Raw genomic sequence first — 458,046 nt, forward strand, 5'->3', positions numbered from 1 at the left:
TACATGAAAGCCGTCCCCGACCAAATCCGCCAATACATCCCCAACGACTTCGCCTCCCTCGGAGCAGACGGCTTCGGCTTCTCCGACACCCGCCAAGCCGCACGCCGCTACTTCAAAAACGACACCCACTCCATCGTCGCCAAAACCCTGCAACTCCTTGCCGCCAAGGGAGAAGTTGAAGAAGGTGCCCTGGAGAAGGCCATCGAGAAGTACAGGCTCCTGGATGTCAACGCCGGTACCACCGGCGGAGCAGGCGGCGACGCCTAACAACCGCAGGAAAACCCTCGGACGCAGTCCGGTACCAAGGGCCACTCCAGCACCCAACGCAACGGCGGCTTCCACCGAAAGGTGGCGGCCGCCGTCGTGGTTTAACCGTGAGGGAAGAGGACTCCCGCGCATGTGACCAGCAACAACGCAAGTTGTAGCCTTCTCACAAATGGAGCTTGCCCGGGATGGGCCGTATGCTCATTCCATGGCAGAGCCAAGCAAAACCACCACCAAGCGCAAGGCAGCAAACCAGGCATTGTCGCCTGAAAAGGCCGAAACTCTGCGTCAACTCCGCGCCAACGTGGGCCAACTGTCCACCAGCACCATGCGCCAACTTGAGAAGTCGCTGCCCTGGTACAGCCGTTTGAGCTCCGATGAGCGCTCGGCGCTGGGGCTCGTGGCACAGAACGGCATCGCTGCGTTCGTAACCTGGTACGAACGGCCCAGCTCGCCGTCGTGGATCCTCACTGATGTGTTCGGCAACGCCCCCACAGAACTGACCCGATCCATCAGCCTGCAAAAAGCCCTGCAGCTGATCCGCATCGTCGTGGAGGTGGTGGAGGACCAGGTTCCGGTGATCGCGCCGGAATCGGACCAGCCCTCACTTCGCGAAGCCGTCCTCCGGTATTCGCGCGAAGTGGCCTTTGCTGCTGCGGACGTCTACGCCCGGGCCGCCGAGTCCCGCGGCTCCTGGGATACCCGCCTGGAAGCACTGATTGTGGATGCCATCCTTCGAGGTGAGAATACCGATGCTTTGCGATCCAGGATCGCAGCCCTTGGGTGGAAAGCCCAGGAGCGCTTCACGGTGATGGTGGGCAATTCGCCCTCGGAACCAAGCGCCAGCTATGTCAGCGAACTTCGCCGGACTGCCGGGCGTTTCGCCGAGGACGCCCTGGTGGGAATCCAGGGTGACCGGCTCATCCTGATCCTTGGCGGTGTCCAGGACCGTGACACCGCCTACCTCAAACTCAGTGAGCTTTTTGCGCCGGGGGCTGTGGTCTATGGTCCCGAGGCCGGGTCGTTGTTGGAGGCCAGCAGCTCGGCCCAGGCAGCATTCGCTGGGCTCACTGCCGCCCGTGCGTGGCCGTCCGCCCCACGACCAGTTGCCGCCGACGACCTCCTTCCAGAGCGCGTTGTCTCCGGTGATGACGCGGCCCGCAGGTGCTTGATCAAGAACATTTACCGGCCGCTGCTCGCCGCCTCCAACGGCTTGGTGGAGACCCTGGGAACCTATCTCGAGCTGGGGCATTCCTTGGAAGCCACAGCACGCGAACTGTTCGTCCATGCCAACACAGTGCGCTACCGTTTGAAGCGTGTCTGCGACGTCACGGGCTGGGATCCGCTCCTCCCAAGGGAAGCTTTCGTACTCCAAACCGCCCTGGTGGTAGGCCGGCTTTCAGCCCAACCGAAAGCCGCTCCCGAACGTCATACGTCGCGTTCACAGAACTGAACCGTTGTAGACTTCCTACAAACTGACCCAGTGAGCTTGGTGTACCAAAACACCAGTGGATCACGTGGCAATTTGGAAAGCTGGATACGTGCTTGCAATCGTCTGCCCTGGACAGGGCTCCCAGACCCCTGGATTTTTGGCCCCTTGGCTGGAACTCCCCTCCGTCGAAGGCCAACTGGCCAACCTGAGCGAGATCGCAGGCATTGACCTCAAGGCCCACGGCACCACCTCGGATGAAGAAACCATCAAGGACACTGCGGTGGCCCAGCCGCTGATTGTCGCGGCGGGACTCGTAGCTGCCACGTCGTTGTTCGACGTCGAACTCAGCACGCTCCCTGTGATCCTCGCAGGCCACTCCGTAGGCGAGATCACGGCTTCTGCCTTGGCCGGTGTCCTCACGGAAACTGAAGCCATGACCTTCGTGCGGGAACGCGCCAACAGCATGGCCGCCGCGGCTGCTGTCACCCCCACCGGCATGAGTGCCGTGGTGGGCGGCGATCCCGCTGAGGTACTCGCAGCCATCGAAGCCGCCGGCGCCACGCCCGCGAACGTCAACGGTGCCGGACAGACGGTCGCAGCAGGCACCTTCGACCAACTCAAGGCCCTGGCAGAGAACCCGCCGGCCAAGGCACGCGTGATCCCGCTCAAGGTTGCAGGAGCATTCCACACCTCCCATATGGCTCCGGCCGTCAGCGCTCTTGAGTCCCTCAAACCCTCGCTTTCACCGCAGAACCCGGCCGTTCCCCTGCTGTCCAACTACGACGGCAAGGAAGTCACTGCCGGAGCTGCCGCCGTCGACAGCCTGATCGCCCAGGTTTCCCGTCCCGTCCGCTGGGACAAATGCATGGAAACCCTCGTGGGCCGTGGTGTCACCGGCGTGATCGAACTGGCCCCTGCCGGCACCCTCGCCGGACTCGCCAAGCGCGGCATGCCCGGCGTCAAAACTGTTGCTGTCAAAACCCCGGATGACCTGTCCGCGGCTCTCGCGCTCTTCGCAGAATTGGAGGGACAGGCATGAGCACTCCCGTGTTGAACAAAGCTGTTGTCAACGAGAATGCACGCATCCTCGGCATCGGCGCCTACCGCCCCGATGTCATTGTCACCAACGAGGACGTCTGCCAGTGGATCGACTCCTCCGACGAATGGATCCGCCAGCGCACAGGCATCATCACCCGCCACCGTGCTGCTGCTGACGTCAGCGTCATCGACATGGCCGAAGGCGCCGCACGCGAAGCGCTGCAGCAAGCCGGCATCGAAGCGTCCCAACTGGGCGCCGTGATCGTGTCCACCGTGACGCACCCTTACGCCACGCCTTCGGCTGCTGCTGCACTCACCGAACGTTTGGGCGCGACGCCGGCACCGGCCTTCGATATTTCGGCCGCCTGTGCCGGGTACTGCTATGGCGTGGCCCAGGCCGATGCCCTGGTCCGTTCCGGCGCAGCCCAATACGTCCTGGTCGTTGGCGCGGAGAAGCTCTCCGATGTCATCGACAACCACGAACGCACCATCTCGTTCCTCCTCGGCGATGGCGCAGGTGCTGTGGTGGTTGGCCCGTCCGACACTCCCGGCATCGGCCCCTCCGTCTGGGGCTCAGACGGCAGCAAGTGGGACGCCATCGGCATGACTCACTCCCTCGAGGACGTCAAGAAGTTGGGCGAGTCAGCCCGGCACTCCGATGAAATCGACGATCCCGCCATTCTTTCGGCAACCCAGGATGTTTGGCCCACCCTGCGCCAGGACGGTCAGACCGTGTTCCGCTGGGCCGTCTGGGAAATGGCCAAGGTTGCCCAGCAGGCCTTGGATGCCGCCGGCATTGAAGCAAGCGACCTCGCTGCCTTCGTCCCGCACCAGGCAAACATGCGGATCATCGACGAGATGGTCAAGAAGCTCAAGCTTCCCGAATCTGTTGTCATCGGCCGCGACATCGCCCAAGCGGGCAATACGTCCGCGGCGTCGATCCCGCTGGCAACGCACCGCTTGCTCCAGGAAAACCCTGAGCTGAGCGGCGGCCTGGCCCTGCAGATCGGGTTCGGCGCCGGACTGGTCTTCGGCGCCCAGGTAGTGGTCCTGCCTTAGCCGGGGCTCGTCCCGGCTACCACCAGCCAACTGAATACGACTTACAAACCCAAATCGCAAACCGCGGTTTGCCCCCTTTCCGGCAGTAGCCGGTACAACAAGAAAAGGAGCCAACAATGGCTAGCAACGAAGAAATCCTGGCCGGCCTGGCTGAAATCGTCAACGAAGAGACCGGCCTCGCCACCGAAGCCGTAGAGCTCGACAAGTCCTTCACGGAGGACCTGGACATCGACTCCATCTCCATGATGACCATCGTTGTCAACGCTGAAGAGAAGTTCGGCGTTCGCATCCCGGACGAAGAGGTCAAGAACCTCAAGACCGTCGGCGACGCCGTCAGCTTCATCGCCAACGCACAGGCCTAGTCCTGACACCAGCTGTGCCGGGCCAGGATTGTCATCCTTGCGCCCGGCACAGCCGCAATACCACCCAAAGATTTTTTTGCCTCCCCTTGTGAAAGCTGCAGGAGGGACGGCTGATCCGACAGAGAGTGATCGCATGGCACGCAAAGTAGTCATAACCGGTCTGGGGGCCACCACTCCCATCGGCGGCGACGTACCCACAATGTGGCAGAACGCGCTGAAAGGGGTCTCCGGCGCCCGCACGCTCGAAGACGAGTGGGTGGCCAAATACGACCTCCCCGTCCACTTTGCTGCCCGGTGCTCGACGCCGGCACTTGAGGTTCTGAGCCGCGTCGAGGCCAAGCGCATGGACCCATCCACGCAGTTTGGTGTCATCGCCGCACGTGAGGCCTGGTCCGACTCCGGTATCGAAGAGATCGACCACGACCGCCTCGCCGTAGCCTTTGCAACCGGCATCGGCGGCGTCTGGACCCTCCTGGATGCTTGGGACACGCTCCGGGACAAGGGCCCGCGCCGGGTTCTGCCCATGACCGTTCCCATGCTCATGCCCAACGGTGTGGCCGCAGCAGTCAGCCTTGATCTGGGCGCCCGCGCCGGAGCGCACACCCCGGTTTCGGCCTGCGCGTCCGGCACAGAAGCCCTCCACCTCGGCCTGGACTTGATCCGTTCCGGCAAAGCGGACGTCGTAGTGTGCGGTGGCGCTGAAGCTGCCATCCACCCGATGCCGTTGGCCGCGTTCTCCTCCATGCAGGCATTGTCCCGCCGCAACGACGAGCCGGAGCGTGCCTCCCGCCCGTACGACATCGACCGCGACGGCTTCGTCATGGGTGAAGGTGCCGGCGCACTGGTCCTCGAGGCCGAGGAACACGCCATTGCCCGTGGCGCCCGCATCTATGCCGAATTGGCCGGAACGTCCGTCACGGCGGATGCTTACCACATCACCGCGCCGGACCCCGAAGGCCTTGGTGCTACCCGCGCACTGAAGGCCGCAATGTTCGATGGCCGCATCCAGGCCGAGGACGTTGTCCACGTCAACGCCCATGCCACCTCGACTCCTGTTGGTGACAAGCCCGAATACACGGCGCTGCGTGCCGCTCTGGGGACCCACGTAGACAACGTGGCGGTCTCAGCCACCAAGTCGCAGATGGGCCACCTCCTGGGCGCGTCAGGCGCCGTTGAAGCCGTACTGACCGTGCTGGCGGTCTACGAGCGCAAGGCACCGGTGACCATCAACCTCGAAAACCAGGATCCCGAGATCCCCCTCGACGTCGTGACATCCGTCCGGGATCTTCCCAGCGGCGACATCGTGGCGTTGAGCAACTCCTTCGGCTTCGGCGGACACAATGCCGTCATAGCGGTCAGGAACGTCTGACCGCGTCAGAGCACACCCTTGAATCCAAACTTGAGTGGAACGTGAGAAGGGCCCCACCACCAGGTGGGGCCCTTCTCATTGCTATGGGAGACACTTTTTGTTGGTTGCGGCCGGCGGACTCTTTGCGGTCAGCCGTCTTGGTCGCCCTGCTAACCGACCTGGTGCAACCAGCGGACCGGAGCGCCCTCCGCTGCATGCCGGAAGGGCTCGAGTTCCTCGTCCCACGCCTCACCCAGCGCCAGGGACAACTCGTGGTAGACAGCTGAAGGGTCGCCGGCACCTGATTCATAGGCATAGCGGATGCGGTCCTCGGTGACCATGATGTTGCCATGGACGTCTGTGACGGCATGGAAGATCCCGAGCTCCGGGGTGTGGGACCAACGGGCGCCGTCCACTCCCTGGCTCGGTTCTTCGGTAACTTCATAACGCAAGTGGGCCCAGCCCCGAAGTGCCGACGCCAACTGCGCCCCCGTACCGGGCGTTCCGGTCCACGACAACTCCGCCCGGAACATTCCAGGCGCAGCCGGCTGAGGGGTCCACTCAAGATCGGTCCGCTTGTCCACGACCGATCCAATGGCCCACTCAACGTGTGGGCAAAGTGCCGTAGGGGCCGAGTGCACAAACAGGACACCGCGGGTTGTTGCAACAGACATTCCATCCTCCATAGCTGTAGGTACGTCTTCCCCAACGACCTCTGCCTGGATGTTTTGCTGTTGCTGCCGGATGCCATGAAAAATCTTTGCGGTCCCTGACAGGCTATTCAGTTGTGTGAAGTACTACTGACGATCTTGGCACAGAGGTAACCCTCAACTGTGAATTGAAGGTTTCCCCGTGGTGCTCTTATTTTGCCGTACGGCGCCGGTTTCCGCCAGTGCGGCACATGAGCGGTCCTGCTCATGCCCTGGGGTGTGCCTGCTGATAACTCTTCCTGAGCCGGTCAACGGACACGTGGGTATAAATCTGGGTGGTTGCCAGGCTGCTGTGGCCAAGGATCTCCTGGACGGCACGCAGGTCGGCTCCCCCGTCCAAAAGGTGGGTAGCCGCGCTGTGCCTGAGGGCATGAGGTCCCGTGGCCGCCGTGTCGCCCAGGGCTTGCAGCAGTTCGCTGACCACGGCCCGGATCTGGCGTGGATCAACCCGGTTGCCGCGCACACCCAAAAAGAGCGCCGGCCCGCTGCTGGAGGTGACCACCGCAGGACGTCCCCGACGAAGCCAGTCATCGACTGCCACAGCTGCTGGAACCCCGTACGGCACAGTTCGCTCTTTGTTTCCCTTGCCCAGGACCCGGAGCGTCCGCCGGTCCGGGTCGAGGTCATCAATATCCAGGCCAGCGAGTTCGCCGACACGAACTCCGGTGGCGTAAAGGAGTTCCACCATGGCCCGGTTGCGAACAGCCATGGGGCCTCCTTCTGCGGCGGCCGTGTTCAGGTCGTCCACCATCCGGGCTACCTGCTGCTGCTGGAGGACGCCTGGCAAAGATTTGTCCCGTTTGGGTGCCTGCAGGCGGATCGCCGGATCTGTGGCAATGAGTTCTTCTCTCAGGGCCCAGGCGGTGAAGGACCTGGCCGTGGCAGCCCGTCGGGCCAGGGTAGCCCTGGCCATGCCCGATTCACTCTGCGCACCAAGCCAGCGACGCAGGGAACCCAACTCCAGCTGTCCGAGGTCGTCGATACCCTCCTGCACGGCAAAACCGAGAAGGCTCTCCACATCAGCAAGATAAGCACGCACAGTGTGCGCCGACCTCGCCCGTTCACCTTCCAGGTATCGGCGAAAGCCGGCCAGTGCGCTGTGCATCGATGATGGCAGTGATTGAGCGTTCACACTTCCACTGTGCCAGCATCCAGTACCAACGGAAGGGATCAACATGTCTTCCGATGATGGTCAGGTGTTTTTGGCCCGTTTCCAGGTGCCTCGCTCCTGGCTGGCCAATCCCATGAGCCCCAGCCGACCGAGGCCTGCACGCACAGCATCCGGGCTCAGGCCCGCCACCACCGCCAGCTTCTCCACTGAACTGGTGGATCGGAGGGGCAGGGCATCCAGGAGAATGAGATCTTCCAACGACAAGCCATCGTGCACTGACGCGTCGGCTGTCTTTTCCTCACTGTTGGACTCTCCAATTGCTCCGGCCAACTCGGCGATCTCACCCACGTCGGTGACACACACAGCTCCGCCGTCCCGCAGCAGGCGGTGGCAACCTGCCGAGTTGGCGCTGTGAATGGACCCCGGAACGGTCGCAACAACCCTGCCGATCGATTCTGCATGATGAGCAGTATTGAGAGCACCGGAGCGCCAACGGGCCTCCACCACGACGGTGACGGACGCCAGGGCGGCAATGATCCTGTTCCTCTGCAGGAACCGGTACCGGGTAGGGGCTGACCCGGGCGGTACCTCCGAGACGACAGCCCCCTGGGTGGCAACAGCCCGGAGCAAGTCCTCGTTGCCGGAGGGATAGAAGCGGTCAACGCCGCCGGCCATCACGGCAATGGTGGGCAGACCGGCTCCCCCGCCGCTGAGCGCGCCACGGTGCGCATGGGCATCAATGCCATAGGCGCCCCCGGAGATCACCGTATAGCCACGCTGCGCCAAGCCATACGCGAAGTCTCCCGTAACGGACGCGCCGTAACTCGTGCTGTCCCTGGACCCCACCAAGGCAATGGTTCGATCCAGGGTCGGCAGCGGCTGCTCCTGGCCCCGCCACCACAGGCATAGCGGTTCTTGAAGTCCAAGGTCCTCCAGTTGCTTTGGCCACAACTCGTCCCCGGGAATGATCAAGCGCCCGCCCAGCCGACGCATGGTTTCCAGGTCACGGTCCGGGGCAAGGTCATTGACGCGTGGCGCCCATCGCCGGAGAGTGGCGGGGAGTCCCACCCACGTGGACGGTCCCCCGGCTTCGGCAAGCAGGGCGGAAATCTCCTGCTCCGCGGTGGGACCTGTCGCCAGTTCTCCGGTAGCCACACCCAAGGCGTCGACCGCCCCGAGAGCACGTACCAAGGCGAGCCCAACAGAGTCCTGTGGCTCCATGAGTCGGGCAAGTGCTGCCCGCGCAATCCGTTCCTTGTCCTGCATCCCCGCTGCGGCCACTTGCTTGGTTCCCTTCGTTTCGATGTCTGTCATGTCGTACCCGCTGCTTGCCGCAGTCCGAGTGCTTGGCCGATGTGATCAACGTCCGGTGTCCCGCTGTGTCCCAGGTCTGCAAGCGTCCACGCCAGCAGTTGGATGCTACGTTTGCATATGTGAAAGCAATTATTTATCTCCGCATCAGTGACGACCGCACCGGACAGCAGCTTGGAGTCAGCCGCCAACGGGAGGACTGCGAGCGCAAAGCCAAGGAACGGGGCCTCGAAGTCGTCGCGGTGGAGACGGACAACGACATCAGCGCCTACAGTGGCAAGCGCCGGCCCGGCTTCGAAGCAGTCCTCCAAGCTGTCACTGAGGGCCGCGCTAGCGTCGTCATTGCGTGGTCCCTGGACAGGCTGCAACGTAACCGCAGGGACGAGCTGCGACTGTACGAAGCATGCAGAGACGCCAACGCACAGCTTGCCCTGGTGAACGGCGCGGACCTGGACTTCTCCACCGCCGCCGGCCGCTTCGTCGCCGACGCGCTCGGCAGCGTGGCACGGATGGAAGTAGAGATGAAGTCAGACCGCCAACGCAGAGCGGCGCTGCAAGCAGCCACAGCAGGCAAGCCAGCCGGTGGACGGCGCCCGTTCGGTTTCGACGACGGCGGAATGATCGTCCGCCCACTCGAAGCAGCCGCCATCGCGGAAGGCTTCGATTCCTTCCTTGCCGGTATCCCCCTGGGAGAAGTGGCACGCACTTGGAACCGCCAGGGATTCGTCACCGGACAAAAGCGCCGTGGAGCCAACGCCGGCCAGCCGTCACCCTGGACACGCTCCAGCGTCCGCGACGTACTCGGAAACCCCCGCTACATGGGCAAGCGAGCGCATAAGGGCGAAATCGTCGCCGATGCCTTATGGCCGGCCATCGTTACTGAGGAGACCTGGCACGCCGCTCAAGCCATCCTTGCCCACCGGGCCGGCAACCAAACCCCTAACGCGGCCAAATACCTGCTATCCGGCCTAGCACTCTGCGGAGTATGCGGCGGCAACGTGCACGCAGGAGCCAACGCCCGTCGCGAGGTACGCGGTTACCGGTGCGCCAACAGCTTCGGACACTTCGCCCGTATGGCCGAACCGGTGGAGGACTACGTTGGGCAGGTCATTGCCGCGCGCCTCTCCCTCCCCGACGCCGGCCACCTCCTGACCGACAGCAGCAACGTCAACCTCCCGGAACTCCGCGCAGAGGCAACGGCGCTTCGGCAGCGCCTCAACTCCCTGGCTACTGACTTCGCCGAGGGTGAGCTCACTACGCAGCAGCTCCGCCACGCCACGGCACGAATTCAAGAGAAGTTGGCCACCGCAGAGCAAGCAATGGCAGACGCTGGCCGCGTCGATGTCCTCGGACCTCTCATCGCTGCCGGCGACGTGCTGGAAGCCTGGACCAACATGACGACCAGCAAACAGCGCGCGGTCATCGACCTCCTTGCCACGGTGACGCTCCACCCGCCAGGGCGAGGCACGCGCACTTTCCGCCCCGAAACCGTCGGCATCGAATGGAAGTCCAGCTAACCCAAACCCACTGCAACAAACCCCGACACGCTCAAATTGGCGTAATTCGGTTCAATTTGTCGTTAAAGTAGAGGCAGAGAGTAGCCCTGTAGCGAAGTCCGATAGCTAAGCAGGGGAAACAAACACCACAGCATGCGAGAGGTACCACCGCATCGCGTAGGTAGGCAGGGTTCGGACCCGTCCTACTCCTACGGAGCCGCGGCAGTTCAACACTGTCCCGGAGGCTCCGACCTTGTCTACTCAAACTCAAGAGCATCTACTCACCGTCCGTGAAGCGGCCGAGTTCCTCAGAGTCACACCAGAAACCGTACGTCGCCGTGTCCGCGCCGGCGACCTCCCTGCCTGCCGCCTCGGACGCGGAGCCATCCGCATCCGCCGAACAGACATCGACAGCCACGACGTCGAACCTGACTCCCTCGAAGCGCATATCGCCCGGGTAGTGGCATCAGCTCCCCCACTCAGCCCTGAGCAGCGAGACAGACTGTCCATGCTGTTCCGGACCTCCGGCGGTGACGCTGCGTGAACCAGAACATGGAAAACCCCCCGGTCTGGGAAACCGAGGGGCAGGAAAACCATTCAACAACAACCACAACCAGTGTACCGGGCGAGGACCTCACCAGCGATGAACGAGTCCAGCTAACCCGGCTTGTGTCCGCCTCCTACGTCAAGCACGGCGGAGCAGCCAACATCACCCCCGCCCAGCACGAGGAATTCCGCGACAAAGCCCTCCTCAAGATCCACGCCGAACGGGCCAAAACCGGCACCCAGGTACACCGAGGCCAAGCACGCATCGCCTACGCCCTCGCCTCCGGCTACAAAGACAAGCTCATCCACGTCCACGGCCTCGGCTGGCACTACTACGACGGCTCCTGCTGGCAAGAGGACAAGACAGGCCGCGCCACCAGGGCAGTCCTCGAAACCCTCCGCAAAGCCCTCGCCAACTCCCTCAACGATCCAGACCTCCGCCAAGATGTCCGCAAATGCGAATCCTCCAACGGCATCGAAGGCGTACTCAAAATAGCTCGAGCACTCCCCGAGTTCGCCACCACGCCAGACCAGCTCGACGCAGACCCCTACCTGCTCAACGTAGCCAACGGCACCCTCGACCTCCACACCATGGAGCTACGCCCACACAAGCCAGCAGACCGCATGACTCGCCGCGCAGCTGCCGCATGGAACCCTGACGCCACCGGCCCAGTCTGGGAAGCCTTCCTCGCCCGCGTCCTGCCCGACGTCGAAGCCCGCAACTTCCTCCAGCGCTACGCAGGCCTCGCACTCGCTGGCAAGGTCCTCGAACACGTCCTCGCCATCCTCACCGGCAAAGGACGCAACGGTAAAGGCGTCTGGTACGGCGCACTCGCCGCCGCCCTGGGAGACTACGCGGCCACAGCAGAGCCCGACCTGTTCATGCACCGCGAAGGCGCCCACCCCACCGGAGAAATGGACCTCAGAGGCCGGCGCTGGGTAGTCGTCTCCGAATCCGACAAGGACCGCCGTCTCGCCGAAGCCACCGTCAAACGCCTCACCGGCGGCGACAGGATCCGCGCTCGACGCCTCTACCAGGACTTCGCAGAGTTCGACCCCTCGCACACTGCCGCGCTGGTCACCAATCACCTGCCAAAGGTCAGCGGCGACGACTCGGCTATCTGGGCTCGCCTCCGCGTCGTGCCGTTCTCAGTCGTCATCCCCGGCCACGAACAGGACCCGCACCTGCCCGAGAAACTCCAGCTCGAAATGGACGCCATCCTCGCCTGGGCAGTCACCGGCTGGCAGGACTATCAGGAACGCGGCCTCGCCGAACCCGCTGCAGTCCTCAACGCCACGGACGACTACCACCGCGACGCCGACGCCCTGGGCCGATTCATCAGCGACGAATGCGACACCGGCCCCGGCTACTCATCCCTGACCGAACCACTCCACCACGCATGGACACAGTGGGCAGCCGCAGAAGGGCACGCGCCCATGAGCAAACGCGCATTTGGCATCCAGTTGGAGAACCGCGGATTCGAGGCAAGGAAAGGTACCGGTGGAGTCCGTATCCGCGCCGGAATCCAGCTCAAACCCGTCAGCGGAATCACGGCTTTCGGAGTCTCAAGTGGCTTCTAGTGGCGCAAGTGGCATGACTACTACTTCTCTCTACGCGTGCGTGTGAAGGGAAAGTTACCGACCTTAAGCCACTTACGCCACTCAAAACCTCAAAACCCCTAGAACTCAAGGAATTCACAGCATGACAACCGAACTCAACACCATCCAAGCCAGCGTCACCACCCTGACCATCGACGGCCTCACCATCACCAAAGACATTGCCAAGCAGCTCGACCAGCTCCACTTCGAGGACTGGGAACGCTTCGAAGGAATAGGCCGCATCCATCCCGGCATCGACCACGGCAACGACGGCATCGAACTCCTCGGGAAAGACACCAGCACCGGAGCGCTCGTCCGAATGTGGCACGTCACCAAACCGGGATGGGTAGGCGGCTACAACGACGGCCAAGACGGCATCCGCGCAAGCCTCGCCGCTGAATACTCCCGACTCCCGCTGATCGTCCTACCCAAGGAAGGCCGGCCATGACCTCCGAACTCGCAGCCTTCCTCGGCATCCCCAACACCGACCACATGGACGGACGCCCAGGCGCAGCACCACCCCGCCCCGAAACCCCTCCGACCCCCAAGCCTGCGCCAACAGTCAACGCCAACGACATCGCATACGCAGCCAGGGAAGCAGTCCACGACGTACTCCCCGCCAACTGGCACCAACTCCCGGACGGACGCAACACCGCCAACGTCCTCGCCGGCACCATAGCCAACCACTACGCCCGACCAAGCACAGGAGAAAAGGAAATTCATGGGTAAGCAAAAGCACGACGTCGGCTGGAAGAAACGGCAACCCCGCGAAAAGAAAACGAACATCCCTCCCGAGGTATTCGCGCGGAAACTCGTCGTGCGCGGCCTCCGCCCCGCATCCATCCTCAACAAGCCCTACAAACCCAACCATCAAAGGTGACAACCGAAATGACAACGAACTCAGAACTCCCCGCATCAGCAGTAGCCGGCAAGGCAGCGCTGTGGACTGACAGCGCCAAGCAAGAACACGCGCGCCTCAAAGCCCTCCCCGACAGCCACAAAACAGGAAGCGTCCGAATGCAAATCGGATACCTGGAAGAAGCCAAGAACGCAGCAGAAGGAGCATGACAATGACCATCGAAGCCAGCACCAACGAACTCCACGCCGAACTCGAACGCAGAGCAGCAGAGCAGCAGCAGGAAGCCGAGCGCCGCGCCGAAGTCCTCGCCACCGCCAAACGCGCCTGGGATGAAGAGATCCTCGATCGCTACCCCACCATCGAGGACGAGCTGCAGGAAGCCGCCAAGCGACACCAAGACAACGCAGCCCAGGCCATCAAGGACCTGGACGTGAACAAGGCGTTCGCTGAGTACACACACTTCCACGCCAGCCGCCTCGCTCGCTTCCATGTCAGGGCCGCCGCACAGAACGCCAACCTTCGGCACGGCACGGACGGCACGATCATCACGGACCTGCGCTTTGTGGAGTTCGACTTCGTCGGGTTCCTGAAGAGCAACGCTGACCGCGTGGTTGATGACATCGGCGCACAGATCGCCGAGGGGTACAACGCATGGTCACAGCCCAGCAGCTACGAGGAAGCAGTGGCATACCAGCAGCAGCGTGCAGAGCAGGAGGCCAGCCGTGGCCACTGACGCACTGGACCCGGGCCCGAACGGTGACTACCCGTACATGCCACGCAACGCGGACGGAACCTTGGACACCGACCGCATGCCCATAGGCGTCACGAAGCACCCGACAGCCAAGGACAAGACAGGGCAACCGGTACTCATGGACCTTGAACCCACACTGCCCGATGGAAGGCGTGTCAGCGAGGTTGTACCGCCCCGCGAGTGAGCTGGATTGGGGGTGGGGGGTGACCCCTCCGCCCCCACCCTTGCCGGACCGCCGGGGAGGGTTTTTCCTACTGCCGCAGGTTAGAGCTTTTTGATCATCAGGGGTTTAGTCCCCTTTCAACGAAAGGAAAAACGATGGCTGAACGTCAAGTCATAGTCCGCATCAAAGCGGAAATCGGGGACTTCCGTAAGCAGATGCAGGAAGCCTCAAAAGCGACAGATGATGTCGGTAAGAAGGCTCAGGAGACTGCCGCCAAGTCCTCCACAGCTCTCGGCCAAATGGTGCAGTCTGCCAGCCGGCATGAGGAAGCATGGAGGTCCACCGGAACCACTCTCCTCGGCGTCGGTACGGCCATTGCTGTCGGTGTTGGTTTGGCTATCAAGTCCTACGCCGAGTTCGATAAGGCCATGTCTGAGGTCCGTGCCGCCACGCATGCCTCGGCAGGAGATATGGAGCTGCTGAGGGAGGCAGCAATCAACGCCGGCGCGGACACGTCCTATTCGGCCAAGGAAGCTGCCGAGGCCATCACTGAACTGTCCAAGGCTGGCGTCTCCACCAAGGACATCCTGTCCGGCGGTTTGGGCGGTGCCCTCTCTCTGGCGGCTGCTGGCTCGCTGGAAGTCGCTGACGCTGCGGAGCTGGCCGCGACTGCCATGACTCAGTTCAAGCTGCGTGGCGACGACTTGCCGCACGTTGCGGACCTCCTCGCCGCCGGTGCTGGCAAAGCCCAGGGCTCTGTGCAGGACCTTGGCATGGCGTTGGGGCAAGCAGGTCTCATAGCGTCGCAGACTGGCCTGTCCATCGAGGAAACCACCGGCGGTCTCGCTGCCTTCGCGGCATCCGGTCTACTCGGCTCCGACGCCGGTACCAGCTTCAAGACCATGCTGCAGGCGCTTACGCCCAACAGCAAGGAAGCCGCCGCTGAGATGGAGCGCCTCGGCATCCACGCCTTCGACGCCCAGGGCAATTTCATCGGGCTGGAAGCACTGTCAGGCAACCTCCAAGAATCCATGAAGGGCCTAACTGACGAACAGCGCAGCGCCTCCATGGAAATCATCTTCGGCTCTGACGCTGTCCGTGCCGCGAACGTCCTGTACGAACAGGGCGCCCAGGGCATCGCAGACTGGACGGACAAGGTCAACGAAGCCGGCTATGCCGCCGTCACCGCAGCAATCAAGCAGGACAACCTTGCTGGCGACATAGAGAAGGTTGGCGGCTCGCTGGACTCCGTGTTCCTCAAGTCAGGTTCCGGAGCGAACGACGTCCTGCGAGGGCTCGCCCATGGCGCGGATAAGCTCATCGACTCCATCGGACAAATCCCGGGCCCTGTCCTCGAAACTACCCTCGGGCTTGCCGCGCTAACGGGTGGAGCTGCTCTCCTCGGTGGAGCCTTCCTGACAACCTTCCCCCGGGTTATCGAGACGAAACGGTCCTTCGACGAACTCCGCGCCTCCTCGCCCAAGCTGGCCGACGGACTGGGCAAAGTGGGCAAGGCCGCAGCCATAACCGGCGCCGCGCTCGTCGGGCTGCAGATCGCGGGACAGGTCGGAAACTCCATGAACGGGACCACGCGTTCATTCGAGGAGATGGCTAATCAGATCCTAAAAGCCTCGAAAGCCGGAGACCAGTTCGGGGCAACCTTCGATAAGGACTTCCTGAAGAACGCCAACGGCGGTTTCGGAACGATGGAGGTTACCAACCTCAAGGACCTTTTCAAGGCCTCGGACCAGGACGACTTCAACGGGTTTATGAACAACGTGACCAAGCAAGTTACCGGCTACGAGGCACAGGTGCACCGGGCCACGAACGCCCTGGCGCAGGCGGACCAGGTTATCGCCGGTATGGCGAAGAATGGCAACACTCAGGCAGCGGCGGACAACTTCAAGCAGTTCGCCACGGCATCACAGGAAGCAGGGCTTTCGCAGGAGAAACTCTTTGCTCGGTTCCCCGAGTACCGGGATTCCTTGCTGCAGCAGGCAAGCGCCGTCGGGATCAACCTGAACCAGCAGGAGCTGTACGACTTCGCTATGGGTAAGATCCCTGGCAAACTGGCCGCAGCTATGGCGTCCCAGGAGGGACAGGCAAAGGCAGCAGAGTTCCAAGCGAAAGCCACGGAAGAGGCACGGCAGAAGCTCGCTGACATGGGCCTCGCAGCGGACGGCACCATTCAGTCCCTATCCAAGCTGCTCGACGTCATGTTTGCCGCCGGCCTTGCCACCCTCTCGGCACGTGACGCGGAGTCGGCCTACCAGGAGTCCCTCGCCGGCCTCAAGGTCAGGATCGATGAGGTCAACGCATCCCAGACGGCAGGGAACCTGGTTCTCGACGCGGCGACGGGCAGTTTCGACCTGACAACCGCTGCTGGCCGGAATGCCAACGGCGTGTTTGGTGAGCTGGCTCAAAAGGCCATCAGCACCACGCAGGCCATGGCCAACAACAACGCGACGCAGGTTGAGCTGCAGGCCAAGCTCGGAACCACTTACCGCTCTCTGTATGACACGGCAATTGCTTTCGGTGCATCTGAAACAAAGGCTGACGACTTGGCACGGTCCGCCCTGGGCATCCCTGACGGCGTGCCCATTGAGACGGCCATCAACAACTACGCGGACTCCATGGCGAAGCTGCAAGGTGTGAAGGGTGCGGCTGACGCCCTGAACGGCACGGAATCCGTCGTAACAATCCGAACCCGCAACATCCAGCAGTACGAGGAGATATTCGGCCCGACTGGAAAGTCGGCCAGCTTGTTCGAAGCGCAGAACGGTGGTGCCACCGGCGGTCAGGTTCGGGAGCTTATGGGCTTCTACCGTGGCGGGCGCGTGCCTGGACGTCGGCCAGCTGACATGTCCAAGGACAATGTTCTCGGTCTGGTGAACGGTGAGCCGTTGGGCTTGCAGGGCCAAGAGTGGATTATCAACGGCCGCCAGTCGGACCGCAACGACCACTGGCTCCGGGCCGTGAACGATGGCCTGAACCTGGACGACGTGTTCGCCGCCTATCAGGCACCGTCGAAGTCCATGGCCGGCGGTTACGGATCCAGCCACGGCTACGGCGGCCACCAACCTGCTGCAGCTGGTGGAGTCGGGGCGGTGCAGGTTTCCTCGCCGACGGTATATGTGGAGAACCCCTTTACCGGCCAGTACCTCCTCGCCCAGGTCACAAGCGTTGCGTCCGACGTCGTAACGTCGGCGGACGCAGCATCCCAGTACATGCGAAATGGTCGGAGGTGACGTCTAGCATGGAGCCCATGACAACAAACCAACACCCAGACGACCAAGCTCCTGCCGAGTGGCGACGATTCGGCGTGGATGATGAGGCTGAACAAGCGCTACCTGAACCATCGTTCCAGGACCCTGTTGCCGTCGGCCTGCTCTTTTGCAACGCCTTGAGTGACCCAGCCGAGTATCAAGTAGCTCTCCGTCGGGTGGTGACCCCCGAGTCATTGCCAGCTTGGGGCGACTTCTCGGACGCAGCCCAGTTCCTTGCCTCGATTCCAGACCGTGGTTTCGGGTCGATGGCCAACCGGGCCTTGGGAGATGACGGCGTTGCCTACCTGAAAATCCTTTCTGGAGTCACGCAAAGCTTTCAGGTGCTGGAGGATCAGGTCGTCATGGCGGCTGGGTTCGTCACCTTGGCTTGGCGTCCCGAGTTCGGGGAATGGCGTGTGCACGCTTTTGGCGGTGACACGCTAAGGCCGGAGGAAGTGCCGCACGGCTGATTTGAGGCATGCAAAAGGCCCGGACGTCCAAGCGTTCCGGGCCTTTTGCATGCCTAGCTTACAGGCCTTCGACGCGTCCCAGAACGTCTCGAAGGTCTGCAAGCAGCTGACGGGCTTTGTCCACGGTCATGCCCTCACCAGCGCCGACGTGAACAAGGATTCCCTCTTCGGGAGTCCAAGAGGTCTCGACCTCACCGAGTGTGGGGCCCTTGTGCAGGTCGCCGAAGAAGTTCGGTTCATCTGCCGTTGTTTCAGGTGCGAGGAAGCCTGCTGGTGCGGCGGTGGTGGTTGCAGTCATGGTTCGTTGTCCCCTATTGAGTAGTGCTTGTTCTTGAATCGATGAAATGCTCCAGATCGTCCTGGCGTATGCGGATCTTGGAACGCTCGCCGGTTCCTAGATCCACGGTGCGCAGGTCGCCGGCGCGTATTCGCTCGTAGACGTACGTTTTGGATGTGCCGAGTAGCTTGCTTGCCTCCTCGACGGTGTAAAGCCTGAGTGCCGAACTTTCGTGACCAGCAGTCATTTGTCCTTCCCTGAATCCTATAGTTACGTGCGCCTAGGTGCGTTCAAGTGTTAACGAGTGCGCCTAGGACTTCTGCAATTGACGTGTACACCGTAGCCGGAGGACGCGATCGTAACCGCGGGCAGTCAACGTGCCGCGTTCCAAAGCGGCGTCCAGGATCCGGGTGGTCCCCGACGACAGCCGCAGCTCTCCTCGCAAGGTGCGTCCTGGAACTTGGGAGTTCGTTTCAAGCCCCAGTGTCCGCAATCGTTCCAACTGGGCTTCCCTTGCCGCCAACACCCGGGCTGCTACAGCGACTGAGTCTTCTTCCTTTCCTGCTTGACCAAAATCCGCCAAGGACACCCGTTCAACCTGAAGCTGGATGTCCACCCGGTCCAACAGTGGGCCCGACATCCTCCCGAAGTACCGCCGACGCATCATGGCAGTGCAGGTGCAGTCCATTCCCTTGCCGGACGCCTTACCGCACGGGCAAGGGTTGGCAGCAAGGATGAGTTGGAAACGAGCTGGGTACGCCGCGGTTCCTGCCGAGCGGTGAATCACCAGCTCCCCGCTTTCCAGCGGTTGCCGGAGCGCATCGAGCACCCGGCGCTCATACTCCGGAGCTTCGTCCAGGAACAAGACGCCGCGGTGCGCCCGGGAGGCAGCACCCGGCCGGGGAAGTCCGGATCCACCGCCAATGATGGCCGCGGCTGTGGCACTGTGATGCGGATTCTCGAACGGCGGCCTGCGGATCAACCGCACAGCAGATGACTGAACGGCGGCCAGCGAATGGATGGCCGTTACCTCCATCGCGGCGTTGTCTGCCAGATCCGGGAGCAGTCCCGGCAGACGCTCAGCCAGCATGGTCTTTCCAGCTCCCGGCGGCCCGGTCAGCAGCATGTGGTGGCCGCCTGCGGCAGCGACTTCAAGCGCCCGGCGCGCCTCGCCCTGGCCAGACACATCACAGAGGTCCGGTGCCAGGGCATGGTAGCCGTCGTCGTCGGGGACGCAGCCGTCGCCGGGATCGTAGTCGAGGGCCAGTTCCTTGGGGTCGGCCCCGAAGTCGAACGCAAGCCTTGCGAGCGTCCTGTACCCGCGGACGTTCGCCCCCGGGACCAACGAAGCCTCCACGGCGTTTGAGTCCGCTACGACGACGTCGGGATAGCCGGCCTGAACGGCCGCCATCACCGCCGGCAGGATGCCCCGGACCGGCCGCAACCGGCCGTCCAAACCCAGTTCCGCGATGAAGACAGTCCCGCCGATGGAACGGACGTCGTTTGCGGCGCAGAGAACCGCCATGGTGATCGCCAGGTCAAAGCCGGAGCCCCGTTTTGGGAGGGACGCCGGTATCAGGTTGGCCGTGATCTTTCGCCGGCTCAGGGGTATCCCGGAGTTTTGGGCAGCCGATCGGATTCGCTCCTTGGCTTCGTTCAGCGCGGCGTCCGGCAGGCCCAGAATGACAAAGTTCGGAAGCGTCTGGCCTATATCGGCTTCAACCTCCACGATGTAGCCGTTGAGGCCCACCAAAGCAACGCAGTAGCTGCGCCCCACCCCCATTCAGCCCACCCCCCGTAGGTGGTCAAGCTCGGGCTCGCCCACGCCGTCGTCAATGACCGACACGACGTCCACTCGCCTGCGTGGTGCCTTCAGTTCGTGTTCCCGGCACCACGATGAAGCCAATCGGTGGAGACGGGCCAACTTGGCAGTCCCCACAGCTTCAAAAGGATGACCGTAGTCCAGACTTCGGCGGGTTTTGACTTCAGCCACCACCAGGGTGTCTCCGTCGATCGCGACGATGTCGATTTCACCGTCTGCGCATCGCCAATTCCGATCGACGATCCGCATCCCCTGGTTTTCCAGGAAACCGGCCGCCAGGGCCTCGCCGCTACGGCCCAGCAGGTCTTTTGCTCTCATGACCATCACCTCCGCTTACCAGCTTTCCGGCCGGGGGCGGTGGGCGGCAGTGGCTCACGAAGCTATGTGGGTAAACCCTCCGGGATCACTGCTGTGGAGGAAGAGTCAAAGGCTAGTTTCCGAGATCGCCCAAGTCTCCGAGCCCGCCATCCTTGGGCAAGGCCAGGTCTTCACTGCGCGGCAGTTCTTCGACGTTGACGTCCTTGAACGTGATGACGCGGACGTTCTTCACGAAACGCGCTGAACGGTAAACATCCCACACCCAGGCATCCTGCAGGGTCAGGTCGAAGTACACCTCACCGTCCGCGCTGCGTGCCTGCAGATCCACGTGGTTGGCCAGGTAGAACCGTCGCTCAGTTTCCACGACGTAGCTGAAAAGACCGACAACATCCCTGTATTCGCGGTAGAGCTGCAGCTCCATGTCGGTTTCATAGTTCTCAAGGTCCTCGGCGCTCATAGTTCCATCTTGCACTATCTGCCGGGCGGCACGCGCCACACAGGCCGCGCCACACAGACCGCGCCAACGAGGCCGCTGCAGAGCCGCGACTCTGTGCAGGGTGCCGTCAGACGGCTTCAGGCCCCGTCAAGTTCCAGCTGGTCCGGTGGTAAGCGCTGGGCCCCTGAAGCCGGATCACGTCCCTGTGGGCGGACGTGGCATATCCCTTGTTCTCATTCCACCCGTAGGCAGGGACCTCGGAGTGGAGGTCAACCATGATGCGGTCACGCGACACCTTTGCCAGGACGCTGGCGGCGGCAACGCTGAGGCAGCTCATGTCTGCTTTGACACGGGTATGTACGGGAGCCTCGCACCATGGTCCCAGAGCGGGCTCGTCAAAGAGGGAAGCCTGAATCTCCGGGGAGAGCCAATTGTGGCTGCCATCCAGGAGGACGATGTCAGGCGTAATCCCGCCGGCCAGGATCTCCAGCCACGCACGCGTCCCTGCCAGGCGCAAGGCGGCAATAATGCCAATGTCATCAATTTCCCTGGACGAGGCGTGCCCTACAGCGGAGGCAACAGCCCATTCGCGGACCAAGGGTTCCAGCCTGTCACGGTCCTCGGGCTTGAGGAGTTTACTGTCGCGGACATCGGCCAACAAGCCATGATCCTGGAGGTTGACCACGGCAATCCCTACACTGACCGGTCCGGCCAGGGCGCCCCGGCCTACCTCATCCACGCCGGCCAACAACCGCACGCCGGGCGACAGGAAGGAGCGCTCCACCTCAAGGGTGGGGAAACCCACAGGGCTCTTCGCCTTGGTGGTGGACTTGGCCTTTTTCTTGGTCTTGGTTGGGACCTTGACCTGCGTCGTGCCCTTGGAACCGGCAGCCGTCGTTGCCATTACTTTGCCGGGGTGCTTTCGGGGACATCGCGGAAGACGTCCGAAAAGTTGTCCAGGTAGGTCCAGCGATTCACGGGCCAGGCTATGACAGTGGCCCTGCCCTCAATGTCTTCAATGTTGATGAACCCGCCGTTGCTCTCCTGGTGAGCGCGTGAGTCCGCCGAATGATTGCGGTTATCGCCCATCACCCACACCTTGCCCTCCGGAACAACAATGTCGAAGGCATTCGGCTGCGGTATCTCGGCAGGGTTGATGTACGTCTCGTCCAACGGCACACCATTAATACTGACACGGCCCTGGGCATCGCAGCAGGAAACCCGGTCCCCGGGAAGCCCGATGACACGCTTGACGAGGTGCTGCTCATTGTCGTCAGCAGCCAAACCCACAAACTCCAGTGCGTCCCCCACCCAGTCCATCGGGCCGGCCGGCTCTTTGGCCACCGGCGTCAGCCAGTTCTGGGAGTCCTTGAACACCACGACATCGCCACGTTGGAGGGCGAAAGGTTCAGGAACCAGGAGGTTGATGAAGATGCGGTCGTTGACGTCCAGGGTGCTTTCCATGGATTCCGACGGAATGTAGAACGCCCGGAAAAGGAAAGTCTTGAGCAGGAAGGACAGCACCAGCGCGATGGCCACCACGGTCACGATCTCTTTGACCCAGACCAGGACAGGGCTCTTGCGGGGCTTCTCCACTGCGTGGGCGCCGCCTGTGGAGTCACGGGCCGCGGGATTGCCGTTGTCGCCGGCAGAAGCTGCGTTGCCGGAAGCACTGGCGTCAGGATGGCGCGAATCATCCACCCCGGCGGCAGGTGCCGTTCCGTCCGAGACCCGGGCGTCGTCGTCGTACCGCTCGGGATTCTCTGGAGCTTTGTCCGGCATCTACTGTCCGTTCTTCGATGTTTCGGCCCGCGTAGAGCGAGGCATTTCTGCAAATCTATCAAGTGGCCAGATAATCTGGACCGGTCGTCCGATCACGCGTTCCACAGGAACCATACCGCCGCCCGGCGCACCCAGCAGTCCACGGGAGTCGGCAGACCGGGAGCGGTGGTCACCCATCAACCACAGACGGCCCTCCGGTACTGTGACATCGAATTTCTGCTTGCTGGGTTCATCCCCTGGATACACATAGGGTTCCTCAAACGGCTGGCCGTTGACTGTGAGGTGGCCGCTGGAATCGCAGCACTGGACACGATCCCCTGCAACGCCGATGACCCGCTTGACGTAGGTGGTGTCGCTGCCGGTGAGTCCAAACCATTGGCTTGCGGCCGAGACTGCGTCAACAAAAGGGCCTTGCCCGCTGCTCAGCGGAGCGAATGAGCCGCGGCCGTCGAAGACCACGATGTCACCGCGGCGGATCGGCTCGGAATTAAAGGCTGTCCGTGACACCAGGATCCTGTCCCCTGCCCCGAGGAGGGGTTCCATGGATTCGGACGGGATGTAATAAACGTCAAGCCACAGAGACCGGACCAGTCCGCTGATGGCTACAGCGAGGACCAGTGCCAGGAAAACAAAACGCCAGCCCTGTTTCCGGGGCTGGCGTTCTGATGTGTCCATGACTCGTATCCCTGTTGCGTTGCGGATTGCTCCGGAACAACCGGGCACGAATCCTGGACCCGTTACATAAGTCGCAGGACTTACTTGGCGAAGTCGCGCTTTTCCTTGATCTTCGCAGCCTTACCGCGCAGTGCGCGCATGTAGTAAAGCTTGGCGCGGCGGACGTCACCCTTGGTGACGACCTCGATCTTGTCGATGATCGGGGAGTGTACCGGGAAGGTACGCTCTACGCCGACACCGAAGGAAACCTTGCGCACAGTGAAGGTTTCGCGAACGCCGTCACCCTGGCGGCCCAGGACGAAGCCCTGGAAAACCTGGACACGGGAGTTCTTGCCTTCGATGATGTTGACGTGAACCTTGAGGGTGTCACCCGCGCGGAACTCAGGAACATCGTTACGCAGCGAGGCTGCATCTACGCTATCGAGGATATGCATTAATCCACTCCTGGTGAACGCCACAGGTCATTCACTTTGGGTTACGGCAGACAAGCCCGGGGCACGAAAGGCCACCGGAAATCTCCGCCGAAGTTTCTTAGTGTCCGGCTCCGCCACTGATTGGCGCGGCCGGGTTGTCCGACTGTTGGCTGAACTCCCCCTGTGGCAGGTGTCAGCCCAGTAGACACAAGGGTTAATTCTGCCATATGCGCTGCCATCGGGCCAACTGTCAGGACTATTGAACGTTCGACGGCGGCGGCGGACCTCAGATTGCGGCGTCGCCACCGGACCGGGGACGCAAGCGCCCGTCAACGAAGTCGTACCCGAGGTCAGCGAGGGCGTTGCGGTCAGCGCGGCTCAGGGCACCGGCGTCGAACGTTTCCAGAAGGTCCGGACGGCGCTCTGCGGTCCGCCGGAATTGCTCGTGACGTCGCCATTGGGCGATCTTTCCGTGGTTGCCGCTCAGCAGGACAGCAGGGACGTCATGGTCGCGCCACGAGGACGGCTTGGTGTAGACGGGGTACTCCAGGAGGCCGTCCGAATGGGACTCTTCCACCAGGGACTCAGGGTTTCCCACCACGCCGGGAAGGAGCCGGCCGATGGCTTCGACCATGGCCAGCACGGCAACTTCGCCGCCGTTGAGCACGTAATCACCAAGGCTGACAGGCCGGACAGTGAAGTGGTCCTGCGCCCAGTCGATGACGCGTTCGTCAATGCCTTCATAGCGCCCACAGGCGAAGACCAGCTGCTCCTCCTCGGCGAGCTCATAGGCGAGGGCCTGATTGAAACGCTCCCCCGCCGGAGACGGAACGATGAGTACCGGCTTGGACCCTTCGCGAGCACCGGCCACTGATTCGAGGGCCTGTGCCCACGGTTCCGGCTTCATCACCATCCCGGCGCCGCCACCATACGGGGTATCATCCACGGTCCGGTGCTTGTCCGTGGTGAACGCGCGCAAGTCGTGGACGTTGAGTTCCAGCAGACCGTCCTGGCGGGCTTTCCCTATGAGCGAGAGCTCCAACGGCGCAAGGTACTCCGGGAAGATGCTGACAACATCAATCCTCATTCAGGCTTCATCCCCCGCACCGTCCGTGGGCTCCTCAGATGAGTCGTCGTTGACTTCAAAGAGGCCGGCCGGCGGGGTGATCAGGATGTACCCGCCCTCAACATTGACCTCGGGAACGATCTCCTCGACGAAGGGAACCAGGATTTCCTTGCCGTCGTCGGTCTTGACCATCAGCAGGTCCTGGACGGGCATGGTGTTGAGGGCGGCCACCTTGCCAACGACCTGCGAACCAACCCGCGCCTCGAGGCCGACCAGTTCGTGCTCGTACCAGCCTTCGTCGTCGTCTTCGTCGTCAAGCTCTTCGGTCTCGATGAAGAGCTTCGCACCACGGATGACTTCAGCTTCGTTGCGGTCGGCGATCTCATCGAAACCCAACAGCAGGATGTCCTTGTTCCACCGGGCACTGCGGATGGTCAACGGGCCGGCTGTTGCCGGTTCCACAATGAACTCGGTTCCTGCGACGAAACGCTCGGAAGGGGCGTCGGTGAGTACCTGGACGGTCACCTCGCCGCGGATGCCATGGGGTTTGCCGATCCGGGCCACCTGGAGCTGCATGGGTTCCTCTGAATTCTTGTGTACCGCGCCGCCGGGCAGCCACGGTGATGAAATGGTGGATAAAGCAATCCGGCCCCTCCACCATATTCGGTGAAGGGGCCGGACCTAAGACAAGCAGTGCTGAGCGCGTTACCGGCGGCGGTCGGTGTCGACGACGTCGACCCTGACCTGCTCGCCACCAGCCAAAGCTGCAACCACTGTGCGCAATGCGCGTGCGGTGCGTCCTTGACGGCCGATCACCCGTCCGAGGTCCTCCTGGTGAACGCGCACCTCAAGGGATTCCCCGCGGCGGTTGTTCTTGGCACTGACCTTGACATCCTCAGGGCTGTCAACGATCCCACGGACCAAGTGCTCGAGCGCTTCTGCCAGCAACTTACTCAGCCTCGGTGGTCTCTGCTTCAGCCTCGGCCGGAGCTTCTGCTTCGTCCTTCTTGGCCTTCTTGGTGATGGCTTCCGGAATGATGACGGAACCCTTCTCCGGTGCTACGAAGGCTTCCTTCGGAGCTTTGGTCTTCAGGGTGCCTTCCTGGCCCGGGAGGCCCTTGAACTTCTGCCAGTCACCGGTGATCTTGAGGATCGCAGCAACCTGCTCGGTCGGCTGGGCGCCAACGGACAGCCAGTACTGGGCGCGCTCGGAAGCGACCTCGATGTACGACGGCTCTTCGGTGGGGTGGTACTTGCCGATTTCTTCAATGGCACGGCCATCGCGCTTGGCGCGGGCATCCATGACGACGATGCGGTAGTACGGTGCGCGCATCTTACCGAAGCGCTTAAGGCGAATCTTTACGGCCACTTTTGTGGTCACTCCTGTTTCTGAAACGAGGTGAACCCGACGTTCTGCACCCGTGGGGCGGGCCATACTGGACGGTTCGAAGGACAAGATACGAGCACGGAGAGAGGGGCCGCACCGATCGAGTACCTGTCTATTGTGCCAGATGCCCGGAGCAAATACGACTTACGCCACGTGGGCCCGTGTGTTGTTGCTCACCCGCGGGGGGGTGCACGGTGCGTGCAAACAGGGGCCGGGGTGCTATTCGGACCAGACGTAGAGCCCGGACCGTTCCACCTTTTCAACATCGGTTGCCAAGGCAGCCAACTGCTGGACGTACTGGCGGGATTGAGCGGCAGCGAAGGGCATGTCGTCCTGCGCAGCCCAGGCCGCAGCAACGTCATCGAGGACGTTTTCCTCTCCTTCGCTCTCGTAAGTCAACAGCTCGGCCAGTGCCCGCACCATGGCTTCCGGGACACCCAGAAGTGCATCACTGGTGACATCAACCAGGGCAAGTTCATAGTCAGCACCGGCTGCGTGGACCGCCTGGCCGGCAAGGTCACCCAACTGCTCCACTTCGAAATCGGTAATGCCCTCAATCCTGACGGCGGGGCCGGTGACATCCGCGCCCTTATCCAGGGCTGCTGCCCGCTTGAGCGCTTCATCGTGGGTGGCTACAAAAATTTCGGCAAAGCCCATGGAAAGTACTCTCATTCCTTCGTGCTGACGGGGCGGCGGCACAAAACCCGATTGGTTCCATGCCGTCAATGCCCAGCCTAATGCAGGAGCAGGCAGTGCAGCGGGTGTGTGCCGGCGCAGCAGGAGTGGCGGTGCTTAGCGGACAGCGACCCGCAGTTTGTTCCGCCACGGATCCTCGAAGTGAAGTTCGGCGCCGGTGTGGTGGTTCTGCACTCCTGCGATCCTCAGGCGATCCGCCAGCGCCGCGACGTGGTCCGTGCCGGGTACCTCAATGAGCACTTCCCCCAGGCCCAGCGTGTCCTTGCGGGGCCCGGCGCCACGGCTGTTCCACACGTTCATGGCCATGTGGTGGTGGTAGCCGCCGGCGGAAACGAACAACGCCTGGCCATGCCAGCCCGCGGTCCGCTCAAAGCCCAGGGTTTCCACGTAGAAGTGCTGGGCAGTTGCGACGTCGCCCACTTGCAGGTGAACGTGTCCGATTCCGGCCTCCGCCTCGCGCTGTCCGGTCACCGCCGCTTCACTCAGGTGCTGCTGGAGGAATCGCTGCGGAGGCAAGGCAACATTGTCCATCACCACATTCTTGCCGTCCCACTGCCAGAGTTCACGCGGCTTGTCGCAGTAGAGCTCAATCCCATTGCCTTCAGGATCGGTAAAGTAGAACGCTTCGCTGACCAGGTGGTCGGCACTGCCCGCAAACGCGCGGGGCTCGTACTCGGCGGCGGTGGCGATGGTGGCAGCCAGTGAAGGCTGATCGTGGAAAAGAATGGCCGTGTGGAACAGGCCGGCCTCCCCGCGGCCTGGAATCTGGAGCCCTGAGGCCGGAGCAAGGTGCACCACGGGCTTTCCGACGCGCCCCAAGTAAAGCCCACCATCCTGCTCGGCCACGACGTCAAGGCCAAGGGCCCGCTGATAGTAGTCGCTCATGACCGTCATGTCGCCGACCTTGAGCATGACAGTGCCCATGGTCAGTTCGGCAGGCAGAAGATCCTGGCTGAGTGGTGTGGTCATGTGAAGCTCCCGAGTTCGAGGTGCCGCTCATCAGCACCGTTCCTACTTCTCTAAATTACTTGAAGCTTCAATTTATTCCTAACGGACCAAGGAACCCCGAAGAACGATGTGCTTGAGGTTGGAAACAGTCTCGAGCCGGATCCTGGGATCCTCGGAACACAGCACGACGTCGGCACTCGCCCCTTCGCTGATGCCTTCGGCTCCCAGCCACTCCCGGGCACGCCACGCCGCGGCGTCCACGACCGCCGCCGGCGGCAGGCCGGCGTCGTGCAATTCCTTCATTTCCTCGGCGATCCTGCCGTGCTTGATCACGCTTCCGGCGTCTGTGCCCGTGTAGATGGCCACCCCGGCCTCAAAGGCCTCCAGCACACGCTCACGCCGCCGCTCCCAAAGCCGCACCATGTGGTCCGCATAGACAGGAAACTTCGGAGCAGCCTGGGCAGCGATGTCCGGGAAGGTCGCGATATTGACCAAGGTAGGAACGATCGGCACGGACTGTTCCACCAAACGCGGAATGTGTCGTGGCAGCAGGCCGGTCGCGTGTTCAATGCAGTCGATGTCGGAATCCAGCATGTCGTCCACTGTGTCTTCGGCAAAGCAGTGGGCCGTCACCCTGGCACCTTCATCGTGGGCGGCAGAGATGGCGTCCTTGACGACTTTCGCGGGGAAGGAGGCAGCGAGGTCACCCACGCCACGGTCAATCCAGTCCCCCACCAACTTGACCCACCCGTCTCCATCCCGGGCTTCCTTCCGAACGGTCTCCACGAGTTGTTCCGGTTCGATTTCATGCCCCAAACCGCGGAGGTAGCGCCGGCTCCGGGCAATATGCCTTCCGGCCCGGATCAGCCGGGGCACGTCCGAACGTTGCTGGACCCAACGGGTGTCACTGGGTGATCCGGCGTCCCGGATCAGCAGAGTCCCTGCGTTGAGGTCAGCCTGGGCTTGGGCAAGGGTGGTCCGCTCGTCAACAGCGCCGCCCACTCCCAAACCGATGTGGCAGTGGGCATCAACGAAGCCCGGGAGGACCCAGCCATCTAGAACGCAGTCCGGTGCCTTCGTGGGGCGCACAAACGTCAAGGTGCCGTCCACGGACCACATCCCATGGCGCTGGTCGTTCCGTGACACGAGCACGGGTCCGGTGAATTCGATGATCTTGGCCATGGAAAAAGCCTAGTCCGCAAGTCCAAGGGAGTTCAGGTTGCTGCAACCCCGGACTCCATGTGACTGGGAGCCTCCGGGGAGCTGTGGTAGCTTCGTCTACGACCACACGGGGGCCCCTGCAGGGGCTGAGATCGGACTGATGCAGTCTGCGACCGTTGAACCTGTCCGGGTAATGCCGGCGAAGGAAGTGAGTAATCCTTTGAGCACCACCAAAACACAGCACAGCCCTGCCCAAAACCGGGCCGACTCCAGCGCAAAGACACCGGAATCCGTGACGCAATCGCTGAAATCCCATTCATTGGCCTACCTTGAGGACCCGGACCACGGGATCCGGGTGCCCGTCACGGAGATCGCTTTGGAGCCCTCCCCCAACGGCAAAGCAAACCCGGCGTTCCAGGTGTACCGCACGGCGGGTCCCGGCAGCGATCCCGTTGTAGGGCTTGAGCCTTTCCGCTCTTCATGGATCGAAGCCCGCTGTGACACCGTGGCTTACCGCGGACGGGAACGAAACCTGCTGGACGACGGCAAGTCTGCGGTTCGGCGCGGCGAAGCATCAGCAGAGTGGAAGGGCACTCAACCGGTGCCCCGCCGCGCCGTCGAAGGTAAAACCGTCACGCAGATGCACTATGCCAAGCAGGGCACGGTGACTCCGGAGATGCAGTTCGTCGCGTTGCGGGAGGGCTGCGACGTTGAGCTGGTCCGCAGCGAAGTCGCCGCAGGACGGGCGATCATTCCCAACAACATCAACCATCCCGAGTCAGAGCCGATGATCATCGGCAAGGCATTCCTGGTGAAGATCAACGCCAACATCGGCAACTCAGCCGTGACGAGCTCCATCGCGGAGGAGGTGGACAAACTGCAGTGGGCCACTCAGTGGGGTGCCGATACCGTCATGGATCTCTCCACTGGCGACGACATCCACACCACCCGGGAGTGGATCATCCGCAACTCCCCGGTCCCCATCGGGACGGTCCCCATCTACCAGGCGCTGGAGAAGGTCAACGGCGAGGCGAACAAGCTGACATGGGAGATATTCCGGGACACTGTGATCGAGCAATGTGAGCAGGGCGTGGACTACATGACCATCCACGCCGGCGTGCTTCTGCGATATGTGCCGCTGACCGCCAACCGGGTCACGGGAATTGTCTCCCGTGGCGGGTCGATCATGGCGGGTTGGTGCCTGGCGCACCATCAGGAAAACTTCCTCTACACGCATTTTGACGAGCTCTGCGAAATCTTCGCCCAGTACGACGTCGCCTTCTCGCTGGGCGACGGCCTGCGCCCGGGCGCAACCGCCGATGCCAACGACGCAGCCCAGTTCGCCGAGTTGGATACACTCGCCGAACTGACACAGCGGGCGTGGGAGTTCGATGTGCAGGTGATGGTGGAAGGACCTGGCCACGTGCCGTTCCACCTGGTGCGGGAAAATGTGGAACGCCAGCAGGAACTGTGCAAAGGAGCCCCCTTCTACACCTTGGGGCCCTTGGTCACCGATGTCGCTCCTGGCTATGACCACATCACCTCAGCCATCGGCGCCGCCGAGATCGCCAGGTACGGCACTGCCATGCTCTGCTACGTGACCCCCAAGGAACATTTGGGTCTTCCCAATAAGGACGACGTCAAGACCGGTGTCATCACGTACAAGATCGCAGCCCACGCCGCCGACCTCGCCAAGGGCCATCCGGGGGCCCATGAGCGTGACGATGCCCTGTCAAAGGCCAGGTTCGAATTCCGTTGGCGGGACCAGTTTGCCCTCTCGTTGGACCCTGTGACATCGGAAGCCTTCCATGACGAAACGCTGCCGGCCGAACCGGCCAAGACCGCCCATTTCTGTTCCATGTGCGGCCCCAAGTTCTGTTCGATGCGCATCAGCCAGGACATCCGTGACGAATACGGATCAGAAGAGGCGCAGACGGCCATAGCGGAAATGTACAGTGGCATGCGCGGAAAGAGCCAGGAATTCCTGGCATCGGGCGGAAAGGTCTATTTGCCGGAACTTCAGGTACCCGGCAGCCCAGGCACGGTTGAGGCCGGCTCAGGAAGCCTGAACTGACATGGCCCGTCCGACGTCGCCAACAAACGAGCGGATGATGTGATCGCCGTCCACTGAATCCTGGGGCCGGTGTCCTCCCGCAGCAACACGGCGGAGGGCGCCGGTTTCCTGGAGATAGCCGGCGATTTCTTCGTACAGGGGTTCCCACCCACCGGTGAGAACCAACGTGGGGACGCCGGGTACGATGTGCAGCGAAGCTTCCCAGGGCGGGGCTTGAAGCCTGAGCCTGCGGGCGGAACGGCGCGCTTCGGGAGTATCCAATCCCCCCGTTTCGGCAGAAAACGCCCGGCGGTAGTACTCACGTTGATAGTCGGCGTCGTTGAGCTGGCTCCGTACATCGAACAGCGGTGCCATGAGGGCACGGTGGGAAGCTGTGGCTGGAAGCTCGGCCGTCAGGGACAAACAAGCAGGCTCAACCAAGCTCAGCGAATACACCAGGTCCGGACGTTCGATGGCAGCAAGCATGGCGGAGATGGCACCTTGCTCGTGCGCAACGACGTGGCCACCTCCCGAATCCGCCAGGGCATTGATCACAATGGCAACGTCCGCGGCGACGCTCGATTCCACGGGGTCTGCGGCGGGGTCAAAGCCGTGCCGGCGCAGGAACAGCGCGTCATAAGCGAGGGCCATGCCGTGCTGTTTCGGCCATGCTGCAGCACCGAAGCTGCCCAGGCCGTGAAGGAAGACTACGCGCTGCTTATGCATTGGTTCAGCCTATTCCACGGCCCTGACATCCCAACTGCGACGCGGTTGGGGATGTCAGCCACGGCCTATTTGCCGAGGAACTTGTCGAAGCCCTTGGGAAGGTTGAGCGAAGAGGGGTCGAAGTCTGCCGCGCTCTGGCCGAAAGCGGCACCCGACGGTGCTGCCGAGGCTGCATTCGCCCGTTTGGCTTCGGCATCGCGCAGTTCCTGTGCTGCTTTGGCAGGGTTGCCTGAACGGGCCTTCTTCTTGGGCGCATTCTTGCCGCCCTTGCGGCCTCCGCCGGGTCCGCCAAGGCCAGGCATCCCGGGCATACCCGGCATACCGCCGCCTTGGGCAAGTTTCTTCATCATCTTCTGGGCCTGGGCAAAGCGCTCCAGCAGGCCGTTGACCTCGGACACGTGGACACCCGAACCCTTGGCGATACGGGCGCGGCGTGAGCCGTTGATGATCTTCGGAGCGACGCGTTCGTGCGGCGTCATGGACCGGACGATTGCTTCGACGCGGTCGATCTCCTTCTCATCGAAGTTCTCCAGCTGCTGACGGATGTTCTGCGCACCCGGCATCATCATGAGCATCTTCTTCATGGAGCCCATGTTGCGGATCTGCTGCATCTGGGCGAGGAAGTCGTCCAGGGTGAAGTCTTCCTGGTCGGCGAACTTCTTCGCCATCCGGGCAGCTTCGTCCTTGTCCCAGGCCTTCTCAGCCTGTTCGATCAAGGTAAGGACGTCACCCATGTCCAGGATGCGCGAAGCCATGCGGTCCGGGTGGAAGAGCTCGAAGTCATCCAGGCCTTCACCGGTGGAGGCGAACATCACCGGCTTGCCGGTCACGGACGCAACCGATAACGCCGCACCACCGCGGGCGTCGCCGTCGAGCTTGGACAGCACGATGCCCGTGAAGTTGACGCCTTCATCGAATGCCATCGCCGTGTTGACGGCGTCCTGGCCGATCATGGAGTCGATCACGAAGAGGACTTCGTTGGGGATGATGGCCTGGCGGATCCGGCGGGCCTGGTCCATCATCTCGGCGTCGACGCCAAGGCGGCCGGCGGTATCAACTATCACGACGTCGTGGAGCTTCTGGCGCGCTTCCTCAACGCCGGCCTTCGCGACGGCTACGGGGTCACCGGCCGGGTGCTCGAGCTCGGAGGTGGCACCAGGGTGCGGAGCGAACACCGGGACGCCGGCGCGTTGGCCCACCACTTGGAGCTGCGTGACGGCGTTGGGCCGCTGAAGATCGCAGGCAACCAGCATGGGGCTGTGTCCTTGGGCCTTGAGCCACTTGGACAGCTTGCCGGCAAGGGTGGTCTTGCCTGCACCCTGGAGTCCGGCAAGCATGATGATGGTGGGGCCGTTCTTGGCCAAGCGGATCCGGCGGGTCTCGCCACCGAGGATCTCTTTGAGTTCCTCGTTGACGATCTTGACGATCTGCTGGCTCGGGTTCAACGCGCCCGAAACCTCGGCGCCCAAGGCACGTTCGCGCACGCGGCCGGTGAATTCACGGACCACGGATACTGCAACATCCGCGTCCAGCAGGGCGCGGCGGATCTCCCGGACTGTGGCATCAACATCAGCCTCGGTGAGGCGGCCCTTGCCACGAAGGTTCTTGAAGGTTGCTGTCAACCGGTCAGAGAGTGAATTGAACACGCGCCGTGCACTTCTTTCGATGGTCTGCGAATGGCGGCCAATGCGGCACACCAGAGTCTTGACGATTGCCCCCAGCAAACATGTCTCAACCCAACAAATCTGAATCGACTAGGGGACTCGACTATCTAGGGTACCAAGTCGCACCTGCAAGATGGCATGCTGGCACAGTGACCAGCAAAACAACTGTAAAAACGTTGCTCATCCTCGGCGCCTCCGGGGACCTGACAGGAAGGCTCCTGCTTCCCGGACTGGCTGGACTGCTGGCTTCCGGCAGGGCTCCCGGATTACGGCTGGTGGGTGCGGGCTCGGACCCCTGGTCTCCGGAACAATGGCGGGAGCGGGTTGCGGGCGCGTTCAACGCGGCTTCCGGCACGGCTGATGATGCCGGCCGGGCGGCACTGGCAACAGTCGCTGACGCCACCGAGTACCACCAGCTTGATGTCACAGCGGACGGTCCCCTGGCTGACCTCCTGGCCAGGCTGCAGGGACCTGTCGCCATCTATTTCGCTTTGCCTCCCCAGGTCAGCCAGAAGGCCTGCGAGGTACTCCACAGCGATCAGGTGCCTGCCGGGACACGCCTGGTGATGGAGAAGCCCTTCGGCTCAGGCACGGAATCCGCCCACGAGCTGAACAAGACGCTCGCAGCTCTGGTCCCCGAAGACCACATCCACCGCGTGGACCACTTCCTGGGCAAAGCCACGGTGTTGAACATCCTGGGCCTTCGATTCGCCAACCGGTTCCTGGAGCCTGTGTGGAACCGCGAACACATCGAAAAAGTGGAGATCGTCTTTGACGAGGATCTGGCCCTCGAGGGACGCGCCCGGTACTACGACACTGCCGGGGCGCTCCGGGACATGATCCAGAGCCACCTCCTGCACATCATGGCTTTCCTGGCGATCGATGCGCCGGCAACCCTCGAAGAGCGGGACCTGCGCGATGCCGTGGCCACCGTTCTGCGTGCCAGCAGCATCAAGGCCCCGTTCAAAGACTCCACACGACGGGCACGGTATACCGCCGGAACCCTCGGGGAACGGTCGGTGCCGGATTACGCAGCGGAAGACGGGGTTGATCCGGCCCGCAATACTGAGACCCTCGCCGAGGTCCGTGTGGACATCGACAACTGGCGTTGGAATGGGGTTCCGTTCATCCTGCGCTCCGGCAAGGCCATGGGACGGCGGCGCAAGGAAGCCGTCATCACCTTCCGCCCGGTCCCCCACCTCCCCAGGGGCTTCTCCGGCGTGGACTCCCCCAACCAGTTGCGCATCGGTTTCGGTCCGGACGTACTCCAGCTTGATGTTGACGTGAATGGCCCCGGCGACATCTTCACCCTGGACCGCGCCAGCCTGGTGACCGAGCTCAACGCCGCCGGCATGCTGCCCTACGGTGAGGTGTTGGAGGGCATCCTCAGCGGTGATCCCCTCCTGTCCGTCCGCGGTGATACGGCCGAGGACTGCTGGCGGATCATCGAGCCGGTCCTTCGCGCCTGGGAGAGCGGCGACGTCCCGCTGGAAGAGTACGACGCCGGCAGCGCGGGGCCGGCGGACTGGCCCACCGGCGTCGTGGACTAACGACAGTCAGCGGACTAAAGGCAACCGGCGTGACCCCAGCCTCAAAGCGCGAAAGCGGGCCGGGTACCTTGACTGGTACCCGGCCCGCTTTGTGGGTGGAGGACTTAGATTGCGGCCGAGCCGCGCTCACCGGTCCTGACCCGGACTGCTTCGTAGACATCCACGGTCCACACCTTGCCGTCACCGGCGCGTCCGGTGTTGGAGCTGGCGATGAGGACATCGAGGATGTCGTCGGCCTGCTCATCCGTGGCGAGGACCTCAATGCGGATCTTCGGCAGCAAGTCCACGTTGTACTCGGCTCCGCGATACACCTCGGTGTAGCCGCGCTGTCGGCCGTAGCCGCTGGCCGCGCTGACCGTCAGGCCCTGGACCCCGTATGATTCGAGGCCTTCCCGGACTGCTTCAAGCTTTTCGGGACGGACGATCGCTGTAATGAGCTTCATGCCTGGACACTCTCCTTGCCTTCTGCGGGGGTCTTGGCTGCGGCGGTCTCCGACTTTCCTGTCACTGCGTTGTGCAGCGGCTGGAAGCTGCCACCGTGGCCGTTGACTCCAAATTCGTAGGCCGTCTCAGCGTGGAGGCTGAGGTCGACGCCAACGTTCTCCTGTTCCGTGGAAACCCGGAAGCCCATGGTCTTGTGGATTGCGAAGGCGATGATGGCCGTCATGATGGCCGAGAATGCGATGGCAATGCCGGCCGCTGCGAGCTGGGCCCACATCTGGGCCATGCCGCCGCCGTAGAAGAGGCCGCCGCCCACGCCGTCGGTGGGAAGGGCGATGAAGCCCAATGCCACGGTGCCGATGATGCCGGAGACGAGGTGGACGCCCACAACATCCAGGGAGTCATCGAAGCCCCAGCGGAACTTGAGGCCAACGGCCAGGGCTGAAGCCACACCGGCGACCACGCCAAGCCCAAGGGCACCGACGGGGCTCACGTTGGCACATGCGGGGGTGATGGCCACGAGGCCGGCAACAACACCGGATGCGGCACCCAGCGAGGTCGGGTGTCCGTCACGGACACGTTCGGTGATGAGCCAGCCGATCATGGCCGCCGCGGGAGCTGCCAGGGTGTTGATCCAGATCAGGCCACCCTGCTCTGCTGTTGTTGCGGCACCGCCGTTGAAGCCGAACCAGCCGAACCAGAGGATCGCTGCGCCGAGCATGACGAACGGAATGTTGTGCGGGCGGTGGTTCGGGTCCTTGCCGAAGCCGCGGCGGTTGCCGATGATGAGGACCAGGACGAGTGCCGCCACACCGGCGTTGATGTGCACCACGGTGCCGCCGGCGAAGTCGATGGCAGGGCCGAGGGCCTTGCCGATTGCGCCTTCGGGACCGAACAGTCCGCCACCCCAGACCATGTAGGCCAGCGGGCAGTAGACCAAGGTCACCCAGACGGGAACGAAGATGCTCCAGGCGCCGAATTTGGCGCGGTCAGCGATCGCGCCGCTGATCAGTGCAACGGTGATGATGGCGAAGGTGGCTGCATAGCCAACCTTGATGAGGCCATCAGGGGTATCGATGCCTTCAAGGCCGAAGGTAGCGAACGGGTTGCCCACGATCTCCATGAAGCCCTCGCCGGAGCTCATCGAGGCGCCCCACAGCACCCAGACGACGCCCACGATGCCGATGGAGATGAAGCTCATCATCATCATGTTCAAGGCTGCCTTGGCGCGTGTCATGCCGCCGTAGAAAAATGCCAGACCAGGTGTCATGAACAGCACAAGCGCCGCCGCCACCATGACCCATACGTGACCTGCGGTAAGTTCCATGGTGCACGTTCCTCTCTTGCTAGATCTGCGGTTCAACCGCTGTCCTGACGCCGTTTGCGTCCTGCTTAAGAGTTTTGTGCCGCCGTGTTTCACCTGCTCGGGTTTTATATTGCGCGCTGGTTACAACAACCTCCCCAACGTAAATGGTGCATATCTTCGGTGTTACGGATATGTTTCAGGCGTCGGACTTCTCTGGAAATCCCCAGTTTTGACCATCCGGCCCACCACCGCCCCACATCACCTTGAAGGACCCGCCCCGTATGACCGAGTCGCCCAGATCCGTCAAAGCTCCAAGGATCCGGCAGGAGAAAGCCCCGTTGCCCCGCGACATCAAGGTGATGTTGGCTGCAGCGTTCCTGATCGCGTTGGGCTTTGGGCTGGTGGCGCCCGTACTGCCGCAATTCGCCACTACATTCGACGTTGGCGCCACGGCTGCCGCGGTGATCGTCAGCATCTTCGCCTTCATGAGGCTGGTGTTTGCTCCGGCAGGCGGTGCCCTGATCGGACGCTTTGGAGAGCGGAACGTCTACGTCTCAGGTCTGCTGATCGTGGCGGTGTCCACGGCGGCGTGCGCGTTTGCCCAGGACTACTGGCAACTTCTGATTTTCCGCGGCCTCGGAGGAGCCGGCTCCGTCATGTTTACCGTGGCCGCCATGGGACTGCTCATCCGCCTGGCGCCCCCTGAACGGCGGGGTCGGGTCTCCGGTGCGTACGCCTCGGCTTTCCTGATCGGCAGCGTCCTGGGGCCGGTAGTGGGAGGACTGCTGGCAGGTTTCGGCCTCCGGGTACCCTTCCTGGCGTACGCAGGAGCGCTCCTGGTAGCCGCGCTGGTGGTCCGGACCATGCTGAGCGGTGAAGGCAACGCCGTACAAGATGCTGAGCCGGCGCCGGCCATGACCCTGAAGGAAGCTCTCTCCGATTCCGCCTACCGTGCCGCGGTGTTCTCGAGTTTCGGCAACGGTTGGGTGACCTTCGGCGTCCGCATGGCCACCATTCCACTGTTCGCGGTGGCTGTCCTGCAGTCCAAACCTGAGACGGCAGCCTGGGCTTTGGCCATCTTTGCCGTGGGCAACGCCTTGGCGTTGACCTTCTCCGGGCGTTTGGCCGATGCCTGGGGACGAAAGCCCCTGCTGGTCCCGGGACTGGTCATCACGGGCGCGGCCACCGGCGTTATCGGTCTCACCACGGACCTGACCGGATTCCTGATCGCTTCCGCGGTGGCTGGGTTCGGATCCGGCCTGCTGGGCCCGGCCCAACAAGCCGCCGTCGCGGATGTCATCGGCCGGGGACGCTCCGGAGGCAAAGTGCTGGCGGTCTTCCAAATGGCTGCAGACACTGGCGCCATCATCGGACCGATTGTGGCGGGCCTCCTGGCAGACCAACTGGGCTATGGTTGGGCCTTCGGCATCACAGGTGGCGTTCTCCTCCTCACGGCATCAGGTTGGCTGCTGGCCCGCGAACCCCTTAAACCCAAAAACTGACTGGCAGCCACGGGGTGCCCTGAGTCCTCAGAGCACCTCATGCTGCCAGCCAGTTGGGTGCGAAAGCTGTGGAGCTGCGCTAGTTGAGCAGAGCGTCCACGAAGCTCTCGGCGTCGAAGGGTGCGAGGTCGTCGGGGCCTTCGCCCAAGCCAATGAGCTTGACCGGCACGCCCAGCGCCTTCTGGATTGCCACAACGATGCCGCCCTTTGCGGTTCCGTCCAGCTTCGTCAGCACGATGCCGGTGATGTTGACCACCTCGGCGAAAACGCGGGCCTGGTTGAGGCCGTTCTGCCCGGTGGTGGCGTCCAGTACCAGCAGGACCTCGTCCACTTCAGCCAGCTTCTCGATGACGCGCTTGACCTTGCCAAGTTCGTCCATCAGGCCGGTCTTGTTCTGGAGTCGTCCCGCGGTATCCACCATGACAACATCGACTTCCTGGTCGATGCCGGCCTTCACGGCCTCGTAAGCCACCGAGGCGGGGTCGGCGCCGTCGATGTCGGACCTGACGGTAGGCACGCCAACACGCTGTCCCCACGTGGCCAACTGCTCGGCAGCAGCTGCGCGGAAGGTATCAGCTGCGCCCAGCAGGACGTCCTTGTCTTCGGCAACCAGGACGCGTGCCAGCTTGCCTACTGTGGTGGTCTTGCCAACGCCGTTCACACCAACAACAAGCACGACGGCGGGACGGTCACCCTTGCGCTCGACGTTCAGGGAACGGTCCATGGAGGGATCCACCAGCTTGATGAGTTCTTCGCGGAGCATCGCCTTGACGTGCTCGGGGCTGCGGGTGCCCAAGACCTTGACGCGCTCACGCAGTGCATCAACCAGCTGCATGGTGGGTTCGGTGCCGAGGTCGGCCAGCAGGAGGGTTTCCTCCACCTCGTCCCACACGTTTTCGTCGATCTTGTCGCCCGACAACAGAGCCAAGAGGCCCTTGCCCAGGATGCTGTTGGACTTGACCAATCGGGCGCGCAGGCGGGTCAGGCGGCCTTCAACAGGCGCGGGGGTGTCGATGTCGATGGTTTCGAGCCCTGCGGCGTCGTCGGGCACATCCGCGCCCTCAACGGTTCCATCAAAGGTGGGCGCCGGGGCTTTCACCGCTTCCGGGCGCTCTTCCACCAAGGTTCCGCCGCCCGCTGCCGACGACTGCTGGGGGTCGTTGGCGTCCCGGGTTGCAGGGTACTTCGCTCCGGACTTCCGGGCTTTCAGGAGTACCGGCACGAGTCCGCCGACCACCACGAGGGCAGCGAGAATGGACAGAATTATGGGTAGGAAATCGTTCACTCCCCTACCTTCTCATAAAGCTACGCCCCGGCACCGAGCCTCTGGCTGATGACGGTGGAGACGCCATCGCCCCTCATCGTCACACCGTAGAGGGCGTCTGCCACTTCCATGGTCCGTTTCTGGTGGGTGATCACAATCAACTGGCTGGACTCCCGCAATTCCTCAAAAATGGTGATGAGCCGGCCCAGGTTGGTGTCGTCCAGGGCAGCTTCCACTTCGTCCATGACGTAGAACGGCGACGGGCGGGCTTTGAAAATCGCCACCAGCAACGCCACTGCTGTGAGGGACCGTTCACCACCGGAGAGCAGGGACAGCCGCTTGATCTTCTTGCCTGCTGGCCGGGCTTCCACTTCGATTCCCGTGGTCAGCATGTCGTCAGGATCCGTGAGCACCAGCTTGCCCTCACCGCCCGGGAAAAGCCGGGCAAAGACGTGGTCGAACTGGGCAGACGTATCAGCAAAGGCCTCAGTGAAGACCTGCTGGACCCGGGCGTCCACCTCTTTGATGATGTCCAACAGGTCTTTGCGGCTGGATTTGAGGTCTTCGAGCTGCGAGCTGAGGAACTGATGCCGTTCTTCCAGCGCGGCAAACTCCTCCAGCGCCAGCGGGTTTACTTTGCCCAAGGCAGCCAGTTCACGCTCAGCCTTTCGCAGCCGCTTCTCCTGCTCAGCCCTGACAAACGGAATGCCTTCCACGACTGCTTCGCCCTGCTCATCGACTGGTGTCCGGAGCTCTGCCCACTTGTCGGTTGCCGTGCCCGCGGGCACTGGAACAGGGAGTTCGGGTCCGTAGTCTGCCACGAGTTGCTCTGCGGACAGGCCGAGTTCCTCGATGGAACGCGTCTCCAAGGCCTCGATGCGCAAGCGTTGCTGGGTTCGCGCCATCTCGTCCCGATGCACGGAATCCGTCAGTTCGGCCAGCTCCTTCGCCAAAGCATCGTTACCGGTCCGGACGAGCGTCAGTTCCGTCTCCAACCGCTCCCGTGTCTGCTCTGCGAGGTCGCGCTCCCAGCTGGCAGCCTCCACTGAGACATCGATGAACCGCAGTGTTTGTTCCACGGCTGACGCCACAGCTGCGGCGCGCTGGGCTTGGGCACGGCGGCGCTGGGCCCTACGGGCCGCCTCTTCACGGGCGCGCCGTTCCGTTGCGGCCGCCCTCTCAAGCGATGCGGCCCGGTTGCTGATGGCCCCCAGTTGCTCTTCGGCGGTCCTGAGCGCCAGGCGGGCTTCTGTCTCGAGGGAACGGGCCATCCTGGCTTGCGCGGCGAGTTCGTCGCGCTGATCCGTGGAGGGTTCCTCGTCGGGGGCCTCCTGGGCGGCGGCGAGCCGCTCCGCGGCGACTTCAAGGTCCAGTTGGGCGTCCGCAATGTTGGCTTCGGCCTTGGCCATGGAGGCGGCAAGCCTGTCGCTTTCGCCCACGGCACTGCGAAGGACGGAATTGAGGTGGCCCAGGCGTTCCGCCACTGCCGCCAGACGGGCATCGGACTCGTGCAAGCGTTCCAGCGCGGCGTCGGCCCGGTCCTGCGCTTCGGCGCGGCGGGACTGGGCGCCGGCGAGGGCAAAGCGACCCCGCTCCAAACGGGCTGTGACCTCCTGGAGGCGGGCACCGGCGTCGTCCACTGCAGCCTGGACTTCCAGCAGCGACGGCGCTGTGGCCGAGCCGCCGGTGATGGTCAAGGCTGTGAAAACATCGCCTTCACGCGTGACCGCTGTGAGATCCGGGTGTTCCTTGACGAGCCCTGCCGCGGTCCGAAGGTCATCGACGACGGCGGTCCCCACCAGCAGGGCCAACGCGCCTTGGGCCGTGGGATCGGAAATCTTGACGACGTCCGAAGCCCAGCGGCTGCCGGCGGGAAGGAGCACACCGGCGCGGGCTTCAGCACTGCCGGCACATCCGCCGGCCAGGAGCAATGCTGCGCGGCCGGCGTCGTTATTCTTCAAGGAACCGATGGCCGCCAGTGCGTCATCTGCATCTGCCACCACCAAGGCCTCCGAGGCGCTACCCAGAGCCGCAGCAATGGCAGCCTCAAACCCCGGTTCGATGGCTACCAGCGCAGCCAGGGGCCCAAGAACGCCCTCAGCCGAGAGCAGGCTGCCGGAGCCGTCCTTGCGGTTGAGTCCCAGTTGAAGAGCATCCCGGCGCGCCGTCAAGGCATCCCGCTCGCGAACAGCCTCCCGTTCCGCGGCTTTCAGTTCCTCAATTTCGGCAAGCACGGCATCCAGGACATCGTTCGCATTTTCGTAGTCGGCATCCAGGCTCTCCTCGCCGTCCTCAACGCCTGCCACCTGGGATTCAAGGGCAGTGAACTCGCTCTGGGCCTTGCGGCGACGTTCATCGCCGGATGCGAGGGATTCCCTGAGCCGGCCGCGTTCAGCTTCGGCGGCTTCGGCCCTGGACCTGGCCGCAGCCACTTGGCCTGCCAGCCTGGCGAGCCCTTCCCTGCGGTCGGCAGCGGCGCGCAACATCGCAGTCAGTCTCTTGTCTTCAGCGGCCGCCAGCGATTCCGCAGCGTCCTTGGCCACCGTGGCTTCAAGGAGTGCGGCTTGCTTCGCCAGGATGTCGTGCTGCAGGGCAGACTCTTCGTCGCGGACCCGGGCCGCCTGGCGTTCCAGCTGTTCCGGGTCCCGGCCTGTGTCCGCCGCAGCCTCCGAAGAACCCAGAAGACGGCGACGTTCAGAAGCGAGGGATCCCAGAGAACGCAGCCTTTCCCGGCCGGCAGAGAGCTGGTACCAATGATCCCGCGCGGCGTTGAGCTTCGGGGTTGCTTCGGCAGCCTGCTGTTCCAAGGTAGCCTGGCGCCGACGTCCGCTCCCCAACTCCGCCTCCACCACGAGTCGCCGTTCTTTCAACGCGGCTTCGTCAGCAACATCCTTTTCAAGGCTGGTAGTGAGCTGCACCAGGTCATCGGCAAGGAGGCGCGCCCTGGCATCCCGGACATCGAACTGGACTGTCTGGGCACGGCGTGCGATTTCCGCCTGCTTGCCCAACGGAGTCAGTTGCCGCCGGATTTCCGCGGTGAGGTCGCCGAGCCGTGCCAGGTTGGCCTGCATGGCTTCGAGTTTGCGGACAGTCTTTTCCTTGCGGCGGCGATGCTTGAGGATGCCTGCGGCCTCTTCAATGAAACCCCGCCGGTCTTCCGGTGTGGCGTGCAGAACCCGGTCCAGCTGTCCCTGACCCACAATGACGTGCATTTCACGGCCGAGGCCGGAATCGGAGAGGAGTTCCTGGATGTCCAGGAGCCTGCAGGGCGCTCCGTTGATGGCGTATTCGGAACCGCCGGTCCGGAAGAGAGTCCGGGAGATGGTGACTTCGCTGTAGTCGATAGGGAGCGCGTTGTCCGCGTTGTCTATGGTGAGGGACACGTGCGCGCGGCCCAAGGGCGGCCGGCCGGATGTGCCGGCGAAGATGACATCTTCCATCTTGCCGCCGCGCAGGGTCTTGGCGCCCTGCTCCCCCATCACCCACGCCAAGGCATCAACCACGTTGGATTTACCCGACCCGTTGGGCCCGACAACAGCAGTGACGCCGGGCTCAAAGTCGAACGTCGTAGCCGACGCAAACGACTTGAATCCTCGGACAGTCAAACTTTTCAGGTGCAAGGCGCTTCGGTTCTCCTGGGTGGCCCGGGTGGTTGTATCCCCTAAATCTACTGCCGTTTGAGCGAAATCCACGGATCTGTTGCCGGAACGCCTTGTGGTCGGCCAGCCACACCCCTACACTCCTGCCAAGGGCAACTTGACCTGTTCGTTCCGGTGATCCGGCAGGAGCATGAACTTCGGTTCAGCCACTTCCGGATCCGGTCCCGATCTTCGGAACGTCGAGACAAGTGCACAATGCCCCATGTTCCATAACTGAAGATCTTGGTTTGACCCTGGCTGGGGAGCGGCAAGCAGGGACCGTGCGTGAAATCGCGGACCCGCATTCGCATTTTCGGCGCGCCACCCCCAGGAGTTCTGATGCCCGGTACTTCAGCCAACCGACCCCAGCGAGTCCTCAAGGGTTTTCTCGTGCCCTTGGTGATCGCCCTGGTGGCGGCCCTCTTACCCCTCACGGCGTCCGCCGCGGTAGCTGCAGGTCCCTGCGACCCCGTAGTGAACCTCGTGGCCTGTGAGAACTCCAAGACCGGAAGTCCGTCGTCGGAGTGGGACATCAATGGTGCCGGCGACGACAGCATCCAGGGCTTCTCCACTGAAATCAGTGTCAACGCCGGCCAACCCATCCGGTTCAAGGTGGATACGAACGCACCGAGCTACACCATCGCGATCTACCGGACCGGCTGGTATGCGGGCAACGGCGCCCGCAAGATCGCCGACGTGACGCCATCAGTGCTACGCCAGACCCAGCCCGCTTGCCGCAACGACGTCGCCACAGAGTTGTACGACTGCGGGACGTGGGCAGTATCGGCAACGTGGCAGGTACCGGCTACCGCTGTCTCGGGCGTCTACATCGCGCTCCTCCGGCGTCCCGATACGGGCGCGAAGAGCCACATCACGTTCATCGTCCGCAACGACGGCAGCCGCTCCGCTGTCGTGTTCCAAACAGCTGACCAGACATGGCAGGCCTACAACACCTACGGCGGCTCGGACTTCTACCAGGGCGCCGCGAACGGCAGGTCTTACAAAGTCAGCTACAACCGGCCCATGGCAACCAGGGACGGCCCTGGCGGCAGGGATTTCTACTTCTCCAACGAATACCCCATGGTGCGGTTCCTGGAGCAGAACGGTTATGACGTCAGTTACATCAGCGGCCTGGATACGCACCGCAACGGCGCCGAGTTGTTGAACCACAAGGTGTTCCTCTCGGTCGGCCACGACGAGTATTGGTCGGGCCCCCAACGGGCCAACGTCACTGCCGCGAGGGACGCCGGCGTCAATCTCCAGTTCCTGTCGGGCAACGAAATGTACTGGCGCACCAGGTTTGAGCCCTCAACCGTTGACAGTGCCGCCAACCGCACCCTGACCTGCTACAAGGAAACCTGGGGAAACGCCAAGATCGATCCCAGCACGGAGTGGACCGGCACGTGGCGTGACCCCCGCTTCGCTTCCCAAGCCAACGGCGGAGGCCTGCCCGAGAATGCCGTGACGGGGACAATCTATATGTCCAATCACTCGGACCTCCCGGTGACCGTCAAAGCCGACGAGGGCAAGACCAGGCTCTGGCGGAACACCACCTTGGCATCAATGCCGGCGGGTTCCTCTACAGCACTTGCACCCCACACCGTGGGATATGAATCCAACGAGGACCTGGACAACGGGTTCCGGCCCGCTGGACTCGTCAGGCTGTCCACCACCGTGGGAAACGTCCCGGAATATCTGCAGGACTTCGGCAACACAGTAGCTCCCGGCAGCACCACCCATAATGTAACCCTCTACCGCGCAGCCAGTGGCGCGTTGGTCTTTTCAGCAGGCAGCGTCCAGTGGACATGGGGCCTGGACCAGGAGCACGACGGCGACGGCGCACCCGCCGATGCCCGCATGCGGCAGGCGCAGGTCAACATCCTCGCCGACATGGGTGCGCAACCAGCCACTCGCGCGGCAGGACTGGTTGCTGCAGTCGCCAGCACCGATACCACCAAGCCCACAGCTGCCATCTCCACACCTGCCAACGGAGCCACCGTGGCGCACGGCAGCAGCGTCACCGTGACCGGCACGGCCACAGACGTGGGTGGAGTGGTGGCCGGCGTCGAAGTTTCCACGGACGCGGGCGCCACCTGGCACCCCGCCACGGGCAAGCAGAGTTGGAGCTATACGTACATCCAGAAGGGCCTCGCTACGGCCACCATCCAGGCGCGGGCCATCGACGACAGCGCCAACATCGGTGCCGCCGTCACCAGGAACCTGACCCTCAGCGGACCGTACAGCGTGTTCGGCCAAACAGTTCCTGTGGTCAAGGACTCAGGTGACGGTGGAGCCTACGAAATGGGTCTGCGTTTCACCCCATCAGTGGACGGCTTTATCACCGGCGTCCGCTTCTACAAGAGCACCGCCAACACCGGCACGCACACCGGCTCATTGTGGAGCGCAACCGGCGAGCGCCTGGCGACGGCTACGTTCACCAATGAAACGGCCTCCGGCTGGCAAACAGCCCTGTTCAGCCAGGCCGTGCCTGTTGCGGCCGGCCAGAAATATACGGCGTCCTATTGGGCACCCAACGGCCACTACGCCACCAAGGACCATCAATGGGCAAGCTTCGGTTCCACCGACGCGCCGTTGAAGGTTGCTGGTGGTTTCGGGGCTGAACCGGCGGGCGTGTACAGCACCTCGCCAGGATTCCCCACCACCAGCTTCAATGGTGGCAACTACTTCGCGGACGCGCTCTTCAGCACGGTAGACAGCTCCCCCATGACCGTCTCGGGCCATACGCCCATTCCGTCGTCGTCGAGCGTGTCCGTGAACACCAAAGTGAGTGCAGTCTTCTCCAAGCCCGTCACGGCGGCAAGCGTCCAGCTGACGTTGCAGTCGCCGTCGGGACCTGTAGCAGGCACTACGGCGTACGACGCCGCGACGCGGCGGGCCACATTCACGCCGTCGAACGCCTTGGCGTTCAGCACCCAATTCACCGCGACGTTGTCCGGCACCGATTCGATCGGCGGTCCGGTCACCTCCGGTGGCACGTGGTCCTTCACCACCGCAGCGACGTTGCCTGTTCCGGGTGCCTGCCCCTGCAGCCTCTTCGATGACTCCGTCACACCCGGGATCGCCGAACTGCGTGAAGGCGTGCCGGTGACCCTCGGAGTGAGGTTCTCCAGTGTTTCCGCGGGTGAGGTATTGGGTATCCGCTTCTACAAGTCCGCTGGTAACACCGGTACCCACAATGGTGCCTTGTACACCGCCGCCGGACAGCAGTTGGCCACGGTGGCATTCACCAACGAAAGTGCCTCAGGATGGCAGACCGCCATGTTCAGCCAGCCTGTCCAGATGGCCGCGAACACGGAGTACATCGTGTCCTACAAGTCGCTGACCGGTACCTACTCGGCCACCGCCAACGGCTTCGGGTCAGGGCTCAGTGTTGGCCCGCTGCGGGCGGCCTCGGATGCCGGCGCGTACACCTACAGCGGCGACTTTGCCGCCTCACGATCGACTGCCAGCTATTTGGTGGACGTCGTGGTGACTGTACCCAACACGCCGTTCACGGTCGGCTCGCACTCGCCGCTGCCGAATGCTTCGAGTGTTCCGCTGAACACCGCAGTCAGCGCAGTGCTGTCCGAGGCCGCGGTGGCGTCCAGCGTCAGCCTGGCAGTGAAGGTGACGGGGGGCGCCGCAGTAGCCGGCGCGTCGGCCTACGATTCAGCTACCCGTAAAGTCACGTTCACCCCCACCGCTCCGTTGGCCCCAGGGACCTCCTACACAGCCACCGTGACGGCAACGTCCGTGTCCGGACAGCCAATGTCTGCTGGTGGAACGTGGGCCTTCACCACAGTTCCAGCACCGCGTACTCCCGGCGTCTGCCCGTGCACGCTCTTCCAGGACACAGTGACGCCTGCCACGCCCGACGCCGATGACGGGGTTTCGTTGTCCCTCGGAGTCCGGTTCGCCAGCGACACCGCGGGCCAGATCACCGGCGTGCGCTTCTACAAGGCGGCCGGCAACACGGGGACCCACACCGGTTCGCTCTACACAGCCACGGGACAACTCCTGGCCACGGTCACCTTCACCAACGAGTCAAGTACCGGCTGGCAGACGGCAACATTCAGCCAACCGGTGACCATTACGGCCGATACTGAGTATGTGGCGGCGTACAAGGCCCCCACTGGTAAGTACTCCTACACCGCCGGCGGATTCGGTGAAGGGTTCACCAGCGGGCCACTGCGTACGGCGGCTGACTCGGGAGCTTTCGGTTACAACAGTGATTTCCCAGGATCCTCCTCCACCGCCAGTTACCTGGTGGACTTGGTCTTCGCCACTGCCGCACAGCCCCTGACGATCTCCGAACAGGTACCGGCTCCCGGGGCCACGGGCATTCCAACGGACGTGAAGCCTTCCATCACCTTCTCCTCCGCCATCCGGCCGGGCGCGTCGTTCACCCTGACAGCGAACGGCAATCCGGTGGCTGGTGCGGCCGCCCTCTCTGCGGACAGCCGAACCGTCACGTTCTCCCCCACCGCGGCGCTGCCCAACAGCACCGTGATCTCGGCCAGCGTGAGTAATGTCGTCTCCCAACAAGGGCAGCCGTTCCCAGCTACCAATTGGCAATTCACCACTGCGGCGCCCACCGTCCAGGTGTCCACGATCTTTGGATCGCTGACACCCCAAATAGTGTCTGCTAGTGACTTCTTGCCTGTGGAACTTGGAACTGCGTTCAGTGTTTCGCAGGCCGGGAACGTGACGGGCATACGTTTCTACAAGGGGGCCGGCAACACCGGTACCCATGTGGGTTCGCTGTGGAACTCCGCGGGCACGCGCCTGGCGCAGGTGACCTTCACCAATGAAACGGCCACGGGATGGCAAACTGCCACCCTGTCGGCACCTGTCGCATTGGTGACAGGCCAAACCTACGTGGTGTCCTACAGGGCACCCAACGGCCGTTACTCCTATACCTCGGCTTTCTTCAACCAGACCTACACAAGCGGGGTATTCACGGCCAGTGGCCCGAACAACGGCCGCTACCGGTATGGATCCGGGGGCGTCATGCCAACCACCTCGTGGAACGCGACGAACTACTTTGTGGATGTGGTGTATTCCACCACTGCGCCGGCACAGCAGATCGCGGCCCCGTCTCCGTCGCCCACAGCTACTCCGACGGCCACGCCCACACCGGCACCAACGGCAACGGCTACTGCTACTGCTTCCCCGAGCCCCTCGCCCAGTCCATCTCCCAGTCCGACCCAGTCAGGTGGGTTGCTCTGCGGCTTGCTTGGGCTCTGCTGAGGCTGCCTGACACACCACTTCCGCTGGCGTCCGACCCCTGAACTCCGGGCCGGGCGCCAGCGGAGCTGTGCCGGGCTCACTCTTCACCGCGGTATGCATCAGCGCGTCCACTTCAGCCGAATCGCTACGGCGTGAGTGCTTTCAGCGTGAGTGCTTTCGGCGTGCCTGCTTCAGCGAACGACGCTTGGCGACCACGCGTGCGCGATGAACAGGCTCGGTTGCGAGCCCGGTTCGGTGCCCAGCTGCCAAATGTTGCTGTCGCCTTCCACTGCATCATCTGCCAAGCCATAGAGCAGGTTCCGGTTATCCAGCCATTCAATCTGGTCATCCACGCTGCGCTTCTCCGAAAGAACCGTTTCCTGACCTGACGCGAGGTCAAGGACGGCGACCTTCCAATGGGCAACCAGCCCGCCGCCGTCGTTCTTCTTGTAAGCGATCCGAGTGCCGTCAGGCGAGATCGACGGGCATTCCACCTGGTCGTGGATGGCGGTGAGGGTCTTCGCGGACAGGCTCCCCCGGACCAGCCAGATACGGCCGGACGATGCCGCTGTGGCGTAGAAGACATCACTCTGTCCCGGCGCGAAGGTCACTCCCCAGATGTTTCTATCCGTGGCTACCAGGCGCTCACCGTTGACCATCAACGCGAAATCCTCGAGGTTCCCGGTCGTGCCCCCGGGCAGGCTGATCTCACTGGCTGTGGAGAATCCCGACGTAGCGTAGGAGTGACCCGTGACAAAGACGGTAGTGGCGATCATGGAGCCGTCAGCACTGACCCTGGTCCTGCTCGGAATGCCCGGGACGGGCCATGAGCGCTGGATCTGCCAGTCGCGGTTCATGACTGCTGCTTCGAAGGCTGTCACCAGTCCGCGGTTCGTCTTCAGGCACACCACGGTATCGGCCGTTCCATAGACGCGGTCGCATTCTTGTTCACTCACCGCCCGGGTACCCCCGGGAGCGGACAAGGGCACGGTTGCCGCGTTGCCGTACCCCTGGCCCGAGGCCGTGTTCCGGAAAAGAACAAAGGGAGCAGTGGGAAGTGGCTGGCCCGCAGTGACGCCCACGGACGATGCCGCAGCCTGGCTCTCTTCGAACCGCTGATAGGCGCCGACCGCGTAAATCCCGGCTGCTGCCAGGACAAGTGCTGTCACGGCCAGGAGAACGCCCCACCGCACCTTGCTGCCGGTCAGTGTCCCGCTCATGCCCCACTGCCCACGTCCCGGCGTGCGGATGGCTTGGCACTCCGCAGGATCACGGTGACAGCCACCACTGCACAGCCCAGGAGTCCACTGGCCACCACCATGGCCGTCGGCGCACCCACGGCATACCAGAGCACCCCGAAGCCTGCAGAGGCGGTCATCCGGCTCAGCGCCACCACCGTTTGTGCTGAAGCAATCCCTGTAGCAAGCTTGCCCGCCGGAGTGAGTTGGCTGGCCAAGGCGGCCAGGACACCATCCGTTGCGGCGTAAAATGCTCCCAGCAGGACCAGGCATCCCACGGTGCCCCACAGTCCACCGAAAGGTGCCGCAGCGAGAAGGTAGGTTGCCAGCAAGGCAATGTGCCCACCCACGAAAACCGGAACCTTGCCCACCCGGTCAGCCAGCCGTCCCAGCGGAATTGCGAGGGCGAGAAAAACCACATTGGTGCCGACGAACAGCAACGGGAACCACTGGACGGCGAAGGAATCCCTGGCCTGCAGAACCAGATAGATGAAGCCATCACCGATGGTCACCACACCCAAAAGGGCTGCAGCGATCAACAGCTTGCCCAAACCCGGTTCCTTCAGATGGCTCCACGAAAAGGCGAAGAGTGGCTTGCCCTCCCGTCCCTCAGTGCTCTTCAGGCCATGGGCACGGATATCCGGAACGACCAGCGCCAGGACGGCGACCCCGATCACCGCGAAAGCCAGAGAGACAACAAAGACGGTGCTGAATCCGTTGGGAATCATCAACAGGACAAAGAAGGCGATCAAGGGCCCCGCCGCCGCACCAATATTGTCCAGCATTCTGTGAACGCCAAAGGACCGCGCCAAATGTTCCGGCTGGGCGGACACCGAGATCAGTGCGTCCCGCGGTGCCGTCCGAATGCCCTTCCCGATTCTGTCGCCTGTCACGATTACCGCAATCGCCCAGAATCCGCCGGCAAACAGGAAACCTATCCTCGCGAGCATGGAAAGGCCGTACCCGGCCAGCGCTATCCGTTTGGGATGCCCGCTGCGATCCGCTGCCCACCCGGCCGCAATCCTGACGATGGCGCTGGCGCCTTGGTTGATGCCGTCAATGAAGCCAAACGCGATAGTGGACAGCCCCAGAAATCCCGTCACATATAAGGGAAGGATCGCCGTGACCGATTCGGAAGAAACATCGGTCACCATGCTCACGATGCCCAACCACAGGATGACCGGGGACAAACGGAACGGCACCTCCGCTGCCAGTGCCGTTGCGTTGTTCCGTGACTTGTCCCGTTTACCGCCGCTGCGGTCTGAGAGCGAAATATACATCGATTCCCCTACTCCGCCGTTGTGTGCAGGCTGCCCAGCAGCTGGAAGCGCGAGCTGCCGGTTCCTGTGGTGGACACTGAAACCGTGACCGTGTCAGTGCCCCGCACAAAGCGCGCCGCCACCGAGCCTTCCGCGGCCGGCGCGTCCTCGGTCCAAAATCCGTGTGATACCAACGATTGGCGGAAGGAATCCAGGACCTCAGCCCGCGGCTTTGCAATAATGCCGTCCGCTGTCAGCTGGAGGATGTCACCGGACGTGGAAACCGAGGTAGACCCAATAGTGGTTCCGGCCGGCAGCGACAGGACGCCGTCGGGCCAGCCGTCCACCAGCTCACCCGACGCACTGCCGGGCTCAGGGAGTGCACCAGTGATGAGCGGTGCCGGGGCGGAAGGTTCAGGCAAGCCTGTTGGCGTGGCAGTGACGGGAGGGAGGACTTCGAGCGGCTTGGCAGTAGATGTACCGGCATTGCCTTCAGCGCCGCTGGTACCGCTGCCGCTGCCCTCGGTTGCACTGCCTCCGGTTGCACCGTTCGCAGCGCCCGAGGCCGTACTGCCGGACGTCGGTGCGGCGGCGCCGGTGGAACCGGCGCTCCCCTCAGGGCTCGAACTTGACGACGCAGGGCCCTGCGCGGACGTAGCGCCTGGCCTGGCCAATTGATCGAACACAATGGCCACGGCGGCAATGAGCACAGCAAGGCAGATACCCGCTATGACCAGCCGCCGCGCCATCATGGCTTACCTGGACCGGCTGGGACGTTGAAGTGGCAGTTGGAATCTGCATCCAGAACGGCCGCGGGTAGAAGTGACGCCACCCGGATTGAGGTGGCGTTGATCCTTGCGATGGCGATTCGAAGCGCCAAGCTGTTCATGGGGACAGTCTGCCATTGCGATCCGGATTCCGGAACAGTTTTGGCCCTACCAACGTCCGTTCCGAGGCCGGGGCTGGCATACAGGACACGTATAGGAGGAACGGTTCATGAACTGTTCCCTTTTCATGACACTGTGAAGGCCGATTTCTTCGCAACGGCTGCACAGTTCGCCGGCACGCCCATACGCATTGAGCGACCGTGAAAAGTATCCGGAGTCACCGTTGACGTTCACATAGAGGGAATCAAAACTGGTCCCTCCAGCGGCCAGTGCGGCATTCATGACGTCCTTGACCGCTTCAACCAGCCTCTCAGCATCCGCTCGGCGCATGGTGTCCGTAGCCCTGGCGTAGTGGAGACGGGCGCGCCACAAGGCTTCGTCCGCATAGATATTGCCGATGCCGGAGATGACGGACTGGTCCAGCAGCGCCCTCTTGATGCCCGTCTTCCGGTTCTTGATCTTTCGATGGAACGCGTCGAAGGAAAAATAGGGATCCAGCGGATCCCGGGCAATGTGGGCCGCTTCCTCCGCGATCTCCGGCAAGGGTGTTTCACCCAAACCGCCTGGACCGCCATCCGGCGTCGGTACCAAGGACGTCACGAACAGGCCGCCGAAAATCCTTTGGTCCACGAACCGCAACTGTTCAGGCATGCCTTCCACCGGGCTGAGCGTGATCCTGACCTTAAGGTGTTTTTCGTCCGGAACGTCCGGGTCCTGCATCAGTAGTTGGCCGCTCATCCCCAGGTGCGCCATGAGGGCCACCGCAGGGAGTTCTTCGATGGGACCTGATTCGGTGTCAGGTAAGCCCGGCATGGCAAGGGGCATCCACAGGAATTTACCTCTCCGCACCACATCCAGCACCGTGGCGTGTTCCAGGTTCCCGATGAAGTCTTCCGTTCCCAGGGCATGCCGTCGGATGGACCGCGGATCCAGGACGTCGACGCCGGTCACGGAACGGCCGCGGACCCAGCGTGCCAGGCCGCGGCGTACGACTTCTACTTCGGGAAGCTCAGGCATCGGGGCTCAAACGGAAGCAGGACCGGCAGCAGTCGGATCCAAGGCAGTCAGAGCACGCCAGGCATCAGCGGCGGCTTCCTGTTCCGCTTCCTTCTTGGAATGACCCGAGCCCCGCCCGTAGGGGGTTCCGCCGATGTTCAGCACGGCTTCAAAAGTACGGGCATGGTCCGGTCCGGAACCTTCCACGGCATAGTGGATGGCGCCCAGTTGCCGGCTGGCAGTCAATTCCTGGATGCTCGTCTTCCAGTCCGTTCCGGCGCCAAGGGCTCCGGCGTCCTTGAGGAGCGGACCCACCAGCCGCATCACCAATTGGCGTGCGGTCTCCATGTCGTTGGACAGATAGGTGGCGCCAATCAAGGCTTCCATGGTGTCGGCCAGGATGGAGGCCTTGTTCTTACCGTCGGTCAGCTTCTCGCCTTGCCCGAGGTAGATGAACTCGCCAACGCCAATTTCCCGTCCGATCCCGGCCAAGGCGCGGGTACTGACGACGGCGGAGCGCCGCTTTGCGAGCTCGCCTTCAGGCAGCGTGGGGTTCTCACGGTAGAGAGAGTCAGTGACAGAGAAGCCCAAGATGGAGTCGCCGAGGAACTCGAGGCGCTCGTTGGTGGGAATCCCGCCGTTCTCATACGCGTATGAGCGATGTGTCAGAGCAAGACGAAGCGTCTCGGTGTCAATCGAGACACCGAGACGCTTCAGAAGCTCTTCAGTTGAAGACATCCTTAGTCAGCCTGTACGGCAGATTAGGCGTCTGCGACCTTGCGGCCCTTGTATTCAAGGAACAGCGCGGTGCCGGCAGAGTCAGTAACGACCTTTGCCTGGTGCGGCAGGCTGTAGGTAACCTGACCGTTTTCGATGGTCTTGACCAAGTTGGGGGCAGTTGCCTTCCACTGGGCACGGCGGGCGCGTGTATTTGCGCGAGACATTTTCCGCTTGGGAACAGCCACGGCTATCTCATTTCTCTCTTAGACGAACACTTACTAATCGGTTTGCCGGTCAGTCTTAGCCAGATCAGCTAGGGCAGCCCAGCGAGGGTCAATGACCTCGTGGTGGTGCCCCGGCTCGTCTTCCAGGCGCGCTCCGCATTCGGAACACAGACCCTGGCAGTCTTCCCGGCACACCGGCTGGAACGGCAGCATAGTGACAACTGCGTCCCGCAACACCGGCTCAAGATCGATCAGATCGTACTCGACTCGACGTTGCTCTTCATCGTCTTCTCCGCCCGAAAGCTCTACGCCTTCATAGAAGAAAAGTTCTTGCACATTGACTTCAAGGTCATACGCAAGGGGATCCAGGCATCGGCCGCACTCGCCGGTTACATCGACGATTACGGTGCCGGATACCAGAATTCCTTCGTGTACGGCCTCAAGGCGAAGATCCAGCTCGATATCCGAGCCTTCCTTCACGCCAATGAGCGCCACACCAAGGTCACTTGGCGCAGGTACATGCTCGTTGAGTGTCCGCATGGTCCCTGGACTACGTCCAAGGTCCTTGACTACCAGCGCCAAGGGCGAACTTGCATCTCGCTTAATGAGAACTCCTGTAGAACATATGACCGACGTACCATCTTAGCCTGATCACGCTTGAGGACTCAAACTGACGCCGGGCGCGCATAAATGCACGGTGGTTTCAGCTTGGGGCACTCCGCGAAAGGGCGCGAGGTACCCATCAAGCCTACCCTTTGCGCGGGTGTTCCGTTGCAGGCTCGCCAGCAAGGAGACGCTTCAGCACCGACTTGGGGACAAAATCCGAAATATCCCCTCCCAACACGTTCACCTCTTTGATGAGTGTCGAGGACAGGTGGACGTAGTGCGCTTCAGCGGGAAGGAATACAGTTTCCACGCCGGCCAGCTGACGGTTCATGGTGGCCATGGGCAATTCGTAGTCGAAATCGGAGGATGAGCGGAGGCCCTTGACGATGGCCGATATTCCCCGGTGGCGGCAGTATTCAGCCAGCAGTCCTTCGCCCATGGGCTCCACGATGATTCCGCGAAGGGACGCCAGCGTTTCGCGTGCCATTTCCATGCGGTCTTCCAGGCTGAACCTGTACTTTTTGGCGTAGTTGGTGGACACGGCCACAATGACTTCGTCAAAGAGGCCGGCTGCCCGGGCAATGACTTCGAGATGTCCGTTGTGGATGGGGTCAAAGGATCCAGGGCAAACCGCTCGTCTCATGAGACGAACCTACCCCATAGCTTCGCCGGGATACCATGGCAGACATGGCATCCGCAGGCAGCAGCCCCTCCCTCGATACGAGCGCCGGCACCACCCCAGGTACCAGCACAGCACCTTGGCAACGGGCCGCCATCGGAGCCAATCTGCTCTCACCCGAGGGCGGGCTGGGTGTGACCATCTTCGAGGAGATGACCACGCTTGCGCTCTCCACCGGCGCCATCAACCTTGGCCAGGGGTTTCCAGACGAGGACGGGCCCGATGAGATCAAGATGGCAGCCCAGTCGGCCATTGCATCCGGGGCCAACCAGTACGCACCCGGCAAAGGCCTTCCCGTCCTGAGGGAAGCCATCACCGCACACCAGCAGCGCTTTTACGGCCTGGCCCCTGACCCCGGGACCGAAGTGCTTGTCACCACCGGAGCAACAGAAGCGATCGCGGCAACACTGCTCGCCTTCACCCAACCGGGCGACGAAGTCCTGACGTTCGAGCCCTTCTATGACTCCTACGGCGCCATCATTGGCATGGCAGGTGCCACACACGTCACCGCTCCCCTTCTGGCACCGGATTTCCTCCCTGACCTCTCTGCCCTTGAAGGTGCCTTCACCCACCGGACCCGCATTGTCCTCTTGAATAATCCGCACAATCCTACGGGCGCCGTCTTTCCCCACCATGTCCTGGCGAAAATCGTGGAACTCGCGGCCAGACACGATGCCATCATTGTCAGCGACGAGGTCTACGAGCACTTGACCTTTGACGTAGACCACGTCCCCGTCACTTCGCTCCCGGGAGCAGCGGACCGGACCATCACCATTTCCTCCGCAGGCAAGACCTTCTCCTTCACCGGCTGGAAAATCGGCTGGCTCAGCGGTCCTGAACACTTGGTCTCTGCTGTGCGCACAGTGAAACAGTTTCTGACCTACAGTTCGGGGACACCGTTCCAGGGAGCTATCGCGGTCGGCCTCGGCCTTCCCGACGAGTTCTTTTCCGGGATCGCCAGTACGCTCCAGCACAAACGCGACATTCTGGCCGAAGGGCTGCGTGCGGCAGGGTTCGGGGTGTACATCCCCAACGGCACCTACTTCATCAACGTGGACACCGCCCCCTTGGGTATCCGCGATTCCGTGGACCTCGCCAGGCGCCTGCCAGGACTGGTGGGCGTTGCGGCAATTCCGGTGCCGGTCTTCTGCCATCCAGAGGGAGCCGAGCGCACCCGCAGCCTGCTGCGGTTCGCTTTCTGCAAAAAGACGTCCGTCCTTGAAGAAGCCGCAGAACGCCTCGCCTCGCTCAAGGACCGGCTCTGAGTACCACCGGCTCCGGACACCACGTCGCCTCGCGCTACCTCCGGACCACCGGGCAGCACGCCACCATTGACGCAGATACCCTCATTGAGGGCAGCTTCATCCTCAGCATCGGCGGGGCCGAGCAATCACACGTCAACCTCGCGGATCCGCGGGAGATCTTCTATGAGTACCTCCGCAGGATCGGTCATGTGGTGGATTTGGCGGCTACGCCCGGGGCGCCCATCCGCGCACTGCATCTGGGTGCAGGGGCTTTGACCCTTGCCCGCTATATCCAGGCCACCCGCCCTGGTTCGGAACAGTATGCCGTGGAACTGGAACGCGAGCTCCTGGACTTCGTACTCCACAAACTTCCCATGCCCGCGGGCACCACCTTGACTACCCACATTGGCGACGCGCGCGACGCGCTGGCGGAGCTTGGCGCCGAGGTGACGTTCGACGTCGTGATTCTTGATATCTTCTCCGGGCCGGAGGCCCCGGCACACATCGCGTGCAAAGAGTTCTATGAGGAAGCTGCCGCACGGCTGGGCCCTGACGGGGTCTTGATCGTCAATGTAGGAGACGAACCCGCCCTGACCCTGGTGCGGAGCCAGGTGACGGCCCTGCGTGAGGCCATGCAGGATGTTGCCGCCGTCGCGGAAACGGGCATGTTTGAGGGCCGTTATCCCGGCAACATCATTCTTGTTGGCACACGCAGACGGTGGACGACGGAATGGACGGTGGAGTTGCTGGCCCGCGGCCCGCATCCTGCCGCTGTCCTCACCGGGATGGACTTGGACCGGATTGCCGGCTAAGGCCCCGTCCCCCACCCACCACGGCAGCTCGACCCGCTAGGCCGGTTCAGCGAACCATAGCTTGGTTTCGCCGTACTTCTTGTCGGCGAAGCACTCCATGGTCTCAGGCCACGCCGGTTCCGGGCTCCTGGAACTCCGCTCGACAACCACCACGGCGCCCTCATCCAAATGGGGCGCGAGTTTATCCAACACCTCGCTCAGGGCCGGTTCGTCCAAGGGGTATGGCGGATCGAGGAAAACCAAGTCCCACAGCGCGCCCTCACGTGCCCGTTCCAGGAACGACTCCACTTTGGACCGGTGGACCGAGACCTTCCTGCCGCCCAGAAGCTGGTTCACCAAGTCCGCATTGCGCTGGCAGACGTCGCTCGCCTTGGCATCAAACTCCACCAGGTCCACGCTGCCTGCACCCCGGCTGGCGCTCTCAATGCCCAGGGCTCCCGAGCCGGCGTAAAGGTCCAGGACGCGGGCATCGGCGATGACCGCCAACGACTCCAGCCGGGAAAAAAGCGCTTCCTTGACACGGTCGGTCGTAGGCCGCGTGGCAGTTCCGGGGACGCTGGTCAGCGGATTCCCACCACCGACTCCGGCAATGATCCGGCTCAAAGGATCGCTCCGGGAGCTGACGCGCCTTGCTGGCCGCCATTGCCTGGGTTTCTAACCGCGTTCAAGGAACGCCTCCTTCTCAGGGTTCAAGTATTCATCGATGGCCGCGGCAAGTCCCGGCTGGTGCTGGAGGGTGGGGTCCTCTGCAACGAAGCCCTGGGCGTCTGTGCGTGCGCGGGCAATGATGTCTTCATGCTCCAGGACACGGAGCAGCTTAAGCGTGGAGCGCCCACCGGATTGTGAGGCCCCCAGGATGTCGCCTTCGCGGCGGAGCTTCAGGTCTTCCTGCGAGAGTTCAAACCCGTCTGTGGTTGATGCCACGGCCTCAAGCCGCCGGCGGCTCGGGTGCCCGGGTTCCAAGGTGGTCACAAGCAGGCAAGTGCCAGGCAAGCCGCCACGCCCTACACGGCCACGGAGCTGGTGAAGTTGGGAAATTCCGAAACGGTCGGCGTCCAGGATCACCATCAGGGTGGCGTTGTGGACATCCACACCCACCTCAATGACCGTGGTGGAGACGAGCACCTTGACCTGGTTCGCGGCAAAAGATGCCATGGTCTCGGACTTCAGTTGCGGGTCCTGCCGGCCATGAAGCGGCGCCACAGGGACGCCGGCCAGGGCCGGCTCTTGCAGAAGGCTCTCGACGACGGCCGTCACCGATGCCAGCTCCCGCGCCGATCCTTCTTCCGCGAGGTCGGCATCGCTGGGTTCGGCCTCCCCCGGACTGAAATCGCCGTCGTCGTCCGCTCCAATCTTGGGGCACACCACGTACACCTGATGGCCCGACTCAACCTCTTCACGCGACCGTTTCCAGATACGATCCACCCAGCCGGGGTTCTCCACCAGTCCCACCACATGCGTGGTGATAGGGGCCCGGCCAGCGGGAAGCTCATCCAGGATGGAGGTCTCAAGGTCTCCGAAGACAGTCATCGCCACGGTGCGCGGAATGGGAGTTGCCGTCATGACCAGCAGGTGGGGCGGCCGCTGGGCTTTGGCCCGGAGGGCGTCACGTTGCTCAACGCCGAAACGGTGTTGCTCGTCCACCACAATAAGGCCGAGATCCTGGAAGCTGGTCTTGTCACTGAGCAAGGCGTGGGTGCCAATAACGATTCCGGCATTACCCGAGGCGGCGTCCAACATGGCCTGTTTGCGCGCCGCTGTGGGCATGGAGCCCGTCAGGAGCGTCACGTGGACGGATTCCTGCGCCGGGTCCCCGCCGAGCATCCCCGCCCCGCCGAAGACATCGTCACGTGCCAACGATCCCAACGTCCGGCGGATCGAGTGGAAATGTTGTGCCGCCAACACTTCGGTCGGTGCCAACAGCGCAGCCTGGCCCCCGGCATCCACCACCTGCAACATGGCCCTGAGGGCAACAATGGTTTTTCCGGAACCCACTTCGCCCTGCAACAGCCGGTTCATGGGCGCATCCCGCGCCAGTTCTTCAGCAAGCGTCTTTCCGACGGCGGACTGGCCGGCGGTCAGTGTAAAGGGCAGGTTTCGGTCAAAGCTGCTGAGCAATCCGTCGGCTCGGGGTCGGCGGGCGGTGGCTTCCTCGGCCGCAAGCTGGGCGCGACGCCGCGCGAGGGCCGTCTGCAGGACCAGTGCTTCCTGATACCGAAAGCGTTCCTGTGCCCGCTGCCAGTCCTTGGCGGTCTCCGGCGAATGGATCAGGCGGTAGGCCTCAACTACGCTGAGCAGCCCATCCCTGCGGACGATGCTTGCCGGAAGTGGATCTTCCAGGGCGTCAAGGTCCATGGTCTGAAGCAGGGCCGTGATCACCTTGTGGATGGACCAGCTGGTCAGTTTGGCGGTTGCCGGATAGACAGGGATGGGCATGGCGGCAAGCTTTTCGGGGTCCATGGAGCCTTCGGCTTCCGGGTCCTCGTCCAGCAGCAGAAAGTCCGGGTTGGTCAGGCCAAGTGAGCCACCATAGCGGGTCACTTTGCCGGAGAACATGGCCCGCCTGCCTGTCTGAAGTTCCGCTTTGGCCCTGAAACCGTTGAAGAAGCTGACTTTCAGCGTGCCCGGAGCACCGCTTCCACCGGCCTCGTCCGTCACCACAACATCCGTGATGGAGCCTCGGCGGGCACGCATCTGGCGCGTGCTGTTGGACAGGACCCGGGCAATCAAAGTGACCTCCTCATCCAACGGAAGGTTACTGATGGGGGTCAGCTCGCCACGGCTCAGATACCGGCGCGGGAAGTAGTTCAGCAAGGCACCCGTGGTTTTGAGGCCCAGATGCTTTTCGATGACTGCCGCGGACCGCTTGCCGATTCTGCGCTCGAGGGGAAGTTCCAGCTCAGTAATCATGCCGTGACTGGCCTGTAATGCTGGGCTCCTGTGACGTTGGCGCCGTTCCATCCCCGCTGGGCAGCGCCAATTGGCTGACAGCGATGTCGGTGGGCTCGCCCAGTGAACGAATCAGGGCGACCGCCGGACCGGGATCCGGAACGTGAACATGGACCCTCCACCGGTAGCTTGCTTCCACCGTGGATTCCTCGTCCTCATCCTCCTGGCCCCGGGCACCGCCCACTTGGCTCATGATGACCGAATTACCCATCTCATCCAGGCGTTGCCTCAGGATGGCCGCATTCAAGGGGGAAAGGTTGATGGTGCACATGACTTCCACGCCGTCGTCGGCCGGCATGTGCTCATGGATGTGCGGGTCCTGCAGTTTATAGCCGTGAAGCCCGTCCAGGAGTTCGTCCTGGAGTTCTTCGCCCAGGACGGCAGAACGCAGGCAGTCCAGGATCAGGAGCATGCCAACGCCCCCGGCATCCACCACGTGGGCTTCCTGGAGTTGGGCGAGCTCACCCTCGGTTCGGACAACTGCTTGGTAGGCAGCTTCCACAATGTCGTCAAGGGAAAGGCCCAGGGCGTGGTTGCTGTCGTCGGCGTTCTGGGCAGCTTCCACCGCCTGCGCAGCATCCGATGCCGCTTCCAGGACCGAAAGCATGGTTCCGGCTACCGGCTCGCTCAACGCGGACCAGGCCCGGATCTGGGCCCTGTTCAGCGCTGTGGCAAGCAGCGGTGCGCTGAGTCGCGATTTGCCGGCCAACGGTTCGGCAGCAGCACACAGGAAGACAGCGAACAGCGTGCCCGAATTACCCCGCGCCTGCTCCATGGCAGCCTGGCCGGCGCGCGATAGGACAGCACCGACGTCGTTGCCCGTTTCGGTAGTGTCCGGGGCTGCGCCATCAAGGGCGGACACCGCTGCGCGAACCGTGAGGTACAGGTTGGTTCCGGTATCGCCGTCGGCTACGGGGAAGATGTTGATCGCGTTGAGGCGATCACTGTGGTTGCCGAGGACAACCTCCGCCTTGCCGAGCCAACGTTTCATGGCGTGCGCATTCGCGGCGATCTTAGTCTGCAAAGTGATCCCATCCAACGGTGTCAGCAGCTTGCCCGGCGATCCGGACGCCGCTGCCTGGCGGCTCGACAGCGGCTTGAACTGAGCCTATCGCAGTGAACCCCCGCGGCAGCTGAATTCCTGCTGGGAAGGTGGCAAGCAATCCATGGTCCTCTCCCCCGCCCAAGACCCAGGGCATCGCGTCGCGGCCCAGGAGGGCGGCGGCCGGTTCCAGCGGCAGCGCATGGGTCTTCAAGGCCACGGGGTCGAAGTCGAGGGCAACGTTGCTGGCGGCAGCGAGCCTGCTCCCGTCCCGAAGCAGGCCGTCGGAAATATCCATCATGGCGGTTGCCCCTGCGCGGGCTGCCAAGGGTCCTGCTGCCAAAGGAGGCTGCGGACGGCACTGGCTCTCCACCAAACCCCGTTGCTCTGTGTCCAGGTTGTCCATGGGAATTTCGCTTTCCAACAATGCCCAGCCGGCAGCAGCCCTCCCCAAGGTCCCTGCGACGGCCACCATGTCACCCGGTTTGGCTCCGGACCGCAGCACCGGCGCCACACCACCCAGAGTTCCTACGACAGCCACCGTGACGGCCAGCTCGCGACCCCGTCCGAGGTCTCCACCGGCGACGGAACAATCAGGGGCGCCCAGGCCTACGATTGCCGCAGTGAGGCCATCGGCGAATGCCTCGACCCACTCGACTGGAGTGTCCGGCGGCATGGTCAGGCTGACAACAAGAGAAGTGGCGCTGCCGCCCATGGCATTGATATCGCTCAGGTTTTGCGCCGCAGCCTTCCACCCGACGTCGTATCCAGTGGTCCGGTATCCGTTCTTCCACTCCAACCTGAAGTCCTGGTCCTGGGTTTGGGTGTCAATGGAAACCAGGGAGCGGCCATCCGGTGCCGCGATCAGGGCAGCATCGTCTCCCGGGCCCAGCAGGACGCCGGGGCTGTGGTTCAGGCGCGGAAAGATCCTGGCAAGGAGCTCGGATTCCGAAAGGTCTTGGACGGTCAATTGTTCTGCGGGCACGGCTCTACGCTATCGCGATCCACTGACAGAATAATGCCGTGCACCTGCCGCGGAGCAGGTAAGGGAATGTGACCCCGGATACGCGGGTCTGCCGGGCGGGACGCGCGGGATAGGCTGGATGGATGCATCGAAAGACCCTCCGCCGGACAGCCTTGGCAGTATCCATGGCCTCTGTGGCCGTCCTCGCTTTGTCGGCTTGTGCCCCTACCGTTGATGTCACGGCCGCTACCGACGCCGCCAATCCTGCCTGCGCCCCGATGATGGTCGCCTTGCCCGACCAGATCGGCGATGCCGCACTCCGCAAGACCAACAGCCAGGCCACGGCAGCTTGGGGCGAGCCGTCGCAGGTTATCCTCCGCTGCGGAGTGAATGTTCCCGGGCCCACTACAGACCGCTGCGTGAGCGTCAATGACATCGACTGGGTCATCAAAGAAGGCGATCCTGTTTACACCCTGACCACCTTTGGCCGCGAACCGGCCACCGAGATCCTTATTGATCCGGTCAAGTTGGAAGCGGCGAACATCAGCTCCGCAACGGTGCTCACTGAACTCGCGGCCGCGGTGGGCAAAATCAAGGCAACCGGCAAATGCGTGGGCCAGGAAGACCTGCAGAACCTGCCGGCCGGCAAATAGTGCCCGGCCGGCCACGGTCAGCAGGCCATGGGTCAGCGCAGGCCGGTCTTGCGGGTCAGCGCCAGGTGAATCAATTCGTCGATCAGCTCACCATAGGCCAGACCTGATGCTGCCCACATTTGCGGGTACATGCTCTTGGGTGTGAAGCCCGGCATGGTGTTGATCTCGTTGATGATCAGCTCGCCGGCAGGGGTGTAGAAAAAGTCCACACGGCTGAGGCCTTCGGCTCCCACAGCATCGAAAGCCACAGCAGCGAGCTCACGCACGCGGCTGATGGCTTCTTCGGGCATGTCGGCCGGGCAGCTCAGAGCGGCCGCACCGTCTTCGACATACTTGGCGGCGAAGTCGTAGAACTGGTGCTCCCCCGCTGCCACCGCGATTTCACCGGGCATGGACGTTCGGGGCGCATCGGTGCCGCGTCCCTGGAGGACGGCACATTCAATCTCGCGGCCCACAATGCCGGCTTCGATCACCAGCTTCAGGTCATGCCGGCGGGCTTCTTCAATCGCGGCGTCCAAGCCCTCCAGGGAATCCACTTTCGAGATTCCCATGGACGAACCGGCGCGGGCAGGCTTGACGAACACGGGGAACCCGAGCTTGTCCACGCGCTTCCGGACAGCCTCGGCGTCGGTCAGCCATTCACGGTCCGTGACTGCAATGTACGGTCCAACGCTCAGACCCGCGGACTCGAACACCACCTTCATGAAGTGCTTGTCCATCCCGACTGCGGAGGCAAGGACGCCGGCGCCAACATAGCGGGTGTCGGAGAGTTCCAGGAGGCCCTGGATGGTTCCGTCTTCGCCCCAGGGCCCATGAAGCAGCGGAAATACGACGTCCACGGATCCCAGCTCTTGCGGGACGGCGTTGGGCTGGGTCACGATCAGCTGGTGCTCACCGCCCACTTCGGCCAACGTCACAGTCTTTCCCGACGGCGCCACTTCAGGAAGCGCTGCGGAACTTAAGGACCACTGACTGGTGTCGCCCGAGGCCAGGACCCACTGTCCGGATTTGGCGATGCCGATGGGAATGACCTCGTACTTGCTCTTATCGATGGCGCCCATGACGCCGGCCGCGGTGACGCAGCTGACGGCATGTTCGCTGGAGCGCCCGCCAAAGAGAACCGCTACGCGGGGGCGGCCGGTTGCAGGGGTGGAGTGATCTGACACCATCAGTAGTCGCCTTCGGACTTCAGTGCCCGGGCCAGCAAACGTGGTCCCAGGTCATCAACGGACATTCTGCCTTCCAGCACCGCTACCACGGCTGCCGTAATGGGCATTTCAACGTTCAACTTGCCGGCCAGCTCGTGCACGGCAGGGCCGGACTTGATGCCTTCGGCGGTCTGCGTCATCTGTTCTGCAACCTGTTCCAGGCTGAGCCCTTCTCCGAGCAACCGGCCCGCAGTGTGATTGCGCGACAACGCCGATGAGCAGGTGGCCACCAGATCGCCCAAGCCGGCCAGCCCGGCCATGGTGTGGGCTTCACCGCCGAGGGCCAGGGCGAGCCTGGAGGTCTCTGCGAGTCCCCGGGTGATCACCGAGGCCTTGGTGTTGTCGCCCATTTGCCGGCCTTCGCATATGCCCACGGCAAGGGCAATGACATTCTTGACGATTCCGCCGATCTCAACACCCACAACGTCCGTACTGGTGTACGGCCGGAAGTAGGGCGCGGTGCAGGACAACGCGATCACAGCGGCGGTATCAGCGTCGCTGCAGGCAACCACGGACGCGGTTGGTTGCTCCCTGGCGATTTCCATCGCCAGGTTGGGACCGGAAACCACTGCTACACGGGAGGCGGGAAGCCCCAGCTCCTGCGCAATGACCTCGCTCATCCGGGCATCAGTCCCCAGCTCCAATCCCTTCATCAACGACACCACTACGGCGTCGGGGGCCAGCAACGGCTTCCACTCGCCCAGTTGTGGCCGGAGGGATTGGGCCGGAACCGCAAGGACCACCAACGTTGCGTCCTTCAGGACCTCCGCCACGTCCGTGGACGCGGTGATGGTTGCGGGAAGCTCGATGTCTTTCAGGTACTGGGCATTGCGGTGCTGCGAATTGATCTGCTCCACGACCTCGGGACGGCGGCCCCAGATCCGGATGGTGCGTTCAGCGCCGGCAGCCTCCGCGGCGTCGGCGAGGATTTTGGCAAACGTCGTGCCCCACGATCCGGCACCCAAAACCGCCACGATGTCCGGTGCGTGGACGGGGCTTTGGAGAAGTGTCACTTACCATCCTCCGGTTCCGGCGCGTCGGAGGATCCGCGCTCAACGAAACGGCCGTGCTTTGACTGTTTGTGAACAGCCGGATCCCAGCGTTCAGCAGGAGCGGGCTCGTTGCGCAGTGTCGCCAGCAGCCCGGTGATGGCATCCATAATGACCTCGGTTGCCTCAGTCAGCGTGGAGCGGTCCATCGGTCGGTCCGCGAAGGCACTGAGGTCCACCGGTTTACCGACGAGGACCCGCACCGTCCTGCGCGGGAAAAGGTGGAAGCGCTTGGCGTAGCGCGGGAAGACTTCCTGCGCACCCCAGTGCGCCATGGGCACTACAGGCGCTCCGGTCTGCAAGGCAAGCCGGGCGGCCCCCGTATGCCCCTTCATGGGCCAAAGGTCGGGATCGCGGGTCAGCGTACCTTCGGGATAGATAATGATGGCACCACCGGCATCCACCACCTCTTTGGCGACCTGCAGCGAGCGGTTCGCTCCCGCCGTCGAGCGTTCAACGGGTATCTGCTTGGTGGCATGCAGCAGGGCTCCGAGCACGGGCACCTTGAAGAGGCCCTTCTTGGCCAGGAAGTGCGGCGGACGCTGCTGGTTGTACACCATGTGCCCGATCACGATGGGGTCAATCTCAGTGCAGTGGTTTGGTGCCGCAATGAAACCGCCTGGCGGAAGGTTCTCAACACCCTCCCACTTTTTGGCCATCAGGAGGTTCATCAACGGGCGCGCGAGGCCCGCCAGCAGCACGAACGTGGCACGGCTCTTGGCCGATTCCTTCAAGGGATCCCCCGCTACTTGGTGGTGGTGATATCGAAGTCGGCGCCCAGGCCGGCCAGCTTCTCGGTAAAGCGCTCGTAACCGCGGTTGATGATGTCGATGCCCGTCACCCTGGAGGTACCAGTAGCTGCCAGCGCCGCGATGAGGTGGCTGAAGCCGCCCCGAAGGTCCGGGATATCGATGTCGGTACCGCGGAGCGGGGTGGGTCCTGAGATGACGGCGGAGTGAAGGAAGTTCCGCTGTCCGAACCGGCACGGGACGCTGCCCAGGCACTCGCGGTGCACTTGAATATTCGCGCCCATCCGTGCCAACGCATCAGTGAACCCGAACCGGTTTTCATAGACGGTCTCGTGGACGATCGACACGCCTTCTGCCTGTGTCAGGGCCACGACCAGGGGCTGCTGCCAGTCCGTCATGAACCCGGGGTGCACGTCCGTCTCCAGGACCAAGGGGGAGAGCTTCCCGCCCTGGTGGTAGAAGCGGATGCCGTCGTCGCCGATGTCCATTCCGCCACCCACTTTGCGGTAGGTGTTCAGGAAGGTCATCATGTCCCGCTGCGATGCGCCTTCAACGAAGATGTCGCCCCTGGTCACCAACGCAGCGGACGCCCAGGACGCGGACTCGTTGCGGTCCGGGAGAGCACGGTGGTTGTACCCGCGGAGATCTTTAACGCCTTCAATCCTGATAGTGCGGTCAGTCTGGACGCTGATGATGGCGCCCATTTTCTGCAGGACAGCAATGAGGTCGATGATCTCGGGCTCAGTTGCGGCGCCGATGAGTTCAGTGATTCCCTCGGCTCGCGTTGCGCTCAGCAGCACCTGCTCCGTGGCACCAACCGACGGATACGGAAGGGAGATTTTGGCTCCATGGAGGCCGTGCGGCGCGGAAATGTGGATGCCGCCCGGGCGCTTTTCAACTACTGCGCCGAACTGGCGGAGCACGTTCAGGTGGTAATCGATGGGCCTGTCGCCAATTTTGCAGCCACCCAAGTCAGGGATAAAGGCCTCGCCAATGGCGTGGATCAGGGGTCCGCACAGCAGGATGGGAATCCGGGAATCCCCGGCGTGGGCATCAATCGCGGTACTGGACGCAGTCTTGGCATCCTTGGGATCCAGGGTGAGGTCACCCGTGACCGGATCCTTCACTACTGTCACGCCGTGCAGCTGCAGCAGGCTGGTAACAACCTCTACGTCCTTGATTTCCGGCACGTTCCTCAGCACCGATGGTTCGCTGCCCAGCAACGCCGCCACCATGGCCTTGGGCACCAGGTTCTTGGCACCGCGAACGGTCACTCGTCCTGTTAAGGGGACGCCACCGCGGATTGTCAGAACACTACTCATCTATACCGGTTTCCTCACGACTACTCGCCCCCCAAACTTACAAAGGCTCCAGCTAAGCATAGAAGCTCGCGTTACCGAACCGAAATGGACGCACCCGGCGCCGCGAGCTTCAGGCATCAGTTGAACGTTGACGAAAAAGGACCAGTGGGCACTCCCAACGGGTGCCCACCGGTCCATATTCTGCCGCTCTGCGGCCTCAGATGGCGCCGCTATCCAGCCTGAAGCTTCGCGGGAAGCGTCTTGGGCTTGAAGGAAGGACGCGTGGCCTCGTAGGCGGTGATGTCTTCTTCATGCTGAAGCGTCAGGCCGATGTCATCGAGGCCCTCCAGGAGCCGCCAGCGGGTGTAGTCGTCAATGTCGAACGGAGCCACGATGTTGCCGCACTCCACGGTCTTGCTGACAAGGTCAACCTTGACTTCGGTGCCGGGAGCGTTTTCCAGCACTTTCCAAATGAGCTCAATGTCATCCTGTGCGAGCTGTGCGGCGAGCAGACCCTGCTTGCCGGAGTTTCCCCGGAAGATATCGGCAAACCGGGAAGACAACACGGCTGTGAAGCCGTAGTCCTTCAGCGCCCAGACAGCATGCTCACGGGATGAACCCGTGCCGAAGTCCGGCCCAGCCACCAGGACGGAACCGGCATTGAACGGGACCTGGTTAAGGATGAAGGATTCGTCCTTGCGCCAGGCGGCGAAGAGGGCATCTTCAAAGCCGGTTCGCGTGATGCGCTTGAGGTAGACCGCAGGGATGATCTGGTCGGTGTCCACGTTGCTTTGGCGCAGCGGCACGCCGATGCCGGTGTGGGTAGTGAATGCTTCCATGGTGATCCTCCTAGACTGCTGTTCCGGTCAGGCTGCCGGCCGTGACGGACTCCAGGTCCGACGGCGAGCTCAACGTGCCGCGCACGGCCGTGGCTGCGGCAACAACGGGTGAGACCAAGTGCGTGCGACCCCCCTTGCCCTGGCGGCCCTCAAAGTTGCGGTTGGACGTTGACGCGCAACGCTCTCCCGGCTCCAACTGGTCCGGGTTCATGCCCAGGCACATGGAGCATCCGGCAAAGCGCCATTCGGCGCCGAATTCCTTGAAGACCTTATCCAGACCCTCAGCTTCGGCCTCCAGCCGGACACGGGCCGAGCCCGGGACCACCAGCATGCGGACCTTGGGGTCCTTCTCGCGGCCGCGAATGATGTCGGCAGCAACGCGGAGGTCCTCAATCCGGGAGTTGGTGCAGGACCCCAGGAAGACTGTATCCACACGGATGTCCTTCATGGGAGTGCCGGCTTCCAGGCCCATGTACTGCAGTGCCCGCTCGGCAGCGGCCTTGGCGTTCTCGTCACCGAAGTCCTCCGGAGAGGGAACCTTCGCCGAGAGGGAAACGCCCTGGCCGGGGTTGGTACCCCAGGTCACGAACGGCTCCAGGGTGTCCGCGTCCAGGTCCACCTCAACATCAAAGGTGGCGTCGGCGTCGGTGTGGAGCGTGTTCCAATACTCGACGGCTGCATCCCAGTCTGTGCCTTCAGGCGCATGCGGGCGGCCCTGCATGTAGTCGTAGGTGGTCTGGTCCGGAGCCACCATGCCTGCGCGGGCGCCGGCTTCGATGGACATGTTGCAGATGGTCATCCGGGCGTCCATGGACAGGGCGCGAATGGCCGAGCCACGGTATTCCAGGACGTATCCCTGGCCGCCGCCTGTGCCGATCTTCGCAATGACCGCGAGGATGATGTCTTTGGCGGTCACGCCGGGACGCAACGTACCTTCAACGTTGATGGCCATGGTCTTGAACGGCTTCAGGGACAGCGTCTGCGTTGCCATGACGTGCTCAACCTCGGACGTACCAATACCCATGGCCAGGGCGCCGAAGGCCCCGTGGGTTGAGGTGTGGGAATCGCCGCAGACCACGGTCATGCCCGGCTGTGTCAGGCCCAGCTGCGGGCCCACAACGTGCACGATCCCCTGTTCCTTGTCTCCCAGGGAGTGCAGGCGGACGCCGAATTCCTTGCAGTTGGCACGCAGGGTTTCAATCTGGGTGCGGCTGGTGAGGTCGGCAATTGGCTTGTCGATGTCCAGCGTGGGAGTGTTGTGGTCCTCGGTCGCAATGGTGAGGTCAACGCGGCGCAGCGGCCGGCCGGCCAAACGCAGGCCTTCAAAGGCCTGCGGTGAGGTCACTTCGTGAACCAGGTGAAGGTCGATGAAGAGAAGATCGGGCTGGGCGTTGGCTCCTTCGCCTTCACCTTTGCGCACCACGTGCGCGTCCCAGACTTTCTCGGCCAGTGTCTTTCCCACGGCCTTGCTCCCTTCACTGCGTTGGCTTGTTGCGTTGTTCTTGGTCCACTGAAGCAGCATCGCTGCGAAATAGGCCAGCGAAAGAACTTGCATCTCAGATATTGAGACGGCAATATCATTACATGGACAATTCTAGTGGAGTCGGTGTCATTGATAAAGCGGCCCAGGTACTCGATGCACTCGAGGCCGGGCCCACGACACTCGCGCAACTTGTAGCGGCTACGGGCCTTGCCCGGCCCACGGTTCACCGCCTCGCGCTGGCGCTGGTCCACCACCGGCTGGTGAGCCGCGACATCCAAGGACGCTTCGTCCTGGGAAGCAGGCTCGTGGAGTTGGCCTCCGCTGCAGGCGAGGACCGGCTGATCGCTTCCGCGGGACCGGTCCTGATCCAGTTGCGCGACGCCACAGGTGAAAGTGCACAGATCTTCCGCAGGCAGGGCGATTGGCGTGTCTGCGTCGCATCAGCCGAACGTCCCATCGGCCTGCGCGACACCATCCCGGTGGGCACTCAGCTGTCCATGAAGGCCGGCTCCGCCGCCCAGGTCCTGCTGGCGTGGGAAGACCACGACCGCCTTCTTGAAGGGCTGCAGAACGCCCGCTTTACGCCCACCGTGTTGGCAGGAGTACGACGCCGGGGCTGGGGTCAGAGCCTCGGCGAACGCGAGCCTGGGGTCGCCTCGGTCTCTGCCCCCGTGCGTGGACCGTCCGGCCGGGTCATTGCGGCCGTGTCGATTTCAGGTCCCATCGAGCGGCTTACCCGCCAGCCGGGCCGCCTGCACGCCGAAGTAGTCTGCAACGCCGCCCGGGTGCTGACGGAAGCCCTGCGAAAGAACAACGACTAGGTCCGACATGGGCAACTACGCCGTTTTTCTCCGCGGAATCAATGTAGGCGGCATCAACATCAAGATGGCCGACCTCAAGGCTGCCCTTCAGGACTACCCGTTCGCCAAGGTCAAAACCCTCCTGGCCAGCGGAAACGTCGTGCTGCAGAGCGAGCTCAAAGCCCCAGAGGTCAAGGCGCAGTTCGAGCAGTGCCTGCGGAAGACCTTCGGCTACGACGCCTGGGTGGTGGTCCTCACAGCAGGCCGCGTGGGCGAATTAGTGGACGCCTGCCCCTACCCGGCTGATGACAAATCCACGCACAGCTACATCACACTGGCTTCCGATACAGCGATGCTCGATGAACTCTTTGAAGCCGGCGAAGCCCTGGGCGGCGTGGAGCAGGTGCGGCTGGGCCCTGAAGCTTCAGCGTGGCTGGCGCCCGCCGGCGGCACGCTGGAGAGTCCGTTCAGCAAGCTCTCCGCCAAGGCCCGCTACAAAGCCGGCACCACCACCAGAAACCTGCGCACGCTCATCAAAGTCCGGGACGCGGCCGCGGCCCTTTAGGCAGAACGTGCCGTTTTCAATGCGGCGCTGAAGGCCTTCAACCGGGTGATCTCAACGTCCACCGGCTCCACGATCCGCTGCTCGGCAACGACAGCCACTGCCGCTTTCAGCCGTTTCGCGGCCCGGGAGGCACGAGCCCTCGCTGCCCATCCGCCCACGATGCGACCGGCAATGGCAAGGACGATTCCCAGCAGCACTCCCCCGGCCACCATCAGCGTAGGCCAGGGCCAGCCCTCGGTCCGCGGTACTTCCGGCACGGGCATCTGGAAGTAGCCCAGTGCGGCCAGCACACCGAGCCAGCCCAGTCCTCCCACGGCCAGCACAAGCGCCAGCCACTGGAGCGTGTTGAACAACGCCCACCACAGGGGTCGTTGCGTGGCCTTCAGGTCAGTACCGGCGATTGCCTGGTCCAATGCATCGGGCAGCTGCTCCCGGCCGTCCCGCGCCACCGCGCGGATGGCAGCCCGCCACGGTCCGGGAGCACCCTCCGACGCCACGTCCGCAAAATCCCGGACGGCAGCATCGGTTCGTGCCCTCTCAGGCGCACCGGCAGGCGGCAAGGACGTCCGGCTGAGATCGGGCCGGGTGTCCTCCCGCCCCAGGTTCAGCCTCCGCAAGGGGTCCGGCCGGAAGCGCAACAGCCATCGCGTCACGGGCCATCCAGTCCGTCGGGCCGATGCCCTCGTGAAGGACCGCTGGACCGCGTCCACCACTACCGGCACGTTGGCCGCCGTCGCCAGTTCAGACGCAAGCCGCACCTTGGCTCCTGCAGTAATGCCCCGTGCCTCACCTTCGCCTGACGCGTGGGCGAGTTCAGCGCCGGCCTTGACGACGTCGGCCGCCAGCCTCCGCGTTGTTGCCTCCCGCTGTACTACGACGTTCCTGATGGCCCCGCAGACGGCAGGGACGCCGTCGCCGGTTATTGCTGACGCACCCACCACGCGGACCTCGCCCAGCCCGTCACGCTCCAGGATGGCCTCCAGCGATTGCATGACTGCTGAAGCATCGGCGGCGTTCAGCTTGTCCACTTGGTTCAGGACCACCAAGGTGACGGCACCGTGGGAGGCCATGGGCCGAAGGAAGTCGTTGTGCACCGCGGCGTCAGCGTACTTTTGCGGGTCCAGGACCCAGACGAGGACATCCACCATGCCCACCATGCGCTGGGCAATCTCCCGGTTTTCCACCCTGGTGGAGTCGAAGTCCGGCAGATCAAGGAGCACCAGGCCTGTGTCCGCGTCGGCCAGTCCCGGGACAGGTGGCAGCGGATGCCGTTCCTTGACGTCCAGCCAGTCGAGCAACGGGCCGCTGCCATCCTCACCCCAAATTCCCGCCAACGCCGCTGATGTCGTGGGGCGTCGCGCCGTCGCGGTGGCAAGGTCGCTGCCGGACACGGCATTAAACAAGGATGATTTGCCGCTGCCCGTGGCCCCAAAAAAACCCACCACGGTGTGCCCGGCCGACAATGAACGCCTGGAGGTGGCACGCTCCAGGACGTCATAGACAGATTGCAGGTTTTCGTCCGGAAGCACGCCTTCGGCGAGTTCGCGCGCCGTATTCAGCGCCTCGAGCCGCCTCTGCAGTTGGGATGCCTCGCGGACTTGGCCGTGGCGGCTCATGCGGCCCCCGCCAGGCGGCGAAGGGTCTTGGCATGGCGGGCCAGTTGGTTCCCGGAGCTTGGATGCGCCGCCTCAAGGCGGTCGAGGAAACGCTGCCGTTCGTCGTCCAACATCCGTTGGCACTGGGTGTGCAGGTCATCCCGGGCCTGCTGGGCCAGGCGACGCACCGCGTCCTCGCCGAATACGGCTTCCAACAATTTCTGGCCGACTACTGCCGTGCCGCCGGCGATGCCGATCTCCAGTCCGCTCAAGCCCGCGGTCATGGAGAACACCACCACCATGAGTGCAGCGCCCAGGCCGTTGACGCCGAAGGACAGCCAGCGGGCCTGGGTCCGTTTCCCCTGTCCTTGGGTGCGGATCATCTCCATCAGGCCTTCCTGCCAGGTCCGGATGGCAGCGGCAGATTTCGCGTCGAAGCCCTCGCTTGTCCCTGACAGGTCATCGGCGCCAAGGAGGTGGCGGCCCGCGGCGTCAGCACGCCATCGTCTGTCTACGTTTTCTGCTGCCGTGGCGGCCTCGTCCAGGATTACTGCCTGAAGCCCGGTCTCGATGGCGGTCTCGACCTTCACCGCGGGAGCCGGCTCCCCGCGGAAGAAAGCACCCACCCGATCCCGCATCCGCCCGATGTTTTGCTCCAATGCCCGGAAGAACTCCCCCGTGCCCACAAAGTCCTGCCACCGTGCCAGTACCTCCCCGCGGAGCAGTGCACCGTCCTTGGTGGCCTCGAGAATTCGGGACAGCGCCTGCTCGTACTCCTGAACGCAGATGGTCTGGAGTTCGTGCGCAGCGGCATCCTGGGCTGATGCCGCTGCGGCGATGCCCTCCAATCGGACGCTGACGGCTTTGACAGCCCCATTCAGCGTCCGCCGGGCAACGTCCGCCCTGCCAGCCGCATTCGATGCCAAGGCTCCCAGCCACTGACGCAGCGCTGACACCGATTCTTCCGGCAGCATTCCCAGTCCGTCCAAGGCACTTTCCGGAACGACGAAGAGCTCCGCGCCGCCGAGCCCCTGCCGGTCCAGCATGGCCATGAGGTCGGTCCTGACCTCTTCTTCGGCGGACACGGGCACACGGTCCAGCACCACGGCTACGGTGATATCCCGTGACGCCGCGTCCAGCAACAGTCGCCAGGGGACGGCGTCGGCGTAGCGGTTTGCCGTGGTGACAAACACCCAGAGGTCCGCGGCCGCGAGCAGCTGACCAGCGAGCCGGCGGTTGTCATCGGAGATGGAGTCGACGTCCGGCGCGTCCAGGAGTGCTATTCCCTGCGGGACTGCGTCATGCCCCACCAAGACCAACGACGTGATGGCCTGGGCGTCAGGTGCCGCACCTGCCTGGTTTGCGGGCATCGGGCTCGCCGACACAGCGCCTCGGATGCGGTCCAGGCTGGGCAGTATCCTGTGGCCTTCAAACCAACCGGCGTCCTTGGGGTGGTGCAGAAGGATGGGTTGACGTGTGGTGGGCCTGATGGCACCTGCCCTGGTGACCGGATACCCCACCAGCGCGTTGACAAGCGTGGACTTGCCAGCACCTGTGGAGCCCCCCACGACGGCGAGCAACGGAGCGTCCAGGCTGCGGTAGCGGGGAATGACGTAATCGTCGAGTTGCGCAAGGGATTCGCGAATCCATTGGCGGGCCTCCGGGGCCTCAGGCACCGCGAGCGGAAGGGTGGTGGCCGCCAGTTCCGCGCGGGCAGCTTCCAAGGCCTCGACGGCGGCCGCCGCACCTTGGGGTACGGGCGTTTGCCGGATAGCTGCCGGGTCTTCGTTTGCGGTCACAGCATCATCATGCCAGCCCGTTCCACCTCCGACGCGCTGGGCAGGCGTTATGTGGAAAAACGGAGGCAAAAAGAAATCCCCCGGAACCGTGGTTCCGGGGGATTCGGTGGTGACCCCAGCGGGATTCGAACCCGCGTTACCGCCGTGAGAGGGCAGCGTACTAGGCCGCTATACGATGGGGCCTTGCACTTTTTATCACCGTTTCCGGCGATCAAGCTGAATGAGTATTTCATACTTTCAGCTCCGCTCCAAATCGCATCAGCGACTCGAAACTTCCGAAATTCCTGCGTGTTGACGCGGATTTTCAGAGCTGGGATACCAGGACTCGAACCTAGAATGACGGTACCAGAAACCGTAGTGTTGCCAATTACACCATATCCCAAAGTGACTTTCGGACCGGAGTTCCGCGCTTCGGTTTCCCTTGGCTTTTCCCTCCGTGCCCCTCAGCACGAGTAATGACTCTACCGGAGTCTTGTCACCTGCACAAATCGGGAGGACGTTACCTGCATCACATGATTCGCGCCGCTGGATGCGCGCCCCCAACGGCACTTGGGGCCGTGGCCAGCAACCCTGTCAGGGAGTCCACCTGGCGTCCGGTGAACTCTTCCACGACTTCTCCGGTCCTGTTCAGCCATACGCCCATCAGCCCGGCCGCACAGGCTCCGTCAGCGTCGAGCAGCCTGTTGTCCCCGACGTAGAGGGTGTCCCCCGCCGTCGTGCCCAGGAGGCGCACTCCCTCGAGGTAAATGGCAGGATCCGGTTTGGGTACGCCAACAGTATCGGTGCCCACCAGAACCTTGATCCTGGAAAGACCTGCACTGTCCAGCTTGGCGCGCTGGTAGTCGTGCACGTTATTGCTCACGGCTCCATAGGGAATGCCCGCGGCGTCGAGCGCATCCAGCACTTCTGCCACGTCGTCGAAGGCTCTCACGTACGAGGTCTGGCGCTGGTGATACTCAGAGACCCAGGCCTGTGACTCTTCGCCTTCACCGAGTTCCACACCGAAGTGGCCCAACGCAGCCCTGCCGCGAAGCAGCCTCTGTTCGTTGAAGGTCAGCTCGCCGGCCAAGTATCGGTCATAAAAGTGCGTGGTCTCATGCGTGAAGATGCGGCCGAACTTCACCCACCCGGCCTGGTCCAGGCCGGGCAGGAGATGTTCGCTGACGTCGCGCAATGCTGTGGTCATGGCGTACTCAAGGTCCACCAGGGTGTCATCGATGTCGAAGAGGACACCGCGGATAGTGCCGAAGGAGCTTGCGATCGCCATGACTGAAGCCGCCCTTAGCTGCGGAAAGCGCGGACGCGGGCCAGGGATGAATCCTTACCAAGGATCACCATGGATTCGAACAGCGGCGGAGAGATGCGGCGACCGGAGATGGCAGTGCGCACGGGTCCGAAGGCGGCCCGGGGCTTGATGCCCAGGTCCTCCACAAGAGCCTGCTTCAGTGCCGTCTGGATGTTCTCAGCCGTCCACTCCCCGATGGGCTCCAGCGCCGCCAGGGCAGCGTCAAGGACCTCGTCCAGGTTGGCAGGGAGTCCCTTCCGGGCGTCATCCGCTACGTCAATGGCGTCGTCGGCCTTGAACAGGAACGCCAGCATCTCAGGAGCCTCGCCCAGGAGGGTAATGCGTTCCTGCACCAGCGGGGCGGCCTCGGCAAGAATCTCTTCCTGCCGCGGCGTGAGGATCTCCCCTACGAACCCGGCAGCGCGGAGGTAAGGAACCAAACGCTCTTTGAAGTCCTCCGGCGCCAGCAAGCGGACGTGCGTTCCGTTGATGGCCTCGGCCTTCTTGATATCGAAGCGGGCCGGGTTGCCCAGGACATCGTGGATGTCGAAGTTGGCCACGAGCTGCTCCACCGTGAAGATGTCCTCGTCTGCGCTCAGCGACCAGCCCAGCAGGGAGAGGTAGTTCAGCAGGCCTTCGGGGATGAAGCCACGCTCCCGGTGCAGGAACAGGCTGGACTCTGGATCACGTTTGGAGAGCTTCTTGTTGCCCTGGCCCATGACGTAAGGCAGGTGGCCGAACTCCGGCATGTACGCGGCCACGCCAATGGCGTAGAGCGCACGGTACAGCGCAATCTGGCGCGGAGTGGAGCTCAGGAGGTCCTCGCCGCGCAGGACATGGGTGATCCCCATGAGCGCGTCATCCACTGGGTTCACCAGGGTGTACAGGGGGGCGCCGTTGGCGCGGACCACTGCGAAGTCGGGCACGGAGCCGGCTTTGAAAGTGATCTCGCCGCGGACGAGGTCGTTGAAGGTCAGGTCCTCGTCCGGCATACGGAGACGCAGGACAGCCTCGCGGCCTTCGGCCTTGAACTGGGCCAGCTGTTCCTCGGTCAGGTGCCGGTCAAATCCGTCATAGCCCAGCTTCGGGTCGCGGCCTGCGGCTTTGTGGCGGGCCTCAATTTCATCCGGAGTGGAGTAGGACTCATAGACATGGCCACCGGCCTTGAGCTTGGCAATGACGTCCTGGTAAATGTCGCCGCGCTGGGACTGGCGGTACGGCTCGTGCGGGCCCCCAACCTCTACGCCCTCATCCCAGTTGATGCCGAGCCACTTGAGGGCATCCAGCAACTGGTGGTAGCTCTCCTCGCTGTCGCGGGCAGAGTCCGTGTCCTCGATGCGGAAGATCAGTTTGCCGCCAGTGTGGCGCGCATACGCCCAGTTGAACAGGGCTGTACGGATCAAGCCAACGTGCGGAGTTCCCGTGGGTGACGGGCAAAAGCGGACGCGGACCGGAGTCTCGGCGTTGACGGCAGGGATGGCGCTGGAGGCAGCGTTCGACGCAGAAGCAATAGTCATAATAGTTCCAACTTTACCGCTTGGCGCCACGTCGGTTTCCCGGCTGAAAGCGCTCGACGGCGGCACTCACCTTTCGTGCGAAAGGCGGTGCCGCCGTCGGGCCTTGGCTTTTTGAGGTTTCGCTGGGAGCCTAGCGGCGGACCACCGGGTTGGACAGCCGGCCGATGCCTTCGATCTCCACCTCAAAACGGTCGCCCTCGCTGACCAGGCCGACGCCTGCCGGGGTTCCGGTCATGATGACGTCGCCCGGGAGCAGGGTGAATGCGTGGGAAACGATCGAGACGAGTTCGCGGACGCCGCGGATCATCTGGTTGGTGCTGCCGTCCTGGCGGAGCTCACCATTGAGCCGTCCCTGGATGGACAGGTCTTCGTGGTCGAGCTCGGTTTCGATCCACGGGCCCAGCGGCGCGGAGGTGTCGAAACCCTTGGCGCGGGCCCACTGGAGATCCGTCTTCTGGACATCGCGGGCGGTGAGGTCGTTGCCGCAGGTGTAGCCAAAAATGACGTCGTCCGCGCGATCCTCCGGGACGTCCTTGCAGATGCGGCCGATGACCACGCACAGCTCAGCTTCGAAGGAGACCTCCTCCGAGAACTCAGGAAGGATGATGGGATCGTTCGGGCCGATGACCGAGGTGTTGGGCTTCAGGAACAACAAGGGCTGCTGGGGAACTTCATTGCCGAGCTCCGCTGCGTGCTCGGCAAAGTTCCGGCCGACGCCAATCACCTTGCTGCGGGGAATGATGGGCGCCAGAAGCCGGACGTCCTCGAGCTTGTGCTTCACATGGGTACGTTCGACGCCGTTGAAGAACGGGTCGCCGTTGATGACAGTGATTTCCTCACTGCCGGGCTCACCGTCAACGACGCCGTAAAGGGGATCAGAATCAACTACAAACCGGGCGATACGCATGGGCTCAAGCCTACAGTCCGGTCTCAGCTTCGGAGGTAATCCAACTGCGCTGCTACTGAAGTCTCCGCCGCCCATCTGACCGAAGCGTCGACGTCGGGATAGACAGCGTCGGTGACGGCGTGTATCGACGCATCCTGACCCAGGTTTTTCAGGGCCGCCCTGATCTGGTCGAGCCGCTGTTCACGATGCTCGCGATACTCGCGGCATGTCGCATCCAACGCAGGGAGCACAGGGCCATGGGCCGGTAGGAGCGTTGCCGGCCCTATCGCCTCCAGCCTGTCCAAGCTTGCAAGATAGTCCCCCAACCGGCCGTCGGGATAATCAAGGACCGTGGTGCCGCGTCCCAGAATGGTGTCCCCTGTGAGGACTGAGCCGTGCGGGCCGTCGCCGGGGAGATGGAAGCACACGGAATCGGAGGTGTGGCCCGGGGTTGCCACGACGCGGATTTCGACGCCTCCTGCACTCAGGACTTCGCCGTCCGTGAGCGGTTCTCCCCCGTGACAGTGCTCCCGGGAAAAAGCCCGGACCGGAGCCCCGGTCAGCTGATGGAAGCGGGCCGAAGCCTCCGTGTGGTCTGCGTGGCGGTGGGTGATCAGCACGGCATCAACGGCGCCGGCCGCCGCGAGTGCCGCCAGATGCCGTTCATCGGCCGGTCCCGGGTCCACCACCGCCACGCGGCCGGAGCCTGGCGCGCCAATGATGTACGAGTTGGTGCCGTCCAAACTCATGGGTCCGGGGTTCGGGGCCAACCGGAAGCGGGTGAGTTCACTGCTGCGCTGCAGGAAGGAGTCATCGTCATTCGGTGAAGTGCCGGAAGTCGCCATTGATTCTGAAGTCACTCCCCCATCTTGACACCTCCGAAGACCCTCTCTCACATCCCACGGCCATCCCCCCATCCTTCTCTCACATCCCACGGCCATCCCCCCATCCTTCTCTCACATCCCACGGCCATCCCGCCATCCTTCTCTCACCCAGGCGCAAAAAGCGGATCGGCTCGGGGAGACAATACGGCAGAGGGCCACAAGCCCTGCAAGAGCGTCCACCCCAAACCCGAGGGAAGTGAGTGAGCGTCCGGGAAGCAGTACGGCGGCCCTTCCGCTTGATAACCAAGGGAAGGGCCGCCGTCGTGCGGTGCGTTTCGGGACGTCCGGAGGCTAGACCAGGCGGGTCAGCCAGCCGTGGGCGTCCTCGACGGTTCCGGTCTGGATGCCCAGAAGCTGCTGGCGGATAGCCATGGTGGTCTCGCCGGCCTTTGCGTCTTCGGAGCCGATGAACTCCGTGGCGTCCTTGAGCACACCGATCGGCGTGATCACGGCTGCCGTACCGCAAGCGAAAACTTCGGTGATCTCGCCGGAGGCAACGCCGTCGCGCCATTCGTCCAGGGTGATCTTTCGCTCGGTGACTTCGCGGCCCATGTCCTTGGCAACCTGGATGACGGACATGCGGGTGACGCCTTCAAGGATGGTGCCACTGAGGGCCGGGGTCACCAGGGAGCCATCCTTCATGACGAAGAAGACGTTCATGCCGCCGAGTTCTTCCACGGCGTCGTCGTTGAAGTGGTCCAGGAACAGTACCTGCTTGCAGCCGTTCGCTTCGGCTTCCTGCTGCGCGATCAGGGAGGCGGCGTAGTTGCCGCCACACTTGGCCGCACCGGTTCCGCCGCGGCCTGCACGGGCGTATTCGCGGGAGATCCAGATGGAGACGGGCTTGAGCTCGCCACCGAAGTAGTTGCCGGCCGGTGAAGCGATGACGCGGAAGGACACTTCGCGGGCAGCCCGGACACCGAGGAACGCCTCCGTCGCGATCATGAACGGACGCAGGTAAAGGGCTTCACCGTCGCCGGACGGAACCCATTCCTTGTCGGCCTGCACGAGTTCGCGGATGGCGCCCAGGAAGTACTCTTCGGGCAACTCCGGCAGGGCGAGGCGACGGGCGGACTTGTTCAAGCGCGCAGCGTTGGCTTCGGGCCGGAAGGTCCAGACGGAACCGTCAGCGTGACGGTAGGCCTTGAGGCCCTCGAAGATTTCCTGGCCGTAGTGCAGGACCGCGGCCGAAGGGTCCAGGGAAATGGGTCCATAAGGCTCGATCCGGGCATTCTGCCAACCGCCATTGCCATCGGCGTCAACTTTGTAGTCGACGACGGCGGTGTGGTCGGTGAAGTAGTCGCCGAAGCCCGGGTTCGCCAGGACGGCTGCACGCTCCTCAGCAGACTTCGGGGTTTCCGAAAGCTGCTGGCTGAATTCGACGCCATGGGCAGTCTGAGTCATGTTTCCTCCACAGTCAGCTACCTGGCAGGGCGAACCGGACCCTAAAAAGGGTGTGGTTCAGCGATGGACCAGGGAAGCAGGTAAATAATTCAACACAAGCTTACGCCTGAGTTTTGGGCCTAAAGTGCGGCCGCGATGGCATCGCCGATGGCAGCTGTGCTGCGTGGCGCGCCGGTACGGCTTTCGACGTCGGCGACTACTGCCGCCTCGATCTTGCGGGCCGCCGTGGTGTAGCCAAGGTGGTCCAGGAGGAGCACTGCGGAGAGGATGGCCGCGGTGGGATCGGCTTTCTGCTGACCGGCGATATCCGGAGCTGAGCCGTGGACGGGCTCGAACATGGACGGTGCGGTGCGGTCCATGTTGATGTTGCCCGATGCCGCAAGGCCAATGCCGCCGGTCACGGCTGCGGCGAGGTCGGTGAGGATGTCGCCGAAGAGGTTGTCGGTGACGATGACATCGAAGCGGGATGGGTCGGTCACCATGAAAATGGTGGCGGCGTCGATGTGGAGGTAGTCGTGGGTGACCTCGGGGAATTCCTGGGCCACTGCTTCAACGGTGCGCTTCCACAAGTGCCCTGCGAAAACCAGCACGTTGTGCTTGTGGACGAGCGTGACGTGTTTGCGCGAACGCTCGTTGGCACGGCGGAACGCATCGCGGACAACGCGCTCCACGCCGTGGGCGGTATTGAGGGACACCTCGGTGGCAACCTCGTGCGGCGTACCGCCACGCAAGGTGCCGCCATTGCCCACATAGGGACCTTCAGTACCTTCGCGGACCACGATGAAGTCGATGGTGCCGGGGTTGGCCAGGGGGCTGCCGACGGTGCCGTACAAGCGCGACGGTCGCAGGTTCACAAAGTGGTCCAGGCTGAAGCGGAGCTTGAGCAGCATTTCGCGTTCGATGATGCCGGAGGGGATGCGGGTATCACCCGGGGCCGCGCCGACTGCTCCGAAGAGAATGGCATCGCGGGTGCGCAGGTCGGCCAGGACCTCGTCCGGGAGGGTCTCGCCCGTCTCAAGCCAGTGCTGGGCGCCGAGCTTGTAATTAGTCAGTTCAAGGGCGACGCCTTCGGCGGCGACGGCCTTTTCGAGGACCTTGACAGCTTCGGCGATGACCTCTGGGCCAATGCCGTCGCCAGGGATGACAGCGAGATTGATGGACGTTGCACTCATAGGTCTATCTAGCCAAGCAATCCACATGCTGGTCAAAATCGTCTCATTCTGCGAACACTTAGGCCCGGAAGGAGTCAGACCACAGCATGATGCCCTCCGCGGGAACGAGCGCATAGAGTCTAAGCGTGGATAGAAGGCACGCAGTATACGAATGGTTCCGGATCAACCGCTTCATCGTGGACTTGACTGCAACGTGCCTGCTGATCCTTCTCTTCGGCCCGGTCTACCTGATCGCCGACCGCCCATGGCTCTCCCTGTTGTCCTGCAGCCTCCTGCTCCCCCTCGCCTGGCGGCGTACCCGGCCTGCCATGGCTGCCGGCGCGGTGATCGTCGTATGCCTGATCCAGTGGGCGGTGGGCGCCGAACCGGTAGCCGGGCAAATCGCCGTTCCCCTGGTCATCTACGCGACGGCGGCCTATGGGCCTGCGTGGGCCAGCCGCAGTGTCCTGATTGCAGGCCTCGCCGGTGGCGTCATGCTGACCACCCGGCTGTTCTCGACCACTGCGGAATCGGGAATCATGGGCCTCACCATCGGCACGCTGTACACCGTCCTGATCTGGATGCTGGTCTTGGTGAGCTGGACCCTTGGCGACCTCACACGCGTACGCAGGCTCCAACTTCAGGCGCTGGAAGACCGAACCCGGCGCCTCGAGGTGGAACAGGTACAGGAACGTAAACTGGCCGCCGCGGACGAGCGCTCCCACATTGCCCGGGAAATGCACGACATCGTGGCGCACTCTTTGTCCGTGATCATCACCCAGGCCGATGGAGCCCGATACGCTGCCGCCGCGAAACCCGAACTCGCTACGGAAGCGCTGGCTACCATTGCCGCCACGGGCAGGGACTCCTTGGGCGAAATGCGCAGGCTGCTGGGTGTCCTCCGCTCCGACGACGACTCCCCTACCCGCCCGCAACCGCGGCTCTCGGACCTGGACGAACTCCTCCTCGGGTTCCGTGCCGCCACCCTTCAGGTGGCTTTTGAACAGAGCGGCGTCCCCCGCCGCGCACTTCCGGCCGGAGCGGAGCTCACGGCGTATCGCATCATCCAGGAAGCCCTCACCAATGTCATGAAGCACGCTGGACCGAAGGCGACGGCGGGCGTCACCCTGACGTGGCAGGCCAGGGGCCTGCAATTGGACATCGTCGACGACGGCCGGGGCGCCGCCGCTGATCCGCCGGCATCCGGCGGTGGCAACGGCTTGCTGGGCATGGGTGAGAGGGTCTCCCTCTACGATGGTTCTTTGACCGCAGGCCCGGAGCAGGGCGGCGGTTTCCGTGTGTCCGCTTTCATCCCCTATTCGGAGGCCTAAGCCATGCCAGAAGTTCCTGCGCCCATCAGGGTGGCACTCGTTGACGACCAACAGTTGGTCCGTTCGGGTTTTGGCATGCTGATCAATTCGCAGCCGGACCTCGAAGTCGTGGCCGAGGCAGGCAATGGGATCGAGGCTGTCCAGGCCCTGTCCGCTACCGCCGCCGATGTGGTCCTGATGGATGTCCGCATGCCCGGGATGGACGGCATAGAAGCAACCCGCCGCATCCTGGAACAGGCCGCGGCACAGCCCTCCGGTTCCCAGCGGGCGGAGATCAAGATCGTGGTACTGACCACCTTTGACCTGGACGAGTATGCGCTGGCTGCCATCCAGGCCGGCGCCAGCGGATTCCTCCTGAAGGACGCTCCACCCGAAGAGCTCCTGGAGGCCATCCGCACCGTCTACCGTGGGGACGCCGTGATAGCTCCCTCCACCACCCGGCGCTTGCTGGACCATGTGGCACCGTTGCTGCGGACGCAAACACCGGAGCAGACCGAGCACGCTGCCGCCGTCGAACGCCTGACAACCCGCGAGCGCGAGGTGTTCCAACTGATCGCCCAGGGACAGTCGAATCCCGAAATCGCAGCAGGACTGTTCCTCTCCGAGGCCACGGTGAAAACCCATGTGGGGCACATCCTTGCCAAGTTGGATGCCCGGGACCGGGTGCAGGTGGTGGTCATCGCCTATGAGACAGGCGTTGTCGCCCCCGGCTCCTAGCACCTCAGACCACGGTATGAGGGACCCCGCCGGACAATGGGCCCCTGGCCCGATCCTGACGGGGTGCAGCAAAACATAGCGTGAAACCATGACAACCTTCACGCCCCTCTCCCACCCGTCAGGAACCGACCGACCCACGGGGTCCGATGATGCCCAGGCCCGCCCCGCCGTCGAGGCCCACGAGCTGACCAAGAGCTACGGCCGCGCCGATACCACGGTCACCGCGCTGAATAAGGTGTCGGTGAGCTTTGACGCCGGAAAGTTCACGGCGATCATGGGTCCCTCGGGTTCCGGCAAGTCCACCCTGATGCATTGCCTGGCCGGCCTGGATACGGCGGATTCCGGCCGGATCGTCCTGGGGGGCACGGAATTGACCGGCCTCAACGACCGTCAGCTCACCGCGCTCCGCCGGGAGAGGATCGGCTTCGTTTTCCAGGCGTTCAACCTGGTGCCCACGTTGACGGCCGAGCAGAACATCACGCTTCCGCTGGCTTTGGCGGGGACCACCGCCGACGCCGGATGGCTGGATACCGTTGTCGGCACCCTGGGGTTGAAGGACCGCCTGAAGCACCGCCCCCATGAGCTTTCCGGCGGCCAGCAGCAGCGCGTGGCAGTAGCCCGCGCCCTGTTGACCCGTCCCGACGTCGTTTTTGGTGATGAGCCCACGGGCAACCTTGACTCCAAAGCCGGCGGCGAAGTGCTGGCGTTGCTCCGCCGGAGCAGCCAGGAGATGGGCCAGACCATCATCATGGTCACCCACGATCCCGTGGCCGCCAGCTATGCCGACCGTGTTGTCCTGATGAGCGACGGCGGCCTGGTGGGCGAGATCCACGATCCCACCGCGGACTCCGTCCTGGCAGCCCTCGGCAAGCTGGGGGCCTGAGCATGCTGCGTGTTGCCGTTTCCCAACTGACGACGCATTTCCGGCGGTTCGTCGCAATCGGACTCGCGGTCATGTTGTCCGTCATGTTCCTCTCCGCCACGCTCATGGTGGGTGCAAGCACGAATGCCTCCTTGGAGGCCAGCATCGGTGAGGCGTATCGAAACGCTGACCTTGTTGCCACGTCCAAGAACGGCGAAGCGTTCACCCAGGCTGCTGTGGAGGCCGCCGCGTCCGCTCCTTCGGTGGAGGACAGCTACGCCGAGCGGTCCACCTATGTCATGTTCGAGGCCGGTGGTGGAGAGCAGTATGGGCGCTTGCGCAATGCGGCGCCCGCTTCCTTGGAGGGCGCGGTCCTGTCCTCGGGGTCCATGCCGGCAAACGCTTCGGACGCTGTGATCGACGTCAAGACGGCCGGGCATCTTGGCCTGACGGTGGGGAGCACGCTTGAGCTCCGTGGCGCCGGCCCTGTCAAGAACGCCAAGGTGAGCATTACGGGCCTCATACAGGCCACCAATGATCCTTTCTCATCGTCGGCAGCTCAATTGATTGCCTCCGAATCCGTCCTGAACGCGGTCCAGGACGCCGGTGCGGGGTATACCGGGGTGCAGTTCTCCCTCAAGTCCGGCGAGGACGTGGCCGCCGCCAAGGAGTACATCACCCGTCGCATGGAAGCTGCGGGGGCTACGGGGCCTGTGCTGGAAACAGCCCAGGAGAAGGTCACCTCCACTGTTGCCATGCTGAGCGCCGGGCAGGACCAGCTGACCATCGTGCTGCTCGCGTTCGCCGGCGTGGCCATCCTTGTCTCCACTTTGGTGGTGGCCAACACGTTCTCCGTTCTTGTGGCGCAGCGAACCAGGGAGTTGGCGCTCCTGCGCTGCCTGGGTGCCGGGCGGGCACAAATCCGTGGGTCCGTCATGCTCGAAGCCCTGGTGGTCGGTTTCCTTTCCTCTGTACTGGGTGTCCTGGCGGCCACGGGCCTGATGACCGGGTTGATCGCCTGGGCCAAGTCCCAGCCTGAGCAGGCGTTCGCGACGCTGGCTGTACCTCCGTCGGCCATAATCGCCGGCTTGGTGGCAGGAACTCTGTTGACCGTGGTCGCGGCGTTGGTTCCCGCCAAGGCGGCTACCGCCGTCGCTCCTCTTGCCGCCTTGCGGCCCAGCGATGACGCGTCCGTCAGGAACAAACGCGGCAAGGTACGCCTGGTCCTGGGCCTGGTAGCCCTGCTGGGCGGAGCAGCAGCGCTGGTGTACGGCAGCGTAAACGTATCGCTGGGCGTTGCTCTGCTGGGCGGTGCTGCCTCGTTCGTCGGCATTCTCCTCTGCTCCACGCTCTTCATCCCCACTGTGGTTGCACTGGCGGGCCGGCTTGCCGCGCCCGCGGGAGTGCCGGGCAAGCTCGCGGCCGTGAATGCCACGCGCAACCCCGCCCGCACCTCGGCGACCGCGGCTGCGCTGCTCATCGGCGTCACGTTGGTCTCGCTCATGATGACGGGTGCGGCCACATCCCGGCAGGCCTTCAACGACACCTTGGCCGAGAACTACCCTGTGGACCTTTCGGCCCAGACTGCAGTGGATGGTTCAGGTGACCACGGGCAGGCCATTGCCAGGATCAAGGCGCTCGACGGCGTCAGCGCTGCGGTCATGCTGCAGCCGGTGGGGACACTGGGAGATTCCGCTGCACCGGACGGCGGCATGACCATCTACGGCCTTTCCGCCGCAGACGCGGCTTCTGTGCTGCGCGACAACAACCTGAAGCCGGGCACGGGCACCGTCTACCTTCCAGAGGACTCTCCAGAGGGAACCGCGACCGTCTCGACCACGGGAGGCACTGTTTCGCTCGACACCAAGGTGCTGCGGACCCGCCACGTCCCGGCGTTTGTGGAAAGCTCCAGCATCGCTGCGTCCCCACTGCCGGGAACGGCATCCATGGTGTGGGTGAAGCTGGACGACTCCGTGTCCACGGACCGGGTTCAGGCTCTCCAGAAAGACATCGCCGCAGCATTGGGTGTGCAGGAGCGAACTGTCAGCGGGGCTGCGATCGAGCGGGTGACGTTCAACAGCATCATTGATGTGCTCTTGTTGGTTGTCACCGGATTGCTCGGTATCGCCGTGGTGATTGCGCTGATCGGCGTGGCCAACACCTTGTCCCTCTCGGTCCTTGAACGGACCAGGGAGAACTCCCTCCTCAGGGCCCTTGGCCTCACCAAGGGCCAGCTGCGCGGCATGCTGGCCATCGAAGCCGTGCTCGTCGCCGGGGTGGCCGCCATCATGGGTGCAGGCATGGGCATCGTCTACGGATGGCTGGGGGCGCAGGCAACCCTCGGAGGCGTGGCCAGCGTTGTTCCGGCCGTACCGTGGCTGCAACTGGCCGCGGTCTTTGGGGTGGCCGTCGTGGCAGGACTCCTGGCGTCGGTGATCCCGGCCCGGCGCGCCGCACGCCTCTCCCCCGTCGAGGGCCTGGCCACTGCCTAAGGCAGCAACGCTCTCTCACATCACCACACCAAACGAGAATCGCTCTCTCACTTCCCGCCGTTAAACTGACGGGAAGTGAGAGAGCGATTCCTCTTTATGGATGGTATGTGCGAGAGCGTCCTAAGCTTCGGCGGGCTCTTCGTAGCGGGGGAAGATCGGGGCAGGGGCCGGCAACTGCGTGCCCGCGACGATCGGAGTAACGATCGCAGCGAACTGCCTCGACTCTCCTTCCACCTGGCCCAGGACTTCAAGCAGCTTGGCGGACGACGACGGCATGACCGGCTGGGCAAGAATCGCTACGATCCTCACTACCTCCAAGGTGACGTACAGAACCGTATTCATGCGCGCGATGTCGGTCTTCCGCAGCACCCAGGGGGCCTGGTCCGCAAAGTAGGCATTGGTATCGCCCAGTACGGTCCAGATCGCTTCCAGCGCGCGGCTGAATTCTTGCTTTTCGAAGGCTGAGCGGGCTGTTTCCAGCAACTCCCCTGCCTGCGTCAGCAAGGCAGTGTCCTCTGCCGTGAAATCTCCGGGCACCGGAACTTTGCCTTCGCAGTTCTTGGCCACCATGGACAGCGAACGCTGGGCAAGGTTCCCAAAGTTGTTGGCGAGGTCCGAGTTCATGCGGCCCACGATCGCTTCGTGGTTGTAGTTGCCGTCCGCGCCGAACGGAACCTCGCGGAGGAAGAAATACCGGCACTGATCCAGGCCGTACTGCGCTACGAAGTCCTGCGGCGCCACGACGTTGCCCAGCGACTTGGACATCTTCACGCCGTTATTGGTGAGGAAGCCGTGGATCATGACGCGCTGTGGGAGCTCAAGTCCGGCACTCATAAGGAACGCCGGCCAGTAGATCGCGTGGAAACGTGAAATGTCCTTGCCGATCACGTGGACGTCGGCAGGCCAGAACTTCTTGAAGGATTCCGACTCGATGTCCGGGTAGCCAACGCCGGTGAGGTAGTTGGTCAGGGCGTCAACCCAGACGTACATGACGTGCTTTTCATCGCCGGGAACAGGAACGCCCCAGTCAAAGGTTGTGCGGCTGATGGACAGGTCCTCGAGACCACGCTTGACGAAGCTGATGACCTCGTTGAAACGGGATTGCGGGGCGCCGAACTCAGGCTGCGCCTCATAGAGGGCAAGGAGCTTTTCCTGGTAATTGGACAGCCGGAAGAAATAGCTCTCCTCCGCGGTCCAGGTGACAAGGGTGTCCGTCTCCTTGGAGTAACGGAGACCGTCTTCCTTCACCACGGTGTCGTCTTCGACGTAGTACGCCTCGTCACGGACGGAGTACCAGCCCTCGTACTTGGACAGGTAGATGTCGCCATTGGCTTCCATCTTCTTCCAAATGGCCTGCGAAGCGGCGTAGTGGTCCTGGTCGGTGGTGCGGATGAAGCGGTCGTGGGAGATCCCCAGGTCCTGGCTCATCTGCTTGAACGCAGCCGAGTTGCGGTCAGCCAGTTGCTTGGCAGTGATGCCTTCCTTCTCGGCAGACTGCTGCATCTTGAGTCCGTGCTCGTCCGTTCCGGTCATGAAGAACACATCATGGCCGTCAAGGCGCTTAAAGCGCGCCATGGCATCAGTTGCAATGACCTCGTAGGCATGGCCGATGTGGGGCACGCCGTTGGGGTAGCTGATTGCGGTGGTGATGTAGAACGGGGATTTCTCTGGAGACGTCACTCTAAGAAGTTACCTTTTTTTGGGATGAAATAGCTTAGTTAAGTTCGGTCAGCGTATCGCTGAGCCGCACCAGTTCGTGGTCGTGGGAGGCCACCAGAACAGCGATGCCATCGCTGGTGGTGTCCTTGAGGATCCCAATGATGCGGTTGGCTGCCGCCCGGTCCAGGCTGGCCGTGGGTTCGTCCACTACCAGCACACGGGTGCCCAGGATCAGCGCGCGGGCGATAGCGACGCGCTGGCGCTCACCGCCGGAGAGCTGCGCAGGACGGTGCCGCATGCGGCGGCCCAGGCCCACCAGGTCCAGGAGGTCCTTGGCCATTTCCGTCCGCTGTTCCACTTCGCCGTCGGGCACGGCGGGAAGCAGGACGTTTTCCAGGGCGCTCATGCCGTCGATCAGGGCGCCGCCCTGGTCCACATAGCCGATGAGTGCGCGGCGGCGGTCAGCGATTTCGTCATCGCCCATGGTGTCCAGCGGGAGACCCTCCCAAAAGACCTTGCCCGACGTCGGGAGCGTCAGTCCGGCGCTCACGGTCAAGATGCTGGTCTTGCCGGAGCCGCTTCGACCGGCGATGCAGTGCATCTCTCCGGCGTGCAGGGTGAGGTTGAAGTCGTCGACGACGTCCACTTCCTCGGCGCCACCCTTGTCGCCACCGTAGTGGATGGTCACACGGCTCAGTTCCAAGGGAGTTGCGTGGTCAGCGGCCTTCACGATGGTGTTGGCGCGGGTCTGCAGCGACTCTTCCGTGGATTCCGGGGTGGCCGTCAGCTCGGGGTTGAGTTTGTCAGTCATTTGACTACTTTCGTTGCAATCGGAATCCAGCAAATTACGGCCAGCAGACCGGCCAAACCGGCCCACAGGGCCGCGTAGGGAGCCAGCAGCAGTCCCAGCCCCAAGGCGCCAAGGACGCCCAAGGGAAGTGCCACTGTGCCTACAAGGGCGTTCTCGAAGAAGCGGACCTGGCCCAGCATGTCCGGGTTCCAGCCCATGGCCTTCAAGGTACCGAGGTACTCACGCTTGGCGTGGAGTTCAAAGCGCCCGGTCACGAGCGTCAGCAGCAGGCCAACCACAACTCCGAAGACCGCCAGAATGACGCTCGGCAAGGCGATGCTTGCAGCTGCCAAGCCACTCAAAGCACTGGCACCGGCCGCACGGGGGATGTCAATCAGCAAGGCAATCAAGGCACCCACTGCAGCACCAAACACGCCTACTGCCACAGCAAGGGAGATGGAGTTGAACCGGTTGGTGGTGAGCTGCCTGTTGGCGAACGTCAACGGGGAGTCCACCGTTACCAGGCGATCATCGTGCTGCGGTTCCTGATCAATCACTACGCGGTGGCGCAGCTGCTGGGCTGCCAACAGGGCGGCCCCACTGTAAATGATGAGCATGGTCACGGAAACAATGACGGTGGCGATGTTCCAGGTGAGCAAGCTCAGGATGAGACCGGCGGCGGCAAGGGCAGCGGCGCCCACGGCGAACTCTTCAAGGACCCAGGACCGGATGCGTTTCTGCGTCCAGCCCATCGCCCTGAGAATGCCCGCCTCGCTCCGGCGCTGGCGGATGTAGCTGACCGTCGAGGCGCCTGTCAGGAGAGTTGCGCCCAACAGCGTCAGGAAGAGCAAGGTGATGTTGGTACCGGTCAGCGAACCGGAGACCGCATCCGCAGCATCCTGGCGGACCCAGGACTGCTGGACGGTGCCCAACGGTGATTCCTTGCCGGCGTCGTCCTTGCTGTATCCGGGGACAAAGATATTGGCATCTTCGCGCGCGGAACCCGCAACGACTGTGGCTTCCAGACCGAGCTCGCGGATCTGCGTGGCCAACTTCTCTACCTCAGGCTGGGCGGTCTTCCAGTTGCCGGCGGCGGAGGCCTTGACCCGGATGGCGTCAATGACGTCGGCGTTGGTGTCGTAGCCACGGGCCGCGGCAAGACCGTAGTAATCAGTAATGGCACCGGCGGACTGGCTGACCAGACCTGTTGCACTCAGTGAAGGCTTCAGCTCCGTACCCTCGACGTCCTTGCCTTCAGCGTCCTTGGTAAGGGTCATCGGCGTGGGATCGTAGCCGCCCAAGGGCAGCTTGTTGACGTCCCCGGCTGCTGACTGGACGTCGGCGGGATCAAACGTGCCGTACACCATGGGCAGCGGAGCAGCCGGCTTCTTGCCGGTTTCCAGGTCTTCCCTGTAGGAGCGCTCATCGACTGGTTTGCGCTGGGTCTGGTCCACGGCGGCACCGAAGGAGGACTTCTCAGGCAGGCGGTTGACCGTCACCCAGTCCCCCGGCGTCGCGCTCTTGTCCGAAGCCCCGTTGGAGGCTTCGTCGCCGTCCTGGTACTTAGGTGCTGCGGCAAAAGCAGCGCTCCAGGTGGCGGGGTTGTACAGGCCCTGGCTGAAGGAGGCAGTGCTTCCCAGCAGCTTGCTGTGATCTGTTGAACCCGGCCATTCGAGGGCAAACGGGGACTTGGAAACGAAGGGGAGGTAATCCTTGTCCAGGCTGCGCGTCACCGTGCCGACCTCGTTGACCACCTTGCCACTGGCGTCCAGTTCCTCGACCTTCACCGAGTACTGCAGGTCAAGGGACGTGCCGGAGCGGACAATCAGCGGGATGGCCTGGGAATCGTCGGTCAGCAACCCGTCACGCTTTGCCTGCTGGTATTGGGTCATCAGAGGCGCCCAGTACTTGAGCTTGACGCCCAGGAAGTCAGGACCCTCTTCCAACTGGTCCATGCTGAGGCCCGTGGTGAAGAGGCTTTCGAAGTGGCGTCCGATAGCTCCTGCGTCACGCGCATCGGCCGGCGGAGCCTTCTCAAGAGGTGCCAGGAAGTCGCCTGCGGATCCCAACAGCGCCCTCTCGGCGGCAGGGTCCACCGCGACGACGGACTCGGTCACTTCAGGCGCCAAGGGCAGTGCCACGGAGAGGTTGAAAAGGTTGTGCTCGGAGCCAAGGGCAGGAGCCGGGAATTTGATGCCGGTCTCGCCTTCGGGACCGGCGATCCTGACGTTGGAGCCGCCAGCAGCCTGTTCCTGGATCAAGCGGCCTTTGCCCAAGGTGCCCTCTGCGCTGGTCTTGAAGAGCGTCTGCTGGTTCACACCATCAGAACTCGTGGCAGAGGCGGTCAGGCGGTACTTCTTGGGGGTATCGGACAACACCGACTCCGCAGCGGGCCATTTGCTGGAATCCATGGCCGAAGGATCCCCTGCGGTCACGGCTCCGGCGAGGCCGGCGTTGTACCCGAGGTAGTCCATGGCATTGAGGCGGGGAGCCTCCAGGTTCTGCGAAACGCGCGAAACCAGGCTGATGGGTGCGGCCACAGCCGTTTGGCCCATGGTGCGGATCTTTTCCAGCTGCTCAAAGCTGATGCCGCCTTGGCCGTTGGCGATTTCCGGCTGGATCAATGCACCGCCGTCGCCATCTTGGGCCTGGTCAGGCTTCGCCTGGACCAGGATGTCGTAGAGTCCCCGCGAGTTCTCATCCACTGTCCGGTTCAAAGCAGCCTGGGACTGGCTTTGGACGAGGACGGACAAGCACATTGCGACGATCAAAATGGCCGCGGTCAGCAGCAGCACACGGCTTCTGATGAACCTTTGGACGGCGTTCATTGGGCTCCCTGAGACCTTGATTGCGGGCGCGCACACAGAGACCGGAATTCCTCAAAAGACACAGGGGAATACCGGGCTGTAGGTGCAAAAGTTGTGGCCGGCCTGCTGCCGGGTCCGAATCCCGGACCCAGCCATTGTAAGCAGACCGGCCACGCCTGCGTGCCAAAGGTGTGTCGCCGGCACGCGAACTCAGCTGATGGAAATCAGTTGCAGCCCTAGTCCTCCAGATCCACTTCCCGGACCATGTCGGCTCCGATGCCGGCCTTGATGGCCTCCAGCACCTGCTGCGGAACGGAGCTGTCGATGGTCAGGAGCGCAAGGACCTGGCCGCCTTCAGTCTGGCGGGCCACCTGCATGCCACCGATGTTGATGTTGTTCATGCCCAGAATGTGTCCAATGGTGCCGATGACGCCGGGACGGTCTGCATAGGCCACCACAACCAGGTGCTCGCTGATGGGGATTTCGACGTCGTACCCGTTGACGCCCACGAGCTTCTCCACCTGCTTGGGCCCTGTGAGGGTTCCGGCTACGGAGATCTGGGAACCATCGCTGAGGGCACCACGGATGGTCAGGACGTTACGGTAGTCCTCAGCGTCCGGGGTGGTGATAAGGCGGGTGTTGATACCGCGCTGCTCGGCGATCACGGGAGCATTGACGTAGGAGACCTGCTCCGTCACCACGTCGGCGAAAACGCCCTTCAGTGCAGCAAGTTCGAGCACCTTGACGTCCAGTGCGGCAATTTCGCCCGCCACCTCCACGTCGATCTGGGTGAGGGAAGCGTGGGTCAGCGCAGTAAAGATCCGACCCAGCTTTTCGATCAGCGGGATACCCGGACGGACATCCGGAGCGATGACGCCGCCGGCGACGTTGACGGCGTCGGGCACCAGCTCGCCGGCAAGGGCCAGGCGAACCGACTTGGCCACCGAGACGCCGGCTTTCTCCTGTGCTTCGTCAGTGGAAGCACCCAGGTGCGGGGTCACAATGACGTTGTCGAACTCGAAGAAGGGCAGGTCCGTGCTGGGCTCCTTGACGAAGACGTCCACGCCGGCACCGGCGATCTGGCCTTCCTTCAGGGCAACATGGAGCGCTTCCTCGTCCACCAGGCCGCCACGGGCCACGTTGACCACGTAGGCCGTTTCCTTCATCTTGCGGAAGGCGTCGGCTCCCAGCATGCCCACCGTTTCCGGCGTCTTGGGCATGTGGATGGTGATGAAGTCGGAATTTTCCAGAAGTTCATCCAAAGTGACCAGCTTGACGCCCAGCTGGGCAGCGCGGGCTGCAGTGATGTAGGGGTCGTAAGCAAGGATCTGGGTATCGAAACCCTGAAGGCGTGCTGCCACCAAAGCACCGATGCGGCCCAGTCCGATGATGCCGATCTTCTTCTCGAAGAGTTCGGTTCCCGTGTACTTTGAACGCTTCCACTCACCGTTCTTCAGCGCCGAACTGGCCTGCGGAATGTGGCGGGCCAAGCTGAGGATGTGTCCTACCGTGAGTTCGGCAGCGGAGACGATGTTGGACGTCGGGGCGTTGACCACCATGACGCCTGCCTGGGTGGCGGCCTTGATGTCCACGTTGTCCAGCCCAACACCCGCACGGGCGATGACCTTCAGGTTCTTCGCGGCGGCAATGGCTTCGGCATCCACCTGGGTAGCCGAGCGGACCAAAATGGCGTCAACGTCAACGATCGCGGACAGCAGCTGGGAACGGTCTGCGCCGTCGGTCTGGCGGATTTCGAAGTCCGGGCCCAAAGCCTCGACTGTGGCGGGCGAAAGTTCCTCGGCGAGGAGGACGACGGGTTTGCTGGCTGACACGGGGAGGCACCTTACTTTGGACAACTTTGGGGACAGGACTGGACAAGGAGCGGATGCGTGGCCCGGGGCACGGCGCCGGGACCAGCCCAGAATATCGAATCCGGGCAGGGATTCCGGTGCCGGCGGGGGATGTTACGACCGGACCGGTAGCCGTTGTGAAGAAGTTCACAGCCAAGGGGGCTGATGAAAACGGGAGCGAAATGCCGGTGATACGGCAACGCCCGCCCGGCTTTGTCCACCGGGCGGGCGCGTCGTAGTGGCGGAGGCCGTCAGGCCAGCGCCGAAGGATCAGCGGGCTGCAGAACCTTCAACGTAGTCGGCGTCCTGCTGCTGCCAGGAGAAGAGGGAGCGCAGCTCGCGGCCGACCTCTTCGATGGGGTGCTGCTCTGCCTTGGCACGCAGTTCCTTGAACTCGGTGCCACCGTTGTCCTGGTCATCGATGAAGCGCTTGGCAAAAGCGCCGCTCTGGATGTCGGCGAGGACAGCCTTCATGTTTTCCTTCACCTCGGGGGTGATGACGCGCGGGCCGGAGACGTAGTCGCCGTACTCCGCGGTGTCGGAAACGCTCCAGCGCTGCTTGGCGATGCCACCTTCCCACATGAGGTCAACAATGAGCTTGAGCTCGTGGAGAACCTCGAAGTAGGCGATCTGCGGCTGGTAGCCGGCTTCGGTGAGGGTTTCAAAGCCGTACTGGACCAGCTGCGAGACGCCGCCGCAAAGGACCGACTGCTCGCCGAAGAGATCGGTTTCGGTCTCTTCGGTGAAAGTGGTCTTGATAACGCCGGCGCGGGTTCCGCCGATGGCCTTGGCGTAGGACTTCGCCAGGTCCCAGGCAGAACCGGATGCATCCTGTTCAACGGCGATGATGTCCGGGATACCGCGACCGGCTTCGAACTCGCGGCGAACGGTGTGGCCCGGAGCCTTCGGGGCGATCAGGATGACGTCAACGCCGGCCGGAGCTTCGATGTAACCAAAGCGGATGTTGAAGCCGTGGGCGAAGGCCAGGGCCTTGCCTTCGGTCAGCTTGTCCTTGATGGAGTCATTGTAGATGGCGCGCTGGTGCTGGTCCGGAGCCAGGATCATGATGACGTCTGCCCATTCGGCGGCGTCGGCAACGTTCTTGACCGTGAAGCCTGCGTCTTCTGCCTTGGCGGCCGACTTGGAGCCGTCCTTCAATGCGATGACAACCTCGACGCCGGAATCGCGGAGGTTCAGAGCGTGGGCGTGGCCCTGGGAGCCGTAGCCAACGATGGCTACTTTGCGGCCCTGGATGATCGACAGGTCTGCGTCGTCGTCGTAGAACATTTCAGTCACTTGCGTAACTCCTCTTGAGTGGTTTTCTTAGATAGTGATTGTGGTGCTGCGGTACTGGACGCTCTGCTCACGCGGAGCGGAGCGCCCTGTCACTCATGGAGCGGGATCCCCGTCCAACGGCCAAGGTGCCGGACTGCACGATTTCACGGATGCCGAACGGCTCGAGCACTGAAAGCAGTGCAGCGAGCTTCTCGGGGGTACCGGTTGCCTCGATCACCAACGAGTCTGTGGACACGTCGACGACGGCGGCTCGGAACAAGTCTGCAGCTTGGGTAACCTGCAGGCGTGTCGCGGCATCCGCACGTACCTTGACCAGGATGTGGTCGCGTTGTACGGAAGATTCGGAAGTCAGCTCCACAATCTTGATCACGTTGACCAATTTGTTGAGCTGCTTGGTGACCTGCTCAATGAGGTCGCCGTCGGCGTCGACGACAACCGTCATGCGGGACATGCCGGGAACCTCGGTGGGTCCCACAGCCAGGGAATTGATGTTGAATGCGCGCCGGGCAAAGAGGCTGGCTACGCGGGTCAGCACGCCGGGCTTGTCTTCTACCAGAACGGATAGTGTGTGGCGGGTCATGCCTAGTCCTCCTCTTCCCATTCCGGGGTCATGTTGCGGGCAACCTGGATCTGGTCGTTGCTGACGCCCGAAGGCACCATGGGCCACACCATCGAGTTGGGGCTGACAACGAAGTCGATGACCACAGGACGGTCATTGATTTCCAGCGCCTTCTGGATGGTGGCGTCGATGTCTTCGTCGCGCTCACACCGCAGTGCTGCGCAACCGTAGGCATCAGCCAGTTTCACGAAGTCCGGGATCCGGACGGTGTCGTGGCCTGTGTTCAGGTCCGTGTTGGAGTAACGGCCCTCGTAGAACAGCGTCTGCCATTGGCGGACCATGCCCAGCGAGGAGTTGTTGATGATGGCCACCTTGATGGGGATGTTGTTGATGGCACAGGTAGCCAGTTCCTGATTGGTCATCTGGAAGCAGCCGTCACCGTCGATGGCCCAGACCACGCGGTCCGGCTCACCAACCTTGGCACCCATGGCCGCCGGAACCGAGTATCCCATGGTTCCTGCTCCACCGGAGTTCAGCCAGGCGTGGGGCCGTTCGTACTTGATGAACTGGGCGGCCCACATCTGGTGCTGGCCGACGCCGGCAACGTAGATGCCTTCGGGCCCCGTGAGCTCGCCGATGCGCTTGATCACGCGCTGCGGCGCGGTGAGCCCGTCTTCCGGCTCGGTCCAGCCCAGCGGGTAGGTGTCGCGCAGGTTGCCAAGGAAAGCCCACCAGGAATCCAGATCCGGGGTGCCGCTCAGTTCGAACTGTGTCTTCACGGCTTCCGTGAGCTCGGGAATGATCTCCTTCACCGAGCCAACGATCGGGACGTCGGCCGTGCGGTTCTTGGAGATTTCCGCGGGGTCGATGTCTGCGTGGATGACCTTGGCAAACGGGGCGAAGGTCTTCAGCACGCCGGTGACGCGGTCATCGAACCGTGCGCCGAGGGTGATCAGGAGGTCGGCCTGCTGGAGGGCAGTCACGGCGGAGACTGAACCGTGCATGCCGGGCATGCCAACATGCTGGGGATGCGAATCAGGGAAGGCACCGCGCGCCATCAAGGTGGTGACCACGGGAGCACCGGTAGCCAGCGCGAGTTCCATGAGCTCTGCCGAGGCGTGGCCCTTGACGACTCCGCCGCCTACGTAGAGGACCGGCTTGCTGGCAGCAGCGATCAGCTTGGCAGCTTCGCGGACCTGCTTGTTGTGTCCTCGCACCACGGGGCGGTATCCCGGCAAGTCCACCTTGGGCGGCCAGGAGAAGGTCATCTGGCCCACCTGGGCGTCCTTGGCGATGTCCACCAGGACGGGTCCCGGGCGGCCCGTTGACGCGAGGTGGAATGCCTCTGCCATGACGTGCGGGATGTCGTTGGGGTCGGTCACCAGGAACGAGTGCTTGGTGATGGGCATCGTGATACCCACGATGTCCGCTTCCTGGAAGGCATCGGTGCCGATGACTCCGCTGGACACCTGGCCGGTGATGGCCACCATCGGCACGGAGTCCATGTGGGCGTCCATGATGGCGGTAACGAGGTTGGTGGCACCGGGGCCCGAGGTGGCGATGCAAACGCCAACCCGTCCGGTAACCATGGCGTAGCCTTGCGCGGCGTGGCCGGCTCCCTGTTCGTGACGGACCAGGATGTGATTCATGCTGGAGGCCATCAAGGGGTCGTAGGTGGGCAGGATCGCGCCACCGGGCAAACCGAAAATATCGTCCACGCCGAGTTCTTCGAGCGAACGGACAATTGCTTGCGAGCCGGACATCACCGTTGGGGGTACAACGGTGTTCGGCCCAAGTACAGGAGAGAGAGGTGCAGCAGCGTCGACGACGACGGCCTCAGCCGTACGGTCGACCTTTTCCGGAGCTTTGTGGGCTCCAGCGGACTTTGCAGCCATCAGCGAGGGGCTGATCGGCGATCCTTTGCTCATCGGACTCTTCCTTAGTGGATCTTCAATAGATGGGTCTTGCTTGGGGGAATAAAAAAACCCCTCAGCCTTCCGGCTCTTCGAGGGGTTTGCGCGTGACGGTTCGTTACCAGTCGGGCTAAGCCACGCGCTTGGTAAGGACGACGACGCCGACGGTAACGAATGTGATCATGCGTTCAGTGTTCCCTCTAAGTGAGATACGTGTCAATTGACCACAATCGTATCTCACTATTTGGACAGCTATGTCCGCCTGCCGGACTCCGCCCGTCAAGGGCGGGCGGAGTCGAGAGCAGGAACTACCCGCAGTACGCCCCAGTGGAGGCACTGTGGACAAGCTTGGCGTATTTGGCCAGGACGCCCTTGGTGAACTTGGCCGGCAGCGGCTCCCAGCCCTCCTTGCGGGCTTCGAGCTCGGCCTCGTCCACCAAGAGGTCGAACGAGCGTGCAGCGATGTCCACACGGATGCGGTCCCCATCCTTCACGAAGGCGATGGGACCGCCGTCGACCGCTTCCGGCGCAACGTGGCCAATGCACAAACCGGTGGTGCCGCCCGAGAAACGGCCATCGGTGAGCAGGAGCACATCCTTGCCCAGGCCTGCGCCCTTGATGGCTCCGGTAATAGCCAGCATCTCGCGCATGCCCGGGCCGCCCTTCGGGCCTTCGTAGCGGATCACCACGACGTCACCCTTGCTGATTTCGCCGTTGTCCAACGCGCTGAGGGCGCCCTGCTCACGCTCGAAGACACGCGCAGTTCCTTCAAAGACGTCAGCATCGAAGCCGGCGCTCTTCACTACGGCGCCTTCGGGAGCCATGGAACCGTGGAGGATGGTGATGCCACCGGTCTTGTGGATCGGGTTGTCCAGGGCGCGGAGGATCTTGCCGTCAAGGTCCGGCGGGTTGATCGAGGCGAGGTTTTCGGCGAGGGTCTTGCCGGTCACGGTGAGGCAGTCGCCGTGCAGCAGGCCGGCGTCGAGCAGTGCCTTCATGATGACGGGCACGCCGCCGATCTTGTCCACGTCAGTCATGACGTAGCGGCCGAATGGCTTGAGGTCACCCAGGTGCGGAATCTTGTCACCGATGCGGTTGAAGTCATCGAGCGTCAACTCAACTTCTGCCTCGCGGGCAATGGCCAGCAAGTGGAGGACGGCATTGGTGGAACCACCGAACGCCATGGTGACGGCAATGGCGTTCTCGAAGGCCTTCTTGGTCATGATGTCGCGGGCCGTGATCCCCAGGCGCAGCAGGTTGACCACCGCTTCGCCGGACTTGCGGGCGAAGTCATCACGACGCCGGTCTGCCGATGGCGGGGCGGCGGAACCCGGCAGGGACATGCCCAGGGCTTCGCCGATGCAGGCCATGGTATTGGCCGTGTACATGCCACCACAGGCGCCTTCGCCGGGACAAATGGCTTTCTCGATGCGGGTGAGGTCCTCCATGCTCATCTTGCCTGCAGCACAGGCGCCCACGGCTTCGAAGGCGTCAATGAGGGTGACTTCCTTCTCGGAACCGTCCTCGAGCTTGACCCATCCGGGCATGATGGAGCCGGCGTAAAGGAAGACCGAGGCGAGGTCCAGACGCGCGGCAGCCATGAGCATCCCGGGAAGGGATTTGTCGCAACCGGCCAGCAGGACCGAACCGTCAATGCGCTCGGCCTGCATCACGGTCTCCACGGAGTCGGCAATGACCTCGCGGGAAACGAGCGAGAAGTGCATGCCTTCGTGCCCCATGGAGATGCCGTCCGAAACGGAAATCGTGCCGAACTGCATGGGGAAGCCACCGCCGGCGTGGACGCCTTCTTTGGCGCCTTGTGCCAGGCGGTTGAGGGAGAGGTTGCAAGGCGTGATTTCGTTCCATGAACTGGCGACACCGATTTGCGGCTTGGCGAAGTCGTCGTCCCCCATGCCAACCGCACGGAACATCCCACGGGCGGGTGCCGCGTGGATGCCATCGGTGACCACCCGGCTGCGGGGCTTGATGTCCGGCGTGATGTCTGTCGCAATCTCGGTGTCACTCATGACCAAAGTCTATGGGTACCTCGCTGCCGCCGCCGCTGTTCCATGCCGGGTTAAGCCGGATCGACCAAATATTGCGCAGGAATCGAGGTTCCCGGACAGGTCAATCCTGCGGTTCCATGGTGCCCCTGTCCTGAGGGGAGTCCTGAAGTTCCCTGGCGATTGCCGCAGCCTCGCTCCTGAGCATGTCAAGGACGATCCCGATGGTTCCCCGGACGGCAACCTCCTGCCGGGAAAGTGCCACTATGCTCCTGCTGGCCTTCACCCCCGTAAGTGGCCGAAGCACCAGGCCCCGCCTGGCACTGGCCCGGGCGGTGTACCGCGGGAGGAGGCAGATCCCATGGCCCGCACCTACCAGTGCTTCCAGCACCCGCAGGTCCGGATACCGCTGTCCGCGCTTGGCCTGACGGCCCGCATGGAGCTCAATTTGGCGAAGGACAGTGTCAAAGGGAAACCCCTCCGGCACACCGATCCAGGGGTAGTCAACAACATCGCTGGGACTCAACCTCGCCTTGGCTGCCAGCGGGTGTCCCGCGGGCACGGCGACGTCGAGGGCCTCTTCGAGCAGCGGAACCATTGTCAATCCCTGCTTGGCAAATACTTCCGGGCCATCCACGCTGTGGGCCAGGACAATGTCGTAGTCGGCCACCAATGGCGCGAAGTGCGCGGTTCCCGGATCCTCGAAATGTGCGTCGAAAGTCAGCCCTTCCACCGAGGACACCCGATGCAGCACTCCGGGCAGCAGCATTTCTGCCGCGCTGGGGAAGAAAGCCGCAGACACACGGGTCTGCCATCCCTTCCTGTAGGTGTCGATGGTGGACTCAGCCCGCGCCATGGCCGTGGCGATGTCGGCAGCCGCGGCCGCCATGGCATATCCCGCTTCAGTCAACTGCACACCCCGGCCGACTTTTTCCACCAGGACAACGCCTATTTCCGCCTGAAGCGTCTTCAGTTGCTGCGACACCGCCGATGCCGTGACATTCATCGCTTCAGCAGTGGCACCCACGCTTTGACGGTCTGCCAACTCGCGCAGAATCTGCAGCCTTTTCACATCCATTCAGCCAGACTAGGCGACCCGGCGGAATTCCATTCCCCATGATTTTGCAGCACCCCGATTTTCCTCAGCAAACTGATCAAATTCCGCGGAACAGCAGGTCAAAGGCTGGACAGCCCATTAGCAGGCACGTAACGTCAGGCACACCACGAACTGCACCCCAGTGAGCAGAAGGGCATCCACATGGACTGGATAATTTGGGTCATTGTCATTGTGTTGGTCATTGCCATTGTTTGGTGGCTAATGAACCGCAACAAATCACGAAATTCCTCCTCAACCCCCGCTCCCGCCGCAATGGAGCCAGCCAACACCGCTTCCCTGCCGGATGCGGCCGCAGCAACAGCGGGCGTTGCCGGCCTGGCCGGCGTCACCAACCTGGGCAAGGCAGCCGCCGAAGGCAGTGGCCCCACCGGCGAGGAATCCCCTCGGGATCCAGCCAGGGAACCAACACTTCAACCAGCCCCGGAATCAGTGGACGAGTCCATCGCTGATGAACCGGCTGAGCTCAAAGCCCGCAAGGACCAGGAGGCCGCCGTACCGTCTCCCACCCCCGGCCTCACAGTGGAAGAACCCGTTGTTGCTGCTCCAGTGGTGGAGGAACCGGTGGTTGAAGAACCCGTGGTTGCCCAGCCGGCAGTAGACATCGACGCCACACTGCAATCGGCCGACACAGTGCAATCGACTGACGCCGTGCACTCGGCCGACACGGTGCACTCGGCTGATGCCGGCGACGTTGACGACTGGGATGCCGGTGATTCGGAGCCCGCAGGCAAAGATCACGCTGCAGACAAAGCCGAGTGGGAATCGTCGTGGACCGACTCCTCCGGTGCGCCTGTCCACCACCACGAATACACAGACGCGCACTCCCCCACCCTTCCAGGCGCCGAGTCTGCTGCGGCGGAGGATCCCACAACCTCCGGGCACCTTGCCGCCGAGCACCCTTACGGAACCGGCTCCTCCAGCACTGCGGGAGACGCCTACCCCGTGAAAGCCAACGCGACGGCCATGACTTACCACGACGAAGACACTGCGGACTATGCCGACGTTGCCGCTGACGTGTGGTTCGAATCGGCCGCGCATGCAGAAGCCGCCGGGTTCAGGCCACCCAGGCGCAACAGGCACTGACCCACCACTTGGGCAGGCAACCACTTGACCGGTAACTACGGACCTCGGTAACGGACACTGGCATGGGCACGCATTCACCCGAACGGCGAAGGCGGCTGATGCTTGCCTCCGCGTTCGCGACAATCCTGGTGATGTCGGGCTGCACAGGCAGCCCATCATCACCGGGGAGCGCGGCAACGCCGAACACCACCACCACGGCTCCCACACTTGCCAGCCCCGGCAGCAGCCAGGGGCCAGGCGGTCAAGGGCCAGACGGTCAGGAGACAGCCGGCGCCCGACAGGCTCCCGAGATCACTGAAAAGCTCGACGTCGGGTTGCAGCTGCCGTGGTCGGTGGTGTTCCTGCCGGATGGAACCGCAGTGGTATCTGAGCGCGACTCCGCCCAGGTCAAAGCCATCAGTGATGGCCGGTCCACCACTGTCGGTGAGGTTGCCGGCGTCGTCCCTGGAGGCGAAGGCGGCCTCCTGGGCCTCGCAGTATCTCCGACCTTTCAGAACGACCGCTGGCTCTATGCCTATTTCACGTCCGCCAGCGACAACCGTATTGCCAGGATGAAGCTCGGCGAGGATACCGGGGGGACGTTGTCGCTCGGCGAACCCGACGTAATTTTCTCGGGAATTTCCAAGGCCTCAACCCACAACGGTGGGCGAATCCGCTTTGGCCCCGACGGCTTCCTTTATGTGGGCACGGGAGACTCGCAACGCCGGGACCAGCCGCAGGATACCAACGCCTTGGGTGGCAAGATCCTGCGCCTCACCCCCGAGGGACAGCCCGCACCCGGAAATCCCTTCGGCGACAATCCCGTCTTCAGCTACGGGCACCGCAACGTGCAGGGTTTGGCATGGGACAGCGAGGGAAGGTTGTGGGCCAGCGAGTTCGGCCCGGACGTGGATGATGAGTTGAACCTGATCACGCCGGGAGGAAACTACGGGTGGCCCACAGTCACCGGCGCACCGGCCAGGAGCGGCCTGATCGATGCAAAGGTCGTGTGGCCTTCAACATCCGAAGCGTCTCCGAGCGGCCTGGAGATCGTCGGCCGTGTGGCTTACACAGGTGCCCTTCGCGGTCAACGGCTGTGGGCAGTACCGCTCGATGGCGAGTCAGCCGGAGAACCTGTGGCCTATTTCACAGGACAGTATGGGCGACTGAGGGACGTAGCCAGCGCCCCGGACGGCGCTTTATGGGTGGTCAGCAACAACAGGAACCCCGACTTTGCGCTGATTCTGAGGGTCGCGTCCTAGGGCCAGCGATCTGGGATGGGCCGATTTCGCAGTTGGGTGGATCTCGTGTAGAGTTACATGTCGTTGCGGAGATCGCCCGGGAAAGAAAAGCTTCCGGTTTGGTCGAATTCAACAGCTGCACCTCTAGCTCAACTGGCAGAGCAATTGACTCTTAATCAATGGGTTCCGGGTTCGAGTCCCGGGGGGTGCACCAAGGAAGGCCTTGGAGTGAATTTCACTCCAAGGCCTTTTTTCATTTCCGCAGGGCTTTGGAATCACCTATTCATGGCATGCATCACTATGGGGACTTGCTGGTTTTGAACCTGCAAAATCTGGTGTAGAGTTATTTGTCGTTGCGGAGCTCAACGAGGAATACGAATTCCCCGGACAGTCCGAAACGACAGATGCACCTCTAGCTCAACTGGCAGAGCAATTGACTCTTAATCAATGGGTTCCGGGTTCGAGTCCCGGGGGGTGCACCAATAACAAAGGCTCCGGATCGTGAAAACGATCCGGAGCCTTTTTGTGTTGCCGTTCCTTGGCTTTCCGGGACGGAACACGTTGGCTTGTCCTGGCGTGTTTGCCTGGCCCGGCGTGGGTCAGCTTTGCGCGACGTCAGTGGCTCCGTCCCGGGGTTCCGACTCAGGAGCCGGCAAACCAGCCAGCCCCCGGACGACAATCCTGAGTTCCTCGCGCAGCCGTGCGGTATCAACGGCAACGGGCGACAAGACGTCCTGCTCAAGCTTCACTGCTTCTGCGAGAGCTGCACTGCCGGCATCTGTCAGGGTCACCACATGGCTCCTGCGGTCAGAGTCGCTGCGCTGGCGCGCGATGTGCCCGTGCAGCTCCAACCGCGCAAGAGTAGTACCCATTGTCTGGGCCTTGACCCGTGCAACTTCGGCCAATGCCGCCTGCGTAATTGCACCTTTGGCGGCAAGCACTTGCATGGCAATGACCCCGGCATGGGTAAGGCCGATGGACTTCAATTTTTCGTTCCACGAGATTTCCACCAGGCGCGCAGCTGTCGAAAGCAATCGGGTGGTGGGCCATCTCTCCATATCTGGCATGCCGACAGTATATGCGCGGTCGGGGAGCCAGCGCGGCTTCTGCCCACTAAACTGGGAAATCGCGATCCCCAGCTAGGAGCATATTGTGGCAGAACGACTTATCCCGGGCGACGTTGCCCCGGACTTCACTCTTCCCGACGAAACCGGCAAAAGCGTCAGCTTGTCGGACTTCAAAGGGCGCACAACCATCGTGTATTTCTACCCAGCAGCTTCGACCCCGGGGTGCACCAAGGAAGCATGTGACTTCCGCGACACCCTGGCGTCGCTCCAGGCTGCAGGCTATGACGTTGTTGGCATCTCCCCTGATCCCGTAAAGGCACTGGCAAAGTTTGCCGCCGAAGAACAGCTGACGTTCCCCTTGCTCTCGGACCAGGACCATGCAGTGGCTGACGCTTACGCGGCCTGGGGCGAGAAGAAGAACTACGGGAAGACCTACATGGGACTGATCCGGTCCACCATTGTGGTGGACCCCGAGGGGAAAGTGTCCTTGGCGCAATACAACGTCCGCGCAACCGGGCATGTTGCCAAGCTTCGCCGGGACCTCAAGCTGGACAACTAGCGGGTACACTGGAGGCCGATAGCGGGCAGCCTCCCAGAGGCACCGGCCATCAGCCAGCGCGAGTGGTGAAATTGGCAGACACGCAGGATTTAGGTTCCTGTGCCTTCGGGCGTGGGGGTTCAAGTCCCCCCTTGCGCACAGCACGAAACACACAGTGGCCATAGGCCACACGGAACACCCCCGGTTGCAGATCCTGGCAGCACGGGGGTGTTTTTTCCTCAAGCAGCGGGGATGGATTCCTGAAAATGTGCTGGGAAGTGCACTCAGGACGTTCAACTAGACTGGAATGCGGTCTGGCCGAAGCCGGCCACAGCACTTCCAACCGGCTTGAGGGGACAAGAGTGGCAAGCAGCAAAATGCGGCGCCTGACCGTACAGTTCGGAGCTGCCGTAGCGGTTTTGGGGCTGGCAGCGTGTACAGGAACACCGGGCCCGGCACCGACGTCGTCCTCCAGCAGTACCGCGCCGGTAGAGCCCACAGCCACCTTCAACTTCGGCACAGCCTCCATGCCGCTGGGACTCGATCCCGCCATGACCGCGGATTCCGAGTCCTACCGCGTCACCCGCCAGGTCCTCGAAGGCCTTGTTGGCGTGGATGGCGCCACAGGGGAGACCACTCCCCTGCTGGCCACGGAGTGGAAAGACAGCAACAACGGGCTCAGCTACGATTTCACGCTCCGCTCCGAGGTAACCTTCCACGATGGCACTCCACTGGACGCTGCCGCTGTCTGCGCAAACTTCAACCGCTGGTTCACCTTCCCTTCCGAACTCCGGAAGCAAGCCCCGGGGATTTCGTTCCAGGGGGTGTTCAAGGCCTATTCCGACGAACCGGTGTTCTCCATCTTCAAAGACTGCAAAGTGGTCTCGGCCAACGACGTCCAGATCAACCTGACGCGGCCCTTCACCGGTTTCCTGCAAGCGCTGACCCTCCCCGCCTTCGCCATATCCTCGCCCGCCGCCCTTGAGGCGCAAAAAGCGAATGTGCTGGACCAGACCTTGAACGGCCAGGCCGTATCCGCCTATGCCAGCCACCCCGTGGGGACGGGCCCGTATGAAATCAGCGGCTGGGATGAGAATAAACTCACGCTCGCCACGTACAAGGGCTACTGGGGCAACCGGGGCCAGATAGCCACCATCAACTTCATCCCCTACGATCGCGCTGAAACGCGGCAGCAGGCCCTCCTGGACGGCAAGATCGACGCTTACGACCTCGTGACCCCCGGAACTTTTGACCAACTGGTCAAGAAGGGCGTCCAGATTATCCAGCGTGACCCGTTCTCCGTCATGTACCTCGGGATCAACCAGGCCGTGGCGCCCTTGGAGAAACTCGAAGTCCGCCAAGCGATCGAAATGGCAGTCGACAAGGAAACACTGATCCGGCGGTTCTTCATCGACAACACGGCACAGGCCTCACAGTTCGTGCCGCCCAAGCTCAGTGGCTTCAACAACAATGCCCCGTCGCTCGGGTACAACCCTGAGAAGGCCAAGGCATTGTTGGAAAAGGCGGGCTACAAGGGTGAGGAAATCAAGTTCTACTACCCTCTGAACGCCACCCGCGCCTATATGCCCACTCCCGAGAAGATCTACGCCGAAATCAGCCGCCAGCTGGTTGCCGTGGGCTTCAACATCAAGCCAGTGCCCGTGGACTGGGAGGGTGGCTACCTGCAACGGGTCCAGTCTGCGGGAGATCGCGGACTGCACCTTCTGGGCTGGAACGGCTCCTACGCCGACGCCGATAACTTCCTGGGACCGCTGTTCGGCGAAACCCGGGCAGAGTTCGGCTATGCGGATTCGGAAGTCTTCCACAAGATCGAGCGGGCACGCGCCATGCCCGACGGAGACGACCGCAACGCCCAATACCAGGCGATCAACGCAGAGATCGCGGCCTCGGTGCCGGCGGTGCCGATCGCCTTCCCCATCTCCGCCTTGGCGTTGTCCAACAAGGTGGAAAGCTACCCGGCTTCACCGGTCCTCAACGAAGTTTTCACGAACGTCCGCTTAAAGCCTTGACGATCGCCCGCAATTTCAGTATTGGGTCTGCGCGGGGATATTCTGTGACAGCCAGTGCCGCCGCTAACGGAGATTGATCGTGACCTTCATTTCCAAGACTCAACATGCCGACGTCGTCCTTATTGGCGGCGGAATCATGAGTGCCACCCTCGGTGCGTTCATCAAGCAACTCGAACCCACCTGGACCATCTCCCTGTTCGAACGACTCGACGAAGCGGGGCTTGAGAGCTCCGGACCGTGGAACAACGCCGGCACCGGACATGCCGCGCTGTGTGAGCTTAACTACTCCCCCGCAGCCAAAGACGGCTCCGTGGACCCTTCCAAGGCCCTCCACATCAACGAGCAGTTCCAGCTCTCACGTCAGTTCTGGTCCCACCTGGTGGACACCAAGGTCATTGGGTCCCCCAAGGGCTTCATCAACACAGTTCCGCACATGAGCTTCGTCATTGGCGACGACCATGCGAACTTCCTCAAAACCCGGTACGAGGCACTCAAGCCCAATACCCTGTTCCGCAGCATGGAATACACCGAGGACCAGGACCAGATCGCCAAGTGGGCCCCCCTGATCGTCAAGGGACGGGAGCGCAAGCAGCGCGTTGCCGCTACCCGCGCAGCTGAAGGCACCGACGTCGACTTTGGCGCACTGACGCGTGAGCTCACAACCTACCTGCAGGACAGCGGTGCCGAGGTCAACTACGGCCACGACGTCACCAACATCAGCCGCGCAGCCGGTGGCGGATGGGACCTGTCCATCAAGCACCCCAAGTCCGGCGAGCACGGCCGCATCCACGCGAAGTTTGTCTTCGTGGGAGCCGGCGGCGGTGCCCTTCACCTGCTTCAGGCCTCCGGCATCCCTGAGAGCAAGGGCTATGGCGGTTTCCCCGTTTCCGGCCAGTTCTTCCGCTGCACCGACGACGCCATCACGTCCCAGCACAGCGCCAAGGTTTACGGCCAGGCATCCGTGGGCGCGCCGCCCATGTCCGTCCCGCACTTGGATACCCGCTACGTGGACGGCAAGCGTTCCCTCCTGTTCGGCCCGTACGCCGGATTCTCCACCAACTTCCTGAAGACCTCCAGCTACTTGGACCTTCCGCTGTCCATCCGACCCGGAAACATCATTCCCATGTTGGCTGTGGCCAAGGACAACATGGACCTCACCGCATACCTCATCAAAGAGGTTGCCAAGCGGCACGAGGCCAAGGTTGAGGCCCTGCGGGAGTACTACCCTGAGGCCGCCGGCGGCAATTGGGAACTGATCACCGCTGGCCAACGTGTACAAATCATCAAGAAGCACCCTCAGAAGGGTGGCGTACTGCAGTTCGGCACCGAGGTCATTGCCTCCCGCGATGGTTCAGTAGGCGCACTGCTGGGTGCCTCGCCGGGCGCTTCGACCGCTGTACCGATCATGATCGAATTGCTGCAGAAGTCCTTCCCCAAGAACTTCAAGGGCTGGCAGTCCAGGCTCAAGGATATGATGCCGGGCTACGGCGTCAAGCTCAATGAGAACCCTGAGCTCGCTGCCGAACTGGAAGCAAGCACCGCCAGGTCCCTGCAGCTTGATGCGGCCAACGCCGTCCAAAGCTAGGCCATACCCGGGGCTGCGGCCGGTTCCCGTCAGACGAATCGTTACGTAGACCTTGGGAGTCAATGCAATGTTCCGCCTGGCCAAGCTTTCTCTGGGAAACCGGGCTCTGATCGCGCTGATCACCGTCTTTGCGGCGGTGTTCGGCGTGATCACCATGGGATCCCTGAAGCAGGAACTCATTCCCTCCATCGAGTTCCCGCAGATCACTGTGGTGACCTCCATGCCGGGCGCCTCCCCCGAGGTCGTGGACAAGCAATTAAGCCAGCCGCTGGAAACGGCACTTAACAGTGTTGAGGGGCTCGAGTCCACCACGTCGACCTCCCGCAACGGTGTATCGCAGATCACCATGGTGTTCACGTACGGGTCAAACCTTGACCGGGCACGGAACCAGATCGACCGGGCCATCTCGAACGCCAAGCGGGTGCTGCCCGCCGACGTCGAGCCCCAATCCATTGCCGGCAACATCAGCGATTTCCCCATCGTCTACTTGGCCGTATCCTCGGACAAACCCCTCAGCGAACTCAATGCCGACCTCTTGCGGCTGAGCGTTCCCCGGCTCCAGAAAATCGACGGCGTCCGCGGCGCCGATGTCACGGGCGGGGCCAACCAGCACATCCTGATCCAGCCCCGTCCGGCAGACCTGGCCAGCAGCGGCGCGTCCATCCAGGCCATCAGCAATGCATTGAAGAACAACGGAACTTTGGTTCCCGTGGGCACCATCGAGGACCAAGGCAAGACGTTGTCCCTCCAGCTCGGCAGTCCCGTGGATTCCTTGGACATCATTAAGGGACTTCCCCTGACGGGCGCGAAGAATGCTGCCACCATCGGTGCAGTGGCCGACGTCAGCGTCGAGGACGATGCCGCTACCTCCATCACGCGCACCAATGGCAAACCGACGCTGGCGCTGTCCGTCACCAAAAAGCCCGAGGGCGATACTGTGGCGATCTCGCATGCCGTGCGCGACGCGATCGGATCCATGCAGGATGAACTCGGCAACAACGCCACCTTCACCCCGGTCTTCGATCAAGCCCCGTTCATCGAGAAGTCCATCAAGGACCTGACCACCGAAGGCCTGCTTGGACTGGGCTTCGCAGTGGCCGTCATCCTGGTGTTCCTGATGTCCGTGCGGTCCACGTTGGTGACCGCTGTTTCCATACCGCTGTCCCTTCTGATCACCTTCATTGGCATCTCCGCCACAGGCTATTCACTGAACATCCTCACTCTGGGCGCGCTGACCATTGCGATCGGGCGTGTGGTGGATGACTCCATCGTGGTGATCGAGAACATCAAGCGACACCTCAGCTACGGCGAACACAAGCTCACCGCCATCCTGACCTCCATCCGTGAAGTCGCCGGAGCCATCACGGCCTCCACACTGACCACCGTGGCCGTCTTCCTGCCCATCGCCTTTGTGGGCGACCTCGCTGGAGAGCTGTTCCGGCCCTTCGCACTCACAGTGACCATCGCATTGTTGTCGTCATTGTTGGTTTCGCTCACGATCGTTCCTGTGCTGGCCTACTGGTTCCTCGCGTCCCCGGCAAAGGGCGCTGAAGCGGTGGCTTCCACCCAGGAGGCGGCGAAGAAGGCCCGGGAAGCCGAGCAAAAGAGCAGGCTCCAGCGCGGTTACCTTCCGATCCTCGCTAAGACACAAAAGCACCCGGTCATCACGTTGTCCGCGGCGGCCCTGGTGCTCGTGGCGACCGTTGCCGTTTCACCGCTTCTGGCCACCGACTTGCTGGGCCGCTCGGGGGAAAACAGCATGACTGTTCGCCAGGTCCTGCCCGCCGGGACCAGCCTGCAGGCCACCAGCGATGAGGCAGCAAAAATAGAAGATGCCCTGAAGGGCATCAACGGCATCAAGGACGTGCAGGTCACCTCCGGAAATGCACAGACAGGCTTCGCTGCCCTGACATCCACCGGCTCCTCCAATTCGACGTTCACCATAGTCACCGACGAGAAAGTGAACCAGACCAAGCTCCAGGATGAGGTCCGATCCAAACTCGAAAGTGCCGCGGGGAAGGTCACCGTAGGGTCCCAGCAAGGCGGTTTCGGTACATCCTCCACGGTAGACATCACCATCCGGGCGGCTAACTCCGCCGACCTCCAAACTGCCAGCGATGCCATGGTCAAGGCCATGGACGGAGTGCCGGGCAGTTCCGAGGTGGCTACCAACCTCGCGTCCAAGCAATCAGTGGTCCAGGTCCGCGTTGAACGCGCCAAAGCCGTTGCGGCCGGCTTGACGGAGGAGCAGGTAGGGGCTTTCCTGGCCTCCACTGTCAGCCCTATCCCTGCCGGCACCATCCGGATCGATACCAACGACTACCCGGTGCAGATCGGTGAGGGCACACGATTCACCAGCATCGCTTCAGTCCGGGCACTTCAGCTCCCCACAGCACGTGGTGGGGTGGCGTTGGAGTCCATTGCCGCCGTCGAGCAGGTTGATACTCCCGTTTCCATCACCAGCAGCAACGGACAACGCACGGCGCGGGTAACTGTGACGCCGTCGGGTTCCAACCTGGGCAGCGTGAGCACCGCGGTCCAGGAGCGCCTGGCCTCAGTGGAACTTCCAGCCGGAGTCACTGCCACCATCGGAGGCGCCACAACCCAGCAGGCCGAGTCCTTCCGGCAGTTGGGCCTGGCATTGTTGGCAGCCATCGCGATTGTCTACGTGATCATGGTGGCCGCGTTCAAGTCACTCATCCAACCGCTGATCCTGCTGGTGTCAGTTCCTTTCGCCGCCACGGGCGCGGTCGGCTTGCTGTTGGTGACCGGTGTTCCGCTGGGCCTGCCTTCGCTGATCGGCATGCTGATGTTGGTGGGGATCGTGGTGACCAACGCCATTGTCCTGATCGACCTCATCAACCAATACCGCAAGCCCCATGACGGCAGCACGGGCATGAACGTGGCAGACGCCATCACACACGGTGCGCGCCAGCGCCTCCGCCCCATCCTGATGACGGCATTAGCCACGGTGTTCGCACTGACGCCCATGGCATTGGGACTCACAGGCGGCGGCGGGTTTATTTCGCAGCCCCTGGCTATTGTGGTGATCGGCGGGCTGGTCTCGTCCACGGCTTTGACGCTGGTGCTTGTCCCGGTCCTTTACAAGCTTGTGGAGGGGCGCAGGGAAAAGAAAGACCTGCTGAAAGCCCTGCAGGACAAGCCGACGCCGACCGGAAACGGCCCGTCCGGCAGCGCGGAAAGCGGTAAGTCCGGCAGCGCGGCCAACAGTTCGGCCAACGGCCCGGCCAACGGCTCGTCGGACGAGTTCCAGGATTGGACCACAGGCATGATTCCCAGAGTTAAGGGCCGCCGCGCAGCCCATCATCCCGGCGAATAGCAACCGCCTCCAACAGACTCACCCAATAGGGCAGGGCCGGGAACATTTCCCGGCCCTGCCCTGTTACAGGTATCGATACATGCAAATGCATCTAGTTTGAGGTACACTGTTGAAAGAGCCCGGGACCACGGGCAGGGAGAAAGGCACATCATGCAGATCGGCGTATTCAGCGTCAGCGACATCACCACTGACCCCACCACGGGCCGCACGCCCACGGAAAACGAACGCATCAAGGCGTCCGTTGCCATCGCCAAAAAGGTCGAAGAAATCGGCATGGATGTCTACGCCCTGGGCGAGCACCACAACCGGCCGTTCTTCTCCTCCTCCCCCACCACCACCCTGGCTTACATCGCCGCGCAGACCGAGCGCATCACGCTCTCCACTGCCACCACGCTCATCACCACCAACGATCCTGTGAAGATTGCCGAAGACTTCGCGATGCTTCAGCACCTCTCCGATGGACGCGTGGACCTGGTCCTCGGCCGCGGCAATACGGCGCCGGTCTACCCTTGGTTCGGCAAGAACATCCAGGACGGCGTGGAACTCGCGATCGAAAACTACAGCCTGCTCCGCAAGCTGTGGGATGAGGACACCGTCAATTGGTCCGGCAAGTTCCGCACGCCGCTGCAGAACTTCACCTCCACCCCGCGACCACTGGACGGCGTCGCTCCCTTCGTGTGGCACGGTTCCATCCGTACGCCGCAGATCGCAGAAGTTGCTGCGTACTTTGGCGATGGCTTCTTTGCCAACAACATCTTCTGGCCCAAGGAGCACTACCAGCAGTTGATCGGCCTCTACCGCGAGCGGTACGAGCACTACGGACACGGCAAGGCAGACCAGGCGATCGTGGGCCTCGGCGGGCAATTCTTCATGAGGAAGAACTCCCAGGACGCTGTCAAGGAATTCCGCCCGTACTTTGACAATGCCCCGGTCTACGGCCACGGACCGTCGCTGGAGGATTTCACTTCCCAGACGCCCTTGACCGTAGGAAGCCCCCAGGAAGTCATTGAAAAGACCCTGACCTTCCGCGAGGCCTTCGGAGACTACCAGCGCCAGCTGTTCCTGATCGACCACGCCGGCCTTCCCCTGAAGACTGTCCTGGAGCAGTTGGACCTCTTCGGCGAGGAAGTCCTTCCGGTCCTGCGCAAGGAATACGCTGCCATGAAGCCGGCACACGTGCCGGATGCTCCGACGCACGCATCCCGCGTTGCCGCAGCGTTGGAGGAGAAAGTCAGCGAATCCGCAACTGCCGGTGCCGCGGGGCAGGACGCCTGATGTCCGGTCCAACGGGCGCGGCGTCCTCCGCCGTTCGCCTCGCCGCCGAAACCTGGGAGTCGTTGTTCCGATCCCAGGTGGCGGTGATGCGGAAGCTTCAGTCAGGGCCAGCGTTCAAGACCCTTCCCGTCAAGGAATACGACGTTCTTTTTACGCTCTCCAAGTGCCCATCCGGGCAGCTCAGGCTCAATGAAATCAACGACAAAGTGCTGCTGAGCCAGTCGAGCCTGAGCCGCTTGGTGGACCGTCTTGAGAAGCGCGGTTTGGTGGAGCGGACGGCAGCCCCCGACGACGGCCGCGGAGTGCTGCTCTCACTCACCGAAGCAGGCAGCGAGCTTCAAAAAACGATCGGGCGGGAACACGTGCGGGACATCGCCCACTTGGTGGGACCGGCCCTCACCTCCGAGGAACAGCGCGAACTCCTTCGCCTGACGGAAAAACTCCGTGCTTCCGTGGCGGGACACTAACGAAGGCTGACGGGCTCCCGGAGATCCTCTACCGGGAGCTCGCCGTTGACCGAGGCACTGACTTTGAGGGTCTTCAGTGTCAGGCTGCCACCCACTGTGGAGAGAAATGCCGTATCCGAGGAATCCCGGCCGGCCGTAATCCTCAGCATGGATTCACGGGGTGCCAGGCCTGTGGGGTCGATGATGTACCAAGCGCCGTCAACGTACGCTTCGGCCACGGCATGGAAATCCATGGGACTCAACCCGGGAGCATACACAGCGGCGAGCCGGGCAGGTACGTCCTTGGCCCTCAACAACGCGATGGCCAGGTGGGCGAAATCGCGGCACACTCCCTTGCGGTGCAGCAACGTGTCCACGGCACCATCCGTTCCCCGTGACGATCCGCTGATGTAGCGGAGTTCCCCGTTGACCCAGGTGCGGACCGCCTGGAGCAGTTCAGCTCCTTGCAACGAGCCGAACTCGGCATAGGAGGTAGGCAGCAGCCTGTCAGACTCCGCATACCTGCTGGGCCGGACGTAGCGGATCAATTCCATGGGAGTGGACGTTTCTGGGATGCCAAAGCCGTGAACCGTGGCCCGGTACTCGACGGTCACTTCACTGGGCTCCGTGAACTCAAGGTAGTGGAAGCGGCCACCGTGGTGGTCGCTGAGTTCGGCAAAGGGAAGCTCGTCACCCGCAGAGGTGATGGACAGGGCCTCCGTCACTGAGTCGTAGCCGGTATTCCGGGCCACGGCTATTGCCATGGCTACTTTGGTGTTGGCTGCGGTCTTGAAAACGAGCGTGGCAGCAACGTTGCGTTCCATTGATCTCCGGGATATGTTGCGGCGGGCAGCCCCCAACGGCGCCGTATGTGTGAAGCAGCCAATCGCGGGACTATTGATTGACCTTCAGAGACAGTAGCATCCGCTGGACATTGGCGAATTCAGAACCGTGGACAGCGTACTTTGCGGCCAGGTCCAGGGTGTCGAAGGATTTGGCCGGTGCCACCTTCTCATCGGCGGCAAAGGCGTGCAGGGCGGGGACGTCCCCAAAGGAATAGTCGCCCTTTCCCGTCGGTCCCAACACCCGGTTCCGGAGTTCGCACGACTGCCCGTCAGCCCCGGCCACCATGTTGGTGATGCCATAGGAACCGAAGAACTTGTAGCCCTGGATCACCCGGAAAACGACGCGCGGATCAATGGTGTCCGGGCCATCCGAATGGGGGACGTCCAAGGGGACGCTGCTGATCACCACATAGGGCCGCCCCTGTCCGGCCGGGCATTCGACCGGAGCGGATGGAGGCAGGCCTGTCTGAAGGGTAGCGACATAGCTGCCCCCACCGTCCTTGACTTCCACCTTCACTGCCCCTGCCAAAGAGCCCGCCTCCGGAGTTACCGACTGGGCTATCCACTCCCTGGGCAGATCGAAGCTGACAGTCTTGGCCGAATCCGAATAGGTCTTCCATGACAGCGCTGTTGCTGCCCCGCTGGGGCTGGCGCCGGCCGGATCGGACGGGGCTTCCGTCCCTCCGGAACCAGGCGTTGCGGAGGGTGAGGTGCCCACTGAACCGGGTTCCGGCGTCGAACTTTCTGTTGGCGCACCTGTACCCGACTCCGAACTGTTGGGCTTCGACGTCGCAGTAGAGGTGACCTGGGGTCCCTTGTTTTCAGCGGAACAGGCGGATGCCGTGGCGAGCACCGTTCCTGCGAGCACCAGGGCAGCGAGCTTCACCGGAACGTACTTCAGGTTCATGATGCCCTTCATGACCACAGCCTATCGGCGGCGATGCCGCGACACGCACAGGACTAGGCTGAGGGTATGGCTCCCGATCAGCAGGACTATTTCGAGGACGACATCCCCACCATGTCAGCGGCTGATATAGCTGACTGGCGCTTACGGACGTTCGCCCTGTACGACAAAGTGCGTCAACTTGCAGCCACCAACCCGTTCGACGCCCACGTTTTCTGGCGCCAGGAGCGGGACCTGATGTTCGCCACCCATCCGGCATCCGCGCTGACTGCGGAGATGAAGGCCTCATTCTCAGGACTCCGCACCGCCGGCTACGACCCCGCCTTCCGCAGATACGCGGTGTTGTCTCCGAACGGCTCCGGGGAGGAAATGAACGTTGAGACGGGCACCGATGGCGTGGTGCCGTTCGCCCGCATCGGTACTTTCGAGCTGCCCGGCCTGGGCTCGTTGGCGGTGTGGCGGCTCCGGAGCTACGGGGGCGGGATCTTTGTCCCGTTCCGCGACGCAACCGCTGGAAAGGATGGCGGAAGCTACGGGGCGGGACGCTACCTGCTGGACACGGTCAAGGGCTCATTCCACGGGACAAGAAATTCATCCGGGGAACAGGAGTTCATCCTCGATTTCAACTTCGCCTACAACCCCTCCTGCGCCTACAACGAAGCCTGGGCGTGCCCCTTGGCTGGGCCGGACAACCGGCTGGCCACGGAAGTTCCCGTGGGCGAACTGTACCTGGGCTAATCAAACAGTCCTCCCGGGCCAACAGCTGCGAGCGCCGCGATTGCCACCAGTATGGTCAGCGGTGCCACGATCAGGCCGTACACCGCGTAGCCCTTCCATGAGATCAGCACATTCATCCGCACCAGTCGTTCATGCCACAGCTGGGTGGCCAGCGAAGCCCACGGCGTGATCAAGGGACCTGCGTTCACACCCACCAGCAGCGCGGCCATCCGCTCCGGACTTCCCGCCAGAGGCTCAGCCACAAGGTAGGCCGGCAGGTTGTTGACCACGTTGGAGCCCAGGGCACCCGTCATGGCCAGCCTGAGCAGTTCGACGAACCCGCTTCCTTGGCCTGCCACCTGTCCAAGCAGAACTGAGGCACCGAGGTATTGGGTAGCCTCCACCACCAGGAAGAGGCCACAGGTGAACAGCAACAGCGACCACGGAATCAGTGTCACTGTGAGGACTTTGGGTCGTCGGAAGGCAAACATGCCGGCAAGGATCACGGCTGCGGCTGTGGCCGGAATCCAGATGGCAACACCGGAGACCAATGCGGGCAAAAGCAACACCAGGACTACGGCACTGACCACCAGCAGGGGTGTGTCCGTGACGGGAGTCGCCGGTGGCACCTGGGCTGGACGTGCAGAATCGAGGGCATAGCTCTTGCGAAGGTCGCGCCGGAACACCACCGCGATGAAGGCCAGAGGAACCAGAATTGCCGCCAACGACGGCGCCCACATCAGCTGGGCAAACTGCGCCGGACTGATGCTGCCGAGATTGTGCTGCGCCAACAGGTTGGTCAGGTTGGAAATCGGGAGCAGGAGACTTGCCGTGTTCGCCAGCCACACCGTGGTCAGGGCGAAGGGTAGAACCGGGAGACCCGCTTGGCGGGCCACCGTGACCACCACGGGGGTCAAAAGCACCGCCGTCGTATCCAGCGACAGGAAAACTGTGCTCAGGACGGCGAACAGCGCCAAAAGCAGCCAGATGAGGACACCGCTGCCCCGACCCCAACGACGCAGCCTCCGCGCGATCCATTGGAAGGTGCCGGCCTCGCTGACGAGCTCCGTCACCACTGTCATTGCGACGACGAATCCCAGGATGGGTGCCACCCGGTCCACCAGGACCGCCACTTCCTGCCAGGGCAGGACGCCCGTGGCCACGGTGACACCGCCTGCCACGAGGAGAACCAGTCCGATGATCGCCAGCCGCATGAGTCGGATTCTAAGCCCGGTGGCTGGGTTTCCCGCCCAGGTTCTTCCGGGGCACGGCGCAGACATCGGCGCCTTACTTACTGCGCGTCACCGTACTGTAAGCAATGGGGCCCCTGATCCGGTGACGTGAAGCCTAGCCTTGAGCTATGAACCGATTGCGGAGTTTCATCCGGGACCACAGGACCCTGGCTGCAGTAGTCGGAGTACTGATCCTGTCAACGGTGGTGGTGGGGGCTGCGCTCTTCCAACCGTGGCGGCTGTTCACCAGCAGCAGCGTCAATGAAGCACTGCCCGCGTTGGGGGTTTCCACGGGACAACCGTCGGATAGTGGAACGGCGGGCGCGCCGCACAGCAAAGCCGTGCCCAGCCAGACGCCACCCAGCGGCCCGGCAGTGGTGGGCGGCGGTACTTTCCAATCCCAGGAACATGCAACCACCGGCACGGCGCAGCTGTTGATGCTCCCCGACGGCAGCCACCTACTCCGCCTCGAGAATTTGGCAAGCAGTGACGGACCTGACGTCAAGGTTTGGCTCAGCAGCCAGGAGGCCGGCGGCGACTGGTTCAAATACCGCTCAGGACGCTATGTGGACCTGGGCGCCATCAAGGCAACCCACGGCAACCAAAATTACGTTGTCCCGGCCGGCACTGACGTCGCAGGACTGACGTCAGTGGTGCTGTGGTGCGATCGCTTCAGTGTTGCTTTCGGATCGGCCCCGCTCACCTGACGCGTTGCGGGGCCTGCTCTGCGCGCTTGGATGCTCCCACGGGACGTAAAGCAGGCCCCGCAACGCAGGGCACCATCCACGGAGGACGTAGGATGTCATCATGACTATGCCTGCTCCCCGCCGCATCGCCCGAGTCCGGCCCACACCGGCTCCCACCGTCGCCGGCCAGACTTTGGCCCGCCATTCTCCTGACGAGCACTTCTTTGTGGCCAACGACGCCCCGGACTTCAACTCCGTGGACGGCACCCGGTGGACCGTGGTGGAATCCCCTTTCCCGGCATCGAGGGCAAATGCCAACAGCCCCTCCAGGGAAGGATGGGAGCTGGGCGCTGTGGTGAGCCAGGATGGTTTTACTTTCCTTGCGCCTTCGGTACCTGTGAACGTCTTTGGCATGGCACATAACACCGGGCAGCCTGGCCGTGACCTGCCGCCCCAGGCTTTCCACAAGGCGGCCTCGAGCGTGATCGGCCCGGGTGAGGCCATCCAGCTGGACTCCACAGTGGGTTATGTTGACCCCGAAGCGGAACTGACGGTCGTCGTCGGGCGCCCTGCGCGCGGCCTGACGCCGGAAACGGCCCGGTCAGCGATTCTCGGCTACACCATCGGCAACGACGTATCGGCACGGGACCTGCAAAAGACCGACGAACTCTGGATCAGCGCCAAGAGCCAGGACACGTTTACTCCGGCGGGTCCTTGGATGGTCACGGATCTTGACGACTCGAACCTGGAGATTGGGATCGTGCACAACGGCAATCAACTCAAGACCGCGAGTTCTGCCGACCTGGGCTGGAAGGTGGACGAGATCCTGGTCTACCTGAGCTCGTTCATGACCCTCCAGCCCGGCGATCTGGTCTTGACTGGGTTCCCCGCAGAATGCGCCCGCATTCAACCCGGTGACACCGTGGTGTGCCGTGTTGAAGGAATCGGTGAGCTCCGGAATCCCGTCACCAGTGCATCCTGGGAGGACCAACCCGCTTAATGTGTCAGGCTTAAGCCATGGAGACAGCTGCGGACGCCACTGAGCTACGCCCGTCTCCCCCACAGAAACCACCCCGCACACGGCACCGCGGAGTCCTCAAATACCCCGTCGTTCGGCAGTTGGCCCGCTTCACTGGAGTCGGAGTGGTGTGCACGGCAAGCTCGCTGGCTCTTTACGCGTTGCTGCGTCCTTGGATCGACCCGCAGCTGGCGAACGCTGTGGCACTGATTGTGACGTCCCTGATGAACACTGCGCTGAACCGCCGGCTCACGTTCAAGATCACGGGAAAGAAAAAGCGCACCCGCGACCACCTCAGTGGCGTCATAGTGATCGCCATTGCCTTGGTCATCACGGGCGGCAGCCTGGGCATCCTGCACCTCATCCGGCCGGAAGCCACAGTCACCGAAGAATTGTGGACTACTACGTTGTCCGGCTTCGTGGCCACAGCGGTCCGGTTTACCCTGCTGAGGCACTGGATTTTCCGGCGCGCACGGCACGTGTAACCAGCCGTGCCGCCGCAAACCGGCCCCCAGTGCAGCTATCCCGCTTGCGGGGACGACAGGTTCCGGACGCGTCCGACGGCGGTTTCCACGGCGTCGGCGGCCTGTTCCAGTTCGGTGTCGGTGACAGTTGAGGGGAAGCTGAAGCGTACGGCCGTCTGGGCTGTTTCAGGCGCGATGCCCAGGGCCAGCAAAACGGGTGACGGAGCATCGGATCCCGCAGCGCAGGCCGAGCCACTGGAACACACCACGCCAAGCCGCTCAAGCTCCAGCAACACTGACTCGCCACTGGTGCCCGGGAAACAGAAGGACGCCACCGACGGCAGTCGCTGCAGCCGGTGCCCAGTGACCACTGCGCCCGCGACACCGGCCAGGATCCTTTCGATGAACTGATCCCTCAAGCCCGAGACTCGAGCGGCCTGTTCCGGTTGCTCTGCGCTGGCCAACGACAATGCAGTGGACAACGCCACGGCGCCTGCCACATTCTCAGTCCCCGAGCGCTTACCCCGTTCCTGGCCCCCGCCGTGAACCAAGGGCTCCACCCGGAGCCGCCCTTTGGTGAAGAGCACACCGGATCCCTTGGGGGCACCAAGTTTGTGTCCGGACATGCTCAGTGCATCCACCCCGAGCTCTTTGACGTCCAGGGGCAACCACCCTGCGGCCTGGACTGCATCGGTATGGAAGGGGACACCGTGTTCCCGCGCCACTGCCGCCAAGGCTGATATTGGCTGGACCGTTCCGATCTCGTTGTTCGCGTACATGATGCTGACCAACGCTGTTTCCGGCCGCAACAGGGCGCTCAGTCCCTCAACACAGACCAGGCCGTCGCCGTCAACCGGCAGCACGTCCACGATGAACCCGTGCACCCGCTCCAAGTACCTCGCCGATTCCTCCACGGCGGGATGTTCAATCGCGCTGATGACCACCCTGTTCAGCGTGGGATCAGCCGACCGCCGGGCCAGTGCGATGCCTTTGACGGCCAGGTTGTCCGCCTCGGTGCCTCCGGAGGTGAAAGTCACCTCACCCGCGCGGCAATTGAGGATCTTCGCGACGCCGGCACGCGCCCCGGCCAGCGCTGCTGCTGCCGCTTCACCCAGTGTGTGATGGCTGGAGGGATTGCCGAACTCACCGCTCAAATACGGCCACATGGCCTCGAGGGCCTCGCGGCGTACGGGGGTGGTGGCTGCGGCGTCGAGGAAGATCATGGGAGCGTCAGGCTGTCTCTAAAACAACGTCGAGGCCGAGATCGAGTGCGCTCACGCTGTGGGTCAGGCCCCCAATGGAGATCACGTCCACCCCGGCAGCGGCAATCTCGGTGACGGTGGTGACGTTGACGTTGCCACTGGCTTCCACCATGGCCCTGCCGTCCACCTGTTTGACCCCGGCCCGGAGTTCCTCGATGGAGAAGTTGTCCAGCATGATGGTGTCCACGCCGGCCGCCAGCACGGGTTCGATCTGCTCTGCGCGGTCCACTTCAACTTCGAAGTGCGTGGTGTGGCCCAGCTGGGCTTTAGCGGCAACCAGCAACCCAGTCAGCTTGGTGGAGTCGCCGCCGGTCATGACGGCCAGGTGGTTATCCTTGGCCAGGACGGCATCGGACAGGCTGTAGCGGTGGTTCGCTCCCCCACCGCAGCGCACAGCGTAGCGTTCCAGCACCCGCAAGCCCGGCGTGGTCTTGCGGGTGTCCGTAATCTTGGCGCGGGTACCTTCCACGAGCCGGACGAATTCGGCGGTCTTCGTGGCAATGGCACTCATCCTCTGCACCAGGTTGAGCCCAACGCGTTCGGCGAGCAGCACGGAGCGGGCGCTGCCGCTGACCCGCGCAAGGTGCGTGCCGGCGTCGAACGCTTCACCATCGGCGAGCAGCAATTCCACCTCGGTGTCCGGGTCCGCAAGCTTCATGGCGTCGCGGAACACGGTGCCGCCGCTGAACACGCCGGGGACCCGCGCGTTCAGCACGGCGGTTGCCCGGGCGTCGGCCGGGATCAGCAACTGGGAGGTGATGTCCCCGCTGGGCGCGTCCTCCGCGAATGCCCGTTCCAGGATCTCCCGGACAGGGGCTGCGGGGAGGGTCAGGTTAGTCATGGACGAGGCTCACTTTCCGGCTCATGGTGTAACGCTTGTCAAAATCGTCGACGGCGGCTGGTTCCCTCACGCTGTCGCTGCGGTAATGCGCCCCCAAGGACTCCCGCCGTTCCCGGGCCGCATGCACCAATAGCTGCGCAGCCAACAGAAGGTTGGAGTCCTCATGCTCCCGGACATCAAGGGAATCAGGAACATTCAAGGGAAGAACCTCACCCTCCCAAGACCCAAGAACTTCTGCGGCCTCAGCCAACAGCTGACCATCGCGCAACACGCCGGCCTTGGCTGTCATGAGGCGGCGAAGTGCCTGACGCGAAAACCCGCTGGAGGAGACAAGGTGGGCGAGCGGAAGACCGCCCACCGATTCCATTGATTCCAGCGGCGCCACGGGGCCTGCGGCGTCGCGGTCACCAGAGAGAAATGCGTCAACAGCCCGCCGCCCAAACACCAGCCCCTCAAGCAGGGAGTTACTTGCCAGGCGGTTGGCCCCTTGCACACCGGTACAAGCGACTTCACCGGCGGCGAGCAAACCAGGAACAGAGGTGCGTCCGTGAAGATCGGTCACCACCCCACCCATCCAATAGTGGGCCGCGGGCGCCACGGGGACCAGTTCCTGGGTCCAGTCGACGCCTGCTTGGCGGGTCCTCTCGCTGAGGGTGGGGAAGCGCTTTGCCAGGAAACCGCAGCCCTTCTGCCCTTCGATCACGGTGGCGTCGAGGAACACATGGCCGTTGGGATCGCCGAGTTTTGCCAGGTGCAGGGCGATGCTGCGGGAGACGACGTCCCGGGGTGCGAGTTCGGCGTCCGGGTGGTAGCCGGGCATGAACCGGTGCCCCCGGGCGTCCACGAGGATGGCACCTTCCCCACGGACGGCCTCGGAGATCAGCAGTGGGTCGTTATTGCCTTCCACCTCCCGTGCTTCGGCTGGAAGCACCATGCAGGTGGGGTGGAACTGGAAGAACTCAAGGTCGGCAACGGCCGCACCGACGCGCCAGGCGAGCGCCAGGCCATCCGCTGTGGCGACGGAGGGGTTGGTGGTTTGGGCGAAAAGCTGTCCGGCGCCCCCGGTGGCCAGCAGTACGGAGTCGCCGTGGACGCCGAGGTGGCGTCCGTCGTGGAGGAAATTGGCTCCCACCACACGGCCGCCCTGCAGTCCGCCCAGCGAGAGCGATGTGACGTGGGCGTGCCCGATGACCTGGATTTTGCCGGCCGCCTGAAAGTCCAGGACGGTGCGGATCAGCCCGGCCGCCACCCCGGCGCCGGTGGCGTCGCCGCCGGCATGCAGAATCCGCGGGGCGGAGTGGGCGGCTTCAAGACCCAAGGCGGGGTCGCCGTCGTCGTCAAGGTCGAACTCAACGCCGAACCGCCCCAGCCCGGCAATGTCCAGCCGTGCCTCCGTGCACAACACCCGCACCGCTTCTTCGTTGCAGTGCCCTGCACCGGCTGTGAGGGTGTCGGCAATGTGGGCCGCAACAGTGTCTCCGGGAGCAGGCTCGTCCAGGACGGCCGAGATGCCACCTTGGGCGTAGTAGGTGTTGCTGTCGGCAAGGGCTCCCTTGGTCAGCAACACCACTTCCGCCCCGGCTTCTGCGGCAAGCAGGGCTGAGTACAGTCCTGCGATGCCGCTTCCGACGACGATCAGCCGCTGGGGCGCAGGGCCGCGAGCAAGGCTCTCTGTAGTCATGTGGGGCTCGATTCGGCTAGTCCAATGTGGTGTGCGGGCCGTTAGGCCGGCTTGGCTGCCAGCATGCGCTCCAGCGCAATCTTGGCGTTGTCCTGCACGGAGTCGTCCACGGTAATGCGGTTGACGACCCGGCCTTCCACCAGCTCCTCAAGGACCCAGGCGAGGTAGCCCGGGTGGATGCGGTACATGGTGGAGCACGGGCAGATGACCGGATCCAGGCAGAAGATGGTGTGTTGCGGGTTTTCCGCAGCGAGCCGGTTCACCATGTTGATTTCGGTACCGATGGCGAACGTGGTGGGTTCCGTGGCGGCGGCGATCGCCTTCTTGATGAAGTCCGTAGAGCCGGCGGAGTCGGCCGCATCCACAACCTCCATGGGGCATTCGGGGTGGACGATCACGTTGACGCCCGGGAAGTCCTGGCGGGCTTTCTCGATCTGGCCCACGTTGAAGCGCTTGTGGACCGAGCAGAAGCCATGCCAGAGGATCACTCGGGAGTCCAGCAGGTGCTGTTCATCGTTGCCGCCAAGTTCCTTGCGCGGGTTCCACATGGGCATCTGCTCCAGCGGGACTCCGAGTGCCTTGGCGGTGTTGCGGCCCAAGTGCTGGTCGGGGAAGAACAGGACGCGCTGACCACGTTCGAAGGCCCATTCAAGGACCACCTTGGCATTGGAGGAAGTGCACACAATGCCACCATTGCGGCCACAGAATGCCTTCAGCGCAGCAGAAGAGTTCATGTAGGTCACAGGGATGACCGGCACGCGGCCTGATGCGTCCGGCTCAGTGCCGAAGATTTCCTCCAGCTGCTCCCAGCATTCCTCTACGGAGTCTTCGTCCGCCATGTCGGCCATGGAGCAACCCGCGGCGAGGTTGGGCAGGATGACGGCTTGCTCAGGCGTGGAGAGGATGTCTGCGGTTTCTGCCATGAAGTGGACGCCGCAGAAGATGATGGCTTCGGCGTCCGGCTTGGTCAGGGCTGCGTTGGCAAGTTGGAAGGAATCGCCGACGAAGTCTGCGTACTGAATGACCTCATCGCGCTGGTAGAAGTGCCCCAGGATGACGGCACGGTCCCCGAGTGTTGCCTTGGCGGCCCGAATACGGACGTCCAGTTCGGCGTCGGAGGCTTTTTTGTACTCCTCCGGCAATTGGCCCTGACGCGGCGTGGCCGTGGGTGCGACATCGCTGCTCGAGGCACCGGGCCCGTACGCGGGCTCGCCGGCGAGGGCTTCGGCGAGGTCGTATTCCCATGGGCCCCTGGCCAAGGCCGGGCTGCACGTGGACCCTGCGCGGGAGAGGCCCTTCTCGGCTTCCTCGCGAGTGATCAGCTGGACCGCAGTGTTGACGCTGCTCATGGTGTACTCCTGTTATCTGGCCCGAGGCCGGGCGTGCCGGTGAAGCGGTAGAGGCGTGGTGGACGGTGTTTCCCGCCTTGGAGGTATTCACCGGTTTCTTCGATTTCCGGTGTTGCCTTGACGTGTCGGCGGAAGTTTGCGGGATCGAGCTGTCGGTCCAGCACGGCCTCATAGACTTCGCGGACCTGGGCGAGGGTGAAGAATTCGCCCAGCAGGTGGTAGGCGATGGACCCATAGGCCATCTTGTTGCGGAGCCGCCATAAGGCGTAGTCCACGATTGCGTTGTGATCGAAGGCGAGTTCACCCAACCGGTCGGCCCGGAACCACCGCACATTCTCTGACTCGTCGGCCAAAGCAGCTTCCGTGGGTTGCACCAAGGCCCAGTAAACGATGGAGACAACGCGCTGGGTGGGCGACCTGTGAAGACCACCGAATGCGTAAAGCTGTTCGAGGTAGTGCGGAGTGAGCCCGGTGGTTTCACGGAGGTTTCGCGACGCGGCGTCCTGGAGGGATTCGTCGTGGGCCAACGGCCCGCCCGGAAGGGCCCACATGTCCTTGTAGGGCTCGCGGATGCGCCTGACCAGCGGCAGCCACAACGTGGGGCGGCCGGACTTCTCGCTGGGGCGGAGGGCGAAAATCACCGTTGAAATAGCCAACGACGGCGGCGCAAGCCGCCTTTCGGCGACGTTCGCTGAGTTGGTGTTCACGGCGTTCACCTCGCTTCATCGCCGCCTGGAGCACTCCCCGATGTGACGGAGCGTTAGTTAAAGTCATGTTGACTAGAACTAATGGTACGACTCAACAGGCTCTTGGCAAAATGCTCTACGTCACACTGGCTTCGCTGCCGCTTCCATCAGCGGCAGCGTCCGGCCTTGGATGTGGCTGTTCAGCACAATGACCGACGAGCACCGAACCACGGACTTGGTGGCGATCATGGCATCAAGGACCCGCTGCATGTCTGGATTGGAACGTGCCGCGATCCGCACCATGAGATCAGAGTTTCCCGTCACGGTGTGGACCTCGATGATTTCCGGAATGGCGCCCAGGCTTTCGATGATGGCATCGTGGCCAATCTCCTGCGTGATGGTGACGGAGCAGAATGCCACTACCGGGAAGCCGAAATTGGCGGGATCCGGCTGGGGAACCCAGGAACCAATGACCCCATTGTCAATCATCCGGTCAATCCTGGACTGCACCGTAGCCCTGGCGACCCTGAGCACGCGCGAGGCCTCCAGCACGGAGGATCGCGGTGAATCAGTGAAGAAACGTACAATTTTTGCATCAAGCGCATCGACCAGCATCAAAGTTCCTGTCCCCGGGGATCCGTACCCATCACATCGCTACAGCAAAAAGTGATGTATCTTACAAACTGCGAGAATTATTCCACGGCTCTTGCTGCGTCGTCGACGCCCGCGTGCCAAGCCCATGAGGCCAACACGCCAAACCAGCATGTAATCCATAGAAGGTAGACACGTATGACAACGAAGTCCATCGCGGCTCCTGCCCCAACATCCGGTCTCGGCCATTCGCTCAAACCGCGCCAGCTCACCATGATGGGGCTCGGCAGTGCGATCGGCGCCGGCCTCTTCCTCGGCTCAGGCGCAGGCGTCCAAGCCGCAGGTCCGGCCGTGCTCATCTCCTACCTCGTCGCCGGCACGCTGATCATCCTGGTCATGTGGGCCCTTGGCGAGATGGCAGCCGCCAACCCCAACAGCGGCGCGTTCTCCGTGTACGCAGAAAAGGCCATGGGCAAGACCGCCGGCGGAACCATCGGCTGGTTGTGGTGGCTCCAACTGGTGGTGGTCATTGCCGCCGAAGCCATCGGCGCAGCCGGACTGCTGTTCTCCATTTGGCCCGTCATTCCCGTGTGGGTTCTTGCGCTGGTCTTCATGGTGGTCTTCACGGGCATCAACCTTGTAGGCGTCCGCAACTTCGGCGAGTTCGAGTTCTGGTTCGCCATCCTCAAGGTGGCCGCAATCGTCATCTTCCTGATCATCGGTGCAGCCCTCCTCTTTGGCTGGCTGCCGAACGTCCCCTCCCCCGGATTCTCGGCTTTCGGGGACTTCGCCCCCAACGGCATCGGAGGCATCGCCGCCGCCTTGTTCGTGGTGATCTTCGCCTTCGGCGGGACGGAAATTGTCAGCGTTGCTGCCGCCGAAACCGAGAACCCCGCGCATAGCGTGGGCAAAGCCATCCGCACCGTGGTGTGGCGCATCCTGGTCTTCTACATCGGCTCGGTGTTTGTTATCGCAGCGGTTCTCCCTGTCGGCTCGGACGGCCTGAAGTCTCCGTTCGCCGGAGTCCTGGACATGGCCGGCATCCCGGGCGCGGGCGCTGCCATCACCCTGGTGGCCGTCGTCGCGTTGCTCTCTGCGCTGAACGCCAACCTCTATGGCGCTTCCCGGATGATCTTCTCCCTCTCCGAACGCGGGGAAGCTCCCCGCTTCCTGTCCCGCCTGAGCGCTTCGAAGGTTCCCGTCGCCGCCGTCGGAATTTCGGTCGCTTTCGGCTTCATCGCCACAGTCCTGGAACTGCTGTTCCCCGAGAAGATCCTGCCCGCACTGCTGAACCTCGTGGGCTCCACCTGCCTCGTGGTCTGGGGCACCGCCCTGGTGTCGCAGTTCATCCTGCGGCGCAGGGCTGACAGGGAAGGCACAGAACTGCCGCTGCGCATGAAGGGCTTCCCCGTCCTGACCATCGTTGGCCTCATGCTGCTGGGCCTGATCCTGGTGGTGGGCTTCGCCAACCCGGAAAGTGCCGGACAGCTGATCGGAACGTTCATCCTGATCCTGGTCATCGCCGCGGGCTGCTTCATCAACGCCAAGTCCAAAGCCGCCAAGGAGTCCACACCCGTGGAGTAAACCGGCTGTTCATCACCATCAAGAAGCCCTGCACAGTTTGTACTGTGCAGGGCTTCTTCGTATGCCCAAATTGCACAAAGTGTTTCGTTTGAACTGTGCTGATTGCGCACACCCATAGTGGGTGACTAGGGTCACAGCCATGACGACCAAACCTGTGGTGGCCGCCGTCGATGACGACGCGGCCCCGCTCACCCACCATCAACTCCGCGAGCTGTACACCCTGATGGCAGCAGTCCGGCACCTGGACACTTCAGCAGTGGCCTGGCAGCGCCAAGGCATCATTCCCGGTTATGCCCCCGAGCTCGGCCAGGAAGCTGCGCAGGTAGGCAGCGGCTACGCCGTGGACCGGACCCGCGATTTTGTGTTTCCCACCTACCGTGAAATGGGCGTTGCCCGCGCAATGGGCCTGGACATGGTGGGCTACATGTCCACTCACAAAGCCACCTGGCATGGCGGCATGTACAACCCGTTGGAGTCCAGGTTCGCTCCCATCCAGGCTGTGGTGGCAGGCTCCGTCCTGCACGCTGTGGGCTGGGCCCACGGCCAAACCCTCTCCGGCAACGCCGCGGGTGAAATGGGCGTGGCCATGACGTACTTCGGCGACGGCGCCTCCTCCCAGGGTGACGTCCACGAGGCCATGAACTTCGCGGCCGTCATGAAGGCCCCCGTGGTGTTTTTCATCCAGAACAACGGCTGGGCCATCTCAGTCCCCACGGAGCGCCAGGTGGCCGGCGGCTCTGTCGCGGCGCGCGCGGCCGGATACGGCATCCCGTCCCTGCAGGTGGACGGCAACGACGTCGTGGCTGTCTTTGAAGCGACCCGCTCTGCCTTCGCGCACTGCCGGGCAGGAAACGGCCCCGTGGTGATTGAAGCCATGACGTACCGACGCGGACCTCATTCCACCGCTGACGACCCCGGCAGATACCGCACGCTGGACGAGGAACGCCTGGACGCCGGCGAGGATCCGCTGGAGCGCTTCAAGCAGCGGCTCCTCAAGGACGGCGTGGCCGACGACGCCTTCTTCGCAGAAGCACAGCGATTGGCCGAAGAGGAAGAAGAGGCCGTCCGGGCGGGCATGGCCGACCTCGGCCCGCGTCCAGGCTCTGAGATGTTCAGCCTGGTCTTCCAGGAGCCAACGCCCACCCTTCAATCACAAGCCACCGCGTGGCGCGAGGAGTCCGAACATGTCTGAGACCATCACCGAACCTCGCAGCCATGAAGCGGGCACGGCAAGTGTTGAGCAGCTGTCCATGCAACAGGCGCTGAACCGTGCACTGGATGAAATCCTGGCCGGGAATCCCAAGACCGTCATTTTTGGCGAGGACTGCGGCCGGTTGGGCGGCGTCTTCCGCATCACCGACGGGCTGCAGGCCAAGCACGGCGAAGACCGCGTCTTTGACACCCCCCTGGCTGAGTCAGGCATCTTGGGCATGTCGGTAGGCCTCGCCATGGCGGGCTTCCACCCCATCCCCGAAGTCCAGTTCGACGGCTTCGCCTATCCGGCCATCAACCAGATCGTCTGCCAGATCGCCCGGATGAACTACCGGAGCCGCGGCACCCTGCCAATGCCCATCACGCTCCGCGTCCCCAGCTTCGGTGGCATCCGCGCACCCGAGCACCACGGTGAAAGCCTGGAAGCCCTGTTCGCCCACGTACCCGGCCTCAAAGTAGTCTCCCCCTCCACCCCGCATGATGCCTACCACCTGCTCAAGTACGCTGCCACGCGCCCGGACCCGGTGATCTTCATGGAGCCGAAATCCCGTTACTGGCAAAAAGGGTCCGTGGACGTCACCACCACCGCCACCCCTGGCACAGCAGCGCACGACGACGGCGGCCTCACCGGCGCCCGCGTGGCCAGGGAAGGCCGGCACCTGACCCTCGTAGCTTGGGGTGCCATGGTTTCCCGTTGCCTGCAGGTCGCTGAACTGGCGGCCGAGGACGGCATCGACGTCGAGGTCCTGGACCTGCGCTGGTTGAAGCCGATTGATGCCGAAGCTTTGGCGAGGTCCGTCGGGAAGACGCGGCGCGCCGTCGTCGTCCATGAAGCGCCCCTGACATCGGGCCTGGGCGCAGAAGTGGCCCAACTCATCACGCAGGGCTGTTTCGCAACGCTCAAGGCTCCGGTGGAGCGTGTCACAGGCTTCGACGTTCCCTATCCCTCCGGCGACCTGGAGGACGAATACATCCCCAACATCGACCGCATCCTCTTTGGGATCCAACGCGTACTGGAGTACCGCCGTGGCTGAAATTTCCTTCCCGCTTCCCGATCTCGGCGAGGGCCTCATTGAGGCAACCGTGCTGGAGTGGTTGGTGGAACCCGGCCAGCAGGTGGAACGCAACCAGCCGATCGTAGAGCTGGAAACCACCAAGTCAGCGCTCGAATTGCCCAGCCCGCAGGCGGGTAAAGTGGTGCGTATTCACGGGGCGCCCGGTGACACAGTCAACGTTGGCGAGCCGCTGATCGTGTTCGAGGTTCCGGATGACACCGCCGGGATCGTGGGCACTGTTCCGAAGGACGAAGCACCCAAGCGCCGGGTCCGCCTGAGCGCCGTACTCGATGAGGACTGACACCATGACCGGCAGGCACACAGTGGAACAGCAGAGGCACACAGTGGAGGGCACCGATCCCGGACTGTTCGTCGAAGTGCACCAACCCGCCACTGACGTTGGCCTGCGCCCTGTCCTGCTGATCCACGGCTTTTCATCCTCCAGCAAGCTGAACTGGGCTGACAGCGGCTGGATCACCACCCTTCAGGACGCCGGCCGCCGGGTCATCACCGTCGACTTGCCGGGCCACGGCCGGAGCCACTCCCCTGAGGACCTGGACTCGTACACGCCCAGCCGAATCCGCGCCGACCTGCTGCAGATAGTGACCGACGCCGGGGCCCGGCCCCTGCGCGAAGGTGACCCTTCCACGGGCCTGGACGTGGTGGGCTACTCACTGGGTTCGCGGTTGGCGTGGGAATTCGGCGCTACGCAGCCGGACCTGGTGCACCGGATCGTCCTGGGCGGACCGAGTTCGGCAGACCCGCTCGCAGCCTTCGACCTCGTTGCCGCCCAACGGCACCTGGCCGACGGTACGCCCGTGGAGGACGCGTCTACGGCAGGGCTGCTGAAAATGGCACAAATGCTCCCCAGCAACAACCTGTTCGCCATGCTGTCCCTCATCGAGGCCATCAAGGGAGAACCTTTCGATCCCGCCGGGGCTGCCCCGCACATGCCCCTGTTGCTGGTTGCCGGCGAGAAGGACGAACGGGCAGCGACGATGCCGGAACTCGCCGCCATTGCAGGCAAGAGGGGTGCGTTGGTGGAAACGTTGGTCATTCCCGGGCGGACCCACACCAACGTCATCACCAGCCGGGCCTTCAAGGAAGCTGCCCTCGAATTCCTCGGAGTCTAGCCGGCCCCACGCACCGGCTGGCCCAGCTGACGGTGATCAGCGGGCCAGCCGCTCCGCGTTAAGGCTCATGCGCTCCAGCACGCTCAATGCCATGGCGTACTCGTCAATGCCGATCCCCATGGACAGGTCCTGCCGCGCCGCTTCCACCAGCCGCTGGGCTTCGTGGTATTTTTCCCGTCCGCGGTCACTCAGGACCAGCCGGTCATCGACCATGGTGATCATCCCCCGGCCGACCAAGGCCGCGAGTTCCCTCTCCCGCATCCGGACATCGTTTCCCCACAACGGGTGCAGGGATTCCTCCAGCTGGTCAGGAAGCATGGCGCCCTCGGACAGGACACTGAGGGTGTGCCATTGACGGCGGCTGAGCTTGATTCTGGCCAGGATGTTGTCCAGTTGGGCTTCCAGCGCGGCGTCGAGCCTCTTGATCCAATATCCGATTGGCTTATTCACAAGCCCATGCTTTCAGCGGAGACGCTGCCGGGCAAGGTCTGGACGGTAGGCTTGGAATTGCAACGAATTTCGTGGAAGTGGAGCAGATGGGCATGCGTTTCAAGGACCGTGCGGAAGCCGGTCGACGCCTGGCTGAAGCCCTCCCCCAGCTGAGGGAACAGCCGGACACCATCGTGTTGGGCCTGGCCCGCGGTGGAGTTCCCGTGGCCGCAGCAGCCGCCACGGAGCTGTACCTGCCCTTCGGCGCTGTCCTGGTCCGCAAGCTCGGCATCCCCGGACGCGACGAAACCGCCTTCGGTGCCTTGGCCTGGTCGCAGGGGGATGTCCTGCGTATCGTCAACAAGCCGTTGAGGGAGCTGATCCTCGCCCACGGCATCTCCCAGGCCGCGCTCGATGCTGTGGAAGCCCATGAACGCTCCGAGCTTCTCCGTCGCGCGCAGGAGTACCCAGGCACCGGCCATGACCTTAACGGACAGACCGTGGTGCTGGCCGATGACGGACTTGCCACCGGCGCCACCATGCGGGCGGCTGTGGAGGCGGTTCGTTCAGCCGGGGCACGCACTGTGATAGCCGCGGTGCCGGTTGCATCGTTGGAGGCCTCGACGTCGTTGGCCCGGGTGTGCGACGCAGTGATGGTCCTTCACACACCCGGTAAATTCCACGCTGTCGGCGCGTTCTACGAGCGATTTGAGCAGCTCTCCGACGACGACGTCGTCAGCCAACTCGAAGGTGCCGGTGCCGGCGGCCGCAAGTAACCGGCGTCGTTCCCCACGCAAAAAGCGGGTGCGGTCCACAGGGACCGCACCCGCCTTTTTTGCAGCTTCTAGTGATGAACGCTGTAACCCAGGGGCCGTCCACGGGTTTCCTTGGCGAGGATCACTCCAATTGCAGAGATGACGCACAGAACCATGATGTAGATGCCCACCGAACCGGACCACTTGGTGGTGTCCAGGAGTGCCTGGGCAATGAGGGGCGCGAAAGCACCGCCCAGGATGGCACCCAGGGCGTATCCAATGGAGATTCCGGAGTAGCGGACCTGGGCCGGGAACATTTCCGCATACATGGCGGACATCGGACCGTAGGACAGTCCCAAACCGATGGTCAGGACGAACAAAGCGGTTCCGTAAAGCACGATGTCCTTGGAATCGATCAGCACGAACATGGGGATCATCCAGGCAAAGACCAAGCCGTAACCGATCAGGAACGTCCTGACTCGTCCGATCTTGTCCGACAACCAACCACCCACCATGGTGAAGATGAGCCAGCCGAATGAGGCGATGGTGGTGGCAAGCAAGACCTGCGGCGTGGGCATCTTCAACGTCCGTGTTGCGTAGGAGATGAAGAAGGCGATCAGCAAGTACCCGGCGGCGTTGTTGGCAATGAAGATCAACGCTGCAAGGACAACTTCCTTCTTGTTGTTGCGGAAAAGATCTCCGAGGGGCGCCTTGCTTTCGGCCTTGCGCTGGGCGATTTCCTTGAAGACCGGGCTTTCTCCAACAGCGCGACGGATAAGGTAGCCCACCACGATGAGGACGACGGACAGCAGGAAGGGCACGCGCCATCCCCAGGCCGCGAACTCTTCCTTGGACATGCCCGACTGCAGGAGGAACAGGAGGCCGGTGGCAAGGATCATGCCGATGGGCACACCGATCTGCGGGTAGGCGCCGAAGAGTCCGCGCTTCTTGATGGGTGCATGCTCCACAGCCATGAGAGCGGCACCGCCCCACTCACCGCCGGCGGAGAATCCTTGGACTACGCGCAAGGTGATCAGCAGGATGGGGGCCCAGACGCCGATTGTTGCATAGGTGGGCAGCAAACCGATCAGCGCGGTGGCTGCACCCATCATGACCAGCGTCATGACCAGGACGGCCTTGCGGCCCATCCTGTCGCCGAGGTGTCCGGCAACGAAAGCCCCGAGGGGACGGAAGAGGAAGCTGATACCGATCGTGGCGAACGACAAAAGCTGGGCGACACCCGGGTTGGACTTCTCCAAAGGCGAGAGGAACAGCGGGGCCAGCAGCGTCGCAGTGAGCTGGGCGAAGATGAAGAAGTCGTACCACTCGATGGTGGTGCCCACCAGTGTCCCGGCCAGAACCCGGCGCTCCTCGCGCTTGCTGCTGGGTCCTGACGGAGAGTCGACAGTGGAAGTTGCGGTCATTGGAACTCCATTGGGGTGAGGGTGACTGTTCGGCACGTGACTTGCATTAACCGACAGAACGGTCAGTTAGGAAAGAATACTACAATCTGTGACCCAAAGCACAGACCCCTGGAAGTTCGCGCCAACATAGGATGGTTCGCATGAATCCCCGCAGCGACGTCCACCCTCCAACGGAAGCGGCGACACAAGCCCCGCCGTCACAAACCCTGTCCCGGGGAATCCGCGCCCTGGAGATCCTCGCTGCCGCAGACAGGCCACTCAGCATCGCCGAACTCACCGAAGCCCTGGGCGTGCACCGCTCTGTGGCCTATCGGATTCTCCGGACACTGGAAGACCATTCCCTGCTGGTGCGCGACGACTCCGGACGGGTGCAGCCCGGACCCGGATTGGCTGTACTGGCCAGCGGCGTCTCACGGAACCTTCAAACCGCGGCGCTGCCCGAGCTGACCCAACTCGCCAACACCCTGCACATGACAGCCTTCGTCGCCGTATGGGACCACCAGGAATGCGTCACCCTGGTCACCGTTGAACCACGACACTCCGGGGCGGCGCTCGCCCAACACCCCGGAAGCCGCCACCCGGTCAGCACAGGCGCTCCCGGAATAGCCATCCAATCAACCATGACGGAGGAACGATGGCAGCAGGCCGGCGCCGGCAACCCCTACCGCCCCGAAGCCCACGAGGCGCGCCGCCTCGGTTACGCCACCAGCCATGACGAGGTCATCGCCGGACTGTCCTCCATCGCCGCCCCCATCCAGGTCCCGGGGGGACGGCCGGCCGCGATCGCCGTCGTCTACATCCGATTGGATCAAGACGCCGACGCCGTCGGCAAAGCGCTCGCAGCCAGTGCTGCCCGGATCGAAAGCCAATTGGCCTGAACGTCCCTTCGGCAAACCTTTCATTGCAGGTCAAGTGACGTGCCCCACAGCACAAGACGATGACTGCGACGAAGCGAATACTCGAATGAAGGGCCGGACACGCCGTCCGGTCCTTCATTCGAGCCCGAGAAGGAACCCATGAGCCTGAATCTCCTCGACACCTCCAACTGGCTGCCACTGGACGGACTGGCCCCCGGCTTCGACGCCTACAAGGCGCCCACAGTGCAAGACCTGGCAGGAAAACAGTTCTCCCTACGCAATGACGGCGGTCCCATGACGTTCAGCTTCGACGACGAAGAGGTCCAATGGGCTGCGGCCGGCCACTCAGGAACGGCCCCCTATGAGGCCTTCCTGGTAGCCGAGGACCTGTACTACGCCCAATGGCAGAGTCAGCAGGATCCCGAACTCGCCGTTTCCCTGGTCCTGGACCTGCTGCACGGCAGGGCGCTCTACATTGGCGCCACACTCGGCAAGGCAACAGCCTCCAGCGTCGCCGTCCACCACGATTTCCGCCCAGGGACACTCGATGGTCACCACACCTCGGGGGCGGCAATTGCAGAAAGCAACGCACTTATTGGTCGCCGCGTTGAATGGGTCTACAGCGAATCCCACGCGTATGAACACATCTACCTCAGCCCCACCTGGTACACATGGCAGTGTTTGGCAGGCCCGGAGCGGGGATTGGCCGACACGGATTCGAACACCGTGCTGCAGATCCGCCCCGGAATTTTCGTCTTCACCTGGCGGGAGAAAGTCATACCGTGCGGCTCAGTCACCATCGCTGACCACCGCGATCCCCACGCCATCAGGTCCCACGGCAGCCTCTTCGGATGGGACGAGGCAGGCACGGAACCCGTGCACTTCACCTTCGGCGCCCATGGCCGGCTGATCAGCATCAGTCACCACAGCATGGAACTGAACCCGGCCAACCGGACGTAGCCCAACTGCAGAATTAAAAGGAGGCCCCGGCGGTTCACAAACCGCCGGGGCCTCCTTTGTGTCTTGAGGTGGTTCTCAGTCCTCGGCCCCATGGCCGATCCGTGCGTACAAAGCAGGCTGCGAGCGCCGCAGACGCAAGCCCCAGATGACACCAACAACTCCGGGCAGCAGGACCAGCATCGGCAAGACAAACGTCACTGCCGTCGATTCTGTCTGTCCCAGCAGGACATTGAAGTTGGCCATGATGAGCACGAAGACCACGGCCAGGAGTACGAACCCCAGGCCCGGGGCAATCACCCTGACCCACAGGCTTGCGCCGTGCTTTTCCCGGCGGAAGAAGCCGATCACGGCCACCGATACGACGGTCATCAGCAACACGAGGCCGATTGCACCGCTGTTGGTCAGCCAGGTGAACATGGTCAGGACGGGGTACAGCTCGCCCAGTTCGGATCCGGAGCCGGCAATGGCGAACGCGACGGTGACGACGACGGCAATCACCGTCTGCGTCAGCGAACCGGCGAAAGGCGCCCCGCTTTCTGTCCGCACCTTGGCCAGCGACGACGGCAGGACACGCTCGCGGCCGAGGGAGAAGAAATACCGGGCTACCGCATTGTGGAAGCTGACGAGTGCTGCGAAGAGGCTGGTGACGAAGAGGATCTGGGCGATGTCGCTGAGCAGTACGCCGCCGTGGGTGCCCAGGAAGGCGAAGATCATGTCCGGGCCATTGGTGGTGGCCGCCTCGACCACGGCGGACGGTCCCGCGCCCACGGTCATGGCCCATGCGGACACGGCATAGAACACCGCGATGATGCCCACGGCTGCGAAGGTCGCCCTGGCAACGGTTCGCTTGGGGTCCTTGGATTCCTCACCATAGATCGCGGCGGATTCGAAGCCCATGAAGGCGGCGATTCCGAAGGACAGAACTGCTCCGATTCCCGGAACGAACAGGCTTTCGGGGCTGAAAGTTGCTGCACTTATGCCTTCGGGGGCCACAGCAAGGCTGATGACGTCATACACAATGACCACCAGGAACTCCAAAGCCACCAGAACGCCCAGTACCTTGGCGGACAGGTCCACCCGGTTTACTCCCAGCCACCCAACAATGGCGATGCAGACCAGCACGGGGATCCACCACGGAACACTGATGCCCAGCCGCGCGGACAGGAGCGAGGACACGGTGAAGCCGAACAGGCCGTAGATACCCACTTGCATGAGGTTGTAGGCCATGAGGGCGATCAGTGATGCTCCCACGCCGGCCGGCCTTGAGATGCCCTGCGCAATGTAGGCGTAGAACGCCCCTGCGTTGGTGACGTACCGGCTCATGGCGGCGTAGCCCACGGCGAAAAGCGCCAGGATTGCGCCAAGGATCAGGAAGGACAGCGGCACGCCGGTGACACCGGTGACCGCGAAAGTGGTGGTGACGCCGCCCGCGAGCACGGTCAGCGGCGCCGAGGCCGCGATGATCATGAAGGTTACTGCTGGTACGCCGAGCCGCCTTTTGGTGCCTACGGCTCCGGCCGCCCTGCCCTTGACGGGGTTGTCCACGCTCATAGTGTGCTCCTGCCTCGGTGCCGCGGGAGATTGCGCGGCACGGTGTCTGTCATTCCGCAATCTTCCACCGCAGGGACCTTGCGTGACTTGTCTCACACGGCAGGGTGTTTGTCGCTGCACGCAAGCACGGACGCAGGCAGGCCCCAGTGTAGAATCGTGGGCAAGCTCACGTCCGCACAAACCGGCATTCCCGCCCCAGTGGCAGCGGCGCCGCGGGCCATTGAAAGGGAGTTTGATGACCGTCGCGGCCGATACGGGCCCCGCAACCGTGGAAACCATCGTGGCGGAGTCGTTCCAGGAGTGGAGCAAGGCAATCTCCAGCTCGTTCGTGCCCCTGATGGCAACGGGTCCCAACAGTTCATCCTTCCAGGGCTCAACCTTCCACGGGATCATGCGTGCCCGCGTGCTGGGGCAGATCTCCGTGGTGGAGATTACCGCCGGACCGCACACTGTCCTGCGCACACCGGAGCTGATTGCCAAGTCCACAGGGCGCTTTTTCAAACTCAGCATCCAGCTCGCTGGCTCGGGCCGCCTGGTTCAGGACGAGCGCGAGGCCGTGCTGCGCCCCGGTGATCTCTCCATCTACGACACCTCCCGCCCGTATCAACTAACGTTCGACGACGACTTCCGCACCTTGGTGCTGATGTTCCCGCACGTTTTGCTGGACCTGCCGGCCGAGGCCATGGGCCACGTCACTGCCTTGCGCATACCGGGCGATGAGGGCCTCGGCCAGCTCATCAGCCCCTTCCTGGTGAGACTGGCCGACAACCTTGAAGCCCTGTCGGGTACCAATGGGCTCCGGCTGGTGCACAACGCTTTGGACCTGGTGACCACGCTCTTCAATGGCGAGCTGGATCAGCTGATCGAGACAGGCCGGGATCCTCATCTGCTGCTGCTGGGGCGTATCCACGACTACATCGAGGCAAACCTCGGTGATCCCGAACTCTCGCCGGGAACCATTGCCGCTGCCCATTACATATCCACGCGGCACCTGCACGATCTCTTCCAGGAAATCGGCACCACCGTAGCCTCCTCCATCCGGCAACGGCGGCTCGAACGGTGCCGGCGGGACCTGAGGGATCCTGTGCTGACCGACCGCCCCGTGACGGCCATCGCAGCACGGTGGGGGTTTACCGATGCCGCACATTTCAGCCGTATCTTCCGGGCAGCCTTCGGGAACTCCCCCACCGGTTACCGCAACAGCCACTGACGGCTCGCTGGCCAACAGACCCCAGCGGCCGCCGTCGAACTTTTGACTAAGCCGCCGCCGTCGGGGCCGTGCCCTCGTCCGTGAGGGCTGCCATCTCTTCGAGCATGGTTCGCAAAAGCCGCTCTTCCAATCCGGCATAATCAGGGTTGCTCGCACGGTTGACCAGCTCCCCGGGGTCTTCGCGGTGATCGTACAGTTCGGTGATCCCGGTGCCGAAGTAACGGGTCAGCCTGCCCTCAGCGGTGATGACCGTCCTCATACGGACAGGTCCCGGCAGTCCCTCCAAGCCAAATGGTTGTTCTTCCTCCACCAAGAGCGAGTCCCGATGATGATCGGCTTCCCCCTGGAGAAGAGGCACAAGCGAGGAACCCTGTATTCCGCGATACTCCTTGGAGCCAGTGAGCTCCAGAAGCGTGGGGGCCACATCCGCGCTGGAAACCAGGGCCCTGCTTCGCCGCGGCAAGGTCCCGGGAAGGTGCACCACCAAGGGAACATTGGTCACAGCGCGGTAGTGGACAAAATGCTTGAGCATGAGGCCGTGGTCCCCGAAGAGATCTCCGTGATCGCTGGTGAACACCACAATGGTGTCCTCGGCCAATCCTTGGCGGTCCAGCTCATCCAGGATCCGGCCGATGTGTTCGTCCATCATGGTGATCAGGCCGTACTGGGCAGCCGCCGCGAACCTGTACTGCTCTTCCGTAGCCGCCCACGTCATGGTGGGGTCCATGTTCGGCTCACCGCGGTGCTCCACCATTTTCCTGACATGGTCCGGCGAGGCAGCGTGGTCCTGGTCGAAGCCGAGCGGGAGCGGCAGGTCCTCCGGGTTGTAAAGGTCTGAATAGCCTGCCGGGGGCGAGAACGGGTGATGGGGGTCCGGGAAGGACACAAACATGAAGAACGGCTGGTCCTGGCCGGCAGCATCCTTCAGGTGCTCGATTGCTTTCTCGCTCACATAGCTGGTGGGGTGCACGTCAGCCGGGATGGCCGTCTGGTACACCTGGTCCCACCCGCCGTACGTGCTGGACGAGTTTCCCGGACCGCCCAAAGTTTCGGGGTCAACGCCGCGTTCCCGGGCCCAATGCACGTAATGGCCGCCGGGCCGGTCCCCATGGCCGATCACAAGGTCCACGTGCTGGTATCCGTAGTAGTCGGCAGGCAGTGCAATGAAACGGGCATCGTGAGCGCCGCGATTCTCCCACTGATCCCACCCCGGGGCAAAACCCTGATGGCGGGCGTCGCCGGCTACGGCATCCAACAACAGGGGGTCCGTGGCCCGGATCTCCTCGGCCTGGTGCGGTTCAAACTCCCATCCCATGTTTTGGTGGTGCAGCTTCCCCACACCCACTGTGCGGTAACCACCAGCCCCCAAGGATCCTGGAACAGTACGGGTCAGCGGATCAAGGGTAATGCCGTTGCAGCGGGTCCCGTGGGCAGAAGGCCACCTGCCGGTCATCAGGCTGGCACGGTTAGGCATGCACGTGGGGTTGGCCACCGTTGCATTCTCAAAAACGATGCTCCTGGCTGCCAGTGCATCCAGATGTGGCGTCTTGACTGTGGCATTCCCCGCAAAGCCCAGGTGGTCGGCCCGGAGCTGGTCGGCAATGATGAACAGGACATTGGGCCGGCGGTTGGCGGCTGTCCGTCGCAGGCCCGTCATGCGGGCCTCTTGATGAGGGACAGCACTTCGGTTCGCTGCCGGGCGAAGTCCGGCAAGGAACGCGTAGTGATTTGATCGCGTGGTGCCGGCAGGTCCACATCCACCACTTTGAGGACGCGGGCGGGCCGGGAACCGAGGACCACTACGCGATCCGCGAGATAGACAGCTTCGTCGATGTCGTGGGTGACCACCAGAATAGTCATGTTGAAGTCCTTCCGGATCTTCAAGCACAGGTCCTCCAGGTCAAACCTGGTCTGCGCGTCCACTGAAGCGAAGGGCTCGTCCATGATGAGGATCTCGGGCCGATACGCCAGTGCCCGGGCGATTGCCACCCGTTGCTGCATGCCGCCGGACAACTGCCACGGGTACTGGTTGTCGGCATGGGCCAGGCCGACGGCGGCCAGCGCACTGTCGCAGCGCTCCTTCAGTTCCGCAGCGGGCAACTTGAGGTGCCGCAGGGGAAGTACCAGGTTCTTCCGAACGGTGAGCCATGGCATGAGTGAGCGGTTGTAATCCTGGAAAACCAGGGCCATCTCCGGAGGCGGGCCGCTGATGGTTCGCCCGTCAATGGCTGCCCGTCCGCTGCTGGCCGGGTGAAGCCCGGCCAAGCATTTCAGGAGTGTCGTCTTTCCAACCCCTGACGGACCGACGATGCAGACAACCTCGCCGGCATCCACGGTGAAGGTGAGGTCTTCGATGACTGTGTGCGATTTTTCGCCGCTGCCATAAGTCTTGGCGAGATGCGCCACGTCCAGCCGCGGAGTGGTCGCACTGATGCGGGTATCTGGTTGCTGTGCCATGGTGGACTTTCTGTTTTGGGTGGGAAGAGTCGGGGCCTGCCGGGCGCTCATGCCGCACGCGCCATGCGACGGGAACCGATGTACCAGGACAAAACCTTGCGCTTCAGAAGGCTGAACAGCATGTTGACCATGAATCCGATAACACCCAGGAGCAGGATGCCGGCCCACATGTCAGCGGTCATGAAGCTCTGCTGCGCCAGCAAGGTCATGGCTCCGATTCCCTGCGAACTGCCCAGCATTTCGCTGGCGATCATCACGATGAAGGCCACCTGAAGACTCACCTGCAATCCTGAGAAGATCTGGGGCATCGCCGCCGGCAGGAGGACATTGAGCACCCGTTCCTTTCGACTCAGCCGGTAAACCCTGGCTACGTCCATGAGATCGTTGCTGACGCTCCGGATGCCGTCCACGGTGGCGATCATGGTGGGGAACAACGCCGCCAGGGCAATGCTGGTCACGCGCATTTGGGTACCGAAGCCGATGAGGGAGATGAAGATCGGTACCAGCGCCACCGGAGGAATTCCGCGGAGGAAATGGATCAACGGATCGATCATCCACCGGACCGGAGGGACCAGCGCTGTGACGAACCCCACCGCGACCCCTGCCACCGCTGCGATGGCGAAGCCCAGGAACAGGTTACCCAGGCTTAGAAGGACGTCGGACTGGAAGTGGTCAAAGAGCCACAGCTCCTGGAAACGGATGAGGATGGTTTCCAACGGAGGGAAGAACGGATCAGTGGAGTTGGCGGAAAGGAACCACCACGCTGCCAACAACAGCACCGGCGCGCCTGCGCCGATCACCCAATTTCGGAATGCGACGTTTCTCATCAGGGCACCATTTCCCGGTAGGACTCATGCCAGTGCAGGACCCGGCGCTCGGCCAGCCGGGTAGCACCTTGGAACAACAGACCCAGGAGACCGAGGACAATCACCAATCCGTAAAGACTGGCGTAGTCACCTGCCGCTTGTGCCTGGTAAATGCTTTGGCCCAGGCCCGGGCCACCACCAAGGAGGCCTGCCACCACCGTGACCACCAGGGCGGCAGGAGCTGCCACCCGCATGGCCGTACCGATGTAGGGCATGGCACTGGGCAAAACCACCCGTGCCAGAATTTCTCCCTCGCCCATGCCGTAGGAGCGGGCAGTATCGCGTGCCACGGGATCGGTCCCCTGAACACCGTCTACGGTCTGCATGACGATGGGGAGCAAGCACCCGAAGACCACCAGGAACAGCGCCATCTCAGCTGTCGGACCAAGCACCAGGACCGCGAGGGGAAGGATAACGATCGGCGGGACCGGCTTCAGGAATTCCAACACAGCCAAGGTGGCGTATCGGACCGATTCGAAGCTGCCTATCAGCAACCCAAGAACCACTCCCGCCAAAGCTGCTACGGCCAACGCGAGCACCGCGATGCCAATGGTGGCGCCAAGGGCGGACCAGAACGTGCCGGTACCCAGAATGGCCGCGAGCGTTGTCAAAACGGTAGTGGCCGACGGCAGGGCGTTTCCTGCTACGTTGGCCGCGGCGAGAACCTGCCAGATGACCAGTGCTCCGGCGATGCCCAGTGCGCTGAATGCATAGGGGCGGATGGATGCTTTCATGATGAATCTCCCATGTCGCTTCCGGCCTACTTCCCGAAAATAACGTCAGCCGGCAGCTTCACAGGTGCATTCAGGAAGCCAAGCCCGGCCAGGTTCTTGTTGGCGCGCTCGATGTCTTCAAGGCGTACCTCTTCGGGCCAGTAATTCACGGCACCGGATTTAACCACGTCCAGTGGAGTCTTGGTGATCTCGGCACTGAGCTGCTGTGCTTCATCGATGTTGCCGTTGGCGTAGGCGTTGGCCTTGTAGATGGCAGCTTGGAAACCTTCCAGCGCCTTTTCCTTGGACTTCACCGTGTTCGCCCCCGCAACCCAGAGGCCAATCGCGCCCTGCTCAAAGAACTCGACGCCGGGCGAGGCCAGGAGCCTGTTGCCCTCCGAGGCGGCCTTGGACGTGAACGGGGCAACGAGCGAGGCGGCATCGACACGTCCGGAATTGAGTGATTGGAGTGCCGAGGACGGATCGAGGACCATCCAGTTCACCTTGGCGGGATCGCCGCCGTCGTCCTTGACGAGTTTGCTGACCGTGACCTCCAACTGTGCTTTACGCGCGGGGACGCTGACGCTCTTTCCTTCCAGGTCCTTGGGCCTGTTGATGGCCGAGGCCTGCTGCACCAGGAGTCCTGTGTCATCCACGCGGTTGAGGTCCGCCCCTTCGCTGGCACCGTCCTTGTAGCCGTCGGCTGCGGCGATGATCTTGAGCGGCACGTTCTGGCTCAGTGCATTCAAGAGTGGGATGGAGGGAGTGTAGGTGAGATCAATCTGACCGCTCTGGGCAGCTGCAATGCCGGCCGGCGGGTTGGCAATGACAGAAATCTCGACGTTGAGACCCTGTTCCTTGAAGTAGCCTTTGTCAGCTGCAAGGCGGATACCGGCGTCCGAACCGATGCCGATGGTACCCACCTTCAAAGTGGTGGTCCCGTCCGCAGCCGGGGCGGCGGCCGGGACCGGGCCGCCACCACAGGCGGCCAACGACAGGGACAAAACTGCGGCCAGGGCCAAGGGAATAGTGCGTCGTCGCATGGTGCTCCTTGAATCACGAATGGTTGAAAGGGAATGGTCTAACTGATGGTTTGATGAACTAAGTTGCTTGGTGGACCAGGTTTGCTTGGTGGACAATGCGGCCGCCGCTCAGGGTGAGCCTGACCTCTGTATCGAGGAGCTTTTCAATGTCCTCATCCACCGGCCAGGGGTTGGACAGCAAGCACAAATCCGCTGTCATTCCAGGCGTCAAAGCACCCTTGAAATGCTCCGCGTGGTCCTGCCAGGCAGCGTTGGCGGTCATGGCAGCCAACGACTCCAAGCCGGTAATCCGCTCCGGATCCCGCGGATTGCCTGGCTGGGAACGAGTGGCCCGGCGGACGGCTGCCACCACGGTGCGCCGCCAATCGGTACTGGTGACCGGAGCATCCGAGGCAAGGTTGAAATGAACGCCGGCTCCCGATGCTGACTTCAGGGGCTGATGCCGGGCGAAGCGATCCTCACCGAGGACCTGGCGCATGATGTCACCGGCCTCTTGGCGGATGAGGGGGTTGGTGCTGTAGCCAATGCCGTGGGTAGCCATGGTGTGAAATGTCCCGGGATCACCGAAGGCGCCATGGATGATGTAGTGACGGTTCCCTGATGTCGTCGGACGTGCTGCGGGACCGTCGGCTGCTGCGATGATCGCCTCAACAGCGGCGACGGTTGCTGCGTCCCCCGTGGCGTGGACCCCTGCTTGCAACCCGGCGTCATTGATCAGCCCCAGTATTTTGTGCAGTTCCGCAACCCGTTCGCCGTCGGTAGCCCCTTGGATCACCAAGCTTCCGTGTGTACACGCCTTGCCATAGGGCTCGCTCATCCACGCGGTGCCGCTGCGGGGAATTCCGTCCGCGAAGACCTTGACGCCCGCGATCCGCAACTGCGCCGGATCGATGCCGCGGTGACGGTACGCATCGGCCAGGCCGCTGCGCAGGCCTGCCTCAACCGCATGGGCATTGGCTCCCCCGGTTCCCGCAAAGAGCATCAGGACGTTGATTCTCAAGGTCAGTTCATTCGCCGCAGCGAGGTCGCCCAGCAACTCCAGTGCCGCCGTCGAACCGGCACCGTCCATAAGTCCTGCGCTCGCCGGCCCCAGGCCCGGATCCGTGAGCGAAGTGATACCCAGCGAGTGCAATTGCTCCTGCAATGCCAGCAGGGCCGGCCGCATGGTGGAGGCCGGCACGGGCGGCGTTGATCGCGAGAGAAGTTCCATGGCGCCGTCCTGGAGCAGGCCCGTAGGGCTGCCATCCGCCGCCCTCACGATTACCCCGCCGTCAATATCCGGCGTGTCGGTAGTGATACCAGCCCTTCTCAGCGCCTCACGGTTGGCCAGCAACTGATGCCCTGTGCTGTCGAACGCCACAACGGGCGTGTCGGGCCGTGATTCGAGCAGGACACCCTCTGCCGGACCAAGAAGTGCCTCATCCCAGCCATGGGCCCGCACCCAGCCGTCATCCCCCGCCGGCGCTGCCTCCACGACGTCGACGACGGCCGCCCAGTCCGGCGCCACCGCCGGCTCCAGGCGCACATATCCAAAAGCCGCCATGGCCGCCGATACGAAATGCAAGTGGGCATCGTTGATGCCCGGAATGACAGCCCCACCTGCTGCATCGATAACCTGCGTGTCAGGGCCAATCAATTGGCTTACGTCGTGGTGGCCCAGCGCTGCAATGCGGCCGCCCTTGACGGCCACGGCATCACTCACGCGCTGTGGTTCCGCCGCGTCCATGGTGTGGACCGTGGCATTCACGATCACCAAATCAGCGAAATCTTCCATCAGTTCTCCTCAAGTCACCGCATCCAGATGTGATGCAGACAACGTTCCTGAAAGAAGTATGTCGCTTGACTGGGTCACTTGACTAGGTTTTGGCGTAAAATTTCTTTCGAAGGACTTTTCCGCTCCCCGGCACGGCCGAAAGGTTGCCGCGGCGGATAGCGCCTACGATCGATGAGACCACTGGGTTGGTGAACCCGATCACAGGTGAGAGAACGAGCTCACCGGTGACTGAAGAAGAGGAAGGTGAATGGATGGCCAGGGTTCCCGCCGAGGAAAGGCGGCTGCAGTTCGTCGAAGCAGCAGCAAGGGTGATCGCACAGGATGGCCTCGCCTCCGCGACGACACGACGGATTGCCAGCGAAGCCGAAGCCCCGCTTGCTGCACTCCACTACTGCTTCCGGAACAAGGATGAACTCCTTGAGGAGGTGTACAACTTCCTCAGCCGTGACTACGCCAAGGCCTTGGAGCCAGTGACCGATCCCGGCATGGGACTGCGCCACATGGTGGGCGCCCACGCCAGGCGCATCTGGAGCCGCATGCTGGAAAATCCCCACGAGCAAGTCACCACGTTCGAACTGCTCCTCCGCCGTTTCCGGGTCGAAGCAGAAGACCAGCCCCAGGCCTTGCTCATGAACCGATCAATGTACGACGGCTGGGTCAGCTCAACCCTGGAGTTGTTCCGTGGAGCTGCTGAAGCAGCCGGCGAACCCGTCCCCGCCAATCTGGAGGACATCACGCGCTTGTTCATTTCGGGAATCGACGGCATCAGCATGCAACATCTGGCCGACCCCGACGACGAACGCTCTGTGCGATTGGTTGAACTCATGGCAAAGTCACTCGCCGGAGCGCTCGACTACGACTGAGGCCGGCGCTTCATCACCAGGGACGTCACGACACCCAGCAGCAGCAGGCCAGCCGCGGCTGCCATGGAAACGACGAAGGCCGCACCCGGCCCCTGCGTCTCGGCCAGTTGCCCGGCCAGGTATGCGCCCAGCGCCGTACCCGCGACGATTCCGCTGGCGAGCGCTGTCATGACCGTCGCCATGCGGCCGGCCGGAGCCACCACCCCGCCGATGCTGAAGACAGTGACCATCACAGGCCCCACCGGAATACCCAAAACCAGCAAGACAAAGACCATCGGCCAAATACCGCCGGGCAGTAGCAGCAAAAGCGACAAGGCCGACATCGCCAGTGCAGCCGCAACCCAACGGGAGGCCAGGCTGAACCGCTGTGGCCAGAATGCGACCGACAACGCAGCCACCGCAGAGCTCAAGCCCATCACCGCGTAAAGGATTCCCGCGATTTCGGCGGTGGCGTACTGGGCAGAGAACGCACTCAACGCATTCTGCGTCGCCCCGAAGAAGGTTCCCATGCAGACCATTGCCAGGACAGGCACGGCAACTACGGCACCGGCCCAACGATTCCGGCGTTGCTGGCCAGCCTGTGCGGACTGCTCCTCCGAAAGCACGACGCCGGAAGCCGGCTTACGAGGTGACGGAACCACGGCATGCTGGCTGGGGTGGACGGCGAAAGCCGGTACCAACGTGATGGTCATGACCGCAGCCAGGGCGAGTGGCAACCACGGGGCCACCATGCTGGCCAGGACACCCACCAGCGCCGGGCCAAGGACGAAGGTGACCTCGTCCGCGGTCCCCTCGTAGGACAGCGCGGTATCAAGGTCGGCCCGGTTTGCTGCCACGCTCCTGCTGCCGTTGGCTGCCGAGGGGGAAAGGTTGCGGGTAGTCAAAGCCATCCAACGGACCCTAGCCATCGGACCAACTTGCGGGCAACTGGCACCGGCAAGGAATGCCACGATGAGGACACCAACAGCGTCACTTGCAGAACCGTAGGCCGGCGTCAGGTAGGCCGCCGCAAGTAGTCCAGCTACAGCAAGGGCGTTGATGACAGCGGCCACCAGGAGCACGATCCGCTGCCCTGCGCGGTCAGCCAAGGAGCCGAGGACAGGGGCACCCAAGGCCGAACCAACGCCGACAGCTCCAGCAGCCATGCCGCCTATGGCGTACGACTGGCTGACAGCCGTGACGAGCGTCAGGGTTCCGACGGTGAGCATGGCCAGCGGAAGCCGGGCGAAAAGGCCCAAAGGCAGGAAGCCCGGCCCTGCGAGTTCCGGGAGACGCGCAAAACGGCCGGGCAGGCGGGAGGGGCGTGAGGGTGCAGAAGACAGGGGCTGGGAAGCCACAGAAGATTTTTCCATTAATCCGGGTTCGCTAAAGGATGCGCATCGTCCCTCCTCCCGATGCGCGCGACCCGGTGTAACGGGTTAAGTCTATCGGATATGGCCTGGCAGGAACCACGCCCTAGGCAGGAACCAATTCGGCAATGCGCACGGTAGATCCATGGCGGCCCTTCACCACCTGCACCTGGCTGGTGATGCGTTGCTTCATCTCGGCAACGTGACTGACCAAGCCAACCACCCTGCCGCCGTCGCGCAGTCCCTCCAAAGCATCCATCACTTGCTCCAGGGCTTGCTCGTCGAGGCTTCCGAAACCTTCGTCGACGAACAGCGTCTCGATGTCCACGCCACCGGCCTCTTGCTGCACAACATCGGCAAGGCCAAGAGCAAGGGACAACGATGCCATGAAGGATTCACCGCCGGACAGGGTGGAGGTGTCACGGCGCTGACCAGTCCACTCATCCACCACTTCCAGCCCCAGTCCCGACTTTGCGCCCCTCGCTGCCTTGGCGTCCGTATGCTGCAAGGTGTAGCGGCCATCACTCATGGCAACGAGCCGCTCGGAGGCGGCGATGGCAACCTGTTCAAGTCGACCGGCCAGGACGTAAGTGTTCAGGCTCATCCGGTAACTGTTATCGCCGGATCCCCTCACAGTGTCCGCCAACTCTGCCAACAGCCGCGCCTTGTTCCGGGGCTCCTTGCCAGCGTGGGCAAGAGCCAGGTACGCCTTCCGGAACCGGGTCACAGCTTCGGACGACTTTCCAGCCAGGCCTGCAGCCAGAGCAGCGGCCCGGGCCTTCTCGGCAGCATCGGTTGCCAGCAGTTTTGACCCGGAAAGTTCGGCCTCCGGCAACGGAAGCTCGCCAATACTTACTTCCTTTGCTGCCAGGACCAGGTCCTCGCCGGCAAACAGTTCATCGAGGCGGGAAGATTCAGCGTCGAAATCGGCGAGGTCCTTTTCAAGACCTACGACGTCGGCGGGCGGCAGGAGTTCACGACGCGCTTCTTCGGCAGATCCGAATCCGGATTCCGGTAAGACCCGGCCCAGGGAGGCGATGGCATCTGCCTGTGCTTGCCCGGCACTTTCGACGTTCCGGTCAGCATCCGTTGCCGCCTGCAGCAGCGCGCGCTCAGCCGACAGGGCCTGCAACCTTTCACGCAGGCTCGGGACGCCGCCCCTCAGGCCAGCCAGGTCCTTCTCCAGGTCAGCGTGTTGTTCCTGGAGAAGGGACACCTCCGAAGACGCCTGGGCTGCGGCGGCCAAGGAGCCGGCCAGTTCTTCCTCCACGAGGACGATTCGTTGGCTCAGGGCCTGGTGCCGGCTGCCCAGAGTCTCCAAGGACGCTGCTGCCTTACGGGCCGCAGAGAGGGCCCGCTGGGCATCCTCACGCGTGGACTCAGCGTCGGCCGCATCCGCAGAACCTCCTTGCGCCTTCAGCCCGGCGAGAACCTGGGCCGCCGTGGAAACTTGCTCAGCGAGCTCCCCCACGACTTTCTCACTGGCATCAAAACGCTCCTTCAGCTCTTCCTCTTCCTGGGCAAGGGAGAGGGCTGATCGTACTGCAGCAGCCGGATTCGGGTGGTCTTCGCTGCCACACACAACGCACGGTGTGCCGTCTTCCAAGGCTGCTGCCAGTTCCCCTGCCGCGTTGGCCAGGCGGTGCTCGCGGATGTCGAGCCACTGCTGGCGGACATCCTGCGATGCGGACCGTGCTTGGAGATGCTTCCCGGTGATTTCCTCCACATATTCGGCGGCAGCGGCATAGCGGGCCACGATATCCACCAATGCGGTGGCCTCCGCCGCTTCCCTTTCCAGCTCTGCCAGTTTCCCGGCGACAGGTTCAAGGGGCCCGATCTGTGTCTCTACTGTGGCCACGTCGTCACGAAGCTGTTCCAGCGCCGTGCGTGCCGCTTCCGATGCTGCGGTATGTTCAGCCGACTCGGCGCCCTTGGCCACCAACCGTGCTGCCATCCCGTCCAGACGCTGCTCATCGGGAAGACGTGCTTCCAGCACAGCGCAGCTTGCCTTGACACTCTCCAGGGAAGTGGCGGCGTTCCCGGGGTCGATGCCCGCTTCTTCCAATTTCAAGCGAATGCCGGCCGCAAGCTCTGTGGCGGCCTGGAGCTTGCGTGCTGTGGAATCAACGGCTTCCAACTGGCCGCTGAGAACGGCAGCACGGCGATGCCGGCCAAGCCTCTCCCTGTTCTCATGTGCCCGGGGGGCCGCCAGCTCAAGCAGGATACGCCGCTGCATTGCCGCGCCCAGGCGCCCATGACGCAGCGATTTATCCTGGGCTTCCTGGAATTTCGCGGCGAATCGGGCGGCCAAGGACTCCGCGTCTGTGGCATCGAGCTGACGACGCTGCCATGCGGCGGTCACCTCGGCTTCCGACTCGGCGAGCCATTCCTCCGGTTCTTGTCCTGCAGGGATGGAGGCAGAGGTGCGTGCTGAATCACCTGGCACGGCGTGGTGGTCCTCCAACTGTTGGCGCTCAGCGGCAACCCTGTCCAGCAGCATGGCCAGTTCCGCCGTGTTCTCCTGCACTGCGTCGGCCGCGTCAGCAGCTTGCTGGGCGAGGTGGCGTTCAACGGATTCAAAGCGTTGCGTGCCGAACAGTTTCTGGAGGAGTTCCAGACGGTCGCCTGCCTTGGACCGGAGAAACGCTGCAAAGTCACCCTGCGGCAGCATGACTACCCTGGTGAATTGCTCCCGATCCATTCCCAGGACGTCGGAAAGCTCAGCCCCTACCTCGTCATTCCTGGAGGACTTCTCCTCCCAGGTTCCGTCCACCCGTTCGCGGAGGAGGGTTTTGGCCTGTTGGGTGGTGAAGCCATTGCGCCCACGGGCGCTGGGTCGATCCCATGCGGGTGAGCGCATCACTTCAAAACGACGTCCCCGGGCAGAGAACTCACACACAACGCGTGGTTCCGCGGCGGGGGCCGCGTGATCGCTGCGGAGCCGCTTGCCTTCCTGACGGGCTCCTGGAACGGACCCGTAAAGGGCAAAGCAGATGGCATCCAGGATGCTGGTCTTCCCGGCCCCGGTGGCGCCGTTGAGGAGGAACAGTCCCTGCGCACTTAGTTGGTCGAAGTCGATGTGCTGGGGCGTGGCGAACGGACCGAACGCTTCAATATCCAAACGGTGGATTCTCACAGCTCCGCCTCCTCCAACCGGACAGCTTCAAGGGCTTCTTTCAATGCGGCTTCTTCGGCATCTCCGGAACCGCGCCCCCGGACATGTTCCAGGAAGCCGCAGCAAACGTCGAGGTCGTCTTCAGCCTCGGCGAGCCGGCTGCTGTAGCTTGTCCTGGCCCGGGACTCACCGCCTTCGGGTTCGAAGGCAAGGACCAAGGTGTCCGGGAAACGGGCGCGCACCCTCTCCATCGCCTGGGCAGGCCGCTGGGTATCCGTCAACGTGATCTGGCAGTATGCACCTTCCGCCCAAGCATGCTCTTCGGATGCCAGAAGGCCATCCAGCGGACCGCGCAGGATCGCCAGGGGTTTGGGCGACTCCCACAGGACCTCTTCAACCCCGACTTCGCCGCCGGTGCCAATGTCCACGAGCCAGGCGCCCTTGTGGTGTTTGGCTTCGGAGAAGGAATAGGCCAACGGCGAGCCGGAGTAGCGCACGTTCGGAGCCAGTTCCTGGCGCCCATGGAGGTGACCCAAGGCGGTGTAGGAGAAGTCGTCAAAGAGATCCAACGGCACGGCTCCCAGTCCACCAATGCTGAGGTCCCTCTCGCTGTCCGAGGTAATGCCTCCACTGGCGAAAGTGTGCGCAAGGACGACAGGGTGGACCGGTCCGGTTTCCCGGCGGCGCTCCACATCACGCCGAATCCGTTCCACAGCCTCCAAGGTGACATCGAAGTGGTTGGCGGTTTCGACGCCCAACCGCTCAGCCACCAGCCGGGGCTCCAGATAGGGAATGCCGTAAATGGCTACGTCCCCGCTGCTGCGGTCCGATCCCAGCGGCAAAACCACCGGCACGTCCAAGTCCTCCACCCGGGTCCGGAGGTGCACTCCCCCGCGTTCCAACAGCCGGGACGCAAAGCCAAGCCTGATGGCGGAGTCGTGGTTGCCGCTGGTCAGGACGACGGCGGCGCCTGCCCGCGTAACCCGGACAAGGGCATCATCGAGGAGTTTCACCACGTCCAGGCCCGGCAAGGCGCGGTCGTAAACGTCTCCGGCTATCAGGACGACATCAATGGACCTGGCTTCTACCGCCGATACCAACTGGTCCACGAAATTGCGCTGGGCACCAAGCATGCCAACGCCGTGAAATGACCGGCCGAGGTGCCAATCCGAAGTGTGAAGTAACCGCATATTCCCAAGTTAACCGTGGGCACCGACAATAAAGCGCAGGCAAGCCGACCGCCGTCGATCCCGTCTGGTTTCTAGCCCTTTTTGCCGTCGAAGAAGTCACGGGCATCATCGGCGGCGGCCGCAGCAGGTGCGGGTGCCGGGGTGACCGTGCCCTTCTTCGCCTGATCCTGCTGGTCCTTGGCGCCACGGGTTTCGGTGTCTTCCCCGGTAAGGTCGCGATCAGCGTCGAAGGCATCATTGACACCGTCGTCATGGGCGGCCTGGACATCAGCTGACCCGGCCTCGTTGGCCACCGAAAGGCTCTGGAAGCCACGGAAGACCAGCCCGGCCAGTGCAGCGCCCAGCAGCGGTGCCACCCAGAAGAGCCACAGTCCTTCGATGGCCCAGGAAGAGCTGAAGAATGCCTGGGCCGTTGCCCGTGCAGGGTTGAAGGGGAGGTTGCCCAGGACCTGGCCGAACTGAAGCAGCACGACCATGGCCAGGCCCACAGCGAAGGGAGCCACAGCGGGCAGAGCCCTGCGACCGGCGGTCGCCCCCAGGAAAACTGCAACAAGCAGTGCAGATCCCAGGATTTCAACCATCAGGACGCCGGCCATCTGCGTTTGGGCCGCAGCATGTTCACCGTAGCCCGGCGCCACGACATCGAAGGCGGCGCGGGCGTCCTTCAGGACGGGGACTGTGGTGATCACGAAGTAGATCAGTGCCGCACCTGCAACGCTGCCGATGAGCTGCGCCGCCAAGTAGGCCACGGCGGATACGGCCCTGATCCGGCCGGCAACCAGGTTGCCCAGGGTGATGGCGGGGTTGAAGTGGCCTCCGGAGACATGCCCGAACGCCAGCATTGCCACGGTCACTGTGAGCCCGGCGGCGAGGGCCACCGGCACGGGAGCCCCGCTGGGGTTGGAGAAAATCCCTACACCCACCGCTACGACCACAATGAACATCGAGCCCAAAGCTTCAGCCGACAACCGGGCAGTGAGGCCCGGCTGGTGGTCGGGTGTGGCCTGCACAGGAGAGGTCATGTCGAATGTGTCCTTACGGTTGATCTGAATGCTGGCCTGGTCGGCCCCCGCAGCGCGCTGATCTGCTGCTGACTACTGCCTAGCGCTTCAAAGGCGTTGGTGCGCCGGCTTGGAAGCCAAAGGCCCTTGAGCATTGTGCCAGCCGAGTCTGGGCAGTTGCTGAATCCTGACTCCGAGCTTAGCCGCCCAAGGCTATGGCCGCGATCGCCGTACCGGCAAGGCCCATCACGGCCACGGTGCTGAGCAGTACCAGCCGCGCGGAAGCAGCGTTGTTTCCGGTCTGGAGTTGGCGTGAGCGAACCCATACTACCGAGGCCAGGACGATGGTGGTGGCGGCCGCCATGAGCGCACAAATGCCTTGGTAGTCAAGTCCCGGGAGCCCGGCGACGACGCTGGCGGTGGATGGCTCGGAAGTCAGCCAACTTCGCCAAATAAACAGGTCAACCACCACCAAGGAGATCAAGGTACGGCGCCATGCCAGGGTTGTCCGCTCCGGTTGGAGGCCTGGATCGCGGACTTCCACACTCACAGGATGTCCTTAATCACCGGGCCACCAGGATCAGCACCGCGAAGGCGAAGGCTGCCAAAGCCACCACGATGGTCATGAACATCATGACCCGGGAGAACGGAAGTGCTTGGTCGTTGCGCATGGCCGCTTCCATCTGACCCCACCTGCGGTAGGACGAGGCGGCCAGGCCCGCTCCAACCAGCGCCAACAAGACGCAGAGGACCAGTCGAACGGGGGTGGGCGCGATGTTGGGAGCCAATTGGTCAACAGCTACCGCGCCGGCAAGCAGGGCCAAGGAGGTGCGGATCCACGCGAGGAAGGTACGTTCGTTGGCAAGTGAGAACCTGTAATCAGGTGTCTTGCCGGTCCGTCGCCAAGCAGGTTCACGCACGCAGTCTCTCCAAGGTTCATCGGTGCCGGGCAGCTTCCCCACCATACCAGCGGGCGTTCGCGGGCACGGTAAGTTACTGGCATGAGTGTTGAACCTTCCTCCCCCGTTGCGCCGTCCTTCGAATCCCGTGTCCACGGCTCACTTTTGGGAGGAGCATTGGGCGATTCCCTTGGTTACGCAGTGGAGTTCGATTCCATCGCCGCGATCCGCGCGCACTATGGTGCTGCCGGACTGACCAGCTTTGGACAGCTCAAGGGTGCAAGCCACTTTTCGGACGACACCCAGATGACCCTTTACACCGTTGACGGCCTGGTGGAAGCCCTCGAATGGGCGAACGACGGCGTGGCAGCGGACGAGATCGCCTGCCTGTGGCTCGCCTACCTTCGGTGGCTCAACACCCAGGACGTCGTAGTCGCCTCTTCCGCCCCCGTACCCCAACCCCGGTGGATCGACGCCCAGGAAGTGCTCCGGCACCGCCGTGCCCCGGGGAACGCATGCCTGAGCGGTCTTGCAACCGGTCAGATGGGTACGGTTGCACGCCCCGTCAATCCCGATTCCAAGGGATGCGGCACGGTGATGCGTTCGGCTCCCTTCGGACTCATTCCGCACATCTCCCGCGAGGCTGTCTACAAGCTGAGCTCCGATGCCGCGTCCCTGACGCATGGGCACCCGTCGGCCCGCCTCAGTGCGGCGGCTTTCAGTGTGCTGATCCATCACATCGTGGCCGGGCACGACGTCCGCAGCGCCGCCAAGGAGGCACTCGACTACGTGAACGGTGTTCCCACCAAGGCTCCGGAACTTAGCGAAAGGCTGGAAGCCGCCTTGCAGTTGTCGCAGCAGTCCACTGCGCTGAACCCTGAAGACCTGACCGCAGCGCTCGGCGAGGGCTGGATCGCCGAGGAGGCACTCGCCGTCGGGCTCTACTCCGTTTTGGCCACGAGCGGCAGCTCACCTGCGGACCATTTCCGCAACGCAATCGGCCTCGCCATCAACCACAGCGGCGACAGTGACTCCACCGGATCGATCGCCGGCAACATCCTGGGCGCCTTCTACGGCGAAGAATGCCTCCCGGGCGACTGGCTTGAGGCTTTGGAAGCGCCCGAGGTCATCCGCGGCATGGCGGGCAGGCTCCTCGCCGTCACCACTGGCTGACAGGTACTAGCTGCTGCGCAGCGTGATGTTGTTGCAGGCCTCGCAAATATCGGCCGGTATAAGGCCACGGCGCTGCAGGAATCCGAAGATGGCGCAGCCGAGGCAAAAGCCGACGAACGCTTCCAGGGAGGCCGCCACGATCAGCAGCGCCAGAAGGAGCCACGCGGCCGGCTGGTAGCCCATGAAGAACAGCACGACGGCGGCACTCGTCAACGCGGCGCCGATGCCTTGCGCGAAACGCTTGGGCGGACCGGCCACCAGCTTGGCATGCCCGATCCGTGGTGCCAGGACCTTGACAGAGAGCAGCGCCAGCGGAGAGATCCGGGGACCAAACAGGACGCGGAGCCAGAAGCCGGCGGCAAGAACCACCAAACCCCAGCCCCAGCCGGTCAGAAGGGTTGCGACAGCCAGAACCACTACCAGGCCGGCCGTGATGCGGGCGGCGTATTCGTTCACGGGGTTGGGAAACGCGAAAATAGCCCGCCAACCAGCCCCACGGCGTGCGGAACGCTCAGGAACATCGGCTTGCTGGCGAACCGGTGCTGGAGGAAATGCGGGCTTGGTCATACCCCAAGGCTAGGAGCGTGGCTCTTCCGTCGGGAAGCATTGTTGCGCAGTATGACCGTTTGCGGGTCAGGCCCCGCCCACCATCTGCAGGAACTCGCCTTCGGAGACAACCTCGATCTGCTGGCCCTTGGCGTGCAGTTCCAGGACCCGCTTGGCTTTGCCGGTGAGTCGTCCGGCGCGTAGGTCGCCTGCCACAAAGCCATCGCCGACAATGAGCACGGTGGTCCTTGCCGTCACCCGGCTTTCGGGGCGGGCTCCCATGTCCGCGGCCCGCGATTTGGCTTCCGGCCGCGTAATCGCGAGATCACCCGTGAAAACCACCGTCTGCCCGAACAGAGGATGCCCCGGCTCCGCTGCGGGATTGGGCAAGGGGTTGGGCCCTTCCTCAGGCCAGGCCGACCATCCGCTGGGGCCGCCAACGGCTCGTTCCAGGGCACCTTCCGCAGCACTTCCCGTTTTGACCGCGAGCGCAGAGAGGGTCGCTTTGGAGAGGCCCTGCGCGGGATCGAACGCTGGCTGCTGGGGGAGGTTAAGGCCCAGGGAAAGATAGAGTTCGGCGATGCTGTTGGCATTGTTCCGCCGGGCGATGTCCACCAGGATACCGGCGCAGGCACGGGCGTCCTCGGCGGCATCGTGATGGTTGACCAAGGGCACGCCGGCCTCTTCCGCGGCATACGGTAAGGAGTTTGACACCAGCGAGTAGCAGCGTCGGGACAGCATTACCGTGCAGACATAGTCATAGGCCGGTCCGGCAAGGCCCGATACTTCCAGACCGGAACGAATGACGCCGAGATCGAAAGCTGCGTTGTGCGCGGCGAGGACGTCGCCACCTATGAACGCGCCGATTTCCGGGAAGAGTTCGCCGAACCGCGGCCGGCCTGCAACGTCTTCGGCGCGGATGCCGTGGATGCGGGTGTTGTGGAACTCGAAGTGATCGTGGTTCTCCGGCGGGCGCATCAGCCAGGACGCTTCCTCCACCACAACTCCACCGCGGACTTTGCTGAGTCCTACCGAACACGGCGACCCCCGGAAGCCGTTGGCTGTTTCAAAGTCGATCGCCGTAAAGTCCAATGCCACTGGACAAGGTTACAGCCGGAAAAGGCCGCCCCTGCCGATTTGCTCGGTGGGGCGGCCTTTCCGGCCTGCATTGTGGTCAACGCGACATCTCGGCGCCTATGGAGTGGCCCTGCGCAGAGTTGTGTAGGATCCTGCTGCGAGTACCACGCACAGGAGCGCGGCCCATCCGCTGATGCTGAGCGGCGTCTGCTGGACCATCCAGTTTCCAAAGTGTCCCCATCCTTCAAAGACGGTGGTGAGGGCGGCTATGCCGATCAGGGCTATCGCCGTTCCCAACGTGGAGACCAGGGTTCCGGTAGTGCCCCAGCGCTTGAAGATGGTGGCGAACCAGAATCCGATGATGAACATGAACATCATCAGCACAAAGAAGAATGCAGCGGTGGAGTACCAAGGACCGTCAGTGACCCACGGGATGTTGAAGAAGTAGCCGTACACTCCCCAGCCGTTGGTGGCCCGTTCGAGGACACCGCCCAGCATGTACAGCACGGTCATCCCCAGTGCGATGAGCGAGAAGAGGCCAAGGGTTCCCAGGTAGAACGCACGCCGGCTGATGCTCAGGCCTTGGGAGAACGGGAACACCAGGGTCATGCTTTGGATTCCAAGGACCAGGAAGTACCAGAGGGGTGCCTGGCTGCCGCCGCCATTTTTCCCCTCGGTGACAGGAATGAGTGCGAAGATGGCGAGCGACATCAGGAAGGATGCTGCCAGGATTGTCAGAGGCCATCCGATGTACGTCCACTTGTTGATCAGCTGCATCCGGGCAACTGCCAATGTCCTGCTCATCGCCTTGCCTCCATCGTCTCATCGGCGAATTCTCCACTGCCTGGACCTGTTGCGCCTGCCCCGGCCATGGTCTTCCGTACCACCAACTGCTGCAATGAAACCGGTGATAGTTCGAGGCCAAGCTCCTGGGCTTCGGTTCGTTCGCGACTGCTGAGCACCTCGTCCACCGTGACGGAGGCCAAGGATCCCAGGGTTTCGCGGTGCAGGGTCTTCCTGCCGGCAAGGAAGGCGTCCACCTTTTCCGCAGAACCTGAAACGGTGACAGCCGAACCTCGGATCTCCTCGGCATCGGCGTCCATGATGATCCGCCCCCGATCGATCACCACTACGTGTTCAAGGAGGTTCGCTACCTCATCGATCAGGTGCGAGGACAAGATGATGGTGCGCGGGTGCTCTGCGTAGTCCTCCACCAGGCGGTCGTAGAAAAGCTGGCGGGCGACGGCGTCGAGCCCCAGGTAGGGCTCGTCGAAGAACGTCAGTTCTGCACGGGAGGCGAGGCCAATGATGACCCCGACGGCGGACAACTGGCCGCGCGAGAGCTTCTTGATCCGGCGCTTGACGGGGAGTTGGAAGTCCTCGGCCAACCGGTCGGCGAAGTCCTGGTCCCAGTTCTTGTAAAACAGGGCTGCGGATCGGAAGGCGTGCCGGGGCTGGAAGTCATCCGGATATTTCTGTGACTCCCGGATGAAGCAGATCCGGGACAGAACGTCCTCGTTCTCATAGGCACTGGCTCCAAAGACCAGCGCTTCACCGGAGGTGGCGAACGCTTGGGCGGTCAGGATGGACATTAACGTGGTCTTGCCCGCGCCGTTGCGTCCGAGCAAGCCATAGATACGGTTTGCAGAGAGGCTCAGGTTGACGTTGTCCAGCGCGTTCAGGTCTTTGTAATGCTTGATCAGGTTACGGGCCTCGACGATGGTCTCGTTCACAGGGCCGCGCTCCTTTCCTTGTCTGTCCCGGATTCCGGAGCAAGCCCGGAACTGCGTTCAATCATCGTGTTCAGCTGCTCCGCCGAAATGCCCAACTTCCGGGCCTCCAGCGCCAGCGGCTTGACGTACTGCTCCACGAACTCTTCGGTGCGGCGCGCTATCAGCTGGGCGCGGGCTCCTGTTGCTACGAACATCCCTATCCCCCTGCGTTTGTACAGAATTCCTGAATCCACCAGCACATTGACGCCCTTGGCAGCAGTTGCCGGGTTGATGCGATGGAAGGCAGCAAACTCGTTGGTGGAGGGCACCTGGGATTCCTCGGCCATGGTGCCGTCCACGATTCCGTTTTCAATGAGTTCGGCGATCTGAAGGAAGATCGGCCTGCTGTCATCGATCATGAGCACCACCGCCTCATTGGTTCATTACTCATGTAACTAACCATACAAGCAGCGAGGCAGGAGTCAAGGGTTCTCCCCCGAAAATCACGACGACGGCCGTCAAGTAGGCTTGATGGGTGATCTTTTCTGCGATAAACGACCTTGCCGTATCCACTTTCGGGGGCGCGGGACCGGTTCAGCCTTCCATGGCCTCGTTCCTTCCGGACTGGTTGAACCCCGACGTCTTCCTCCGCGATTCCCCGTTGGGACCGTGGGTGGTCCTCCTGGTCTGCGCCATTGTTTTCGCAGAAACAGGCCTCCTGGTGGGCTTCTTCCTGCCGGGCGATTCGATGCTGTTCACGGCGGGGCTGCTGGTCTCCACCGGCGCCATCGAATTCAACCTATGGGCCATGTGCGGCATGATCATCGTGGCCGCCATCATCGGTAACCAGACCGGTTATCTCATTGGATCGAAGGCCGGCCCGGCCATCTTCAACAAGCCGGATTCACGGCTTTTCAAGAAAGAAAACGTGGAGAGCGCCCATGCGTTCTTCGAGAAGCACGGTGGCAAGGCGTTGATCCTGGCGCGCTTCGTTCCCATTATTCGCACTTTCGTACCGGTGATCGTGGGCGTTGCGCAGATGGATAAGCGCAAGTTCTTCCTCTTCAACGTCATCGGTGCCGTCCTCTGGGGCGGCGGCGTTACCCTGCTCGGCGCATGGCTTGGCCAGTTCGAGTGGGTTGGCAACAACATCGACATCATCTTCATCGTCATCGTCCTGATCTCGGTCATCCCGATCTTCATTGAGGTCGGCCGTGGCTTCGTCGCCAAGCGCAAGGCGGCAGCAGCAGGCACTGACCCCGTGGAGGGATTCATCGAAGAACACGAAGGCGGCAAGCACGGGGAGCACTGAGGATCACCGCCCAAGCACTGAAAAAGGCACCCCGCATGGCGGGGTGCCTTTTTCGTCGAAGAAGCTAGTTCGAGCCGGACTCGGACAATGCCAAGACGATCCCCGGAAGCAGGGCCCGGAACGCCTGGCCGCGATGGCTGATGGCGTTTTTCTCCTCCGGGCTCAGCTCCGCACAACTGCGGTCCATCCCGGCAGGCAGCAGCACGGGGTCGTAGCCGAAGCCGCCTTCTCCGCGAGGTTCACGCAGGAGCGTCCCCTCAAGCTGGCCATACTCCACGGTTTCGTGGGCGATGCCATCTGGACCCGGCACGGCCAATGCGGCAGCACAGACGAACGCTGCTCCGCGGAACGCGTCCGGAACATCGGAGAGCTGGGCCAGGAGCAGGTTCAGGTTGGCGGCATCATCACCGTGGGTTCCGGACCATCGGGCAGAGAAGATTCCGGGAGCTCCGCCCAGGACATCAACGGCCAGCCCGGAATCATCGGCTATGGCTATCAAGCCTGTCGCCTCCGCTACGGCCCGGGCTTTGAGGAGTGAGTTCTCGGCAAACGTGACACCGGTTTCCGCAACATCCGGGGCACCTGCCGCAGCGGCGTCCACCACCTGGGTATCGACGTCGAGCCCTGGAACCTGGCCCCGGAGCAGTTCGCGGAGTTCCCTCAGCTTGCCCTTGTTGTGCGTGGCCAGGACAAGGCGGGGCGCTTGAGTTGGCACAGTGCCGCTCACGGGGCCTCAGCCAGGGTTTCGCGCTGGATGGCGGACAACTGCGTGGTGCCCAGCAAGGCGAGGTCCAGCAGTGCGTTGAGTTCATCGCGGTCGAAGGGGGCGCCTTCAGCCGTGCCCTGGACTTCAACGAACTTCCCTGATCCGGTCACCACCACGTTCATGTCAGTCTCAGCGCGGACATCCTCCACATAGGGCAGGTCAAGCATGGGTACGCCGTCGATGATCCCTACGGACACGGCTGCGATAGTGTCCACCAGCGGCTCGGCGTTGCGGGCGATGAGCTTGTTCTCGCGGGCGAAACGGATGGCTTCTGCCAGGGCCACATAGGCGCCGGTGATCGCAGCGGTGCGGGTGCCGCCGTCGGCCTGCAGGACGTCGCAGTCCAGGACGATCGTGTTCTCGCCGAGCGCCTTGGTATCAATGATGGAGCGCAGGGAACGGCCGATCAGGCGTGAAATCTCATGGGTGCGTCCGCCGATCTTGCCCTTGACGGACTCACGGTCCGAGCGGGTGTTCGTGGCACGGGGAAGCATGGCGTACTCTGCGGTGACCCAGCCGCGGCCTTCGCCCTTGAGCCAACGCGGCACGCCCTCGGTCAGCGAAGCTGTGCACAGGACCCGCGTATTGCCGAACTCGATCAATGCCGAACCTTCGGCCTGCTTGGACCAGCCGCGGGTGATGCTGATGGGACGCAGTTGGTCAGGTGTCCGGCCATCGGCGCGGATGACGGGTGTGGATGTAGCTTCAGAAGTCATGGTTCAAGCTTATCCAAGCCCGGCGCACCTCCCGACGTCGGTAAGGTGCTAGATCGTGTAGTGGACTCCGGCGACGGCGACGGCGACGTCACCGGCAAACACCGGTTTTGCTTCTGACAGCACTTTGGTTTGGGACGTCCACACAGGAATGTGGGTGAGAAGCAGCCTCCTTGCAGAAGCGTTCGTTGCTGCCTCGCCTGCCCGCTTGCCGGTGAGGTGGACGTCTTTGATGTCGTCGTCCCGGCCTTCCTCGAACGCTGCCTCACACAGGAAGAGATCCGAGCCCTTGGCTGCATCTTCAAGCCCCTGGCACGAGTCGGTGTCACCGGAGTACGTCAGGATTTTGGTCACTGGGACGCCGTCCTTGCCAGGTTCGGTGGCCGTCACGCGCAGCGCGTACGCCTCTTCAACCGGGTGGTTGACGGCATACGGCGTCACGGTGAAAGGACCCACAGTGACGGGCCGGCGCTCGGCCCAGTGGGTGAAGTCGAATTCCTCGTGCATGCCGGGATCCAGGTCCAGGCCATAGGCCGTCGCCATCCGGTCCGCTGTGGCAGCAGGCCCCCACACCGGCAACCGGTCCCGTCCCCATCCGCCGGGCTTCCACCTGACAGCCACGTGGAGTCCGCAGAGGTCCATGCAATGGTCCGGATGAAGGTGGGTGAGGAATATCGCGTCGATGTCTTCAAGATCGGTGTAGCGCTGGATCGCTCCCAGTGCTCCACTGCCGAGGTCCATGACGATCTTCCACTCGCGTTCGCCGTCGTGCGCCGTCACCAAATAGCACGACGCCGGCGAGCCGGGACCGGGGAAGGAACCGGTGCAGCCCACTATGGTCAGCTTCACAGTCCACGCCCCAGGGTTGTGCCCGCACTGCCGCTCAGGCCACGGTCCGGCTGTACGAAATATGAGCGTCGGGAGAACCCGGTTCCTGACCGTGCTGCTTCCAACATCTCGGGCGTGATGCGGGCCAGGCTGCCTGTGGGGTACTGCGCCGCCACATGGTCCACATGCTTCACGGAAAGAACTTCCGGCCCCAGGAAGCGGCGGGCGAGAGTCTCGAATTGTGCGGCATCACCGGTGGCAATGAACTCGTGGCTCGGCGTAGTGGACTCCGTCCGTTGGATGCCGTGGGTGGCCAAGGCACGGTATACGTCCTTGGCGGTCTCCTCCGCGCTGGAAACCAACGTGACATCCTCACCCATCACGAAGGAGATGACACCGGTCAACAGCGGGTAGTGCGTACAACCCAGAACCACGGTGTCCACGCCGGCGTGCTTGAGCGGTTCCAAGTATTCGTTGGCGGCGGCAAGCAGGTCAGGGCCGGTGGTGATCCCTGCCTCCACAAAGTTCACGAACGCCGGGCATGCCACGGACGTGATGGTGAGGTCCGGGGCAGCAGCAAAGGTGTCCTCATAGGCACGCGATCCCACGGTGGCCGAGGTTCCGATGACACCGATCCGGCCTGACCGCGTAGCAGAAACAGCCCGCCGCACTGCAGGCTGGATAACCTCGATGACCGGGATGCCGTAGCGGGCCGTATAACGTTCCCGTGCGTCCCGGAGCACAGCCGCCGACGCCGAATTGCAGGCGATGGTCAGCAACTTCACGCCCGAGTCCACCAATTCATCCATGACACCCAGGGCGTTGGCGCGCACCTCGGCGATGGGAAGCGGTCCGTAAGGGCCGTTGGCGGTGTCACCGACGTACAGGATTGATTCATTGGGGAGCTGATCGATGATGGAACGCGCTACAGTCAAGCCGCCCACTCCGGAGTCGAAAATGCCGATCGGGCGCGTCCCGACAAGTTCCCCCGTGCTGATGGGGGCGTCAGAGCCCAGGGTGCCGCTTGGTGAACCCGATGCTGAAGTCATAATTATTCGAGAATAAGGCTTCCCTTGGTGTGCGGCCATTACCTGTGGCCTCCGCCTCGTGTCTGATGTGTCACAAGGCGGGAGCACGGCCCGGCCGTCCGGATCAGGATTTCGCCTGCCTTGCGGCCATCATGGCCTGCACCAGGGACTCCTGCAGCCACGTAGTGAAGTTGTAAACCAGGGCCAAGTAGCTCTCCACGTCCTCGGCCTGGCTCCAGTCCTGCATGCTGTGGATATGTTCCGCATCCGCTTCGTCCCGAATGTCCAGGCGCTCGGCCAGGACCAGGCGGACATCGTTCAGCGCCATGGACCAGCGGGTGGCGTCTTCCGGCGTCAGGATCAGCTCGTCTTTGTCGAGCCCCATGGCCGCAGCTCTGAGGGCGCCGATCTTGTTTTCCCGCACCGAGCGTTCAGTGAGTTGACGGAACTCCAGCGAGCCGCCGTCGTCGTCCTTCATGACGTTGGGCAGAAGCCGCAACAGGGCACGGTCGCTGGGCTGCTTGACGTCCATGTCCAGGCCGATGAGCGCCGCCAACGGGTCCTCGTTCTCCCGCACGTCCTGCTCCAGCATGGAAATGACGTCGTCCAGCAATCCGCGCAGGAGGTCGCGCTCGGCGGGCTCGAGGTAGCCGGTGATGCCCTTGAGACCGTACTTGAATGCCTTAGCCACGCTGGCGGCCGCCCTTTCCAGGTGTCTCGTTGCCGCTCGCAGCCTTTTCGACGGTGGCCCACAGGCCAAACCCGTGCATGGCCACCGCGTGCTGCTCTACTTGTTCCTTGCTGCCGTGGGCCACGATGGACCGGCCCTTTTTGTGGACCTCCATCATGAGCTTGTGGGCTTTGGACTCGGAATAGCCGAAGTAACTCTGGAAAACAAAGCTCACGTAGCTCATCAGATTCACGGGATCATTCCAGATCACAAGGTTCCACGGGATATCAGGGGCTGTCAGGACATCGGTGGCGGACTGCTCTGCAGCTTTGGTCCGCTCATCGATGTCCGTGCCATACGCAACGCTAGGGCTCATCTGTCCATTCTATGGCGGCTCGCACTAGAGTGAATTCGTGAGTAGAGCCACGTCCTGGGACCATCCCGCAACTTCCTTGTACACAGACCACTACGAACTGACGATGCTTCAGGCCGCTTTGCATTCAGGCGCCGCGCATCGACGTTCGGTGTTTGAAGCCTTCGCCCGGCGGCTGCCGGACGGGCGGCGCTATGGCGTGGTGGGCGGTACCGGCCGCCTGCTGGAGGGGATCGCCGACTTCCGCTTCGGCGACGCCGAGCTCGCATTCCTTGAGCAGAACAAGGTGGTCAACCAGGAAACCCTGGACTACCTGGCCGACTACAAGTTCAGCGGAGACATCTGGGGCTATGCCGAAGGCGACGCCTATTTCCCCAACTCCCCCATCCTGATCGTGGAATCCACCTTCGCAGAAGCCTGCATCCTGGAGACCTACATCCTCTCTGTCCTCAACCACGACAGCGCCATTGCATCCGCCGCTTCGCGCATGACCTCTGCCGCGGGCACCCGCCCCTGCATCGAGATGGGCTCCCGGCGGACCCAGGAAGAATCGGCGACGGCGGCCGCCCGCGCCGCGGTGATAGCCGGCTTCGCCAGCACCTCCAACCTGGAGGCCGGACGACGCTACGGCATCAAGACCGTGGGCACCGCGGCCCACTCTTTCACCCTCCTTCATGACACCGAGCGGGAGGCCTTCGAAGCGCAGATCGCGACTTTTGGACCAGGGACCTCGCTGCTGGTTGATACCTATGACGTCGAGACAGCGGTGCGCACTGCGGTGGAACTGGCCGGTGACAAACTCGGTGCGGTACGCCTGGATTCGGGCGACCTTATTGCACAGGCCCAATGGGTACGGCAGTTGCTCGATGACCTCGGCAACGTCAACACCAGGATTGTGGTGACCTCGGACCTCGACGAGTTCGCCATTGCCGCCCTGCAGTCCGCTCCAGTGGACTCCTACGGTGTGGGCACGTCCCTGGTGACAGGCTCCGGCGCCCCCACTGCCAGCATGGTCTACAAGCTGGTCAGCCGCACCAACGATTCCGGTGAATTCATCTCCGTGGCCAAGGCCGCCAAAAACAAGACCAGCGTGGGCGGACGCAAATACGCCCTCCGCAAGCTCAATGAGCGCGGCCGCGCCACCCAGGAAGTCGTGGGCATCGGCCACCGTCCCGAAGATGACGGCAACGACCGCGTGCTGCTTCACCAATTCGTCAAGAACGGCGAGGTACTCCCTGGCTGGACCGGCCCGGAAGGCGTCATTCGCGCCAAGGAAAGGCACGCGGCCACCATGGCCGAGCTGCCCGCCGTCGTCAACCGCCTCCAGCGCGGCGAGGCTGCCATCCCCACTGTTTACGAGGAGAACTGATGTCCCGCGCCCTGATCATCGTCGATGTCCAGAACGACTTCTGCGAGGGCGGCACCCTGGCCGTCGAAGGTGGCGCCGCCGTCGCCGGAGCCATCACCGAATATGTGGACGCCAACCAGCAGCACTTCGACCACATCGTGGCCACCCAGGATTGGCACATCGAACCGGGCGACCACTTCTCCGATGAACCCGACATGGTGGATTCCTGGCCTCCGCACTGCCGGGCCCGAACCAAAGGCGCGGAGCTTCACGAAGACCTTGACCCCGAGTACATCCAGGCCTATTTCCGCAAGGGCCAGTACACAGCGGCCTACTCCGGTTTTGAAGGTGTCCTCGCCCCCGAAGACGACGTTCCTACGGGAGACCTGAAGGCCGGGGCCACCGTTGCCGAAGTCTTCGACCAGGATGCCATTGGCCTCGATGACTGGCTGCAAAGCCACGACGTCGAGGACGTCGTAGTGGTGGGCCTCGCCACCGACTACTGCGTCAAGTCAACGGCGCTCGATGCCGTGCAGGCCGGCTACAACACCACCGTCATCGCTGGGCTTACCGCCGGAATTGCCGACGACTTCACCGATGCGCTCGACGAAATGGAAGCAGCCGGCGTCGACGTCGAACGCGACTGAAGCTGAACAGCGTTACAGCAGAAAAGCCAGGGCGCGCCGCAAACGCGGCGCCCCCTGGCTTTTCTGCAGATGATGGTCTCGCTACTTCCTGCCGATGAACCAGTCCTGGAGCTTGCGCAGGCGGGCCTGCAGTTGCTCCTCATTGGCCTGTGCCACCGCAGGGCCGCCACACACTTCACGAAGTTTCGTGTGCACTACTCCGTGCGGGGTGCCGGTTCGGGCAGCCCAGGCAGCGACGTTCTTGGCCAGCTCGTTCCGGAGATCCATGAGCATCCGGTGGTCAGGCACAGCGGGTGCGGCTGCAGCCGCCAGCGGTGACTGGCGTTTCTTGCGCGACTGCTGATCGTGCTGGCGTTGACGCAGCAGTGTTCCTACTTGCTCGGCGTCGAGGAGCCCTGGAATGCCCAGGAAGTCCAGTTCATCATCGGAACCGATGTCCGCTCCCGTGCCGAACTCGCCACCATCAAAGAGGACGCGGTCAAACGAAGCTTGGGAGTCCAGTGCTTCGAACTTGCCTTTGGTGAGCTCGTCCGAGGCTTTGTCCTCCCGGTTGGCCTCGGCCATGAGGTTCTCTTCAGGATTGAAAAGACCGTCCTCGTCCTTCTCCGGGCGGTCCAAAGCGTGGTCACGCTCTGCCTCCATGGTGTTGGCGAGGATCATCAGCGGGGGCACGGACGGCAGGAAGACCGACGCCGTCTCGCCCCTCTTGCGGGCACGCACAAAACGTCCCACGGCCTGGGCGAAGAACAATGGCGTGGAGGTGGAAGTGGCATAGACGCCGACAGAAAGGCGCGGCACGTCAACACCTTCGGACACCATCCGGACGGCAACCATCCAGCGCTGTTCACCCGCGGAGAACTCCTCGATCTTGCTCGAGGCCTTGGAGTCGTCCGAAAGGATCACCGTGGGCGACTGGCCCGTGATCTTCTTAAGTTGGCCCGCATAGGCACGGGCGTCGTCGTGGTCCGTGGCAATGACCAGGCCACCGGCGTCCGGCACCGTCCGCCTGACCTCGCTGAGGCGCTTGTCCGCCGCGGCGAGCACGGCAGGGATCCACTCTCCGGTGGGGTTCAACGCCGTGCGCCACGCCTGGGAGGTGATGTCCTTGGTGACGGCAGCTTCGCCCAGCGAGGCAGCCATTTCGTCACCTGCACTTGTTCGCCACCGCATCTGGCCTGAATAAGCCATGAAGAGCACGGGGCGGACCACGTGGTCCCGCAGCGCATTGCCGTAACCGTAGGTGTAATCGGCTTTGGAACGCCGGATGCCGTCCCGGTCCTCAGCGTATTCAACAAACGGAATGGGAGAGGTATCCGAGCGGAACGGAGTACCTGTCAGTGACAGGCGCCTCGCGGCCGGATCAAATGCCTCGCGCAGGCCATCGCCCCAGGAGAGCGCTTCACCGCCGTGGTGGATTTCATCCAGGATGACCAACGTGCGCGCCGCTTCAGTCTTGGCGCGGTGCAGCATCGGCTTGCTCGCCACCTGTGCGTACGTCACAGCGACGCCCACAAAACCACGGCCGTGCTGGCCGTCGGAGTTCTTGAAGTTGGGATCGATCGCGATGCCCACCTTGGCTGCGGCATCAGCCCACTGCCGCTTCAGGTGGTCGGTCGGAGCAACGATCGTGATCCGGTTGACCACGCCGCTGTCCAGCAGTGTGGTGGCAATGCGCAGCGCAAAGGTGGTCTTACCGGCGCCGGGCGTCGCCACGGCCAGGAAGTCCTTCGGGTTGCGGGTCATGTAGAGGTCAAGGGCCTCCTGCTGCCAGGCACGGAGCTTGGGCGCAGTTCCCCACGCAGCCCGTTCCGGGTACGCCGGAGGCAGGGATGGTCCACCAAAAAGTGTTTCTGTCATGCTGACTCCCCCGGCCTGATGGCAACGACCATTACCTCCAGCCCGGCGTGACCGCCGGACTGGAGGACAAAACGGTAACGATCAGAAGGGACCTGTGTTCTCTTCCCACCCACTACTTGGAGTTGCCCGGGCCGCCGTTTTTTCCACCGTCGTTGCCGGGGCGGAGTCCTTCATAGATCTCCTTGCACTCCGGGCAGACCGGGAACTTCTGGGGGTCGCGTCCGGGCGTCCAAACCTTGCCGCACAAGGCAATGACCGGCTCGCCGGTCAACGCCGACTCCATGATCTTTTCCTTGCGGACATAGTGGGAAAAACGCTCGCGGTCGCCGGGTTCCACTTCCTGGCGCGTTTCCTCGCGCTCAATGGTGGCAGTGGACGTTCCGGCTCCGGAAAGCTCGCGCATGGGGTCGTTTTCGAATGGATCCGGAGGAAGCGTAGTCATGCCAAACATCTTACCGTCTAGATGCCCTGCCACTCCGGCTTGTTGTCGTACGTGTGCCGATAGTAATCAGCCAGTTTCAGCGATGACGCGGCTGCTTCATCCACCAGGATTGTTGCGTGGGGGTGCATCTGGAGGATTGATGCAGCACAAATCGCGGCCACGGGTCCCTCCACGAAATCGCGCACCGCCTGCGCCTTTTGGGCACCTGTTGCGACCAGCACCACATGACGGGCATCCATGATGGTCCCCAGCCCCTGGGTCACCACGTGATGGGGAACATCATCGATGCTGTCGAAGAAGCGGGCGTTGTCCTTCCGGGTCTGCTCGATCAGTGTTTTGATCCGCGTCCTGGACGCCAGGGATGATCCGGGCTCGTTGAAACCGATGTGCCCGTCAGTGCCCACCCCCAGGATCTGGAGGTCCACGCCCCCTACTGCCTTGATGGCATCCTCGTAGTCCTGGCAGGCTGACTCCAGATCCTTGGCGGCGCCGTCCGGGCCGTGCACATTCTCCGGTTTGATGTTCACCCGATTGGTGAATTCGCGCCGGATCACCTCGCGATAGGACTCGGGATGTCCGGCCTCAAGGCCCACATACTCGTCCAACGCGAAACCGTGCGCCTGGCTGAAGTCCAGCCCCCCGGCATCGTAGCGGCGTGCGAGTTCGTCATAGACAGGCAGCGGCGAGGACCCCGTAGCCAGGCCCAGCACAGCATTCGGCTTGCGGCGGACCAATGCTTCAATGGCATCGGCTGCAAGCGCACCGATCTGCTTGGTGCCAGGGAGAATGACAACTTCCATCGTCACGGCCTTTCTTGTTTGGGGTCTTCGAGCTATCTGAAAGAGACGTTATCCCATGTCCCACCTACGGGCACGGTTGTTACGCGGCTAACGGTTCACACTGAGCTGGGCGAACATTTCCGGCCCCCGTGCGTCCAACCATTTTCCTCCGAGGCGGATGCCCACGATGAACAGGATGACACCCAGTACCGGGCCCGCCACCAGGTTGATCCAGCCAGCCTCCGGCCCACCAGTGAAAGCCTGGACTGCCACCAATGCAAGTTCAGGAACCAACAGGAGAGCCAGGAGGCCCATCCCCACCGCTTGGACGGCCAGGGTCTGGGCAACGTTTCCCGGGGGCTTCTTGAACGGGCTGTCGCCGGGCAAGGGGACGGCAATGTTGTACCGGGCAGAAATGACTGAAGAAAGCCCCAGGCCGGTGAACAGCGTTCCGAGGGACAACCCCAGGAGGTTGGGCAGCCACTGCCAGTCGCCCGTCACGAACAGGGGCCCCACAGTAAAGAGCAGCACGACCGGAAGCGATATGGCCAGGCAGGCCAAGGCCCGCCCAAGCCTGTCATCCACTCCCTTGACGCCCGCCGCGAGGTGAAGGGCAAAGGCAGTGTTGTCATAAGAGACATCGGCGCAGATGGACCACGCCATGACGAAAGCGGTCAGCGGACCCAGAATCATGAGCAAGCCATAGCTGCCGCTCTGTGAGCCGCCGAAGTAGAACAGCACCGGGAACATCGGAACAATCACCAATGACGCCGCATACCTCGGGTCCTTCAACCAGTAGATCAGCGCCCTGGCAGCAACGGCCCCGGCCGGCGTACCGGGGAGCAGCCCGAACAAGCCAAGCTTTCCGCCCTTTCTGGCCGTGCCTCCGGAGTACGCAGGCGTCACCAGCGCACGCTTCAGGAGCACATGCCAGCAGAAGAGGAGCACGGCAATGGTGGCCGCCGCGATCAGGAACTTGAGTCCGGCCGCAGCAAGATTACCGGAATCGATGTCACCGCCAAGGGACCAGGCCGCACCCAAGGGCGTCCACGATACCGTTCGGGCGAGCACCGGAAGGTAGTCGGCGCTGCCGCGGACACCGTCCACCACGCCCATCATGATGGGACCCAACAGGACCAAGGGGATGAAGACAACGATGCTGCTGACGTCCTTGAAACGCCTCGAAGCCGCCAGGCCGGCTGTCGCCGTCGTGACTACTTTGGACAACACGATGCACGTCAGGGCACCAAGGACAGCCCCCAGCACGGCACCTGTGACGGCCGGAACACTGCGCCACCAGGTCCCAACAGTTCCCAGGGCGGCAATCAACGTAGCCAGGCCGGGAATGCCGATGAAACCCGCGAGGGCCAGGCCCGTCAGGAGTTGCTTGGAAGGTATGGCGAACGTGGTGAACCGCGCAGGGTCCAGGGTCATGTCCGCGGCCGAGGCAACGAGGGGGATGATGGCCCACCCAAGGACTGTGGCCGCTCCACCCAATACCACTACAGTGTGGGCGATCTCCGGATCAGCCAACCGCAGTGCTATGAGGCCTCCAACCAGGAGGACCAGCAATCCCAATGCATAAAGGAGCCCCAGGGCCATGCCCACCAGCTGCCACGGACTGCGCTTGAACCCATTAAGGAGCAGGCGCCACTTGAGGCTTAGAAGGTGCGCAACCATTCCAGCCCCTCCGTTCGGTGTCCGCCGCCCACCAGCTGGACAAAGCGTTCCTCCAACGTAGAGCCATCGCGGACCTCGTCCACGGAGCCTGCTGCCAGAACGCGTCCACCAGCCACCACTGCGACGTGGCTGCACATGCGCTGCACGAGGTCCATGACATGGCTGGAAACAATGACCGTGCCTCCGGAGGCGACGTATCCCTCCAAGATGCCCCGGATGTTGGCAGCCGACACAGGATCCACCGACTCAAAAGGCTCATCAAGGACAAGGAGTCGCGGTGCATGGATGAGAGCGGAGGCCAGGGCGATCTTCTTTGTCATGCCGGCGGAGTAATCAACCACCAACGAACCGGCATCGGCTTCAAGGTCAAGGGCAGCCAGCAACTCAGGAACACGTGCACCGACAACGTCGCGGTCCATGCCGCGAAGGAGTCCGGAGTAGGTCACCAATTGCTCGCCCGTCAGCCTGTCAAAGAGGCGAACGCCATCAGGCAGGACACCCATGAGCTTCTTGGCCTCCAACGGACGCGCCCATACGTCAACTCCATGGATCAAGGCTGTGCCAAAGTCCGGCCTCAGCAGCCCTGTGGCCATGGACAACGTGGTGGTCTTGCCTGCACCGTTGGGGCCGACCATCCCGTAAAAGGATCCGGCAGGTACTTCCAGGCTGACGCCATCCACGGCGATCTTGTCACCGAAGCGCTTGGCCAGGCCACGGATGGACAAGGCAGCCAGTGGCGCTGACGCAGGCGGTGATTCAGGGTCCTGGGTTGGCGGGGCCTGTGCGGAGACTTGAGGCGGTGCGGGGAATTGTGGAGTCGCGGCATCCTGTGGCGGCGCGGACGTGGGCGTGGGTTCATGGCGTGGTTCCGTCATGTGACCAGCCTAACCTCGCCCACCGGAGCCGGAGCCGGTTCTAGAAGCCGTGGCGGGGGACGGCCCGCTGGTACTGCGGAACCCAGGGGATGTCATGGCCGAGTTCGTACGCGGCCCTCAGCCACCAATGCGGATCGCGCAAGGCCGCACGTGCCATGAACACGGCATCTGCCCTGCCATTGGCAACAATGTCCTCGGCTTGGGCGGCACTGGTGAGAAGCCCTACCGCCCCGGTGGGGACACCGGCGTCGCGCCTTATCTGTTCGGCGAACCCGGCCTGGTAGCCAGGCACGGCCCTGATTTTCTGGTGCGCCACAGCACCGCCGGAAGAGACGTCCACGAGGTCTACGCCGCGCCCGGCAGCAGCACGGGCCAGGCGGACTGACGCCTCAGCGTCCACTCCCCCGTCAGCCCAGTCGGTGGCGGAGATCCTCAACAGGAGCGGCATGGAGTCCGGGATGGCGTTTCGGACCGCGTCCACCACGCTGAGCATGAGTCTGTTCCGCCCCTCCTCATTGCCGCCCCACTTGTCCGTCCGGGTATTGATGAGCGGACTTTGGAACTGGTGCAACAGATAGCCGTGGGCGCCGTGGATCTCCACGGTGTCAAAACCCGCAGCAACAGCCCGCGAGGCCGCGGCGGCAAAGTCGTCCACCACAGCCAGGATGTCCTCCTCGCTCATCACCGCCGGCGCGGCGTAGCCGTCGAACGGTGTGGTGGCAGGTCCAACGGTGACCCACCCGCCGTCGGACGATGGCACGGAGCCTGTCTGATCGGCGAAGGGCCAGTACGTCGAAGCCTTGCGACCTGCATGGGCCAACTGCGCGCCGATCCTGCACTCCACGGCGCCATGCCGGTGGACGAAATCAACAATGCGTTCCCAGCCCGCGGCCTGCTCATCGGAGTACAACCCGGCGTCCAGCGGGCTGATCCTGCCCACAGCGTTGACCGCTGCGGCCTCGCTCATGATCAACGCGGCACCACCGGCGGCGAAGGAGCCGAGGTGCATCAGATGCCAGTCGTTGGGGACGCCTTCTCCGGTCCCGGGATGACAGCTGTACTGGCACATGGGCGAGACCCACCCCCGGTGCGGGATAGTGAGTGAACGCAGCTGCAGCGGGGAGAACAGCGCGGACGGCACTAGAAAAGAACCCTCGCGAGTCCTTGACGGGCTTTGGCTACCCTCTCGTCCGAAGTTCCGACTACCTCGAAGAGTTCAAGGAGCCGCACGCGCGCGGTCTCGCGTTCCGGACCGAAATTCCTGCCGATGAACGTGATGATGCGGCTGAAGGCGTCCTCGATGTGTCCCCCGGAAACGTCAAGGTCGGCGACGCCAAACTGGGCGTCGAGGTTGTCCGGTTCCCGGGCGGCAAGGTCACGGAGGTTTTCTGCCTCGGGAGCAGAAAGGTTCTCCAACCGGGCCATGAGTTCAACCTGGGCCAGTCCGGCTTTGGCGTCAGTGTCGGCCGGCTGTTCCAAGAGCGCTTGCTTGTAGGACGCAGCTGCTCCGGCGTAGTCACCGGCCTCGATCGCGTCAATGGCGGCCTGATGCAGGGGCGGGAGGGGCTCAGGCTCGGCTTCCCCACCCTGGGCGGCGGCGTCACCGATGCTTCCGCTCACCCCGTTGGCGGCAGCGACTTTGAGGAGTTCCTCCACGAGGTCCCTGATTTGCGCGTCATCGGCAGGACCTTGGAAAAGAGGAACGGGCTGGCCCTTCACCACGGCTACCGCGGTGGGAACAGCCTGCATCTGGAAGGCCTGCGCCAGTTGCGGGAAGGCGTCGACGTCTGCAGCCGCGAGAACCAGCCGGCCGGCGTAAGTTTCCACCACGCGCTCAGCGGCGTCCAGGACTGCGGGCGATTCCGGTGCATAGCGCGACCAGAGAAGGAAGAGAACAGGAATCTGCGCAGACAGCTGCACCAGATCCTGGAAGTTTGTTTCTGTGGCATCCACCCTCAGGGGTGCCGAGCCGGTGCCACCATTGGTTTCATCACCATTGGGGGTTCCGCCGTCGCGCGCAGCACCGTCCGCGGAAGGGGAGGCTGGCGGCGCGGGAGGTGCGGCCGGGCGGCGCAGTGACGAGAGGTCAACGGCGCCGCGAAGGTTGAGCTGGCTGGCAGCGGCTGGAGTGGGTCGGTATCCGGGCGAACTCATACCATCCACTCTAGCCGCTGCCCTGCAGCGGAATTGCCTACTTGAAGCTGGCCCCTACCAAGCCCCGCGTAGCTGCGACGAGCTTCATGGGATCGGCGGATCCTGCCGGTGGAATGTACACAGCCACGGACTCAGCGAAGTTCAGCACCATACCGGTAGTGGTCTCCTTGCCCCCGGCAAAGACGGCGGAATCATCTTCAAGGAGGAGTTTGTCTCCTGCCGCCTTGGGCGTGCCCTCGAAGTTGAAGTCCAGTCGTCCCACCACCAGCGCGCCACCGTCAGCGGTGCGCAGCACAACGGTCTGGTTGGTCGCGGGTGTATGGGTGAATTTGAAGTTGGCGCTGGTCCCGTTCTTCACGGTGTCTGCCTGGTAGGCCAGGGCACCGGCGATGTACGGGGACGCCTGGCCGTCAGCCAGCTTGCTCCGGTTCGGCGAGTCAGGCGTGGTCAGCATTTCAGCCAGGATGCCCAAGGCCTCGTTGCCGCTGTACGCCAGGCCTGTGTTGTCGCCGGCGGGCACAGGGTCGGTTCCTTCGCGGGGTACGGGGAACGACGGGAAGTTGGTCCCGGGCTGCAGCGGCGCGCTGCCCCAAAGCTTGTAGTTTTCCCGCGGCGAGAGCTGAACAAGCGTCAGGACCTGCGGCACAACGTTGCCGTCGCCCTGGGTCAGGGCAAAGACCGTACGGGGCCACTCGCGCTTGGTGCTGATGACGCTGCTCTGGAGCTTCGTGGCCCGGACGGGCATACGGGCTTCATAAGCCGATACCGCGGTGCGGATCTTGTAGTTCTGCGTACGGATCTGCAGTTCCATCTTGTCGACGCGGGGAGCCAGCTTGGCTGCATCCTTGGCGGCGTCAGCAGCATCAACCGTGCTGGCAACCTGTTCCAGGATCCGCTGCAGCTGGGATTCCAGCAGCACGGGGGTGCCGCCGTCGCCCTCGGCGGGCGCTGCGGCAGAAGAGGTGGGGGTCGCCTCAGGCGTGGTGGTTGCCTGGGCGGCGACAGCCGTGCCGCCTACCATGACAGCTGCCAAGGCAGCGGCAATGGCGGTGACCCGGAGCGCAGGTCCTTCGGTTTCCGGACCACGACGACGGCCGGCGTCACCTGACGTCGACTGGACGGGCAACGTGGTGGTTTCCCCGCCATCATGCGGTTCGTCGTCCTGGCCGTCCTTGCGGCGGTTGGACAGGGCTTTGGCGATGAAGGGCAGGGCCGCTCCCACCAGGATGATGATGATGCCCAGAACGATCAGCGGCACAGCCCAGGGGGTGGTGGCGTTGTTCGGGAAAGTCATGGAAATCGACGACGGCGCAGGCTGGGTTCCGTCCGCGGCTACCAAAAGGGACCACTCACCATCAGCAGGAGGGTTCCAGGTGTAGTCCAACTCGCCGCTGGCGTCCTCGGTGCTGACCCAGAGATCGGATCCCGCCGGGGAGGGAGCTGTTGCTTCGCCGTCCACCGAGGAGGCTTCCAATGACTTCTGGTCTGCCGACACGCCGGTCAGCGTGGTGTGGGCGGTCTTACCCACCCAGGCTTCGACGTCGTCCGGGCGCCCGGTGGCGACCATGAAGTTGCCTTCACCCTGGATCTTGATCTTCACTGGCCCATCGTGGAGGTCGATCAACTTTTGGTCGATCACCGTCAGCGGGGCAGCTTTGGTATCGTTGGGAACCGAGGCGGTTACGGTCTCGGAGGGGGCCCAGAAAGTCATCTGGCCAATGCCGGCCAGCATCGTCAGCAGGCCCAGCAGCACCAGCAAGGCTGCAGTCTTCAAACGCACAGGATCACCTATCATCAGCGGTCGTTGAACTTCAAGGGTAACCGTTTTGTTATCAGAGAGTCAGATCGGGGTGATCTCCCCAACATCGGGAAAACCCCGCCATCGCGCCGCCATCGCGGCTTTCCGAGCTCCTGATAGTGTGGCGATGATCATGATATCCGGGCCTTTTAGCGCCTGAATCAGCCCTTTACCACTAATGAAAAGGCAGCAAAACCGCGTGAAAGACCACTTGGAGCCCCGTCCCACCGATGAGCCCGGGTCAAGTGCGGTGGATGCTTCCTCGGACGGCACCGCCGCAACGGTTCCGGTCCGCACCGGACGACTCGCCGCCCTCGGTCGCCGGTTGAGGCAGCCCATTCCCGGAGCCCGCACCCGCGTTCGTTTCGAAATGCCCCCGGAAGACGACACCGACGAGGGCCTCGGCGGCCTCCGGCCCGAAGACGATCACGGCTTCGGCGCCCCGGGGCCGCGAATGTCGTCCCAGCACCCTCTCTACGTGGGCTTCATGGGGACCGCCGGCGTCGGTATCGCTCTGGCAGTGTTCTATATCGCCAGCAACACCACCCAGCTCATCTTGTGGATCGTCGCTGCACTCTTCATAGCCCTGGGCCTGGACCCTGTAGTCCGCTGGCTGGAATCCCGCAAGGTCCCCCGGCCGGCAGGCATCCTGATCTCCGTTTCAGCCCTCGTCCTGGCGGTGGCAGGGTTCTTTGCAACCCTGATTCCGACCATCGTGGAACAGGTATCGGAAATCGTTCGCCAGGCCCCCGAGTGGATCCGCGGATTCCTCGACTCGGACTTCTTCCGCAACGCCGACAGCCAGTTCGGCGTCCGTGACCGGATCACCACCGAGCTGGATAAGTTCGTCAAGGATCCCGAGGCCATGGGCGGCATCTTCGGCGGCGTGGTCGGCTTTGGATCCACGGTTGCCAACGGTCTGTTCGGCTCCCTGATCGTGCTGGTCCTGAGCCTCTACTTCCTGGCCGCCCTGCCGTCCATGAAGAAGTGGGCCTACCGCCTCGCTCCCCGGTCCCGACGCCCCCGTGTTGAGGCGCTCTCCGAAGCCATCACCGATTCCGTGGGCAACTACGTGATCGGCCAGGCATGCGTCGCTCTCCTGAACGCGATCTTCGCTTTCATTGTGATGACCATCCTGGGCATCCCCTTCAGTGTCCTGCTGGCCTTTGTGGTGGCCCTGCTCGCCTTCATTCCGCTGGTGGGCGGCATGATCGCCGCCGTCGTGGTCATCCTGGTGGCCCTCACCGCCGGCTGGCAGACCGCCGTCGTCTACGCGATCGCCTACTTCGCCTACCTGCAGTTCGAGGCGTACTTCATCTCTCCGCGCATCATGCAACGCGCCGTGGCTGTCCCGGGAGCCGTAGCTGTGATCTCGGTGATCGCCGGCGGCAGCCTGCTCGGCGTCCTGGGCGCGCTGATTGCCATTCCGACGGCGGCCGCCATCATGCTCCTGATCAAGGAAGTTTTCATCATCCGCCAAGACCGGCACTGACTCGTCCCCTGCCGGGTTTTTGTACAGATAATGCCCCTTAACCTCGCCGTTAAGGGGCATTATCTGTACAACAACTCTTCGCTGCTGGACTATCCGTTCGCCACCGGCCCCGCCCACTCGCGGGGCAGGCCGTCGACGCCGGCACCTGCGGGAGTGACGTCGTCGACGATTTCATTCAGGACGCGTGCCGCGTACTTCTCGCCCACCCACAGGTGCTTGGCACCGTCGACGCCGACCAGCCGGGCCTGCGGCACCAGGCCGAACCGCTGGGCTGCTTCGGCAGGCTGCAGGTAGTCGTCGTGCTCCGGCACCAGGACCGTGAGCGGCTTGCCGGAGGCGGCCCACTCCTTGAGGTGGACATCCGTGGCACGGTGCAACGGCGGGGACAGCAGCACTGCACCTTCGATCTCCGGGGCCACCGGCTCCACAGCTCCGTACATCAAGGCAAGTTCGGTGCCAAAAGACCAGCCGACGAGCCAGCGGTTCGGCAAACCCCGCTCGACAGCAAAGCGCACTGCCGCCTCCACGTCGAAGCGCTCCCCGATACCTTCTTCGAAGTGGCCATCGCTGGTACCGCGCGGCGACTGCGTGCCGCGCGTGTTGAACCTGAGCACAGCCACGCCGGCCAGCGCCGGGAGCCTGTAGGAGGCCTTCCGGTAGACGTGGGAATCCATGAAGCCGCCGTGGGTGGGCAGCGGGTGGAGGGTGATCAACGTCGCGGTGACCTCCCCTGATTCCGGCAACGCCAGCTCGCCCAGCAATACCTTGCCGTCTTCAGTGGTGAACTCCACATTCTCGCGGCGGGCGGGAAGGACCGTGGATGCGCGGATCTCCGAGGGGGCAGCCTGCGGGGTAAACACGAACGAGGCGGGGTCGAAAGTCATGGTTCCAAGACTAGCGAATCAGCGGTAGCGGTACGTCCTGCCCGTCCAGCAGTTGGTGTGCCAGTGCCTGCGTTCGGCCAACCCTGCGGCTTGTCCAAACAGGTGGCTGTCGGACCACACCACCAGATGCGCGATGCCGGGGACGATAGCGGTGGAGCAGCCGGGGCAGATGTATTCCTTTTCCGCTTTTTTGGCTGTCATGGTCCGGACCATCCAGTCACCATCCGGTGCGCTTTCCCGCCGGGCAATTCCGCCCCGCGCCCTTTCCAGGTCAAGCTCAGGTGCCGGCTCGGCCCATTTGCCACCGGCATTGCCGGAGCGTGTGCTGGACGCGTTGCGACGAGGGCGGTTGGAGCGGGGCATGCTTCCATTCTGCCCCAGCCACACTGTTGTAGATGGTGAGGCGGTAATGTGGGGCGGGTGCGACTCGTCATAGCCCGTTGTTCTGTTGATTATGTTGGCCGCCTTAAGGCCCATCTCCCCCTCGCCACCCGGCTGCTGCTGGTCAAGGCCGATGGCTCCGTGTTGGTGCACTCTGACGGCGGCTCCTACAAGCCGCTGAACTGGATGAGCCCGCCAGCCACGCTCCGGGTGACCACGCCGGAGGAGACGGACGTGGAGGAAGGTGTGGTGGAACAGTGGACGGTCCAGTCTGCCAAGACCGATGACCGCCTGATCATCAACATCTACGAGCAACTGCACGACACCTCGCACGAGCTCGGCACCGACCCCGGCCTGATCAAGGACGGAGTGGAAGCGGACCTTCAACGACTCCTTGCGGAGCAGATCGAGACCCTCGGAACCGGCTACTCCCTCATCCGGCGCGAGTACTTCACAGCAATCGGTCCGGTGGACATCCTGGCCCGGGACGCAAACGGCGCCACAGTGGCCGTTGAACTCAAGCGGCGCGGCGACATTGACGGCGTCGAACAGCTGACGCGGTACCTTGAGCTGCTCAACCGCGATCCCCTGCTGGCACCAGTTCGAGGCATCTTCGCCGCACAACAGATCAAGCCCCAGGCAAAGGTCCTGGCCAACGATCGCGGCATCGCCTGCGTAACGCTTGATTATGACGCCATGCGCGGCGTGGATGACAGCGAGTCCCGGCTCTTCTGACTTTTCCCCGGGCTCATGTGCCGCAGGCCACTAGAATCGAAAGCATGACTGCCGCAGATCGTTTGCCCACTTCTTCCGCGCCAAGCCACCAGATCATCAAAGGCACGATTGTCAGTGACGGCGAGGTGGTGGAGGACGGCCTTGTTGCCATCGAAGGCGACAGAATCGCCTATGCCGGAGCTGCTGCTGGCTTTGATCCGGAATCATTTGAAGGTTTCCAGAGCGCTGTCCGGTTGGGAGTCCCCAGCGGCAGCTACCTGATTCCCGGACTGGTGGATGTTCACTGCCACGGTGGCAATGGCGGCGATTTCCCAGGCGGGGAAGAGGCATCGGCGCGCAAAGCCGTCGACTTCCTGCACCGTTCGGGAACAACAACGTTCCTGGCCAGCATGGTGACCGCTCCCCCGGAGGACCTACTCCGTGGCATCCAGCTGTATGTAAAGCTGGCGGACGAAGGCCTCGTAGCCGGAATCCACCTCGAAGGCCCGTTCTTGTCCCATGCCCGCTGCGGAGCCCAGAACCCGGACTACTTGCTGGAACCGGACCTGGAACTGATGGAGGAGCTCGTCGGCGCTGCAGCCGGCAAGCTGGCCACCATGACCTATGCTCCCGAGCTCCCGGGCGCTGCCGCGCTGGTGGACCTGATGACCTCCCACGGTGTCACTCCCTCCCTCGGCCACACGGATTGCGACGACGCCACGGCGGCGGCGTCGCTGGCCGCCGCCCGCGAAGGACTGGAATCAGCAGGATTCGACGGCGTCAGCTCGCTTCCCACTGTGACGCACCTTTTCAATGGGATGCCTCCCCTGCACCACCGCGCGCCGGGCCCCGTTGCTGCCTGCCTGCGGATGGCACAGGAGGGAAAGGCCGTGGTGGAGCTCATCGCCGACGGCACTCATTTGGATCCCAGCACGGTAGCTACGGTCTTCCAACTGGTAGGAGCCGCCAACATTGTCTTGGTGACGGACTCCATGGCCGCCGCCGGCCTTTCGGACGGCAGCTACATGCTGGGTCCCTCTCCTGTGACCGTCAGCGATGGTGTCGCCACGTTGGATGCCACAGGGTCAATTGCAGGCGGCACCGCCACCCTCCTGGAGGTTGTCCGCAAAACCGTAGCGGCCGGCGTCGGACTTTCCGACGCCGTTTGTTCCGCCACGACGGTTCCTGCAGCTGTCCTTGGACTTTCCGACGAAATAGGTGGACTGCGCCGTGGCCTGCGGGCGGACCTCGTTGTGACAAACGAAGATCTTGAACTCACCAGCGTGATGCGCAACGGCCTGTGGCTTCACAGCGCAAATTGAATGCGCGCGTTACCTTCTTTTTACCGAAAATTTTCCAGAATTGCCCAAAAGACCGTTGACCTCCGGCAGGGCACATGAAAGTGTTGTAGCAGTCTTTGTGTAGGTGGTTTTCATGCTCGCAAGACGAGTTGCGAGCGTGAAGCTCCTGCGAAACCAACCGGTATCCCCGGACGGAATCCAAGGTCTTCTCGCGGAGTAACAAAGCCGGTACGAGGTGTATCGGACTGATGTTCCACAATGAGGAGAAATACATGGCACTGGGAACCGTCAAGTGGTTCAACGCTGAAAAGGGCTTCGGCTTTATCACCCCGGATGACTCGGATGGGGACGTTTTTGTTCACTACTCCGAGATCCAGACCGGTGGCTTCAAGACCCTCGATGAGAACCAGCGCGTTCAGTTCGAGATCGGTCAGGGCGCCAAGGGCCCCCAGGCAACCGGCGTTACCGTCGTCTAGCCTTACCTGTTGAATTCTGCTGGTTGCAGATTCAACAAACACATTGACCCCGGCTTTCGAGTCGGGGTCAATGTGTTTAAGGCCAGTAATGTCTGATATTTCGACAACGCCTGTTACTAACCATGAAGAAAGTCGAACTGGTCCTGGTGAATGGGGGTTGACTATTCAAGCAACGAGGGTCCGGAGAAGCCGCGCCGAATGCCGTACCGACAATCCGGGGAGATAGGCGCGGCTTAGTGCCCGCCCCATTGCCGGAAGGTGCAACGGGTCTTGGTAATACAGGTACAACGTTCGGTACTCGGGCTGGAATCTCGACTTAAAAGAAGCCAGTGACCTGAATCCATAAACGGGTTCCAGTGCCTGCCCCACAGCATCCAGAATTCCCGCCAGGCCCTCAGCCTGCTGTTCGATCTCGCCCTTCTCCCTGGCCAAGGGCGAACCGGACAGTGAGATGACCTCTACGGAGCCACGCAAGTGCAGGATGGCCGAGGCAATCAGGAATTCCATGACTCCCGGGAAGGTGTCCCCACGCCGCCTCATGAAGTCCAGCGTCCAACTGACAACCTGGCCATCCTCGTAAACCGGAAGCCAACTGGTGACCCCGTACACGAAACCGGCCTCATCGACGGCAACGCAGCACAGGACGTCGTCGTCCTCCAATTCGTCCAGGCCGCCCAAGGTGAAGCCCATCTCGGGAATCTTCTTTTGGGCCGCCCACTCCTCAGACACCTCAGTGACTTGGGCGCGCACGCCATGCGAGAGTTCTGAGTAGCGGCCCCAACTGGCCCTTATCCCCAGTTTTTTGGCGCGGTTCAGTGATGTCCTGACGTTCTGCCACTCCTTGCCCCGGAATTCCAAGTCCCTGATCCGCAGGCGGGTTTCCTGGGCAACAGCCACCCTGCGGAACCCCCGCGTTTGAAGCATGGGCCACAGCTCATCCGTGCAGGAGTAGAAGCACGGTATCAACGCCTGCTGGGTGCAGTACTCGAGGAAACCCCTGGCGGTTTCCAGACGATGTCCCGACGACCCAAACGGGCCAGCCAGCGTCAAGGCCACGTGACCATGCTGTTGGTAAGCCACTCCCCCGGTGCCCTCACCGTTGAACCAATATTTGTTGGGTTCCCAGAGCGCCATCCAAGACAAGGAGTCACCCCCGGACTTGACCAGGGTGCGGGCTCTCTGGCGGGCTTGGTGGTCGAGTCCGCCGGAGTGGTGTCCACGGATGAGCAGGATCCATACGCCCACCAGCGCCACCAACCAGAACACCGTTCCGGAGTAGGAGAAAAGGAACACCTCCAGGACATCACGTTCGGCGAAGACCTTCCGGTAAACGCCCGGCAGTGGAACGGGGAGGTACTGCCTGGCCAATTCTGCAGCCAATCCCAGCAAGCCGCCGTCACGGTCCATGCCGCCGGACGCCAACCACACCGCGGTGTAGGCGATGCCAAGCCCTGCCCCGGTCAGGCCCACCAACCAGAAAATCCTGCGCCGGAGTCGATCCGAGGACACCACCCGGAAGTGGCCTCGGTAGACAAAAAGCAGCACAGCCAGCCCCAGCGGCACCAGGACGAGCGGGATCAGGTGCACCACGGCCGAGTTCAGCATCGGCACGTGGGGACGTCCCTGCAGCCTGGGCATCCCGGCAAAGAGGCCGAGGTAGATCGCTGACAACACCACCACTACCAGCTGGACCGCAATCGCGATCCCCAAGGCCAACCTGCGTCCACGCCTCATGCCGTCGGCACAAATGAGCAGCAAGACTACGGGCACCACTGCCAGCGCCAAACCCCACGGGCCGGTATAGCCTTGGCGGCCCACCTCCAAACAGGCAACATCAATGGTTCCGCCGCAACTGCTTTCCAACTGGCTGAGCGTGGGCAAAGGATTCAGGATGACGTCCCGCAGCAATGCGAGGGGACCGGACGGACTCTTCGCCGCAGCGGTAACGATGGGCCCCACAGCGAAGATTGCCATGGTCAACGACAGAAGGTTCCGCACTTCCCTGCCCGTAGAGCGATGCAGATGGAGATGCCCCTGGCTGCTTTGCATCCACCACCCGGCGGCCAAGCCGATCAAGGCCCCCAGGAAACCCACCACAGTCTCGGCGTGCCCCACGTAGAGCACCAAGAGCAAGGAGACCGAAAGGGCCACCGTGCGCAGGCGCCGTTGCCACAGCGAAGGGAGCAGGGCGCTGGCCGCCAAAGCAGTCGCCAGAGCTGCGCCATAGGGACCGATCAGCCGGGTGTCTGCCATCCGTGACAGCCAGCCGTCATCTGAGTGCTGCGCCACCTGGGTGACCAAGAGGAAAGCCGAAACGCAGGCGAACTGAGCGCCCAGGAACACACCCGCCGTTTTGAGTGATCCAAGGTGCCGCTCGGCAAGCCCCAGAAGAAACACGATCATGAGGACCGCTGTGGCATAGGCCAACGGATTGGTGGTGAAGAACAGCGATGTCCAGATGGACCACCATTCTCCCGACCGCAGACCGTCAAGTGATACGCCTGCGAAAGCAAGCCACCGTTCCGGCGGACCGGACAGGAAACTGCCCGAAACCAGGGATAACGCCACAAACAAGCTCAGCACCAGCAGGGTGAACGGTGTGGCACGCATGTGCTTGCCCGCCTGCAGCATTGCCGGCTTGATCACACCCTTGAGGGCACGGCTCATGGGGACAGCCCCCAGCGGTCGGCAAGGAAACCCAAGGCACCAGGCATTCCCCGGACAACCGCGTCCCAGGAATGTCCTGCATGCTGAACGGAATGTTCTTCTGTTGCGAAGCCCGCGCTCCGGGCCGCCTCAGCGAGCTCATGCATGTAGTCGGTGAACTCGTGGTCCGTTTCGCCGGCCGTGAGGTAGGCACCGCTTCCCGCATAAGTGCGTTGCTGCATCAAGGCCAAAGGCGTCCTCGACTCGAAAGCCGCTGCATCGCCGTCGAACGAGTCCTGAATGGTCTTGATTCGATCCTTGGCCAACGCAGGTTCCCGTTCCGCCGAGAACGCGAGCACTGTGGGGAAGAGCTCCGGGTGGGCTGTACCCATCTGCATGGCACATGTTCCCCCAAACGAGAAACCGCCCACGGCCCACAGCTGAGGGTCATTGGAAACATCCAGCGTGGAGGTGATCCAGGCCGGAACATCCTTGGAGAGGTATGTGTCCGCAGGGGCAATCAGGCTATCCATGCACATGGTGTTGGCGCCGCTTGACCCGTTCGGATCCACCACCACCGTCACCGGAGCTACTCCGTGGTGGGCTTCAGCGAAGCGGTCAAGTTGGGAACGGAGTTGGCCGCCCGTCAACCAGTCGGCCGGGCCACCGGGCTGCCCTGAGAAAAGCACCAGCACAGGCAGCTTGGGGCGGGGTTCAGCCTGATACGCGGGGGGAAGGTAGATGTACGCTTCCCGTGCAGTGAAACCGGAAGTGGTCCCGGGGATGTCGGCCCTGCGCAAAATACCGTTGGCCGGCATGGACTCCGGCGCTTTCCACCCCTTAAGGGCGGGGCCGGGCTTACTGTCCGGACTCCGTTGAAGGCCGGCCTCCAGCGGCTGAATGCGGGCCACTGCAGTACCCAGCAAATCTCCTACCGAGTTGTTCAGCCCGAAGTAGAGATTCACTTGGACCGCACTCAAGAGGACGACCCCCAGCATCGCCAGGACGCTGAGGGAGCGGCCTTTACCGGAGTTACGTGGAAAGCGGGCTGCGCAAAGAAGGACAGCCGCGACAGCCGGCACAGACCAAGCGAGAGTCTCAAAGGGCAGGTTCTCTGAAAAAGTGGCCATGAGGTCCACCAGGATCCAGTGGACCAACGCCACGATGCCTGCAGAAACAGCGAGAGAGCCCACGACAACCAGGGGCCAGGATCGTCGTCGTCGCCATAGCAGGTACATTCCACCGGCAGCACCGCAAGCAATGCTGAACCAGAGGAACGGACCACCAACCAGGCTGACGTCGGAAAGAAAATCCATAACGCCTAGCGCCAGGTACCGACGCCGATGACCGGACCGGCCTCCAGCCAGGAGGACAACCCTGCATAGGCGTCGAAGTTCATGGCGAGCATGAACTTCTTGCCCTCGTACTGCAATTCAACAACCACAACGCCGGGCTGCACCCTGACGAGTTCATCTTCCGTGGGTTGGCGGCGGCCCAACAGTTCCAGCGAACTGCGCGTAAATCTGTGCTTGGGGATCACGCTCAAGGACATCAAGCGGAACCACTCCAGCTCATTGTCCTGATAACGACAAACCCCCATCTGCCAGCTGTTTCCAGCCGTGCAAATGGAGGCGTCTACCGTGCCCAGGGCACGCCGCAGGTTGAAGCGGCGCACCCCGAACAGGCACAGTGAAATGATCAGCAACGTAAACGCTGTTGCCAGGGCGATGAACGGAATAAGGGAATCGTCCATCAAGGTCGTGCTATCGGATCCCCGCTGTAGCCGCTTCGCCCAATTTGGCGTTGTCAGCAACAATGACCACGCGATCGTTGTCAACGGAGAAGAACCCGCCGTCGACAACTACCGCAATACGGTCACCGGAAACCGGCTGGATTGCCAGCTCGCCCTCGGCCAGGATGGCCAGAAGGGGCGAGTGGCCCGGCAGGATTCCGATTTCACCATCGCTGGTGCGGGCCTTCACCATCTTGGCCGCGCCGGACCACACGAAGTGGTCCGCTGCGACAATCTCAACCTCGAGCTCAGCCATACTACTTGGTCTGTTCCTGGATCTTGGCCCACTGGCGCTCGACGTCATCCAGGCCGCCGACGTTGAAGAACGCCTGCTCTGCAATGTGGTCCAGCTCGCCGTCGCAGATGGCCGTGAAGCCTTCCACGGTGTCCTTGATGGACACGGTGGAACCCTCGACGCCGGTGAACTGCTTGGCGGTGTAGGTGTTCTGGGAGAGGAACTGCTGGATACGACGTGCACGCGACACGACGATCTTGTCCTCTTCAGACAGTTCGTCAACACCGAGGATGGCGATGATGTCCTGGAGTTCCTTGTTCTTCTGCAGGATCTGCTTAACACGGACAGCCGTGTTGTAGTGATCCTTGCCGATGTACTGGGGATCCAGGATGCGGGAAGTCGACGTCAGCGGGTCAACGGCCGGGTACAGACCACGGGATGCGATTTCACGGGAAAGTTCCGTGGTCGCGTCGAGGTGTGCGAAGGTCGTGGCCGGGGCCGGGTCGGTGTAGTCATCAGCCGGCACGTAGATGGCCTGCATCGACGTGATGGAGTGACCCTTGGTGGACGTGATGCGCTCCTGGAGGAGACCCATCTCATCGGCAAGGTTGGGCTGGTAGCCCACAGCGGACGGCATACGGCCGAGCAGCGTGGAAACTTCCGAGCCTGCCTGGGTGAAGCGGAAGATGTTGTCAATGAAGAGCAACACGTCCTGGTTCTGGACATCGCGGAAGTACTCCGCCATGGTCAGGGCCGACAGGGCTACGCGCAGACGCGTTCCCGGCGGCTCATCCATCTGACCGAATACAAGGGCGGTGTCCTTGAGGACGCCTGCCTCTTCCATTTCAACCCAGAGGTCGTTACCTTCACGGGTACGCTCGCCGACACCGGCGAATACGGAAGTACCACCGAAGTTGCGGGCAACACGGGTGATCATTTCCTGGATCAGAACGGTCTTGCCAACGCCGGCGCCGCCGAACAGGCCGATCTTTCCACCCTTGATGTACGGGGTGAGAAGGTCGATGACCTTGATACCGGTCTCGAGCATCTCCGTGGAGCCCTCGAGGGACGCGAAGGCCGGAGCCTTGCGGTGGATCGGCCAGTAGGCGTCAGCCTTGATCTCGGACTCTTCGACGTCCAGCGGCTTGCCGAGAACGTTGAAGATGTGGCCCTTAACGCCGTCGCCGACGGGCACGGAGATCGGAGCGCCGGAGTCCTGGACAGTGGTACCGCGGACGAGTCCGTCGGTTGCCTGCAGGGAGATGGCGCGGACGAGGTTGTCACCCAGGTGCTGGGAGGTCTCGAACGTGATGGTCTTCGTCTGGCCGTTGAGAGTGATCTCAGTGGTCAGAGCGTTGTAAATCGAGGGGATTGCGTCAGCCGGGAATTCGACGTCGACAACCGGACCAATAACACGGGCAATGCGGCCGGTGGCACCGGCCGTTGCTACGTGTTCGGTAGCAGTGGCAGTCATCTCTCTCACTTCACTCAGTAGATGGCGTGGGGTTAAGTTTATCTGTTTGTTGCAGGTGCGGCTTCGAACCGAATCCGGTGCAGGCTAGGACGCGAGGGCGTCGGCGCCGGCAACGATTTCGGAAAGCTCCTGCGTAATCTCGGCCTGGCGGGCCGTGTTGCGAAGGCGCGTGTACTTCTTGATCAAATCGGTAGCGTTGTCACCGGCCGACTTCATGGCACGCTGGCGGGCTGCGAGCTCGGAAGCAGCGGCCTGCAGCATGGCTGCGAAGATGCGGGACTCGATGTAACGCGGAAGCAGTGCGTCAAGCACCTGCTCTGTTTCCGGTTCAAACTCGTACAACGGCAACAGCTCGGATTCCGAGGCTGCTTCCTCTTCGACGACCTCCAACGGGAGCAAACGGATAACCGTGGGCTCCTGCGTCACCATCGACTTGAAGCGGGTGTAGACGACGTGGATCTCATCCACGCCACCCTCTTCGAAGTCAGTGGAGAAGTCTTCGAGAAGTGCAGCTCCGACTTCCTGTGCGGTTTCGAATTCCGGTGCGTCCGTGCCACCGGTCCATACGCGGGTATATGACCGGTTGCGGAAATCGAAGTACGCCTGCGCCTTGCGGCCAACCAGGTACGCCTTGACTTCCTTGCCTTCTGCGTGAAGAAGCTCGGTGAGACCTTCAGCCTGCTTGAGCACGCTCGCGGAGTACGATCCTGCAAGGCCACGGTCCGATGTAATGATCAGGACTGCGGCGCGGCGGATCTGCTCCGGCTCGGTGGTCAGCGGGTGGTCGATTTCGCTCTGAGTTGCGACAGCAGAAACGGCGCGGGTAATCGCGTTCGCGTAGGGCAGTGAAGCTGCTACGCGGGCGCGGGCCTTACCGATGCGCGAGGTAGCGATCAGTTCCATCGCCTTGAAGATCTTGCGCATCGACGTCGTCGAGCTGATCTTCTGACGGTAGACCCGAATCTGGGCTCCCATACTTATCCTTTCCTAAGTTCCCGATGTGCTGCCCTGCCGGGGCCCTTGCGGACCCCGGCAGGGCAGGTGATCGGAACTAGCGCTTCTGCTTGACGATCTTTTCCTGGTCGACGTCGCCGCCGGAGATCGCTGCGTGCTCTTCGTGGCCGGCGCCAACCAGGTGGTTGTCGCCTTCTCCGAAGAAGCCCTTCTTGAAGGAAATGATGGCTTCCTTCAAGGCTGCAGCGGTGTCGTCATCCAGGACGTTGGTCTGAGCCAGCGTGGTCAGGATGGAGGACTTGTGCGCGAGGTGCTCCAGGAACTCGGACTCGAAGCGGCTGATGTCCTCAACCGGAACGTCGTCCAGGTAACCCTTGGTACCGGCCCAGATGGATACAACCTGGTTCTCAACCGGGAACGGTGAGTACTGGCCCTGCTTCAGCAGTTCCATCAGGCGTGCACCACGGGTCAGCTGCTGACGGGAAGCAGCATCCAGGTCCGAGGCGAACATGGCGAATGCCTGCATGTCGCGGTACTGGGCCAGGTCCAGCTTCAAGGTACCGGAGACCTTCTTCATGGACTTGACCTGTGCAGCGCCACCAACGCGGGAGACGGACACACCGACGTCAACAGCAGGACGCTGGTTGGCGTTGAAGAGGTCCGACTGGAGGAAGATCTGGCCATCGGTGATGGAGATCACGTTGGTCGGGATGTATGCGGAGACGTCGTTAGCCTTGGTTTCGACGATCGGAAGACCGGTCATCGAACCTGCACCGAGCTCGTCGGAGAGCTTGGCACAACGCTCCAGCAGACGGGAGTGCAAGTAGAAAACGTCACCCGGGTAAGCTTCGCGTCCCGGCGGACGGCGAAGCAGCAGGGAAACTGCACGGTAGGCTTCGGCCTGCTTGGACAGGTCATCGAAGATCACCAGTACGTGCTTGCCGCCGTACATCCAGTGCTGGCCGATGGCCGAGCCTGCGTACGGTGCAAGGTACTTGAAGCCAGCGGGGTCCGATGCCGGGGACGCCACGATGGTGGTGTACTCCAGCGCGCCGTGATCCTCGAGGGTCTGGCGGACGGCTGCGATGGTGGAAGCCTTCTGGCCGACACCAACGTATACGCAGCGAACCTGCTTGGTGACATCTCCGGAAGCCCAGTTGGCCTTCTGGTTGATGATGGTGTCCACGGCGATGGCGGTCTTGCCGGTCTGGCGGTCACCAATGATCAGCTGACGCTGGCCGCGGCCGATCGGGATCATGGCGTCGATAGCCTTGAGGCCGGTCTGCATCGGTTCGTGAACCGACTTGCGTTCGGTAACGCCCGGAGCCTGGAGTTCCAGTGCACGGGTGCCCTCGGCCTTGATCTCGCCGAGGTCGTCGATCGGCTGGCCCAGCGGGTCGACAACGCGGCCCAGGAAGGCATCGCCAACCGGAACGGACAGGATCTCACCGGTACGGTGAACTTCCTGGCCTTCTTCAATACCGGTGAAGTCACCGAGGATAATGACACCGATCTCGCGGACGTCAAGGTTCTGGGCCAGGCCCAGCGTGCCATCTTCGAAGCGAAGCAGCTCGTTCGCCATGACCGAGGGAAGACCCTCAACACGGGCGATGCCGTCACTTGCGGTGGTCACACGACCAACCTCTACGCGCTCTGCGTTACCGGGTTCGTAGGACGCCGCGAACTCGTTCAACGCATTACGGACGTCGTCGGCGTTGATGGTCAATTCGGCCATCTGCAGTCCCTGCTCTCCTGTTTTCGTGATCATCGTTGCTCACGATGACCGGGTTTTATATCAGTTAAGTTGTGCTTAGTCTGGCTAGCCAGCGAGCTGACGGCGGAGTTCGGACAGGCGGGCGATAACCGAAGCATCGAGCACTTCGTCACCAACCTGGACACGGATTCCACCAATCAGGGCGGGGTCAACGTTGAGGTTGACCTTCAGTTCGCGGCCGTACAGGGCGTCAAGCCCGGCCTGCAGACGGCTGGCCTGCGTTTCCGTCAACGGACGGGTAACGCTGACAGTTGCAATCCAGCGCTGCTGACGCTTGGCTGCAAGCTTGGCGAAAGAATCGACGAGCTTGCTCGGCTTGACACCGCGCGGCTGCGTAACTGCCTGGCTGATGAGAACCTTTGCTTCCTCGCTGCTGCCAGGAACAAGCTTCTCGGCCAGTGCAATCTTCGCCGCAGGGGATCCCTGCGGCTCAGACAGAGCACGTTGTACTTCGTGGCTGGAGGCGACGATCTGGTTGAAGGCAAACAGATCGTTTTCCAGCTCTTCCAGCCCCGTGATACCGGAGGCAGAAACGGCCGACTTGTTTTCAGCTACGGCAATAACAACCGTGGCGGCAAGCGTCTCGAGTGCATCGCCGATATCACGTGCCGATGCCCAGCGTGAGCTGGCCAGTCCGCCCGCAATTTCAGCAGCATCAGCGGAGACTTTCCCGCCAACCAGCTGCTTGACCAGCGCCGACTTTTCGTCTCCACTGCGGGACGGGTCAGTCAGGGCGCGGCGCAAGCCAGCCGAGCTGTCCACCGTTCCCAGGATTCCGAAGAGGTCCTTAGCCAACTGCAGCGAGGCGAAGGGAAGCTTGGCTTCCAACTGCGCCAGTGCTGTGGTCAGCGATTCGCTCGATATACCTGCCATTACTTAGCTGCACCTGCGCTCTGGGTCTCCAGATCTGCAAGGAAGCGGTCCACAACGCGTGCGGCACGCTGGTCGTCGGTGAGTGCTTCACCAACGATGCGGCCGGCCAGCGTGGTGGCCAGGGTGCCTACCTCGGAACGAAGCGAGACAACAGCTGCCTGGCGCTCCGATTCGATGGCAGCGTGTGCCTGCTCGGTGATGCGTGCAGACTCCGCTGCAGCCTTGGCCTTCAGGTCCGCAAGGATCTGGGCGCCTTCGGCGCGTGCTTCTTCGCGGATGCGGTTGGCTTCGGCGCGGGCATCGGTGAGCTGCTGCTTGTACTCTTCAAGAGCTGCAGAAGCTTCCGCCTGGGCCGCTTCGGCCTTTGCAATGCCACCTTCAATTGCTTCGGCGCGCTCTGCGAAGGTCTTCTCGAACATCGGGACAATGAACTTGACCACGATGTACAGGAGGACCGCAAAGCCGACGAGGACGACGCCCATTTCCCAGACATTGGGAACGAGAGGGTTGGCGGCCTCTTCGCCTTCAGTGGCGGCTGAGATGATCAGCTGATTCATATTTCACCCGTCCTATCTACTCGGTTGCGGAATTCGCTTCGTTCTAAATCCGAAGACTAGAGAACGAACGCGAAGACGAGTCCGAGGATGGCGAGAGCTTCGGTCAGTGCCAGACCAAGGAACGCGATCGGCTGCAGCACGCGCTGAGCTTCCGGCTGACGAGCAACACCGTTGATGTAAGCCGCGAATACGAGACCCACACCGATACCACCGCCGATTGCGGACAGACCGTAACCTACGAGGTTGAGATTGCCTTCCATTTTTTTCCTTTCAAGATGCCACCCATGTGGCAGGTTGTTTGGTTTACTTCAATCCCCATCAGGGGAAGATTTTGTGCCTAGTGGCTGTCGGCGTGCAGGGCGCCTTCAATGTAGATCGCGGTCAGCAGGGTGAACACGTAAGCCTGCAGGGCCATAATCAGTGCCTCGAGCATGTACATGGCGACAGCGCCGACGAGGACCAGAACCGAGGTGCCCTTCAAGAGGACGTTTTCCTGCATGACCAAGTACTCGATGCCGGAACCGGCGAGCATGACGATCAAGTGGCCTGCCAACATGGTCGCGAACAGACGGAGGCTGTGAGTGACGGGGCGGACCAGGAAGTTGGAGATGATTTCGATCGGTACCACGATCGGGAGGATGTACCACGGAACACCCGAAGGAACGGTGGCGAGCTTGAAGTACTTCAGTCCGTTCTTCTTGATGCCGATGATAATCCAGGTGAAGTACACGATGCCGGCCAGCACATAAGCTCCACCGACGTGGGAGAAGCTCGGGAGCTGAATGACGGGAATCGCGCCATAGATGTTGTTCACCAGAATGAAGAAGAACAAGCTGAACAGCAGCGGGACGTACTTGATGAAGTCCTTGCCGCCGATGATGTCCTTGGCGATGCTGTTGCGGACGAAGCCATAGGCCATCTCGCCTGCGAACTGCAGCTTGCCGGGAACCAGCTGCTGCTTTCGTGCAGCGAGGATGAAGAATGTAGCGATAATGACGACCGAAAGGATTACCAGCAGCATCTGCTTGGAGAATCCGTCGTGCGCACCCCAAGGCAGGATTGCCGGCAGGTGCATTTCGTCGATTCCGGGTGGGGTGAATGACCCCGAATCCTGGGCGGGGAGCGCAAGCGCGATCAACGCGTTTCCTCTCTGCTGTGTCCATCATTGGGCATTGGTTGGAATCCGGGCGCGTTGGACGCATCCGTATTCCATGTGAAATTATTTGGCATTACTGTCCCCGTCCGTGGACGGACCGCTGTCTGCGTTGCTCTCGCCAGAAGAAGAGCTTTGCCTCGTGAGGCCGTGCATATGGGAAAGATAGAACCCTCCTGCGGCTCCCAGCAGAGCGCCAAGGAGCACAATCCAGCGGGTCCCCCACAGATTATCCAGACCCCAGCCTATCAAACTCCAGACAATGATCCCGCCAACGATGTAGCTGAAGACGGCGATGCCGGCGTTGTATCCGCCGTCGTTTCCGGCTTCCGCGGTTTCATTGGCTTTTCCAGGTTGCTGGGCTTGTGCGGCCGGGCGTGAATATCGCTTACGCGGAGACATCCGGGCCACCCTTCTTTTCTTCAGGATCGTTGTAGATCTGAAGGCGGGCCTTGCTGAAACCATAGATTTCTGCCGCCTGCCAGAAGACAACGGTGACCACGGCGCCAATCAGGAACCAGCGTTGGTGGAGCCAATCCGGCGCACCGAGCACAAACAGTACTACGGCAAAGCCGACCACTTTGATGAAATACGTAGCAACAAAGAGGCCAACAGCACCTGAAGGGTTGTTGCGGCCTACATAGTGGCCGATCAAAAGGCTGATGCCAAAGAAGAGCATGACCAGTGCGGCGCCGAACGCCACTGAAAGGGCGCCCTGACCGCCGTTCATCACGGCCGCGATCACGCAGGTGACTGCAGTGGCCGCGACTGCGGCCGAGGCACTCAGAAGAAGCAACCGCAGCCAGAGGTTCGACGTCTCACCGGAGACTCCAACACCACGTTTACCGGACGGGCGTCCGGTTTCGGCGTTGGATGTCATGGGGATACCAATCCTCGTGGCACAGGTGCCATATTCTCAAAGTGGGGTTACGGGCGAGTGACTGTCCGCAGAAAGAATTCTACATGAGATAGAACTGTGACGATAACCAGCCGTCACAACTACTCCCCCGGACGCGCCGAGTTACGTGTGAAGTAGGGCCACGCAGTCACAGCGGCCATGATCAGCGCCGCCGCGATGACCACAATGAGCACAATCTGCCACGGGAAGACGGCGAATGCGACGCCACCGAAAGCCAGGATGCACGTCCAGACATACAGCATGACAACGGCGGCGCGGTGCGAGTATCCGAGGTCCACCAGTTTGTGGTGGAGGTGCCCACGGTCTGCCGACCACGGCGACTGACCCCTCGCAGTCCTGCGGACCACCGCCATCCCGAGATCCAGGAGGGGCAGGGACAGAACCGCGAAAGGCAGCAAGATCGGAACAATCGTAGGGATGCCGTTGGCACGGTCATACAGTCCCGAGCCGATCTGCCCCGTCGCTACGACGCCGGCTGACGCCATGAGCAGCCCGATGAGCATGGCCCCCGAGTCACCCATGAAGATTTTTGCCGGGAACCAGTTGTGTGGCAGGAACCCGATGCAACTTCCCACCAGGATGGCCATCAAGAGGGTCGCAAGGTCTGAGTTGTCGGTGGATGGATTGTTCCTGTGGACCCAATAGGCCGTGAGGAAGAAGGCGCCGCCACCAATGATGGCCACTCCCGCTGCCAAACCGTCCAGCCCGTCAATGAAGTTGACGGCGTTCATGGTGGTGACAATGAGTCCCGCAGTGAGCACAATCTGAAGGATCTCAGACTCAAGGAAAATCGGTTCCGGGATGAATGGCACCACCGACATCCGGACGCCCCACAGTGCCACGATTAAGGCGGCAGCGCCCTGGCCCAGCAGCTTGATCCACCACCGGATGTCCAGGATGTCATCTGCCACCCCTACGGCTACGATCACCACAGCACCGGCCAGGATCCCCCAGGGCGCATCGTTGTGCCTGAAAATGTCCTTCACGAAGAAAGAGTTGCTGGCAACTACCAAGGCGACGAAGAAGCCCGCAAAGATGCCCAATCCCCCGAGCTTGGAAATCAGGGCGGAGTGCATGTCGCGGCTGCGGATGGGACGGTACAAGCGCAGTTTGTTTCCGGCCACGCGGGCACCCCACGTTCCCGCGTAGGACACCACGGCAGCCGTGAGTGCCATCAGCAGATACATGATCATGATGCGGCTCCCGGGAGCAGCCCGCCCACTGTTCCGGAAATGGCAATGTACTGACGCTGCCGACGCGTCGCCTGAAAGCCGGTGGTTTCCGGGCACCTTGAGGTGTGGAATTCTGTGTGTGGATAAATGGAACTACTCCGTCGCCATGCCTGCACCGGCTGTGCCGAATGTTGCGGGATTTCTGTGGACTCTAGTCACGATACTAATGCCAACGGCCGTGACCACCCTGTGACGCAGCCGCAAGACCCCCGCCTGTTTGACTGGGTTGTAGCTGCGTATCTGTCAGCTGGCTGGCCCTTGGACGTTCCGCAACGCGTAGATTCCCTCAAGCACCTGCGCATTGGAACGCGGTGCTTTGAAGCTGTGGCGCAGGCCCTTGAGAAGCCCGCCCAGCAGCACTTTGCGGTTGGGCGAGGCCGCGATGGTGCGGGTCCAGTTACGCAACGACGCGCCAGTGAAAAGAACTTTTTCCCACGGCGCCAAGGCACTGGAACGGGTGTAAACCCACAGCTTGTTCCGAACCTCGTAGTAGAAGCGCGGTCCAGGGTCAGCACCGGCGTCGCCGAAGACCTTGGTGTGGTGATTGGCCACCGAAGCTTCCGTGGTCAGTGCTGTTCCCCTGCGCGAGACCCTGGCAGTGTATTCAAGGTCGTCGTTCCAGATGAAGTAGTCCGCGATGGGCAGGCCGTATTTCCTGATCTCTTCGGCACGGATCAGCACGGAGACGAAGGAAGCACTGCGAATCTGCGTGGCACCGACGCGTGCAGCAGCGGTACGTGCTTCTTCGCTGGCACCCATCCGGGGACGCATACGGTTCATGGGGTGGTCCCGGCCGTCGGTCCAGACCACGCGGCTGGCAACGAAGGCCGGCGTATCTCCTGTTTCCTGCTGATAAGCAGTGGAAACATCCAGCGCTTCGGAAAGGGCGGCTGGTTGGGGTTCTGTGTCATCGTCCATGATCCAGACGTGATCCGCGCCGTGATCCAGCAGGGCGCGTTCCATTCCGACCACAAATCCACCAGCACCGCCCACATTGGCGGTGAGCGTGACTACGTCCGTAGCCAACGGCCCCTGATAGTCCCGCAGGTACTCTGCGGTTCCGTCAGTGGAGGCGTTGTCCACCACGACGACGGCGTCCGGAACCCGGGTGCCGGCCGCGATGCCCGCCAGAGTGGTCTGGAGGAGTTCATGCCGGTTATAAGTCACCACGACGGCGACCACAACAGCTTGGGACGTCATTTACTTGCCTTTGGTCTTGGGTGATTGAAAACGGCGCCGAACCAACAGGCCGGCAAGCTTCCACGGCTCAAGGAAAACTCTGTAGGCAACCCGGCCCGGGTGGAGGACCAGCCGCCAGGCCCATTCGAGCCCCAGCCTCCCCAGCCAGCGCGGCGCCAGTTTCTGGATGCCGGCAACTTGCTCGATAGCGCCTCCAACGGCGCAATACGTAGCCGGCGGCAATTCCCCCAGCCGGCGATGCAGGACATGTTCCTGGAGCGGCATCCCCAGACCCAACAGCACCAGCTGCGGCCGGAAGGTGCCCAGCCAGCCCACTACGGCGTCTTCGAGCGCGTCATCCCAGCCCTCGCCGGGCATACCGTCCACCGTGGCGCCGGGAATGATGGAACGCAGGCGGGCCACCGCTTCGGTATTGGCCTCCCGGCCGGCGCCGATCACAGCAACCCGCTGCAATCCGGGAACCTTGCCGAGTTCAGGGATCCAGTCCATGGAGCCCAGGCGGTACGCCATGGCCCCTTCGCTCAAGGGCAAACCCTGCCGCTTCCGGGAAACCCCCCACAGCAACGTGGCGGGGGCCCCATCCAGGAGGATTATCGAGCTCTTCTCATACAGGGCGCGGACATCCGGACAGGAATGGAACAGCGTGATGCTGTGCAGGTTGTGGCCGAGTACTGTGCTTGTGGTCCCCGCAGCAATGAGCCCGCCAATGGCCTCAATGAGTTCATTGACGCGCAACGGAGTAGCGTCGACGTCGAGGACGGGGACGCGCTGGCGGTCCGGAATCATTCGGACTTGGCTTCTCGTGAGGCCGGCGGCTCCACATCGCTGCCAGCAGTCAAGTCGTCGTCAGGCGTCGGTTCGACGACGGCGGTTTCCGTCACTTCAAACGGGGCGTCGCCCACGGTGGCTGTCTCCGCGACAGGCTCAGCCCCCGGAACTGCCTCATCCGCGACGGCTGTTTCTTCAGCCCCTTCTTCGGCAACCGCTTCTTCAGATGCTGTCGCTTCAGCAGGTTGCTGAACGTCTGCGAATACAGACTCGCCAAAGCCGAGGAGGGTCGGAACGATCGCACGGAGGCTTTCCAAGGAGATGGCTCCTTGGCGAACTACTCGGAACGGGGTGGCAGTTGCGTCCACAATCGTGGACGGCAGCGCCGCCGTACCTTCCACGGGCCGGAATCCGCCCTCAAGGTACACGTCTACGGATTCGGCCAGTTGCATGCGCGCTTCCGAAGCGGTCTGGGCTGCTTCCTGGCCTGTGCGGTTGGCCGATGATACGGCCAGAGGGCCCGTGAGCCCGAGGAGTTCCAAGGCAATCTGGTCGTCGGGCATACGCAGGGCAACGGTGCCCTTGGTCTCGCCCAAATCCCAGTCCAAAGACGGCTGTGCGTGGAGGATCAATGTCAGCCCGCCGGGCCAAAATGCCTGCGCCAGCGCGCGGGCGTCGGCCGGTACATCTGTGGCCAGGCCATCAAGGGCGTTGATCCGGGGAATCAGCACGGGAGGAGGCATCTGCCGGCTGCGTCCCTTGGAGGCCAGCAACATCGTCACAGCCAAGGGCGAAAAAGCATCCGCGGCAATGCCGTATACCGTGTCCGTCGGCAGCACGATGCACTTCTTCTCGCTGATGGCACGCTGAGCGTGCTGAAGTCCCTCGGCACGCTGGTCATCGGAAGTGCAGTTGTAGGTTGTGGTCACAGCGCTATTCTTTCACTCATCAGGGGCGGTGCTTGCCAGCACCGCGCTGGTGGCACGTTCCTTGCCGTTCAGGTCGAAATGCGTGGTGACGTTGTTCCAACGTCCCGTGCGGCGCAGCATCCCGGCGATCCAGCCGGCTTGGACTTCTGCGTGTTCCATCACGAAGTAGCCGCCGGGCTTCAGGAGCCGGGCCGCGGAGGCCGCTGCCGCCGTCGGGAGTTCCATGCCGTCCGCTCCCCCACCGTACAGTGCCTCGGGAGGATCGTGGAGCGCGACTTCTGGTTCTGTGGGTATCGCCTCCGCCGGGATGTACGGCGGGTTGGAGACGACGACGTCGAAGGTTCCGTTATGTTCGGGCAGCGCGTCCCGGAGGTCGCCCTGCACGAGGGTGACGCCCAGCGGTTCGAGGTTCTTCGCCGCCCAGGCATGCGCAAAGGTACTGTATTCCACGGCATGGACGTCAGCGCCCGGTACCTCGTGGGCAATCGAGCCGGCGATCGCACCGGATCCGGTGCCAAGGTCCACCACTTTGGGGTTCGGCATTCCTGCCACGTGGTCAATGACCAACTGGACCACCGACTCCGTTTCAGGCCGGGGAATGAAAACGCCCGGACCCACGCGCAACTCAAGGTACCGGAAATAGGCGACGCCGGTGATGTGCTGCAGGGGAACACGTCCCGCCCGCTCCTGCACCAGTTCTCCATAGCCATCCGGCGCGGGAGCATCGCCCAGCAGCATGGCCCGCAGGCGTCCCAGCCCCACACCCAGCAGGTGTTCGGCAAGCAACTCCGCGTCCACGCGTGGCGTGGGGACACCGGCCTCGGTGAGAACGGCAGTGGCCTCGCGAACTGCGTCCGCGAGGCTCTGGCCTTGGTAAAACGTCATGGATCTACTCTGCTGTTGATGTGCGGCAGGGTGCTATTCGCCGATGGCGTCCAGTCGTGCTTGCTCGTCCGCCTCAATGGCCGACTGGATCACCGGCTCCAGGTCACCGTTCATGACGGCGTCGAGGTTGTACGCCTTGTACCCGGTACGGTGGTCCGCAATGCGGTTTTCGGGGAAGTTGTACGTGCGGATGCGCTCCGAACGGTCCATGGTGCGGATCTGCGACTTGCGCTGCTCCGAGTTGGCGGCGTCGATCTGTTCCTGCTGGTGGGCCAGGAGGCGGGCACGGAGAACGCGCATGCCGGCTTCGCGGTTCTGCAGCTGGGACTTCTCGTTCTGCATGGCCACCACGATGCCCGTAGGCAAGTGGGTGATGCGGACAGCGGAGTCGGTGGTGTTCACGGACTGGCCACCCGGACCCGAGGAACGGTAGACATCGATCTTGAGATCGTTCTGGTTGATCTCAAGCTCTTCGGGCTCGTCTACCTCGGGAAGCACCAGCACGCCGGCAGCCGAGGTGTGGATGCGGCCCTGGGATTCGGTAACGGGCACGCGCTGCACACGATGCACGCCACCTTCGAACTTCAAACGCGCGAAGACGCCCTGCGCGGGATCGTTGGAGTTGCCCTTGATGGCCACGGCAACATCCTTGTAGCCACCAAGATCGGATTCGGTGGCCGAAATCATTTCGGTCTTCCAGCCCCGAGATTCGGCGTAGCGCATGTACATGCGCAGAAGGTCGCCGGCGAACAAAGCAGCTTCGTCGCCACCTTCGCCGCCCTTGACTTCAAGGATGACGTTGCGGGCGTCGTCGGGATCACGAGGAATCAGCAGACGGCGCAGACGCTCCTGCGCAGCGGGAACCTGCTCCTCCAACTGCACAACTTCTGCGGCGAATTCGGGATCCTCATCAGCCATCTCTTTGGCTGCTTCCAGATCATCATTGAGCCCGCGCCACTTGTTGTACGCCTCCACAATGCCCTGAAGCTGAGCGGACCGCCGCCCCAACTTCCGGGCCGCAGACTGATCGGCATAAACAGCAGGATCACTCAGCTGCGCCTGAATAGCAGCATGCTCATCAAGCAATCCCTGTACGGACTCAAACATTTTCAAACCTCTTTCGACTTCTACAAGTCTAATAACTGCATCGTGGGGTCACGCACAGCCCATCTGGGGCCCACTGGGCCGTTTCTGACCTCACGTGGTGTCGGGCCAAGGATTCCTTAAACAAAGACCGCTCAAAATATGCCGGCCACGGAGTGGCTTCGGGCCTGCCGGAGCCGGGTAGCTTCCGATCGTAGATCGGAAGCTACCCGGCGTAGGGGCGGGGCCGGCATATTTTGAGCGGTTAGAGCACAGCTACTTGTCGTTGTCCGACTTCGCTCCGAGCGTGGTCTTCTGAACCTGCATGAGGAACTCGACGTTGCTCTGCGTCTCCCGGATCTTGTTGGTCAGCAGCTCAAGGCTCTGCTGCTGCTCCAGGCCGGAAAGGACGCGGCGCAGCTTCCACATGATCTTTACTTCTTCGGGCGAGAGCAGGTTCTCTTCGCGGCGCGTACCGGACGCGTTGACGTCCACGGCCGGGAAGATGCGCTTGTCCGCCAGCTGGCGGGACAGGCGGAGCTCCATGTTGCCGGTGCCCTTGAACTCTTCGAAGATGACTTCGTCCATCTTGGAGCCGGTCTCAACGAGGGCCGTTGCCAGGATGGTCAGCGAGCCGCCGTTTTCGATGTTGCGGGCAGCACCGAAGAACCGCTTGGGCGGGTACAGGGCTGCGGAGTCCACACCACCGGACAGGATACGGCCGGAGGCCGGTGCTGCCAGGTTGTAGGCGCGGCCAAGACGGGTCATGGAGTCCAGCAGGACTACAACGTCCATACCCATTTCCACGAGGCGCTTGGCGCGTTCAATGGAAAGTTCGGCAACCGTGGTGTGGTCGTCGGCGGGACGGTCGAAGGTGGAAGCAATGACCTCACCCTTGACGGTGCGCTGCATGTCCGTGACTTCTTCAGGACGTTCGTCAACCAGAACCATCATGAGGTGAACCTCAGGATTGTTGGTGGTGATGGCGTTCGCGATGGACTGCAGGATGAGCGTCTTACCGGCCTTCGGCGGGGAGACGATCAGGCCACGCTGACCCTTGCCGATCGGGGCCACGAGGTCAATGACACGCGGGCCGATCTTCTTGGGGTCAGTCTCGAGGCGGAGGCGCTCGGACGGGTACAGCGGTACGAGCTTGGCGAACTCGACGCGGTCCTTGAGCTCTTCCGGAGTCTTGCCGTTGACGGAAGTGACGCGAACCAGCGCGTTGAACTTCTGTCGGGCAGACTGCTGGCTGCGGTCTTCGCCGTCACGGGGTGCGCGGATGGCGCCGACAACGGCGTCGCCCTTGCGGAGGTTGTACTTCTTGACCTGTGCCAGGGAGACGTAAACGTCGTTTGCCCCGGGGAGGTAGCCGGACGTACGGATGAACGCGTAGTTCTCCAGGACGTCCAGAATACCGGCTACGGGAAGCAGGACGTCGTCCTCGGTGACCTCGACGTCGTCGACATCCGGTCCCTGCGCGCGGCCACGGCGACGTTCGTTGCGGTCGCGGAAGCGGTCGCTGCGGGTGTTTCCGTCACGGTTGTCCTGACCTCCCCGACGGTCGCTGCGGTCGTTCTGGTCGTTGCGGTCACGACGGTTGCGGCGGTTGCGGCGGTTGCCGGTGTCATCGCCGTCGTTGTTCTCTTCACGGCGGCCGCGGGTGTTGTCACGGCGTTCGCGCTGCTCGCCCGAATCTGACTGTTCGCGCTGTTCGGTGCGGTCGGCACGCTGCTCACGCTGCTCGGTGCGGTCGGCACGCTGCTCACGCTGCTCGGTGCGGTCGGCACGCTGCTCGGTGCGGTCAGCACGCTGCTCGGCTGCGGGGGCTTCGGCTGCTTCAACAGGTGCTGCAGCAGCTTCGCCACGGCGGCGGTTGCGGGTGCGCGGTTGGCGACGCTCGGTGCCGGACTCAGCCGCTTCAGGTGCTGCCGGTGCTTCAGCAACCGGCGCAGCTGCGGTCTCAGCAGGCGCAGCAGCGGCTTCAACAGCAGCTACCACACCATCACTGGTGGCGCGGCGGCTACGCCCACGACCACGACCGCGGGGAGCTTCCTGGGCCGGAGCCTCGGAAGTTGCCTCGGCAACGGCACCGTTATCGGAAGCCTTGCCCTTGGACTCACCTGAAGCCTTGGCTTCCACTGCCGGGGCCTCCTTGGCCACCGCAGTGGTTCCCTTTGCCGAGGCGCTGGCCTTGGCGGGTGCCTTGGTGGTGGAGGTGCCGGCGCGATGGGCGGAAATGGCGGTAACCAGATCCCCCTTGCGCATACGCGATCCCCCGGAGATGCCCAACTGGCTCGCGAGAGCCTGAAGCTGGGCGAGCTTAAGGCCTGCAAGGCCGCTGCTCTTGGTGGTTGCTGCTGTTGACGACTCAGCAGCAGAAGATGTTGTGTCCACAGCTGAAGCCAGCTCAGTGGTTTCTGTCACGAAGGATCCTTCCCCCTCGACGGCGTCCAGAGCGAGAGCTGGACGCGATGATTTGTTCTGGGCTGCAGTTCAGATCTGCAGCCGGTGATTGGGCCGTGCCTGATGGATTGTGGCCAACAGGGCCGGATACTGATCGCCATCACTGGATCCGGTTGCCCGGACAGCCGGCTGAATGTTCAGGAAACAGAGAGATCTCGGCACCTGAGACAGGCCGGAAAGAGACGACACCACCAACGTTGGCACAGTTGACGAAAGGTACGGCGAAACACCGAGATCCAAAATCAGGGAACTGCCCGCGGCTTTACCGGCGGTGCACTTCCACTCTAGCACCTTGAACGTCCACAGCCAGCGTCATCACGCGCCAGCCAATGTCGGGTGTGTTGGACGCCGTGTAGGACTCAATGAAATCAGCAACAGTGGCGGCTTCGCTTTCCCCGTTGGCCAGCACCATCACAGTAGGTCCCGCACCGGAAACAACGGCCGCGTGGCCTGCGGACCGAAGCGCCGCGATGAGGTCGGCGCTGGGGCGCATAGCCTGTGCACGGTAGCTCTGGTGGAGGTAGTCCTCGGTCGCAGGCAACAGGAAGGACGGCTGCGCCGTGAGGGCGTGGATCAGCAGGGCGGCGCGTCCGGAATTCATGGCCGCTGCATGATGGCCCACGGATGCCGGGAGCAAACCGCGCGCGGTCTCCGTGGACAATTCGAAGTCCGGGACTGCGACTACGGGGACAACCGACGGCGCGACGTCTGCTTTGGTACTGCTGTACTGCTCGCTGTCCTGCCAGGACAGCGCCAGTCCGCCGAAAATCGCGGGTGCGACGTTGTCCGGGTGGCCTTCCATCTCGCTGGTCAACTGCAGGATCCAATCGCGATCCTTCCGCGATTCCTCCGGTACCAAGGCGTTGGCGGCGGTCACAGCTGCTACCACGGCAGAAGCCGAGGATCCGAGGCCACGTCCGTGGGGATTGACGTTGTCCGCGGTGATTTTCAGCCCGGAATGCTGGTAGCCGAGGCGATCCAGCGCAAGATCAATGGCGCGCACCACGAGGTGGCTGGAATCCCGGGGAAGGGTTTCGGCCCCTTCACCGGAGAGCTCGAACTCAAGCTCTCCGGTGCTGAGGGTTTCCACCGTCAAGGTGTCGTAAATAGACAAGGCCAAGCCGAGGCTGTCGTAGCCGGGGCCCAGGTTGGCGCTTGTACCGGGGACCTTGACGGTCAGCCGCTGGCCTGCCGCGACGAGCGCACGATCAGTCGCGGTGGGCTGCGTTGATTCCACTCTTACTTTTCTTCCAGTCCCAGTTCTGCGGCAACGGTGACGACGTCGTTCGGCACCTTGACGGGGTGGACATCACTGCCATCCTCAGTGCGCAGGGCCCACTGAGGGTCCTTGAGTCCGTGACCGGTGACCGTGATGACGATGGTCTTTCCGGAGGGAACCTCGCCCGCAGCGTGCTTCTTGATGAGGCCCGCTACGCCTGCAGCGGAGCCTGGCTCCACGAAGACGCCTTCTTTGGCAGACAACCAGCGGTGGGCTGCCAGGATCTCATCATCCGTGACGGCCTCAATCAGGCCACCGGATTCGTCGCGGGCGGCAACAGCGGTGTCCCACGACGCCGGGTTGCCGATGCGGATGGCAGTAGCGATGGTGTCAGGCTCGGTGATCGGGTGTCCGGCAACGAACGGCGCAGCCCCTGCAGCCTGGAAGCCCCACATGATGGGCGTCTTGGTGGAGACGGCCGGCAAGGTTCCGTTAGCGGTCTCGAAAGGCGCGGAATATTCCTTGTAACCCTTCCAGTAGGCGCTGATGTTGCCGGCATTACCGACGGGCAGCACATGGATGTCAGGAGCATCGCCGAGTGAATCCACGATTTCGAACGCACCGGTCTTCTGACCCTGGATGCGGGCTGGGTTGACGGAGTTCACCAGGAACACCGGGTAGGACTCGCCCAGTTTGCGGGCAATGTCCAGGCAGTTGTCGAAGTTGCCGTCAACCTGGAGCAAGGTGGCGCCGTGGGCGATCGCCTGGCTCAGTTTGCCCATGGAGATCTTGCCTTCAGGAACCAGAACTGCACACTTCAGGCCGGCCGCAGTGGCGTAGGCAGCGGCCGAGGCGGAAGTGTTTCCGGTAGACGCGCAGACTACGGCCTTGGCGCCGGCTTCAACTGCCGCCGTCATGGCCATGGTCATGCCACGGTCCTTGAAGGAACCCGTGGGGTTCATGCCTTCAACCTTGAGGTACACCTCTGAGCCGGTAAGCTCCGAGAGCTGCCGTGCATGAACCAAGGGCGTGCCGCCCTCGCCGAGGGTAATGACCTTGGTGGCTTCCGTTACGGGCAAACGATCAGCGTATTCGCGGATTACTCCGCGCCATTGGTGAGCCACTTAGACCCCTTCTACCCGCAGTACGGATGTCACAGAATTGATGACGTCCAGGCCCTTGACGGCCTCGACGGTTGCTGCGAGTGCAGCTTCGGATGCACGGTGCGTCACGATCTTCAGCTCAGCCGATTCAACGTTCGACTCAGAGTCGCGGTGGATCGTCTGACGCATGATTTCGATGGAGACACCGTTTTCCGCAAAGATATGCGCAATCCGAGCCAAAACGCCTGCTTGGTCAGCTACGTCCAAGCCGATGTAGTAGCTGGTGTTGGAGGCATCGATGGCCAGTGCCGGAACGTGCCCGGTGGTGGTTTCCGTACGGCCCGGGCCACCCAGGACCAGGCGCCGCGCTGCGGAGACGAGGTCACCAAGTACGGCAGAGGCGGTGGGGGTTCCACCTGCACCCTGGCCGTAGAACATCAGTTCTCCGGCGTTCTCCGCTTCGATGAAGACGGCGTTGAAGGCACCACGAACGGCGGCCAGCGGGTGTTCCCGCGGCAGCAGTGTGGGGTGGACGCGCACTGAAATGCCACTGCCGTTTTCGGAATCGATCTTCTCGGCGATCGCCAACAGCTTGATGACGAATCCGGCCTCCTTGGCAGAAGCGATGTCAGCGGCGCTGACCTTGGTGATGCCTTCGCAGTAGACATCATCCAGGGAGAAGCGCGTGTGGAAGGACAAGGACGCGAGAATGGCGGCCTTCGCCGCGGCGTCGTGTCCTTCGACGTCGGCGGTGGGATCCGCTTCGGCATATCCGAGGCGCTGGGCTTCGGCCAAGGCGTCAGAGAACTGAGCACCTGTGGTGTCCATCTGGTCAAGGATGAAGTTGGTGGTGCCGTTGACGATGCCCAGGACCCTGGTGATGCGGTCGCCGGACAGGCTGTCGCGGATGGGGCGCAGGATGGGGATGGCACCGGCTACTGCCGCTTCGTAGGACAACTGGACGCCGGCTTTATCAGCCTCTTCGTACAAGGTGGGGCCGTCCTGCGCAAGCAGGGCCTTGTTGCCTGTGACAACGCATGCGCCGTTCTGGATGGCCGTCAGGATCAGCGAGCGTGCAGGCTCAATGCCTCCCATGAGTTCGATGACCAGGTCTGCATCCTTGACCAAGGTGTCGGCATCCGTGGTGAAAAGTTCACGCGGCAGTTCGACGTCACGCGGGGCATCGATGGTGCGTACGGCGATGCCGGAAAGTTCCAGGCGGGCGCCGCTGCGGGCAGCCAAGGCCTCGGCGTCGTCAATCAGAATCCGCGCGACCTGGGCCCCAACGTTGCCACAGCCCAGCAGGGCCACCTTCAAGGTTCGCACTTCAGACATTCGCCACTCCCATGTCGCGGTTCAAGAGATCTTCTTCGGTTTCCCCGCGGACAATCAGCCGGGCAGCTCCGTCGCGTACAGCGACAACGCCAGGCCGTGCCAGGTAGTTGTAGTTGCTGGAGAGGGCCCAGCAGTAGGCGCCGGTACCCGGTACTGCGAGCAAATCACCGGCTGCCACATCCGCGGGCAGATATACATCTCTAACAACTATGTCGCCGCTCTCGCAATGTTTGCCCACTACGCGGGACAGCTGGGGAGCCGCCGAGGAGTCACGGGAAGCCAAAATCGCCGAATAATCCGCGTCGTACAGCACCGGACGGGCGTTATCGCTCATGCCGCCGTCCACTGACACATAGCGGCGCGGATACGTAACGTTCTTTTGCCCGTCCCCACCCTCAGGGGCGTCAACACGGACGGTTTTGAGCGTGCCCACTTCATAGAGCGTGAACGTGGTGCTGCCGACGATGGCCCGTCCGGGCTCGATGGAGATGCGCGGCGGCGTGATGTCCAACTCGGCGCAGGTGGAACGCACGACGGCGGCCATCGCCTCCGCGATCTCAGCCGGTGGGCGGGGTGTGTCCACCGGGGTGTAGGCGATGCCGTAGCCGCCTCCGAGGTCCAGTTCCGGCAGGACTATGGAGTACTTGGCCTGCATGGCCGCAAGGAAGCCCAGAAGCTTCTCCGCAGCGACAGCAAAGCCATCAGGTTCAAAGATCTGCGAGCCGATGTGGCAGTGGAGGCCCAGCAGTTCGACGCTTGAGTAGGAGGTGGCCGCTGCCACAGCTTCCTCGGCTGCCGACAGACCCGCTTCCTCGGTGGAGTCTTCGGCCATGGACAGGCCAAACTTCTGGTCCTCGTGTGCGGTGGCGATGAACTCGTGGGTATGCGCGTGCACACCAGGTGTCAGGCGCAGCATGACCTTGGCAACCTCGCCGCGGCCGGAAGCTATTTTGGCAACCCGCTCAAGTTCATCGAGGCTGTCCACCACGATCCTGCCCAGCTTCATGTCCAGGGCGCGGTTGATCTCCGCGTCCGACTTGTTGTTGCCATGCAGACCCAGGTTGGAGCCATCAATTCCTGCACGTGCAGCGACAGCGAGTTCGCCGCCGGAACACGTATCCAGGCGGAGTCCCTCTTCTGCCACCCAACTGGCCACAGCGGTGCACAGGAAGGACTTCCCTGCGTAGTAGACGTCCACTCCCCCGCAGATGTCGGCGAAGGCGGCGTCGAAGGCATCCTTGAACGCCCTGGCGCGGGAGCGGAAGTCCGATTCGCTCATGACAAACAGCGGAGTACCGAACTGTTCCTTGAGTTCACTGACGGAGAACCCGTCAACGGTGACCTCACCGGCGTCGTTCTTTCCAACCCCGGCTGCCCACATGGGTTCCTGCAGTGCGTTGAGGTCCGCGGGTACGGCCAACCATTCAGGAGCGAGCGGAGAAGCGTGGTCAGCGGCTGTGTTCATTGCCCTACATCCGTTCCGGCGCCGAAACGCCCAGCAGTTCGAGTCCGTTGGCGAGTACCTGGCTGGTGGCGTCATTGAGCCAGAGGCGCGTGCGATTGACGTCAAGGACGGGATCGTCACCCTGCGGCGACACCCGGCAGGCGTCGTACCAGCGGTGGTAGGCCCCGGCGATGACTTCAAGGTGGCGTGCCACGCGGTGTGGCTCGCGCAGCTCAGCTGCCTTGGCCACGATGGACGGGTAGCTGCCCAGGTAGGAAAGCAGCTCGTTTTCCGTGGCGTGGTCCAGGAGCGATGCGTCGAACGCATCCACGCCATCGACCTGGCGCTCCACTCCGGCCTCGGCAGCATTGCGTGCCGTGCCGCGGGAACGGGCATGGGCATACTGCACGTAAAACACCGGGTTCTCGTTGCTGTGCTTCTTCAACAGTTCCGGGTCCAGCGTCAGTGGCGAGTCGGCCGGGAAACGGGCCAGCGAGTAGCGGACGGCGTCCTTGCCGAGCCAGGAAATGAGGTCCTTGAGCTCGATGATGTTGCCGGCACGCTTGGACAGTTTTGCGCCATTTACCGACACCAGTTGGCCGATGAGGACCTCGATGTTGACCTCGGGATCATCGCCCGCGCAGGCCGCGATGGCCTTCAGGCGGTTGATGTATCCGTGGTGGTCGGCACCGAGCAGGTAGATCTTCTCAGTGAACCCGCGGTCCTTCTTGGAAAGGTAGTAGGCAGCGTCCGCGGCGAAGTAGGTCGGTTCGCCATTGGCACGGATCATGACGCGGTCTTTGTCGTCACCGAAGTCGGTGGTGCGCAGCCAAACGGCACCGCCGTCGTCAAAGACGTGGCCCTGCTCGCGAAGACGGGCAACGGCGGATTCGATCGCACCGGCGTCGTGCAATTCCTTCTCCGAGAAGAAGACGTCGAACTCTACGCCGAATTCCGCCAGGGTCGTCTTGATGTCCGCCATCTGTGCCTCATAGGCAGCGGAACGGATCACAGGGAGAGCGGCCTCGTCCGTCAGTTCCCGGATGCCGGGGTGTGCGTTGAGGACTTCGTCGCCGAGCTCGCGGATGTACTCACCCGGGTAGCCGCCCTCAGGGACGCCGCGGCCGTGCAGCCGGGAAAGGACAGAGTTGGCGAAGACGTTCATCTGCGAACCGGCGTCGTTGATGTAGTACTCAGCGGTGACGTCTGCACCGGAGGCGCGCAGGACCCGGGCTATGGCATCGCCCAAGGCCGCCCAACGGGTGTGCCCAATGTGGAGCGGTCCGGTGGGGTTCGCGGAAACGAATTCCATGTTAACCACGCGGCCTGCGAGCGCCTGGTTGGTTCCGTAGCTGGCGCCGGCCTCAACAATGGCCTTGGCGAGGACACCGGCGGTGGCGGCATCCACAGTGATGTTCAGGAAGCCTGGACCAGCGATTTCGACCCCGGTAACACCTGGAATGCCCTGCAAGTGGTTGCTGAGGATGCCGGCGAATTCGCGCGGATTCATGCCGGCCTGCTTGGAGAGCTGCAGGGCGATGTTGGTGGCCCAGTCTCCATGATCCCGGTTCTTGGGTCGCTCCACTCGCACGGAATCGGGCACGGCAGATTCCGTCAAGGTAATTTCGCCGGTAGAGACGGCGTCCTTAAGGCAGGCGGATATGGCAGCAGAGAGTTCTTCGGGAGTCACGCATCTAGCCTACCGGGGGCCCGCAAAGTCGCGGAATTGGGGGTCGCTTATGTGGATAATCCGGTCACAGCCGGCACACAGGAACGACTGGCGGGTGGCACAGACTGAACCATTACGCTGAATTCAACGTTGTGAAGACGTAGGAGGTGGCCTCGTCCGCCATCCCGCGAGTACCAATCCCATGACCATTTCTTGTCCAGTTGAAACGAGCAGAACCATGACTACGCCACTCCGCAAGAGCATTTACGCCGGAATTGCCGGCCTTTCCCTCATCGGTGCCGTGGCGGGCTGCGCGCCATCTGCGCAGTCCCCTTCCGCTGAGTCCACGCCGGCTGCCGAGAATGGCGGCCAGGCCAGCACGTCCAGCCCCACCTCTTCCTCTACTGCGTCCGGCTCCACTGCCGCGGGCACCTCGGCGTATAAGGACGGCACCTACAGCGCCGACGGAACTTACACGTCCCCCAATGGCCAGGAGACCGTTGGCGTGGAATTGACGCTTGCAGGTGACACGGTATCCGCGGTCAACATCACCACGCACCCATCGAACCCCAACACCAAGAAGTTCCAAGGCGAGTTCGCCAGCGGCATTTCGGCGCAGATTGTGGGCAAGAAGATCGATGAGCTCAATGTCTCCAAGGTGGCTGGTTCTTCCTTGACGTCCGGCGGGTTCAACGAAGCCGTGGAACAGATCAAGTCCCAGGCCAAGTAGCACCATGCCGCTCGCTGACTGGAGCTCCTTCAGTTTTGACGGCATCGGGACGCACTGGGAGATTTCGACGCCGGAGGCACTGGGACCCGCGGTGCGGCACCAACTGCTGGAAACAGTCAGTGACTACGACACAACGTATTCGCGGTTCAGGATGGACTCCCTGGTGTCCGGACTGTCCCGCGAACCGGGCAGGATCACTTTGCCCGGGCATGCCGCAGCCCTTCATGACGTCTACGCGGCCCTGTACCGGCTCAGCGGGGGCGCCATGACCCCACTGATCGGCAGCAGCCTGGAACGGCTTGGCTACGATCCCGGTTACACACTGGCCCCGTCCGGAAATCCCCAGGCCCCGCCGCGCTGGGAAGACGTCCTTGAATGGACGGATACGGCCCTGACCACCACCGAACCAGTGGTCCTGGACATAGGGGCCGCGGGGAAGGGGCAGCTGGTGGACCTGCTGGGCGGGGTCCTGCAGTCAACCGGCCATCCCGAGTTCCTGGTTGATGGGAGCGGCGACATGCTCCATGCGGGCACCCATCCTGTGGTGGTCGCCTTGGAGCATCCCTATGACCCCGGCCAGGCCATAGGCACTGTTGAGCTCCACAATTCAGCACTCTGTGCCTCGGCTTCCAACCGGCGCGCCTGGGGCGACGGCCTGCACCACGTCCTGGATGGGACCACCGGCAAGCCCATCCAGACCACAGTGGCTACCTGGAGCATGGCCGCGAGCGCTTTGGTGGCGGATGCCTTGGCCACCGCCCTGTTCATGCTTGAACCGGCCCAATTGCAGGATGAGTTCGATTTCTCCTGGATCAGGGTGTCCTCCAGTGGTGCCGCCACGTTTTCGCACCGTTTCGAGGGGAGACTGTTCACATGATTGCCGCTAAGTCCCGCGTAGACACCTGGTTGGGCCGCTTCACGATGTACCGCTTGATTCTGTGGGTGCTGGGTGTGCTGGTGGCCTACAGCATGCTCCTCAACATTCTGGGCTGGCTGACGTTCGGCCTCCCGGAGATGCTGGTGCATCTGGTGCTCTGCCTGGCGGTGACGTACGCGTCCAACCGACTGCTGGCGTTGATCTTCCGCGTCAAGCCACACACGGAGTCCTCCCTGATTACGGGATTGCTGCTCTATTTCCTGTTCTGGCCTGCCTTCGGAGTCACTGACATGACAGGCGTGGCCCTAGCCTGCGTGGTGGCCAGCGTGTCCAAGTATGCGTTGGCCTTCCGAGGGCGGCACATCTTCAATCCGGCAGCGGCCGGGGCCTTCGTCACCGGCCTGACCGGGTTGAACATCGCCACGTGGTGGGCTGCGACCCCTGCGATGCTGTGGCTCCTGGTTCCCGGCGTGCTGATTGTGTTGTACCGCACGCGGAAAAAGTTGATGGCCACGGTCTTCCTTGTGGTGGCTGCCGGCATCATCACGGTGGAGCTCCTGAGCCGCAGCATGACATTCGGACAGGCCTTGTGGCAGGCCTTGGCGCAGAGGCCTCTGCTGTTTTTCGTGGGCTTCATGCTCTCGGAGCCGCTCACCCTCCCTCCCCGCCGCTGGCAGCAGTTGGCGCTTGCCGGTGTGGTGGGCGTCGTGTTCGCTGTTCCCTACAACTTCGGCTTTGTTGCCAACTCCCCCGAACTCGCATTGTTGCTGGGTAACCTCCTGGCCTTCTTCCTGGGCCAACGGGGCGGGGTGGAACTGACGTTCAAGGGTTCGCGTTCCCTGACCCCGGGCAGCACCGAGTTCAGGTTTGAGCCACAGCGCCCGGTGCGCTTTGCTGCCGGCCAGTTCATGGAACTCAACCTGCCGCACCGGGCTTCCGACGGTAAGGGACGACGGAGGGTCTTCAGCATCACCAGCGCCCCGGGTGCCCCGGAGGTGACCTTTGGAGTTGGCACGGCCGAGCCGCTGTCCACGGCAAAGAAGGTACTGTTGGCTTTGAAGCCCGGGGACATGCTCTCTGCCACGGCCGTAGGTGGCGACTTTCTTCTACCGCGCGACGCCGGGAAACCGGTCCTGCTGATCGCTGCAGGAATCGGTATCACGCCCTTCCTCTCCCACCTGTCCGTTGACGCTGCGCCTCGCGACACCGTGGTCTTGTACCTTGCCAAAGGTCGCGATGAGTTGGCCGGCGTGGAGCAGCTGGAAGCCTCCGGGGCCAGGGTGATCGCCCGGCTGGCGGACGGTTCCGCTCCCCCGGAATTCATGGTCGACGCCGGTGCCGCCAGGATCGATGCGGAGCGCCTTAAGGAGTTGGTCCCTGACGTTGCGGAACGGGAAGTTTTTGTTTCCGGTTCACCAGCGAGCGTTGATTCCCTGCGTGCTTCGGCCCGCTCTGCCGGGGCGCGCCGCATCCACGTGGATTCGTTCGCCGGGTACTGACGCCAAGGGCCGGTCCGGACGCTCCAAGGCGGGGATTGCCGCCGGGGCGCCGGGTTTTCATTTGCGGCGCAGTGGCTGCTAAGCTCTAGGACGTCCCACCGGCAACGGAGGGAACCCTGGATGCCCTCGTAGCTCAGGGGATAGAGCGTCTGCCTCCGGAGCAGAAGGCCGTAGGTTCGAATCCTATCGAGGGCACAACGAATACCCCGCCAGTGAACTGGCGGGGTATTTTTGTGTGCCGGAGCCCGGCTATCAGTTCGGGGCTTGCCGGGCGTACACCGCAATATTGTCGGCGGCTGCTTTTAGGCTGAATCCAGTTGGTCTTTCCGATAGCCAAAGGGGTTTGCCGTGATGTGCTCGATCGTTCCTCCGTACATGCTTCGCAGGATTGCCGCCCAGAACGAGCCACGGCTGCGGGCTGTGGCCAGGGCAGCCAAAGAGTCGCTGCTGCACATCAAAGGCCTGCAAGCCATCCGCACAGCACCCATCCCGGCGGCGCCACCCAGCGCCCGCCAGGCAAAGCCGGGCCCGCCCAAGCGAACTGTTTTCGATGCCGAAACTTCAGAGACCCTGCCCGGCCGTGTTGTCCGGAAGGAAGGTGCAGGGCCCGTGGGGGACGTGGCCGCTGATGAGGCCTACGACGGCCTCGGCAGCACGCACCGCCTTTATGGCGAAATCTTCGGCAGGGACTCCATTGATGATGCGGGCCTCGCCCTGGATGCCACTGTCCACTACGGAAAGCTCTACGACAACGCCTTTTGGGACGGATCCCAAATGGTCTTTGGCGATGGCGACGGGCAGATCTTCCAACGCTTCACCAAGTCCGTCAGTGTCATCGGCCACGAACTCGCCCACGGGGTGACCCAGTACACGGCCAACCTGGCCTACCGGAACCAGGCCGGGGCTCTCAACGAGTCCATGTCCGACGTCTTCGGTGTCCTCGTAGAGCAGTACCTGAAGCAGGAGTCTGCGGCGAAGGCCAGCTGGCTCATCGGTGAGGGACTCTTCACTGAGCAGGTCCAAGGCGCTGCCCTGCGCTCCATGAAAGCACCGGGCACCGCTTACGACGACGACGTCCTCGGCAAGGATCCCCAGCCGGACTCCATGGACACCTACGTGCGCACCAGCGCGGACAACGGTGGGGTGCACATCAACTCCGGCATCCCCAACAAGGCTTTCTACGTTGTGGCCTCGGAACTCGGCGGCAATGCGTGGGAGGCCCCCGGCCAGATCTGGTACGGGACGTTGACCAGTGGATCCCTCCCCGCGACCTGCACTTTCGGAAAGTTTGCCAAGACCACCGTGGCTACCGCTGAGGAACTCTTCGGTTCCGGTTCTGCGGAGCATGACGCCGTCCTTAAGGCGTGGGAGACTGTGAAGGTCAAGGTTTAGTCGGATGGCGGGACCGGACAGCTTGGTGCGGTCCCGCTGGCTGACTGACGAGGAAACGTCGAACGAGAAGCAGCCGGCCATGAAGATCACCGTCCAACGCAGTGGGGGAATTGCAGCGATGACGCGCGTCTGGAGCGTGGACGCAGTCTCCCCCGGCGACAAGGAACGATGGGTTCCGATGGTTGAGGCTTGCCCTTGGGAGGAAGCCAAGAGCCAGTCACGGGCGGCCAACGAACCGGACAGGTTCATGTACTCCATCAGGGCAGGCCAACGCCGGGCCACCCTCCCGGACCGTGCCGTCACCGGGCCTTGGCAGGAACTGGTGGAATGCGCCAAGGCCGAGGGCTCTGAGTCCCGCGGCCGGCTGGGGAGCCGGCGCTGAAAGCCCGGGATGCACTGAACCCGGCGCGTCTCTAGACGGCCTCCGCCAACTGCCCACGAAAAGCACGCCTGTAGCTCTGCGGGCTGGTATCCAGCACCTTGGTGAAATGGTGGCGGAGCAGCACGGAATGTCCGAACCCCGCTTCCCTGGCGACTTCGTCGATGTTCAGCTCAGTGGTCTCCAGGAGTTCCTGGGCCCTGAGCACCCTCTGCGAATTCAGCCAGGCAGCAGGAGTAGTTCCCGTCTCTGCCCTGAAGCGGCGGGCGAAGGTCCTCGGTGACATGTGGAGGCGGGCCGCCAACTCGTTAACGCTGTGTTCCTCGTCGAGGTGCTCAACCATCCACCGGAGGAGCTCCTCCATGGGCGCAGATCCGCAGCGGGGCATGGGCCGGTCGATGAACTGGGCCTGGCCGCCATCGCGGTGCGGCGGAACCACCATGTCCCGGGCAATGGCGGCAGCTACGTTGGCTCCCAATTCGACGCGTACCAAGTGGAGGCAGGCATCGATGCCGGCCGCGGTGCCTGCGCTGGTGATGATGGTTCCGTCCTGCACATAGAGGACGTTCTCGTCCACGATGGCCCCGGGGTATCGGCTGGAAAGATCCTGTGAATAGTGCCAGTGGGTGGTGCAGCGCCGCCCTTCCAGCAAGCCAGCACGGGCCAGAGCGTAGGCCCCGGAGCAGATGGACATCACCCATGCGCCCCGTGCGTGGGCCGCCCGCAGAGCGTCCAAGACCGACTCGGGGACGGCTTGGTCCCGTCCGAAAGGCGCCATGATGACGAGGTCCGCATCTGCGGCAGCTTCAAGGCCCCGGTTCACGTGGAGGGACAGCCCGGACTTCATGCGGATGTCCCCCGGCTCGGGTGCGCACACCCGGAAGTCGAAGGCCGGAACTCCGGCGCCCCGATCCGATCTGTCGATGCCGAAGACTTCGAACGCCGTGCCGAACTCGAAGATCGAGAAGTCGGGAACAACTATCACCGCCACTGATTTCAACATATTTCCAGTGTGGCAGAAAATTATCTAAATGGGGCATTTCTGCCACTGTTTCTTGACCTTCCACAGGAGCAGGCTGGAGACATGGAAATCTTCGGAATCATCCTCTTCATCGTCCTCCTCACCGCCGTCTCAGCCACAGTCTCAGCCCTGCTGAAGGATGGCCGCGGCCATAACCCGCCCATCCAGTCCAAGGAACCCTGGAGCGCTTTCGACGCTCCCAGCACCCCGTATTGGAACCCCCGCATCTACTAGGCCATGCCGGGCCACTGCACATCTTCGGAAAAACCAAGCCTGCCAGCCACCACCGGCAACCGTATTGTCCATTCGACGCCCGCCCGTTCACGGAATTCTGCGCAGATTCCCCGAACGGCGGGCGTCCCTATGCCTGCCACTTGCGACGGAACGGGCATCCATGCCGATGCCACATGGACTAGATTCACTTGCATGATCCAAACCTCTGCCCGCCTTCTCCAGTTGTTGTCTCTGTTGCAGGTGCGCCGGGAGTGGACGGGTCCAGCTCTCGCGGACCGCATGGGCGTCACCGAACGGACCGTGCGACGCGATGTCGACAAGCTCCGTAACCTCGGATATCCCATCCACGCCTCCCCGGGGATCGCTGGCGGTTACCAATTGGGGGCCGGCGCGCAACTGCCGCCTCTGCTGCTGGACGACAACGAAGCTTTGGCAGTTGCCTTGGGGTTGAACTCAGTAGCCGCGGGACCCGTCGCCGGAATTGGCGAGGCCTCCGTCCGCGCCCTGGCAAAGCTGGAACAAGTGTTGCCCTCCCGGCTGCGTCCGAAATTCGCCATGCTGAAAGCAGCGGTCACTACCCTTCCCAGCAACGCAGCCACGGTTGATCCCCAGCAGCTGACGGTGGTTTCAGCCGCGATATCGGACCGGCGCCAGATCTCTTTTGACTACGTCAAGTCCGACGGCGAATCGGCACGACGCCTTGTGGAACCCTACCGGCTGGTGGACACGGGCCGCCGGTGGTACCTGGTGGCCTGGGATGTGGAGCGGGAAGACTGGCGGACCTTCCGCGCGGACCGCTTTGCTTCCCTGCCGTCAGAACGCAAAAAGTACACGCCCCGTCCCTTGCCGGCGGAAGACCTGGCAGCCTACGTGCAGCAATCCATCACCCGTTCCCCGTACAGGTTCGACGTCGTGGTGCGGCTCCGCGCGCCGCTCGCGGAGGTGGCCGCCGTCGTCAGTTCGCAGTACGCGACGCTGTCCGCTGACGGTCCGTCAGCAACGATCCTCCGTTCCGGGTGGGACAACCTTGCCGCACCGGCCGCTTATCTTGCCGCGCTGGACATGGACTTCGAGATCCTGGAACCGGAAGAATTCAGGTCCTTCGCCCGGCATCTGTCCCACCGGCTCACTGCGGCAGCGGGGACTGTGACGGACGCAGCGGACGTGGAACCGCGGCCACAGTAGACTGGCAGCAGCCATGACACTTCATATTTCCTACCCCGCTGAGCTGCCCGTATCCGAGCGCCGCGAGGATCTGATGGCGGCCATTGCCGCAAACCAGGTCACCATCATCGCCGGCGAGACCGGTTCCGGTAAGACCACGCAGATCCCCAAGATGTGCCTCGAACTTGGCCTTGGAGACAAAGGCCTGATCGGGCACACCCAGCCGCGCCGCCTGGCAGCCCGTACCGTCGCAGAACGAATCGCCTCGGAACTGGACGTCGAAATCGGACAGGAGGTGGGCTTCCAGGTCCGCTTCACCGGAGAGGTCAGCGCGTCCACCAAGATCAAGCTGATGACCGACGGCATCCTTCTGGCGGAGATCCAAAGAGACAAGCTGCTGCGCAAATACAGCACCATCATCATCGATGAAGCCCATGAGCGCAGCCTCAACATCGATTTCATCCTGGGCTACATCAAACGCATCCTCCCCCAGCGCCCGGACCTCAAGATCATCATCACCTCGGCCACCATCGATCCCCAGCGCTTTGCCAAGCACTTCGGGAGCGAGGAAGACCCAGCGCCCATCATTGAAGTGTCCGGTCGGACGTATCCGGTGGAGATCCGCTACCGGCCGTTGTCCCAGCCTGCCGGCGGGGATGAGGACACCTCGGACGATGAACTGGAAGAAGACCGGGATCCCCTGGATGCAGTGTGCGATGCGGTGGACGAGCTCGCCAAGGAAGCTCCCGGCGATATCCTCATCTTCTTCTCCGGTGAACGCGAGATCCGCGACGCCGCCGAGGCCATCAACGGGCGCATCCAAAGCAACCGTCGCCTCGCCGGGACCGAAGTACTGCCACTTTTTGCGCGGCTGAGCCTGCAGGAGCAACACCGGGTCTTCAATCCGGGTGGCAAACGGCGCATCATCCTGGCTACCAACGTTGCTGAGACGTCGCTGACCGTCCCGGGCATCAAGTACGTAATCGACACCGGCACCGCACGTATTTCGCGCTACTCCCACCGGACCAAGGTCCAGCGCCTCCCGATCGAGCGCGTCTCCCAGGCATCGGCCAACCAACGCTCAGGCCGTTGCGGGCGTGTTTCCGAAGGCATCGCCATCCGTTTGTACTCGGAGGAGGACTTTGAGTCCCGTCCACAGTTCACGGACCCGGAAATCCTTCGAACCAACCTCGCTGCGGTCATCCTCCAGATGACCGCCATGGGCGTGGCCCGCAGCCCCAAGGACGTAGAGAACTTCCCCTTTGTGGAGCCCCCGGATTCCAGGGCAATCAACGACGGCGTCACGCTCCTGCGCGAACTCGGCGCCTTGGGTTCGCCCAAGTCCGGAGACGCAGGAACGGGAGGCCGCAGCGGCAGCGGCCTCACCGCCGTCGGACAGCAGCTGGCCCAGCTGCCGGTTGATCCCCGGCTTGGCCGCATGATCGTTGAGGCAGGCAAGCGTGGCTGCGTCCGCGAAGTCATGATCCTGGCCGCTGCACTCACTATTCAGGACCCCCGCGAAAGGCCGACGGACAAGCAGCAGCTGGCCTCGGAAAAGCACGCACGCTTCCGCGATGAGACCTCGGATTTCACGGGTTTCCTCAACCTGTGGAACTACATCCAGGAAAAGCAACGCGAGCTGTCCTCCACCCAGTTCCGCAAGCTCTGCCGCAACGAGTTCATCAACTATCTGCGCGTCCGCGAGTGGCAGGACCTCTTTACCCAGCTCCGGCAGCTGGCCAAGCCACTGGGCATCGCGCTGGACAACAGGCGTGAAGCCGATCCGGTGGGCAACTATGAGGGCATCCACATCAGCCTGCTGTCGGGATTGCTGAGCCACATTGGGCTCCTGGATGAGCGCAAGCGCGAGTACGCCGGTGCGCGTGGCAGCCGCTTCGCCATCTTCCCCGGCTCGGCCTTGTTCAAGAAGTCTCCGGCATTTGTCATGGCAGCGGAACTGGTGGAAACCAGCCGCCTGTGGGCCAGGGTCGCCGCCAAATTCGATCCCCTGTGGGCTGAACAGGTAGCTCCCGACCTCGTGAAGCGGTCCTACAGCGAACCTCACTGGTCCTCGTGGCAAGGCGCCGTCATGGCCCACGAGAAAGTCACCCTTTACGGTGTCCCGATCATTCCCAACCGCAGGGTCAACTACGGACGGGTTGATCCCGGGCTCTCCCGCGAACTGTTCATCCGCCACGCACTGGTGGAGGGCGAATGGAAGACCCATCACAAGTTCTTCCACCGCAACCGTGCCCTGCTCCAGGAAATCGAAGAGCTCGAGACCCGCATGCGGCGCCGGGACATCCTGGTGGACGATCAAACGCTCTTCGAGTTCTACGACTCACGCGTGGGCCAGGAAGTAGTCTCCGAAAGGCACTTTGATAAGTGGTGGAAGGACGCCCGGCAGGCAGACCCCACGCTGTTGGACTTCGACCAATCCCTGCTGATGAGCGAAGACGCCGATGCGCTGGACGATTCCGCCTATCCTAAGACCTGGCTGCACAAGGGCTTCGAGCTCCCCTTGAGCTACGAGTTCCATCCCGTGGCACCGGGGTCGGCTCCCAACCCATCGGACGGCGTCACAGCCGAGGTTCCCGTGCTGTTCCTCAACCAATTGGACGACGCCCCGTTCCGTTGGCAGATTCCGGGCCAGCGGGTAGAACTGGTCACTGCCCTGATCAAGTCGCTGCCGAAACAAGTGCGGAAGAACTTCGTCCCTGCACCTGATGTGGCCCGGCAGGCAACCGCGGCACTGGAGACAGACTTTGACCCCGCAACCGATGAGCTGGAGCCTTCCTTGGAACTGGTGCTTCGCCGGCTCCGCGGACACGTTATTCCTCCCGGTTCCTGGAACTGGAATGCCGTGCCGCCGCACCTGCGCGTGAGTTTCAAGGTGGTGGACAGCAAGGGCAAAGTCCTGGACGAAGGCAAGGACCTCGCTGAACTCCAGGAAAAGCTTGCCCCCGCCACCCGCCGCGCCATCGCCGAATCGCTCGGCGCAACCCCGGCCACCACGGCACCGGCCAAGGCCGGTAAGGGACCGGGAGTCTCCGGCCCGGCGAACGGTCAAGGGGCTGCTGTCAAGGCTTCGTCCTCCGGCAATCCCGATGGCGTAGTAGCTGAACGCAGCGGAATCACTGAGTGGGACTTCGGGACCGTGGAACGGCAGGTAACGCGCACCGTCAAGGGCCACGCAGTCACCGGCTTCCCGGCAGTGGTTGATGAAGGGAAGTCCGTGGCCCTTCGGGTCTTCCAGACCAAGGCCGAACAGGAAGCCGCTATGCGTGGTGGCGTCATCAGGCTTCTGGCACTGCGGATTCCGCCTCCTGACCGCTATGTGCTGGAGCATCTGAGCAATATGGAGAAGCTGACCTTCAGCCAGAATCCGCATGGATCCGTCAGTGCCCTGATCGCGGACTGCGCCCTGGCTGCCATCGACAAACTGACGCCCCAGGACCTGCCGTGGGACAGGAAGTCCTTCGATGCGTTGTATGAAGTAGTCCGTGCTGAACTGATCGATACCGTGTTTACGGTGACTGCCGTCGTCGAACGCGTTCTGGCAAGTACGCGGCGCATCCAGAAAGCGCTGAAGTCCAACGCCAGCCTGCCGCTGATCAGCGCCCTCAACGACATGAAGTCCCAGCTGGAGCAGTTGGTCTTTCCCGGCTTTGTGGCACAGACGGGCTACGCGCAGCTTAGCCAGCTGCCGCGGTACTTGCAGGCGATCGAGAAGCGGATGGAGAAGCTTCCCGGCAACGTGCAGCGGGATGGCTTGAACATGGCGATCGTGCAGGCGCTGGAGGATGACTATGACGACGCCGCGTCCGCACTTCTCCCCGGGCGCCGTGCCGGCACAGAGTTAACACGGGTGCGCTGGATGATCGAAGAGCTGCGGGTCAGCCTCTTCGCCGTAGAACTCGGAACCGCATACTCCGTCTCGGAGAAACGCATCCGCACGGTGCTGAACCAGGCGCTCGCCCCGGCCTAGCATCGACCAAAAAACCCGGCGGCGCTGATTCAGCACCGCCGGGTTAACTTTGTTGAGGTCTCAGTCCTGCGGAACAGCATCCCCATGCCCGGCCGAACGCAAGGCAGCACGAAGCTTCACGGCGGTGGCATCCATGACGGCGGGATCCGGATTGTGGTCCACGTTGTGGATCTCGAAGTCCGCGGTGGAGTAGGCCGGCCACACGTGGACGTGCAAGTGGTCCACCTCAAAGCCTTCCATCAGGACGCCTACTCTCCTGGCATCAAACAGGTCCGCCTGGACCTTTCCGATGCTTTGCGCGACATCCATGACCTTGGCCAGCAGTTCTGGACTCGCGTGGGTCCATGAGTCGATTTCCGCGCGCGGCACCACCAGCGTGTGGCCTTGCGTCAGCGGCGCAATAGTCAGGAAGGCCACCACATCCTCGTCCTTCCAGACGAAGCGGCCCGGAATCTCCCCGTTGATGATTTTGGTGAACAGTGTGCTCATGCGTCTGCCCTTTCGGATGGGTCCTGAAGTGTTGAGGTGTCCAGCACGAAACGGTACTTCACGTCACCGGCAACCATGCGGTCGTAGGCCTCGTTCAGTTGGTCGGCCCGCACGATTTCAATGTCACTGGCAACACCGTGTTCCGCACAGAAGTCCAGCATTTCCTGAGTTTCCTCGATGCCGCCAATTAACGATCCCGCATAGGCGAGCCGGCGGCGGATGAGCAGTCCGGGGCTGACAGGCGGCATCTCATCGGCGGGAAGGCCCAACTGGAAGAGCGCGCCGTCCAGTCGAAGCGTGCGGAAATAGGGGTTGAGGTCGTGCGGCGCGGCAACCGTGTCAATAATGACGTCGATGCTCCTGTTGGCGGCTTCCATGGCCTCGGCATCCTTGGACAGGACCACGTGATCGGCGCCCAACTCCCGGGCAGCGTCAAATTTGGATTCAGAGGTGGTGAAAACCGTCACCTCCGCCCCCATGGCCTTGGCGATCTTCACGGCCATATGTCCCAAGCCACCCAAGCCCACCACGCCCACGGCGTCGCCTTCTTCCACATCGAAATACCGCAGCGGAGAGTAGGTGGTGATCCCTGCACACAGCAAAGGGGCTGCCGCTGCCGGGTCAAGGGCCTCGGGAACGCGCAGCACGAACCGCCGGTCCACCACAACCGATGTCGAGTAGCCGCCTTGGGTGATGGCGTCACCTTGACGCGGGTCAGCGGCACCATACGTGCCGATGTTGCCCCTTTCGCAGTATTGCTCCAGGCCTTCAAGGCAGCTTTCGCATTCGCGGCAGGAGTCCACCATGCAGCCGACACCTACGTGGTCCCCCGGCGTGAATTCCTTCACGGCGGAGCCCACGCGGGTTACCCGGCCAACAATTTCATGGCCCGGCACCAGCGGGTATGGAGGAACCCGCCATTCACCGCGCGTCGCATGGACGTCGGAGTGGCACAGCCCGCAAAACTCAATCGCGATCTCTACGTCATCTGCGGTGGGTGCCCGCCTCGCAAGGGTCAGGGGCACCAGGCCGCTGTCCGGGGACGTGGCACCATACGCTGCAGCCAGGGTGGTGCTTCCGGTTTCACTGGTGTCCAGGGTGATGGGTTTGGCAAGGGGCGGGGGCACGGGGCGTCCTGGAGTCATGATCCGACGCTACTCCCGGCAGCGCCGCTTCTGCCACTCGGCCCTACGCCGTCCCCGGCATCTTCCTCCAACGGCTCGCTGCCCACGGCCACCGGGTTACCAGGGTTGTTGGACCACTGCGAGAAGGACCCCGGGTACAGGGCAGCCCGGAGTCCCGCGATGCGCAGCGCTGCGATTTCATGGCTTGCTGTGACGCCGGATCCGCAATAGACCGCCACGGTGGACGTGCCATCCACGCCCAACGCTTCGAAACGGCGGCGGAGCTCTTCGGCCGGCAGGAATGTTCCGTCGGGTGCAAGGTTCTCCGTGGTAGGGGCGCTGACGGCCCCGGGAATGTGCCCTGCCCGCGGATCAATGGGCTCCACTTCGCCCCGGTAGCGCTCCCCCGCCCGAGCATCGAGCAGGACTCCGTCCTTGTGCCACTGAGCGGCTTCGGGTTCGTTGATGGCCGGCATGCCTCCCTCGCCCAAGGAAACACGTCCGACGACGGGCTTCACGTCGCCCGCCTCCACCGGGTAACCACCGGCACGCCAAGCGGCGAGGCCGCCGTCGAGCAGGTAGACAGCATCCAGGCCCGCATTGCGCAGCATCCACCAAACGCGGGCCGCGGCCATGCTCCCGTTGTTGTCGTACGCAACCACGGTATCGCCGTCGCTGATGCCCCATCGCCGCGCCGCATCCTGGAACCGTTCGGTGGATGGCAGCGGATGCCGGCCACGGCCTGGCTGCGCATGGTCGGCAAGCTCCGTGGGGAGGTCCACGAACACCGCGCCGGGCAGGTGCCCCGCCAGGTACTCGCTGTGCCCGTCCGTCCGGCCGAGCACCCAGCGGACATCCAGAAGCACCGTACGCTCCCCTGAATCGAGGCGGTTGCGTAGTTCGGGGGCACTTATCAGCGTGGCCATCGTTTCTCCTTCATTCCCGCGGCATGGGCTCCGTTGCTGCCGGCGCCCGGTTTCCAGCCTAGGCTTATGCGGTGAGCAATTCGTGCATTCAGGACAGGGCATGGGCCAGTGAGGCCATCCGCAAAATCGAGGCCGAGAACAACCGTTCGGCGGACACACACCTTTACGCGGTCCCCCTTCCGGACCACTGGGGCGTCCAGCTGTACCTGAAGGACGAATCAACCCACCGCTCCGGCAGCCTCAAGCACCGCCTGGCGCGGTCCTTGTTCCTCTATGGACTGGTCAACGGCTGGATCACCGAGGGAACCACGATCGTTGAGGCCTCGAGCGGCAGCACGGCAGTCTCCGAGGCCTATTTTGCCCGGCTCATCGGACTGCCTTTCATCGCGGTGATGACAAAAACCACCAGTCCGGAAAAGATCGCCCTGATCGAGGATTTCGGCGGTGCCTGCCTGTTGGTGGACCACGCCTCCGAGGTGTACGCGGTGGCCGAAGAGACCGCGAAAACCTCCGGCGGTTATTACATGGACCAATTCACGCACGCAGAACGCGCCACGGATTGGCGGGGCAACAACAACATCGCCGAGTCGATTTTCGACCAACTCGCCCTTGAGGAACATCCCATCCCGGAGTGGATCGTCGTGGGAGCGGGCACGGGTGGAACCAGCGCCACCATTGGCCGCTATCTTCGGTATAACCGCTACTCCACCCGCCTTGCCGTGGTGGACCCGGAAAACTCGGCCTTCTACCCCGCATGGCGCGATGGAAACGCCGCCGCGGCAACAGGCCAGCCATCCAGGATCGAGGGCATCGGCCGGCCACGATCCGAGCCGAGTTTCGTGCCGGCGGTCATCGACCACATGATCCAGGTGCCGGATGCGGCCTCCGTGGCGGCCATGCGCCACCTCCGGAAACTCACCGGCCTGCACGCAGGACCCTCTACGGGGACCAACCTCTGGGGCGTCTGGCAGTTGGTGGCCGGGATGGTCGCCGAAGGCCGCCGTGGCAGCATCGTGTCGCTGATGTGCGACGGCGGCGACCGCTATGCGGGCAGCTACTACGACGCCGGGTGGCTGGCGGCCAAGGGGCTGGACCCCGCACCGCATGAGGCAGTCCTGGAGCAGTTCCACCGCACAGGGGTGTGGACCGGCTAGACCTCTACCGAGTCGCGTGGGTCAAGACGCTCATAGCTTGTCCCGTAGCGGGCGCCGATACGCCTCACGTGGCCTTCAACAATGCCTCGTCCCAGTTCGTTAAGCAGGGCGTCGTGGACCGGGAACGCCCGGGGAGCGCGGACCGAGATGACGAAGTCAACAACCTCCCCCACCTTGGACCATGGGGCATGGATGGGAACCAGGAGAGTCTTGACTTCAATCCCGTCCGGGACCACGAAAGAGTCCCCGGGGTGGAACACGTTGTCATCTATCAGGTAACCGATGTTGGCCACCACCGGGATCTGCGCATGGATCACCGCGTGCTGGCCGCCGAACGTGCGCACCGTGAACCCCGCGGCGTCGAAGTCGGAGCCCGGCTCAGCCGTGTGGACACGGGCTGCTACATCCGCTTCCTCCCTCAGGGCGGCGGCAACCCCGGCGGGCGCATGGACCACAAGCCCGCCGTCGCTCCGGAGCGCGGACACCAAAGCGGGCCGGTCAATGTGGTCATTGTGCTCGTGCGTAATGAGGACGGCGTGGGCGCCGGTCAACGCTTCCCCGGATTCGGAGAAGGTCCCGGGATCGATGACCAGAACGTTCCCGTCCTTCTCCAACCGGACACAGGCGTGGGTGTATTTGGTGAGCAACATGACCAAAGCCTAGGACCACCGGCTGACAGTTTCCAAGCCTGCCCTGCTGGTAAAATTGGGGTTTGCCAGCATCCCCAGGGAAGTGAGTCCTTCAATGCCACACGGCACCAACTCCGCCACGACCGGCCCCTCGGCGCCGGCCACCAGCGGCGTCAAGGAGCAGCGCGTTACCAAGCAGCGCTTGGCCGTCAGCGCCGCACTGGACGAATTGGATGACTTCGTCAGCACCCAGGAGCTGTACCGCCTGCTGCAAAACAAGGGCATTTCGGTGTCCCTGGCCACCGCATACCGCATTCTTCAATCGTTGGCTGATGACGGACTCATTGATGTCCTCCGCAACGGTGAGGGCGAAGCGGTCTACCGACGCTGCAACGTCACCGGGCACCACCACCACCTGCTGTGCCGCAACTGCGGCAAAGCAGTTGAAGTGGAGGCACCCGCCGTCGAGACTTGGGCGGCACGAACGGCTTCGGAACATGGCTTCACTGAGGTGGCCCACACCGTGGAAATCTTCGGGCTGTGCCCGGAGTGCACTGCCAAGAAGGCAGCCGGGGTTCTCTAGAGAGCGCCTGCCGGCTGGTCCCGCGACACCCTGCCGTTGAGGCCCCTGTTGGCCCTGACCCTTCCGATCACCCTGCACACCACGTAGATCAGGAATGACAGCGTGGTGACGTACGGGCTGATGGGAATCCGGCTGCCGAGGGCCAGCAGAATTCCACCGACCGTAGCCGTCATCGCGAAAACCACGCTCAGCACTACCACCAACCGGGGCGAGGTGGTCACCCGAAGCGCAGCTGCTGCCGGCGTAATCAGCAAGGCAAGGACCAGCAGCGCGCCGACAATTTGGATGGACAGCGCCACGCTGACACCCAGAAGCACCATGAACCCAATGGCCAGGCCACGAACCGGAACACCCCTGGCTTCCGCCATTTCGGGGTCTACGCTGGCAAAGCTCAGTGGCCGCCAGATTGCCGCCAAGGCGATCATCACCACCACTGCGGTTCCCGCAAGAACTTGCAGCTGTACGGTATCGACGGAAACAATCTGGCCGGTCAGCAGTCCGAACTTGTTGGCCGCGCGGCCCTCATAGAGTGCAAGGAAAAGGATGCCCAGCCCCAGGCCGAACGGCATGATGACGCCGATGATCGAGTTCTTGTCCCGCGCCCGGACACCCATGAAGCCCAGCAGCACAGCGGCCGCCACCGAGCCGATCAACGAGCCAAAGATGATGTCGGCGCCGATCAGCAAAGCAAACGCAGCACCGGCAAAGGACAGTTCCGAGATGCCGTGGACCGCGAAAGCAAGGTCCCGCTTCATCACGAACGTGCCCACCAACCCGCCCAGCAGTCCCAGCACGGCTCCAGCCCAAATGGAGTTCTGGACGAGGACCAGCAACTCGCCGTAGTTCTCAAAGTTGAAAATGGTCTGCAGAATGGTGTCGAGGTCCATCTAGAACTCCTCCCCGGCGGTTGCATGGGCATCGTCATGGAAGTGTGTCGTTGCGTCAGGGAGGCCGACGACGACGATCCTTCCGTTGGCGTGGATGACCTCCACATGGCTGTTGTACAGCTCCGAAAGGACTTCCGTGGTCATGACTTCCTGGGGCGTGCCTACACGGAACTGGCCGCCGGCGAGGTAGAGGACCCGGTCAACATAGTCGATCACCGGGTTGATTTCATGGGTCACGAAAATCACTGCACTGTTGCGCTCATGGCACTGCTTGTTGATCAGGGAGCTCACGCCCTGTTGATGGTGCAGGTCCAAGGAAAGGAGCGGTTCGTCGCACAGCAGAACCTGTGGCTCCGTGGCCAGAGCCTGCGCCACCCTCAACCGCTGTTGCTCGCCGCCGGACAATTGCCCCACGGGCACCTTCGCGTAGTCGGAAGCTCCCACCAGCTCAAGCAGTTCGTCGATCCTCGGGTTGACCTTCCCGGCCGAAAGCCGCATGCCCCACCGGTGCCCGTCGATCCCCAGGCCCACCAGGTCGCGGGCACGCAACGGGGTGTCCGGAGCAAACGACTTTTGCTGCGGGATGTAGCCGATCCGCTTGCTGCCGCGCTCCACAGGATGGCCACCCAGGGAAACTGTCCCCGAATGCAGTTCCTGCAGGCCAAGGAGAACCTTCAGGAAGCTGGTCTTGCCGCTGCCGTTGGGGCCCAGGACAGCGAAGAACTCGCCGGGATTGATGTCGAGGTCGAGGTCCCGCCAGAGCGCCCTCTTCCCGAACTGAAGGCTCGCTCCACGGAGGCTCACTACCGGTGTCAAAAGTTGTCCTCGATCCATGCGTCACTGGGAACGCAGTCAATGGTGCCGCTGGTATTTACGGCAGTACTAATGGCAGGCAAAAGGCCCCGCAGCCATCCTGAATATCTTAGGACGTTGGCAGGGCCCTTCACCGCATACCGGGTGTCAGGAAATGCTATTTCTTGAGTGCAGAGGAGACAGCTTCCACGTTATCCGCCATCCACTGAATGTAGTCCTTACCGTCAGGAAGCGTCTCGGTGAAGTTGACCACCGGCACGCCGGCGGCTTCCGCGGCCCGTTTGACGGCTTCAGTCTGGGGCCCTTCGGTCTGCTCGTTGTACGCCAGGAAGCGCACGGATTTGGCGCTGACCAAGTCAGTGGTTTCCTTCAAGACAGCGGCCGGGACATCCGTTTCCTCTTCAATGGCAGCGCTGTAAGCCTCCGGAGTCTTGTTTTCCAGGCCGGCTGCCTCCAAGAGGTACAAGGGCACGGGTTCAGTAACAGCTACCGGCGCGTGGTCATTTTCGGCCTTGACGGCATCAAGCTTTCCGGTGAGGTCAGCGAGTTTGGTTTTGAAGGCTTCGGCATTGGCAGTGAATGTCGCGGCCGATCCCGCATCAAGGCTGCCGAGCTTGGCAGCGACTGCATCGGCGAGCTTGCCCATGGTATCCAGGCTGTACCAGACGTGCTCGTTGAACTCGCCGTGGTTATGCGTGTGGCCTTCTTCGCTGTGGGATTCCTCGCTGTGGGCTTCTTCTTCCGGGGCGAGCCCGGAGATTTCCACGGCGCTGATCATGTTCTCGTGGCCGACCTTGGTCTCATCAGCAATTTTATGGAGGAACTCGTCATAGCCTCCACCGTTCTCCACCACGAGCTTGGCCTTGGAAATGACCAGCTTGTCCTGGGCACTCGCCTCGTAGGAGTGCGGGTCCTGGCTGGTCTTGGTGATGATGGCGTTCACCTTGACCCTGTCCCCGCCAATCGCCTTCACGACGTCACCGTAGACATTCGTCGAGGTAACGACCTCAATGCCACCTGACGACGACGGATCGCTTGCCCCTGCTGTCCCAGCGCAGGAAGAAAGAAGCAGGGCGGCAAGGGCTGCGGAAGCGGCCATGGACAGGCGGGCGGCGGAACGACGCACGAGAACCTCGGATCTACTCAAAATGAGAATCAAACACAATTGCTGGCAGATTCGAGTGTATCTCTAAATAGGAATGATTCCTATTTAGACAAGACCGGCGCCGATCTGATGCGATCGGCGCCGGACTGTTCCGTGGTGCTACTTGACCTGTTGATCTCCATAACGGCGGATGCCCGTCGCCTGCGTGGCGTCGCGGATCTCACCAACCAACTGTTCAATAACGTCCTCCAGGAAGAGGACACCTTGGGTCTCACCGCCGGCGCCGATGACACGGGCCAGGTGCGAGCCCGTCCGTTGCATGACGGACATGGCCTGCTCGATTTCGTCGTCCGGTGCAAGGTTGGCAAAGGAACGGATGCGCCCCTCGGCGATGGGATGCCTTCTGCCCTCGTCCGGGATGGACAGGATGTCCTTCACGTGCAGGTAGCCGGCAAGTTCGCCGTCGTCGTCCACCATGGGAAAACGGGAGAATCCCGTGCGGCTGACCGCCTTTTCCAGGTCTACTGGAGTAGAGGCAGTCTTGAGCACCACCAATTTGTCCAAGGGAACCATGATGTGCGAAGCCGTGTGCTCGGAGAACTCCAGTGCACCGCTCAACAAACCGGTTTCGTCGTCCACCAAACCATGGCGCGTGGACTCCTGGACGATCGACTGCACTTCCTCCAGCGTGAACGAGGAGGATACCTCGTCCTTGGGCTCGATCTTCATCAGCCGAAGGATGTGGTTGGCCAGCCAGTTCAGCGTCCAGATGATCGGGTTCACCAAGCGTGCAATGAACATCAACGGGGGCGCCAACAACAGTGCGGCCTTGTCGGCCACCGAAACCGAGATGTTCTTGGGAACCATCTCGCCAAACGTGACATGCAGGAACGTGACGAACAGCAAGGCGATCGCAAAGGCGATGATGTCCGCCAATTCAACCGGAACGCCAACCAGCTCAAGGGGCTCAGCCAACAAGTGATGGATGGCCGGCTCGGCAACCTGAAGGATCAACAGGGAACAGACGGTGATACCCAGTTGTGCACAGGCAAGCATCAACGACACGTTTTCCATGGCGCGCAGGGTTGTCTGCGCGCGCTTTGATCCCGCTTCAGCCAAGGGCTCGATCTGGCTGCGGCGTGCAGACATGACGGCAAACTCGGCGCCGACGAAGAAGGCGTTGCCGATCAGGAGAACGACGAGCCAGACAATTCCTACCCAGTCACTCATACGGCACCCGCTTCGTGACGCGGATTTTCTGCGTTCTCCTGGGTGCGATCCGCTTCCACATGATGGAAACAAATCCGGTCGATCCTTCGGCCGTCCATCCTGGTCACCGTAAGCGTCCCGCCTACCGTTTCCACGACGTCTCCCGTCCTGGCTATGCGACCAAGCTGGCTCATGACATAGCCGCCCACAGTCTCGTAGGCGGACTCGTCGGGGACCGTGAGGTTGGGTATCTGCTCGGAAACTTCATCCGGCCGCAAGAGTCCCGGGAAGTACCAGTCGCCGGACGCGCTCTGCAGCACTCCCGGGCGGACTTTGTCGTGCTCGTCGGCGACCTCACCGACGATCTCTTCCACCAGGTCCTCAAGGGTGGTGATTCCTGCGGTTCCGCCGTACTCGTCCAGCACGACGGCCAACTGCAGGTTGCCCTCGCGCAACTCGGAAAGCAGCGCATCCAGGTGAATGGTTTCGGGAACCTGCAGGACATCGGTCATGATCGCGCCGGCCTCCAGCTTGGCCCGGCGTTCGGCCGGGACAGCAACAGCTTTCTTGACGTGCACCACGCCGCGGATATCGTCCGTGGAATCACCAATAATGGGGAACCGCGAATATCCGGTGCGCCGTGCGGCGTCGAGGATGTCGGATACAGGCTGGTCCGCGTCGATCGTTTCCATGCGGATACGTGGTGTCATGACATCTGCTGCCGTGCGCCCGGAGAAGTTCAGGGTGCGGGCAACAAAATTAGCGGTCCCGGCGTCCAAAGTCCCCAGCTCAGCGGAGCGCCTCACCAGGGAAGCCAGCTCTGCGGGGGTCCTTGCCCCGGAGATCTCTTCCTTGGCTTCAAGGCCGAACAGATTCAGCACCTTGTTCGAGAACCCGTTAAGAACCACGATGGCCGGCTTGAAAACGGCCGTGAACATCAGCTGGGGCCGGGCCAGGCGTTTGCCCAAAGGGAACGCAAGGGCGATGGCCATGTTCTTGGGAACCAATTCGCCGATCAGCATCGACAAGAGGGTGGCGACAGCCATCGCCAGGATCAAGGCCACCGAATGCGCAGCATCCGGGCTAAGCCCCAGGGACGCAAGCGGTCCCCCAAGAAGTTGACCCAAGGAGGGCTCCATGACGAAGCCGGTCAGCAGCGTGGTCAGGGTAATCCCGAGCTGGCAACTGGAGAGCTGTGTGGACAGCGACTTGAGGCACTTCAGCAGTGGGGCGGCAGCATGATCGCCGTTATCAACCGCACGCTGAACGCTCGATTGGTCCAAAGCAACCAGGGAAAACTCAACTGCTACAAAGAAGCCGGTACCCAGGATCAAGGCAAAGCCGGCGAGGAGAAGAATCCATTCCACTTAGCGCATCACTCCATGAGTGGGCGTGTGCAATGGGGAGGGCGCCTTCAGCGGGGGGATTCGCCCCGGCGGAGGCTGGTCGGGTTCCGCGGACGCATGGTCCGAGGAACCACCGGCTGTGAGCGCCGGCGCGTGATGGGCATGTGAACGGGTATTGCCGGCTCGACGGGCACGCTGTGCGGAGTTGCCAGATTGGCTCCCCCGACAGTTCCCAGGCCGGCACCTAGATTTACTGTCCATAAGAGTTTCAGTCTACAGTCCACCCCCCGGGCACCTCCAACAGCAGGCCTGACTCCGCGACAAAAAAGAAGTGTCACCCCACTAAGTCAGCCGCAACATGATTTAGGTCACCACTATTGGCAGTTAACCAACGATCCTAACTAGACTGTCAGGGGTCTGAGTTCGCGGGACCCGGACCCTGTCCCATCGTTGCGGAAAAGCAACTTTGGCCAGCGGGAAAACAACACTCATGGAAGAGGCGTATTTCAAGTGCCAGAGCAGCCCAGCCACCGTCTACCAGAGGAATTTGGCGGAAACGAGTGGCTCGTTGACGAACTGTACGAGCGGTACCAACAGGACAAGAATTCGGTCGACACCAAGTGGTGGCCGCTCTTTGAATCCTTTGCTTCTGCTGACGGCACTTCTTCCAACGGAACCTCCGCAGCTCCCTCAGCTGCCAATCCACCCACCCAAGTACTTCCCGTGGTAGCCCCGGCTGCAGCGGCTCCGGCACCGGCGCCGGCCGCTCCTGCCGCTGCCGCGGAACCGGCTGCACCGGCGGCACCCGCCCCGGCAAAGAAAGCACCGGCCACCGTAGCCCGGGACGGAGCAAAGAAGCCCGCAGCCGGAACCACTGCCCAGCCCATTCCTGCGCAGCTGCCCAAGAGCACCAAGGCGCCCACGGCACCTGAGGAAGATGTGGTTTCCGTCCTCCGGGGCCCGGCCAAGGCCATCGCCACCAACATGGTGACAAGCCTGGAAGTACCTACCGCCACGAGTGTCCGGGCAGTTCCCGCCAAGCTGCTCATCGACAACCGGGTGGTCATCAACTCCAACCTTGCCCGTGCCCGCGGTGGCAAGGTCTCCTTTACGCACCTCATCGGCTACGCCGTTGTCCGTGCGTTGTCCCAGTTCCCGTCGATGAACGTCTACTACGACGAAATTGATGGCAAGCCCAGTGCTGTGCAGCCCGCACACGTCAACTTCGGCATCGCCATTGACATGCCCAAGCCCGATGGCACACGCCTCCTGATGGTTCCCAACATCAAGAAGGCCGAGACCATGGACTTTGCTGAGTTCTGGCACACCTATGAGGACCTGATCAAGCGCGCCCGTAACGGCAAGCTGACGGCAGACGACCACGCCGGTACCACGGTCTCGTTGACCAACCCCGGTGGCATCGGCACCGTGCACTCCGTGCCTCGCCTCTCCAAGGGCCAGGCCGCCATCATCGGCGTCGGTGCCCTTGACTACCCCGCAGAGTTCCAGGGCGCCAGCGAGAAGATCCTCGCCCAGAACGCCATCAGCAAGATCCTCACGCTGACGTCCACCTATGACCACCGGGTCATCCAGGGCGCCGGCAGCGGCGAGTTCCTCAAGCTTGTCCATCAGCTCCTGCTCGGTGCGCAGAACTTCTATGACGAAATCTTTGAAGCCCTGCGCATTCCCTACGAGCCTGTCCGCTGGAGCCCGGACCTCCAAGTGGACCCTGCCGACGAGATCAACAAGGTTGCCCGCATCCAGCAGCTGATCCACTCCTACCGCGTGCGCGGCCACCTGATGGCGGACACCGATCCCCTGGAGTACGTCCAGCGCAAGCACCCGGACCTTGACGTCCTCACCTACGGCCTCACCCTGTGGGACCTGGACCGCGAATGGCCCACCGGCGGGTTCGGCGGCAAGCCGCAGCTTAAGTTCCGCGACATCCTCGGGGTCTTGCGTGACGCATACTGCCGCACCACGGGCATTGAGTACATGCACATCCAGGAACCTGCAGAACGCAAGTGGTTCCAGGACCAGCTGGAGCACCCCTACTCCAAGCCGAGCCGTGAAGAGCAGCTGCGCATCGTTTCCAAGCTCAACGCCGCAGAAGCTTTCGAAACGTTCCTGCAGACCAAGTTCGTTGGCCAGAAGCGCTTCTCGCTGGAGGGCGGCGAGTCACTGATTCCGTTGCTCGACGCCGTTATCTCGGATGCTGCGGACGACGGTCTGGACGAAGTTGCCATCGGCATGGCCCACCGCGGCCGCCTCAACGTGCTGACCAACATCGCCGGCAAGACCTACGCACAGGTCTTCCGCGAATTCGAAGGCACCCAGGACCCTCGCTCCGTGCAGGGCTCCGGTGACGTCAAGTACCACCTCGGCACCGAAGGTACCTTCACCTCGGACAACGGCAAGCAGACCAAGGTCTACCTCGCCGCCAACCCGTCCCACCTCGAGGCTGTGGACTCCGTCCTCGAGGGCATCGTCCGCGCCAAGCAGGACAGGCTGGATCAGGGCGAGTCGTTCCCCGTCCTGCCCATCATGGTCCACGGTGACGCCGCGTTCGCCGGCCAGGGTGTTGTGGCTGAAACCCTCAACCTCTCGCAGCTGCGTGGCTACCGCACCGGCGGCACTATCCACGTGATCGTCAACAACCAGGTTGGCTTCACCACGGCGCCGTCGTCATCACGTTCGTCCACGTACTCCACGGACGTTGCCAAGATGATCCAGGCACCGGTGTTCCACGTGAACGGCGACGACCCCGAGGCCGTAGTGCGTGTTGCACAGCTCGCCTACGAGTTCCGTCAGCGTTTCCACAAGGACGTTGTCATCGACATGGTCTGCTACCGCCGTCGCGGCCACAACGAGGGCGACGACCCCTCGATGACGCAGCCGCTCATGTACAACCTGATTGAAGCCAAGCGCTCCGTCCGCAAGCTGTACACCGAGTCACTCATCGGCCGTGGAGATATCACCGAGGAAGAAGCAGAGCAGTTGCTCCGCGACTACCAGGAGCGCCTCGAGCGCGTCTTCGCTGAGACGCACGCAGCGCAGACCTCGCCGATCCCGATCATCACGGCGGATTCCGCAGCTGTCTCGGACATCGAGCGTCCCATCGCCCAGCAGGCCGACTTCGGGACCAATTCCCCGGCGTCCACTGCCATTTCCACTGAGACCCTTGCCCGGATCGGCAAGGCGCACCTGGAAATTCCGGATGGCTTCACCGTCCACTCCAAGCTCAAGCAGCTCTTGGAGAAGCGTGAGCAGATGTCCCGTGAAGGTGGCATCGACTGGGGCTTCGGCGAGATCGCGGCCTTTGGCTCGCTGATCATGGAGGGCGTACCGGTCCGGTTGGCCGGACAGGACTCCCGCCGCGGAACGTTCGTGCAGCGTCACGCCGTCTTCCACGACCGAGCCAACGGCAACGAGTGGCTGCCGCTGGGCAACTTGTCCGATGACCAGGCCAAGCTGTGGATCTACGACTCCCTGCTGTCCGAATACGCAGCCATGGGCTTCGAATACGGATACTCGGTGGAGCGCCCGGATGCCTTGGTCCTGTGGGAAGCGCAGTTCGGTGACTTCGTCAACGGCGCCCAGACCATCATTGACGAGTTCATTTCCTCGGCTGAGCAAAAGTGGGGCCAGCGCTCGTCGCTGGTACTCATGCTTCCGCACGGATATGAAGGCCAGGGACCGGACCACTCTTCTGCACGCATTGAGCGCTTCCTGCAGATGTGCGCCGAGGACAACATGATCGTGGCCAACCCCACCACCGCGGCCTCGCACTTCCACCTGTTGCGACGCCAGGCCTACAGCCGTCCGCGCAAGCCGTTGATCATCTTCACGCCGAAGCAGCTGCTCCGCCTCAAGGGCGCCGCATCCGCCGTCGAAGACTTCACCACTGGTGGCTTCCGGCCGGTCATTGCCGACCCGGAAGTTCAGCCTGCCAACGTGGACCGCGTCATCCTGGTCTCGGGCCGGTTGTACTACGACCTCCTGTCCAACCGGCAGAAGTCCGGCGATACCTCCACTGCCATCATCCGCGTTGAGCAGCTGTACCCGCTGCCCAAGGCTGAGATTGACGCAGAGTTGGCCAAGTACCCGAACGCTGACATCGTTTGGGCGCAGGACGAACCCGCCAACCAGGGTCCGTGGCCGTTCATGGGCCTGAACCTGGCTCCGGAGCTTGACCGCAAGCTCCGCCTGGTCTCGCGTCCGGCATCTGCCTCCACGGCTGCCGGTTCCATGAAGCGCCACGCCGCTGAGCAGGATGCCCTGATCAAGCAGGCGTTCGAACGCAAGTAAGCGAAACTGCCCGGCCTGAAGAGCGAATGCGCCCCTCAGGCCGGGCAGTTCTGTTTAATGGGACAGGTATCCGGTTGCAGAACCGGCCGATGATCCGGCAAACCGTGCAAGGACCGTAACGAGTGTGAAGAGGTAACCGTGGAAGACAGGAAGCTGCGAATCGCAGCTGTAGGAGATGAACTGCTCGCGGGCCTGGGGGATCCCCGCGCCTTGGGTTGGCTCGGACGAGTGCTGGCCCGCACGCCCCAGGACGCCGTCGTAGTGGAGAGTTTCCCGCTCCCCTGCCCCATGGAAGGCACGGAGGGCTTGGCAGCCCGATGGCAGGACGAAGCGGGAAGGCGCTTCAGCGACACCCATGAGAATCGTCTGGTGATCGGGCTTTCAGGCCGCGATCTGGAGTTCGGCCTCTCCACGGCCCGCAGCCGCTTGAACCTGGCCAACATCCTCGACGGTGCCTCGCACAGCAGTGTGGAGGTCTTCGTGGTGGGACCGCCGCCCACGCTGGACCCGGCACGGAACAAACGGCTCGCAGAACTCAACACAGCCTTTGCCGATGTCACCACGCGACGCAACCACCACTACGTTGACACGTTCTCTCCCTTGCTCAATCATGAGCAGTGGAGGACGGACCTCGCAGCCAATGGGGGAACACCGGGCCAGGCCGGCTACGGATTAATTGCGTGGCTCGTCCTGCACCGCGGCTGGTTCCAATGGCTTAATATCGCTCAACCGGAGTAGCCATGACGCGGAAGATGCAGGTTTCTGTCAGAGCAGCATTCACAGTGGTCACCGCCGCGGCCCTGGCAGCCACAGTCTCCTGCAGTTCCGGTCCGCCTGCTCCATCAACGGCGTCATCAACAACGTCATCATCAGCGGCATCGGCGTCAGCGCCCGCCGCGACACCATCATCCACGTCACCTCCGGCGTCTGGAGCGCTGCAGCCTTTCGATGCTGCGACACTCCGTGCGGAATTCGAACGCACAGCAAAAGAACTTCTGGTGCCAGGTGCCATGGTGCTGTTGCAGACTCCCGGTGGATCACTGACTGCGTCCTACGGCACTGGGAGCCGGGGTACTGACCGTGCGGTATCTGCCGAGGACCACATCCGGGTGGGTTCGGTCACCAAGACCTGGACCACCACCGTGGTCCTGCAATTGGTGCAGGAAGGCAAACTTGCACTGGATGATCCCGTCTCCAAGTACCGTCCCGACGTCCCCAATGGAGACGCGATCACCCTTGAACAAATGCTGACCATGCGGAGTGGCCTGTTCAACTACACCGAAACACTCGAGCTCAACACAGGCATGGACCAGGATCCGCAAAAAGTCTGGCAGCCCGAAGAACTCCTTGCCTTGGCATTCGCGCACCCACCGTATTTCGCCCCGGGGCAGGGATTTCACTACTCCAACACAAATACCGTTCTTCTGGGCCTGATCTCCGAAAAAGTCGAAGGCAAGCCCCTTGCAACCCTTTTCAGGGAGCGAATTTTCGAGCCACTTGGATTGACGGGGACGGTCTTTCCCGAGCTTTCGTCCAACGCCATTCCGGAGCCCCATCCCCGCGGCTATTTCCATGGGGACAACGTCTTGACCATGACCAATCCGGCCCTCCCCGGGGAAATGCAGAAGGAAGCAACTGCCGGCGCCCTGGCACCGAACGATGTCACTGACGGTAATCCGTCCTGGGCATGGGCTGCAGGATCAGGCATCTCCACAGCCGCAGATTTGAAGATTTTGGGCGAGGCCCTCGTCAACGGAAAGCTCCTGAAGCCCGAACTCCAGCAGAAGCGGCTTGACAGCGTCACCCCCACCAATCCGGACAATCCCGCCGGAGCTTCTTATGGTTTGGGCATTGCCAAGTTCGGCAATTTGTACGGGCACACCGGCGAGTTGCCAGGCTTCAATACCTTTATGGGAAACGACCCCGTCAACTCCGTCACCTTGGTGGTGTGGACCAACCTGGCCCCCGCTGCCGACGGGCGGGACCCTGCTACCACCATTGCGCGCACGTTGATTGGCAAGGTGTACCGACCGGCCGCCTGACTTTCCGCAGGCCATTGATTCCTGGCCATTCGCGATATATCGTGATTTCATCAAACGCGATATATCGCAATCTGGAGGGATCATGTCTGAGGAACTATGGACCGTGACAGGTCCGCAAACCATTGATGTGGACGACGTCCGCTCTCTCAAGCTGGGAATCGTCAAAGGCCGTTTTGACGTCATGACGCACGACCAGCCTTCTGTCCGCATTGAAATCAGCGAAATCACCGGAGACCCCCTCACTGTGACGCTCGTGGACGGCCGCTTGGAAGTTCGCCACCAGCTGCAAGGGCCGCAAGGATGGTTCCGCAACCTGATGGGCACCGTCAACAACACCAGCACCAACTCGGTGGTTGTCGGGATCGCCCTTCCACCCGGTGTGGATGTCGAGGCTGGAACAGTCAGCGGCGACGGCCTGGTGTCCGGGATCAGCGGCCGCACCCGCCTGAGCACCGTCTCAGGCTCCGTTATGGCAGATGGAACCAGCGGCGAACTGCACGTGAACACCGTCAGCGGCGAGGTCATCGCCAGAAACCACGACGGCGTCCTGACCGCCAAGAGTGTCTCGGGCGAGGTGACCGCTTCGGGCAAGTTCAAGAACGTCCGGGCCAGCACTGTCAGCGGCGACCTCAGTTTCGATCTCCAGGACTATACAAACGACCTTGGGGCGAATTCGGTCTCCGGCGACCTGACCATCAGGCTTCCCCACGACGTCGGCCTGGACATTGTTGCCAAGTCGGCCAGTGGAACCGTAGTGATCGACGACCAGATGTATGCCCAGCCCGGCAGCAACGTGCACACGATTGTAGGCCCGGACGAAAAGCTCATGCTGGTGCGCACCAACACGGTTTCCGGCAAGACCTACATCATGCACGGGTCAGCGCCGGCAACAGACAGCAACCACCAGGTCCCCGGGGAAGCGGGGCTCTGATGCCTCCCGTCTTTGCACACGGCGCCCTGCGCCTGTACTTGCTCGCGTTGCTCGAAACGGGGCCCAAGCACGGCTACGAATTGATCAAGGCCCTGGGCGACAGGTTTGGCGGCACGTACTCCCCCAGCGCAGGCACCATCTATCCGCGCCTGGGCAAGCTGGAAGAAGAGGGCTTGGTGGCCACCGAAACCGAGGGCCGCCGCACCAAGTACTTCATCACCGACGCAGGCCGCGCCGAACTGGATGGCCGCAGGGACGAGTTGGCCGACGTCGAAAACACCATTTCTGCCTCCGTCAGGCGGCTTGCCGACAACTTGCGTGAAGACATCCGGACCAACATGCGGGGTCTGCGGGCGGACCTCGCCGCCACTGCTGAAGCGGCGCGCACCACCGCAACCTCAGCACCCTTCCGGAGCCGGTCCGGCGGCTACACCCCTGAGGGCCAGCGGCTGGTGAAAGAAGCCGAGCTGATGGTCCAGTCATTCAGGGACGATATCCGGGTAGAGCTGCGTCTGCACAGTGCCTCACAACCGCTGACGCCTTTGGCACTGGAAACAGTGCGTACGGTACTTGACCAGGCGCGCATCTCGATCAGGAATTCACTGCGGAATTGACGTGGGGTTGGCTTCTGCCGGCGCAACACCGTTCCCGGTTCGCGACCCGGCACCCGGATGTGCGAAACTGGAGGGCAGCTCTATTGAGTATCAATCATTGAAGGAGGCCAGCTATGAGCAAGCGTGCACGTAAGCGTCGTGACCGTAAGCGCGGCGGCGCGAACCACGGCAAGCGTCCCAACACCTAAGCCAGCGGCTTAGTGTCACAGGCTTAAGAGCGAGGGCCCCGGAAACCATGAGGTTTCCGGGGCCCTTGGCGTTTGTGTACCCTGCGATCAGGCTTCTACCGGCTTGATGGAGTGAATCCTGTCCAGAATCGAGTTCTTAAGGTTCTCCGGTGCTGACTCGGTGCACGACCGCTTGACCATGGTACGGATGAGGCACTCGAGGTCATACTGCTCGGAGCACTCCTCGCAGGTGTCCAGGTGCTGCTTGATCTCGCTGAGGTCCTCGCGGGTCAACGCGCCGTCGAGGTACTCGTAGATCCGCTGCATTCGCGTATCGTCGCAATCGCCCAATCCCTGGCAGTCGCTCATTTCTCTTTCTCCTGATTGTTGCTTCCGGCCGCGGCCTGGTCTTCGGTTTGGGCCCTGAAGCCCCGTTCGGTGGCGTAGTCCGCCAGCATGTCCCGCAGCATCTTCCTGCCGCGGTGCAACCGTGACATGACCGTGCCGATGGGAGTGTTCATGATTTCTGATATCTGCTTGTACGCGTAGCCCTCGACGTCCGCGAAGTAGACAGCCAGCCGGAATTCCTCCGGAATGGATTGCAGTGCGTTTTTGACATCGGAGTCGGGCAGGTGGTCCAACGCCTCAGTTTCCGCGGACCTCAACCCCGCAGAAGTGTGCGACTCAGCCTTGGCCAACTGCCAATCCTCGATCGTGTCCGAGTTGGACTGCAGCGGCTCACGCTGCCGCTTCCGGTAGAGGTTGATATAGGTGTTGGTCAGGATGCGGTACAGCCATGCCTTGAGGTTGGTCCCCGGCTTGTACTGGTGGAAAGCCGAAAATGCCTTGGTGTAGGCCTCCTGAACCAGGTCCTCCGCATCCGAAGGGTTTCGCGCCATCCTCATGGCTGCCGAATACAGCTGATCCACATATTGCATGGCGTCGCGCTCGAAGCGCGCCCGCCGCTGCTCAGGAGTCTCCGAAGCGACGTCGACGTCGGGTGCGGCCACTGCGTCTTCCGCGCCGGCCGCCTGGTACATGGCCGCTGCGGCCGGTTCCGTGGTGCTCATCGTTGCCAAGTCTACTGTCAGCTGCGGGGAATCCGGCTGTGTCCCATACCCGCGCTCCGGTAGAACCACACGGTCCTTAACCAAAGTCAAGAAATCAACTCCGTTCACCAAGGCGGCAACACCTTTGCCGCAGTCCGGTCTCCACCGCACCACTAGTTCACAACGGCCGCCGCTGGGTAATTATTCCGCAAAGGTGCAAGACTAGAGCAGACTGCACCCCTTGAACACAACACCTGAACACAAAACCATTGACATAGTGTGGCAAGCCATCCAGGAGGCAAGACATGTCTGTTATCCGTTTTCTCGCGCGGCCCATGCTCGCGTCCAGCTTCGTCGTCGCAGGTCTTGACAAGCTCAGGAACGCGGACGACACCGCCAAGCAGCTCTCTCCCGTCCTTCGACGGGCTTCGGAGTCCCTGCCTTTCACCACCGATGAGAAGACCCTCGCGCGCCTCCTCGGAGGTGCCCAGCTGGGGGCCGGCGCATTGCTTGGGCTCGGGAAGCTCACCCGTTTTGCCGCAACGGTGCTGGCTGTGACGTCGGCGTTGAACTCCTACGTTGAATGGCGTTCAGCGGACATCAGCACCAAAGAAGGGCGGAGCGCACGCAAGGCCCAGCTGCTGAAGAACATCTCGCTGACCGGCGGGGTCCTTCTTGCCTCGGTTGATACCGACGGACGCCCGAGCATTGCCTGGCGTGCGGAGCACTTGGCTGCCGACGCCAAAAAGGTGACGGGCAAGCAAATCAAGCGGGCAGACAAAGCAGTACGCAAGGCCGTAGACAACGCAGTTGGAGCATAAGGAAGCATGACAGGTACCACCGCCGCAAACACCGGATCAACCACAGCCGCAGAGCTGCCTCTCTGGCCGGCACCCTACGCCAAAGGGCCCGTGGACGCCACGGTGACGGTACCTGGTTCAAAGTCGCTGACCAACCGGTTCCTCGTGCTGGCGGCTTTGGCGGATGGTCCCTCGCGGCTGCGGGCTCCTCTGCATTCCCGTGATTCCGCGCTCATGATCCAGGCTTTGCGGCAGTTGGGTGCCACCGTCACGGAAGTCCCTGGCGACGGCGACTACGGCCCTGACCTTGAGATCACCCCGATGGATCCCGCTGCCCCAAGCGCCGGAACAGCCATTGACTGCGGCCTCGCCGGCACCGTCATGCGGTTCGTTCCTCCGCTGGCGGCCTTGCGCAAGGGAGCTACCGTCTTCGACGGCGATCCCCACGCCCGCAACAGGCCCATGGGCACCATCATCGAGGCGTTGACCGCCCTCGGAGTCCCCGTGGCAGCCGAAGGCGGCAGGACGCCGTCGGCCCTTCCCTTCACAGTGGACGGCACCGGCGAGGTCCGGGGCGGCCACTTAGTGATCGATGCCAGCGCGTCATCGCAGTTCGTGTCCGCGCTGCTGCTGGTCGGCGCCCGTTTCACCGAAGGCCTCCACCTGGAGCACGTCGGCAAGCCCGTACCCAGCCTGGACCACATCACCATGACCGTGGCGGTCCTCCGCAGCGTGGGCGTCAGTGTGGATGACTCAGTACCCAACCACTGGCGGGTCTCCCCCGGACCCATCAACGCCTTTGACCAGAGGATCGAGCAGGACCTTTCCAACGCCGGTCCCTTCCTGGCCGCGGCCCTGGCGACACAGGGCACGGTACGGGTCACCAATTGGCCGGCCGGCACCACCCAGGTTGGCGATATGTGGCGGACCATCCTCGCCACCATGGGAGCCAGCGTCACCATGGAAGACGGGACCCTCACTGTCACCGGTGGACCGGTCATCAAGGGCGCCGACTTCGACGAAACCAGCGAACTCGCACCCACCGTTGCCGCCTTGTGCGCCCTGGCCGCCGGCCCCTCGCGGCTGACGGGGATTGCCCACCTCCGAGGCCACGAAACAGACCGGCTCGCGGCACTCGTTGCCGAAATCAACTCCCTGGGCGGTGACGCCGAAGAGACCGCCGATGGCCTCATCATCCGCCCCGCGGCACTGCACGCCGGCGTGGTCCACAGCTACGCCGACCACCGCATGGCCACTGCCGGCGCCATCCTGGGCCTCGCCGTGGAAGGCGTCAGGGTGGAAGACATTGCCACCACCTCCAAGACCATGCCGGAGTTCCCGGAAATGTGGGCTCGAATGGTGGAAACCATCTCCAGCGCGGATGGGGCCAAGAACTGACCATGGGCCGTGATGCACGCTCCTGGGATGAATCCGACGTCCGGATCCGACCCAACAAAAAAGGTTCCAGGCCGCGGACCAAGGACAGACCCAGCCACGACGACGCCGTGATCGGCCGGATCATCACCGTGGACCGCGGACGCTACAGGGCGATTGTGGACGAGGACTCCGCGAACGCACGCGTCGTCATCGCTGCGCGCGCCCGCGAACTGCGGCGGAACCCGGTAGTACCCGGGGACTTCGTCGCGTTGGTGGGGGACGTCTCCGGCTCGCCGGACACGCTCGCGCGGCTGGTCCGGGTGGAAGAACGACGAACCCTCCTGCGGCGCAGTGCTGACGACACCGACCCCATCGAACGGGTGGTAGTGGCCAACGCCCACCAATTGGTCATTGTTGTTGCAGCCGCCAACCCCGAACCGCGCACCGGATTCATCGACCGTGCCTTGGTGGCAGCCTACGACGCCGGCATTGAGCCGCTGCTGCTCATCACCAAGGCGGACGTCAGGGATCCGGCGGAATTGCTTGCCAACTACCTCAGCCTGGACTTCCCGGTGATCATCAGCCGCACGGCAGACTCTGAAGCAGGCGGCATCGACGCCCGCTCCGATGACGGCCTGTCCGCACGGTTGGACAAGGACGCCGTTGCCCAACTGCGCTCCCACCTCGGCGGCAAGGTCACCGTGATGCTCGGCCACTCGGGCGTGGGCAAGTCCACCATGGTCAATGCGCTGACAGGGGCGGAGCGGGCCACCGGCGGCGTTAACGCTGTGACAGGACGTGGACGGCATACGTCCTCCTCCGCTTTGGCCCTGAAGCTCGTCGACGCGCCGGCCGGCAGCTGGATCATCGATACCCCCGGTATCCGGTCCTTTGGCCTTGCCCATGTGGACCCGGACCGGATTCTGCACTCGTTTCCGGATCTTGAGCCCGGGACGGAGGCCTGTGAGCGGGGCTGCAAGCACGACGCCACTGCCATCAACTGCGGGCTGGATCCGTGGGTGAACGACGGCCATGCAGGACCGTCAGGGGTAGCGCGGTTGGCCTCATTGCGCCGTTTGCTCGGTGCCGACCCCCGACTGGAAGCAAAAGAGACCAAGGAACTGGGCACGGTCAACTGATCGTTGCGGCTTCACGTCCCCGCTGCAGCGCGCGTTTCAGGATAGTTTGGTGGCATGACCCATCCCGTTTCCACCTACAACGATGACCTGCGCCTTGCCCACGTCCTCGCTGATTCTGTCGATGCCCAGACCATGGACCGCTTCAAGGCTCTGGACCTGAAGATCGAAACCAAGCCAGACCTCACACCTGTCACCGACGCAGACAAAGCAGCGGAGGAGGCCATCCGGGGTCAGCTCTCCCGTTCCCGTCCCCGGGATGCTGTCCTTGGCGAGGAGTTTGGCAGCAGCGGACACGGCTCACGCCGTTGGATCATTGATCCCATCGATGGGACCAAGAACTTCGTCAGGGGCGTGCCGGTGTGGGCAACATTGATCGCACTGGTTGATGAGGGCGAACCCGTGGTCGGCGTCGTCAGTGCACCCGCCTTGGGCAAACGCTGGTGGGCTGCCAAGGACATGGGTGCCTACATGGGCCGGTCCCTTGCCGCTGCCACCCGGTTGAAGGTCTCCAACGTTTCCCAGTTGTCCGATGCCTCCTTGTCCTACTCAAGCCTGTCCGGGTGGAAGGAACGCGGGAACCTGGACGAGTTCCTGGGGCTTACCGAGGATGTCTGGCGAACCCGGGCCTACGGCGATTTCTGGTCATACTGCCTGGTGGCCGAGGGCGCAGTGGACATCGCGTGCGAGCCTGAGCTGAACCTGTACGACATGGCAGCTCTCGTCCCGATCGTCACGGAGGCCGGTGGCCGCTTCACTTCCTTGGAAGGCGACGACGGTCCGTTCGGCGGCAACGCGCTGGCCACCAACTCCATCCTTCACTCGGAAGTCCTCAAACGGCTCAACCCAGACCTGGACGACCTCCTCTAGCGCAGGTTCCCTTCACGGTTCACAAGCTGCTCTTCAGCGAATATTCGACGGCGGAAGCCTCCTTTTGGAGGCCTCCGCCGTTTTTTCTTCGCCAAACCGGCGATTTACAACCCGGCGTAACAAAGTGCTTAACAAAGCGAAGTGACTTTGGAGGGGCCGCTGGGGGTGCCCTAACCTTTTTACAGGTCACGAGTGCCAGCGCTAAACCCCGGTTTGCTGGCCGGCAACCCTCCATTCGCGGCGGGGTGCCCCGGGTGACGACCCGGCCGGTCCGGAACGGATGCGGCAAGCGCGGATCCCCCTATGGGGGTCCCTCTTGAGTGAGGTCCCATGAGCACAGTCACGTTCGATTCAAACATCATTCCGTCCTTTGCCGGCGAAACCCCGTCACAGGCAGCTGCAGCAGCACGGCCACTCGCCGCCGTCACTGGCGCTGAGCTGCAGGCACCCCTGATCCAGGGCGGCCACGTCCGCTATGCCAATCTGGACTACGGAGCATCGGCTCCGGCCCTGACCATCGTCTCGGCCTACCTCAACGAGGTCCTGCCTTACTACGCCAGCGTTCACCGCGGCGCGGGCTTTGCCTCCCAGATCAGCACGTCGGTCTACGAGAATTCGCGCAACATTGTCCGTGAGTTCGTCGGTGGGCGTCCTGACGATTCCGTGATTTTTACGCGAAACACCACAGACTCCCTGAACCTACTGGCTGGCTGCCTGCCGCAGATCGACGGCCGCTTCTCCGGGGAAGTCCTGTACCTGGACATCGAACACCACGCCAACCTTCTTCCCTGGCAGGGTGTCCCGCACCGCAGCGTCGTGGCGGCCTCCACCTTGGCCGCCACAGTGGACAAGCTTCGCGACGAATTGGCCCAAGGCGGGGTCAGCCTGCTCGCCGTCACGGGTGCCTCCAACGTGACAGGTGAAATCCTGCCGATCGCCGAACTCGCAGCACTTGCGCACGAATACGGCGCCAGGATCGTAGTCGATGCCGCACAGCTGGCACCTCACCGCCGGATCAACATCACGGAGGCCGATGTTGACTACGTCGTGTTCTCCGGCCACAAGCTCTATGCCCCCTTCGGCGCAGGCGTCGTAGTGGGCCGCCCGGACTGGCTCGACGCCGGGACTCCCCACCTGGCTGGTGGCGGCGCCGTCCGTGAAGCCCGCCTGGACTCCGTGAGCTGGGCAACGGGCCCTGCCCGCCATGAAGGCGGGTCCCCCAATGTCCTGGGTGCCGCAACCCTCGCCCGCGCCACGCAGGTCCTCGCCGGGTTGGACCAAGACGCGTGGCACGCCCACGAAGCCGCCATCCGCACGTACCTGGTGGACGGCCTGGAAGCCATCGACGGCGTGACTGTGCACCAGATCTTCACTGACTCCGACGACACCATTGGTGTGGTCAATTTCTCCGTGGAAGGATTCGACGCCGGATTGGTGGCCGCTTATCTGGCCGCCGAGCACGGAGTTGGCCTCCGGGATGGACGCTTCTGCGCCCACCCACTGCTCAAGCGACTCGGACTTCCCTCCGGGTCCTTGCGTGCCAGCTTTGGCGTCGGCTCCCGGTTGGAGGACGCCACGAGGCTGCTCGCAGGCATCGAAGGGCTCAAGCGCAACGGACTGGGCTGGGACTACGTGGTGGACGAGGGCCGCTGGGTACCTGCCAACGACCACCGAACCTACCCGGAGTGGGCTCCCAACACGCCCGGCACTGCAGGCGCTGCTCCCTGCACCGTTGACTAAGCGCGCTTTACCCCGGCTGCGGTAAATTCGTAGGGTATCTTTCAGCGACCCTGTGAAGGAGTTTTGGTGGCATTGCGTTCTCCGGCCGCCCCCAGCGGACAGCCCGGCATTCCCGGACCTGCCGGACCACGTGGTCCCAAGCTCCACGCTGACCGTCGCAACGAGTTCGGCCAGAGCTTCCAAGACGGCGGAGAGCATTACGATCGCGTTCGGCCCGGATATCCCCTGGGCTCCGTGGAATGGCTGGTTCCCCAAGGAGCCACCGCCGCTGCGGATCTGGGAGCCGGCACTGGCAAGTTCACTGCGCTCCTCGTAGAGCGCGGGCTGGACGTTACCGCCGTCGACCCTTCCACCGACATGCTGGAGCAACTGCGGAAGTCCCATCCACACGTCCGCGCATTGGAGGGAACGGCCGAAGCAACGGGACTGACGGACTCAGCATTCGACGTCGTCAGTGTTGCCCAGGCCTGGCATTGGTGCGATCCCCTTGCCGCGAGCTCCGAGATAGCCCGTATCCTGCGGCCGCACGGGACCTTGGGACTGGTCTGGAACCAGTTGGACACCGATGTGCCCTGGGTTCATCGGCTCTCGCGCATCATGCATGCAGGGGACGTCCACAAGCCCGGGTTCCGTCCACTTATCGGACCGGAATTTGCCGGCTTGGAGAGCCACTTCACCCGGTGGGCGGACGACGCGACGCCGGAAGACATCATGGAGCTCACTAAGTCACGAAGCTACTATCTCCGCGCCAACGACGCCACCCGGGCGAAGGTCATGGGCAACCTGGAGTGGTACCTCTACGAGCACCTCGGGCACGCACCGGGAGAGACCGTTCCGCTGCCCTACGTGACGCAGACCTGGCGGGCGTTCAAGATGCGCCCTGTGCAGCCACGGTAGGCTTGGGGTGTGAAGACCAGTACGCCCTCCTCCTCGATAGAGGACTACGTCAAGGTCATCTACTCGTATACAGAGTGGCAAGACAAGCCGATAACGTCCTCCCAGCTTGCCCAGCGCCTGGGTGTAGCCAATTCCTCCGTGTCAGAAATGGTCCGCAAGCTCAAGGACCAGGGACTGGTGGACCACCAGCCCTACAGCGCCATTCGCTTGACCGCGGCGGGTATGCGCCTGGCCCTTGCCATGGTGCGCCGGCATCGCCTCATTGAGACCTATCTGGTGGAAGAACTCGGGTACAGCTGGGATGAGGTCCATGATGAAGCCGAGATGCTGGAGCATGCGGTGTCAGATACCTTTATCGAGCGGATGTCCGACAAACTTGGCCACCCGGTCAGGGACCCGCACGGCGATCCGATTCCCTCGGCGGATGGCTCCGTTGAACTGCCGCACGCCTACCGCATGATCGAACTGGACCAAGGACACTCCGGGCGTATCACCAGGATCAGCGACGAGAACCCCGATCTCCTCAGGTACCTTGCAGCGGAAGAGATCACCCTCGACGCCCCCGTTGAAGTGGTCGGACGTAAACCGTTCGGCGGAGCACTGGTGGTGCGGATTGGAAACGGCGCCACAGGCCGCGAGTTCGATCTCGCCGACGAAGTCACGTCCGCACTCTGGGTCCAGAGCGCCGAAGCCCACGAAGGCTGCGTCCTTCCCGCCCGCTGACCCAACCCCGGCGAGAGCTCAGCCGGGCTGCCCGGCTGCCCCGCCGTCGCCGGACGCTGCATCCGGTTCGCTGTCGGCGGCAGCTGCCGCCCCCTTGGGAGGATTCCTGATCCCGACGGCGGAAGCTGCTGCCCCGGTCAGGAACAGTGCCGCCGTGACCAACAGGGCGTTGTACAAACCTTCACGGCTGAAGACCGGTCCCACGATCAGCCCCGCGAAGGCAATGGTGATCAGGCCTGCGATGCGGGCTACGGCGTTGTTCACCGCCGAACCGATCCCCGCTTCCTCGGGCGGGACCGCACCAAGAATAGCGGCCGTCAGGGGCGCCACGAGGGTCGCCAATCCCAAACCGAAGACGATCTGTCCCGGCAGTACCTGGGTCCAATAATTCAGCGGCTCCTGGACCGACAACGACATCAGGAAGCCCACACCACACAGCAGCGGTCCCACGGTCATGAACCATCTGGGCCCGTACTTCCCTGCAAGGCCACCAAAATATGAGGCACAGAGCATGAGGATAACGGTGCCAGGCAGCAGGGCGATGCCCGCCATGGTGGCCGCCATGCCCCCAACTTGCTGCAAATAGATTCCCAAAACGAAGAAGCCCAGGGAAATTCCCCCGTAAATGGCCAGTGTTGCCAGGTTGCCCCACCCGAAGTTGCGGATCGCGAAGAGCCTGAGTGGCAGCATTGGCTCGGCAGTCCTGGCCTCATGGATCAGGAAAAGAGCCATGGCCGCGATGCCGGCCACCAGAGGCAACCACACCTGCACGCTCCCCCAGCCCATGCGGCCCTGTTCGATGAACGCAAAAACGGGACCGCCGAGGCCCACCATGGCCAGGACGGCCCCGAGGTAGTCGATGCGTTTGCTCTTGTCCCTCGCGGCATCGGATGCCCGGAGGCCTGCCAACATGGGCCAAATGGCAACGGCGGGAATGACATTGATGAAGAAGATGACACGCCAGGAGAGCAGGTCCACAGCCATGCCGCCAATCAACGGACCCACGATGGCCGCAGCGCTGGTCCAGCCGGACCACTGGCCGATGGCTTTGGATTGGGCCGGGCCGGTGAACGAGGTAATAATCATGGCCAGCGAACTCGGGACCAGGAGGGCCCCGGCAATGCCCTGCAGTGCCCGCGACACCACCAGGACTTCGCCGCTCCACGCCAGCCCGCACAAGACCGAGGTCACAGCGAAACCCGCAAGGCCCCATTCCAGGATTCGCGCCCTCCCGAAATGGTCGGATAAGGAGCCGGCCACCAGGATCAATGCACCCAATGTCAGCAGGTACGCGTCTACTACCCACTGCTGGATGACCAGGCCGCCACCAAGTTCCCTCCCGATGGCAGGCAGTGCGAGATTGACCACAAAACCATCAAGGATGGCGATGAACGACGCCACGATGGCCACCACCAGCACGCGTTTCTGGAGCGGAGTACTCGGCAGAAGCGCGGCAGCGTCAGTCATGAGCACAGCCTACGCCCGTGAAGTCCCGTATCGTTGAGTGGTGATCAGCAGACGTGATGCCGCATTGGCCCTTGATATTTCGATGGAAATGGCACAGCGCCACGGTATTCCGTCCAGGCTTTCCGAGGCCGAACTCCGCGAAATGCAGGACAACCCCCCGGCTTGGTTGGTGCAGTCGCGCGCCAACCGCACCGGCAAACGCCCCGTCTGGGTCCATCTGACCTGCGCTGTGTGCGGCTATTCCGAGGCCATTCGGCCCAAAAAGTGGTGGCCGGACTTTTCCTTCGTCTACTGCGGTACCCACCGGAACAGTGACCTCCCCAAGCTCTTCCTCGGGGAAGTACGCAGCGAATACGAAGGGGTCGGCAGCCGCTTCGTGGGCGTCGTCGATGTTCCGGAGAGCAAAGCCTAGTCTCGGTTCACGGCTGGACCATCTCTGAGGGCACCGCAAGAATTTGCACGGATTTCCCTTCCCTGAGCACTGTCAACGGGAAGGGTTGGCCAATGGCTTCTTCGAACAGCAACTTCTGCAGGCTCTCGGCACTGGACACAGCCCGCCCCTGCGCCCGGAGCACGACGTCCCCCGGTTGAAGCCCGGACAGCTCCGCTGGAGACCGGGGAATCACCTCTACCACCCGCAGGCCTTCCTTCTGCCCAGTCCGTACAACGGCACTGGCATCCAGTGGGATTGGCGTGCTCACCAAACCCAAATATGCGCGGTGTACCCGGCCATCCCTCAGCAGGGACGCGATGATGCGCTGTGTGGTGGTGTTGATGGGCACTGCCAAACCCAGGCCCAGTCCTGCTACCGCAGTATTAATGCCCACGATGCGTCCGCGGGTATCGGCCAACGCTCCGCCGGAATTCCCAGGATTCAGCGCAGCGTCCGTTTGGATGACATCCTCGATGACCCGTCGATGCTCGCCCGCTTTGACGGGAATGGACCTGCCCAACCCACTGACTACGCCCGCAGTCACCGAGCCAGCCAGTCCCAGCGGATTCCCCACGGCGATCACCAACTGGCCCACCTTCAGGGTTTCGGCATTGCCCAACACTGCCGGGGGCGGTGCCGACTTCACGCCACGGACCACGGCGAGGTCGGATAAAGGATCCGCGCCCACCAACTCGACGTCCGTCTGCCTGCCATCAGCGAACACAGCCCTGCCCGACTGTATGCCAGCCACCACGTGGGCGTTCGTCAGCATGTATCCATCGCCGGTGAAGACCACAGCCGAGCCACTGCCCCTGCGGATCTGCCCCCTCCGGCCGGTGCTGGTCATCTCGATGGCGGCAACGTGGGGTGTCACGAATTCCGCAACCCGGACCACGATCTTCGAGTAGGCGTCCAGGGCCTCCTCGTCGTCCTCAGGTTCCTGCAGTTCGAACTCCGGCTCAGTGCTCATCACATGCCTCCTGCCAGTGCTCCGCCGTGTTTGCCGCTTATACAGTTCAACTGCCAATCCTTGGCTGGTAGTCCTCCGGACGGTACGCCGTGGGTGAACGCGGACGTCTTCTGCCGTTGTGCGTCCGGGCATGAAAAAACCCCCGGATCACAAGGATCCAGGGGCTTTCCGTGGGTGGAGATGGGGGGAATTGAACCCCCGTCCGATGTCGTTTTGTCAGGGCTTCTCCGGGCGCAGTTCGCGTCGGATTTTCTCGGCCCCAGCCATCCTGCGAACAGGTGGCTGATCCGGGCCCAGTCATCTAAGAGTCCCGTTTACCTCAATGACGAAGGCAAACAGCAGTGGCTATCTAAATGACGCCAGGAACCGGGGCGATAGCAACCCCGGGCTGACGGACTGTCTTACTGCTTAGGCAGCGAGAGCGAAGTCAGTGCGCTTAGATTCGGCACTTATTGGTTTGCAGACAGCGTTTACGAGATAATTCTGCATCCTCGGCCCGCTTCACCTGTCGCGACTAACATCGTCGAAACCGATCATCCCCGTATTTTGTTACCAATCCCGAAAGGATCATCGACTACGTCGAATTCCCTTCGGACTACTCATCATAACGCATTCATCCGGTGGAACATTCCACGGCCCGGTGGGCGTGGCGCTACCGGCGGTTGCGTTCCCGCAACTCACGCAGCGATTCACGCTTGTCCTGCTGCTCACGCAGCGTTTGGCGCTTGTCGTAATCCTTCTTGCCTCGGGCAATGGCGATTTCCACTTTGGCGCGGCCGTCCAGGAAGTACAACTGGAGCGGCACCACGGTAAAGCCGGACTCACGGATCTTCTGCGAGATTTTGTCCAGTTCATCGCGATGAAGCAAGAGCTTACGACGCCGGCGCGCGGCGTGGTTGGTCCAGCTCCCTTGGTGATACTCAGGGATGTGGATACCTTCCATCCACAGCTCGTCGTTGTAGAAGGTGCAGAAGCCGTCCACCATGGAGGCATGGCCCTCACGGAGGGACTTCACTTCTGTTCCCATGAGGGCGATGCCGGCCTCATAGGTGTCCAGGACATGGTAGTTATGCCGGGCCTTCCGATTGGTGGCCACTACCTTACGGCCACTTTCCTTGGGCACGGTAGAACTCCTTGTTAGATGCGGATTTCAACTAGTGTACGCCAGCGCCGGGGGCCTCCCGCGCACTGCGCCACACACTAGAGAAGGTTCATGGGATCCACAGCCGAACCGTTCAACCACGTTTCGAAGTGCGCGTGGCAACCGGTCGAGTTACCGGTGCTTCCCGAGTACGCGATGAGTTGGCCGGCCGAGACGCGTTGACCGTTCGACACCACGATGCTGCTGTTGTGGTAGTAGATGGTGGTCAACGAGTTGCCCTGGACCACACCATGGGACAGCTTCACACGCCATCCACCACCGTCTGCTGAGTTCCATCCTGAGTTGAAGACCTCCCCTGCGGCCGCCGCGTAGACGGGTGTGCCACAGGCGGCGCCGAAGTCGATGCCGGTGTGCATGTAGCCACCCGTGCCGTAGAAGTCGATGGTCCCCGGGGGCGTTGCGCGCCAGCCGAAGCCGGAGGTAATGGGAACATAGCTGGCAAAGGGGTGACGCAGCCCGAAGGCGGACGGAGAACCAGCTGCCGGGGGAACATACGGCTGCTCTGGTGGCGCCGGCCGGCCCTGGGCCGCAGCCGCGGCGGCTGCGGCTGCGGCAGCCTCTTCAGCAAGGCGGCGCTGCTCCGCTTCCCAGGCTTCCCTGAGTTTCCGGTCGCGCTCCACGATTTCAGCGGCCACAGTGTTCTGCTCGGCCTTCACCCGGGCCAGGTTGGCTTCGATACCCGGTTTGGCGGCCTGAAGCTGCCCGTTCAGGCGAGTGGTGTCTTCAATCAGCTTGTCGACTTCAGCTTTCTTGTTCGCAGCCTCGTCCCTGGCCGACTTCTCCCGGTCAAGCGCAGCGTCTGCTTTCGCCTTGAGGTCCTGGATCTCTTCCTCGACGGCGACGAGCCGCGCCTGGGAATTCACGTTCGTGGCGTTCTGCTGGGTCAGCTTGGTCATGGCAGCGTTCTGGCTGCGCATGGCCTGGTCCGCCAGGTCCATGGACTCAGTCAGGTTGCCCGACTCACTGGACCCGAACAAAAGAGCGATATTGGTGGGAACGCCACCGGACTTGTACGCCTGGGAGGCGATCTGACCGATCAGTTTCTTGGTATCAGTGATTTTCTGCTTATCACTTTCCAACTGCTCGGTGATCTTGGCTTTGTTTTGCTGGGCAAGCTCCACCCTGGCCGCCAAGGCTTCAACTTCCTTGACCGCACTCGCCACCCGGCCCTGCGCCTCAAGCAATGCCTGCTGGGCGCCGGGAAGGCGGCCCTGGTAGATCACCAGGTCGCCGGCAGCTTTGGCGATGTTGGCATCGACGAACTCAAGGGACGCCTGAACCCTGGCCGCTTCAGCCTCAAGTGCGGCTTGCTGGTCTTCAAGGTTGTCGGCCTGGGCAGCAGGAGCGCCCGACAGGAGGCTGACAGCCAGACCCACAGCAATCACGGCACCCATGATCCGAGCATTGCCCGACGCAAAGCGCCGGCGCAGGGAGTTCGGGTCCAACGCGGTCATCAGGAGTCCTTTTCGATTGTCAGCATGAAGGGTGATCGGGTCTCGGCGGTCATCGCTAGACCTTCAGGTATCGCCGGAGGGTCAAGAGAGAGGATATCCCGGCCAGACCCGCACCCAAGGCGATCAGCACGGGCGCGATGACCAGCACTTGGGTAGAGGAAATAAAGGGGGTGTTGAGGAACTGTGTCGACAGATCGCCGTTAAGCCAGAAGTGCGCCATCAACCACAGGGTGACCGAGGCAAGTACTGCGCCCACGACAGCAGCGATCACACCCTCCAGGATGAACGGTAGCTGGATGACTGTTTTGGACGCACCGACGAGCCGCATGATCCCCGTTTCCCGGCGTCTGCTGAAGGCAGAAAGCCGGATGGTGGTGGTAATAAGCAGCACCGCGCAGAAGATCATGACCACGGCTACACCCATCGCAGCAACCGACGCCCCGTTCATCCAGGAAAAGATGCGTTCCAGGACCTGCCGCTGGTCGCTGACCGTCTCGACTCCCGGCTGGGAGGAGAACGTCTCACTGATGATCTGGTACTTTTCCGGGTTCTTCATGTTGATCCGGAAGGAGGCCGGCAGCTGGTCCTCGGACACCGAATCCACAATCGGTGAATTGGAGAACTGTTCCTTGAAGTGCGTGTAGGCCTCAGCCTGGGACTCGAACTGGAAATCGTTGATGTATTGCTTGACCGCCGGCGACTCAAGCATTGCCTGCAGGTTCTCCTGCTGCTCCTTGGTGGCCGGTCCCGAAGCGCAGCCGACCGCCGTCGAACCGTCGTTGCAGAGGAAGACTGCCACCTGGACTTTGTCGTACCAGTAGCCCTTCATCTGGTTGATCTGCATCTGCAGCATTCCGGCCGCACCCACGAACGTCAAGGAAACGAACGTCACCAGGACCACCGAAATGACCATGGAAAGGTTCCGGCGGAGGCCACTGCCGATTTCCCCCAGGATAAACAGGAGCCTCACAGCTGCGCCCCCTGTGCACGGTTGAGTTCCTCGCCGCTGGCATCCCGCAAACGGCGCGATTCGCCAACCACCGGAATCATCGAGGTGTAGAGCGCCTTGGCTTCGTCTCGAATGACCTTGCCGTTCTTGAGCTCCACCACGCGGCGGCGCATCTCATTGACGATGTCGTCGTCGTGGGTTGCCATGACTACTGTGGTGCCGTTCTGGTTGATCTTGTCCAGGACTCCCATGATTCCCATCGAGGTGATGGGGTCCAGGTTGCCCGTCGGTTCGTCCGCCAGCAGGATGCCGGGACGATTCACGACGGCGCGGGCGATCGCCACGCGCTGCTGTTCGCCACCTGAAAGTTCGTGGGGCATGCGGCGCTCTTTGCCTTCCAGGCCCACGGTCTTCAGGACTTCGGGAACTGTTTCGCGGATAATTGAACGGCTCTTGCCGATCACCTGCATCGCGAAGGCAACGTTGGCAAAGACATTCTTTTGCGGGAGCAGGCGGAAGTCCTGGAAAACCACGCCGATGCCGCGACGAAGCTTGGGTACACGCCAGCTCGAAATGTTGGCCACGTTTTGCCCGGCAACATACACAGATCCCGACGAGGCTTTGTCTTCCTTCAGGATCAAGCGAAGAAAGGTGGACTTGCCTGAGCCCGACGCACCTACAAGGAAGGTGAATTCGCCGCGGTTGATCTCAAGGCTGACAGAGTCGAGCGCCGGTCGGGCATTCTGCTCGTAGACCTTGGTGACATTCTCAAATCTGATCATGGCCCTTTAGAACCCCGCCGGACATGACATAGTCGCCCAGTCCAACAGCCGGAGCGCGGGCTTTCGATGGGGGAAGTGAGAGCACCGGCCACTCGACTATACGCACGGGTAAGTCGGATTTACCGGGCTTTGAAGGGCGTGTCGCAGAATCCCGAGGGTTGACGCCCCCGGATTCCGCTTGTCTCCGTTTTAGTTGGCAGCGGCTTTAGTTAGCAGCGGCGTTACGGTTGCCCGTACGCCAACGGATGCCGGCGTCAATGAAGTCGTCAATGTCGCCGTCCAGCACTGCAGACGTGTTGCCCACTTCATGTTCCGTTCGCAGATCCTTGACCATCTGGTACGGATTGAGAACGTAGGAGCGCATCTGGTCACCCCAGGACGCTTTGACATCCCCTGCCAGTGCCTTCTTTTCGGCGTCCTGTTGCTCCTTCTTGACCAGCAGAAGGCGGGACTGAAGAACTCGCATGGCTGCCGCCCGGTTCTGGAGCTGCGATTTTTCGTTCTGCATCGAGACCACAATGCCCGTGGGAATGTGGGTCAGTCGTACCGCAGAGTCAGTGGTGTTGACCGACTGGCCGCCCGGTCCCGAAGAACGGAAGACGTCAACACGAATTTCGTTGTCCGGAATTTCGATGGAGTCCGTCTGTTCGATCAACGGAATGACTTCGACTGCCGCGAAGGACGTCTGTCGGCGGCCTTGGTTGTCGAAAGGACTGATGCGGACCAACCGGTGTGTTCCTGCTTCGACGCTCAACGTGCCGAACGCGTACGGCGCCTTGACCTCGAACGTGGCGGATTTCAGTCCAGCCTCCTCGGCATAGGAGGTATCCATCACGGTGGTCGGGTACCCGTGGCGTTCTGCCCAGCGCAGGTACATCCGCATCAGCATCTCGGCGAAATCTGCTGCGTCGACTCCGCCGGCGCCCGCGCGGATGGTAACCACAGCTTCGCGTTCGTCGTACTCGCCTGCCAAGAGTGTGGTGATTTCAAGTTCCGCCAGAGCCTTGCGAATGGACGACAACTCCTTCGCAGCTTCCGCCATGGAGTCTTCGTCGCCCTCGTCCTGGCCGAGCTCCACCAGGACTTCAAGGTCATCGATCCGGGAGTCCAGCTTGGAAAGACGCTCAACTTCCGACTGCCGGTGTGACAACCTCGAGGTAATCACCTGGGCTGAAGCCGGGTCATCCCAAAGGTCCGGGGCTCCGGCTTGCTCGCTCAGTTCAGCGATCTCAGCTTTGAGTGCATCAACATCGGTAACGTTCTCGATGGAGCTGTAAGTTGCGCGAAGTGCGCGGATTTCTGCGGGAAAATCTATCTCAGCCATGGTCATCCCAGCGTACGCTATCCGTCGCGCTCCCCCGACGGCCCGGTTCTTTCATGCAGGAACCATGACCCGGACATTATTGGGTCAGCGATGAGCGGGCTACCGATCGGGCCTCGACCAGGATCCCGTCCGGCAAGAGGAAGCTGATAACCGGAGGATGGGCCACAGCGGTAAGGACCACCACAGCCGTGCCGCCGGGTTCGCTGCCCGTTCCGGCCGCCAAGGCAAGGCGATCATGATGGGAAGAGGCGTCGGTTCCGGAAAGGTAGGAGTATGCCCCGGACCGCACGCGCTCATCGACCAACGTCGGGCCGGGACGGGTCCCGGTTCCCATATCTCCCACCATGAAGGTGTCGGCGGCGGCCAGCGCGGCTCCGTCCGCAAGTGACAACAGTTTTTTGTACTCCAGGTAGACGGCCGAGACAGCCATGACCGCTGTTGCCAGAAGGAGCGCCAGCACAACGAAGCCAATAATGAGAACAGCGATCTGACCCTCTTCGCGGGCTTCGCCACGGCGACGCAGCGTCGTCACAGGAAGCGCCCCACAACTTGAGTGGCCGACGCACTCAAACGGGCGGCGCTCAAGCCCACCGAATCCCCGAAGGGCATCAAGGGCAAGGGAACGTCGAGGGAAACCGTCACCGTCACCTTTGCTCCTGCCGACAGACAGTCCGCTCTGTCACACGCCACCTCAACATTGGCTTGGTCCGGGGCGTGCCCGTAGTCCCCCAGGGCAAGGAAGACCGCCCGTTCAGCTGCAGCCCTGGCATCGGGAAGGGCACTCCGGGCCACGAAGGCCTTTGCGGCTTGGTCGGCGGCACCGACCACCGCAAAAGACCCACCTTGGATTTGCCCCACTGTCACCACGAAGTAGACCACCGGAACCATGAGCAATACGGCCAGGAAGGTAAATTCCACCACGGCACTGCCCCGTTCGCATTCTGGCGCCCGGTTGTCTCTCCTGCTTTCCCGGGTGGTCACCTCGGCTGGATCCCCAGCAGGCGCTCCAGCCGGCTCTACAGACAGACACATGGCTTCGCGCGTCCGTTGCAAGAAGGCTGCCAGCAGCTTCAGGGACGGTTCAGTACACTGCATGACCTTTCACCTCCAGCAACCCACGGGGACCTAAGAGCCCGACAACAGGCATGGGCGCCTTCACCGTCACCTCCAAGGTGCGGACTCCGTCCACCATGACATCGCTGCATGCGATGTCTCCGGAAAAGTCGCCATTCAAGGCCGAGTGAATCAACTCCGCGGTCCGCGCCCGGGCATCTGCCGGCGTGCGGTCCGCCAAGGCCCCATACCGAGCACCGGAGGCCGCAGCATCAATCAGGGTGTTTCTGACATGCAACACCAAGGTGAGCTGAACGATCGCCATAAAAAACAGCGTCAGCAGCGCGCCGACCAAGACAAAGTCGACGACGGCGGACCCGCACTCGTCGGAGACGCTCCGCCGTTGATTGGTCCGAAGACCTGAACCAGCGGAGGGTTCCGGCCGCACTCCTACTGGCCCACTTTCTTTATCGCCTGATCGAACAGGCCCTCCAAAGCAGGAGCGGCCAAGGCAAGAAGGCCAGCGACCAAGACGGCCGACATCAGTGTGAATGCGTTCCAATCTCACCCTGAGTCTTGTTCAGGCGCTAGCCGTTGTTAGCCCGACTTCACGTTGACAGTGCGGAGATTGATGAACCCCATTGTTGAGTTCTTGACGACGTCTTCGACTGCGTATATCTGGATTACCCAGTCACCGTTGGCTACTCCCTGGGGCACTGTGATGTAGCTGCGCCAGACGCCGTTCTGGTTGGTGCCTGTGGCCAGCGACGGATACGGGAAGTAGTAGTACTGGCCCGTTTCGGGGTGAAGGAACCGGGCATGGAGGCCCTGTACTGCGGTCTCGTCAGTCAGTCGAACGCTGAAGCTCAGTTTGGCCGGGGCGCCAGTGACATCCAGTGCGGTGCTGGACACGGCATTGCTGACGATGGCGGGCGCAGCAACGTCCGTCGTCGCACCTGTAATGACGTTGATGGTTCGGAGCTCTATGAATCCAAACGTGCTGTTCTTGAGTGGGTCTTCTACTGCATAAACCTGAATCACCCACTGCCCGTTGGCTACGCCCTGAGGAAGGGTGATGTAGCTGCGCCAGATGCCGTTTTGAGCCGTTCCTGATGAGAGGGATGGGTATGGAAAGTAGTAGTACTGCCCTGTTGCTGGGTGCAGGAATCGAGCGTGGAGACTCTGTACTGCGGTCTCGTCGGTGATCCGGACGCTGAAGCTGAGTTTCGCTGGGGCGTTGGTGACGTCCAAGGTTGTGGCGGAGACCGCGTTGCTAACGATGACCGGCGCGGCGACGTCAGTTGAGCCGGATATGACGTTGATGGTTCGTAGGTTGATGAAGCCCATGGTGCTGTTTTTCCAGGGGTCTTCGATGGCATATATCTGGATTGACCACTCCCCGTTGGCCACACCTTGCGGCACGGTGATGTAGCTGCGCCAGACGCCGTTTTGAGCCGTTCCGGACGAGAGGGACGGATAGGGGAAGTAGTAGTACTGCCCGCTGCTGGAATGAATGAACCGGGCATGGATGCTGTTCACCGCCGTCTCATCCGTCAGCCGAACGCTGAAGCTGAGCTTCGCCGGGGCGCTTGTGACGTCAAGGGTAGTAGCGGACACGGCATGGCTTACCACCACCGGTGCGGATATATCGGGCGCGGCGACGGCCGGCGAGATACCTGCGAAAAGCAAACCGCCAGCAATGAGCAGCGCCCAGGCGGCCCTTAGTCTGGTGCCAAAATTTGTCAAAGAGTACCCCCATGAAGTGGAAAACGATCTGCAATGCGGCGTCCCAGGTCACGCCCTAGTGGAGCGGGATACTTGCGCCTTCAAGTGGAATATTAGCTGCATCTCGCCGCGTTCCTTTCTTCGGCATTACTGGTGGGACGAGAGCGCGGCCGAATGTCACCACTTTGCGTGGACTGTGACCTTTGACCGTGGGCGCATTGGCTCGACTTCCACATAGTCGATGAGCCGGGACAGTAGGTCGCGTTTGGCGTCGACGGGCAGGATGGGCCAGTTGGCCAAAAGATCGGGGATGAGCGACGCCGGCGGCCGGGACGCCACCACAAGGGCGTCTCTGATCGAGACCTCCATTTCATCGCGCTGGGTTTGCAGCTCGTCCCTCAGCCTCCGGTAGGTGTCGTCAGGGATTGTCCCGTCAAGCATCTTGTTGGTGAGTTGGTCCATGCGCGTTCCGAGCTTTGCTAGCTGCTTGCTGAGGTGGGCTGCGGTGTCCTTGGCTTTGCTGGCTTGTTCATCGGCGCGTGCTGCAAGGTCCGCTTCAGCGTCAACATTGTCTGCGAGGTTCTCCAGCCAGCTCACTACTTCGGTTTCGACGGTGCTAGTCATGACGTAGCCGCCTTCGTGCTTCCTTTTGGCTGCCACGTCGGCGCATTTGTACTTGGGAGTCCTGCCGCTGCCAAAGAGGCCGGCGTGCATCCTTGCTCCGCAGAAGCACCTGATCATGCCGGAGAACAGATACTGGGACCGTTCAGTCCGCCGGTGCACCCGCCTGGACTCGCGACGTGATTGGTACTCATTCCATTCCTCTGGCGTGATCACTGGCTCATGAGCGCCCGGAAGGCGCTCGCCGTGCCGGGTGATGTAGCCGGCCCCGAAGCCTTGGTCCATGACTCGTCGGAGCGTCACGAGCGACCACATGCCGTCACCTGGTGGCCCGTAGCCGGTGACAGGCCTGGTCGGACCGTCGTTGAGCCATTTCAACAGGGAATAGAAAGACTGACCTGAGAGGTATCGACGGTACGCCTCGGCAAGTACAGGGCCAGTCACGGGATCAGGGCTGAAGCCTTCACCCTTGGTGTACTGGTATCCGAAGCGCGGCTTACCGTTTGCGGGTATTCCGGCTTGGACTCGCCTGTTGTGCGTTTCCTTCCACTGCTCCCCCATGCGTTCTGATTCGAAGGCGGCCAGCTCAGCCAGCATGCCACGAGCGAACCTGCCAGACGATGTCGTGGTGTCCATGGGCTCAGTCGCGGATTCCATGCGGCCGCCAATGCCTTCGACGCGGTCAACGGCAATGGCCCAATCTTTGCGGTTCCTGGATACACGGCTGACTTTCCAAACAACCAGGACTTCAGCGCTCCCGGCCTCGATCATTCCAATGGCACGTTCTACTTGCCGGCGCTTCCAGAAACGTCCGGTCATGTCGAGATCCGTGATTGTTTCCACGATCTCGTAGCCGCTGCGCTCGCAGTGCTGTTCGATGGAGGCCAATTGCAGCTCCGGGCTGATCATGCCGTCGCGCTCTTTGGAAACTCGGATGTATGCGACTGCCCTTTGGGGCGCGTTTGGGACAGCCCGAAGCCGGGCTTTTGATGTGTTCACGTGATGGGGGCTCTCTGAGAGGTCTTAGGCTGCGAGGCGTGCGCGGAGGAGTTCCGCTAGAGCTTCTCGCTCAGCCTTGGTGAGCGCTGCGATGTAGTGCTCTACGACGTCGGGCAAAACCCCGAGGCGGTGAGCAATCCCGACAGCGTCTTGACGTTCAAGGTAGGCGTCGATGAAGTCTTGCTTTGTTATCAGCCGTAGGGCCGCCCAGGTGTCCGCTTCGCGTTCCTGCCGGCGGCCGCGGCCCTTATGGCGGTGAGCGGCATGCCCCAACTCGTGCATCAAGGTGCATAGCAGTTGGAGCGGGCCGAGGCCCGCACGAAGTGTGATCAGGTGAAGGTCCGCGTCATAGCTACCCCACGCACCATCCGGCACCCAGCCGAAGCGGATCCGGACGCCCAACTCTCGTGCGTACGAGTCAGGTGTCCTCGGGATTCTGATCATGTGCAATGCCCCCTGGTGCTTTCTTGGCCGCCAACGTTTCCCACTGCTCTTTATGCAGACGGTCAATCGCATCATCGCTCAGGGGCACGACAGTATTACTTTTCAAGTCAGGTTCGGTCTTCTGTCCAGCGCGAGCGTCACGGCGCTCGCCGGCACGACGGATGTCGATTGGCTGTTCTTGGTCACTTGTGAGTTCTGCATCTGCAAGGCCCTGATTCATGTCTACGAGGACTCGCAGCATGTCGATGGCAGCTTTCCGCGCTTTGGGCGGGAGGTTGTCGACACCTGCAGGTAGTTCCTCGGCAAACGGTGGACCGGGGACGGGTTGTCCCGCGGCCATGAACGCGAGTTGCTCACTGACGCCGGCCAGCCAGGCGATGGCCTTGATGGTCACTTCTGAGGGCGCGGACTTGTATGTTCCGCTCCGCACTTGGTTGAGCGTCGTGTGAGTAACCCGGTAGCCCTGCTTCTGCGCAAGGATGCTCAGCTGCCGGACGGACGTCTGGTGACGTTCCACGGCAGTCTCCACAAGGCTGCGGAGGCTTGGGTTCATGTTCACGGCGGTAACTCTTCCCGGCTATGCCTCGCTATTGGTAGCGGCGACACGCCATGCTCTGACAAGTGACAAGTCCATCTTTGCAGGTGAGGCGCGGAATTTACTGCTTATCAGTTTGACAAGTAGTGGAATATGGAACATGATCAACTTGTCATCTTGAAAAGAGGAGAGTAGAAATGAACTCAACAACGATCCGCCGCCGCCCACCACAAGCCAAGAAGGAGGTCTGGATGGAAATCAGGGACCCGGAGTTGATCCGCCGCCGACGCCTCGCCAAGCGATACACGCAACGCGACGTCGCCCATCTGGCTCGGCGCTCGCAAGCAGCCGTACAGCAGGTGGAGACGGGCAAGATGAAAACGATCTCCGAAGCATTCGCCATGGGCATCGCATTCGCCCTGGACTGCGACTGGGAGGACCTCTTCATTGACCACGAACACGCAGCCACGCCCAATATGGAAGGTGGAACGCGAAACGCTTCTCACCGCACAGGTGCGCGGAACGTGAACCCCCACCCCCGCCGGATGCACGCGTGAGCGGCTACAGAACGGTTCATTCCGTGGAAGCCGTCGTCACCCGCCCAGACCACCTCTTGGGTCACGGCAGCTATACCCAACGCCACCGGGTTGGAGTGATCGCCTGGAATGAAGAGGCACCGTCGCTCATTTCCGTCCAGTCCGGATATGACCACGACGTGATCCAGTTCGAAGTCGAGGATCTTGACCTTGTTATCGAGCTGCTCCAGCAGACCAAAGCTCTCCTGGATGCCGCCTCCACAGACACCGGCACGGCAGCACCTTCCCCCGCTGCTGCCGTGCCGGCCCCCACTTCCTCAGCGGAGAACCACTGAGGGCAGAAAGAAAGCGGCCCAGTGCTATTCCGCCAAGAACTCACTGGACCGCTCGTCACAACCCAAGAGCCAGGCACCTCATCTGAAAAGAAGCCTGGCTCTCGAATCAGAAAAGAGTCTAACAAATGGTCATCAGAAGACTCCGGCAACTACCGCCGGAAGCCCGCCCCCACATCGCCGCCGCTGGCCGCGTTCTTGCCCAGGCAACAGCCCGCATGAACAGCATGAGCCCCCGCGAGATCGCAGAGGCCGCCTACACGCCCGGAGGTCCGTCGCTGGAACAGCTGGAGAAGCTGGCCGAAGCCCGCCTCATGGGCAGGCCCATGAGCACCGTTGCCGCCGCGGCCGAGGTCGCCTGATGACTAACAAGGAAACGGCTGACCTCCTCCCCCGCAACTCATACTTCCACGCCGTCGATCGGCAGATGGAAACAGAGTCCTTCCCCTCAAAGATCATCCCGACAGAACAAGGACGCCGGCACAAGCTCCTGACCATCGCCATTCAGGACGCCGAAAACTTCATCGGGGCACTCAAAACGGCCAAGCACTTCGACCGCCTGGGAAACATCGAACACGCACTCCCCCAGATCGCAGACGCGCTCGCCGATGTGGTGGCTAAGGCGAACAACTTTATTGCGGATGTGGAGGTGTCAACGGCCCGTTATCGTGGCGCGGTTGCCGCTTCCTCCACCAAGGCTGCCGGGGGGCAGTCCTCTGATCCGGCAGCTGCCGTCGAATCCCCCGACGTGCCGGCGGCAGCTGCCTCCACTCATGAATCAGACGGGATGAACATCGTTGAGTTCGAGTGGACAGATCGGACCGGTGGCCCCGCGCCGAAGCCGGGCCCGCACCTGGCGAGTGTGACCGTGTTCGATCCGAACCGATCCGCACTGGCACAGCTTGAAGAGTTGGACCGGCAGGCGCGGCTTCGGGAAGGCAGAAGATGAAGACCCGGAAGCGGCTATTCGCGGTCATTCAGCCGATCGGGCATCGCCCATATAAGGATCGGGCTGACCTTCACTTCCGGGACAACACGGAGCTGACCGCCCAGCTGACAACGTATGCACGTTCGAAGTGGCCTGTACCGCAGAAGGTCGCCGTTGATATTCACGCAAAGCAGATCATCGTGGACGGGACTCCCCGCGCGAACTTCTCACTGCATGAGTATCGCGGCCACGGCGACCAGGGGCCGGCGCTTCCGGGGGTGGGCTCGTGATGCGCCCGACGGCGCGGGTCGGCCGGTTTCGCCGCCGCGCCTACCTTTACGGCCCCTTGGTCATTTTCGGCGCGGCTCTGGTCCTCATGACCTGCCCCACGATCAACGGCGCCTATCTCGCTGGCGTGTTGGTCATGTTGGCCGGGTCGGCCGGTTTCGTCCTCGAGTCAGGGCCGCAGCCCGGGCGCAGAAGATGATGACCGGCGATTGGGGGCGCCGATGACAGCTAGACCACCAGGCGCCCGCCCCGGCGCCGCCCCAGTACCCCAGACAGCGGACGCTGTCCCGGTCCTTACTCAGAAGGACCAGGAGAACGTCCACCGCCAGAGGCAGGAACCAGCCACCGAACAAGAGTGGCTTGGCAACCCAGTAGTCCGTGATGACGCTGCGTTGCGCCTTCTCCGCATCGAACGCACGACCACCCGCGCCCTTTCGGCGTTGCAGGATGGCGAACTCGATGCAGCCATCAGCCGGCTACAGGCCGCGCTGACCCTTGCCCTGGCGGAGCAAGCATTTTCCACCACTTGCGAAGGACAGTCATGACCACCATCGAAACAAGAAGAATCGCCGTCGATGCCCTTATCGACAACCCCGACAACCCCCGCTCAGATCTCGGCTCCGACCAGGACCTAGTTGAACTTGCGAACAGCCTCGCCAAGGACGGCAACACCGACGACTGCCACGTAGTAGCCATTGCCGAAGGCGTGGACGCCGGCAAATTCATGCTGCTGGAGGGCCACAGAAGAAAAGCCGCAGCCCGGCTGGGAAACGTTGCAGACCTCGCCTGCAAAATCCGGCATGACCTGGACACGAAGGCAAAGCAGATCGCCTTCATGATTGTGGCGAATACCCACCGCGAGAACTTCACTGAAATGGACGCTGCCCGCGGAGTGCAGTCCCTGCTGGACTGCGAAGGGATGAACGTCAAGGCCGTCGCGAAATCCTTGAGCCGCGGTGAGAAGTACGTCCGCTCCAGGTCGAAAATCACGAAACTGTCAGAGGCAGCTCAGACCAAGATCGAAGACGCGACCCTGAATATCGATCAGGCGCTGGAGCTGCTCAATTTCGCTGACGACGAGAAGGCAGAAGCACGGCTGCTTCAGGTCGCAGACAAGCCCAACGACTGGGAAGTGCGCCTCGCTGCTGAGAAGGAAGTGAAAGCTTGGCGGGAGAACCTGCCTCGCCTGACGGCCGAGTTGCAGGGAGCTGGCGTTGAGGTCGAGGACCGCCCTGAAGGCCCGCAGTGGGAATGGAAGGACATCTCGCCCACGTACGCTGAGCACTCGGTTGCTGAGGCGGTAGAGAAAGACCTCATTGCCGTTGTGCATCCGGACTTCCCGAAGATCACTTGGGCCCGCAAACGCGAAGCTACGAAGCCGTGGACTCCTCCGGAAAAGACGCCCGACGAGATCGCAGCTGACATCCGCCGAAGCGAGATCATCCGAGGCTTGGAGCTTGCCGCGCCCGTCCGCGAAACCTTCCTCAAAGGCATCCTAAAAAAGCCAACGGCAGAAGTTGTGCACCAGCTGGCTCTGGACATGGCTGAACAGCTTGACCTCGCCGACGTCGCCCACTGGCTCGGCATTGAAGAGCACGAGGAAATCGATGACCAGGAAGTCGTTGACGGCATCGCTGCTCTCTCCACAGACCAGCTGATCGTCCTAAGTCACCTGGTACGTAACGGCAAAGAAGAACGCCTCACCGACCTCGCCGCATGGAGCCCAAATGCCGGTTTCTACTACTCAACGGAACCATGGCGCGAATCGCTGGAGCATTCCTACGGCTACAAGTGGACCGAGGCTGAGCTGGAAGCCATCCAGCAGTTCGCCGCTGAGAAGGCTGCACTCGCGGAGGGCGGCAACGATGAAGACGCCTAGCCACTTCCTCAAACGCAATGCTGACAACGAAGCAGTCTGCGCCTGTGGCTTCCGCCCGGAGATCCTTGATGACCCGGCACCCGTGGGCCTCCAGTGGAAAGCCAAACGCGACGTGCTTGACCACGTAGACGCGATGGAAGGCTACCGGCCCTCAGCACCGTTCGAAGGCAACCAAGACCGCCGATTCCCTCGGGCCGGCGTCCGACCAGGAGCCAGCGGACGCTGGAAGCTCACCCTGTGGGACGAACCTGACGTCACCCACCCGATCTCGAAAGAGAACCAGTGGCACGACACCGCCCGGGAAGCGTTTGACTTCGGCCAGCTCATCATCAGCACCCACTGGAAAGCCGGCACACGCCTGAACGGGATGGGCCGCTGATGGCCTGGGCAAGCACGGACCAGCGGTGGCAAGACCAGAAAGTCCGGATCTACCGCAGCAGGTACGACGAAGCCGCCAAGATCACAGCGGCACTCACCATCCGCCGGCAGAACCTCCTGACCGAGATCCTTGCTGACGACCTCGGCGGACTCGACACCACCACCAAAGCCCGCCGCCTCCGCCAAACTGACGACGAACTCGACCTGGCACGCGACAACCTGCAAGCAGCCTGGGCAGCCCTCCAAATCGAGGAAGCCCAACACCACATCCACGAACCACGAGAGGCCAGAAGATGACCATCATCGCCACCAAACCCACGACGACCACGGAACCGGCGCTCGCCGATCTGGAGATCACTGCCACGGGCACTGAGTGGCTGCGGAAGCTGGCTGCCGTTGGTGCTGCCGTGTCGTCACGGCCTCCGGTGCCCATCCTCAGCTTTGTCGTGCTGGAATGCCGCAGAGGCAAGGCAACGATCACGGGCTACGACTATTCGACGTCGGCCGTAGTCAAGCTGAACCACGAAGCGATCGGGACCCTTCACAATGCCATGGCGCTCGCTCCGCATTCCTGGCTGGTTCGGACAATCCGGGTTCTGACGGAACGCAAGCGGGACATCCCCGTGACGGTGGCCGCAAAGACGCTGCTGGGCAGGCCCATGATTACGGTCACCGCGGCAGGCTTCACCATCCCACGTCTCCATGACGTGCCATTGTCGGAGTATCCGCCTCTGCCGGCTCATGGCGAGCTGGACGCGTTCGACATCGACCGCGCCGAATTGGCGGGGGCTCTGGACCGTGCAACCATCGCGGCCAGCAAGGATGACACCCTGCCGATCCTGACGGCAATCGAAGTGCAAGCCAAAGGCAAGTCGCTCACTCTCCAGGCAACGGACCGGTACCGCCTCTCGTCGGAGACGCTGAAGCTGTCGCGCGAAGTTGCAGAATTCAGGTTCCTCCTCCAGGCCAGCACGTGGAAGGCCATAGCGAAGCATCTCAACGGAGAGAAAGTAACTGTTGGCGTTCTGGTTTCGGGGGACGTCCACGGCAAGGATGGCGGCCGTTCTACCGTCCACCTGTCTTCCGGTGACTGTGCCTTCACGCTCAACGGGGTGCTCGGTGATTACCCCAAGATCAGGTCTCTGTTTGATCTGGACTGCGGGATGCAGCTGGACGTCAATCGTCGGGACCTGATGGACCAAGTGCTGGTCGCTCGGGAGCTGAATGATTTCAACGAACCTGCGCTGCTGAAGATCGGCCCAGGCTCCGTAACCCTCTCGCCAACGTTCTCCGAAGGAGGGAGCGAGGCAGCCACGCCGATTCTGCTTGCTGACACGACCAACATCGACACAGCCGATACTGCCGCCTACAACCCGACGTTCCTCTATGAGGCCCTGAAGGCGATCAACGCAGAGGTGGTGCGCTTCTCCTTCCACAACATGGTCAAGCCGACGTGCATCTCTCCGGTGCCAGCCAAGGGTGACAAACCCAGCACCTACCGCCACTTACTGATGCCGGTACGCCTGCCGCGCACTTTGGACGGTGAGTAGATCATGGCCGAAGAAAACGAAGCAGCGATCCTGGCCGGGCTCCTTAGCCGCCCAGAGAAGCTCAACACATGCAGTGCCTGCCGGAAGGCTCTCAACGGGCAGGGCGAGTGTGATTGCTCATGAACGACATTGAAGCGCCGGCGCTGAAGGCTGTCACGGTCAAGAACCCGTGGGCGTGGTGCATCCTCCACGCGGGTAAGGACGTCGAGAACCGTTCACAGTCCATCAACCACCGCGGAACGCTCTACATCCACGCCGCAAAGAAGGACGACGAGGCCGGATACGAGAACGAGGCGTTCCGTCAGGCAAGGGACGCTGCTCCGCTGGCCGTCAAGAACGCTGTCCGGCTGCAAGGTCACGTGCTCGGAACCGTGGATGTCGTTGGCTGCCACTACTCCCTGGACTGCAAAACAGCGGACGGCTACTGCTCCGAATGGGCGCGCCCAGGGATGTACCACTGGGAACTAGCCAACCCGCGCCCGCTCGCGTGCCCGTTCCCTGAGATCGGGCAGCTGGGGCTGTGGAACCTGGCAGCGACGAAGTCGTGACCGGACCTGGGGCGGATCCCGATCTGCCCCAGGCGCCCATCCTCGCCCGGAAGCTACGCAACATGCTCCCTCAGCAGCTCGCCACCATCCTCACCGAACAGGACAAGAACACATGAGCGAAAGACTCACCGACCACGAACTCACCGTCTGCTGCGAAGCCGCAGCGGAAGGCGTAGTCACCTCCCGAGCCGGCCACGCTGGCGGCCCGGCTTGGAACGACCTCACCGCGTCCCAGAAGAACAACGTCCGCGAACAAGCCCTCCCATTCATCTTCCACGGAACAAAAGCGCTCGCCGATCTGGGCTATTGGAAGTCCCCGACCATCACCACCGCCGAAGAGTTGAAGGATCTGTACAACTCGGATCGCAACGTGGTGGTCATGGACGACTGCGGCCTGATACTCCAGAACCTTGCCGGCGGTTGGAAGTCCCCAGGGACGGATCGCTACATGACCTCCGATATGGCGCACCAAGCATTTGGTCCTACCTTCCGAGTGCTGCTCTTCGGCGAAGACCTGAGCATCACCCACGCGAAGGAGAAAGTCTGATGAGCCGCCAAGAAGCAGCTGCCGAGGCCATTCACTTTCGCCGTGCCCTGAGCATGACTGAAAGTGAAGCCGCGGCGTCGGTCGCGCTCACCGCAGCCGACTCAGCAGACACGACCATGAAGGTATATCGCGTTGGCCTGGACGACTCCTCGCTGAAACGGACCGCCGAACGGTCATGGGACGCCATCTCGGGGCGGGACAAAGGGCGCAGCTGGTCGCAGGTGGGGGAACGCAGCCAAGCACTTTGGATGGAGAACGTCCAGAACGTGCTTCAAGCAGCAGTTGCAACTCAGGAGGATACCCAGTGATCAGCGTTCAGGAATCGCTCCACGAGTCGCACGCAGCGAACGGCATCAAACGCCCGGGGTGCAAGTTCTGTAACCCGGCGTTCGTGCACTATGTCGAGCTGACGGCCGCCGAACCCGCCTATGACGGGTGGCGGGGTCTGCCCACGCTGAAGTTTGAGTGCCGAGGGAACTCCGCCGCAGAGTGCCATCAGTATCCGGATTCTTGCGGGTGCGAGAGCTTCCCGTGCGGGCACCCATACGTGTCTCACGAAGAGTGCTGGATGCAGGACTGGTTTGACAGCAGCTGCGTCAATTACGCGGGTGAGGACAACGATGACATGCAGGAAGGCTGCCTGCCTCGGGACCTGACCAGGTCCGGGCCAATAACAACCAGCTGGGAAGACGAGTACGTGGAATGGGAGTGGGCTGAATGAGCGCTGCGGTTCAACACAACACGGAATATTCGGTCTACAAGGGTGCTGAAGACTGCGGCCACTCTGCTCCAGAGGATGAGGAATCAGAGGCCTATGCGGAGTGGGCATCTGACCATCCCGAAGGTGAGGGGCTGAATAGCTGCGTGCAGATCTGCGAACTCTCGCCTATCGGCGTCTTCTGCCAGGAGTGTTCCCAAGACAACGGCGACTGGATTGCTCATCTCACCTACTGCAACGAGTGCGAGTATCCACTTGAGGATGACGGCGCGTGCCAGTGCAAACCTGAAACCGGGGAACAGTGAGCACCGAGCGGCCCGGCAGATGCAACGAGCCCGGTCCATGGGGAGCCATCTGCACTGATTGGCCTGGACATCGCTACTCGCACTACGACGGCAGCGCAGACACGTCTTGGCAGGACGGTTGGCCGGAGGAGACCCCGCCCGAAGGCGGAGGGACCCTCATCGATGACGAATGAAGCGAGGTCTCTGCTCCAGCTGCGGTCATCACCACGGAGAAGCTGACAACGAGTGGCCATCCTGCAAGGGCTACACGTACCCAGAGAATTCGAACGGCATCCGCCGGTGTGCGTGCACCGGCCCCGGAACAAGACGAGAGGAGACGCGATGAGCCATCGCCCCATACGGGACTGCGAACACCCTAAAGCCCGCCACCAGCACGGGACCCCTCAGGCATACATCCTGGACAAGTGCCGATGCACGCCCTGCACCGACGCCAACACTCAGCGCGAAAACGACCGAGCCGAGGCGAAAGCCGCCGGCACCTACGACTCCGGTCGGGTTGACGCTGAGCCAGTACGCAAGCACATCCAGAAACTCAAGAAGGCTGGCTACGGCCTGAAGACCATCGCCCGTCTGGCCAAGGTCTCCAACGCAACGCTGGGCAAGATCATCTACGGCGATCCATCACGCAACATGCCACCCAGGGCACGCGTCGAGAAGCGCGTGGCCGCACGAGTACTGGCCATCAAGCCTTCGCTCACCACCCTCGGCGAAACCGTGAAAATCAATGCGGCCCCCACTCAGGCCCGAATCAAGCACCTGGTCTGCCTGGGCTACTCAATCGGCTGGCAAGCCAAACGCATGGGCAAAGAACACGGCAACTTCGCACTGATCATGAACAAGACACAGTGCAACGCCAAGACAGCACGCGAAATCCGAACCCTGTACCTGCTCCTCTGGGACAAGCCACGAGTCGCAAGCAACCGCCACGAACAGGCCGCCATCACCCGGGCGCTCGCCTACGCAGCTGCGAACGGTTGGGAGCAGCTGCCTCCACCAGCGGAGATCCCCAGCGCTGAAGCGCCGGTGAACCCGGACCCCGCCCTGATGCAGTTCCTCCATGACCGGATCCACCGCCAAGCAAGGAGGAAATCAGCATGAGCAAGCAGCGCTCGAACGACCTCGCCGTGTTCGCTGAAAAGGTTCTCGGCTTCGAGCTGACCCCTTGGCAGCGGACATTCCTCCGCAACATACAACGAGGGTCACCACTGCCCCCAACATCCCGTGGCCGCCACGTATCCATTCACCCGCCGAGACCGGCAACCACCACGAAAGAAGGTCCATCCAGTGCCATGGCTGAAAGAGGGCGACAAGGCGGCGAATCACCCGATCGTCCTCTCAGTTTTGGAGATGGAAGACGCCGATGACCGAATCCTCAATGAATGCTTCGGCTTCGTAAACCGCTGCGCAACCCAGTCCGCCTCCCACGAGCAGGACTACATCATCACCGTCGGCACAGCCATGACAATGGCCGGCTCAATCAGCAGATACCAAGCCCTGATCAAAGCAGCCAAGTACTGCGGCTACCTCACAGACACAGTGATCATCGTTGACGGCGAAGAACGCAAAGCCTTCAAACTCGTCGAAGACAACGACCTGTTCCACATGATCCTCAAAGACGAAAGGGCGTGGGCCAACCAACGCAAAAAGGACTCCCGCAACGTCAAACTCACCACAGCCGTCAGGCTGCGCGACGGAGACGCATGCAGATACTGCGGCAAAACCGTCTCCTGGAACGACCGCGTATCAGGACGAGCCGCATCCTACGACCACACCAACCCCGGCCAGGCCGCGACAGTAGAGACCTACGTCGTCTGCTGCAGAGAGTGCAACGGCAAAAGAGGCGACGACCCAGACAGCACCTGGTCAACCCTCCCGGCACCCACACAGCCCCTCTACGGACCCGAAACCGTAGAGTTCCTGGCCAACCACGACATCACCGTCAAACCCACCTACACCCGCAACACCCAAACCCCCGCGCTCGCCGATGGCAAGCAGCTGGAAGAGGGCACGCCCGCCGTTGAACTCCCCAAGGGTGAAGTTCCGGCTGAGGACGAGGCAACGGCTATCACCGGCCCGTCCAGCGACTCTGACACTGCTGCAGACGACGCATCTCCAGCGGCAACGGATGCACCGGCCGCGGACCTGCCTGATCGATCTAGGTCAGGGACAGGTCAGAGGTCTCCCGGACCAAGCCATGTCGGGACGGGACGGGTCGGGACGGGGCAGGTAGGTACAGGGAGGGGCGGGAGCACAGAGCACACCACACCTCCCAAGAGATCCAGAAACAAAAGAAGACGCCCCCGTGACCGAGGACGGAACTGAACATGCCTACCAAACGACTTTCATCGCACAACTCACCATCAGAAGATCAACTCCAGACCTCAGTAATGCAACTCGCTCAGTTCCTTGGCTACGAGCTCCGCTACCACAACCCGGATAGCCGGCGTTCGCAGGCTGGCTTTCCGGATCTTGTCCTGGGCAGTTTGTCCAGGAGGCGCGTCCTGTTCCGGGAGCTGAAGACTTCCACGGGTCGGGTTCGCCCTGCCCAGATCCTCTGCATGAAGATCCTCAAATTGGCCGGCCTCGATGTTGACGTGTGGCGACCCGAGGATCTGCAGAGTGGTCGAATCATGCGAGAACTGAGAGGGGACAAATGAGCACCTGCACGACGGAGGATTGCCACAAGCCGACCTCTCTGTATCTCTGCACGGATTGCATCGTGGAGCTGGATTCCTTGCTTGCCGACGTTGGGCCACTGCTCCAGTTCATCGGCGGCGCTATCGACCAGACAGCCGTGACCAGGAGCCCGGGCGCTAGCGGCGGCGGTGGAGGTGTGGCAAAGTCCCGGCCTGCCATGAACGTGGACGCCTATCTGCTGAAGGCGTGGTTGCACCAGCTACCAGCTCGCGCTTATGAAACGGCGGCCGACAATCCGAAAGCGGGCGAAGTTCTCTGGATGGCGCGGGACTGGGTCAGCAAGGCCCGCGACTTGGTGTGGGGCCCTGAAGACAGTCGCGTCTACGGGCGGTGTGAGGAGCTGCTCGAAGGGGAAGACGAGGACGACGAACCGTTCCCCTGCGATGGTCGGCTGGTCGCCCACCCCGATGATGCAACAGTGAAGTGCCCCGCTTGCAACACCGTCCACAACGTCACCGATGTGCTGGACAGGCTGAGGCGTAGGGCCAGAGGGGAGCCGATGCCGCCGAGGGCAGTTCGTGAGTATCTGCAACGGAAGACCAAGGTGGTGATTCTCAAGAAGGACTTTGAGAATTGGGTGCAGCTGGGCAGGTTGCCTTACGTCTTGGACCGAGTGACGACCACTCCCAGCCCGCAACGTATCTACTATCCAGGAGACGTGCTCAAGGTCTTCGAGTACATGCGAGGGAGAAAGCGGATGAGGGCCTGAAAGTGTAGTACCCTAAATCCGAGGGGATAGCTGTCCCTACAGCTTTGAGCGAAGGCCTCGACGGATAACCGTCGGGGCCTTTGTCATTGTCCAGCCAAGGCGGTGAGTCTGATGTGAACGGACTGAGCATCCCCTCGTGGTCGGGCAGGCGGGCAGGTGAAGCGCTGGCCAAAGTCAGAGCCGAAGGGCGACGACGCAACGAGGCCTGCTGCATCTGCAAGCAGAGCATCGACTACTCGCTTACCTACCCGCATAAGCAGTCGTGCAGTGTCCAGCATGTGAAGTCCCGCAAGCTGTACCCGCACCTGACTTGGGAGCCAAGCAACTGGAAGCCCGCACATCTGGACTGCAACAAAGCAGCCGGCCCGGGTGAAGACCTCAGTATGGGCATCACCTCCGAAGACTGGTGACCCTCCAGGCCTCAATAAAATCCAGCAAGGCGAATCGCCGGACACTCCCCGCCTGCTCCTCCCTCTCCCCCCGGGAGTTTCCCCGAGTGAAATAGCCCAGGATCGTTGAATTGGCGGGGAAAACGGACCCGCCATCCTACCCGAAAGGCGGCAGCAAGTCATGGCTAGTCCCGGAAATCTTACACTCGTCCTTTCGGCCCGAATCGGGGATGGTGACCCCCATGACATCGGAGAAATCGAACTTCCTGTCGTTCAGGAAACGACCCACACGGTGGGGCACGTCTCCATCACGGCAAGGGTCCGCATGGACGACGTTGAGCTGAACCAGCGACTGCAAAAGTTCGCAGCTGCAGTGACTGATGAGATGGCCGCTGCTGCCAAGCCTGACGTCTTGGCTTACTCGCCGGATCGTATGATCGGATCTGCTCTGACCATCGACCCTTCACCCGTCTTCAATGCCCGGCTCAAAGCCGCCAAAACCCGGCAAGCGGCATTGGCCGCTCCTTCAATCCTTGACGGGCCAGAGCACGTCATCATCGGGGCCCGCCAGGAGGGTAAGACCCGCCTAGCGCTGAAGTGGCTCACGGACGCTCAAGAGGGAGTGGAACGAGTCCTCATCGTCACCGACAACAACTCGGCTGAACACCTCAAATCCTCTTGCGGGCTGTCCAAGAGTGATCCGCGGATCATCAGCTACCGGACTTTACTCAACAAAGGCCCCCGAGAGGGCGTTGAATATGGAGTGGACGACACAGCCCACATCCTGACGGCGCTCCTGGGACTCAAAGATCTGCCCCGTCTTCTGACCATTGGCCACGCTGAAGCTTGGCAGGGCACGAAGAAGTAGCGTGCACGACCGCCCAGCGATCCGGGAACAGCGGGACGAGGGCAACTCCATACGGAGCATCGCGAGGGAGCAAAGAGCTTCTCGGAACGCAGTCCGCCGTGCAATTCGGCCCGGCGCTCGCGATGGTTACTACCGCCCCTCTGCAATTGAGGAAGCTGAGCCAGCCGTCCGCGACGTCCTGGCCGACTATCCGCAGATGTGCGTCGCCGACGTCGCTCTCCTGATCGACTGGAGGAAATCCCGCCGGCAGCTCTCAGACCTCGTAGCACGACTTCGGCCAAAGAGCGCGAACGAGTGGCCTACCGTCCAAGCCCGCACGCTTGAATCACTCGCAACCGGCAAGCTCACCACAAAGCCCCTCGAATGCGGCTCTATGAAACTTGGGGAGTTGAAACTATGACCTCAGCTGAGAACTACATCGAACCTCCTGATCACCTTCCGGAGCCTGTTGCCGAGGTGTGGCGGGAAATCGTTGAGAGCAACGACCTGGTGGGCAACGTGGACCGCTCCGCACTGGAGACCTTCTGCACCCTCATGGCTAGGCTCCGCGAAGCACGACAGCGCATCGAGGATGAAGGCATGGTGGTCACCGACCCACGAGGCCGCGTCATCCCCCACCCGGCGCTCGCCGTCGAACGCTCCACCGCGGAGCAGATCCGGGCGTGGGGTGACCGCTTCGCCCCGCTGGTGAAGCCAGCCAGGAAGCGCGGCTACATGGCCGACGCGACTGCGCTGACCATCACGGCCGCGAAACACCTTGAAGGGCCTCGCTTCGCCGGCCCCGTGGCAGCTGTGAAGACACTTGCCTGGATGATCGATGAGGCCCAGCGCGACAGCATGGAAGCGCTCCAGAAGGCCATGACAACAACCGTGCCGAACTACCTCAAAGCATGCGCTGAGCTGCAAATTACACCCGCCTCCCTTCCATCCGGCGCGGGACTGACGGCCGCTCCGACAGCTGAGGAATCCAAACCGGCAGAAGATGGAAAGCCGGAGGGTGCGAGTGTCACAGACTTCCAAGCTCGCGCCAGGGCACGCCGATCCGGTTAGTGGCCCAAACGCGGTAGACCCTGGCGATTACTACCGCAAGGTCTGTCACGTCCCGATCCCGGATCAGTCTGGGGCGAAGCGTCCGAAGATCTACGGGTACGCGGAACCTCGGATCTGCACCCCGCCGCTGCGTGCGCTGACGCCGGACACCACTCTTGGCTATGACGTCATTGAATTCGCCCGCGATGCCTTGGGAGTGGACCTCTACCCATGGCAGAAGGTTCTGCTCTGCCGGATGCTGGAGCTGCTGCCAGATGGCTCGCTGAGGTTCCGGACGGCAGTGGTGCTGATCGCCCGCCAGAACGGCAAGAGCACGCTGTCGCAGGTGCTGGCGCTGTGGTTCATGATCGTCTGGGGCTGGCCCCTTGTTATGGGCACAGCTCAGGACCTTGAAACTGCTGAGGAAGTATGGCAGGGCGCCGTTGACCTCGTGGAAGAAGACGAGGAGCTGTCCAAACTCCTTAAGCGCGTCGTGAAGGTCAACGGCAAAAAGGCCCTAGAGCTGAATCCCCAGGAGCCTCAGGGCAAGGTTGGGAAGAAGACGGGCCCGCGGTACAAGGTCAAGGCAGCCAACCGTCGCGCTGGACGTGGTTTCACCGGCAACCTGATCATGCTTGACGAGTTGCGCGAGCACCAGAACTGGGAAGCCTGGGGAGCGATCACCAAAACGACCATGGCGCAGGCCGAGGCTCTGATTTTGGCGCTTTCCAACGCCGGCGACTTGACCTCTATCGTCCTCCGCTACCTCCGCAAGATGGCCCACGAGGCTATCGGGGATCCGGACGGCATCTGTGAGGAGATCGGAGCTGCCGGGCCATCCGCGCTCGACGTCGCTGACCTCACGGAAGACGATGAAGAGCTTGATGACGACGAGCTGGCCGACTATGAGCAGGACGAGGACACTCTAGGCCTCTGGGAATGGTCGATGGCCCCGGGAACCGACAAAAGGGACCGTCAAGGCTGGGCACAGTCCAACCCCTCGCTGAATTGGAACCCCGGATTCACCGAACGCACCATCGCAGCGGCCTGCAAGACCGATCCCGAGTGGGTTTTTCGTACAGAGGTCGGTTGTCAGTGGTCAGAAGGCACTCTTACAGGGCCGTTCCCTCCTGGCGCGTGGGACAAGGGCAAGAATCCGGTCCAAACCCTTGACGACGGAACGATTGGCGTCGCCGAAGAACACCGGATAGTCCCCGGCTCGGAAGTTTGGGCAGGAGTTGACCAGTCCCACGACCGATCCATGACATATGTGGCATTCGGCGGCTTTAGGGCCGACGGCAAAGCCCAGGTGGAGATCGTGGCCGCCCGCCATGGCTCCGACTGGGTAAAGGGCTACCTGATGGACGTCAAACGACGCGGACGCGTCAAGGCCGTGGCCGGTCAGTCCAAGGGTGCTCCGATCTCACCACTGATGGAGAGCCTGGACGCTGACATTGAGTTCACGATTCCCGTTGTCGAGTGGTCAGGCAGCGACTTAACCAACGGATGGGCTGATGTCTTCGACTCTGTCAGAGACGTAACCGTTTTCCACAACCCTCAGCCTGTGCTGGACACTGCTGCGGCAACCGCCGTCGTGAAGGTGTTCAGCGGTGGCGCATCTATTCCTGATCACCGGGCGTCACCAGCTGAAGTCGCACCCCTCATGGCCTTCACAGCCGTGAAGTGGCTGATGGGCCGTCGCGTCGTTGCACCACCGCCACCACCGCCACCACCGGAGGCGCTACAGACCGCTGATACCGACTTTGCAGCTGACGACGTCGCCCAAATGGGCTTCTAGATGAGAGGAGTGCCGCATGGCAGTTCCGGAATCCGCTAAGGGTTACGCGGTGAATACCTCTCCGTGGTGGGCAGCACCAGACGAAGAAGAAACACCAGAGCTTCAGTGGCCGAAGAACGTTCGTGTGTACGACCAGATGCGCCGCCAGGACGCCCAGGTTGTTTCCACCCTCCGCGCCATAACGCTGCCGATCCGGCGCACCACCTACCGGATTGATCCGAACGGCGCCCGGGACGAAGTCACCCAGCAAGTCGCAGATGACATGGGCTTGCAAATTGTGGGTGACTCCGGGCGTTCGATCCTCCGAACTCGCAACAGGTTCTCCTGGGCTGAACATCTGCGTCTAGCGCTGACGATGCTTCCCTTCGGTCACTCGTTCTTTGAGCAGGTGTACCGGATCGAGGGGGGCAGGGCTCATTTGCGGAAGCTGGAATGGCGTCCGCCCCGCACTATCAGCAAGATCGACGTCGCGTCGGACGGCGGTCTGGTCGCCATCGAGCAATTCTCCGCGAAGGCGGGCAGTAAGGATCCGCGCATTGATGTGGGCAACTTGGTTGCTTACGTCAATGACCGTGAGGGCGGAAACTGGCTGGGCCAGTCAGTTATCCGACCGGCCTACAAGTACTGGCTCCTCAAGGACCGTGCTTTGCGGGTCCAAGCGCAAACCTTGGACCGCAATGGCATGGGCGTCCCCATCTACACTGCCTCCAAGCTCCCGGACGGGCTTGCCGAGGCGGAGTACGTGAAGCGCCAGAATGAGGAGATCGCAGCTGGTCTGAAGATCGCCAGGGGCCTGCGTTCGGGTGACAATTCGGGAGCTTCACTTCCCGATGGAGCAAAGCTCGACATGAAAGGCGTTGAAGGTGACCTGCCTGACGCTGACAAACCTATTCGGTACTACGACGAACAGATGGCCCGAGCGGTGTTGGCCCACTTTCTGAACCTTGGCACCGAGACCGGTTCCTGGGCCTTGGGTTCCACGTTCGCGGACTTCTTCACGCTGTCCCTTCAGACAGTCGCCAATCAGATCGCGGACGTAACCAACCAGCACGTCATTGAGGATCTGGTCGATCACAACTGGGGTCCGGAAGAGCCGGCACCAAAGCTCGTGTTTGACGAAATTGGCTCTCGACATCCCGCAACAGCTGAGTCCATCGCTCGCTTGGTCGACGTTGGTGCACTGACGCTGGACGACCCGCTAGAGGCTCACCTCCGGAACCAGTACAGCCTCCCGGCAGCGGACCCTGCAACGGCCCGTGAACGGGTCACAACTACCCAGGCAAGTCAGCCCCCGCAGCCCACCGAAAGCCGCTGGCCCGGTTCATGACAAGGAGAACTCAATTGAGCAGACCACTGAAGATGGCAACCGAAGGTAAGCAGTGGTACCGGATGGAAGCCAAGTCCGGAGATGCCGCGGACGTCTACATTTACGACGTCATTGACAGCTACTGGGGTGTGAACGCATCCGAGTTCGTGACGGAGCTTGCCGCCCTCGACGTCGAGAACATCAACCTTTACGTCAACTCCCCGGGCGGGTCAGTGTTCGATGGAACGGCGATCATGAACGCGCTTCGCCGGCACAAGGCGCACGTGACCGCAACGGTGGACGGGCTGGCAGCCTCCGCGGCTTCATTCATTGTCCAAGCGGCCGACGAAGTGGTCATGGGATTCGGCGCGGAAATGATGATCCACGACGCCTCAGCCGTGTGCTGGGGTAACGCAGCGGACATGGAAGAAACCGCTAAGGTCCTCAACCAGCTGTCCGAAACGATCGCCAACGTCTATGCAGAACGCGCTGGGGGCACCACAGAGGAGTGGCGCACGGCTATGCACGCGGAAACATGGTACACCGCAGAGGAAGCTGTGGCCGCCGGTCTTGCCGACCGTGTCGTGACCCGCAAGGGCAACGACACGGACGACGAAGCAGAGGCCTCAAACGCCAAGTTCGATCTGTCGATCTTCGCCCACGCCGGCCGCCGCGACGCACCCCGGCCCATGGTCCCCACAAACCACGCCCGCAAGGAACGTCTGAGCCTCGAAAACGGCCAAGCGCTCCAGCAACTCACCAACCTGGTCAATAAGACCTCCACAATGCCTCCGGCCGAGCCGAAGGACACCACCCACCCCCAAGAGGAAGGAACCGACACCATGTCGGATGCACTGAAAAAGGGGCTCCGTGAGCGGCTCGGCATCTCCGCCGAAGCAAACCTGAACGACGACGCCTTGCTGGCCGCCGTTGACGAGGTGCTCGCAGAGCAGGACACCGCTGCACCAACCGCAGCAGCAGGAACCGTCGTACTGGACGAAGCCCAGTACGCAGACCTCCAGGCCGCCGCTGCCGAAGGTCGGGAAGCCCGCAACCAGCAGCTCGCCGCAGAGCGAGCAGCAATTGTCGACTCCGCAGTGAACGACGGCCGGATTCCCCCGGCCCGCCGAGACCACTGGATCAACGCGCTCGCCGCTGATCCCGGAATCGCTGAGACTTTGGCGGGCCTCGCGCCCGGCCTGGTCAATCTGTCCCCCGCCGGCTACACGGGCGGCGTCGATCAGGCGTCGGACGAAGACGACACCTACTACTCCAAGGTGTACCCCACCGAAAACAAGGAGGCCTGAGAAATGCAGTACTTGCCGATCTTCCGTCCAGGAGAGACTGTCACGTTCGACGTCACCACGGCTGTGACCGGAGGGCACCCCGTTGAAGTCGGAGCGGCCGATCGCTCCGTTGCCCCCGCGGCCGCTGCTTCCGCGAAGTATGTCGGCGTAGCCGGCCATGACGCAGCGGTAGGCGACAAGGTGACTGTCGAGGTCAACAAGCCCATCCATTCTCTGATCGCTCTCGGCGCTGTAACTCGCGGCCAGAGGGTAGAGACGGCCGGCGCGGGAAAGATCCGCACACTGGCAGCTGGCACCGCCATCGGCCTCGCTCTCACTTCCGCGGCCGACGGCGCAGCCGTCCAGGTCCTCGAGTTCTAAGAAAGGACTACAGAGAATGTTGACCTACCCCTACACTCCGAGCCAGCTGGCAGCAGCCAGCGCTACGGACTTGATCGCCTTCGTCAAGTCCCCGACTCTCCTCGCCCGGCGTCTTGGAGAGATCCTCAACGCCCAGCAGTTCATCGGGAACTTCCTCCTGCAAGGTCGCTACACCCTTCAGGGTGGAGCAATCGCGGTTCCGTCGAATGAGACGATCCGTACCGAACGTGGCGCCGAGACAGTCGCTCCGGGCGCTGAGTACAAGCTCACGACCATGAGCGCCGAGCAGTACGAGTTGTACACCGGCTCCAAGGAAGGTCTCGCCACAGAGATCACCGACGAGGAGGTTGGCCGCAGCCTGCGGCAACCCGTCGATGATGCGATGACATTTCTGCAGACCGAAATGGTCTTCAGTGCCAACGAGATCGCGCTCGGCGTCATCCTCTCTTCGGTAACGAGGACACTGGCGGCAAGCGCCCCGTGGACCAACGGAAAGACGATCCTTCGGGACGCGCTGCGCGTCCAGGCCGCCACGCGCAAGCTCAAGTTGGGCTACTCCATCGACACCGTGGTGTTGCCCGGAGAGCAGTACGCCGACGTCCTGCCCGAACTGCTCGACGTCCTTCCGGACAACGACAACACGGCGCTGACGGGGAATTTCCCGACGATCTCGGGTATCACCTGGGTGCCCGCAGACGACGACGACTTCACAAACCCCATGTTCGTGGACCGTCGGCGCCTTGGCGGGATCGCCCGCGAGAACATCCCGTCTCCGGAGTACAAGCCTGTCGGCGGCGACACTGGCGTGGAGGTGGCCTCGTTCCGCGAGAGGTCCGACAAGACCCGCATCCAGGCACGTAACCCGCACGTGCCTGTGGTCACGAACCCGCTTGCCGGGGTCGTACTTACCGGAACGGAGGCCTAAGCAATGGCAACTTTCTACCGAGCTAAAGCCAAGGTTGTGAAGGTCTCCATTGGCCCCGCATCCGGCAACCGAGTGGCGCGTATCCTCACAGGTGGCAGCGTCATTCCGGAGGGCGTCGAGCAGGAACAGCTGGACCGCCTGGAAAAGGCCAACCTCATTGAGAAGGTCACCGTCCGTGACGAGCCGACCGAAACCGAACTCGCCGCGAAAGCAGCGAAGGTAGCGGCAGCGAAGGCAGCCGCTGACGAGAAGGCCAGGGCGGCGGCAGATGCGAAAGCAGCTGCTGATGCAAAGGCAGAAGCTGACGCCAAGGCCGCGGCTGCCAAGACAACCCCGGCGAAGTAAGAGGAGGTGGACGCCATGGCTACTGATCTGGCAACAATTCCAACGATCGAGCAGGCATGGCGTCCACTTACCTCTCTGGAGAAGCCAAGGGCCGAGTACTACCTCGGCAAGGCTTCTCGCGCCATCCGACGTCGTTGGCCGGATGTCGATCAACGCATCCTCAACCCTGACGATTACCTGACTGCTGATGACGTCTCTGACGTCGTGGTGCAGATGGTTCTCAGCGCGGTGGACGTTCCGCCCATACGGGGAGCGAAGTCCTTCTCAGAAGGTGTTGGACCAATGTCGCGTTCAGCCACACTACTGGCTGGCAGTACCAACCCAACCGAGATCCACGGCTGGATGGTGGAAGTGTTCGAGGGGCGCAGCGCGGCCCTTCCCGTCTTCCACTCCCCACCTTCTGGTAATTACGAGGGTCTTTTCATCTGGCCGGAAGGGCGGTGTTGATGTTTCCCCTGGCGAACGGCGAAACGGTGGTGCGGGAACGGGCGCAGCTCGTGAACGATATCTACTCTGGCGAAGCAACCAAGAGGGACTGGTCAGAGCCGGACACAATCGACATAGAGGGGTGCGCCATTGCCCCGTCCAGCAGCGTCGAGACGCAGACGGAGAACCGGAACACCGTCACCACGGCCATGAGCCTCTACGGCGCTCCCGGGATCGACGTGCTGCCCCAGGACCGCATCAGGGCACGATCTGGGCTGTGGCAGGTTGAGGGTGAAGTTGCCGACTGGCTCAACGCGCTAACCGGTTGGAATCCCGGTGTCGAGTTCAGAGTGACGAAGGTGGTGGGCTAGTGGCCGGCGTGGACTTCAACGACTCATTCTTTGAACAGCTCGGGCGCTCGCCGGCAGTAACCGGCTTGTGTGTGGAAAAGGCTAACAGGGTTGCCGCTGCTGCCCGAGCCTCGGCTCCGAGGGACAGCAACGCGTATGCGAACAGCATCCGCGTGGAAGTTGTTCGCCGCGGCCGCCGTAACGCGGCACTCGTAATCGCTGACAGTCCGATTGCTCTGCTGGTCGAATCCAAGACCGGCAACCTTGCCCGGGCGTTGAACCAGGTGAAGAAGAGTGGGTAAGCGCGTTATCCACTCAGACCTTGAGGAGTTCCTTGCCCGGTTCATCCGACAGGAGCTGGAGGTCATCGGATCTCCACTGGCCTCTGACGTGTTTGTGAGTAACCAGTTCCCTAATCCGGCCCGGCCTAAGTCGGTGATCGTCCGAGACGATGGCGGCCCCGACGTCTCGATCATCACCAATGAACCAACAGTCGGGATCACCGTCCTGACCGACGACGACTTCACCGACGGTAAGACGGCCACGGACCTGTCATACCTGGTCAAGGCCATCGTCAAGGACTGCGCTCGCGTCGAACCCGGCAACCCGGTCGCCGCCGTGCTCGGGTTCACCGGCCCGTACAAAGTGCCAGATGAAACAGGCCACCCCCGGCGCTACATGACGGCTGAACTGTCCGTCGCCGGCCACGAGCTGGCTTAGAGCTTTACCCAAACCAATCAACCAGCCATTCACGCCTGTGAATGGTTTTTCTATTTGGAGGCAAATAATGGCTGCTGATGAACTCGGCAACGACGTCGAAGCTGTTGGTGTACCGGTAACCGGCCACATCGGCTTCGCACCTTTCGGGACGGCTGTCCCCACCCCCGTGGCCGGCAAGGCGCTCGACTACGAACTTCCGGTCGATTTCAAGATCCCGGGTCTTCTCACGGAGGACGGCGGCTTTGAGTGGACCATGGAGGCTGACGGCGATGCGATCGTGTTCTGGCAGGAGGGATATTCCATCCCATCCGGCCTCGCGAACGTTGAACTGAAGGTCAAGTTCGCCCAGACCGATGAGACGGTGCGCCAGATCATCCGTGGCAAGACCGCGGACGCGAATGGCTACATGACCATCGACGGCGGTGGCACGTCAACCAGGTACGTCGCGTTCACCGAGGAGATCTTCAAGAACGGCGTGATCCGCCGGCGCGTGGCAGCCAACACCGGCGTGAAGTCGGTCAAGGAAGACAAGTCCGAGCGCGGCAAGGTCCTCGGCTACGAAGTCACCTTCTCGATCTCCCGAGCACCGGAGCTGGAAAACCAGCACCTGGGCGAATGGCTGATCCCGCTCCCCGTCGCTCCATAGCCTCCGGGCTCCTTAGACCTGTGGTCCCGTGCTCTCGATGGGTGAGCGCGGGACCACAGCTTTTAACCCATCAAACCCATCGCACCCATTAGGAGAAGTCATGACCAAGCAGGAAGCAGCCCCCAAGCCTAAGTTCCTCATTGTTGAGAACACCCTCAAGTGCCAGACAGAGAACGGCGAACTGTCGCTCCCGCTCGGCGTCAAGTTTGGGACTATTCGCAGGCTGATGGGCGGCGAACAGAAGACCCAGTACGAAGAATTCGAGTTCTTCATGACCGAGATCTTCAGCGAAGCCCATAACAAGGCGTTGGACGACTTGGACGCTGCTGAGGCAGGCGAGATCCTCACGGAGTACAGCGACGCCCTCTCGAAGCGGTTCCAGGTGAGCATGGGAAAATCCGTTGGCTCGTCGGACTCCTCAGAGAGCACCGAGGAGCAATCGCCTACGACTTCCGAAAGCTAGGCATCTCCGTTGAGGACATTGGCGATTCTTTGCCTGTGTGGGAAGCCGTAGAGCTTGCCGAACAGATAGCCCTGGACATGGGCTCTCGCCTGTTCGCTGCACTCGCAGGCTGGTCGTTCCCTATGACTCGCGGAGAAATGATGGCCACAGCCTCGTTTGCTCAGGAGTTCAACGCAAACCGGGACAAGGACACCCCGCCGTTTGTTCCTGACTGGCCGTGGCCTACTGAGCCAGCAGTTGAAGAAGTCACCCCCGAGGAGCGCGCCCGAGCTGAGGCGCAACTGAAGCAGTACAGCGCCTTCGGGCAAATCAGAACTAAATAAGGGGGCCTCTGGTGTCTGAAGTCGGGTCCGGTCAGGTAGCAATCTTCCCCACATTTCGTGGGTTCCGGTCTTCAGTCAACTCCGAGGTTGCTGGCGCTGGACGCGAGGGCGGCAAAACGTTCAGCTCCGCGTTCAGCGCCGGCGCTGGCGACCCCGGCCAGGCGCTGGTCAAGAAGCTCAACGCGCAGATCGCATCCGGCGCCAAAGCTCTCTCCGCAGCGCGGCTAAGCGAGCAGGACGCAACTGGCAAGGTCCGGGTCGCTGAAGCAGCGCTCAATGAGGCCCGATCCAGGGGTGAGCAGGGCAGCGCTCGTGTCATCGCCGCAGAAGAGCGCCTAGCGACGGCAAAGCGGAAGCTGACCGAGGCCAGCGGCAAAACCATAGCCGCATCGGACCAGCTACGGCAGTCGCAGTCCAAACTTGCCGAAGCCATGGACTCTGCCGGCGCTTCGGGCGAACAGGCATCCGGCCGGTTCGCCCGCGGCTGGCAAAGCGTCAAGTCCAAGCTCAACGGTGCAGCCAAGGGCGCCGTGGACGATGAAGGCGCCAAAGCCCAAGCAGCTGCTGACAAAGCCGGACAGGATGCAGGAGGCCGGTTCGGCAGGGGCTTCAAAGCTCTTGTCGGTCCGGCCATCGCGCTCGCCAGTGCGGGGATCTTTGGGAGTTTCGTTGGCGAGGCGGCCAGGGCCAGTGACGCCACGGACAAGTTCAAAGCCACGATGGACTTCGCTGGGCTTGATACCTCGGCTATCGACGCAGCGTCCAAGGCGGCGAAGGACTACGCGGATCAGACCGTTTTTGATCTGCCCACGATCCAGAACACCATCGCGCAGCTGGCCTCGAACGGCGTCCAGGACTACACCGGCCTGACGAAGGCTGCGGGTAACCTCAACGCCGTCGCAGGCGGAAACGCTGACACGTTCAAGTCAGTGGCCATGGTCATGACCCAGACGGCCGGCGCGGGCAAGCTCACTACGGAGAACTGGAACCAGATGGCGGACGCCATCCCTGGTGCTGCTGGGCCGCTGATGCGTTCACTGGAGCAAGCTGGCGCGTACACCGGAAACTTCCGGGATGCGATGGCCGCCGGCCAGATCACGTCCGACGAGTTCAACGCCGCGCTGATGAAGCTCGGCAACGACCCGGTTGCAGTCGAAGCTGCCAAGTCCACCAAAACCTTTGAAGGTGCCATCGGCAACCTTCAGGCCACGATCAACTCAGGTCTGATGGGCGCCCTGGACAAGATGAAGCCCGGTATCACCGGGGCGATCAACCTTCTCTCCGGTGGACTCGGAAAGGCGTTCGAGTGGACGGGCAAGGCTGCTTCTGGCCTGATTGACGTCTTCGCCAATGGCGACTTCACCACAAACCTGCGTGAAGCGTTCAACGTCGAGGAGGACTCAGGCTTTGTCAGTTTCCTCTTCAGCGCCCGTGATGCTGCTCAAGAGGTGGCGGGAGGCTTCCGGGCATTCGGTGCCGCGTTCAGAGCCGCGGACGGTGACGTAACATCCGCTGGGTTCCCCGGGTTCATGGAGCAGCTAGCGAACGCCGTCAGACCAGTCTTTGATGCCTTCTCAGCACTCGCGCCCACCGTGCTGGGGCTCTTCCAGTCTTTCTCGCCAATCGGGCTGCTGTTCCAAGCCCTGCAACCGGTACTGCCTGTCCTTGCCGCTGCTATTGGGCAGCTCGGGATGGCGTTGGCCGGGGTGCTTGGTTCGGCTTTGACAACAGTTCAACCGCTGATCCAGACCCTTATCGGGCACCTCAGCGGGGTGTTCATCGCGATTCTGCCGAGCATCGTTGGACTTATCGCGATGCTGGGCGACGCCTTCACCATGCTCTCACCAGTGATCAGCATGGTTCTCGCAGCGGTGATCCCGCTCGTGACCACGCTCGTTTCCCAGCTCTCACCGATCATCATCAGCCTGGTCACGTCGGTCATGCCTCCGCTGATCAGCATCTTCAGCATGGTGATCGCCGCGATCGCGCCGCTTATCACGCAGATCCTGGGTGTGCTGATCCCGGTGATCCAAGCGCTGATGCCGGTGGTTGTGACGGTGTTCGGTGTCATCGCGGAGATCATCACGGCAGCCATGCAGATCGTGCAGGGCATCATCCAGGTGGTCACCGGGATCATCTCTGGGAACTGGTCGCAGGTTTGGTCCGGTATCCAGAACATCTTCGGTGGCATCTGGAACGCCATCGTTGCTGTGGTCCGCGGGGCTATCCAGATCGTCGGTTCAGTCATCCAGGCTGGGCTAAGCATCGTGGGCAACGTCGTCGGGTCCGTCCTGGGCGGCATCGGTTCGTTCTTCGCAGACACCTGGAGGAACATCACCAACGGCGTCTCCGGTTTCATCTCCGGCTTCCTTGGGTTCTTCAATGACCTCCCGGGGAAGATCATGGGCGCCTTGTCCGGGGCAAGCACCTGGTTGCTCGACGTCGGCAAGAACATTGTCCAAGGCCTGATCAACGGCGCCAAGGGAATGATCGACAGCGCCGTAAACGCGATCAAGGATGTCGGCGGGGCCATGTTGGACGGCGTCAAGGGATTCCTTGGCATCAAGTCCCCATCGCGGCGATTCCGGTTCGAAGTTGGCCAGCAGGTTGGAGAGGGTGCCCGGCTGGGCATCCTCGACAAAGTGAAGTCCGTAGCGGAAGCGGCCAAGCAGCTGGTGACAGTTCCATCTGTTGGCGGCGCGAGGGTATCCGGGGGTGCCGGGGGGCCTCAGGGCTCGCCGGGCGGCCAGACCAACTACGTGACCATCAACCAGGTGGACGATCCGATAGGAACGTCCCACGCGGTCGTCAGGCGCCTCGGCGCCATCGCACCTTAGGAGGCGCCTGACATGCCCTACCCGTCCCCGATCACCTACCCGTCCCGGTTGCTGTTTCCCGGTACGGCGATACCTGAGAATCAGGGCAGGTCACCCATAGCTTTGGGTGACCTGCTCATGAACTGGGTGGATGACGATGGCACCGTTTGGGCGGTGGAGGAGAACCCCGGCTGGCTCGGCTCCCCCGCATCCACCGCGGAACTGACGCAACGGGCTCGAGGCGATGGCGCAACGTCGACGGAAGGGTTCCTTCAGGCGAAGACGCTGCCCATGCAAGGACGAATCCGCGCCCAGACAGCAGAACTATTGTCTGCCGCAATCGACCGCCTCAACCACGCGGTGAGCGTTGAACCATTCAATTTGATTGTTGCCGAAGCGGGCCGGGTCAGGCACATGACAGTTCAACGTCAGGACGAGATTCTGACCAGCACAGTCAAGGGCTCGGCGACGGTGGCAACATTCAGCATCCAGCTGAGTGCGAAAGATCCGCGAAAGTTCGGAGACGTTGAGTCGCATTCGACGCTGCTGCCGAAATCGAGTGGCGGAATGACCTACCCAAAGACCTATCCAGTCACGTACACGGGTGTCAGCAATGACGGCAAGCTGCAGATCGAAAACCAAGGCAACACAAACGCGCCAGTCTGGCTCCGCATCGATGGGCCAATCCCAGCCGGCGGGTGGACTGTGACGCACGTTGGGAAGAGGCTTCAGCTGTCATTCGCAACCAGCATTGCCCTCAGCGCAGGCGAATTCGTGACCGTGGACATGGACCGTCGAGAGATTCTGGCTCAGGGCCAGTCCGCAAGGGCAGGCTACGTGACTTCACGTGGTTGGTTCTCCCTGGATCCAGGACATAACGAGATCGCCTTCAGCGCCGCCAATTATTCGGCCACCGCGCAACTGACTGTAACTACGAAACCGGCTTGGAGCTGAGATGACAATTACTTGCCAGCCTATGGATGCCGTCGCTGGGCTACCCACCTACTCAGCGGGCAATGAGCGCCAAACGAGCGCTGTCATGTACGGAGGCGGCGCCAATGTTCCATTGAAGGCCGTTCAGGGGTTCAGGCCCGGAACAATCAGCGGACTTGTGACGGCTACGTCAACGACGTGGACGATGCGACCTTGCCCCATCGTCATTTCGCCATCGGCTTCGACGGCCCAAGGATCTTACCGGTGGGCTTCCGATTCAAACATCACAGGAGCCGTCACGGCCGCGAACGCGACGTACCCGCGCAAGGACATTCTCTACATCCAAGTGAGTGACTCTTCCTCGGGTGACGGTTCCGGCGCTTTGTCTGCCCCGGTGCTGTACTTGGCCGGCACCCCCGGGGCTGATCCTCAGGCACCGGATCTTCCAGTGCGCTCGTTCTTGGTGGCAACGATCACCGTTCCGCAGGTTGGCGGAGGATCTCCTACGGTAGTCCGTAACCCGGCAACGTTTGTCGCTGCCGGTGGCATTCAGCCTGTTTCGGGGACCACCGAGCAGGCTGCGCTGACCCCGTATGAGGGTTTGCGGATCGACCGCACAGACCTTGATCTGATGGTCCGTTACAACGGCACACGGTGGGTTGGCGGCCGCGCTGCCATCACCCTGGATCCGTTGTACGTTGCTCGCGGCGCAGGAACCGCGGCGCCGCGAGTGTGCCAGAACTCAGACGGTGACGTGATCATGGAAGGCGTCTTGCAACGCGCTTCCGGGACGCTCACGATGCTGGCCAACAACCCGTACCCGATCGGCACGATACCCGAAGGGTATAGACCAGCCGAAGAACGCGGAATGCTGGTGCAGACGTCCACGGGTATGGGTGGGTGGGGGCGCATCCGCATCGACCCGGGCACAGGCGTGATCAGCTTCGAGACTCCGGTTGCGTTCACGGGCCTCGCCGCGGCCAGTGCAGTGATCTGGCTGGACAGCTTCACCTGGACCACACCGTAGGGGGCCCGGATGATTGACGGACTTCCCGCATGGGTTGGACTCGCCTCCCCGGTGACGGCAACGCTCGTGGTGTTCTGGCTGGTGTTCACGCACCGGCTGGTCACACGGGCGGCCCACACCGAAATGGTGAAGGTTCTCCAAGAACACACTGCCGAGGTCATAAAGCAGCGCGACCTGTGGCAGTCAGCAGCCAACTTGGCAAACAAGACCAACGGCGACCTCGCGAAAACAAACAGTGACTTCATCGAGAATGCGAAGTTCTCCACGCATGTCATGTCCGCCATCCAGGAGAACGCGGCGGGGGGTGGCGCCCATGCTGTTCAGCAAACTACGGGCTAAGTGGGCGGCCGCCCGTCAACTGCCGGAGATGGAACCGGTTGACCACACGTTGGCTGAGGCTGCTCTTGAACATGCGGTGGATGCTCACCGGGCTGCGCAGGAGCAGCGCGCCGAAGCCACGCAGGTTGTCACGAATCTCCGCGAGGTGAATATCCGCAATGGATTCGCGCCGGCCATCGAAGCACAAATTATGAGGAAGTTAGGAGGGGCCACGTGAAGCGGACCATCTTCAAGGCGTTCACTTGGGCCCTGATCGGCGCGGGTTTTCTGACCACGTATTCGATGCTCGGCCTTCCGGGGTTGTACATCGGCTACGTGGCCGGATCCTTCTGGGTTGCCCTGCCGATCATCTACTGGATTTGCCATCCGGATTGGTGGATGACTCGGCTAGGCCGGGCGCTCATGATGCTGCTCGGCTCTCTGGCATCCCTCTTCATCCTGATCATCACCAGTGGACTCTTCGGCGCCACACCGCTGCGCGAGGTCTTCCGAATCATCATTTACTCCGCAGTGCTGGTGGCAGCCGTCCGCTTGGCCGTCCTGTTCTTCCAGCTCCGGCTGAGCGCCGACTGGCACAACGATAAGAGGGGGAACGATGGTTAGGCCAGTTGACTTTCCTATCACCCAGACATTCGGGGAAAACCCCACCAAGGACATCCGACCCGGCAACCCTGATTACTGGATCATCGAACTGTTCGGCAACTATCAGCCAGATGGGCACGCGGGGTTCGATTGCGCGTGCCCAGTGGGGACTCCGGTGCGGGCCGTTGCAGACGGCGTCGTGCTCCACATCGGGTGGATGGGGGGAACGTATGCGGACAATCCGTGGTGGATCGCCCCGAACTTCGCCGGATACTGCGCTGTCATCGATCATGGCAGCTTCATCGGTATCTACGGCCATTGCAAGGACGGCTCCGGGAAGGTTGCCAAAGGTGCGCGTGTGCGCGAAGGCCAGGTATTCATCCTGTCCGGAAATACCGGCGGTTCAACCGGCGCTCACCTCCATTTCGAGGTCTTGCCCGATGGATACAACCTCAACGCCAAGTTCTACGGGCGTGTCAACCCAATGCCTTACCTTGGCTCGGCCTCCATCGGCCCAGCCGGCGAAATCACCGAAACCATGGAGGAAGACGACATGCCCAGCGCACAAGACGTAGCCAAAGCCCTACTCAAGGAGCCCGCATACGACGGCGGCAAGTCCGTCAGCCATGTTCTCAAGGCACTGTTCGAACACGACTTCGTTGGCGGCGACTCTATGCCGGAGGGAAAGCCGCTTAAGGACCTCGTGCAAGACAGCTTCAGCGCCGTCCGGACGCAGCTCGCCACCATCGGCGGGAAGCTGACCACGGCGCCGGGCGGCAACGTTCAAGCAGACGCGGCGGCCATCGCGAAGGCGCTTGCCCCGGATCTCGCCAAGGCGCTGCTGGTGGAGCTCTCTAAGGAGGGCAACTGATGGGTGACCACTCAGCAGAACTGTCCACCCAGGAGCGCAACCCTTGGTCGGCGGTGGTCCGGACGGGCGCGGCCATCTTGGCGCTCATCCCAGTCATCAACGGCATCGCGGCTCTGATAGTCGAGTCACTGAAGCCGTATGAGGTCTACCTGCCTTCATGGGTGTTCCCCGCGCTCAACGGCATCCTCGTGGCCACCGCCCTGCTGGCGTCGCTTGTGACTCGAGTCCTTGCCCGGCCGGACGTGAACGCCTGGCTGAGGAAGTACGCGCCCATGCTGGCACCGGAAGACAACAAATAACTACATAGGAGGTCCGCGATGGCTTTGTCTTGGGTGGCAGTAAACGCCAATGACGGATCAATTATTGAGGACCTCCCCACATTGAGGGTCAGCGGAGCCTTGAAGCAAACGCTGATGAGGTATGAAACCCAGACGGCCAACCTGCCCATGGGTGACGCGCCCTCGAGCTGGCGCCAGGCCACCCGGCCTGGCGCCGTGTTCCTTGTAGCCCTCTCAGAGCCCGAAGAGAACGAACCCCGCGGCCTGCCACTATGGGGCGGAATGATCATCCGCCGAACCCGCAAAGTGGGCAACGGCGTCGACGTCAGCCTTGTGACAGCTGAGGGGTACTTCGACCGGGTCTATGTCGGAGACGAAACGTTCAACGCCACCGCGCAGAACATCATCGTCAAGACCATGGCTGAGAAGTACGCCAAGACTGGCGCTAAACGTGGCCTGCCGCTACGTGTCCAGATCATAGGCGGCAACGGTGTCTTGCGAGACAAGAACACCTGGAAGGACGCCGCCGACAAGACCCTCTACGCGGCCCTGCAAGACTTCGCCGGCCTGATTGGCGGATCGGAATGGACTGTCGGATGGGAATGGGTAGACGAACAAAAGCTCGGTCTGGTCCTATACGTCGGGGACCGCATAGGCAAGAAGCCTCCAGCTGGACTCGGACCAGCCGCACAGTTCTACCTCCCAGGGGCAGTCACCGAAGCTGAACTCGTAGAGGGCTACGGAGCAGATGAAGGCGCCAACGACGTCATGGCCGTATCAACCGGGACCGAAGGCGCCCGCCCACAATCCCCACACCAAACCGTCGCCACGGATCTCCGCCCACGCTTCGAATACCGCTGGACCCCGGAAAGCGACATCAAAGACACGGCCACACTCACCGCCCACGCTCGCCGCGCTCTCGCCGCCCTGAAAGACGGTTCCCTTGCCATGACCCTCACCGCCAACCGCGGGGAGGCACCAAAGCTCGGACTTGACTGGTTTATCGGTGACGACATTGGTTTCGACATCGACGCGCTGGAGTTCCCTGATGGCCTCGTGGGTACTGCTCGTTGCGTGGGTTGGGAACTAACAGAGACAACTATTACTCCACTCATCGACGTGACAGCTGTAAGGGGAATTGACTGATGGGACAGCCAGGCCTTCCGGGATCCCAGTTCCCTGGTGAAGACGCCATCCTGCGAAAGCTCCGCGAGCTGGAGCAACGCGTCCAGCAGTTCAGCGCCGCCAACATCCTCGCCACGGCAGGAATCAATGCTGCCGCCGGCGGTGTACTGGTCAACGGCTTCATGCAGTTCCGGCGAACGGACGGCACGACAGGCGTCCAAGTAGACCCGGAAACGGGCACCTTCACCGTCTTCGACGACGCCGGTTCCGTGCCAGTGACGCGATTCGGTGAGCTCCTGGAAACCGCCCCCGGAGAGTACGGCGTGGAAGTCCTCGTTGGCTCCGCATGGGTTCGACTGGGCAACCAGACGACCACATGGGAAACGATCAGCGACAAGCCGCTACTATTCCCGCCCTCAGGGCATACGCACGCGGGCGGGGAAATCACATCTGCCGTCGCAAACGCAACGAACGCCTCCGAAGCGTTACATGCCGCCCAAGCTGACGGCTCCGAATATGGCTGGACCAACAACGTTGCCGGCACCTCCTTCTACGCCCTCTGGGTCGGCAACGACGGCGGGTTCCACCTCGGCCGCAACGTGTCCTCCATCAAGTACAAGGAAAACCTCTCAGACGCTGCTATCGACCCGCTCGACGTCTTACAGCTCCGACCCGTCAGGTACGACCGCAAGCCAACATACCGCTATCCCGAAGACGGCAACGGGAACCGCCTGATAGGACCCCCACAAGAGTTCCCAGGCGCCAAAGGAGAGTTCGGGCTGATCGCCGAAGAAGTCCACCCCCTCCTACCAGAAGTCGTCACCACCTACAACGGAGAGATTGACGGAGTCCGGTACGACCTCCTGGGCGTCGCTCTCCTGCCCGTAATCAAGGCCCAACACGAAGAGCTGACCAACCAGCGCTCGCAGATCGACAAACTTACCGCGGCTGTCCGCGCATTAGGAGGCGATGTCTGATGGCACGTAGGAATTGGGAGAACGGCCTCATCGGCAACACTCCTTTGACAGCCGCCCGGCTGAATGATCTCGAGGACGATGTGGAGGCTGGCCTTTTGGCCCTCGCACGTGAACCATCCGCCCTCTTCAGTGGAGCGGTCACACGGGATGCCAACGGTGCGCCGACATCAGCGACAGTCGTTTGGCCAGATGGGGCCATGGGCGTTTACTCCGGGACCGCGTCGGTTGCATGGCCAGGCGCTATCAACTCATACACGATCACGCACGTTGGGGACGGAGCAACGCTTACCTTTACGCAGCCTATGGTGACCCGCGACGACAGCGGCGCCATCGTCGATCGACCAGCCATCACCGTAGCTTAGGAGGCGACGTGGGTATTCTTGACGTACCTGGCATCACCCTCGGTGCCCTTGTAAGCGGCATCAACAACGCATCATCTTCGATCCGGACCAGCTTGGACCCACTCTTCATGCGGACTTATGGGCAGCGAGGCACCACCCGGACTATCTATGTCCGAGCCACAGGTGACGACTCGACGGGAGACGGGAAAACGTCTGGCACGGCGTACCGTGAAATCAAGACCGCTGTCAGTTCACTGACGACAGATGGCCCAGTGATCCGGGGGTCTGTGGTGATCGATGTCGGCGCCGGGACCTACAAGGGCGGCATCACGCTTCCAGCCATGCGCGGTTACGCCCAGGACGACTTCATCAAGATTGTCGGCCCGAACATCAACCATCCAACCGTCCCGGCGGTCGTCATCGACAAGGCTGCTGATGCGGCGCAGACGTACGGCATCAGGGCCTTTGATGGCGCGTATCTGTGGTTGGAAGACATCAAGTTTGTAGGCGCGTTCGAGAACCATGCGGATATCCGGCGAAACTCCTACCTCATCTGGCGCAATGTCCACATGGACGGGCAGGACGTTGGAACGAATGGGCTGAGCATCCAGCAACACTGCCGCTACACCGTATTGGGCGGCATCATCGAGAACATGTTGGAACTGGGGATCAGCGAGCACTTCATGGTGCACCGCTCCTTCGATTCAGCAACAGCTTCGGACCAGCAGCTCATCATCCGCAACTGCGGAACAGGCTTCCAGACCAAAGAGGCATGTGTCGGGCACCTCGACTATCTGAACGTAGAGGATTGCGACACTGCCATTGAGTTCAACGGCAACTGTGTCACAAACGTCAAGGGAGTAACGCTCAAGCGAAATGGCCTGGGCATCGCTAACGTGAACTCAGAAATGCACAACGGACAGTCAGTTGTATTTGGGACTGGCGCGGATGCGAACACCCGCACGTATCAGCAGATCGGTGTAGCCGGAACCGATCTGACTACGCTCGGCTGGCTTGATGGGTCCTATGCCCGCACCACGTTGGCGGGGCACAGCCCGGTCATAACAACGGCGGCATCATTCGCCGACGCCACGGTGACTGGGACAACCACAGAAACCAACTTCTACAATTTCGTGGGAGCTATCAAGCCTCACCGATACACCTCGCCTGGGCGGAAGTTCTTGGTGCGGGCGAACGGCAAAATTGGCGCATCGGCTCTGGTCGGCACCTACCGGCTGGTCTTGCGCGTCGCGGGCACCCTTGCCGTTGATGTGACGATCCCCGCTGGCACAGCGGCGAACACTCGCTTTGCAGTTGAGTTCGAGGTGGTGTGCTCCGCGAACGGCAACAATCAACGCGTATTCACCACCATGTACGGCGGCATTGGAGCGTCAAACTATGCAACCCGAACCCTCGTGCTGGACAGCGTTGATTCCGGCATAGCCGTGACTGCGATACCGACGAACAGCGCTGATTCTGTAACCCTTCATCGCTGCGAGGTGTATGGATGAGACAAATGGCCCCCACCAAGCGGTGGGGGCCATCTTGTCGTTTAACTCAGGATGCGAACAGGGCGTACAGGACAACGTTCTTGGTGGGCGAGTCTTTCGCCGCACCTGTGAGTGGATACTTCTTGGTTTCGAGTCGCCACTTACCGTTGTCGTAGAGCTTCTGATAGATCGCGCGCAGCGGGTCGGAGGTCAGCACGTCCAACCCCAGCCGGCCAAGATACAGGACCGTCTCGTTCGTGAGCTCCCGGTCTAGGTCATGCGCGGCAGCAATGGAGAGCATGAACTCAGGCGGGCCAGCGGGTACGTCATCCGGGGCGCCGAACACTTCGTACGGTTTCAGGATGGACGTATCGATGGGACCGCCGATGCTCGCCAGGCGTTCCTCAATATAGGCGGGCGTTAGGTCCTTCGACACGCGACCGGCCTTGCCAACGTCATATGGCATCGCGGACAGTTCGGGGCTGAGCGCAATACACAGGTCATTGACGATGGACTTTTGGTAGCTCGTCGGGAATGGGTGCTCGTTGACGTCGGAGTGCGCCAAGGCAACGAGCTTACTTTGCAGTAGCGGGGCGAACCCGAGCATCTGCAAAGGTCGGCCCGTGCCGCCGTGCAGCGCGTATCGGTAGTTCATGTAGTGAAGCTCGGATGACTGCCGGGTGTTCGGGGCAGCTCCGACAGCTTCTAAGCCCTTCACGCCTTGGTGGTAGAGGGCTGTCACGACGGCGGGGTGCGGGTCGGTGAATGAGTCGCAGATCGCCCCCCAGGACCGCCACCCGTAGTTGCCGCGCATCACCTCGCCGCCCATGCCAGTCAGGTTGATGTGTTTTACCTGGTTGCGGGCAGCTTTGGTGCGGGTGATGTAGTCGTACATGCCAAGATCAGCCAACGCCCACATCGTGAACGGGGTAGCCGAGTAGGTGCGGTCGCTGAGTCTGCCCGCGTCGGACTTTCCGTTGAGGGTGAGCCCGAACCTATCTACGATCTGGGTTGCTTTGTCGAAGTCGTCCGCGTGAATGGGCTGCGTGTTCTTGGTGTTGATCTGCAAGTCCTGGGCGGTACCGGCCGCGATTGCCCCCGCCAGGGGTACGCGGGAATCGTAACCGCCCGAGAGGCTGAGTGCCGGTTTCCACCCGTCGCCTAACTGCGTGAGTGTGGCCATGGTCCGGGCAATGTTCTCAGCGCCGGTACGCAGACCGTCCCTATATGTTTCTCCCGGTTCGAGCCGCAAACCGTCCAACGCTTCACCGGATGTCCGTGCTGTCGGTGTCTGGCCGAGGGATACTGTCAGGGTTTGTCGCGCCGGAACGAAACTGATCTGCTCAACGTACGTGTCTGGGCTGAGCTGCTGCCCACCGTAGACGGCCAGGAGTGCGCGGGACAGCAGTACCTCTTCGTTGGGGGTTACTGCATCGCCCATGTTTCGGCGGAAGTCTGTGAGCGCGAGCATTGAGTCTGAAACGGCAACGTAGCCGCTGCCTTGGGTGTGCATGAGTGGCAGCATCCCGAACGCGTCGCGCCGGAACGTGGCTTCATCGTTGGTCCAGTTGAGGTGAACGAATTGACCTTCCCTCACGTAATCGGATGTGTCGTGCTGTTGGCTGTAGTCCAGCCACCCTTTGAGGCCGAACACGGCGGACCCTGCCCGGTGGTCAACCATGTGGCCTTTGAAGAACGTGTTGGTGGGCAGGTCGAGACTGTCGTTCAGTGCGTGGCTGATCGCGGTCATCTCGATATCGGGTGAGACGTGCACGGGGTACGTTTCGTACATTTTGCCGGTCTGATGCTTTCGAACCCAGCGTTTTACCTTGCTTTGAGCGCTGGTAGCCGCGAAGACGAAAAAGTAGTTAGACACGAGGGTTCCCCCAAAGTTGTTATGGTCGCCCTCTTGTGGAGCGAGCCTAGATTACAGGATGGATCTGGGCAGCAAGCTTGTTAGGGTACTGATGCTCCGAGTTCGGCAAAGCGCTGCTGTGCGGCCTGCCGCGTAACCCCCAGCATGGCGCCGATCTCGGCCCAGCTGGCTCCAAGTTCTCGCGCCCTTCCCACGCACTGGCGGACGTCTTCTTCAGACTGCTGCCTTGCAGCCTCATACTGGCGCAGATCGTTTAGCGCTTCCGTCTTGTCCATGCGTCAAGACTGCTTGACGGTTGATGGAATGTCAACCTGCCTTGACGCTCAGTGCTTTGTTGGTCGGGACGGGGGTCTCCGTCGCCGCCTCTGGTAGATAGCTCGACCACCAAAAATCCCGAGCCCCGCGGCGGCCGCGACAGCAACGATAATCAGCAGTTGGACCTGCTGCGCGGTGCCAAGTTTGGAGATCATGTAGCCGATGAAGACCAGGAAGGGCAGGCCCATAAGGATGCGACGGACAATCCGGCCGCGGAGGCTGCGGCTGATCATCGATCGGTGCGGATGGCGATGGCCCGGCACCCCTCGGGTATGAGGGCACGTGCTGCTTCGTAGGCGGCCGCATAGTCCTGGCCGGTGGCGGAAACGCTCCCCCGCTCGCCTTTTGCATCTTCAACAGTCAAGGTAACTTCCATCGCACCATCTTGGCATGATGGGAACCATGCCTATCTATCCGCCGACGTCGTTCTTGCTTGAGGGTGTTACGCATGAGTTCGTACATCCGGAACGGCTAGGGAACATAGAAGATGTCCGCTCATGGGAGCCTGGACAGCGCCCCAAGGTGCATGCGCAGGTTCCTCTAAAGGCCGGCGGCACGGTTGGCGTCTACGCGCAGGCCACGCACTGGAATCGGACGCAGATCAGCGTGCAGTGGTTCGACGACGACAAAGACAGCCTCACCGCTTGGATACCGAAGGGCGCCGTCCGGCCTGTAACCAACTCCGAATGGGACATCGATGAATACAACCGGTGCCCCGAATGGCTGCGCGTCATCCAGTGGGGGAAGCGACTGCCCGGGTTCTTAGCGGAGTAGGCGGCTTGATGTCCGCTCGGGCTTCCGGCGGCGTGCGAAAAGCCGCGCTACCGTAGACGGGCTGTAGGCAACGGCGGCCTCCGTCGATATGAGCTGATTGATCTCCTGCCAGTACCGTGTGGGGCTCATCCCGAATCGCTCCATTGCCGCAGTGTCCAAGGATCCAGAGTGCTTGAACTTTTCTCCGGCAAGGTCCAGCATGGCCTTTTGGTGATCTGAGAGCATTTCGGCAGCTTACGGGCATGGCCCGACAAAATAGCTTCGGTGAGATCAGGGAAGAGTCACTAATATGACTGTGGCCTCTTCTCACCTTTGGCTGGGCAGAAACGGCAGAGGGTGAGATTGGGGCGCAGTCACTAGGGTGATCATGACCCAGCCAGGCACGTCCCCTCGATCCCGATCCTCGGCACAGGGCTGTCCCCTGAACGCGACTGACAGGACCCACGAGGCGCTGACACGGTTCAGGAAAGAGGTGGCGGACATTCTGCTTGCAATGCGGTTCATGGTTCTCCCCAAGATGAATGGATCGGTATGCGGATATGACGTGAAGTGATGCGATGTTTACGAGGAAAATGCTGCTTCCATGGACTGGATTGCTTCGATGGATGGAACTCCTTTGGCGGCCCCGGCGAAGGCTTACAGGCTGATTTCCAGCGCCGCTACGGCCGGGAAGGCAGCGAAGATAACAGTGAGCGGGAGCACTCCGAAAACGAGCGGCACCATCATGGCGATTTCTTTTCTGCCCGCGGACTCCATGAGTTCGCGTTTTGCGGCGTCGCGAACGTCCGCAGCCTGTGCCCGGAGGACATCGGCCAAGGGCGTCCCCCGTTCCACCGCGACCACCAACCCGTCAAAAAACCTGGCCAGGGGAGGCAGCTCCGACCTCATGGAGAACGCTTGGAGTGCCTCGGACAGTGATTTGCCGGATCTGGCATCGGCGAGGACAAGACCAAACTCTGATGAGAGTTCCCCCTTGGAACTGCGGCTTACCCTGTCCATGGCGCCCATGGCGCTCTCGCCTGCAGCAACGGCGAGCGCCATCAACTCTGCGAGACTCGGAAATTCGGACAGCATCGCCGATTCCCGCTTCCTGATCCGTTGTCCCAGAACGTAATCCCGGAGCACGTAACCCCCGGCTGCGCCTGAGATGACACAAGCAACAAGGAAAGCAGGGCTGAACTGGCCTGCGGCGGCGCTTATCACGACGACAAGTACTCCCACTACGAAGCCTGCGCAGGCCCAAAGGAGCTGTTCGGCTCGGAAGTCCAGCGTGGATTTGGAAGAACCAGCGCGCGCCAGCCTCTTTCCCAGTGCTGCAGACCCGATGTTGAACCGGGACAGGTACGTGATGGCGTCACCAATGATGGGACGCACTATCCTCTCCAGCGGCCCGAACGGCGTGAGGTTATGAGTTGGCGTGCGCAGGAGCCGAGATTCCAGGTTCCTGGATCTCAGCTGGGCCTCGATGCGGTCGGCAAAGGTGTTCTTTCGCATGAACGGGAGCCGCACCAGGATCAACCAGCAACCCGCCCCAAGAAGCAGCCCGCAGAGCACGGCAAACGCGGTGGTAGTGGTCATCGAAGAACCCGTTGATCCTCTGGTAACGCTCCAACCCGCAGCATCACGGAATAGCTGACAACGGATACCAACAGCCCACCGAGCAAGACCATGGCTCCTGTGCCCGAGTTGTAGGCCAGCATTGCTTCAGGCCGGCTTGCCATGACGACGAGGACCACCCAGGGCGCCGCTACGGCCAGCCGCGCTGCATTGATGGTCCATGACTGTCGGGCTTCGAGTTCGCTTCGAGTGCGTGCGCTGTCTCGCAGGAACTCGGAGAGAGTGCCGAGCATACGGCCGAGATCCGAACCGCCTACCTCGCGGGTCATTCTGAGTGCCTCGATGATTCGGTCTGCGACAGGGTCTGCCAGCCGTGCTTTCAGCCTGTTAAGGGCGGCCTCAAACTGTCCGCCGGATCTGTAGTCGGCCCCAAAGTCCACGAACAGCGTGCGAAGTTCTTCCGGTCCCTTATCTCCCAATTGGATCAGCGCTTCCGGCAAGGCGAGACCAGCTCGTATGGCTGAGCGCAAGTGGTCCACAACGTCCGGCCACAATAGCCGAAGCGCGGCCCGGCGCTTGCGTGCCCGCCAACGGACCGCTGCGAAAGGAACCCACGAACCAAAGAGCGAAAAGCAGGCTGCAACCGGCGGCGACCCCGTGATGACGAAGAACACCAGCAATGCGAAGAGGCCGAAGCCCGCGCACGTGAGAAGAAGACCTCCACCCGTTACTTTTTCAATGCCTGCTGAGGTGAGCAGCAGCTCAAGGCGCCCGGGGCCTGATTCTTTTGCTTCTGCCGGCGGTTGTACCCATGCGGACCACCAGACGAGGAACACCCCAAGTCCGCAGAGGATGCCGAGAAGGGACGCCATCAGTTCAATTCCAGAAGTGCGGCGACATCGAAGCCTGCCCGGGCGAACTTCTCCGCGGCGGGCATGGAGTTGGCCCGGGGCAGCAGTTGCGAGCCGACCATGCCGAACACAACCGAGGACTCGATGATTCCGTTTTCGACCCTCCGTCCGAGTGAGAGGATCTCAGTCACCTGCCTGCGGCCCGTGGAGTGGCGGCTGCAATGCACTACGAGGTCGATGCAGGATGCCACTGTCGGCACCACGAAGGCACTGGAAATATTTGCCCCTGCCAGGAGCGGGAGCGTGCAGATCTTAGTCACTGCATCATGTGCGGAATTGGCATGGACGGTGCACATGCCTGGCAACCCGGAGTTAAGCGCAATCAGCATGTCGAGGCTCTCGGCTTCCCGCACCTCTCCCACTACCAGTCTGTCCGGCCGCATCCTCAAGGCTTCCTTGACCAACCGCCGCAGTGGAATTTCGCCTTCCCCTTCCAGATTGGGTTGCCGGCACTGCAATCCGACGACGTCACGCAGCGGGAGTTGCAGTTCGAAGATCTCTTCCACCGTAATGACACGTTCACGGGAACCGATGTGGGCAGCCAGGCAGTTCAACATGGTGGTCTTCCCAGCCTGGGTGGCACCCGATACGAGGATGTTGAGACCGCTGGCGACAGCTGCTCCCAGGAACCGTGCGGCCTGTGGCGTGAGGCTTCCCAGCTCGACCAAATGCTCCAGACGGCTTGCCCGCGCAATGAACTTCCGGATATTGACCGCCCAGTGCTTCCGGGTAATGTCCGGGATGGCAACGTGCAACCTCGAACCGTCCGGGAGGGCGGCATCGACGAACGGGGACGAAAGATCCAGTCGTCGCCCCGAACTCTTGAGCATTCGTTCCACAAGGTCCCTGACCTGCTGCCCGGTCAGGCTGATGCCCGTGAGTTCCGATTCACCATTGCGGGCAACGAAGATTTCGTGCGGCGCATTGATCCATACCTCTTCAACCGCGGCATCGTCCAGGAGTGGCTGCAGCGGCCCGAAGCCGGCCACCGCATCGAAGATGTGCCGCCGGGCAGTCTCAAGGTGGCCGAGGGAAGGAAGAGGGCCCAACAGCGCACGTTCGTCGTAGTCATTCACTGCTGCTTCCACCAGGAGCCTGACGTCCGAAGCCTGCTCGAGGGGATCCAATCCCCTGCGCCGAATGAGCTCCCGAACTTCTCCCTCGACGATCCTTACAGCATCCACTTCTTCCCCAACCGACCACGAAGTTTGTCAAACGAGAGGAACATCTCGCCTCATTCACGCTAAGCGAGCACCAACACCCCTTCAACCCAGTGGAGCGGGCATGTGGATAACTAGGGATCACCAGTCACGTCAGCAACCCAAATCCCACTAGTCACTCCAGTTTCAGGATGTTAGGGTAAAGCCCGTTAGGAGCTGGCCTTTGGTCTCATGCGCAAGCGCCCGCCCCGGAGCTTGTCCGCAAGCCACCCCATGCGCCGCTGAGCCGCGGCACAGGGCCGGATGTGAAGATGAAAAGACGTTCTAGTGAACCGTCCCGCCGCACCCCTCTCACCCGTGTTGGCGTAGCGCTGACGATCGCCCTCTTAGCAGGCTCTTGCCTGGGATCGCCCGCCTCGGCAGAGACGCCCGGACCACGTCCAGCTCCATCACCCGCGTCCCCATCAGGAAATCCCTCGCAGGGGCCACAACCAGTAGGTGGTATTGCCCCCACAACCACCCCGGGCAGTGAAACCCCTCAGGTGACACAGCAGGCACCGGGCCAGCAACAGCCGCCTCCCGCCGTCGAACCTTCACCTGCGGCACCGCCGCTGCCGGCGGTGGGACCTACAAGCGATTCCGGCGAGCAGGCGCCCAAGAAGCAGGAAATGCCTGGCAACGCACCGAACGCTGAAGCCATGAAGGCAGCGATGCTGGCAGCCATCCCGGCGGGCGGCGCGGAAATGGGTCAACGGTCTCCCCGTGTCCTGGCAGCCAAGCAGGGCAAAGATGCGTCGGGAGCCTCGGGCTCACTGGCAGTAGGAGGCGCAGTCAGCGCCGCCGTCCCCATGGCGGCCGACCCGGGCCACTGGCGGCCGACTATCGGCATCGCAGGACAGGACGTCAGCGCCCACCAAGGGAACGTGAACTGGCAAAGCCAGTGGAACCAGGGATCCCGCTGGGCGTACGTCAAGGCATCCGAAGGCAATTACTACCTCAACGAGAACTACACTCAGCAATACAATGGCTCCCGCAATGTGGGCATGGTTCGGGGTGCCTATCACTTCGCCATCCCCAACTGGTCATCAGGTGCTGACCAGGCACGGTATTTCGTCGCGAACGGTGGAGGCTGGACGGATGATGGATACACCCTTCCGCCCGTCCTGGACATCGAATACAACCCCTACGCCGGGCGAACCATCAACGGGTTCTACTTCGGCAACACCTGCTACGACATGTCCAAAGCGCAGTTGGGGCAGTGGGCAGCCGACTTTGGCAACACCGTCAAAGCCCTGACCGGCCGCTTCCCGGTCATCTACAGCACCACCGATTGGTGGAACACGTGCGTTGGCAACACCACATTCGGCAGCTATCCCCTGTGGATCGCCTCTTACTGGAACAACCCCACCAACTCCCCTGGCTCCATGCCGGTCAGTTGGGGCGACTACACCATGTGGCAGTACAGCAGCACCGGCCCTTTCGAAGGCGATTCGAACATCTTCAACGGCAGCTACGACCAGCTGCGGACCTTTGCCCGCGGGGTTTCAAATCCTTCAAACCCGTCCATCAAGTCAGCCGCAGACATCCTGACCACCAGCGCGGCAGGGCGTTTGGACGCCTTCCCGGCGAACGGGGCCGGCAGAATCACCGGCCCCGTGGCCATAGGTTCAGGATGGTCCGGCGCGAAGGCGCTCTACGTCGTGGACTGGAACCAGGACGGCGTCCAGGACATCCTCTCCCAGTGGTCCGATGGGACGCTGAAGGTCTTCCGGGGAGCTCCCGGGGGTTCTTTCTACGCACCCATTCAAGTCGGTTCCGGATGGCAGGAAATGTCACTGACCGTGGGCTGGTGGAACGTCAAGGACGCCTACCCGGGAGTGATCGGACAGGACTATCGGGGGAACCTGTACAGATACTCGAACAATGGTGGCGGCGGCCTCGGGAACGGTGTTCTGATAGGAACCGGTTTCAGTGGACACCAACTGAACCAGATCGACTTCGACGGCGACGGCAACCAGGACATCGTCACACGCACCACGGACGGCACCCTGCGACTCTTCCGATCCAACGGTGTGGGCAGCTTCATCAGCGAACCCGGACGAGTCATTGGTTCAGGCTGGGGCAGCATGACGGCAGTGAGCTCCGCAGTCAACTTCAACGGAGCGGACTCGCAGGGACTCCACGCCCGGGCATCGAACGGGGACCTCTACTACTACCCCGCCGGATCCGGGTCGTGGGGCAACCGCAGCCTCATCGGCGTGGGGTGGAACGATGCCAGCCTCATCAGCGGTGCAGCACTTGACGTCGAGTCCACCCTGGGGATCGACCAAGAGGACATCGTGGCAGTCCGCCCCGATGCCAACCTCTACCGATACCCGGGGACCGGAACCACGGCCTTGTTGCCGGAAGACCTCATCGGCACGGGCTGGGCGGGCTTGAAGGCAGGCTTCGTCACAGACTGGAACGGCGATGGCGCCCTGGACATCGTGGCGCAATGGTCCGACGGCCGCTTGAACGTTTACCCCGGCAGGAACGGCAGCGGCTTTGGAGCCGCGATCTCCCTGGGGAGCAACTGGAAAGACTGGACGCTGAGTGTCGGCACCTGGAAGAAGGCCGACGCGCATCCCGGAATCGTGGGATACGACTCCGCGGGCAGGTTGTATTACTTCAACAACCCCACCGGGAAAACCGTTTCCACAGGCGTATCCATAGGCGCCGGCTGGACGGGCCTGGAGATCACACAGGTGGACTTTGACAAGGATTCCAATGCCGACCTCCTCGTCAAGACGGGCACTGGCGATCTCAAGCTGTACCGTTCCAACGGCACCGGAAACTTCGTCCAGGAACCCGCCGGCGTCGTGGGCACGGGGTGGAACGTGATGTCAGAGTTTGCAGCAATCCGTGGTTTCGCAGGTGCCGGGTCGCTGGGCATCATCGCGCGGACCACCACCGGGGACCTCCGGTACTACCCCGTGGGCGCCAACAAGTCGTGGGGTACGCCCACCAAGATCGGCACTGGCTGGAGCAGCCTGACAATTCTGGCGCCGGCTGCCAAGTAGCGGCCAGCGTCGTCAGTGGCGGCCAGCGTCGTGACGTGACGGCGGGCCGGTCCAAGGAGTCCTCGGGCCGACCCGCCATCAAGTAGACACACTCTAGGCAAGCAAGGCATTCATCGCATTGACCAGCGTCGTCTCCACGCCATTGGTTCCGGCTTTAAAATGAGCCAAGTGGCCATACACTGTCATTGAACCACCGGCAATCCCCGGGAAATCAGGTTCCCATCCACCCTCATAGCTGCCAAGCGGCATGAACGGCGGAAAGAATTCATTGCTGGGGATATAGCAGCATGATTCATTTGCATATCCGCCAACAATAATTCCGTTGTTCCCGCCATTCCTTCCACGGAAGTAGGCTGCGTACCCACTGACGAGTTCACCACCTATCATGGCGATCTTCAATTGGGGGCTTCCGTTGAATTTCCACACTTGGAAGGGTGACGGCACAGCCGTATCAAAACTGTTGCTGTCGATCCGCCCGATCATGACCTGCGCGTGGCGCTGGTACCACTGGGGTTGGCCGTTGGGGTTGGCGAGTCGGGCTACGTAGGAAGCGCGCACGGCGGCCAGATTGCCGGCAGTTGGAGTGATATCCAGCGGCAACTGGACCTCCTGGTAGCGTGTGACCATGGGGCCGCTCAGCGCACGCCCCGCCGATTGCATGTTTGAGTGCACGGTGGCACCCAACGCGTCCCCGTGCTGATCCCTGAGTGCCCAACTGCGGACTCCACCCGGATCCTGGTCACCGGCTGGCCCCTGAACGAACATCGCAAAACAATTCGGGTTCCGGTTTTCAATGTAATTGCAGGCACCTGCGGCGAAATCTCCATCAAAAAGCGTCCGCAAGCCTGCGCTGATGGGGTGGCATCCATAACTGAAAATCACTGCTGCCGGCGTCCCGTTGCCCCGCCTGGCCACCAGAATCGGCACGGCAGTTTCGGTGTATGGCAACCCTACCCGGTTGGCAGAAAAGTTCTGGCTCGAAACTTTATAGTCGAAGGTCACCGCCGTTTCATCGGCATCCAGGGCTTCCTGGGCAAGGTTCACTATGGTGTCTTCAAGATCGTCGCTGTAGGAACGCACCAAACCCAGGTCCGCGAGCCCATAGGCCATGAAGGGGTGGAGGGTGTCAATCAAGGCGGGCCCATTATGCGTATGGGTCGCCTGGATCAGGATGTCGCTGCTGGACCACGTCGTAAGGCCAATGATCCTGTCACGGATCCTTTGATGCATGGCCCGCGGCAAAGCCAGGACGTCCAGGCTGATGATGATGTGGGGGTGGGCGTCTTCCCAGATAAGAATCGCCCGCGCGTACAACGGCTCAAAGGGTGAGCTGCTGGTTGCCTCGCGGCCACCGTCAGTTGAACCATATCCGGCCATGTAGGGATTGGTGCTCAGCGACGGCGTTATGTCAGCGCTTGCAGTTCCAATTCTGAACGCCATAAAAGATCACTCCTTGATTGTGCGCAACGGGTGATCTTTGTTTGCTCTGCAACAAATTTCGTTTCCCGGATACGCTGAACAGCCAATACGTGAGACCACTTTCATTAGACCATGTGATCCCGCAGTTTTGTGTGGTTGGAAGGGATGGACATCGGCCCCATTAGGCGCCGTCCCGGCCTGGAAAAATCCGGCCGGGTTCCACGGGTATTCAGGACTAGCGGGGCACGGCAGTCTTAAGCCACCTTGTGAGCTGGGCAGCCTGCGGAGCCAAAGGCGCCAGAGTCAAAGCGCCCTTGACTACTGGTATGCCGTAGGCGGCGAGTGATGCGGCGAGCGTCCTGTGGTCCGTGCGTGTGCAAGCCCTGATGATGAGCAGGCACAAAGCGGAGTCCTGTCCAGGCGCCGCCCCTGCCGCAACTGCCGCGTTGACGGCCGCCCGTTCTTCCGGAGTCAAAAGGTGCGGGCCGCTTCCGACGTAGACCACTTGGCAGTCAGTGACGTGCATGTACCGGGTGGAAGCCCAGACTTCTTCGAGGCTCGAAAATTTGCCTATGAGGCTGCCATCTGCCGCCGTACACGTGAACTGGTACCGGATCAGAGGCTCCGGACGTTCAATGGGGACTTTGTCATCGTTCGCGACAACCGGCGCCATATCGAGTGCGGCTGGTTGGGAAGTATCTACTTTGGTTCCTGAACAACCGGCCAGGGCAAGACTTGCCACACCGAGTTGAAGAACACTGCGCCTGCGCATGTTCACCGAGGGATCCCCACTTCATTCGGATGCTCCCCAGCTCCGCATGCATTGGTTATTCGCCCCAAGCCGTTTCCGGCTGCGTCTTAGTACATCTTCCCCCAAATTCCGCATTTGTCACTAGTAAACTTTTGACCCGGCTTCAACTCCACCCTGTTGCCCGCCTCCGAGAGGCCGCCGCCGGCAACAAAGGAGCCGTCCTGGCTGCTGACAGACCAGGTGCATTCGGCCGCCGCGGCACCCGGTCTAATCAACTGCAATCCCCCAGGCTCAAGGTTCTCTCCCGCCACGTGGGTGCCGTCCCCCACGCGGGTGCCCTCCGCCCAAGCGGCAATGATCTTTCCTTGTGGTGCGTCCGGACAGAATTCCGCCGCTGCCACCAACGTCGACTTGCTTGCTTCCTCAAATCCCCCTGGCCCGGTTTCATCACTGATCCTCGTGCAAAGGCGGAGGATGTCCAGCATGGTTGCCAGCCCATCATCAGCTGCCACTCCTTGCGGTGCAGCTGTCGAGATGGCTTCAGCTTCCCGGGGCGTCGGATCGAACTGACCGCCTCCCTCGAAGGTGACCCCACAGGAATCCATGCGGGTGTAGTTGGTGGCGGCCCAGACTTCCGCCAGGCTCGACAACTGGACTTCCGGCGAGGCGTCAAGGCTCGTGCACAGGTAGGAGAAGCGGCCCGGTTCGTCGTCGCCCGCAGCCGGGTCCCCGTCGCTCGGTTCGCTGCTTGCGGGTCCGGATTCGCTGCTTCCCGGAGCGGACGACGGCGGCTGGCCGGGCCCCGCGGTAGCGCTGGCACTGTTGGTCGCCGGCGAACTGGTTCCGGCGGTTGGCTCGGACGACGGCAAAGTGCAGGCGGCCAGCGCCATCACCATCGGCACCGCCATCAGGAACAGTCTGCGCATTGTGACCTCCACCTCAATCGTGCGGTGCAGCCGTGGCGCGGTCAAGACGGACGGGTCGCGAACCCCTATCTGGACATCTTCTGAGCTTTAGTAGTGACAAATGTGAAAATTGGTGGAAGATGGACGTAGACGCAGCCGGAAACGGCGTGGGGCGAATAACCAATGCATGCGGAGCTGGGGAGCATCCGAATGAAGTGGGGATCCCTCGGTGGACACGCGCAAACGCAGTGTTCTTCAGCTTGGTTTGGCATGTCTTGCCTTCGCCGGTCGCTCAAGAACCTTTTATAAGACTCCCCGTCACCTTGCATCCCGCAAGGCGGCCGGTAGCCGGCAACACCACAAACTCACCGCAGTCCTGGCCACTGCCAGCCTCGCAACGGCGGCACTTACCGGTGTGCTGACAGCAGGCCCGGCATTTGCGGACCAGGCACGCCAAACCGTGACTACAGGTCTCACCAAAGCGGCCGGCACCGTGGTAGACCCGGACGGACGCCTGTGGGTCTCCGATGCACGCGCTGGGTTCTGCCGCGTCACAGAAGCGTCCGGCGCCACCGCCGGTAGCCTCGAAACCAACACCTGCCTGGGCGGTACGCTGCCCGGACACGACGATGGTCCGGCTCTTGCCGGTACACCCGCAATGATCGATCCGTCCCCTGCCAGCCACGGCGATGGTGATGAAATCGCCTTCATACCGGATGCCGCCGTCGGAAGTTCCGACGTCGTGCGCGCGCTCTGGAACCCCAGCAGCGGCGTCTTCGATTACGACGGTGCGCTGACCATCTTCGACGGAGACCTGAGGCCAAACGCCGTCAGCGACGGCCCGGACGGCAACATATACCTGTCGTTCGCCAACGCACGGTCAATCGTCAAGATCGTGAATCCCACAGCGCTCCATCCGAGCATCGAATCCATCGCTTCCGTCAACTCCAGTTCCCTCAGCCTTGCAGCCACGCACCGCAACAGCGCGGGAAACGTCGTAGTGTATGTCGCCGAAACCTCCGGCCTGACGGTGTTCACTGCCCCCGATGACGGCGTTCTGACCAATTTCGTCCCTGCGCCCCTCTATAACGTCGGCAAGCCGACGGCCATCTACTACGACTGGCAGTCGCCCCTGGTCCTCTACACAGGAACTGGTGGCGGAACCACCACAGCCGACGCCGGCAAGGACACCATCACCCGCATCGACCTGAGCACCGACACGGTCAACAACCAATGGGCTCTCGGCTTCAGCAAGATCGGCGGCCTGGCCATGCGTGACGGCAAGCTCCTGGTGATGGAAGATCCGGGACAACTGGAACCCGCCAAACCCGCTGAGCGGGGAAGGCTGCTCACCTTGGGAGGCGTTGTTCCATCCATCGTCAGCGGTCCGACGGCGGCCAACGGAACCCAGGCAGCCAACCCGGCCTTCACCAACGACTCCACGCCAACCTTCACTGTTGCCTCCACGCCACCAGGCGGGGCCCTCGAATGCAGTCTTCAACTGAGCACAGCGACGCCGGTTTGGCAGGTATGTACCGGCGGAACCTTTACACCGTCGACTGCCCTGGCCAACGGCGCCTACACGTTCTCGGTGAGGGCCGCACCAACAGGCCTTCCTGTTTCACGGGCCTTCACGGTCGATGTCACCGCGCCCGCCGCTCCGGTCATCACCTCGCCCACGGCCGGTGCAACCGTCAACGGCTCGCCTGTCCTCGGTGTCACTTCCGACCCGGATTCGGTCTTGTCCTGCTCGGTGGATTCCACTACGACGTTCACAGCCTGCACCAACGGCCAGGTGCTTACCCTGGCAACCGCGGGGCAGCACGTGCTGCGCGTCAGGGCCACGGACATGGCCGGCAACGTCAGTCCGGTGGCATCGGTTACAGTTACCGCTGACCTGACTCCACCACAGGTGTCCATCAGCTCACCGGCGGAAGGCGCAACTGTGGGCATCTCGCCGTCGTTCACCTTCGCGTCAACGGCCACGGACATTGCGGGATTCCGGTGCAAGCTCGGCTCCAATGCCTACACTGCATGCACCTCACCCAAGGCCTACACCAACGTTCCCAGTGGTCCCGTCACCTTCACGGTGGAAGCGCGGGACAACGCTGGAAACACCACTACTGCCACCAGGAATGTGACGGTGTTCGCTGCAGACACAGCACCACCAGTTGTTTCCGTGGACCCGGCTGCAGGCACCTATGGAGCCGGCAAGTCCATCACGTTGTCGGTCAACGAAGCAGCCACCATCTACGTCACCAAGGATGGCACCGTGCCCACGACATCGAGTCCCGTGTACTCGGGCCCGATTCCGTTGACGTCGCTGACCCTGAAGTATTTCGCGCGGGACACCGCAGGTAATTCCTCGGCTGTGGCCACGCAGACGTACGTACTCGACAACACCGCACCAACCCTGACCGTGGCACCCGCGGCCGGAGGATATGCCTCGGGACAACCCGTCACCATGTCCTCGAGCGAACCGGGCAACATCTTCTACACCACCGATGGCACCACCCCTGCCACGGCTGCCTCGGGAAGCACCAAGGCCTACACAGCCCCCTTTGCCCTCACGGGCAACACCACCGTGAAGGCCCTTGCTGTTGACGCCTACGGAAACGCCTCCGCGGTCACCACGCGGGCCTACACCGTACTGGACACGACACCTCCAGTGGTTACGGTGACCCCGCCTGCGGGCAGCTATCCCGCCAACCAGCAGATCACGCTTGCGGCGAATGAGGTGGGTGCGAGCATCTACTTCACCACCAACGGCACGAATCCGACCGCCACAGCCGCCAACAAGTACTCCACGGCCATCACCCTCACGGCAGCGATGACCTTGAAGTACTTTGCAGTGGATACGTCCAACAACAGTTCGGCAATCGTCACCCAGGCCTACACTGTGACGGCACCACCGGCGAACACCTGGAAGGACTACACGGGTGATGCAAAGAACGACGTCGTGGCACGCGACAATGCCGGCACGCTGTGGCTGTACCCCGGTAATGGAGCCGGAGGTTGGCTGGCCCAACGTTCGCTCGGCACCGGCTGGAACTCGTTGAATGCCATTGTCCCCACCAAGGACTTCAACGGGGACGGACGCAGCGACGTCCTGGCCCGGGATACCAACGGCGTTCTGTGGCTCTACCCTGGAAATAGCTCAGGAGGCCTCCAGACCCGCGTCCAGGCCGGCACAGCCTGGTCCGGCATGACGCTGATCCTGGCTCCGGGAGACTTCAGCGGCGACGGGAAGGCAGATGTCCTCGCGAGGGACTCCGCCGGGATCATGTGGCTCTACCGGGGCAACGGAACCGGTGGCTTCACCTCGAGCGCCCAGGTGGGTACGGGATGGAATTCCATGAATGCCATCCTCAGTACCGGGGACTTCAACGGTGACAGCAAAACCGACGCCCTGGCCAGGGACACCTCAGGCATTCTCTGGCTCTACCCCGGCAACGGCACCGGAGGCTGGCTGAGCCGGGTCCAGGTGGGAAGTGGCTGGAGTGGGATGACCGCCATCCTCGGACCGGGCGACTTCAACGGCGACGGCAAGAATGACGTCCTCGCCCGTGATGCCGGCGGGAACTTGTTCCTGTATCCCGGCAACGGGACGTCCGGATGGCTGTCCCGGAGCCAGGTCGGCTGGGGCTGGGGAGGTTTCACCTCCCTGCCGTAGGAATGACAAACAAGGAGGGGCCCGGACGCCAACGTGTCCGGGCCCCTCCCCTGTTTCAGCACATGCCTAGGTACGTTCCTTCATGGGATGCATCGTGGGCCTGTTCGGGCTCGCCTGAATATCCAATTGCAGGGATACCAGCAGCATCTGGACGCCCAGAACAAAGGGCACCACAGCAAGCATCACCGAACCCGCGGTCGGAGACCCCACGCTTGCGGCAAGTACCCAGATTCCGGCCACCAGGCCCATGACGATCAGGGCGATGCCTGCGATCAGCAGGAGGGCAACAGCGGAGAAGGACCACACCATGTACTTCCACCACACACGGCGCCAGAAGCCGCCAAAGAGCATGGCAAGAAGTTCGGGAATAACCTTGCGCAGCTTGATGCTGGAGACCTCGTTGCCGTACACAGCTGGAATCGGCACATCAACAATAGGAACATCAAGAATGTTGAGGTGGATCAGGAGGTCATTTTCGAAGCTGTAGCGCGCCGCCACTTTGTTCATGGGAAGACGGCGGAGGACCTCCGTGCGAATGGCTGTGTAGCCATTCTGCGGATCGAAGATGTGCCAGTAACCGGAAGCAAGCTTCGTCATGAAGGACAACACGATGTTGCCGAAGATCCTGTAGCCGGGCATGCCCGCGAATGACTCGCCCGAAAAGAAGCGGTTGGCCTTGGCGAACCCGTAGCCATCGACCACCGGGTCAAGAAGCTGCGGCAGGTAGTCGGGATCCATCTGGGCATCGCCGGCCATGACCACGTTGATGTCTGCGCCCAGTTCCATCGCGGCTTTGTGGGCGGTCAGGACTGCGCCTCCCACGCCTTGGTTGACTTCATGTCGAATCAAGGTGACCCGGCCGTCGTCGGCCCGACGTGCTGCCCCTGACGTGTCGTCCGGGCTGCAGTCATCAACAATGACGATGTCATCAACAAAATCAGGCATCGTTTCGATGACCTGTGCGATGTGGTTTTCTTCTTTGTAGGCCGGTACTACCGCGGCAATTCGAACGCCTCGATACATCGATTATCCTTCGCTGCTGTTTGGTGTGAGTTTCTGTGTTGGCGTGTCGGTGTCCGACTGGCCATCTGACTGTTCGCTGCCGCTGTTCGGTTGCTTTTTTTGCGGGAAGACCCAGTGCTTGTAAATGAAGTAGTTCCATCCCATGGTCACAATGGTCGCAACCACCTTACCTACCACGTATCCGGCACCGATGAACTGAAAAAGCTCAACAATGCCCATCACGGCAAGCGTGTTGAAAACCAGGAGCCCTGAGTAGCGCAGTACGCCACCCAAGGCAGTTCCACCGCCGTTGAACGCAAAATGGCGCTGCAGGAAGTAGTTGAAGAAGAAGCTGCCCCAGAAGCCCGCACCGGTCGCCAGCCACAACGGCCACCCGAAGACCTGGAAGCACAGGGCCAGCAGACCGAGGTCCAAGAGGAAGCTCAGGCCGCCGATCAGCAGGAACTTGAACAAACTGGACGCCAGGAACTTGGAGATGAATGCCTTCATGATCAGCAGATCCTTCCTAGCGGTGCTATGCCATCAGGGTTCCGGTTCTCAAGGATTCCCGACACGCCATCGAGCTGGAGACGGTCCTTCGCGGCGGCGTCGAATGTTTCTTTACCGCCAGGCAGCTGCGACCAGTCGATCTTGTACAGCGCAGCATTTCCTTCACGCACAACGAGCTGAAGATACGGAATGGAGTCAGGTTGGGTCAGCCCGGCCTTGGGCTCGTCCCAGGCCCGGATCCTGCCATCAGCGATGTACACCCATTCGATGCCCAGTTCAGCAGCTGCGTCACGGACCTCGGAATCGGTCGCAAGCTCGGGAAGCTTTTGGAGAACCAGCAGCTGACGGTTCGTCGGAAGGATCTCGAAGTGGCGGATCATGGGCATGCGGTTACCCAGTGCGTACATCCAAACCGAACCGTCGCAGGAGTCATTCAGGACGGTGGCATCCTCTGGCACATATTCATCAATCTTGCTGAGGAGTCCAACTTCGGATGCGCTCAACGTGGCCCCATCAACCTTGGTATTGATGTTGATGCGTTGGGCGTTTTGCTTGAAGTACGGGATAGCCGCAATGCCGCTGACAAGAAGCACCGCTGCCGCGGCAACTGCAGTCACCACGTGGCTGGGCCTGCGTCCGGCTTTGATTCCGTCCGTAGTGGTTTTGGCCGAGCGGTTCCGTACTTTTGCCACCAGCCATGCAATGGCTTCAGCCAGCTGAGCCACTCCCAAACCCGCAAGGGGTACCAGCAGCATCACCAGTATGCCGAAGATACGCCATTGGTCGTCGTAGAACGGGGCCGTCAAAGTCATGAAGCGTGGGTTGTCGGTACCCATGGTGTAGACCGAGAGGAAGGCGAAGGCCAGGACAGGACCGAAGTACCACCACATGCGGATCCTCAGGACCACGGCCAGGCATCCAAGCGCCACAAGGGCCGTCAGGATCGGCATGGCCATTGAACCGTGGTTCAGGAAAATGACGTTCTGAATGGCGCCGTTGCGGTCAGTGTCCGCAGCCCAGACCTGCTTGGAGACGCGCTCGGATTCCTTCAGCATCTGGGCGATGATCGGCCAGCCGAGGACGACTGCCAGAACACCGGAGACCGCGAGGTAGACCGTGATGCCGAGGATTCTGCCCTTGCGCCGGATCAGTGCGGAAAGCAACCAGAAGATCAGTACCGGCAGGACAACGAAGGCCAGTGAGGGATGGACTGCTATCAGTCCAACTGCGCCAAAAGCGATGCCGGGGATCCAGAATTTCTGCCGCTCCACTGCTCCCTTCACTGCCAGCAAGGCGAACGGGCCAACCAACAGCATGCCGGCAAAGAATGGAATCAGCGGCCCACGCCACAAGAGGTCGTAAGGGTAGACCGTAAACCACCCGGCAACGGCCGCCGCGGCCGCCAGAGCAATCGGGCGGCGGGTGACCAGCATGGTCAGGGCCATGGTGCTCAACGGGAGCTGAACTGCCATCATCACCAGGACAAAGACGTTCAGGAACACCGGGATACTGACACCGCTCATCGGCCAGAACAGCGACAACACAGCGTGGAAGGCAATGGGATAGCTCCGGATGGGAGCTTCAGGAATGGTGGTGTCGTAGTAGGCAAAGTTGCCTGCGATACTCGGATCCCACTCGTGGTTCACGGAAATCAGCCGGATCATGTTGGCGTGCCAGGGAATGTCCCAGTCCTGGTTGATTCCCTGGAGGCCTTCGGTTCCCACAATCCAGGAGACGGCCGCAACCGCACCGCCGGCGACCAATCCGGCCAGGAGGATCCACCATGAGCCCCTAAACCGGTGCTTGCCAAAGACGGGCGGCTGAGCAGCGGTGCCGAACTTGTCCGGGAAATAGCGCCGCAGAGTGAGCCGCAGGGCAAACAGAAGTGCGCACAGCACCAGCAGGACGGCGGTCACCGGGAGCAACTGCCAGCTGAGTCCCACCGCATTTCCCATAACGCCAATGACGGTCAGGACGCCCATTCCGAGCAATGGCGCTACAACGGGCAGGAGAACCCGGCGAACGCCCAGCGCTTCTCCCAGGATCCACCCCGGGCCCCACCACAACACAACGATCAGGAGTACACACAACAGCAGCGGGCCGATACCCATTCCAACGATCGCCTTTCTTAGATGCTTCCACCAGCCATCCGTTGACAGACGACTCTTTGCAATTGGATGCGGGTTAGTTACGTTCCCGCAGCCACGCCACAGCTTGGTCAGCCGGACCCTCGAACTGGACCGTGCCCGAGGATAACACCACTCCGCGGTCGCAGATCCGCGAAATCATGTCGAGGTCATGGCTGACCACCACCAACGTCCGGCCTTCGTCGGAGAGTTGCTTGATTTTGGCCAGGCACTTCCTCTGGAAAGGCTCGTCGCCCACGGCCAGGATTTCGTCCACGAGGAAAATATCCGGTTGGGTATGGACAGCCACGGCAAACGCAAGCCTGAGGAACATACCCGAAGAGTAGAACTTCACCTCAGTGTCAATGAACTGTTCAATCTCGGAGAAGGCGACGATGTCGTCGAACTTGTCCTGGATTTCCTGTTCCGTCATCCCCAGGATCGCAGCATTGAGGTAGACGTTTTCACGGCCCGACAAGTCAGGGTGAAAGCCTGCTCCCACCTCAATCAGACCTGCGACCCTGCCCTTGGTGCGAACGGTCCCTTGGTCGGGCAGGATGACGCCCGAGATCAGCTTGAGAAGCGTGGACTTGCCGGAGCCGTTGAAGCCCAACAACGCAACGGTCTCCCCCGGCTGGATCTCAAAGCTGACGTCGTGCAGGGCATCGAATTTCTTGGTGAGATCCCCTTTTCGCCCCTTGGCGAGCCACACCAGCGTTTCCTTCAAGGAGTGCGAGTGGCGGAGGTTGAAGGTTTTTTTCAAGCCTTTGACGATTACTGCTGCACCCATTTAGACCTCCTGCGCAAAGTGGCCCTCGAGCCGTCGGAAGACGATTTGGCCAATAACAAGGAACAGTGCCGCCATGCCCAGGCCTATGAAGCCGGTGATCAGGAGGTGCGGAGGCAACTCGACAGGCTGATCGACAGTTGGATACCAAAAAGCCCAGTGGAACAGTTCCACCGCAACGGTAATGGGGTTGAGCTGGTAGATCGTCAGGACCCAAGGCGCAGCCAGGCGGCGGATCATGGTCCAGTCATACAAGACCGGCGAAGTCCACGTCACGATCATCATCAGCATATCCACGATGTTTTCGGCATCCCGGAAGAACACATTGATGGCACCGGCCAACAGGCCAAGGCCTGTCGCCGTAACGGCCACAATGACAAAACCAAGAAGGGCGCCGAAGAGCTGCATGATGTCCGGATGCCACCCGCTCAGCAGTGCTGCGGCCAGCAGGACAATCAATTGCGGGAGGAAATGGACCGCAGCCACCCATACGGATGCCACCGGAAACAGTTCACGCGGAAGATAGATCTTCTTTACCAACGCCGCATTGGACACGATGGATCGGGTGGCATTCGAGAATGCCTCCGAGAAGAAGTTGATGACAATGACGCCGGAGAACATATAGAGCGCGTAGTTGGGAATTTGATCCCCAACCCGCAACACAATACCCAAGGCAAAAAACAGGACCACGTACTGGACCAGCGGCTTGACGTAGGACCACGCCAAACCCAATACCGAACCGCGGTAGCGGACACGGAGTTCCTTGCGGACAATCAGCTTCAGGAGGTACCGCCGGCGGTAGACGTCCAGCAATCCGGCGCCCACCCCCGGAACAGCATAAGTATCAGTGGAGTTCGACATCGCTACTTGCTGGGCTCCGACGCTTCAAAGGTTTCCCGCCAGGACTCCATCGATGTGATCTCAGGAAGGGCTTCACGATACTGGGCCCGGAGGGTCTCCCAGTTGGAGAAGAGCTGCGCGTGCAGTTTTGCCGATTCCACCACGAGCTGGCGGGCCAGCTTGGGGTCACGCAAGTGCCACGAAGCTCCCGTTCCATCCGCATTGGAGACGACAGCGCTGTCCAGGTGCGCAAGGCTCCACCATTTGCCGTCCTGGTGCGCCACCTGTGCCTCGGGGTTCTCCTTGGCGGAGTCACGCACGGGGGCCAGCGTTTGCTTCAGAACGGTCTTCACGGCCCAGGGAAGTAGACCAAGGGCACCGGGCTGCTTGTAGGACTGCGGCTTCTTGGGGGGACGCTTCCGGAAGACCTCCGGGAAGGCCCCGGGATCGGTCTTGACCTGGGAGTCCTGGAATTCTTCGCGCATTGCGCGGAGTTTGGGCATGGTGGTGGGCAGCTGCCGGTGCAGGTTGCCCGGGCCCTCAAGGACATCCCGCAGGGCCATGATCCGCGCCTGCTCCGGGTAATACTGCATGGACACCAAGTGCTTGACGTCCGTGTTCAGGCTTTCGCGCAGGATGCGTCCGCCCTTGGGGAACGGCGAGTGCAGGAGAGTCGCGATAAGCCTGTTGCGCTCATGGTAATAGGCCTGCCAGTCAACAGAGTCGTCCTTGTCGGCCCAGGAGACGTGCCAGACTGCTGCCCCGGGAAGAGTGACCGTCGGGAACCCGGCTGCCCGGGCGCGAAGTGAATACTCTGCGTCATCCCACTTGATGAAGACGGGCAGGGAAAGTCCAATGGTCTCCACCACGGTCTTGGGGATGAGGCACATCCACCAGCCGTTATAGTCGGCATCCCAGCGCCTGTGCAGCTGAGGGGTGGAGCGCAGGCCCGCAGAAGAGAAGTCGTGGTTGCCGAGGCCTTCCACCGGACCCCACAGGAAGCGGTAGAAGTTGACGACCTCCGAGTAGGCATGCAGGACAGACTTGTTGTACATGTCGAACATGTGCCCGCCGACAATGGTGGGCTTACGGCAGAGGTCAGCAAACGCCACTGCGCGCATGACGCCCTCGGTCTCAAGCTCAATGTCGTCGTCCAGCAGCATCACGTAGTCGCTCTTGTCGGAGACGACCATCTCGTACATGTTGCGGGCGAAGCCGCCTGATCCGCCCAGGTTGCCCTGATTGATGATGCGGAGCTGGTCGCCCATCGACTCCGCAACTGCATCAAATCCGGCTTCATCGGCAACCTTTTTGTTGCCTTGGTCCACGATGATCAGCTCGGCGAGGATCTCCCTCAGCCCGGCGTCGCCGTCAATTGACTTGATGGTTTCGAGGCAGTAGTCAGCGCGGTTGAACGTCGTTACGCCGAGGGTCACCCGGCCCTGGGGGCGTCCTTCATCCGGGACTGCCCAGTGGGCGCTCTTAAGTGTCATGCCGTCGCCGCCCGCAATGAGGTCGAACCAGTACCAGCCACCGTCGCCGAACGGCGCCAGGGTCAGCTCGAATTCGTTGGCGGCCGTGCCTTCTACGAGTATGGAGTCAACACGCTGCGAGGCCCCACGGGCGTTGGAGCGGTAGACAATGACCGTTCCCTCGCCTTCCGTTTCAAGATGCAGGACTGTCTTCGTGGCAACGGTCCACTTCCGCCAGTAGCTGGCAGGAAAGGCATTGAAGTAGGAACCGAAGGAAAGCCGCTCACCGCGGCGAACCTGCACCGAACCGCGGTCCAGGATGTCCTCGGGGTGCAGTTTCCGCGTCATACCAACTGCCTGCACGACGGCGCTGCTGTCGCCGTCGTCCTTCTTCACCTTGCTGGTATCCGGGTCAACATACAGCGGAAGGGTGTCGAGGTCGCGGTTGGCCGGGAAAACCACACGCTGAACGATACGCAGATTTTCTTTGGCCGGTGACAGGTCATCCGTAGTGGTCATCGCAGTCTTCTGACTTTCGTTCGTAGTAGCCGTCATGCGTCCACTCCCCCGCTTTCAAGCTTGGCGCCGCCAGTGAAGTGCGGCTTGATCTTGTTGTCGAACATGGACAGGGCAGAGCCAATGGCCATGTGCATGTCGAGGTACTTGTAGGTTCCCAAACGGCCGCCGAAGAGGACGGACTTCTCGCCACGGGCGAGGTCGCGGTAAGCGAGCAGTTTCTGGCGGTCGTCAGAGGTGTTGACGGGGTAGTACGGCTCGTCACCCTTTTCGGCGAAGCGCGAGAACTCACGCATGATGACCGTTGCGTCCTTGGTGTAGTCACGCTCAGGGTGGAAGTGACGGAATTCGTGGATGCGGGTGTAGGCAGCATCGGCGTCAGGGTAGTTCATCACGGAACAGCCCTGGAAGTCCTCAATGGGGAGTACTTCCTCTTCAAGGTCGATGGTGCGCCACGAGAGGTCGCCCTCCGCGTAGTCGAAGTAACGGTCCACCGGGCCGGTGTAGATGACCGGCACCTGGCCCAGAACAGAAGACCTGCCGAACTCACCGTCGTCGAAGAAGTCCGTGTTCAAGACAACCTCGATGTTGGGGTGATCGGCCATACGCTCGATCCATGCTGTGTAGCCGTCAACCGGAAGACCCTCGTAAGAGTCATTGAAGTAACGGTTGTCGTAGTTATACCGCACAGGCAACCGGGAAATAATCTCGGCCGGCAGGTCCTTGGGATCTGTCTGCCACTGCTTGCCTGTGTAGTGCTTGATGAACGCCTCGTAGAGCGGGCGGCCAATCAACTGGATGCCTTTGTCATTGAGGTTCTGAGGATCGGTCCCGGCCAATTCGCCGGCCTGTTCCGCAATAAGGGCCTTCGCTTCGGTTGGGCTCATGGCCGAACGGAAGAACTGGTTGATGGTGCCCAGGTTGATGGGCATCGGGTACACCTCGCCCTTGTGGCTGGTGTACACCTTGTGCTGGTAGCTCGTGAACTTGGTGAAGCGGTTCACATATTCCCAAACGCGTTCGTTGGACGTGTGGAAGAGGTGCGCACCGTAGCGGTGGACCTCGATTCCCGTCTGCGCTTCGTTCTCGCTGTAGGCGTTTCCTCCAATATGGTGGCGGCGATCAAGCACCGCGACCTTCAGCCCCAACTCGGTAGCGGCGCGTTCTGCAATGGTCAGGCCAAAGAAACCCGAGCCGACGACGACGAGATCAGCGTTCACAAACTCTCCTGTGTATTGGCGTGCGGGCACAGAAATGCCCACGTCTACTGGTCAAGGCTACCCGACATGACTCGGGTTCCCGGTATCCGGGGCGGGCCACGGTGGTGAGGGGCCACGCCGGGAAACGGCAAGGGGAGGTTGGCCAGCGGCCAACCTCCCCTTGGTGCCTTGCTTGATCTGAAGTGCTCAGAGAGTGATGACTGAGCCGGATTTCGCGGATTCCAAAACAGCCTCAGCGACCCTCAGGGTCTCGAGCCCCTCTGCCATGGTGACAATGTTCAACGACTTTCCGAGAACTGCATCACGGAATGCCTCGTGCTCCATTTTGAGGGGTTCGCGCTTAGCCAGCGCAAAGCGCGTCGATGATCCCTCGGAAACTCCGCGGAATGCCGCCACGGAATCCCAGTCCGTCTGGAACGTACCGTTCTCCACGAACGTGAGGTCCGCGGAAATGGTGTCGGCAATGAACGCGCCGCGTTCGCCAAGGACTACCGTGGTGCGTTCTTTCATGGGCGACAACCAGTTGACAATGTGGTTCGTCACTACGCCACTCTTGAGATGGCCTATGGCCGTGACCATATCCTCATGCTCGCGGCCACTGCGGGAGGTGGTGTGGGCCACGACGTTGACGAAGTTGCTTTGGGCCAGCCAGGCCGTGAGGTCGATGTCGTGGGTGGCCAGGTCCTTGACGACCCCGACGTCGGCTATGCGGGCCGGGAAGGGCCCCTGCCGCCTCGTGCTGATCTGGTAGACATCACCCAGGTCACCGTTCTCCAACCGGTCCCGGAGGCTCTGCAGCGAGGGGTTGAAGCGTTCAATGTGCCCGACGGCACCGATGAGTCCCTTGGATTCAAAGGCTTCAGCGATGCGTCGGCCGGATTCGGAATCATTCGCGATCGGCTTCTCGACGAGGCAGTGGACACCTGCCTCGGCAAGCTGCAGCGCCACTTCCTCGTGCAGGATGGTGGGCACTGCCGCCACAGCCATATCAATGCCCTGCGCGATGAGTTCCTCAACCGTGTTGAAAACCGTCAAGCCGTCGGCAACGTTGTGGGGGTCGCCGAAGGAGTCGGCAACAGCAACCAGGTCAACGCCCTCGAGCTCACGAATGACACGGGCGTGGTGACGCCCCATCATTCCCAGTCCGATGAGGCCTGCGCGAAGATTTGCCACTAGCTGCCTGCCTTGGCGACGGCGTTGACCGCAGCAACAATCCGGTCAAGGTCATCCTGGCTCAGGGACGGGTGCACCGGAAGCGAGAGCACGCTCGCTGCCGCTTCTTCGGTGACCGGGAGGTCGTCCGAGGTCTGGAAAGGCGCAAGGCGGTGGTTGGGGATCGGGTAATAGACCCCGCAGCCAACGTTGTATTCCTCGCGCAGGGCCTTGGCGAAACCGTCACGGTCCTCAGCGATGCGGATCGTGTACTGGTGGTAAACGTGCTCGTAGCCTTCTGCGACCTTTGGTGTCACAACGCCTTCGATGTTCGCGTCAAAGAAGGCAGCGTTTTCCTGGCGGGTCTTGGTCCAACCGTTGACCTTGGTCAGCTGGACGCGGCCGATGGCCGCATGGATGTTGGTCATACGGCAGTTGAAGCCAACCAGTTCGTTCTCGTACTGGCGTTCCATGCCCTGGTTGCGGAGCAACCGGAGGCGACGCTCGACGTCGGCCAGACCAGTGCTGACCATGCCGCCCTCACCCGACGTCATGTTTTTGGTGGGGTAAAGGCTGAACATGGCGAAGTCGCCGAAGGTGCCAACCTTGCGCCCGTTGACTGCTGCGCCGTGCGCCTGTGCCGCGTCCTCAAAGACCTTGACGCCGTGCTTGGCGGCAAGCGCGCCGATCGCATCAACGTTGAACGGGTGCCCGTAAAGGTGTACCGGCATGATGGCCGCAGTGCGATCCGTGATTTTCGCTTCGACGGAAGCCGGGTCCAGCGTGTAGTGGTCCGGATCAACGTCGGCGAAAACGGGGGTGGCGCCCGTCAGTGCGACCGAGTTGGCCGTCGCTGCGAAAGTGAACGACGGAACGATGACCTCGTCTCCAGCGCCGATGCCGGCAGCCAGCAGGCCCAGGTGAAGACCCGAGGTTCCGGAGTTAACGGCAACGGCGGCCCTGCCGTCGAGGAGGACCTGGGAGAATTCCTGCTCGAAAGAGGCTACCTCCGTGCCCTGGGCGAGCTGGCCGGAAGCCAGCACGGCATCAACGGCCTTGCGCTCTTCATCGCCGATGATGGGTTTGGCGGGGGGAATGAATTCGGGGCTCATGCCTCTACCTCTCGAAGGGTCTCGTTTTGTTCAACATACGTTGCGCCGGTCTCCGGACACACCCAGTTCTCTCCGCTGCGCTGCAGCGGGAAACCAGCTTTGCCGACCCACCCGTGACGCTTGGCCGGAACTCCGACCATCAGGGCAAAATCCGGGACATCTTTAGCCACGACCGCGCCGGCGGCAATTGTGGCCCACCGCCCAATGGTCACAGGAGCAACGCACACGGCGCGGGCACCGATTGATGCGCCCTCGCGGATAGTGACACCAACGGGCTCCCAATCGTGGGCACTCTTCAAGCTGCCGTCAGGACCGACAGCGCGGGGGTAGGTGTCGTTGGTCAGCACAACTGCGGGGCCAATGAACACGCCGGCTTCAAGTTCCGCGGGCTCGTAGACAAGTGCATAGTTCTGGACTTTGCAGTTGTCCCCCATCTTTACCCCGGTACCGATATAGGCACCTCGTCCCACGATGCAATTGACGCCTAACTCGGCCTGCTCGCGGACTTGGGCAAGATGCCAAATCTTTGATCCATCACCAATTACCGCCTTGTCTGAAACATCGGCGCTCTCTGCAACCACTATCACCGGTGAAGGTCCTTCCTCATTGAGCACACGCGACAACGAGATTCATCTTAGCTGAGACACCATGCTGCAGCGTCAAGGGCTATCCGTGAAGATCGCTCCGGTTTGTCCACATACGCCATGCCTAAGGCTGCAGCACGGAGTAAACGCCTCTAGCGTCAGGTGCAACGCCCACCACTGTCCGGCAGGGGCGTTACTGAACACAGGAAGACGGAAGCCATGACTTTGGAATGCACGTTGGTGAGGGGCCCGGCGGCCGCGGAGTTTTCGGCTCCGGAGGAATTGACCATCAGGGTCCCTGCGGGTACGTCCGGAGCCTACCTTCAGTCGATTCTTGGGGAGGAGCGCGGGACTGGCCCACTGGCAGTGGATGGAAAAGACATAGCCGCCCTGACGGTTGGCCGGCCACCCTTGGTGTCCGGCGCAATAATCGTCGATGGTCATGCACCGCACCATTTCTCCGAGCCAGCGTCCCTGCCTCTCATGCTGCTCACTCATTCGGGTCCCTATGCCGGTGCCGTCTTCCATATTCATCGCGGCCGCTTCCGGATAGGCCGCGGTGCCGCGGAGGTTTCCGTGCCGGATCCAGGGATGTCCAGGGAGCACGCCGTGCTGGATGTTTCCAGCACGGCACTGACCCTGAGCAGCGTCGCACCCGTCAACCGGGTACTCGTGGATGGGCGGCCATCCCGGCGCACGTCCGTGACGTCGGAATCGACAATTCTGTGCGGCAACAGCGTGTTCTCCGTCTCCACGGAGAGAGGACCACTCCCGGAAATTTCCAACGATGCCGGCCGCTCCGTCGAGGAGCCGATTGAGGTGGCGCATGCCGGACGGCAAGGAAACCGTACGGCGATCATCCTGGCTGCCGGGCTGCCGTTGATCGCCGGCATTGGACTTGCCGTTGCCACGGGGATGTGGATGTATCTGGGATTCACTGCCATCTCCGCGATCAGTCTCCTGATCCCCTTCATGACAGGACGGAAGAGCCGCCGGGAATGTGGATTGGCTGTGGCTCGCGCCGCACACGATGACCTCGTCCGCCGGCAACGCAGCTCTCCTTCCGCTGCGGAGCTGGTGGTGGCTGCCATCGGCAGGGCCACTATGCAGGCTCAGGACGCAGCACGAGGTCAGTCCCGATCGCCTGCTGGCTCCCCGGGAGAAACCTTCCGTGAAGATTCCGGCAGCTGGATCCGGTTGGGTACAGCAAACGCGCTGGCGAACATCCGATTGACACCTGAAGATCCAACGTTCAGCGCTCCAAGCATCGGTGCAGCGGCAGTGACTTTGGACCCGGATCTTCCCACGGTGGCACTTGCCGGACCTCCCGACCATGTTGATTCCCTGCTCCGCTTCATGGTGATGCAGATGACCGGCTATCCCCGTGCTGCGGAGACACCCGTCGTTGTCGTTGGGAGTGTCGGAAGGTTGCCTCTCAGTGCCAGGTTCCTCTCGAAGGTAACTCTGACGACGAAGCATGAGGTGGCCCTGGCAGCCATGCACCGGCTCAGCGGCAGCGCCCTTGGAAGGCTGCTCATCATCGATGAACCGGCAGGCGGAGACAAGGGCGCGTTGTCGTTGCTCCTGGGCGCCGCGCACCGGAACGGGTGGCAGGTGATCCATTGCGGCCCACCTGCTGGACAGCCCGGACCCCTCATCGAGCTTTCGCGGTCAGGGACATCAGGAACACTGGACGTGGCCGGCGAGCGCCTGGACTTCGTTCCAGACCTTGTCCCGGTCAGCGTTTTCGATGCGTTCTGCCGCTCCATGGCTTCGCTGGCGCACCACGAACGTGCCGGCACACGGCAGCCCGTTCCTGAGCAATGCACTCTGGCTGCCATTCTTCCTTTCGGGACCAGGAGGGTTCTTCGCCGCTGGGATGACGCTGCACGCTTGCCTGGACTTAGGGCAGTGTTGGGCCAGGGCCGTCAGGGCCCTGAGACCTTTGACTTTAAGCGAGACGGTCCACACCTTCTGGTGGCAGGTACCACGGGCTCTGGAAAGTCGGAGCTCCTGAGGACCCTCGTCGCTTCCGTGGCGCTGACGTACTCCCCCGAGCACACAACCTTCCTCTTTATTGATTTCAAAGGCGGCTCGGGATTGCGACCGCTCGCCGGCCTGCCCCACTGTGTTGGCCTCTTGACCGATCTTGGTGGGCACCATCTGGATCGCGCTCTTGCGTCGCTCCGGGGGGAGATCAGATACCGCGAGGAGTTGTTCGCTGCAGCTGACGTCGCAGACCTGAACCAGTACCGCCTTGCTGCGTCGAGCACGTACCCAGCCGTTCCGCATTTGGTTTTGGTCATCGACGAGTTCCGCATGCTGATTGACGAGGCTCCCGAAGCCCTTCGCGAGCTCATGCGGATCGCCACCATCGGCCGTTCCTTGGGTATCCATCTTGTGATGGCGACCCAAAGGCCTCAAGGAGCATTAACCGCCGACATCCGGGCAAACGTTGCCTCAAGTATCGCTCTGAGAGTGCAATCTGAAGCAGAGTCCGTGGACATCATCAATTCCAAAGTAGCTGCCTCCATACGGGCTGACACTCCGGGAAGGGCCTACCTGGTCCGGCCCTCAAGCAACCCGGAAGAATTCCAGGCCGCGTCCCTTGCGGTTTCCCCCGACGCCAGAGCCTCCGATGGCCCTGACGACGGCCCTCCACAGTTCGTCCAAGCCGCCATTCAGGTGCTCAACGGCGGTTCGCAGCATCAAGGCTCACTGTCCCACCCCTTGGCAGGTCTGCAGGAGGCCCTCCCGGATGCCGGTGTCCGCCGGCTTGTTTCTACTGTCCAGGACGCATGGCACCGCCAAGGGAGTTCCCTCCCCCGGCACCCCATAGCGGAGCCCCTGCCGTCTGCGATTCCGTGGAGTGGGGGACTTTCCCTGGCGGATGCCTCTTACGTCCCCGCAACCACTGAAGCAGCGCCTTGGTGTGTCGGGCCGCTGGCGTTGGTTGACAGGCCCACACGGCAAATCGTGGAGCCCTTGCAGTGGTTGCCGGCCGAGCACGGACATCTGGCCATGATCGGAAGCGCGTCGAGCGGTATGCACGCCTGCTTCAGGGCCGTCTCAGCCATGCTGGCCATGCAAGGGCCCCAGCCTCACCCCTTTGTCCTGGATGCGGCCGGAATACTGGGCGACCTCCGTGGCCATCAAAGGGTGGGTGCGTTCGTCGGCCTTCACCAATTAACGCTTGCGGCACGTGTGTTAAAGCGTCTTGCCGAGGAAATGGGCCGTAGACGCACCGGCAACGACGCGGGGAGGGCCGCCAAGCCCCTGGCTTTGATCATCTCAGGGTGGTGCTCATGGGCAACTGCATTCCGGGCCGGGACTTCAGCCTGGGCAGAGAGCCTCGTGCAGGACATTGTGCGGGACGGCCGCCCTCTGGGCATCACGGTGATAATTTGTGGCGAGCGGGAATTGGTCAGTTCGCGTTTCTTTGGAGGGATACAAAACCGGGCCTATTTTCCGTCAGGCTCCACGGAGGAAGCCCGGTTTCATTGGCCCCGCCTTCCGGAGGTGGAGCCATTCCCAGGGCGCGCCGTCGCCACGGGCAACTTCGTCAACGGAGAAGCAGTGGTCACGCAGTTTCGTGAGGCCCCCGATGAGGGGCGCTGGCCGTTCGCCCTTCTCCCCCAAGAGAATCCACCCTTCAGCCTGCGGCCTCTTCCTGATCGCCTGGAGGAACAGGCATTTCATGATGGGCTCGCTGCGTCCACCGCCCACGTGATGCCTGCCGGGCAGGAACCGGGGTACGCTCTGTGGATCGGCGTTGGAGGGGACGAAGCGACACCTGTTTCCCTGCCTCTCCGGTCGAACGGTGTCAGCATCATCCTCGGCAGCCATCGATCAGGGAAGAGCACGGCCTTGGCATCACTGCGTCGCCTGAACCCTTCGGTTGCTTGGGTTGTTCCGGCACGCGGAACATCCCAAGACTCATTCTGGGCCTCAGCCGCACAAGAAGCGGGCAAGCTGGACCCGGAGAGCGTCCTGTTGGTGGACGACGCGGACGCCCTCGGCGCCGCAGGGCGGCAAGCCCTCGCTGCCTTGGCTGGAAAAGTCCGGGGCATCGTGATGACAGCCACTCCAGGGCCCGCATTGATCCAACAACTGCCGCTTGCCCGGGAAGTACAAACATTCCGGATGGGTTTGGTCCTGGCGCCGGAATCGCCTCACGATGGCGATCTCTTGGGAGTTCGACTGGAAACAGAGCGCCCAGCGCGCCCAGGGCGCGGGTATGTGGTGGAGGCAGGAGACGTGCGGCCATTTCAAGCAGTGCTCACAACGGGCTCCCCGCCCACTGCCGCCCATGATTCCCCAACGGAAGCGGGCTAAAGGACTCCGGAGGTACCACCTGTACGCGATGCGTAGGCAATGACGTCCTTGTGGAAGAGGAACACGATCGCCGCAACGGCCGGGATGATCATTGCCAGCCCGGCCAAAACCAGCCCGCCGGTCAAAGTGGGAAAACCGATGGTGAGCACGAACAACTGGGCCACCAACGCAGCCGCCCGGGTCCACCGGTATCCACGGAACAGATAATGCCCCACTGCGAACAACCACACCGAGAAGGCAAGGAGCAGCCCCAGCGTAAACACGGCGCCCCAGAAGGTCAGCACAGGGGCCCCAGTGAGTAATTCGTATGCGTACCAGGCTGCGGCGCCCATGAGAGCGAGTGCTTCCAACAGGACAACAGCCGATATCACCGCGACCCCACGGGGCCGGTGGCTGCCTCCTGGATCGCCGGTTTCCTGGTGCGCCTGCGCGCCGGAATCTTCTCCTGGCTCCGATCCGGAGGCGGGTTGGGCAGGGTTTACGGGAGGTCTTGACACACTGGCACACTACCGGACATAGTCATCTAGCAGTGAGGGCACTGGCGGCTGATGTGATGCATCGCTCACGGATTCCGGGCATTTCGACCACTAACACCCCTTGTTTACAAGGCGTTAACATGAAACGCTTGACTCAGACGACCAAGGGGGCCCATGCGGGCCCCTTTCCTTTGGAGCCTCTCGTGAATGTTTTCACAAAAGGCCCTATCTAGTTCTCACGAATGGAGTGACTGATCAGCATGGATTGGCGTAATCGCGCAGCCTGCCTCGACAAGGACCCGGAGCTCTTCTTCCCAGTCGGCAACACCGGACCAGCACTTCTGCAAATCGAGGAAGCCAAGAGCGTCTGCCGCCGCTGCCCCGTAGTGGACACCTGCCTGCAGTGGGCCCTGGAGTCCGGACAAGACGCCGGCGTCTGGGGCGGTATGAGTGAAGACGAGCGTCGGGCGCTCAAGCGTCGCGCTGCCCGCGCACGCCGCGCTTCCTAGACCTCATCAATAAGGAAGGCCGCGGACCGATGGTCCGCGGCCGCTCGTAACCAGCGTGCGGACGATCTGCAAGCCCAGACCTTCGGTGTATTGACCGTCCGGCAAGCCAACGCCGTCATCGGCAATGGTCACGGTCAGAAATTCGTCATTCCCGTCTCCGTCTGCCCGATCAGCCAAGAGCCATACCGTACCCGTGCGCCCTTCAAGACCATGCTCAACAGCGTTGGTGACCAACTCGTTGATGACCAGGGCCAAGGGAGTGGCAAAATCGCTGGGCAACTCGCCGAACAGCCCTGAACGTTCCGTTCGTACCTGCTGGGACGGCGACGCCACCTCTGCAGACAGCCGGAACTGCCGTCCAATCAACTCGTCAAAATCAACACTCTGCGTCAGCCCCTGGGAAAGCGTTTCATGGACGAGTGCGATGGTGGCCACCCGCCGCATGGCCTGTTCCAGGCCCTGCTTCGCTTCGTCACTGACCATACGGCGCGATTGCATTCGCAGCAGTGCCGCCACAGTTTGAAGATTGTTTTTCACCCGGTGATGGATCTCCCGGATAGTGGCGTCTTTGGTAACCAATTCCATTTCCCTGCGCCGCAGTTCCGAGACATCGCGGCACAAAACGAGGGCACCGAAACGGTGTTGCTCGTCGCGCAAGGGAATAGCCCGAAGGGAAAGGCTGACGCCCCGGGACTCAATCTCACTGCGCCAAGGCATTCGTCCGGTGACAACCAATGGCAGCGTCTCATCCACCATCCGGCGGTCTTTGAGGAGCCCGGCAGTCACCTCCGCCAAGGACCGGCCCTCCAATGACTCAACTTCGCCGAGTCGCCTGAAGGCTGAGACGCCATTGGGACTCGCGTACTGAACTATTCCTTCGGCGTCCAGCCTGATAAGCCCGTCCCCGACACGTGGGGCCCCACGACGTGATCCAGTGGGCGAAGCGAAGTCGGGCCACAGTCCCAGAGTTCCCATGCGCAGGAGGTCATAGGCGCATTGACGATACGTCAGCTCCAACCTCGAGGGCATGCGCGAGCTGGACAGATCCATGTGGGACGTTACTACGGCCAGTGTCCTGCCGTTGCGCACCATGGGAACCGCTTCGACACGCAACGCCATCTCGCTGCTCCAGCTCGTTTCGCTGGATCGTTCGATCGAGCGGCTGTTCCATGCCTTATCAACCAGCGGGCGAAGATCGGAACGGATGCCCTCCCCCACGAAGTCCGCATGAAACACCGTATGTGATGTCGACGGACGGACGTGGGCGAGGGCAATGTAACCAAACTCCGGGTGCGGAAACCACAGTGCGAGGTCCGCGAATGCCAAGTCGGCGACCATCTGCCAGTCACCGACGAGGAGGTGCAGCCATTCGGCATCTCCAGGCCCGAAATCAGCGTGTTCCCTGATGGGGTCTGTAAAGATTGCCACTGCACCTCCATTTGCGACGCCGGGATTGCCCCTAGCGTCGAACGATTGACCTCAAGAGCCTTAATGCTACCGACAGTGAAGCCATGTCGTCGGCTTCGAGCGCGTTGACCTCGTCAAACATGGTCTTGGCCCGGCCCAGTTGCTCGGCATTCTGCCCTTCCCACGCCCTCAGGCGATCTTCAGCTGAGGTGCCGGACTCCGTCGACTCCAGGACCGACGTCGTCATATCCGCGACCGTTGAGTACAGATCATCCCGAAGGGCGGCCCTGGCCAACGCCTGCCAGCGATCATCACGCGGCAGGGAACTGATCCGTTCCAGCAGCGAATCGACGTGGAAGCGGTTGAACACGGTGTAATAGACGTGGGCAACGTCTTCGACGCTGCCACCGCCGGTCTCGGCAATCCGCGCGATATCCAACAGCGCGTAACTCTCGAACAGCTCCGCCCACCTATGGGCAAGGTGTTCCGGCAATTCCCAGCCACGTGCCTTCTCAAGCCAGCCTGAGATGCGGGTCTTGTCCTCGCCCCGGAGGTAGTCCAGCAGCTTGGCCCGCAAGGGGGCCAACATTGGCTTGAACGATTCCACCACTGTGGAAATCGGCTGGGACGCCATCCCTTGCCCCAGGACCCATCGCACAGCCCTGTCGAGCAGCCGGCGGATGTCCAGGTGGACCTCACTCCAGTGTTCTGTCGGGAAGGACGCCGGGAGCGCGTTCAACTCCTCCACCATGGGATCGAGGTCGTAAATTTCGCGCAGCGCCACAAATGCCTTGGCAACCGCTACCTCGTTTGCCGATGTTTCTTCGATGGCCCGGAACGCGAACGTGATGCCACCCAGGTTGATGATGTCGTTGGCTACGACGGTTGCGATGATTTCGCGGCGCAACGGGTGTGTGTCCAGTTCGGCGTCGAACTTCTCGCGCAATTGCTTCGGGAAGTAGTTGCGGATGGTGTCCGCAAACCAGGGGTCGTCGGCAAGGTTGCTCTCGCGCAGTGCGGCGCCGAGTTCGATCTTGGCGTAGGCCGCCAGAACTGCCAGTTCCGGGGACGTCAGGCCTTGGCCCTGCTCCAACCTTGCACGAAGTGTCTCCGTGGTGGGCAAAGCTTCGAGATCACGCTTGAGATCGGCGGACTTCTCCAACCAGTCCATCAACCGCTCGTAGCTTGGACTCCATTCCGCAACCCGCGTCCGATCATTCAGGAGCAGGATGTTCTGGTCGATGTTGTCCTGAAGGACGAGTCGTCCCACCTCATCGGTCATATCTGCCAGAAAAGCGGCCCGTTCTTCAGCCTCAAGCTTGCCGGCGGCCACCATTCGATCCACGAAGATCTTGATGTTCACTTCATGGTCGGAGCAGTCCACCCCGGCCGAGTTGTCGATCGCATCCGTATTGAGGATGACTCCTTGCAGTGCGGCTTCGATGCGCCCCCGCTGCGTCAAACCGAGGTTTCCGCCTTCGCCCACAACCTTGACGCGCAGGTCGCGTCCGTCCACACGAATGGCGTCGTTGGCTTTATCGCCAACTGCCGCGTGGGTCTCCGTACTGGCCTTGACGTAGGTGCCGATGCCGCCGTTGTAGAGGAGATCCGCCGGAGCCAGCAAAATCGCGCGAAGAAGCTCCGGCGGGCTGAGCTGCGTGGTGCCCTCGGGCAGGCCCAACGCCTTTCGGACCTGGTCCGAGACGGGGATGGTCTTCGCCTGGCGCGCAAAGACGCCTCCGCCTTCACTGATGAGGGACCGGTCATAGTCATCCCAGGAAGATCGGGGCAGCTCAAACAGCCGCTGCCGTTCCGCGAAGGATGCCGCGGCATCGGGTGTGGGATCAAGGAAGATATGGCGGTGGTCGAATGCGGCCAGCAGACGGATGTGCCGGGACAGCAGCATCCCGTTGCCGAAGACGTCGCCGGACATGTCGCCGACGCCAACTACCGTGAACTCTTCGGTCTGGGTATCCAGATCAAGTTCACTGAAGTGCCTCTTGACTGATTCCCACGCCCCGCGTGCCGTAATGCCCATGGCCTTGTGGTCGTAACCCACGGATCCGCCGGAGGCGAAGGCATCGCCCAGCCAGAATCCATACTCGGCCGCGAGCCCGTTGGCGGTGTCGGAGAAGGTGGCGGTTCCCTTGTCGGCCGCCACCACCAGGTAGGAATCGTCACCGTCGTGGCGAACAACGTCCGACGGCGGGACCAGCCTTTCGCCGTCCGCTGACGTCACGAGGTTGTCGGTGATGTCCAGCAGGCCCCGGATGAAAGTCTTGTAGCTCTCAATTCCTTCGGCCATCCATGCGGCCCGGTCAACTGCCGGGTTGGGCAGCTTCTTTGCGAAGAACCCACCCTTGGCACCCGTAGGAACGATCACGGCGTTCTTGACTGTCTGGGCCTTCACCAAGCCAAGGATTTCCGTGCGGAAGTCTTCCCGGCGGTCTGACCAGCGGAGACCGCCGCGGGCTACCTTCCCGAAGCGCAGGTGCACACCTTCAACCCTGGGTGAATAGACCCAGATCTCGTACACAGGGCGGGGGAAGGGCAATCCGTCGATCGACGTTGGATCCAGCTTGAAGCTGAGGTATTCCTTGTTTTGGAAGTAGTTGGTCCGCAGGGTGGACTCAATCAGGTTCACGAAAGTACGCAGTACGCGGTCAGCGTCCAACGTAGCCACTTGCTCAATGGATTCGGCGAGGGCTGCCCGTGCTGCAGACTGGCGTTCCGGCCGAAGATCCTCCGGCACAGTGGGGTCGAAGCGCGCAGAGAAGAGGGCGTTGAGTCCACGGGCAACGTCGGGGTTGCCCAGAAGAGTGTCAGCGATGAAACCGAACGAATTAGTGTTGCCCATTTGCCGCATGTATTTGGCGTAGGCCCGGAGGACCACTACTTGGCGCCAGTGCATGCCTTCACGCAGCACGAGCCGGTCAAAGTTATCCGACTCAACGGATCCTGTGACAGCCGCTCCGAAGGAATCGCTCAGAAGCTCCCCGGTGGCGAGGGGGTCCACGCCGGCGGGGTACTTCAACCCGAGGTCGTAAAGGAAGAAGTCGCGGTGATCGGAGGTTTCGATTTCGAAGGGACGTTCGTCCAGGACCTCAAGACCGAGATTGTGGAAGTAAGGGAGGATCTGGCTCAGGCTCTTGGGCTCCATGAGGTAGAGCTTGACGCGGGCATCCTCCTCCAGGGCTTCGCCGGCACCTTCTGGAAGGTACACGTGAACCCCAGGTTTGACCTGCCTTGTTGCTTCGCCGGCCCTCTCGGCCTGGGCCCCATACTTCTCGAAGCGTTCGATGTCCTCCAGGGCGTCTTCCACCTCATAGTCCACCCGGTAGCCTGCGGGGAAGGCCTCCGCCCACAGGGCTGACAGGACATCGGCGCTTTCTGCCGGGCGGTGCTCGCGGAGGACCTCGGCCACTCCTTCGCTCCAGGAGCGGGACGCCCTCATCAGCCGGTGTTCAAGCTCCGCAACATTGACTTCTGCAAGCTCAGCCGTGCGCGGGAGCCGGATCCTGAAGAAGACACGCGCCAAGGCGGACTCTGTGATCCGGGCCTCGTAGTCGATGCTCTCGGCCTGGAACGTTTCCCGGAGCTCCTGTTCGATCCGAAGGCGAACGCTGGTGGTGTAACGATCGCGGGGAAGGTACACCACTGCCGACATGAAACGGCCGTAAATGTCGGGCCGGAGGAACAACTTGGTACGGCGACGTTCCTGCAGCCTCTGGATCCCGGTAGCAGTAGCAGCAAGGTCGGGAATCTCGATCTGGAACAGTTCGTCGCGCGGGTATGTCTCGAGGATACCCAGGAGATCCTTGCCGGAGTGGGAGTCAATCGGGAACCCAGCGTTCCGCAGGACGGCGTCCACCTTGTCGCGGACAATCGGGATGTTGCGCACAGAACCGGTGTAGGCACTTGTTGCGAAAAGCCCGATGAATCGCCGTTCCCCATTGACGTTGCCTTGGGCGTCGAAGCTCTTGACGCCGATGTAGTCGAGGTAGGCGGGCCGGTGGACTGTAGATCTGGAATTGGCTTTGGTGATCACCAGGGCCCGTTTTTCCCGGGCGCGCTTCCGTCCGGCGTCCGTGAGGTGCTGAACCTGACGCGTGGTGTCCCCTGCCCGCAGAAGACCGAGACCGCTGTCTTCGCGCAGTTGAAGGACGTCCTCGCCGTCCTGGTCTACGAGGTCGTACTCGCGGTAGCCGAGGAAGGTGAAGTTGCCGTTGTCCAGCCAGCGCAGGAGGTCCTGAGCCTGCCGGAGTTCGGCGATCTGCTCGGGGTGCGAAATGCCGGCAAGGGCTTCTGCGAGTTCGAGTGCTTTGCTGCGCATCTTGGGCCAGTCTTCGACTGCTGCCTTGACATCGCCGAGGACACGGTGCAGTCCTTCGATCAGTTCTGCACGGGCGTCGTCGTTGACACGGTCAATCTCCACCGCAATCCACGACTCCATGTGCGATGAGTTGTCACCGTCACCCAGGAGGTGGGCCACGCTTGGAAGTGCGGCGGTGTCGCCGCTGGAGATCCCTACGTTGGAAGGAACCCGGGAGATGTTCCGGAGCTCCCCGGAGACACGGTCGCGGGTGATCACGAACAAAGGATGCATGACAAGCCTGATGGCACAGTTCTGGCGAACGAGTTCTGCATTGACTGAGTCAACGAGGAACGGCATATCGTCCGTGACGATGTACACGACGCTTCGGTCCGCCTCAATGGCGATGTCGACGACGGCGTTTCCCGGCATACGGGACTGCGCGACTTTTTTGTGATTCGTAGCCCGCGAGATCAACAGCTCAGGCGAATACGCACGGGCATCCTCCTCTGCCAGGTGTTCATAGTAGTCACCGAAGAACCCTTCACGGACAACTGTTGCATCGGACCGATCCTCCACGCTGGATCCTGACGACATCTACAAACGCCTCCATCACATGTTGATTGCTGCGACTCTGCAGCCCACATTTTGAGCCTAGCGCTTAAGCAAGCGGGCGGCTCTGGTGTTTCGACCAAAGGATTTTGCTTTTTGCTGGTCAGGCGCACAGACCAATCCGGCGATGGCAATTCGAAGGGCGGATTCGGGCGCGCTTTCAAGCAGGACGGAGCCCGAGAGCAAGGCGGCGTCGCAGGCCACGGGATCTGCCGGGAGGTAGGCATCGATCCGCAGGCCTGGGCCATACCGGTCCCACGCTTCCGCCAATTGCTGCTGGGGCGCGTGGCCCACGGCCGCCTTCTTCACCTTGTTCAGCACCACGCGGAGGGATGCTTGTGGAACGACTGCTTGAAGGTCGGCCAGGCCCCGGACCAGCCGCGGTACCCCGATTGCGTCGGCTGCTCCCACAGCGAAGACAACGTCGGCCATTTCCAAACTCCTGAGAGTTGCTGCGTTCCGCCGTGGGGCCATGGTGTCGAAGCTTAGTTCCTCATCTGATTCGAGGCAGAATCCGGCATCGACCACCACGACATCCGACATTTCTTTGGATCGCTCAAGGACCTGCGACAGCGCAGCCGCCCTCAATTCCGTCCATCGATCCGCCCGCGTAGTCCCAGTGAGCACCCGAAATGATCCCCCTTTGGTGAAGACGGGGATCGCCGCGGCCTTCAAAGCACTGGGGTCGAGCATCCCCTGGTCCGCAAGCCTGCAGACCTGGGCCAGTCCTGCGGCTTCGTCCAACAACCCGAGTACAGCTGACACGCTGGCACCATAGCTGTCAGCATCCACGAGGATGACGGACTTACCCTCTGCTGCCAATTCGGCAGCGATGTTGACCGCAAGCAGGGTCCTGCCGGGTGACCCTATGGGCCCCCATACAGCAAAGACCAGACCTGAACCCGCCGCTGGGTCCTCCCCCGTTTCGGGAGCAGACATCAAAAGCGCCCCGCCTCCCGCATCAGCGAAACCTGCGTCCTGTCCCGCGCCCAAGCGTCCGCGCGCGTGCTCACGACCCACAGCCTCGGATATTTTTGCGGCGAGTTGTGTTGGTTCTATCCCGGAAGCCGCGACAACGACTCCAATGGAGTGCAGCCGCCGCACTTCGGCCGGATCATCGGTCAGTGCAACGATCGAAACTCCAACAGCGCCAAGCCGATCCACCAAGGTAGTGGTCAATTCCTCGCAGCCCTCGGCCACGACGGCCGCCATCGCAAGGCCGCTTTGGCAGGCAGCCATCAGCTCAGCAAGCTCTGAACAACGGCGAACCACCGTCACCGGACCGTGCAGGCCCTCAAGACCGCCCACGACGGCCTCCTGGGCAGGGCCCACAGTAATCACCGGGATGCTCATGGGTTGAGGCCCGCCGGATTCCACACGACGGAGATACTGGCCCCATTTGCTTGGGCACCCAATAGCTTGGGCATCTGCTCATCCGTCACCAGCACCAACACTTGAGTGGTCTTCGATGCCCCCAAGCCAGCCGAGCCTGACACCACCTGGGCGATTTCTGCACCAGGCAAAAGCAGTTGCGGCTCATCAAAGGCGGTGCTCGAACCAGGCAAGGCAACCCATACGTCCACCCGCGCACCACCGACCGCCTGGGCGGGAAGTTCTCCTTCCATGGAGATGGCCACTGGCTTCCTGTTCAGGGCATCAGCTTTTCCCAGGCTTTCCTTTGGAACGAGTTGGTCCTTGGCCACCCGCTGCAGGGCTACCCGCCCCTCCGCCAGACCACCCTCCACAGTGACGTACCCGGACTCGACATCATCCAGGCGCACATTGACAATCGAAAGATCAGCGACGGCGATCACCTGGCCAACTGCGATGTCTTCGCGCGCAGTGTAGACCTGCGTAGTCCTGTCAGCCGTACCAACCAAAGCGATGACGCCCGCAATGGATACGAGTACCAGCAGTATCCCGATGAGGAGCCGCGGGTCCTTCCACGATGGCTTCTTCAATCTTGCTGCAGCGACCGCTGCCACTTGACCCATGTTCCTGATACCCCCGATGATCTAAAGGCATGGTCGACGGACCCGCCTCCTCATTCTTACCGGCCCCCTCCCGAAGGACGAAAGCCATCGACCTCAAAAGAGCCGAAACTGTGGATAAACGCATCAAAAGGGGCCAACAGTGGCAAAATGGTGACATGCCCCGATTCCTGACTCTGGCGGATGTCGCCGAACAACTCCAAATCAACTCACCACAGGCCTACGCCTTGGTGCGAAGCGGCGAGTTGAAAGCGATCCAGGTTGGAGGGCGTGGACAATGGCGCATCGAGGAGACGATGCTTGAGCAGTACATCCAAGAGCGCTACGCAGAAACGAGCCGGATGATTCAGGAAGCCAAAACCAAGGCGAACCAGCCCTAGGGACTACAGCAGAGGGGCTACTCGCCGACTGCCGAGCAGAGGGCTGAAACAGCACTGAACGGGACGGTCACGACTGATGCCACGTTGCCTGCCCGCCGTACTTCACCGTCACGGACAACAGCCACGTCGAAGTGGTCCCGGCCGACCCTGTCGATAACACCGTTGACCTTGGCGCCATCTCCGGTCCGTGTGTTCAAATGAACTACCACTGCGGACCTGTCCCGGGCCAATGCTCTCAGGGCTGAGGCGATCCCTGGCAATTGCCGAACCGTCGACACAGGTTTAAGGGCCAGCCTCCCCAGACCTTGGAATGTGAGCACGGCCGCGAAGGGAACCAGCCATTGCCGCGAGCCCTCGGACAACACCAACCATTCGCCGCCCACACGGCCCAGCGCTCCATGAATGATGTTGCCGTCAGCGAGGAAGAGCTTGATCATGGAGCCAGCTGCACCACGGAGCCGATCACCCAGTTCGATCCCCGCAAGCTCAACTCTGGCCCGCTCGGTGATCTCCGATTCCGCCTCCAGGGCACGTCCGGCAGAAAATTGTGCTTCCAAGTCCTCAAAGAGAGAGTCCCATCTCATGTAATCAGACTAGGCTGCAACATGGAGGCACGGCGAATCATCCGTGACCCTGGCACCCAAATTGGACAGAAAGCCCGGGACGTGCCCACAATAGGCCTAACGATGTCAAAATGCATCAAAATGCATCAAACGAAGCTTGGGGGCTTTGAATGGCAAGAACGGTACGCAGCGACGCCTGCCTCGCTGCGACAATCCTGGGGCTTGGGCTGCTGCTCGTCTATGTGGGCGGCACGCTCTTGGACCAATGGCGGTCAGCAGATCATCGCCATCAGAACTTCTCTTTTGAGGACCTCCTCGGATTTGCAGCGAACGGTGCCGGCGTAGCGCTGGTAGCCTGGTGGGCCCTTTCCTTGCTGCTCGCCGTTTTCGCATCGCTGTTGCATGCGAGTGGACGGAAGAGGGGGGGGGCGAACGCCCTTGCCAAGTTCAGCCCTGCTTTCATGCTGCGGATTGCTGCAGCGGTGGTGAGCCTTAATCTCCTGGGTATCACCATGGCGCAAGCATCGCCTTCACCCGATCCTGGTTGGGGACCGGCACCCGCGGGTGTGGGAACCTCTCCCCACCCGGCGTGGACGCCGGAACCCGTTGCGGGACCGGCACTTTCATCACAGAGGTCCGTGGCCGGAAGCCCGGCAGTCGCGGGTGATCCACGCTGGAAGCCCAAAACCCCTGCAACCGATCCCGGGCTTCTAAGCCGCCCTTCGTCCAGGCAACAGATCTCTCCTGACGAAGCCGGCGTCGTCGTGAAGGCAGGAGACTCCTTATGGTCGCTGGCAGCGTCCCGGCTGGGTCCCTATGCAACGGACGTGGAGGTCGCCCTCATGTGGCCTAAGTGGTATGCCGCAAACCTCACCATCATCGGCGGCGACCCTTCAGTGTTGACTCCGGGTCAGATCCTGCGGCCGCCCGTACCTGGCTGACAGCCCGGGTCGTCCGACCCACCCCATGGCCCGCTCAGGGGCCGTATTCGGTGTATCAAACCAAGTTCAGCGTCATCCCAGAAGAAGCCACCAGAACAGAGCGTCCCCACACTCTTGTTCATGTAGTGAATACCTGAGGTATGACCATGACCGTTGCGACCGCAAGCCGGCCCGCGGGCCGACAAAGCACCCAACGAACATTTTCCGGCTACGGGTCGAGCGGTTCGGATATCGACGTTCGGCTGGTTGCGCGCAGTATCGCGCAGGCAGCTTTGGAAGTCCTGGCCGGGACACGCGCCCTAAGCCAGCTTTCCCGTTCCTTGGACCCTGACTGCTATACCTCCCTCCAGCACAGGGCGGCCCTCACCCGCAAGCACGCCGCCAGGCAACGGGGAAATCTGCAGCCCCACCGCAGCCCCATGGTCCGCTCCGTTCGGACCTGCTCCATCTCCGAAGATATTTGCGAGGCGAGCATTGTAGTTGCCGAGGAACTCAGGTGCCGCGCTGTAGCCATGAGGTTGGAACGCTTGGACGGCGTGTGGCGCGTCACGGCCCTGGAGATCGGCTAGAACTGGCGAATCCATCTGCGGGCAACAAAAAGGGTGGGCTCCGGACATTGAGTCCGGAGCCCACCCTTTGGAGTGAGCGTTATCCGTCATCGGAACAGCCATCGAAACGCTGCTGGCCGCCGTACGGTATCGGGTCAGCGACGCTTCTTTTTAGCCGGTTTCCGCTGATCCTGGCCAGCTGCCTTGGCTGGATTGCCGGACCGACCGGATGCCCGGCCCTCGATGCGTGTTTGGGTGGCGCCATCTTCGCCTGGGGCCGTGTACTGCAACTGGGCCGGCTTCTCCGGGGCCTCCAACCCCGCTGCCCGGATCTGGGGCTCATGATGTTCGGTGTGCGCCCCAGCTGCAGTATCGTCGGCCACGACAACGTCTTCGGCAGGTGTTACCTCCACCTCCAGGTTGTAGAGGAACCCGATGCTCTCTTCACGGATGGCTTCCATCATGCTCTGGAACATCACGAAACCTTCGCGCTGGTATTCCACCAGGGGATCGCGCTGGGCCATCGCCCGGAGACCAATACCCTCCTTGAGGTAATCCATCTCGTAAAGATGTTCCTGCCACTTGCGACCCAGGACCGAAAGCACAACACGGCGCTCAAGCTCGCGCATGCTCTCAGAGCCAATGGCCTCTTCGCGGGCCTGGTACACCAGCCGGGCATCCGAGAGGATCTCCTCTTTCAGGAACTCCGCAGTGACACGTGCCCTTCCGCCCGCTTCCTCAATGATTTCGTCGGCAGTAACGGTTGCCGGGTACAACGTCTTCAGGTTGGCCCAGAGCTGGTTGAAGTCCCAATCGTCACCCGTTCCCTCAGCAGTGGCGGCCTCGATGAGGGCGTTGATGGTGTCTTCAAGGAAGAACTGGACCTTCTCGTGGAGGTCGTCGCCTTCAAGGATTCGACGGCGGTCGCCATAGATCGCTTCGCGCTGCCGGTTGAGGACGTCGTCGTACTTAAGAACGTTTTTACGCTGTTCGGCGTTACGTCCTTCCACCTGGCCCTGGGCCGATGCGATGGCGCGGGAGACGAGCTTGGATTCAAGGGCAACATCATCGGGGACCGAGCTGTTCATGAGGCGTTCGGCCGCACCTGAGTTGAACAGCCTCATGAGGTCGTCCGTCAGCGACAGATAGAAGCGCGACTCACCGGGGTCACCCTGTCGGCCTGAACGGCCACGCAGCTGGTTGTCGATCCGGCGGGACTCGTGGCGCTCGGTTCCCAGGACGTAGAGTCCGCCAAGGTCCAGGACCTCTTCGTGTTCATCCTTGACCGCCTGCTTGGCTGCAGAAAGCGCTTCGGGCCAAGCGGCCTCGTACTCTTCCGAGTTCTCCTCGGGATCGAGCCCACGCTTTGCCAGCTCTGCAATAGCGGTAAATTCCGCGTTGCCGCCAAGCATGATGTCAGTACCGCGACCGGCCATGTTGGTGGCAACAGTGACGGCACCTTTTCGTCCGGCCTGCGCGACGATGGACGCTTCACGCGCGTGGTTCTTGGCGTTCAGTACTTCGTGTCGGATACCTTCCGTTGCCAGCAGCTTGGAGAGGTACTCGCTCTTCTCGACGCTGGTGGTGCCGACCAGCACAGGCTGGCCGTTCTCGTGCCTTTCGGCGATGTCCTGTACGACGGCGTCGAATTTCACGACTTCGTTCTTATAGACAAGGTCCGACTGGTCAATGCGCTGCATGTCGCGGTTGGTGGGGATGGGAACGACACCGAGCTTGTAGGTGCTCATGAATTCCGCGGCCTCAGTCTCAGCCGTGCCGGTCATGCCGGCAAGCTTCGAGTACATGCGGAAGTAGTTCTGCAGGGTCACGGTGGCGAGAGTCTGGTTCTCCGCCTTGATTTCGACATTTTCCTTGGCTTCGATGGCCTGGTGCATGCCTTCGTTGTAGCGGCGTCCGGCCAGGATACGGCCAGTGTGCTCGTCAACAATCAGGACCTCGCCGTCGAGGATGACGTAATCCTTATCCCGCTTGAACAGTTCCTTGGCCTTGATGGCGTTGTTGAGGAAGCCGATCAAGGGCGTGTTGGCTGATTCGTAGAGGTTTTGGATTCCGAGGTAGTCCTCCACCTTTTCGATACCGGCTTCGAGTACGCCTACGGTGCGTTTCTTTTCATCGACCTCGTAGTCGACTTCGGGCTGCAAGCGGAGTACGACTTTCGCGAATTCGCTGTACCAGCGGTTGGTGTCGCCCTGGGCAGGTCCGGAAATAATGAGCGGAGTACGGGCCTCATCGATCAGGATGGAGTCGACCTCATCCACGATCGCGAAATTGTGGCCGCGCTGAACCAGCTCGCTGGAATCCCAGGCCATGTTGTCACGCAGGTAGTCGAAGCCAAACTCGTTGTTGGTTCCGTAGGTGATGTCCGCGGCGTACTGCTGCCGGCGGACGGCAGGGTCCTGGTTGGACAGGATGCAGCCGCTGGTAAGTCCCAGGAACCTGTAAACGCGGCCCATGAGTTCGGACTGGTATTCGGCGAGGTAGTCGTTGACCGTGACGACGTGGACGCCCTTGCCCGCCAGCGCGTTCAGATACGCGGGGGCGGTAGCTACGAGGGTCTTGCCTTCACCGGTTTTCATTTCTGCGATGTTGCCCAGGTGAAGTGCGGCACCGCCCATCAGCTGGACATCGAAGTGGCGCATGCCCAAGGTGCGGGAAGAGGCCTCACGCACAGCGGCGAATGCTTCCGGCAGGAGGGCTTCCAGGGTCTCGCCGTCCTGGTGACGGGACCGGAGGTGGTCCGTCTCCTCGCGGAGTTCGGCGTCCGTGAAGGACTTGAAGGAGTCTTCCAGGGCATTGATGGAATCGGCATAGTTCCGCAATTGCTTGAGTGTCTTTTTGTCACCCGTGCGGAGAAGTTTTTCGATTAGTGATGCCACGTGAAATTGCTCCCAGTCTCATGCTGCCGAATTCTGGCTGTTTCAGTCTACGGGAGAGACCAGCGCCACGTTGCCGCGTTCCCCTCTGAGCGGACTGTCCGATTGCAGCAGTCCGCCCCGGCCATCAGCGCGGTCCGCCACAGCGTCGGCGAGAGCTGCGGCGAGGTCACCCACGGGCCACACCACTATGTCCTGCAGCCTGAGCCAGGCGGCCATGAGTTCCAGCTCGGCAGCAAGTTCGACGGCGGTATCCGCCGGAGCGCCCACCTCGGCAAACGCTGAGCGCACCAGGAGCTGGCCGGTCGCGCGGTCGGCTTTCAGGTCAACTCTTGCGACGACCCCGTCCCTGAGGAGGAACGGCAGAACGTAGTAGCCGAACTGGCGCTTCGCCGCGGGGGTGTAGATCTCAATTCGATAGTGAAAGCCGAACAGTTCCTCAAGACGCCGTCGCTCAAAGACCAGCGAGTCGAAGGGGCTCAACAGTGCACGGCCGGCCGCGCTGCGCGGAATCCTGGCACTGGAATGCTTGTAGGTTTCCCTGTCCCAACCACGCACTGAGACTGGGTGAAGGCGCCCTGCGCGCACCAATCGTTGGACCGAGTCAGCTCCAGCCTTCAGGGGCGTACGGAAGTAGTCGGAAAAGCAGCGGACAGTGCCGATGCCATGGGCTTGGGCGGCCGCATCCATCAGGCGGTCGAGCGATTCTTCGGAAGTGCCCCCGGGCTGTGGCATGTCGGGAACAACCCTCGAGGTCAAGGTGTACTTGCGTTCGAATTGCTGTGTCCGTGAGGCGGCAGAAATCCGGCCCTGCTCAAACAGGTGTTCCAAGACCCGCTTGACGATATTCCAATTCCAGCCCCAGTTCCCACGGTCAGCTTCTTCGTCGTGTCCGAGTTCGGCCGTCAGTTCCGAGGCCGTCATGGGGCGTCCGGCAGTGAGAGCAGCGAGAATGCGGCCTTCCATATCCTGACGGACAAGGGGTTCAAGGTTATGGGCGCCCACCCACGCTCGCTTTTGCCAGACCAAGAGGTCGTGAAAGTGCTCAGGGCGGATAAAGCTTGCTTCGTGTGCCCAATACTCCATCATCCTGCGGGGTTTCCGCCCGGCCATGACGTGGAGGATACGGGGGTCGTAGTCACCCAGCCGGGAGAAAAACGGAAGGTAGTGGCTTCGTGCCACGACGTTCACGGAATCGATCTGGACAAGCTGGATTTGGGCAAAGGTCCGGCCCACCGCCCGTGCTGTCACGGGGCCGGCGGGCCGGACCTTCGCCAATCCTTGAGCTGCCAACGCGATCCGCCGTGCCTGTGCCAGGCTCAGCGAAACGGTCACGGAAGTCCCTTCATTCAGGAAATATGGCCCTACTTGGCCGTGGACGCCTGATCATCGGAACGGTAGGCGTGGATCTTCTCTTCCACGGCTTCCTCGCCGGGTTCGCAGGTGGAGTCGAGGGTGATCACACCGTAAGTCCACCCACTGCGCCGGTAGACAACCGACGGTGCATTGGTTTCCTTGTCCAGGAAGAGGTAGAAGTTGTGGCCAACGAGTTCCATATTGTCCACAGCGTCATCCAGTGTCAGGGAGGCTGCGGGGAAGACTTTCCGTCGGATCAGGACGGGTGAATCGCCTGCCGGAATGTCGTTCTCAATCTCGTAAGGCGAACGCTCGTCGGCCGTCGGAACGGGTTCTTGGTGGTTGCTCGCCTCGACGTAGAGCGGTTCGCTCGCGCTGGCTGGCTCAAGTGTTGCTGTGGCCTCCCGCACGGCTTTCGGCGTGTGGCGTCCGTGGTGCACCTTTTTCCGGTCCTTCGCACGGCGAAGCCTCTCAAGAAGCTTGTTGTACGCGAGATCGAAGGCAGCGAATTTGTCAGCGGCTGTGGCCTCGGCACGGATGACGGGGCCGCGGCCCAGGACTGTCACTTCTACGGTGAGCTGGCCCGGCGTCTGCCGCGGGTTGGTTTCCTTGGAAACTTTGGCGTCGACTCGCTGGACCTTGTCCCCCAGCGATTCAATCTTTGAGATTTTCTCGCCGGCGTATTCGCGAAAGCGGTCAGAAACTGTGAGATTTCGTCCGCTGATCATGAACTCCATGGTGCCCTCCAAATAACTCAGGTGACACGACAACGACGCTGTTAGGGGCTTGTCTGACGGACAGTCGAGCCCCTTTCCGAGCCGCTATCGACAGGTACATCTGTTCTTGGTACCCACAACCGACGTTAGTTCATCGCCACGCGTTATTCATCCTTTAGTCACTTATTTTTTGATTGAGTCTTAAGGACTTAACAGGGATCGCCCCTTGCTGTGTCGAGAGCATAGGCTGGTGGCCTCGTGGCCGCGAGGACAACAGCGCCGCAGACCACCCCACCCGCGGCTTCCACCGCCCGAATCGCTTCCGCAAGCGTGGCGCCGGTAGTGAGGACATCGTCCACGAGAATGCATTTCCTGCCCCTGATCTCCTTGAGGCATCGGCTTCGTACCCGCATGGATCCGCGGACCCTGCTGGCCCGCGCACCACGCCCCAGTCCTTTTTGGCCGGAACCGGAACCCCGCGTCCCCTTGCCGGCCAACGAATCGGCGGCCCGGGCAAACAGAGTCCTGATCAAATCCCTGTTGATGTACGTTGCCGGCGGGTCGCTTCTCTTCACAAGCGCGTCAATGCTTGGGCATCCCGGCAGTATGCCTCGCATCCGCAAGCAGAACAACAAGAGGTGCAGCGGACTGAATCCCCGTTTGCGGTATGCCCGGCCTCTTGTAGGAATTGGTACAAGACAGAATCCGGATTCGCCTCCGACAGCTTGTTCCACCGCCTTGCCCAGACATGGCGCCAAGACCCCGGCCAAGCGCCACTGACCGAAGCGTTTAAAAGACAAGATGCACTGCGCCAGTTCATCCCGGTAGGGGCCTGCGGCCACCACCCCAAGCTTCACTGTGCCATCCATCTCAACCAACGCGGGCGATTCCTGTTCTGCGCGGAATGGTTGGCTGCAGAGTTGGCGGACGCGCTTTGCGCAGCCTCCACATAAGACTGTGTCCTCCACTGAACAGCAGACACAATCCACCGGGACCAGCAGTCCAAGCAGGTCGACGGCGGTCCCCTGGAGTGCAGCCAGGAAGCGGCCCATGCCATGTTGGTCCGGACCACGACGACGAGCCCTGACGGGATCCACCGGGTGGAGGTCCGGGTCGCGTGCCCTCACGGGCTGCCGCACACGCTTACGGATACCAGGGCCGGAAGCAGCGCCTTGGACAGAGCCTGTCCCAACCACGGAGCCAGTCTCAATGACAGAGCCGGTCCGCATGCATGCCGTGGTCCCCTTTTTTGGTGTGATCATGGTGCCAGCCTGCGCGGACGCAGGCCCGGCCGGAAGACGCGTGCCGCCCTATGTGGACATCCGGCACGACATTTTACGGCGGCCTAGCCGGGAAATGCGGGCTCCGTGGGTCCTTTAAGTTGGAGCTCCCACCCGTTGCCGACCCGTTGGAACACTCCGTCCTCGGATTGCCCATAAATCTGCTCGGAGCCGTTGCCGGCGCTGAGGCTGGTCAAGGCATCCCAAGGGGCCAATTGCTGCGGCTCACCCGATTCAAGCGAAAGCAGCTCAGGTACCACCGTTGCCGTGGCCGAGCCTGACATCACCGCCACCGTTGAACTGTTAACCCAGACTCCCTGATCAGCAGAGCCTGTACTGACCAACGTGATGGGCGCAGTGAGATCTTTGGGAACGCCGTCGGCATTCCGGACTATTCCCGTAATCTGCACCGTTGATTTACCGTTTGCTTCAGAAATGACCAGCGCCCTGGTCCCTTCCCGGGAAACCCTGAAGTCCCGAACGGTTCGTCCTGACAGCCAAGCAGGAGTGATGGTGACATTGGGAATGGCCATGCCCGGTGCAATGCCCGTGGGTTTGAAGGCCACCACTTCGGCGGCCCCGTTGGCACCCGGCCCTGCTGTCCATACCCAGTCGTGGGGGCTGAACGAGGGCCCGGTGAGCGTGCTCCTGGTAGTCAACTGGCGCGCGGGCTGACCTGGTTCGATTGCATACAGGGTCGTCTTGTCACCGTTGAGGAACGCGGCTGTTTGGGACACCGGGGACTCGGCCGGCGAGTGGGGTCCCAGCCCGGACACGGGTTGCATGTCAGGAAGTGGAGTCATTCTGTTGTTCTCATAGCGCACCAAATCCCCGTTGCTCACAGCAATCTGGCGGGCCGGTACGCTCTTGTCCACCACGGGAGGCAACACCGTACCGTTGTCCTCGACCCTTACCAGGTCCTGATCCGCCCGCAGTTGGACGTTGATGACATCGGGCTGGTCACGAAAGGTCAAGGCCAATTGGTTCTGCATCCTCTGGCGGTCCTCCGCCGAGGCATCAAAAAGTTCCTTGGCAGACAGGTCCACCTGAGCGGAGCCAGACACCACCGGCACGGATTCCCGTGCGAGTTTCATACCGGAAGGGAAGGCACTGACAACTGCCCCGCGAAGGTAGGGAGCAGGGCCTGCCAGCACTGCAGACGTCATGGACTTGACCGTGTTCTTCTTGATGAACCACCGGTAGTCGGGCACGGCATAGGTAAACGTGGGGTCATAAAAATAGATGGGGAAGGCCCCGTAAATGACCTTGAACGTCTCTTCCGGTATGGCCGTCCCGTCGGGCACCTTGGAAATCCGCCATTGGCCTTCCACCTGCTCGAGAGTCAGCGGAATGGTCTCCTTGGTACCCGGCGGGAATTGCGTTGCCACGCCATCGGCATCCACTGAATAGGCGAGGTCCAATTCGTAGAGGTACTCGTTCTCCCCCGCGGCCTTGACTACCTGCGCCTCACGGAAAACGATGGCCCGCTTGTCTGGTTTCCAGGTAACGGACTGTGCCTGCGTCAGGTACTGGCGTGCAACAGGGTAATCGTCCTCATAACCGCTGCCCGCCATGTAGAAGTCCTCGATCACGGTCTCCGGACTCGACCCTGCACGCGGGGCAGCCGGAAAGAAGACCGGCGCATTGGGATTGCCAGCGCCCTCGTCCTTGCTCTTGCCAACAGGACCGGACCGGGGAATCTGCGCACAGGAAGCCAATAAAACCATCAGCACCGCCAGGACGACTACAACCGCACGTGAACGCCGGAGACGCACCATGTTCAGTCCCTCTCCCCTGCTGAGCCCTCATCAAATGCAGGCTTTCCGGCGCCGGAGTGGGCCGATTTCGGGACACTTCCGGATTCTGCGCCCAGGATGAGCATGTGCCGCTCGCTTGCGGTGCCAGGGAATTCAATGTCCGCAGGTTCGAGCTGAAGCGGTGATTTCACGATGGTGCCGCCCTGCCGAAGGGGGAGGGTCAACCGGAAATTGGAACCGGATCCTTTGCGGCCCCAAGCCTGAAGCCAGCCGTTGTGCAGTTTGGTGTCCTCGGCTGCGATGGAGAGACCCAGGCCGCTGCCGCCGGTGGTCCGGGCGCGTGCAGGATCTGCGCGCCAGAATCGGTCGAATACCCTCGCTGCCTCTGTTTGCGTCATTCCAATGCCGTGGTCCCTCACGGAAACGGCCACAGCATCGTGGTTGGCTGCCACGGAAATCTGAATCGGGTTGCCTTCTCCATGTTCCAGGGCATTGAGCAGCAAATTGCGGAGAATCCGCTCAATCCGCCGGGAGTCCATCTCCACGACGATGCTCTTTTGCCGGGCATTCAGCCTGACCTCTGAGCCGTATTCCGCGGCGACAGGTGCGGCGCCTTCCATCACGTGGGAGATGACTTGGAAAATGTCCTGGGGTTCTGCATCCAAAACAGCTGCCCCGGCGTCGAAGCGGGAGATCTCCAGCAAGTCGGAAAGCAACGACTGAAACCGCTCAACTTGGTGGTAAAGCAGCTCGGCCGACCTTTTGTTCATGGGGTCGAAGTCGTCACGGGCGTCGAAGAGGACCTCGGCAGCCATTCGGACCGTAGTGAGCGGTGTCCGCAGCTCGTGCGAGACATCGGAGACGAACCGCTGCTGCATTTGCGACAAAGTGGCCAGTTGCGTGATCTGCTCCTGCAGGCTGGCTGCCATGTGGTTGAACGAAGCGCCCAATCTCGCGACCTCGTCCTCGCCTTTGACCACCATGCGCTCCTGGAGCTGGCCTGCCGCGAGCTTTTCGGAGACCACAGCGGCGTGGCTGACAGGACTGACCACATTGCGTGTGACATACCAGGCGATGGCGCCGATCATGAGTACCAGCGCTGCCCCGCCCGCCCAGAGGACGTTCTGGATTTCGTCCAACGTCTGCTGGGCGGTGTTGAGGTCGTAGATCAGGTAGAGCTCATAGGACGTGCCGTTGAACGTCACCATGTTTCCGACCGCTATGCCTGGGCGGTCCTCATTGCCGACGGGGAATTGGGTGGAGGCCCAGAACTGCTGCTTGCCACCTTCCTGGACTGCCTTTCGCAACTCCGGCGGTATGACCCGGACCGTCAGTTGATCGGACGCGCGTGACTCGACCCAGCGATTGCGGGGCTTGGTCTGTTCAGGTTTCGCTTCAAAGACGTAGCGGCGTTGGATCACCGAACCGCGACCTTCGACGGCAGTCAGAGTGTCGTAGACCAGGGTGATGACGCTGGACTGATCGGTGACTTGGGCGCCGTCGAACGTGTCTTGAACCTGCTTGACGTTGTAGCGCGACTCGGATTCCGCTTGGGCCAGACGTTCCTGGAAAAGGTTGTTGGCGATCTGGTTGGACAGGTAGGCGCCCACGATGGCGAAGGATGTCACTGCCAGCAGCAAGGTGGTCAGGACTGTCCTGAACTCCAGCGACCGCCGCCAGCGCCGGAGCACTGAGCGCCAGAGGTAGCGAAGCCCTGGTCTGATCTGCCGGATTCCGAGGGACACCAGCCGCGAAACCCGCAGAACCAGGATGAGTCCGCGTCGCGTCCAGATCCGCGCCCGGGTAAGAATCCACGGCAGGGTCCGCACGCTCCGTTCCGGTTCACCTGAGGCAGCTGGTTGCATCGCCGACGACGGGTCAGACGGGTCAGGCGACAGATTGGGGGTCGTTGACGCAGCCGGTGTCACTTGGTGGACACCGGCCCCCTCCCGACCCTGGGTATCAGGGCCCTGTCCTGCCGCGCCGGTCTTGCCGACCGGGGACTCAGGAACCTGCTTTATATCCGACACCACGCACCGTCAAAACGACCTCGGGCGCCTCCGGGTCGCGTTCGATCTTGGACCGCAGCCGCTGGACGTGGACGTTGACCAAACGCGTGTCCGCAGCATGGCGGTAGCCCCAAACCTGCTCAAGGAGGAGTTCGCGGGTAAAGACCTGCCACGGCTTCCGCGCCAGTGCCACCAGGAGATCGAACTCCAGGGGGGTCAGCGAAATCCGTTCGCCGCCGCGGGTGACCAAGTGGCCGGCGACGTCGATGGTCACGTCAGCAATACGCAGGGTTTCGGGAGCCTTCTGATCGCCCGGGCGGAGGCGCGCACGAACACGCGCCACAAGCTCGGCGGGCTTAAAAGGCTTGGGTACGTAATCGTCGGCACCGGATTCAAGGCCCCGGACCACATCGGAGGTATCGGACTTTGCCGTGAGCATGACAATGGGGACGTCGGACTCACCGCGGATTTGCCGGCACACCTCGATGCCGTCGGATCCAGGCAGCATGAGGTCCAGCAGCACCAAGTCCGGCTTGGAGGAACGGAAGACCTCCAGGGCCTGGCCACCATCTGCGCAGAACACCGGCTCGAAGCCATCATTGCGCAAGACGATGCCAATCATCTCTGCGAGCGCTTCGTCGTCGTCAACTACCAGAATGCGTGCCTTCATAGTTATATATTCCCTTATCACCAAGTCTTTGTCCCGTTGGGCACGGCGCACGGCATGGCGCCCCAAGGGCAACTTCCACCGTACTGCACAACAACGGTGGCCCGCCTGTCATGGCTGGCCGGCCATCAGGCTATGAGGGACGACGGCGGGACTATAGGCTGGGTGCCAAGGTCCGAATGGGGGACGTCGGATGCCGGCGCGCCGGGTCTTATGGGGAGGATATCGTGTCACAGCCAGAGCATGGCCACCAGCCATCGCCGGGTAATCAGCCCGGGTGGGGCAACCAGCCGCAGTGGGGCGGTCCCCCGGCGTGGGCGGCTCCCCAGAGCGGTGGACAATACGGCCAGGGCGAACCGGCACCCGGTTGGCCGCCGGGCCCTCCTTACGGACAACCCCTCTACGTCGCTCCTCCCAAGCCGGGCATTATTCCCTTGCGTCCGCTGCAGTTCGGCGAGATCCTGGATGGCTCGTTCCAGACGATCCGTCGCAACGCTGCTTCCATGTTTGGATCAGCGCTGATCGTACAAGCACTTGGCGCGGTGTTCATCGGGATCGTCACAGTGGGAATGTTCCAGCTCTCGATGTCCTTTGAATCCGTCAGCACTGAGGCGGAATTCACCGAAGCCATGGGTCCTTTCCTGGCCATCATGGCCGGCACTTTGGGTGTCTCGGTGCTGATCGGTTTTCTAGGTTCGGTCCTTCAGGGGGTCCTGGTGGTGCCGGTGGCGCGATCGGTCCTCAACCGGCGTACAGGCTTCAAGCAGATGTGGAAACTTGCCGGCCGAAAGATCTGGCCACTGCTGGGCGTTGCTGCCCTGCTGACACTCGGCGGGCTCGTGGCAGCAACAGCGGTGGTGGGGATTACGGTGCTGTTGTTCACTGCCATGGGACCCGCGGCCTTGCTCATTGTCCTGCCACTGGGCCTTGGGTCGGTGGTGGCCTTCGTTTGGATCGGGCTGAAGTTGATGCTGGCGCCCGCGGCGATCGTGGTTGAGCGGACAGGCGTCTTTGGCGGACTTCGCAGGTCCTGGCAGCTGACCAGGAACAACTGGTGGCGGATCTTTGGTATTACCCTTGTGGTCGCCATCATGGTGGGCGTCATCGCCCAGATAGTCCAGATCCCGGCCTCCTTGGCAGCGGCGGCCATTGGTGAGGTGGTTACTCCCCACCCGGACGCTGAGTCGGTTGCCTCCACTCTGGTGATCACCACTGTGATTTCTTCAGCGATCGGCGCCTTGGTGGGGTCCGTGACGTTCGCTTTCCAAGCCTCGGTGTTCGCCTTGATCTATATGGATCTGCGGATGCGCCGGGATGGTTTGGACGTTGAGCTGATGCGGTTGATGGAAACCGGCGCCGATCCTGATGGCGTGCCGGGCGGACCGTCGACCCAACCCGGAAACCCGACCCAGCCCCAAGCCCCCCTGTGGCCACCGAACGGCGGGCAGTACCCGCCTCCTCCTCCGTCCGGGCCACGGCCACCGGCATGATGCTGAGCCTGTTGAATGCATCCACCACCTTGGCGGCCATGGAACCGCCCGTGACCCCGGACCGCGAAGAGGGGCGGCGCTGGGCGGCTGAAGAACTTTCCAAACCTCAATACCCGGACGCCCAACCTGCTTGGCTGGAGCAGTTGTGGCGTGATTTTCTCGACTGGTTGTCGTCGTTGGATGGCGACGGGATGGGCCAGGGACCTGACCTTGCTGTTCCTCTGATGATCGCTGTGGCCCTTGCGATCATCATTGCTGCGATTGTTGTGGTCCGGCCCAGGCTGAATGCCCGCCGAAAAGCCGCTGCAGTCGACATCTACGGGGATGACGACAGTGTGGATTCGGAAGGTTTCAGGAAACGTGCGGCAACCGCGGCCGACGACGGCAACTGGCCGTCCGCCGTCGTCGACCAGTTCCGGGCATTGGTCCGCTCCGCGGAGGAGCGTGACATCATTGACCCGCGCGCAGGGCGGACAGCCGATGAAGCGGCCGGGCAACTGGGGCAGGTGTTTGGCGCCGCACAATCCCGGCTGGACGCAGCCGCCCGCCTTTTTGATGCTGTGCGCTACGGCGAGCTGGGTGCAACAGCATCGGACTACGAGTCGGTCCGCGGACTCGATGCAGATCTCCTGGAAATGAAGCCCGACTTCGCTGGACAGGCCCACGCCGGATTTGCGGTGCCCCGATGACCACATCCTCGGCGAAAGGCAGAACGGTTCAAGGCGACGTTACTGCCCTCCAACAGCCCACGGGCAGGGGTTTCCGTGTCTGGTTCCGGAAGCATCTGACATGGATCCTCATTGGCTCACTCTTGGCCGGCTTGGTGACCTACCTGGCTGTCTCGAGTGTCGCGGGCGCCAAGGATCCGAGGCCACTGTCCTCCCGGAATCCGGCCCCGGATGGCGCCATGGCGTTGGCTGAAATCCTGGGGCGCCACGGCATAGCAGTCACAGCCACGGATACCCTGGCGGAGACCATGGACGCCTTGGCCGACCGGGATGACGCCACGGTCCTCCTCTTCGACCCCCGCGGCTTCCTCGACCGGACACAGCTGGAACGCATCACGGACGCCGCGGACCATGTGGTGCTGGTCAATCCACGCCTCAGGACACTCAAAGCGCTGGAGCAGGACTTCCGGCCAGGCGGCGTTGTACCTGAGGCAACAACAATTCTTGAACCCCGCTGCGACCAGAACGATGCCGCAGCGGCAGGCAGGGTCTCTGCGCAAGGCTTCATCTATTCGGGACCCGTAGTGTGCTACCCCGTCGCGGGCATCGGTTCGGGTCTCTATGCAGCATCGGACGACGGCCAGGTGGTGGTCCTTGGCAGTACAGACTTGGTTGACAACCAGCACCTCGCCATGGAAGGCAACGCAGCCCTCGCGCTCCGCACCTTGGGCAAGGACCAGAACCTTGTCTGGTACTTGCCCGGAGTCGGTGACCTCGCCACGACTGATTCAACACCTACCCTGAACGAGTTGGCGCCCCGATGGCTGGCGTTTGTGGGACCTTGGCTGGGAATCGTGGCGCTTTTGGCCATCGCCTGGCGGGGCCGGCGCCTGGGCCCGCTGGTTTTCGAACCGCTTCCCGTTGTGGTGAAAGCTGCCGAGACCGCAGAAGGCAGGGCACGCCTTTATCAGGACTCGCGGGCAGTGGCGCGTGCGGCCGAGAACCTCCGGGCGGGAACCTTGGCCCGCTTGGCGCGGCACTTCAACCTGGGGGTGGATGCCACCCCGGAGGCAATTGTGGACGCCTCAGCCAGACAGGTGGAGCGGCCGGCATCAGAAGTCAGTTCAGTGCTGCTCGACGCCCGGCCGGACAACGAAGGACAACTGGTGCAATGGGCACAACAGATCGAACGAATCGAACAGGAGGCGACCGCCCGATGAGCAGCCAGCCGAACAGCTACACCGACAGCAACAGCCAACACACAGGTGGGGTCCCGCCCCAGCAGGATGTGCCCCAACAGGGCTTGCCGCAGCAGAGTGTGCCGCAAGGAGGCGATCCGTCAGGAAACGGGCATCGCTCCGCGCCGGAGGACCCCGCGCGGCAGTCGCTGCTGAACGTCCGCGCCGAAGTGGGCAAAGCCGTAGTAGGCCAGGATCCCACCGTCACCGGTATGCTCATCGCGCTGCTCTGCGGGGGCCACGTTCTCTTGGAGGGCGTCCCGGGCGTGGCCAAGACCCTGTTGGTGAGGGCGCTTTCCACTGCTTTGAGCCTGGATACCAAGCGTGTCCAGTTCACCCCCGACCTCATGCCCGGTGACGTCACGGGATCGTTGGTCTACGATTCCCACTCGTCGGAGTTCACTTTCCGTGAGGGCCCCGTCTTCACCAACATCATGCTCGCGGATGAAATCAACCGCACCCCTCCGAAGACCCAGGCCTCCCTCCTCGAAGCCATGGAAGAGCGCCAGGTTTCCGTGGATGGAGTGTCCCGCCCACTGCCGAGCCCGTTCATCGTGGCGGCAACGCAGAACCCGGTGGAATATGAAGGGACCTATCCCCTCCCCGAGGCGCAACTTGACCGCTTCCTCCTGAAACTGACCATGCCTCTGCCCGGAAGGGCCGAGGAAATCGAGGTCATCCGGCGCCATGCAAGCGGCTTCGATCCGAGGAACCTGGCCGCTGCCGGTGTGCGGCCGGTGGCGGGCGCCGCAGAGCTTTCCGCCGCCCAGGCCGCCGTAGCCCACGTAGCGGTAGCCCCGGAAATTCTGGCGTACATCGTTGACGTTGTCCGTGCCACCCGATCCGCACCGTCCTTCCAACTGGGGGTTTCCCCTCGTGGTGCCACGGCGCTGCTCAATACGTCCAAGGCCTGGGCTTGGTTGTCCGGACGGACTTTTGTCACCCCGGACGACGTCAAGGCTTTGTCTTTGCCGTGTCTGCGGCACCGTGTTGGCCTTCGACCCGAAGCCCAGATGGACGGCATCCAGGTGGATGATGTCCTGGGCAGCATCCTGGCATCCGTTCCGGTGCCGCGGTGAGTTCGGGCACGCAGGTGAAGTCGGGCTCGCACGTGAGTTCCGGTGCGGGAACCACCGAGGTGGCCTGAATGGCCATTACGGGTCGATTCGTGGTGCTCGCCTTGGCCGGCCTCATTCCTTTAGTGCTGTTTCCGGCCTGGATCACAGTCCTGTTCGTCACTGTGGGTTTGTTGCTGTTGCTGGTCCTTGACCTGCTCCTGACTGCATCGCCGGCACGTCTCGGCCTGGACCGCCAGCATCCGGGAAATGTGACACTGGAGGGACAGGTGGAGACTGTCGTGACGGTTGCCAATCCCACCCGGCGGACGCTGCGGGCGAAGGTCAGGGATGCATGGCAGCCCTCTGCCGGCGCCATCGATAATGCGCAGTCTCTGATTGTCCCCCCAGGCGAGCGGCGACGCATGAGGGTAGCCCTGGTTCCCCGACGCCGCGGTGACCTGCAAAGCCCCCACGTCACCATCAGGTCCCAGGGACCACTCGGGCTGGCAGCCAGACAGCGCACGCGTCTGCTTCCTGGGCATCTGAGGGTGCTGCCACCCTTCCACTCCAAACGCCATCTGCCGTCCAAGCTCCGGAAGCTCCGGGAACTTGACGGCAGGGCCGCCGTTCAGATCCGCGGAGCCGGAACGGAATTCGATTCCCTTCGCGATTACGTGCGCGGTGATGACGTCCGGTCCATCGACTGGCGGGCTACGGCGCGCCGCACCTCCGTGGTGGTGCGCACCTGGCGCCCCGAACGCGACAGGCGCGTTGTCATTGTCCTGGATACGTCCCGCACCGCTGCCGCCAGAATCGAGGACGAACCCCGCCTCGATACCGGAATCGAAGCGGCATTGCTGCTCTCCGTGCTGGCCGAACGCGGCGGGGACCGGGTTGATTTCCTCGCGTACGACCGCAGGCTACGTGCCCGGGTGGAGTCGGCGTCCAAAAGCAACATGCTGGGCCAGCTGGTCCAGGCCATGGCCCCTTTGGAGGCAGAACTGATTGAGCTGGACTGGCAGCAAATTCCTGGACAGGTGAGGGCGGTCTCGGCGCACCGATCGCTGGTGGTGCTGTTGACAGCGCTCGACGGCGGTGCCCCCGAGGAGGGCCTCCTCCCCACAGTGGCGCAATTGTCCCGCCAACATGTGGTGGTGGTGGCATCCGTCAGGGATCCCCTGCTCGCGGCCATGAAGGAGAGAAGGACCACGGCAAGCCAAGTATTCCGGGCCGCAGCAGCCGAACGCGCCTTGTTGGAACGCGCCGCGGTCACGGCCCAGCTGCGGCAATTGGGCGCCGAAGTGGTGGATGCTGAACCACTTGACGTCCCACCCCTGCTTGCGGACACCTATATCCGGCTCAAAGCGGCCGGAAGACTCTAGATTCCACGTCCAGAAAGGACTGCCATGACGGCCCCCATCTACCAGTTGGCACTCGGCGATGACTTCACCAAGCTGACGCCGGAGCTTCAGGAGTACTTTTCGCTGACAGCGGGTTCAGGCTCCTATGGGATAGGCGAAGGTGTTTTTGACGTAGTCGGCTGCCGGCAGAAATGGTTGCGGCCCCTGCTTGCCCTCACCGGCAGTGAGGAAGCGTTCTTTCCTGAATACGGCGAGGGCATCCGGTTCAGGATCGAGAACCACGCGCATGTGGATCCCTTCGGACGACCAGCCCTGACAGCACGCCGGGAGATCTACTTCCCCTCAAAGACCAGGCTGTTCCACGACACGACGAGTGCCGTAGTGCCCGGTCCCGGGCTGGGCAACGGCAAGCAGCGTGCCCGCCTGGTGGACCACGTGGGACGGTATCGGCGGCTGGTGACGGATCTGGATGTCGGCGTCACGTCCGAGGGCAGGCTTCGTGGTGTCTCCAATGCGAGCCGACTGCTTCTGGGGCCTTTGCGCATTCCGTTGCCGGCTGCCTTGGACGCACGCGCCTATGCAGAGCAATGGTGGGACAAAGCGGAGGGTAAACACCGCATCCAGGTCAAGGTTATCCAGCCCCAGATTGGCTTGGTCCTGGTCTATGCCGGACGCTTCGATTACCGGTTGGTTCCGTATCTGCCCGGCGCCGCCCCTGGTACGACGCTCCCACGATACGCAGAACCGGAGCGCTGGGAACGGCGAATCTGAACGTGCCGCCCCAGCGCTGGGGCGGCAAGTTCAGCACTGTGCACGTCAGCCTTGGGCCAGCTGGTCCAGTCCGTCGGCCACTTGGGTGAGCTTTGTCAGTACGTCCATGGCCGCTGCAGGCTTATGGCCGGCGAGTCCCGTGGAGGGAGTGACACGCAGTCCGGCCAAGCCCGCCGCAGGCAGGCCAAGCTGGCGCCATGGCTTCCAGATACTCTCCACGATGTCCGAAGTCCGTGGCAGTTGTGCCCGCGGATCGTGGGTGGGCAGCGCGCCGGCCCACACACGCTTGCCGCTCTCCACGGCGGCGGCCAACTGCTCCCACTGACGCATGGTCAACGCCCTCAGCGGGACGGCCAGGCCGTCTGCTCCAGCAGCAAGGATCCGTTCGATCGGTGCTTCGATCTCTGGTACAGACACCACGGTCTCGACGACGCCGGCCGTCTTGAGTGCCTCGATCACCAGCCGCCAGGCCCCGGTGACCTCTTCGCCGGACACGGACCGCAGCGTTCTATAGCCGCTTGCTGTAGGGATGGTCCCGGCCATGACCGAGGCGATGTCCGGCTCGTCTAACTGGACCACGATGTCAGCGCCCGGAAGCGCCCCGGAGACCCGGCGGATGTGCTCTCCAACGCCGGCGGCCAGGGATTCAGCAATGTCACGGCGGGCTCCATAGTCAAGAAGCGCGCGTTCGCCATTGTGCAGGTAAAGATTGGCAGCAAGGCTCAGGGGACCCACCACCCTGATCTTGAACCCAGCTGCAGAAACGTCCTCGGCCCCGGCTACGTCGGCCAGGATATTGATGTCCGTGGACAGTGCAGATCGGGCACGCTGGGCGTCCTTCCCCGGCCGGTCTACAAGCCGCCACCCATGCGGCTGGACGTCGAGTGCCAGGTCCATCAGCAAGGACCCTGACCGGCCCACCGCGTCCGAGCCCACTCCGCGGTCCGGAAGTTCGGGAAGGAACGGAAGGTGGGGGTCGCCGAGTTCGCCGCGGATGATCCGGGTTGCCTCGGCGGGATCGATGCCTGGCCACGGCCCCAGAGCGGTTGCGCTGGCGCGCAGGTCTTTCACCGATGCCATGGATCAAGCCTGCCGGCGTGATATCTGGTGATCCTCGGCGATTGCCTCGTGGTGGCGGATCACTTCGCTGATGATGAAATTCAGGAATTTCTCGGCGAACCCCGGATCCAGGTGCGCATCTTCGGCGAGCCGACGCAGGCGTGCAATCTGGGCTGATTCGCGGCCTGGGTCTCCGGCGGGAAGCTTGTGCGTGGCTTTGAGGATGCCTACCTTTTGGGTGGCCTTGAAGCGCTCAGCGAGCAGGAAGACAAGGGTGGCATCGATGTTGTCGATGCTGGACCGGATGGACAGCAACTCATCCATGACGGCGCGGTCCACTTGGCCGGCCAGGGAACTCGCTGCCGGGTTGAAGGAATCGGCGTCATCGGGAAGGGCGTTGTTCTGCTCGGTCATGCACCCCAGTCTATGGTGCTCGTTGATTCGGACGCGGGTGTTACCTCGGCGCACCGGATGGCGGGAAAGGCACGCCCCTGGCCAAGGGGCGTGCCTTTCACCAACTTTTATGGGTTCTTCGGCCTAGCCGCCCAGCAGCGCTCGGTGGGCCTCCCGCCGTCGTGCTTGCTCATCGGGGTCCGGCACCGGCAGGGACGCGATGAGCCTCTTGGTGTAGTCGTGCTGGGGCGATCCCATCACGTGGTTGCCGATCCCCTGCTCCACCAGTTGCCCTTTGTAGAGCACGCCCACCCAGTGGGACAACATGTCCACCACGGCGAGGTCGTGGCTGATGAAGAGGGCTGCAAAGCCGAACTGTTCCTGGATGTCCTTGAACAAGTCCAGGACTTTCGCCTGCACCGAAACGTCCAAGGCGGACGTCGGTTCGTCGGCGATCAGGAGGCGCGGGTTCAGCGCCAGCGACCTGGCCAGGGAAGCGCGCTGCCGTTGTCCGCCGGACAGCTCGTGCGGATAGCGTTGCGCGTACGACGCCGGCAGCTGGACTGACTCGAGCAGCTCGCCTACCTTTTTCCTCGCCTCAGCCGCGCTCGGTTTGGTGTGGATCATCAGCGGCTCGGCGACGCACTCACCGATGGTGAGATGTGGGTTGAACGAGGCAGCCGGGTCCTGGAAGACGAAACCGATCTCTTTTCGGAGCGGGCGGAAGGAGCGTTCCTTGAAGTCCAGCATCTCGTAGCCAAGGACCTTCAAGCTGCCGCCCGTAACGCGGTTCAGGCCCGCGATGGCACGGCCGATGGTGGACTTGCCGGAACCGGACTCGCCCACCAGTCCGAAGACCTCGTTCTCCGAGACGGTAAAGCTGACGTTGTCCACGGCCTTGAAGCCGTGGCGCCCGAACCGGCCGGGATATTCGATGGTGAGGTTCTTCGCTTCCACCAGGACCTTGCCGTCCTGATGAAGCCGGGCCCGGGCACCTTCGGAGGCTGAATGGCGCCCCAGGTGCGGAACGGCGGCCAGCAGCTTCTTGGTGTAGTCCTCCCGTGGTTCCGCGAAGAGGACCCGGGACGGGGCCTCCTCCACTACGTCCCCCTGGTACATGACCACAACCCGGTCCGCGAGGTCGGCCACCACGCCCATGTTGTGGGTGATGAGGACAATCGAGGTGCCGTAGTTGTCCCGCAGATCCCGGAGAAGTTGCAGGATTTCCGCCTGGACGGTGACGTCCAGGGCAGTGGTCGGTTCGTCGGCCACTATCAGGCCCGGGTTCAGGGCAAGCGCGGCCGCGATGACCACACGCTGTTTCTGGCCGCCGGAGAACTGATGCGGGTAATAGTTGACCCGCGTTTCGGGGTCCGGGATACCCACCTTGCGCAGTGCCTCGGTGGCCCGCTCCTTGGCCTCTTTGGCCGAGACGCGTTTGCCGTCCGTTGCGTGTGCCCGGATGCCTTCGGCGATCTGCCAGCCGACAGTAAAAACCGGATTCAACGCGGTGGATGGCTCCTGGAACACCATGGCAACGTCGCGGCCACGGATCTTGCGCAGCGTGGATTTGCTGACACTGATCACGTTGTTGCCGTTGATCAGCACGGCCCCGGAACTGATGGCCGTCTCAGGAAGCAGGCCCAGGATGGTCTTGGCGGTCACGGTCTTTCCGGATCCCGATTCCCCCACGATCGCCACGACCTCGCCGGCTTTCACGTCCAGGCTGACATCCTTGACGGCGTGGACGTCCCCGCCGTCAGTGGCGAAGGTGACTTGGAGCCGGTCGATGGTGAGGACTGGCAGGCCGCTGCCGGCCTGGTCCGAAACATGTCCAAGGTTGGTAGTCATGGCTTACCTGTTTCTGCCGGCGTAGACGCCGCTGTTGGTGCTGCGGGGGTTGCCGGGGTTGGTGTTGCCGGCGTCCTGCCTGCCCGCTTGCGTCCACGGATCCGGGGGTCGTTGAGGTCGTTGATGCTTTCACCGACCAAGGTCAGGCCCAAGACCGTGAGCACAATGGCGATGCCGGGGAAGACACCGGTCCACCAAATTCCGGACGAGGTATCAGCCAGCGCCTTATTGAGGTCAAACCCCCATTCAGCAGCAGAGGTAGGTTCAATGCCGAAGCCCAGGAAGCCCAGCCCCGCGAGGGTGAGGATCGCCTCGGACGCGTTGAGGGTGAACATGAGCGGCAGGGTCCGCGTGGCGTTCTTGAAGATGTGCCGCCCGATAATGCGCATGCTGGAAGCACCCAGTACTTGGGCCGACTCGACGAACGGTTCAGCCTTGAGCCGGATGGTCTCGGCTCGGATCACCCTGAAGTACTGCGGCACGAAAACCACGGTGATGGAGAAAGCGCAGGAGAAGATGCCACCCCAGAAGCTGGACTGACCCCGGCTGATCACGATCGAGATGACAATGGCCAGGAGCAAGGTGGGGAATGCATAGATGGCATCTGCCACCACCACCAGGATCCGGTCCAGCCAGCCGCCGAAGTAGCCACTGAGCAAGCCCAGGGCAACGCCCAGGAAAATCGACATGGCCACTGACACAACAATGACGGTGACAGCGGTCTGGGATCCCCAGATAACACGGGATAGGACGTCATAGCCGCTGACGGTGGTTCCGAGCAGGTGCTTGGCGCCCGGAGCTTCCTGGGTGGGGAAGGAACCGGAAGCATCACTGAGTTGTGAGTAGCCGTAGGGTGCAAGCAACGGCGCGAAGATACTGGTGAGGATCAGTAGGCCGGTCAGGACGAGGCCCACTATCAACATGCCGCGTTGGAGGCCAACACTCTTCTTGAAATGAGAGACGACGGGCAGCCGGGAGAAGAACGGCTGCTTGGGTGCGGTCAGTGCAGGAGTGCTCATGGTCAGTACCTCACTCGGGGGTCGATGAGCGCGGCAATGATGTCCACGACGAAGTTGGTGACGGCCACAATGATGGCCAGCAGCACGACTATTCCCTGGACAGCCACAAAGTCGCGGGCATTGAGGTACTGCACCAACTGGTACCCCAGCCCCTTCCATTCAAAGGTGGTTTCCGTCAGGATGGCGCCGCCCAACATCAGGGCAATCTGCAGGCCCATCACGGTGATGATGGGGATCAACGCCGGCTTGTAAGCGTGCTTGGTCACCAGCCGGAACTCACTGACACCCCTGGAACGCCCGGCCTCGACGTAGTCCTTACCCAGCGTGCCTATGACGTTGGTGCGCACCAGGCGCAGGAAGACGCCGGCAGTGAGCAGTCCGAGGGCAAGGGCAGGGAGGACCGCATGGGAAGCGATGTCCCCCAAGGCCGTGAAGTTGCCGCTGCGGAGCGCGTCCAGCCAGTAGATACCTGACGGTGCGGCCAGCCCGCTCATGGTCAGTTCCGTGCGGGTGGAGGCACGGCCGGCTACCGGGAACCATCCGAGCCACACTGAGAACGTCAGCTTGAGGAGCAGGCCGGCGAAGAAGACAGGCGTGGCATAGCAAAGGATGGCAAAGAACCTCAGCAGCGCATCCGGAGTCTTATCCCGGTGTTGGGCCGCGATCAGACCGAAGGGGATACCCACCAGGAGCGCGACGATCAATGCGTTGATGGAAAGTTCAAGGGTGGCCGCCCCGAAGGTGGTCAATACTTCCACCACTGGACGCCGGTCCGTGATGGTGGTGCCGAAATTGCCCGTGAGAAGTTGACCGATGTATTCGAAATACTGGATCAGAATGGGTCGGTCGTAGCCTGCGTCGTGAATGCGCTGGGCCAGGACATCCGGAGGAAGCCGGCCACCTTGTGATGCCGTGATGGGATCTCCAATGACCCTCATCAGGAAGAACACCAGTGTCACCAGGATGAAGACTGTGGGGATGATCAGGAAGAACCGGATCACAATGTACCTGCCCAGACCTCCCCCGGCTTTGGACTTGCTCTTGGGAGCAACGATCCCGGGCTCGGCCTCGGGTACCTCAATAAGTGTTGTCATTATTACCTGTATTTCCTGCCCGTGGATTGCGCGGGGTTGGCTCATGCGTGCCGGCCAAGGTGGTGGTCAGCAAAGGAGGCGGGACACCGGATCAGTGTCCCGCCTGCCTTCTGGTCACAATGGTGCGGTTACTTGGAAATGACTCCCAGACGGAACTTGAAGGACGGGTCCAGCGTCTTATCGACGCCGTTGACGCCACTTCCGACCACAGCCACCTGCGCACCCTGGAGCAGGGGCAGCGTGGAAATGTCCTTGGCGAGCGCGTTCTGAACGTCCTTGATGGCCGACTCGCGGCTGGTCTTGTCCGCATCAGTGAGCTGCTTGCTGATCAGTTCGTTCACCGTGGCGTTGTTGTAGTGGTTCTTCAGGAAGCCACCCTCGGGGAAGAACGGGGTCAGGTAGTTATCGGCATCGCTGAAGTCCGGGAACCAGCCAAACTGGAACAACGGGTATTCATCGGCGCGGCTGGCCTTGCTGTAGGTAACCCACTCGGTGGACTGCAGGTTCACTGTGAAGAGGCCCGACTTCTCCAACTGCTCCTTGACCATGGCGTACTCGTCACCTGAGGATCCGCCGTAGTGGTCCGGGTTGTACTGGAGGTTCAGGGCCACGGGTTCGGTGATCCCGGCGTCGGTCAGGACTTTCTTGGCCTTATCCAGGCTCGGCTTGCCGGCGTCACCATAGGCGTCCTTGAACGACTCGTTGGCACCAAGGAATCCACTCGGAACGTTGGAGTACAACGGCAGGTAGGTGCCCTTGTAAACCTGGTCGGCGATTGCCTGGCGGTCAACAAGGTTGGCCACGGCCTGGCGTACGGCCAGTGCCTTGGCCGGGTCCGCGCCCGCAGCCTTGGTTCCGTACGGCATGGTGTCGAAGTTGAACGTGATGTAGCGGATCTCGCCACCCGGACCGGTGAGTACCTTGACCTTGGAGTCCTTGCGGAGATCGTCAATGTCCGTCGCGCTCAGGCTGCGGAAGGCGACGTCAATGGCTCCCTGCTGGATTTCCAGCTTCAGGTTGGTGGGGCTGGCGTAGTACTTGATGGTGGCTGCATCGTTTGCGGGCTTCCCCAGAACGCCCTGGTAGTCCGCGAACGCCTTGAAGCTGACAAGTTCATTCTTCTTGTAGCTGTCAATGGTGTACTGGCCGTGGAACGCATTGGCCTTGATGATCTCGTCGTCCGAAAGCACCTTGTCCGCCGGGAAGACTTCGTCGTCAACGATCGGCGCAGCAGGGCTGCTGAGGATCTGGCTGAACGTTTGGTCGTTGGCGTTCTTGAGCTTGAACACCACGGTGGTGGCGTCGGGTGCGGTGACGCTCTCGATGTTGGTCAGCAACGATGCCGGACCTGCCGGGTCATTGATCGCCACCTGGCGGTCAAACGAGAACTTGACGTCCTTGGAATCCAATGTGTGGCCATTGGCCCACTTCAGTCCGGATTTGAGCTTGACCGTGTACTCGGACGGCGACGTGAACGACGACGATTCCGCGAGGTCGGGCACGGGTTCCGCGCCACCGGGCTTGGAGTTCAAGAGGAAGGAATAGATCTGGTTCATCACCATGAACGAACCGTTGTCATAGGATCCAGCTGGGTCCAGTGACGTGACCTTGTCTGTGGTGCCGTAGGCGATGGGGCCCGCAGCGGCCGGGGCGGACGAGGAGCCGCCGCCGGAGGGTCCCGTGCATGCCGTCAGGGCGAGCGCGGAGATGCCCGCCAGCGCGATAGCGCCGTGCAGGGCCTTCTTGTTCAGTGCCATCTGGTGAACCTTCTGTTCGATGGATTCGGCGCGCCGCCGTGGGATATTTGTGACGGCGCACACTCTTAGTGCCTCGATTCAACCAGACTTCGCAGTCGGCGAACCCTCATTTTAGTGATTTGAGACACAAAATTTACTTTCCAGTAGCTTTGTTCCCATGCCTTCGGGCCATTGCTCCGGGTGACGTGCCGGAATATCGTAGATTCCGAGTCGCCACTCACTGAAAGACCGCCCAAAGGACAAGCCCATGAGCAAGGCAGCACTCTGTGTAGGGATCAACAAGTTCAAGTTTCTACCCCAAGCCAGCTGGCTCAACGGCTGCGTCAACGATGCCGAAGACCTCGCAGCGATGCTTGAAAAACACTATGGCTTCGAAGCTTCCAGCATCACCGTGCTACGGGACGCCAAAGCGGTGAAAAAGACAGTCATGGCTGCGCTCAATGCCCTGGTGGACGCTGCCGTGGCGGGCACGGCCACTCACATCGTGTTCACCTTTTCGAGCCATGGAACCCAAGTGCCGGACACCAGCGGAGATGAAAGCGACCGCATGGACGAGGCCTTTGCGTGCTACGACATCAACAACTCCGGTGATGACTGGGACGCCACCACAGTGATCACCGACGACGAATTGGCAGCTTTGTTTGCCCGACTGCCCCAGGGTGTCCTGATGGATGTTGTGCTGGACACCTGCCACAGTGGAACGGGCCTGAAGTCATTGGACCTCCTTCCCGGACGCCGTCCACGTTTCCTGCCGGCGCCCACGCCCCGGGCAGTGATAGCCAACGAATCCAAGGACACCCGCAGCTTGCGGGACATGGTCAAGACTGCCAAGCTCTCCGCGCCGGTTCTGATGGCGGCCTGCCGCTCGGACCAGACTGCTGCCGATGCGTTCATCGAGGGCCGGTACAACGGCGCCTTTACCTACAACTTCGTGCGGGCCCTCACGGGTGACGGTACCGTGGCGCGCGCCGACATCCTGAAGCAGGTCAGCAAGGGCCTCAAGTCCGGCGGCTTCGATCAGATCGCCCAACTGGAAGGCTCGACGGCGGCACGCAAGGCCGCGTGGGGCGCCTGAACCTGACGTGTCTGGGACCGGCGCCCGAATCGGGCGCCTGAAACCCTTTCATGGCGGCCGGAAGCTCAGTCCCCGGTGCCGTGGAACTTGTCCCGGACTCCCGAGGAGGCGGCCTCTTCCGCGTCGTGATGCGGGTCCGAACCAAACATCTGCCCTTGCCGTTCCCGGTCCATCACCGGCTTGAGGGCCGCATATACCAGCCGGCCACCTGCGTCGAAGCGCAGCAGCCCTCCCCCGCGGATGTCCACGAAATCCCTCCGGGTTTTCAGGCCAAGGCGGACATACGCTTCCCGCCGGCTCATCCGTACCGTCTGGATGAACGAGGCCCCTATCTCGGAAATGATGAATCCGTCCGGGGATACACGCTCCGAAGTACGTACGCGCGTGGAGCTCAGGGGTGTTCGCCGCTCAAGCCGCGCCGCCTCCAGGAGCCGGGGATTTTCCCAGACAAAGCGTTGCACCTCCTGGGGATCGGAGCCGAGGGCCGAAAGCCTGATGGGGTAGCGGAGTCCCTGGTAGTTATCCACGCCGCTGATGTTGTTCATTGACACCCGACGAATCCCGATCATGGAGAACTCAGTTTGGATCGCCTCGCGGTATCCGTAATTATCTTCGGGAACCATGTCCAGGTCAGCCGCGATGATGCCACGGAGGAGATCCCGCCAGGAGACGTCCACAGGTGGCATATAGGAGAGTCCGCGGATCACCATCCGCAGGACCCTGGTGGCCACGATCGAGCCTGATTCGGCCTTCTGTTGCAGACTTTGGCCGTCCCCGAACCGCGCGTTCCGCTCCGACCACAGCCGTTGGACGGCCCGGAGCACCGCCCCTACCACCACGGCACCCCGCGCATGCGGCTCCGGCAGTGACTGCCAACCTTCCGGCACAGCGCCAACGAAGGGCTCGCGCAGCGGTCCGCGGGCGAAAAGATCACGGGCAAAATCGAAAAGGGACCTCATCAGGACCGCATCATCGACCACCTGCCCGGCCTCGAAGCCGTTGCCCGCCGCTTCGAGCTGCCGCGACACCACTTCGCGGGAAGAAAAGACCGAAAGGATGGCCACGATGTCGGCCAAGGCCTCGTGCATGGCCAACTGCTCCATGGTGGCCATCTGGTCGGCCCACGCCGGCCGGAAGCCGTCCAGGATGGCATGTGTCACTTCGTGGGCGACGATGTCCCGGTAGAGGGCTGTGGGGACTTTATAGCCCATCCGGTCCACCGAACCGAAGCGGATGATGTTGGTTCCCCGCTCGTAGCCGGTGTCAGTGGCGGTGATCAGGTCCCGGGCCTTGAGAACCACACGCCCTTCCGGATTCCATGGCATGCGCCTGCCGAGGGTGGTCTCGAAGATGTCCAACGTACTCATTGCCACGCCATAGACATGCTGTGCCAGGAAACGCGTGTCATCCAGGAGTTCACGTAAACCCGCCGGCGGTGGTTCCGAGATCAACTGCCAGGGATCGCCCTGCTGCGTCAGCGTCACAGGGGACACAGTGGTTCCCCGCCACTTCCTGATGTGGATGGCGTAGCGGTGGCCGGTGGGACCACGCCTGAGGCGTTCAACCGGGATACGGACCTGTGCTGTCAGAGGAGGTGCACCTGGGGCACCGATAGGCCCCTCGGCCAGAACGGTCACCGAGACCATCTGCCCGGCTTTGATGTCTCCCGGGCTCTTTTTTGGAAATGCCACAGTCATCGCCGTCCCGAATGCGGACCCCAAACACCGCAGCGGAAGCGCTGCTTAGCCCAGTATGGAGGCGCCCCATTCCGGAGGCAATGGCTCTTGAGGGGAAGGGCTCCTAGAGAGCCACGCGCTGAAGGGAACGGGCGGCGTCGATGGTTGCCTGCCCCAAGACCCGGCTGCCCTGATAAAGGACCACTGTTTGTCCCGGAGCCACACCGCGGAGCGGGTCGGTCAGGGTGACAACGAGTTCGGCCCGCTGAACGCCTGAGTCGTCGTCAACGGTTTCCACGAGTGCCCGAGCCGGGACGGGATCCCCGTGGGCCCGTACTTGGGCATGGCAATCGAACTCCGCGCCCGTCGCAACCTCGGAGATGGGCAAACCTGCCCACGACACCTTGATGCCCCGGATCTCGTCGATGGCAAGCAAGGCTTCGGGTCCCACAACCACTTTGTTTTCCTTGGGACGGATCTCCAGGACAAAGCGCGGCTTGCCATCAGCGGCCGGAGTTCCCAGCTTCAATCCGCGGCGCTGTCCCACTGTGAAAGCGTTGGCACCGGGATGTTCGCCTACCTTGGCCCCGGTCTCGTCAACGATGTCGCCGGTGGTCATATCAATCTTTTCGGCCAGCCATCCACGGGTGTCGCCGTCGGAGATGAAGCAGATGTCGTGGCTGTCGGGCTTGTTGGCCACTGAAAGGCCCCGCCGCTCAGCTTCCGCACGCACTTCTGCCTTGGACGGCGTGTCCGCCAGGGGGAACATGGAGTGCTTGAGCTGCTCATGGGTCAGGACGCCCAGGACGTAGCTCTGGTCCTTGGCCCAATCCGCAGCGCGGTGGAGTTCCCGGTTACCGTCGGAGTCTTCGATCACCTTGGCGTAGTGCCCGGTGCACACGGCGTCGAAGCCCAGCGCAATGGCCTTCTCCAGCAGGGCAGCAAACTTGATGCGTTCGTTGCAGCGCATGCAGGGGTTCGGCGTTCGGCCCGCAGCATATTCGTCGATGAAGTCCTGGACGACGTCTTCCTTGAAGCGCTCCGAGAAGTCCCACACGTAGTAAGGGATTCCCAGGACGTCGCAGGCCCGCCAGGCATCACGGGAGTCCTCGATAGTGCAGCATCCCCGGCTTCCGGTGCGCAGGGTGCCGGGCATGCGCGACAACGCGAGGTGGACGCCGACGACGTCGTGTCCGGCCTCGACGGCGCGGGCGGCGGCCACGGCGGAGTCCACTCCGCCGCTCATTGCTGCAAGTACTCGCATGCTGGCTTTCCGTGTTGGGGGCTGTGGCAACTGTTCCGGCTCAGACCAGCCGGCGTGCCCATCTATTCTAGCCTGCAATACCATGCCTGCGCTAAATCCCTAGACCCGCCCCACCAAGCCACCGCTACAAGGACGTCGGCGATCCCTGCCGCGCCACTGTTGCCGCCGTCTGGATGCTGGACTCGTGACCGGCCATTCCTGCCTGCCGCGCCCTTGTGCATGCCTCGGGAAGAGCCTTCAGCAGCGCGTCCACATCCGCATCCGTGGAGCTGTGGCCCAGAGTGAAGCGCTGGGCGCCGCGGGCAGTATCCTCGTCCAGGCCCATGGCCAACAGCACATGCGATGGGCGCGGGACTCCTGCCGTACAGGCAGAGCCAGTGGATGATTCGACGCCTGCCAGGTCCAGGAGGAAGAGGAGCGAATCGCCTTCGCACCCTGGGAAGGTGAAGTGGGCATTTCCCGGCAGCCTACGCTCTCCCGCAGCACCCCGTGGCACTGCGTCGGGCACGGCAGCGCAGACGCCATCGATCAGACGGTCGCGCAACGCGCTGAGCCGTTCCTGCTCTTCGGCCAGGTTCCCGGTGACTGCCTCAGCCGCGGCGGCGAATGCGGCAATGGCCGGGGTGTCCAGGGTTCCCGAGCGAACATCACGTTCCTGGCCGCCGCCGTGCTGTACCGGCGTCAATTTCACGGACCTCCCCAGGAAGAGCGCGCCTACGCCCACTGGACCGCCAAGCTTGTGCCCGGATACCGACATGGCTGCGAGTCCGCTCCCCCGGAAATCCACAGGGATCGAACCGAAGGCCTGCACAGCGTCGGAGTGGACCGGGATTCCATGGGGCTTTGCGAGCTCAACGATCTCCGTGACTGGTTGGATAGTGCCCACTTCATTGTTGGCCCACATGACGGTGACGAGTGCAATTGATCCGGGATCCCGCTCGATTTCTTGTTGGAGGACTTCGAGCCGCACGGTGCCGGACTCATCGACGGGTAGCCATACCACGTCTGCACCTTCGTGCCGCTCCAGCCACTCCACAGTGTCAAGGACCGCATGATGTTCGACGGCGGAGCACAAGACCCGCGTCCGGCGGGGGTCCTCGTCCCGGCGGGCCCAGAACAAGCCCTTGACGGCCAAATTGTCCGCTTCGGTTCCACCCGAGGTGAAGATGACCTCCGAAGGGTGGGCGCCGGCTGCTGCGGCCAGCATTTCACGGGCATCCTCTACGGCGCGCCGGGCGCGACGACCCGCTCCGTGCAGCGAGGACGGATTGCCGGTTCGCGCCAACTCCCGCGTCATGACGGCGAGTGCTTCTGCCGACAGGGGCGTGGTGGCAGCGTGATCGAGGTATACAGGCACCTTGCCATTCTACCGATGGGACCCAGAACGCAGTTGTCTCGTTCGCAGCCACGATCCTTGCTTAACCTGGCGGGACCACCACAAGCTGGGCCGCCGCTTCGGCTCGGGCCTTGTCCAAGGAACCGTCATCCGGGCAAGCCACCGAGAGGTAGACCGACGACGCCGGAACACTGAACAACCGGGCCATCACCACAGCGGCGTTACCGCCCGATGCGGCTGACGATTCCAACGCGAGGAACTCCACGTTGTGCTGTGGCTTATCCGAGTCCTGGCCCCACCGCAGGGACACCGGCTTCAGGCTTTCCAAGGAAATACCGGGATCAAGATAGCGGAAGAGCTCCTTGGTGGAGGCTGCGTCATCCTCCACGACGACCAAGGGACCCTGGTTGACACTGACACGGGCTGCCACGGTGCAGCCATCAGTCTTCCGATACCGGACTTCGCCTTGGAGGCCTGAATGCACCACAGTCCACCCAGGAACCTCTTCCAACCGCGTGGAGACCGTCACCGGGTCTCCCGGAGCCAGGGTGTTCCCGGCTGCCAAAGGCAAGTCCTTCGCCGCAACAGCGGCTGCATCATGCCCGGGCGTGATGCTGGGCGTCGCCAGCGTGGACTCCGATGGCGACGGTTTCGGCGCCGCTGGATCAGGAACGTTAACGGTGCAGCCGGCCATAACGGCAGCAACGGCTCCCAAGGCAGCAATCCCAGCCACCCGTCGTCGAACGTTTCGCGCCACCATCGCTCCTTATCCCCATGCCACCTCGGATGGCATGCCATCTGCCGCGATCGAGTCTAGCCGTCCGGCCCACCTACGCCAGGACGCGCAGAGCACCCGGAACAATATCGACCTCCACAGGCAACGCGCCGATGCGTTCGCCATCCGCATATGCCACCACGCCCTCCGCCTCCAACCGCACCTTCCGGACACGCCGGATCTCCACAGCGGGGTGGCTGGTGTGCCTGCCGGCAAACACTTTCGGAAATACTGCGAGGAATCGGAACCGGGACAATGGTTTGACCACAAAGAGATCCAAAAAGCCGTCGTCGGGCGACGCGTCCGGGGTGATTCGCATGCCGCCGCCGATGTACTGCCCGTTCGCCACCGAAATCAGCAACGCCGGCTGGCGCCAGGTCACGTCATCGGCAGTCACCGCATAGTCGATCCGCCGGAAAGAACCCAGCTCCATGAGCATCGCCAAGTTGTAGCGGCTCTTTCCGCGAGGCCATCGCCACGAGTTGGCGCGTTCGTTGACTGCGGCATCGAACCCGGCCGAGAGGACACCGGCAAAATACGTGGTCCGCCCCTCCGCAGCAACCCGTCCGGCGTCGATTGTCCGTCCACCTGAAACCATCGCGGCCAGGATCAGGCGGCAGGCAGCGGCGGTGTCATGCAACGGCAAACCCAGGAGTCGGGCAACATCGTTACCCGTTCCGCTGGGGACGATACCCAGGGCAACATCGTGTCCGGCGAGCGCATTGACCCCCAGATGGACCATACCGTCGCCTCCCACCACTACCAGGGCGTCAACTGCAGTGCCGGAAAGGGTTTGGGCTACAAGCCGCTGCAGGGCGTCGTAACTTTCTGCTTCTAGCACGACGACGTCCCGTCCGGCGGCGCGGAACTGCGCTGCGGCGTGGTCCCCGGCGTTGCGGGTCCGGCCAAAGGAAGCCGCAGGGTTTATCGCCACTGCGATCGTCCCCGCCTTGCTGGACTGGTTTGCGGCTGCCGGTGGGGTCACAGCGTGAATTATGCCAGCCGGGAACCACCCGCCCCGATACCAACGTTCACATAGTGGCTGGATAAACTGGCCACTACCGCGTCTGTGCTGATGCGCATCGACTTTAGAGAAGGGCCCGTGCTTGGCCGACGGCAGCAGTTCGCATTATCAGGTTCTCCGCGTTTCCGTCACAGCTACGGACAAGGAGATCAAGGTCGCCTACCGCAAGGCTGCCCGGAAGGCGCACCCCGACCACGGCGGAGAAGCAGAGATGTTCAGGCGCGTGACGCTCGCCTACGAAACCCTGATCGACCCGCAGCGGAGGGCTGAGTACGATCGCAGGTACGCCAGCGGCTCCTCTGGCCGCGGCCAGCCGATGCCCGGAGACTACTCGGGCACCGCGGCGCCGGGCCCTTTCGCAACGGGCAGCGTCAGACGACCCCAGACCCAACGCAACACCGCCGGTGATCCCCCGGTCTACGTCCCGGCCTTTGACGATCCCCAGGAAGTGCCGCTCATTTCTGCCGCGGAAGCAGCGCAGCAGGTCCATGGGCTACCGCGCAAGCGCGGCATCTTTGGTGCCGAAGCACGGATCCAGCGGGAAATGCGCACCGTTCAGCTCATTAGCAGGCAGGTCCTGCCTGCCATTCCTGCTGCCCGGCTCATCAACGGTCTTCGCTCGCCGTCGGACAACAACCACATCGACCACGCGGTCTTGTCCGGCTACCGGCTGGCCTTGGTGGGCTCCATGCTCCTCCCCAAGGGTGCCTACGCCTGGGATGGCCACTCACTGCGGCACGGCGGCCGATCCGTCGCGCCCCCGCAGCTTGCCCACATTGTCCGGCATATGCAGGACATCTTCCCTGAACTCAATGTCACCGGATGGGTTGTCCTGCACAGTCCCGATGGCAACCTCCACGAACCGGTCATCGACCAGTACGGCAAAGGACAGTCCAGCCACAACGCCGTGGAAGTAGTCAACGCCGCCGGCCTGGTCAGGGGGCTCAAGCAATTCTTGAGCTCGGGGCCGGCGCCGAACACTGTAGTGGTTCCGGTTCTGGCGCGGCTGCTGCGCGGGATGCACTAAGAGTCCGTGCCACCGGACGCTGGTCGGGGCTGGCTAAGATGGAACAGTGTTCCGCATCCTCTTCCACACCCCTGAAATCCCGGGCAACACGGGCAACGCCATACGTTTGGCCGCCATCACCGGGGCCGAGCTCCATTTGGTGGAGCCCCTCGGCTTCGACTTTTCCGATGCCAAGCTTCGTCGCGCCGGCCTGGATTACCACGACCTTGCGGTGGTCACCGTTCACAAGGACATCGACGCCGCGTGGGAGGCCCTGCAGCCGGAACGCGTCTTCGCCTACACGTCCGACGGCGAAACGTCCTATACGGATGTCAGCTACCGTGAGGGCGACGTCCTGATGTTCGGGCCCGAGTCTGTTGGCCTGCCGGACTGGCTGAAGCAGGACCCGCACGTCACCGCTCGAGTCCGCCTTCCCATGAAGCCGTCACTCCGTTCGCTCAATTTGGCCAACGCCGCCTCGATCGCCGTGTTCGAGGCCTGGCGCCAGAACGGGTTCGCAGGCGCCAAGGTGTAGCCCATCCAAGGGCGCCACGGCACCGAATACCTTATGCAGGGACAGGTCCTGCATCAGGACATTCGTTGAGGGAGCATTCGTGAGCGCGCTGCAGACCAGGGTGACAACGGCAGACCGCTGCGCCGCCACGCCCTCACCACCATATGGCCGTGCTGCCGGTTTCAAACGGGACGACATATGCTGGACAGTGATGGACATCCCCAGCAACCCCGGACCCCCGGTCTTCGAGGCCACAGGCACCGCGACAGACTTGAACACGCAGTTGACTGCCTTGCTCGAGCTCGTGGCTGCCGGCGACCAGCCGGCTTTTGCCGAGTTCTACCGCCTGACGTCGAGGCGGGTGTTCGGCATGGCCAAGCGCGTCCTGATAGACCCGGACCTGAGCGAGGACGCCACGCAGGAAGTTTTCCTCCAGGTGTGGCAGGGCGCAAGCAAATTCGATCGCGCTGCCGGAACCCCGCTGGCGTGGCTCATGACCATCGCCCACCGTCGCGCCATTGACCGCGTCCGCGCCGTGCAGGCCGCCACCGACCGCGAGGCCAAATACGGCGCAGCAAGCCAGGACCCCGATCGAGACCTGGTGGCAGAAGAAGCCGACACCAATCTGGAAGCCGAAGCAGTCAGCCGGTGCCTCGGCACACTGACCGACACCCAGCGTGAATCCGTCCGCCTTGCCTACTACGGCGGCCTGACGTACCGGGAAGTCGCCGAGCACTTGGGCGCCGCCGTCCCCACCATCAAGTCCCGCATCCGCGACGGATTGCTGCGCCTGAAGACCTGCCTGGGGGTGGCTTGATATGAGCGAGAACACCAGTGGAGGCTTTATCCGCAGAATGTTTGCCAACGACATCGCTACCGACCTCGCCGAGGGCCGCGTCCTCGAACTGGCTGAGATCTATGCCCTGGACGCCGTCAGTGACGACGAACGGGCCATGATCGATGACTACATCAACGGTGCTCCCGAGGGTCCTGAATTCCGGGCGCGGGTCCGCGAAGCCCGCGAGACCCTCGCGGTCAGCTTCGCCCCCGAAGAAGCGCCACCGGCCAGGCTCTTCGACAACATCATGGAACGCATTACCACCGATGCCGCCGCCCAAGCCCCTGCCGGACCGGCGGCCCCGCCGGCCGCAGGTCCCGCCGTCGACGACCTCGCGGCCGCCAGGGCCAAGCGCGAGGAACGCCTGCGCACCGGTGGCGCACGCAAATGGATTATCGGTGCAGCCGCCGCGGCCGTGATCGCGCTCGGAGGTATCGGTGTAGGCACCTACGTCTCGGTCCAGAACGACCCCGTCAACCAGGTACTGCAGGCACAGGATGTCCAGCAGAAGTCCGCCCCGGTTCCCGGCGGTGGTACGGCTACCATCTCTGCGTCGTCGGCCAAGGACTCCTTCGTGGTTCTGATGGATGGCGTTGCGCCCGCCCCGGAGGGTAAGGTCTACCAGCTGTGGACCCTGCCCAAGGACGGCTCTGCCCCGGTGCCGCAGGGCACCATGGACGCCCAGACGCTCTCCAAGCCGGCCGTTGTCAAGGGCCTGTCGTCAGCATCGTCCGTTGCCATCACCGTGGAACCCACGGGCGGATCAAGCGCCCCCACCACAGACCCTGTCCTGGTGGTCGCTCTGAGCGCCTGACGCTGAACGCAATTAATGCACGACGGCGGCCGCCCCACCTTGGGGACGGCCGCCGTCGAGCTTTGGTCAGTTGCTTTCGCAGCTATAACACGAGCGACAGAAGCATCACGAAGCCAAAGCCGATCACGGAAATCAGCGTCTCCATGACGGACCAGGTCTTGAACGTCTGCCCAACGGTGAGCCCAAAGAGTTCTTTGACCAACCAGAAACCGGCGTCGTTGACGTGGGACAGGAACAGGGAGCCTGCCCCGATGGCCAAGGCCAGCAACGCCGCGTGCGTCGGGCTCAGGCTGCTGGCAAGGGGCGCGACGATTCCGGCGGCCGTTACCGTGGCCACCGTCGCAGAGCCCGTGGCGAGGCGGAGCGCCACAGCAACGATGAAGCCGAGGACCAGGACCGACATATTGGCACCCTCGGCCCATTTCTTGACGGAGTCCCCTACGCCGGCTCCGATCAGGGTCTGCTTGAAACCGCCGCCGGCACCCACAATGAGGAGGATCGCCGCGATCGGCCCCAGGCTCTCGCCCAGCTTGGCCGTGATCCTGCTGCCTGTGAAGCCCACTGCGTAGCCGAAGGTGACTATGGCCAGCAGCACGGCCAGTGTCATGGCCACCAAAGGCTGGCCCACAAAGTCGAAGAAGATCCGGATGGCAGGTGCTGTCTCGGGGTTCGGCCAGATGATGCCGCCCAAAGCCTTCAGCAGCATCAGCACCACCGGGAAGATGATGGTCAGCAGCGTCACCAGGAACGATGGCTGCCTCTTGACCTCGCTCATGTCGGCCGCATGCTGGGTGTCGATGCCGCCGGCTACTGCCGGCGCGTCGACAGGCACCCACCGCGCGGCGAGCCGGGAGAAGAGCGGGCCACAGATGATGACGGTGGGAATCGCCACGAGGATACCCAGGCCAAGTGTTGTTCCCAGCTCGGCCTTGACGGCGCTGATGGCAATCAGCGGTCCCGGGTGCGGCGGTACCAGTCCGTGCAGCACGGACAGGCCGGCCAGAGCAGGGATTGCGATGCGCATCAGCTTCATCTTGGACCGCTGGGTTACCAGGACGATCACCGGAAGCAGCAGCACGAGCCCGATTTCGAAGAACATGGGCAAGCCAATGATCACTGCCACCAGGGTGATCATCCAGACCAGCTTGTTGCCGCTGGCCTTGGCCAACAAGGTATCCACCACGCGGTTGGCGCCACCGGAATCGGCCAGCAGCTTGCCGAGCATGGCGCCGAGCGCGATCAGCAGCCCGACTTCCTTGAGGACACTGCCAACCCCGTCTTCGAAGTTGGTGATGACCTTTCCCAGCTCCACCCCGGAGGCCAAGCCCACGAAGGCAGATCCCAGGACCAGCGCCAGGAACGGGTGCAGCTTCAGTTTCGCGATCAGTACGACGATCAGGGCAATGCCCAGTGCAGCCACCACAAGGAGTTGGGTGTCGTGCCCGGTCCATTCCTGCACTTGCGTCGCCGTATCCAGGACCTTCACGAGATGGTCGCTTCGGTACCGGCACCCGCAGGCCGGAGACCCAGCCTGTCAATGACTTCGTCGGCCTCTTCGGCCGGCGATGCGGAGACGCACAGCGAGATGTGGTTCTCCTCGGCCGTGGGCTCCTCCAGGGCGTCGAACTGGGATTCAAGGAGCGACGGCGGCATGAAGTGGCCGTGCCTGGATGCCAGGCGATCGGAGATCTTGTCTTTGCTCCCCTGCAGGAAGACGAACACGACGCCTTCGCCGCGGAGAACATCGCGATACTTCTTTTTCAGTGCAGAGCACGTAATAATGGCCGGCATTCCGGCCTCCACGTGCTCCTGGATCCAGTCCGAAATGATTCCCAGCCAGGGCCAGCGGTCCTCATCACTGAGGGCCTGACCGGCCTGCATTTTGGCCACGTTCGCTTCGGGATGAAGGTCATCGCCCTCGGCCAGATCCCAGCCCAATTTGCCGGCCAGAACGCCGGCTACGGTCGATTTCCCGGAACCGGAGACTCCCATAATCACCAGAACGGGTTGTTGCGCAGTCTTCGCCATCAAAGTCTGCCTTCCTCGAATAAATATGATTTAACCGAGATCAAGCATATGACACGGGTTACACCACAGCAACGTCAGAAGCCGGCGATGGTGCTCGATCCATTCACCGACACCACGTGGAAGCCCTCTGCACTGGTCCCTGCGGGCAGCCCGGCACGCTCCCCGTTGGCCAGCATCAAGCCCCTGACAACACGCTCCATGCCGTCAATATCGGGATGCTGGCTCGCATGGATCCGGATGGCATCCAGCTTGGCATCGACCTGGCCGGAGACATCCACAAAGTGGTTCTCCCTGGCCTCCGGGCTGGAAATAAACCACAACCACGGCAACTTGTAGGCGCCCAGGCCAGCCTCGGCCAGTTCCGGGTAGGCAAAGGGATTCTCCACCGCAGGGTAGACGGCCCGGGTGACGGCCTCGCCGGCCGCGAGGTGGTCCGGGTGGCTCTTCTGGAGGCGATCCCAGTTGCGTTCCGGGTGCATGGTCAGCACAATGTCCGGACGGATTTCCCGGATCAGTTTCACAATCTGCTTGATGACGCCATGCGTCGGTTCAAGATATCCATCACGCTCGTGCAGATAGTGGACATCGCTGACGCCTACCAAGGCAGCTGCCTGCTTTTGCTCCTCCGCGCGGAGCTCAATGATCCGTTCCCTGTCCGCCGGATCAAAGCCTCCGGCGTCGCCGTCAGTCATGATGCAATAGCTGACCTCGACGCCGGCAGCCGTCCATGCCGCAATCGTGCCGGCGGCGCCAAAGTCTATGTCGTCAGGATGGGCAGTAAAACAAAGTACCCGCTCAACGCGCTCCAAGGAGGCGTCGAACGGGCTCTTTGCTGACGAAACGCCAGGAGACAAAGGGATCAGCCTTTCCGCTTCTTGATCTCGGCAGCAGCCTGCGGGAGAACCTTGAAGAGGTCACCGATGATGCCGTAGTCGGCAATTTCGAAGACCGGCGATTCCGCGTCCTTGTTGATGGCCACAATGACCTTGGAGGTCTGCATGCCGGCCTTCTGCTGGATGGCTCCGGAGATGCCGGCCGAGATGTAGAGCTGGGGCGAAACCGTGACACCGGTCTGGCCCACTTGGGCGTCGTGTCCGATCCAGCCGGCGTCAGTAGCAGCGCGGGATGCACCCACTGCCGCACCCAGTGCATCTGCAAGCTCTTCCACCGGCCCGAAGTCGCCGTCCACGCCGCGACCGCCGGCCACGACGATCCGCGCCTCGCTGAGGTCCGGCCGGCCGCTGACCGGCTTCTCGGACCGCGACGCGATGCGTGCAGAGTTCGCCAAGGCGGCCGCCGGGACGTCAACCGTGACAGTAGCGGGAGTTCCCGCTGCGCCGGCCGGCGCAGGCTCAACGTTGTTGGCCTTGACCGAAAGAACGGTGACCGGAGTGGTGGCCTTCGCGGTGGTGTTGTAAGAGCCCGCGAGAACCGACTTGTGCGCGGTGCCGTCAGACTCCACCCCCACTACGTCGGTGATAACGCCGGCGTTGAGCTTGATACCAAGCCTGCCCGCAATTTCCTTGCCCTCGGGCGAGTTGTCCAGGAGAACGGCTGTTGCTCCCGAAGCGTTCACGGCAGCGGCGAGGTAAGCGGCCTTCGGCCCCACCAGGAAGTTGTCGAGGTCCTCAGTGGACGGCTGGTAAACAGTGGCGACGCCGTAGGCACCCAAGGTGGCGGCGACGTCGTCGTGCAGGTCACCGGAGAACGCGACGGCGGTCTCGCCCAGCGAACGGGCGATGGTCAGGAGCTCCAGGCTGCTCTTTTTGAGAGCTGCTCCCGGGTTATCAATGAAAACAAGTGCATTTGCCATGGTTGCGATCCCCTTTAGAGCAGCTTCTGTGCGGCGAGGAAGTCGACCAGCTTGATGCCGGCGTCGCCGTCGTCGGTGATGATGGTGCCGGCTGTCCGCGGCGGGCGGGCCTCAGCGGCCTCCACCACGGTCCAGGAGCCAGCCAAGCCCACCTGCGAGGCGTCCACACCGATGTCGGCCAGCGACAGGGAGGCAATCTTCTTCTTCTTGGCCGCAAGGATGCCCTTGAAGTTGGGATAGCGCGGCTCGTTGATCTGGTCGGTCACCGAAACAACGGCAGGAAGCTGCGCTTCAACGGTTTCAGAGAAGGCGCCGGCATCACGGCGGGCCGTGACCTGGCTGCCTGCAACGTCCAGGCTGGAGGCAAAGGTGACCTGTGGGAACTGCAAGCGTTCGGCCAGCTGGGCCGGGATCAGCGACGTCTCACCGTCAGTGGACGCCATGCCGGTCAGGACCAGGTCCACCGGGCGGCCGTCGGCCGAAAGGTAGCGGATGGCGGCAGCGAGAGCCAGTGAGGTGGCTGCGGCATCCGAACCGGCCAAAGCGTCATCGCTCAGATGCACGCCCGAGTACGCACCGATCTGGAGCGACTTCTTCACCGCATTAACGGCGCCGGACGGTCCCATGCTCAAGGCGATGACCTCGTTGCCTGCCTTCGGTCCGCCACGTTCCTCGGCCAGCTGCAGGGCTGCCTCAAGGGCGTACTCATCCAGCTCGGACAAGATGCTCTCGTCACGGTCGGTTGTGTTGCCGGGTCCGGTGATGTGCCGGTCGAACTGCGCGTCCGGGACGTGCTTGACCAGAACGACAATCTTCAATGTCTCTTCCACTGTCTTCGAAGCAGCCTTCCATGCTTGTGGACGGCCAACCGCAACAGCGTGGCCGTGAATTGCCCAGCGCGTGGGCTCGTCCTAGCTAAGCATATTGCCCGCAGAAAACCACTCCCAGCGTTAACCCCTGTTTCAGATTCCTCCGGCCGACGTTGTCGATTGAGTGCCGGGAACGGCACGACGACGGGCGCCACCCGTGAGGTGACGCCCGCCGTCGTACGCTGTTCCTGCCGCCTACTGCTGGGCAGCGTCGAGGGTGACTTCGACTTCTTGACTCTGGCCGCCGCGCTGAATGGTGACCTTGACCTTGGCACCGGCCGGCTGCTCGCGCACAGCGGCCGTCAGCTGGTTCGGGTCACTGACCGTGTAATCGCCGAACTTGGTCACGACATCGCCCACCTTGAGGCCGGCCTTCGCTGCGGCCGAACCGGTGGTCACCGCGGCAACTTCGGCACCCACGGAGAATCCCGAATCGCTGCCTGTAGACGACTTGGAGCGGACCGACACGCCGAACTGTCCGTGGCTGGCCTTGCCGGAGTCAATGATTTCCTGGGCCACGCGCTTGGCGTGGTTGATCGGGACGCTGAAGCCAACGCCGATGTTACCGGTGGAGGATTCGGAGGTTCCGCTGCCGGCAGATGCGATCGCAACGTTGACACCAATGACTTCGCCCTTGTTGTTCACCAGCGCACCGCCGGAGTTGCCCGGGTTGATGGCTGCATCAGTCTGGATGACGTTGATGGCAATGGAGCCTTCATTAGCTGTGGACTGGCTCTGGCCGCCGTTGGGAGGCGCGAATTGGAAGCCCTCGTCGCCGCCCTGGCTCTCGTCGGGCGTTCCCTCCGGCACTGCCGACGAAGCAACGCTGATGGTCCGGTTGAGCGTAGAGACAATGCCATCCGTCACCGTACCGGTGAGGCCCAGCGGCGAACCGATGGCGACGGCGGTGTCCCCGACGTTGATCTTGGAGGAGTCGCCGAGCGTTGCCGGTACAAGTCCGGAAGCGTCGCTGACCTTGATCACGGCGAGGTCTGACAACGGGTCAGTGCCCACCACGGTGGCCTTGAGAACCTTGCCGTCGTTGGTCCGTACCTCAATGGCTGCGTTGGCTGTTGCGCCGTCGAGCGTCACAACGTGCGTGTTCGTCAGGATGTGGCCCTGGTCATCGAGGATGATGCCGGAACCGGTTCCGCCCTCATTGCCACTGGTTGCCTTGATGGTTACCACGCTGGGCGACGCCTTGGCGGCCGCCGCGGTGATCACGTTCACGTCATCCTTGTTATTGACGATGACTGTGCTGGACTGTCCACTCGTCGACGCTGCCGGAGCCGGTTGGTCCCAGAGCACATTGCTTCCGGCCACCACACCGCCACCGATCAGTCCGGCCGCCAGCATGCTGGCTACGAGGGTTCCCACCCCGAATGCAGGTTTGCGCTTGGTGGCAACAGGTGAGTTTGCGGGAGCGTGCTGCTGCACGCCAGGTCCGTGCTGGCCCTGGGGGGTAGGGCCCCCGCCGTAGAACGGCTGGTGCTGAGGGTAGCTGGGGCGGTGGGCCGGGTCCTGCTGTGGCACGCCGTAGTACTGCGGCTGCTGCGTGGTGGCGTTGTGCTGGGCGGAGGGCTGGGCCGGAGCCGCGTGCTGGCTGGCGTGCTGCCCTCCGTGCTGTGCAGTGTACTGCTGAGGTGTTTGCTGGGTTGGGGCCGCGTGCTGGCTGGCGTGCTGCGTCGGGGCGTTCTCCTGGCCGGAGTGCGGCTCGGATCCAGGCTGGCGCTGTTGTCCGGGCTGGTGCTCCGGGATGGCATTCGACTGGAATGCCGGCAGCGGCGTAGTGGGCTGTGCAACGTCCTGCGCACCTGCCCCTTGCCCTGACGTCCAGGCAGGCTGCTGCTGGGTGGCGGTGGCATCACTGTGGTCGCCGGTCGTGTCCCGCGGCTTTGATGGCTCGCGATCCTCCGGTGCGGTGCCCTGCGCTGGGTTCTCCGTCATGGGTCTTCCTTTCGTCCTTGTCTCCAACAACTATGGACCCAGTAACTGGAACAAAAGCGGACGTTCGCTGGGAGCTTCCTGAAAGACTCTGGCTGCCTCTCCGGACTCGTTCTGAATTACTCTCAACGGCTGGACAATCCTGCTCTCTCCTATATTTCGCTGGTGGCATATTCACTCCTGTGGACGGGCCATGGGGTGCACCATAGAATCAAGAGGAATTGCCACAGCGACCTGCGGCTTTACACCATGCGTGGGGGCGCTGAGCATTCTGTGACGATTGGTACGCCTTGTTCCAGTCGCAGACGTGCTGAAGGGTTGCACATGCGGTCAATAGTTAAACGCGTACTCGCCGTGATCGGCCTGGCTGGAATGTTGGCCTTCCCGGCCACTGCTGCTTGGGCCGAAAGTCCCGTGACGCTCGATCCCACTACCAAGATTGTGGACTCGGCAGGCGTACTCGGCGCAGACAAAGCCAAGGTCCAAGAGGCCATCCAGAAGCTCGGTACAGACCACGCCATGACGCTGCACGCTGTGTTCGTCAAGCGCTTCGAGAATCCGACAGACCGGGTTGCCTGGGCGGCCGAGGTCGCAGAAAAGGCGCAGCTCGGTCCCAACGCCCTTGTTCTCGCCGTAGCAACCGAGACACGTCAGTACCAGCTGAGCAAACCCAACAACAGCAAGATCACCAACGCCCAACGGGACACGATTACCAGTAAGGCAATCGACCCTCAGTTGCGTTCAGGCAATTATGCCCAGGCTGCCATCGACGCAGCTGCCGCTATCGGAGATGCCGCCGGCGGCGGCAGCGGAACAGTGCCCAACGGTAACGCGGGAGTTGGCGTTCTCGTAGGGGTCGGCGTTGTAGCGGCCGGCGGCGCTGGCACATATCTGTACCTGCGGAACCGACGCAAGAAGGGCGGCACCAAGGCCGTCAGCGCCAGCTATGGACCGCAAGGCGAACAGCTTGATCCGCTCGCCGGTTTGAGCATCCCGGAACTGCGCCAGAAGAGCGGCTCGCTGTTGATCGAGGCGGATGACGCCATCAAGTCAAGCGAGCAGGAACTCGGATTTGCCCAGGCCCAGTACGGTGACTCCGCCATCGGCAACTTCACCAAGGCTTTGGAAGAAGCCAAGGGCCACATGACAGAGTCCTTCAAGCTCCAGCAACAGCTCGATGACCACATCCCTGATACTGAAGAACAGCAGCGAAGCTGGCTCGGTGAGATCATCCGCCGCTCAGAAGCCGCTTTGGCGTCCCTGCGTGACCAGAAGGCCGATTTCGATTCTCTGAGAGAACTCGAAAAGAACGCCCCCCAGGCCCTTGCGGCCGTGTCCGCGGGAGCCAAGGACGCGGACTCGAAGATCGCCAACGCTGAACAATCGTTGGAGGGCCTTCGGGTCAAGTACGCAGAATCTGCCCTGACGCAGGTTTCGGACAACATCCTGCAGGCGAAAGAGCGCCTTGCATTCGTCCAGAATGCGGTCACAGCAGCACAGGAGAAGTTGTCCGCCGGTGAGAGCAGCCTTGCGGCCGTGGCAGTTCGTGCTGCCGAGGAAAGTCTGCACCAGACCACCGTGTTGATCGACGCCATCTCCAAGACGGCCGGCAGCCTTGATGAGGCCCGCGCTTCGCTGGAAGGCGCAGTAGCTGAAACCAGCCAGGACCTTGCCCAAGCACGTGCCATGATCCAGTCCGGCGAACATCCGGAACTTGCCGGCCCTGTGGCTGGTGTGGAAGCCGCACTTGCGCAGGTCAAAACGGAGATTCAGGGCGGAAAAATCGACCCCATTGCTACCCTTGGCCGCGTGGAGTCCGCCCATCAGGCACTGGACCAGTCCCTCTCCGGGATTCGCAACCAGCAAGAGCAGGCCCGCCGCGCCCAAGCATCGCTGCAGCAAACCATCATGGCTGCCCAGGCCCAGATCAGCGCCACGTCTGACTACATCACCGCCCGGCGCGGTGGCGTTGGCACCGAGGCACGGACCAGGTTGGCCGAAGCTCAGCGCAACCTCGATTACGCCCTGTCCATTTCACGGAATGACCCCGTGACGGCTCTGACCTACGCGCAGCAGGCCCATTCACTTGCTGCCCAGGCGGCCCAGCTTGCTCAGTCCGACGTGGACCAGTTCGGCTATGCAGACCAAGGGCAAGGCTATGGTCGCGGCGGGATGTTCGGCGGCGGTGGCGGCGGCCTCGGGGGTGCCATCCTCGGCGGAATCCTCATCAACTCCATCCTGAACGGCGGCGGGGGCGGCTGGGGCGGTGGGAATGACGGCGGAGGCGACGGCGGTATCTTCGGTGGCGGCGGTGATTCCGGCGGCGGATTCGACGGCGGCGGCTGGGGTGGCGACGGCGGCGGTGGAGGCGACTTCTAGCCAGACAGACTAGGTGGGGTCCATGCCCCGCATAGAAGCGGTACAACAACTGATCACTGATTTCAGTGGCACCACTGAGCAGGACGAAAGGCAACACCATGGTTAAGCAGTCCATTTTCGGTCGGATCTCGCAGCTCGCCAAGGCAAACATCAACGCCTTGCTGGACCAGGCTGAGGACCCGCAGAAGATGCTGGACCAGATGGTCCGCGACTACACGAACAACATTGCCGAGGCCGAATCAGCCGTGGCCCAGACCATCGGCAATCTCCGGATGCTGCAGGCGGACTACAACGAGGACATCAAGAACGCCCAGGACTGGGGCAACAAAGCCCTTGCAGCATCCCGGAAGGCTGACGAGTACCGCTCCGCCGGCGACCCCGTCGATGCCCAGAAGTTCGACAACCTTGCCAAGGTGGCCATCCAGCGCCAGATGACCGCGGAGTCCGAGGCCAAGGCGGCTGAGCCGAGCATCGCGTCCCAGACTGAGGTTGTGGACAAGCTCAAGACCGGGCTTGACCAGATGAAGGGCAAGCTGAACCAGCTCACCGCCAAGCGCAACGAGCTCGTGGCACGATCCAAGACCGCAGCGGCACAGTCCCAGGTACACGATGCCCTCAAGAGCATCGACATCATGGATCCCACCAGCGAGGTAGGCCGCTTCGAAGAGAAGATCCGCCGCGAAGAGGCCAAGGTCCTTGGCCAGCAGGAGCTCGCCAGCTCCAGCCTCGATGCCCAGTTCAACCAGCTGGAGGACCTTGGAGAGCAGACGGAGATCGAGGCTCGCCTTGCAGCATTGAAGTCCGGTGGTTCCAAGCCGGCCATCGGTGCTGGTGCAGCCGCTGCAACCGGCTCAACCGTCGACGAAGCCGACTTTGACAAGCTCTAGCACGTATCGGGCAGAGTGCCCGTGATGTACCGCTGAACCAAGCCAATGGGCCGGATCCTCGAAAGGATCCGGCTCATTTCTTTGACAGCATGTGCCTAACCCGCCGTGGACTGCGCCACGGAATCCTGCCCTGGGCTTACGTCGGTAGCCACTTCAGCACGGATCTCGAATCCTTTCGGATGGAAGTAGGTCACCGTGCATTCCAGCACCTCGCCGTGGGGGCCCAACGTGGTCCGCTCCAGTCGGGGCACCATGGCGAAGCCACGGACGTTGAGAGCGTCCGCAAGGTGCTCCGGGGGCTCATGCATGGTCACGGTGATTTCCGCCCGCTGGAGCGGCTTCAGGGTCCTGTCCTGGATGACCTGGTAGATGGAATTCCTTTCGGCGTCCGCAAGGCTGATGTGGCGCCCGATGTGCGAAGGGATGAAGATTTCCGCGATCGCGTACGGCCAGCCGGCGCTTGAATACGATCGGCGGATTACCAGGACAAGGTTGTCATCAGAGACCAGCTTCGCCGGCACCGACTTGTCCTTTTCCATCCATTTGTATTCGATGAGCCCTTTGACGGTCTTCATCCCCGCCGCAGTGAACGTCTCCATGAAAGGAGCCAGGCGGTTCAGCATTTTGACCGGACGCTGTGCCATCACGAACGTCCCTTTGCCCTGCCTGCGAACCAACAGGCCCTTGACCACGAGCGTTTCGATCGCTTTCCGGACTGTAGTGCGGCTGATGCCGTACTCGTCCATCAGGGACTCTTCCGTGGGTATACGGGATCCTGGCTCCAGCCGGCTGACCTGGTCCACCAGAACGTCAGCTACCTGCTGGTAGACAGCTACGGGGCTGTCCCGCTGGAGGACTTCACGATTGAGGCCTGGCTTGACGTCTTCATTGACCATTGGGCCGTCCCATCCACTTTCCTGCCTCAGCAAATCCGGATCCGATGCTAGCACCCGTCATCCCGAAGGCCGCTTAAACAAAAGATCCGGATCAGTAGTTACTGATCCGGATCTTTTCTCCAGTTGCGGGGACAGGATTTGAACCTGTGACCTCTGGGTTATGAGCCCAGCGAGCTACCGAACTGCTCCACCCCGCGTCGCAAGATCAACTCTACCGCACCCATCAGGGTGCTTCTGACCATATGGGAGCAATGGTGCCGCAGATCACTTCCACAGCAAAAGGCTCCGCCCAATCTGCGGCGACCGCCGCGATCCATCTACATCGACACCTCGGCACCGTGAATTTCTTAGGACTTCGGGCAAAACAAAAGATCCGGATCAGTATTTACTGATCCGGATCTTTTCTCCAGTTGCGGGGACAGGATTTGAACCTGTGACCTCTGGGTTAACAAGGCCACGTTCCCTAGACGCCCCCACTTCCCCCACTAAACCCCTATTTAGACGCTAGAGGCCAACGCTCGAGCGGCTGCCATAAGCGGGGGACACGAAATTTAGCCCCCGCGCCGGAATCTAGGCCCCCATATTTTTAGACGTTTCCGGGGGATAGTCGAGGGGAAAGGCCGTCCAGAGCTACCAGACGGCCGTATCGAAACACGTAGACAATACACGCCTAACCGTGCTAAACTTATGAAGTCAGCAAGGCAGGAAACAACCACCAGGAGCAAGCCTTGGAATACCCCACACCAGTAGACCCAGCAGAAGCAGCCCCGATTCTTGACGCCCTCCTTGAGGACGAGGAGTACGGGATCTTTTACACCCCCGCCGCCCGCCGTGACATTCTCCGTCGCGCCGCATTCGACATGGGACTCCTCAACCGCCAAGCTCCCCCAGCCATGCTCCCCGAGATCGCCAAAGCCGCCGCGGCTGCGATCCGCGAGGAAGTCGAACCCCACCTCCGGGACATTTTCAAAAGCGAGCTGCGCGACACCCTCGAGCAGCGGGGATGGACGGCAAACCCCCAGAGCACTTGGTACACCAGAGAGCTATCCCCGAGCCTCCTCTGCTCCTTCTCCCTGTCCATGGACGTCGAAACCATCAAGATCGAGGCGTGCCGGCCTAACTCAATCGTCGAGGTCCTGACGTTCGATCGAGCCAAGACAAGCCCGGAGCGCCTCGCTCGCGTCCTCGCTGCAGTGTTTGCGTAAGGGGCCGGCCGTGGTGGAATTTGTCGCAATGATCGGAATGAAGGATTCCTTCAAGGTTTGGGCCGTCAAGTTCGGCTCGCCCTCCGAAATGTACGCATGGGTAGACGCCCACCCCGAGATCGTCCTGAGCTCGTGGGCCCCCGTAGTTGAATCCGAGAGCGCTCTGGTCTACGCCTCACTCGAAGCGGAGAAGAAAGGTTCCACCTCATGACAGAGAGCCCCAAGATCAGCCGAATTGCCCTCGCTATCGAGCTTGAGGACGGGACCACGATCCGCCTCTACTCCGGCGAGGTATCCGGAACCGTGAACGTCGAGACGGAACACGACGTCGGCCGGATAGGCTACCCCCAGCGGGGCCCCTACTTACTCGGACCGCCCCGGACAAACATCACTATTGAGGGAATCCACGCATACTTGATCCAGCACAACGACCCGAACGCCACGAAGGCAATCGAACAAGCCCGCGAGGAGATCCAGCCGTGAAGCGCTACCTATCCCGCCCGGAGGTTGCCGAGCGTATCGGCGTCAAGCCGGACACCCTCAACCGGTACAAGCTGCCGGAGCCTGACGCCCAGATCGGAGCCCGGCAGCTTGGCTGGCTGCCGGAGACGATCGACGCATGGAACGCCTCGAGGCCAGGCCGGCGCGGGCCCGTCAAGCGCGAGCCTATCGACGGAACTTCGCCGATAGCCGGCGCGTTCACCGGCATCGACGGTCGCGCCGAAATCATCACGCCCGCTACAATGGAGAACGCGGGGCCGGCTTGAGCGCCTCCCTTGCTGACACTTCGGTGGTTTGCTCGCCGGACCCGCGCCCTCTTTTTGCGACTCTCGCCGCGTCCTATATGCTGAGCCGGACTCAACAAAGCTATGGGGGCTAACATGACAACCGAAACGCCGCAAGTCACACAGGAAGAAACTGTGGACAACAGTGGGATCGTAGACGCCGCAGATGCGATCCTCGCCCAGTCCGACTCTTTGCACGATTGGTACGCCGAGCAGTGCCGAACTGAAAACCTCGCGTAATCTCCGACGCAAAAATGGGCCCCCGATCCACCCTCGTAAGGGTGGACCGGGGGCCCTTTTCTTGTATGTGCTTACTTCTCGTTTACCTCGAGGTCGGCCGGCTCAACTTGCGCGCCAAAGACGATCTGGCCATCCTTGGTGATGGTCAGGTCGCCGGGCGAAGTCTGGGACTCCACCTTGGGTGCCCCGGCGTCCGCCTTGATTCGCTTGAGCGCCTCATTCACTCGAGGAATCGCCATGATGCGCGACAGCGCCGCGGCGACAGCCGTAAGTAGACCAGCCGCTGCCAGCAGCCAGGCAATGAGGCCAGGGGGCACTACCGCGTCCAGCTCCTCAGCGAGGATCTGCAGCACGGAGGGGCCGGCGAACAAGACCAGGCTGAAAGCCGGCACGCCGACCTCGAGCACGGTCCGCCACATTGCCCGCCAGGGGTTAGCGACTTGGGACGGGATAGCCACGTGTTCCGCCATGGTTTACTCCCCGCCCTTTGCGGCGATCGCCTCGAGGACGTCGTCCAGACGATCAAGGATCTTGAGGTCGTTTTTGTTGGTGAGACTCGGGAGGGACTCGCCACCAATGATGGACTTATTGGTGCCCTCGTTGTTGAAGATTGCCTCGTGGATCGCGTCAACCTTCTTGCAAGCCACCTTGACGTCGACGAACAGCTCCGAGATTGTCGGACCGCCGGTGTAGGCCGGCGTGTTCAGGAATGTGTTCATATCAGGCATATCGTCCTCCTGTGGAGTCGTTGTGATGGAGCCGGCGGGGCCAAGGGAGGCCCCGCCGGGAGCTGGGTAGAACGTGCAATAGATCGCGGGATTTACACGCCCGTACGTGCCGTTGTTGAGGTCCCACCGCGGAGGCATGACCTCAAAGTGAAGATGGGCCCCAGTCGTCCAGATGCCGGAGTTGCCGGTCAGTGCGACGAGCTGCCCCTGCCGCACTCGCTCGCCGCGGCTGACGAGCGTTGCGGACAGGTGCCCCATGATGAAAAGCGGCTTACCGTTGCCGGCGTTGATCCCCAGGGACAGGCCACCGCCGGCAGTCATGAGCCAAGGGTTGTCCGAGCCGTCGAGCGTCACGAAGTACTGCTCGAACTCCACAACCCCGTCGCAAGGCGCATAAACCGGCGTGCCGATCTTTGCGGCCCGGTCCTCGCCGGTATGCCCGCCGCCCGGGTTGACGCCACCAGGTGCCGAGCCGAACTTGCGAACGATGCCCCCGACAATGGAGATAGGCACGTCCTCCGTTAGTGGGTAGCTGTACATAGAGCCTCCTAATTGGTTTGCTTTGGTTCCTTGACGAGTTGCGGCCAGCGCGGGAACTCGTCCGGGTCCGTTCCGTGCTCCTCAGTGCAGAAGCGCCGAAGTCGGGAGGCGTACTCTTCAGTGCGCCGGCGGTTGAGCGCCTCGCGCTCCGCCCGGTCCCGTTCCTCGTTCCTTTGGTCCTTCATGGACTTGTTGCGGATACGCTCGCGGCCGGCGGTGCCGTCAAAGAACTTGACGGCACCCTTTACAAGCCACAGGAGCGCGCCGGAGGTCCCCAGAGTGGTGAAGACCGTCGCGAGGAGTTGGTTAGTGTCCATTGCCGCCTACTTTTCGGGGTCATAGGCGTAATGCCGGATTTTCACGAGACGAGTTGCGAACATCAGCAGCGCAAAAACGACGAAGCAGAAGGTCGCCATTCGCGCGCTAACTTGAGTAACGGGCAGGGTTGCAAGGCCCCAGCCGTAGAGGCCAATTGCCGTCATGCAGAACCCGGTGGCGGCACGCTCAAGCCACCAGATCCCAGGGAGCACGGCAATTGAGCCGAGGGCCCCGCCGAACAGCAGCAGGGCCCCCCACCAGATCATCAGGGCCGAGCCAAGGCCGGATACTGTCCGTGGCGGATCAGTCGCCACGAACAGCCCCAGGAGCCCAATAGCTAGGTATGCGAAGAAATAGATGACGGACAGCGCCCGCGGCTCTTGAACCTTGAGCCACAGCGAGTAGAGGAGTTTGTTCATGGTCAGCCCCTAAGCCAGTGCCGAGCCGTACCGGGCAGCCATGGCCGCTCGAATGCTCGTGAGGTTTCCCAGGCTTAGCGCAGTCGGGTACGTGATTACCTCGTAAACGTCGAGGTTGCCGAAGATCGCCGTGGAGGCCCGGCCGATGGTCACTTGGGAGTGAACGCCGGTGGACGCGCCGACCTCTGCAGCCGTGCCGTCGATCGCGTACCGCGAAGTAGTGCTCGTGGCTGCCAGGCTGAACACGTGGTAGAGCGGCCCGTTGGGATTGACAGAAACGAACTTCGAGGTGGTGCCCGAGATCGTGATCGCCGACGTGTCCGCCGTGGTCCGCTTGAGGTAAGTACCGCCAGTGTGGAACACGCCATGCTCCACACCCGTTGCCGCTTTTACCCTCGCCACGACGACGAGCGTCTGAACGTCTGACAGCCCGGAGGCCGAGAGGATATCGTCCACGCCGTCAAACCGGACGCAACGGTTCCCGTACTCGTCCGTCTGCATCGTCGGGGCCGTGCCGTTCGAGGACAGCGCCAGCGTTCCAGTTGTCGGAGTGAACGCAGACAGCGCCGCCCCGTCAGCCGGAGACTGCCGAGCGGCGAGCCACCGGTGTGTGTACCCGGCCACCCCGGTGCTGTGGCTCAGATAGTCCAACGATGCCGAATCGCCGCCGGCAAAGTTGTTTGCGAAAGTCCGCTTGGTCGTCATGCTTTCACCTCAATGGTCTTGGCAGATGCGCCGGTTTCGTTGGTTGTGGAAAGACGAGCCCACAGCGGAGCAGTCGCCGTCAGCCCGGTGAGGCTGTGGCTCAGCGCCACGCGACCGACCAGCGCGGCCGGCGTCCAGGTAGCGCCGTAGTCCGTGGACGTCTCGAGATTGAAGTCCGTGAACCGGCAGGGAGGAGCCTCCCAGCTCACAACTGCAGTAGTCCCCGAGCGCTCAATCCGGACGCCATGAGGGGCAATAGGATTCTTGCCCGTCACGTTGAGCCGGGCCCGATAGAGGCCCTCAGTCGCCATGATCTTGCCGCGGACCGCGTTGCCCTCGAAGCTGTAGTGGATACGCTCTCCATACAGCCCGTAGTCCTTGGGCCCCCAGACGTAGGAGGTCCGCAGCAGCCGGCGCGGAGTATCGACATGCGCAAGAGCAATGCCCTCCGTGCTACTGCCAGGACCGCCAGCGGCGATCTCCTCCGGAGTCATAGACCCGAGGATGAACACAAGGTCGGCCACTCCGACGTCAGCGCGGAACTTGCCCACCATGTAGTCCAGCGCGGCCGCGTATTGCGTCTGCGTCATGGTGGCGCGGTCGTTTTCGCCTTGCGACCAAAGGACCGCCAGAAGCGTGCCGCCCGTCGCGGACAGTGCCGCCTTGGTCTGCGCTACCGCGTTGGCGTATAGGTTCGGAGTAGCCACCGAATCCGGGTCCCATGTGCCGTTCGCGCCAGGCGTGAAGCCGGAGGACCCTACCGCAGTAGGGACGGCGACCACCACGGCGTCCGGATTCTGCCTGGCGAACTCTTGGCAGAAGTTCAAGCCGATCGACTCGCCGTGAGTGAGCGGGACCGGAATCGTGGTGCCGGCTCCGGCGTTCCACAGCAGGAGCTGGCTGGACGCCTCCCGGACCTTGACAGTTGCCGCGTCATGCCATTTCCACAGCGCGTTGGACTGTCCCAGGATTGGCACGACGTAAACCGTTTTGCTCTGTTTGACGCCGCCCCGCGTAAAGACGTTCCCCACCTCAAGGTTCGAGGCGTAGAAGGTGCCGTCGTCTTTTACGCCCCACGAGATCCGGCCGGAGGCGTCAACCTCGACGTGAGCGAAGCCCACCGGAGCAACAGACTCGAGGACCGACTCAATGCCGAGGCGCAGCAGGTCCGTCCGGAGGTGCGGCAGGTGCTTAGTGCCGTCCATGAAGGTCCCCTCGCTGACACGCCCTGCGAGGTCAGTTACGGCCTCGAGGTACTCGTCAGAAGGTGCGGCCGCGACCGGCGCGAGCGGATCAGTCCGGCGGACCGGATTTACCGCGTCTACCGCTTCCTCCGCGACCGCCTCCGCTGCAGCAATAGCCTCGGGGCTTAGAGGGTCGCCCGCGTTGCCGGTTGCGCCGCGGACGTTTGCGAGAAATTCCCAGGACCCAGCCATCAGCCGTTCCTCCATTCGTAAAGATTCCCGGTATTGAGCGGATTAGTTGGGTCATTCGGATCGTCCTTGAGCCACAGCGAGAACGGCCGCGGATTGTCAGGAGGAGCCAGCGAGACATAGACCATGCGCGAGTTTGTGGGGGGCCGGCTGACAAGATCGGAGAAGGAACCGCCGGCAGTTGGAACCTGCAGCGTCCACTCCGGAAAGTCTTGGTAGCTAAAGGTCTTGGGGTCCGCGGAGTTGACCCAGCGGACGCGGACCGTGTACCAGGCCGTGTCGTGCATGTCCGTATTGGGGGCAAGGTTCACCGTGAATGTGCCGTTAGAGGCCGGGATGACCTTTACCGGCTCCGTTGCAAATAGCGCGCCCGCCTTGCGGTTCGGAGCGTTCAGAGTGAAATAGAGAACCGGACTTTTGCCGGCCAGATGCCCCAGCCCAACATCCCAAAGGGTGCCGGTAACTTCTGCCATGGTTGCCTCCTTTGGGCAAAAGAAAAGGCACCCGGTTGGGTGCCTTAGTGGTGGTTATTTGGGTTGAGGTGCGGGAGGCTCCGGCGGATCTTTCGTCTCAACCAGATCGCGCAGTTCGGCAATAATTTGGTCTTTGTACGCGTTCTTCGCGTTGGCCGCGGAGAGCGCAAGCTGAGATTCCGCCAACGCTTTCCGGAACTCGTCTCGCTGGTGGGTTAGGAGGAAAACCTCCGGAGATACGGCCCTACTCTGTTCCATTAGTGTCCGATCGTCTATATAATGTAGACATGAAGAAAATTACGATCCTCGTAGCTGCCGCAGCCCTCGCCCTGACCGGATGCTCCGCCGCCGGCGAGGTGGCAGACCCCTCGACGCCCGAGGCTGCAGCGTCAAGCGAGCCGGCCACTGCATCCGAGAAGATCGCCCCGCTTCTTGCAGCGCCAGCCGCGCCCAGCCCATCCCTTCCGCCCGAGTTTTCAGATGAAAGCGCCCAAGGCAAGTACCTGGCCGGCGTCAAGAAGGCTGTTAATGCGTGGCGCGACGGCGTTATTCCATCTGACGGCGTGCTCCTCGAGGGAGCCGCCCACGCGTGCTCGCTTTTCGCCCAGGGAATGACCTACACGGAGATCGGAGCACTAGCTGGCGAGAATGAAGCGCAGCGGACCAACGGTGTAGCTGTTGCCGTTTACGCCAGCCGCTACCTCTGCACGGCTTACAACACCGACAACCTCTAGATGATCCGCCGGAGCGTCCCGTCGTCCTCCATGTAGACGTTCGACGTAACCGCCGTTTTCGTCCCCGGATTTGAGAGCCGGAATTTACCCTGGACCTCAGTGTTCCCGACCAGCTCAATATCCGTCGCTTGCATCCCAGCGAGCGCGGGCCGCGTATAGAGGAACGAATTATTGGCCGGCCCCGTTATCTGTGGCCCGGAGGCAGTCCCCGAAAGATAACCGCCGCCGTCGAATTGAACGCTGCCACCGAACAAAGACGGGTCGATTGTCATATCCCCGAACTTGATTTTTCCGGTGGAAGCAACAATGAGGTCGTTCTTCAGATTGGTTATACCCTCAACGTCAAGCGTCCCGGTTGTGAGGCGACAGTAACAGAGACCCCCGACACCGACTCTTGCCGGCCGCACGCAGGGTTGCCGCAGCGGATCACCATGCGCTCCGGGACAACCCACAAGGAATGCAGCCCACAGCCGCCGCAGGGGTCCGTCAGTGCGAACGGCCGCGGCACCTCGCCGGCTGCCCAGGCTGCCCGCCGCTCGAGGTCCCACGCGCCGCGCGAGATCTCATCCCCCAGGGCAGCGGACCGCGCATACACGAAAGGCAGCATGCGAGCCATGAACAGCAGCCCCGGCCGGACGTCGCCAGCTCCTCGAGTGATGCCCTTGAGCCTCATGGACAGCCGGACCCGCGGCAGGAAGTCGCGAACGTAGAGCGCCACCTCGTCCCGGACGTCCACCACCTCCACCCGCAGCGGAGCGCGAGGCCCCGCCGGCGCGTGGAATGCCGGCACGTCTCCGCCGCCTCGACGCCCGCCCGCCGGGATATGGCCCTCCAGCGCTATGTACCGGTCCGCGAGATCCCGCAGCCGTTCCCGCGTCCGCTTCACGTGAGCCTCAACGCGCCGCGCTTCACTCTCCGACCACTGCTTCTTGACGTCCACCGCATTCCCTCTTTTCATCAACCAGCGCTGCCGCTGCAGCCTCGACAATTTCGCGTGGATTCCGGGAAGGGCCGGCGAGCGCCTCGCGCTTCACGCCCACCCGCCGGCACGCCACGGCGTCCGCGTCCTCCTCCGAGGCCCCTGAGCCCAGGGCCCACAGGTAGACCCGGCCGAACAGCAGCTCCCCGGCAGGGTCCAGAGGAACCGGAGGGGCCGGCGCGACCCGGCCCCCGATCCTCGAGCCCCGCAATTTCTTTACTGCCCGGAACAGATCCGCAGGAGTGGCGAACCGCTCCTTAGTGGCACCGGCCCGCACCATTTCCCGCGCCGCCTCCTGCGCGTCCTCGAACCGGACCCCGTACAGCGCATCCCGCCAAACAGCGGCCTGGCCTTCCATGGCGATCACCAAGCCGGCCCGGTTCAAGTAGGCCACCAGAGTGACGGCCTCCTCTTGGCTCATGTTCACGCCGCCAGCCCCCAGCTTGTCTCGAACGCCTCGAGCATGTCCCGGAGCGCCGCGACCGCTTGCTGAGGTACAACACCATTTCCGCAAGCTTTGAGCTGCTCACTCCACCCAACGCCCGGGACGCCCGTAACCCACCCGGCAGGAAGGCCCATCATCCATTCCGCGAAATATGCAGACAGCCGCGGCTTGCCGGCCGGGCTTAGTTCGACAGGGGAAGGTGCGGCTCCACGCAAGGCTTCCCACCGACGAACAGCCCCGGCGTATCGACCCCAGTTAACGCCCTCGCTAGAGTGTCCGTATCGTCCGGCCGGTGAGGTTCCCGCCGAATGGTGTTGTCCTTGTGGTCCCGCGTTGTTGGTGTTGGCAAGAGCGCCACCACCGTTCGCAGGTTGTCCCCGCCAGTCTTCCGTGGCCCGTTGCCCGGGCCGGTACTCTCCGAGGTGGTCACGGTTGGCAGCAAGGACGAAGACCCGGAAGCGAGGGTGGCAGGCTCCCACGTCGGAAGCTCGAAGGCCACGCCATTGACAGTCATACCCGAGGTCGGAAAGGTCTCCGAGAACACGTCCAAGTGCTCGCAGAAAAACCCTTCCGTCGCTGGCGTCTCCCACACATCCCGGGCACTGTTCCAAACTGCTACTAGCGTCGGCACTGAAGGCCCCTCTCACGTTTTCCCAGGCCACGAACCGCGGCCGCTGGATTGCTATTGCTTCCCTCATGGTGACCCACAGATTGGACCGTGTTCCGTCATTCATTCCGGCGCGACGTCCGGCCGTGCTGAGATCCTGGCAGGGTGTCCCCCCGCTCATAATGTCCACCAGTTCAATGGCTGCCCAGTCGATTTTGGTCATATCGCCATGGTTTGGGACGCCCGGCCAGTGATGGGCGAGAATTTTGGACGGTGCAGCGTCGAACTCGCTAAACCAGGCAGTTGTCGCCCCGAATACCTCCTCGATAGCGAGAGCAAGACCGCCGTAACCGGCGCAGACCTCCCCCGCCCTCACAGGAGCGCCCCAAAATCAAAGACCGGCTCAAGCGGCTTGGCAAACCGTGATTCGATCAAGGGCAGGTATTCCGGCTGACGCTCAACGGCAATGCAGCGGAACCGCTCAAGCACCGCGGCCTCGACCGTCGTCCCGGAGCCGGCGAAAGGCTCGAGGACCACGCCGCCCGGAGGAGTGACCAACCGGCAGAGCCAGCGCATAAGCTCAAGCGGCTTGACCGTTGGGTGCGTTACGCCGTTCACCCGCGGACGTTCCGACGTCGGAGCTTTTGGCTCGTATCGGAACACCGGGAAGAACTGCGCCGGCTTTTCGTTGCTCACCCGGTCCAGCTCCGCAGCTTGGGACGCCTCGAGAACCACATTCGCCGGCCAGCGACCCTCCTCCCCGCCAGCCCTGCAGCCCGCCAGGTTGAAAGCCCCAGTGCCGAAGTTCTGCACGTTGGACGTAATGGAGCCCACCACCGGCTTACGCGCCACCACCACCGGCTCGAATGCCGGCTTCAAGGCAGTGCCCCAGTCCCCCGCGCTTGCGAACTCCACGTTTTTCTTGAGCGAGCTAAGGAAGTCAGCATCCCCTTCCCCCGCGCCCCAGTCCTCCGGCCGTTCGTTGGAGCACAGCCGCTCAACTACCGGCCGGATCTGCTCGTCCTCGAAGGCGAGCGCCTCGCGCAGGATGTCCCATTGCCGCAGGGACGGCACCGAGGGTTGCGCGCCTTGAGTTGTCCAGTGCCCGGCCATCCCGTTGGTGCCGAACAGCTCGTCAATCCGCCGATTCGTCCAGCCGGCCGCGTCCCTCGCCTCTTTGACGAATTTGGTCACCCGGTAGACGTCCGGGTCCTTGCCGTCCTCCGGACGCTCGCCCTCTTGGTATGCCGCCATGGCTGCCGACACGTCCCGCGACTTGGGGAATCCGGACCCGTAGAGCCACATGATCGAATCGCGAATATCGAAACCCGCGAAACGAATGCCAAGCGACATGAGGTCCAAGGTCCGTGAGCCGGAGAACGCCAGAAGGTGCCCGCCCGGCTTGAGGACCCGGAGGCACTCGTCCCAGACGGCGACCGGCGGCACGAAAGCGTCCCACGGCCGGCCCATGAACCCGCGACCCTCCGGGATGAACTCACGGTCGCCACCGAGCCAGGCCGTCACCGTCTCCGCCACCAGAGCCGAGGAAGTGTTGCCCAGCCCATACGGCGGATCCGTGACTACGGAATCGACCGAAGCGTCCGGCAAGTCCCGCAGCACCTCGAGGCAGTCGCCGGCGTACAGCGTCACCGACTCGTTTTCGTAGTGAGGCTTACGCACGAGGACCACCGCCCGCCGCGAGCTGCAGACGACCAGCAGCTTCCGCGGAGTCCGCGGCTCGCGCTGCTTCCATCTCGCGCTGCAGGATCTCGCCCTGACGATCTCGGGGCCCGGACTGATTCCCTCGAGCCGGGAGATCCTCGTCCTCCCACCGTCCGCCGTTCAGCCAGGTTGCCGGGTACGCCGTGAATTGCGCTGCCCGGTTCGGATCTTCCCGGTACCGCCGAGCCCCTGCCAGGATTACCTCCGGAGCCGTTGTCTTGACCGCAGCCTTCCAAGCCTTGAGCGCCGAAGCTTTCGCCGTCTTGCGAGGATAGACCGCCCAAAAATCCTCGAAAGCAAGGCCCGCGAGCATGGACGGTTCAGAAGGACGGTTCAAGGACGGTTCAAGGACGGTTCTGTCTGCATACACGTTCGCCCCTGCCGGTACAGGTGTGCGCCCCTGCTCGCTCCCCGATTCACCCCTAGAGCCGTTTTCGTGCACCCCTGAATTTTGGGGACGCACCAGATTCACCCCAAAAATGTTGAGATCGTAGGCCACCGGACGGCGGTTCGCCGGCATATGCGCAACGCCTCGCTGGTCACCCTTCCAGATCAGACCGTGCTCCTCGAGGAGCCGGAGCTTGTTCTGCACGGAGCGCGGCGAGCACCTCGCGTACTCCGCCAGAACGGACACAGACGGCCACGCAGCCGAGCCGTCGTCCTTGGCATGGTCAGCAAGGCCGATAAGGACCAGGTGGGCGATAGGGTCCGGGACAGGTGCCGTCTTGAGGGCCCACACCATTGCTTGCAAGCTCACAACGCCACCCCCAAGTCAGCGACGACGACAAAGACGCCGGGGTCGTGATCGTCCGCGTACTGCTTAGACTTCTCGACCTTCACGGCCCGCGCATCATCAGCCCAGAGGCCGGCGGAAGTCAGCGAGTCGAAGACGGAGCGCTCGAGCTTGTCAATATCCGGCTTCGCGGCCGGCCAGGCAGGAGCAGACGCCTTGAGCGTCCGGTCCTTCTTGTAGTGACTTTGCGGCCGCGGCATGTAGAACGTGAGTTCCACCCGCACCGGGCCCTCGAACCGCTCGAGCCGGCGCATAGCGCGCCGCGCGAAGAAATCCACCGTCTCCCGCCACGGCTTGAGCACCTTGTCGTTGTCGTCCACCAGCAGCGGCCGGCCCGTCGCAGGGTTGCGCCCGATCTTTTTGGATCCTTGAGGGACAGGCACCCCGTAAGCCCAAAAGGCCACCTTTTGTTCGCTCATGCCGTCTCCTCAGATTCGCCGTTCGTCTCTGAAATTTGGACGACTGCAGCACGCCAAAGGATGGAATCGCGGCCGAACCTTGACCGCCCGGTGGTGTCCTCGATCCTCTCAACCTCGCCGTCCCGCCACAGCTCCTTGCAGCGCGTCCGGATGCTCGAGTCAGACGCCGGAGGCCAGCCCAGGCGCAGACTGTAGCCCTTGTACTCCGCGATAATCTCGTCGTGAGTAAGCCCGCCGTTTTCGCGTGCTTTGGTGCCGGCGTCCAGGATCGCCTTGACCCTCGAGCGGACGGTGGACATTTTGCGGACCGAGATCCCGGCCGCTGCAGCGTGCGAGGTGCCCGGATCAGTCCGGCGGACAGGTGCCGTCTTGCTTTTCATTGTGTGCTCTCCTTTGTTGGGTGCTTGCTATTCCGACTGCTCGCCGAGGTCCACCGTCTCGCCCGGCACATACCGCTGGACCTCCTCGTCCGCTGCTCGAGCGAGTGCGAGCGCGGCCGATTGTGGGAGATCTCCGGACAGTGCACGGAAGCCGGTTTTGCGGACCATGGCCTCGTAGTCCGTGGCCCAGGGGCCCTTGTCCCCTGCCGAGCCTCGAGCCTTGCGCTCGAGGACCTTCTCAATTGGGAGGTAACGGTCCTGGACGCCTCCGCCAACCTCAGCCCATGCCAGGACGCCGACGACTTCCCGCGTCTCGAGGTAGTCCACCGGTTCCCATTGCGTGAACTTGCCGCCCATCCGGGAATCGAACCCGCGCCGGAAGGTGTCGCCGTCGCGGACCAGCTCCGCGCCGACAGCACTTACGCGGCCGGTACGTTGCGCCAGCTCGAGGAGCCCCTTGTAGCCAATGATGGGGACGGCTTGCCATTCCTTGCCGCCCTTGCCGTCGTTGAGTGACTTGTTGGTCTCGCTACGGACCGACAAGTAGAACTGACCCATTGGCCCGCCGACCTCGAGCCCGAGCCGGGCAGCTACCAGGAAAGCGCCCAGGAGTGAGTCCGCGGAGCAACGCTGCAGCTCCGGATTCTGCCGGAGTTCAGTAAGGCCGGTCCGCATGAACTGCTCAACCGGGACGTGATCCGGCAGTGCCTTCTCAAACTCCGAGCGCATGGACTTCATGAGATCGAACGCCGTAGCCCGGCCCGTCTCCGCTTGCTTGCTCCCGATCGTTGCGGCGAGCGCGCTTCCGTCTGTTGTTGGCATGTTTATTCTTCTCCCTTAGCTGCTTTGGTGAGGAGCAGATTGCCGCGCCCCTCTACGGCCGGCGAGTATTCCGCCGCAAGGCCCGGATGGTCCGCCTTGAATTTCTTCTCTTGGAACCGCCGGCTTGTGCCGCGCTTCCAGGTTGCGAGGAGTTCGCCGGAGCTGTTCACAATCCCGGTCCGTTCCTTCATGGTGGTTTTGAGCTTGAACGCCGCCAGCTCCTCGTCCTCCTCCGCTTGCTTCTTTCGACGTTTCGCGTCTGCGAGATCCGCAACCGTCTTTTCCAGCTCCGGGCCGGCAGTGATCGCGTCCGCTGCAGCGTCCGCCGGCCACAGCAGCCCGAGCTGCCCGCGATCGCCGAAAGTGGGCTCCGGCCGGAGCATCCCCTCGACGTGATCGCGCCACCACATGCCGCCGTAGTGGATCAGTTGCCCGATAACCTCGTCCGAGCGATCGACCTTGACAGGCTGCATGAATTGGGCAGTGTCCCGCAGGTAGCAAGTGACCCAGGCGAACGGCCAGCGAGTGACCGCGAGTTGCTGCTGGACCTGCACTTGGATGGACGCCGGCGGTAGCCCGTCGATCCAGCGCGCCTTGTAGTTCTGGCTCGTCGTCGTCTTGACCTCGAGGATTGAGAGCAGCCGGCCCGAGCTGCCGCGCTCAATCAGGAGCCGGTCCAGGGTTGCGAGCATCCACGGATGTTCCTCGTGCGCCAAGAGCCCCGGAGTCGGGGCCAGTTTGCCCAGCTCCGGCCAGCGCTTGACCGTTCCAACGGCCACCGGATGCTCAAGCATGTTGCCGGCAGCGGCCGCGTCCGAGAGATCCGAATCATCCGGAGCCACCAAGCTTGTCTTTTCCTGCCATACCTTGAGCGGAGTGCTCCAATCGTTCAGGCCCAGGATTGTTGCAGTGTCCGAGGCCCCAAGCCCCGAGCGCCGCGCCCGCAGCCAGAGGCCACGGTTTCGCCGGTAGTCAGCGGCCGGCAGAATAAGCCGCCCGCCCAGACCCTCCGGCATAAGAGTCTTAGTCATTGCTCCCTCTCACTTGCGCAGTTGTGTGGTTTGTTCATATGCTGTTCAGGCAGTCGCCAGGCCCCGCAGGACCAGCACCGGAACACGCAGCGGTCCATCCGCTGCAGCCAGGACCTCCGCTTGTCCGTTAGCGGAGAGGTCAGTCTTTGTTTTCTTCGTTGGCCCAAAACTGCTCCTGTTTGGCCTCAGCCCTCAGCTTTTCTATGAGTTCCTCGACGTCGTCCTTGTGGTATCGGTAGGACCTTCCGACCCGGACGCCGCGGAGCTTGTTCTTCTGCCGGAGGCCCGCGACCGTCTTGGTGCTTGGTGCCCGTAGCACGTCCGCGACCTCCTCAGCCGTCATGAGCTGCTCGAGCCCGACCCAGCCCGACACGTCAGCCGCCGACCAGTTCCGCGCCGTCCTTATGGAGGAAGAGATCCCCCACTCGAACTTCCAGCGCCTCAGCAATGCGCGTTGCCTTCCGCAGCTCGACGCCGCCCTGACCGTTCGCCAGGTTCGCGAGAGTCTGATGGTTTACGCCCGTTGCTGCCTTGAGCCGATGCACGCCGACCCCTACTTCGTCCATGCGTAGCCGCAGCGCAGTGGTGAGCCCTTCGGAGCCCTGCACTCGCCGCGGCATGATGAACACCTTCACATCAGCTTCCAATGCCGTCCACTCCTTTGTTCGATCGTCTACATAATCTAGACGGCGATCCAGTAGAGTGCAAACGGAGACACGGCGAGCCGTCTAAAAGAAATTTGCCGGATGAACTCTTGAACTAGACGACAAGCGTCTATAAAAGGTAGACTGATGTTATTGGAAGCCAGCTGGGAGGTGGCCAAATACCTACTATCCGCACACGAAAGAGGAGCAGCACCGCAATGACCGAACAGATTACGCTCGCCGAGCTAATCCGGCAGCACCAAGAAAAGACAGGCGATAGCTATTCGCAAATAGCTATCCGCTCCGGCCTGTCGAAAGCGAAGATCGGCCAACTTGGCAGCAAGAACGGCCAGCTCCACATGCCGCGAATTGACACCATCGAGAAGCTCGCTTCCGGCCTCCGCTTGCCCCTCCACATCGTCCAGCAAGCCGCCATGGCATCCGCCGGCGTCCTGCCCGAAAGCTACAGCGAGAACCAGGAAATCGACCTGATTGTCGCGCAACTCCGCGAATTGTCCCCGGATCAGCTCGCCACCGCGGCCCGCTTGATCCAAGCACTCCGCCATGGGTAGGCCCCCACTCCCCGTTGGGACGTGGGGAACTATCCGCATTGAACAAATCGCCGGAGGCTACCGCGCCCGAGCCCGATTCCGTGACTACGACGGACGAACTCGGGACGTGGAGCGCTCCGGCAAGACCAAAGGCGCAGCCCGCTCAGCACTGACCGCCGACCTCACCTCACGCACGGCCCCGGCCGGCGACGAAATCACCGCATCCAGCCGGCTGCAGTTCGTCGCCGAAATTTGGCAAGCCGAGAAGTGGCCGGATCTCGCGGAGAACAGCCGAAAACGATACAGGGACGCCCTCGAGGACCACATTCTGCCTGGACTCGGGGCCCTGATGATCTCCGAATGCTCCGTAACCCGCATTGACCGGTTCTTGAAGGCTACGACGGAAAGCACCGGCGCGCCGTCCGCTAAAGTCTGCCGCTCCGTCCTGTCCGGAGTACTCGGACTCGCCGTCCGCCACGGCGCAGCCAACACCAACCCGGTCCGCGAAGTTGCCGGCATCACCGTGACCCCCAAAGAGGTCCGCGCACTTACCCTTGACGAGATCCGCGCCGCCCGCGCCGCCGTCCGAAGCTGGCAGCTTGGCGAGCCCCTCAAGGAAGGCGCGCCCCGCCGCGGCCGGCCACCAACACAGGACCTCCTCGACATTCTTGACTTGCTGCTTGCCACCGGTGCCCGTATCGGCGAGCTGCTCGCGACCCGCTGGGAAGACGTAGACCTCGAGGCCGGCACGCTGACCGTTACCGGAACGATCGTCAGCACCGAAGAGAAGCCCTCCCGGCTTTTCCGCCAAGAGCACCCGAAGTCCAGCAGCAGCCGCCGGCGGCTCGCCTTGCCTCCGTTCGCTACCCAGGCACTCATGCGCCGGCGCGTCAATCTCACGGTGGCGAACGTTCACGACGTCATTTTCCCGAGCACCGAAGGGACCCTCCGAGATCCGGGCAGCGTCCGCAAGCAGATAACAAAGGTCCTCACGCCGGCCGGACTGGGATGGGTAACGCCGCACGTTTTCCGCAAGACCGTGGCCACCGTCCTCAACAACGCCGAGGACCTGGCAACAGCGGCCGGCCAGCTTGGGCACGTCGGAACCGACGTCACCCGCCGGCACTATGTCCAGCTAACCCACGAGGGACCTGACGCACGCCAAACACTCCAAAACCTTGTGAAGCCCGTCTAAATTTCCCAGCCGATTCTCTACTTTTCGTAGTTGATACACGGCTAACCGTGCTATACTTATTATGTCAGCAAGGGAAACACCACCGAAGGAGCCCACCATGGAAAACGTCACCACCGGCCAGCACGTCACAATCGACCCGAAGCTCGCCGCCGATCACGTCTCCGACTCATACGCCGCCTTGACTTGGACCGTCGAGTTCGTCCGCCCCTCCAAGCGGGACGCCTCGCTTGTCAGCACCGACGACGCCCGCGAAGGCAAGGCCAGCATGCGCCGGATCGACCGCGTACCGTTCGACGCTCTTGTCGAGGCCCCGGAAGCGATCACCCGCCACGAGCTGGTCCGTTCGATCGCTGCAACGCTCTCCCTCAGCCTCCCGGACGCAGCCAGCCGCGTAACCTTCACTACCGAGGAACTCGAGATGGAAGGCACCGCCTACACCGCGGCTCAGGCCGCAGAGGTTGAGCGCTGCATCGCAGGCGACGTCCGCCGCGGCAAGTAAAAGAAAAAGGGCCCCCGGACTGACTGCCCAAGTCCGGGGGCCCTCACCCTCGCGCCAACAAGAGAGAACACAAGGACAAGAGTAGACCAGAGGAGGCAAAGTGTCTAAAAATCATGGTCGCGGGCCCACGACGGCTGTACGCCGGCAAGTGATCCAGCGGGACCTCAGCAAGTGCCAGTATTGCGGCCGGCACGTCCGGACCGAGGACGGCTGGTACTCGCTGCAGCACAGACGGGCCCGCGGCATGGGAGGCACGCGCTCCGCCGCTGCCAACCAGCCGGCGAACCTCCTTCTTGTTTGCGGCACCGCGACCACCGAGTGCCACGGGCTGATTGAGAGCCAGCCAGTCCAGGCCACGGCCCGCGGCTTCCGGATCTCCTCAGCAGCGGACCCGGAGAAGCTGCCGTACACGGATTGGACCGGCCGGGAGTGGTCCCTGACCAACGACGGACGCAAGCTGCAGCCGTGAAGATCGTCAGCAGCCGGCACGACCTGCCTATCAGTTGGGACGGCGAGAAGGTGGTCTGGGGCGAGTGGTCAGAGGTCCGGTCCTCGCTCGCCTACCACGCCACGGCCGAGGAACTCGCGTGCGATAAATGCGGATCCGTTGACGAGTCGATGATCGCGTGGGGGCTCCGGGACCCACCGGCCGGCTCCATGACTACCCGCATCCGGACCAAGACCACCCGCAGCGGCAAGAAATACGACGCCGTCGAGGAGGTGCCGGCGCAGCCACTCCGGGACATATACGCCGCCCGCTGCAGACATTGCGGCCACGACGTCGTAACCGACACCCGAACAGACGAACGCTGGGACCTCGAGGCGGAGGACTACGGCCCCGGCGGATCAACCCCAAGCGACACGCTTTTTTGAAGGAGAGAGGAACGAGCATGGCAAAGCAGGACCCGCGGGAGCTGTCCGGACTCGAGCTGGACGAACTGCTGGACAAGATGGTCCAGTCCGGCGAAGCGGACAGGGACACGCCGGCATGGACGGCAGCATACGCCGAGTGGGAACGCCGAGAGGAGGAGCAGCAGTGAGCGCCACAGTCCACCCAGGCATCCCCGGCCGTTGGGTAGCCAACTGCCCCGACTGCCGGGTAGCTCAGAACGGCCCGCAACGGGAAAGGGCCCAAGCGTGGGCCGACAACCACAACGCCGAACACCACACCGAGGAGAGGCCATGACGACAGAGCAAGCAGCGGAGGAATGCAAGAACTGCACCGAGGGCACAACGATCACTGTTAGGCAGTCCGACAACATCCCACTTTGCCAACTGCACTGGAACGCGTGGCTCTCGAGGTACGCCGTCCTCTACGAAGGACACGATCAGGAGCCGGCCCCTTGCGGCGCGCACCTCGCCGGCTCGCGTCCGGCAGCCGCGGAGGAGCAGGATGACAACGCGGACCAGCCGCCAGGAGTGGACGTCCATGACTCGAGCCGGCAGCTCCCGCCAGCCAAAGCAGCGGCCGAACGTGTCCGCAAATTTGTGGGCCATTTCGGGGACGGGGAGATATTCCCTGAGTTCGGCGACCGCCCCGCCCTCTACGCCCGAGACCTCGAAGCCGTAGCAGCGTCTACCCTCGAGCCTATGGTCGCCACCCTCGAGGAGGTGTGGGAGGAAGGACGCCGGGCCGGATGGAGTGAACGCACAAGGTCAATCCTTGGAGGTTTCAACTATGAGCAAGAGGAGGCCAATCGCACGCCGAATCCGTACAAAAACGAAAGCGGGGGGTAAATGAGGGGAATGCGTCCCCTCGAAAAAGAGAAGGGCCCTAGATTCCGCGGAATCTAGGGCCCTGTGGTTGCGGGGGCAGGATTTGAACCTGCGACCTCTGGGTTATGAGCCCAGCGAGCTACCGAACTGCTCCACCCCGCGTCGCAAGAACAACATTACCGTCAGGTGAATGGGAGACCAAATCCTGGCTACGTGATGTGCGTCTCCCTCAAATCTGAAAGGGCCGGTGCCCGCTCCCCAAGGGAGCAGGCACCGGCCCTTATCAGTCGCTAGTCATTCGCTAGGCGGCCTAACTGCTCGGAGAAGGCGACGGTGTGGCACTGGGGCTGGCTTCCGGAGTTGCCGAAGGAGTCGCCGTGGCGCCCATACGCGTTTCCGCATCCAGGGCCTTCTTCAGAGCCTCAGACAACTTGGTCTGCTGGGCCCCGTAAGCGGCAAAGTCGCCCTTCGCCAATGCGGCCTGGCCGTCCGTGATCGCCTTGTTGGCCTCGTCCAGTGCTGCCTTGAGGTCAGCCTTGGCATCGGTGGGACCAGTGGGCGGCGCAGTGGTGCCAGGAGGCGCTGTGGGCGTTTGGCCGTTGTTGTCTGCATCTCCGGCCGTAGCACCGGAGTTGCCACCGAACAGTTGGTCCAGTGCCTCGTCCAAAGTCGGCGCAAAGCCGATCTTGTCGCCGAAAGCCACCAGCACGCGCTGCAACGTCGGGTAGGACGTCTCACCGGTGGACTTCAGGTAGACGGGCTGCACGTACAGCAGGCCGCCACCCACGGGCAGCGTCAACAGGTTGCCGTTCAAAACGTCCGAGGCTCCCTGCCGCAGGAGGTTCAGCGCCTGGGACACGGTGGGATCGGAGTTGAACTTATTCTGGGCTTGGCCGGGACCAGGGACCTGGGTATCGGTGGGGAGCTCCAGAAGCCGAAGCTTTCCGTAGCTATCCCCCTTGACGCCCTTCACATTGCCGGCATCAGAGTCCGCAGCAAGGAAGCCGTACAAGATGTTCCTCGCGCTGCCGTTGACCGTCTGTGGAATGAAGGACGATGTCAGCTGGAAGGCCGGCTTCTCCTGGTCAGGCATCTGCAGCGACATGTAGAACGGCGGCTGCTTGACGGCTTCCGAAACAGTGGGGTCGTTCGGAACGCTCCAAGCGTCGTTGTTCTGGTAGAAGCTGTCCGGATCCGTCACGTGGTAACGGCCCAGAAGCTCGCGCTGGACCTTGAAGAGATCCTCCGGGTACCGGACGTGGCTCATGAGGTCGCCGGACATCTCCGAGTAAGGCTTGATGACGGTCGGGAAGACCTTCTGCCACGCCTTCAAGATGGGGTCCTGATCGTCCCATGCATAGAGGTTGACTGAACCGTCGTAGGCATCCACGGTGGCCTTGACCGAGTTTCGGATGTAGTTGACCGAGCTGTTCGGCAAGGCAACCGTGCGGCCTGCGCTGGTCTGCGAGTCGGCAGTCGCGTTCTGCAACTGCTGCGGCTGCGAATACGGGAAGTACTGGCTGGTGGTGTAGCCGTCAACAATCCATTTCACTCGACCATCGACAACGGCCGGGTACGCGTTGCCGTCAACAGTCAGGTACGGAGCCAGCTTCTCGACGCGTTCGCGGGGATTGCGTTCGTACAGGATCTGGGACTCAGCGTTGACGCCATCGGACAGCAGCAGGTCTGAAGACTGGAACTTGATGGAGTAAAGGATCCGGTTGAGCCAGTTGCCAACATTGGGACCGCCATTGCCGTTGAAGGTGTACTGGGTCTCTCCCCCACCTTCCCTGCCTGCCGGCCGGTCCTGTTCGCGGTTCGGCGCACCATCAGGCGCACCCACGATCGAGTACTCGGGCGAGTTCTCGCCAAAGTAGATGCGGGGCTCATAGGTGGTGTCATTGCCGAGGACACCATTGGAGGGAATGCCGGACTGCAGGAACTCCGGCTTTCCGTCAGCGGTGAACTTGTTGCCCTTGGCAGCCACAACACCGTAACCGTGGGTGTAGACAATGTGCCTGTTGACCCACGTCTGCTGGTTGGCGCTCAAGCCATCCGGGTTCAACTCGCGAACTGCGATCACTGTGTCCTGAACCTTGCCGTCAACCATGTAGCGGTCAACGTTCAGGGTCTGGGGGAACTGGTAGTAGGGGCGGTACTGTTCCAGCTGCGCGAACGCTGAAGAAATGAGGTTCGGGTCAAGAAGGCGGATGTTCGCCGTGGTTTGCGCATCTGCAGCCAGCGCACCGGTCGTGGCGGTGGTGGTTGCGTTGTAGGCCGAGACATCAATCTGGTCCAGGCCATACGCGGCCCTGGTCATCTTGATGTTTCGGTCAATGAATTCCTTCTCCAACGTGTTTTCCGAGGGACGCACTTGGAACTGCTGGATGACCCAGGGGTAGACACCGCCGGCAAGGATGGCTGTGATGACCAACATTGCGGTACCGATGACCGGCAGTCGCCAGCGTCCGATGATCGCGGCAATGATGAACAGAATGGCTACAAGCCCAGCGGCAACCGCGAGGATGGCTTTGGTGGGAACCACGGCATTGACATCCGTGTAGAGGGCACCGGCCCAGCGGCCGGAGTTGCTCTGCACCGTGGTGTAGCGGTCCAGCCAGAAATTGACACCCAGCAGGACCAGGAAAAGTGCACCGGTCACAGCGATGTGGATCTGGGCGGCGCGGCTGGTGAAAATGCCGCGCTCCATCAGGCGGATGCTGCCGTAAAGGTAGTGGGTAAGGATTCCGGCGACGCCGGCCACGACGGCGATGCTGATCAGGAAGCCCGTGACGAATCCCAGGAAGGGAAGCGACATCAGGTAGAAGCTGATGTCGAGGTTGAACAGTGGGTCCGTCTGGCCGAATGGTTCCTGGTTGAAGAACAGCAGGGCCTTCTGCCACTGGCTTGCCGCCGCGCTGCCGGCGAAAAGCCCAAACAGGATGGGCAGGCCGATCATGACAACCCTGCGAACCGGCTCAAGCTGGGCCTGATAACGGTTGAGGTTGTCACGCGACTCGGCATCCGGCGCGTAGACGGGGCGGGAGCGGTAGGCGATCCTGATGGCGAAGAACACAGCAGCGAACATCATGGCGAAACCGATCAGGAACGTGATGATCCTGGCCAGGTTTTCGCGTATATACACTTCGAAGAAACCAAGCTGCTGGTACCAGAGGACGTCGGTCCACACATTGGCGAAGAAAATGAACCCGACGACGGCCACTGCCACGACAATGAGCGTCGGCGTCAGGGCACCTCGTCTCAGCGGTGATCTTCCGGGCGGGTTGGAGCTGGCGGGACGGGACAAACTCTGTACCTCATTGGTGTCAGTGAACAGTCGGTATGCGAGTGGTTGACATTCTCTGCCGCTGGGATATGGCGGAGGCCGTCATATATGCCACGAGTGGCGGTGGAGCTAAGTTCCACCGCCAGTCTAGTTGTTTGTGCAGGTGGGAAGGCCCGTCGTGTCTTCTCCCGACCCGAGCCGTTCCACAGCGGATGTGGCATCGGCCAGTGTTTCGACCTTGACCACCTGCAAACCATCGGGAACATGGCCCACGACGTCAGCACAATTGGCGGCAGGGGCCAGGAACATGGTGGCCCCTTGCTGGCGTGCTCCGACCATCTTCTGGGCTATTCCACCGATGGGACCCACTGCGCCGTCGGCGGTGATGGTTCCGGTGCCAGCCACGTGTTTGCCGCCCGTCAGGTCGCCCGGGGTGAGGTTGTCTACGATTCCGAGGGCGAACATCATTCCGGCGCTGGGTCCACCCACGTTCTCCAGTGAAATGCTGCTATCGAACGGGAACGTGAAGTCACTGGCCAGGAGCACACCCAGGACATAGCGGTCGGCCGAATTCCTGGTGGGCGTGATGGTTTCCGTCACCGGAGCCCCCTTCCGCTCGACCACGACGACGGCCGGCGCCCCTGCACCGGCAGCCAACTCGGACTGGATGACGCTCATGGACGTAATGGCTTTGCCGTTGATCGACTTCAGGAGGTCGCCCTCCTGGATTTTCCCGGCCGAGGGTGAAGCTTCCGAGAGTCCAGCGACATTCAGCCGTTGCTCAAACGGGATTTCGAGCTCCCGCAATGCGGCGGCGAACGCATTCTCCTGGGACGTCTCCATGGCAATCTCGCCCTCTTTGACCGTTTGCTCAGCGGTGGTGCCCTTGGGGTAGATCAGCTCCTCGGGATAAATGGCTTTGGAACTGTCCAACCAGGCCCGGAACACATCAAAGATGGTGGCCGGGCTCTTCGGACCGCCGGTCATGACCACGGTGGTGAGATCCAGGTTGCCGTTGGCGGGGAAGGACTCGCGTCCTGAGATCTTGATAACGGGTTTATCGCCGTCTTTGCCCAACGTATTGAACGTAGGCCCCGCTGACTCAATAACGTAAGGAACCGGCAGGGCGGCAGCGCCAATGCCGAGTCCCAATGCCAGCAGGCCTGAGATCACCATGATCATGTACCTGGTGTCGCGGGGAGGTGCCGGAGGCACCGGGGAGGGATCGGCGTCGGGCGCTTGACGCGGATCCAATGAGCCCTCGGGGCTGGGCGAAGTAAGCATGGAGGCCTCTCTATGCCGGCATGACGTGACCGGTTCCATGGCTGTTGCCACCAAGACGGATGCGGCACATACCAAACATCAACACTACGCGGTCCGACGTTGGCGGGATGCTTTGCCTACAGCGAACGACGCCGCATCCGGGCAGACAGCGTTACGGCTGCGGGGTACGGTGAAAGAGATCACCAGCCAGTTCGACGATCGGCGGCACCATGACATCCAACCCCAACAATCCGTCCAACGACGACGACACTCCCAAGGATCCGCTGGCAGAAATGCTGCAGAACCTGATGGGCGGCCAGGGTATGGGCAACATCGATCCCGCCGAACTGGCCAAGGCCGCCGGCCTGCCCAACGATCCCCAACTGCTCCAGCAGATGTTCGCGCAAGTCCAGGCCATGATGAGCTCCACCTCCGAGGGGCCCGTGAACTGGCAGCTTGCCCATGAGAATGCGCGACGGGTCGCAGCGGCAGGCAGCGATCCCTCAGTGAACGCCGTCCAGGCCCGGGAGATCGACGAAGCCCTCAGGCTTGCTGAACTTTGGCTGGACCCCGTGACTGATCTTTCAGCAACCGGCCTGATCGGCCGCGCGTGGTCCCGGGCAGAATGGGTGGAGGCGACTCTCGGTACGTGGAAGCGCTTGACTGAACCCGTGGCCAACAGCGTCGCCAACGCCCTGTCCAACGCGCTCACCCAGCAAATGCCCGAGGAAATGAAGTCCATGATGGGCGGTGCTTCGTCCATGCTGCAAAACATGGGCGGCGCAATCTTCGGCATGCAGCTGGGGCAGGCCATCGGCGCGCTTTCGGCCGAGGTCGTCAGCTCCACCGACATCGGCGTTCCCTTGGCTGACCTGGAAATGGCGCTGCTGCCCGCCAACGTCGCCAAATTCGGTGAAGGCCTCAGCCTCCCCGAAAACGATGTCCGCCTGTTCCTTGCCGTCCGTGAAGCGGCGCACGCCAGACTGTTCGTCCAGGTTCCGTGGTTGCGTGGCCACCTCCTGGGTGCCATCGAGGCTTACGCCCGCGGCATCCACATTGATATGTCCCGCATTGAAGACCTGGCCCGGGACCTTGATCCCAGCAACCCTGAGGGAATCCAGGAAGCTCTCTCTCATGGTGTCTTCACGCCGGAACGGACTCCTGTACAGACGGCCGCTCTGGAGAAGCTCGAAACCGCCCTCGCTTTGGTTGAAGGCTGGGTGGACGAGCTCACCGCGGAGGCCACGGACAAAGTCCTACCTTCTGCCACCGCGCTCCGCGAGACGGTACGTCGTCGCCGCGCCACCGGTGGACCGGCCGAACACGCGTTCTCGTCCCTTGTTGGCTTGGAGCTTCGCCCCCGCAGGCTCAGGGAGGCAGCCACACTGTGGGCAACGCTAAAGGAAGAGCGCGGCATTGCCGGCCGTGACGCGATCTGGCACCATCCTGATCTGCTGCCCACCGGTGAAGACCTGGACGATCCCAAGGGCTTCTCCGAACGCCGCCGTTTGGCCGAAGCCAGCGACAGCGAAGTTGACGACGCCCTGCAGAAGCTGCTCAGCGGCGGCTATGACACCACCGAGCCCGGGGACACTGACGCCGCTGATGCATCGGAAAAGGGCGATTCTGCGGAAAACACCCCTGGCAACGAAACCGAACAAGATGACACGGACACCGACGGCCAAGCCAAGTAGGCGAGCCCCCGGAATTCTTGGAACTAACGCAGCAAGGGCCGCCATGTAACTGGCGGCCCTTGCTGCGTTAAGGTCCTGTATCAGGCGCCACCTCTGAATCCGGCGGAAGGCCCCTGGACGTGGCAAAAGCAACGCCTTCCAGGAAGGCCTTCGCGCGCTGCGTCTCGGGATACGCCTCCACGAGCTTCCAGAAGTCGGCGTTGTGCCCCGCCACCAGCAAGTGCGCGAGCTCGTGCACCAGAACGTAGTCGATAACCCATTGCGGCATGGACTGAAGTTTGTTGGACAGCCTGATGGTGCCGTCCGCCGGAGTGGCAGAACCCCATCGCGAATTCTGGTTGCTGACCCAGCGGACGGACGTTGGGATGGCCCGCCCGCCTAAGTAGGTCCGAGAAAGATGCGCGGCGTGTTCCGCGAGAACTTCGTCCGTCGCGGGTCGTCGCCGGCCTTGGCCTGACCGCTGCTCGCCCTGCTTCTTCAGCTTGGCCAGCATGCGGTGGACCCACTCCCGTTCCTGGGATTTGGTGAAACTGGCCGGGATGGCCACAACGGCTTTGCCATCCTCCCAGAAAGCAGCGACAGTCCTTCGCCGTCTGGCTGATCGGCGCACGACCACGGGAGCGCCGTCGTCGGTGACCAAGGGAACGTCAGCGTCCGCAGCAGATCGGCGCGCCATCAGAGCTCGGTGCTCTCAGCAAGGACCGCCAGGACCGCTTCGCCGTAGCGTTCCAGTTTGGACGGTCCGATTCCCGCCAAACCGGCCAGTTCCTCCAGAGACGATGGCTTGGCTTCGGCGATGGCAGTGAGCGTTGCATCAGTGAAAACAACGTAGGCAGGGACGTCGGCGGACTTCGCTTCATCCTTGCGCCATTGCCTTAGCGCATCAAAGGTTTGTTCCTCATAGGACGGTGGGCACTGGTTGCAACGTCCCACCTTGCGTTCGGCACCGCTGGCGAGCATGCTGCCGCACACCCTGCACGACGCCGGTACGGCAGCTTTCCGGCGCGTAGGACCTGTCTTGCTGCGGGCGTTTGCGGACGCCACAGAGTTGGGGCGGAGCCCGTCAAGGAATCGCGATGGCTTGCGGTTGGCACGGCCACCCGGCGTGCGGGCTGTGGACCAGGACAAATTCAGGTGTTCCCGTGCCCGGGTGATTCCGACGTAGAGCAGTCGTCGCTCCTCATCGACGTCTTCCGGGGTGTCTGCGAAAGAGATGGGCATGAGTCCTTCGCTGAGGCCCACCAGAAACACCGCATCCCATTCCAGTCCCTTGGCCGCGTGAAGGGATGCGAGGGTGACCCCTTGAACGGTAGGTGCGTGCTGCGCTACCGAGCGTTCCTGGAGTTCGTTGACGAAGTCAGCCAACGTAAAGGCGTCGCCGCGGCTGACCGCCAGTTCATCAGCCAAAGCGACCAAGGCCGCCAAGGATTCCCATCGTTCACGGAGGGCACCGCCGTTGTGCGGCGCGGCGTCGGTATAACCAAGCGAGGCGACGATGTCCCGGACGATCTGCCCCAACGGTTCCTGCGGACCTTCGGCTACGGCCCGGGTTGCAGCCCGTAGTTGGAGGATGGCATCGCGGACTTCCTTGCGGGCGAAGAACCGCTCGCCGCCACGAAGCTGGTATCCAATGCCGGCTGAAGCGAGTGCCTGTTCGTACGCTTCGGACTGGCCGTTGGTGCGGAACAGAATGGCGATTCCGCTGGCCTTGACTCCGGCATCAAGCAGTTCCTGGATCCGGCCCGCCACCACCGCAGCCTCAGCTTCGTCGTCCGGGCATTCCATGAAGCGCGGTTCGGGTCCAGTTGGCCTCTGGGCCACCAGCTTTAGCGGCGGAGCCCAGGCAGCGTCCGCGACCGGTCCACCGCTTCGCCGGGACCCGAGGAGGTCATTGGCCAATTTCACCACTTGCGGGGTGGACCGGTAATCGCGGATCAACTTAACGACGGTGGCATCCGGGAACTGCGCTTTGAATCCCAGCAGGTGCTTGGGTGAGGCGCCCGTGAAGGAGTAGATGGTCTGGCTGGCATCGCCCACCACGCATAGCTCGTTCCGACCACCGAGCCACAGATCCAGGAGCCGCTGTTGCAGCGGGGAAACGTCCTGATACTCGTCCACCACGAAGTGGCGGTACTGTTCCCGGACCGTTGCCGCCACTTTCGGATCTTCTTGGAGGATACCTACGGTGATCAGGAGAACGTCTTCGAAGTCGATGACGTTCCGGTCAGTCTTGATGTCCTCGTATGCCTGGAAAACCCTGGATACCGCGGTGAGGTCAAACCCCCCGGGGGTTCCGCGGTCCTGGGCGTTCTCAAGGTAGTTGGCGGGCGTGAGCATGGAGACTTTTGCCCACTCGATTTCTGCGGCCAGGTCCCTGATGGTTGCGCGGTCGGTGCTGAGCCGGAGCCTGCGGGAAGCTTCTGCGATCATATTGGCCTTGTGGTCCAACAGGTTCGGCAACGTACCGCCAATGGCCTGGGGCCAAAAGAACTGCAACTGCCTCAGGGCAGCCGCATGGAAAGTACGGGCTTGGACATTCGCCACACCCAGGTCCCGAAGCCTGCTGCGCATCTCTGCTGCAGCCCGGGCCGTAAACGTTACCGCCAGCAAGCGCTGCGGACTGTAAACGCCGGAGTGGACTCCGTAGGCGATGCGGTGGGTGATGGCACGCGTCTTTCCCGTGCCCGCTCCCGCAAGAACACACAGGGGTCCAGTCAAGGTACTTGCTACTTCGCGCTGTTCTTCATCCAAGCCGCCGAGGATGCGTTCCTCAAGTGAGCCACCGGCGTCGAAAATGTCTTCCGTCACGGCTGGAGGTCTTCGATAACGCCGCCATACCAATGTTCAATCAGAGAACGCGCAATGGACAGGCGGGTGGAGATGGTGATCTCGCCGCTGGAGACAGCTGCCTGCAACTCTTCACGGCTGAACCACCGCGCCCTGGTGACTTCAACGCCGTCCGGCCGGGCAACCGAGTCTTCAGTGGTGGCGGTGAAGCCCAGCATCAGCGACGCGGGAAACGGCCAGGACTGAGAGCCGAGGTACTGGCATGCCGACACGCGCACGCCTACTTCTTCCCCGATTTCCCGGACAACCGCCTGCTCCAGCGATTCGCCAGGTTCCACGAAGCCCGCGAGAGTGGAGTAATTCCTGGCGTCCGTGGGGCCGCCACCGCCCAGAAGAAGGCGGCCGTCCGGACCTACCACCGTGACGATTATCGCCGGATCCGTCCGGGGGTAGTGCTCTGAATTGTCCTTGGGGCACCGACGCACCCATCCGCCGGCCTCGATGTCCGTGGGATTTCCACATTGCGGGCAGTGCGTGTGCGTCGCGTGCCAGTTGGAGATTGCGCTGGCCTCGATGAACAGCGCAGTATCGCTGGCGTCCAATCGCCCGGCGACTTCGCGGAAGCCCGCCCATTGGGCATCGGCGGGCACCGTGGCGGTGCCCGCCGCGGGGGGTTCAGCTACCGTAAACAACAGAACAGGTGTGCCTTCAAGCAAAGAAGACGATTCCAAAGTGATGCCAAGGTAAACAGCCGCGGTGGCGCCGTGATCTGCTCCATTGAGGGCATTCCACAGGGACGTGGCGTCCCCGAACCACAGTCCATCAGCGGTCACGAGTGCCTTGCGCTGGGAAACGACCATGGCCTTGGCCGTGCCGGAAGCCACAAGGTCCTCCACCATGCCGGGCTTCATCCGGATCCCGGAGCCACGATCCACCATGGCAGGGCGCACTGGAAGAACAGTATCCATCAGGTGGTTGGCCAAGGCCGGTGACTCCGTATAGCTCATGCATCTACCGTACTGATTCGTACCGACAAAAAACATTTGGGAGGGTCCCCCCTTGTGGATGCATCCGGCCCGGGCGTTAATTGCCTGCAGAAATGCCCTGTTTTACGGCGGATCTGAAGACTCGCCGCACTGCATCATGGCCACAGGCCCTGATCAATCTACCGTTGTAAAGGTGAGAAGAACACCGCTCGAACTGGCCGCTGTAGCAACCGCGGCGGTGCCTGGCCTGGCGCCGACGGCTACAGCCTTTTCCCCCGACGACGACGCCGACTTCGACTCGGCGTTGCTGCTCGACGCGGATGGTAAACGCTGGCGTGTCCGTTCGCCGCGTCATCCGGAGGCCAGCACCCGGCTGGAAACTGAATTCATGGTGCTGCGCGCCTTCGCTCCGTCCATTCGCGCAGAGCTGCCCTTCCACGTGCCGACCGTTGCCGGCACTGTGCGCCAAGGCGATCTCACCACTTTTGTCTACACCCATCTGCACGGTGGAATGCTCTCCATTGAAGAGCTTTCTGCCGGGAGTCCCGCCCTTGCCAGGGAGATCGGCTCAGCGCTGGCTGCCATTCATGACCTCCCGTTGACCTTGGTGACCAACGCGGACCTGCCCAGCTACTCTGCCAACGAGTTCCGGCAGCGGAAGCTCAATGAGCTGGACCAAGCGGCAACCACCGGCAAAATTCCGGCCACCCTGCTCCGGCGCTGGGAGCACGCCCTGGAAGACGTGGCCCTGTGGCGGTTCAATACCTCGGTGGTCCACGGTGACCTCCACGAAGACAACCTCATGGTGCAGGATGACTCCGTGACTGCCCTGACAGGCTGGACCGACCTCCGGATTGGTGATCCGGCCGACGACTTCGCATGGTTGGTGGCATCGAACGAAGCGTCATTCGTTGAGTCCGTCCTGGACCACTACACCCAAGCGCGCCGTGAGACGCCCGACGTTCACCTGCTCCGGCGGGCAGCGCTGTTGGCCGAGTTTGCGCTGGCCCAGTACTTGGTCAAGGCCATGGCGGCCGGGCACCAGACCATGACGGCGGAGGCAGAGTCAATGCTTCAGACACTCTCCGATGACATTGACGAGCAAGCGCGGCGTGATGAAGAAGCAGCACAGGCGGCCGAGGATGAGGCCGCTGAAATCCAGGCTGCCAAAGTGCAGGCTGCCGCCACTGCAGCAAGCCAAAATCCTCCCGTGAGTGTCGCGGCCATTCCCGACGCCGGACCGACGGTTACGGTGGCAGCCATACCGGAGACGTCTGCCACGTCCCAGGAGCCGCTTCTGGAGTCAGCGCCAGAGGGACCCCCGGCCACGGAATCAGCTGCTGACGCAGCTGCACCCGGGAAGGCCGTCCGACCCGAGGGCGGCGACTCCCCCAGCACCAACGATCCAGACGACACGTCCACGGCCGCCATCAGCGTAGTCAAGGTGACGCCGCTCCATACAGCTGATCGGTCCTGACACCACTTGGCCCCCAGTGCAGGTCGGCCCTAGCGCCCCTGGCCGCTGGTCTCCAAAGCCTTGGCAACGATCTGCTCGAGTTCATCGGCTGTTCCCAGATCGTGCGGCTTGACCACTAAGTCATCCGCCACGTAGTAGAACGCCGCGCTGACCTCTTCGAGGGGCACACCCTGGAGCCGGGCCCAGGCCAGCCGGTATACGGCCAACTGCACGGCACGCGTCGCCAACTGTCGGCCCGCGGGTCGTCGGCCGGTTTTCCAGTCGATCAACTGCCAGCGACCGTCCGCGTCGCGGAACACGGCATCGATGCGTCCCCGGACTACGACGTCGCCAATTCGAGTTTCCACGGGCACCTCGACGAAGGCGGGCGCGCGTTGGGCCCACTCGGACTTTTTGAACGCCGCCACCATCTCATCCAAGCCGTAGGCCTCGTCGATGTGGGAATCCGAACCCGGGGCCTCATCGAGGTCAAGCATGCCCGTGGTCCCGAAGTACTCTTCAACCCACGCATGGAATGCCGTGCCTTTACGCGCCGAAATACCGGGTTCGCGTGGCACAGGCCTGCGGAGCTGCGAAAGCACGGCAGCCGGGTCCGCGCCGAGGTCCACGAAGAGAGAGGCAGAGATGTGGCTCGGAAGGTGGACGTCCTGGGTGGTCTTGCGTTGCTGTTGACGGTCGAGGAGCAGGTCTGCCTCCTGGGCCCATTTCGCTGCCGCGCCGGTGAGCTCAGGGACCTGTATCCGTGATGGTGCATCGGCGATGTACGCACGGACGTTGGCCGCGGCCTGGTCCATGGCCAGTCTGCGTCCAGGAGCCAGCCTAAGTCGGAGGCCTGTGCGGGGATCGGACGGACCTTCAAGGGGGTCATAGGGGAACCCGGCAACTTCAAGTGTGGTCGTCAGTGGGCTTTCCCCAGGGAGTGATTCTTCGGCCACGGACTCGGGATGAACTACCGCTGAGCCTGTCCGGCCGGCAGGCGTTCCACTACCTTCGGCTGCAGCATCTCCCTCAACTCCAGCAAGAGGTGCCAGATCGGAGAGAAAAGCGGACATGCCGGCCATTCCGGAGCGCGAACCGTTCCAGGCAGCACTGGACGCCCACAGGACGAACTTGGCCCTGGTGTAGGCCACATAGGCCAGCCGCCGCTCCTCGGCCTCGCCGTGATGCTGGACCTCGGACTTGAAATCCTTCTCTGCGTCCAGCCATCCCTTTTGGTCTGGCTGGTCCAGGTCCCACTGCGGAAGGTCGGCGCGATCGCCCCGCAACGGCCAAGGCAGCGCCGCAGCGCCACTGCTCCATCGTGAATCCCTGGTGCTGGGGAATGATCCGGCATTGAGGCCGGGGACGAAGACGACGTCCCATTCCAGCCCCTTGGAGGCGTGGACCGTCAGCAACTGCACAGCTTCCCGGTTGGTCTCCACAGGGGCCAGATCCAATCCACCTTCTTCGGAGGCCGCTGCCTCCAACCACGACAAGAATGCCAGCAGATCAATCCGCTGGGATGTCTGCAGGAATCCGGCCGCAGCATCCTGGAAGGCATCCAGGTTGCGGCGGGCCTGGTGGATGCTGATTCCCGGCTTGGCGGCCACCTCGATATCCAGGAGCATGGCGCGTTCAACCTCGCCAAGGAGCGTGGTGAGGTCATCCCCAATGTAGCTCCGGAGGGAACGAAGCTCCGAGGCAAGGCGGGTCAGTCGTTCCAGGGCAGGGGCGCTCAAGGTGCGACCACGCCCGGACGTCCAGCCGGGCTTGGGCAGGAAGTCAAGGGCCTCCACGAGGCTCGAGGCATCGGTGATGTCGCTTTCAACCACCACTGCGTCCGGTTCCTCATTGTCATCCATGGGTTGGGAAGCGGGGCCCAGGCTTGACCGGCGGCGAGCCAGGAAACGCGACCAGTCATTGAAGGCCATCAGGTCTGCCGGGCCAATACGCCATCGTGCCCCGGCCAGCAGCCTCATCAGGGCATCCGACCGCCCGGGATCCGCCAGGACCCGCAAGGTAGCCACCAGGTCCACGATTTCCGGGGTGTCCAACAGGCCGCCAAGGCCCACGATCTCGTAGGCGATTCCCTGCAGTTCGAATTCCCGGCGAAGGCACTCCATCTGCGCCCGCCTCCGGCACAGGACAGCCATGGTCGGCTTGACGGGCGTCCCGTCCTTCTCTTCCTCGAAGACTGTCCGTTTGTAGCGACGGACATCGCGGACAATGACGGCAGCTTCGTCCTCATCCGTGCTGAAACGGCCAATCACGACGCTTCCATCCACCGCCGCCGGACTAGGCGCCAGCGCCGGGACTGAGACGTTGCCTGCTGTGTCCCTGTCCCCTGCCGGGCCGTCCGTGGCCGCAGCTTTGTTCAAGGGCGCGGCGATGGTGTTGGCTGCCGCAAGGATGTTCCTGCCGTTCCGCCAGGCGGTGGTCAGGTAGGAGGTTGGAGCCACTGAATAGGTCTCTGCGCCGCCTGTGGTGTCCGGGTGCCGGACCGGGAACTCCTGCACAAAGTGGAAGAGCTGCCCGGCAGAGGCACCCCGGAATCCGTAAATGGACTGGTTGGGGTCCCCCACCGCTGTCACGGCGTGGCCTTGGCCGAAAAGGCGCGAGAAGAGCACCAGCTGGGCATGGGAGGTGTCCTGGAATTCGTCCAAGAGAACCACCTTGTACCGGGCCCGTTCCGTAGACGCCGCGAGTGGAATGTCGCTGGCGATCCTGGCAGCAAGGGCCACGAGGTCCCCAAAATCGAGGACTCCGCGTTGCCGCTTTGCTTCCTGGTAGCGCACCACCATGTCTGCCACGCTGGCGCGGGTCCGGAGCATGGCGGCCAACGATGCCGCTGCCTGTGTGGGATTTTTGCTGGCACCAGCCACGTAGGGAAGCTGCTCGAAGGTCTCCACGCGCTCCAGCACCCAGTTGCGTACCGAACCGGGATCCTGAAGGTGTTCGGCGCACTCCCCCGCCAGCTGGATGACGGCGTTGACCAAAGTGGACTTGGCCGCCGTGAAATGCTCGTAGTCGCCGTCGTAAGCCTCTACTACTTCGCTGGCCAGCTGCCAGGACTGTGCCCCACCCAGCAGGACGACGTCGCGCTCGATGCCCAGCCGCAGCCCATAATCGGTCACAATGCCGCTTGCGTAGGAGTGGTAGGTGGAGACCTTGGGTTCGAGGTCGTCAGCCCCCAGGAGCCCGTCGGGGAACCCGATGCTGCCATCGTCCTCCGCCGCGATGCGCTGGAGGGTGGCCAGTTTGCTCCGGATACGGCTGGCCAGTTCACCGGCAGCCTTCCGCGTGAACGTCACGCCAAGCACTTCCTCCGGACGGACCCACCCATTGGCAACCAGCCACACCACCCTGTCGGCCATGGTGGCTGTCTTGCCGGAGCCAGCCCCGGCGATCACCAGCCGGGGTGACAAGGAAGAGGCAATGATGTCCGACTGTTCGGCAGTGGGATGGTTCTTCTCGCCAAGGATGTCGGCCAGCTCAGACGGAGAGAAACGGGGTTCGGGAACATGTGTGCCGCCAAGGGTGCCAGGCAGCGCGGCGGCAAATCCGTCCAGGAGCTCTGTTGTCATTCCGTGACCTGCTTTCCTCTGGCGCACAACGGGCAAACATCCGGGAGGCGGCATCCATGGCCGCCATGCCCGCTCTTGCCGGGGTCATGGCGTGCTTCGAACGAGGCCCCTGCCATCAAGGCAGCGGCGTCGTTGACCAGCTCCTCCGCCCAGTTCACGGAAGGATCCAGGGGATCCTGCTGCTGCACTGCGGGCGTCTTTGTCTTGGTTCCCAAGTGGGCCAGCACCGCGCCACCGGGTGCGAAACCAGCAGCGCCGGTGCGGGACCCGGCGTCGGGCGCTTCTTCTCCGGTTCCAGCGTCCTGGAAGGCACCTTTGAGCACCGCTGCCTGATAGGCACCCAATTGCGGGTGCCTGGCAACGTCGGCCTTGCCAGGTTGGCGTTTGCCGGTCTTGAGGTCCACCACCACAAGCCGTCCCTGGGGATCAACCTCAAGGCGGTCCACCTGCCCCCGGAGCACGGCATGCCGGGTGGAAACCGCTTCGGGATCTGCAAGGTTCGCATCGAGACTGACGTCGGGAAGCTCTACTTCGAAGTCGTGCTCTACGGCCAGAAGGCTCCTTCCCTCGCTGCGCATGATGAGGATGTACTGCGCCAATTTGCGCACCATCTGTTCTGCACGTTGGAAGTCGAGCTTCCCTTCCCAGTTGTCCTTCATGCCCAACGTTGGCCACCGGCGGACGAGTTCAGCCACATATTCCGGTCCCGAGGCCTCGGGCAGTTCCTGGGCGATGCTGTGGACCAACGTGCCGAGGCTTCGCGCGAAATCAGTGGCAGCCTCACCACCAGCGGCCTGGACGAACCAGTCCAGCGGTGACTTATGGACAGCCTCAACCTTGGAAGGCGAGACGGAGACTATACCCCCCTCAGGGACAACAGGCTCCTTGGAACTCAGCGCCGCCAAACCCCACCATGTGTCCGGGTGGGCCCCCGGAACGGGTGGGTCCGTGCTGGCGAGCCGGGCCAGTATCCGCGCAGCTTCCTGCCCTGCACCGGTAACGCCTGCGCCATCGGCAACGGACTCCGCCGACTGTGCGTGCTGCCTCAGCTCCGCGACAAGCGCCCTGAGTGTCATGGGGCGGTCCACGGGCGTGTAGTCGCGTTGAAACTGGCCGGAATCCAACGGTGCGACGTAGTCCAGGAAAGCGGAGGGTTGCTCGTCTTCAGAGGAGACGGCCGTGCAGATCAAGACTTCACGGGCCCGGGAAACCGCCGTTGAGAAACTTCTGAGTTCGTCGTAGCGGATATCGCGGAGCTTGCTCAGTGGTCCCCGCTGCACGGCGTAGTCCACTCCATGCTCCACGGCATCGGCGTAGACAGTGCTGCCCAGCAGTTCGCCACGCAGGCGGGTGTTCGGCCAGACTCCTTCCTGGAGACCGGCGACGATCACCACTGGCCATTCCCGTCCCGCTGCGCTGGCCGGTGTCATGATCTCCACGCAGGCCTCAAGCTGGGCCCGTGCCGCAAGAGTGTCCATGGGAAGTTCCTGGTTCAACAGGTAGTCCAGGAACTGCTCAGGACCGGATCCAGGCAACTGGTCCACGAAGCGTTCGGCTGTATGGAACAGGGCCATCATGGCGTCGAGGTCGCGATCCGCACGTGCACCGGCGTTTCCACCCTCCAGCGCCATTTCAGCCCAGCGGGACGACAAACCGGTAGCCTGCCACAAAGCCCACAAAACAGACTCCGCATTGGCACCAGGCTGGGCAGCGGCTGTGGAACCTGCCGCGATCATGCGGGCAAGACGACGGGCCGCGCTGCCTTCAATTCCCAGCGATGCGAGCGCGCCGGGTTCCAGCAGCGCTTCCACCAGCAGTGCATCGCTGGACCTGCCACCTCCACCCAGAAGTTCCTCGCGCCTGAGTGACTGCCTGAGCCTGCGCAATTCGATGGCGGTGGCACCGCCGACGCGCGATGTCAGCAGCGAAACAGCGCTTTCAGGGGTCAACTTGGCCGGGTCCAGGACTATGGCAAAGGCCTCCAGCAGTGGACGCACTGCTACTTCGTCCCGGACGGCCGTGTCTGCCACTGGAACGCGCACTGGTATTCCCTGGCCACTCAGGTAGCGCTGCATCTGTGAGATTTGGCCACCGTTCCGCACGATCACGGCGATGTCACTGAACTCCCGGCGCTCCCTCAGTTGAGCTTCCAGAATCCGCTGGGCAACGTAACGCAGCTCGTGCACCGCCGATGGCAGCACATGCCCCTCCACCCTGCCATCACGGGCAGGCGACTCTCCTGCGGTGTCCGGACGTGGCGGCTGCTCAAGGCGTCGGGCCAATTGACCGCCGGAACGCTGGGAAATACGTGCCGCGACGCGCGTCCATGCCTCGGCTACCACGGGCAAGTGCCGGTGCGTGAACCACAAAGGACGTTCAGTGACCACGCCCTGCAGGCCCCCCAACAGGGAAGGCAATTCGGCCACAAGGTCAGGACGGGCACCGCGGAAGCCCTGCACTACGGTATCCGGGGAGTAGGTGACCACAACGTCCTTGCCCTCCGATATATCGGCGAGAAGTTCAAAAATCGCAGGATTGGATTCCTGGGCATCGTCCACCAGGATCAGCTGGAGGCGTTCACGTTCCGCGGCCAGGAATGCCGGCGAATCCTGAAAGATCTGGCGCGCCGTAGTGATGATTCCTGCGGGGTCAAAAGCCTCGGGCATGCGGAGGTCCAGGACGTCCCGGTATTCGCTGTACAGCTCCGCTGCGGCCATCCAATCGGGACGTCCGCACCCGTAGGCGAGCCCCACCAAATCCTCCGCCGTACGGCCGGACTCAATGATGCGGTCGAACAACTGGCGGATTTCGTGGCGGAAGCCCCGGGTGGGGAGGGCCGCGCTGAGATCCTCGGGCCATGGCAGCTGGAAACCCGGCCGCGCATGGCCTTCAAGGAGTTCTTTAATGATGAGGTCCTGCTCTGGACCTGACAGGAGCTTGGGGGGCCGGGCCAGCGGTATGACGCCCTCGGCTTTCGCCCGCCGGATGACGTCGAAGGCGTATGACGCCCAGGTGCGTGCCGGCGTCGTACTGAGGCTACGGTCCAGCCGTCCGGTGAAGGTGTCCCGCAAAGCCGCGGCGGCGTGGCGCCCAGGAGCAAGAATGAGGATCTGCTCCGAATTCAGTCCGTCTTCCCGGACGCGGCGCACTGCGGATTCCACGAGCACCGTTGACTTGCCTGTGCCAGGACCTCCGGGCACGAGGACGGGGCCGCTCCCCTGCCGGAGTGAAACGACTGCACGTTGGTCCGGGGATAAAACGGGTGCCGCGTAGTGGGTCTCTCGCGGAGGCAGCAGGCGAAGAGCGGCCGGTGCTTGGCGGGTTTTGGCAGGAGTGGCGGTCACACAGTCATTTCATCATCGGGCACCGACAATTTATGGAGTCGACGCTCCAACTGGTCAGAGATCACATCAAGTTGATCGAAGTCGGCGTCCGACGGCGCCCATCGCGCCGCTGTCAGGTCAACCCGCCAACGGCCTTCGCCCGTCCTGAGAAAGGCCTCGTAAGCACCATGCAGCGGAGTGGATTCCTGCAGGTAATGTTTCAAGGCGTCGATCTCGTGACCGGGAGGCGCTTCCCCGCTGGCCCGCAGGACGCGCCACCAGGCCACGGAGCTGCCATAGTGGCTCATCACTGCGCCGACCTGGCGCGGCCCGCCGGCACCCAGGAGCTCTGCCACGTCGCCGTAGGAGACTGCCGAACCCGATGGCACGAGGTCCACCACCGCCAGAACCGCCGTCACATACTCCATCCGCATGTGTTCAGCGTAACGGCAGGAGTGTCGCGCCCAAAGACTGTCGGACCCAGCCGGTAGCTTGAAGGTATGAGCTCCTGGAACACCCTCTCCCGTGCCGCATTCGACCTCGAGACCACCGGGAAGAACTCGCGGTCAGCGCGGATCGTCACCGCATCCATCACAGTTGTGGATGCCCACGGCGAGCTCATCGCAGAGCACGAGTGGTTGGCAGATCCCGGTGTGGAGATCCCGCTTGAAGCCAGTGAGGTGCACGGCATATCCACTGAGAAGGCCCGTGCGGAAGGCCGCCCGGCAGCAGAGGTCACAAGGGAGGTCGCCGGGGTGCTCCGAGGACTGTTCGACGACGGCACTCCAGTCATCGCGTTCAACGCCAGTTACGACTTCACGGTACTGGCAGCAGAATCTGCCCGCTACGGCGTGCCTCAACTGAGCCGCTTCCCCGTACTGGACCCCTACGTGATGAACAAGCAAGTGGACCGCTACCGCAAAGGCAAGCGCACGCTCACGGCCCTGTGCGAGGAGTACGGAGTTGACCTGAACAACGCGCACACCTCTGCTGCGGATGCCCTCGCCACTCTCCGTGTCCTGGACGCGATGGCCGGCAAGTTCCCCAAGCTGCAGATGCCGGCATCCACACTCCACCAGCTGCAAGTAGACTGGGCGGCGTCGCAAGCCGCCGATTTCCAGCAGTACTTGCGGCGCAGCAAACCCACCGCGGTCATTGAAGGCGAGTGGCCGGTCCTCCCGCCCGAAGACGCAAGCCGGGGCGGTTTCTAAGCCAGGGCGAGCACCGCCAGGATTACGTTCTGCGACGCATGTCACATGGTTTTCGGGAACCCGCGGTTGAGCCTCAGTCGCGCGCGGATTCCACAAGCCGAGCAAACGTCGGAACAGTCCAACGGTTGATGACCTTGACGCAGGCACTTTATTCGGCGTAATCGAGTGTGAGCCACCGTTTCTTCGATTCACCGCGCCCCGGTGGGCTGGTGACATAATTAAGTTTGGCGGGTTGAAGTCTGCTAGGGCAGCCAACCTCCTCCCGGTTGCCACATTCCCCGCCCACCGTGAAACGTCTCCGTGACCCGATGAAAGTGATTTCTTCATGAAATTCAAAACCCCTAAGTGGCTGTCTGTTGCCCCTGTGGCCGCAGCCCTGGTGATTTCCCTGGCAGCATGTGGCGGTGGAACCTCCGAGCCCAGCGGTTCGCCCACCGATGCACTGGCCGGCAGCGACCAGAAATCGCTCGACACGTTCACCACCGCCGAGGTGACGCCGCTGGACAAGATCGACAAGTCCAAGCTGGGCCTCATCACCGACGGCACCCTGCGCGTGGGCACCCTCTCCGACGCCCCGCCGAACATCTTCATTGACCCTTCGGGCAAGTTCACCGGCTACGACAATGAGCTCCTGCGCGCCATCGGCGACAAGCTGGGCCTCAAGGTCGAGTTCGCGTCCACCGACTTCTCGGCGCTCCTGTCCCAGGTGGGCAACAAGCAGTTCGACGTCGGATCCTCCTCGATCTCCACCACGGACGCCCGCCGCAAGACGGTCGGTTTCACCAACGGCTACGACTTCGGCTACATGGCGATCGTGACCAAGAACGACTCCAAGGTCACCGGCTTCGCCGACGTCAAGGAAGGCCTCCGCATCGGCGTCGTCCAGGGCACCGTCCAGGATGATTACATGACGAACACGCTCAAGATCGAGCCCGTCCGTTTCCCCGACTACAACACGGTCTACGGCAACGTGAAGAACGGCCAGATCGACGCGTGGGTCGCTCCTTCCCAGCAGGCCGAAGGCCAGGTCAAGGAAGGCGACAACACCAAGATCGCCGAGAAGGTCGTCAACACCCAGAACTTCACAGCGTACGCCGTGAACAAGGACAACCAGCCGCTGATCGACGCCCTGAACTCCGGTCTGGATGCTGTCATTGCTGACGGCACCTGGGCCAAGCTCACGTCCGAGTGGTACAAGGACCGTCCGACCGCTGCCGAGCAGACCCCCGAGGGCTGGAAGCCGGGCAGCAAGGCCGTCCAGCTCCCCGCCAAGTAACCAGGGCGTTCCATGGATATCCTCAATCAACTGGCCGAGTCCTTCTTTGACTGGGAGGCAATAGGCGAAGTTCTCCCCAAGATGTTCGCCGTCGGCCTGCCCAATACCATCGTCCTGGCCGTCGTCTCGGGCATCATCGGGACTGCACTTGGAATGCTGCTCGCCCTGATGGGGATTTCCCGGAACGCAGCAGCACGGTGGGTAGCCCGCATTTACACGGACATTCTCCGCGGGCTTCCTCCGGTGCTGACCATCCTGGTGATCGGGTTCGGTTTCGGCCCCATCATTCGTGAGCTGACGGGCTCTACCAGCCCGTATCCCATGGCCATCGCGGCGCTGTCCTTGATGTCCGGTGCGTACATCGGCGAGATCTTCCGTTCCGGCATCCAGAGCGTGGACAAGGGACAACTCGAAGCGACGCGCGCCCTCGGGTTCAGCTACGGCTCGTCCATGCGCCTCGTGGTGGTGCCCCAGGGCATCCGCAGGGTTCTTCCTGCCTTGGTGAACCAGTTCATCGCGTTGATCAAAGAATCCTCGCTGGTGTTCATGCTGGGTCTTCTGGCCACCGAGCGTGAGATTTTCCAGATCGGCAAGGATGCCGCCGCCAACAGCGGCAATCTGTCGCCGTACGTCGCTGCAGCCATCTTCTACCTCGCGCTGACCATCCCGCTCACGCACTTCGTGAACTGGATTGATGCCCGCATGCGCTCCGGCCGGCCGGAGAAGAAGGAACCGGACGAGGCAGCAGCAGTGGTAGGAAAGGGAGCCCAGGCATGAGTGAATTCGCTTCAGGAACATTGACGGCGAAGAACATCCATTTGTCCTTCGGCAGCAACCACGTGTTGCGGGGCATTGACCTGCACGTCGAGAAGGGCACCACGGCCTCCGTGATTGGCCCCTCGGGCTCGGGCAAGTCAACGCTCCTGCGTGTGATGAACCGGCTCATCGAGCCGGACCAGGGCGACATCCTGCTCGATGGACGTTCTGTCCTCAAGGACAACCCGGACGAACTGCGCCGCCGCATTGGCATGGTGTTCCAGCAGTTCAACCTTTTCCCCCACAAGACGGTGGCGGAGAACATCTCGCTGGCCCTGCGCAAGCTCCGTGGCATGTCCAAGGAACAGGCCCGCGATGAAGCCCTGGCCCAGTTGGACTTGGTGGGTTTGAAGCACAAGGCCGACGCACGGCCGGCCAACCTCTCAGGTGGACAACAGCAACGCGTTGCGATTGCCCGCGCGCTGGCCATGAAGCCCGAGGTCATGTTCTTCGATGAAGCGACCTCCGCATTGGACCCGGAGCTCGTCAAGGGCGTCCTTGCCCTCATGACGGACCTGGCCCAAGGCGGCATGACCATGGTGGTGGTGACCCACGAGATGGGCTTCTCCCGCAATGTCTCCGACGTAGTGACCTTTATGGACGCCGGTGTGGTGGTGGAGTCCGGTCCCCCGGAGCAGCTGTTCACCAATCCGCAAACGGAACGCCTGCAGGGCTTCCTGTCGGATGTCCTTTAGCCAGGACAAAAAACAAGCCTTGAGAACCCCGTCTTCCTTGCGAAGGCGGGGTTCTTTGCTGTGGTCATTGTCCCGCTTTGACCCGCAGCACTGTGAGGGCGGCGGCATCCACCTTGGCGCGGAAGGAGGCATCAGCTGTGGCTTTCTTCACCACGGCCTGGTACATGGCAGGAATGCTCGCAGGATCTGCACACACCAGCATGGTTCCACCGGCACCAAAGAAGTTCAGGGCGCGGTCTGCATCGGACCAGGCTTCCAATTGCGCGGCACTGCAGAGGTCGTCGGAAAGAACAATCCCCTTGAAGCCGGCGTCTGCACGCAACATGGTGTCCATCACCATAGGCGAGAAGGGTGCGATGTTCGCGGGGTCAATCTTGTCGTAGTAGGCATTCGATACCATGACCCACTGCGTACCTGATGTGATGGCGGCCTGGAACGGCTCCAAGGCGGGATCGTTTCGGGTGGTGGAGGTATCCCTGACATCGCTGGTGACATCGGTGTTGGGGACTACCCTGCCCAAGCCGGGGAAATGTTTCACTACAGGCGCCACGCCTGCGTCCTTCATGCCATCGGCAAACGCATTGCCAAGGGTCGACACCGTGGCGGGTGAATAGCCGTACTCGCGTTGGAAGTGGCCGATGGGGGCATTGGACGGAGCAAACTCCGGGCTGGTGACCGTGTCCAGCACGGGAGCGAGATTGACGTTGACGCCGGCGCTCCGCAGCTCTTTGCCCCAGATCGCAGCGTCGGCCCGGAGCTTTGCCTGCCCTGCCCCTGCCTGCACCAGCGCGGTGGGAATCGTTGAGAACCCCGGTCCTGAAAGAACCTGGACATACCCGCCCTCCTGGTCGGTGGCCACGGAGAGAGGCACACCGCCAGTGGTGGCAGCGGAAACAGTTCCCGTCAACGACGACACGACGGCAGCGGTGGCAGCACTGCCTGCTTTGCTGCGGCCGCTCAGGTAGACGTTGCCCGCATGATATTCCTTCAACGCCTGCATGGTTCCAGGCTCGGCGCCGGTGGCCTTGGCCGCCACCATGAACAGTTGGCCTACCCGCTGTTCAAGGCTCAACGCCGCCAACTGTTGCTCTGCGGCCGAAGGGGCACTGGCGGCAGGGGCAGCGGAGGGCGAGGGTGCCGCTTGTGAAGTGCTGGGTGGCGGGGTTACTGCCTGCGGAGTGCCTGACGCCGATGAGGCAGAGGGCGACGCCGTCCCTGCTGTTGGGGATACAGCGGTGCTTCCGCTGCCGCTTGAGCAGCCGGACGCCATGGCGAGCAAAGCTCCAGCCGTCGCGATGCTTACACCGAAGGATGCAATTGTCTGGGTCTTGCGCATGGTAAACCGTTAGTTCGTTGGGGGTGGGTTTCCACCTACGAGCCTACCCCGTGCGGAGACAGCAATGCCCCGGCCAAGTGCTCTCCGCACCTGACCGGGGCATCGACAGGGTCAGGCCTTAGCGCCCGCAGCAGCCTGGGCCGCTGCGGGAAGAGCCTCGAAGATACGGTTCATCGCTGCGTCGTCGTGGGCCGCAGACAGGAACCATGCCTCAAAGACGGAGGGCGGAAGGTAAACGCCCGAGTCCAGCATGGAGTGGAAGAACGGTGCGTAGCGGAAGCTCTCCTGAGCCTGCGCGTCGTCGTAATTGTGCACGCCGCGCGCCGAGGTACCAAAGGCAACCGAGAACAGGTTCCCTGCCCGCTGGATGGAGTGGTCAACGCCTGCAGCATCCAGGGCAGACGAAAGGGCCGCGGAGAGCTCCAGTGACCGGGCATCAACGTAGGCGTAGACCTCCGGTGTTGCATGGGTCAGTGTCGCTACGCCGGCGGCCATGGCCACGGGGTTTCCGGACAGCGTGCCCGCTTGGTAGACCGGGCCAACGGGAGCAAGGTAGTCCATGACGTCGGCACGGCCGCCAAGTGCCGCCGTCGGCATTCCGCCGCCGATGACCTTGCCGAAGGTGAGCAGGTCAGGCGCCCACCCTTCCTGGCGGCCTGTCAGGCCCCAGTAGCCGGAGTAGCCGGTGCGGAACCCGGTCAGGACTTCGTCCACGATCAGGAGGGCCCCGTGCTCCGTGGTGATGCGGGACAGGCCTGCGTTGAAGCCCTCTCCCGGCGTGACGACGCCCATGTTGGCGGGAGCTGCTTCAGTGATCACAGCGGCGATGTTCTTACCGTGGGTGGCGAAGGCGGCCTCCACCGCGGCGAGATCGTTGTAGGGCAGAACCAGGGTTTCAGCCGCTGTGGCCTCGGTGACGCCTGCCGAGCCCGGAAGGGCCAAGGTGGCCACGCCTGAACCTGCGGCGGCCAGCAAACCGTCCAGGTGGCCGTGGTAGCAACCGGCGAACTTGATGATCAGGTTGCGGCCGGTGAAGCCACGGGCCAGGCGAACGGCGGTCATGGTCGCCTCGGTGCCAGTGGACACCATGCGCAGGCGCTCGACGGCGGATACGCGGTCCTTGACGATCTCGGCCAGGTTGGCCTCATCCGGGGTGGAAGCCCCGAAGGACAGGCCGCGGTCCACGGCTGCGTGCACGGCATCGAGCACGGCAGGGTGGGCATGGCCCAGCAGCGCAGGCCCCCAGGAGCAGACGAGGTCCACGTACTCCTTGCCGTCGGCGTCCGTAAGGTAGGCGCCCTTGGCCGAAACCATGAACTTCGGGTTGCCGCCTACGGATCCAAAGGCACGGACCGGGGAGTTCACTCCTCCGGGCATGAGGGACCGGGCGCGGTCGAAGAGCTGGTCGGACACAGGGGTGTTGGAAGACATGGTTCCTATTCTTTCAGTGATTCTGGAGCAGCCGGGCAACCCGTGGGGCCACCTCGGTGCCGTAGAGCTCGATGCAGCGCATCATGGATTGGTGGGGCAGGGTCCCGTTGCTGTACTTGAGGTCGAAGCGGTCCACACCCAAGGTGCGTTTGAGCAGGACGATCTTCTGCGCAACAGTTTCCGGCGAGCCCACGTAGAGGGCGCCTTCGGGACCGCACATGGCCTCGAATTCACCTCGGTTTCCCGGACCCCAGCCGCGCTCGGCGCCGATCCTGTTCCGCTGGTCCAGCCAATGCGGGAAGAGCTCCTCCCGGGCGGCCTCGTCCGTATCGGCGATGAAGCCTGGCGAGTGCGTTGCTATCTGGCGCATCGGGTGACCGTACTTCGCCATCGCTTCGCGGTACAGGTTCACCAGCGGGGCAAAGCGGCGGGGTTCTCCCCCGATGATGGCGAAAATGATCGGGTAGCCGTATTCAGCGCAACGCAGCACGGACTCGGGTGTTCCGCCTACGCCGATCCAGGCCGGCAGCAAGTGGTGCTGCAATTTCGGGTACACCTGCAGGCCGTTGACGTTGGGGCGGGTTCGGCCCTCCCAGTGAACCGGCTTCTGGGCACGTACCTTGTCGAAAAGCTCCAGCTTCTCCTCAAAAAGGACTTCGTAGTCAGCCAGGTCAAGGCCGAACAGTGGGAAGGATTCAACGAACGAGCCCCTGCCCAGCATCACTTCAGCCCTGCCGTTGGACAGCGCATCCACGGTGGAGAAACGTTGGAAAACACGAATGGGATCATCCGAACTCAGCACCGTAACGGCCGAGCCAAGGCGAATCCGGGACGTCACTGCGGCCGCGGCCGCAAGGAAGACCTCCGGTGCGGACACGGCGAAGTCCCGGCGATGGTGCTCTCCCACCCCGAAGGCATGGATCCCGACGGCGTCGGCCAGCTTCGCTTCTTCGAGGAGTTCGCGAAGGACGCGGGCGTGCTCCTTGGGGTTCCCGTCGGCGTCGACGCCGGCGTCGCCAAAAGTGTTCAAGCCCAGGAGGATGTGGTTGGCCGCTACCGGCGCGGCCGGGTCCGAGGACGCACCGCGGTCAGAGGGAACGGATGTCATCAGGACTCCTTCAGCCAGCCTGCCAGTTCGGAGGCCCAGTAGGTCAGCACGGTATCGGCTCCGGCACGCTTGATCCCCAGGACGGATTCGGTGATGGCACCGCGCCTGTCGATCCAGCCGTTGGCCGCAGCCGCTTCGATCATGGCGTACTCACCGGAGATTTGGTAGGCCGAGACCGGCACCGGGCTCATCGCTGCGACGTCGGCCAGGATATCCAGATAGCTCATGGCAGGCTTGACCATCACCATGTCGGCGCCTTCTTCAAGGTCCAGTTCCACTTCCAAAATGGCCTCCCGGCGGTTGGCCGCATCCATTTGGTAGGTGCGGCGATCACCCTTGAGCTGGGAGTCGACCGCTTCACGGAACGGACCGTAGAACGCTGAGGCATACTTGGCCGCGTAGGCCAGGACAGCGGTGTTCTTGTGGCCGGATTCCTCCAACGCCTGGCGGATGACGGCGATTTGGCCATCCATCATGCCCGAGGGCCCCAGTACGTGGGCGCCCGCGTCGGCCTGGGCTACAGCCATCTGCCCGTAGATCTCCAGTGTGGCGTCGTTGTCTACATAGCCATCGGCGTCGAGGACCCCGCAGTGGCCGTGATCCGTGAACTCGTCCAGGCAAACGTCGCCCATGATGACCAAGTCGTCGCCCACCTCAGTCTTGACGTCGCGGATGGCCTTGTTCAGGACGCCTTCCGGATCGAGGGAAGCCGTACCCTGTGCATCGCGCATCGCGGGGATACCGAACAGCATGATGCCGCCCACGCCAAGCTCCACAGCCTCGGCAGCAGCACGTTTCAGGGAATCAGTGGTGTGCTGTACCACACCCGGCATCGAGCTGATGGGGCTGGGTTCGGTAAGGCCCTCCCGAATGAACGCCGGGAGGATCAGGTCCGCAGGTGCCAGCCGGTTCTCTGCGGTGAGCCTGCGCATGGCGGGAGTTGTGCGCAGACGGCGGGGACGATGGTTTGGAAAGCTCATTGCGGGTTCCCTTCGTTGGCGAAAACAGATTCCAAGGCGGCCACGATGCCGTCCGGAGTTGGTTCTTTGGCTGTGGCAGCTACGGTGAGGCCAAGGCGCGAGGCTTCCGCCGCCGTCGGACGCCCGATCGCAATCAGCCGGCAGCCGCCCAACGGCAGCAAGGTTTCGGCGATGCGGCGTGCGGCGCTGGGCGAGGCAGCCACCACGGCGTCCACAGTTCCTGCGTCGAGGGCAGCCCGTGCCTCTTCCGGTTTGAGCACTGCCGGCAGGTCGTCCCCGGCAACCTCGACGGCGGTGGGCAGTTCCGCCGTCAGGCGAAGTCCCGCCCCGGCCGGGTAGTCCACGGTGTGGTAGGCAACCACGCAGGTCACCTCAGCACCTTTTGACGCCAGGCCTTCCCGCAGCCCCGGTGCCGCGATATCGGCTTGGGGAAGGAGCACCCGGGCAGGTGCGGGCTCCCACAGTTCCACCAGTCCGTCGGCAGACTGAAGCTCCGTTGGCGCAAGGTGGACGGAGAGTCCAATGGATTCCAGGACCCTCAACGAGGACGGGCCGACGGTGGCCACGCGGGTACCTGCCGGAACCAAGCCCGCCGGGGTTGTGCCCCGCTCTGCAGCCTTCTCAAGAAGGACACGGGCACTGGTGATGCTGCTGATCACCAACCAATCGAATTCACCGGCGGCCAGGCGGTCCAGGACATCGTCGAGGGGTGCTTGGTCTTTTGCCCGTTCAAAATCGATCAGGGGCAGCACCAAGGGTGCGGCCCCGAGACTGGTCAGCAACGACGCCAGCGGCTTGGCACGGTCGGCGCTCCTAGTGATCAAGATGCGCCGACCGGTCAGCCCTTGTGGATCACGCGGTTCAGGACGCGGCAAGGTCCGCGATCTCCGCGGCACCGGCAGCGAGCAGCAACTCAGCCACCTCGATGCCGAGCAACGTGGCGCCGACTTCCGTGAGCCCATCGGTGGCTTTTTTCTCACGAACGGTCTTGGTGCCATCCACGGCGCAGACCACTGCTTCCAGGTGCAGCATGCTGCCCTTTCGGAAGGCATAGGCGCCCACCGGAGCGGCGCAGCCGGCCTCGAGCCTGGCCAACACGGCACGCTCGGCTGTCACGGCCAGCCGGGTGTCGTCGTCGTTCAATGCCGCCAAAGCTTGGGCCAGCACACCGTGTGAACCCGCAGCGGACCCTGACTGATGCGGAGCGTCCTCAGTCCGGCATTCGATGGCCAACGCACCTTGCCCGGGTGCGGGCAACATGACGTTGGTTTCGAAGAACTCGCTGACAGTATCCAGCCGGTCCATTCGTTCCAATCCAGCGGCGGCCAACACCACGGCGTCGAGATCGCAGGACTTGCCCTGCACAACCTCATCCGTGATGTTGCCCGGCAGGCCGGGAACCCGGCCGAGGCGGGTGTCCACGTTGCCGCGGATGTCCAAAACCTCGATATCCGGCCGGGCTGCCCGGAGCTGGGCAGCGCGGCGTGGTGAACCTGTGCCGACCTTGGCCCCGCCCGGAAGCTCGGAAAGTGTCATACCGTCCCGTGCGCAGAGAACGTCACGGACATCAACCCGCTTGGGCGTTGCGGCGATACTCAGTCCAAGGGCTGCGCCGGTGGGCAGGTCCTTGAGGGAGTGCACGGCGACATCGCAGGTGTCGGCCAGCAACGCATCACGCAAGGCGGCGACGAATACGCCCGTTCCGCCCATCTGGGAAAGGGAGCCGGTTTTGACGTCGCCCTCTGTCTTGATATGCACCAGCTCTATCGGGAAGCCGCCAACCGCGGACAACTTGTCCGCCGTCTGCCGAGTCTGCGTCAGGGCCAGCTTGCTGGCCCTGGTGCCGATGCGAACGGTCACTTGGCAGCCTCCGCAGCCGGGTAGGCATCGTGGCCGATGCCCACCGTGGTGCCAACTTCTGAAATGACGGGCTTCGCCCCACGGAAGTTCTCGCAGCAGTTGGGGCGGCAGACGTCGTACCAGGGTCCAAGGTCCGTGACATGGGGGCGCTCGGCGATGTTGTTCTCCACCGTGCGTTCGCAGATCAGGTCCACCAGGCCGGACACGAAAGCCGCGTGCGTACCCGGGGTGGGAACACGGGTTGCCGCGATGTCCAGGTTCTTGCAGGTTTCCAGCGCCTCAGTATCGAGGTCCCAGGCAACTTCCATGTGATCGCTGACGAAGCCGAGGGGAACAATGACGACGCCGCGGACGCCTTGGGGGGCGATCTCCTCGAGGTGGTCGTTGATGTCCGGCTCGAGCCACGGGATGTGCGGGGCGCCGGACCGGGACTGGTACACCAAGTCCCAGGCGACGTTGGGCGCCACAACATCCATGATGGCCTTGGCGTTGGCCAAGTGCTGCGCAGCATAAGCCGAGCCTTCCGCGAATTCGCGGGGCTCGTCCTCGGAACGGCCAGCGGCCTCGGCATCCCGCGTCGGGATGGAGTGCGTCGCGAACAGGACGCGGATCTTCGAATCGGGATCAGCCTCGCCAGCAGCGGCGAGCTTGCCACGGATCTCTTCCAAGCCCGCAGACGTACCTTCCAGGAAGGGCTGGACGACGCCGGGGTGGTCGAAGTACTGGCGGATCTTGTCCACCTGGAGCTTGCCGTCCAACCCTGTTTCCGTCAGTGCGACGCCGATGTCCTCGCGGTACTGGCGGCAGCTGGAGTAACAGGAGTAGATGCTGGTGGTGAGCATCAGGAGCCGGCGGTGTCCGGCGTCGTAGGCGTCCTGGAGTACGGGGGCGATGTAAGGATCCCAGTTGCGGTTACCCCAAAGAACCGGCAGTTCGATGCCGCGGCGGGCCAGTTCAGCCTCGATAGCAGCCTTCAGTTCCCGGTTCTGCTGGTTGATGGGGCTGATGCCGCCGAAGGCCCGATAGTGGTGCGAGACCTCTTCGAGACGCTCATCGGGGATGCCGCGGCCACGGGTGACGTTCCGCAAGAACGGAATCACGTCATCCTGGCCTTCGGGACCGCCGAAGGACGCCAGGAGCACGGCGTCGTACCGCGCTGCTTCCTGGCGGCCACGCTCCGTGACGGCGTTCAGTGCAGTGGAGACAGCGGGGCCGGTCATGCGAGAACCTCGGCAATCTCGGCAGCCGTGACACGGCGGCCGGTGTAGAAGGGGATTTCTTCACGAACGTGGTGGCGTGCTTCGGTGGCGCGCAGGTGGCGCATCAGGTCTACCAGGTCCACCAGTTCAGGTGCTTCAAGGCCAAGGATCCATTCCCAGTCACCCAACGCGAAGGAGGAAACGGTGTTGGAGATGACCTGCGGGAATTCGCGTCCCAGCAGGCCGTGGTCGCGGAGCATCTTGCCGCGTTCGTCCGTCGGAAGCAGGTACCACTCGTAGGAGCGGACAAACGGGTAGACGCAGAGCCAGGTGCTCGGCTCGACTCCGCGGGCGTACGCCGGCACGTGGCTCTTGGAGAACTCGGCTTCGCGGTGCACGCCCATGGCGGACCAAACGATGTCGGTGCCGGCGAAAAGCTTGCTGCGACGGATGGAACGGACGGCGGCCTGCAGGTCCTCCGGCTTGGGGCCGTGGAGCCACACCATGATGTCCGCGTCCGAGCGCATCGCCGAGACGTCGTAGCTGCCGCGGAGGATGACGCCACCCTCAGCGAGCTTCTCCGCAAGGGCTTCGAATTCCTGGGCAGCATCGCCGCTGCGCAGGACGTCGGCCGAGCGCTTGAAGACCGTCCACAGCGTGTAGAACTGTTCTTCGGTTTCAGCAGTTTTAGTGACAGATTCGGCAGAAGTGTGGCTCATGGTTCAAGTTTGCCCCGTGCCAGCCGCTAAGTCGAAACGGATCACTTCTACAACACGTAGAAGTGATGCAAATCACAGTTTGGATGGATCCTCGGCCACGGCTGCGGCGAGCTGTGACCGGGTGTCGGCCACCACCGCGGCCAGGCCATTCCCCGCCAGCCAGCCTCCAACAACCGTCAAGCCCGGGGTCGCAGCGCAGGCGGCACGTACCTGCCCGACGCGCTGTTTATGACCGACGGCGGCGAACGGCAAGGCGCCAGCCCACCGCACCACATCCCAATCAACGATGTCCGCCCGTGATACCGGCACCGTCAACAGTGAGGAGGCATCCGCCACGGCAGCGGCCAGGAGCGACTCATCATCGAGGACGATGTCCGCTCCCCCGGCAGCTTCTTCACGACGGCCATAGGACAGGCGCAGGACATGCGTCCCCGGGCCGGCCTCGCCAGCCAACCAGTCCCATTTGGCCGTTGCGTGGGTCAACGCCTTGGCCTTGATTCCAGGAGTTTGTGGCGCCACCAGGATTCCAGTCCCACGGGGCCTTCGGTCGAGTTCGGGCAGGTCCACCACCATGGTCACCAAGCTCACCAGTGGCCCGGGGGCCGGACGCAAGCCGGACAATTCCGGCAAGGACTGTTCAAGAAGCCCGACGGCGGCCGGGCCGTCCAGCGCAACCACCAACCGGCCGGCGTCGTAAATGGAACCGCCGGCGGTGACCCGCCAGCCGTCCGTGGTCTTCGCCACCGCGTCGGCGCGCATTCCGGTCATCAGGCCAACGCCGCGTCCGCGCAGGTCTGCCACAAGGGCCGTCACCAGCGAATTCATGCCGCCTTCCAAGCCCGCGACGGCGGACCCAGCCTTCGCCGGTCCGGAGGCGGAGCCGGTGGCGGCCCTGCGCTGGGCCGCAACAGCGGCAGCCAGTGAACCATGCTGACGGATACCCGCCCGCAGGCCTGGCGCAACCATATCGACATCCAGAAGATCGGGGTCGGCCGAATGGACACCGCCCACCACCGGGGAAACCAGCCGCTCAAGGACCCTCTTGCCCATACGGGTCCGGACCAGCGCGGAAACACTGGTGACAGCCGAAGACGTGCCAAGAGACGCGGGAAGCCATGTGTCCAACGAGGCACGGACGGCTCCAGCGAGTCCCAAAGAACGGCGGACTTCCGGATCCCAAGGATTGGCGGGGATGCCCAGGATTCCCGTTTTGGGTAGTTCCTGCGGTCCGTCGGGCAACTGCACCCAGGCACCTCCGGGGTGCGGGGCAACAATCTTGTCCGCCAGGCCAAGCTCGCGGGCGAGGTCGGCAACAGCCGGCGACCGGGTGGCAAACGATTCCGCTCCACTGTCCAGATGCAGCCCGGCAACAACATGGCTTCCCACGCAGCCGCCCCAGGCGTCGGCCGCTTCCAGGATGGTGACGGCAAAGCCGGCCATGGCAAGTTCACGGGCAGCGATCAGGCCCGAGATGCCACCGCCCACCACAATGGCCGATGGCCCTTCCGCCGGCGTCCTGGGCGTTGCGTGTCCCCCGCGCATCGGCACTACTCCGAGGGAATGGAGTGGATAAGTTCCACGACGCGGGTCAGGACCGTGGGATCCGTTTCCGGAGGCACTCCGTGGCCCAGGTTCAGCACATGTCCCGGCGCATGGGCTCCGGCCGCAATGACCTCGCGGACGTGGGCTTCAAGGACCTCCCACGGAGCAGAGAGAAGGGCGGGATCGATGTTTCCCTGCAGCGGGACGGTGCCGCCCAAACGGCGGTTGGCCTCATCCAACGGAAGTCGGTAGTCAACCCCCACCACATCCACCCCTACATCGCGCATGGCGACCAAGAGCTCGGACGTACCCGTACCGAAGTGAATCAACGGAGCACCCAGGCCACGGACATGGTCCAGCGCCCGGGCGGATGCCGGCGCTACGTACTTGGTGTAATCAGCCAGGCCCAGGGAGCCTGCCCAGGAGTCGAAGAGCTGAGCAGCCGAAGCACCCGCTTCGAGCTGGGCTTGGAGGAACATTCCAGAGGTATCTGCCGCCCAATTGGCCAGTGCAGCCCAGGTTTCAGGATCGGCGTGCATCATGGTCCGGGGTCCAAGGTGGTCCCGGGAAGGCTTGCCTTCAACCATGTAGGCCGCCAAGGTGAACGGTGCACCGGCGAACCCGATGAGCGGGGTTTTCCCGAGTTCGGCAACAGTCAGGCGGACGGCTTCGCGGATGGGTTCCAGCGCCTCCCACGTCAGCGTGGGAAGGGCTGCCACATCAGCGGCCGTGCGGACAGGCTTATCCAGGACGGGTCCAACGCCGGGGACGATGTCCACGCCAACGCCTGCCAGCTTCAGCGGGATGACGATGTCGGAGAAGAAGATGGCCGCATCAACATCATGGCGGCGAACCGGCTGGAGGGTGATTTCCGCCGCAAGTTCCGGACGCAGGCAGGAGTCCAGCATTGCGACACCCTCGCGTACCTTGAGGTACTCGGGCAGGGAACGGCCGGCTTGACGCATGAACCACACGGGCCTGCGGGACGGCGTGCCGCCGCGGTAGGCCGTAATCAACGGCGAATCCGAGGTCCGGCCGTCCTTCAGCGGGTGGTTGGCGTCGAGGGTTCCCGCCGGGGCGTTGGAGGCCGTACTCTTGGATGCTGCCGAGCTAGAAGTCATGCTTTCGATTGTGCCGAAAATCCGGGGCAAAAGATAACGACAAGCTGTCACGTTGGGCGCTTCCGGGGCCTTTGTGGCGGCGATCACTCCCCTGCGTGTGGATCGCCACGGTGCCATATTGTTCTACCGGGCTACGAAAAAGCTATGATTGGGGTGCTGTGGTTCTTTTCTCATTGGTGGCTACACACGCCGACATCGACCTCGAAACTGTCGCTCAGTTGAGCAACGGTTCCTCTGGGCTTGCCTCGACAACCCTGACGGATTCCCCTGTGGTGTCCGGCGCCGTAGTCCTGGCAACCTGCAACCGCTATGAGGTTTACGGTGAAACGGCCCCTGGCGCAGACCTCGAGGCGGCGCGATCCGCCTTGGTCTCCCAGATCAGCGAACTGAGCGGACTCAATGAGCACCTGGTTTCCCGTTCCTTCGCCACGCACACCGGTCCGGAGGTCACCCGGCACCTTTTTGCGGTGAGCGCCGGACTGGACTCCGCTGTGGTGGGTGAGCGGGAGATCGCCGGCCAGGTCCGCCGGGCACTGATCACCGCCCAGCAGGAAGGCACAGCGAGCTCCGGGCTGGTCCGCTTGTTCCAGGCAGCTTCCAAGACCGCCAAGGATGTAGGCGCACAAACCGCCCTCGGCTCGCGCGGGCTCTCCATCGTTTCCGTCGCCCTGGACCTCGCAACCGACCTCGCCGAGAATGACGACTGGTCCACCAAGAAAGTTGTGGTGTTCGGCACCGGCGCCTACGCAGGCGCCACCATGTCATTGCTTCGCGAACGGGGTTGCACCGAGGTTTCGGTATACTCCTCGTCCGGCCGCGCCGAAGGTTTCGTCGCCACCCGCGGCGGAACAGCGCTCGACGCCGACACCCTCCCCGCCGCTGTTGCCGCAGCTGACGTCATGATCGGCTGCAGCGGATCCGACAACCGCGTCGAGGCCGCGGACCTCGCCCGTGTCCGGGCGGAATCGGGCAAGCCGTTGATCGCCATCGACCTCGCCCTCACCCATGATTTCGACCCCGCGGTGGGCGAACTCGACGGCGTTGAGCTCTTGACGCTTGAGTCCGTCCGGCTCGCTGCACCCCAGGAACAGGCAGAGTCGCTGTCCCAGGCAAGTGCAATCGTCACCGGCGCGGCCGCGTCCTTCGAATCCGAGCGCGAAGCCCGCTCCGTGGACACGGCCATCGTGGCGCTTCGCCGCCACACCATGAACGTCCTGGACGCCGAAATGGAAAAGGTCCGCGCCCGTCACGGTTGCACAGCTGCCGCCGAAGAGGTGGAGTTCGCACTGCGCCGCATGGTCAAGCAGCTCCTCCACATCCCCACAGTCCGTGCACGCGAACTTGCCGCCAACGGTCAGCAGGATGACTACGTCGCAGCCCTTGAGGCACTCTACGGAATCCAGGTGGAACAGCCCCAGGTTGCAGCCCCGGCCGCTGAATGCCCCGTGGACCACCAGCAGCTCCGCTCAGAGAGCGCCTGAGCAGACGGGGCCACGCCTTCCCCCCGCCCCAGGCATCCGCTCATGGCGGGCTTGCCAGCACGGAGGGCGGCGGGAATCGTCCTAGTAAACGGGTTTCGCCGGCTCGACGTCGCGCACCCAGGCGAGGATACCGCCGTCGAGATGCCTGACCCGTGTATAACCCGCTTTCCGCGCAGCCTCCAATACAGCAGCCGAGCGCGTGCCGGCCTTGCAGTGGAAAACGATGTCTTTGTCCTGGGGCAACTCCACCCACGCTTCGCCGGAGAGAATACGGCCCTGCGGAATGAGGACTGAACCGTCAATGCTGACGATGCTGTGCTCCCCCGATTCCCGGACATCAACCAAGTCGAAATCCCGCTCCCCCGACTCACGCTCTGCGAGCATCGCAGCAAGGTCCGTGGCGGACACAGTGTGCTCCTGGTCGGTTGCTGCCGGTGGCGTCACACCGCAGAAAGCTTCGTAGTCCGTCAGTTCAGTGATGGGTTCGGCTTCCGGGTCCTTGGATACTTTGATCTCCCGCCAACTGCCGCCCAGCGCGTCAAAGAGCGCTACCCGGCCCAGCAACGAACGCCCGACGCCGGTGATCAGCTTCACGGCTTCGGTCACCATGAGCGAACCAACCGCTGCGCACAACATGCCGAAGACTCCGCCCTCGCCGCAGGAAGGCACCGAACCGGCAGGAGGGGCTTCAGGATAGAGGTCCCGGTACGTGGGGCCGTGCTCGGCCCAAAACACGCTGACCTGGCCGTCAAACCGGAAGATGGAACCCCACACGTAGGGCTTGCCGAGGATCGCTGCGGCATCGTTGACCAGGTAACGCGTGGCGAAGTTGTCCGCGCCATCGAGGATGAGGTCGTACTGCCCAAACACGTCCAGGGCGTTGGATGAGTCCAGCCGGATGTCATGCAGGACAACGTTCACCAGCGGGTTGAGTTCGTTGATGGCGTTGCGGGCAGACTCGATCTTGGGGATGCCCACGTCCTTCACGCCGTGGATGACCTGGCGCTGCAGGTTGCTCAGGTCCACCACGTCATCGTCCACGATTCCGAGTGTGCCAACGCCGGCCGCCGCCAAGTACAAGAGGGCTGGAGAACCAAGTCCACCGGCGCCTATGACGAGCACTTTGGCATTCTTAAGCCTGCGTTGGCCCAGAGCACCGATTTCGGGAATGATGAGATGCCGGGAGTATCGCTCCACCTCGGCCGGCGTGAGTTCGGCGGCCGGTTCAACAAGGGGCGGCAGGACAGCGGGCGCAGCGGGGCGGGCAGCAACAATTGAGGCCATACCCCAATGTATGCCTGCCGATGCCGCCCGGTCATATTACCCACCGGTAGAGTGGTCATAACTGCAAAGGAAAGGCGGCAGACTGTGGCTGACGGCACAAGGGCACACGATGGGGCACCGGCCAAGCAGGAACGGGCTGTTTCAACGCGTTCACCAAGGTTGCCGCGCGACGAGCGCCGGGCGCAGCTGCTGAATGCGGCGTTGGAAGTCTTTGTCTCCAACGGTTTCCACGGCGCGGCCATGGACGAAATCGCCGAGGCCGCCCACGTCAGCAAACCGGTGCTGTACCAGCACTTTCCGTCCAAGCGCGAGCTCTATATGGCCCTTTTGGACAGCCACCTTGCCACGCTGACTGAGCTGATGCTCAGCGCCCTGAACTCCACCTCGGACAACAAGGAACGCGTGAAGGCCGTCATGCGGGCCTACTACCGGTTCATCGCTGATGACGACCAAGCCCACCGGCTCGTCTTCGAATCGGACCTCATCAACGATCCCGATGTCAGTTCCCGTTTGGAGACCTTCAACAAAACGTTCGCTGATGCGGTGGCCCATGTCATTGCCGAGGACACCAAGCTGCCTCCCCTGGAGGCGCAGCTCCTGGGCCGGGGCCTGGCCGGAATGGCGCAGGTCAGCGCACGCTACTGGCTTGAAACGGACGGAAACCTTGACCTCGATGTGGCCAGTGATCTGATCTATCGTTTAGCTTGGCGCGGAATCAGTCGATTCCCCAAAGAGTCCTAGGCTACAAATAGAGGACTGACTTAATACTTGATTGGCTTGGAGGCCTTGCTGTGGAAGTAAAGATCGGCATTCAGAACGTTGGCCGTGAAATCGTGCTCGAATCCGCTTTGGATGCAGACGCGGTGGCCAAGATCGTGGCAGAGGCCGTGTCCAAGGGCTCGGAATTGCGCCTGACCGACGAGAAGGGCCGCCAGATCATTGTTCCCGGCAGTGTCCTGGGCTACGTGGAGATCGGAGCAGAGGAAGTCCGCCGCGTCGGTTTCGGTGCCCTCTAGGCCCTCCCCTTAACGCAGTCCGCAAAGGAGTCTTCATGCTTTCACTCGTCGTGGTGGTTCTGGCCACCGTAGCCACTGGTTTCATCGTGTGGGCCAACGACAAGAGGCACGGCAAGTACGGCATCGCTTTGCCGGCCGGCGTGTCGGTGGCTGTGGGCACCCTGAGCTGGATTGCGTTCATCAGTGCCGGTCTGGGCTACCAGCCCGGGGCAACCTGGATTCCGTGGGTCTTGCCCATTGTTGTGGGAACTGCCGCCGCCGCAGCGGTGGTGGTGTTCCTGGGCCGGACCCGCACCCGGCACGATACTGCGGCGCTCACCAAGGCACTGAGGCTCTAACAGCAACAAGGACAAAACGACAGTGACCGTCGCCCTCGGGCGACGGTCACTGTCGTTTAACTCCTTGCCACCATGGTCCGGGGTCAGATGCGTTCAAGCTTCCGGATACCGCTCCGGCTGGGCGGATGCACCCAGCCCGGCCGCGGCCTCACTCACGGAGGACGCAGCGGCGATGTCGCGCTGGGTGACTTTCCCGCCTGCGTCATGGGACACGTACCGGAGGTGGACCCTGTTGTAGCGCCATTCCAGATCGGGATGGTGGTTTTGCTGTTCGGCAATCTGTCCGATCGCTGCAATAAGCGCCAGAGCTTCGGCCGCCGTCGGGGTTTTATAGACGGTAACCAGGCCGTCCTGGTCCTTCCAGTCGGGAAGTTCCCGGAGGGCAGCTTCGACATCCGCCCGGGTCAGGTGGTCTTGGTTCCCCGCCACTGCTGCTCCTTCTCCCGAAGACACTGCCGGACGCCTAGAGGAACTCTGCCCGGCCTTCCATGGCCGACGACGCCAAAGCGTGCTCACGCCGCGGAATCCGTCCTGCCTGCTTGGCCAGCCTACCGGCGATCACGGCGTGTTTGAAGGCCTCACCCATCTGCACCGGGTTCTGTGCGCGGGTTACAGCGGTGGCCAGAAGCACGGCGTCGCAGCCCAATTCCATGGCGAGGGCGGCATCGGAGGCGGTCCCTATTCCTGCGTCGAGCACCACGGGGACTGAGGCACGGGACACGATGAGTTCAATGTTGTGCGGGTTCAGGATGCCCAGGCCGGTTCCGATCGGCGAGCCGAGGGGCATCACAGCGGTGGCACCCAGGTTTTCGAGGCGCAAAGCCAGGACGGGATCATCATTGGTGTAGGCAAAGACCTTGAATCCACGGTTCACCAGCTGTTCCGTTGCTTCGACGAGTTCCACAGCGTCTGGAAGGAGGGTGTGTTCGTCGGCGATGACTTCCAACTTCACCCAGTCCGTTTCCAGTGCCTCGCGTGCCAGTTCTGCGGTCATCACGGCATCCTTGGCGGTGAAGCAACCGGCGGTGTTGGGCAACACTCGGATGCCGTGGTCCACCAGGAGCTGGAAGAGTGATCCTGTTTCAGCGGGTGAGTAGCGCCGCATGGCTACTGTGGTGAGCTCAGTTCCGGATGCCAGGAGCGCTGCGCCCAGGCCGTCCAGGCTCGGCGCACCTCCCGTCCCCATGATCAAGCGGGAGCCGAAGTGGACGCCGTCGATCTCCAGTGCGTCAGTATGGACCTCTGTGTTTGCTGTCGTCATGATGTCAGCCTCCTTGGACTGCGGTAACAAGTTCGAGTTCGTCTCCGTCGGCGAGCGCCGTTGCGGACCATTGGCTGCGCGGCACCACTTCGGAATTACGGGCGACGGCGACACCAAGCTTGCCGCCGTCGGCTGCCTGTCCGCGGTGGTCCAGGACGCGGCCGGTGACGGCTGTGACCAAGGTGCTGACTGAAGCGTCCTCCGGCACTGCGTGATCGGATCCGTTGAGTTTGATGTTCATGCTGTTTCCTTGCTGGGAGCGTGTGCCGGCGTGAGCGCCCGCGCTGTCGATGGAGTGGCCGTGAAGCGGTCCGGGCGGAATGGGGCCCACCGGGGGTCTGACGAGCCGTTGATCAGCCCGCCCACGATCCGCGCGGCCGCGGGCGTCAGGAGGACGCCATGCCGGAAGAATCCTGTGGCGATCACCAGGCCATCAACATCCCCGCTGGAACCGGCGACCCGTCCAAGCAGCGGGGCGTTGTCCGGGGTGCCGGGGCGGGCCCGGGCCGTCGCTTCGAGCAGTTCAAGTTCCGCCACCGCGGGGACTAATGCTTGGGCGTCCCGCAGCAACTGGTAGACGCCCCCGGCTGAGACCGCGTTGTGGGATGAGGACAGTCCGTCCTCGCGTTGGGTGGCCCCGATGACTACCGTGCCGTCGTCCCTGGGCACGATGTAGACGGGCACTCCGCGGACCATCCCTCGGACGGTGGAAGTGAGCAGGGGCCGGAGGTGTTCAGGCACCCGAAGCCTGAGGATGTCGCCATACACGGGCCGCACGGGAAGGCTGAGCCCGTCCGGCAGCCCCTCAAGGCCTGCCGCCCCCAGTCCGTTGGCGACCACCGTTTCTGTGGAGTGGACAGCGGCACCGGACGTGAGTTCCACGCCGGAGACCCGCCCTCGGTCCCACAGCAAGCGGAGCGCCGTCGAGGCCACGGCAAACCCGTCCCCAGCCCCCGAAACCCAGCTGGAGTCGCCGGCCGTGTGGCGTCCCAATCCTGACAGCAGGCATGCCGCGAGCTTCCGGGGATCAACCTGGTGATCGGCGGGAATATCGAAGGCACTGGAAATTTGGGGGCTGAGGAGGGGTTCGCGGTCCCGGGCGTCGCGCAACGACAGCGGCTCAACCCCGAGGCCTGCTGCGAGCTGCACCGCACGGAGGTCTGCCAGCGCCCTGCGGTCCGCGGCGTCGGCACCCACGGCGATTGTCGGCGTCGTGCGGTATCCGGTGTCTTCTCCTCCGCGGGTCAGGCTTGCGGCGAAGGACGGCCAAAGCCGTGACGATTCCAGCATCAGCTCAAGGAGGTCTTCCTCCTGGTAATGCAATTCACTCACGGGGGCGAGCATTCCGGCGGCAGCGAATGTGGCTCCGGCAGCCGGTGCGGGATCGATCACCACCACTGAGCGGCCAAGTCGGCGTGCTTCGCTGGCGATGCCCAGACCGATGATGCCGCCACCAATGACAGCCACATCGGCATGCATGGAGGTTTGGCGGGGATCTGCCATTCCGGTTTCCTTCCCTACGCCGGTACTAGCCGGATCAGGTCAAGCGGTCGGCGCTGAAGCCCTCTCAGCCGGACAGTCATATAGCGAACGTCGCGGCTCCCGCAGTACGTGCCCAGTTTAGAGGAACTACTCTGGTTTCCATGACCCCGACTGATGCCCTCGCCACCGCCCGCCTGTATCTGTGCACTGATGCCCGGAAACGGCAGGGCGATTTTGAAGACTTTGTGGACGCTGCCTTTGAGGGCGGGGTGGACATCATCCAGCTGCGCGACAAGACCCTGGAAGCAGCCGAGGAATTGGAGCTGTTGGCGGTCCTGCAAGGAGTTGCGCAACGTCATGGACGGCTCTGGGCTGTCAACGATCGCGCCGATGTTGCCAGCGTTTCCGGGGCTCCGGTGTTTCACATCGGGCAAAAGGACCTGCCGTTGACGGTGGCTCGGACGTTGCTTCCGGAGCCCGTAACGATCGGCCTCTCCACCCACTCCCCCGAGCAGGTAAATGCCGCCATCGCAGCATCACCAGGACAGGGAGGCCTGGACTATTTCTGTGTAGGCCCCGTCTGGGCAACGCCCACCAAACCCGGCCGGGAAGCCGTGGGCCTGGACCTGGTCACATATGCCGCAGAAGCGAGCAAGCGTGCAGATGAGACCACCGGCGGTGCCGTAAACCTGCCCTGGTTCGCCATTGGCGGGATCGATCTCAGCAATGTGGAGCAGGTACTGGCTGCCGGAGCCAGCCGGATTGTGGTGGTCCGCGCCATCACTGAAGCTGCGGATCCGACGACGGCGGCCAAGTCGCTGCTGGAAGCGCTGGACACCGTCTGAGCCTGGCCGCTTAAAGCCTTTCGGACATAAGCCCGGCCAAGCCGCTATGCAGTCAGGCCCAGGGCCGTCATCCGGCGTGAGTGCCGCTCGGCGAGCTCGCCCGTCAGTCTCTTGACTGCGGCGCGGGCATCTCCACCGCTTTTCAGTGTTGGCCCCAACTGTGGATGCTCCATGCCCACCCTCTGCGCCTGCGTCAGCGCTTCCCCCACCAGCCGGCGGCCCCACAACGCCAGTCGCGAGGCGAGTCGAGGGTCATCGGCCAAGGCCCGCCGCAGCAGGACCCGAAGTACCTCGGTTGCTTGGTCGGGAGAGGCAACCCGGTCCACGAACTGCTGTGTTGTTGGATCCAGGAAGGCAGCGACAGCCCGGTAGAAGTCCGAGGAGACGGTGTCGATGACGTATGCCTTCATCACGGATTCGAACCAGTCCCCGGGCTTGGTGCGTTCATGGAAGTGATCGAAGGAACGCTGGAACGGCAGCATGGCTTCCTCGGGATCGAGGCCCATTTCCGCGAGCCGATCGCTCAGCAGCGCGAAGTTTCCGTACGCGCCGACGGCAATTTTTGCCAGCACCGACCGGTCATGGAGCGTGGGGGCGTATCGGGAATCGAACGAAAGCCGGCCGAAAGCCGACAACTCGCCGTAGGCCATGGCACCCAGCAGTTCCGCGGCGAGTTGTCTGGCAGAAGGTGCCACGTCCCGGGAAGTGCCCATGATCCAAGACTATCCCCGGCTTTCCACATCCCGCCCGCGGAGATTTGCTGATTGCCGCGCTGGTCCTACTAGGCTGATTGGAAGTGAGTTGACCGCCAGGCCTGCCGCAGGCCGCGTGTCCTCCTCCTCGCACCCACTCCCCTGAAGGATGTTCCATGAGTAACCCGAGCTACCCGCCCGCGCCCCACAACGGGAACGGCGCTCCACCAGTACCCCCTGCACCCGGTGCTTTCGGCAACCAGTACCAAGGCGGGCAGCAGACCTACCAGCCGGGCCCGGGTTCCAGCCCTTATGGCGCTCCCGGAATGGGCACTCCGGCCAAGTCCTTCATGGTCACCTGGATCCTGTCATTGCTTCTGGGTGGCCTCGGTGTCGACCGTTTTTACCTGGGAAAGATCGGCACCGGCATTGCCAAGCTGCTCACTGCGGGCGGACTCGGCATCTGGTCCATCGTGGACCTCATCATCACGCTGACCGGCAACGCGCGGGATAAGGAAGGCCGCCCGCTGCTGGGTTATCCCGAAAACAAGAAGAAGGCCTGGATCATCACGATCGTCGTATGGTTCGCCGGCCTGGTGGTTGGAATCGTGTCCACGGTGCTGTCCCTGACGCTGGTGGCTGCTGCGGTCCAAGGACAGGCCACCCCCGTCCCCGCCGTCCCGTCGGCCTCACAAGAGGCCCCCGCCCCTTCCCAGGGCCCTGCCGCCAACGGCAATTCCTTCGAGGTCACGGTGTCGGAGGGCAACACTGCCAAAGTCACCGTCCTTGACTCCGGATACACCACCGAAATCCCGGAAATGGCCTACATGAAGCCGCTCAATGGTGGTTTCCTCCTGCTGGAGGTTTCCTGGGAGACCACGGCCGGATCCAGCTTTGCCGCGCCCAGCAACTTCGACGCCTTTGATGCTGATGGCAAAGAGGGCGACCGGATCTTCCTTGACAGCGGCCTGGGCGCTCTGAGCTCCGGCGATGTCGCCGTCGGTGACGTACAGCAGGGCGTCATTGCCTTCGACATCAAGAACGGTCCCACCACAGTGGTCATCAACAATGACTTCGGGGACAAGGCAGCCACCTTCACTTTGACCCCGGCCAACTGACCGCCGATTTGGCCAGACCAGCTGTACCGAAAGCCCGTTGCCCGTTGTGGCAACGGGCTTTTGCGTGCGGCAGCCAAGACTATCCGCAGGTTTCGGGCTACGCTGATTTTCGTGTCACATCATCGGATAGCGCCCAACGTCGACGATTCGTCGGACCAGCTCGCTGCAGCCCTTGCGGCCTTGAGGTCGGAGTTGGAACTCCCCACTGCGTACCCGGCCGAGGCAGTCCAAGAGGCACAGCGGGCCGTGGAAAACCTCAAGCTTCCGGACCAGGACTTGCGGGAGATCCCCTTTGTCACCATCGACCCCGCTACGTCCACTGACCTGGACCAGGCGCTGTTCATTGATCGTGCCGGGGACGGCTACAAAGTCCTCTACGCCATCGCTGATGTTCCGTCCTTCGTGGCTCCCGGAGGGGCCTTGGATGCGGAGACCCGGCTGCGCGGACAAACGTTCTACGCCCCTGACGGGCGCATCCCCCTGCATCCGGAGGTCATCAGCGAAAACGCCGGCAGCCTGCTGGCGGAGCAGGACTGCAGCGCCTTTGTGTGGGACTTCGACCTCGACGCCAAGGCAGAAGTCCTGACCGTGGCCGTCGCCCGGGCCACTGTCCGCAGCCGGGCCAAGCTGAGCTACAAAGGCGCCCAACAACAGATCGATGACGGAACGGCCCCGCCCGTGCTGCAACTCCTCAAGGAAGTCGGGCTGAAGCGGGTAGAACTGGAAAGGCTGCGTGGGGGCGCCAGCCTGAATATGCCGGAACAGGAAATCGTCCAGGCGACCGACGGCGGCGGGTACAGGATCGCTGCGGCCCCGTCTTTGCCGGTGGAAGACTGGAACGCACAGATCTCGCTGATGACCGGAATGGCGGCCGCACAGCTGATGCTGGAAGGGAAAGTGGGCATCCTCCGCACCATGCCCGCCCCGGATGAACGTTCACTGCAACATTTCAAGCGGCAGACCACTGCGTTGGGCAAGCCGTGGGACGGCCAGGTCAGCTACGGCGAGTACTTGCGGACTTTGGATGCGTCAGACCCCAAACAACTGGCCATCCTGCACTCGGCCGGGACACTGTTCAGGGGCGCCGGGTACACGCCCTTCGACGGCGAAGTACCTGACACTGTGATCCAAGCCGCCATCGGGGCTCCCTACGCCCACACGACAGCACCGTTGCGACGCCTCATTGACAGATTTGTCCTGGTGATTTGCGAGGCCCTCAGCAACAACAAGGAAATCCCGCCCTGGGCCCGTGACGCCCTGCCCTCGTTGCCGGAGATCATGGCAGCCTCGGACCAAGTGGCTGGACGGCTTGAGCGGGCGGCACTGGACACCGTTGAAGCGGCACTGGTGGCCAACCACGTTGGCCAGGAGTTCGACGCCGTGGTGATTTCAGGGTCCAAGCCGTCCAATGGAAACAGCAACGGCAACGGCAACAGAACCAACGGCAACGGGAGCGGTCCGTACGGCGTCGTCCAGATCGCAGAACCGGCAGTCACCGCGCGCTGCGACGGCGAACTGGAGTCGGGGACCAAGGTCCGCGTACGCCTTGTCAAGGCGGATATCGCCAGCAGGGAGATCAGGTTCGAGCTGCAGCGCTGACGCCGTTGAACCCCTGATCCGGGCTTTATGGCTCCCAGAGGATAGACTGGGCCTGTAGTAATGGATGCCCGGTCGTTGATTCAGTTAATTTTTGAACTCAACAAGCCCGCCCCTACGCGATCTTGAGATGTACCAACTGGTCCCCAGTGCCAGTACTTAGATAGCCCGCGATCGGCTTCCACTGGATTTGCTTGCGCGCCCGTTCGTGCTCCGGTACGGCTCCGCCGCCGCCGTTGAGCACGCAGCGCCAATGCCTAAATGAATAAGGAAACTCCCTGTGAGTGAATTGCACACCCATGAAGTCCTGACCGACCCCACCGGAACCGAAATTCTCGAACCCGAGGAAACGATCGTCTCGGATGAAAAGCCCCACGAGATCGAAGAAAAGTCGTTCGCAGACTACAACGTCCGCGCTGACATTGTTGAGTCCTTGGCTGACGCCGGGATCACGCACCCCTTCCCCATCCAGGCGATGACCCTGCCGGTGGCCCTGAGCGGCCACGACATCATCGGCCAGGCCAAGACAGGCACCGGTAAAACGTTGGGCTTCGGCATCCCCGCGCTCCAGCGCGTGGCCGGCCGCGACGACGCCGGCTACGAAAAGCTTGCCGTCCCGGGTGCTCCCCAGGCCTTGGTGATTGTTCCCACGCGCGAACTCGCGGTGCAGGTAGCCAACGACCTCCAGACCGCCTCACGCAAGCGCAACGCCCGCATCGCCACCATCTATGGTGGCCGCGCCTACGAGCCGCAGGTCGATGCCCTGCAGAAGGGCGTCGAAATTGTTGTCGGCACCCCCGGGCGGCTGATCGACCTGTACAAGCAGAAGCATTTGAGCCTGAAGAACGTCAAGATGGTAATTCTTGACGAGGCTGACGAAATGCTGGACCTCGGCTTCCTTCCGGACGTTGAGACCCTGATCGCCGGCACCCCCGCCGTTCGGCAGACGTTGCTCTTCTCAGCGACGATGCCCGGCCCCGTGATCGCGATGGCTCGCCGGTACATGACGCAGCCCACCCACATCCGCGCTGCAGATCCGGACGACGAAGGCCTGACCAAGCGCGACATCCGTCAGCTGATCTACCGTGCGCACAGCATGGACAAGTCTGAAGTAGTGGCCCGCATCCTCCAGGCACGCGGCCGCGGACGGACCATCATCTTCACCAAGACCAAGCGCACTGCTGCCAAGGTTGCCGAGGAACTGGTTGACCGCGGATTTGCCGCTGCCGCCATCCACGGCGACCTCGGCCAGGGTGCCCGCGAGCAGGCCCTCCGGGCGTTCCGGAACAACAAGGTTGATGTCCTGGTGGCCACCGACGTCGCGGCCCGTGGCATCGACGTGGACGATGTCACGCATGTCATCAACTACCAGTGCGTGGAAGACGAAAAGATCTATCTGCACCGTGTCGGGCGTACCGGCCGCGCAGGCAACAAGGGCACAGCTGTCACTTTCGTCGACTGGGACGACATGCCGCGCTGGGGCCTGATCAACAAGGCACTCGGACTGAGCGTTCCGGAGCCGGTGGAGACGTACTCCTCCTCGCCGCACCTGTACGCAGACCTCGACATCCCCGAGGGCACCAAGGGCAGGTTGCCCCGCAACAAGCGTGTCCTGGCCGGCGTCGACGCGGAGGTCCTTGAGGACCTCGGCGAGACCGGCAAGAAGAACGCGCGCTCGGGCTCAAGCCGCGACGGCGGTCGCGAGGGCGGCCGTGGGCGTGACAACGGCCGTGACGGCGGACGCGGACGTCAAGCCAAGTCCGGCGACTCGGACTCCAGCGAATCCAAGGGCGAGGGCGGCCGCAACCGTACGCGCCGCCGTCGTACTTCCGATGCCGAAGCAGCCCCCGCTGCCGGTGCGTCGGAAACCCGCACGGCCACGGCGGACAACGCAGAAAAGCCTGCAAGGACGCGTCGTACCCGCACGCGCCGCCGCAACGGCGAAGTGGTTTCCGGGGAAACCACAGCTGCCCAGTCCGGCAGCGCCGAGGCCTAAAACCCTCAATGACTGAAAATGTTTGGGCGCCGGACGGCGGCAATTTGGTGGTGCACGCGGACAACGCGGAGTTCCTCCCTACGCTGCCGGACGGCGCCTTCACACTCATTTACGTCGACCCGCCCTTCAACACAGGCCGGGTACAGCGCCGCCAGGAAACCCGCATGGTCCGCAACGCGGACGGCGACGGCGACCGCGTCGGTTTCAAGGGCCGTTCCTACGACACCATCAAGGGCGCCCTTCACAGCTACGACGACGCCTTCAGCGACTACTGGTCCTTCCTGGAACCCAAACTCGTCGAGGCCTGGCGGCTCTTGTCAGACGACGGCACCCTGTACCTGCACCTCGATTACCGGGAGGTGCACTACGCCAAGGTGATGCTCGACGCCATCTTCGGCAGGGAGTGCTTCCTCAACGAGATCATCTGGGCCTACGACTACGGCGCACGCGCCAAGAACCGCTGGCCCACCAAGCACGACAACATTTTGGTGTACGTGAAGAACCCCACCAAGTACCACTTCGACAACGCAGAAGTGGACCGGGAACCGTACATGGCCCCCGGCCTGGTGACCCCTGCCAAACGCGAGCTCGGCAAGCTGCCCACTGATGTTTGGTGGCACACCATCGTTTCCCCCACAGGCCGTGAGAAGACCGGCTACCCTACGCAAAAACCCGAAGGCCTGGTCCGGAGGATCGTTGCCGCATCCAGCCGCGAAGGTGACTGGTGCCTCGATTTCTTCGCGGGATCAGGGACCCTCGGAGCCGTTGCAGCGAAGCTCGGCCGCAACTTTGTGTGTGTCGACCAGAACGAACAGGCCATCGAGGTCATGCGGAAACGGCTGGGCAGCAAGGCCATCTTCCACGAAATCCAACCAACCAGCCTCTAGCCCGCCTTGCCGGACCCGCTCAGGCGGCACCCTTGACGAAGGCCGTCACGGAGTCCGCAATCATCTGCACGGCAATGGCCGACAGAAGCAGGCCGGCAATCCGGGTGACAAGTTCCACGCCGTTTTCGCCCAGCACGCGCTGCACCACACCCGCGAAACGCATCGCCAGGTACAACGAACCCAGCACCACGGCAATCCCCAGCCCCACGGCCAGGTACTCGGACAGCTGGCTGGACTGCTGAACGAAGACCATCACGGCAACGATCGCACCAGGTCCTGCCATGAGTGGCGTCCCCAACGGAACGAACGCCACATTCTTGTACTTGCCGGCATTTTCCTCGCCGCTGGTGGAACCGGTCAGCAACTGCAGGGCAATGAGGACCAGCAGCAGCCCACCCGCGCCCTGCAAGGCCGCCAGCGAGATATGCATGTAATTGAGGATCGACTGGCCGAAGATCGCGAACACCACGATGACGCCGGTGGCCACCAGCAGTGCTTGGAAAGCGGAGCGGTTCCGGTCCTTGGCCGCCATCTGGGCCGTCAAGGACATGAAGATCGGGACGGTACCCGGTGGGTCCATGATCACGAACAGGGTGACGATCACCGAGGCGAGCAGCTGCAAATCCACTGAAGGACCCCTCTCAACGAACCACCGTGCTGCCTGTAGCCATCTCCTCAATCCTGGCCAATACCGCGGGCGAGGTGGTGTTCTCGCCCAGCAGGTTCGGTTTCCCCGCTCCGTGATAGTCGGAGGATCCGGTGATGAGCAGTCCGTGCTCTGCAGCCAACGTGCGCAGGAAGTCGCGTCCCTCCTCGGGGTTGTCACGATGTTCAACCTCAAGGCCCATGAGGCCGGCATCAATCATCTCCCGGTAGGTCCTCTCCCCCACGATGCGTCCCCTCGACGACGCCACGGGATGGGCGAAGACGGGAACGCCGCCTGCGGCACGGACAAGCTCGACGGCGACCGCCGGGTTGGGTGCGTAGTGCTGCACGAAGTATCGCGAGTGTGAGGTGAGGATGGAGGTGAATGCCTCCGAGCGGTCGGAGACGACGCCGGCAGCGACCAAGGCATCCGCGATGTGGGGACGCCCCACGGTGGCACCTGGAGCTACGTGATGGATGACGTCGTCCCAGGTCAAGGGATAGTCCTCGGACAACAAGGTGACCATGTGCTCGGCACGGGTGAGCCGGGCATCCTTGGACTTGGTGATTTCCTCCAGCAGACCCGCATGGGCGGGGTCGTGCAGGTAGCTCAGCAAGTGGACGCTGATGCCCTGTTCCGTCCGGCAGGAGATCTCCATTCCCGGAACAAAGGCGATGCCGTGTTCGCGGGCGGCTGCAGCGGCCGGATGCCAGCCATCCGTGGAGTCATGGTCGGTCAGCGCCACCGCGTCCAGGCCTGCCGTAACCGCAGAAATGATCACCCCGGCGGGTGTCTCGGTTCCGTCGGAAACGTTGGAGTGCGCATGCAGGTCTATCCTCACTTTCCCAGCCTAGGGGATGCGGGCGCGCTTGGCGGGTTGCGCCGTTGGCCTCCTCAACGAACTGGTGGGACGATGTAACGGTGAACGATGCCGAAAACACCCAAAACTCGTCCTCCCAGCCTCTGCAGGAGCGTGTCAACAACCGCTCGCAAAGGCCCACATCAGATGCTTTCAAAGCATTCATGGCCAGTAATTGGGCGCCGGCCCCGCAGGTGACCCCTGCGCGTGACGCCGTTGCCGACCATGCCGCCCGCCGCCGTCGTACCATCTCCGAACTGTTCAAGGGCGAACGGCTTGTTATCCCCGCAGGACCGCTGAAGGTCCGCTCCAACGACTGCGACTACCGCTTCCGCCCGCACTCCGGATTCGCCCACCTCACAGGTTTGGGTTTGGACCACGAGCCCGACGCCGTCCTCATCCTGGAGCCGGTGGCTGAAGGAAAGGGCGACGACGGCGGTCACCATACCGCCACGCTGTACTTCCGCCCGCTGGCCGGCCGCGATACCGAACAGTTCTATGCGGACTCCCGCGCAGGCGAGTTCTGGATTGGCGCCCGCCCCACCCTGGCCGAGTTCGAAGCCCGGCTTGGCCTGCCCACCGCGCACATCGCCGAACTGGAGATGGCCATCACCAAGAACGTGGGAGCACCCGAAATCGGTGGCATTTCCATTCGTTTGGTCCGCAAGGTGGACGAGAACATCGATGCCCTGGTGGACACCGCCCGGTACAACACTGCCAAGGATCCCGAAACACTGGACCTCGGTGAACTGGATGCCTTGGACGAAAAGCTCAGCGAAGCACTCTCCGAACTGCGCCTGATCAAGGACGAGTGGGAAATCGAGCAGATGAAGATCGCCGTGGCGGCAACCGTGGAGGGCTTCGCCGACGTCGTCCGCGCCCTTCCCCGCGCACTGACCCACAACCGCGGCGAGCGTGTTGTTGAAGGTGCCTTCTTTGCCCGCGCCCGTGAGGAAGGCAACGAGCTCGGCTACGACACCATTGCAGCGTCCGGCAACAACGCCACGGTCCTCCACTGGAACCGCAACTCGGGTACCGTCAACGCCGGCGAACTCCTGCTCCTGGATGCCGGAGTGGAAGCCGATTCCCTGTACACCGCGGATGTCACCCGCACCCTGCCTGCCACCGGCACGTTCACCGATATCCAGCGCAAGATCTACGAAGCCGTGCTGGACGCCGCCGACGCCGGATTCGCAGCTGCCCGGCCGGGCGTGAAGTTCCGCGACATCCACACCGCAGCCACCACGGTCCTGGCCGAACGCCTCGCCGAGTGGGGCCTGCTGCCCGTCTCCGTGGAAGAAGCCATCAGCCCCGAAGGCCAGCAGCACCGCCGTTGGATGCCGCACGGTACCAGCCACCACCTTGGCCTTGACGTCCACGACTGCGCCCAGGCCAAGCGCGAACTCTACCTCGAAGGAATCCTCACCGAGGGCATGGTATTCACCATCGAACCAGGCCTCTACTTCAAGAACGAGGACCTTGCCATTCCTGAGGAATACCGGGGAATCGGCGTCAGGATCGAAGACGACATCCTCATGACCGCAGACGGCCCGGTAAACCTCAGCGCCGCATTGCCGCGCAAGGCCGACGACGTCGAGTCATGGATGGCCGGCATCTACCAGGACGCGCAGGGCTAATCCCCCGCTTTCAACGACCACAGCACAAAGGGAAGGCCACCGGAGATCCGGTGGCCTTCCCTTTGTGCTGGCCACTGAAAACAGTGGCAGCGGCTCTACTGCTTGGACGAACCCTCGGAGCTGGACTGTTGTCCGTCTTCCTGCGGCGCGTTCTGCGGAGCGTTCTGGCCATCGGTGACGCGGACGCCGTACTGAGGACGACCGTCAGGGAGGTCCGGGTAGCGGACGGCTGCCGGTGCCGGGTTCGGTGTCGGCTGGGCAGCGGGCGCCGGGTTCCCGGCAGGAACGTTCTGTCCCTCCGGATTGCCCGCGGTGGATTCGGGGCCGCGCTGGCCATAGGGGTCGTTCCACGTGGAGGGCCGCTCGGGGGCTTGGCCGGGCTGCTGAAGCGGGGTGTTCTGGGGGTTGTAACTGGCGGGCTGCGCCGTAGCCGCCTGCGACGGGTTCATGGGCAGTTGCTGGAGCAACCGGCGGGCTTCGTGGGCTGCTTCCGCTGCAACGATGACATCATAATTGGTGGCCACTACCTGGCTGGTGGAGGTGAAGTCACGCTTTCCGCGCTGGGTGGCGTACGTGACGATCCCGAACAGCATGAAGAACGCGGCACCCATCAATACTGAGGTGATGATGGAGAACGGCCCACCTGCCGGGGTGAAGAAGGAGAGCATCACGCCAACGAAGAGGCCAAACCACATGCCGCTCAAGGCACCGGACAATGCCACCCGCGGATAGCTCAGGCGGCCGGTTACCCGTTCCACCATTTTGAGGTCGTTGCCCACGATCGACACCAGCTGCACAGGGAACTGCTGGTCCGCGAGGTAGTCCACCGCCTTTTGGGCATCCAAATACGAGGTGTACGAGCCCACCGTGTCACCTTGCGGGACGCTGCGGGATTCCTCAACGGCTTTGGGGGCACCAAAAATGTTAGACATAGCCCCATTGTGTCTCATGGACATGTGAACAGGCTGGAATTCAGCTAAAAGAGAGCAGACTCGGTAGCCTGTAAACATGAGCACACATCCTTCACGCGTCTTTGTCGCGCGCCTGCTCGGCTTGGACGTCTTCGACCCCCTGGGCGATCGTCTGGGCCGGTTGCGCGACGTCGTGGTGCTCTCCCGCGGGACCCGTGGGGCTCCGCACGTGGTGGGCATAGTGGTAGAAGTGCCAGGCAAAAAGCGTGTCTTTGTCCCCATGACACGCATTACCTCCATTGACCAGACACAGATCATTTGCACTGGCCTGGTCAATTTGCGCCGCTTCGAGCAGCGTGGCGCGGAAACACTGGTGGTTGCCGAGATGTTCGACCGCCGCGTGACTCTTGCCGACGGCAGCGGAGACGCCACCATTGAGGACATCGCAATGGACCAGCACCGGTCCAAGGACTGGTTCGTCAGCAAGCTGTTCGTCCGCCGCGGACACTCACTGTCACCGTTTGGCCGACTCCGCCGCAACGAGACGCTGATCATCGATTGGGCCGACGCCCAGACCGGCGCCCACAACGAGCCGCAGGCTGCCACGCAATTCGTTGCCACGCACGAAGACCTTAAACCCGCCGACTTTGCCGAAGCCCTTCAGGAAATGAGCGATAAGCGGCGTTTTGAAGTAGCCAGCGAGCTTCAGGATGAGCGTTTGGCGGACGTGCTCCAGGAACTCCCGGAGGACGACCAAGTGGAGATCCTCTCCGCCCTTGACGTGGAGAGGGCCGCGGACGTCCTCGAAGAGATGGACCCTGACGACGCCGCCGACCTCCTGGCCGAACTTCCCTCTGCCCAGGCCGAAGAGCTGCTGCAACTCATGGAACCCCAGGAAGCCGAAGACGTCCGCCGCCTCCTGGAGTACGACGAAGACACCGCCGGTGGCCTGATGACTCCAGTTCCGGTCATTTTGCCGCCGGAAGCAACCGTGGCCGAAGCGTTGGCCCATGTCCGCCGCGAGGAGCTCTCCCCCGCGCTGGCATCGTCAATCTTCATCGCGCGGCCTCCCTTGGAGACACCCACAGGGCGATTCCTGGGCGTGGTGCATATCCAGCAGCTCCTGCGATTCCCGCCGCCCGAACCGCTGGGCAACCTCGTTGACAAGAATCTGGAACCGCTCTCGGACCAGGCCCACATCAGCGAAGTCGCCCGCACCTTGGCCACGTACAACCTGAATTCCCTTCCAGTCGTTGACGACGACGGCCGCCTCGTGGGGGCGGTGACTGTTGATGACGTGCTGGATCACCTGTTGCCGGATGACTGGCGCGCCCACGAGGACGACGCCCCTATAAGGAAACTTGGAGGCCGCATTGGCTGATAACAACGCCACCCGATCCCCCAAGTCGGCAGGACGCTCAAGCAGCAGCCTCGACACCCCCCTGAGCGGCCGCCAGCGGATCCTGCCGAAGTTCTCTCCCAACCCGGACGCGTTCGGAAACGCAACTGAGGGCTTCGCGCGGTTCATGGGCACGCCAACGTTCCTCGTCTACATGACGGTGTTCTGTGTGTTCTGGCTTGCGTGGAACTCTTTCGCGCCCACTGACTGGCAGTTCGACCGCATGGAGCTGGGATTCACCCTGCTGACGCTGATGTTGTCCCTGCAGGCCTCCTATGCGGCACCGCTCCTGCTGTTGGCCCAAAACCGGCAGGATGACCGGGACCGTGTCTCTCTCCAGCAGGACCGCCAGCGCGCCGAACGAAACCTCTCCGACACCGAGTACCTGACACGGGAGCTGGCCTCCCTCCGCATCGCCCTGCGTGAAGTAGCCACCCGTGACTATGTCCGGACCGAACTCCGAAGCCTCCTCGAGGACATCATCGATGCCCAGGAAGAACTCCGCGAGAGTGAATCCGCCGCCGACGGCACGGAGTCTCCAGGCGAGAAGGTCAAGGAGAAACTGAAAGAGAAGCGCGACAAATCCCGTGGCCCCCGCACCCAGCAGATCCCCAAGGTCCGCCAGCCGCGAGCCACAGGACCACAGCACTCCACAGCAAAACCGTCGCCTGAAACTCCTGAAAGCCGAGCCTGACCGTATGAGCACCGCATCTGCCGAGGCGCTGCATGCTGCCTTGGCTACCGTCATCGATCCCGAACTCCGCCGCCCCATCACGGAGCTCGGAATGGTGGAATCGGTCTCCTCCGACGACACCGGCACAGTCCATGTCGCCGTCCTGTTGACCATTTCGGGCTGCCCGCTTCGGGAGACCATCACGCAGGACGCCACTGCGGCTTTGTCGCAGGTGGAGGGCGTCAAAGCCGTGGACGTGGAGCTGAAAGTCATGTCCCCTGCACAGCGTGAAGCGCTCAAGGAACAGCTCCGCGGTCCAGGCGGCCAGCGCGGCATACCCTTCACCAAACCGGGCTCCCTTACCAAGGTGTACGCCGTAGCCAGCGGAAAAGGCGGCGTGGGGAAGTCCTCGGTCACCGTCAACTTGGCGTGCGCACTGGCTGCCCAAGGTCTTCGGGTGGGCATCGTGGACGCTGACGTCCACGGTTTCTCGGTGCCTGCCTTGATGGGCATCACCCAAAAGCCCACCCAGGTGGATGACATGATCCTGCCGCCGGTGGCCTACGGCGTGAAGGTCATCTCCATTGGCATGTTCGTAGCAGGCAACCAGCCGGTGGCCTGGCGCGGCCCCATGCTGCACAGGGCCTTGGAACAATTCCTCACGGACGTCTATTTCGGCGACCTCGACGCCCTCTTCCTCGACCTGCCTCCCGGCACGGGCGACATCGCCATTTCCGTGGCCCAATTGTTGCCCAACGCCGAGATCCTTGTGGTGACCACGCCGCAGGCCGCTGCCGCCGACGTCGCTGAACGCGCTGGAACCATCGCCACGCAGACGGGCCAGAAAGTTGCCGGCGTCATCGAGAACATGTCTTTCCTGGAAATGCCCGACGGCAGCAGGATGGAGTTGTTCGGAAGCGGCGGAGGCGCCATCCTGGCCGAGCGGCTGAGTGCTGCCGTGGGCAGCGAGGTTCCTTTGTTGGGCCAGATCCCCTTGGATATCCGGCTGCGGGAAGGCGGTGACGCTGGGAAACCCGTGGTCCTGGCAGCACCCGAAACCGCCGCCGCGAAGGCTATGCAGGACGTGGCCTCAGCCTTGGCCTCACGGCCCCGCGGGTTGTCGGGACTATCCCTGGGGATCGAACCCCGCTGACACTTACCGCCCGCGAGGGCGGCACTATCAATAGGGTCAGGTTGCTTCGGTATCGAAGGGGGCAGCTTCGCCCTCAGCCAGCCGCTCGATGACCCGGGTGGGGGCCTTTGGCTTGGTCTCCGACACAGCCGCTGCAGCAGCCGTTGCGGCAACGGCAGGCGCTCCGGCACTCACCGGCTTGGTGTCGTCATCCAGCAGTGCATCCTTGATGATGCGCCGGGGATCGTATTGGCGGGGATCGTATTTCTTCCAGTCGACTTCATCGATATCGATGCCGACTTCTTCCTTGATCTGCTCACGGGCACCCGAAGCCATCCGACGGACTTCCTTGACCAGATTGGCAAGCTTTTGAGTGTATTCGGGCAAACGGCTGGGACCGATGACGAGTACGCCGATAATCAGAAGGAGTATGAACTCCGGGCCGTTGATTCCAAGCACGCTACGAAGATTACCTTGTCTGTGGTGTCGCTCATAAACCGGCGGGACGGAGAAGGGTCTGGAGCCCGCGAAGCAGCCTCGCATGCCAGGCTTCGGACAGCTCCTTGGGCTGGTCAGGCGCCATGGATTCGCCTGCCCGGACGATTTCCGGGACCGCGTCATCCGCCGTGTCGGCAGGGAGGTCCGAGGCATAGCTGATCACTGCAGCGGGCATGGTGTAGACGGCCCTCCACGGGCTCCCCTGCGAGACAGAAAGCCGCGCCGACGTCGTTGGTCCCTGAACGGACTGATCGGCCGCCAGATGCTCCTCCAGAATGGTGGCGTAGTGGCCGTTGCTTTCCAGCCTCATCTCCACCGCCGGGTGCCCGTTGTACATCATGCCGTGGGCGTAGACCACCGTGAAGCCCATTCCGGCCAGTTCAGGGCACGCCCACCCTTCTTCCCGCAGAGCGTCCAGCTGGGCAGCGCTCAGGCTGACGGTGCTGCCGGCCCGGAATGCCGGTACCGCCATGCTTTCCACAGGGTTTCCTGTCCACGCTCCGGCTAGTGCACCCACGTCGCTGGTTTCGGCACGGACCTGCTGGACGTCGTCACCGGCCACCACGTACGCGGACACGCCCAAGGCACCGGCACTGACAGCCAAGGTTCCGGCTGCGACGCCCGCAAGGCGAAGCCCCCGGCGGATGCCGCTGGACGAAGGCTTGGGAGCAAAGTCCTGGCCAGGCTCGTTGGCAAGACGCTCAGTATGCTGGATCAGTCGCGCGGCAAGGTCCTGGCTGGCTTCGGGCACCGAAGAACCCCGAAGTCGTTCAAGGTACTGCCGTTCCCGGCGAAGGGCGCTGCTGCAATCGGTGCATTCCTGAACATGGTCCGGGTTGCGGGTATGGCGCAGGGCAGCCAGTTTGCGCCGGGACAACAATCCCGGACGACGAGGATGTCGAGGCATCGACGTCCTAAAGGATGCTTGCGATGCGCGGC

General features: G+C 62.6%; 441 protein-coding genes, 8 tRNA genes, 1 other RNA gene and 3 riboswitches (1 of these 453 only partly in view). Of the genes, 187 read left to right on the forward strand and 263 right to left on the reverse strand.

The window, feature by feature from the left end; all coding sequences use genetic code 11:
* The 6 genes from AB4Y77_RS00005 to AB4Y77_RS00030 form a co-directional block, all read left to right on the forward strand.
* A partial coding sequence (locus AB4Y77_RS00005; RefSeq protein WP_442012606.1) for a hypothetical protein occupies positions 1-267 on the forward strand: 267 nt, incomplete at its 5' end.
* A gap of 205 nt (positions 268-472) precedes the next feature.
* The gene (locus AB4Y77_RS00010; protein ID WP_442012607.1) at positions 473-1,717 is read left to right on the forward strand and encodes a PucR family transcriptional regulator; all 1,245 of its coding nucleotides are present in this window, start codon (positions 473-475) and stop codon (positions 1,715-1,717) included.
* An 88-nt stretch (positions 1,718-1,805) separates the two neighbouring features.
* Positions 1,806-2,735: an ACP S-malonyltransferase gene (locus AB4Y77_RS00015; protein WP_442012608.1), complete on the forward strand. Its 930-nt coding sequence runs from the start codon at positions 1,806-1,808 to the stop codon at positions 2,733-2,735.
* A complete protein-coding gene (locus AB4Y77_RS00020; protein WP_311213388.1) occupies positions 2,732-3,793 on the forward strand; it encodes a beta-ketoacyl-ACP synthase III in 1,062 nt (353 codons plus the stop codon). Before AB4Y77_RS00015 ends, AB4Y77_RS00020 begins: the two co-directional genes overlap by 4 nt.
* Positions 3,794-3,909: 116 nt before the next feature.
* On the forward strand, positions 3,910-4,155 hold the full coding sequence (locus tag AB4Y77_RS00025) for an acyl carrier protein (RefSeq protein WP_011692310.1): 246 nt from the start codon (positions 3,910-3,912) through the stop codon (positions 4,153-4,155).
* 133 nt (positions 4,156-4,288) lie between these two features.
* Entirely contained in the window at positions 4,289-5,524 is a 1,236-nt protein-coding gene (locus AB4Y77_RS00030) for a beta-ketoacyl-[acyl-carrier-protein] synthase family protein (RefSeq protein WP_311213389.1), read from the forward strand.
* A 149-nt stretch (positions 5,525-5,673) separates the two neighbouring features.
* Here the strand turns inward: AB4Y77_RS00030 and AB4Y77_RS00035 are convergent, their stop codons facing one another.
* The 3 genes from AB4Y77_RS00035 to dprA form a co-directional block, all read right to left on the reverse strand.
* Complete coding sequence (locus AB4Y77_RS00035) at positions 5,674-6,177, reverse strand: DUF3145 domain-containing protein (protein WP_026005636.1); 504 nt, start codon at positions 6,175-6,177, stop codon at positions 5,674-5,676.
* 241 nt (positions 6,178-6,418) lie between these two features.
* Positions 6,419-7,318: a tyrosine recombinase XerC gene (locus AB4Y77_RS00040; RefSeq protein WP_442013036.1), complete on the reverse strand. Its 900-nt coding sequence runs from the start codon at positions 7,316-7,318 to the stop codon at positions 6,419-6,421.
* An 87-nt stretch (positions 7,319-7,405) separates the two neighbouring features.
* Positions 7,406-8,638: a DNA-processing protein DprA gene (dprA, locus tag AB4Y77_RS00045; RefSeq protein WP_442012609.1), complete on the reverse strand. Its 1,233-nt coding sequence runs from the start codon at positions 8,636-8,638 to the stop codon at positions 7,406-7,408.
* Between the two features lie 119 nt (positions 8,639-8,757).
* Between dprA and AB4Y77_RS00050 the strand changes: the two genes are divergently transcribed.
* From AB4Y77_RS00050 to AB4Y77_RS00100, 11 genes are all read left to right on the forward strand, one after another.
* The gene (locus tag AB4Y77_RS00050; protein ID WP_442012610.1) at positions 8,758-10,152 is read left to right on the forward strand and encodes a recombinase family protein; all 1,395 of its coding nucleotides are present in this window, start codon (positions 8,758-8,760) and stop codon (positions 10,150-10,152) included.
* Between the two features lie 232 nt (positions 10,153-10,384).
* The gene (locus AB4Y77_RS00055; protein ID WP_442012611.1) at positions 10,385-10,675 is read left to right on the forward strand and encodes a helix-turn-helix domain-containing protein; all 291 of its coding nucleotides are present in this window, start codon (positions 10,385-10,387) and stop codon (positions 10,673-10,675) included.
* A gap of 8 nt (positions 10,676-10,683) precedes the next feature.
* Complete coding sequence (locus AB4Y77_RS00060) at positions 10,684-12,258, forward strand: DNA primase family protein (RefSeq protein ID WP_442012612.1); 1,575 nt, start codon at positions 10,684-10,686, stop codon at positions 12,256-12,258.
* A 121-nt stretch (positions 12,259-12,379) separates the two neighbouring features.
* Positions 12,380-12,724 (forward strand): hypothetical protein, encoded by a 345-nt coding sequence (locus AB4Y77_RS00065; protein WP_442012613.1) that lies wholly within the window; start codon positions 12,380-12,382, stop codon positions 12,722-12,724.
* Positions 12,721-13,005 carry a hypothetical protein gene (locus AB4Y77_RS00070; protein ID WP_442012614.1) on the forward strand — a complete coding sequence of 95 codons (285 nt, stop codon included), beginning with the start codon at positions 12,721-12,723 and terminating at the stop codon, positions 13,003-13,005. The genes AB4Y77_RS00065 and AB4Y77_RS00070 overlap by 4 nt, the downstream gene beginning before the upstream one ends.
* A complete protein-coding gene (locus AB4Y77_RS00075) occupies positions 12,998-13,156 on the forward strand; it encodes a hypothetical protein (RefSeq protein ID WP_442012615.1) in 159 nt (52 codons plus the stop codon). Before AB4Y77_RS00070 ends, AB4Y77_RS00075 begins: the two co-directional genes overlap by 8 nt.
* 8 nt (positions 13,157-13,164) lie before the next feature.
* On the forward strand, positions 13,165-13,344 hold the full coding sequence (locus AB4Y77_RS00080) for a hypothetical protein (protein WP_442012616.1): 180 nt from the start codon (positions 13,165-13,167) through the stop codon (positions 13,342-13,344).
* 2 nt (positions 13,345-13,346) lie between these two features.
* Entirely contained in the window at positions 13,347-13,868 is a 522-nt protein-coding gene (locus AB4Y77_RS00085) for a hypothetical protein (protein ID WP_442012617.1), read from the forward strand.
* Entirely contained in the window at positions 13,858-14,070 is a 213-nt protein-coding gene (locus AB4Y77_RS00090; protein WP_442012618.1) for a hypothetical protein, read from the forward strand. The genes AB4Y77_RS00085 and AB4Y77_RS00090 overlap by 11 nt, the downstream gene beginning before the upstream one ends.
* 134 nt (positions 14,071-14,204) lie before the next feature.
* Complete coding sequence (locus AB4Y77_RS00095; RefSeq protein WP_442012619.1) at positions 14,205-17,297, forward strand: phage tail tape measure protein; 3,093 nt, start codon at positions 14,205-14,207, stop codon at positions 17,295-17,297.
* 8 nt (positions 17,298-17,305) lie between these two features.
* Positions 17,306-17,785: a hypothetical protein gene (locus tag AB4Y77_RS00100; protein WP_442012620.1), complete on the forward strand. Its 480-nt coding sequence runs from the start codon at positions 17,306-17,308 to the stop codon at positions 17,783-17,785.
* 58 nt (positions 17,786-17,843) lie between these two features.
* Here AB4Y77_RS00100 and AB4Y77_RS00105 read toward each other — a convergent pair whose 3' ends face one another.
* From AB4Y77_RS00105 to AB4Y77_RS00180, 16 genes are all read right to left on the reverse strand, one after another.
* Positions 17,844-18,083 carry a hypothetical protein gene (locus tag AB4Y77_RS00105; RefSeq protein ID WP_442012621.1) on the reverse strand — a complete coding sequence of 80 codons (240 nt, stop codon included), beginning with the start codon at positions 18,081-18,083 and terminating at the stop codon, positions 17,844-17,846.
* 13 nt (positions 18,084-18,096) lie between these two features.
* Positions 18,097-18,309 (reverse strand): helix-turn-helix domain-containing protein, encoded by a 213-nt coding sequence (locus AB4Y77_RS00110; RefSeq protein ID WP_442012622.1) that lies wholly within the window; start codon positions 18,307-18,309, stop codon positions 18,097-18,099.
* Positions 18,310-18,372: 63 nt separating this feature from the next.
* Complete coding sequence (locus tag AB4Y77_RS00115) at positions 18,373-19,845, reverse strand: YifB family Mg chelatase-like AAA ATPase (protein ID WP_442012623.1); 1,473 nt, start codon at positions 19,843-19,845, stop codon at positions 18,373-18,375.
* Entirely contained in the window at positions 19,846-20,211 is a 366-nt protein-coding gene (locus AB4Y77_RS00120) for a YraN family protein (RefSeq protein ID WP_311213392.1), read from the reverse strand. It abuts the gene before it with no gap.
* 103 nt (positions 20,212-20,314) lie between these two features.
* Positions 20,315-20,659 carry a DUF2469 domain-containing protein gene (locus AB4Y77_RS00125; RefSeq protein ID WP_018776202.1) on the reverse strand — a complete coding sequence of 115 codons (345 nt, stop codon included), beginning with the start codon at positions 20,657-20,659 and terminating at the stop codon, positions 20,315-20,317.
* Between the two features lie 106 nt (positions 20,660-20,765).
* A complete protein-coding gene (locus AB4Y77_RS00130) occupies positions 20,766-21,542 on the reverse strand; it encodes a ribonuclease HII (protein ID WP_442012624.1) in 777 nt (258 codons plus the stop codon).
* Entirely contained in the window at positions 21,542-22,420 is an 879-nt protein-coding gene (gene lepB / locus AB4Y77_RS00135; RefSeq protein ID WP_442012625.1) for a signal peptidase I, read from the reverse strand. The genes AB4Y77_RS00130 and lepB (AB4Y77_RS00135) overlap by 1 nt, the downstream gene beginning before the upstream one ends.
* Positions 22,421-23,095 (reverse strand): signal peptidase I, encoded by a 675-nt coding sequence (lepB, locus tag AB4Y77_RS00140; protein ID WP_311213395.1) that lies wholly within the window; start codon positions 23,093-23,095, stop codon positions 22,421-22,423. It lies immediately after the preceding gene.
* Between the two features lie 80 nt (positions 23,096-23,175).
* Entirely contained in the window at positions 23,176-23,529 is a 354-nt protein-coding gene (rplS, locus tag AB4Y77_RS00145) for a 50S ribosomal protein L19 (protein WP_014922079.1), read from the reverse strand.
* A gap of 265 nt (positions 23,530-23,794) precedes the next feature.
* A complete protein-coding gene (gene trmD, locus AB4Y77_RS00150) occupies positions 23,795-24,595 on the reverse strand; it encodes a tRNA (guanosine(37)-N1)-methyltransferase TrmD (RefSeq protein ID WP_442012626.1) in 801 nt (266 codons plus the stop codon).
* On the reverse strand, positions 24,596-25,150 hold the full coding sequence (gene rimM, locus AB4Y77_RS00155) for a ribosome maturation factor RimM (RefSeq protein WP_442012627.1): 555 nt from the start codon (positions 25,148-25,150) through the stop codon (positions 24,596-24,598).
* 129 nt (positions 25,151-25,279) lie between these two features.
* The gene (locus AB4Y77_RS00160) at positions 25,280-25,522 is read right to left on the reverse strand and encodes an RNA-binding protein (protein ID WP_011775119.1); all 243 of its coding nucleotides are present in this window, start codon (positions 25,520-25,522) and stop codon (positions 25,280-25,282) included.
* 1 nt (position 25,523) lies between these two features.
* On the reverse strand, positions 25,524-25,943 hold the full coding sequence (gene rpsP, locus AB4Y77_RS00165; protein WP_017199647.1) for a 30S ribosomal protein S16: 420 nt from the start codon (positions 25,941-25,943) through the stop codon (positions 25,524-25,526).
* A 237-nt stretch (positions 25,944-26,180) separates the two neighbouring features.
* Complete coding sequence (locus AB4Y77_RS00170; RefSeq protein ID WP_442012628.1) at positions 26,181-26,618, reverse strand: hypothetical protein; 438 nt, start codon at positions 26,616-26,618, stop codon at positions 26,181-26,183.
* Positions 26,619-26,753: 135 nt separating this feature from the next.
* Positions 26,754-27,626, reverse strand: a complete 873-nt coding sequence (locus AB4Y77_RS00175) for a VOC family protein (RefSeq protein WP_442012629.1) — start codon at positions 27,624-27,626, stop codon at positions 26,754-26,756.
* 78 nt (positions 27,627-27,704) lie between these two features.
* A complete protein-coding gene (locus AB4Y77_RS00180) occupies positions 27,705-28,787 on the reverse strand; it encodes an amidohydrolase family protein (RefSeq protein ID WP_442012630.1) in 1,083 nt (360 codons plus the stop codon).
* 96 nt (positions 28,788-28,883) lie between these two features.
* A riboswitch (TPP riboswitch) is annotated at positions 28,884-28,991 on the forward strand.
* Here AB4Y77_RS00180 and thiC point away from each other — a divergent pair.
* Positions 28,987-30,840, forward strand: coding sequence for a phosphomethylpyrimidine synthase ThiC (gene thiC, locus AB4Y77_RS00185; RefSeq protein ID WP_442012631.1), 1,854 nt, complete (start codon positions 28,987-28,989; stop codon positions 30,838-30,840). It overlaps the preceding riboswitch by 5 nt.
* On the opposite strand, the gene AB4Y77_RS00190 is transcribed toward thiC, so the two are convergent.
* Together AB4Y77_RS00190 and ffh are read right to left on the reverse strand one after the other, a co-directional pair.
* Positions 30,823-31,545 carry an alpha/beta fold hydrolase gene (locus AB4Y77_RS00190; protein WP_442012632.1) on the reverse strand — a complete coding sequence of 241 codons (723 nt, stop codon included), beginning with the start codon at positions 31,543-31,545 and terminating at the stop codon, positions 30,823-30,825. The two genes, thiC and AB4Y77_RS00190, sit on opposite strands and share 18 nt — an antisense overlap.
* Positions 31,546-31,610: 65 nt before the next feature.
* Positions 31,611-33,191, reverse strand: coding sequence for a signal recognition particle protein (gene ffh, locus AB4Y77_RS00195; protein WP_442012633.1), 1,581 nt, complete (start codon positions 33,189-33,191; stop codon positions 31,611-31,613).
* A 167-nt stretch (positions 33,192-33,358) separates the two neighbouring features.
* Here ffh and AB4Y77_RS00200 point away from each other — a divergent pair, with 167 nt between their 5' ends.
* Positions 33,359-34,759, forward strand: coding sequence for a glucose-6-phosphate dehydrogenase (locus AB4Y77_RS00200; protein ID WP_442012634.1), 1,401 nt, complete (start codon positions 33,359-33,361; stop codon positions 34,757-34,759).
* Positions 34,760-34,863: 104 nt separating this feature from the next.
* On the opposite strand, the gene AB4Y77_RS00205 is transcribed toward AB4Y77_RS00200, so the two are convergent.
* The gene (locus tag AB4Y77_RS00205; RefSeq protein WP_089595433.1) at positions 34,864-35,202 is read right to left on the reverse strand and encodes a P-II family nitrogen regulator; all 339 of its coding nucleotides are present in this window, start codon (positions 35,200-35,202) and stop codon (positions 34,864-34,866) included.
* Positions 35,199-36,527 carry an ammonium transporter gene (locus tag AB4Y77_RS00210; RefSeq protein ID WP_311213405.1) on the reverse strand — a complete coding sequence of 443 codons (1,329 nt, stop codon included), beginning with the start codon at positions 36,525-36,527 and terminating at the stop codon, positions 35,199-35,201. Before AB4Y77_RS00210 ends, AB4Y77_RS00205 begins: the two co-directional genes overlap by 4 nt.
* A gap of 260 nt (positions 36,528-36,787) precedes the next feature.
* Between AB4Y77_RS00210 and AB4Y77_RS00215 the strand changes: the two genes are divergently transcribed.
* A complete protein-coding gene (locus AB4Y77_RS00215) occupies positions 36,788-38,008 on the forward strand; it encodes an MFS transporter (RefSeq protein ID WP_442012635.1) in 1,221 nt (406 codons plus the stop codon).
* A 79-nt stretch (positions 38,009-38,087) separates the two neighbouring features.
* Here AB4Y77_RS00215 and ftsY read toward each other — a convergent pair whose 3' ends face one another.
* Positions 38,088-39,293: a signal recognition particle-docking protein FtsY gene (ftsY, locus tag AB4Y77_RS00220; protein WP_442012636.1), complete on the reverse strand. Its 1,206-nt coding sequence runs from the start codon at positions 39,291-39,293 to the stop codon at positions 38,088-38,090.
* 20 nt (positions 39,294-39,313) lie between these two features.
* Entirely contained in the window at positions 39,314-42,892 is a 3,579-nt protein-coding gene (gene smc / locus AB4Y77_RS00225) for a chromosome segregation protein SMC (protein ID WP_442012637.1), read from the reverse strand.
* A 357-nt stretch (positions 42,893-43,249) separates the two neighbouring features.
* Between smc and AB4Y77_RS00230 the strand changes: the two genes are divergently transcribed.
* Positions 43,250-48,160 carry a DUF4082 domain-containing protein gene (locus AB4Y77_RS00230; RefSeq protein ID WP_442012638.1) on the forward strand — a complete coding sequence of 1,637 codons (4,911 nt, stop codon included), beginning with the start codon at positions 43,250-43,252 and terminating at the stop codon, positions 48,158-48,160.
* A gap of 170 nt (positions 48,161-48,330) precedes the next feature.
* Here the strand turns inward: AB4Y77_RS00230 and AB4Y77_RS00235 are convergent, their stop codons facing one another.
* The 8 genes from AB4Y77_RS00235 to coaD all read right to left on the reverse strand — a co-directional run bounded on the left by AB4Y77_RS00235 (position 48,331) and on the right by coaD (position 54,712).
* On the reverse strand, positions 48,331-49,359 hold the full coding sequence (locus tag AB4Y77_RS00235) for a TolB family protein (RefSeq protein ID WP_442012639.1): 1,029 nt from the start codon (positions 49,357-49,359) through the stop codon (positions 48,331-48,333).
* Entirely contained in the window at positions 49,356-50,579 is a 1,224-nt protein-coding gene (locus tag AB4Y77_RS00240; RefSeq protein WP_442013037.1) for an MFS transporter, read from the reverse strand. Before AB4Y77_RS00240 ends, AB4Y77_RS00235 begins: the two co-directional genes overlap by 4 nt.
* An 86-nt stretch (positions 50,580-50,665) precedes the next feature.
* On the reverse strand, positions 50,666-51,388 hold the full coding sequence (locus AB4Y77_RS00245) for a hypothetical protein (protein ID WP_442012640.1): 723 nt from the start codon (positions 51,386-51,388) through the stop codon (positions 50,666-50,668).
* A 183-nt stretch (positions 51,389-51,571) separates the two neighbouring features.
* Positions 51,572-52,540, reverse strand: a complete 969-nt coding sequence (gene mutM, locus AB4Y77_RS00250; RefSeq protein ID WP_442012641.1) for a bifunctional DNA-formamidopyrimidine glycosylase/DNA-(apurinic or apyrimidinic site) lyase — start codon at positions 52,538-52,540, stop codon at positions 51,572-51,574.
* A 6-nt stretch (positions 52,541-52,546) separates the two neighbouring features.
* On the reverse strand, positions 52,547-53,257 hold the full coding sequence (gene rnc / locus AB4Y77_RS00255) for a ribonuclease III (protein ID WP_311213413.1): 711 nt from the start codon (positions 53,255-53,257) through the stop codon (positions 52,547-52,549).
* 23 nt (positions 53,258-53,280) lie between these two features.
* Positions 53,281-53,484 carry a 50S ribosomal protein L32 gene (gene rpmF / locus AB4Y77_RS00260; protein ID WP_011775139.1) on the reverse strand — a complete coding sequence of 68 codons (204 nt, stop codon included), beginning with the start codon at positions 53,482-53,484 and terminating at the stop codon, positions 53,281-53,283.
* 33 nt (positions 53,485-53,517) lie between these two features.
* Positions 53,518-54,045, reverse strand: a complete 528-nt coding sequence (locus tag AB4Y77_RS00265) for a YceD family protein (protein ID WP_089595442.1) — start codon at positions 54,043-54,045, stop codon at positions 53,518-53,520.
* Positions 54,046-54,211: 166 nt separating this feature from the next.
* Entirely contained in the window at positions 54,212-54,712 is a 501-nt protein-coding gene (gene coaD, locus AB4Y77_RS00270) for a pantetheine-phosphate adenylyltransferase (RefSeq protein ID WP_159702284.1), read from the reverse strand.
* A 35-nt stretch (positions 54,713-54,747) separates the two neighbouring features.
* Here coaD and AB4Y77_RS00275 point away from each other — a divergent pair, with 35 nt between their 5' ends.
* Entirely contained in the window at positions 54,748-56,013 is a 1,266-nt protein-coding gene (locus AB4Y77_RS00275; RefSeq protein ID WP_442012642.1) for an aminotransferase class I/II-fold pyridoxal phosphate-dependent enzyme, read from the forward strand.
* On the forward strand, positions 56,010-56,804 hold the full coding sequence (locus tag AB4Y77_RS00280; RefSeq protein ID WP_442013038.1) for a spermidine synthase: 795 nt from the start codon (positions 56,010-56,012) through the stop codon (positions 56,802-56,804). The genes AB4Y77_RS00275 and AB4Y77_RS00280 overlap by 4 nt, the downstream gene beginning before the upstream one ends.
* Before the next feature lie 36 nt (positions 56,805-56,840).
* Here the strand turns inward: AB4Y77_RS00280 and rsmD are convergent, their stop codons facing one another.
* Genes rsmD through AB4Y77_RS00300 form a run of 4 tightly spaced genes read right to left on the reverse strand, consistent with a single transcriptional unit; the run spans position 56,841 to position 61,780 of the window.
* Complete coding sequence (rsmD, locus tag AB4Y77_RS00285) at positions 56,841-57,407, reverse strand: 16S rRNA (guanine(966)-N(2))-methyltransferase RsmD (protein ID WP_311213415.1); 567 nt, start codon at positions 57,405-57,407, stop codon at positions 56,841-56,843.
* 51 nt (positions 57,408-57,458) lie between these two features.
* Positions 57,459-59,714 carry an ATP-dependent DNA helicase RecG gene (locus AB4Y77_RS00290; RefSeq protein WP_442012643.1) on the reverse strand — a complete coding sequence of 752 codons (2,256 nt, stop codon included), beginning with the start codon at positions 59,712-59,714 and terminating at the stop codon, positions 57,459-57,461.
* Positions 59,704-60,744 (reverse strand): DAK2 domain-containing protein, encoded by a 1,041-nt coding sequence (locus AB4Y77_RS00295; protein WP_442012644.1) that lies wholly within the window; start codon positions 60,742-60,744, stop codon positions 59,704-59,706. The genes AB4Y77_RS00290 and AB4Y77_RS00295 overlap by 11 nt, the downstream gene beginning before the upstream one ends.
* Positions 60,745-60,766: 22 nt before the next feature.
* Positions 60,767-61,780, reverse strand: a complete 1,014-nt coding sequence (locus AB4Y77_RS00300) for a thiamine-phosphate kinase (protein ID WP_442012645.1) — start codon at positions 61,778-61,780, stop codon at positions 60,767-60,769.
* Between the two features lie 122 nt (positions 61,781-61,902).
* On the opposite strand from AB4Y77_RS00300, the gene AB4Y77_RS00305 reads away from it, so the two are divergent.
* Positions 61,903-62,412 (forward strand): DUF3515 domain-containing protein, encoded by a 510-nt coding sequence (locus AB4Y77_RS00305; RefSeq protein WP_311213419.1) that lies wholly within the window; start codon positions 61,903-61,905, stop codon positions 62,410-62,412.
* 32 nt (positions 62,413-62,444) lie between these two features.
* Here AB4Y77_RS00305 and AB4Y77_RS00310 read toward each other — a convergent pair whose 3' ends face one another.
* From AB4Y77_RS00310 to leuC, 6 genes are all read right to left on the reverse strand, one after another.
* Positions 62,445-63,581: a D-alanine--D-alanine ligase family protein gene (locus AB4Y77_RS00310; protein ID WP_311213420.1), complete on the reverse strand. Its 1,137-nt coding sequence runs from the start codon at positions 63,579-63,581 to the stop codon at positions 62,445-62,447.
* Complete coding sequence (locus AB4Y77_RS00315) at positions 63,581-64,633, reverse strand: NAD(P)H-dependent glycerol-3-phosphate dehydrogenase (protein WP_442012646.1); 1,053 nt, start codon at positions 64,631-64,633, stop codon at positions 63,581-63,583. Before AB4Y77_RS00315 ends, AB4Y77_RS00310 begins: the two co-directional genes overlap by 1 nt.
* Positions 64,630-65,403, reverse strand: a complete 774-nt coding sequence (locus tag AB4Y77_RS00320; protein ID WP_311213422.1) for a lysophospholipid acyltransferase family protein — start codon at positions 65,401-65,403, stop codon at positions 64,630-64,632. Before AB4Y77_RS00320 ends, AB4Y77_RS00315 begins: the two co-directional genes overlap by 4 nt.
* A gap of 11 nt (positions 65,404-65,414) precedes the next feature.
* Complete coding sequence (murA, locus tag AB4Y77_RS00325; protein ID WP_089595453.1) at positions 65,415-66,740, reverse strand: UDP-N-acetylglucosamine 1-carboxyvinyltransferase; 1,326 nt, start codon at positions 66,738-66,740, stop codon at positions 65,415-65,417.
* A gap of 209 nt (positions 66,741-66,949) precedes the next feature.
* Positions 66,950-67,558, reverse strand: a complete 609-nt coding sequence (leuD, locus tag AB4Y77_RS00330) for a 3-isopropylmalate dehydratase small subunit (RefSeq protein ID WP_442012647.1) — start codon at positions 67,556-67,558, stop codon at positions 66,950-66,952.
* A gap of 10 nt (positions 67,559-67,568) precedes the next feature.
* Positions 67,569-69,020: a 3-isopropylmalate dehydratase large subunit gene (leuC, locus tag AB4Y77_RS00335; protein WP_311213505.1), complete on the reverse strand. Its 1,452-nt coding sequence runs from the start codon at positions 69,018-69,020 to the stop codon at positions 67,569-67,571.
* 122 nt (positions 69,021-69,142) lie between these two features.
* Between leuC and AB4Y77_RS00340 the strand changes: the two genes are divergently transcribed.
* Both AB4Y77_RS00340 and AB4Y77_RS00345 read left to right on the forward strand, forming a co-directional pair.
* A complete protein-coding gene (locus AB4Y77_RS00340; protein ID WP_014922101.1) occupies positions 69,143-69,862 on the forward strand; it encodes an IclR family transcriptional regulator in 720 nt (239 codons plus the stop codon).
* A 7-nt stretch (positions 69,863-69,869) separates the two neighbouring features.
* A complete protein-coding gene (locus AB4Y77_RS00345) occupies positions 69,870-70,406 on the forward strand; it encodes a DUF1697 domain-containing protein (protein ID WP_442012648.1) in 537 nt (178 codons plus the stop codon).
* Here the strand turns inward: AB4Y77_RS00345 and AB4Y77_RS00350 are convergent.
* The 10 genes from AB4Y77_RS00350 to AB4Y77_RS00395 all read right to left on the reverse strand — a co-directional run bounded on the left by AB4Y77_RS00350 (position 70,403) and on the right by AB4Y77_RS00395 (position 80,948).
* Entirely contained in the window at positions 70,403-72,022 is a 1,620-nt protein-coding gene (locus tag AB4Y77_RS00350) for a GTPase (RefSeq protein ID WP_442012649.1), read from the reverse strand. The two genes, AB4Y77_RS00345 and AB4Y77_RS00350, sit on opposite strands and share 4 nt — an antisense overlap.
* On the reverse strand, positions 72,019-73,800 hold the full coding sequence (locus AB4Y77_RS00355; protein WP_442012650.1) for a dynamin family protein: 1,782 nt from the start codon (positions 73,798-73,800) through the stop codon (positions 72,019-72,021). Before AB4Y77_RS00355 ends, AB4Y77_RS00350 begins: the two co-directional genes overlap by 4 nt.
* Before the next feature lie 107 nt (positions 73,801-73,907).
* A tRNA-Glu gene (locus tag AB4Y77_RS00360) sits at positions 73,908-73,983 on the reverse strand.
* A gap of 127 nt (positions 73,984-74,110) precedes the next feature.
* Positions 74,111-74,182: transfer RNA gene (locus AB4Y77_RS00365), tRNA-Gln, on the reverse strand.
* 126 nt (positions 74,183-74,308) lie between these two features.
* A complete protein-coding gene (locus tag AB4Y77_RS00370) occupies positions 74,309-75,067 on the reverse strand; it encodes an HAD family hydrolase (protein WP_311213428.1) in 759 nt (252 codons plus the stop codon).
* A gap of 14 nt (positions 75,068-75,081) precedes the next feature.
* Positions 75,082-76,602 carry a glutamate--tRNA ligase gene (gene gltX / locus AB4Y77_RS00375; RefSeq protein ID WP_442012651.1) on the reverse strand — a complete coding sequence of 507 codons (1,521 nt, stop codon included), beginning with the start codon at positions 76,600-76,602 and terminating at the stop codon, positions 75,082-75,084.
* A gap of 130 nt (positions 76,603-76,732) precedes the next feature.
* On the reverse strand, positions 76,733-77,509 hold the full coding sequence (locus AB4Y77_RS00380; RefSeq protein WP_311213430.1) for a fumarylacetoacetate hydrolase family protein: 777 nt from the start codon (positions 77,507-77,509) through the stop codon (positions 76,733-76,735).
* A 23-nt stretch (positions 77,510-77,532) separates the two neighbouring features.
* Complete coding sequence (locus tag AB4Y77_RS00385) at positions 77,533-78,333, reverse strand: MBL fold metallo-hydrolase (protein ID WP_442013039.1); 801 nt, start codon at positions 78,331-78,333, stop codon at positions 77,533-77,535.
* Positions 78,334-78,663: 330 nt separating this feature from the next.
* On the reverse strand, positions 78,664-79,776 hold the full coding sequence (locus AB4Y77_RS00390) for a branched-chain amino acid aminotransferase (RefSeq protein WP_442012652.1): 1,113 nt from the start codon (positions 79,774-79,776) through the stop codon (positions 78,664-78,666).
* Between the two features lie 119 nt (positions 79,777-79,895).
* Positions 79,896-80,948, reverse strand: a complete 1,053-nt coding sequence (locus tag AB4Y77_RS00395) for a 3-isopropylmalate dehydrogenase (RefSeq protein ID WP_442012653.1) — start codon at positions 80,946-80,948, stop codon at positions 79,896-79,898.
* Positions 80,949-81,073: 125 nt separating this feature from the next.
* Here AB4Y77_RS00395 and AB4Y77_RS00400 point away from each other — a divergent pair, with 125 nt between their 5' ends.
* The 4 genes from AB4Y77_RS00400 to AB4Y77_RS00415 all read left to right on the forward strand — a co-directional run bounded on the left by AB4Y77_RS00400 (position 81,074) and on the right by AB4Y77_RS00415 (position 86,329).
* On the forward strand, positions 81,074-82,258 hold the full coding sequence (locus tag AB4Y77_RS00400) for a sensor histidine kinase (RefSeq protein ID WP_442012654.1): 1,185 nt from the start codon (positions 81,074-81,076) through the stop codon (positions 82,256-82,258).
* 3 nt (positions 82,259-82,261) lie between these two features.
* Positions 82,262-82,975 carry a response regulator gene (locus AB4Y77_RS00405; protein ID WP_442012655.1) on the forward strand — a complete coding sequence of 238 codons (714 nt, stop codon included), beginning with the start codon at positions 82,262-82,264 and terminating at the stop codon, positions 82,973-82,975.
* A gap of 88 nt (positions 82,976-83,063) precedes the next feature.
* The gene (locus tag AB4Y77_RS00410) at positions 83,064-83,858 is read left to right on the forward strand and encodes an ABC transporter ATP-binding protein (RefSeq protein WP_442012656.1); all 795 of its coding nucleotides are present in this window, start codon (positions 83,064-83,066) and stop codon (positions 83,856-83,858) included.
* A gap of 2 nt (positions 83,859-83,860) precedes the next feature.
* Positions 83,861-86,329 carry an ABC transporter permease gene (locus tag AB4Y77_RS00415; protein ID WP_442012657.1) on the forward strand — a complete coding sequence of 823 codons (2,469 nt, stop codon included), beginning with the start codon at positions 83,861-83,863 and terminating at the stop codon, positions 86,327-86,329.
* A gap of 120 nt (positions 86,330-86,449) precedes the next feature.
* On the opposite strand, the gene metG is transcribed toward AB4Y77_RS00415, so the two are convergent.
* The 9 genes from metG to AB4Y77_RS00460 form a co-directional block, all read right to left on the reverse strand.
* A complete protein-coding gene (gene metG / locus AB4Y77_RS00420) occupies positions 86,450-88,009 on the reverse strand; it encodes a methionine--tRNA ligase (RefSeq protein WP_442012658.1) in 1,560 nt (519 codons plus the stop codon).
* Between the two features lie 34 nt (positions 88,010-88,043).
* A complete protein-coding gene (locus AB4Y77_RS00425) occupies positions 88,044-88,799 on the reverse strand; it encodes an ABC transporter ATP-binding protein (RefSeq protein WP_026546071.1) in 756 nt (251 codons plus the stop codon).
* Positions 88,796-91,606, reverse strand: a complete 2,811-nt coding sequence (locus AB4Y77_RS00430) for an FtsX-like permease family protein (RefSeq protein WP_442012659.1) — start codon at positions 91,604-91,606, stop codon at positions 88,796-88,798. The genes AB4Y77_RS00425 and AB4Y77_RS00430 overlap by 4 nt, the downstream gene beginning before the upstream one ends.
* A 215-nt stretch (positions 91,607-91,821) precedes the next feature.
* Complete coding sequence (gene serA / locus AB4Y77_RS00435) at positions 91,822-93,417, reverse strand: phosphoglycerate dehydrogenase (RefSeq protein WP_442012660.1); 1,596 nt, start codon at positions 93,415-93,417, stop codon at positions 91,822-91,824.
* Positions 93,418-93,705: 288 nt separating this feature from the next.
* Positions 93,706-94,731 (reverse strand): ketol-acid reductoisomerase, encoded by a 1,026-nt coding sequence (gene ilvC / locus AB4Y77_RS00440; protein WP_026540216.1) that lies wholly within the window; start codon positions 94,729-94,731, stop codon positions 93,706-93,708.
* Positions 94,732-94,798: 67 nt separating this feature from the next.
* Positions 94,799-95,311, reverse strand: a complete 513-nt coding sequence (gene ilvN, locus AB4Y77_RS00445) for an acetolactate synthase small subunit (protein WP_021470923.1) — start codon at positions 95,309-95,311, stop codon at positions 94,799-94,801.
* A 2-nt stretch (positions 95,312-95,313) separates the two neighbouring features.
* Positions 95,314-97,218, reverse strand: a complete 1,905-nt coding sequence (locus AB4Y77_RS00450; RefSeq protein ID WP_026540215.1) for an acetolactate synthase large subunit — start codon at positions 97,216-97,218, stop codon at positions 95,314-95,316.
* 293 nt (positions 97,219-97,511) lie between these two features.
* Complete coding sequence (ilvD, locus tag AB4Y77_RS00455) at positions 97,512-99,230, reverse strand: dihydroxy-acid dehydratase (RefSeq protein ID WP_311213441.1); 1,719 nt, start codon at positions 99,228-99,230, stop codon at positions 97,512-97,514.
* A 100-nt stretch (positions 99,231-99,330) separates the two neighbouring features.
* Entirely contained in the window at positions 99,331-100,284 is a 954-nt protein-coding gene (locus AB4Y77_RS00460) for a LysR family transcriptional regulator (RefSeq protein ID WP_442012661.1), read from the reverse strand.
* A gap of 180 nt (positions 100,285-100,464) precedes the next feature.
* Here AB4Y77_RS00460 and AB4Y77_RS00465 point away from each other — a divergent pair, with 180 nt between their 5' ends.
* The 4 genes from AB4Y77_RS00465 (at position 100,465) to AB4Y77_RS00480 (ending at position 103,108) form a co-directional block, all read left to right on the forward strand.
* A complete protein-coding gene (locus tag AB4Y77_RS00465) occupies positions 100,465-101,406 on the forward strand; it encodes a sunset domain-containing protein (protein WP_311213443.1) in 942 nt (313 codons plus the stop codon).
* 62 nt (positions 101,407-101,468) lie between these two features.
* On the forward strand, positions 101,469-102,647 hold the full coding sequence (locus tag AB4Y77_RS00470; RefSeq protein ID WP_442012662.1) for a PQQ-dependent sugar dehydrogenase: 1,179 nt from the start codon (positions 101,469-101,471) through the stop codon (positions 102,645-102,647).
* A 117-nt stretch (positions 102,648-102,764) separates the two neighbouring features.
* Positions 102,765-102,840, forward strand: a tRNA-Lys gene (locus tag AB4Y77_RS00475).
* 192 nt (positions 102,841-103,032) lie between these two features.
* Positions 103,033-103,108, forward strand: a tRNA-Lys gene (locus AB4Y77_RS00480).
* 117 nt (positions 103,109-103,225) lie between these two features.
* Here the strand turns inward: AB4Y77_RS00480 and AB4Y77_RS00485 are convergent.
* A complete protein-coding gene (locus tag AB4Y77_RS00485) occupies positions 103,226-103,693 on the reverse strand; it encodes a MarR family winged helix-turn-helix transcriptional regulator (protein ID WP_311213445.1) in 468 nt (155 codons plus the stop codon).
* An 85-nt stretch (positions 103,694-103,778) separates the two neighbouring features.
* Between AB4Y77_RS00485 and bcp the strand changes: the two genes are divergently transcribed.
* The 7 genes from bcp to AB4Y77_RS00520 all read left to right on the forward strand — a co-directional run bounded on the left by bcp (position 103,779) and on the right by AB4Y77_RS00520 (position 112,928).
* Entirely contained in the window at positions 103,779-104,252 is a 474-nt protein-coding gene (gene bcp / locus AB4Y77_RS00490) for a thioredoxin-dependent thiol peroxidase (RefSeq protein ID WP_311213446.1), read from the forward strand.
* A 56-nt stretch (positions 104,253-104,308) separates the two neighbouring features.
* Positions 104,309-104,390 (forward strand) — tRNA-Leu (locus AB4Y77_RS00495).
* Between the two features lie 203 nt (positions 104,391-104,593).
* Positions 104,594-106,261 carry an ABC transporter substrate-binding protein gene (locus tag AB4Y77_RS00500; RefSeq protein ID WP_311213447.1) on the forward strand — a complete coding sequence of 556 codons (1,668 nt, stop codon included), beginning with the start codon at positions 104,594-104,596 and terminating at the stop codon, positions 106,259-106,261.
* A 79-nt stretch (positions 106,262-106,340) separates the two neighbouring features.
* Entirely contained in the window at positions 106,341-107,846 is a 1,506-nt protein-coding gene (locus AB4Y77_RS00505; protein WP_442012663.1) for a malate:quinone oxidoreductase, read from the forward strand.
* Between the two features lie 67 nt (positions 107,847-107,913).
* Complete coding sequence (locus tag AB4Y77_RS00510) at positions 107,914-111,186, forward strand: efflux RND transporter permease subunit (RefSeq protein WP_442013040.1); 3,273 nt, start codon at positions 107,914-107,916, stop codon at positions 111,184-111,186.
* A 150-nt stretch (positions 111,187-111,336) separates the two neighbouring features.
* Positions 111,337-112,461, forward strand: coding sequence for an LLM class flavin-dependent oxidoreductase (locus AB4Y77_RS00515; RefSeq protein WP_089595478.1), 1,125 nt, complete (start codon positions 111,337-111,339; stop codon positions 112,459-112,461).
* Complete coding sequence (locus AB4Y77_RS00520) at positions 112,461-112,928, forward strand: MarR family winged helix-turn-helix transcriptional regulator (RefSeq protein ID WP_311213450.1); 468 nt, start codon at positions 112,461-112,463, stop codon at positions 112,926-112,928. Before AB4Y77_RS00515 ends, AB4Y77_RS00520 begins: the two co-directional genes overlap by 1 nt.
* Here the strand turns inward: AB4Y77_RS00520 and AB4Y77_RS00525 are convergent.
* Together AB4Y77_RS00525 and AB4Y77_RS00530 are read right to left on the reverse strand one after the other, a co-directional pair.
* Complete coding sequence (locus AB4Y77_RS00525) at positions 112,925-113,731, reverse strand: transglutaminase-like domain-containing protein (RefSeq protein WP_442012664.1); 807 nt, start codon at positions 113,729-113,731, stop codon at positions 112,925-112,927. The genes AB4Y77_RS00520 and AB4Y77_RS00525 overlap by 4 nt on opposite strands.
* Before the next feature lie 70 nt (positions 113,732-113,801).
* The gene (locus AB4Y77_RS00530) at positions 113,802-114,671 is read right to left on the reverse strand and encodes a hypothetical protein (protein ID WP_442012665.1); all 870 of its coding nucleotides are present in this window, start codon (positions 114,669-114,671) and stop codon (positions 113,802-113,804) included.
* A 54-nt stretch (positions 114,672-114,725) separates the two neighbouring features.
* On the opposite strand from AB4Y77_RS00530, the gene AB4Y77_RS00535 reads away from it, so the two are divergent.
* Positions 114,726-115,394 carry a DUF1684 domain-containing protein gene (locus AB4Y77_RS00535; protein ID WP_442012666.1) on the forward strand — a complete coding sequence of 223 codons (669 nt, stop codon included), beginning with the start codon at positions 114,726-114,728 and terminating at the stop codon, positions 115,392-115,394.
* Here the strand turns inward: AB4Y77_RS00535 and AB4Y77_RS00540 are convergent.
* Positions 115,391-116,587, reverse strand: coding sequence for an SLC13 family permease (locus AB4Y77_RS00540; protein ID WP_442012667.1), 1,197 nt, complete (start codon positions 116,585-116,587; stop codon positions 115,391-115,393). The two genes, AB4Y77_RS00535 and AB4Y77_RS00540, sit on opposite strands and share 4 nt — an antisense overlap.
* A gap of 146 nt (positions 116,588-116,733) precedes the next feature.
* Between AB4Y77_RS00540 and AB4Y77_RS00545 the strand changes: the two genes are divergently transcribed.
* The 3 genes from AB4Y77_RS00545 to AB4Y77_RS00555 all read left to right on the forward strand — a co-directional run bounded on the left by AB4Y77_RS00545 (position 116,734) and on the right by AB4Y77_RS00555 (position 118,794).
* Positions 116,734-117,312 carry a DM13 domain-containing protein gene (locus tag AB4Y77_RS00545; RefSeq protein ID WP_442012668.1) on the forward strand — a complete coding sequence of 193 codons (579 nt, stop codon included), beginning with the start codon at positions 116,734-116,736 and terminating at the stop codon, positions 117,310-117,312.
* A 100-nt stretch (positions 117,313-117,412) separates the two neighbouring features.
* Positions 117,413-118,291, forward strand: coding sequence for a fumarylacetoacetate hydrolase family protein (locus AB4Y77_RS00550; protein WP_442012669.1), 879 nt, complete (start codon positions 117,413-117,415; stop codon positions 118,289-118,291).
* 17 nt (positions 118,292-118,308) lie between these two features.
* A complete protein-coding gene (locus AB4Y77_RS00555) occupies positions 118,309-118,794 on the forward strand; it encodes a GtrA family protein (RefSeq protein ID WP_311213457.1) in 486 nt (161 codons plus the stop codon).
* Positions 118,795-118,829: 35 nt separating this feature from the next.
* Here AB4Y77_RS00555 and AB4Y77_RS00560 read toward each other — a convergent pair whose 3' ends face one another.
* The 6 genes from AB4Y77_RS00560 to AB4Y77_RS00585 form a co-directional block, all read right to left on the reverse strand.
* Positions 118,830-119,996 carry a cysteine desulfurase family protein gene (locus AB4Y77_RS00560; protein ID WP_442012670.1) on the reverse strand — a complete coding sequence of 389 codons (1,167 nt, stop codon included), beginning with the start codon at positions 119,994-119,996 and terminating at the stop codon, positions 118,830-118,832.
* Positions 119,997-120,003: 7 nt separating this feature from the next.
* Positions 120,004-120,876, reverse strand: coding sequence for a carboxylating nicotinate-nucleotide diphosphorylase (gene nadC, locus AB4Y77_RS00565; RefSeq protein ID WP_311213459.1), 873 nt, complete (start codon positions 120,874-120,876; stop codon positions 120,004-120,006).
* A complete protein-coding gene (gene nadB / locus AB4Y77_RS00570) occupies positions 120,869-122,557 on the reverse strand; it encodes an L-aspartate oxidase (protein ID WP_442012671.1) in 1,689 nt (562 codons plus the stop codon). The genes nadC and nadB overlap by 8 nt, the downstream gene beginning before the upstream one ends.
* Before the next feature lie 41 nt (positions 122,558-122,598).
* Complete coding sequence (nadA, locus tag AB4Y77_RS00575) at positions 122,599-123,906, reverse strand: quinolinate synthase NadA (protein ID WP_311213461.1); 1,308 nt, start codon at positions 123,904-123,906, stop codon at positions 122,599-122,601.
* Entirely contained in the window at positions 123,903-124,622 is a 720-nt protein-coding gene (locus AB4Y77_RS00580) for an NUDIX hydrolase (RefSeq protein ID WP_089595490.1), read from the reverse strand. The genes nadA and AB4Y77_RS00580 overlap by 4 nt, the downstream gene beginning before the upstream one ends.
* A 111-nt stretch (positions 124,623-124,733) precedes the next feature.
* Positions 124,734-125,207, reverse strand: a complete 474-nt coding sequence (locus AB4Y77_RS00585) for an Lrp/AsnC family transcriptional regulator (protein WP_311213462.1) — start codon at positions 125,205-125,207, stop codon at positions 124,734-124,736.
* Between the two features lie 174 nt (positions 125,208-125,381).
* Between AB4Y77_RS00585 and AB4Y77_RS00590 the strand changes: the two genes are divergently transcribed.
* From AB4Y77_RS00590 to AB4Y77_RS00610, 5 genes are all read left to right on the forward strand, one after another.
* On the forward strand, positions 125,382-126,767 hold the full coding sequence (locus AB4Y77_RS00590) for an amino acid permease (RefSeq protein WP_442012672.1): 1,386 nt from the start codon (positions 125,382-125,384) through the stop codon (positions 126,765-126,767).
* Positions 126,768-126,906: 139 nt separating this feature from the next.
* A complete protein-coding gene (locus tag AB4Y77_RS00595; RefSeq protein ID WP_442012673.1) occupies positions 126,907-127,959 on the forward strand; it encodes a thiamine pyrophosphate-dependent enzyme in 1,053 nt (350 codons plus the stop codon).
* Complete coding sequence (locus AB4Y77_RS00600) at positions 127,952-129,013, forward strand: alpha-ketoacid dehydrogenase subunit beta (RefSeq protein WP_442012674.1); 1,062 nt, start codon at positions 127,952-127,954, stop codon at positions 129,011-129,013. The genes AB4Y77_RS00595 and AB4Y77_RS00600 overlap by 8 nt, the downstream gene beginning before the upstream one ends.
* Entirely contained in the window at positions 129,006-129,335 is a 330-nt protein-coding gene (locus tag AB4Y77_RS00605; protein ID WP_089595494.1) for a biotin/lipoyl-containing protein, read from the forward strand. The genes AB4Y77_RS00600 and AB4Y77_RS00605 overlap by 8 nt, the downstream gene beginning before the upstream one ends.
* A 4-nt stretch (positions 129,336-129,339) precedes the next feature.
* Positions 129,340-130,167, forward strand: a complete 828-nt coding sequence (locus AB4Y77_RS00610; RefSeq protein ID WP_442012675.1) for an alpha/beta fold hydrolase — start codon at positions 129,340-129,342, stop codon at positions 130,165-130,167.
* 36 nt (positions 130,168-130,203) lie between these two features.
* On the opposite strand, the gene AB4Y77_RS00615 is transcribed toward AB4Y77_RS00610, so the two are convergent.
* Entirely contained in the window at positions 130,204-130,617 is a 414-nt protein-coding gene (locus AB4Y77_RS00615; protein WP_311213467.1) for a MarR family transcriptional regulator, read from the reverse strand.
* Between the two features lie 86 nt (positions 130,618-130,703).
* On the opposite strand from AB4Y77_RS00615, the gene AB4Y77_RS00620 reads away from it, so the two are divergent.
* The gene (locus AB4Y77_RS00620) at positions 130,704-131,372 is read left to right on the forward strand and encodes a phosphoribosyltransferase (RefSeq protein ID WP_442013041.1); all 669 of its coding nucleotides are present in this window, start codon (positions 130,704-130,706) and stop codon (positions 131,370-131,372) included.
* A 68-nt stretch (positions 131,373-131,440) separates the two neighbouring features.
* Here the strand turns inward: AB4Y77_RS00620 and AB4Y77_RS00625 are convergent, their stop codons facing one another.
* Positions 131,441-132,775: an MFS transporter gene (locus AB4Y77_RS00625; RefSeq protein WP_442012676.1), complete on the reverse strand. Its 1,335-nt coding sequence runs from the start codon at positions 132,773-132,775 to the stop codon at positions 131,441-131,443.
* A gap of 131 nt (positions 132,776-132,906) precedes the next feature.
* Between AB4Y77_RS00625 and AB4Y77_RS00630 the strand changes: the two genes are divergently transcribed.
* The gene (locus tag AB4Y77_RS00630; protein ID WP_311213469.1) at positions 132,907-133,653 is read left to right on the forward strand and encodes an IclR family transcriptional regulator; all 747 of its coding nucleotides are present in this window, start codon (positions 132,907-132,909) and stop codon (positions 133,651-133,653) included.
* A gap of 138 nt (positions 133,654-133,791) precedes the next feature.
* The gene (locus AB4Y77_RS00635; protein WP_442012677.1) at positions 133,792-134,592 is read left to right on the forward strand and encodes a MoaF C-terminal domain-containing protein; all 801 of its coding nucleotides are present in this window, start codon (positions 133,792-133,794) and stop codon (positions 134,590-134,592) included.
* Positions 134,593-134,667: 75 nt separating this feature from the next.
* On the opposite strand, the gene AB4Y77_RS00640 is transcribed toward AB4Y77_RS00635, so the two are convergent.
* Positions 134,668-136,143 (reverse strand): APC family permease, encoded by a 1,476-nt coding sequence (locus AB4Y77_RS00640; RefSeq protein ID WP_311213471.1) that lies wholly within the window; start codon positions 136,141-136,143, stop codon positions 134,668-134,670.
* Between the two features lie 235 nt (positions 136,144-136,378).
* On the opposite strand from AB4Y77_RS00640, the gene AB4Y77_RS00645 reads away from it, so the two are divergent.
* The gene (locus tag AB4Y77_RS00645; RefSeq protein WP_311213472.1) at positions 136,379-137,353 is read left to right on the forward strand and encodes a helix-turn-helix domain-containing protein; all 975 of its coding nucleotides are present in this window, start codon (positions 136,379-136,381) and stop codon (positions 137,351-137,353) included.
* A gap of 46 nt (positions 137,354-137,399) precedes the next feature.
* Here the strand turns inward: AB4Y77_RS00645 and AB4Y77_RS00650 are convergent, their stop codons facing one another.
* The 6 genes from AB4Y77_RS00650 to AB4Y77_RS00675 are packed head-to-tail and all read right to left on the reverse strand — an operon-like array spanning position 137,400 to position 144,206.
* On the reverse strand, positions 137,400-139,010 hold the full coding sequence (locus tag AB4Y77_RS00650; protein ID WP_442012678.1) for a sulfatase family protein: 1,611 nt from the start codon (positions 139,008-139,010) through the stop codon (positions 137,400-137,402).
* Entirely contained in the window at positions 139,007-139,861 is an 855-nt protein-coding gene (locus AB4Y77_RS00655; protein ID WP_442012679.1) for an ABC transporter ATP-binding protein, read from the reverse strand. Before AB4Y77_RS00655 ends, AB4Y77_RS00650 begins: the two co-directional genes overlap by 4 nt.
* Complete coding sequence (locus AB4Y77_RS00660; RefSeq protein ID WP_442012680.1) at positions 139,858-140,637, reverse strand: ABC transporter permease; 780 nt, start codon at positions 140,635-140,637, stop codon at positions 139,858-139,860. The genes AB4Y77_RS00655 and AB4Y77_RS00660 overlap by 4 nt, the downstream gene beginning before the upstream one ends.
* Complete coding sequence (locus AB4Y77_RS00665; RefSeq protein WP_442012681.1) at positions 140,637-141,410, reverse strand: ABC transporter permease; 774 nt, start codon at positions 141,408-141,410, stop codon at positions 140,637-140,639. The genes AB4Y77_RS00660 and AB4Y77_RS00665 overlap by 1 nt, the downstream gene beginning before the upstream one ends.
* 26 nt (positions 141,411-141,436) lie before the next feature.
* On the reverse strand, positions 141,437-142,432 hold the full coding sequence (locus AB4Y77_RS00670; protein ID WP_442012682.1) for an ABC transporter substrate-binding protein: 996 nt from the start codon (positions 142,430-142,432) through the stop codon (positions 141,437-141,439).
* A gap of 58 nt (positions 142,433-142,490) precedes the next feature.
* Positions 142,491-144,206 carry an amidohydrolase gene (locus AB4Y77_RS00675; RefSeq protein WP_442012683.1) on the reverse strand — a complete coding sequence of 572 codons (1,716 nt, stop codon included), beginning with the start codon at positions 144,204-144,206 and terminating at the stop codon, positions 142,491-142,493.
* Positions 144,207-144,430: 224 nt separating this feature from the next.
* Here AB4Y77_RS00675 and AB4Y77_RS00680 point away from each other — a divergent pair, with 224 nt between their 5' ends.
* Positions 144,431-145,069 (forward strand): TetR/AcrR family transcriptional regulator, encoded by a 639-nt coding sequence (locus tag AB4Y77_RS00680; RefSeq protein ID WP_442012684.1) that lies wholly within the window; start codon positions 144,431-144,433, stop codon positions 145,067-145,069.
* Here AB4Y77_RS00680 and AB4Y77_RS00685 read toward each other — a convergent pair.
* The 6 genes from AB4Y77_RS00685 to AB4Y77_RS00710 all read right to left on the reverse strand — a co-directional run bounded on the left by AB4Y77_RS00685 (position 145,060) and on the right by AB4Y77_RS00710 (position 152,644).
* Positions 145,060-146,421 (reverse strand): MFS transporter, encoded by a 1,362-nt coding sequence (locus AB4Y77_RS00685; protein WP_311213474.1) that lies wholly within the window; start codon positions 146,419-146,421, stop codon positions 145,060-145,062. The two genes, AB4Y77_RS00680 and AB4Y77_RS00685, sit on opposite strands and share 10 nt — an antisense overlap.
* Before the next feature lie 103 nt (positions 146,422-146,524).
* Positions 146,525-149,554: an AAA family ATPase gene (locus AB4Y77_RS00690; protein WP_442012685.1), complete on the reverse strand. Its 3,030-nt coding sequence runs from the start codon at positions 149,552-149,554 to the stop codon at positions 146,525-146,527.
* Positions 149,551-150,723, reverse strand: coding sequence for an exonuclease SbcCD subunit D (locus tag AB4Y77_RS00695; protein WP_442012686.1), 1,173 nt, complete (start codon positions 150,721-150,723; stop codon positions 149,551-149,553). The genes AB4Y77_RS00690 and AB4Y77_RS00695 overlap by 4 nt, the downstream gene beginning before the upstream one ends.
* 71 nt (positions 150,724-150,794) lie before the next feature.
* Positions 150,795-151,745, reverse strand: coding sequence for an aquaporin (locus AB4Y77_RS00700; protein WP_442012687.1), 951 nt, complete (start codon positions 151,743-151,745; stop codon positions 150,795-150,797).
* Positions 151,746-151,923: 178 nt separating this feature from the next.
* Entirely contained in the window at positions 151,924-152,268 is a 345-nt protein-coding gene (locus AB4Y77_RS00705) for a DUF202 domain-containing protein (RefSeq protein WP_442013042.1), read from the reverse strand.
* A 19-nt stretch (positions 152,269-152,287) separates the two neighbouring features.
* Positions 152,288-152,644: a YidH family protein gene (locus tag AB4Y77_RS00710; RefSeq protein WP_442012688.1), complete on the reverse strand. Its 357-nt coding sequence runs from the start codon at positions 152,642-152,644 to the stop codon at positions 152,288-152,290.
* An 81-nt stretch (positions 152,645-152,725) separates the two neighbouring features.
* Between AB4Y77_RS00710 and AB4Y77_RS00715 the strand changes: the two genes are divergently transcribed.
* Positions 152,726-153,796, forward strand: a complete 1,071-nt coding sequence (locus AB4Y77_RS00715; protein ID WP_442012689.1) for an ADP-ribosylglycohydrolase family protein — start codon at positions 152,726-152,728, stop codon at positions 153,794-153,796.
* A 6-nt stretch (positions 153,797-153,802) separates the two neighbouring features.
* Here the strand turns inward: AB4Y77_RS00715 and AB4Y77_RS00720 are convergent, their stop codons facing one another.
* The 5 genes from AB4Y77_RS00720 to AB4Y77_RS00740 all read right to left on the reverse strand — a co-directional run bounded on the left by AB4Y77_RS00720 (position 153,803) and on the right by AB4Y77_RS00740 (position 157,550).
* Complete coding sequence (locus tag AB4Y77_RS00720) at positions 153,803-154,363, reverse strand: DUF4395 domain-containing protein (RefSeq protein WP_442012690.1); 561 nt, start codon at positions 154,361-154,363, stop codon at positions 153,803-153,805.
* A 66-nt stretch (positions 154,364-154,429) separates the two neighbouring features.
* A complete protein-coding gene (locus AB4Y77_RS00725) occupies positions 154,430-155,440 on the reverse strand; it encodes an exonuclease domain-containing protein (protein ID WP_442012691.1) in 1,011 nt (336 codons plus the stop codon).
* A 96-nt stretch (positions 155,441-155,536) separates the two neighbouring features.
* Positions 155,537-156,223 (reverse strand): hypothetical protein, encoded by a 687-nt coding sequence (locus tag AB4Y77_RS00730; protein ID WP_311213481.1) that lies wholly within the window; start codon positions 156,221-156,223, stop codon positions 155,537-155,539.
* Positions 156,220-157,152 (reverse strand): ABC transporter ATP-binding protein, encoded by a 933-nt coding sequence (locus tag AB4Y77_RS00735; protein ID WP_442012692.1) that lies wholly within the window; start codon positions 157,150-157,152, stop codon positions 156,220-156,222. Before AB4Y77_RS00735 ends, AB4Y77_RS00730 begins: the two co-directional genes overlap by 4 nt.
* Positions 157,149-157,550, reverse strand: a complete 402-nt coding sequence (locus AB4Y77_RS00740) for a GntR family transcriptional regulator (RefSeq protein ID WP_311213483.1) — start codon at positions 157,548-157,550, stop codon at positions 157,149-157,151. Before AB4Y77_RS00740 ends, AB4Y77_RS00735 begins: the two co-directional genes overlap by 4 nt.
* Before the next feature lie 131 nt (positions 157,551-157,681).
* On the opposite strand from AB4Y77_RS00740, the gene AB4Y77_RS00745 reads away from it, so the two are divergent.
* Positions 157,682-158,443 carry a DedA family protein gene (locus tag AB4Y77_RS00745; RefSeq protein WP_442013043.1) on the forward strand — a complete coding sequence of 254 codons (762 nt, stop codon included), beginning with the start codon at positions 157,682-157,684 and terminating at the stop codon, positions 158,441-158,443.
* Between the two features lie 64 nt (positions 158,444-158,507).
* Here AB4Y77_RS00745 and rdgB read toward each other — a convergent pair whose 3' ends face one another.
* The 6 genes from rdgB to clpS form a co-directional block, all read right to left on the reverse strand.
* Positions 158,508-159,170, reverse strand: coding sequence for an RdgB/HAM1 family non-canonical purine NTP pyrophosphatase (gene rdgB, locus AB4Y77_RS00750; protein ID WP_442012693.1), 663 nt, complete (start codon positions 159,168-159,170; stop codon positions 158,508-158,510).
* Entirely contained in the window at positions 159,167-159,925 is a 759-nt protein-coding gene (rph, locus tag AB4Y77_RS00755) for a ribonuclease PH (RefSeq protein ID WP_311213485.1), read from the reverse strand. Before rph ends, rdgB begins: the two co-directional genes overlap by 4 nt.
* Positions 159,926-159,973: 48 nt before the next feature.
* Positions 159,974-160,771 carry an MBL fold metallo-hydrolase gene (locus AB4Y77_RS00760; protein ID WP_311213486.1) on the reverse strand — a complete coding sequence of 266 codons (798 nt, stop codon included), beginning with the start codon at positions 160,769-160,771 and terminating at the stop codon, positions 159,974-159,976.
* Positions 160,768-161,799 (reverse strand): glutamate racemase, encoded by a 1,032-nt coding sequence (gene murI, locus AB4Y77_RS00765; RefSeq protein ID WP_396136299.1) that lies wholly within the window; start codon positions 161,797-161,799, stop codon positions 160,768-160,770. Before murI ends, AB4Y77_RS00760 begins: the two co-directional genes overlap by 4 nt.
* 103 nt (positions 161,800-161,902) lie before the next feature.
* Positions 161,903-162,469, reverse strand: coding sequence for a DUF2017 domain-containing protein (locus AB4Y77_RS00770; RefSeq protein ID WP_311213488.1), 567 nt, complete (start codon positions 162,467-162,469; stop codon positions 161,903-161,905).
* Positions 162,462-162,824, reverse strand: coding sequence for an ATP-dependent Clp protease adapter ClpS (gene clpS / locus AB4Y77_RS00775; RefSeq protein ID WP_026540162.1), 363 nt, complete (start codon positions 162,822-162,824; stop codon positions 162,462-162,464). The genes AB4Y77_RS00770 and clpS overlap by 8 nt, the downstream gene beginning before the upstream one ends.
* A gap of 37 nt (positions 162,825-162,861) precedes the next feature.
* Here clpS and AB4Y77_RS00780 point away from each other — a divergent pair, with 37 nt between their 5' ends.
* Complete coding sequence (locus tag AB4Y77_RS00780; RefSeq protein ID WP_442012694.1) at positions 162,862-164,190, forward strand: nicotinate phosphoribosyltransferase; 1,329 nt, start codon at positions 162,862-162,864, stop codon at positions 164,188-164,190.
* On the forward strand, positions 164,190-164,816 hold the full coding sequence (locus AB4Y77_RS00785) for an isochorismatase family protein (RefSeq protein WP_311213490.1): 627 nt from the start codon (positions 164,190-164,192) through the stop codon (positions 164,814-164,816). The genes AB4Y77_RS00780 and AB4Y77_RS00785 overlap by 1 nt, the downstream gene beginning before the upstream one ends.
* An 81-nt stretch (positions 164,817-164,897) precedes the next feature.
* Here AB4Y77_RS00785 and AB4Y77_RS00790 read toward each other — a convergent pair whose 3' ends face one another.
* The 8 genes from AB4Y77_RS00790 to AB4Y77_RS00825 form a co-directional block, all read right to left on the reverse strand.
* Positions 164,898-166,673, reverse strand: coding sequence for a DEAD/DEAH box helicase (locus tag AB4Y77_RS00790; RefSeq protein ID WP_089595518.1), 1,776 nt, complete (start codon positions 166,671-166,673; stop codon positions 164,898-164,900).
* A gap of 112 nt (positions 166,674-166,785) precedes the next feature.
* Positions 166,786-167,124 (reverse strand): DUF3039 domain-containing protein, encoded by a 339-nt coding sequence (locus AB4Y77_RS00795; protein ID WP_089595519.1) that lies wholly within the window; start codon positions 167,122-167,124, stop codon positions 166,786-166,788.
* A gap of 8 nt (positions 167,125-167,132) precedes the next feature.
* Complete coding sequence (gene nagB / locus AB4Y77_RS00800; RefSeq protein ID WP_311213492.1) at positions 167,133-167,915, reverse strand: glucosamine-6-phosphate deaminase; 783 nt, start codon at positions 167,913-167,915, stop codon at positions 167,133-167,135.
* An 87-nt stretch (positions 167,916-168,002) separates the two neighbouring features.
* The gene (locus AB4Y77_RS00805; RefSeq protein ID WP_442012695.1) at positions 168,003-169,574 is read right to left on the reverse strand and encodes a transporter; all 1,572 of its coding nucleotides are present in this window, start codon (positions 169,572-169,574) and stop codon (positions 168,003-168,005) included.
* The gene (locus AB4Y77_RS00810; protein WP_442012696.1) at positions 169,556-170,449 is read right to left on the reverse strand and encodes an ATP-binding cassette domain-containing protein; all 894 of its coding nucleotides are present in this window, start codon (positions 170,447-170,449) and stop codon (positions 169,556-169,558) included. The genes AB4Y77_RS00805 and AB4Y77_RS00810 overlap by 19 nt, the downstream gene beginning before the upstream one ends.
* 40 nt (positions 170,450-170,489) lie before the next feature.
* Complete coding sequence (locus AB4Y77_RS00815) at positions 170,490-171,590, reverse strand: NADH:flavin oxidoreductase/NADH oxidase (protein WP_442012697.1); 1,101 nt, start codon at positions 171,588-171,590, stop codon at positions 170,490-170,492.
* Entirely contained in the window at positions 171,590-172,603 is a 1,014-nt protein-coding gene (locus AB4Y77_RS00820; RefSeq protein WP_442012698.1) for a tetratricopeptide repeat protein, read from the reverse strand. Before AB4Y77_RS00820 ends, AB4Y77_RS00815 begins: the two co-directional genes overlap by 1 nt.
* 37 nt (positions 172,604-172,640) lie before the next feature.
* The gene (locus AB4Y77_RS00825; RefSeq protein ID WP_311213497.1) at positions 172,641-174,398 is read right to left on the reverse strand and encodes a hypothetical protein; all 1,758 of its coding nucleotides are present in this window, start codon (positions 174,396-174,398) and stop codon (positions 172,641-172,643) included.
* Between the two features lie 202 nt (positions 174,399-174,600).
* Between AB4Y77_RS00825 and AB4Y77_RS00830 the strand changes: the two genes are divergently transcribed.
* Positions 174,601-175,893: an AI-2E family transporter gene (locus AB4Y77_RS00830; RefSeq protein WP_311213498.1), complete on the forward strand. Its 1,293-nt coding sequence runs from the start codon at positions 174,601-174,603 to the stop codon at positions 175,891-175,893.
* Between the two features lie 89 nt (positions 175,894-175,982).
* Here the strand turns inward: AB4Y77_RS00830 and AB4Y77_RS00835 are convergent, their stop codons facing one another.
* Positions 175,983-176,777, reverse strand: a complete 795-nt coding sequence (locus tag AB4Y77_RS00835) for an alpha/beta hydrolase (RefSeq protein ID WP_311213499.1) — start codon at positions 176,775-176,777, stop codon at positions 175,983-175,985.
* 18 nt (positions 176,778-176,795) lie between these two features.
* Complete coding sequence (locus AB4Y77_RS00840) at positions 176,796-177,140, reverse strand: ATP/GTP-binding protein (protein WP_311213500.1); 345 nt, start codon at positions 177,138-177,140, stop codon at positions 176,796-176,798.
* A 57-nt stretch (positions 177,141-177,197) separates the two neighbouring features.
* Here AB4Y77_RS00840 and nucS point away from each other — a divergent pair, with 57 nt between their 5' ends.
* The 3 genes from nucS to AB4Y77_RS00855 all read left to right on the forward strand — a co-directional run bounded on the left by nucS (position 177,198) and on the right by AB4Y77_RS00855 (position 179,649).
* The gene (nucS, locus tag AB4Y77_RS00845; RefSeq protein ID WP_026540148.1) at positions 177,198-177,893 is read left to right on the forward strand and encodes an endonuclease NucS; all 696 of its coding nucleotides are present in this window, start codon (positions 177,198-177,200) and stop codon (positions 177,891-177,893) included.
* A 44-nt stretch (positions 177,894-177,937) separates the two neighbouring features.
* Positions 177,938-179,194 (forward strand): N-acetylglucosamine-6-phosphate deacetylase, encoded by a 1,257-nt coding sequence (nagA, locus tag AB4Y77_RS00850; protein ID WP_311213501.1) that lies wholly within the window; start codon positions 177,938-177,940, stop codon positions 179,192-179,194.
* A 251-nt stretch (positions 179,195-179,445) separates the two neighbouring features.
* Positions 179,446-179,649: a cold-shock protein gene (locus AB4Y77_RS00855; RefSeq protein WP_018776337.1), complete on the forward strand. Its 204-nt coding sequence runs from the start codon at positions 179,446-179,448 to the stop codon at positions 179,647-179,649.
* 165 nt (positions 179,650-179,814) lie between these two features.
* On the opposite strand, the gene AB4Y77_RS00860 is transcribed toward AB4Y77_RS00855, so the two are convergent.
* From AB4Y77_RS00860 to argS, 25 genes are all read right to left on the reverse strand, one after another.
* Positions 179,815-182,316, reverse strand: coding sequence for a bifunctional lysylphosphatidylglycerol flippase/synthetase MprF (locus tag AB4Y77_RS00860; protein WP_442012699.1), 2,502 nt, complete (start codon positions 182,314-182,316; stop codon positions 179,815-179,817).
* The gene (locus AB4Y77_RS00865; protein ID WP_442012700.1) at positions 182,313-183,611 is read right to left on the reverse strand and encodes an alpha/beta hydrolase; all 1,299 of its coding nucleotides are present in this window, start codon (positions 183,609-183,611) and stop codon (positions 182,313-182,315) included. Before AB4Y77_RS00865 ends, AB4Y77_RS00860 begins: the two co-directional genes overlap by 4 nt.
* Before the next feature lie 5 nt (positions 183,612-183,616).
* Positions 183,617-184,048, reverse strand: coding sequence for a DUF2550 domain-containing protein (locus AB4Y77_RS00870; protein WP_089595530.1), 432 nt, complete (start codon positions 184,046-184,048; stop codon positions 183,617-183,619).
* A 10-nt stretch (positions 184,049-184,058) separates the two neighbouring features.
* Positions 184,059-184,343, reverse strand: coding sequence for a F0F1 ATP synthase subunit epsilon (locus tag AB4Y77_RS00875; RefSeq protein ID WP_026540143.1), 285 nt, complete (start codon positions 184,341-184,343; stop codon positions 184,059-184,061).
* Position 184,344: 1 nt separating this feature from the next.
* Positions 184,345-185,796 carry a F0F1 ATP synthase subunit beta gene (gene atpD / locus AB4Y77_RS00880; protein ID WP_089595532.1) on the reverse strand — a complete coding sequence of 484 codons (1,452 nt, stop codon included), beginning with the start codon at positions 185,794-185,796 and terminating at the stop codon, positions 184,345-184,347.
* An 84-nt stretch (positions 185,797-185,880) separates the two neighbouring features.
* Positions 185,881-186,771: a F0F1 ATP synthase subunit gamma gene (locus AB4Y77_RS00885; RefSeq protein WP_089595533.1), complete on the reverse strand. Its 891-nt coding sequence runs from the start codon at positions 186,769-186,771 to the stop codon at positions 185,881-185,883.
* 76 nt (positions 186,772-186,847) lie between these two features.
* A complete protein-coding gene (atpA, locus tag AB4Y77_RS00890) occupies positions 186,848-188,485 on the reverse strand; it encodes a F0F1 ATP synthase subunit alpha (protein WP_089597491.1) in 1,638 nt (545 codons plus the stop codon).
* Between the two features lie 84 nt (positions 188,486-188,569).
* The gene (locus AB4Y77_RS00895; RefSeq protein WP_311212658.1) at positions 188,570-189,397 is read right to left on the reverse strand and encodes a F0F1 ATP synthase subunit delta; all 828 of its coding nucleotides are present in this window, start codon (positions 189,395-189,397) and stop codon (positions 188,570-188,572) included.
* Positions 189,397-189,954: a F0F1 ATP synthase subunit B gene (locus AB4Y77_RS00900; RefSeq protein ID WP_026540138.1), complete on the reverse strand. Its 558-nt coding sequence runs from the start codon at positions 189,952-189,954 to the stop codon at positions 189,397-189,399. The genes AB4Y77_RS00895 and AB4Y77_RS00900 overlap by 1 nt, the downstream gene beginning before the upstream one ends.
* A 56-nt stretch (positions 189,955-190,010) precedes the next feature.
* Positions 190,011-190,214: an ATP synthase F0 subunit C gene (gene atpE / locus AB4Y77_RS00905; protein ID WP_009356484.1), complete on the reverse strand. Its 204-nt coding sequence runs from the start codon at positions 190,212-190,214 to the stop codon at positions 190,011-190,013.
* A 77-nt stretch (positions 190,215-190,291) separates the two neighbouring features.
* The gene (gene atpB, locus AB4Y77_RS00910) at positions 190,292-191,092 is read right to left on the reverse strand and encodes a F0F1 ATP synthase subunit A (protein WP_026540137.1); all 801 of its coding nucleotides are present in this window, start codon (positions 191,090-191,092) and stop codon (positions 190,292-190,294) included.
* 81 nt (positions 191,093-191,173) lie between these two features.
* Positions 191,174-191,509 (reverse strand): hypothetical protein, encoded by a 336-nt coding sequence (locus tag AB4Y77_RS00915; protein WP_311212659.1) that lies wholly within the window; start codon positions 191,507-191,509, stop codon positions 191,174-191,176.
* Complete coding sequence (locus AB4Y77_RS00920) at positions 191,496-191,987, reverse strand: hypothetical protein (protein WP_311212660.1); 492 nt, start codon at positions 191,985-191,987, stop codon at positions 191,496-191,498. Before AB4Y77_RS00920 ends, AB4Y77_RS00915 begins: the two co-directional genes overlap by 14 nt.
* A 119-nt stretch (positions 191,988-192,106) precedes the next feature.
* Positions 192,107-193,219: an MraY family glycosyltransferase gene (locus AB4Y77_RS00925; RefSeq protein WP_442012701.1), complete on the reverse strand. Its 1,113-nt coding sequence runs from the start codon at positions 193,217-193,219 to the stop codon at positions 192,107-192,109.
* A 282-nt stretch (positions 193,220-193,501) separates the two neighbouring features.
* Complete coding sequence (locus AB4Y77_RS00930) at positions 193,502-194,458, reverse strand: glycosyltransferase (RefSeq protein WP_442012702.1); 957 nt, start codon at positions 194,456-194,458, stop codon at positions 193,502-193,504.
* A complete protein-coding gene (locus AB4Y77_RS00935; RefSeq protein ID WP_311212663.1) occupies positions 194,459-195,244 on the reverse strand; it encodes a WecB/TagA/CpsF family glycosyltransferase in 786 nt (261 codons plus the stop codon).
* Entirely contained in the window at positions 195,241-196,155 is a 915-nt protein-coding gene (locus tag AB4Y77_RS00940) for an L-threonylcarbamoyladenylate synthase (protein ID WP_442012703.1), read from the reverse strand. Before AB4Y77_RS00940 ends, AB4Y77_RS00935 begins: the two co-directional genes overlap by 4 nt.
* Positions 196,156-196,167: 12 nt before the next feature.
* Complete coding sequence (gene prmC, locus AB4Y77_RS00945) at positions 196,168-197,040, reverse strand: peptide chain release factor N(5)-glutamine methyltransferase (RefSeq protein ID WP_442012704.1); 873 nt, start codon at positions 197,038-197,040, stop codon at positions 196,168-196,170.
* Between the two features lie 33 nt (positions 197,041-197,073).
* Complete coding sequence (prfA, locus tag AB4Y77_RS00950) at positions 197,074-198,147, reverse strand: peptide chain release factor 1 (protein ID WP_311212666.1); 1,074 nt, start codon at positions 198,145-198,147, stop codon at positions 197,074-197,076.
* Between the two features lie 252 nt (positions 198,148-198,399).
* A complete protein-coding gene (gene rho / locus AB4Y77_RS00955) occupies positions 198,400-200,550 on the reverse strand; it encodes a transcription termination factor Rho (protein WP_442012705.1) in 2,151 nt (716 codons plus the stop codon).
* A gap of 301 nt (positions 200,551-200,851) precedes the next feature.
* On the reverse strand, positions 200,852-201,826 hold the full coding sequence (gene thrB, locus AB4Y77_RS00960) for a homoserine kinase (RefSeq protein ID WP_311212668.1): 975 nt from the start codon (positions 201,824-201,826) through the stop codon (positions 200,852-200,854).
* Positions 201,827-201,828: 2 nt separating this feature from the next.
* The gene (gene thrC / locus AB4Y77_RS00965; RefSeq protein WP_311212669.1) at positions 201,829-202,932 is read right to left on the reverse strand and encodes a threonine synthase; all 1,104 of its coding nucleotides are present in this window, start codon (positions 202,930-202,932) and stop codon (positions 201,829-201,831) included.
* Positions 202,933-204,246 (reverse strand): homoserine dehydrogenase, encoded by a 1,314-nt coding sequence (locus tag AB4Y77_RS00970; RefSeq protein WP_311212670.1) that lies wholly within the window; start codon positions 204,244-204,246, stop codon positions 202,933-202,935.
* Entirely contained in the window at positions 204,239-205,711 is a 1,473-nt protein-coding gene (gene lysA, locus AB4Y77_RS00975) for a diaminopimelate decarboxylase (RefSeq protein ID WP_311212671.1), read from the reverse strand. Before lysA ends, AB4Y77_RS00970 begins: the two co-directional genes overlap by 8 nt.
* 4 nt (positions 205,712-205,715) lie before the next feature.
* Positions 205,716-207,380, reverse strand: a complete 1,665-nt coding sequence (argS, locus tag AB4Y77_RS00980) for an arginine--tRNA ligase (RefSeq protein ID WP_311212672.1) — start codon at positions 207,378-207,380, stop codon at positions 205,716-205,718.
* Between the two features lie 217 nt (positions 207,381-207,597).
* On the opposite strand from argS, the gene AB4Y77_RS00985 reads away from it, so the two are divergent.
* The 6 genes from AB4Y77_RS00985 (at position 207,598) to AB4Y77_RS01010 (ending at position 212,239) form a co-directional block, all read left to right on the forward strand.
* Positions 207,598-208,089 (forward strand): FMN-binding protein, encoded by a 492-nt coding sequence (locus tag AB4Y77_RS00985; protein ID WP_311212673.1) that lies wholly within the window; start codon positions 207,598-207,600, stop codon positions 208,087-208,089.
* A 4-nt stretch (positions 208,090-208,093) separates the two neighbouring features.
* Complete coding sequence (locus AB4Y77_RS00990) at positions 208,094-208,966, forward strand: FAD:protein FMN transferase (protein WP_442012706.1); 873 nt, start codon at positions 208,094-208,096, stop codon at positions 208,964-208,966.
* The gene (locus AB4Y77_RS00995) at positions 208,963-210,465 is read left to right on the forward strand and encodes an FAD-dependent oxidoreductase (RefSeq protein WP_442012707.1); all 1,503 of its coding nucleotides are present in this window, start codon (positions 208,963-208,965) and stop codon (positions 210,463-210,465) included. Before AB4Y77_RS00990 ends, AB4Y77_RS00995 begins: the two co-directional genes overlap by 4 nt.
* A 122-nt stretch (positions 210,466-210,587) precedes the next feature.
* Positions 210,588-210,660, forward strand: a tRNA-Arg gene (locus AB4Y77_RS01000).
* A gap of 156 nt (positions 210,661-210,816) precedes the next feature.
* Positions 210,817-211,857, forward strand: coding sequence for a M4 family metallopeptidase (locus AB4Y77_RS01005; protein WP_442013044.1), 1,041 nt, complete (start codon positions 210,817-210,819; stop codon positions 211,855-211,857).
* A 79-nt stretch (positions 211,858-211,936) separates the two neighbouring features.
* Positions 211,937-212,239: a protealysin inhibitor emfourin gene (locus tag AB4Y77_RS01010; protein WP_311212869.1), complete on the forward strand. Its 303-nt coding sequence runs from the start codon at positions 211,937-211,939 to the stop codon at positions 212,237-212,239.
* 31 nt (positions 212,240-212,270) lie between these two features.
* Here the strand turns inward: AB4Y77_RS01010 and AB4Y77_RS01015 are convergent, their stop codons facing one another.
* Positions 212,271-213,239, reverse strand: coding sequence for a GlxA family transcriptional regulator (locus AB4Y77_RS01015; protein WP_442012708.1), 969 nt, complete (start codon positions 213,237-213,239; stop codon positions 212,271-212,273).
* An 81-nt stretch (positions 213,240-213,320) separates the two neighbouring features.
* Between AB4Y77_RS01015 and AB4Y77_RS01020 the strand changes: the two genes are divergently transcribed.
* From AB4Y77_RS01020 to hrpA, 3 genes are all read left to right on the forward strand, one after another.
* Positions 213,321-213,491 (forward strand): hypothetical protein, encoded by a 171-nt coding sequence (locus tag AB4Y77_RS01020; RefSeq protein WP_311212678.1) that lies wholly within the window; start codon positions 213,321-213,323, stop codon positions 213,489-213,491.
* A 192-nt stretch (positions 213,492-213,683) separates the two neighbouring features.
* Entirely contained in the window at positions 213,684-214,676 is a 993-nt protein-coding gene (locus tag AB4Y77_RS01025; RefSeq protein ID WP_311212679.1) for a helix-turn-helix transcriptional regulator, read from the forward strand.
* A 13-nt stretch (positions 214,677-214,689) separates the two neighbouring features.
* Positions 214,690-218,643 (forward strand): ATP-dependent RNA helicase HrpA, encoded by a 3,954-nt coding sequence (hrpA, locus tag AB4Y77_RS01030; RefSeq protein ID WP_442012709.1) that lies wholly within the window; start codon positions 214,690-214,692, stop codon positions 218,641-218,643.
* 60 nt (positions 218,644-218,703) lie between these two features.
* Here the strand turns inward: hrpA and AB4Y77_RS01035 are convergent, their stop codons facing one another.
* From AB4Y77_RS01035 to AB4Y77_RS01045, 3 genes are read right to left on the reverse strand one after another with little or no spacing between them, the layout of a single operon-like run.
* The gene (locus AB4Y77_RS01035; protein WP_442012710.1) at positions 218,704-219,132 is read right to left on the reverse strand and encodes an HIT family protein; all 429 of its coding nucleotides are present in this window, start codon (positions 219,130-219,132) and stop codon (positions 218,704-218,706) included.
* Complete coding sequence (locus tag AB4Y77_RS01040; RefSeq protein WP_442012711.1) at positions 219,129-220,277, reverse strand: NAD(P)-dependent alcohol dehydrogenase; 1,149 nt, start codon at positions 220,275-220,277, stop codon at positions 219,129-219,131. Before AB4Y77_RS01040 ends, AB4Y77_RS01035 begins: the two co-directional genes overlap by 4 nt.
* Entirely contained in the window at positions 220,274-221,182 is a 909-nt protein-coding gene (locus tag AB4Y77_RS01045) for a sulfurtransferase (RefSeq protein WP_442012712.1), read from the reverse strand. The genes AB4Y77_RS01040 and AB4Y77_RS01045 overlap by 4 nt, the downstream gene beginning before the upstream one ends.
* A 71-nt stretch (positions 221,183-221,253) precedes the next feature.
* Here AB4Y77_RS01045 and AB4Y77_RS01050 point away from each other — a divergent pair, with 71 nt between their 5' ends.
* Positions 221,254-222,336 carry a PLP-dependent cysteine synthase family protein gene (locus AB4Y77_RS01050; protein WP_442012713.1) on the forward strand — a complete coding sequence of 361 codons (1,083 nt, stop codon included), beginning with the start codon at positions 221,254-221,256 and terminating at the stop codon, positions 222,334-222,336.
* On the opposite strand, the gene AB4Y77_RS01055 is transcribed toward AB4Y77_RS01050, so the two are convergent.
* Positions 222,333-222,986 (reverse strand): MBL fold metallo-hydrolase, encoded by a 654-nt coding sequence (locus AB4Y77_RS01055; RefSeq protein ID WP_442012714.1) that lies wholly within the window; start codon positions 222,984-222,986, stop codon positions 222,333-222,335. The genes AB4Y77_RS01050 and AB4Y77_RS01055 overlap by 4 nt on opposite strands.
* A 94-nt stretch (positions 222,987-223,080) precedes the next feature.
* Here AB4Y77_RS01055 and AB4Y77_RS01060 point away from each other — a divergent pair, with 94 nt between their 5' ends.
* Positions 223,081-223,548: a Fur family transcriptional regulator gene (locus tag AB4Y77_RS01060; RefSeq protein ID WP_311212686.1), complete on the forward strand. Its 468-nt coding sequence runs from the start codon at positions 223,081-223,083 to the stop codon at positions 223,546-223,548.
* Here AB4Y77_RS01060 and AB4Y77_RS01065 read toward each other — a convergent pair.
* The 5 genes from AB4Y77_RS01065 to AB4Y77_RS01085 all read right to left on the reverse strand — a co-directional run bounded on the left by AB4Y77_RS01065 (position 223,545) and on the right by AB4Y77_RS01085 (position 228,929).
* Complete coding sequence (locus tag AB4Y77_RS01065; protein ID WP_311212687.1) at positions 223,545-224,435, reverse strand: metal ABC transporter permease; 891 nt, start codon at positions 224,433-224,435, stop codon at positions 223,545-223,547. The two genes, AB4Y77_RS01060 and AB4Y77_RS01065, sit on opposite strands and share 4 nt — an antisense overlap.
* Positions 224,436-225,269, reverse strand: a complete 834-nt coding sequence (locus AB4Y77_RS01070) for a metal ABC transporter ATP-binding protein (protein ID WP_311212688.1) — start codon at positions 225,267-225,269, stop codon at positions 224,436-224,438.
* Positions 225,270-225,405: 136 nt separating this feature from the next.
* Entirely contained in the window at positions 225,406-226,407 is a 1,002-nt protein-coding gene (locus AB4Y77_RS01075) for a metal ABC transporter solute-binding protein, Zn/Mn family (protein ID WP_311212689.1), read from the reverse strand.
* 105 nt (positions 226,408-226,512) lie between these two features.
* Positions 226,513-227,583: a hemolysin family protein gene (locus AB4Y77_RS01080; RefSeq protein ID WP_311212690.1), complete on the reverse strand. Its 1,071-nt coding sequence runs from the start codon at positions 227,581-227,583 to the stop codon at positions 226,513-226,515.
* Positions 227,580-228,929, reverse strand: coding sequence for a hemolysin family protein (locus AB4Y77_RS01085; RefSeq protein WP_442012715.1), 1,350 nt, complete (start codon positions 228,927-228,929; stop codon positions 227,580-227,582). The genes AB4Y77_RS01080 and AB4Y77_RS01085 overlap by 4 nt, the downstream gene beginning before the upstream one ends.
* A 489-nt stretch (positions 228,930-229,418) precedes the next feature.
* On the opposite strand from AB4Y77_RS01085, the gene AB4Y77_RS01090 reads away from it, so the two are divergent.
* Both AB4Y77_RS01090 and AB4Y77_RS01095 read left to right on the forward strand, forming a co-directional pair.
* The gene (locus AB4Y77_RS01090) at positions 229,419-233,216 is read left to right on the forward strand and encodes a multifunctional oxoglutarate decarboxylase/oxoglutarate dehydrogenase thiamine pyrophosphate-binding subunit/dihydrolipoyllysine-residue succinyltransferase subunit (protein ID WP_311212692.1); all 3,798 of its coding nucleotides are present in this window, start codon (positions 229,419-229,421) and stop codon (positions 233,214-233,216) included.
* 138 nt (positions 233,217-233,354) lie between these two features.
* Positions 233,355-233,954: a GDSL-type esterase/lipase family protein gene (locus AB4Y77_RS01095; RefSeq protein WP_207593932.1), complete on the forward strand. Its 600-nt coding sequence runs from the start codon at positions 233,355-233,357 to the stop codon at positions 233,952-233,954.
* Here the strand turns inward: AB4Y77_RS01095 and AB4Y77_RS01100 are convergent.
* On the reverse strand, positions 233,932-234,129 hold the full coding sequence (locus AB4Y77_RS01100) for a hypothetical protein (protein WP_311212876.1): 198 nt from the start codon (positions 234,127-234,129) through the stop codon (positions 233,932-233,934). The two genes, AB4Y77_RS01095 and AB4Y77_RS01100, sit on opposite strands and share 23 nt — an antisense overlap.
* Before the next feature lie 22 nt (positions 234,130-234,151).
* On the opposite strand from AB4Y77_RS01100, the gene AB4Y77_RS01105 reads away from it, so the two are divergent.
* From AB4Y77_RS01105 to AB4Y77_RS01120, 4 genes are all read left to right on the forward strand, one after another.
* On the forward strand, positions 234,152-235,258 hold the full coding sequence (locus AB4Y77_RS01105; protein WP_442013045.1) for a serine hydrolase domain-containing protein: 1,107 nt from the start codon (positions 234,152-234,154) through the stop codon (positions 235,256-235,258).
* An 82-nt stretch (positions 235,259-235,340) separates the two neighbouring features.
* Positions 235,341-236,189, forward strand: a complete 849-nt coding sequence (locus tag AB4Y77_RS01110; protein ID WP_442012716.1) for a DUF4097 family beta strand repeat-containing protein — start codon at positions 235,341-235,343, stop codon at positions 236,187-236,189.
* Positions 236,189-236,803, forward strand: coding sequence for a PadR family transcriptional regulator (locus tag AB4Y77_RS01115; protein WP_311212694.1), 615 nt, complete (start codon positions 236,189-236,191; stop codon positions 236,801-236,803). Before AB4Y77_RS01110 ends, AB4Y77_RS01115 begins: the two co-directional genes overlap by 1 nt.
* A gap of 113 nt (positions 236,804-236,916) precedes the next feature.
* On the forward strand, positions 236,917-236,991 hold the full coding sequence (locus AB4Y77_RS01120; RefSeq protein ID WP_369299106.1) for a 50S ribosomal protein bL37: 75 nt from the start codon (positions 236,917-236,919) through the stop codon (positions 236,989-236,991).
* A gap of 87 nt (positions 236,992-237,078) precedes the next feature.
* Here the strand turns inward: AB4Y77_RS01120 and rsrA are convergent, their stop codons facing one another.
* Both rsrA and AB4Y77_RS01130 read right to left on the reverse strand, forming a co-directional pair.
* Positions 237,079-237,339 (reverse strand): mycothiol system anti-sigma-R factor, encoded by a 261-nt coding sequence (rsrA, locus tag AB4Y77_RS01125; protein WP_089595572.1) that lies wholly within the window; start codon positions 237,337-237,339, stop codon positions 237,079-237,081.
* Positions 237,336-238,130 carry a sigma-70 family RNA polymerase sigma factor gene (locus AB4Y77_RS01130; protein ID WP_396136322.1) on the reverse strand — a complete coding sequence of 265 codons (795 nt, stop codon included), beginning with the start codon at positions 238,128-238,130 and terminating at the stop codon, positions 237,336-237,338. The genes rsrA and AB4Y77_RS01130 overlap by 4 nt, the downstream gene beginning before the upstream one ends.
* Before the next feature lie 194 nt (positions 238,131-238,324).
* On the opposite strand from AB4Y77_RS01130, the gene AB4Y77_RS01135 reads away from it, so the two are divergent.
* The 7 genes from AB4Y77_RS01135 (at position 238,325) to AB4Y77_RS01165 (ending at position 245,562) form a co-directional block, all read left to right on the forward strand.
* Positions 238,325-238,840: a DoxX family membrane protein gene (locus tag AB4Y77_RS01135; protein ID WP_311212696.1), complete on the forward strand. Its 516-nt coding sequence runs from the start codon at positions 238,325-238,327 to the stop codon at positions 238,838-238,840.
* Positions 238,841-238,846: 6 nt separating this feature from the next.
* Positions 238,847-240,217: a 3-phosphoshikimate 1-carboxyvinyltransferase gene (aroA, locus tag AB4Y77_RS01140; RefSeq protein ID WP_311212697.1), complete on the forward strand. Its 1,371-nt coding sequence runs from the start codon at positions 238,847-238,849 to the stop codon at positions 240,215-240,217.
* Between the two features lie 2 nt (positions 240,218-240,219).
* A complete protein-coding gene (rsgA, locus tag AB4Y77_RS01145) occupies positions 240,220-241,335 on the forward strand; it encodes a ribosome small subunit-dependent GTPase A (protein ID WP_442012717.1) in 1,116 nt (371 codons plus the stop codon).
* Between the two features lie 54 nt (positions 241,336-241,389).
* Positions 241,390-242,202, forward strand: a complete 813-nt coding sequence (hisN, locus tag AB4Y77_RS01150; protein WP_442012718.1) for a histidinol-phosphatase — start codon at positions 241,390-241,392, stop codon at positions 242,200-242,202.
* Positions 242,203-242,386: 184 nt separating this feature from the next.
* A riboswitch (SAM riboswitch) is annotated at positions 242,387-242,500 on the forward strand.
* A 32-nt stretch (positions 242,501-242,532) separates the two neighbouring features.
* Positions 242,533-243,942, forward strand: coding sequence for an aminotransferase class V-fold PLP-dependent enzyme (locus AB4Y77_RS01155; RefSeq protein ID WP_442012719.1), 1,410 nt, complete (start codon positions 242,533-242,535; stop codon positions 243,940-243,942).
* 72 nt (positions 243,943-244,014) lie between these two features.
* Positions 244,015-244,839 carry a class I SAM-dependent methyltransferase gene (locus tag AB4Y77_RS01160; RefSeq protein WP_442013046.1) on the forward strand — a complete coding sequence of 275 codons (825 nt, stop codon included), beginning with the start codon at positions 244,015-244,017 and terminating at the stop codon, positions 244,837-244,839.
* A gap of 9 nt (positions 244,840-244,848) precedes the next feature.
* On the forward strand, positions 244,849-245,562 hold the full coding sequence (locus tag AB4Y77_RS01165; protein WP_311212701.1) for a metal-dependent transcriptional regulator: 714 nt from the start codon (positions 244,849-244,851) through the stop codon (positions 245,560-245,562).
* 18 nt (positions 245,563-245,580) lie between these two features.
* On the opposite strand, the gene AB4Y77_RS01170 is transcribed toward AB4Y77_RS01165, so the two are convergent.
* On the reverse strand, positions 245,581-247,035 hold the full coding sequence (locus tag AB4Y77_RS01170) for an MFS transporter (protein WP_442012720.1): 1,455 nt from the start codon (positions 247,033-247,035) through the stop codon (positions 245,581-245,583).
* 76 nt (positions 247,036-247,111) lie between these two features.
* On the opposite strand from AB4Y77_RS01170, the gene AB4Y77_RS01175 reads away from it, so the two are divergent.
* Complete coding sequence (locus tag AB4Y77_RS01175; RefSeq protein ID WP_311212872.1) at positions 247,112-247,441, forward strand: hypothetical protein; 330 nt, start codon at positions 247,112-247,114, stop codon at positions 247,439-247,441.
* 7 nt (positions 247,442-247,448) lie between these two features.
* Here AB4Y77_RS01175 and AB4Y77_RS01180 read toward each other — a convergent pair whose 3' ends face one another.
* The 14 genes from AB4Y77_RS01180 to AB4Y77_RS01245 all read right to left on the reverse strand — a co-directional run bounded on the left by AB4Y77_RS01180 (position 247,449) and on the right by AB4Y77_RS01245 (position 259,504).
* Positions 247,449-248,432 carry a S1C family serine protease gene (locus AB4Y77_RS01180; protein WP_311212703.1) on the reverse strand — a complete coding sequence of 328 codons (984 nt, stop codon included), beginning with the start codon at positions 248,430-248,432 and terminating at the stop codon, positions 247,449-247,451.
* Positions 248,433-248,604: 172 nt separating this feature from the next.
* Positions 248,605-248,973: a transfer-messenger RNA gene (ssrA, locus tag AB4Y77_RS01185) on the reverse strand.
* Between the two features lie 111 nt (positions 248,974-249,084).
* On the reverse strand, positions 249,085-249,555 hold the full coding sequence (gene smpB / locus AB4Y77_RS01190; protein WP_017198498.1) for an SsrA-binding protein SmpB: 471 nt from the start codon (positions 249,553-249,555) through the stop codon (positions 249,085-249,087).
* Positions 249,556-249,632: 77 nt separating this feature from the next.
* Positions 249,633-251,048 carry a peptidoglycan DD-metalloendopeptidase family protein gene (locus AB4Y77_RS01195; protein WP_311212704.1) on the reverse strand — a complete coding sequence of 472 codons (1,416 nt, stop codon included), beginning with the start codon at positions 251,046-251,048 and terminating at the stop codon, positions 249,633-249,635.
* A 55-nt stretch (positions 251,049-251,103) separates the two neighbouring features.
* Entirely contained in the window at positions 251,104-252,018 is a 915-nt protein-coding gene (ftsX, locus tag AB4Y77_RS01200; RefSeq protein ID WP_442012721.1) for a permease-like cell division protein FtsX, read from the reverse strand.
* Positions 252,015-252,779, reverse strand: coding sequence for a cell division ATP-binding protein FtsE (ftsE, locus tag AB4Y77_RS01205; protein ID WP_017198501.1), 765 nt, complete (start codon positions 252,777-252,779; stop codon positions 252,015-252,017). Before ftsE ends, ftsX begins: the two co-directional genes overlap by 4 nt.
* 205 nt (positions 252,780-252,984) lie before the next feature.
* Entirely contained in the window at positions 252,985-254,103 is a 1,119-nt protein-coding gene (gene prfB / locus AB4Y77_RS01210; RefSeq protein ID WP_311212706.1) for a peptide chain release factor 2, read from the reverse strand.
* Between the two features lie 76 nt (positions 254,104-254,179).
* On the reverse strand, positions 254,180-254,635 hold the full coding sequence (locus AB4Y77_RS01215) for a pilus assembly protein TadG-related protein (protein ID WP_442012722.1): 456 nt from the start codon (positions 254,633-254,635) through the stop codon (positions 254,180-254,182).
* Positions 254,632-255,024 (reverse strand): hypothetical protein, encoded by a 393-nt coding sequence (locus AB4Y77_RS01220; protein WP_442012723.1) that lies wholly within the window; start codon positions 255,022-255,024, stop codon positions 254,632-254,634. Before AB4Y77_RS01220 ends, AB4Y77_RS01215 begins: the two co-directional genes overlap by 4 nt.
* A gap of 160 nt (positions 255,025-255,184) precedes the next feature.
* Positions 255,185-255,604, reverse strand: coding sequence for a TadE family protein (locus AB4Y77_RS01225; protein WP_442012724.1), 420 nt, complete (start codon positions 255,602-255,604; stop codon positions 255,185-255,187).
* A 149-nt stretch (positions 255,605-255,753) separates the two neighbouring features.
* Complete coding sequence (locus AB4Y77_RS01230; protein WP_442012725.1) at positions 255,754-256,902, reverse strand: hypothetical protein; 1,149 nt, start codon at positions 256,900-256,902, stop codon at positions 255,754-255,756.
* Between the two features lie 156 nt (positions 256,903-257,058).
* A complete protein-coding gene (locus AB4Y77_RS01235; protein WP_442012726.1) occupies positions 257,059-258,501 on the reverse strand; it encodes a recombinase family protein in 1,443 nt (480 codons plus the stop codon).
* 24 nt (positions 258,502-258,525) lie between these two features.
* Positions 258,526-258,945 carry an ImmA/IrrE family metallo-endopeptidase gene (locus AB4Y77_RS01240; protein ID WP_442012727.1) on the reverse strand — a complete coding sequence of 140 codons (420 nt, stop codon included), beginning with the start codon at positions 258,943-258,945 and terminating at the stop codon, positions 258,526-258,528.
* Complete coding sequence (locus AB4Y77_RS01245) at positions 258,920-259,504, reverse strand: hypothetical protein (RefSeq protein WP_442012728.1); 585 nt, start codon at positions 259,502-259,504, stop codon at positions 258,920-258,922. Before AB4Y77_RS01245 ends, AB4Y77_RS01240 begins: the two co-directional genes overlap by 26 nt.
* Before the next feature lie 173 nt (positions 259,505-259,677).
* Between AB4Y77_RS01245 and AB4Y77_RS01250 the strand changes: the two genes are divergently transcribed.
* From AB4Y77_RS01250 to AB4Y77_RS01475, 46 genes are all read left to right on the forward strand, one after another.
* Positions 259,678-260,037 carry a helix-turn-helix transcriptional regulator gene (locus AB4Y77_RS01250; protein WP_442012729.1) on the forward strand — a complete coding sequence of 120 codons (360 nt, stop codon included), beginning with the start codon at positions 259,678-259,680 and terminating at the stop codon, positions 260,035-260,037.
* A complete protein-coding gene (locus AB4Y77_RS01255; protein WP_442012730.1) occupies positions 260,034-260,351 on the forward strand; it encodes a hypothetical protein in 318 nt (105 codons plus the stop codon). The genes AB4Y77_RS01250 and AB4Y77_RS01255 overlap by 4 nt, the downstream gene beginning before the upstream one ends.
* Before the next feature lie 125 nt (positions 260,352-260,476).
* Complete coding sequence (locus AB4Y77_RS01260) at positions 260,477-260,710, forward strand: hypothetical protein (protein WP_442012731.1); 234 nt, start codon at positions 260,477-260,479, stop codon at positions 260,708-260,710.
* Complete coding sequence (locus AB4Y77_RS01265; RefSeq protein WP_442012732.1) at positions 260,710-261,297, forward strand: hypothetical protein; 588 nt, start codon at positions 260,710-260,712, stop codon at positions 261,295-261,297. Before AB4Y77_RS01260 ends, AB4Y77_RS01265 begins: the two co-directional genes overlap by 1 nt.
* Positions 261,294-261,566 (forward strand): hypothetical protein, encoded by a 273-nt coding sequence (locus AB4Y77_RS01270; protein ID WP_442012733.1) that lies wholly within the window; start codon positions 261,294-261,296, stop codon positions 261,564-261,566. The genes AB4Y77_RS01265 and AB4Y77_RS01270 overlap by 4 nt, the downstream gene beginning before the upstream one ends.
* Positions 261,563-261,763, forward strand: a complete 201-nt coding sequence (locus tag AB4Y77_RS01275; protein ID WP_442012734.1) for a hypothetical protein — start codon at positions 261,563-261,565, stop codon at positions 261,761-261,763. Before AB4Y77_RS01270 ends, AB4Y77_RS01275 begins: the two co-directional genes overlap by 4 nt.
* A gap of 22 nt (positions 261,764-261,785) precedes the next feature.
* Positions 261,786-262,109 (forward strand): hypothetical protein, encoded by a 324-nt coding sequence (locus AB4Y77_RS01280; RefSeq protein WP_442012735.1) that lies wholly within the window; start codon positions 261,786-261,788, stop codon positions 262,107-262,109.
* Positions 262,106-263,443 (forward strand): ParB/RepB/Spo0J family partition protein, encoded by a 1,338-nt coding sequence (locus AB4Y77_RS01285; RefSeq protein ID WP_442012736.1) that lies wholly within the window; start codon positions 262,106-262,108, stop codon positions 263,441-263,443. The genes AB4Y77_RS01280 and AB4Y77_RS01285 overlap by 4 nt, the downstream gene beginning before the upstream one ends.
* Positions 263,430-263,822 (forward strand): hypothetical protein, encoded by a 393-nt coding sequence (locus tag AB4Y77_RS01290; protein ID WP_442012737.1) that lies wholly within the window; start codon positions 263,430-263,432, stop codon positions 263,820-263,822. Before AB4Y77_RS01285 ends, AB4Y77_RS01290 begins: the two co-directional genes overlap by 14 nt.
* The gene (locus tag AB4Y77_RS01295) at positions 263,822-264,118 is read left to right on the forward strand and encodes a hypothetical protein (RefSeq protein WP_442012738.1); all 297 of its coding nucleotides are present in this window, start codon (positions 263,822-263,824) and stop codon (positions 264,116-264,118) included. Before AB4Y77_RS01290 ends, AB4Y77_RS01295 begins: the two co-directional genes overlap by 1 nt.
* Positions 264,115-265,371 carry a hypothetical protein gene (locus tag AB4Y77_RS01300; protein ID WP_442012739.1) on the forward strand — a complete coding sequence of 419 codons (1,257 nt, stop codon included), beginning with the start codon at positions 264,115-264,117 and terminating at the stop codon, positions 265,369-265,371. Before AB4Y77_RS01295 ends, AB4Y77_RS01300 begins: the two co-directional genes overlap by 4 nt.
* 119 nt (positions 265,372-265,490) lie before the next feature.
* Positions 265,491-265,919, forward strand: a complete 429-nt coding sequence (locus tag AB4Y77_RS01305) for an ASCH domain-containing protein (RefSeq protein ID WP_442012740.1) — start codon at positions 265,491-265,493, stop codon at positions 265,917-265,919.
* Between the two features lie 112 nt (positions 265,920-266,031).
* On the forward strand, positions 266,032-266,466 hold the full coding sequence (locus AB4Y77_RS01310; RefSeq protein ID WP_442012741.1) for a hypothetical protein: 435 nt from the start codon (positions 266,032-266,034) through the stop codon (positions 266,464-266,466).
* Complete coding sequence (locus AB4Y77_RS01315) at positions 266,466-266,774, forward strand: hypothetical protein (RefSeq protein ID WP_442012742.1); 309 nt, start codon at positions 266,466-266,468, stop codon at positions 266,772-266,774. The genes AB4Y77_RS01310 and AB4Y77_RS01315 overlap by 1 nt, the downstream gene beginning before the upstream one ends.
* A 409-nt stretch (positions 266,775-267,183) precedes the next feature.
* On the forward strand, positions 267,184-267,489 hold the full coding sequence (locus tag AB4Y77_RS01320) for a hypothetical protein (RefSeq protein ID WP_442012743.1): 306 nt from the start codon (positions 267,184-267,186) through the stop codon (positions 267,487-267,489).
* A gap of 321 nt (positions 267,490-267,810) precedes the next feature.
* A complete protein-coding gene (locus AB4Y77_RS01325; RefSeq protein ID WP_442012744.1) occupies positions 267,811-268,587 on the forward strand; it encodes a hypothetical protein in 777 nt (258 codons plus the stop codon).
* Positions 268,588-268,773: 186 nt separating this feature from the next.
* Complete coding sequence (locus AB4Y77_RS01330; RefSeq protein ID WP_442012745.1) at positions 268,774-269,811, forward strand: HNH endonuclease; 1,038 nt, start codon at positions 268,774-268,776, stop codon at positions 269,809-269,811.
* Between the two features lie 65 nt (positions 269,812-269,876).
* Positions 269,877-270,146, forward strand: coding sequence for a VRR-NUC domain-containing protein (locus tag AB4Y77_RS01335; protein ID WP_442012746.1), 270 nt, complete (start codon positions 269,877-269,879; stop codon positions 270,144-270,146).
* Positions 270,147-270,208: 62 nt separating this feature from the next.
* Positions 270,209-270,895, forward strand: a complete 687-nt coding sequence (locus AB4Y77_RS01340) for a hypothetical protein (protein ID WP_442012747.1) — start codon at positions 270,209-270,211, stop codon at positions 270,893-270,895.
* 113 nt (positions 270,896-271,008) lie between these two features.
* A complete protein-coding gene (locus tag AB4Y77_RS01345) occupies positions 271,009-271,305 on the forward strand; it encodes a hypothetical protein (protein WP_442012748.1) in 297 nt (98 codons plus the stop codon).
* A 160-nt stretch (positions 271,306-271,465) separates the two neighbouring features.
* Positions 271,466-272,152, forward strand: coding sequence for a hypothetical protein (locus tag AB4Y77_RS01350; RefSeq protein WP_442012749.1), 687 nt, complete (start codon positions 271,466-271,468; stop codon positions 272,150-272,152).
* 396 nt (positions 272,153-272,548) lie between these two features.
* Complete coding sequence (locus tag AB4Y77_RS01355) at positions 272,549-273,202, forward strand: P27 family phage terminase small subunit (protein ID WP_442012750.1); 654 nt, start codon at positions 272,549-272,551, stop codon at positions 273,200-273,202.
* Positions 273,156-274,979 carry a hypothetical protein gene (locus AB4Y77_RS01360; RefSeq protein WP_442012751.1) on the forward strand — a complete coding sequence of 608 codons (1,824 nt, stop codon included), beginning with the start codon at positions 273,156-273,158 and terminating at the stop codon, positions 274,977-274,979. The genes AB4Y77_RS01355 and AB4Y77_RS01360 overlap by 47 nt, the downstream gene beginning before the upstream one ends.
* Positions 274,980-274,995: 16 nt before the next feature.
* The gene (locus tag AB4Y77_RS01365; RefSeq protein ID WP_442012752.1) at positions 274,996-276,306 is read left to right on the forward strand and encodes a phage portal protein family protein; all 1,311 of its coding nucleotides are present in this window, start codon (positions 274,996-274,998) and stop codon (positions 276,304-276,306) included.
* Between the two features lie 14 nt (positions 276,307-276,320).
* Positions 276,321-277,592 (forward strand): head maturation protease, ClpP-related, encoded by a 1,272-nt coding sequence (locus AB4Y77_RS01370; RefSeq protein WP_442012753.1) that lies wholly within the window; start codon positions 276,321-276,323, stop codon positions 277,590-277,592.
* Between the two features lie 3 nt (positions 277,593-277,595).
* Positions 277,596-277,952 carry a capsid cement protein gene (locus AB4Y77_RS01375; protein ID WP_442012754.1) on the forward strand — a complete coding sequence of 119 codons (357 nt, stop codon included), beginning with the start codon at positions 277,596-277,598 and terminating at the stop codon, positions 277,950-277,952.
* A gap of 16 nt (positions 277,953-277,968) precedes the next feature.
* The gene (locus tag AB4Y77_RS01380) at positions 277,969-278,877 is read left to right on the forward strand and encodes a phage major capsid protein (protein ID WP_442012755.1); all 909 of its coding nucleotides are present in this window, start codon (positions 277,969-277,971) and stop codon (positions 278,875-278,877) included.
* A 3-nt stretch (positions 278,878-278,880) separates the two neighbouring features.
* Positions 278,881-279,222: a hypothetical protein gene (locus tag AB4Y77_RS01385; protein ID WP_442012756.1), complete on the forward strand. Its 342-nt coding sequence runs from the start codon at positions 278,881-278,883 to the stop codon at positions 279,220-279,222.
* A 15-nt stretch (positions 279,223-279,237) separates the two neighbouring features.
* The gene (locus AB4Y77_RS01390) at positions 279,238-279,669 is read left to right on the forward strand and encodes a hypothetical protein (protein ID WP_442012757.1); all 432 of its coding nucleotides are present in this window, start codon (positions 279,238-279,240) and stop codon (positions 279,667-279,669) included.
* Complete coding sequence (locus AB4Y77_RS01395; RefSeq protein ID WP_442012758.1) at positions 279,669-280,019, forward strand: hypothetical protein; 351 nt, start codon at positions 279,669-279,671, stop codon at positions 280,017-280,019. Before AB4Y77_RS01390 ends, AB4Y77_RS01395 begins: the two co-directional genes overlap by 1 nt.
* A complete protein-coding gene (locus tag AB4Y77_RS01400) occupies positions 280,019-280,300 on the forward strand; it encodes an HK97 gp10 family phage protein (protein ID WP_179017472.1) in 282 nt (93 codons plus the stop codon). Before AB4Y77_RS01395 ends, AB4Y77_RS01400 begins: the two co-directional genes overlap by 1 nt.
* On the forward strand, positions 280,293-280,718 hold the full coding sequence (locus tag AB4Y77_RS01405; RefSeq protein WP_442012759.1) for a hypothetical protein: 426 nt from the start codon (positions 280,293-280,295) through the stop codon (positions 280,716-280,718). The genes AB4Y77_RS01400 and AB4Y77_RS01405 overlap by 8 nt, the downstream gene beginning before the upstream one ends.
* Positions 280,719-280,785: 67 nt before the next feature.
* Complete coding sequence (locus AB4Y77_RS01410) at positions 280,786-281,364, forward strand: phage tail tube protein (protein ID WP_442012760.1); 579 nt, start codon at positions 280,786-280,788, stop codon at positions 281,362-281,364.
* A gap of 100 nt (positions 281,365-281,464) precedes the next feature.
* The gene (locus AB4Y77_RS01415) at positions 281,465-281,827 is read left to right on the forward strand and encodes a hypothetical protein (RefSeq protein ID WP_442012761.1); all 363 of its coding nucleotides are present in this window, start codon (positions 281,465-281,467) and stop codon (positions 281,825-281,827) included.
* Between the two features lie 334 nt (positions 281,828-282,161).
* Complete coding sequence (locus tag AB4Y77_RS01420; RefSeq protein WP_442012762.1) at positions 282,162-284,987, forward strand: tape measure protein; 2,826 nt, start codon at positions 282,162-282,164, stop codon at positions 284,985-284,987.
* Between the two features lie 12 nt (positions 284,988-284,999).
* Positions 285,000-285,920, forward strand: coding sequence for a phage distal tail protein (locus AB4Y77_RS01425; RefSeq protein ID WP_442012763.1), 921 nt, complete (start codon positions 285,000-285,002; stop codon positions 285,918-285,920).
* 157 nt (positions 285,921-286,077) lie between these two features.
* On the forward strand, positions 286,078-286,926 hold the full coding sequence (locus AB4Y77_RS01430) for a hypothetical protein (protein WP_442012764.1): 849 nt from the start codon (positions 286,078-286,080) through the stop codon (positions 286,924-286,926).
* Positions 286,927-286,935: 9 nt separating this feature from the next.
* Positions 286,936-287,265, forward strand: coding sequence for a hypothetical protein (locus AB4Y77_RS01435; protein ID WP_442012765.1), 330 nt, complete (start codon positions 286,936-286,938; stop codon positions 287,263-287,265).
* Positions 287,240-287,482, forward strand: coding sequence for a DUF7620 family protein (locus AB4Y77_RS01440; protein ID WP_442012766.1), 243 nt, complete (start codon positions 287,240-287,242; stop codon positions 287,480-287,482). The genes AB4Y77_RS01435 and AB4Y77_RS01440 overlap by 26 nt, the downstream gene beginning before the upstream one ends.
* Positions 287,479-287,868 (forward strand): putative phage holin, encoded by a 390-nt coding sequence (locus AB4Y77_RS01445; RefSeq protein ID WP_442012767.1) that lies wholly within the window; start codon positions 287,479-287,481, stop codon positions 287,866-287,868. The genes AB4Y77_RS01440 and AB4Y77_RS01445 overlap by 4 nt, the downstream gene beginning before the upstream one ends.
* Positions 287,861-288,718, forward strand: coding sequence for a M23 family metallopeptidase (locus AB4Y77_RS01450; protein WP_442012768.1), 858 nt, complete (start codon positions 287,861-287,863; stop codon positions 288,716-288,718). Before AB4Y77_RS01445 ends, AB4Y77_RS01450 begins: the two co-directional genes overlap by 8 nt.
* The gene (locus AB4Y77_RS01455) at positions 288,718-289,017 is read left to right on the forward strand and encodes a hypothetical protein (protein ID WP_442012769.1); all 300 of its coding nucleotides are present in this window, start codon (positions 288,718-288,720) and stop codon (positions 289,015-289,017) included. The genes AB4Y77_RS01450 and AB4Y77_RS01455 overlap by 1 nt, the downstream gene beginning before the upstream one ends.
* An 18-nt stretch (positions 289,018-289,035) precedes the next feature.
* Positions 289,036-290,142: a hypothetical protein gene (locus tag AB4Y77_RS01460; RefSeq protein ID WP_442012770.1), complete on the forward strand. Its 1,107-nt coding sequence runs from the start codon at positions 289,036-289,038 to the stop codon at positions 290,140-290,142.
* Positions 290,142-291,098, forward strand: a complete 957-nt coding sequence (locus AB4Y77_RS01465) for a tail fiber domain-containing protein (protein WP_442012771.1) — start codon at positions 290,142-290,144, stop codon at positions 291,096-291,098. Before AB4Y77_RS01460 ends, AB4Y77_RS01465 begins: the two co-directional genes overlap by 1 nt.
* Complete coding sequence (locus tag AB4Y77_RS01470) at positions 291,098-291,460, forward strand: hypothetical protein (RefSeq protein ID WP_442012772.1); 363 nt, start codon at positions 291,098-291,100, stop codon at positions 291,458-291,460. Before AB4Y77_RS01465 ends, AB4Y77_RS01470 begins: the two co-directional genes overlap by 1 nt.
* Positions 291,461-291,726: 266 nt before the next feature.
* Positions 291,727-292,950, forward strand: a complete 1,224-nt coding sequence (locus tag AB4Y77_RS01475; protein WP_442012773.1) for a hypothetical protein — start codon at positions 291,727-291,729, stop codon at positions 292,948-292,950.
* A 46-nt stretch (positions 292,951-292,996) separates the two neighbouring features.
* Here AB4Y77_RS01475 and AB4Y77_RS01480 read toward each other — a convergent pair whose 3' ends face one another.
* From AB4Y77_RS01480 to AB4Y77_RS01490, 3 genes are all read right to left on the reverse strand, one after another.
* Positions 292,997-294,805 (reverse strand): hypothetical protein, encoded by a 1,809-nt coding sequence (locus AB4Y77_RS01480; protein ID WP_442012774.1) that lies wholly within the window; start codon positions 294,803-294,805, stop codon positions 292,997-292,999.
* Positions 294,806-294,885: 80 nt separating this feature from the next.
* Positions 294,886-295,080, reverse strand: a complete 195-nt coding sequence (locus tag AB4Y77_RS01485; RefSeq protein ID WP_442012775.1) for a hypothetical protein — start codon at positions 295,078-295,080, stop codon at positions 294,886-294,888.
* 269 nt (positions 295,081-295,349) lie between these two features.
* Entirely contained in the window at positions 295,350-295,484 is a 135-nt protein-coding gene (locus AB4Y77_RS01490; protein WP_442012776.1) for a hypothetical protein, read from the reverse strand.
* Between the two features lie 26 nt (positions 295,485-295,510).
* On the opposite strand from AB4Y77_RS01490, the gene AB4Y77_RS01495 reads away from it, so the two are divergent.
* On the forward strand, positions 295,511-295,894 hold the full coding sequence (locus tag AB4Y77_RS01495) for a hypothetical protein (protein ID WP_442012777.1): 384 nt from the start codon (positions 295,511-295,513) through the stop codon (positions 295,892-295,894).
* On the opposite strand, the gene AB4Y77_RS01500 is transcribed toward AB4Y77_RS01495, so the two are convergent.
* The 4 genes from AB4Y77_RS01500 to AB4Y77_RS01515 form a co-directional block, all read right to left on the reverse strand.
* Positions 295,883-296,119 carry a DUF3263 domain-containing protein gene (locus tag AB4Y77_RS01500; protein ID WP_442012778.1) on the reverse strand — a complete coding sequence of 79 codons (237 nt, stop codon included), beginning with the start codon at positions 296,117-296,119 and terminating at the stop codon, positions 295,883-295,885. The genes AB4Y77_RS01495 and AB4Y77_RS01500 overlap by 12 nt on opposite strands.
* Positions 296,120-296,530: 411 nt before the next feature.
* A complete protein-coding gene (locus tag AB4Y77_RS01505) occupies positions 296,531-297,472 on the reverse strand; it encodes a type II secretion system F family protein (RefSeq protein ID WP_442012779.1) in 942 nt (313 codons plus the stop codon).
* Positions 297,469-298,323, reverse strand: coding sequence for a type II secretion system F family protein (locus AB4Y77_RS01510; protein WP_311212712.1), 855 nt, complete (start codon positions 298,321-298,323; stop codon positions 297,469-297,471). Before AB4Y77_RS01510 ends, AB4Y77_RS01505 begins: the two co-directional genes overlap by 4 nt.
* Complete coding sequence (locus tag AB4Y77_RS01515; RefSeq protein WP_311212713.1) at positions 298,323-299,546, reverse strand: CpaF family protein; 1,224 nt, start codon at positions 299,544-299,546, stop codon at positions 298,323-298,325. The genes AB4Y77_RS01510 and AB4Y77_RS01515 overlap by 1 nt, the downstream gene beginning before the upstream one ends.
* A 518-nt stretch (positions 299,547-300,064) precedes the next feature.
* On the opposite strand from AB4Y77_RS01515, the gene AB4Y77_RS01520 reads away from it, so the two are divergent.
* Positions 300,065-302,581: a GH25 family lysozyme gene (locus AB4Y77_RS01520; RefSeq protein WP_311212714.1), complete on the forward strand. Its 2,517-nt coding sequence runs from the start codon at positions 300,065-300,067 to the stop codon at positions 302,579-302,581.
* 93 nt (positions 302,582-302,674) lie between these two features.
* On the opposite strand, the gene AB4Y77_RS01525 is transcribed toward AB4Y77_RS01520, so the two are convergent.
* The 3 genes from AB4Y77_RS01525 to AB4Y77_RS01535 all read right to left on the reverse strand — a co-directional run bounded on the left by AB4Y77_RS01525 (position 302,675) and on the right by AB4Y77_RS01535 (position 305,677).
* The gene (locus AB4Y77_RS01525) at positions 302,675-304,021 is read right to left on the reverse strand and encodes a hypothetical protein (protein ID WP_311212715.1); all 1,347 of its coding nucleotides are present in this window, start codon (positions 304,019-304,021) and stop codon (positions 302,675-302,677) included.
* A gap of 214 nt (positions 304,022-304,235) precedes the next feature.
* Positions 304,236-304,772, reverse strand: a complete 537-nt coding sequence (locus tag AB4Y77_RS01530; protein ID WP_442013047.1) for a hypothetical protein — start codon at positions 304,770-304,772, stop codon at positions 304,236-304,238.
* A gap of 86 nt (positions 304,773-304,858) precedes the next feature.
* Entirely contained in the window at positions 304,859-305,677 is an 819-nt protein-coding gene (locus tag AB4Y77_RS01535) for a hypothetical protein (RefSeq protein WP_442012780.1), read from the reverse strand.
* 439 nt (positions 305,678-306,116) lie between these two features.
* On the opposite strand from AB4Y77_RS01535, the gene AB4Y77_RS01540 reads away from it, so the two are divergent.
* Complete coding sequence (locus AB4Y77_RS01540; RefSeq protein ID WP_442012781.1) at positions 306,117-309,329, forward strand: chitobiase/beta-hexosaminidase C-terminal domain-containing protein; 3,213 nt, start codon at positions 306,117-306,119, stop codon at positions 309,327-309,329.
* A 66-nt stretch (positions 309,330-309,395) separates the two neighbouring features.
* Here AB4Y77_RS01540 and AB4Y77_RS01545 read toward each other — a convergent pair whose 3' ends face one another.
* From AB4Y77_RS01545 to AB4Y77_RS01590, 10 genes are all read right to left on the reverse strand, one after another.
* Positions 309,396-310,352, reverse strand: coding sequence for a glycosyltransferase family 2 protein (locus AB4Y77_RS01545; protein ID WP_089595595.1), 957 nt, complete (start codon positions 310,350-310,352; stop codon positions 309,396-309,398).
* A gap of 3 nt (positions 310,353-310,355) precedes the next feature.
* Entirely contained in the window at positions 310,356-310,841 is a 486-nt protein-coding gene (locus tag AB4Y77_RS01550) for a GtrA family protein (RefSeq protein WP_311212719.1), read from the reverse strand.
* Between the two features lie 2 nt (positions 310,842-310,843).
* Positions 310,844-312,952 carry a DUF6541 family protein gene (locus AB4Y77_RS01555; RefSeq protein ID WP_311212720.1) on the reverse strand — a complete coding sequence of 703 codons (2,109 nt, stop codon included), beginning with the start codon at positions 312,950-312,952 and terminating at the stop codon, positions 310,844-310,846.
* Between the two features lie 73 nt (positions 312,953-313,025).
* Positions 313,026-313,757 carry an ABC transporter ATP-binding protein gene (locus AB4Y77_RS01560; RefSeq protein WP_311212721.1) on the reverse strand — a complete coding sequence of 244 codons (732 nt, stop codon included), beginning with the start codon at positions 313,755-313,757 and terminating at the stop codon, positions 313,026-313,028.
* Positions 313,758-314,615, reverse strand: a complete 858-nt coding sequence (locus AB4Y77_RS01565; protein WP_311212722.1) for an ABC transporter permease — start codon at positions 314,613-314,615, stop codon at positions 313,758-313,760.
* A gap of 2 nt (positions 314,616-314,617) precedes the next feature.
* A complete protein-coding gene (locus AB4Y77_RS01570; protein WP_311212723.1) occupies positions 314,618-316,621 on the reverse strand; it encodes a glycosyltransferase in 2,004 nt (667 codons plus the stop codon).
* Positions 316,618-317,802: a UDP-galactopyranose mutase gene (glf, locus tag AB4Y77_RS01575; protein ID WP_089595600.1), complete on the reverse strand. Its 1,185-nt coding sequence runs from the start codon at positions 317,800-317,802 to the stop codon at positions 316,618-316,620. Before glf ends, AB4Y77_RS01570 begins: the two co-directional genes overlap by 4 nt.
* A gap of 186 nt (positions 317,803-317,988) precedes the next feature.
* Positions 317,989-318,975 (reverse strand): Gfo/Idh/MocA family protein, encoded by a 987-nt coding sequence (locus tag AB4Y77_RS01580; protein WP_089595601.1) that lies wholly within the window; start codon positions 318,973-318,975, stop codon positions 317,989-317,991.
* Entirely contained in the window at positions 318,975-320,066 is a 1,092-nt protein-coding gene (locus tag AB4Y77_RS01585) for a DegT/DnrJ/EryC1/StrS family aminotransferase (protein ID WP_311212724.1), read from the reverse strand. Before AB4Y77_RS01585 ends, AB4Y77_RS01580 begins: the two co-directional genes overlap by 1 nt.
* Positions 320,063-320,680: an acyltransferase gene (locus AB4Y77_RS01590; protein WP_311236096.1), complete on the reverse strand. Its 618-nt coding sequence runs from the start codon at positions 320,678-320,680 to the stop codon at positions 320,063-320,065. Before AB4Y77_RS01590 ends, AB4Y77_RS01585 begins: the two co-directional genes overlap by 4 nt.
* 189 nt (positions 320,681-320,869) lie before the next feature.
* On the opposite strand from AB4Y77_RS01590, the gene AB4Y77_RS01595 reads away from it, so the two are divergent.
* Positions 320,870-324,985 (forward strand): FtsK/SpoIIIE domain-containing protein, encoded by a 4,116-nt coding sequence (locus AB4Y77_RS01595; protein WP_311212725.1) that lies wholly within the window; start codon positions 320,870-320,872, stop codon positions 324,983-324,985.
* Here AB4Y77_RS01595 and AB4Y77_RS01600 read toward each other — a convergent pair.
* Positions 324,982-325,482 (reverse strand): hypothetical protein, encoded by a 501-nt coding sequence (locus AB4Y77_RS01600; RefSeq protein WP_311212726.1) that lies wholly within the window; start codon positions 325,480-325,482, stop codon positions 324,982-324,984. The genes AB4Y77_RS01595 and AB4Y77_RS01600 overlap by 4 nt on opposite strands.
* Before the next feature lie 239 nt (positions 325,483-325,721).
* On the opposite strand from AB4Y77_RS01600, the gene AB4Y77_RS01605 reads away from it, so the two are divergent.
* Positions 325,722-325,970 (forward strand): WhiB family transcriptional regulator, encoded by a 249-nt coding sequence (locus AB4Y77_RS01605; protein WP_003804966.1) that lies wholly within the window; start codon positions 325,722-325,724, stop codon positions 325,968-325,970.
* A 6-nt stretch (positions 325,971-325,976) separates the two neighbouring features.
* Here AB4Y77_RS01605 and AB4Y77_RS01610 read toward each other — a convergent pair whose 3' ends face one another.
* From AB4Y77_RS01610 to AB4Y77_RS01625, 4 genes are read right to left on the reverse strand one after another with little or no spacing between them, the layout of a single operon-like run.
* On the reverse strand, positions 325,977-327,398 hold the full coding sequence (locus AB4Y77_RS01610; protein ID WP_442012782.1) for a sensor histidine kinase: 1,422 nt from the start codon (positions 327,396-327,398) through the stop codon (positions 325,977-325,979).
* Between the two features lie 31 nt (positions 327,399-327,429).
* Complete coding sequence (locus AB4Y77_RS01615) at positions 327,430-332,286, reverse strand: NAD-glutamate dehydrogenase (protein WP_442012783.1); 4,857 nt, start codon at positions 332,284-332,286, stop codon at positions 327,430-327,432.
* A 57-nt stretch (positions 332,287-332,343) separates the two neighbouring features.
* Positions 332,344-333,654 carry an AAA family ATPase gene (locus AB4Y77_RS01620; RefSeq protein WP_311212729.1) on the reverse strand — a complete coding sequence of 437 codons (1,311 nt, stop codon included), beginning with the start codon at positions 333,652-333,654 and terminating at the stop codon, positions 332,344-332,346.
* Positions 333,651-334,295 (reverse strand): SAF domain-containing protein, encoded by a 645-nt coding sequence (locus tag AB4Y77_RS01625; protein WP_442012784.1) that lies wholly within the window; start codon positions 334,293-334,295, stop codon positions 333,651-333,653. Before AB4Y77_RS01625 ends, AB4Y77_RS01620 begins: the two co-directional genes overlap by 4 nt.
* Before the next feature lie 155 nt (positions 334,296-334,450).
* Between AB4Y77_RS01625 and AB4Y77_RS01630 the strand changes: the two genes are divergently transcribed.
* Entirely contained in the window at positions 334,451-334,672 is a 222-nt protein-coding gene (locus tag AB4Y77_RS01630; RefSeq protein WP_311212731.1) for a helix-turn-helix domain-containing protein, read from the forward strand.
* 17 nt (positions 334,673-334,689) lie between these two features.
* Here the strand turns inward: AB4Y77_RS01630 and AB4Y77_RS01635 are convergent, their stop codons facing one another.
* Entirely contained in the window at positions 334,690-335,256 is a 567-nt protein-coding gene (locus AB4Y77_RS01635) for a hypothetical protein (RefSeq protein ID WP_442012785.1), read from the reverse strand.
* 149 nt (positions 335,257-335,405) lie between these two features.
* Between AB4Y77_RS01635 and AB4Y77_RS01640 the strand changes: the two genes are divergently transcribed.
* Together AB4Y77_RS01640 and AB4Y77_RS01645 are read left to right on the forward strand one after the other, a co-directional pair.
* Positions 335,406-336,176 carry a LysM peptidoglycan-binding domain-containing protein gene (locus AB4Y77_RS01640; protein ID WP_442012786.1) on the forward strand — a complete coding sequence of 257 codons (771 nt, stop codon included), beginning with the start codon at positions 335,406-335,408 and terminating at the stop codon, positions 336,174-336,176.
* A 146-nt stretch (positions 336,177-336,322) separates the two neighbouring features.
* Positions 336,323-336,745 (forward strand): Rv3235 family protein, encoded by a 423-nt coding sequence (locus AB4Y77_RS01645; protein ID WP_311212734.1) that lies wholly within the window; start codon positions 336,323-336,325, stop codon positions 336,743-336,745.
* A 134-nt stretch (positions 336,746-336,879) separates the two neighbouring features.
* Here the strand turns inward: AB4Y77_RS01645 and secA are convergent, their stop codons facing one another.
* The 7 genes from secA to mtrA form a co-directional block, all read right to left on the reverse strand.
* Positions 336,880-339,621, reverse strand: coding sequence for a preprotein translocase subunit SecA (gene secA, locus AB4Y77_RS01650; RefSeq protein WP_442012787.1), 2,742 nt, complete (start codon positions 339,619-339,621; stop codon positions 336,880-336,882).
* A 42-nt stretch (positions 339,622-339,663) separates the two neighbouring features.
* Positions 339,664-340,953 (reverse strand): winged helix-turn-helix domain-containing protein, encoded by a 1,290-nt coding sequence (locus AB4Y77_RS01655; protein WP_442012788.1) that lies wholly within the window; start codon positions 340,951-340,953, stop codon positions 339,664-339,666.
* A gap of 29 nt (positions 340,954-340,982) precedes the next feature.
* A complete protein-coding gene (hpf, locus tag AB4Y77_RS01660; protein WP_311212737.1) occupies positions 340,983-341,711 on the reverse strand; it encodes a ribosome hibernation-promoting factor, HPF/YfiA family in 729 nt (242 codons plus the stop codon).
* Between the two features lie 188 nt (positions 341,712-341,899).
* Positions 341,900-342,952: a ComF family protein gene (locus tag AB4Y77_RS01665; RefSeq protein WP_442012789.1), complete on the reverse strand. Its 1,053-nt coding sequence runs from the start codon at positions 342,950-342,952 to the stop codon at positions 341,900-341,902.
* Positions 342,953-343,035: 83 nt separating this feature from the next.
* The gene (locus tag AB4Y77_RS01670; protein WP_311212739.1) at positions 343,036-344,748 is read right to left on the reverse strand and encodes an LpqB family beta-propeller domain-containing protein; all 1,713 of its coding nucleotides are present in this window, start codon (positions 344,746-344,748) and stop codon (positions 343,036-343,038) included.
* 2 nt (positions 344,749-344,750) lie between these two features.
* Positions 344,751-346,592 (reverse strand): MtrAB system histidine kinase MtrB, encoded by a 1,842-nt coding sequence (gene mtrB, locus AB4Y77_RS01675; RefSeq protein WP_396136296.1) that lies wholly within the window; start codon positions 346,590-346,592, stop codon positions 344,751-344,753.
* Between the two features lie 139 nt (positions 346,593-346,731).
* On the reverse strand, positions 346,732-347,406 hold the full coding sequence (gene mtrA / locus AB4Y77_RS01680; protein ID WP_014922244.1) for an MtrAB system response regulator MtrA: 675 nt from the start codon (positions 347,404-347,406) through the stop codon (positions 346,732-346,734).
* A 224-nt stretch (positions 347,407-347,630) separates the two neighbouring features.
* Between mtrA and AB4Y77_RS01685 the strand changes: the two genes are divergently transcribed.
* The 6 genes from AB4Y77_RS01685 to AB4Y77_RS01710 all read left to right on the forward strand — a co-directional run bounded on the left by AB4Y77_RS01685 (position 347,631) and on the right by AB4Y77_RS01710 (position 353,989).
* Positions 347,631-348,893 (forward strand): DUF7847 domain-containing protein, encoded by a 1,263-nt coding sequence (locus AB4Y77_RS01685; RefSeq protein ID WP_442012790.1) that lies wholly within the window; start codon positions 347,631-347,633, stop codon positions 348,891-348,893.
* A gap of 11 nt (positions 348,894-348,904) precedes the next feature.
* Positions 348,905-349,582, forward strand: a complete 678-nt coding sequence (locus tag AB4Y77_RS01690) for a DUF4129 domain-containing protein (RefSeq protein WP_442012791.1) — start codon at positions 348,905-348,907, stop codon at positions 349,580-349,582.
* Complete coding sequence (locus tag AB4Y77_RS01695) at positions 349,579-350,781, forward strand: DUF4350 domain-containing protein (protein ID WP_442012792.1); 1,203 nt, start codon at positions 349,579-349,581, stop codon at positions 350,779-350,781. The genes AB4Y77_RS01690 and AB4Y77_RS01695 overlap by 4 nt, the downstream gene beginning before the upstream one ends.
* Positions 350,778-351,878 (forward strand): AAA family ATPase, encoded by a 1,101-nt coding sequence (locus AB4Y77_RS01700; protein WP_442012793.1) that lies wholly within the window; start codon positions 350,778-350,780, stop codon positions 351,876-351,878. The genes AB4Y77_RS01695 and AB4Y77_RS01700 overlap by 4 nt, the downstream gene beginning before the upstream one ends.
* A gap of 68 nt (positions 351,879-351,946) precedes the next feature.
* On the forward strand, positions 351,947-353,239 hold the full coding sequence (locus tag AB4Y77_RS01705; protein WP_442012794.1) for a DUF58 domain-containing protein: 1,293 nt from the start codon (positions 351,947-351,949) through the stop codon (positions 353,237-353,239).
* A 24-nt stretch (positions 353,240-353,263) separates the two neighbouring features.
* On the forward strand, positions 353,264-353,989 hold the full coding sequence (locus tag AB4Y77_RS01710) for a DUF4166 domain-containing protein (RefSeq protein ID WP_442012795.1): 726 nt from the start codon (positions 353,264-353,266) through the stop codon (positions 353,987-353,989).
* A 45-nt stretch (positions 353,990-354,034) separates the two neighbouring features.
* Here the strand turns inward: AB4Y77_RS01710 and AB4Y77_RS01715 are convergent, their stop codons facing one another.
* The 6 genes from AB4Y77_RS01715 to AB4Y77_RS01740 form a co-directional block, all read right to left on the reverse strand.
* A complete protein-coding gene (locus AB4Y77_RS01715) occupies positions 354,035-355,069 on the reverse strand; it encodes a hypothetical protein (RefSeq protein ID WP_311212747.1) in 1,035 nt (344 codons plus the stop codon).
* A gap of 3 nt (positions 355,070-355,072) precedes the next feature.
* On the reverse strand, positions 355,073-355,462 hold the full coding sequence (locus AB4Y77_RS01720; protein WP_311212748.1) for a chorismate mutase: 390 nt from the start codon (positions 355,460-355,462) through the stop codon (positions 355,073-355,075).
* A 123-nt stretch (positions 355,463-355,585) separates the two neighbouring features.
* Positions 355,586-357,292, reverse strand: coding sequence for an ABC transporter ATP-binding protein (locus AB4Y77_RS01725; protein WP_442012796.1), 1,707 nt, complete (start codon positions 357,290-357,292; stop codon positions 355,586-355,588).
* Positions 357,289-358,311 carry an ABC transporter permease gene (locus tag AB4Y77_RS01730; protein WP_442012797.1) on the reverse strand — a complete coding sequence of 341 codons (1,023 nt, stop codon included), beginning with the start codon at positions 358,309-358,311 and terminating at the stop codon, positions 357,289-357,291. Before AB4Y77_RS01730 ends, AB4Y77_RS01725 begins: the two co-directional genes overlap by 4 nt.
* 2 nt (positions 358,312-358,313) lie before the next feature.
* A complete protein-coding gene (locus tag AB4Y77_RS01735) occupies positions 358,314-359,405 on the reverse strand; it encodes an ABC transporter permease (RefSeq protein WP_311212751.1) in 1,092 nt (363 codons plus the stop codon).
* 128 nt (positions 359,406-359,533) lie between these two features.
* Positions 359,534-361,162 carry an ABC transporter substrate-binding protein gene (locus tag AB4Y77_RS01740; RefSeq protein ID WP_311212752.1) on the reverse strand — a complete coding sequence of 543 codons (1,629 nt, stop codon included), beginning with the start codon at positions 361,160-361,162 and terminating at the stop codon, positions 359,534-359,536.
* Positions 361,163-361,409: 247 nt separating this feature from the next.
* Here AB4Y77_RS01740 and AB4Y77_RS01745 point away from each other — a divergent pair, with 247 nt between their 5' ends.
* Positions 361,410-362,237, forward strand: coding sequence for a caspase family protein (locus tag AB4Y77_RS01745; protein ID WP_311212753.1), 828 nt, complete (start codon positions 361,410-361,412; stop codon positions 362,235-362,237).
* Between the two features lie 65 nt (positions 362,238-362,302).
* Here the strand turns inward: AB4Y77_RS01745 and AB4Y77_RS01750 are convergent, their stop codons facing one another.
* The 5 genes from AB4Y77_RS01750 to AB4Y77_RS01770 form a co-directional block, all read right to left on the reverse strand.
* Positions 362,303-363,928, reverse strand: coding sequence for a hypothetical protein (locus AB4Y77_RS01750; RefSeq protein ID WP_442012798.1), 1,626 nt, complete (start codon positions 363,926-363,928; stop codon positions 362,303-362,305).
* A 109-nt stretch (positions 363,929-364,037) separates the two neighbouring features.
* Entirely contained in the window at positions 364,038-365,177 is a 1,140-nt protein-coding gene (mnmA, locus tag AB4Y77_RS01755; RefSeq protein WP_442012799.1) for a tRNA 2-thiouridine(34) synthase MnmA, read from the reverse strand.
* 124 nt (positions 365,178-365,301) lie between these two features.
* Positions 365,302-366,534 (reverse strand): cysteine desulfurase family protein, encoded by a 1,233-nt coding sequence (locus AB4Y77_RS01760; RefSeq protein ID WP_442012800.1) that lies wholly within the window; start codon positions 366,532-366,534, stop codon positions 365,302-365,304.
* Between the two features lie 61 nt (positions 366,535-366,595).
* Positions 366,596-367,273 (reverse strand): hypothetical protein, encoded by a 678-nt coding sequence (locus AB4Y77_RS01765; RefSeq protein ID WP_442012801.1) that lies wholly within the window; start codon positions 367,271-367,273, stop codon positions 366,596-366,598.
* Positions 367,274-367,343: 70 nt separating this feature from the next.
* Positions 367,344-368,273: a diacylglycerol/lipid kinase family protein gene (locus tag AB4Y77_RS01770; protein WP_442012802.1), complete on the reverse strand. Its 930-nt coding sequence runs from the start codon at positions 368,271-368,273 to the stop codon at positions 367,344-367,346.
* A gap of 121 nt (positions 368,274-368,394) precedes the next feature.
* On the opposite strand from AB4Y77_RS01770, the gene AB4Y77_RS01775 reads away from it, so the two are divergent.
* From AB4Y77_RS01775 to AB4Y77_RS01790, 4 genes are all read left to right on the forward strand, one after another.
* Positions 368,395-369,339 carry a J domain-containing protein gene (locus AB4Y77_RS01775; RefSeq protein WP_311212759.1) on the forward strand — a complete coding sequence of 315 codons (945 nt, stop codon included), beginning with the start codon at positions 368,395-368,397 and terminating at the stop codon, positions 369,337-369,339.
* A gap of 46 nt (positions 369,340-369,385) precedes the next feature.
* On the forward strand, positions 369,386-369,853 hold the full coding sequence (locus AB4Y77_RS01780) for a tRNA (cytidine(34)-2'-O)-methyltransferase (RefSeq protein WP_442012803.1): 468 nt from the start codon (positions 369,386-369,388) through the stop codon (positions 369,851-369,853).
* Between the two features lie 79 nt (positions 369,854-369,932).
* Positions 369,933-370,649 carry an ECF RNA polymerase sigma factor SigK gene (gene sigK / locus AB4Y77_RS01785; RefSeq protein ID WP_442012804.1) on the forward strand — a complete coding sequence of 239 codons (717 nt, stop codon included), beginning with the start codon at positions 369,933-369,935 and terminating at the stop codon, positions 370,647-370,649.
* Between the two features lies 1 nt (position 370,650).
* On the forward strand, positions 370,651-371,484 hold the full coding sequence (locus AB4Y77_RS01790) for an anti-sigma factor (protein WP_442012805.1): 834 nt from the start codon (positions 370,651-370,653) through the stop codon (positions 371,482-371,484).
* An 82-nt stretch (positions 371,485-371,566) separates the two neighbouring features.
* On the opposite strand, the gene AB4Y77_RS01795 is transcribed toward AB4Y77_RS01790, so the two are convergent.
* The 6 genes from AB4Y77_RS01795 to AB4Y77_RS01820 all read right to left on the reverse strand — a co-directional run bounded on the left by AB4Y77_RS01795 (position 371,567) and on the right by AB4Y77_RS01820 (position 378,141).
* Positions 371,567-372,970, reverse strand: a complete 1,404-nt coding sequence (locus AB4Y77_RS01795; RefSeq protein WP_311212763.1) for a GntT/GntP/DsdX family permease — start codon at positions 372,968-372,970, stop codon at positions 371,567-371,569.
* Positions 372,967-373,512 carry a gluconokinase gene (locus AB4Y77_RS01800; protein ID WP_311212764.1) on the reverse strand — a complete coding sequence of 182 codons (546 nt, stop codon included), beginning with the start codon at positions 373,510-373,512 and terminating at the stop codon, positions 372,967-372,969. Before AB4Y77_RS01800 ends, AB4Y77_RS01795 begins: the two co-directional genes overlap by 4 nt.
* 74 nt (positions 373,513-373,586) lie before the next feature.
* On the reverse strand, positions 373,587-374,366 hold the full coding sequence (locus tag AB4Y77_RS01805; protein ID WP_442012806.1) for a PIG-L deacetylase family protein: 780 nt from the start codon (positions 374,364-374,366) through the stop codon (positions 373,587-373,589).
* Between the two features lie 5 nt (positions 374,367-374,371).
* Positions 374,372-375,325, reverse strand: a complete 954-nt coding sequence (locus AB4Y77_RS01810) for an electron transfer flavoprotein subunit alpha/FixB family protein (RefSeq protein WP_311212766.1) — start codon at positions 375,323-375,325, stop codon at positions 374,372-374,374.
* A gap of 14 nt (positions 375,326-375,339) precedes the next feature.
* Positions 375,340-376,143 carry an electron transfer flavoprotein subunit beta/FixA family protein gene (locus AB4Y77_RS01815; RefSeq protein ID WP_311212767.1) on the reverse strand — a complete coding sequence of 268 codons (804 nt, stop codon included), beginning with the start codon at positions 376,141-376,143 and terminating at the stop codon, positions 375,340-375,342.
* A gap of 246 nt (positions 376,144-376,389) precedes the next feature.
* Positions 376,390-378,141, reverse strand: coding sequence for a trypsin-like peptidase domain-containing protein (locus AB4Y77_RS01820; RefSeq protein ID WP_442012807.1), 1,752 nt, complete (start codon positions 378,139-378,141; stop codon positions 376,390-376,392).
* A 321-nt stretch (positions 378,142-378,462) separates the two neighbouring features.
* Between AB4Y77_RS01820 and AB4Y77_RS01825 the strand changes: the two genes are divergently transcribed.
* Both AB4Y77_RS01825 and AB4Y77_RS01830 read left to right on the forward strand, forming a co-directional pair.
* Positions 378,463-380,517, forward strand: coding sequence for a TPM domain-containing protein (locus AB4Y77_RS01825; RefSeq protein WP_442012808.1), 2,055 nt, complete (start codon positions 378,463-378,465; stop codon positions 380,515-380,517).
* Between the two features lie 98 nt (positions 380,518-380,615).
* A complete protein-coding gene (locus AB4Y77_RS01830) occupies positions 380,616-381,404 on the forward strand; it encodes a PspA/IM30 family protein (RefSeq protein ID WP_311212770.1) in 789 nt (262 codons plus the stop codon).
* A gap of 95 nt (positions 381,405-381,499) precedes the next feature.
* Here the strand turns inward: AB4Y77_RS01830 and AB4Y77_RS01835 are convergent, their stop codons facing one another.
* Both AB4Y77_RS01835 and AB4Y77_RS01840 read right to left on the reverse strand, forming a co-directional pair.
* Positions 381,500-382,300, reverse strand: a complete 801-nt coding sequence (locus AB4Y77_RS01835; RefSeq protein ID WP_442012809.1) for a GntR family transcriptional regulator — start codon at positions 382,298-382,300, stop codon at positions 381,500-381,502.
* A 123-nt stretch (positions 382,301-382,423) separates the two neighbouring features.
* Positions 382,424-382,497: transfer RNA gene (locus AB4Y77_RS01840), tRNA-Met, on the reverse strand.
* Positions 382,498-383,028: 531 nt separating this feature from the next.
* On the opposite strand from AB4Y77_RS01840, the gene AB4Y77_RS01845 reads away from it, so the two are divergent.
* The 5 genes from AB4Y77_RS01845 (at position 383,029) to AB4Y77_RS01865 (ending at position 384,530) form a co-directional block, all read left to right on the forward strand.
* Positions 383,029-383,505 carry a hypothetical protein gene (locus AB4Y77_RS01845; protein WP_442012810.1) on the forward strand — a complete coding sequence of 159 codons (477 nt, stop codon included), beginning with the start codon at positions 383,029-383,031 and terminating at the stop codon, positions 383,503-383,505.
* A 10-nt stretch (positions 383,506-383,515) separates the two neighbouring features.
* Positions 383,516-383,716, forward strand: a complete 201-nt coding sequence (locus AB4Y77_RS01850) for a hypothetical protein (RefSeq protein ID WP_442012811.1) — start codon at positions 383,516-383,518, stop codon at positions 383,714-383,716.
* Positions 383,713-383,988 carry a hypothetical protein gene (locus tag AB4Y77_RS01855; protein WP_442012812.1) on the forward strand — a complete coding sequence of 92 codons (276 nt, stop codon included), beginning with the start codon at positions 383,713-383,715 and terminating at the stop codon, positions 383,986-383,988. The genes AB4Y77_RS01850 and AB4Y77_RS01855 overlap by 4 nt, the downstream gene beginning before the upstream one ends.
* A complete protein-coding gene (locus AB4Y77_RS01860; RefSeq protein ID WP_442012813.1) occupies positions 383,985-384,272 on the forward strand; it encodes a helix-turn-helix transcriptional regulator in 288 nt (95 codons plus the stop codon). Before AB4Y77_RS01855 ends, AB4Y77_RS01860 begins: the two co-directional genes overlap by 4 nt.
* A gap of 114 nt (positions 384,273-384,386) precedes the next feature.
* Positions 384,387-384,530 (forward strand): hypothetical protein, encoded by a 144-nt coding sequence (locus tag AB4Y77_RS01865; RefSeq protein WP_442012814.1) that lies wholly within the window; start codon positions 384,387-384,389, stop codon positions 384,528-384,530.
* Positions 384,531-384,601: 71 nt separating this feature from the next.
* Here the strand turns inward: AB4Y77_RS01865 and AB4Y77_RS01870 are convergent, their stop codons facing one another.
* The 7 genes from AB4Y77_RS01870 to AB4Y77_RS01900 are packed head-to-tail and all read right to left on the reverse strand — an operon-like array spanning position 384,602 to position 389,146.
* Entirely contained in the window at positions 384,602-385,000 is a 399-nt protein-coding gene (locus AB4Y77_RS01870; RefSeq protein WP_442012815.1) for a hypothetical protein, read from the reverse strand.
* Between the two features lie 3 nt (positions 385,001-385,003).
* Positions 385,004-385,798 (reverse strand): M23 family metallopeptidase, encoded by a 795-nt coding sequence (locus AB4Y77_RS01875; protein ID WP_442012816.1) that lies wholly within the window; start codon positions 385,796-385,798, stop codon positions 385,004-385,006.
* 8 nt (positions 385,799-385,806) lie between these two features.
* The gene (locus AB4Y77_RS01880) at positions 385,807-386,115 is read right to left on the reverse strand and encodes a hypothetical protein (protein WP_442012817.1); all 309 of its coding nucleotides are present in this window, start codon (positions 386,113-386,115) and stop codon (positions 385,807-385,809) included.
* Positions 386,116-386,121: 6 nt separating this feature from the next.
* Positions 386,122-386,535 carry a hypothetical protein gene (locus tag AB4Y77_RS01885; protein ID WP_442012818.1) on the reverse strand — a complete coding sequence of 138 codons (414 nt, stop codon included), beginning with the start codon at positions 386,533-386,535 and terminating at the stop codon, positions 386,122-386,124.
* A 9-nt stretch (positions 386,536-386,544) separates the two neighbouring features.
* Positions 386,545-387,240, reverse strand: coding sequence for a hypothetical protein (locus AB4Y77_RS01890; RefSeq protein ID WP_442012819.1), 696 nt, complete (start codon positions 387,238-387,240; stop codon positions 386,545-386,547).
* On the reverse strand, positions 387,237-388,676 hold the full coding sequence (locus AB4Y77_RS01895; RefSeq protein ID WP_442012820.1) for a sialate O-acetylesterase: 1,440 nt from the start codon (positions 388,674-388,676) through the stop codon (positions 387,237-387,239). Before AB4Y77_RS01895 ends, AB4Y77_RS01890 begins: the two co-directional genes overlap by 4 nt.
* Positions 388,676-389,146, reverse strand: a complete 471-nt coding sequence (locus AB4Y77_RS01900) for a hypothetical protein (protein WP_442012821.1) — start codon at positions 389,144-389,146, stop codon at positions 388,676-388,678. The genes AB4Y77_RS01895 and AB4Y77_RS01900 overlap by 1 nt, the downstream gene beginning before the upstream one ends.
* Positions 389,147-389,433: 287 nt before the next feature.
* On the opposite strand from AB4Y77_RS01900, the gene AB4Y77_RS01905 reads away from it, so the two are divergent.
* Positions 389,434-389,880: a hypothetical protein gene (locus AB4Y77_RS01905; protein WP_442012822.1), complete on the forward strand. Its 447-nt coding sequence runs from the start codon at positions 389,434-389,436 to the stop codon at positions 389,878-389,880.
* Here the strand turns inward: AB4Y77_RS01905 and AB4Y77_RS01910 are convergent.
* The 12 genes from AB4Y77_RS01910 to AB4Y77_RS01965 form a co-directional block, all read right to left on the reverse strand.
* Positions 389,877-390,152 carry a hypothetical protein gene (locus AB4Y77_RS01910; protein WP_442012823.1) on the reverse strand — a complete coding sequence of 92 codons (276 nt, stop codon included), beginning with the start codon at positions 390,150-390,152 and terminating at the stop codon, positions 389,877-389,879. The genes AB4Y77_RS01905 and AB4Y77_RS01910 overlap by 4 nt on opposite strands.
* A gap of 56 nt (positions 390,153-390,208) precedes the next feature.
* Positions 390,209-390,820, reverse strand: coding sequence for a hypothetical protein (locus AB4Y77_RS01915; RefSeq protein ID WP_442012824.1), 612 nt, complete (start codon positions 390,818-390,820; stop codon positions 390,209-390,211).
* Entirely contained in the window at positions 390,789-391,280 is a 492-nt protein-coding gene (locus tag AB4Y77_RS01920) for a hypothetical protein (protein WP_442012825.1), read from the reverse strand. The genes AB4Y77_RS01915 and AB4Y77_RS01920 overlap by 32 nt, the downstream gene beginning before the upstream one ends.
* Before the next feature lie 2 nt (positions 391,281-391,282).
* The gene (locus AB4Y77_RS01925; protein WP_442012826.1) at positions 391,283-392,287 is read right to left on the reverse strand and encodes a DNA cytosine methyltransferase; all 1,005 of its coding nucleotides are present in this window, start codon (positions 392,285-392,287) and stop codon (positions 391,283-391,285) included.
* Positions 392,284-393,591, reverse strand: a complete 1,308-nt coding sequence (locus tag AB4Y77_RS01930) for a DNA-methyltransferase (protein WP_442012827.1) — start codon at positions 393,589-393,591, stop codon at positions 392,284-392,286. Before AB4Y77_RS01930 ends, AB4Y77_RS01925 begins: the two co-directional genes overlap by 4 nt.
* Positions 393,584-394,390 (reverse strand): helix-turn-helix domain-containing protein, encoded by an 807-nt coding sequence (locus AB4Y77_RS01935; protein WP_442012828.1) that lies wholly within the window; start codon positions 394,388-394,390, stop codon positions 393,584-393,586. The genes AB4Y77_RS01930 and AB4Y77_RS01935 overlap by 8 nt, the downstream gene beginning before the upstream one ends.
* Positions 394,387-394,845 (reverse strand): RusA family crossover junction endodeoxyribonuclease, encoded by a 459-nt coding sequence (locus AB4Y77_RS01940; protein WP_442012829.1) that lies wholly within the window; start codon positions 394,843-394,845, stop codon positions 394,387-394,389. The genes AB4Y77_RS01935 and AB4Y77_RS01940 overlap by 4 nt, the downstream gene beginning before the upstream one ends.
* Positions 394,842-395,225 (reverse strand): hypothetical protein, encoded by a 384-nt coding sequence (locus AB4Y77_RS01945; protein WP_442012830.1) that lies wholly within the window; start codon positions 395,223-395,225, stop codon positions 394,842-394,844. The genes AB4Y77_RS01940 and AB4Y77_RS01945 overlap by 4 nt, the downstream gene beginning before the upstream one ends.
* 27 nt (positions 395,226-395,252) lie before the next feature.
* Positions 395,253-396,047, reverse strand: coding sequence for a recombinase RecT (locus AB4Y77_RS01950; RefSeq protein WP_442012831.1), 795 nt, complete (start codon positions 396,045-396,047; stop codon positions 395,253-395,255).
* Positions 396,048-396,049: 2 nt separating this feature from the next.
* On the reverse strand, positions 396,050-397,078 hold the full coding sequence (locus tag AB4Y77_RS01955) for a YqaJ viral recombinase family nuclease (protein ID WP_442012832.1): 1,029 nt from the start codon (positions 397,076-397,078) through the stop codon (positions 396,050-396,052).
* A gap of 139 nt (positions 397,079-397,217) precedes the next feature.
* Positions 397,218-397,451 carry a helix-turn-helix domain-containing protein gene (locus AB4Y77_RS01960; RefSeq protein WP_442012833.1) on the reverse strand — a complete coding sequence of 78 codons (234 nt, stop codon included), beginning with the start codon at positions 397,449-397,451 and terminating at the stop codon, positions 397,218-397,220.
* 1 nt (position 397,452) lies between these two features.
* Positions 397,453-397,698: a helix-turn-helix domain-containing protein gene (locus tag AB4Y77_RS01965; RefSeq protein WP_442012834.1), complete on the reverse strand. Its 246-nt coding sequence runs from the start codon at positions 397,696-397,698 to the stop codon at positions 397,453-397,455.
* Positions 397,699-397,940: 242 nt separating this feature from the next.
* On the opposite strand from AB4Y77_RS01965, the gene AB4Y77_RS01970 reads away from it, so the two are divergent.
* From AB4Y77_RS01970 to AB4Y77_RS02000, 7 genes are all read left to right on the forward strand, one after another.
* Positions 397,941-398,294, forward strand: a complete 354-nt coding sequence (locus tag AB4Y77_RS01970; RefSeq protein WP_442012835.1) for a hypothetical protein — start codon at positions 397,941-397,943, stop codon at positions 398,292-398,294.
* A complete protein-coding gene (locus tag AB4Y77_RS01975; protein ID WP_442012836.1) occupies positions 398,287-399,468 on the forward strand; it encodes a tyrosine-type recombinase/integrase in 1,182 nt (393 codons plus the stop codon). Before AB4Y77_RS01970 ends, AB4Y77_RS01975 begins: the two co-directional genes overlap by 8 nt.
* 97 nt (positions 399,469-399,565) lie before the next feature.
* Positions 399,566-399,967 carry a hypothetical protein gene (locus AB4Y77_RS01980; RefSeq protein ID WP_442012837.1) on the forward strand — a complete coding sequence of 134 codons (402 nt, stop codon included), beginning with the start codon at positions 399,566-399,568 and terminating at the stop codon, positions 399,965-399,967.
* A 100-nt stretch (positions 399,968-400,067) separates the two neighbouring features.
* Positions 400,068-400,436, forward strand: coding sequence for an HNH endonuclease (locus AB4Y77_RS01985; protein ID WP_442012838.1), 369 nt, complete (start codon positions 400,068-400,070; stop codon positions 400,434-400,436).
* Positions 400,433-400,840 (forward strand): hypothetical protein, encoded by a 408-nt coding sequence (locus AB4Y77_RS01990; protein WP_442012839.1) that lies wholly within the window; start codon positions 400,433-400,435, stop codon positions 400,838-400,840. The genes AB4Y77_RS01985 and AB4Y77_RS01990 overlap by 4 nt, the downstream gene beginning before the upstream one ends.
* A 17-nt stretch (positions 400,841-400,857) precedes the next feature.
* Positions 400,858-401,007: a hypothetical protein gene (locus tag AB4Y77_RS01995; protein WP_442012840.1), complete on the forward strand. Its 150-nt coding sequence runs from the start codon at positions 400,858-400,860 to the stop codon at positions 401,005-401,007.
* A gap of 142 nt (positions 401,008-401,149) precedes the next feature.
* On the forward strand, positions 401,150-401,704 hold the full coding sequence (locus tag AB4Y77_RS02000) for a hypothetical protein (RefSeq protein ID WP_442012841.1): 555 nt from the start codon (positions 401,150-401,152) through the stop codon (positions 401,702-401,704).
* 64 nt (positions 401,705-401,768) lie between these two features.
* On the opposite strand, the gene AB4Y77_RS02005 is transcribed toward AB4Y77_RS02000, so the two are convergent.
* The 3 genes from AB4Y77_RS02005 to AB4Y77_RS02015 all read right to left on the reverse strand — a co-directional run bounded on the left by AB4Y77_RS02005 (position 401,769) and on the right by AB4Y77_RS02015 (position 406,253).
* Positions 401,769-401,845, reverse strand: a tRNA-Met gene (locus AB4Y77_RS02005).
* Between the two features lie 148 nt (positions 401,846-401,993).
* On the reverse strand, positions 401,994-404,990 hold the full coding sequence (locus tag AB4Y77_RS02010) for a UPF0182 family membrane protein (RefSeq protein ID WP_311212772.1): 2,997 nt from the start codon (positions 404,988-404,990) through the stop codon (positions 401,994-401,996).
* A gap of 126 nt (positions 404,991-405,116) precedes the next feature.
* A complete protein-coding gene (locus tag AB4Y77_RS02015) occupies positions 405,117-406,253 on the reverse strand; it encodes a YlbL family protein (RefSeq protein ID WP_442012842.1) in 1,137 nt (378 codons plus the stop codon).
* Between the two features lie 209 nt (positions 406,254-406,462).
* On the opposite strand from AB4Y77_RS02015, the gene AB4Y77_RS02020 reads away from it, so the two are divergent.
* Positions 406,463-407,926 (forward strand): zinc-dependent metalloprotease, encoded by a 1,464-nt coding sequence (locus tag AB4Y77_RS02020; protein ID WP_442012843.1) that lies wholly within the window; start codon positions 406,463-406,465, stop codon positions 407,924-407,926.
* 67 nt (positions 407,927-407,993) lie between these two features.
* Here AB4Y77_RS02020 and AB4Y77_RS02025 read toward each other — a convergent pair whose 3' ends face one another.
* The 3 genes from AB4Y77_RS02025 to nudC are packed head-to-tail and all read right to left on the reverse strand — an operon-like array spanning position 407,994 to position 411,720.
* The gene (locus AB4Y77_RS02025) at positions 407,994-408,602 is read right to left on the reverse strand and encodes a M48 metallopeptidase family protein (RefSeq protein WP_442012844.1); all 609 of its coding nucleotides are present in this window, start codon (positions 408,600-408,602) and stop codon (positions 407,994-407,996) included.
* The gene (locus AB4Y77_RS02030) at positions 408,602-410,734 is read right to left on the reverse strand and encodes an ATP-dependent DNA helicase UvrD2 (RefSeq protein ID WP_442012845.1); all 2,133 of its coding nucleotides are present in this window, start codon (positions 410,732-410,734) and stop codon (positions 408,602-408,604) included. Before AB4Y77_RS02030 ends, AB4Y77_RS02025 begins: the two co-directional genes overlap by 1 nt.
* Positions 410,731-411,720 (reverse strand): NAD(+) diphosphatase, encoded by a 990-nt coding sequence (nudC, locus tag AB4Y77_RS02035; protein ID WP_311212777.1) that lies wholly within the window; start codon positions 411,718-411,720, stop codon positions 410,731-410,733. The genes AB4Y77_RS02030 and nudC overlap by 4 nt, the downstream gene beginning before the upstream one ends.
* A 172-nt stretch (positions 411,721-411,892) precedes the next feature.
* Here nudC and AB4Y77_RS02040 point away from each other — a divergent pair, with 172 nt between their 5' ends.
* Positions 411,893-413,176: a macrolide 2'-phosphotransferase gene (locus AB4Y77_RS02040; protein WP_442012846.1), complete on the forward strand. Its 1,284-nt coding sequence runs from the start codon at positions 411,893-411,895 to the stop codon at positions 413,174-413,176.
* A 29-nt stretch (positions 413,177-413,205) separates the two neighbouring features.
* On the opposite strand, the gene AB4Y77_RS02045 is transcribed toward AB4Y77_RS02040, so the two are convergent.
* From AB4Y77_RS02045 to AB4Y77_RS02055, 3 genes are read right to left on the reverse strand one after another with little or no spacing between them, the layout of a single operon-like run.
* A complete protein-coding gene (locus AB4Y77_RS02045; protein WP_442012847.1) occupies positions 413,206-416,739 on the reverse strand; it encodes an ATP-dependent helicase in 3,534 nt (1,177 codons plus the stop codon).
* Entirely contained in the window at positions 416,736-420,083 is a 3,348-nt protein-coding gene (locus AB4Y77_RS02050) for an ATP-dependent helicase (RefSeq protein ID WP_442012848.1), read from the reverse strand. Before AB4Y77_RS02050 ends, AB4Y77_RS02045 begins: the two co-directional genes overlap by 4 nt.
* Positions 420,080-420,496, reverse strand: a complete 417-nt coding sequence (locus tag AB4Y77_RS02055) for an MGMT family protein (protein WP_311212781.1) — start codon at positions 420,494-420,496, stop codon at positions 420,080-420,082. Before AB4Y77_RS02055 ends, AB4Y77_RS02050 begins: the two co-directional genes overlap by 4 nt.
* A gap of 66 nt (positions 420,497-420,562) precedes the next feature.
* Between AB4Y77_RS02055 and AB4Y77_RS02060 the strand changes: the two genes are divergently transcribed.
* From AB4Y77_RS02060 to AB4Y77_RS02075, 4 genes are all read left to right on the forward strand, one after another.
* Complete coding sequence (locus tag AB4Y77_RS02060; RefSeq protein ID WP_442012849.1) at positions 420,563-421,273, forward strand: 3'-5' exonuclease; 711 nt, start codon at positions 420,563-420,565, stop codon at positions 421,271-421,273.
* Positions 421,274-421,598: 325 nt separating this feature from the next.
* Positions 421,599-422,549 (forward strand): ABC transporter substrate-binding protein, encoded by a 951-nt coding sequence (locus AB4Y77_RS02065; protein ID WP_311212783.1) that lies wholly within the window; start codon positions 421,599-421,601, stop codon positions 422,547-422,549.
* Between the two features lie 12 nt (positions 422,550-422,561).
* Entirely contained in the window at positions 422,562-423,326 is a 765-nt protein-coding gene (locus AB4Y77_RS02070; RefSeq protein WP_105690693.1) for an amino acid ABC transporter permease, read from the forward strand.
* Positions 423,323-424,060 (forward strand): amino acid ABC transporter ATP-binding protein, encoded by a 738-nt coding sequence (locus AB4Y77_RS02075; RefSeq protein ID WP_207594071.1) that lies wholly within the window; start codon positions 423,323-423,325, stop codon positions 424,058-424,060. The genes AB4Y77_RS02070 and AB4Y77_RS02075 overlap by 4 nt, the downstream gene beginning before the upstream one ends.
* 64 nt (positions 424,061-424,124) lie before the next feature.
* Here the strand turns inward: AB4Y77_RS02075 and AB4Y77_RS02080 are convergent, their stop codons facing one another.
* The 10 genes from AB4Y77_RS02080 to hemE form a co-directional block, all read right to left on the reverse strand.
* On the reverse strand, positions 424,125-425,396 hold the full coding sequence (locus AB4Y77_RS02080; protein ID WP_442012850.1) for a glycoside hydrolase family 3 N-terminal domain-containing protein: 1,272 nt from the start codon (positions 425,394-425,396) through the stop codon (positions 424,125-424,127).
* A 111-nt stretch (positions 425,397-425,507) separates the two neighbouring features.
* Complete coding sequence (hemL, locus tag AB4Y77_RS02085; RefSeq protein ID WP_442012851.1) at positions 425,508-426,827, reverse strand: glutamate-1-semialdehyde 2,1-aminomutase; 1,320 nt, start codon at positions 426,825-426,827, stop codon at positions 425,508-425,510.
* 13 nt (positions 426,828-426,840) lie between these two features.
* A complete protein-coding gene (locus AB4Y77_RS02090; protein WP_311212786.1) occupies positions 426,841-427,935 on the reverse strand; it encodes an LLM class flavin-dependent oxidoreductase in 1,095 nt (364 codons plus the stop codon).
* Positions 427,935-428,915 (reverse strand): porphobilinogen synthase, encoded by a 981-nt coding sequence (gene hemB, locus AB4Y77_RS02095; RefSeq protein ID WP_442012852.1) that lies wholly within the window; start codon positions 428,913-428,915, stop codon positions 427,935-427,937. Before hemB ends, AB4Y77_RS02090 begins: the two co-directional genes overlap by 1 nt.
* Entirely contained in the window at positions 428,912-429,739 is an 828-nt protein-coding gene (locus tag AB4Y77_RS02100) for a uroporphyrinogen-III synthase (RefSeq protein WP_442012853.1), read from the reverse strand. Before AB4Y77_RS02100 ends, hemB begins: the two co-directional genes overlap by 4 nt.
* Positions 429,740-429,776: 37 nt before the next feature.
* Positions 429,777-430,775, reverse strand: a complete 999-nt coding sequence (gene hemC, locus AB4Y77_RS02105; RefSeq protein WP_442012854.1) for a hydroxymethylbilane synthase — start codon at positions 430,773-430,775, stop codon at positions 429,777-429,779.
* Complete coding sequence (locus AB4Y77_RS02110) at positions 430,772-431,995, reverse strand: ferrochelatase (protein ID WP_442012855.1); 1,224 nt, start codon at positions 431,993-431,995, stop codon at positions 430,772-430,774. Before AB4Y77_RS02110 ends, hemC begins: the two co-directional genes overlap by 4 nt.
* Positions 431,992-432,693: a hydrogen peroxide-dependent heme synthase gene (gene hemQ / locus AB4Y77_RS02115; RefSeq protein WP_089595661.1), complete on the reverse strand. Its 702-nt coding sequence runs from the start codon at positions 432,691-432,693 to the stop codon at positions 431,992-431,994. Before hemQ ends, AB4Y77_RS02110 begins: the two co-directional genes overlap by 4 nt.
* Before the next feature lie 72 nt (positions 432,694-432,765).
* Positions 432,766-434,235: a protoporphyrinogen oxidase gene (hemG, locus tag AB4Y77_RS02120; protein WP_442012856.1), complete on the reverse strand. Its 1,470-nt coding sequence runs from the start codon at positions 434,233-434,235 to the stop codon at positions 432,766-432,768.
* Positions 434,236-434,240: 5 nt separating this feature from the next.
* Positions 434,241-435,356 (reverse strand): uroporphyrinogen decarboxylase, encoded by a 1,116-nt coding sequence (gene hemE / locus AB4Y77_RS02125; RefSeq protein WP_207594081.1) that lies wholly within the window; start codon positions 435,354-435,356, stop codon positions 434,241-434,243.
* A gap of 158 nt (positions 435,357-435,514) precedes the next feature.
* On the opposite strand from hemE, the gene AB4Y77_RS02130 reads away from it, so the two are divergent.
* A complete protein-coding gene (locus tag AB4Y77_RS02130; RefSeq protein WP_442012857.1) occupies positions 435,515-436,837 on the forward strand; it encodes a glutamyl-tRNA reductase in 1,323 nt (440 codons plus the stop codon).
* A gap of 81 nt (positions 436,838-436,918) precedes the next feature.
* Here AB4Y77_RS02130 and moeB read toward each other — a convergent pair whose 3' ends face one another.
* On the reverse strand, positions 436,919-438,121 hold the full coding sequence (moeB, locus tag AB4Y77_RS02135) for a molybdopterin-synthase adenylyltransferase MoeB (RefSeq protein WP_442012858.1): 1,203 nt from the start codon (positions 438,119-438,121) through the stop codon (positions 436,919-436,921).
* A gap of 6 nt (positions 438,122-438,127) precedes the next feature.
* On the opposite strand from moeB, the gene AB4Y77_RS02140 reads away from it, so the two are divergent.
* From AB4Y77_RS02140 to AB4Y77_RS02150, 3 genes are read left to right on the forward strand one after another with little or no spacing between them, the layout of a single operon-like run.
* A complete protein-coding gene (locus AB4Y77_RS02140) occupies positions 438,128-438,862 on the forward strand; it encodes a TetR/AcrR family transcriptional regulator (protein ID WP_089595665.1) in 735 nt (244 codons plus the stop codon).
* 50 nt (positions 438,863-438,912) lie between these two features.
* Entirely contained in the window at positions 438,913-439,137 is a 225-nt protein-coding gene (locus AB4Y77_RS02145; RefSeq protein ID WP_026539987.1) for a DUF3107 domain-containing protein, read from the forward strand.
* Positions 439,138-439,172: 35 nt separating this feature from the next.
* Positions 439,173-439,475 (forward strand): hypothetical protein, encoded by a 303-nt coding sequence (locus AB4Y77_RS02150; protein ID WP_311212795.1) that lies wholly within the window; start codon positions 439,173-439,175, stop codon positions 439,473-439,475.
* Positions 439,476-439,568: 93 nt separating this feature from the next.
* Here the strand turns inward: AB4Y77_RS02150 and AB4Y77_RS02155 are convergent, their stop codons facing one another.
* The 4 genes from AB4Y77_RS02155 to thiO all read right to left on the reverse strand — a co-directional run bounded on the left by AB4Y77_RS02155 (position 439,569) and on the right by thiO (position 442,239).
* The gene (locus AB4Y77_RS02155; RefSeq protein WP_311212796.1) at positions 439,569-439,904 is read right to left on the reverse strand and encodes a 4a-hydroxytetrahydrobiopterin dehydratase; all 336 of its coding nucleotides are present in this window, start codon (positions 439,902-439,904) and stop codon (positions 439,569-439,571) included.
* A gap of 34 nt (positions 439,905-439,938) precedes the next feature.
* The gene (locus AB4Y77_RS02160; protein ID WP_311212797.1) at positions 439,939-440,736 is read right to left on the reverse strand and encodes a thiazole synthase; all 798 of its coding nucleotides are present in this window, start codon (positions 440,734-440,736) and stop codon (positions 439,939-439,941) included.
* A gap of 4 nt (positions 440,737-440,740) precedes the next feature.
* The gene (thiS, locus tag AB4Y77_RS02165; protein WP_089595669.1) at positions 440,741-440,977 is read right to left on the reverse strand and encodes a sulfur carrier protein ThiS; all 237 of its coding nucleotides are present in this window, start codon (positions 440,975-440,977) and stop codon (positions 440,741-440,743) included.
* Positions 440,974-442,239 carry a glycine oxidase ThiO gene (gene thiO / locus AB4Y77_RS02170; protein WP_442012859.1) on the reverse strand — a complete coding sequence of 422 codons (1,266 nt, stop codon included), beginning with the start codon at positions 442,237-442,239 and terminating at the stop codon, positions 440,974-440,976. Before thiO ends, thiS begins: the two co-directional genes overlap by 4 nt.
* Positions 442,234-442,352, reverse strand: a riboswitch (TPP riboswitch). Its footprint overlaps the gene before it by 6 nt.
* 27 nt (positions 442,353-442,379) lie before the next feature.
* Here thiO and thiE point away from each other — a divergent pair.
* On the forward strand, positions 442,380-443,063 hold the full coding sequence (gene thiE, locus AB4Y77_RS02175) for a thiamine phosphate synthase (RefSeq protein ID WP_442012860.1): 684 nt from the start codon (positions 442,380-442,382) through the stop codon (positions 443,061-443,063).
* A gap of 44 nt (positions 443,064-443,107) precedes the next feature.
* On the opposite strand, the gene AB4Y77_RS02180 is transcribed toward thiE, so the two are convergent.
* On the reverse strand, positions 443,108-443,776 hold the full coding sequence (locus tag AB4Y77_RS02180) for a ferritin-like fold-containing protein (protein WP_442012861.1): 669 nt from the start codon (positions 443,774-443,776) through the stop codon (positions 443,108-443,110).
* Between the two features lie 155 nt (positions 443,777-443,931).
* Between AB4Y77_RS02180 and AB4Y77_RS02185 the strand changes: the two genes are divergently transcribed.
* The 4 genes from AB4Y77_RS02185 (at position 443,932) to AB4Y77_RS02200 (ending at position 449,352) form a co-directional block, all read left to right on the forward strand.
* On the forward strand, positions 443,932-444,873 hold the full coding sequence (locus AB4Y77_RS02185) for a TM2 domain-containing protein (protein WP_311212801.1): 942 nt from the start codon (positions 443,932-443,934) through the stop codon (positions 444,871-444,873).
* 111 nt (positions 444,874-444,984) lie between these two features.
* Positions 444,985-446,472 carry an RNB domain-containing ribonuclease gene (locus AB4Y77_RS02190; RefSeq protein ID WP_311212802.1) on the forward strand — a complete coding sequence of 496 codons (1,488 nt, stop codon included), beginning with the start codon at positions 444,985-444,987 and terminating at the stop codon, positions 446,470-446,472.
* Between the two features lie 277 nt (positions 446,473-446,749).
* Positions 446,750-448,465, forward strand: a complete 1,716-nt coding sequence (locus AB4Y77_RS02195) for a DEAD/DEAH box helicase (RefSeq protein WP_311212803.1) — start codon at positions 446,750-446,752, stop codon at positions 448,463-448,465.
* 8 nt (positions 448,466-448,473) lie between these two features.
* On the forward strand, positions 448,474-449,352 hold the full coding sequence (locus tag AB4Y77_RS02200) for a DNA-methyltransferase (protein WP_311212804.1): 879 nt from the start codon (positions 448,474-448,476) through the stop codon (positions 449,350-449,352).
* Positions 449,353-449,371: 19 nt separating this feature from the next.
* Here the strand turns inward: AB4Y77_RS02200 and AB4Y77_RS02205 are convergent, their stop codons facing one another.
* Both AB4Y77_RS02205 and AB4Y77_RS02210 read right to left on the reverse strand, forming a co-directional pair.
* On the reverse strand, positions 449,372-449,980 hold the full coding sequence (locus AB4Y77_RS02205; protein ID WP_311212805.1) for a MarC family protein: 609 nt from the start codon (positions 449,978-449,980) through the stop codon (positions 449,372-449,374).
* Positions 449,981-449,993: 13 nt separating this feature from the next.
* Positions 449,994-450,839, reverse strand: a complete 846-nt coding sequence (locus AB4Y77_RS02210) for a PHP domain-containing protein (RefSeq protein WP_442012862.1) — start codon at positions 450,837-450,839, stop codon at positions 449,994-449,996.
* An 80-nt stretch (positions 450,840-450,919) separates the two neighbouring features.
* Between AB4Y77_RS02210 and AB4Y77_RS02215 the strand changes: the two genes are divergently transcribed.
* Positions 450,920-452,494 (forward strand): aminopeptidase P family protein, encoded by a 1,575-nt coding sequence (locus AB4Y77_RS02215; protein ID WP_311212807.1) that lies wholly within the window; start codon positions 450,920-450,922, stop codon positions 452,492-452,494.
* A gap of 95 nt (positions 452,495-452,589) precedes the next feature.
* Here AB4Y77_RS02215 and AB4Y77_RS02220 read toward each other — a convergent pair whose 3' ends face one another.
* The gene (locus AB4Y77_RS02220) at positions 452,590-453,426 is read right to left on the reverse strand and encodes a general stress protein (RefSeq protein WP_311212808.1); all 837 of its coding nucleotides are present in this window, start codon (positions 453,424-453,426) and stop codon (positions 452,590-452,592) included.
* A gap of 76 nt (positions 453,427-453,502) precedes the next feature.
* Here AB4Y77_RS02220 and AB4Y77_RS02225 point away from each other — a divergent pair, with 76 nt between their 5' ends.
* Genes AB4Y77_RS02225 through AB4Y77_RS02235 form a run of 3 tightly spaced genes read left to right on the forward strand, consistent with a single transcriptional unit; the run spans position 453,503 to position 456,630 of the window.
* On the forward strand, positions 453,503-454,786 hold the full coding sequence (locus AB4Y77_RS02225) for a magnesium transporter MgtE N-terminal domain-containing protein (RefSeq protein WP_011775428.1): 1,284 nt from the start codon (positions 453,503-453,505) through the stop codon (positions 454,784-454,786).
* Positions 454,767-455,498 carry a DUF1003 domain-containing protein gene (locus AB4Y77_RS02230; RefSeq protein ID WP_311212809.1) on the forward strand — a complete coding sequence of 244 codons (732 nt, stop codon included), beginning with the start codon at positions 454,767-454,769 and terminating at the stop codon, positions 455,496-455,498. Before AB4Y77_RS02225 ends, AB4Y77_RS02230 begins: the two co-directional genes overlap by 20 nt.
* Before the next feature lie 4 nt (positions 455,499-455,502).
* A complete protein-coding gene (locus tag AB4Y77_RS02235) occupies positions 455,503-456,630 on the forward strand; it encodes an Mrp/NBP35 family ATP-binding protein (RefSeq protein ID WP_442012863.1) in 1,128 nt (375 codons plus the stop codon).
* A gap of 36 nt (positions 456,631-456,666) precedes the next feature.
* On the opposite strand, the gene AB4Y77_RS02240 is transcribed toward AB4Y77_RS02235, so the two are convergent.
* The 3 genes in view from AB4Y77_RS02240 to sigE are tightly spaced (at most 31 nt apart) and all read right to left on the reverse strand, a layout consistent with a single transcriptional unit that may run on beyond the window.
* Positions 456,667-457,068 carry a Sec-independent protein translocase TatB gene (locus AB4Y77_RS02240; RefSeq protein WP_311212811.1) on the reverse strand — a complete coding sequence of 134 codons (402 nt, stop codon included), beginning with the start codon at positions 457,066-457,068 and terminating at the stop codon, positions 456,667-456,669.
* Between the two features lie 31 nt (positions 457,069-457,099).
* Positions 457,100-458,014, reverse strand: a complete 915-nt coding sequence (locus tag AB4Y77_RS02245) for a hypothetical protein (protein WP_311212812.1) — start codon at positions 458,012-458,014, stop codon at positions 457,100-457,102.
* A gap of 7 nt (positions 458,015-458,021) precedes the next feature.
* A protein-coding gene (sigE, locus tag AB4Y77_RS02250; protein WP_311212813.1) for an RNA polymerase sigma factor SigE crosses the window boundary here: on the reverse strand, positions 458,022-458,046 show its 3' end. The gene runs 599 nt beyond the window's last position; the window shows 25 of its 624 coding nt (coding positions 600-624); the start codon falls outside the window, past its right edge; the stop codon is at positions 458,022-458,024.

This window comes from Paenarthrobacter sp. YAF11_1 (assembly GCF_052113445.1).
In the GTDB taxonomy this organism is placed as follows: domain Bacteria; phylum Actinomycetota; class Actinomycetes; order Actinomycetales; family Micrococcaceae; genus Arthrobacter.

Bases quoted from the DNA above. Each gene is read 5' to 3' on its own strand.
- AB4Y77_RS01055 (WP_442012714.1), bottom strand. From the start codon at position 222,986: ATGTTGCTCACCAAATACACCCACGCCTGTGTCCGGTTGGAGAAGGAC.
- AB4Y77_RS00470 (WP_442012662.1), top strand. From the start codon at position 101,469: ATGGGCACGCATTCACCCGAACGGCGAAGGCGGCTGATGCTTGCCTCC.
- prfB (WP_311212706.1), bottom strand. From the start codon at position 254,103: ATGGCTGAGATAGATTTTCCCGCAGAAATCCGCGCACTTCGCGCAACT.
- AB4Y77_RS01395 (WP_442012758.1), top strand. From the start codon at position 279,669: ATGTTTCCCCTGGCGAACGGCGAAACGGTGGTGCGGGAACGGGCGCAG.
- AB4Y77_RS00230 (WP_442012638.1), top strand. From the start codon at position 43,250: ATGCCCGGTACTTCAGCCAACCGACCCCAGCGAGTCCTCAAGGGTTTT.
- lysA (WP_311212671.1), bottom strand. From the start codon at position 205,711: ATGAACACAGCCGCTGACCACGCTTCTCCGCTCGCTCCTGAATGGTTG.
- AB4Y77_RS01500 (WP_442012778.1), bottom strand. From the start codon at position 296,119: ATGCTCTCAGATCACCAAAAGGCCATGCTGGACCTTGCCGGAGAAAAG.
- AB4Y77_RS00655 (WP_442012679.1), bottom strand. From the start codon at position 139,861: ATGAGCGCCCGGCAGGCCCCGACTCTTCCCACCCAAAACAGAAAGTCC.
- AB4Y77_RS01020 (WP_311212678.1), top strand. From the start codon at position 213,321: ATGGAAATCTTCGGAATCATCCTCTTCATCGTCCTCCTCACCGCCGTC.
- hemB (WP_442012852.1), bottom strand. From the start codon at position 428,915: ATGAGCTTTCCAAACCATCGTCCCCGCCGTCTGCGCACAACTCCCGCC.
- AB4Y77_RS01875 (WP_442012816.1), bottom strand. From the start codon at position 385,798: ATGTACAGCTACCCACTAACGGAGGACGTGCCTATCTCCATTGTCGGG.
- AB4Y77_RS01940 (WP_442012829.1), bottom strand. From the start codon at position 394,845: ATGAGCGAACAAAAGGTGGCCTTTTGGGCTTACGGGGTGCCTGTCCCT.
- AB4Y77_RS01720 (WP_311212748.1), bottom strand. From the start codon at position 355,462: ATGACCGAGCAGAACAACGCCCTTCCCGATGACGCCGATTCCTTCAAC.
- AB4Y77_RS01415 (WP_442012761.1), top strand. From the start codon at position 281,465: ATGACCAAGCAGGAAGCAGCCCCCAAGCCTAAGTTCCTCATTGTTGAG.
- AB4Y77_RS00985 (WP_311212673.1), top strand. From the start codon at position 207,598: ATGACTACGCCACTCCGCAAGAGCATTTACGCCGGAATTGCCGGCCTT.
- dprA (WP_442012609.1), bottom strand. From the start codon at position 8,638: ATGACAGACATCGAAACGAAGGGAACCAAGCAAGTGGCCGCAGCGGGG.
- AB4Y77_RS00105 (WP_442012621.1), bottom strand. From the start codon at position 18,083: ATGACTGCAACCACCACCGCCGCACCAGCAGGCTTCCTCGCACCTGAA.
- AB4Y77_RS00665 (WP_442012681.1), bottom strand. From the start codon at position 141,410: ATGAAAGCATCCATCCGCCCCTATGCATTCAGCGCACTGGGCATCGCC.
- AB4Y77_RS02015 (WP_442012842.1), bottom strand. From the start codon at position 406,253: ATGCTTACTTCGCCCAGCCCCGAGGGCTCATTGGATCCGCGTCAAGCG.
- AB4Y77_RS01335 (WP_442012746.1), top strand. From the start codon at position 269,877: ATGCAACTCGCTCAGTTCCTTGGCTACGAGCTCCGCTACCACAACCCG.
- AB4Y77_RS00535 (WP_442012666.1), top strand. From the start codon at position 114,726: ATGGCTCCCGATCAGCAGGACTATTTCGAGGACGACATCCCCACCATG.
- AB4Y77_RS00110 (WP_442012622.1), bottom strand. From the start codon at position 18,309: ATGACTGCTGGTCACGAAAGTTCGGCACTCAGGCTTTACACCGTCGAG.
- AB4Y77_RS02090 (WP_311212786.1), bottom strand. From the start codon at position 427,935: ATGACATCCGTTCCCTCTGACCGCGGTGCGTCCTCGGACCCGGCCGCG.
- hemL (WP_442012851.1), bottom strand. From the start codon at position 426,827: ATGTCTTCCAACACCCCTGTGTCCGACCAGCTCTTCGACCGCGCCCGG.
- AB4Y77_RS00210 (WP_311213405.1), bottom strand. From the start codon at position 36,527: ATGGAACTTACCGCAGGTCACGTATGGGTCATGGTGGCGGCGGCGCTT.
- AB4Y77_RS00970 (WP_311212670.1), bottom strand. From the start codon at position 204,246: ATGTCTGAAGTGCGAACCTTGAAGGTGGCCCTGCTGGGCTGTGGCAAC.
- AB4Y77_RS01965 (WP_442012834.1), bottom strand. From the start codon at position 397,698: ATGCCGCGGCGAGTGCAGGGCTCCGAAGGGCTCACCACTGCGCTGCGG.
- AB4Y77_RS00635 (WP_442012677.1), top strand. From the start codon at position 133,792: ATGAGCCTGAATCTCCTCGACACCTCCAACTGGCTGCCACTGGACGGA.
- AB4Y77_RS00295 (WP_442012644.1), bottom strand. From the start codon at position 60,744: ATGAAACGTTGGCTCGGCAAGGCGGAGGTTGTCCTCGGCAACCACAGT.
- AB4Y77_RS02080 (WP_442012850.1), bottom strand. From the start codon at position 425,396: ATGCGCAAGACCCAGACAATTGCATCCTTCGGTGTAAGCATCGCGACG.
- AB4Y77_RS01390 (WP_442012757.1), top strand. From the start codon at position 279,238: ATGGCTACTGATCTGGCAACAATTCCAACGATCGAGCAGGCATGGCGT.
- AB4Y77_RS00070 (WP_442012614.1), top strand. From the start codon at position 12,721: ATGACCTCCGAACTCGCAGCCTTCCTCGGCATCCCCAACACCGACCAC.
- AB4Y77_RS01065 (WP_311212687.1), bottom strand. From the start codon at position 224,435: ATGGACCTCGACACCATTCTGCAGACCATTTTCAACTTTGAGAACTAC.
- AB4Y77_RS00805 (WP_442012695.1), bottom strand. From the start codon at position 169,574: ATGGTTGCGCACCTTCTAAGCCTCAAGTGGCGCCTGCTCCTTAATGGG.
- AB4Y77_RS01870 (WP_442012815.1), bottom strand. From the start codon at position 385,000: ATGGCGGAACACGTGGCTATCCCGTCCCAAGTCGCTAACCCCTGGCGG.
- AB4Y77_RS01735 (WP_311212751.1), bottom strand. From the start codon at position 359,405: ATGACAACACTTATTGAGGTACCCGAGGCCGAGCCCGGGATCGTTGCT.
- AB4Y77_RS01790 (WP_442012805.1), top strand. From the start codon at position 370,651: ATGAGCGAGAACACCAGTGGAGGCTTTATCCGCAGAATGTTTGCCAAC.
- AB4Y77_RS01630 (WP_311212731.1), top strand. From the start codon at position 334,451: ATGCCCCGATTCCTGACTCTGGCGGATGTCGCCGAACAACTCCAAATC.
- AB4Y77_RS00660 (WP_442012680.1), bottom strand. From the start codon at position 140,637: ATGAGAAACGTCGCATTCCGAAATTGGGTGATCGGCGCAGGCGCGCCG.
- AB4Y77_RS00100 (WP_442012620.1), top strand. From the start codon at position 17,306: ATGGAGCCCATGACAACAAACCAACACCCAGACGACCAAGCTCCTGCC.
- AB4Y77_RS00390 (WP_442012652.1), bottom strand. From the start codon at position 79,776: ATGACTCAGACTGCCCATGGCGTCGAATTCAGCCAGCAGCTTTCGGAA.
- AB4Y77_RS02225 (WP_011775428.1), top strand. From the start codon at position 453,503: ATGAGCACACATCCTTCACGCGTCTTTGTCGCGCGCCTGCTCGGCTTG.
- AB4Y77_RS01265 (WP_442012732.1), top strand. From the start codon at position 260,710: ATGACTAACAAGGAAACGGCTGACCTCCTCCCCCGCAACTCATACTTC.
- AB4Y77_RS00380 (WP_311213430.1), bottom strand. From the start codon at position 77,509: ATGCGTATCGCCCGGTTTGTAGTTGATTCTGATCCCCTTTACGGCGTC.
- AB4Y77_RS01740 (WP_311212752.1), bottom strand. From the start codon at position 361,162: ATGGCACTGAACAAGAAGGCCCTGCACGGCGCTATCGCGCTGGCGGGC.
- AB4Y77_RS00935 (WP_311212663.1), bottom strand. From the start codon at position 195,244: ATGATTCCGGACCGCCAGCGCGTCCCCGTCCTCGACGTCGACGCTACT.
- AB4Y77_RS01015 (WP_442012708.1), bottom strand. From the start codon at position 213,239: ATGTTGAAATCAGTGGCGGTGATAGTTGTTCCCGACTTCTCGATCTTC.
- AB4Y77_RS01010 (WP_311212869.1), top strand. From the start codon at position 211,937: ATGAAGATCACCGTCCAACGCAGTGGGGGAATTGCAGCGATGACGCGC.
- AB4Y77_RS01290 (WP_442012737.1), top strand. From the start codon at position 263,430: ATGAAGACGCCTAGCCACTTCCTCAAACGCAATGCTGACAACGAAGCA.
- AB4Y77_RS00425 (WP_026546071.1), bottom strand. From the start codon at position 88,799: ATGACTGACAAACTCAACCCCGAGCTGACGGCCACCCCGGAATCCACG.
- AB4Y77_RS00670 (WP_442012682.1), bottom strand. From the start codon at position 142,432: ATGCGACGACGCACTATTCCCTTGGCCCTGGCCGCAGTTTTGTCCCTG.
- AB4Y77_RS01725 (WP_442012796.1), bottom strand. From the start codon at position 357,292: ATGACTACCAACCTTGGACATGTTTCGGACCAGGCCGGCAGCGGCCTG.
- AB4Y77_RS00385 (WP_442013039.1), bottom strand. From the start codon at position 78,333: ATGGCGACTTCCGGCACTTCACCGAATGACGATGACTCCTTCCTGCAG.
- AB4Y77_RS00515 (WP_089595478.1), top strand. From the start codon at position 111,337: ATGCAGATCGGCGTATTCAGCGTCAGCGACATCACCACTGACCCCACC.
- AB4Y77_RS01025 (WP_311212679.1), top strand. From the start codon at position 213,684: ATGATCCAAACCTCTGCCCGCCTTCTCCAGTTGTTGTCTCTGTTGCAG.
- AB4Y77_RS00085 (WP_442012617.1), top strand. From the start codon at position 13,347: ATGACCATCGAAGCCAGCACCAACGAACTCCACGCCGAACTCGAACGC.
- AB4Y77_RS00550 (WP_442012669.1), top strand. From the start codon at position 117,413: ATGACTATGCCTGCTCCCCGCCGCATCGCCCGAGTCCGGCCCACACCG.
- AB4Y77_RS01470 (WP_442012772.1), top strand. From the start codon at position 291,098: ATGGCACGTAGGAATTGGGAGAACGGCCTCATCGGCAACACTCCTTTG.
- AB4Y77_RS00630 (WP_311213469.1), top strand. From the start codon at position 132,907: ATGGTTCGCATGAATCCCCGCAGCGACGTCCACCCTCCAACGGAAGCG.
- AB4Y77_RS00925 (WP_442012701.1), bottom strand. From the start codon at position 193,219: ATGATCATGTATCTGCTGATGGCACTCACGGCTGCCGTGGTGTCCTAC.
- hemE (WP_207594081.1), bottom strand. From the start codon at position 435,356: ATGACTTCTAGCTCGGCAGCATCCAAGAGTACGGCCTCCAACGCCCCG.
- AB4Y77_RS00620 (WP_442013041.1), top strand. From the start codon at position 130,704: ATGGGCATGCGTTTCAAGGACCGTGCGGAAGCCGGTCGACGCCTGGCT.
- AB4Y77_RS01280 (WP_442012735.1), top strand. From the start codon at position 261,786: ATGACAGCTAGACCACCAGGCGCCCGCCCCGGCGCCGCCCCAGTACCC.
- AB4Y77_RS01730 (WP_442012797.1), bottom strand. From the start codon at position 358,311: ATGAGCACTCCTGCACTGACCGCACCCAAGCAGCCGTTCTTCTCCCGG.
- AB4Y77_RS00205 (WP_089595433.1), bottom strand. From the start codon at position 35,202: ATGAAGCTCATTACAGCGATCGTCCGTCCCGAAAAGCTTGAAGCAGTC.
- AB4Y77_RS01385 (WP_442012756.1), top strand. From the start codon at position 278,881: ATGGCAACTTTCTACCGAGCTAAAGCCAAGGTTGTGAAGGTCTCCATT.
- AB4Y77_RS01380 (WP_442012755.1), top strand. From the start codon at position 277,969: ATGTTGACCTACCCCTACACTCCGAGCCAGCTGGCAGCAGCCAGCGCT.
- AB4Y77_RS00685 (WP_311213474.1), bottom strand. From the start codon at position 146,421: ATGGAAAAATCTTCTGTGGCTTCCCAGCCCCTGTCTTCTGCACCCTCA.
- AB4Y77_RS00450 (WP_026540215.1), bottom strand. From the start codon at position 97,218: ATGAGCAAAGGATCGCCGATCAGCCCCTCGCTGATGGCTGCAAAGTCC.
- ilvD (WP_311213441.1), bottom strand. From the start codon at position 99,230: ATGAGTGACACCGAGATTGCGACAGACATCACGCCGGACATCAAGCCC.
- AB4Y77_RS00350 (WP_442012649.1), bottom strand. From the start codon at position 72,022: ATGAGCCGCCACGGCCAAGTCCGCGAGGCATCCCAACTGCAGAGGCGG.
- AB4Y77_RS01900 (WP_442012821.1), bottom strand. From the start codon at position 389,146: ATGGCAGAAGTTACCGGCACCCTTTGGGATGTTGGGCTGGGGCATCTG.
- AB4Y77_RS02185 (WP_311212801.1), top strand. From the start codon at position 443,932: ATGAGTAACCCGAGCTACCCGCCCGCGCCCCACAACGGGAACGGCGCT.
- AB4Y77_RS00810 (WP_442012696.1), bottom strand. From the start codon at position 170,449: ATGACGGAACCACGCCATGAACCCACGCCCACGTCCGCGCCGCCACAG.
- AB4Y77_RS02000 (WP_442012841.1), top strand. From the start codon at position 401,150: ATGACGACAGAGCAAGCAGCGGAGGAATGCAAGAACTGCACCGAGGGC.
- AB4Y77_RS01285 (WP_442012736.1), top strand. From the start codon at position 262,106: ATGACCACCATCGAAACAAGAAGAATCGCCGTCGATGCCCTTATCGAC.
- AB4Y77_RS02020 (WP_442012843.1), top strand. From the start codon at position 406,463: ATGACATCCAACCCCAACAATCCGTCCAACGACGACGACACTCCCAAG.
- hisN (WP_442012718.1), top strand. From the start codon at position 241,390: ATGACCCATCCCGTTTCCACCTACAACGATGACCTGCGCCTTGCCCAC.
- nagB (WP_311213492.1), bottom strand. From the start codon at position 167,915: ATGGAAGTTGTCATTCTCCCTGGCACCAAGCAGATCGGTGCGCTTGCA.
- AB4Y77_RS01950 (WP_442012831.1), bottom strand. From the start codon at position 396,047: ATGCCAACAACAGACGGAAGCGCGCTCGCCGCAACGATCGGGAGCAAG.
- AB4Y77_RS02065 (WP_311212783.1), top strand. From the start codon at position 421,599: ATGAAATTCAAAACCCCTAAGTGGCTGTCTGTTGCCCCTGTGGCCGCA.
- AB4Y77_RS01435 (WP_442012765.1), top strand. From the start codon at position 286,936: ATGATTGACGGACTTCCCGCATGGGTTGGACTCGCCTCCCCGGTGACG.
- AB4Y77_RS00865 (WP_442012700.1), bottom strand. From the start codon at position 183,611: ATGGATTTTCTTTCCGACGTCAGCCTGGTTGGTGGTCCGTTCCTCTGG.
- AB4Y77_RS01570 (WP_311212723.1), bottom strand. From the start codon at position 316,621: ATGACGGCTACTACGAACGAAAGTCAGAAGACTGCGATGACCACTACG.
- moeB (WP_442012858.1), bottom strand. From the start codon at position 438,121: ATGGCCTCAATTGTTGCTGCCCGCCCCGCTGCGCCCGCTGTCCTGCCG.
- AB4Y77_RS00170 (WP_442012628.1), bottom strand. From the start codon at position 26,618: ATGGGCTTTGCCGAAATTTTTGTAGCCACCCACGATGAAGCGCTCAAG.
- AB4Y77_RS00595 (WP_442012673.1), top strand. From the start codon at position 126,907: ATGACGACCAAACCTGTGGTGGCCGCCGTCGATGACGACGCGGCCCCG.
- AB4Y77_RS00695 (WP_442012686.1), bottom strand. From the start codon at position 150,723: ATGCGGTTACTTCACACTTCGGATTGGCACCTCGGCCGGTCATTTCAC.
- AB4Y77_RS02055 (WP_311212781.1), bottom strand. From the start codon at position 420,496: ATGCGGATGGAGTATGTGACGGCGGTTCTGGCGGTGGTGGACCTCGTG.
- AB4Y77_RS01270 (WP_442012733.1), top strand. From the start codon at position 261,294: ATGAAGACCCGGAAGCGGCTATTCGCGGTCATTCAGCCGATCGGGCAT.
- AB4Y77_RS00430 (WP_442012659.1), bottom strand. From the start codon at position 91,606: ATGAACGCCGTCCAAAGGTTCATCAGAAGCCGTGTGCTGCTGCTGACC.
- AB4Y77_RS01865 (WP_442012814.1), top strand. From the start codon at position 384,387: ATGACAACCGAAACGCCGCAAGTCACACAGGAAGAAACTGTGGACAAC.
- AB4Y77_RS01905 (WP_442012822.1), top strand. From the start codon at position 389,434: ATGAAGAAAATTACGATCCTCGTAGCTGCCGCAGCCCTCGCCCTGACC.
- AB4Y77_RS01980 (WP_442012837.1), top strand. From the start codon at position 399,566: ATGGAAAACGTCACCACCGGCCAGCACGTCACAATCGACCCGAAGCTC.
- AB4Y77_RS00465 (WP_311213443.1), top strand. From the start codon at position 100,465: ATGGACTGGATAATTTGGGTCATTGTCATTGTGTTGGTCATTGCCATT.
- AB4Y77_RS01350 (WP_442012749.1), top strand. From the start codon at position 271,466: ATGGCTAGTCCCGGAAATCTTACACTCGTCCTTTCGGCCCGAATCGGG.
- AB4Y77_RS01560 (WP_311212721.1), bottom strand. From the start codon at position 313,757: ATGGGTGCAGCAGTAATCGTCAAAGGCTTGAAAAAAACCTTCAACCTC.
- AB4Y77_RS01645 (WP_311212734.1), top strand. From the start codon at position 336,323: ATGACCGTTGCGACCGCAAGCCGGCCCGCGGGCCGACAAAGCACCCAA.
- AB4Y77_RS01325 (WP_442012744.1), top strand. From the start codon at position 267,811: ATGAGCCATCGCCCCATACGGGACTGCGAACACCCTAAAGCCCGCCAC.
- AB4Y77_RS00415 (WP_442012657.1), top strand. From the start codon at position 83,861: ATGCTGCGTGTTGCCGTTTCCCAACTGACGACGCATTTCCGGCGGTTC.
- atpA (WP_089597491.1), bottom strand. From the start codon at position 188,485: ATGGCCGAATTGACCATCAACGCCGACGACGTCCGTAATGCGTTGAAC.
- lepB (WP_311213395.1), bottom strand. From the start codon at position 23,095: ATGGACACATCAGAACGCCAGCCCCGGAAACAGGGCTGGCGTTTTGTT.
- AB4Y77_RS01825 (WP_442012808.1), top strand. From the start codon at position 378,463: ATGCGGTCAATAGTTAAACGCGTACTCGCCGTGATCGGCCTGGCTGGA.
- AB4Y77_RS01310 (WP_442012741.1), top strand. From the start codon at position 266,032: ATGAGCGAAAGACTCACCGACCACGAACTCACCGTCTGCTGCGAAGCC.
- AB4Y77_RS01830 (WP_311212770.1), top strand. From the start codon at position 380,616: ATGGTTAAGCAGTCCATTTTCGGTCGGATCTCGCAGCTCGCCAAGGCA.
- AB4Y77_RS00825 (WP_311213497.1), bottom strand. From the start codon at position 174,398: ATGATAGGTGATCCTGTGCGTTTGAAGACTGCAGCCTTGCTGGTGCTG.
- AB4Y77_RS01545 (WP_089595595.1), bottom strand. From the start codon at position 310,352: ATGTATCGAGGCGTTCGAATTGCCGCGGTAGTACCGGCCTACAAAGAA.
- AB4Y77_RS01115 (WP_311212694.1), top strand. From the start codon at position 236,189: ATGCCTCCCGTCTTTGCACACGGCGCCCTGCGCCTGTACTTGCTCGCG.
- AB4Y77_RS01920 (WP_442012825.1), bottom strand. From the start codon at position 391,280: ATGAGCCAAGAGGAGGCCGTCACTCTGGTGGCCTACTTGAACCGGGCC.
- AB4Y77_RS01195 (WP_311212704.1), bottom strand. From the start codon at position 251,048: ATGACCGCGTTGGACCCGAACTCCCTGCGCCGGCGCTTTGCGTCGGGC.
- AB4Y77_RS00175 (WP_442012629.1), bottom strand. From the start codon at position 27,626: ATGACCACACCACTCAGCCAGGATCTTCTGCCTGCCGAACTGACCATG.
- AB4Y77_RS00920 (WP_311212660.1), bottom strand. From the start codon at position 191,987: ATGACATCCAACGCCGAAACCGGACGCCCGTCCGGTAAACGTGGTGTT.
- AB4Y77_RS00860 (WP_442012699.1), bottom strand. From the start codon at position 182,316: ATGAGCCGTGCCCTCAAGGGTGTGATCAAGCCGGCAATGCTGCAGGCG.
- AB4Y77_RS00075 (WP_442012615.1), top strand. From the start codon at position 12,998: ATGGGTAAGCAAAAGCACGACGTCGGCTGGAAGAAACGGCAACCCCGC.
- AB4Y77_RS01800 (WP_311212764.1), bottom strand. From the start codon at position 373,512: ATGGCGAAGACTGCGCAACAACCCGTTCTGGTGATTATGGGAGTCTCC.
- AB4Y77_RS00700 (WP_442012687.1), bottom strand. From the start codon at position 151,745: ATGACCTCTCCTGTGCAGGCCACACCCGACCACCAGCCGGGCCTCACT.
- AB4Y77_RS00035 (WP_026005636.1), bottom strand. From the start codon at position 6,177: ATGTCTGTTGCAACAACCCGCGGTGTCCTGTTTGTGCACTCGGCCCCT.
- mtrA (WP_014922244.1), bottom strand. From the start codon at position 347,406: ATGAAGGCACGCATTCTGGTAGTTGACGACGACGAAGCGCTCGCAGAG.
- AB4Y77_RS01615 (WP_442012783.1), bottom strand. From the start codon at position 332,286: ATGTCGTCAGGATCCAGCGTGGAGGATCGGTCCGATGCAACAGTTGTC.
- AB4Y77_RS01665 (WP_442012789.1), bottom strand. From the start codon at position 342,952: ATGATCACACCAAAAAAGGGGACCACGGCATGCATGCGGACCGGCTCT.
- AB4Y77_RS00345 (WP_442012648.1), top strand. From the start codon at position 69,870: ATGGGCAACTACGCCGTTTTTCTCCGCGGAATCAATGTAGGCGGCATC.
- AB4Y77_RS00600 (WP_442012674.1), top strand. From the start codon at position 127,952: ATGTCTGAGACCATCACCGAACCTCGCAGCCATGAAGCGGGCACGGCA.
- AB4Y77_RS01705 (WP_442012794.1), top strand. From the start codon at position 351,947: ATGGCCATTACGGGTCGATTCGTGGTGCTCGCCTTGGCCGGCCTCATT.
- AB4Y77_RS01180 (WP_311212703.1), bottom strand. From the start codon at position 248,432: ATGAGCACTGAGCCGGAGTTCGAACTGCAGGAACCTGAGGACGACGAG.
- AB4Y77_RS01895 (WP_442012820.1), bottom strand. From the start codon at position 388,676: ATGGCTGGGTCCTGGGAATTTCTCGCAAACGTCCGCGGCGCAACCGGC.
- AB4Y77_RS01715 (WP_311212747.1), bottom strand. From the start codon at position 355,069: ATGGCATCGGTGAAAGACCTGCGCGCCAGCGCAACCGCTCTGGGGCCG.
- AB4Y77_RS02245 (WP_311212812.1), bottom strand. From the start codon at position 458,014: ATGCCTCGACATCCTCGTCGTCCGGGATTGTTGTCCCGGCGCAAACTG.
- AB4Y77_RS01295 (WP_442012738.1), top strand. From the start codon at position 263,822: ATGGCCTGGGCAAGCACGGACCAGCGGTGGCAAGACCAGAAAGTCCGG.
- AB4Y77_RS01135 (WP_311212696.1), top strand. From the start codon at position 238,325: ATGTCTGTTATCCGTTTTCTCGCGCGGCCCATGCTCGCGTCCAGCTTC.
- AB4Y77_RS01745 (WP_311212753.1), top strand. From the start codon at position 361,410: ATGAGCAAGGCAGCACTCTGTGTAGGGATCAACAAGTTCAAGTTTCTA.
- AB4Y77_RS00795 (WP_089595519.1), bottom strand. From the start codon at position 167,124: ATGTTTGGCATGACTACGCTTCCTCCGGATCCATTCGAAAACGACCCC.
- mtrB (WP_396136296.1), bottom strand. From the start codon at position 346,592: ATGCAACCAGCTGCCTCAGGTGAACCGGAACGGAGCGTGCGGACCCTG.
- AB4Y77_RS00900 (WP_026540138.1), bottom strand. From the start codon at position 189,954: ATGAATCAGCTGATCATCTCAGCCGCCACTGAAGGCGAAGAGGCCGCC.
- AB4Y77_RS01945 (WP_442012830.1), bottom strand. From the start codon at position 395,225: ATGAAAAGCAAGACGGCACCTGTCCGCCGGACTGATCCGGGCACCTCG.
- AB4Y77_RS01530 (WP_442013047.1), bottom strand. From the start codon at position 304,772: ATGCGCAGGCGCAGTGTTCTTCAACTCGGTGTGGCAAGTCTTGCCCTG.
- AB4Y77_RS01250 (WP_442012729.1), top strand. From the start codon at position 259,678: ATGAACTCAACAACGATCCGCCGCCGCCCACCACAAGCCAAGAAGGAG.
- AB4Y77_RS01315 (WP_442012742.1), top strand. From the start codon at position 266,466: ATGAGCCGCCAAGAAGCAGCTGCCGAGGCCATTCACTTTCGCCGTGCC.
- rimM (WP_442012627.1), bottom strand. From the start codon at position 25,150: ATGCAGCTCCAGGTGGCCCGGATCGGCAAACCCCATGGCATCCGCGGC.
- AB4Y77_RS01835 (WP_442012809.1), bottom strand. From the start codon at position 382,300: ATGGTCAATGAAGACGTCAAGCCAGGCCTCAATCGTGAAGTCCTCCAG.
- gltX (WP_442012651.1), bottom strand. From the start codon at position 76,602: ATGACTATTGCTTCTGCGTCGAACGCTGCCTCCAGCGCCATCCCTGCC.
- AB4Y77_RS01070 (WP_311212688.1), bottom strand. From the start codon at position 225,269: ATGGATCGAGGACAACTTTTGACACCGGTAGTGAGCCTCCGTGGAGCG.
- AB4Y77_RS01495 (WP_442012777.1), top strand. From the start codon at position 295,511: ATGATGGGAACCATGCCTATCTATCCGCCGACGTCGTTCTTGCTTGAG.
- AB4Y77_RS01040 (WP_442012711.1), bottom strand. From the start codon at position 220,277: ATGACTCCAGGACGCCCCGTGCCCCCGCCCCTTGCCAAACCCATCACC.
- AB4Y77_RS01550 (WP_311212719.1), bottom strand. From the start codon at position 310,841: ATGAAGGCATTCATCTCCAAGTTCCTGGCGTCCAGTTTGTTCAAGTTC.
- AB4Y77_RS01955 (WP_442012832.1), bottom strand. From the start codon at position 397,078: ATGACTAAGACTCTTATGCCGGAGGGTCTGGGCGGGCGGCTTATTCTG.
- murI (WP_396136299.1), bottom strand. From the start codon at position 161,799: ATGACTTCAGCATCGGGTTCACCAAGCGGCACCCTGGGCTCTGACGCC.
- nadC (WP_311213459.1), bottom strand. From the start codon at position 120,876: ATGACTAACCTGACCCTCCCCGCAGCCCCTGTCCGGGAGATCCTGGAA.
- nadA (WP_311213461.1), bottom strand. From the start codon at position 123,906: ATGAGCAGCGTCAACACTGCGGTCCAGCTGATCACTCGCGAGGAAGCC.
- AB4Y77_RS00275 (WP_442012642.1), top strand. From the start codon at position 54,748: ATGGCAGACATGGCATCCGCAGGCAGCAGCCCCTCCCTCGATACGAGC.
- AB4Y77_RS00640 (WP_311213471.1), bottom strand. From the start codon at position 136,143: ATGAGCGTGGACAACCCCGTCAAGGGCAGGGCGGCCGGAGCCGTAGGC.
- AB4Y77_RS00870 (WP_089595530.1), bottom strand. From the start codon at position 184,048: ATGGACGATTCCCTTATTCCGTTCATCGCCCTGGCAACAGCGTTTACG.
- AB4Y77_RS00510 (WP_442013040.1), top strand. From the start codon at position 107,914: ATGTTCCGCCTGGCCAAGCTTTCTCTGGGAAACCGGGCTCTGATCGCG.
- AB4Y77_RS00715 (WP_442012689.1), top strand. From the start codon at position 152,726: ATGAGTGTTGAACCTTCCTCCCCCGTTGCGCCGTCCTTCGAATCCCGT.
- lepB (WP_442012625.1), bottom strand. From the start codon at position 22,420: ATGCCGGACAAAGCTCCAGAGAATCCCGAGCGGTACGACGACGACGCC.
- AB4Y77_RS00720 (WP_442012690.1), bottom strand. From the start codon at position 154,363: ATGACCAAGCCCGCATTTCCTCCAGCACCGGTTCGCCAGCAAGCCGAT.
- AB4Y77_RS02160 (WP_311212797.1), bottom strand. From the start codon at position 440,736: ATGACGACAGCAAACACAGAGGTCCATACTGACGCACTGGAGATCGAC.
- AB4Y77_RS01320 (WP_442012743.1), top strand. From the start codon at position 267,184: ATGAGCGCTGCGGTTCAACACAACACGGAATATTCGGTCTACAAGGGT.
- AB4Y77_RS00095 (WP_442012619.1), top strand. From the start codon at position 14,205: ATGGCTGAACGTCAAGTCATAGTCCGCATCAAAGCGGAAATCGGGGAC.
- hpf (WP_311212737.1), bottom strand. From the start codon at position 341,711: ATGGAGTTCATGATCAGCGGACGAAATCTCACAGTTTCTGACCGCTTT.
- AB4Y77_RS00370 (WP_311213428.1), bottom strand. From the start codon at position 75,067: ATGGCGATCGCAAGCTCCTTCGGCACTATCCGCGGTGTCCTCTTCGAC.
- AB4Y77_RS00060 (WP_442012612.1), top strand. From the start codon at position 10,684: ATGGAAAACCCCCCGGTCTGGGAAACCGAGGGGCAGGAAAACCATTCA.
- trmD (WP_442012626.1), bottom strand. From the start codon at position 24,595: ATGAGGATTGATGTTGTCAGCATCTTCCCGGAGTACCTTGCGCCGTTG.
- hemQ (WP_089595661.1), bottom strand. From the start codon at position 432,693: ATGAGCCACACTTCTGCCGAATCTGTCACTAAAACTGCTGAAACCGAA.
- AB4Y77_RS00125 (WP_018776202.1), bottom strand. From the start codon at position 20,659: ATGAGCGCCGAGGACCTTGAGAACTATGAAACCGACATGGAGCTGCAG.
- AB4Y77_RS01060 (WP_311212686.1), top strand. From the start codon at position 223,081: ATGCCACACGGCACCAACTCCGCCACGACCGGCCCCTCGGCGCCGGCC.
- AB4Y77_RS00590 (WP_442012672.1), top strand. From the start codon at position 125,382: ATGACAACGAAGTCCATCGCGGCTCCTGCCCCAACATCCGGTCTCGGC.
- aroA (WP_311212697.1), top strand. From the start codon at position 238,847: ATGACAGGTACCACCGCCGCAAACACCGGATCAACCACAGCCGCAGAG.
- AB4Y77_RS00895 (WP_311212658.1), bottom strand. From the start codon at position 189,397: ATGGCAGGTATATCGAGCGAATCGCTGACCACAGCACTGGCGCAGTTG.
- AB4Y77_RS01640 (WP_442012786.1), top strand. From the start codon at position 335,406: ATGGCAAGAACGGTACGCAGCGACGCCTGCCTCGCTGCGACAATCCTG.
- AB4Y77_RS00740 (WP_311213483.1), bottom strand. From the start codon at position 157,550: ATGATCGATGACAGCAGGCCGATCTTCCTTCAGATCGCCGAACTCATT.
- AB4Y77_RS01700 (WP_442012793.1), top strand. From the start codon at position 350,778: ATGAGCAGCCAGCCGAACAGCTACACCGACAGCAACAGCCAACACACA.
- AB4Y77_RS00820 (WP_442012698.1), bottom strand. From the start codon at position 172,603: ATGAGTTCGCCCGGATACCGACCCACTCCAGCCGCTGCCAGCCAGCTC.
- mutM (WP_442012641.1), bottom strand. From the start codon at position 52,540: ATGCCTGAGCTTCCCGAAGTAGAAGTCGTACGCCGCGGCCTGGCACGC.
- AB4Y77_RS01260 (WP_442012731.1), top strand. From the start codon at position 260,477: ATGGTCATCAGAAGACTCCGGCAACTACCGCCGGAAGCCCGCCCCCAC.
- AB4Y77_RS01995 (WP_442012840.1), top strand. From the start codon at position 400,858: ATGGCAAAGCAGGACCCGCGGGAGCTGTCCGGACTCGAGCTGGACGAA.
- AB4Y77_RS00930 (WP_442012702.1), bottom strand. From the start codon at position 194,458: ATGACGTCCCAAGCTGTTGTGGTCGCCGTCGTGGTGACTTATAACCGG.
- AB4Y77_RS01710 (WP_442012795.1), top strand. From the start codon at position 353,264: ATGACGGCCCCCATCTACCAGTTGGCACTCGGCGATGACTTCACCAAG.
- AB4Y77_RS00995 (WP_442012707.1), top strand. From the start codon at position 208,963: ATGATTGCCGCTAAGTCCCGCGTAGACACCTGGTTGGGCCGCTTCACG.
- AB4Y77_RS01155 (WP_442012719.1), top strand. From the start codon at position 242,533: ATGAGCACAGTCACGTTCGATTCAAACATCATTCCGTCCTTTGCCGGC.
- AB4Y77_RS00290 (WP_442012643.1), bottom strand. From the start codon at position 59,714: ATGATTACTGAGCTGGAACTTCCCCTCGAGCGCAGAATCGGCAAGCGG.
- AB4Y77_RS02025 (WP_442012844.1), bottom strand. From the start codon at position 408,602: ATGGCGCGCCGATCTGCTGCGGACGCTGACGTTCCCTTGGTCACCGAC.
- AB4Y77_RS00180 (WP_442012630.1), bottom strand. From the start codon at position 28,787: ATGGCCAAGATCATCGAATTCACCGGACCCGTGCTCGTGTCACGGAAC.
- AB4Y77_RS00855 (WP_018776337.1), top strand. From the start codon at position 179,446: ATGGCACTGGGAACCGTCAAGTGGTTCAACGCTGAAAAGGGCTTCGGC.
- AB4Y77_RS00020 (WP_311213388.1), top strand. From the start codon at position 2,732: ATGAGCACTCCCGTGTTGAACAAAGCTGTTGTCAACGAGAATGCACGC.
- AB4Y77_RS00310 (WP_311213420.1), bottom strand. From the start codon at position 63,581: ATGGTGTCAGATCACTCCACCCCTGCAACCGGCCGCCCCCGCGTAGCG.
- AB4Y77_RS01910 (WP_442012823.1), bottom strand. From the start codon at position 390,152: ATGACAATCGACCCGTCTTTGTTCGGTGGCAGCGTTCAATTCGACGGC.
- AB4Y77_RS01045 (WP_442012712.1), bottom strand. From the start codon at position 221,182: ATGGCCACGCTGATAAGTGCCCCCGAACTACGCAACCGCCTCGATTCA.
- ftsE (WP_017198501.1), bottom strand. From the start codon at position 252,779: ATGATCAGATTTGAGAATGTCACCAAGGTCTACGAGCAGAATGCCCGA.
- nagA (WP_311213501.1), top strand. From the start codon at position 177,938: ATGACTGCCGCAGATCGTTTGCCCACTTCTTCCGCGCCAAGCCACCAG.
- AB4Y77_RS01450 (WP_442012768.1), top strand. From the start codon at position 287,861: ATGGTTAGGCCAGTTGACTTTCCTATCACCCAGACATTCGGGGAAAAC.
- AB4Y77_RS01670 (WP_311212739.1), bottom strand. From the start codon at position 344,748: ATGGTGCGTCTCCGGCGTTCACGTGCGGTTGTAGTCGTCCTGGCGGTG.
- AB4Y77_RS01005 (WP_442013044.1), top strand. From the start codon at position 210,817: ATGTGCTCGATCGTTCCTCCGTACATGCTTCGCAGGATTGCCGCCCAG.
- AB4Y77_RS01485 (WP_442012775.1), bottom strand. From the start codon at position 295,080: ATGGACAAGACGGAAGCGCTAAACGATCTGCGCCAGTATGAGGCTGCA.
- AB4Y77_RS01535 (WP_442012780.1), bottom strand. From the start codon at position 305,677: ATGCGCAGACTGTTCCTGATGGCGGTGCCGATGGTGATGGCGCTGGCC.
- AB4Y77_RS00610 (WP_442012675.1), top strand. From the start codon at position 129,340: ATGACCGGCAGGCACACAGTGGAACAGCAGAGGCACACAGTGGAGGGC.
- AB4Y77_RS00080 (WP_442012616.1), top strand. From the start codon at position 13,165: ATGACAACGAACTCAGAACTCCCCGCATCAGCAGTAGCCGGCAAGGCA.
- AB4Y77_RS01365 (WP_442012752.1), top strand. From the start codon at position 274,996: ATGGCAGTTCCGGAATCCGCTAAGGGTTACGCGGTGAATACCTCTCCG.
- AB4Y77_RS01625 (WP_442012784.1), bottom strand. From the start codon at position 334,295: ATGGGTCAAGTGGCAGCGGTCGCTGCAGCAAGATTGAAGAAGCCATCG.
- AB4Y77_RS00525 (WP_442012664.1), bottom strand. From the start codon at position 113,731: ATGGAACGCAACGTTGCTGCCACGCTCGTTTTCAAGACCGCAGCCAAC.
- AB4Y77_RS01505 (WP_442012779.1), bottom strand. From the start codon at position 297,472: ATGACCACTACCACCGCGTTTGCCGTGCTCTGCGGGCTGCTTCTTGGG.
- AB4Y77_RS01820 (WP_442012807.1), bottom strand. From the start codon at position 378,141: ATGACGGAGAACCCAGCGCAGGGCACCGCACCGGAGGATCGCGAGCCA.
- AB4Y77_RS01425 (WP_442012763.1), top strand. From the start codon at position 285,000: ATGCCCTACCCGTCCCCGATCACCTACCCGTCCCGGTTGCTGTTTCCC.
- AB4Y77_RS01305 (WP_442012740.1), top strand. From the start codon at position 265,491: ATGAACGACATTGAAGCGCCGGCGCTGAAGGCTGTCACGGTCAAGAAC.
- AB4Y77_RS02140 (WP_089595665.1), top strand. From the start codon at position 438,128: ATGTATGCCTGCCGATGCCGCCCGGTCATATTACCCACCGGTAGAGTG.
- AB4Y77_RS02110 (WP_442012855.1), bottom strand. From the start codon at position 431,995: ATGACCGGCCCCGCTGTCTCCACTGCACTGAACGCCGTCACGGAGCGT.
- rph (WP_311213485.1), bottom strand. From the start codon at position 159,925: ATGACTTCTGAAGCTACATCCACACCCGTCATCCGCGCCGATGGCCGG.
- AB4Y77_RS00040 (WP_442013036.1), bottom strand. From the start codon at position 7,318: ATGCACAGCGCACTGGCCGGCTTTCGCCGATACCTGGAAGGTGAACGG.
- AB4Y77_RS01605 (WP_003804966.1), top strand. From the start codon at position 325,722: ATGGATTGGCGTAATCGCGCAGCCTGCCTCGACAAGGACCCGGAGCTC.
- AB4Y77_RS02075 (WP_207594071.1), top strand. From the start codon at position 423,323: ATGAGTGAATTCGCTTCAGGAACATTGACGGCGAAGAACATCCATTTG.
- AB4Y77_RS01970 (WP_442012835.1), top strand. From the start codon at position 397,941: ATGACCGAACAGATTACGCTCGCCGAGCTAATCCGGCAGCACCAAGAA.
- AB4Y77_RS01555 (WP_311212720.1), bottom strand. From the start codon at position 312,952: ATGGGTATCGGCCCGCTGCTGTTGTGTGTACTCCTGATCGTTGTGTTG.
- rsrA (WP_089595572.1), bottom strand. From the start codon at position 237,339: ATGAGCGACTGCCAGGGATTGGGCGATTGCGACGATACGCGAATGCAG.
- AB4Y77_RS01885 (WP_442012818.1), bottom strand. From the start codon at position 386,535: ATGAACAAACTCCTCTACTCGCTGTGGCTCAAGGTTCAAGAGCCGCGG.
- AB4Y77_RS00560 (WP_442012670.1), bottom strand. From the start codon at position 119,996: ATGATCTTCCTCGACGCCGCAGCCACCACCCCCGTACGCCGCGAGGCC.
- AB4Y77_RS00785 (WP_311213490.1), top strand. From the start codon at position 164,190: ATGTCCCGCGCCCTGATCATCGTCGATGTCCAGAACGACTTCTGCGAG.
- AB4Y77_RS00130 (WP_442012624.1), bottom strand. From the start codon at position 21,542: ATGGCAACGACGGCTGCCGGTTCCAAGGGCACGACGCAGGTCAAGGTC.
- thiS (WP_089595669.1), bottom strand. From the start codon at position 440,977: ATGAACATCAAACTCAACGGATCCGATCACGCAGTGCCGGAGGACGCT.
- AB4Y77_RS01510 (WP_311212712.1), bottom strand. From the start codon at position 298,323: ATGGCGTCCCTTCTCGGCATCCTCTGCGGACTTGGGGTGTTCCTCGTC.
- AB4Y77_RS01175 (WP_311212872.1), top strand. From the start codon at position 247,112: ATGGAAATGGCACAGCGCCACGGTATTCCGTCCAGGCTTTCCGAGGCC.
- murA (WP_089595453.1), bottom strand. From the start codon at position 66,740: ATGAGTAGTGTTCTGACAATCCGCGGTGGCGTCCCCTTAACAGGACGA.
- AB4Y77_RS00305 (WP_311213419.1), top strand. From the start codon at position 61,903: ATGCATCGAAAGACCCTCCGCCGGACAGCCTTGGCAGTATCCATGGCC.
- AB4Y77_RS00650 (WP_442012678.1), bottom strand. From the start codon at position 139,010: ATGACGGGCCTGCGACGGACAGCCGCCAACCGCCGGCCCAATGTCCTG.
- AB4Y77_RS01355 (WP_442012750.1), top strand. From the start codon at position 272,549: ATGACCTCAGCTGAGAACTACATCGAACCTCCTGATCACCTTCCGGAG.
- mnmA (WP_442012799.1), bottom strand. From the start codon at position 365,177: ATGCGAGTACTTGCAGCAATGAGCGGCGGAGTGGACTCCGCCGTGGCC.
- AB4Y77_RS01695 (WP_442012792.1), top strand. From the start codon at position 349,579: ATGACCACATCCTCGGCGAAAGGCAGAACGGTTCAAGGCGACGTTACT.
- AB4Y77_RS00675 (WP_442012683.1), bottom strand. From the start codon at position 144,206: ATGGAAGATTTCGCTGATTTGGTGATCGTGAATGCCACGGTCCACACC.
- AB4Y77_RS02180 (WP_442012861.1), bottom strand. From the start codon at position 443,776: ATGGGCACTTCCCGGGACGTGGCACCTTCTGCCAGACAACTCGCCGCG.
- AB4Y77_RS00030 (WP_311213389.1), top strand. From the start codon at position 4,289: ATGGCACGCAAAGTAGTCATAACCGGTCTGGGGGCCACCACTCCCATC.
- AB4Y77_RS01410 (WP_442012760.1), top strand. From the start codon at position 280,786: ATGGCTGCTGATGAACTCGGCAACGACGTCGAAGCTGTTGGTGTACCG.
- AB4Y77_RS01300 (WP_442012739.1), top strand. From the start codon at position 264,115: ATGACCATCATCGCCACCAAACCCACGACGACCACGGAACCGGCGCTC.
- AB4Y77_RS00395 (WP_442012653.1), bottom strand. From the start codon at position 80,948: ATGAGTGCAACGTCCATCAATCTCGCTGTCATCCCTGGCGACGGCATT.
- AB4Y77_RS00645 (WP_311213472.1), top strand. From the start codon at position 136,379: ATGACCGTCGCGGCCGATACGGGCCCCGCAACCGTGGAAACCATCGTG.
- AB4Y77_RS00530 (WP_442012665.1), bottom strand. From the start codon at position 114,671: ATGAAGGGCATCATGAACCTGAAGTACGTTCCGGTGAAGCTCGCTGCC.
- AB4Y77_RS01595 (WP_311212725.1), top strand. From the start codon at position 320,870: ATGACTTTGGAATGCACGTTGGTGAGGGGCCCGGCGGCCGCGGAGTTT.
- AB4Y77_RS00790 (WP_089595518.1), bottom strand. From the start codon at position 166,673: ATGACAGAAACACTTTTTGGTGGACCATCCCTGCCTCCGGCGTACCCG.
- coaD (WP_159702284.1), bottom strand. From the start codon at position 54,712: ATGAGACGAGCGGTTTGCCCTGGATCCTTTGACCCCATCCACAACGGA.
- AB4Y77_RS00625 (WP_442012676.1), bottom strand. From the start codon at position 132,775: ATGACCGCAACTTCCACTGTCGACTCTCCGTCAGGACCCAGCAGCAAG.
- thiO (WP_442012859.1), bottom strand. From the start codon at position 442,239: ATGGCAGATCCCCGCCAAACCTCCATGCATGCCGATGTGGCTGTCATT.
- AB4Y77_RS01465 (WP_442012771.1), top strand. From the start codon at position 290,142: ATGGGACAGCCAGGCCTTCCGGGATCCCAGTTCCCTGGTGAAGACGCC.
- hrpA (WP_442012709.1), top strand. From the start codon at position 214,690: ATGACACTTCATATTTCCTACCCCGCTGAGCTGCCCGTATCCGAGCGC.
- AB4Y77_RS01890 (WP_442012819.1), bottom strand. From the start codon at position 387,240: ATGACGACCAAGCGGACTTTCGCAAACAACTTTGCCGGCGGCGATTCG.
- atpE (WP_009356484.1), bottom strand. From the start codon at position 190,214: ATGGAAGGCAATCTCAACCTCGTAGGTTACGGTCTGTCCGCAATCGGC.
- AB4Y77_RS00555 (WP_311213457.1), top strand. From the start codon at position 118,309: ATGGAGACAGCTGCGGACGCCACTGAGCTACGCCCGTCTCCCCCACAG.
- AB4Y77_RS02060 (WP_442012849.1), top strand. From the start codon at position 420,563: ATGAGCTCCTGGAACACCCTCTCCCGTGCCGCATTCGACCTCGAGACC.
- AB4Y77_RS02235 (WP_442012863.1), top strand. From the start codon at position 455,503: ATGAGCACCGCATCTGCCGAGGCGCTGCATGCTGCCTTGGCTACCGTC.
- nudC (WP_311212777.1), bottom strand. From the start codon at position 411,720: ATGAGCTATACGGAGTCACCGGCCTTGGCCAACCACCTGATGGATACT.
- AB4Y77_RS01525 (WP_311212715.1), bottom strand. From the start codon at position 304,021: ATGGCGTTCAGAATTGGAACTGCAAGCGCTGACATAACGCCGTCGCTG.
- AB4Y77_RS00235 (WP_442012639.1), bottom strand. From the start codon at position 49,359: ATGAGCGGGACACTGACCGGCAGCAAGGTGCGGTGGGGCGTTCTCCTG.
- AB4Y77_RS00215 (WP_442012635.1), top strand. From the start codon at position 36,788: ATGACCGAGTCGCCCAGATCCGTCAAAGCTCCAAGGATCCGGCAGGAG.
- AB4Y77_RS01080 (WP_311212690.1), bottom strand. From the start codon at position 227,583: ATGAGTGACTGGGTAGGAATTGTCTGGCTCGTCGTTCTCCTGATCGGC.
- AB4Y77_RS00990 (WP_442012706.1), top strand. From the start codon at position 208,094: ATGCCGCTCGCTGACTGGAGCTCCTTCAGTTTTGACGGCATCGGGACG.
- hemG (WP_442012856.1), bottom strand. From the start codon at position 434,235: ATGCGCGGGGGACACGCAACGCCCAGGACGCCGGCGGAAGGGCCATCG.
- AB4Y77_RS01855 (WP_442012812.1), top strand. From the start codon at position 383,713: ATGACAGAGAGCCCCAAGATCAGCCGAATTGCCCTCGCTATCGAGCTT.
- AB4Y77_RS00915 (WP_311212659.1), bottom strand. From the start codon at position 191,509: ATGTCTCCGCGTAAGCGATATTCACGCCCGGCCGCACAAGCCCAGCAA.
- AB4Y77_RS00190 (WP_442012632.1), bottom strand. From the start codon at position 31,545: ATGCATAAGCAGCGCGTAGTCTTCCTTCACGGCCTGGGCAGCTTCGGT.
- AB4Y77_RS01810 (WP_311212766.1), bottom strand. From the start codon at position 375,325: ATGGCAAATGCACTTGTTTTCATTGATAACCCGGGAGCAGCTCTCAAA.
- AB4Y77_RS01620 (WP_311212729.1), bottom strand. From the start codon at position 333,654: ATGAGCATCCCGGTGATTACTGTGGGCCCTGCCCAGGAGGCCGTCGTG.
- AB4Y77_RS01455 (WP_442012769.1), top strand. From the start codon at position 288,718: ATGGGTGACCACTCAGCAGAACTGTCCACCCAGGAGCGCAACCCTTGG.
- AB4Y77_RS00025 (WP_011692310.1), top strand. From the start codon at position 3,910: ATGGCTAGCAACGAAGAAATCCTGGCCGGCCTGGCTGAAATCGTCAAC.
- AB4Y77_RS00485 (WP_311213445.1), bottom strand. From the start codon at position 103,693: ATGCCAGATATGGAGAGATGGCCCACCACCCGATTGCTTTCGACAGCT.
- AB4Y77_RS00245 (WP_442012640.1), bottom strand. From the start codon at position 51,388: ATGATGGCGCGGCGGCTGGTCATAGCGGGTATCTGCCTTGCTGTGCTC.
- prfA (WP_311212666.1), bottom strand. From the start codon at position 198,147: ATGTTTGAGTCCGTACAGGGATTGCTTGATGAGCATGCTGCTATTCAG.
- AB4Y77_RS00540 (WP_442012667.1), bottom strand. From the start codon at position 116,587: ATGCGGCTGGCGATCATCGGACTGGTTCTCCTCGTGGCAGGCGGTGTC.
- AB4Y77_RS00520 (WP_311213450.1), top strand. From the start codon at position 112,461: ATGTCCGGTCCAACGGGCGCGGCGTCCTCCGCCGTTCGCCTCGCCGCC.
- AB4Y77_RS00340 (WP_014922101.1), top strand. From the start codon at position 69,143: ATGGACAATTCTAGTGGAGTCGGTGTCATTGATAAAGCGGCCCAGGTA.
- rnc (WP_311213413.1), bottom strand. From the start codon at position 53,257: ATGTCTTCAACTGAAGAGCTTCTGAAGCGTCTCGGTGTCTCGATTGAC.
- prmC (WP_442012704.1), bottom strand. From the start codon at position 197,040: ATGACGTTTTACCAAGGCCAGAGCCTCGCGGACGCAGTTCGCGAGGCC.
- AB4Y77_RS00835 (WP_311213499.1), bottom strand. From the start codon at position 176,777: ATGACTTTCGACCCCGCCTCGTTCGTGTTTACCCCGCAGGCTGCCCCC.
- AB4Y77_RS00840 (WP_311213500.1), bottom strand. From the start codon at position 177,140: ATGCCCCGCTCCAACCGCCCTCGTCGCAACGCGTCCAGCACACGCTCC.
- ilvN (WP_021470923.1), bottom strand. From the start codon at position 95,311: ATGACCCGCCACACACTATCCGTTCTGGTAGAAGACAAGCCCGGCGTG.
- AB4Y77_RS00545 (WP_442012668.1), top strand. From the start codon at position 116,734: ATGAACCGATTGCGGAGTTTCATCCGGGACCACAGGACCCTGGCTGCA.
- AB4Y77_RS01035 (WP_442012710.1), bottom strand. From the start codon at position 219,132: ATGAGCACACTGTTCACCAAAATCATCAACGGGGAGATTCCGGGCCGC.
- AB4Y77_RS00410 (WP_442012656.1), top strand. From the start codon at position 83,064: ATGACAACCTTCACGCCCCTCTCCCACCCGTCAGGAACCGACCGACCC.
- nadB (WP_442012671.1), bottom strand. From the start codon at position 122,557: ATGACTACAGAGAGCCTTGCTCGCGGCCCTGCGCCCCAGCGGCTGATC.
- AB4Y77_RS02220 (WP_311212808.1), bottom strand. From the start codon at position 453,426: ATGTCTAACATTTTTGGTGCCCCCAAAGCCGTTGAGGAATCCCGCAGC.
- AB4Y77_RS00115 (WP_442012623.1), bottom strand. From the start codon at position 19,845: ATGGGGGTGGGGCGCAGCTACTGCGTTGCTTTGGTGGGCCTCAACGGC.
- AB4Y77_RS01240 (WP_442012727.1), bottom strand. From the start codon at position 258,945: ATGATCAGAATCCCGAGGACACCTGACTCGTACGCACGAGAGTTGGGC.
- AB4Y77_RS00730 (WP_311213481.1), bottom strand. From the start codon at position 156,223: ATGAGCAGGACATTGGCAGTTGCCCGGATGCAGCTGATCAACAAGTGG.
- AB4Y77_RS02200 (WP_311212804.1), top strand. From the start codon at position 448,474: ATGACTGAAAATGTTTGGGCGCCGGACGGCGGCAATTTGGTGGTGCAC.
- leuD (WP_442012647.1), bottom strand. From the start codon at position 67,558: ATGGAAGCATTCACTACCCACACCGGCATCGGCGTGCCGCTGCGCCAA.
- AB4Y77_RS01565 (WP_311212722.1), bottom strand. From the start codon at position 314,615: ATGTCGAACTCCACTGATACTTATGCTGTTCCGGGGGTGGGCGCCGGA.
- atpD (WP_089595532.1), bottom strand. From the start codon at position 185,796: ATGACTGCCACTGCTACCGAACACGTAGCAACGGCCGGTGCCACCGGC.
- AB4Y77_RS01585 (WP_311212724.1), bottom strand. From the start codon at position 320,066: ATGAGCCCCGAATTCATTCCCCCCGCCAAACCCATCATCGGCGATGAA.
- AB4Y77_RS00585 (WP_311213462.1), bottom strand. From the start codon at position 125,207: ATGCTGGTCGATGCGCTTGATGCAAAAATTGTACGTTTCTTCACTGAT.
- AB4Y77_RS01375 (WP_442012754.1), top strand. From the start codon at position 277,596: ATGCAGTACTTGCCGATCTTCCGTCCAGGAGAGACTGTCACGTTCGAC.
- AB4Y77_RS01880 (WP_442012817.1), bottom strand. From the start codon at position 386,115: ATGGACACTAACCAACTCCTCGCGACGGTCTTCACCACTCTGGGGACC.
- AB4Y77_RS02045 (WP_442012847.1), bottom strand. From the start codon at position 416,739: ATGACAACAGAGCTCCTGGACGGATTTGCCGCCGCGCTGCCTGGCACC.
- rplS (WP_014922079.1), bottom strand. From the start codon at position 23,529: ATGCATATCCTCGATAGCGTAGATGCAGCCTCGCTGCGTAACGATGTT.
- AB4Y77_RS00875 (WP_026540143.1), bottom strand. From the start codon at position 184,343: ATGGCTGAGCTCGAGGTTGAGATTGTCGCAGCGGACCACTTCGTGTGG.
- thiE (WP_442012860.1), top strand. From the start codon at position 442,380: ATGACCCCGACTGATGCCCTCGCCACCGCCCGCCTGTATCTGTGCACT.
- AB4Y77_RS01110 (WP_442012716.1), top strand. From the start codon at position 235,341: ATGTCTGAGGAACTATGGACCGTGACAGGTCCGCAAACCATTGATGTG.
- AB4Y77_RS02070 (WP_105690693.1), top strand. From the start codon at position 422,562: ATGGATATCCTCAATCAACTGGCCGAGTCCTTCTTTGACTGGGAGGCA.
- AB4Y77_RS00065 (WP_442012613.1), top strand. From the start codon at position 12,380: ATGACAACCGAACTCAACACCATCCAAGCCAGCGTCACCACCCTGACC.
- AB4Y77_RS00460 (WP_442012661.1), bottom strand. From the start codon at position 100,284: ATGGATGTGAAAAGGCTGCAGATTCTGCGCGAGTTGGCAGACCGTCAA.
- AB4Y77_RS00405 (WP_442012655.1), top strand. From the start codon at position 82,262: ATGCCAGAAGTTCCTGCGCCCATCAGGGTGGCACTCGTTGACGACCAA.
- AB4Y77_RS01440 (WP_442012766.1), top strand. From the start codon at position 287,240: ATGCTGTTCAGCAAACTACGGGCTAAGTGGGCGGCCGCCCGTCAACTG.
- clpS (WP_026540162.1), bottom strand. From the start codon at position 162,824: ATGAGCCCTAGCGTTGCGTATGGCACGGACATCGATGAGCGGACCAAA.
- AB4Y77_RS00885 (WP_089595533.1), bottom strand. From the start codon at position 186,771: ATGGGAGCCCAGATTCGGGTCTACCGTCAGAAGATCAGCTCGACGACG.
- AB4Y77_RS02150 (WP_311212795.1), top strand. From the start codon at position 439,173: ATGCTTTCACTCGTCGTGGTGGTTCTGGCCACCGTAGCCACTGGTTTC.
- AB4Y77_RS00010 (WP_442012607.1), top strand. From the start codon at position 473: ATGGCAGAGCCAAGCAAAACCACCACCAAGCGCAAGGCAGCAAACCAG.
- rsgA (WP_442012717.1), top strand. From the start codon at position 240,220: ATGGGCCGTGATGCACGCTCCTGGGATGAATCCGACGTCCGGATCCGA.
- AB4Y77_RS01975 (WP_442012836.1), top strand. From the start codon at position 398,287: ATGGGTAGGCCCCCACTCCCCGTTGGGACGTGGGGAACTATCCGCATT.
- AB4Y77_RS01765 (WP_442012801.1), bottom strand. From the start codon at position 367,273: ATGGTGGCGCGAAACGTTCGACGACGGGTGGCTGGGATTGCTGCCTTG.
- AB4Y77_RS01635 (WP_442012785.1), bottom strand. From the start codon at position 335,256: ATGAGATGGGACTCTCTCTTTGAGGACTTGGAAGCACAATTTTCTGCC.
- AB4Y77_RS01460 (WP_442012770.1), top strand. From the start codon at position 289,036: ATGGCTTTGTCTTGGGTGGCAGTAAACGCCAATGACGGATCAATTATT.